Annotated in this window: 434 protein-coding genes, 7 tRNA genes, 2 CRISPR repeat arrays and 1 riboswitch (2 of these 444 only partly in view); of the genes, 156 read left to right on the top strand and 285 right to left on the bottom strand. The window is 69.0% G+C overall.

The annotated features are described in order from the left end of the window. The 5 genes from NOCYR_RS17810 to NOCYR_RS17830 all read right to left on the bottom strand — a co-directional run. Positions 1–962: the 5' portion of a cutinase family protein gene (locus tag NOCYR_RS17810; RefSeq protein ID WP_048833491.1), read on the bottom strand. 727 nt of this gene lie to the left of the window's left edge; 962 of the gene's 1689 nt are visible here — the first part of the coding sequence; it begins with the start codon at positions 960–962; the stop codon falls past the left edge of the window. 246 nt (positions 963–1208) lie between these two features. Continuing rightward, entirely contained in the window at positions 1209–3620 is a 2412-nt protein-coding gene (locus NOCYR_RS17815) for a RelA/SpoT family protein (RefSeq protein ID WP_014351794.1), read from the bottom strand. Positions 3621–4107: 487 nt separating this feature from the next. Beyond that, positions 4108–4617: a hypothetical protein gene (locus NOCYR_RS17820; RefSeq protein ID WP_148280677.1), complete on the bottom strand. Its 510-nt coding sequence runs from the start codon at positions 4615–4617 to the stop codon at positions 4108–4110. Next, on the bottom strand, positions 4614–6464 hold the full coding sequence (locus NOCYR_RS17825) for an alpha/beta hydrolase (RefSeq protein ID WP_014351796.1): 1851 nt from the start codon (positions 6462–6464) through the stop codon (positions 4614–4616). The genes NOCYR_RS17820 and NOCYR_RS17825 overlap by 4 nt, the downstream gene beginning before the upstream one ends. Further along, entirely contained in the window at positions 6464–6751 is a 288-nt protein-coding gene (locus tag NOCYR_RS17830) for a type VII secretion target (protein ID WP_014351797.1), read from the bottom strand. Before NOCYR_RS17830 ends, NOCYR_RS17825 begins: the two co-directional genes overlap by 1 nt. Positions 6752–7190: 439 nt before the next feature. After that, positions 7191–7524: a CRISPR direct-repeat array (repeat unit 29 nt; unit sequence GGGCTCATCCCCGCGCGTGCGGGGAGCGC). 462 nt (positions 7525–7986) lie between these two features. Between NOCYR_RS17830 and NOCYR_RS17835 the strand changes: the two genes are divergently transcribed. Then, complete coding sequence (locus NOCYR_RS17835; protein ID WP_014351798.1) at positions 7987–9450, top strand: AAA family ATPase; 1464 nt, start codon at positions 7987–7989, stop codon at positions 9448–9450. Between the two features lie 309 nt (positions 9451–9759). Further along, a CRISPR array of direct repeats spans positions 9760–10335; the repeat unit is 29 nt; unit sequence GGGCTCATCCCCGCGCGTGCGGGGAGCAC. Between the two features lie 82 nt (positions 10336–10417). On the opposite strand, the gene NOCYR_RS17840 is transcribed toward NOCYR_RS17835, so the two are convergent. From NOCYR_RS17840 to NOCYR_RS17865, 6 genes are all read right to left on the bottom strand, one after another. Next, on the bottom strand, positions 10418–10990 hold the full coding sequence (locus NOCYR_RS17840) for an adenine phosphoribosyltransferase (protein WP_014351799.1): 573 nt from the start codon (positions 10988–10990) through the stop codon (positions 10418–10420). 38 nt (positions 10991–11028) lie between these two features. Next, complete coding sequence (locus NOCYR_RS17845) at positions 11029–12759, bottom strand: ABC transporter substrate-binding protein (protein ID WP_048833492.1); 1731 nt, start codon at positions 12757–12759, stop codon at positions 11029–11031. 17 nt (positions 12760–12776) lie between these two features. After that, on the bottom strand, positions 12777–13967 hold the full coding sequence (gene secF / locus NOCYR_RS17850; RefSeq protein WP_014351801.1) for a protein translocase subunit SecF: 1191 nt from the start codon (positions 13965–13967) through the stop codon (positions 12777–12779). Further along, entirely contained in the window at positions 13964–15724 is a 1761-nt protein-coding gene (gene secD, locus NOCYR_RS17855; protein WP_014351802.1) for a protein translocase subunit SecD, read from the bottom strand. The genes secF and secD overlap by 4 nt, the downstream gene beginning before the upstream one ends. Positions 15725–15833: 109 nt before the next feature. Continuing rightward, positions 15834–16190, bottom strand: coding sequence for a preprotein translocase subunit YajC (yajC, locus tag NOCYR_RS17860; protein WP_014351803.1), 357 nt, complete (start codon positions 16188–16190; stop codon positions 15834–15836). Between the two features lie 184 nt (positions 16191–16374). Beyond that, complete coding sequence (locus tag NOCYR_RS17865) at positions 16375–17865, bottom strand: flavin-containing monooxygenase (protein WP_014351804.1); 1491 nt, start codon at positions 17863–17865, stop codon at positions 16375–16377. A 36-nt stretch (positions 17866–17901) separates the two neighbouring features. On the opposite strand from NOCYR_RS17865, the gene NOCYR_RS17870 reads away from it, so the two are divergent. Both NOCYR_RS17870 and NOCYR_RS30820 read left to right on the top strand, forming a co-directional pair. Continuing rightward, complete coding sequence (locus NOCYR_RS17870; protein ID WP_048833493.1) at positions 17902–18567, top strand: TetR/AcrR family transcriptional regulator; 666 nt, start codon at positions 17902–17904, stop codon at positions 18565–18567. Between the two features lie 61 nt (positions 18568–18628). Beyond that, positions 18629–19207, top strand: a complete 579-nt coding sequence (locus tag NOCYR_RS30820; protein ID WP_014351806.1) for a DivIVA domain-containing protein — start codon at positions 18629–18631, stop codon at positions 19205–19207. Positions 19208–19241: 34 nt separating this feature from the next. Here NOCYR_RS30820 and ruvB read toward each other — a convergent pair whose 3' ends face one another. From ruvB to ruvC, 3 genes are read right to left on the bottom strand one after another with little or no spacing between them, the layout of a single operon-like run. Further along, a complete protein-coding gene (gene ruvB / locus NOCYR_RS17880; RefSeq protein WP_014351807.1) occupies positions 19242–20318 on the bottom strand; it encodes a Holliday junction branch migration DNA helicase RuvB in 1077 nt (358 codons plus the stop codon). Positions 20319–20324: 6 nt separating this feature from the next. After that, positions 20325–20930 carry a Holliday junction branch migration protein RuvA gene (ruvA, locus tag NOCYR_RS17885; protein WP_014351808.1) on the bottom strand — a complete coding sequence of 202 codons (606 nt, stop codon included), beginning with the start codon at positions 20928–20930 and terminating at the stop codon, positions 20325–20327. After that, a complete protein-coding gene (gene ruvC, locus NOCYR_RS17890) occupies positions 20927–21496 on the bottom strand; it encodes a crossover junction endodeoxyribonuclease RuvC (protein ID WP_014351809.1) in 570 nt (189 codons plus the stop codon). Before ruvC ends, ruvA begins: the two co-directional genes overlap by 4 nt. Before the next feature lie 186 nt (positions 21497–21682). Between ruvC and NOCYR_RS17895 the strand changes: the two genes are divergently transcribed. After that, the gene (locus NOCYR_RS17895) at positions 21683–23572 is read left to right on the top strand and encodes a vWA domain-containing protein (RefSeq protein WP_231855952.1); all 1890 of its coding nucleotides are present in this window, start codon (positions 21683–21685) and stop codon (positions 23570–23572) included. A gap of 77 nt (positions 23573–23649) precedes the next feature. On the opposite strand, the gene NOCYR_RS17900 is transcribed toward NOCYR_RS17895, so the two are convergent. The 4 genes from NOCYR_RS17900 to NOCYR_RS17915 form a co-directional block, all read right to left on the bottom strand. Then, entirely contained in the window at positions 23650–24939 is a 1290-nt protein-coding gene (locus tag NOCYR_RS17900) for an alpha/beta hydrolase (protein WP_014351811.1), read from the bottom strand. A 129-nt stretch (positions 24940–25068) separates the two neighbouring features. Beyond that, positions 25069–25548, bottom strand: a complete 480-nt coding sequence (locus NOCYR_RS17905) for an LOG family protein (RefSeq protein ID WP_014351812.1) — start codon at positions 25546–25548, stop codon at positions 25069–25071. 10 nt (positions 25549–25558) lie between these two features. Continuing rightward, positions 25559–26422, bottom strand: coding sequence for a 3-hydroxyacyl-CoA dehydrogenase (locus NOCYR_RS17910; RefSeq protein WP_014351813.1), 864 nt, complete (start codon positions 26420–26422; stop codon positions 25559–25561). A 144-nt stretch (positions 26423–26566) separates the two neighbouring features. Then, entirely contained in the window at positions 26567–27079 is a 513-nt protein-coding gene (locus NOCYR_RS17915; RefSeq protein ID WP_014351814.1) for an O-acetyl-ADP-ribose deacetylase, read from the bottom strand. Positions 27080–27225: 146 nt separating this feature from the next. Here NOCYR_RS17915 and NOCYR_RS17920 point away from each other — a divergent pair, with 146 nt between their 5' ends. The 3 genes from NOCYR_RS17920 (at position 27226) to NOCYR_RS17930 (ending at position 28417) form a co-directional block, all read left to right on the top strand. Continuing rightward, positions 27226–27432: a DUF5988 family protein gene (locus NOCYR_RS17920; RefSeq protein WP_014351815.1), complete on the top strand. Its 207-nt coding sequence runs from the start codon at positions 27226–27228 to the stop codon at positions 27430–27432. Positions 27433–27545: 113 nt separating this feature from the next. Continuing rightward, positions 27546–27917: a metalloregulator ArsR/SmtB family transcription factor gene (locus NOCYR_RS17925; RefSeq protein ID WP_014351816.1), complete on the top strand. Its 372-nt coding sequence runs from the start codon at positions 27546–27548 to the stop codon at positions 27915–27917. Continuing rightward, positions 27914–28417 carry an SRPBCC family protein gene (locus NOCYR_RS17930; protein WP_014351817.1) on the top strand — a complete coding sequence of 168 codons (504 nt, stop codon included), beginning with the start codon at positions 27914–27916 and terminating at the stop codon, positions 28415–28417. Before NOCYR_RS17925 ends, NOCYR_RS17930 begins: the two co-directional genes overlap by 4 nt. A gap of 15 nt (positions 28418–28432) precedes the next feature. Here the strand turns inward: NOCYR_RS17930 and NOCYR_RS17935 are convergent, their stop codons facing one another. Then, positions 28433–29068, bottom strand: a complete 636-nt coding sequence (locus NOCYR_RS17935) for an NAD(P)-dependent oxidoreductase (RefSeq protein ID WP_014351818.1) — start codon at positions 29066–29068, stop codon at positions 28433–28435. A gap of 83 nt (positions 29069–29151) precedes the next feature. Here NOCYR_RS17935 and NOCYR_RS17940 point away from each other — a divergent pair, with 83 nt between their 5' ends. Continuing rightward, on the top strand, positions 29152–29682 hold the full coding sequence (locus NOCYR_RS17940) for a MarR family winged helix-turn-helix transcriptional regulator (protein WP_014351819.1): 531 nt from the start codon (positions 29152–29154) through the stop codon (positions 29680–29682). A 124-nt stretch (positions 29683–29806) separates the two neighbouring features. Here NOCYR_RS17940 and NOCYR_RS17945 read toward each other — a convergent pair whose 3' ends face one another. From NOCYR_RS17945 to NOCYR_RS18015, 15 genes are all read right to left on the bottom strand, one after another. Further along, positions 29807–30559, bottom strand: a complete 753-nt coding sequence (locus NOCYR_RS17945; protein WP_014351820.1) for a YebC/PmpR family DNA-binding transcriptional regulator — start codon at positions 30557–30559, stop codon at positions 29807–29809. 178 nt (positions 30560–30737) lie between these two features. Next, positions 30738–31391 (bottom strand): pyridoxal 5'-phosphate synthase glutaminase subunit PdxT, encoded by a 654-nt coding sequence (gene pdxT, locus NOCYR_RS17950; protein ID WP_014351821.1) that lies wholly within the window; start codon positions 31389–31391, stop codon positions 30738–30740. Between the two features lie 66 nt (positions 31392–31457). Then, entirely contained in the window at positions 31458–32279 is an 822-nt protein-coding gene (locus NOCYR_RS17955; RefSeq protein ID WP_014351822.1) for an acyl-CoA thioesterase, read from the bottom strand. 224 nt (positions 32280–32503) lie between these two features. Next, complete coding sequence (locus tag NOCYR_RS17960; protein WP_014351823.1) at positions 32504–32968, bottom strand: hypothetical protein; 465 nt, start codon at positions 32966–32968, stop codon at positions 32504–32506. 225 nt (positions 32969–33193) lie between these two features. Beyond that, positions 33194–34132 carry a pyridoxal 5'-phosphate synthase lyase subunit PdxS gene (gene pdxS, locus NOCYR_RS17965; RefSeq protein ID WP_048833494.1) on the bottom strand — a complete coding sequence of 313 codons (939 nt, stop codon included), beginning with the start codon at positions 34130–34132 and terminating at the stop codon, positions 33194–33196. Between the two features lie 408 nt (positions 34133–34540). Next, a complete protein-coding gene (locus NOCYR_RS17970) occupies positions 34541–35584 on the bottom strand; it encodes an NUDIX hydrolase (RefSeq protein ID WP_048834257.1) in 1044 nt (347 codons plus the stop codon). Continuing rightward, on the bottom strand, positions 35584–36708 hold the full coding sequence (locus NOCYR_RS17975) for a glycosyltransferase family 4 protein (RefSeq protein ID WP_014351826.1): 1125 nt from the start codon (positions 36706–36708) through the stop codon (positions 35584–35586). The genes NOCYR_RS17970 and NOCYR_RS17975 overlap by 1 nt, the downstream gene beginning before the upstream one ends. Beyond that, positions 36705–37634, bottom strand: coding sequence for a phosphatidylinositol mannoside acyltransferase (locus tag NOCYR_RS17980; protein WP_048834258.1), 930 nt, complete (start codon positions 37632–37634; stop codon positions 36705–36707). Before NOCYR_RS17980 ends, NOCYR_RS17975 begins: the two co-directional genes overlap by 4 nt. A gap of 101 nt (positions 37635–37735) precedes the next feature. Next, positions 37736–38422 (bottom strand): phosphatidylinositol phosphate synthase, encoded by a 687-nt coding sequence (pgsA, locus tag NOCYR_RS17985; protein ID WP_014351828.1) that lies wholly within the window; start codon positions 38420–38422, stop codon positions 37736–37738. Between the two features lie 4 nt (positions 38423–38426). Then, positions 38427–39008 (bottom strand): HIT family protein, encoded by a 582-nt coding sequence (locus NOCYR_RS17990; protein WP_014351829.1) that lies wholly within the window; start codon positions 39006–39008, stop codon positions 38427–38429. Next, complete coding sequence (gene thrS, locus NOCYR_RS17995) at positions 39005–41074, bottom strand: threonine--tRNA ligase (protein WP_014351830.1); 2070 nt, start codon at positions 41072–41074, stop codon at positions 39005–39007. Before thrS ends, NOCYR_RS17990 begins: the two co-directional genes overlap by 4 nt. Before the next feature lie 253 nt (positions 41075–41327). Continuing rightward, positions 41328–42023 carry a (2Fe-2S)-binding protein gene (locus NOCYR_RS18000; protein WP_014351831.1) on the bottom strand — a complete coding sequence of 232 codons (696 nt, stop codon included), beginning with the start codon at positions 42021–42023 and terminating at the stop codon, positions 41328–41330. Continuing rightward, the gene (locus NOCYR_RS18005) at positions 42020–42451 is read right to left on the bottom strand and encodes a TIGR02611 family protein (RefSeq protein ID WP_014351832.1); all 432 of its coding nucleotides are present in this window, start codon (positions 42449–42451) and stop codon (positions 42020–42022) included. Before NOCYR_RS18005 ends, NOCYR_RS18000 begins: the two co-directional genes overlap by 4 nt. A 105-nt stretch (positions 42452–42556) precedes the next feature. Further along, on the bottom strand, positions 42557–44824 hold the full coding sequence (locus NOCYR_RS18010; protein WP_014351833.1) for a SulP family inorganic anion transporter: 2268 nt from the start codon (positions 44822–44824) through the stop codon (positions 42557–42559). A gap of 807 nt (positions 44825–45631) precedes the next feature. Then, positions 45632–46312, bottom strand: a complete 681-nt coding sequence (locus NOCYR_RS18015) for a TetR/AcrR family transcriptional regulator (protein ID WP_014351834.1) — start codon at positions 46310–46312, stop codon at positions 45632–45634. 97 nt (positions 46313–46409) lie between these two features. On the opposite strand from NOCYR_RS18015, the gene NOCYR_RS18020 reads away from it, so the two are divergent. Further along, entirely contained in the window at positions 46410–47693 is a 1284-nt protein-coding gene (locus tag NOCYR_RS18020) for a lipase family protein (protein ID WP_048833497.1), read from the top strand. Beyond that, on the top strand, positions 47687–49267 hold the full coding sequence (locus NOCYR_RS18025) for an AMP-binding protein (RefSeq protein ID WP_048833498.1): 1581 nt from the start codon (positions 47687–47689) through the stop codon (positions 49265–49267). Before NOCYR_RS18020 ends, NOCYR_RS18025 begins: the two co-directional genes overlap by 7 nt. A gap of 83 nt (positions 49268–49350) precedes the next feature. On the opposite strand, the gene NOCYR_RS18030 is transcribed toward NOCYR_RS18025, so the two are convergent. Continuing rightward, positions 49351–49422: transfer RNA gene (locus NOCYR_RS18030), tRNA-Val, on the bottom strand. 384 nt (positions 49423–49806) lie between these two features. On the opposite strand from NOCYR_RS18030, the gene NOCYR_RS18035 reads away from it, so the two are divergent. From NOCYR_RS18035 to NOCYR_RS18050, 4 genes are all read left to right on the top strand, one after another. After that, positions 49807–49879 (top strand) — tRNA-Gly (locus tag NOCYR_RS18035). A 46-nt stretch (positions 49880–49925) separates the two neighbouring features. Further along, positions 49926–49996, top strand: a tRNA-Cys gene (locus tag NOCYR_RS18040). A gap of 1 nt (position 49997) precedes the next feature. Beyond that, positions 49998–50072, top strand: a tRNA-Val gene (locus tag NOCYR_RS18045). A 171-nt stretch (positions 50073–50243) separates the two neighbouring features. Next, on the top strand, positions 50244–51467 hold the full coding sequence (locus NOCYR_RS18050; protein ID WP_231855954.1) for a hypothetical protein: 1224 nt from the start codon (positions 50244–50246) through the stop codon (positions 51465–51467). On the opposite strand, the gene NOCYR_RS18055 is transcribed toward NOCYR_RS18050, so the two are convergent. The 3 genes from NOCYR_RS18055 to NOCYR_RS18065 all read right to left on the bottom strand — a co-directional run bounded on the left by NOCYR_RS18055 (position 51439) and on the right by NOCYR_RS18065 (position 55082). Further along, positions 51439–52338, bottom strand: a complete 900-nt coding sequence (locus tag NOCYR_RS18055; RefSeq protein ID WP_228792665.1) for a DUF4239 domain-containing protein — start codon at positions 52336–52338, stop codon at positions 51439–51441. The two genes, NOCYR_RS18050 and NOCYR_RS18055, sit on opposite strands and share 29 nt — an antisense overlap. 162 nt (positions 52339–52500) lie before the next feature. After that, positions 52501–53475: a LysR family transcriptional regulator gene (locus NOCYR_RS18060; RefSeq protein WP_014351839.1), complete on the bottom strand. Its 975-nt coding sequence runs from the start codon at positions 53473–53475 to the stop codon at positions 52501–52503. Between the two features lie 74 nt (positions 53476–53549). Further along, positions 53550–55082 (bottom strand): flavin-containing monooxygenase, encoded by a 1533-nt coding sequence (locus NOCYR_RS18065; protein WP_081505444.1) that lies wholly within the window; start codon positions 55080–55082, stop codon positions 53550–53552. 182 nt (positions 55083–55264) lie between these two features. Between NOCYR_RS18065 and NOCYR_RS18070 the strand changes: the two genes are divergently transcribed. Beyond that, the gene (locus NOCYR_RS18070; protein WP_014351841.1) at positions 55265–55804 is read left to right on the top strand and encodes a GNAT family N-acetyltransferase; all 540 of its coding nucleotides are present in this window, start codon (positions 55265–55267) and stop codon (positions 55802–55804) included. An 8-nt stretch (positions 55805–55812) separates the two neighbouring features. On the opposite strand, the gene NOCYR_RS18075 is transcribed toward NOCYR_RS18070, so the two are convergent. Next, positions 55813–56640, bottom strand: a complete 828-nt coding sequence (locus NOCYR_RS18075; RefSeq protein WP_014351842.1) for a tyrosine-protein phosphatase — start codon at positions 56638–56640, stop codon at positions 55813–55815. A 124-nt stretch (positions 56641–56764) separates the two neighbouring features. Beyond that, positions 56765–57781: a cell division protein ZapE gene (gene zapE / locus NOCYR_RS18080; RefSeq protein WP_014351843.1), complete on the bottom strand. Its 1017-nt coding sequence runs from the start codon at positions 57779–57781 to the stop codon at positions 56765–56767. Between the two features lie 35 nt (positions 57782–57816). Here zapE and NOCYR_RS18085 point away from each other — a divergent pair, with 35 nt between their 5' ends. The 4 genes from NOCYR_RS18085 to msrB all read left to right on the top strand — a co-directional run bounded on the left by NOCYR_RS18085 (position 57817) and on the right by msrB (position 62113). Further along, positions 57817–58581 carry a pyrimidine reductase family protein gene (locus NOCYR_RS18085; RefSeq protein WP_014351844.1) on the top strand — a complete coding sequence of 255 codons (765 nt, stop codon included), beginning with the start codon at positions 57817–57819 and terminating at the stop codon, positions 58579–58581. Between the two features lie 90 nt (positions 58582–58671). Beyond that, positions 58672–60177, top strand: a complete 1506-nt coding sequence (locus NOCYR_RS18090) for an alpha/beta hydrolase (RefSeq protein ID WP_014351845.1) — start codon at positions 58672–58674, stop codon at positions 60175–60177. A gap of 116 nt (positions 60178–60293) precedes the next feature. Continuing rightward, complete coding sequence (locus NOCYR_RS18095; protein ID WP_231855955.1) at positions 60294–61667, top strand: glycosyltransferase family 87 protein; 1374 nt, start codon at positions 60294–60296, stop codon at positions 61665–61667. After that, the gene (msrB, locus tag NOCYR_RS18100; RefSeq protein ID WP_014351847.1) at positions 61667–62113 is read left to right on the top strand and encodes a peptide-methionine (R)-S-oxide reductase MsrB; all 447 of its coding nucleotides are present in this window, start codon (positions 61667–61669) and stop codon (positions 62111–62113) included. The genes NOCYR_RS18095 and msrB overlap by 1 nt, the downstream gene beginning before the upstream one ends. 82 nt (positions 62114–62195) lie before the next feature. Here the strand turns inward: msrB and hemQ are convergent, their stop codons facing one another. Further along, positions 62196–62891, bottom strand: coding sequence for a hydrogen peroxide-dependent heme synthase (gene hemQ / locus NOCYR_RS18105; RefSeq protein ID WP_014351848.1), 696 nt, complete (start codon positions 62889–62891; stop codon positions 62196–62198). 137 nt (positions 62892–63028) lie between these two features. Here hemQ and NOCYR_RS18110 point away from each other — a divergent pair, with 137 nt between their 5' ends. Together NOCYR_RS18110 and NOCYR_RS18115 are read left to right on the top strand one after the other, a co-directional pair. Beyond that, positions 63029–63358, top strand: coding sequence for an ArsR/SmtB family transcription factor (locus tag NOCYR_RS18110; protein WP_048834260.1), 330 nt, complete (start codon positions 63029–63031; stop codon positions 63356–63358). Beyond that, on the top strand, positions 63358–64059 hold the full coding sequence (locus tag NOCYR_RS18115) for a cation diffusion facilitator family transporter (protein ID WP_014351850.1): 702 nt from the start codon (positions 63358–63360) through the stop codon (positions 64057–64059). Before NOCYR_RS18110 ends, NOCYR_RS18115 begins: the two co-directional genes overlap by 1 nt. Positions 64060–64165: 106 nt before the next feature. On the opposite strand, the gene NOCYR_RS18120 is transcribed toward NOCYR_RS18115, so the two are convergent. From NOCYR_RS18120 to hemE, 4 genes are all read right to left on the bottom strand, one after another. Then, complete coding sequence (locus NOCYR_RS18120; RefSeq protein ID WP_014351851.1) at positions 64166–65509, bottom strand: protoporphyrinogen oxidase; 1344 nt, start codon at positions 65507–65509, stop codon at positions 64166–64168. A 154-nt stretch (positions 65510–65663) separates the two neighbouring features. Beyond that, complete coding sequence (locus NOCYR_RS18125; RefSeq protein ID WP_014351852.1) at positions 65664–66905, bottom strand: globin domain-containing protein; 1242 nt, start codon at positions 66903–66905, stop codon at positions 65664–65666. Further along, positions 66902–67375 carry an RrF2 family transcriptional regulator gene (locus NOCYR_RS18130; RefSeq protein ID WP_014351853.1) on the bottom strand — a complete coding sequence of 158 codons (474 nt, stop codon included), beginning with the start codon at positions 67373–67375 and terminating at the stop codon, positions 66902–66904. Before NOCYR_RS18130 ends, NOCYR_RS18125 begins: the two co-directional genes overlap by 4 nt. A gap of 214 nt (positions 67376–67589) precedes the next feature. After that, positions 67590–68648, bottom strand: a complete 1059-nt coding sequence (gene hemE, locus NOCYR_RS18135) for a uroporphyrinogen decarboxylase (protein WP_014351854.1) — start codon at positions 68646–68648, stop codon at positions 67590–67592. 81 nt (positions 68649–68729) lie between these two features. Between hemE and NOCYR_RS18140 the strand changes: the two genes are divergently transcribed. Both NOCYR_RS18140 and NOCYR_RS18145 read left to right on the top strand, forming a co-directional pair. Continuing rightward, complete coding sequence (locus NOCYR_RS18140) at positions 68730–69368, top strand: DUF3000 domain-containing protein (protein ID WP_014351855.1); 639 nt, start codon at positions 68730–68732, stop codon at positions 69366–69368. 22 nt (positions 69369–69390) lie between these two features. Further along, the gene (locus NOCYR_RS18145; protein WP_014351856.1) at positions 69391–70731 is read left to right on the top strand and encodes a ribonuclease D; all 1341 of its coding nucleotides are present in this window, start codon (positions 69391–69393) and stop codon (positions 70729–70731) included. Between the two features lie 7 nt (positions 70732–70738). On the opposite strand, the gene NOCYR_RS30935 is transcribed toward NOCYR_RS18145, so the two are convergent. Further along, on the bottom strand, positions 70739–70873 hold the full coding sequence (locus tag NOCYR_RS30935; protein ID WP_014351857.1) for a hypothetical protein: 135 nt from the start codon (positions 70871–70873) through the stop codon (positions 70739–70741). Positions 70874–70897: 24 nt separating this feature from the next. Next, a complete protein-coding gene (gene dxs, locus NOCYR_RS18155; protein WP_014351858.1) occupies positions 70898–72793 on the bottom strand; it encodes a 1-deoxy-D-xylulose-5-phosphate synthase in 1896 nt (631 codons plus the stop codon). Between the two features lie 181 nt (positions 72794–72974). On the opposite strand from dxs, the gene NOCYR_RS18160 reads away from it, so the two are divergent. Next, positions 72975–73643, top strand: coding sequence for an SIMPL domain-containing protein (locus tag NOCYR_RS18160; RefSeq protein WP_014351859.1), 669 nt, complete (start codon positions 72975–72977; stop codon positions 73641–73643). 15 nt (positions 73644–73658) lie between these two features. On the opposite strand, the gene NOCYR_RS18165 is transcribed toward NOCYR_RS18160, so the two are convergent. Continuing rightward, positions 73659–75053, bottom strand: coding sequence for a class I SAM-dependent RNA methyltransferase (locus NOCYR_RS18165; protein WP_014351860.1), 1395 nt, complete (start codon positions 75051–75053; stop codon positions 73659–73661). Positions 75054–75066: 13 nt separating this feature from the next. Beyond that, a complete protein-coding gene (locus tag NOCYR_RS18170; protein WP_048833500.1) occupies positions 75067–77055 on the bottom strand; it encodes an APC family permease in 1989 nt (662 codons plus the stop codon). Positions 77056–77248: 193 nt separating this feature from the next. Between NOCYR_RS18170 and NOCYR_RS18175 the strand changes: the two genes are divergently transcribed. Both NOCYR_RS18175 and NOCYR_RS18180 read left to right on the top strand, forming a co-directional pair. Then, on the top strand, positions 77249–77914 hold the full coding sequence (locus NOCYR_RS18175) for a potassium channel family protein (RefSeq protein ID WP_048833501.1): 666 nt from the start codon (positions 77249–77251) through the stop codon (positions 77912–77914). A 3-nt stretch (positions 77915–77917) separates the two neighbouring features. Next, positions 77918–78589: a potassium channel family protein gene (locus NOCYR_RS18180; RefSeq protein WP_014351863.1), complete on the top strand. Its 672-nt coding sequence runs from the start codon at positions 77918–77920 to the stop codon at positions 78587–78589. A gap of 3 nt (positions 78590–78592) precedes the next feature. Here NOCYR_RS18180 and NOCYR_RS18185 read toward each other — a convergent pair whose 3' ends face one another. From NOCYR_RS18185 to NOCYR_RS18195, 3 genes are all read right to left on the bottom strand, one after another. Then, positions 78593–79228 (bottom strand): sigma-70 family RNA polymerase sigma factor, encoded by a 636-nt coding sequence (locus NOCYR_RS18185; RefSeq protein WP_014351864.1) that lies wholly within the window; start codon positions 79226–79228, stop codon positions 78593–78595. A 127-nt stretch (positions 79229–79355) separates the two neighbouring features. Next, entirely contained in the window at positions 79356–80084 is a 729-nt protein-coding gene (locus NOCYR_RS18190) for a DUF3159 domain-containing protein (protein ID WP_014351865.1), read from the bottom strand. A gap of 3 nt (positions 80085–80087) precedes the next feature. After that, positions 80088–80492, bottom strand: a complete 405-nt coding sequence (locus NOCYR_RS18195; protein ID WP_048833502.1) for an OB-fold nucleic acid binding domain-containing protein — start codon at positions 80490–80492, stop codon at positions 80088–80090. A gap of 124 nt (positions 80493–80616) precedes the next feature. On the opposite strand from NOCYR_RS18195, the gene NOCYR_RS18200 reads away from it, so the two are divergent. Beyond that, positions 80617–81312, top strand: coding sequence for an alpha/beta fold hydrolase (locus NOCYR_RS18200; protein ID WP_014351867.1), 696 nt, complete (start codon positions 80617–80619; stop codon positions 81310–81312). Positions 81313–81394: 82 nt separating this feature from the next. On the opposite strand, the gene NOCYR_RS18205 is transcribed toward NOCYR_RS18200, so the two are convergent. Together NOCYR_RS18205 and dut are read right to left on the bottom strand one after the other, a co-directional pair. Next, positions 81395–82339 (bottom strand): DUF3710 domain-containing protein, encoded by a 945-nt coding sequence (locus NOCYR_RS18205; protein WP_014351868.1) that lies wholly within the window; start codon positions 82337–82339, stop codon positions 81395–81397. 4 nt (positions 82340–82343) lie between these two features. Further along, positions 82344–82844 (bottom strand): dUTP diphosphatase, encoded by a 501-nt coding sequence (dut, locus tag NOCYR_RS18210; protein WP_048833503.1) that lies wholly within the window; start codon positions 82842–82844, stop codon positions 82344–82346. A gap of 74 nt (positions 82845–82918) precedes the next feature. Here dut and NOCYR_RS18215 point away from each other — a divergent pair, with 74 nt between their 5' ends. Continuing rightward, positions 82919–83434, top strand: a complete 516-nt coding sequence (locus NOCYR_RS18215; RefSeq protein ID WP_175587096.1) for a DUF3093 domain-containing protein — start codon at positions 82919–82921, stop codon at positions 83432–83434. 87 nt (positions 83435–83521) lie between these two features. Here NOCYR_RS18215 and NOCYR_RS18220 read toward each other — a convergent pair whose 3' ends face one another. Continuing rightward, complete coding sequence (locus NOCYR_RS18220) at positions 83522–83824, bottom strand: DUF4193 domain-containing protein (RefSeq protein WP_014351871.1); 303 nt, start codon at positions 83822–83824, stop codon at positions 83522–83524. Between the two features lie 111 nt (positions 83825–83935). Further along, a complete protein-coding gene (locus tag NOCYR_RS29345; RefSeq protein ID WP_148280682.1) occupies positions 83936–84214 on the bottom strand; it encodes a hypothetical protein in 279 nt (92 codons plus the stop codon). Here NOCYR_RS29345 and cei point away from each other — a divergent pair. Then, entirely contained in the window at positions 84198–84875 is a 678-nt protein-coding gene (gene cei / locus NOCYR_RS18225) for an envelope integrity protein Cei (RefSeq protein WP_048834264.1), read from the top strand. The two genes, NOCYR_RS29345 and cei, sit on opposite strands and share 17 nt — an antisense overlap. Before the next feature lie 9 nt (positions 84876–84884). Here the strand turns inward: cei and NOCYR_RS18230 are convergent, their stop codons facing one another. Then, positions 84885–85814, bottom strand: a complete 930-nt coding sequence (locus tag NOCYR_RS18230) for an inositol monophosphatase family protein (RefSeq protein ID WP_014351873.1) — start codon at positions 85812–85814, stop codon at positions 84885–84887. A gap of 169 nt (positions 85815–85983) precedes the next feature. Between NOCYR_RS18230 and ppgK the strand changes: the two genes are divergently transcribed. Then, positions 85984–86742: a polyphosphate--glucose phosphotransferase gene (gene ppgK / locus NOCYR_RS18235; protein ID WP_014351874.1), complete on the top strand. Its 759-nt coding sequence runs from the start codon at positions 85984–85986 to the stop codon at positions 86740–86742. Positions 86743–86912: 170 nt separating this feature from the next. After that, positions 86913–88277 (top strand): RNA polymerase sigma factor, encoded by a 1365-nt coding sequence (locus NOCYR_RS18240; RefSeq protein ID WP_014351875.1) that lies wholly within the window; start codon positions 86913–86915, stop codon positions 88275–88277. A 65-nt stretch (positions 88278–88342) separates the two neighbouring features. Here the strand turns inward: NOCYR_RS18240 and NOCYR_RS18245 are convergent, their stop codons facing one another. The 5 genes from NOCYR_RS18245 to NOCYR_RS18265 all read right to left on the bottom strand — a co-directional run bounded on the left by NOCYR_RS18245 (position 88343) and on the right by NOCYR_RS18265 (position 93728). Next, positions 88343–89119, bottom strand: a complete 777-nt coding sequence (locus NOCYR_RS18245) for an MHYT domain-containing protein (RefSeq protein ID WP_014351876.1) — start codon at positions 89117–89119, stop codon at positions 88343–88345. Between the two features lie 537 nt (positions 89120–89656). Next, on the bottom strand, positions 89657–90592 hold the full coding sequence (locus tag NOCYR_RS28505; RefSeq protein WP_014351877.1) for an ethanolamine ammonia-lyase subunit EutC: 936 nt from the start codon (positions 90590–90592) through the stop codon (positions 89657–89659). Then, the gene (locus NOCYR_RS18255; protein ID WP_014351878.1) at positions 90589–92010 is read right to left on the bottom strand and encodes an ethanolamine ammonia-lyase subunit EutB; all 1422 of its coding nucleotides are present in this window, start codon (positions 92008–92010) and stop codon (positions 90589–90591) included. The genes NOCYR_RS28505 and NOCYR_RS18255 overlap by 4 nt, the downstream gene beginning before the upstream one ends. A 79-nt stretch (positions 92011–92089) precedes the next feature. Further along, positions 92090–93241, bottom strand: a complete 1152-nt coding sequence (locus NOCYR_RS18260; RefSeq protein WP_014351879.1) for a cation:proton antiporter — start codon at positions 93239–93241, stop codon at positions 92090–92092. Between the two features lie 4 nt (positions 93242–93245). Beyond that, entirely contained in the window at positions 93246–93728 is a 483-nt protein-coding gene (locus NOCYR_RS18265; RefSeq protein WP_048833504.1) for a cation:proton antiporter regulatory subunit, read from the bottom strand. 224 nt (positions 93729–93952) lie between these two features. On the opposite strand from NOCYR_RS18265, the gene NOCYR_RS18270 reads away from it, so the two are divergent. Next, on the top strand, positions 93953–95167 hold the full coding sequence (locus NOCYR_RS18270; RefSeq protein WP_148280683.1) for a sensor histidine kinase: 1215 nt from the start codon (positions 93953–93955) through the stop codon (positions 95165–95167). Continuing rightward, complete coding sequence (locus tag NOCYR_RS18275; RefSeq protein ID WP_014351882.1) at positions 95164–95811, top strand: response regulator; 648 nt, start codon at positions 95164–95166, stop codon at positions 95809–95811. The genes NOCYR_RS18270 and NOCYR_RS18275 overlap by 4 nt, the downstream gene beginning before the upstream one ends. Before the next feature lie 14 nt (positions 95812–95825). On the opposite strand, the gene NOCYR_RS18280 is transcribed toward NOCYR_RS18275, so the two are convergent. Continuing rightward, a complete protein-coding gene (locus NOCYR_RS18280) occupies positions 95826–96185 on the bottom strand; it encodes a DUF952 domain-containing protein (protein ID WP_014351883.1) in 360 nt (119 codons plus the stop codon). 275 nt (positions 96186–96460) lie between these two features. Here NOCYR_RS18280 and NOCYR_RS30570 point away from each other — a divergent pair, with 275 nt between their 5' ends. Continuing rightward, positions 96461–96655, top strand: coding sequence for a DUF7455 domain-containing protein (locus NOCYR_RS30570; RefSeq protein ID WP_033087939.1), 195 nt, complete (start codon positions 96461–96463; stop codon positions 96653–96655). A 100-nt stretch (positions 96656–96755) separates the two neighbouring features. Here the strand turns inward: NOCYR_RS30570 and NOCYR_RS18290 are convergent, their stop codons facing one another. After that, entirely contained in the window at positions 96756–97511 is a 756-nt protein-coding gene (locus NOCYR_RS18290; protein WP_014351884.1) for a TetR/AcrR family transcriptional regulator, read from the bottom strand. Between the two features lie 130 nt (positions 97512–97641). Here NOCYR_RS18290 and NOCYR_RS18295 point away from each other — a divergent pair, with 130 nt between their 5' ends. Beyond that, the gene (locus NOCYR_RS18295; RefSeq protein ID WP_014351885.1) at positions 97642–99399 is read left to right on the top strand and encodes a DEAD/DEAH box helicase; all 1758 of its coding nucleotides are present in this window, start codon (positions 97642–97644) and stop codon (positions 99397–99399) included. After that, a complete protein-coding gene (locus NOCYR_RS18300; protein WP_014351886.1) occupies positions 99399–99959 on the top strand; it encodes an SWIM zinc finger family protein in 561 nt (186 codons plus the stop codon). The genes NOCYR_RS18295 and NOCYR_RS18300 overlap by 1 nt, the downstream gene beginning before the upstream one ends. An 85-nt stretch (positions 99960–100044) precedes the next feature. Here the strand turns inward: NOCYR_RS18300 and NOCYR_RS18305 are convergent, their stop codons facing one another. Then, the gene (locus tag NOCYR_RS18305; protein ID WP_014351887.1) at positions 100045–100608 is read right to left on the bottom strand and encodes a class I SAM-dependent methyltransferase; all 564 of its coding nucleotides are present in this window, start codon (positions 100606–100608) and stop codon (positions 100045–100047) included. A 60-nt stretch (positions 100609–100668) separates the two neighbouring features. Here NOCYR_RS18305 and NOCYR_RS18310 point away from each other — a divergent pair, with 60 nt between their 5' ends. Beyond that, positions 100669–101436 (top strand): AraC family transcriptional regulator, encoded by a 768-nt coding sequence (locus NOCYR_RS18310; RefSeq protein ID WP_231855957.1) that lies wholly within the window; start codon positions 100669–100671, stop codon positions 101434–101436. On the opposite strand, the gene NOCYR_RS18315 is transcribed toward NOCYR_RS18310, so the two are convergent. Next, positions 101437–102177 (bottom strand): SDR family NAD(P)-dependent oxidoreductase, encoded by a 741-nt coding sequence (locus NOCYR_RS18315; RefSeq protein WP_014351889.1) that lies wholly within the window; start codon positions 102175–102177, stop codon positions 101437–101439. It lies immediately after the preceding gene. A 103-nt stretch (positions 102178–102280) separates the two neighbouring features. Here NOCYR_RS18315 and NOCYR_RS18320 point away from each other — a divergent pair, with 103 nt between their 5' ends. Beyond that, complete coding sequence (locus tag NOCYR_RS18320) at positions 102281–102892, top strand: TetR/AcrR family transcriptional regulator (RefSeq protein WP_014351890.1); 612 nt, start codon at positions 102281–102283, stop codon at positions 102890–102892. Between the two features lie 18 nt (positions 102893–102910). Here NOCYR_RS18320 and NOCYR_RS18325 read toward each other — a convergent pair whose 3' ends face one another. After that, positions 102911–104635: a DEAD/DEAH box helicase gene (locus NOCYR_RS18325; RefSeq protein WP_014351891.1), complete on the bottom strand. Its 1725-nt coding sequence runs from the start codon at positions 104633–104635 to the stop codon at positions 102911–102913. A 167-nt stretch (positions 104636–104802) separates the two neighbouring features. On the opposite strand from NOCYR_RS18325, the gene NOCYR_RS18330 reads away from it, so the two are divergent. After that, complete coding sequence (locus NOCYR_RS18330) at positions 104803–105930, top strand: YihY/virulence factor BrkB family protein (protein ID WP_014351892.1); 1128 nt, start codon at positions 104803–104805, stop codon at positions 105928–105930. A 30-nt stretch (positions 105931–105960) separates the two neighbouring features. Here NOCYR_RS18330 and NOCYR_RS18335 read toward each other — a convergent pair whose 3' ends face one another. Continuing rightward, positions 105961–106197, bottom strand: a complete 237-nt coding sequence (locus tag NOCYR_RS18335; protein ID WP_048834270.1) for a DUF3039 domain-containing protein — start codon at positions 106195–106197, stop codon at positions 105961–105963. A 145-nt stretch (positions 106198–106342) separates the two neighbouring features. On the opposite strand from NOCYR_RS18335, the gene NOCYR_RS18340 reads away from it, so the two are divergent. The 3 genes from NOCYR_RS18340 (at position 106343) to NOCYR_RS18350 (ending at position 109445) form a co-directional block, all read left to right on the top strand. Then, positions 106343–106693: a DUF3099 domain-containing protein gene (locus NOCYR_RS18340; RefSeq protein ID WP_048834271.1), complete on the top strand. Its 351-nt coding sequence runs from the start codon at positions 106343–106345 to the stop codon at positions 106691–106693. 69 nt (positions 106694–106762) lie between these two features. Beyond that, complete coding sequence (locus tag NOCYR_RS18345; RefSeq protein ID WP_014351895.1) at positions 106763–108292, top strand: DUF7059 domain-containing protein; 1530 nt, start codon at positions 106763–106765, stop codon at positions 108290–108292. 184 nt (positions 108293–108476) lie between these two features. Then, the gene (locus tag NOCYR_RS18350) at positions 108477–109445 is read left to right on the top strand and encodes a sigma-70 family RNA polymerase sigma factor (RefSeq protein ID WP_014351896.1); all 969 of its coding nucleotides are present in this window, start codon (positions 108477–108479) and stop codon (positions 109443–109445) included. A gap of 342 nt (positions 109446–109787) precedes the next feature. Here the strand turns inward: NOCYR_RS18350 and NOCYR_RS18355 are convergent, their stop codons facing one another. Both NOCYR_RS18355 and NOCYR_RS18360 read right to left on the bottom strand, forming a co-directional pair. Further along, positions 109788–112463, bottom strand: a complete 2676-nt coding sequence (locus tag NOCYR_RS18355) for a bifunctional GNAT family N-acetyltransferase/acetate--CoA ligase family protein (RefSeq protein WP_014351897.1) — start codon at positions 112461–112463, stop codon at positions 109788–109790. Then, the gene (locus NOCYR_RS18360) at positions 112456–113724 is read right to left on the bottom strand and encodes an acetoin utilization protein AcuC (protein WP_048833505.1); all 1269 of its coding nucleotides are present in this window, start codon (positions 113722–113724) and stop codon (positions 112456–112458) included. Before NOCYR_RS18360 ends, NOCYR_RS18355 begins: the two co-directional genes overlap by 8 nt. 186 nt (positions 113725–113910) lie before the next feature. Between NOCYR_RS18360 and NOCYR_RS18365 the strand changes: the two genes are divergently transcribed. Together NOCYR_RS18365 and galE are read left to right on the top strand one after the other, a co-directional pair. Continuing rightward, positions 113911–114597, top strand: coding sequence for a metal-dependent transcriptional regulator (locus NOCYR_RS18365; RefSeq protein WP_014351899.1), 687 nt, complete (start codon positions 113911–113913; stop codon positions 114595–114597). A gap of 3 nt (positions 114598–114600) precedes the next feature. Continuing rightward, positions 114601–115581 carry a UDP-glucose 4-epimerase GalE gene (gene galE / locus NOCYR_RS18370; protein WP_014351900.1) on the top strand — a complete coding sequence of 327 codons (981 nt, stop codon included), beginning with the start codon at positions 114601–114603 and terminating at the stop codon, positions 115579–115581. 29 nt (positions 115582–115610) lie between these two features. Here galE and NOCYR_RS18375 read toward each other — a convergent pair whose 3' ends face one another. Both NOCYR_RS18375 and NOCYR_RS18380 read right to left on the bottom strand, forming a co-directional pair. After that, entirely contained in the window at positions 115611–116972 is a 1362-nt protein-coding gene (locus NOCYR_RS18375; RefSeq protein ID WP_014351901.1) for a DUF4192 domain-containing protein, read from the bottom strand. Between the two features lie 494 nt (positions 116973–117466). Continuing rightward, positions 117467–118186, bottom strand: a complete 720-nt coding sequence (locus tag NOCYR_RS18380) for a DUF5642 family protein (RefSeq protein WP_014351902.1) — start codon at positions 118184–118186, stop codon at positions 117467–117469. 258 nt (positions 118187–118444) lie between these two features. On the opposite strand from NOCYR_RS18380, the gene NOCYR_RS18385 reads away from it, so the two are divergent. From NOCYR_RS18385 to speD, 4 genes are all read left to right on the top strand, one after another. Further along, complete coding sequence (locus NOCYR_RS18385; protein WP_014351903.1) at positions 118445–119401, top strand: PAC2 family protein; 957 nt, start codon at positions 118445–118447, stop codon at positions 119399–119401. Between the two features lie 42 nt (positions 119402–119443). Continuing rightward, on the top strand, positions 119444–121942 hold the full coding sequence (locus tag NOCYR_RS18390) for a DEAD/DEAH box helicase (protein ID WP_014351904.1): 2499 nt from the start codon (positions 119444–119446) through the stop codon (positions 121940–121942). A gap of 99 nt (positions 121943–122041) precedes the next feature. Beyond that, positions 122042–123154 carry a type III PLP-dependent enzyme gene (locus NOCYR_RS18395; protein ID WP_014351905.1) on the top strand — a complete coding sequence of 371 codons (1113 nt, stop codon included), beginning with the start codon at positions 122042–122044 and terminating at the stop codon, positions 123152–123154. Between the two features lie 8 nt (positions 123155–123162). Continuing rightward, positions 123163–124371 (top strand): adenosylmethionine decarboxylase, encoded by a 1209-nt coding sequence (gene speD / locus NOCYR_RS18400; RefSeq protein ID WP_048834272.1) that lies wholly within the window; start codon positions 123163–123165, stop codon positions 124369–124371. A gap of 61 nt (positions 124372–124432) precedes the next feature. On the opposite strand, the gene NOCYR_RS18405 is transcribed toward speD, so the two are convergent. After that, positions 124433–125341: a hydrogen peroxide-inducible genes activator gene (locus tag NOCYR_RS18405; protein WP_014351907.1), complete on the bottom strand. Its 909-nt coding sequence runs from the start codon at positions 125339–125341 to the stop codon at positions 124433–124435. A 132-nt stretch (positions 125342–125473) separates the two neighbouring features. Here NOCYR_RS18405 and NOCYR_RS18410 point away from each other — a divergent pair, with 132 nt between their 5' ends. The 3 genes from NOCYR_RS18410 (at position 125474) to NOCYR_RS18420 (ending at position 127435) form a co-directional block, all read left to right on the top strand. Next, complete coding sequence (locus tag NOCYR_RS18410) at positions 125474–126061, top strand: peroxiredoxin (protein WP_014351908.1); 588 nt, start codon at positions 125474–125476, stop codon at positions 126059–126061. A gap of 17 nt (positions 126062–126078) precedes the next feature. Next, positions 126079–126618, top strand: a complete 540-nt coding sequence (locus NOCYR_RS18415) for a carboxymuconolactone decarboxylase family protein (RefSeq protein WP_014351909.1) — start codon at positions 126079–126081, stop codon at positions 126616–126618. A 142-nt stretch (positions 126619–126760) separates the two neighbouring features. Beyond that, positions 126761–127435, top strand: coding sequence for a PhzF family phenazine biosynthesis protein (locus NOCYR_RS18420; protein WP_014351910.1), 675 nt, complete (start codon positions 126761–126763; stop codon positions 127433–127435). Between the two features lie 23 nt (positions 127436–127458). Here the strand turns inward: NOCYR_RS18420 and NOCYR_RS18425 are convergent, their stop codons facing one another. The 3 genes from NOCYR_RS18425 to NOCYR_RS18435 all read right to left on the bottom strand — a co-directional run bounded on the left by NOCYR_RS18425 (position 127459) and on the right by NOCYR_RS18435 (position 130180). Beyond that, the gene (locus tag NOCYR_RS18425; protein ID WP_014351911.1) at positions 127459–128079 is read right to left on the bottom strand and encodes a DUF5134 domain-containing protein; all 621 of its coding nucleotides are present in this window, start codon (positions 128077–128079) and stop codon (positions 127459–127461) included. A 224-nt stretch (positions 128080–128303) separates the two neighbouring features. Next, positions 128304–129527, bottom strand: coding sequence for an aspartate aminotransferase family protein (locus tag NOCYR_RS18430; RefSeq protein ID WP_014351912.1), 1224 nt, complete (start codon positions 129525–129527; stop codon positions 128304–128306). Next, positions 129527–130180, bottom strand: a complete 654-nt coding sequence (locus NOCYR_RS18435) for a Pr6Pr family membrane protein (RefSeq protein ID WP_048833507.1) — start codon at positions 130178–130180, stop codon at positions 129527–129529. Before NOCYR_RS18435 ends, NOCYR_RS18430 begins: the two co-directional genes overlap by 1 nt. 198 nt (positions 130181–130378) lie before the next feature. On the opposite strand from NOCYR_RS18435, the gene hrpA reads away from it, so the two are divergent. Beyond that, positions 130379–134569, top strand: coding sequence for an ATP-dependent RNA helicase HrpA (hrpA, locus tag NOCYR_RS18440; protein ID WP_014351914.1), 4191 nt, complete (start codon positions 130379–130381; stop codon positions 134567–134569). A gap of 177 nt (positions 134570–134746) precedes the next feature. Further along, the gene (locus NOCYR_RS18445) at positions 134747–135001 is read left to right on the top strand and encodes a hypothetical protein (protein ID WP_148280684.1); all 255 of its coding nucleotides are present in this window, start codon (positions 134747–134749) and stop codon (positions 134999–135001) included. Between the two features lie 30 nt (positions 135002–135031). Here the strand turns inward: NOCYR_RS18445 and nrdR are convergent, their stop codons facing one another. From nrdR to NOCYR_RS18460, 3 genes are all read right to left on the bottom strand, one after another. Further along, positions 135032–135502, bottom strand: coding sequence for a transcriptional regulator NrdR (nrdR, locus tag NOCYR_RS18450; protein WP_048834273.1), 471 nt, complete (start codon positions 135500–135502; stop codon positions 135032–135034). 207 nt (positions 135503–135709) lie between these two features. Beyond that, positions 135710–136966 (bottom strand): hypothetical protein, encoded by a 1257-nt coding sequence (locus tag NOCYR_RS18455; protein ID WP_014351917.1) that lies wholly within the window; start codon positions 136964–136966, stop codon positions 135710–135712. Between the two features lie 197 nt (positions 136967–137163). Beyond that, on the bottom strand, positions 137164–137679 hold the full coding sequence (locus NOCYR_RS18460; protein ID WP_014351918.1) for a hypothetical protein: 516 nt from the start codon (positions 137677–137679) through the stop codon (positions 137164–137166). 290 nt (positions 137680–137969) lie between these two features. On the opposite strand from NOCYR_RS18460, the gene lexA reads away from it, so the two are divergent. After that, entirely contained in the window at positions 137970–138713 is a 744-nt protein-coding gene (gene lexA / locus NOCYR_RS18465) for a transcriptional repressor LexA (protein ID WP_048833509.1), read from the top strand. Positions 138714–138719: 6 nt separating this feature from the next. After that, positions 138720–139451, top strand: a complete 732-nt coding sequence (locus NOCYR_RS18470) for a hypothetical protein (protein WP_014351920.1) — start codon at positions 138720–138722, stop codon at positions 139449–139451. A 132-nt stretch (positions 139452–139583) separates the two neighbouring features. On the opposite strand, the gene NOCYR_RS18475 is transcribed toward NOCYR_RS18470, so the two are convergent. After that, positions 139584–140453, bottom strand: coding sequence for a helix-turn-helix domain-containing protein (locus NOCYR_RS18475; RefSeq protein ID WP_081505445.1), 870 nt, complete (start codon positions 140451–140453; stop codon positions 139584–139586). A 94-nt stretch (positions 140454–140547) separates the two neighbouring features. On the opposite strand from NOCYR_RS18475, the gene NOCYR_RS18480 reads away from it, so the two are divergent. Next, positions 140548–141339 (top strand): SDR family oxidoreductase, encoded by a 792-nt coding sequence (locus NOCYR_RS18480; RefSeq protein WP_014351922.1) that lies wholly within the window; start codon positions 140548–140550, stop codon positions 141337–141339. 10 nt (positions 141340–141349) lie between these two features. Next, a complete protein-coding gene (locus tag NOCYR_RS18485) occupies positions 141350–142423 on the top strand; it encodes a diacylglycerol kinase (protein ID WP_014351923.1) in 1074 nt (357 codons plus the stop codon). An 84-nt stretch (positions 142424–142507) separates the two neighbouring features. Here the strand turns inward: NOCYR_RS18485 and NOCYR_RS18490 are convergent, their stop codons facing one another. The 7 genes from NOCYR_RS18490 to NOCYR_RS18520 form a co-directional block, all read right to left on the bottom strand. Further along, positions 142508–143653: an acyl-CoA dehydrogenase family protein gene (locus NOCYR_RS18490; RefSeq protein ID WP_014351924.1), complete on the bottom strand. Its 1146-nt coding sequence runs from the start codon at positions 143651–143653 to the stop codon at positions 142508–142510. Between the two features lie 149 nt (positions 143654–143802). After that, positions 143803–144714, bottom strand: a complete 912-nt coding sequence (locus NOCYR_RS18495; protein ID WP_014351925.1) for a lysophospholipid acyltransferase family protein — start codon at positions 144712–144714, stop codon at positions 143803–143805. Positions 144715–144829: 115 nt separating this feature from the next. Further along, on the bottom strand, positions 144830–146353 hold the full coding sequence (gene hflX, locus NOCYR_RS18500) for a GTPase HflX (RefSeq protein ID WP_014351926.1): 1524 nt from the start codon (positions 146351–146353) through the stop codon (positions 144830–144832). Positions 146354–146441: 88 nt separating this feature from the next. After that, the gene (gene dapF, locus NOCYR_RS18505; RefSeq protein WP_048834277.1) at positions 146442–147323 is read right to left on the bottom strand and encodes a diaminopimelate epimerase; all 882 of its coding nucleotides are present in this window, start codon (positions 147321–147323) and stop codon (positions 146442–146444) included. 41 nt (positions 147324–147364) lie between these two features. After that, entirely contained in the window at positions 147365–148198 is an 834-nt protein-coding gene (locus NOCYR_RS18510) for a TrmH family RNA methyltransferase (RefSeq protein ID WP_014351928.1), read from the bottom strand. Next, entirely contained in the window at positions 148195–149163 is a 969-nt protein-coding gene (miaA, locus tag NOCYR_RS18515; protein WP_014351929.1) for a tRNA (adenosine(37)-N6)-dimethylallyltransferase MiaA, read from the bottom strand. The genes NOCYR_RS18510 and miaA overlap by 4 nt, the downstream gene beginning before the upstream one ends. After that, positions 149160–149915 carry a hypothetical protein gene (locus tag NOCYR_RS18520; protein ID WP_014351930.1) on the bottom strand — a complete coding sequence of 252 codons (756 nt, stop codon included), beginning with the start codon at positions 149913–149915 and terminating at the stop codon, positions 149160–149162. The genes miaA and NOCYR_RS18520 overlap by 4 nt, the downstream gene beginning before the upstream one ends. Before the next feature lie 265 nt (positions 149916–150180). Here NOCYR_RS18520 and NOCYR_RS18525 point away from each other — a divergent pair, with 265 nt between their 5' ends. Beyond that, entirely contained in the window at positions 150181–151554 is a 1374-nt protein-coding gene (locus tag NOCYR_RS18525) for a DUF349 domain-containing protein (RefSeq protein WP_014351931.1), read from the top strand. A 69-nt stretch (positions 151555–151623) separates the two neighbouring features. Here the strand turns inward: NOCYR_RS18525 and NOCYR_RS18530 are convergent, their stop codons facing one another. Both NOCYR_RS18530 and miaB read right to left on the bottom strand, forming a co-directional pair. Next, entirely contained in the window at positions 151624–152349 is a 726-nt protein-coding gene (locus NOCYR_RS18530; protein WP_231855958.1) for a hypothetical protein, read from the bottom strand. Further along, positions 152346–153905 carry a tRNA (N6-isopentenyl adenosine(37)-C2)-methylthiotransferase MiaB gene (gene miaB / locus NOCYR_RS18535; protein ID WP_014351933.1) on the bottom strand — a complete coding sequence of 520 codons (1560 nt, stop codon included), beginning with the start codon at positions 153903–153905 and terminating at the stop codon, positions 152346–152348. Before miaB ends, NOCYR_RS18530 begins: the two co-directional genes overlap by 4 nt. A gap of 317 nt (positions 153906–154222) precedes the next feature. On the opposite strand from miaB, the gene NOCYR_RS18540 reads away from it, so the two are divergent. The 4 genes from NOCYR_RS18540 to NOCYR_RS18555 all read left to right on the top strand — a co-directional run bounded on the left by NOCYR_RS18540 (position 154223) and on the right by NOCYR_RS18555 (position 157537). Then, positions 154223–154951 (top strand): amino acid ABC transporter ATP-binding protein, encoded by a 729-nt coding sequence (locus tag NOCYR_RS18540; protein WP_175587100.1) that lies wholly within the window; start codon positions 154223–154225, stop codon positions 154949–154951. Positions 154952–155020: 69 nt separating this feature from the next. Further along, on the top strand, positions 155021–155860 hold the full coding sequence (locus NOCYR_RS18545) for a glutamate ABC transporter substrate-binding protein (RefSeq protein WP_014351935.1): 840 nt from the start codon (positions 155021–155023) through the stop codon (positions 155858–155860). Positions 155861–155960: 100 nt separating this feature from the next. Further along, positions 155961–156641, top strand: coding sequence for an amino acid ABC transporter permease (locus NOCYR_RS18550; RefSeq protein ID WP_014351936.1), 681 nt, complete (start codon positions 155961–155963; stop codon positions 156639–156641). Further along, positions 156638–157537 (top strand): amino acid ABC transporter permease, encoded by a 900-nt coding sequence (locus tag NOCYR_RS18555; RefSeq protein ID WP_014351937.1) that lies wholly within the window; start codon positions 156638–156640, stop codon positions 157535–157537. The genes NOCYR_RS18550 and NOCYR_RS18555 overlap by 4 nt, the downstream gene beginning before the upstream one ends. Before the next feature lie 155 nt (positions 157538–157692). Here the strand turns inward: NOCYR_RS18555 and recX are convergent, their stop codons facing one another. From recX to NOCYR_RS18580, 5 genes are all read right to left on the bottom strand, one after another. Continuing rightward, positions 157693–158304, bottom strand: a complete 612-nt coding sequence (gene recX / locus NOCYR_RS18560) for a recombination regulator RecX (RefSeq protein ID WP_081505605.1) — start codon at positions 158302–158304, stop codon at positions 157693–157695. A 460-nt stretch (positions 158305–158764) separates the two neighbouring features. Next, complete coding sequence (gene recA, locus NOCYR_RS18565; RefSeq protein WP_014351939.1) at positions 158765–159802, bottom strand: recombinase RecA; 1038 nt, start codon at positions 159800–159802, stop codon at positions 158765–158767. 131 nt (positions 159803–159933) lie between these two features. Further along, a complete protein-coding gene (locus tag NOCYR_RS18570) occupies positions 159934–160383 on the bottom strand; it encodes a nuclear transport factor 2 family protein (RefSeq protein WP_014351940.1) in 450 nt (149 codons plus the stop codon). Positions 160384–160408: 25 nt separating this feature from the next. Beyond that, complete coding sequence (locus NOCYR_RS18575; protein WP_048834282.1) at positions 160409–161263, bottom strand: pyridoxamine 5'-phosphate oxidase family protein; 855 nt, start codon at positions 161261–161263, stop codon at positions 160409–160411. Positions 161264–161333: 70 nt separating this feature from the next. Then, on the bottom strand, positions 161334–161786 hold the full coding sequence (locus NOCYR_RS18580) for a VOC family protein (protein ID WP_014351942.1): 453 nt from the start codon (positions 161784–161786) through the stop codon (positions 161334–161336). Positions 161787–161939: 153 nt separating this feature from the next. Between NOCYR_RS18580 and NOCYR_RS18585 the strand changes: the two genes are divergently transcribed. Further along, positions 161940–162455 carry a CGNR zinc finger domain-containing protein gene (locus NOCYR_RS18585; protein WP_014351943.1) on the top strand — a complete coding sequence of 172 codons (516 nt, stop codon included), beginning with the start codon at positions 161940–161942 and terminating at the stop codon, positions 162453–162455. 8 nt (positions 162456–162463) lie between these two features. Here NOCYR_RS18585 and NOCYR_RS18590 read toward each other — a convergent pair whose 3' ends face one another. The 6 genes from NOCYR_RS18590 to NOCYR_RS18615 all read right to left on the bottom strand — a co-directional run bounded on the left by NOCYR_RS18590 (position 162464) and on the right by NOCYR_RS18615 (position 166409). Further along, positions 162464–163195 (bottom strand): aminoglycoside 3'-phosphotransferase, encoded by a 732-nt coding sequence (locus NOCYR_RS18590; protein WP_014351944.1) that lies wholly within the window; start codon positions 163193–163195, stop codon positions 162464–162466. Further along, positions 163192–163386 (bottom strand): DUF3046 domain-containing protein, encoded by a 195-nt coding sequence (locus tag NOCYR_RS18595; protein ID WP_048833510.1) that lies wholly within the window; start codon positions 163384–163386, stop codon positions 163192–163194. Before NOCYR_RS18595 ends, NOCYR_RS18590 begins: the two co-directional genes overlap by 4 nt. A 42-nt stretch (positions 163387–163428) precedes the next feature. Beyond that, positions 163429–164586 carry a glycosyltransferase gene (locus NOCYR_RS18600; protein WP_014351946.1) on the bottom strand — a complete coding sequence of 386 codons (1158 nt, stop codon included), beginning with the start codon at positions 164584–164586 and terminating at the stop codon, positions 163429–163431. Between the two features lie 47 nt (positions 164587–164633). Then, positions 164634–165344, bottom strand: a complete 711-nt coding sequence (locus tag NOCYR_RS18605; RefSeq protein WP_014351947.1) for a PIG-L deacetylase family protein — start codon at positions 165342–165344, stop codon at positions 164634–164636. A 90-nt stretch (positions 165345–165434) separates the two neighbouring features. Further along, positions 165435–165608, bottom strand: coding sequence for a hypothetical protein (locus tag NOCYR_RS29965; RefSeq protein ID WP_014351948.1), 174 nt, complete (start codon positions 165606–165608; stop codon positions 165435–165437). 120 nt (positions 165609–165728) lie between these two features. Continuing rightward, positions 165729–166409, bottom strand: coding sequence for a TetR/AcrR family transcriptional regulator (locus NOCYR_RS18615; protein WP_014351949.1), 681 nt, complete (start codon positions 166407–166409; stop codon positions 165729–165731). Positions 166410–166545: 136 nt separating this feature from the next. Here NOCYR_RS18615 and NOCYR_RS18620 point away from each other — a divergent pair, with 136 nt between their 5' ends. Beyond that, positions 166546–167691 (top strand): acyl-CoA dehydrogenase family protein, encoded by a 1146-nt coding sequence (locus NOCYR_RS18620; protein ID WP_014351950.1) that lies wholly within the window; start codon positions 166546–166548, stop codon positions 167689–167691. Between the two features lie 110 nt (positions 167692–167801). On the opposite strand, the gene pspM is transcribed toward NOCYR_RS18620, so the two are convergent. The 5 genes from pspM to pgsA (NOCYR_RS18645) all read right to left on the bottom strand — a co-directional run bounded on the left by pspM (position 167802) and on the right by pgsA (NOCYR_RS18645) (position 171558). Then, positions 167802–168677 carry a phage shock envelope stress response protein PspM gene (gene pspM / locus NOCYR_RS18625; RefSeq protein WP_014351951.1) on the bottom strand — a complete coding sequence of 292 codons (876 nt, stop codon included), beginning with the start codon at positions 168675–168677 and terminating at the stop codon, positions 167802–167804. 127 nt (positions 168678–168804) lie between these two features. Beyond that, entirely contained in the window at positions 168805–169638 is an 834-nt protein-coding gene (pspA, locus tag NOCYR_RS18630; RefSeq protein WP_014351952.1) for a phage shock protein PspA, read from the bottom strand. A gap of 216 nt (positions 169639–169854) precedes the next feature. Further along, positions 169855–170292, bottom strand: a complete 438-nt coding sequence (locus NOCYR_RS18635) for a helix-turn-helix domain-containing protein (protein WP_014351953.1) — start codon at positions 170290–170292, stop codon at positions 169855–169857. Between the two features lie 109 nt (positions 170293–170401). Further along, positions 170402–170905, bottom strand: coding sequence for a CinA family protein (locus NOCYR_RS18640; protein WP_014351954.1), 504 nt, complete (start codon positions 170903–170905; stop codon positions 170402–170404). Beyond that, a complete protein-coding gene (gene pgsA, locus NOCYR_RS18645; RefSeq protein WP_014351955.1) occupies positions 170902–171558 on the bottom strand; it encodes a CDP-diacylglycerol--glycerol-3-phosphate 3-phosphatidyltransferase in 657 nt (218 codons plus the stop codon). The genes NOCYR_RS18640 and pgsA (NOCYR_RS18645) overlap by 4 nt, the downstream gene beginning before the upstream one ends. Before the next feature lie 110 nt (positions 171559–171668). Here pgsA (NOCYR_RS18645) and NOCYR_RS18650 point away from each other — a divergent pair, with 110 nt between their 5' ends. Next, the gene (locus NOCYR_RS18650) at positions 171669–172283 is read left to right on the top strand and encodes an amino-acid N-acetyltransferase (protein WP_014351956.1); all 615 of its coding nucleotides are present in this window, start codon (positions 171669–171671) and stop codon (positions 172281–172283) included. Positions 172284–172320: 37 nt separating this feature from the next. After that, positions 172321–172608, top strand: coding sequence for a YciI family protein (locus NOCYR_RS18655; protein WP_014351957.1), 288 nt, complete (start codon positions 172321–172323; stop codon positions 172606–172608). A gap of 48 nt (positions 172609–172656) precedes the next feature. Here NOCYR_RS18655 and NOCYR_RS18660 read toward each other — a convergent pair whose 3' ends face one another. After that, positions 172657–173643 (bottom strand): TerC family protein, encoded by a 987-nt coding sequence (locus NOCYR_RS18660; protein ID WP_014351958.1) that lies wholly within the window; start codon positions 173641–173643, stop codon positions 172657–172659. Positions 173644–174460: 817 nt separating this feature from the next. Between NOCYR_RS18660 and NOCYR_RS18665 the strand changes: the two genes are divergently transcribed. Beyond that, positions 174461–174533: transfer RNA gene (locus NOCYR_RS18665), tRNA-Arg, on the top strand. Positions 174534–174714: 181 nt separating this feature from the next. Here NOCYR_RS18665 and NOCYR_RS18670 read toward each other — a convergent pair. The 3 genes from NOCYR_RS18670 to dapA form a co-directional block, all read right to left on the bottom strand. Continuing rightward, positions 174715–177336 (bottom strand): DNA translocase FtsK, encoded by a 2622-nt coding sequence (locus tag NOCYR_RS18670; RefSeq protein ID WP_048833511.1) that lies wholly within the window; start codon positions 177334–177336, stop codon positions 174715–174717. A 221-nt stretch (positions 177337–177557) separates the two neighbouring features. Then, a complete protein-coding gene (locus NOCYR_RS18675) occupies positions 177558–179549 on the bottom strand; it encodes a ribonuclease J (protein ID WP_048833512.1) in 1992 nt (663 codons plus the stop codon). Further along, positions 179546–180469, bottom strand: a complete 924-nt coding sequence (gene dapA / locus NOCYR_RS18680) for a 4-hydroxy-tetrahydrodipicolinate synthase (RefSeq protein ID WP_014351961.1) — start codon at positions 180467–180469, stop codon at positions 179546–179548. The genes NOCYR_RS18675 and dapA overlap by 4 nt, the downstream gene beginning before the upstream one ends. A gap of 208 nt (positions 180470–180677) precedes the next feature. Here dapA and NOCYR_RS18685 point away from each other — a divergent pair, with 208 nt between their 5' ends. Further along, on the top strand, positions 180678–181241 hold the full coding sequence (locus tag NOCYR_RS18685; protein ID WP_014351962.1) for a hypothetical protein: 564 nt from the start codon (positions 180678–180680) through the stop codon (positions 181239–181241). 130 nt (positions 181242–181371) lie between these two features. Here the strand turns inward: NOCYR_RS18685 and NOCYR_RS18690 are convergent, their stop codons facing one another. The 7 genes from NOCYR_RS18690 to dapB all read right to left on the bottom strand — a co-directional run bounded on the left by NOCYR_RS18690 (position 181372) and on the right by dapB (position 187441). Then, on the bottom strand, positions 181372–182583 hold the full coding sequence (locus tag NOCYR_RS18690; protein WP_048834285.1) for a winged helix-turn-helix domain-containing protein: 1212 nt from the start codon (positions 182581–182583) through the stop codon (positions 181372–181374). Between the two features lie 32 nt (positions 182584–182615). Further along, entirely contained in the window at positions 182616–183635 is a 1020-nt protein-coding gene (locus tag NOCYR_RS18695) for a hypothetical protein (RefSeq protein ID WP_048834286.1), read from the bottom strand. Further along, positions 183628–184944: an ATP-binding protein gene (locus tag NOCYR_RS18700; protein ID WP_231855959.1), complete on the bottom strand. Its 1317-nt coding sequence runs from the start codon at positions 184942–184944 to the stop codon at positions 183628–183630. The genes NOCYR_RS18695 and NOCYR_RS18700 overlap by 8 nt, the downstream gene beginning before the upstream one ends. After that, the gene (locus NOCYR_RS18705; RefSeq protein ID WP_048834287.1) at positions 184908–185609 is read right to left on the bottom strand and encodes a response regulator transcription factor; all 702 of its coding nucleotides are present in this window, start codon (positions 185607–185609) and stop codon (positions 184908–184910) included. Before NOCYR_RS18705 ends, NOCYR_RS18700 begins: the two co-directional genes overlap by 37 nt. Before the next feature lie 96 nt (positions 185610–185705). Next, entirely contained in the window at positions 185706–186116 is a 411-nt protein-coding gene (locus NOCYR_RS18710) for a flavodoxin family protein (protein ID WP_048834288.1), read from the bottom strand. Positions 186117–186179: 63 nt separating this feature from the next. Further along, positions 186180–186623 carry a hypothetical protein gene (locus NOCYR_RS18715; protein WP_048834289.1) on the bottom strand — a complete coding sequence of 148 codons (444 nt, stop codon included), beginning with the start codon at positions 186621–186623 and terminating at the stop codon, positions 186180–186182. Positions 186624–186688: 65 nt separating this feature from the next. Next, entirely contained in the window at positions 186689–187441 is a 753-nt protein-coding gene (dapB, locus tag NOCYR_RS18720; RefSeq protein WP_014351969.1) for a 4-hydroxy-tetrahydrodipicolinate reductase, read from the bottom strand. A gap of 241 nt (positions 187442–187682) precedes the next feature. Between dapB and NOCYR_RS18725 the strand changes: the two genes are divergently transcribed. Together NOCYR_RS18725 and NOCYR_RS18730 are read left to right on the top strand one after the other, a co-directional pair. Next, positions 187683–188078, top strand: a complete 396-nt coding sequence (locus NOCYR_RS18725; protein WP_048833514.1) for a VOC family protein — start codon at positions 187683–187685, stop codon at positions 188076–188078. 14 nt (positions 188079–188092) lie between these two features. Beyond that, on the top strand, positions 188093–188587 hold the full coding sequence (locus NOCYR_RS18730; RefSeq protein WP_231855960.1) for a hypothetical protein: 495 nt from the start codon (positions 188093–188095) through the stop codon (positions 188585–188587). A gap of 15 nt (positions 188588–188602) precedes the next feature. On the opposite strand, the gene NOCYR_RS18735 is transcribed toward NOCYR_RS18730, so the two are convergent. Continuing rightward, a complete protein-coding gene (locus NOCYR_RS18735) occupies positions 188603–189820 on the bottom strand; it encodes an MFS transporter (protein ID WP_048833515.1) in 1218 nt (405 codons plus the stop codon). Positions 189821–189913: 93 nt separating this feature from the next. On the opposite strand from NOCYR_RS18735, the gene NOCYR_RS18740 reads away from it, so the two are divergent. Next, positions 189914–190246, top strand: coding sequence for an ArsR/SmtB family transcription factor (locus NOCYR_RS18740; RefSeq protein WP_014351973.1), 333 nt, complete (start codon positions 189914–189916; stop codon positions 190244–190246). Between the two features lie 48 nt (positions 190247–190294). Here the strand turns inward: NOCYR_RS18740 and NOCYR_RS18745 are convergent, their stop codons facing one another. The 5 genes from NOCYR_RS18745 to NOCYR_RS18765 all read right to left on the bottom strand — a co-directional run bounded on the left by NOCYR_RS18745 (position 190295) and on the right by NOCYR_RS18765 (position 197104). Continuing rightward, the gene (locus NOCYR_RS18745; RefSeq protein WP_014351974.1) at positions 190295–191581 is read right to left on the bottom strand and encodes a tetratricopeptide repeat protein; all 1287 of its coding nucleotides are present in this window, start codon (positions 191579–191581) and stop codon (positions 190295–190297) included. Positions 191582–191687: 106 nt separating this feature from the next. Further along, on the bottom strand, positions 191688–193001 hold the full coding sequence (locus NOCYR_RS18750) for a M16 family metallopeptidase (RefSeq protein ID WP_014351975.1): 1314 nt from the start codon (positions 192999–193001) through the stop codon (positions 191688–191690). 80 nt (positions 193002–193081) lie between these two features. Continuing rightward, on the bottom strand, positions 193082–195352 hold the full coding sequence (locus NOCYR_RS18755) for a polyribonucleotide nucleotidyltransferase (RefSeq protein WP_014351976.1): 2271 nt from the start codon (positions 195350–195352) through the stop codon (positions 193082–193084). Between the two features lie 376 nt (positions 195353–195728). Further along, complete coding sequence (gene rpsO / locus NOCYR_RS18760) at positions 195729–195998, bottom strand: 30S ribosomal protein S15 (RefSeq protein ID WP_014351977.1); 270 nt, start codon at positions 195996–195998, stop codon at positions 195729–195731. Between the two features lie 137 nt (positions 195999–196135). Continuing rightward, positions 196136–197104 (bottom strand): bifunctional riboflavin kinase/FAD synthetase, encoded by a 969-nt coding sequence (locus NOCYR_RS18765; RefSeq protein WP_175587089.1) that lies wholly within the window; start codon positions 197102–197104, stop codon positions 196136–196138. Between the two features lie 135 nt (positions 197105–197239). Here NOCYR_RS18765 and NOCYR_RS18770 point away from each other — a divergent pair, with 135 nt between their 5' ends. After that, positions 197240–198019 (top strand): metal-dependent transcriptional regulator, encoded by a 780-nt coding sequence (locus NOCYR_RS18770; RefSeq protein WP_014351979.1) that lies wholly within the window; start codon positions 197240–197242, stop codon positions 198017–198019. Positions 198020–198037: 18 nt separating this feature from the next. Here the strand turns inward: NOCYR_RS18770 and NOCYR_RS18775 are convergent, their stop codons facing one another. Together NOCYR_RS18775 and NOCYR_RS18780 are read right to left on the bottom strand one after the other, a co-directional pair. Continuing rightward, positions 198038–199099: a tartrate dehydrogenase gene (locus tag NOCYR_RS18775; RefSeq protein ID WP_014351980.1), complete on the bottom strand. Its 1062-nt coding sequence runs from the start codon at positions 199097–199099 to the stop codon at positions 198038–198040. Then, a complete protein-coding gene (locus NOCYR_RS18780; RefSeq protein ID WP_014351981.1) occupies positions 199096–200568 on the bottom strand; it encodes an NAD-dependent succinate-semialdehyde dehydrogenase in 1473 nt (490 codons plus the stop codon). Before NOCYR_RS18780 ends, NOCYR_RS18775 begins: the two co-directional genes overlap by 4 nt. A 165-nt stretch (positions 200569–200733) precedes the next feature. On the opposite strand from NOCYR_RS18780, the gene NOCYR_RS18785 reads away from it, so the two are divergent. Together NOCYR_RS18785 and NOCYR_RS18790 are read left to right on the top strand one after the other, a co-directional pair. Continuing rightward, on the top strand, positions 200734–201993 hold the full coding sequence (locus NOCYR_RS18785) for an aspartate aminotransferase family protein (RefSeq protein WP_014351982.1): 1260 nt from the start codon (positions 200734–200736) through the stop codon (positions 201991–201993). A gap of 50 nt (positions 201994–202043) precedes the next feature. Then, positions 202044–202538 carry a DUF3830 family protein gene (locus NOCYR_RS18790; protein WP_014351983.1) on the top strand — a complete coding sequence of 165 codons (495 nt, stop codon included), beginning with the start codon at positions 202044–202046 and terminating at the stop codon, positions 202536–202538. Between the two features lie 33 nt (positions 202539–202571). On the opposite strand, the gene NOCYR_RS18795 is transcribed toward NOCYR_RS18790, so the two are convergent. Next, positions 202572–203957, bottom strand: a complete 1386-nt coding sequence (locus NOCYR_RS18795) for an amidase (protein WP_197538448.1) — start codon at positions 203955–203957, stop codon at positions 202572–202574. A gap of 29 nt (positions 203958–203986) precedes the next feature. After that, positions 203987–204952, bottom strand: coding sequence for a D-2-hydroxyacid dehydrogenase (locus tag NOCYR_RS18800; protein ID WP_048833518.1), 966 nt, complete (start codon positions 204950–204952; stop codon positions 203987–203989). Between the two features lie 86 nt (positions 204953–205038). Between NOCYR_RS18800 and NOCYR_RS18805 the strand changes: the two genes are divergently transcribed. From NOCYR_RS18805 to NOCYR_RS18815, 3 genes are read left to right on the top strand one after another with little or no spacing between them, the layout of a single operon-like run. Further along, a complete protein-coding gene (locus tag NOCYR_RS18805) occupies positions 205039–205779 on the top strand; it encodes an Asp/Glu/hydantoin racemase (protein WP_014351986.1) in 741 nt (246 codons plus the stop codon). Positions 205780–205809: 30 nt separating this feature from the next. Next, on the top strand, positions 205810–206553 hold the full coding sequence (locus NOCYR_RS18810; RefSeq protein ID WP_014351987.1) for a maleate cis-trans isomerase: 744 nt from the start codon (positions 205810–205812) through the stop codon (positions 206551–206553). A 50-nt stretch (positions 206554–206603) separates the two neighbouring features. Next, the gene (locus NOCYR_RS18815; protein ID WP_014351988.1) at positions 206604–207269 is read left to right on the top strand and encodes a GntR family transcriptional regulator; all 666 of its coding nucleotides are present in this window, start codon (positions 206604–206606) and stop codon (positions 207267–207269) included. Positions 207270–207307: 38 nt separating this feature from the next. On the opposite strand, the gene NOCYR_RS18820 is transcribed toward NOCYR_RS18815, so the two are convergent. Beyond that, a complete protein-coding gene (locus NOCYR_RS18820) occupies positions 207308–208141 on the bottom strand; it encodes a hypothetical protein (RefSeq protein ID WP_014351989.1) in 834 nt (277 codons plus the stop codon). A gap of 277 nt (positions 208142–208418) precedes the next feature. Next, a complete protein-coding gene (locus tag NOCYR_RS18825) occupies positions 208419–208820 on the bottom strand; it encodes a DUF4345 domain-containing protein (protein WP_014351990.1) in 402 nt (133 codons plus the stop codon). A gap of 133 nt (positions 208821–208953) precedes the next feature. Between NOCYR_RS18825 and NOCYR_RS18830 the strand changes: the two genes are divergently transcribed. Continuing rightward, positions 208954–209550, top strand: coding sequence for a TetR/AcrR family transcriptional regulator (locus NOCYR_RS18830; RefSeq protein ID WP_014351991.1), 597 nt, complete (start codon positions 208954–208956; stop codon positions 209548–209550). 6 nt (positions 209551–209556) lie between these two features. Here the strand turns inward: NOCYR_RS18830 and truB are convergent, their stop codons facing one another. The 11 genes from truB to rimP all read right to left on the bottom strand — a co-directional run bounded on the left by truB (position 209557) and on the right by rimP (position 220999). Beyond that, entirely contained in the window at positions 209557–210471 is a 915-nt protein-coding gene (gene truB, locus NOCYR_RS18835; RefSeq protein ID WP_014351992.1) for a tRNA pseudouridine(55) synthase TruB, read from the bottom strand. Beyond that, the gene (npt, locus tag NOCYR_RS18840; RefSeq protein ID WP_014351993.1) at positions 210471–211136 is read right to left on the bottom strand and encodes a 4'-phosphopantetheinyl transferase Npt; all 666 of its coding nucleotides are present in this window, start codon (positions 211134–211136) and stop codon (positions 210471–210473) included. Before npt ends, truB begins: the two co-directional genes overlap by 1 nt. A gap of 141 nt (positions 211137–211277) precedes the next feature. After that, positions 211278–212234, bottom strand: a complete 957-nt coding sequence (locus tag NOCYR_RS18845; protein ID WP_014351994.1) for a metallophosphoesterase family protein — start codon at positions 212232–212234, stop codon at positions 211278–211280. Positions 212235–212330: 96 nt separating this feature from the next. Next, positions 212331–213632 (bottom strand): MATE family efflux transporter, encoded by a 1302-nt coding sequence (locus tag NOCYR_RS18850; protein ID WP_148280920.1) that lies wholly within the window; start codon positions 213630–213632, stop codon positions 212331–212333. A gap of 89 nt (positions 213633–213721) precedes the next feature. Further along, positions 213722–214783 (bottom strand): DHH family phosphoesterase, encoded by a 1062-nt coding sequence (locus NOCYR_RS18855; protein WP_014351996.1) that lies wholly within the window; start codon positions 214781–214783, stop codon positions 213722–213724. A gap of 78 nt (positions 214784–214861) precedes the next feature. Further along, positions 214862–215302, bottom strand: a complete 441-nt coding sequence (gene rbfA / locus NOCYR_RS18860; RefSeq protein ID WP_014351997.1) for a 30S ribosome-binding factor RbfA — start codon at positions 215300–215302, stop codon at positions 214862–214864. A 106-nt stretch (positions 215303–215408) separates the two neighbouring features. After that, positions 215409–215699 carry a DUF503 domain-containing protein gene (locus NOCYR_RS18865; protein ID WP_014351998.1) on the bottom strand — a complete coding sequence of 97 codons (291 nt, stop codon included), beginning with the start codon at positions 215697–215699 and terminating at the stop codon, positions 215409–215411. A gap of 76 nt (positions 215700–215775) precedes the next feature. Next, positions 215776–218712, bottom strand: coding sequence for a translation initiation factor IF-2 (gene infB, locus NOCYR_RS18870; RefSeq protein ID WP_014351999.1), 2937 nt, complete (start codon positions 218710–218712; stop codon positions 215776–215778). 111 nt (positions 218713–218823) lie between these two features. Next, positions 218824–219090 (bottom strand): YlxR family protein, encoded by a 267-nt coding sequence (locus tag NOCYR_RS30575; protein ID WP_231855961.1) that lies wholly within the window; start codon positions 219088–219090, stop codon positions 218824–218826. Between the two features lie 203 nt (positions 219091–219293). Next, positions 219294–220322, bottom strand: a complete 1029-nt coding sequence (gene nusA, locus NOCYR_RS18875; protein WP_014352000.1) for a transcription termination factor NusA — start codon at positions 220320–220322, stop codon at positions 219294–219296. Beyond that, positions 220319–220999: a ribosome maturation factor RimP gene (gene rimP / locus NOCYR_RS18880; protein WP_014352001.1), complete on the bottom strand. Its 681-nt coding sequence runs from the start codon at positions 220997–220999 to the stop codon at positions 220319–220321. Before rimP ends, nusA begins: the two co-directional genes overlap by 4 nt. A 302-nt stretch (positions 221000–221301) precedes the next feature. Between rimP and NOCYR_RS18885 the strand changes: the two genes are divergently transcribed. After that, entirely contained in the window at positions 221302–221778 is a 477-nt protein-coding gene (locus NOCYR_RS18885) for a hypothetical protein (protein ID WP_014352002.1), read from the top strand. Further along, positions 221775–222215: a ferritin-like domain-containing protein gene (locus NOCYR_RS18890; RefSeq protein WP_014352003.1), complete on the top strand. Its 441-nt coding sequence runs from the start codon at positions 221775–221777 to the stop codon at positions 222213–222215. Before NOCYR_RS18885 ends, NOCYR_RS18890 begins: the two co-directional genes overlap by 4 nt. 5 nt (positions 222216–222220) lie before the next feature. Here NOCYR_RS18890 and NOCYR_RS18895 read toward each other — a convergent pair whose 3' ends face one another. The 4 genes from NOCYR_RS18895 to NOCYR_RS18910 form a co-directional block, all read right to left on the bottom strand. Further along, a complete protein-coding gene (locus NOCYR_RS18895; RefSeq protein WP_014352004.1) occupies positions 222221–223051 on the bottom strand; it encodes an NAD(P)H-binding protein in 831 nt (276 codons plus the stop codon). Positions 223052–223254: 203 nt separating this feature from the next. Then, positions 223255–225006, bottom strand: coding sequence for an acyl-CoA dehydrogenase family protein (locus NOCYR_RS18900; protein ID WP_014352005.1), 1752 nt, complete (start codon positions 225004–225006; stop codon positions 223255–223257). Between the two features lie 56 nt (positions 225007–225062). Beyond that, on the bottom strand, positions 225063–226544 hold the full coding sequence (locus NOCYR_RS18905; RefSeq protein WP_014352006.1) for an FAD-dependent oxidoreductase: 1482 nt from the start codon (positions 226542–226544) through the stop codon (positions 225063–225065). Between the two features lie 213 nt (positions 226545–226757). Beyond that, on the bottom strand, positions 226758–228515 hold the full coding sequence (locus NOCYR_RS18910; RefSeq protein ID WP_014352007.1) for a proline--tRNA ligase: 1758 nt from the start codon (positions 228513–228515) through the stop codon (positions 226758–226760). On the opposite strand from NOCYR_RS18910, the gene NOCYR_RS29350 reads away from it, so the two are divergent. The 7 genes from NOCYR_RS29350 (at position 228508) to NOCYR_RS18940 (ending at position 233173) form a co-directional block, all read left to right on the top strand. Beyond that, positions 228508–228714, top strand: coding sequence for a hypothetical protein (locus NOCYR_RS29350; RefSeq protein ID WP_148280685.1), 207 nt, complete (start codon positions 228508–228510; stop codon positions 228712–228714). The two genes, NOCYR_RS18910 and NOCYR_RS29350, sit on opposite strands and share 8 nt — an antisense overlap. Before the next feature lie 126 nt (positions 228715–228840). After that, the gene (ehuB, locus tag NOCYR_RS18915) at positions 228841–229728 is read left to right on the top strand and encodes an ectoine/hydroxyectoine ABC transporter substrate-binding protein EhuB (protein ID WP_014352009.1); all 888 of its coding nucleotides are present in this window, start codon (positions 228841–228843) and stop codon (positions 229726–229728) included. Between the two features lie 16 nt (positions 229729–229744). Then, positions 229745–230467, top strand: coding sequence for an ectoine/hydroxyectoine ABC transporter permease subunit EhuC (ehuC, locus tag NOCYR_RS18920; protein ID WP_048833520.1), 723 nt, complete (start codon positions 229745–229747; stop codon positions 230465–230467). Further along, on the top strand, positions 230464–231111 hold the full coding sequence (gene ehuD / locus NOCYR_RS18925) for an ectoine/hydroxyectoine ABC transporter permease subunit EhuD (protein WP_014352011.1): 648 nt from the start codon (positions 230464–230466) through the stop codon (positions 231109–231111). The genes ehuC and ehuD overlap by 4 nt, the downstream gene beginning before the upstream one ends. Before the next feature lie 52 nt (positions 231112–231163). Further along, a complete protein-coding gene (gene ehuA, locus NOCYR_RS18930) occupies positions 231164–231919 on the top strand; it encodes an ectoine/hydroxyectoine ABC transporter ATP-binding protein EhuA (RefSeq protein ID WP_048833521.1) in 756 nt (251 codons plus the stop codon). A 47-nt stretch (positions 231920–231966) separates the two neighbouring features. Beyond that, positions 231967–232710: a peroxide stress protein YaaA gene (gene yaaA / locus NOCYR_RS18935; protein ID WP_048834295.1), complete on the top strand. Its 744-nt coding sequence runs from the start codon at positions 231967–231969 to the stop codon at positions 232708–232710. A 46-nt stretch (positions 232711–232756) separates the two neighbouring features. Beyond that, entirely contained in the window at positions 232757–233173 is a 417-nt protein-coding gene (locus NOCYR_RS18940) for a PPOX class F420-dependent oxidoreductase (RefSeq protein WP_231855962.1), read from the top strand. Positions 233174–233195: 22 nt separating this feature from the next. Here NOCYR_RS18940 and NOCYR_RS18945 read toward each other — a convergent pair whose 3' ends face one another. Together NOCYR_RS18945 and cobA are read right to left on the bottom strand one after the other, a co-directional pair. Beyond that, entirely contained in the window at positions 233196–234680 is a 1485-nt protein-coding gene (locus tag NOCYR_RS18945; protein WP_048833523.1) for an MFS transporter, read from the bottom strand. A gap of 132 nt (positions 234681–234812) precedes the next feature. Further along, positions 234813–236063, bottom strand: coding sequence for a uroporphyrinogen-III C-methyltransferase (gene cobA, locus NOCYR_RS18950; protein WP_048833524.1), 1251 nt, complete (start codon positions 236061–236063; stop codon positions 234813–234815). Positions 236064–236203: 140 nt separating this feature from the next. On the opposite strand from cobA, the gene NOCYR_RS18955 reads away from it, so the two are divergent. Next, positions 236204–236509, top strand: a complete 306-nt coding sequence (locus NOCYR_RS18955) for a nitroreductase/quinone reductase family protein (protein WP_014352017.1) — start codon at positions 236204–236206, stop codon at positions 236507–236509. Between the two features lies 1 nt (position 236510). Here NOCYR_RS18955 and NOCYR_RS18960 read toward each other — a convergent pair whose 3' ends face one another. Further along, the gene (locus NOCYR_RS18960) at positions 236511–237641 is read right to left on the bottom strand and encodes a DUF7064 domain-containing protein (RefSeq protein ID WP_048834296.1); all 1131 of its coding nucleotides are present in this window, start codon (positions 237639–237641) and stop codon (positions 236511–236513) included. An 8-nt stretch (positions 237642–237649) separates the two neighbouring features. Continuing rightward, positions 237650–238780 carry a phosphotransferase family protein gene (locus NOCYR_RS18965; RefSeq protein ID WP_014352019.1) on the bottom strand — a complete coding sequence of 377 codons (1131 nt, stop codon included), beginning with the start codon at positions 238778–238780 and terminating at the stop codon, positions 237650–237652. Between the two features lie 289 nt (positions 238781–239069). On the opposite strand from NOCYR_RS18965, the gene NOCYR_RS18970 reads away from it, so the two are divergent. Both NOCYR_RS18970 and NOCYR_RS18975 read left to right on the top strand, forming a co-directional pair. Then, complete coding sequence (locus NOCYR_RS18970; protein ID WP_014352020.1) at positions 239070–240431, top strand: hypothetical protein; 1362 nt, start codon at positions 239070–239072, stop codon at positions 240429–240431. Positions 240432–240555: 124 nt separating this feature from the next. Then, positions 240556–241932 carry a hypothetical protein gene (locus tag NOCYR_RS18975; RefSeq protein ID WP_014352021.1) on the top strand — a complete coding sequence of 459 codons (1377 nt, stop codon included), beginning with the start codon at positions 240556–240558 and terminating at the stop codon, positions 241930–241932. A 17-nt stretch (positions 241933–241949) separates the two neighbouring features. Here the strand turns inward: NOCYR_RS18975 and NOCYR_RS31025 are convergent, their stop codons facing one another. The 6 genes from NOCYR_RS31025 to mqo all read right to left on the bottom strand — a co-directional run bounded on the left by NOCYR_RS31025 (position 241950) and on the right by mqo (position 249370). After that, positions 241950–242675, bottom strand: coding sequence for a cobalamin biosynthesis protein (locus NOCYR_RS31025; RefSeq protein ID WP_419538270.1), 726 nt, complete (start codon positions 242673–242675; stop codon positions 241950–241952). Then, positions 242653–244206, bottom strand: a complete 1554-nt coding sequence (locus NOCYR_RS18985; RefSeq protein ID WP_048833525.1) for a cobyrinate a,c-diamide synthase — start codon at positions 244204–244206, stop codon at positions 242653–242655. Before NOCYR_RS18985 ends, NOCYR_RS31025 begins: the two co-directional genes overlap by 23 nt. Before the next feature lie 190 nt (positions 244207–244396). Continuing rightward, entirely contained in the window at positions 244397–245011 is a 615-nt protein-coding gene (gene cobO / locus NOCYR_RS18990; protein WP_014352023.1) for a cob(I)yrinic acid a,c-diamide adenosyltransferase, read from the bottom strand. Positions 245012–245059: 48 nt separating this feature from the next. Further along, a complete protein-coding gene (locus NOCYR_RS18995; RefSeq protein WP_048834298.1) occupies positions 245060–246988 on the bottom strand; it encodes a magnesium chelatase subunit D family protein in 1929 nt (642 codons plus the stop codon). Between the two features lie 390 nt (positions 246989–247378). Next, entirely contained in the window at positions 247379–247828 is a 450-nt protein-coding gene (locus tag NOCYR_RS19000; RefSeq protein ID WP_014352025.1) for a GNAT family N-acetyltransferase, read from the bottom strand. Between the two features lie 18 nt (positions 247829–247846). After that, a complete protein-coding gene (gene mqo, locus NOCYR_RS19005; RefSeq protein WP_014352026.1) occupies positions 247847–249370 on the bottom strand; it encodes a malate dehydrogenase (quinone) in 1524 nt (507 codons plus the stop codon). Positions 249371–249656: 286 nt separating this feature from the next. On the opposite strand from mqo, the gene NOCYR_RS19010 reads away from it, so the two are divergent. Then, complete coding sequence (locus NOCYR_RS19010) at positions 249657–250724, top strand: alpha/beta hydrolase (protein WP_048834299.1); 1068 nt, start codon at positions 249657–249659, stop codon at positions 250722–250724. Here the strand turns inward: NOCYR_RS19010 and NOCYR_RS19015 are convergent. The 4 genes from NOCYR_RS19015 to NOCYR_RS19030 all read right to left on the bottom strand — a co-directional run bounded on the left by NOCYR_RS19015 (position 250704) and on the right by NOCYR_RS19030 (position 254751). Further along, entirely contained in the window at positions 250704–251267 is a 564-nt protein-coding gene (locus NOCYR_RS19015; protein WP_048833526.1) for a hypothetical protein, read from the bottom strand. The two genes, NOCYR_RS19010 and NOCYR_RS19015, sit on opposite strands and share 21 nt — an antisense overlap. A 105-nt stretch (positions 251268–251372) precedes the next feature. Next, the gene (locus NOCYR_RS19020) at positions 251373–253034 is read right to left on the bottom strand and encodes a cobyric acid synthase (RefSeq protein ID WP_014352029.1); all 1662 of its coding nucleotides are present in this window, start codon (positions 253032–253034) and stop codon (positions 251373–251375) included. An 88-nt stretch (positions 253035–253122) separates the two neighbouring features. Further along, positions 253123–253986 carry a type I methionyl aminopeptidase gene (gene map / locus NOCYR_RS19025; RefSeq protein ID WP_014352030.1) on the bottom strand — a complete coding sequence of 288 codons (864 nt, stop codon included), beginning with the start codon at positions 253984–253986 and terminating at the stop codon, positions 253123–253125. A gap of 63 nt (positions 253987–254049) precedes the next feature. Further along, the gene (locus tag NOCYR_RS19030) at positions 254050–254751 is read right to left on the bottom strand and encodes a GntR family transcriptional regulator (protein WP_014352031.1); all 702 of its coding nucleotides are present in this window, start codon (positions 254749–254751) and stop codon (positions 254050–254052) included. Positions 254752–254907: 156 nt separating this feature from the next. On the opposite strand from NOCYR_RS19030, the gene NOCYR_RS19035 reads away from it, so the two are divergent. The 6 genes from NOCYR_RS19035 (at position 254908) to NOCYR_RS19060 (ending at position 260969) form a co-directional block, all read left to right on the top strand. Then, positions 254908–256035 carry a TIGR03364 family FAD-dependent oxidoreductase gene (locus NOCYR_RS19035; protein ID WP_014352032.1) on the top strand — a complete coding sequence of 376 codons (1128 nt, stop codon included), beginning with the start codon at positions 254908–254910 and terminating at the stop codon, positions 256033–256035. Between the two features lie 8 nt (positions 256036–256043). Then, the gene (locus NOCYR_RS19040; protein ID WP_014352033.1) at positions 256044–256724 is read left to right on the top strand and encodes a phosphonatase-like hydrolase; all 681 of its coding nucleotides are present in this window, start codon (positions 256044–256046) and stop codon (positions 256722–256724) included. A gap of 59 nt (positions 256725–256783) precedes the next feature. Further along, complete coding sequence (locus NOCYR_RS19045) at positions 256784–257857, top strand: 2-aminoethylphosphonate ABC transporter substrate-binding protein (RefSeq protein WP_014352034.1); 1074 nt, start codon at positions 256784–256786, stop codon at positions 257855–257857. Positions 257858–257885: 28 nt separating this feature from the next. Further along, the gene (locus NOCYR_RS19050) at positions 257886–259061 is read left to right on the top strand and encodes an ABC transporter ATP-binding protein (RefSeq protein ID WP_014352035.1); all 1176 of its coding nucleotides are present in this window, start codon (positions 257886–257888) and stop codon (positions 259059–259061) included. Positions 259062–259272: 211 nt separating this feature from the next. Then, positions 259273–260169, top strand: coding sequence for a 2-aminoethylphosphonate ABC transporter permease subunit (locus tag NOCYR_RS19055; protein WP_014352036.1), 897 nt, complete (start codon positions 259273–259275; stop codon positions 260167–260169). A gap of 2 nt (positions 260170–260171) precedes the next feature. Next, positions 260172–260969 (top strand): ABC transporter permease, encoded by a 798-nt coding sequence (locus NOCYR_RS19060; protein ID WP_014352037.1) that lies wholly within the window; start codon positions 260172–260174, stop codon positions 260967–260969. A 101-nt stretch (positions 260970–261070) separates the two neighbouring features. On the opposite strand, the gene NOCYR_RS19065 is transcribed toward NOCYR_RS19060, so the two are convergent. The 4 genes from NOCYR_RS19065 to NOCYR_RS19080 all read right to left on the bottom strand — a co-directional run bounded on the left by NOCYR_RS19065 (position 261071) and on the right by NOCYR_RS19080 (position 266343). After that, the gene (locus NOCYR_RS19065) at positions 261071–261430 is read right to left on the bottom strand and encodes a DUF4254 domain-containing protein (protein WP_014352038.1); all 360 of its coding nucleotides are present in this window, start codon (positions 261428–261430) and stop codon (positions 261071–261073) included. A gap of 378 nt (positions 261431–261808) precedes the next feature. Beyond that, positions 261809–263056 (bottom strand): cytochrome P450, encoded by a 1248-nt coding sequence (locus NOCYR_RS19070; RefSeq protein ID WP_014352039.1) that lies wholly within the window; start codon positions 263054–263056, stop codon positions 261809–261811. Positions 263057–263341: 285 nt separating this feature from the next. Beyond that, positions 263342–265090 carry an acyl-CoA dehydrogenase gene (locus NOCYR_RS19075; protein WP_014352040.1) on the bottom strand — a complete coding sequence of 583 codons (1749 nt, stop codon included), beginning with the start codon at positions 265088–265090 and terminating at the stop codon, positions 263342–263344. 632 nt (positions 265091–265722) lie between these two features. After that, positions 265723–266343, bottom strand: a complete 621-nt coding sequence (locus tag NOCYR_RS19080; RefSeq protein ID WP_014352041.1) for a TIGR03085 family metal-binding protein — start codon at positions 266341–266343, stop codon at positions 265723–265725. A gap of 186 nt (positions 266344–266529) precedes the next feature. Between NOCYR_RS19080 and NOCYR_RS19085 the strand changes: the two genes are divergently transcribed. Genes NOCYR_RS19085 through NOCYR_RS19095 form a run of 3 tightly spaced genes read left to right on the top strand, consistent with a single transcriptional unit; the run spans position 266530 to position 269272 of the window. After that, the gene (locus tag NOCYR_RS19085; protein WP_014352042.1) at positions 266530–267669 is read left to right on the top strand and encodes an LLM class flavin-dependent oxidoreductase; all 1140 of its coding nucleotides are present in this window, start codon (positions 266530–266532) and stop codon (positions 267667–267669) included. Between the two features lie 5 nt (positions 267670–267674). Beyond that, positions 267675–268370, top strand: coding sequence for an FMN reductase (locus tag NOCYR_RS19090; RefSeq protein WP_048833527.1), 696 nt, complete (start codon positions 267675–267677; stop codon positions 268368–268370). A gap of 41 nt (positions 268371–268411) precedes the next feature. Then, positions 268412–269272: a helix-turn-helix domain-containing protein gene (locus NOCYR_RS19095; protein WP_014352044.1), complete on the top strand. Its 861-nt coding sequence runs from the start codon at positions 268412–268414 to the stop codon at positions 269270–269272. Here NOCYR_RS19095 and NOCYR_RS19100 read toward each other — a convergent pair. Both NOCYR_RS19100 and NOCYR_RS19105 read right to left on the bottom strand, forming a co-directional pair. Next, complete coding sequence (locus NOCYR_RS19100; protein WP_014352045.1) at positions 269269–270099, bottom strand: ABC transporter permease; 831 nt, start codon at positions 270097–270099, stop codon at positions 269269–269271. The genes NOCYR_RS19095 and NOCYR_RS19100 overlap by 4 nt on opposite strands. Beyond that, positions 270096–270911: an ABC transporter permease gene (locus NOCYR_RS19105; RefSeq protein WP_014352046.1), complete on the bottom strand. Its 816-nt coding sequence runs from the start codon at positions 270909–270911 to the stop codon at positions 270096–270098. The genes NOCYR_RS19100 and NOCYR_RS19105 overlap by 4 nt, the downstream gene beginning before the upstream one ends. 465 nt (positions 270912–271376) lie before the next feature. On the opposite strand from NOCYR_RS19105, the gene NOCYR_RS19110 reads away from it, so the two are divergent. Next, positions 271377–271874 carry a hypothetical protein gene (locus NOCYR_RS19110; protein WP_148280688.1) on the top strand — a complete coding sequence of 166 codons (498 nt, stop codon included), beginning with the start codon at positions 271377–271379 and terminating at the stop codon, positions 271872–271874. 30 nt (positions 271875–271904) lie between these two features. Here NOCYR_RS19110 and NOCYR_RS19115 read toward each other — a convergent pair whose 3' ends face one another. Beyond that, positions 271905–272393 carry a DUF4254 domain-containing protein gene (locus tag NOCYR_RS19115; RefSeq protein ID WP_231855964.1) on the bottom strand — a complete coding sequence of 163 codons (489 nt, stop codon included), beginning with the start codon at positions 272391–272393 and terminating at the stop codon, positions 271905–271907. A 122-nt stretch (positions 272394–272515) separates the two neighbouring features. After that, positions 272516–273277 (bottom strand): SDR family oxidoreductase, encoded by a 762-nt coding sequence (locus NOCYR_RS19120; RefSeq protein ID WP_148280689.1) that lies wholly within the window; start codon positions 273275–273277, stop codon positions 272516–272518. A 68-nt stretch (positions 273278–273345) separates the two neighbouring features. Between NOCYR_RS19120 and NOCYR_RS19125 the strand changes: the two genes are divergently transcribed. Then, positions 273346–273717 (top strand): winged helix-turn-helix transcriptional regulator, encoded by a 372-nt coding sequence (locus tag NOCYR_RS19125; protein WP_167330488.1) that lies wholly within the window; start codon positions 273346–273348, stop codon positions 273715–273717. On the opposite strand, the gene NOCYR_RS19130 is transcribed toward NOCYR_RS19125, so the two are convergent. Then, entirely contained in the window at positions 273710–275053 is a 1344-nt protein-coding gene (locus tag NOCYR_RS19130; protein ID WP_014352051.1) for a TIGR03118 family protein, read from the bottom strand. The genes NOCYR_RS19125 and NOCYR_RS19130 overlap by 8 nt on opposite strands. Before the next feature lie 115 nt (positions 275054–275168). On the opposite strand from NOCYR_RS19130, the gene NOCYR_RS19135 reads away from it, so the two are divergent. Both NOCYR_RS19135 and NOCYR_RS19140 read left to right on the top strand, forming a co-directional pair. Beyond that, a complete protein-coding gene (locus NOCYR_RS19135) occupies positions 275169–275666 on the top strand; it encodes a peroxynitrite isomerase (RefSeq protein ID WP_014352052.1) in 498 nt (165 codons plus the stop codon). A gap of 233 nt (positions 275667–275899) precedes the next feature. Then, positions 275900–276202 carry a hypothetical protein gene (locus NOCYR_RS19140; protein WP_048833528.1) on the top strand — a complete coding sequence of 101 codons (303 nt, stop codon included), beginning with the start codon at positions 275900–275902 and terminating at the stop codon, positions 276200–276202. Here the strand turns inward: NOCYR_RS19140 and NOCYR_RS19145 are convergent. The 5 genes from NOCYR_RS19145 to dxr form a co-directional block, all read right to left on the bottom strand. Continuing rightward, positions 276162–277949 carry a penicillin-binding transpeptidase domain-containing protein gene (locus NOCYR_RS19145; RefSeq protein WP_014352054.1) on the bottom strand — a complete coding sequence of 596 codons (1788 nt, stop codon included), beginning with the start codon at positions 277947–277949 and terminating at the stop codon, positions 276162–276164. The genes NOCYR_RS19140 and NOCYR_RS19145 overlap by 41 nt on opposite strands. A 69-nt stretch (positions 277950–278018) precedes the next feature. Next, a complete protein-coding gene (locus tag NOCYR_RS19150) occupies positions 278019–278882 on the bottom strand; it encodes a GNAT family N-acetyltransferase (protein WP_014352055.1) in 864 nt (287 codons plus the stop codon). 70 nt (positions 278883–278952) lie between these two features. Next, positions 278953–280110, bottom strand: coding sequence for a flavodoxin-dependent (E)-4-hydroxy-3-methylbut-2-enyl-diphosphate synthase (gene ispG, locus NOCYR_RS19155; protein ID WP_036538309.1), 1158 nt, complete (start codon positions 280108–280110; stop codon positions 278953–278955). A 125-nt stretch (positions 280111–280235) separates the two neighbouring features. Then, positions 280236–281438 (bottom strand): M50 family metallopeptidase, encoded by a 1203-nt coding sequence (locus tag NOCYR_RS19160; RefSeq protein WP_014352057.1) that lies wholly within the window; start codon positions 281436–281438, stop codon positions 280236–280238. A 140-nt stretch (positions 281439–281578) separates the two neighbouring features. After that, entirely contained in the window at positions 281579–282718 is a 1140-nt protein-coding gene (gene dxr, locus NOCYR_RS19165; RefSeq protein WP_014352058.1) for a 1-deoxy-D-xylulose-5-phosphate reductoisomerase, read from the bottom strand. A 97-nt stretch (positions 282719–282815) separates the two neighbouring features. Between dxr and NOCYR_RS19170 the strand changes: the two genes are divergently transcribed. Beyond that, a complete protein-coding gene (locus NOCYR_RS19170; protein WP_014352059.1) occupies positions 282816–283100 on the top strand; it encodes a DUF2631 domain-containing protein in 285 nt (94 codons plus the stop codon). A gap of 91 nt (positions 283101–283191) precedes the next feature. Here NOCYR_RS19170 and rlmN read toward each other — a convergent pair whose 3' ends face one another. Continuing rightward, a complete protein-coding gene (gene rlmN / locus NOCYR_RS19175) occupies positions 283192–284301 on the bottom strand; it encodes a 23S rRNA (adenine(2503)-C(2))-methyltransferase RlmN (protein ID WP_014352060.1) in 1110 nt (369 codons plus the stop codon). 123 nt (positions 284302–284424) lie between these two features. Here rlmN and NOCYR_RS19180 point away from each other — a divergent pair, with 123 nt between their 5' ends. Next, positions 284425–284754 (top strand): LapA family protein, encoded by a 330-nt coding sequence (locus NOCYR_RS19180; RefSeq protein ID WP_014352061.1) that lies wholly within the window; start codon positions 284425–284427, stop codon positions 284752–284754. Positions 284755–284763: 9 nt separating this feature from the next. On the opposite strand, the gene NOCYR_RS19185 is transcribed toward NOCYR_RS19180, so the two are convergent. The 5 genes from NOCYR_RS19185 to rpsB form a co-directional block, all read right to left on the bottom strand. Further along, on the bottom strand, positions 284764–285618 hold the full coding sequence (locus tag NOCYR_RS19185) for a phosphatidate cytidylyltransferase (protein ID WP_048834304.1): 855 nt from the start codon (positions 285616–285618) through the stop codon (positions 284764–284766). Positions 285619–285788: 170 nt separating this feature from the next. After that, positions 285789–286346: a ribosome recycling factor gene (gene frr / locus NOCYR_RS19190; protein WP_014352063.1), complete on the bottom strand. Its 558-nt coding sequence runs from the start codon at positions 286344–286346 to the stop codon at positions 285789–285791. A gap of 51 nt (positions 286347–286397) precedes the next feature. Continuing rightward, positions 286398–287126: a UMP kinase gene (pyrH, locus tag NOCYR_RS19195; RefSeq protein WP_014352064.1), complete on the bottom strand. Its 729-nt coding sequence runs from the start codon at positions 287124–287126 to the stop codon at positions 286398–286400. 193 nt (positions 287127–287319) lie between these two features. After that, on the bottom strand, positions 287320–288144 hold the full coding sequence (gene tsf, locus NOCYR_RS19200; protein WP_014352065.1) for a translation elongation factor Ts: 825 nt from the start codon (positions 288142–288144) through the stop codon (positions 287320–287322). Positions 288145–288240: 96 nt separating this feature from the next. Then, entirely contained in the window at positions 288241–289074 is an 834-nt protein-coding gene (gene rpsB / locus NOCYR_RS19205) for a 30S ribosomal protein S2 (RefSeq protein WP_014352066.1), read from the bottom strand. 1022 nt (positions 289075–290096) lie between these two features. Here rpsB and NOCYR_RS19210 point away from each other — a divergent pair. Together NOCYR_RS19210 and NOCYR_RS19215 are read left to right on the top strand one after the other, a co-directional pair. Then, the gene (locus NOCYR_RS19210; protein ID WP_048833531.1) at positions 290097–290645 is read left to right on the top strand and encodes a M23 family metallopeptidase; all 549 of its coding nucleotides are present in this window, start codon (positions 290097–290099) and stop codon (positions 290643–290645) included. Between the two features lie 7 nt (positions 290646–290652). Further along, positions 290653–291168, top strand: a complete 516-nt coding sequence (locus tag NOCYR_RS19215; protein ID WP_014352069.1) for a DUF1990 family protein — start codon at positions 290653–290655, stop codon at positions 291166–291168. Positions 291169–291790: 622 nt separating this feature from the next. Here NOCYR_RS19215 and NOCYR_RS29355 read toward each other — a convergent pair. From NOCYR_RS29355 to NOCYR_RS19230, 3 genes are all read right to left on the bottom strand, one after another. Next, positions 291791–292099 (bottom strand): DUF202 domain-containing protein, encoded by a 309-nt coding sequence (locus tag NOCYR_RS29355; protein WP_014352070.1) that lies wholly within the window; start codon positions 292097–292099, stop codon positions 291791–291793. Continuing rightward, on the bottom strand, positions 292096–292461 hold the full coding sequence (locus tag NOCYR_RS19225) for a YidH family protein (RefSeq protein WP_014352071.1): 366 nt from the start codon (positions 292459–292461) through the stop codon (positions 292096–292098). The genes NOCYR_RS29355 and NOCYR_RS19225 overlap by 4 nt, the downstream gene beginning before the upstream one ends. 367 nt (positions 292462–292828) lie before the next feature. Next, positions 292829–293752: a tyrosine recombinase XerC gene (locus tag NOCYR_RS19230; protein ID WP_014352072.1), complete on the bottom strand. Its 924-nt coding sequence runs from the start codon at positions 293750–293752 to the stop codon at positions 292829–292831. Between the two features lie 191 nt (positions 293753–293943). Between NOCYR_RS19230 and NOCYR_RS19235 the strand changes: the two genes are divergently transcribed. Further along, positions 293944–294210: a hypothetical protein gene (locus NOCYR_RS19235; RefSeq protein WP_148280691.1), complete on the top strand. Its 267-nt coding sequence runs from the start codon at positions 293944–293946 to the stop codon at positions 294208–294210. A 345-nt stretch (positions 294211–294555) separates the two neighbouring features. On the opposite strand, the gene dprA is transcribed toward NOCYR_RS19235, so the two are convergent. From dprA to NOCYR_RS19290, 11 genes are all read right to left on the bottom strand, one after another. Beyond that, complete coding sequence (dprA, locus tag NOCYR_RS19240) at positions 294556–295674, bottom strand: DNA-processing protein DprA (protein ID WP_048834305.1); 1119 nt, start codon at positions 295672–295674, stop codon at positions 294556–294558. Between the two features lie 215 nt (positions 295675–295889). Beyond that, complete coding sequence (locus tag NOCYR_RS19245; protein WP_014352075.1) at positions 295890–297398, bottom strand: YifB family Mg chelatase-like AAA ATPase; 1509 nt, start codon at positions 297396–297398, stop codon at positions 295890–295892. Then, on the bottom strand, positions 297398–297754 hold the full coding sequence (locus NOCYR_RS19250; protein WP_014352076.1) for a YraN family protein: 357 nt from the start codon (positions 297752–297754) through the stop codon (positions 297398–297400). Before NOCYR_RS19250 ends, NOCYR_RS19245 begins: the two co-directional genes overlap by 1 nt. Before the next feature lie 112 nt (positions 297755–297866). Then, positions 297867–298172 carry a DUF2469 domain-containing protein gene (locus NOCYR_RS19255; RefSeq protein WP_011210678.1) on the bottom strand — a complete coding sequence of 102 codons (306 nt, stop codon included), beginning with the start codon at positions 298170–298172 and terminating at the stop codon, positions 297867–297869. A gap of 43 nt (positions 298173–298215) precedes the next feature. After that, complete coding sequence (locus NOCYR_RS19260; RefSeq protein WP_048834306.1) at positions 298216–298950, bottom strand: ribonuclease HII; 735 nt, start codon at positions 298948–298950, stop codon at positions 298216–298218. 139 nt (positions 298951–299089) lie between these two features. Next, a complete protein-coding gene (gene lepB / locus NOCYR_RS19265; protein ID WP_104359148.1) occupies positions 299090–299887 on the bottom strand; it encodes a signal peptidase I in 798 nt (265 codons plus the stop codon). A 114-nt stretch (positions 299888–300001) separates the two neighbouring features. Next, positions 300002–300343 carry a 50S ribosomal protein L19 gene (rplS, locus tag NOCYR_RS19270; protein ID WP_014352079.1) on the bottom strand — a complete coding sequence of 114 codons (342 nt, stop codon included), beginning with the start codon at positions 300341–300343 and terminating at the stop codon, positions 300002–300004. A 186-nt stretch (positions 300344–300529) separates the two neighbouring features. After that, positions 300530–301399, bottom strand: coding sequence for a hypothetical protein (locus NOCYR_RS19275; protein WP_014352080.1), 870 nt, complete (start codon positions 301397–301399; stop codon positions 300530–300532). A 27-nt stretch (positions 301400–301426) separates the two neighbouring features. Next, entirely contained in the window at positions 301427–303808 is a 2382-nt protein-coding gene (locus tag NOCYR_RS19280; protein ID WP_014352081.1) for a Tex family protein, read from the bottom strand. A 140-nt stretch (positions 303809–303948) separates the two neighbouring features. Continuing rightward, the gene (locus NOCYR_RS19285; RefSeq protein WP_231855965.1) at positions 303949–304320 is read right to left on the bottom strand and encodes a VOC family protein; all 372 of its coding nucleotides are present in this window, start codon (positions 304318–304320) and stop codon (positions 303949–303951) included. Positions 304321–304399: 79 nt separating this feature from the next. Then, positions 304400–305257, bottom strand: coding sequence for a response regulator transcription factor (locus NOCYR_RS19290; RefSeq protein ID WP_014352083.1), 858 nt, complete (start codon positions 305255–305257; stop codon positions 304400–304402). Between the two features lie 97 nt (positions 305258–305354). On the opposite strand from NOCYR_RS19290, the gene NOCYR_RS19295 reads away from it, so the two are divergent. Further along, positions 305355–306980: an AMP-binding protein gene (locus NOCYR_RS19295; RefSeq protein WP_014352084.1), complete on the top strand. Its 1626-nt coding sequence runs from the start codon at positions 305355–305357 to the stop codon at positions 306978–306980. After that, positions 306977–308602 (top strand): AMP-binding protein, encoded by a 1626-nt coding sequence (locus tag NOCYR_RS19300; protein ID WP_014352085.1) that lies wholly within the window; start codon positions 306977–306979, stop codon positions 308600–308602. The genes NOCYR_RS19295 and NOCYR_RS19300 overlap by 4 nt, the downstream gene beginning before the upstream one ends. A gap of 6 nt (positions 308603–308608) precedes the next feature. Here NOCYR_RS19300 and trmD read toward each other — a convergent pair whose 3' ends face one another. From trmD to ftsY, 11 genes are all read right to left on the bottom strand, one after another. Beyond that, a complete protein-coding gene (trmD, locus tag NOCYR_RS19305; protein WP_014352086.1) occupies positions 308609–309325 on the bottom strand; it encodes a tRNA (guanosine(37)-N1)-methyltransferase TrmD in 717 nt (238 codons plus the stop codon). 13 nt (positions 309326–309338) lie between these two features. Further along, complete coding sequence (rimM, locus tag NOCYR_RS19310) at positions 309339–309863, bottom strand: ribosome maturation factor RimM (protein WP_014352087.1); 525 nt, start codon at positions 309861–309863, stop codon at positions 309339–309341. Then, complete coding sequence (locus NOCYR_RS19315; RefSeq protein WP_014352088.1) at positions 309863–310105, bottom strand: RNA-binding protein; 243 nt, start codon at positions 310103–310105, stop codon at positions 309863–309865. The genes rimM and NOCYR_RS19315 overlap by 1 nt, the downstream gene beginning before the upstream one ends. Continuing rightward, on the bottom strand, positions 310105–310542 hold the full coding sequence (gene rpsP, locus NOCYR_RS19320) for a 30S ribosomal protein S16 (protein ID WP_014352089.1): 438 nt from the start codon (positions 310540–310542) through the stop codon (positions 310105–310107). Before rpsP ends, NOCYR_RS19315 begins: the two co-directional genes overlap by 1 nt. 344 nt (positions 310543–310886) lie before the next feature. Beyond that, on the bottom strand, positions 310887–311468 hold the full coding sequence (locus NOCYR_RS19325) for a Uma2 family endonuclease (RefSeq protein WP_081505449.1): 582 nt from the start codon (positions 311466–311468) through the stop codon (positions 310887–310889). Positions 311469–311638: 170 nt separating this feature from the next. Then, positions 311639–313195 carry a signal recognition particle protein gene (gene ffh, locus NOCYR_RS19330; protein WP_014352091.1) on the bottom strand — a complete coding sequence of 519 codons (1557 nt, stop codon included), beginning with the start codon at positions 313193–313195 and terminating at the stop codon, positions 311639–311641. 96 nt (positions 313196–313291) lie between these two features. Further along, positions 313292–313606: a hypothetical protein gene (locus tag NOCYR_RS19335; RefSeq protein ID WP_014352092.1), complete on the bottom strand. Its 315-nt coding sequence runs from the start codon at positions 313604–313606 to the stop codon at positions 313292–313294. Positions 313607–313764: 158 nt separating this feature from the next. Next, the gene (locus tag NOCYR_RS19340; protein WP_081505450.1) at positions 313765–316254 is read right to left on the bottom strand and encodes a [protein-PII] uridylyltransferase; all 2490 of its coding nucleotides are present in this window, start codon (positions 316252–316254) and stop codon (positions 313765–313767) included. Positions 316255–316323: 69 nt separating this feature from the next. Continuing rightward, the gene (locus NOCYR_RS19345; RefSeq protein ID WP_014352094.1) at positions 316324–316662 is read right to left on the bottom strand and encodes a P-II family nitrogen regulator; all 339 of its coding nucleotides are present in this window, start codon (positions 316660–316662) and stop codon (positions 316324–316326) included. A gap of 4 nt (positions 316663–316666) precedes the next feature. Then, on the bottom strand, positions 316667–317965 hold the full coding sequence (locus tag NOCYR_RS19350; RefSeq protein ID WP_218581988.1) for an ammonium transporter: 1299 nt from the start codon (positions 317963–317965) through the stop codon (positions 316667–316669). 356 nt (positions 317966–318321) lie between these two features. Then, positions 318322–319878 carry a signal recognition particle-docking protein FtsY gene (ftsY, locus tag NOCYR_RS19355; protein WP_014352096.1) on the bottom strand — a complete coding sequence of 519 codons (1557 nt, stop codon included), beginning with the start codon at positions 319876–319878 and terminating at the stop codon, positions 318322–318324. A gap of 130 nt (positions 319879–320008) precedes the next feature. Between ftsY and NOCYR_RS19360 the strand changes: the two genes are divergently transcribed. Next, entirely contained in the window at positions 320009–320398 is a 390-nt protein-coding gene (locus NOCYR_RS19360) for a DUF2237 family protein (protein ID WP_014352097.1), read from the top strand. A 65-nt stretch (positions 320399–320463) separates the two neighbouring features. Here the strand turns inward: NOCYR_RS19360 and NOCYR_RS19365 are convergent, their stop codons facing one another. From NOCYR_RS19365 to NOCYR_RS29765, 11 genes are all read right to left on the bottom strand, one after another. Next, positions 320464–320706, bottom strand: coding sequence for a FitA-like ribbon-helix-helix domain-containing protein (locus tag NOCYR_RS19365; protein WP_014352098.1), 243 nt, complete (start codon positions 320704–320706; stop codon positions 320464–320466). Positions 320707–320784: 78 nt separating this feature from the next. Then, on the bottom strand, positions 320785–324483 hold the full coding sequence (gene smc / locus NOCYR_RS19370) for a chromosome segregation protein SMC (RefSeq protein WP_048833533.1): 3699 nt from the start codon (positions 324481–324483) through the stop codon (positions 320785–320787). A gap of 204 nt (positions 324484–324687) precedes the next feature. Further along, positions 324688–325107, bottom strand: a complete 420-nt coding sequence (locus tag NOCYR_RS19375; RefSeq protein ID WP_014352100.1) for a DUF1707 SHOCT-like domain-containing protein — start codon at positions 325105–325107, stop codon at positions 324688–324690. Positions 325108–325230: 123 nt separating this feature from the next. Next, on the bottom strand, positions 325231–325680 hold the full coding sequence (locus NOCYR_RS19380; protein ID WP_014352101.1) for a DUF350 domain-containing protein: 450 nt from the start codon (positions 325678–325680) through the stop codon (positions 325231–325233). A gap of 39 nt (positions 325681–325719) precedes the next feature. Beyond that, positions 325720–326886, bottom strand: a complete 1167-nt coding sequence (locus NOCYR_RS19385) for a glutathionylspermidine synthase family protein (protein ID WP_014352102.1) — start codon at positions 326884–326886, stop codon at positions 325720–325722. Next, a complete protein-coding gene (locus NOCYR_RS19390; RefSeq protein ID WP_228780396.1) occupies positions 326886–327596 on the bottom strand; it encodes a hypothetical protein in 711 nt (236 codons plus the stop codon). The genes NOCYR_RS19385 and NOCYR_RS19390 overlap by 1 nt, the downstream gene beginning before the upstream one ends. A 31-nt stretch (positions 327597–327627) precedes the next feature. After that, entirely contained in the window at positions 327628–327918 is a 291-nt protein-coding gene (locus NOCYR_RS19395; protein WP_014352104.1) for an acylphosphatase, read from the bottom strand. Next, a complete protein-coding gene (locus NOCYR_RS19400; protein WP_014352105.1) occupies positions 327918–328418 on the bottom strand; it encodes an OsmC family protein in 501 nt (166 codons plus the stop codon). Before NOCYR_RS19400 ends, NOCYR_RS19395 begins: the two co-directional genes overlap by 1 nt. Positions 328419–328482: 64 nt before the next feature. Beyond that, positions 328483–329190: a response regulator gene (locus tag NOCYR_RS19405; protein WP_014352106.1), complete on the bottom strand. Its 708-nt coding sequence runs from the start codon at positions 329188–329190 to the stop codon at positions 328483–328485. Between the two features lie 61 nt (positions 329191–329251). Then, complete coding sequence (locus tag NOCYR_RS19410; protein WP_014352107.1) at positions 329252–331849, bottom strand: sensor histidine kinase; 2598 nt, start codon at positions 331847–331849, stop codon at positions 329252–329254. Continuing rightward, positions 331846–332001 carry a hypothetical protein gene (locus NOCYR_RS29765; protein WP_158430179.1) on the bottom strand — a complete coding sequence of 52 codons (156 nt, stop codon included), beginning with the start codon at positions 331999–332001 and terminating at the stop codon, positions 331846–331848. The genes NOCYR_RS19410 and NOCYR_RS29765 overlap by 4 nt, the downstream gene beginning before the upstream one ends. 172 nt (positions 332002–332173) lie before the next feature. Here NOCYR_RS29765 and NOCYR_RS30585 point away from each other — a divergent pair, with 172 nt between their 5' ends. From NOCYR_RS30585 to NOCYR_RS19435, 5 genes are read left to right on the top strand one after another with little or no spacing between them, the layout of a single operon-like run. Further along, positions 332174–332374, top strand: a complete 201-nt coding sequence (locus tag NOCYR_RS30585) for a hypothetical protein (RefSeq protein ID WP_218581969.1) — start codon at positions 332174–332176, stop codon at positions 332372–332374. After that, on the top strand, positions 332371–332457 hold the full coding sequence (locus NOCYR_RS31030) for a potassium-transporting ATPase subunit F (protein ID WP_081597377.1): 87 nt from the start codon (positions 332371–332373) through the stop codon (positions 332455–332457). The genes NOCYR_RS30585 and NOCYR_RS31030 overlap by 4 nt, the downstream gene beginning before the upstream one ends. Next, a complete protein-coding gene (gene kdpA, locus NOCYR_RS19425) occupies positions 332457–334127 on the top strand; it encodes a potassium-transporting ATPase subunit KdpA (RefSeq protein ID WP_014352108.1) in 1671 nt (556 codons plus the stop codon). Before NOCYR_RS31030 ends, kdpA begins: the two co-directional genes overlap by 1 nt. Continuing rightward, entirely contained in the window at positions 334127–336274 is a 2148-nt protein-coding gene (kdpB, locus tag NOCYR_RS19430; protein WP_014352109.1) for a potassium-transporting ATPase subunit KdpB, read from the top strand. Before kdpA ends, kdpB begins: the two co-directional genes overlap by 1 nt. Positions 336275–336290: 16 nt before the next feature. Then, complete coding sequence (locus NOCYR_RS19435; RefSeq protein ID WP_048834309.1) at positions 336291–337160, top strand: potassium-transporting ATPase subunit C; 870 nt, start codon at positions 336291–336293, stop codon at positions 337158–337160. Between the two features lie 203 nt (positions 337161–337363). Here NOCYR_RS19435 and NOCYR_RS19440 read toward each other — a convergent pair whose 3' ends face one another. From NOCYR_RS19440 to NOCYR_RS19480, 9 genes are all read right to left on the bottom strand, one after another. Further along, positions 337364–338464 carry a winged helix DNA-binding domain-containing protein gene (locus tag NOCYR_RS19440; protein WP_014352111.1) on the bottom strand — a complete coding sequence of 367 codons (1101 nt, stop codon included), beginning with the start codon at positions 338462–338464 and terminating at the stop codon, positions 337364–337366. A gap of 46 nt (positions 338465–338510) precedes the next feature. Further along, entirely contained in the window at positions 338511–340031 is a 1521-nt protein-coding gene (locus NOCYR_RS19445; protein ID WP_014352112.1) for a PstS family phosphate ABC transporter substrate-binding protein, read from the bottom strand. A gap of 112 nt (positions 340032–340143) precedes the next feature. Beyond that, positions 340144–341208 (bottom strand): PHP domain-containing protein, encoded by a 1065-nt coding sequence (locus NOCYR_RS19450; RefSeq protein ID WP_014352114.1) that lies wholly within the window; start codon positions 341206–341208, stop codon positions 340144–340146. Between the two features lie 6 nt (positions 341209–341214). Continuing rightward, positions 341215–341796, bottom strand: coding sequence for a dihydrofolate reductase family protein (locus NOCYR_RS19455; RefSeq protein ID WP_014352115.1), 582 nt, complete (start codon positions 341794–341796; stop codon positions 341215–341217). Between the two features lie 57 nt (positions 341797–341853). Next, positions 341854–342720 carry a bifunctional DNA-formamidopyrimidine glycosylase/DNA-(apurinic or apyrimidinic site) lyase gene (mutM, locus tag NOCYR_RS19460; RefSeq protein ID WP_014352116.1) on the bottom strand — a complete coding sequence of 289 codons (867 nt, stop codon included), beginning with the start codon at positions 342718–342720 and terminating at the stop codon, positions 341854–341856. A 1-nt stretch (position 342721) separates the two neighbouring features. Next, on the bottom strand, positions 342722–343444 hold the full coding sequence (rnc, locus tag NOCYR_RS19465) for a ribonuclease III (RefSeq protein ID WP_014352117.1): 723 nt from the start codon (positions 343442–343444) through the stop codon (positions 342722–342724). A 14-nt stretch (positions 343445–343458) separates the two neighbouring features. Beyond that, positions 343459–343641, bottom strand: a complete 183-nt coding sequence (gene rpmF / locus NOCYR_RS19470; protein ID WP_048833535.1) for a 50S ribosomal protein L32 — start codon at positions 343639–343641, stop codon at positions 343459–343461. A gap of 2 nt (positions 343642–343643) precedes the next feature. After that, positions 343644–344327, bottom strand: a complete 684-nt coding sequence (locus NOCYR_RS19475) for a YceD family protein (RefSeq protein WP_048834311.1) — start codon at positions 344325–344327, stop codon at positions 343644–343646. Positions 344328–344511: 184 nt separating this feature from the next. Next, positions 344512–345258 carry a DivIVA domain-containing protein gene (locus NOCYR_RS19480; protein ID WP_014352119.1) on the bottom strand — a complete coding sequence of 249 codons (747 nt, stop codon included), beginning with the start codon at positions 345256–345258 and terminating at the stop codon, positions 344512–344514. A gap of 241 nt (positions 345259–345499) precedes the next feature. On the opposite strand from NOCYR_RS19480, the gene NOCYR_RS19485 reads away from it, so the two are divergent. Then, positions 345500–346012, top strand: coding sequence for a GtrA family protein (locus NOCYR_RS19485; protein WP_052315536.1), 513 nt, complete (start codon positions 345500–345502; stop codon positions 346010–346012). Positions 346013–346072: 60 nt separating this feature from the next. Here the strand turns inward: NOCYR_RS19485 and coaD are convergent, their stop codons facing one another. From coaD to NOCYR_RS19505, 4 genes are all read right to left on the bottom strand, one after another. Continuing rightward, positions 346073–346558: a pantetheine-phosphate adenylyltransferase gene (gene coaD / locus NOCYR_RS19490; RefSeq protein ID WP_048833536.1), complete on the bottom strand. Its 486-nt coding sequence runs from the start codon at positions 346556–346558 to the stop codon at positions 346073–346075. Positions 346559–346560: 2 nt separating this feature from the next. Next, entirely contained in the window at positions 346561–347124 is a 564-nt protein-coding gene (rsmD, locus tag NOCYR_RS19495) for a 16S rRNA (guanine(966)-N(2))-methyltransferase RsmD (protein ID WP_014352122.1), read from the bottom strand. Continuing rightward, positions 347121–350519 (bottom strand): pyruvate carboxylase, encoded by a 3399-nt coding sequence (locus NOCYR_RS19500; protein WP_014352123.1) that lies wholly within the window; start codon positions 350517–350519, stop codon positions 347121–347123. Before NOCYR_RS19500 ends, rsmD begins: the two co-directional genes overlap by 4 nt. A 185-nt stretch (positions 350520–350704) precedes the next feature. Continuing rightward, positions 350705–351586 (bottom strand): glycosyltransferase, encoded by an 882-nt coding sequence (locus NOCYR_RS19505; RefSeq protein ID WP_014352124.1) that lies wholly within the window; start codon positions 351584–351586, stop codon positions 350705–350707. 153 nt (positions 351587–351739) lie between these two features. Further along, a riboswitch (cobalamin riboswitch) is annotated at positions 351740–351923 on the top strand. 146 nt (positions 351924–352069) lie between these two features. Between NOCYR_RS19505 and metE the strand changes: the two genes are divergently transcribed. Together metE and NOCYR_RS19515 are read left to right on the top strand one after the other, a co-directional pair. Continuing rightward, complete coding sequence (metE, locus tag NOCYR_RS19510) at positions 352070–354337, top strand: 5-methyltetrahydropteroyltriglutamate--homocysteine S-methyltransferase (RefSeq protein ID WP_048833537.1); 2268 nt, start codon at positions 352070–352072, stop codon at positions 354335–354337. 402 nt (positions 354338–354739) lie between these two features. After that, a complete protein-coding gene (locus NOCYR_RS19515) occupies positions 354740–355645 on the top strand; it encodes a hypothetical protein (RefSeq protein WP_048833538.1) in 906 nt (301 codons plus the stop codon). A gap of 12 nt (positions 355646–355657) precedes the next feature. Here the strand turns inward: NOCYR_RS19515 and NOCYR_RS19520 are convergent, their stop codons facing one another. Genes NOCYR_RS19520 through NOCYR_RS19530 form a run of 3 tightly spaced genes read right to left on the bottom strand, consistent with a single transcriptional unit; the run spans position 355658 to position 359216 of the window. Then, positions 355658–356779 carry a bifunctional 2-methylcitrate synthase/citrate synthase gene (locus NOCYR_RS19520; RefSeq protein WP_014352127.1) on the bottom strand — a complete coding sequence of 374 codons (1122 nt, stop codon included), beginning with the start codon at positions 356777–356779 and terminating at the stop codon, positions 355658–355660. A 5-nt stretch (positions 356780–356784) separates the two neighbouring features. Continuing rightward, positions 356785–357693: a methylisocitrate lyase gene (gene prpB / locus NOCYR_RS19525; protein ID WP_014352128.1), complete on the bottom strand. Its 909-nt coding sequence runs from the start codon at positions 357691–357693 to the stop codon at positions 356785–356787. After that, the gene (locus NOCYR_RS19530; RefSeq protein WP_014352129.1) at positions 357693–359216 is read right to left on the bottom strand and encodes an MmgE/PrpD family protein; all 1524 of its coding nucleotides are present in this window, start codon (positions 359214–359216) and stop codon (positions 357693–357695) included. The genes prpB and NOCYR_RS19530 overlap by 1 nt, the downstream gene beginning before the upstream one ends. 151 nt (positions 359217–359367) lie before the next feature. On the opposite strand from NOCYR_RS19530, the gene NOCYR_RS19535 reads away from it, so the two are divergent. Beyond that, entirely contained in the window at positions 359368–360789 is a 1422-nt protein-coding gene (locus NOCYR_RS19535) for a short-chain fatty acyl-CoA regulator family protein (protein ID WP_048833539.1), read from the top strand. Between the two features lie 5 nt (positions 360790–360794). Here the strand turns inward: NOCYR_RS19535 and recG are convergent, their stop codons facing one another. Together recG and NOCYR_RS28530 are read right to left on the bottom strand one after the other, a co-directional pair. Further along, positions 360795–363065, bottom strand: coding sequence for an ATP-dependent DNA helicase RecG (gene recG / locus NOCYR_RS19540; protein WP_014352131.1), 2271 nt, complete (start codon positions 363063–363065; stop codon positions 360795–360797). A 43-nt stretch (positions 363066–363108) separates the two neighbouring features. Beyond that, positions 363109–365214, bottom strand: coding sequence for a DAK2 domain-containing protein (locus NOCYR_RS28530; RefSeq protein ID WP_014352132.1), 2106 nt, complete (start codon positions 365212–365214; stop codon positions 363109–363111). A gap of 295 nt (positions 365215–365509) precedes the next feature. On the opposite strand from NOCYR_RS28530, the gene rpmB reads away from it, so the two are divergent. From rpmB to NOCYR_RS19560, 3 genes are all read left to right on the top strand, one after another. Next, the gene (gene rpmB / locus NOCYR_RS28535) at positions 365510–365701 is read left to right on the top strand and encodes a 50S ribosomal protein L28 (protein WP_011210730.1); all 192 of its coding nucleotides are present in this window, start codon (positions 365510–365512) and stop codon (positions 365699–365701) included. 107 nt (positions 365702–365808) lie between these two features. Further along, positions 365809–366354 (top strand): GNAT family N-acetyltransferase, encoded by a 546-nt coding sequence (locus NOCYR_RS19555; protein WP_048833541.1) that lies wholly within the window; start codon positions 365809–365811, stop codon positions 366352–366354. Continuing rightward, the gene (locus NOCYR_RS19560; RefSeq protein ID WP_048833542.1) at positions 366324–367112 is read left to right on the top strand and encodes an enoyl-CoA hydratase/isomerase family protein; all 789 of its coding nucleotides are present in this window, start codon (positions 366324–366326) and stop codon (positions 367110–367112) included. Before NOCYR_RS19555 ends, NOCYR_RS19560 begins: the two co-directional genes overlap by 31 nt. Positions 367113–367249: 137 nt before the next feature. Here NOCYR_RS19560 and NOCYR_RS19565 read toward each other — a convergent pair whose 3' ends face one another. From NOCYR_RS19565 to NOCYR_RS19580, 4 genes are all read right to left on the bottom strand, one after another. After that, positions 367250–368113: an alpha/beta fold hydrolase gene (locus tag NOCYR_RS19565; protein ID WP_014352133.1), complete on the bottom strand. Its 864-nt coding sequence runs from the start codon at positions 368111–368113 to the stop codon at positions 367250–367252. Positions 368114–368178: 65 nt separating this feature from the next. Continuing rightward, entirely contained in the window at positions 368179–368418 is a 240-nt protein-coding gene (locus tag NOCYR_RS19570; protein ID WP_014352134.1) for a hypothetical protein, read from the bottom strand. A 38-nt stretch (positions 368419–368456) separates the two neighbouring features. Further along, the gene (locus NOCYR_RS19575) at positions 368457–369140 is read right to left on the bottom strand and encodes a uracil-DNA glycosylase (protein WP_014352135.1); all 684 of its coding nucleotides are present in this window, start codon (positions 369138–369140) and stop codon (positions 368457–368459) included. Positions 369141–369151: 11 nt separating this feature from the next. Further along, entirely contained in the window at positions 369152–370156 is a 1005-nt protein-coding gene (locus tag NOCYR_RS19580; protein ID WP_081505451.1) for a thiamine-phosphate kinase, read from the bottom strand. A gap of 209 nt (positions 370157–370365) precedes the next feature. Here NOCYR_RS19580 and NOCYR_RS31035 point away from each other — a divergent pair, with 209 nt between their 5' ends. Next, positions 370366–371196, top strand: a complete 831-nt coding sequence (locus NOCYR_RS31035) for a DUF3515 domain-containing protein (RefSeq protein ID WP_014352137.1) — start codon at positions 370366–370368, stop codon at positions 371194–371196. Between the two features lie 9 nt (positions 371197–371205). Here the strand turns inward: NOCYR_RS31035 and NOCYR_RS19590 are convergent, their stop codons facing one another. The 3 genes from NOCYR_RS19590 to NOCYR_RS19600 are packed head-to-tail and all read right to left on the bottom strand — an operon-like array spanning position 371206 to position 373665. Continuing rightward, a complete protein-coding gene (locus tag NOCYR_RS19590; protein WP_014352138.1) occupies positions 371206–371508 on the bottom strand; it encodes a DUF6191 domain-containing protein in 303 nt (100 codons plus the stop codon). A 20-nt stretch (positions 371509–371528) separates the two neighbouring features. Next, positions 371529–372626 carry a D-alanine--D-alanine ligase family protein gene (locus tag NOCYR_RS19595; RefSeq protein ID WP_048833543.1) on the bottom strand — a complete coding sequence of 366 codons (1098 nt, stop codon included), beginning with the start codon at positions 372624–372626 and terminating at the stop codon, positions 371529–371531. A gap of 43 nt (positions 372627–372669) precedes the next feature. After that, complete coding sequence (locus NOCYR_RS19600; RefSeq protein WP_048833544.1) at positions 372670–373665, bottom strand: NAD(P)H-dependent glycerol-3-phosphate dehydrogenase; 996 nt, start codon at positions 373663–373665, stop codon at positions 372670–372672. 31 nt (positions 373666–373696) lie between these two features. On the opposite strand from NOCYR_RS19600, the gene cofC reads away from it, so the two are divergent. The 3 genes from cofC to NOCYR_RS19615 all read left to right on the top strand — a co-directional run bounded on the left by cofC (position 373697) and on the right by NOCYR_RS19615 (position 377616). Continuing rightward, positions 373697–374392, top strand: coding sequence for a 2-phospho-L-lactate guanylyltransferase (cofC, locus tag NOCYR_RS19605; protein ID WP_014352141.1), 696 nt, complete (start codon positions 373697–373699; stop codon positions 374390–374392). A gap of 72 nt (positions 374393–374464) precedes the next feature. After that, positions 374465–376642, top strand: a complete 2178-nt coding sequence (locus NOCYR_RS19610; RefSeq protein ID WP_048833545.1) for an RNA degradosome polyphosphate kinase — start codon at positions 374465–374467, stop codon at positions 376640–376642. 50 nt (positions 376643–376692) lie between these two features. Further along, positions 376693–377616, top strand: a complete 924-nt coding sequence (locus NOCYR_RS19615; protein ID WP_048834316.1) for an NUDIX hydrolase — start codon at positions 376693–376695, stop codon at positions 377614–377616. Positions 377617–377756: 140 nt separating this feature from the next. Here NOCYR_RS19615 and NOCYR_RS19620 read toward each other — a convergent pair whose 3' ends face one another. The 3 genes from NOCYR_RS19620 to leuC all read right to left on the bottom strand — a co-directional run bounded on the left by NOCYR_RS19620 (position 377757) and on the right by leuC (position 380653). Continuing rightward, the gene (locus NOCYR_RS19620) at positions 377757–378422 is read right to left on the bottom strand and encodes an HU family DNA-binding protein (RefSeq protein ID WP_014352144.1); all 666 of its coding nucleotides are present in this window, start codon (positions 378420–378422) and stop codon (positions 377757–377759) included. A 156-nt stretch (positions 378423–378578) separates the two neighbouring features. Beyond that, entirely contained in the window at positions 378579–379187 is a 609-nt protein-coding gene (gene leuD, locus NOCYR_RS19625; RefSeq protein ID WP_014352145.1) for a 3-isopropylmalate dehydratase small subunit, read from the bottom strand. 50 nt (positions 379188–379237) lie between these two features. Continuing rightward, positions 379238–380653: a 3-isopropylmalate dehydratase large subunit gene (gene leuC / locus NOCYR_RS19630; protein ID WP_014352146.1), complete on the bottom strand. Its 1416-nt coding sequence runs from the start codon at positions 380651–380653 to the stop codon at positions 379238–379240. Positions 380654–380818: 165 nt separating this feature from the next. Here leuC and NOCYR_RS19635 point away from each other — a divergent pair, with 165 nt between their 5' ends. From NOCYR_RS19635 to NOCYR_RS19645, 3 genes are all read left to right on the top strand, one after another. Next, positions 380819–381520, top strand: a complete 702-nt coding sequence (locus NOCYR_RS19635; RefSeq protein ID WP_014352147.1) for an IclR family transcriptional regulator — start codon at positions 380819–380821, stop codon at positions 381518–381520. 69 nt (positions 381521–381589) lie between these two features. Then, positions 381590–382111, top strand: a complete 522-nt coding sequence (locus tag NOCYR_RS19640; RefSeq protein ID WP_014352148.1) for a pyridoxamine 5'-phosphate oxidase family protein — start codon at positions 381590–381592, stop codon at positions 382109–382111. A 144-nt stretch (positions 382112–382255) separates the two neighbouring features. Further along, a complete protein-coding gene (locus NOCYR_RS19645; protein WP_014352149.1) occupies positions 382256–382438 on the top strand; it encodes a DUF5302 domain-containing protein in 183 nt (60 codons plus the stop codon). A gap of 572 nt (positions 382439–383010) precedes the next feature. On the opposite strand, the gene NOCYR_RS19650 is transcribed toward NOCYR_RS19645, so the two are convergent. The 4 genes from NOCYR_RS19650 to NOCYR_RS19665 form a co-directional block, all read right to left on the bottom strand. Continuing rightward, positions 383011–383083, bottom strand: a tRNA-Glu gene (locus NOCYR_RS19650). A gap of 200 nt (positions 383084–383283) precedes the next feature. Next, a tRNA-Gln gene (locus tag NOCYR_RS19655) sits at positions 383284–383355 on the bottom strand. Positions 383356–383546: 191 nt separating this feature from the next. Further along, positions 383547–385019, bottom strand: coding sequence for a glutamate--tRNA ligase (gene gltX / locus NOCYR_RS19660; protein WP_014352150.1), 1473 nt, complete (start codon positions 385017–385019; stop codon positions 383547–383549). Positions 385020–385032: 13 nt separating this feature from the next. Further along, positions 385033–385806 (bottom strand): fumarylacetoacetate hydrolase family protein, encoded by a 774-nt coding sequence (locus NOCYR_RS19665; RefSeq protein ID WP_014352151.1) that lies wholly within the window; start codon positions 385804–385806, stop codon positions 385033–385035. Positions 385807–386023: 217 nt separating this feature from the next. Here NOCYR_RS19665 and NOCYR_RS19670 point away from each other — a divergent pair, with 217 nt between their 5' ends. Continuing rightward, complete coding sequence (locus NOCYR_RS19670) at positions 386024–387220, top strand: MFS transporter (protein WP_148280692.1); 1197 nt, start codon at positions 386024–386026, stop codon at positions 387218–387220. Positions 387221–387401: 181 nt separating this feature from the next. Here the strand turns inward: NOCYR_RS19670 and NOCYR_RS19675 are convergent, their stop codons facing one another. Together NOCYR_RS19675 and serA are read right to left on the bottom strand one after the other, a co-directional pair. After that, complete coding sequence (locus tag NOCYR_RS19675) at positions 387402–388409, bottom strand: 3-isopropylmalate dehydrogenase (RefSeq protein WP_014352153.1); 1008 nt, start codon at positions 388407–388409, stop codon at positions 387402–387404. A gap of 184 nt (positions 388410–388593) precedes the next feature. Then, entirely contained in the window at positions 388594–390192 is a 1599-nt protein-coding gene (gene serA, locus NOCYR_RS19680) for a phosphoglycerate dehydrogenase (protein ID WP_014352154.1), read from the bottom strand. A gap of 889 nt (positions 390193–391081) precedes the next feature. Between serA and NOCYR_RS19685 the strand changes: the two genes are divergently transcribed. Beyond that, on the top strand, positions 391082–392356 hold the full coding sequence (locus NOCYR_RS19685) for an APC family permease (RefSeq protein ID WP_048833546.1): 1275 nt from the start codon (positions 391082–391084) through the stop codon (positions 392354–392356). A gap of 56 nt (positions 392357–392412) precedes the next feature. Further along, complete coding sequence (locus NOCYR_RS19690; RefSeq protein WP_014352156.1) at positions 392413–393225, top strand: DNA polymerase beta superfamily protein; 813 nt, start codon at positions 392413–392415, stop codon at positions 393223–393225. Between the two features lie 18 nt (positions 393226–393243). On the opposite strand, the gene NOCYR_RS19695 is transcribed toward NOCYR_RS19690, so the two are convergent. Continuing rightward, entirely contained in the window at positions 393244–393741 is a 498-nt protein-coding gene (locus NOCYR_RS19695; protein WP_014352157.1) for a winged helix-turn-helix transcriptional regulator, read from the bottom strand. Positions 393742–393920: 179 nt separating this feature from the next. Between NOCYR_RS19695 and NOCYR_RS19700 the strand changes: the two genes are divergently transcribed. The 5 genes from NOCYR_RS19700 (at position 393921) to NOCYR_RS19720 (ending at position 399160) form a co-directional block, all read left to right on the top strand. Beyond that, entirely contained in the window at positions 393921–394559 is a 639-nt protein-coding gene (locus NOCYR_RS19700) for a TetR/AcrR family transcriptional regulator (protein ID WP_014352158.1), read from the top strand. 135 nt (positions 394560–394694) lie between these two features. Beyond that, the gene (locus NOCYR_RS19705) at positions 394695–395873 is read left to right on the top strand and encodes an LLM class flavin-dependent oxidoreductase (protein ID WP_014352159.1); all 1179 of its coding nucleotides are present in this window, start codon (positions 394695–394697) and stop codon (positions 395871–395873) included. Positions 395874–395876: 3 nt separating this feature from the next. After that, positions 395877–396920 carry a zinc-binding dehydrogenase gene (locus NOCYR_RS19710; RefSeq protein ID WP_014352160.1) on the top strand — a complete coding sequence of 348 codons (1044 nt, stop codon included), beginning with the start codon at positions 395877–395879 and terminating at the stop codon, positions 396918–396920. A gap of 28 nt (positions 396921–396948) precedes the next feature. Beyond that, complete coding sequence (locus NOCYR_RS19715; protein ID WP_014352161.1) at positions 396949–397500, top strand: nuclear transport factor 2 family protein; 552 nt, start codon at positions 396949–396951, stop codon at positions 397498–397500. Positions 397501–397504: 4 nt separating this feature from the next. Then, entirely contained in the window at positions 397505–399160 is a 1656-nt protein-coding gene (locus NOCYR_RS19720; protein ID WP_014352162.1) for an AMP-binding protein, read from the top strand. A gap of 63 nt (positions 399161–399223) precedes the next feature. On the opposite strand, the gene NOCYR_RS19725 is transcribed toward NOCYR_RS19720, so the two are convergent. Continuing rightward, positions 399224–399427: a cold-shock protein gene (locus NOCYR_RS19725; protein WP_030521844.1), complete on the bottom strand. Its 204-nt coding sequence runs from the start codon at positions 399425–399427 to the stop codon at positions 399224–399226. Between the two features lie 196 nt (positions 399428–399623). Then, on the bottom strand, positions 399624–400280 hold the full coding sequence (locus tag NOCYR_RS19730) for a TetR/AcrR family transcriptional regulator (protein WP_014352164.1): 657 nt from the start codon (positions 400278–400280) through the stop codon (positions 399624–399626). 120 nt (positions 400281–400400) lie between these two features. On the opposite strand from NOCYR_RS19730, the gene NOCYR_RS19735 reads away from it, so the two are divergent. Beyond that, the gene (locus tag NOCYR_RS19735; protein ID WP_014352165.1) at positions 400401–401363 is read left to right on the top strand and encodes an SDR family oxidoreductase; all 963 of its coding nucleotides are present in this window, start codon (positions 400401–400403) and stop codon (positions 401361–401363) included. Positions 401364–401450: 87 nt separating this feature from the next. Next, on the top strand, positions 401451–402254 hold the full coding sequence (locus tag NOCYR_RS19740) for an LLM class flavin-dependent oxidoreductase (protein ID WP_014352166.1): 804 nt from the start codon (positions 401451–401453) through the stop codon (positions 402252–402254). Positions 402255–402427: 173 nt separating this feature from the next. On the opposite strand, the gene NOCYR_RS19745 is transcribed toward NOCYR_RS19740, so the two are convergent. Both NOCYR_RS19745 and NOCYR_RS19750 read right to left on the bottom strand, forming a co-directional pair. Then, positions 402428–403003, bottom strand: coding sequence for a GNAT family N-acetyltransferase (locus NOCYR_RS19745; RefSeq protein WP_231855966.1), 576 nt, complete (start codon positions 403001–403003; stop codon positions 402428–402430). A 17-nt stretch (positions 403004–403020) separates the two neighbouring features. Beyond that, positions 403021–404310: a hypothetical protein gene (locus NOCYR_RS19750; protein WP_158430180.1), complete on the bottom strand. Its 1290-nt coding sequence runs from the start codon at positions 404308–404310 to the stop codon at positions 403021–403023. Between the two features lie 586 nt (positions 404311–404896). Between NOCYR_RS19750 and NOCYR_RS30590 the strand changes: the two genes are divergently transcribed. Next, positions 404897–405397: a hypothetical protein gene (locus NOCYR_RS30590; protein WP_231855967.1), complete on the top strand. Its 501-nt coding sequence runs from the start codon at positions 404897–404899 to the stop codon at positions 405395–405397. Here NOCYR_RS30590 and NOCYR_RS19760 read toward each other — a convergent pair. The 5 genes from NOCYR_RS19760 to NOCYR_RS19780 all read right to left on the bottom strand — a co-directional run bounded on the left by NOCYR_RS19760 (position 405339) and on the right by NOCYR_RS19780 (position 411415). Continuing rightward, a complete protein-coding gene (locus tag NOCYR_RS19760) occupies positions 405339–406577 on the bottom strand; it encodes an McrC family protein (RefSeq protein WP_014352169.1) in 1239 nt (412 codons plus the stop codon). The two genes, NOCYR_RS30590 and NOCYR_RS19760, sit on opposite strands and share 59 nt — an antisense overlap. Continuing rightward, a complete protein-coding gene (locus tag NOCYR_RS19765; RefSeq protein ID WP_014352170.1) occupies positions 406574–407758 on the bottom strand; it encodes an AAA family ATPase in 1185 nt (394 codons plus the stop codon). Before NOCYR_RS19765 ends, NOCYR_RS19760 begins: the two co-directional genes overlap by 4 nt. 194 nt (positions 407759–407952) lie before the next feature. Then, entirely contained in the window at positions 407953–409329 is a 1377-nt protein-coding gene (locus NOCYR_RS19770) for a vWA domain-containing protein (protein WP_014352171.1), read from the bottom strand. Between the two features lie 187 nt (positions 409330–409516). Next, positions 409517–410404: an AAA family ATPase gene (locus NOCYR_RS19775; RefSeq protein WP_048833549.1), complete on the bottom strand. Its 888-nt coding sequence runs from the start codon at positions 410402–410404 to the stop codon at positions 409517–409519. Positions 410405–410443: 39 nt separating this feature from the next. Continuing rightward, complete coding sequence (locus NOCYR_RS19780; RefSeq protein WP_014352173.1) at positions 410444–411415, bottom strand: GlxA family transcriptional regulator; 972 nt, start codon at positions 411413–411415, stop codon at positions 410444–410446. A gap of 158 nt (positions 411416–411573) precedes the next feature. Here NOCYR_RS19780 and NOCYR_RS19785 point away from each other — a divergent pair, with 158 nt between their 5' ends. Both NOCYR_RS19785 and NOCYR_RS19790 read left to right on the top strand, forming a co-directional pair. After that, positions 411574–412005 (top strand): VOC family protein, encoded by a 432-nt coding sequence (locus NOCYR_RS19785; protein ID WP_014352174.1) that lies wholly within the window; start codon positions 411574–411576, stop codon positions 412003–412005. Beyond that, complete coding sequence (locus NOCYR_RS19790) at positions 412005–412748, top strand: hypothetical protein (RefSeq protein ID WP_014352175.1); 744 nt, start codon at positions 412005–412007, stop codon at positions 412746–412748. Before NOCYR_RS19785 ends, NOCYR_RS19790 begins: the two co-directional genes overlap by 1 nt. On the opposite strand, the gene NOCYR_RS19795 is transcribed toward NOCYR_RS19790, so the two are convergent. After that, a complete protein-coding gene (locus NOCYR_RS19795; RefSeq protein ID WP_014352176.1) occupies positions 412678–414039 on the bottom strand; it encodes a DUF2252 domain-containing protein in 1362 nt (453 codons plus the stop codon). The genes NOCYR_RS19790 and NOCYR_RS19795 overlap by 71 nt on opposite strands. A gap of 387 nt (positions 414040–414426) precedes the next feature. On the opposite strand from NOCYR_RS19795, the gene NOCYR_RS19800 reads away from it, so the two are divergent. Then, complete coding sequence (locus NOCYR_RS19800; protein ID WP_148280694.1) at positions 414427–414771, top strand: hypothetical protein; 345 nt, start codon at positions 414427–414429, stop codon at positions 414769–414771. A gap of 66 nt (positions 414772–414837) precedes the next feature. On the opposite strand, the gene ilvC is transcribed toward NOCYR_RS19800, so the two are convergent. The 3 genes from ilvC to NOCYR_RS19815 all read right to left on the bottom strand — a co-directional run bounded on the left by ilvC (position 414838) and on the right by NOCYR_RS19815 (position 418373). Beyond that, positions 414838–415839: a ketol-acid reductoisomerase gene (gene ilvC / locus NOCYR_RS19805; protein ID WP_193364753.1), complete on the bottom strand. Its 1002-nt coding sequence runs from the start codon at positions 415837–415839 to the stop codon at positions 414838–414840. 66 nt (positions 415840–415905) lie between these two features. Further along, positions 415906–416409, bottom strand: coding sequence for an acetolactate synthase small subunit (gene ilvN, locus NOCYR_RS19810; RefSeq protein ID WP_014352179.1), 504 nt, complete (start codon positions 416407–416409; stop codon positions 415906–415908). Then, on the bottom strand, positions 416406–418373 hold the full coding sequence (locus tag NOCYR_RS19815) for an acetolactate synthase large subunit (RefSeq protein ID WP_014352180.1): 1968 nt from the start codon (positions 418371–418373) through the stop codon (positions 416406–416408). Before NOCYR_RS19815 ends, ilvN begins: the two co-directional genes overlap by 4 nt. Positions 418374–418705: 332 nt before the next feature. Here NOCYR_RS19815 and NOCYR_RS19820 point away from each other — a divergent pair, with 332 nt between their 5' ends. After that, positions 418706–419320 (top strand): PH domain-containing protein, encoded by a 615-nt coding sequence (locus tag NOCYR_RS19820; protein ID WP_178132782.1) that lies wholly within the window; start codon positions 418706–418708, stop codon positions 419318–419320. A 162-nt stretch (positions 419321–419482) separates the two neighbouring features. Continuing rightward, positions 419483–421324, top strand: coding sequence for a dihydroxy-acid dehydratase (ilvD, locus tag NOCYR_RS19825; protein WP_014352182.1), 1842 nt, complete (start codon positions 419483–419485; stop codon positions 421322–421324). A gap of 83 nt (positions 421325–421407) precedes the next feature. On the opposite strand, the gene NOCYR_RS19830 is transcribed toward ilvD, so the two are convergent. Continuing rightward, positions 421408–422295, bottom strand: a complete 888-nt coding sequence (locus NOCYR_RS19830) for a DoxX family protein (RefSeq protein ID WP_014352183.1) — start codon at positions 422293–422295, stop codon at positions 421408–421410. A 157-nt stretch (positions 422296–422452) separates the two neighbouring features. Here NOCYR_RS19830 and NOCYR_RS19835 point away from each other — a divergent pair, with 157 nt between their 5' ends. Continuing rightward, positions 422453–423565 (top strand): PQQ-dependent sugar dehydrogenase, encoded by a 1113-nt coding sequence (locus tag NOCYR_RS19835; RefSeq protein ID WP_048833550.1) that lies wholly within the window; start codon positions 422453–422455, stop codon positions 423563–423565. 125 nt (positions 423566–423690) lie between these two features. Here the strand turns inward: NOCYR_RS19835 and gatB are convergent, their stop codons facing one another. The 7 genes from gatB to NOCYR_RS19870 form a co-directional block, all read right to left on the bottom strand. Beyond that, positions 423691–425199 carry an Asp-tRNA(Asn)/Glu-tRNA(Gln) amidotransferase subunit GatB gene (gatB, locus tag NOCYR_RS19840; RefSeq protein WP_048833551.1) on the bottom strand — a complete coding sequence of 503 codons (1509 nt, stop codon included), beginning with the start codon at positions 425197–425199 and terminating at the stop codon, positions 423691–423693. 66 nt (positions 425200–425265) lie between these two features. Next, positions 425266–426672, bottom strand: a complete 1407-nt coding sequence (locus NOCYR_RS19845) for an alpha/beta hydrolase family protein (RefSeq protein WP_048833552.1) — start codon at positions 426670–426672, stop codon at positions 425266–425268. Between the two features lie 63 nt (positions 426673–426735). Next, a complete protein-coding gene (locus NOCYR_RS19850; protein WP_036538507.1) occupies positions 426736–427770 on the bottom strand; it encodes an ATP-dependent 6-phosphofructokinase in 1035 nt (344 codons plus the stop codon). Positions 427771–427846: 76 nt separating this feature from the next. Further along, positions 427847–428749 (bottom strand): hypothetical protein, encoded by a 903-nt coding sequence (locus NOCYR_RS19855; protein WP_218582605.1) that lies wholly within the window; start codon positions 428747–428749, stop codon positions 427847–427849. A 214-nt stretch (positions 428750–428963) separates the two neighbouring features. Beyond that, positions 428964–431216 carry a serine/threonine-protein kinase gene (locus NOCYR_RS30825; RefSeq protein WP_370010124.1) on the bottom strand — a complete coding sequence of 751 codons (2253 nt, stop codon included), beginning with the start codon at positions 431214–431216 and terminating at the stop codon, positions 428964–428966. A gap of 75 nt (positions 431217–431291) precedes the next feature. Continuing rightward, on the bottom strand, positions 431292–431975 hold the full coding sequence (locus tag NOCYR_RS19865; protein ID WP_014352190.1) for a response regulator: 684 nt from the start codon (positions 431973–431975) through the stop codon (positions 431292–431294). Beyond that, on the bottom strand, positions 431972–433360 hold the full coding sequence (locus tag NOCYR_RS19870) for a sensor histidine kinase (protein ID WP_148280695.1): 1389 nt from the start codon (positions 433358–433360) through the stop codon (positions 431972–431974). Before NOCYR_RS19870 ends, NOCYR_RS19865 begins: the two co-directional genes overlap by 4 nt. A gap of 198 nt (positions 433361–433558) precedes the next feature. On the opposite strand from NOCYR_RS19870, the gene NOCYR_RS19875 reads away from it, so the two are divergent. The 3 genes from NOCYR_RS19875 (at position 433559) to NOCYR_RS19885 (ending at position 437160) form a co-directional block, all read left to right on the top strand. Further along, complete coding sequence (locus NOCYR_RS19875; protein ID WP_014352192.1) at positions 433559–433879, top strand: hypothetical protein; 321 nt, start codon at positions 433559–433561, stop codon at positions 433877–433879. 84 nt (positions 433880–433963) lie between these two features. After that, on the top strand, positions 433964–434671 hold the full coding sequence (locus NOCYR_RS19880) for an ABC transporter ATP-binding protein (RefSeq protein WP_014352193.1): 708 nt from the start codon (positions 433964–433966) through the stop codon (positions 434669–434671). Further along, positions 434668–437160, top strand: a complete 2493-nt coding sequence (locus NOCYR_RS19885) for an FtsX-like permease family protein (RefSeq protein ID WP_014352194.1) — start codon at positions 434668–434670, stop codon at positions 437158–437160. Before NOCYR_RS19880 ends, NOCYR_RS19885 begins: the two co-directional genes overlap by 4 nt. A gap of 109 nt (positions 437161–437269) precedes the next feature. Here the strand turns inward: NOCYR_RS19885 and NOCYR_RS30595 are convergent, their stop codons facing one another. From NOCYR_RS30595 to NOCYR_RS19900, 3 genes are all read right to left on the bottom strand, one after another. After that, positions 437270–440239 (bottom strand): serine/threonine-protein kinase, encoded by a 2970-nt coding sequence (locus NOCYR_RS30595; protein ID WP_014352195.1) that lies wholly within the window; start codon positions 440237–440239, stop codon positions 437270–437272. Between the two features lie 69 nt (positions 440240–440308). Next, the gene (locus tag NOCYR_RS19895) at positions 440309–440974 is read right to left on the bottom strand and encodes a response regulator (protein ID WP_014352196.1); all 666 of its coding nucleotides are present in this window, start codon (positions 440972–440974) and stop codon (positions 440309–440311) included. Between the two features lie 122 nt (positions 440975–441096). Next, the gene (locus tag NOCYR_RS19900; protein WP_014352197.1) at positions 441097–442353 is read right to left on the bottom strand and encodes a sensor histidine kinase; all 1257 of its coding nucleotides are present in this window, start codon (positions 442351–442353) and stop codon (positions 441097–441099) included. A gap of 161 nt (positions 442354–442514) precedes the next feature. On the opposite strand from NOCYR_RS19900, the gene NOCYR_RS27970 reads away from it, so the two are divergent. From NOCYR_RS27970 to NOCYR_RS19915, 3 genes are all read left to right on the top strand, one after another. Beyond that, complete coding sequence (locus tag NOCYR_RS27970) at positions 442515–443297, top strand: hypothetical protein (RefSeq protein WP_014352198.1); 783 nt, start codon at positions 442515–442517, stop codon at positions 443295–443297. Between the two features lie 67 nt (positions 443298–443364). Continuing rightward, on the top strand, positions 443365–444924 hold the full coding sequence (locus NOCYR_RS19910; protein WP_014352199.1) for an alpha/beta-hydrolase family protein: 1560 nt from the start codon (positions 443365–443367) through the stop codon (positions 444922–444924). Positions 444925–444977: 53 nt separating this feature from the next. Then, positions 444978–445412 carry an SRPBCC domain-containing protein gene (locus NOCYR_RS19915; RefSeq protein ID WP_231855968.1) on the top strand — a complete coding sequence of 145 codons (435 nt, stop codon included), beginning with the start codon at positions 444978–444980 and terminating at the stop codon, positions 445410–445412. 42 nt (positions 445413–445454) lie between these two features. Here NOCYR_RS19915 and gatA read toward each other — a convergent pair whose 3' ends face one another. Both gatA and gatC read right to left on the bottom strand, forming a co-directional pair. Next, the gene (gene gatA, locus NOCYR_RS19920) at positions 445455–446927 is read right to left on the bottom strand and encodes an Asp-tRNA(Asn)/Glu-tRNA(Gln) amidotransferase subunit GatA (protein ID WP_014352201.1); all 1473 of its coding nucleotides are present in this window, start codon (positions 446925–446927) and stop codon (positions 445455–445457) included. Then, positions 446924–447223 (bottom strand): Asp-tRNA(Asn)/Glu-tRNA(Gln) amidotransferase subunit GatC, encoded by a 300-nt coding sequence (gene gatC / locus NOCYR_RS19925; RefSeq protein ID WP_014352202.1) that lies wholly within the window; start codon positions 447221–447223, stop codon positions 446924–446926. The genes gatA and gatC overlap by 4 nt, the downstream gene beginning before the upstream one ends. Before the next feature lie 458 nt (positions 447224–447681). On the opposite strand from gatC, the gene NOCYR_RS19930 reads away from it, so the two are divergent. Then, a complete protein-coding gene (locus NOCYR_RS19930; RefSeq protein ID WP_014352203.1) occupies positions 447682–448332 on the top strand; it encodes an amino acid-binding protein in 651 nt (216 codons plus the stop codon). Positions 448333–448353: 21 nt separating this feature from the next. Here NOCYR_RS19930 and NOCYR_RS19935 read toward each other — a convergent pair whose 3' ends face one another. The 5 genes from NOCYR_RS19935 to NOCYR_RS19955 all read right to left on the bottom strand — a co-directional run bounded on the left by NOCYR_RS19935 (position 448354) and on the right by NOCYR_RS19955 (position 452731). Next, the gene (locus NOCYR_RS19935) at positions 448354–448860 is read right to left on the bottom strand and encodes a GNAT family N-acetyltransferase (RefSeq protein WP_014352204.1); all 507 of its coding nucleotides are present in this window, start codon (positions 448858–448860) and stop codon (positions 448354–448356) included. 64 nt (positions 448861–448924) lie between these two features. Beyond that, positions 448925–449245 (bottom strand): hypothetical protein, encoded by a 321-nt coding sequence (locus NOCYR_RS19940; protein WP_014352205.1) that lies wholly within the window; start codon positions 449243–449245, stop codon positions 448925–448927. A gap of 37 nt (positions 449246–449282) precedes the next feature. Next, positions 449283–450527, bottom strand: a complete 1245-nt coding sequence (locus NOCYR_RS19945; protein WP_014352206.1) for an AAA family ATPase — start codon at positions 450525–450527, stop codon at positions 449283–449285. Positions 450528–450585: 58 nt separating this feature from the next. After that, positions 450586–452064: an FAD-dependent oxidoreductase gene (locus NOCYR_RS19950; RefSeq protein ID WP_014352207.1), complete on the bottom strand. Its 1479-nt coding sequence runs from the start codon at positions 452062–452064 to the stop codon at positions 450586–450588. Positions 452065–452185: 121 nt separating this feature from the next. After that, entirely contained in the window at positions 452186–452731 is a 546-nt protein-coding gene (locus NOCYR_RS19955) for a PadR family transcriptional regulator (protein ID WP_048834324.1), read from the bottom strand. A gap of 47 nt (positions 452732–452778) precedes the next feature. Between NOCYR_RS19955 and NOCYR_RS19960 the strand changes: the two genes are divergently transcribed. Then, on the top strand, positions 452779–453339 hold the full coding sequence (locus tag NOCYR_RS19960; protein ID WP_014352209.1) for a peptide deformylase: 561 nt from the start codon (positions 452779–452781) through the stop codon (positions 453337–453339). Positions 453340–453432: 93 nt separating this feature from the next. On the opposite strand, the gene NOCYR_RS19965 is transcribed toward NOCYR_RS19960, so the two are convergent. From NOCYR_RS19965 to NOCYR_RS19990, 6 genes are all read right to left on the bottom strand, one after another. Next, positions 453433–454728: an MFS transporter gene (locus tag NOCYR_RS19965; RefSeq protein ID WP_014352210.1), complete on the bottom strand. Its 1296-nt coding sequence runs from the start codon at positions 454726–454728 to the stop codon at positions 453433–453435. An 8-nt stretch (positions 454729–454736) separates the two neighbouring features. Next, entirely contained in the window at positions 454737–456848 is a 2112-nt protein-coding gene (gene ligA, locus NOCYR_RS19970; protein ID WP_014352211.1) for an NAD-dependent DNA ligase LigA, read from the bottom strand. 163 nt (positions 456849–457011) lie between these two features. Continuing rightward, a complete protein-coding gene (locus tag NOCYR_RS19975; protein WP_014352212.1) occupies positions 457012–458052 on the bottom strand; it encodes a methionine synthase in 1041 nt (346 codons plus the stop codon). Positions 458053–458107: 55 nt separating this feature from the next. Beyond that, on the bottom strand, positions 458108–459208 hold the full coding sequence (gene mnmA, locus NOCYR_RS19980; RefSeq protein WP_048833554.1) for a tRNA 2-thiouridine(34) synthase MnmA: 1101 nt from the start codon (positions 459206–459208) through the stop codon (positions 458108–458110). Then, the gene (locus NOCYR_RS19985) at positions 459208–460437 is read right to left on the bottom strand and encodes a cysteine desulfurase family protein (protein ID WP_014352214.1); all 1230 of its coding nucleotides are present in this window, start codon (positions 460435–460437) and stop codon (positions 459208–459210) included. Before NOCYR_RS19985 ends, mnmA begins: the two co-directional genes overlap by 1 nt. 69 nt (positions 460438–460506) lie before the next feature. Then, positions 460507–461373 carry the 3' portion of a tyrosine-type recombinase/integrase gene (locus NOCYR_RS19990; RefSeq protein ID WP_081505454.1) on the bottom strand. Its footprint extends 417 nt past the window's final position, so the window shows 867 of its 1284 coding nt (coding positions 418–1284); its start codon lies off the right edge, out of view — the gene reads right to left on this strand; it ends in the stop codon at positions 460507–460509.

Raw genomic sequence — 461373 nt, forward strand, 5'->3', positions numbered from 1 at the left:
GAGAGGGACAGACTGGCCAGCGAATTGCCCTGGATGTCTTCGTTGACCACCTTCGTGGCGGTCTTGATCGAGGTGTAGGCGAGGGCCTGGGCCACCGAGACCAGGGAGGCGATCGGGTCGCCGCCACTGAGCTTGGCCTGGCCAGCGATATTGGCCACCGCCTTCAGGATGGGCGCGCCCTCGGGAGCGTCGCAGGCGAGATCGCCTGCCGCGCAAAAGCTGGCCACCCGGCCGGTGAGCGCACCGAAGTTCTCGGCCTTGTCGCGTTCGGGGCCGATGCCGCCGCCGCTGGCCGGCACCTGTGGCAGCGCAACGATCCGGGCCAGTTCCTCGCCTTCGGTGCCCGGGGCGGCGTCGGGGGTGGCCTTGCCGGGTGCGCCGGGGAACAGCGGTGCGCCCGGGTTGCGGGTGGGGTCGGCGAACAGCGCTACCGCGGCGACTTTTTCGGGCGGCAGCACACCGCTGCCCTGCCCGACCTCCTGGGCGAAGATCGAGGCGACATGCGCGCCCTGGGAGTAGCCGACGATGCCGAACCTGGTTTCCGGGCAGCGTTCAGCGACCGAGGAGGCCATGCTGCGCAGCCTGGACAACCCTCCGGCTACCGATTCCGAATACGGCACCACGCCACCGCCGGTGGCGCCGCCGAAGCCGGATTCGTAAGGCACATAGGCGCGGTCGACGAGCCCGTCATCTGGTGCTTTGGCCATCATCGGCATGAAGACCGTGGACAGCATGCCGGTGTCGGTGGTGGGCGCGGCATCCGGGGACGACTGCCCGGTGCCCTGAATTCCCAACGCATACAGCGCAGGACAGCTATCAATCGGCAAATTCGTCGACGGGCCCGCGACATTCGGTGCCTGCGCCGACGCCGCACCGCCCGCGACCGTACCGGCGGTAGCGGTCGACACAGCGACGGCGAGCGCGACCAGCACCCCCGACAATCGTGTCGTGCATCCAGCCATAGCGACCCGCAATCCGTATTGCAGAACTTACCTAGCGCCGTGAAACGCAATAGACCGTAACAGATTCCGGCTATCACCGCTGAAGCGGTGGAAAGTTTACACGGCGCACCACACGGTCCCGGATACGCCACGGCGCGGCGATTCGAAACCGTGCCAAAGTTTCCGAACGGAGCCGCGGACTTGCCAAGCCCCCATGACATCTGGACGGCCCGGACCGAGCCCGGCAGAACAGCGCGCTGGCGTGCGTCAGGCGGCGGAGGTCACCCGGTAGACGTCGTAGACGCCCTCGACATTGCGCACGACGTTCAGGATGTGCCCGAGATGCTTCGGATCGCCCATCTCGAAGGTGAACTTGCTGATCGCCACCCGGTCGCCGTGCGTGGCGACCGAGGCGGACAGGATGTTGACCTTCTCGTCGGCGAGCACCTTGGTCACGTCGGAGAGCAACCGGGTCCGGTCGAGCGCCTCGATCTGGATGGCCACCAGGAACACCGACGACGGCGACGGCGCCCACTCCACCTCGATGATGCGCTCGGACTGCGCCTGCAACGAACCGGCATTGGTGCAGTCGACCCGGTGCACGCTCACCGCGCCGCCGCGGGTCACGAAGCCCATGATCTCGTCGCCGGGCACCGGCGTACAGCATTTGGCCAGCTTGGCCACGGTGCCCTCGGCGCCGGGGATGAGCACGCCGGCGTCACCGGAGACGCGCTGGCGCGACGGCACGGTCGACGGCGTGGAGCGTTCGGCGAGCTCGTTCTCCACATCGCCGATGCCGCCGAGCTGGGCCATCAGCCGCTGGACGACGTGGTGGGCGGAGACCTGGTGTTCACCGACCGCGGTGTAGAGCGTGGAGATGTCGGTGTAGTGCAGCTCCTTGGCGACGGCGTTCATCGCGTCGACGTTCATCAGCCGCTGCAACGGCAGCCCGACTCGGCGGACTTCCTTGTTGATCTGCTCCTTGCCGCTTTCGAGCGCCTCTTCGCGGCGTTCCTTGGCGAACCACTGCCGGATCTTGGCCTTGGCGCGCGGGGAGACCACGAAGCTCTGCCAGTCGCGGCTCGGCCCGGCGTTCTGCGCCTTCGAGGTGAACACCTCGACGACCTCGCCGTTCTCCAGCTGCCGTTCCAGCGCGACCAGCCGCCCGTTCACCCGGGCGCCGATGCAACGGTGCCCGACCTCGGTGTGCACCGCGTAGGCGAAGTCGACCGGGGTCGATTTCTGCGGCAGCGTGATCACATCACCCTTGGGCGTGAACACGAAGATCTCCGGCGCTTTGAGGTCGAAGCGCAGCGACTCCAGGAATTCGGCGGGGTCGGCGGCCTCCCGCTGCCAGTCGAGCAGCTGGCGCATCCACGCCATGTCGTCGACCTCGGCGGTATCGCTGGAATGCTTGCCGCGGGTCTCCTTGTACCGCCAGTGCGCGGCGATGCCGAACTCGGCGGTGCGGTGCATGTCCTGGGTGCGGATCTGCACTTCCAGCGGCTTGCCGTCGGGGCCGACGACGGTAGTGTGCAGCGATTGGTAGACGCCGTAGCGCGGCTGGGCGATGTAGTCCTTGAACCGCCCGGCCATCGGCTGCCACAGCGAGTGCACCACGCCGACCGCGGCGTAGCAGTCGCGCACCTCGTCGCACAGGATGCGGATGCCGACCAGGTCGTGGATGTCGTCGAAGTCCTTACCCTTGACGATCATCTTCTGGTAGATCGACCAGTAGTGTTTGGGCCTGCCCTCGACGATGGCGTTGATCCGGCTGGCCGCCAGCGTGTTGACGATCTCGGCGCGCACCTTCGCCAGATAGGTGTCGCGGGATGGCGCACGGTCGGCGACCAGGCGCACGATCTCGTCGTACTTCTTGGGATGCAGGATGGCGAACGCGAGGTCCTCGAGTTCCCATTTGACGGTGGCCATGCCGAGGCGGTGGGCCAGCGGCGCGATGACCTCGAGGGTCTCCTTCGCCTTCTTGGCCTGCTTCTCCGGCGGCAGGAACCGCATGGTGCGCATATTGTGCAGCCGGTCGGCCACCTTGATCACCAGCACGCGCGGATCGCGGGCCATCGCGATGATCATCTTGCGGATGGTCTCGGCCTCGGCCGCCGCACCCAAATTGACCTTGTCCAGTTTGGTGACGCCGTCGACCAGGTGCGCGACCTCGGCGCCGAAATCGGCGGTGAGCTGCTCGAGGGAGTAGCCGGTGTCCTCCACGGTGTCGTGCAGCAGCGCCGCGACCAGCGTGGTGGTGTCCATACCGAGCTCGGCCAGGATGTTGGCGACGGCCAGCGGATGGGTGATGTAGGGGTCACCGGATTTGCGGAACTGCTTCGCGTGCCGCTCGTCGGCGACGTCGAAGGCCCGCTGCAGCAGCGTCAGATTGGCCTTGGGATACAGCTCACGATGCACGGTCGCCAGCGGCTCGAGCACCGGCTTGACCGCCGCGATCCCGCGCTGCCCCGTCATCCGCCGCGCCAGCCGCGCCCGCACCCGCCGCGACGCCGACGTCGGTACCGCCGCACTCTGCCGCACAACCTCGGGATTGGGCCCTGGGTTAGCGGGCTTCGCGGACTGACCCGCTGCACCATCGGACGAGGTGGCCGGCACACCGCCGGGCCGCGAGGCAGCCGATTGCTCGACGTTCGCCTCGCCCAGATGCTGAGTCATGCCACCACCTCTCCACGCCGCAGCCGGAACGTCATCCGACCACCGCAACCTCCCAGACCATCAACTGTAGTCCCTAGCTGGCAGCGGGCGCTGGTCAGTAGATAGCTCGCTACAGATCTCCGCGGCCGACCATTAGCGCTGCAACGAACACCAGCCTCCGCAACAAACCCCGCCTGCGCGGGGAGCGCACCGTGAGACCTGTCCTGCAAAGCCATGCTCCCGAATCATCCCCGCCGACGCGGGGAGCACTTTCCCCAGATGGTGATGCCGGTTTTGGTGTCGGGATCATCACCGCCTGCGCGGGGAGCACACTTCCTGACCAGGCACTCTACCAGCGAGTAACCGAGAATTTGACCACTTCGGACGACCGGACCACGCGATATCTGCCCGCGCCCAACTAAAGGCGACAGCAACGTCGCGACCTCGCCATCACTTGATTACATCGGTTTGGTGGTGCACTCGCCGCGTGCACGGCCCACAGCTCACCTCATTCCGCGGCGCACGGTGAACGCGAGGCGACCTCGAGAATCGGGATGTCGGTCACCCGCCGGTCGATCTCCATGCTGCTCTGGATGACGTACCCGTCGCCGTTGGTGTAGACGCGGTCGAGCGGATGGTCGTCGATGATGGTGAAGTCCTCGAGCACGAAACCGCGTTCGGTCAAGGAATCCAGGTTGGCCCGAACCTGCTCGACCAGCTCCGGCGACGGGTCTTCCTTGACCATCTTTTTCTCCACCTGCCAGGGTGGCCCTTCGCTGCGCATGGAGTTCGGGTTGGTGCGGCATCCGATTTTTCCCACTTGGTCCAGGCGCGGCTCGACCGGGTTCGGCCAAACGAGATTCAGGTTGTCGTAGACGACGCGGGCCGCCTGCTCGACTGTGAGTCCCGTGGTGTTCTTGATGTCGTCGTTCGTCGGACCTTCATCAATCACGCTGCCGCATCCTACGGCAAGCAGAAGCAGCGAAGCAGCGCCAAGCGCGCAGAGTGTCGTCCTCATTTCACGTCAATCGTTTGCCCGCGCTCGGGATTGTCGGTCACATGCGGGTTCGAGTACGGATCGACATCGAACATCTTTCCGGCTGTTGCCGCCTTTCCGGCGTCGAAGGCTTCTTTGCCGCCGTTGCCGTCATCGCCGAGACCCACATCCACCCAGCTGGTTTCGATGCCGCGTTCGACGTACTCGGTGACCTCGGTGCCCTTGATGACACCGACGATGTTCTTGAACGCATCGGATTTCGGGTCGTCCCAGTACTTGCCGTGCCCGTCCGGGCCGAATACGACCTCGCCCGCCTTATGACCGTCGAACTCGGTGCCGTAGTAGCCGGTGTCGAGTCGGGTGACGCCGGGGATCTCGTCGGGATCACCGCCGAGCGGGTTGCCGGCGTGCGGGTTTCCGGGTGTCTGGATGCCGCCGGGGAGCCGGAGCCCTTCATCCGGGTAGGACTGGACAACGCCGATGATGTCGCCGGGCGCGGTCATCGAGTAGCGCTGGACGTTGGGGTTCGGGTTGTTCCAGTTGCCTTCGAACACGCCGGTACCTGCAGACGAGGCGTGTATGACACGGTCGGCGCGCAAGCCGAGTTGTTCGGCGGAGCCGACGATCGACCCACCGTAGGAGTGCCCGACATAGGAGACCGGTGTGCCGGGCGAGTGCGCGGCGACCTCGCGATCGACCTCGCGGCCGAAGTCCACCAGCTTCGGTGCCATTTCGGCGGCGAACTTGGGGCTCGGCGCGCCATCGGTCGGGCTGGCCAGGCTTTGCGGGAAATCGCCCTCCATGTAGAGGAATATCGGGCCGCCGGTCTGGTCGGCGAGATTCCAGGCCGCGGTGTGATTCGGACTGGAGTCGTTGAGGTTGGTGCTGGTACCCGGCACATACACCCCGACACCCGGTGCGTCGGCTTTCATCTCGCCGACCATTTCGATCATCCGCCCATTGCCTTCGGTGCTGAACATGACGTACTTGCGATCGACCATGTCCCGGCGGGGCGTACCGTCAGCGCCGGTCGCCTGCGGCTCCGAGTTCAGAACGCCGGCGCCGTGGGGGTTGGGCATCGGCGCGAGCATCGCCTCGAGCTGGTTGATCCGGTCCTTGTCCTGATCCTGCTCGGGCTTCTGCTTTTCCGTGGTGAGGGCATTGCGGATGTTGATCTCGTTCGCGTCGATCCGCATGGTGAACGGCACACCGTTCATGTTGCCCAGCTTCTCCGGTGCGGCGATCACCAACTGCCGCTGCGCTTCCGGGCTCAGACCGGCAATGACGGTCGCGCGCTGGTCGGGTGACATCGAGGCCAGCTGCGTGACGAGGGCATCCGGGTCCAGCTGCGTGCCGTCGGGCATTGTGATGTCTTGCTGGCCGTCGCGCATCGCACCGAGGTCGGTGAGCGCATCGTTCAGTGTCGTGCCGTACTGGTTGTCGAGGCGCTCGAGCTCGTCGAGGCCGCTGGAGATGTTGATCTGGATGACCCCGGCATCGCCTTCCTTCTCCGGATCATCGTGTGTCACCTTGCCGTCGTCGTGGACGGTGAATCCGGCATCGACTGCGTGCTTCTTCTGATCGAGAACATAGGCGCGGGCATGTTTCATGCCTTGGTAGGCGTCCTCGGCGTCGTCGGCAATGCGGAGCAAGACATTGCGCACCTCGTACCCGTGATCAACTTCTTCGTCGATACGACGGCCCGCGGCATCTTTGGTCTGGCCGTGCCATTCGCCGGCCGCGGACATGGCGCGGGAGGCGTCGTTCACAGAGGTGAAGAGGATGTCGGCGTTCTTGCGGGCCGCCTCGGCGGCGTTGTGCAGTCCCTCGATGTTCCAGCCTTCGAGCTGGCTGATCGTCGGGCGCATCAGCGGGGGCTCAGCTTTCCGATCTCGGCGCCGATCTCAGCGTCCTTGGCCTCGACATCGACCGCGAACTTGTCCAGCAGGTCCGCCAGCGTGGTGTATCGAGTGGCGATCGACGTCATGGCCTGCTTCGCCGGGTCTGCGGCGCCGCGGACCGCAGCGAGTACCGAACTGCCCTCTCCGGTCGCCTCGGCCATCGCCGACCATGCCAGCTTGCCGACCTCGTCGGCCTCTTGCCGCCACGATGTCGCCATGGCCTTGATCTGATCGGGTTCAACTCCCAGCGTCATGAATCCCCCCGCGGTCGGGCCCTGAGTTTCCAGGGATCGGAACGTGCGCCGGACCAACATAGCCGAAACGTATGCGTCCCTCCACCGCTGGTAGAAGCGGCAAACGGGTCGTCGAATCGTGGAACCGGATGCGCGCGAGTTGCGTCTAATCAGATGCGGGTCGTACGCGAAGTTCTGCCTCCGCAGCTTCGTCCGTCGTCTGGATGATCACCGCCTACACGGGGGCACGACCGCCCGACCCTGCGCTGGGTCACTGAGAATCATCCCCGCACACGCGGAAAGCACGCGGTGGCGGCGCATCCGGGGGACGTTGCAGGTGGGCTCATCCCCCGCGCGTGCAGGGATCACCCGGCCAGTGTCGCCGCGCTGCGCGGCAGCCTGGCCCATCCCAGCGCGTCCGGGAGCACCCGAACTCGGCCTCGACTCGGACCGCCACCATGGGCTCATCCCCGCACCTGCGGGGAGCGCGGTGAGTACCTGGTGTTGTTCGAGCATGCTCAGGGCTCATCCCCGGGCGTGCGGGGAGCGCACAGCGGCGTCGATCTTGTTGGGTGAGTCGGGGGGCTCATCCCCGCGCGTGCGGGGAGCGCAACTCCTGGACTGCCGTGTCGAGGTTCATGCTGGGCTCATCCCCGCGCGTGCGGGGAGCGCCGCCCCGGCCGGGTTGGTCGGGGCGCCTTGCTGGGCTCATCCCCGCGCGTGCGGGGAGCGCATTCTGTCCGACACCAACGTCTACAACCGGGCGGGCTCATCCCCGCGCGTGCGGGGAGCGCACTTCCTGACCAGGCACTCTACCCACCCTCAACGGGAATTTCGTTCACTTTTCCACCTCCGCAGTCCACCAGCGAATCCAGCCCAGACAACCATCGACCGACACCCTGCCGTCTCAGCCCACCGACGTTTCAACCTCCAGCACAACTTTGCCCACATTGACGACGATCCGACATGCATCCGTCACCGAGTCCGGCTACATGTCTAGCGTGAGGGTATTCGCCGCGCACGGAACAGCACAGATCCGTTCCCCGGATAGCGGCTGATACGGCATAGCCGATCAGCGCCGATGCGCAGCCTGGAAGTCGCGGACCCACACGCATGGATCGATCCGGACCGTTGGATGAACCCCGACAGCAGCCACACCGGGCAGTGACCGCCGGGCACACCCCTGCGCGGCGAACAAAACTTCTCGCTTTAAGAGGTATAGTTCTTAAAACTGTAACTCTATTAATGGAGTCGTAGTGGACAAACCCGTGGACATGTTCGACCGCGATCACGAGTGGTCCGCGCTCTCCCGTTTCGTGTCCGACGATCGGGCCGGCGCAACACTCGGGGTCGTCTCTGGCCGGCGCAGGCAAGGCAAGACGTTTCTGCTCGAAGCGATGTGCCAGGCGGCGGGCGGGTTCTACTTCGGCGCTACCGAGGCAGCCGATGCCGAGTCGCTGCGACGGATCAGCAGCGCATTGACCGAACATCTGCGGCCGGCGAGCCCGTTCCACTTCGCCCACTGGGCTGAGGTGATCGATGCGCTGCTCGGATTGGGGGACAAAGGTCCGGTTCCGGTGGTGATCGACGAATTCCCCTACCTGGCGAAAGCCAATCCGGAGCTTCCGTCGATCATCCAGGAAGCGTTCCGGCCCCTGCGCGGGCAGCGCGCTACCTCGCGGACCCGACTGCTGCTGTGCGGCTCCGCGCTGTCGTTCATGGGCAAGCTGCTCTCCGGCAGCGCCCCGTTGCGCGGCCGAGCAGGCCTCGAGTTGCTCGTGCGGCCGCTCGACTATCGGCTGGCCGCCCAGTTCTGGGACATCACCGATCCACTCTTAGCGGTTCGCGTCAATGCGATTGTCGGCGGAACTCCCGCTTACCGAAGGGAATTCGCTCGCGGCGATGTGCCTGCTGACGCAGCAGACTTCGATTCGTGGGTCGAGCGAACCGTGTTGAATCCCGAAACGCCACTGTTCCGGGAGCCCCGCTATCTCTTGGCCGAAGAGCCCGATCTACGGGACGCGGGCCTGTACCTATCGGTGCTCGGTGCAGTTGCGAACGGGAACGCGACCCGTGGCGGGATCGCCGGCTACCTCGAACGCAGGGCCGCCGACCTAACCCATCCGATCAATGTGCTCGAAGACGTCGGTCTCTTGCGTAGGGACGCCGACGTCTTCCGGCAGAACCGGTCGGCGTACCGCATCACCGAACCGCTGGTCGCCTTCTATCACGCCATCATGCGCCCGGTCTGGGATCAGCTGGAACGTCCCGGGAGTGCACACCGCGTGTGGCGGGCCAGCCGACACCGCTTCACCAGCAACGTGCTGGGACCGCACTTCGAACAGATCTGCCGCGAGTGGTCCTTGCATCACGCCGATCCGGAACTGTTCGGTGAACTGCCAGCACGAGTCGGGCATGGCCTCGTCCACGACCCCGCAACCCGTACGAACCACGAAATCGACGTTGCCGTTATCGGTCTCAGCGACGGCGGGAAACCCCCGCTGCTGGCGATCGGCGAAGCAAAATGGAACGACACCATGGGCCAGGCCCACATCGACCGCCTCCGGCATATCCGCACCCTCATCGAAAAGACCGGCCGCTACGACACCCGCCGCACTCGGCTGATCCTGTTCAGCGGCGCCGGTTTCAACGGCAAGGCGACGGATGCAGCGGCGGACTCCGATATCTCACTGATCGGGCTGCCGGAGCTCTACGGATAGGACGGTTGCTACGGCACAGGGGCGCTCACGCACTGAAGCCGATCATGCCCGCGGACACCGGAAACACGCGGTCTTCTCCGGCACGCTCCAGTTCGGATCCTCCCGGCGCGAGCGAGGAGCACCCCTCGCCCTCAATGGGAGGACTCATCCCGCGCGCACCGACGGCGTCCGGGCAGCCCACCACCGCGGGCTCATCCCCCGCGCCTGCGGGAAGCACGCGAGCAATGTCATATACAGGCGGTCTGGCTTGGGCTCATCCCCGCACGTGTGGGAGCACGCTGGTCCATGCCTCACAGCATCGCACACATTGGGCTCATCCCCACGCGTGCGGGGAGCATTCGACGTCGTCGATCATCGTGTCCGGCAGCAGGGGCTCATCCCCGCGCGTGCGGGGAGCACGTCGGCCTCCCGCTCGCTGCGGCTGGCCGCGAGGGCTCATCCCCGCGCGTGCGGGGAGCACATGGCGGTGATGACAGCGTGGCGGGCGTCGAGGGGCTCATCCCCGCGCGTGCGGGGAGCACTCGGGAGGCCCGCAGCCATACCCCGGTCAGTTGGGCTCATCCCCGCGCGTGCGGGGAGCACTGACACGGCCATCGAGTCGAGGACCGATGCCAGGGCTCATCCCCGCGCGTGCGGGGAGCACCGACACCGCTGTCGGTGACGACCTTGCGGGTCGGGCTCATCCCCGCGCGTGCGGGGAGCACCGGATTCGCGAAACACAAGCCCGGATCGACTCGGGCTCATCCCCGCGCGTGCGGGGAGCACGGTGTGTCGCTGCTGTCGACGATGAGGTCCACGGGCTCATCCCCGCGCGTGCGGGGAGCACGACGGCACCAAGTTCTACTGCACCGGCTCGCTGCTCATCCCCGCGCGTGCGGGGAGCACACTTCCTGAACAGGAACTTTACCCACCAGCAGGCGGAATTTCGTTCACTTTCGTCGCCTCCGCGGCCCAGTGCGAAGTGTGTTCAGACCGTGACGATCGCCGTCAGCGGATAGCTCCCCTGACGCTTCCGCCCGCCGAGCGATTCCAGCTCCAGCACCACCGCGGCCGCCACGATTTCGGCGCCGGCCTGGGTGAAGAGGTCGGCGGCGGCGGCGAGGGTGCCGCCGGTGGCGAGGACGTCGTCGAGGAGCAGGACTCGGCGGCCGGTCAGGGCTACGCCGTCGGCGGGGATTTCGAGGGCGGCTTTGCCGTATTCGAGGTCGTATTCGCGGGTGACGACCGGCGGCGGCAACTTGCCTGCTTTGCGGACGGCGATGACGCCGGTGCCGAGGGTGGCGGCGACGCCCGCGCCGAGGAGGAAGCCGCGGGCGTCGACGGCGGCTACCAGGTCGGCGTCGGGGGCGCTGGCGGCGAGGCAGTCGATGACGGTGCGGAAGCCTTCGGGGTCGGCGAAGACGGGGGTGAGGTCGGCGAAGCGGACGCCGGGCTCCGGGAAGTCATCGCACCAGCGGGTCATCCGCTCGACCAACTGCGCGGCCTTGCTGGTCCGCTCGGCGACTGCGTCGTCGGATTCGATCGCCGCGTGCTTGCTCATCGACACCTCTCCATAGTCACATCACCCACAACACCATGTCACCGCTTCAGTACCCACCGGTCCATGTTCCAACCGGTACCCGCCTGGGTGGGGGCCGCGATGCCGTTCTGCAAACCGTTGCCGAAGGCGACGGTGCGCGGCGTGGCGAACAACGGGATGCTCGGCAGCTGCGCCCACAGCAGGCTCTCGGCCTCGGTGAGCAGATTCAGCCGTGTGGTCGAGTTGTCGTCGGCCGCAAGCTGATCGGTGATCGCATCGTAACGGCCGTTGCCGAATCGCCCGAAATTCAGCCCGCTACCGGTCCGCAACGCGCTGGTCGCGGCCACGCCGTCGAGCGAGCCCGCGGGGCCGGGCACGCTCGCGGTGCTGCCGAGCACGGCGTCGACCGCGCCGGCGGCCAGCTGTGCCGGGCGGAAATCGGGGGCGCCGGCGTCGACGACGGTGATACCTGCGGGTTTGCAGGATTCAGCGATCTTGGCGACCGTGCGGGCGCGGCGGTCGTCAGGGGTCTGATAGCCGATGCGGACGGTCAGTGCCGGGCTACCGGCGGCCGCCAGCGCCGCCTTCGAACCCTCCACGTCGACGGTGCGATACGGGTCGGCAGCGCCGGTGACCGCCGAGTAGAAGAGCGAATCCTGTTGGACGATACGGGAATTCAGTGGCGCGGAGCCGAGACCGGATTCCGGGGGCTCCGGGACCTTGCCGAGTTCGTCGAACAGCGCCTGGCGCGGTACGCAGGAGGCGAAGGCGCGCCGAGCCTCGACCGAGCCGAGCGCACCGCCGGTGGACAGCACCAGTTGCTCGACGCCACGACCGGGCACCTGCTGGACCGAGAAACCACCGAGGTCCAGCCCGGGCACCGAGCCGGTCCCGATATCGATCACGCTCACCGCGCCCTCGGCCACCTTGGCCGCCAGATCCGTCGACTTGGGCCAGACCACCACGCGCCCGGTCTCCGGCTTGTTGCCCCACCAGCGTCCGTTGGCCACCAGGACCAGACCCTCGTCCTCGGTGAACGATTCGATCCGGTACGGCCCCGACGACGGGAACCGACTCGGATCCAGCTCACCGGGCGTCAGCGTCCAGCCGCTGTTCCAGAAGTCGGCCAGCCGCTGGATGGCGCTCGGATCCCCGGACTGCATCGCCGAGACCACATTCGGCACGTTCGCCGCCTGCGCCGCGATATGCGCGGGCATCAGCTCACCGGCGGTGAACAGATTGCGCCACGGCAGGTACCGGCGGTCGGGCCGGAAAACGACGGTCGCGTCCTTGGAGCCGGGAAGGCATTCGATCCGCTCGATGTCCTCGTACCCGGCGGTGCTCGCGGCGTCGAACAGCGGGACCGGGCCGACGTCGCCGGGCCGGGTGAACCGGCCGCTGCGGGCCGCCCAGGCCAGCACCAGATCATCGCAGGAGGTCGGCACGCCGTCGGAGTACACGCCGTCGGGGTTGAGCCGGTACTGGATGGTCTGCGACTCCCCCGGCACCTCCTTGGCGGTGCCGACGTCGGTGTCGGCGACCTGCTGGCCGTCGGGACCGGTGTAGAAGAAGCCGGTCAGCACCCGCCCGAACACCGCGGTGGCGCCGGTGCTCGCGCCGAGCGTGCTGCCGCCGTTGTAGCTGGCGACGGCCGCGTCGACGGCGAATCCGATGGACGGGACCTGGCTCTCACTCGAACATCCGGCCACCAGCCCGGCCGCCACCGCCGCAGCGGCCGCGGCCGCGAGCAGACGATGTGGCCGGCGCCGGAATCCTCGCGGCTCTCGCATGACCCGACCCCCTGTCGTCAGTGGTTCTTCCGGTGTCGTTTTCCGCTCGGCCGGGCTCCGGGCCGCGGCCCGGTGTCGCGGGTGCGCCGCGGCGTTTCGGCGGTGTCGCGACCACCGGCCGGTGCGGCGCGGCGGGCGCCCGCCCCGGCCTTGGCGCCCGCACCCGAGCGCTTGGCCAGCACCTTCTTGGTGTGCGCGGCCACCGGACCGAAGCGTTCCTTGATCGAGACCAGCACCGGCACGGCGAAGAAGATCGACGAGTACGCGCCGACGATCATGCCGACCAGCTGCACCAGCGCCAGATCCTTCAGCGTGCCCACGCCGAGCAGCCACACCGCGATGACCAGCATGCCGATGATCGGCAGAATGCCGATGACGGTGGTGTTGATCGAGCGCATCAGGGTCTGGTTGGCGGCCAGGTTGGCCTGTTCGGCGTAGGTGCGCCGGGTCGTGTGCAGCACGCCGCGGGTGTTCTCTTCGACCTTGTCGAACACCACGACGTTGTCGTAGAGCACGAAGCCGAGGATGGTCAGCAGACCGATCACCGCGGCCGGGGTCACCTCGAAACCGACCAGCGAATAGATGCCCGCGGTGACGATGAGGTTGAAGAACAGCGAGGCGATCGCGGCGATGGACATATCGCGTTCGAAGCGGATCGCGATATAGATCATCGTCAGCACCACGAACACCAGCAGCGCGATCACCGCCTGCCGGGTGATCTGGCTACCCCAGGTCTCGCTGATCTCGGCGATGCTGATCGCGTTGCGCGTCACCTCGCCGTCGGCGTTCTTGGGCTGGAATTCGTCGAACAGCGCCGACTGCAACGCCGCGGTCTGTTCGGCGTTCAGCGTCTCCGAGCGGACCTGGATGGTCGCCGAAGCGCCGGAGCCGACCTTCTGCACCGTCACCGGTTCGTGCCCGATGGTCTCGGTGTAGACGTCTTCGACCTGCTGGGTGGTGACGGTGTCACCGGCGGGCAGCTGGATGCGCGAACCACCGGCGAAGTCGATGCCGAGGGTGAACCCGCGCAAGCCGATGCTCAGGATCGACAGCAGCAGGAAGATCGCGCTCAGGGTGTAGAACAGCCGCCTGCGGCCGACGATCTCGAAGCCACCGGTGCCGGTGTAGAGGCGTTCGAAGAAGCTGTGCCGCGGGGCCGGCGCCCGGTTGGGGGCGTCGGGTTCCAGGGTCGGGCTCGAGGTGCTCATCGTGCGGTCTCCTTCACCAGCGCCGGTCCGCCGGCGCCGCGTTCCCTGGCAATCTGCTGGATCACACCGAGTCCGTTCACCGACGGCTTGGCCCAGTACGGCGAGCGCGACGCCAGCATCATCAGCGGCGCGGTGACCAGGTAGAGCACGATGACGTCGAGCACGGTGGTGAGGCCGAGGGTGAAGGCGAAGCCCTTGACCTGTCCGGCGGCCAGGATGTAGAGCACGACGGCGGCGATGAGGCTGACCGTCTTACCCGAGAGGTTGGTGCGCTGGGCGCGGGCCCAGCCGCGTGGCACCGCGGACCGGAAGCTGCGACCCTCGCGCATCTCGTCCTTGATGCGTTCGAAGAACACCACGAACGAGTCGGCGGTCATACCGATACCGATGATCAGACCGGCGATACCGGCCAGGTCGAGGGTGAACCCGATCCAGCGGCCGAGCAGCACGATCAAGCCGTAGACGGCGACACCGGCGGCGACCAGCGACAACCCGGCCAGGAAGCCGAGCATGCGGTAGTAGAGCAGGCAGTACAGCAGCACCACGATCATGCCGATGGCGCCGGCGATAAGACCCGCGCGCAGCGACGACAGACCCAGCGTCGCGGAGACGGTCTCGGCTTCGGAGGTCTGGAACGACAGCGGCAGCGAACCGTACTTCAGGGTGTTGGCCAGTTCCTTGGCGCTGGAGGCGGTGAAGTTGCCCGAGATCTGGGTGCTGCCACCCTGCTGCGGGCCCTGCTGCACCACCGGCGCGCTGACGACCTGCGAGTCGAGCACGAACGCCACCCGCTTGTAGACGTACTCACCGGTGAGGTCGGCCCACGCGTCGGAACCGCTGGACTTGAATTCCAGGGTGACCTCGTGGCGCGCCTGCTGCTGGTTGAGGCCGGAGGTCGCGTCCTTGATCTCCTGGCCGTCGATGCGGCTGGGGCCGAGCAGGTAGACCTCGCTGCCGTCGGTCGCACAGGTGACCAGCGGTTTGGTGGGATCGTCGTTACCGGCCAGCGGGTCGGGCTTGCTGCAATCCATCGCCGCCATCGCGGCCTGCTGGGTCGCCGGATCCTCGCTCTGGCGCAGCGCCTTCGCGGCCGCGATCTCCTGCTGCGTGCGTTCCTGCGGCGTGAGATCGGCCTGGTCGGCGGGCGGCGCGGGTTCGGGCGACGGGCTCGGCTCGGTCGGTGCCTGAGCCGGGAAGACCCGGTTCTGCGGTGCCGGAGCCTGACCGGTGGCCGGCGCGGGCGCGGTGCCGTTCGATTCGGGCGCGGTGCCGTCTGGTGCGGGTGCCGCGCCGGTCGGTGCGGGGGCCTGGCCCGGCGTGCCGGTGGCCGGCGGCTGGGTGCCCTGACCCGGCTGCGGCGCCGGGGCGCTACCCGGTGCGGGCGCGGCCTGCAAGACCGGCCGGATGTAGAGCTTGGCGGTGGTGGCCAGCGAACGCGCCTGCTGGCTGTCGTCGCCGGGCACGGTGATCACCAGATTGTCGCCGTCGATGACGACCTCGGAGCCCGAGACGCCGAGACCGTTGACGCGGTTCTCGATGATGCCCTGGGCCTGCTTCAGGCTGTCCTGGCTGGGCTTGCTGCCGTCGGGAGTGCGGGCGGTCAGCGTGACCCGGGTGCCACCCTGCAGGTCGATGCCGAGCTTCGGTGTCGGGGATTTGTCACCGGTGAAGAACACCAGCGCGTAGATCACGGCCAGTAGCGCGGCATAGACACCGAGCAACCGGAACGGATGCGCCGATCCCTGGGAAGGTGGCACAGTTGGTCATCTCCTAGGCGGAAGTCGAGGTGGAACAGGCGGGCACACGCCGATGAGGCCGGGTGCCGTGCGGTTCACCGCGGTCGGCAGCCGGCGCATGAGCGGACGGTCAGTCCTTGGTCAGCCGGGTTTCGGTCTGCTCGGCGGTTTCCTCGGTGGTGGTACCGGGCGCCTCGTCGGCGTCGGTGTCACCAGTCGTCGCCTCGGCCTCGTCGTCGACGCGAACCTCGCGGATCGCCTGACGCAGCCAGGTGGTGACGACCTCCTCGGCGATCTCGAGATCGACGGTCGTGTCATCGACCTCGACCACGGTGCCGTACAGACCCGACGTGGTGATCACCTGGTCGCCGACCTTCAGGCCGTCCTGCATGGCGGCGACCTTCTCGGCCTCCCGCTTCTGGCGGCGGACGCCGAGGAACATCGGCACGAGCAGGGCTACCAGCAGCAGCGGAAACAGCAGTTCCATCGTCGAAGTCAGTCCCTAGTCTGTGGGTGGGAATGGACAGGTACTCACACAGTCTGCCAGTTCTGGTCACCGGCACCGCACCCGCACACCCTCCGAAGGACGTGCGCGCCATCGGCCACCGTAGCGCGCGGCGGCGGGCCCCGCGACAGATTCGCCGGTCGCGGGACCCGCTCTCGGCCGAACCTCAGGCGCTGCGGCCGTAGACGTAATCGTCGAGCGGGAAGCTCACCGCTTCCCGATGCGCGTTGATGGTGCTGGTCGGGCGCAACAGGGCGGCTTCACCGTGCTGGTTGAAGTAGTAGCTGCGCGCGGTGGAGCAGCTGCCGCCGTAGAACACCGAATCGTCGAGCTTGCTGGTGACCCGGTCGAGGAACTCGGTGTTGGCGCGCTCGGTGACCTCGAAGGTGGTTTCGCCGCGCCGGAACAGTTCGCCGAACAGCCTGCCCATGTGCTTCATCTGCGCCTCGATGGTGGTGAAGTAGGACAGGCCGCTGTAGGAGTAGGGGCTGTTGAGGCTGAGGAAGTTGGGGAACTTGGGCACCGTGATGCCCTCGTAGGCCTGGAACCTGTTGTCGCGCCAGAACTTTCCGAGATTCACCCCGTCGCGGCCGATGATCTCGATGGCCGGGAAGTTCACATCCCACAGGTTGAAGCCGGTGGCCAGGATGAGGGTGTCGATCTCGGTCTTGTGGCCGTCGGCGGTGACGATGCCGTCGGGTTCGATGCGCTCGATCGAGTTCGTCTCCAGCCGCACATGCGGCTGGTTGAACGTCTTGAAGTAGTGGTTGGAGAAGGTGGGGCGCTTGCAGCCGAAGTCGTAGTCCGGCGTGAGCTGCTTGCGGATCTCGGGATCGCGGACCTGGGCGCGCAGGTGCGCCTTGGCCAGCAGCGCCGCACCCTTGTTCATCAGCTTGGCCTGCCGGAAGTGCAGCACACCGACCACCATCAGCGCCTCGAGCATGCTGGTGTTGACCAGGCGGGCGGCCTTCTGGGTGACCGGCGCGGCGGCGAACAGCTTCTGCACCGGCTCGGGAATCGGCGCGTCGACCTTGGGCACCACCCAGATCGGGGTGCGCTGGAAGACGGTCAGCTCGCGAACCTTCTTGGCCACCTCGGGTACCAGCTGCACGCCGGTGGCGCCGGTACCGATGACGGCGGCCTTGCGGTCGGTGAGATCAATGGAGTCGTCCCAGGCCGTGGTGTGCAGAATCGTGCCCTCGAACGAGTCGATGCCCGGGAACGGCGGGGTGTAGGGCTGGGACAGGAAGCCGGTGGCCGCGAGCAGGTAGCGCGCGGTGAGCGTCTCACCGCCGGCGATGGAGACCACCCACTGCTGGTCTTCCTCGTCCCAGCGGGCGCCGTCGACGGTGGTGCCGAACCGCATCCGACGGCGCAGGCCGTATTTGCCGGCCACGTGTTCGGCGTACTTCTTCAGCTCCGCGCCCGGCGCGAACAGCCGTGACCAGTACGGATTGGGTTCGAAGGAGTACGAGTAGGTCACCGAGGCGATATCGACGGCCAGGCCCGGGTAGCGATTCACATGCCAGGTGCCGCCCAGATCGTCCTCCCGCTCCAGGATGACGAAATTACTCAGGCCGAGCCGGTCGAGCTCGATGCCCGCTCCCATTCCGCCGAAACCCGCACCGACCACGATCGCATCGAACTGAGGCGCCACGTCGAACCTCCTGCATTCTGAACCGACTCTCCGGGAATGACACATCATTCCGTTTGTGACGACAGTATCATCGCAGGTGTGACGAAGCCATCCACGCGGGCCGAACGACGTAAGGCCGAACTGCGCCGAGAGATCATTGATACCGCCTTCGTGTGTTTTGCCGAGAAGGGCTATCACGCGACCGGGATCGCCGATATCGCCACGCACCTCGGGATCGGGCACGGCACCTTCTACCGGTACTTCAGCAATAAACGCGACATCATCGACCACGTCATCGACGATCTGGCGGCCCGCATCATCGAGGCGCTCGGCACCGAGAACGCCCCAGACGCGGCCACCAGCCTGGACGAATACCGCGAGCAGCTCGACCGCATCGGCACCGCGCTGACCCGCATCCTGATCGAGGACCGCCGGGTGGCGCAGCTACTGCTGTTCCACGCCACCGGCATCGACGACGAGCTCACCGAGCGGTTGTACGGCCTGCTCGACACGGCCGACATGCTGACCGCGGGCTATCTCGAGCACGGCGTCGAATTGGGTTATCTGCGGGAGGATCTCGACACCGTCAACACCGCGCGCGCGGTCACCGGCATGCTGATGGCCGGCGTCGTGCACGGCCTGCGCGAGATGGACGAGGCCGGTATCGCGGCATTGAACGAGGCGATCCGGCGGCTGCTGATCGAGGGCGTGCGCAAGCCCTGATCCGGGGTCCGCGCCCGAAAACTGGCCCGAAGCACGGTAATCCGGCAGAGCTCCTGTCACAATGACGGCCGTGACTCCCGAGGATGTCGGACGGACGACGTTCGCCTTGACCCCGCCCGGACTTCGCGGCTACCACACCGACGAGGTCGACGCATTCCTCGAGCTCGTCGCCGCCACCCTGGGCGGTAGCGGCGGGCTCACCGCCGACGATCTGCGCCAGGTCAGTTTCGGCGCCCCGCGCGGTGGCCGTCGCGGCTATCGCGCCGAACAGGTCGACGAGTTCCTCGACCGGGTACATGCCGAACTCGAGTACCGGCAGCGTGGGGTGCGTCCGGTGCCCGCGGCGGCGCCGGGACCCGCGCCGGCGCGATTGCTGACGCCGGCGGATGTGCACCGGATGCGGTTCACCCCCGCGCCGCTGGAACAGCGCGGATATCACATCGAGGAGGTGGACGCCTTTCTCGATCTGGTCGCGGCGACGCTGGCACACGACGGGCCGGGCAGCCTGACCGTCGACGATGTGCGTGCGGTGCGGTTCACGGTGGCGCGGCTGGGTGTGCGCGGTTATCAGCGCGATGAGGTGGATGCTTTCTTGGATCTGGTGATCACGGCGTTGCAGCAGCCTGCCGGGCTGCGCTGAGTCGTCCCGCCTGCTGTCCTTGCGCGGCTCGCTTTCAGTCGAACAGGTCCAGCGTCGGATGTGGTTCGCGCCCACGGACTTCGATCGATCCGAAGACCAGATCCGGCGGCGGCACCAGCCCGAGATGCTCCCACGCCGTGGCCGTCGCGACGCGCCCGCGCGGGGTGCGCGCGATCATGCCGGCGCGGACCAGGAACGGTTCACACACCTCTTCGACGGTGGCCGCCTCCTCCCCCACCGCGACCGCGAGCGTCGAGACGCCGACCGGTCCGCCGCCGAATCCGCGGACCAGTGCGCCGAGTACGGCCCGGTCGAGCCGGTCGAGCCCGAGCACGTCGACGTCGTAGACCTCGAGCGCGGCGGCGGCGATCGGACGGGTGATGCGGCCGTCGGCGCGGACCTCGGCGTAGTCGCGGACCCGGCGCAGCAGGCGGTTGGCGATGCGCGGGGTGCCGCGCGAGCGCCCAGCGATCTCGGCGGCGGCGTCGTGGTCGATCTCCACCCCGAGGATGCGCGCCGAGCGTTGCAGGATGCCGAGCAGTTCGCCGGGTTCATAGAAGTCCATGTGACCGGTGAAGCCGAAGCGGTCGCGCAGCGGGCCGGTCAGCGCGCCGGACCGGGTGGTGGCGCCGACCAGGGTGAACGGTGCGATGTCGAGCGGGATCGAGGTGGCGCCCGGGCCCTTGCCGACGACGACGTCGACGCGGAAATCCTCCATCGCCAGATACAGCATTTCCTCGGCGGGGCGCGCCATCCGGTGGATCTCGTCGATGAACAGCACATCGCCTTCGACCAGATTGCTCAGCATGGCCGCCAGATCGCCCGCGCGTTCGAGGGCGGGACCGGAGGTGATGCGCAGGGCGGTACCGAGTTCGGCGGCGATGATCATCGCCATGCTGGTCTTGCCGAGGCCGGGCGGACCCGACAGCAGGATGTGATCGGGGGTGCCGCCACGTCCGCGGGCACCGCGCAGCACCAGCGCCAACTGTTCCCGCACCCGCGGCTGGCCGATGAAATCGTCCAGCGACTTCGGGCGCAGGCTGGTCTCGATATCGCCGTCGGCACTGGAGAAATGGGCGTCGACCGGTGACTGCTCGTCGTCGTATTCCATGCGGGCCTACCGGTTCTTGCCGAGCAGGCCGAGTGCGGCCCGCAGGGCGACCGACGTGGTGGCGGCCGGATCGTCGGCCAGGACCGTGTCGACGGCGGATTCGGCCTGCTTGAGCGGGAATCCGAGCCCGGTCAGGGCTTCGACGACCTGGTCGCGCACCGGCGTGACGACGGCGGCGGGCGTGCTGCCGGGCGGACCTGATTGCACCGGAACGAGATTCACCTTGTCGCGCAGTTCGACCACCATGCGTTCGGCGCCACGTTTGCCGATGCCGGGAACCCGGGTGAGCGCGGCGACATTGCTTTCGGCCAGCGCCTTGCGCAACGCCTCGGGTTCGAGCACTGCGAGCACGGCCATGGCCAGGCGGGGGCCGACGCCGGAGACGGTTTGCAGCAGGCCGAACAGGTCGCGGGCCTCGGTGTCGGCGAAGCCGTACAGCGTCATCGAGTCCTCGCGCACGATCATCGCCGTATACAGCCGGGCCTGTTCACCACGGGTGAGCCCGGACAAGGTGGCCGGGGTGGCGTTGAGCCGATAGCCGACGCCCGCGGCCTCGACCACCACATGGTCGAGCGCGATCTCGACCACCTCACCGCGTACCGACGCGATCACCGGCGCACCGCCTTCCGTTGTCGATCCAGCTTCTCGGCGTACCGCTTGCGGGCCTGCTCGGCCTGCGCCTCGGCGCGGGCCATGCGCTCCATCAGCGGTGCACGCCAACAATGACAGATGGCCAGTGCGAGCGCGTCGGCGGCGTCGGCCGGTTTGGGCGCGACCTGGAGCCCGAGAATCCGGGTGACCATGGCGGTCACCTGGGCCTTGTCGGCGGTGCCGTTGCCGGTGACGGCGGCCTTCACCTCGCTGGGGGTGTGGAAGGCGACCGGGATCCCCCGGCGCGCGGCGGCCAGCGCGATCACCCCGCCGGCCTGCGCCGTGCCCATCGCCGTGCGCACGTTGTGCTGGGCGAAGACCCGCTCGATCGCCACCGCGGTCGGGCGATGGGTGTCCATCCAGTGTTCGGCGGCGTCGGCGACCTTCATCAGCCGCAGCGCGAGATCCATGTCCGCGGGTGTGCGCACCACATCGACGTCGAGTGCGGTGACCTTCCGGCCCACGCCGCCGTCGACGACGCTGAGCCCGCATCGCGTGAGCCCGGGGTCGACACCCATCACCCGCACGGAACACCCCTTCGGACACGCGAACAGTTGTTCGAAGTCTAGTGGACCCGCGCGGCGGGCGGTTCCAGCGACACGGCATCGCCCGGCCCCCGCTTCCCACGTCTGGCCGGAACCGTCCGGGACACGTATGGTTCCGTGCCGCCGCGTTATCGCGAACGCGACACCAGTGAACGGAGTAGTAAGAGCGTGTCCCCCTTGGCGAAGATCGCCGGAATCGCCGCGGCGGGTGTGATCGGCCTGGTCCCGGCCGCCGCACCCGCCCTCGCCCAGCAGTCGTCCGAACCACCGCAACCCGACTACGCGCCGACCATGCTCGTGCTCGACGCCTCGGGTTCCATGCTGGCGGCCGATCCCGGTGGCGGTACGAAGATGGATGCCGCGAAGACCGCGGTGCGGACCTTCGTCGCCGCCGCGCCGGAGGCCGCCGAGGTCGGGTTGACCGTCTACGGCACCGAGACCGGCAATTCGGATGCGGAGAGGGACGCGGGCTGCCGCGACGTCCGAGTCCTGGAACCCGCCGAGCGCATCGACAAGTCCGCGCTGACCGCGGCGGTCGATCAGATCGTTCCGCGCGGCTACACCCCGATCGGCACCTCGCTGCGCACCGCGAACGACGCGCTGCCGAAGCAGGGGCCGCGCTCGATCGTGCTGGTCTCCGACGGCCTGGACACCTGCACCCCGCCCGACCCGTGCGAGGTGGCGCGTGAGCTCGAGGCCCAGGGCACCGATCTCGTCGTGCACGCGATCGGGTTCGGCGTCGACGATGCCTCCCGCGCCCAGCTGACCTGCATCGCCCAGAGCACCGGCGGCACCTACACCGACGCGGTCGACGGCAAGGCACTCGAGCAAGCGCTGCCCCGGGTGAGTGCGGCGGCCCTGCGCAACTACGCGGCGGTCGGCACCCCGATCACCGGCGCCGCCGACTATCGCAGCGCCCCGCTGGCCGGTCCGGGCCAGTACCTGGACGTCATCGACCACAAGAAGCCGCGCTACTACGCCGTCGATGTGCCCGAGGGCGCGACGGCCTACTTCACCGGCACCGTCTCGTTCCCGCGCCGCGACGGCGACTGGTCGTCGGTGAACCGGCTCGACCTGAAGGTGTTCGGCTCCGACGGCTCCGACTGCGGGGTCACCGAAAAGGAGCTGACCGGCAGCGCCGACGACGGTGTCGCGCTCACCGTCAGCACGGTCTGGGACGGTGCGGCCGAGTCCGGCTCCGGCGGCAACGAAGCGTGCTCCGGCGGCGGACGCTATTACTTCACCCTGGAGTGGGGAGCGGTCTCCGAAGGCATGCCCGCGCAGCTGCCGCTGGAGGTCTCGATCGGTGTCGAATCCGCCGTGTCCGATCCGGGCGCGCCGGCGGCGTCGGAGCCGGTCGCGTTCACCGCGCCGGACGGTGCGGTGGTGCCGGTCGTGGGCGGTGGCTCGTTCAACGTGGCGGCGACACTGCCCGGGTCCGGCCGGTTCACCGACACCGTGCAGCGCGGTGAGTTCGTCTTCTACCGGGTGAAACTCGACTGGGGCCAGGGGCTGGCCTACCGGGTGCGCTTCGGTGCGACGCCGGGCCGCGGCAGCGAGCACACCTCCAATGTCGAGACCACGCTCTACTCGCCGTATCGGGCCGAGATCGAATCCGACACCGGCGCCTACACCGGCTCCGAGCAACTGCTGCCGTCCGGTAAGGATCTGGCCACCGTGCCGATTCGGTACCTGAACCGCGAAGAGGGCGGAAAGCTCGTCACCCAGTCCGTTGCGGGCTGGTACTACATCGCGGTCAAGGACGGGCAGACGGTCGACCCGGACAAGCGCGCGGCCGCGGTACCGGTCGAGCTGGAACTGACCGTGACCGGCGCTCCGGAGCCCGGACCGCAGTACCGCAGCGGCACCGGCGAGACCTTCGGCAAGGAAGGCAAGTCGGCGCAGGCCACCGACCGGGATGCGGCGAGCACCGCCGCCGGTGATTCCGGTGATGAGGGCGTACCGGCGGTGGTGTGGGTCGCGACGGCCCTCGGCGTGTGCGTCGTCGCCGCGATCGTCGTCCTCGTGGTCCTGCTGCGACGCCGCGGCACTCGCTGACCGAACGCGATACCGAGCAGAGTGCCTCGGTCTCATCCGCGATGGGACCGAGGCACTCGCTTGTTCCAGTGTGCCGCCTATCCCGAAACGAGGCCGATACGCTGGGACAACCACGGCAGTTCCCGGGCCAACCCGGTCGACCAGACCCGCCAATCATGTCCGCCGGGCAGTTCGAGGTAGCCGGCGTCCATGCCCGCGGCACGGGCGTCCTGGTAGGCCTGGCGCGAACCGGGCACGGTGTCGTCGTCCTCGCTGCCCACCACGAACACCCCGGCGCTGCCCGGGTAGCGGCGCTCGGCCAGCAGGTCGTGCGGGTTGGCGCGGGCGTAGGCGGCGGTGTCGCCGTCGAAGACACTCAGGGTGTGTTCGCGGTCGGTGAGATTCAGCTCCGCTTCCGCCGACATGGCCAGGAAGGTCGGATAGACCTGCGGGTAGCCGGCGGCCAATTGCAGTGCGCAAGTTCCGCCGTAGGACAACCCGCCCACCGCCCAGGCGCGCGGATCGGGGTCGACGGACAGGTGCGCGCGGATCCAGGCGGGGACATCGTCGGCCAGGTAGGTCGCCACCTTGGCATGCGGGCCGTCGGCGCACAGCGGGTCGTTCCAGGTGCTGCCGGTGCCGTCGGCGACCACGACGATCGGCGCGAGGCCCTGGTGGGCGCGGGCGAAGTCGTCCATGGTGGCGGGCAGGTTGCCGCTGCCGGCCCAGTCGCGCGGGCTGCCGGGTTGCCCGGCGAGCAGCACCAGCACCGGCAGCTGGGGGCGCGGATCGGCGAAATAGGCGGGCGGTAGGTAGATCTCGGCCGGGCGAGCGTGGAATCCCGATACCGTGCCGGGTATCGCGGCGCGAGTGAGCCGCCCGGCGTCCGGAAGCCCCGGCGGCGCGGTCCAGCCGGCGTCCACCGGGTCGTGGTCGGGGCGCAGCCGGTGCGCCGCGGTGACCTCACTGAACGGGATCTCGTTCCACTGCTGGATGCCCAGCGCGGCACCGACGGTCGGGTAGGCGTCGTAGACCAGATTGACCTGGTTCGCACACGCCGCGACCGCGACCGCCGCGATGATCGCCACCGCCGCCGTTCGCGCCGCCCCGCGCGACCGGAAGCCCTGCACCACCCCGAGCAGGACCACGAACAGTCCGAGGCCGATGCTCGCGTAGACGTTCACCCCGAGCGCGTCGGGAATCAGTCGCCACACCGCACGCACCAGATACGCGCCGACGGCGGTGACCACCACGGCTGCCAGCAGGCACGCCGCGACCGTCCGGCTCCCGGGCCTGCGGCGACCGGCCAGCAGCCAGGCCACACCGGCGATCGCCGCCAGTGCCAGCAGTACCGGCAGCGGCCCCGACACCAGAGACCAGGTCGACACTCGGCCAGAGTAGGCGGTGAGCCGCACCGGCGAGTATGGCGTACGTCGCAAAAGCGCACTTCATCAGGCATTTCTCAGCCTTTGCCACGCGGTCCCCGACCGCCGGACGCACTGCGCAGCGAGGTGTGCTCACCGCCGCCGGGGCGGCTTCGCAAGGGCCAACGCGACGGCCTCGGCGGGATCAGCGGCGATCATCCCGATATCCAGCGGTGCGCCATCGGCATCCACGACGCGCCAGCCGCCCAGCGACACCACCGGCACGGTGCCGCGCTGGCGGGCCAGCGCCAGTTCCGACAGCGTGCCCCACGATCCGCCGACGACGATGACGGCGTCGGCCGAGCGCACCAGGATCACGTTGCGCGCCTCACCCATATTCGTAGCGAGCACCGCCGACAGTCCCGCGCAGGCCCCGCCACGGTCGGCATCGGGGCGCACCCCGATCACCAATCCGCCTGCACGCGAAGCACCTTCGGCTACCGCCGCCATGACGCCCGCGCCACCACCGCAGAGCACGGTCACGCCGGCTTCGGCGAGCAACCGCCCGACCTCCCGCGCGTTCGCCACCTCGGTCTGAGTGCAGGCACTCGGGCCGCAGACGGCTACCTGCACGGGGCCGCGGTCACTTGCCCGGGTACTTATAGAACCCTTCGCCGGTGGCGATGCCGAGTTTGCCCTTGTCGATGTAGTTCTCCTTCAGGAACGCGGCGAAACGCTGGGCGGCCGCGTCACCGTGCACGGAGATGTTGTACGGGGTGGTGAGCCCGATGATGTCGAAGATCTGGAACGGCCCCATGGGTGCTCCGGTGGCGATCTTCCAGGTCTTGTCGACGGTCTCGGGTTCGGCGTAGCCGTCGGCGACCAGTTCGCCCGCCGCGTTGAGGAACGGCACCAGCAGCGAGTTCAGGACGTAGCCCGCCTTCTCCTTGTGCAGTTCGATCGGCACCATGCCGATGTCCTCGGCGAACCGCACGACCGTGCGGAAGACCTCGGGATCGGTGTCGGCGGTGCCCATCACCTCGGCGGTATTGAACGTCCACACGCGATTGGCGAAGTGCAGGGCCAGGAACCGGTCGGGGCGGCCGGTCGCGTCCTTCATATCGCTGGGCAGCAGGGTGGAGGAGTTGGTGGCGAAGATCGTCGACGGCGGGGCCAGCTTGCCCAGCTGGGTGTAGGTGTCGATCTTGATCTTCAGTACCTCGGGGATCGCCTCGATCACCAGGTCGGCCTCGCGGACGGCGTCGGCGAGGTCGGCGGTAAGCCGGATCCGCGACCGCGCGTCCTCGGCCTTACCGTCGGCGGCACCGGCCACTTCTTCCCGATAGGTCTGCACCAAGCCGTCGAACCGAGTCTTCGCCTTGTCCAGCGCCGCATCGTCGATGTCGTAGGCGACCACATCGAAGCCGCTGTAGGCGGTCTGGAAAGCGATCTGCGAACCGAGCACGCCCGTGCCGAGCACGGTGACCTTGGTGATGGTCGCGGTCATAGCCCTGCCTTTCCCTGACGGATACCGCGCGCCCGTGCGGACGGCGGTGCGGAAGTCCCGAGTGAAAACGCCGATCTCCCAGCACGCTACTAGGCCGGTCCGACAACGTCGACCAGTCGCTCATGGGCGCGCGGTCCGGCGCCGTCAGCGTGACGCGTGCGCGGCGAACGCGGCGTAGGCGCGCTCGTCGAACAGCACGAAGCGGGCCTCGCGCACCGACGTACTGGTGCCGGCGACCGTCTCGACGGCGATGCGGGCACCGTCGTCCATCGGCCAGCCGAAGATGCCGGTTGAGATAGCCGGGAACGCGATCGTGCGGGCGCCGAGTTCGTCGGCCACACGCAGGGATTCGCGATAGCAGGACGCCAGCAGGCCGGAGCGGTCCTCGCCCGCCGACCACACCGGGCCGACGGTGTGGATGACCCAGCGCGCCGGCAGATTTCCCGCCGTGGTCGCCACCGCCTGACCGGTGGGCAGGCCCTTGCCGTAGCGGGACGCGCGGAGTTGGCGGCATTCGGCCAGAATTTCGGGTCCACCGCGGCGATGGATGGCGCCGTCGACTCCCCCGCCGCCGAGCAGCGACGAATTCGCCGCGTTGACCACGGCGTCCACCTCCTGTTCGGTGATGTCCCCGCGCACGAACAGCAGCTCGACCATGCCTCGATTCTCACCGGCGGACCGCGCCGTCGCCAGCGGTTCGCCCGGCGAATCGAGGCTCGGCCGGGCATATCGTTGGCAAACCGATGCGCACACCGGCGGCGAATGTCCCGCATTCGGGGCGGTCGCGCTTCTACCATCCGAGCATGAGCATTGGCGCCAAGGCTGTCCTCGAGGGCGGGCCGCAGGACCTGCCCACCCGGATCGTGCCGATCACTCCGCCCGGCATCGAGCTGAAGATCCCGTTCAAGGGCGGCTACGAGCACTTCAAGACCACCGGACGTGAGCAGGACACGCCCGAAGGCCGGCTGCCCGTCTACACCTGGAGCGATCGCACCGAAATCGCGGAATAGAACCCGCGCCGGCACTGCGGACGGCGGCACCGAGTAGGCCGTCGCCCATCCTCTCGCTGTTCCATGGGCTCGCTCCATGGACAAAAACGTAACCACCTGGTTACACTTTCCCCGTGGACGATGTGGCGAGCGCGATCGCCGATCCGGTACGCCGGGAAATCCTGGAGATGCTGCGCGATGCCCGGCTCACCGCCGGTGAGATCGCGGGGCATTTCAGCATCAGCCGGCCGGCGATCAGCAGACATCTGCGGGTGCTGCGCGGCAGCGGCCTGGTGCACGACGAACTCGTCGGAAGGCAGCGCTACTACCGGCTCGACACCGAGCCGCTCGAGCCCCTCACCCACTGGCTCGCCGCGATCAGCCAACCGAGCGCCGGCGAATCCGCCTGGGAACGCCACCTGGACGCGCTCGGCACCGAGGTCTACCGGACCAGGCGGGAACGCCGGACCGGCGATCATCCGAACCCGAAGGAGAACACCGCATGACCCCCCGCCCCACCGGACGGCTATTCCCCGCCCAGACCGGTCGCGACCTGGTGCTGACCCGCACCTACCGCGCACCCATCGAGGACGTCTGGGCCAGCATCACCGAATCCGACCGCACCGCACGCTGGTTCGGCCCCTGGGAGGGCGAGGCCGGCCCGGGCAAGACCATCAAGGTCCAGATGGCGTTCGAAGACGACGAGCCGTGGATGGACATGCGCATCGACGCCTGCGAGCCGCCCCGTCATCTCGGCGTCTCCGCCGAGGACGAGGCCGGATCCTGGTTCCTGGATGTGGAACTCACCGAAACCGACGGCAGCACCGAACTGCGCTTCACCCACCATCTGCGCACCGACGACGAAGTCGCCCAGGCTCCGCAGGTCGGCCCGGGCTGGGAGTTCTATCTCGACATGCTCGGCGCCGCCCGCGCCGGCACCGATCGCCCCGATTTCGACGACTACTACCCGGCCATGCAGCAGTACTACGCACAGCAGATCGGTTGAGCCGCCCGCGGCGGATCAACTACTGACGCCGACGGTGTGCCCGATGGTCGAGGCGTCGGCGGCGATGTCGAGCATCGCGCGGGCGACATCGGCGCGAGGAATCCGCAGCCCGGCCGGACCGCCGTCGACGACGCGCCGGTACCGGCCGGTGCCCGGCGCGTCGGTGAGCCCCGACGGGCGCACCGACGTCCAGTCCAGCCCGCTGCCGGCCAGGATCGACTCCATCCGCTCCAGGTCGGCGTACAGATCCTTCAGCACCGCACGCAACGGCACCGAGGCCGCGCGCACGATCATCGGCTGACCGGCGCCGGAATGGTTGAGCGTGCCCGCCGAGACGACGACGAGGCGGCGCACCCCGGCCCTGTCCATCGCTTCGGCTACCGCGGCGGCCGAGGTCGAGGCCGGGCGCAACGGATCGCGACGGCCGTTCGCGCCGATTCCCGACAGCACCGCGTCCGCGCCCTTCACCGCGTCGACGAGCGAGTCCGCGGACAGCGCATCGCCCTGGAACACGCGCAGACGTTCGCCGGGCTCGTGCGGCAATCGAGCGGGATCGCGCACCACCGCCGTCACGTCGTGGCCGGCCGACACTGCCTGGCCGACGATGTGGCGCCCCACCCCGCCGGTAGCACCGAGAACCGTGATTCGCATGAGTGTCTCCTGACTGATCCGGAGTTCGAATAACTTCTCGTTTCAGAATAGTTTGAATATCCAAACATTGCTAGAGTGAGTCCATGCCCGACGCCTCACCCCCGTTCGCCGACGATCCGGCCGTGCCGGGCCGCCGACTCTCCGCCCAGGAACTCGACGCACTCAGCCACGTCCCGCTCATCTCGGCCTCCTTCCGGCGCGCGCACAGCGACATGCCGGACGCCCTGCGAGCAACGTTCCAGGCACATGGACTCGGGCCGCGCCACGGCGCGATCCTGACCCAGCTGATGGCGGGCGAACCGGCGAGCGTCACCGATCTGGCCCGGCGCCTGGGCGTATCGCTGTCGACGGCCAGCCAGCTGGTCGGCGATCTCGCCCGGGCGGATCTGGTGCTGCGCGAGGAGGATCCGCGCAACCGCCGGCGCACCCTGGTGTCGATCGCGAGCCCGGTCCGGCCGATCTTCGAGCAGTTCCTCGCGGTGCGCTCGGCAGCACTGCTGCGGGCCATCGCACGCCTGGAACCGGCCGATCGGCCGGCCTTCCTGGCCGGGTTGGCCGCCTGGGCGCAGGAGGAACAGAAGGTCACATCACCGGGCGCGGCTGCCGCCGAATGACCGGCGCGGGCCGGTCCGACGCGACCCCGGCACGCCTCGAAACGAGAAATCCCCGCACCGGTACGGGCATACCAGTGCGGGGATCTCGACACTCTCGTCGCCGGTGGTCCGGCGACCGGCCGGGCTAGTCGTCCAGCTCGGCGAGTACCTCGTCGGAGACGTCGACGTTGGTGTAGACGTTCTGCACGTCGTCGCTGTCTTCGAGGGCGTCGACCAGCTTGAAGACCTTGCGGGCGCCGTCGGCGTCCACGGCGACGCTGACCGAGGGCTGGAAGCCGGACTCGGCGGAGTCGTAGTCGATGCCCGCGGCCTGCAAGGCCGAACGCACCGCGACCAGGTCGCCGGGTTCGCTGATGATCTCGAAGGATTCACCCAGGTCGTTGACCTCTTCGGCGCCGGCGTCGAGCACCGCCATCAGCACGTCGTCCTCGGTGAGGCCGTTCTTCTCCAGGGTGACGATGCCCTTGCGGTGGAACAGGTACGACACCGAACCCGGGTCGGCCATATTGCCGCCGTTGCGGGTCATCGCGACGCGCACCTCACCGGCGGCGCGGTTGCGGTTGTCGGTGAGGCATTCGATCAGCACCGCGACACCGTTGGGGCCGTAGCCCTCGTACATGATGGTCTGCCAGTCGGCGCCGCCGGCTTCCTCGCCACCGCCGCGCTTGCGGGCGCGCTCGATGTTGTCGTTGGGGACCGACGACTTCTTCGCCTTCTGGATGGCGTCGTACAGGGTCGGGTTGCCATCCGGGTCACCGCCACCGGTCCGGGCCGCCACCTCGATGTTCTTGATCAACTTGGCGAAGAGCTTGCCGCGCTTCGCGTCGATCGCCGCCTTCTTGTGCTTGGTGGTGGCCCATTTGGAGTGGCCGCTCATTCCCCTACTTCCTTCAGGTCGATGGCACGTGTGGTCGTCTACGGTACCGGCAGGGCCGGGCGGACAACTCGACCAGCCTACTCGGAGGGTCGGCGGGCGGGGCGATCAGGCGGTGTCGATACGCCTGATCGCGGGCCCTGCGCGGTGACGCGGCGAGGCCACCTCCGGCCCGGCCGGATCAGGCGGCGCGTACCAGATCCACGAACAGCCGGTGCACCCGCAGATCGCCGGTGACTTCCGGATGGAACGAGGTCGCCAGGATGTTGCGCTGGCGCACGGCGACGATCTTGCCCGCCGCCGGACCGCTGGGCACCCGGGCCAGCACCTCCACACCGTCGCCGACCCGCTCCACCCAGGGTGCGCGGATGAACACCGCGCGCACCGGTCCGTCGTCGAGTCCGGCGAAGTCCAGATCGGTTTCGAAGGAATCGACCTGACGTCCGAAGGCGTTGCGCCGCACCGTCATATCGATCCCGGACAGATGCTTGGCGTCGGGCCGGGTGTCGAGCACCTCGTCGGCCAGCAGGATCATTCCCGCGCAGGAGCCGAAGGCAGGCAGTCCGTCGCGCAGCCGGGCGCGCAGCGGTTCGAGCAGGTCGAAGACCTCGAGCAGCTTGCTGATCGCGGTGGATTCACCGCCGGGCAGCACCAGTCCTTCGACGGCGGCCAGTTCCTCGACCCGGCGCACCAGCACCGGCCGCGCGCCGCAGCGTTCCAGCGCCGCGACGTGTTCGCGTACGTCACCTTGCAGGGCCAGCACACCGATGGTGGGCTGGGCGCTTTCGCTCGCCGAGTCCTGCGCCGCGGGGGCGGCGACCGCTGAACCGTTCACTCCGCAGAGCTTACGAGGCGCCCGAGTGTGGGCCCGCTCACGGTTGCGGTCGGCGCCCGCGTGGCCTTACTTGTCGCGCCGGGTGCGGATAAGGCCTTCCTGGACCACGGAGGCGACCAGTTCGCCCGCACGGTTGAAGATCTTGCCGCCGGTGAGGGCGCGGCCGAAGCCGGCCGAGGGCGAGGACTGGTCGTAGAGCAGCCAGTCGTCGGCGCGGAACGGGCGCAGGAACCACATGGCGTGGTCGAGCGAGGCGTCCTGGGTGGGTTCGTCGGCGTGATTGACCTTCGACGAGCCGAGCAGCGTCATATCGCTCATGTAGGCGAGGGTGCACACGTGGAACAGCGGGTCATCGGGCAGCGGGTGCCGGTAGCGGAACCACACCTGCTGCGGCGAGACCACGCCCGGTCGCTGGGTGACCGATTCCTGCGGCACCGGGCGGATGTCCCAGTGCTCCCATTCCCGCATGGCCCACAGCCGCTCTGGGCTCATGGTGGTCTTGGCGTCGGGCAGCTCCTCCGGCGGCTGCACCACCGGCATCTCGTCCTGGTGCACCGGGCCGTCGTCGCCGACGTGGAAGGAGGCCGACATGGTGAAGATGGCGGCGCCGTCCTGCACACCGGTGACCCGGCGGGTGCAGAAGGACCGGCCGTCGCGGATGCGTTCGACCAGGTAGACCGTCGGCTGGTCGGGGTTGCCCGGACGCAGGAAGTAGCCGTGCAGCGAATGCACCTGGAACTTCGGATCCACCGTGCGCACCGCCGAGACCAGCGCCTGGCCGGCGACCTGACCGCCGAAGGTGCGCTGCAACTGGGTCTTGGGCGAGGCTCCCCGGAAGATGTCCCGCTCGAGCCGCTCGATCTCCAGCGCTTCTTCGATGGTCGCCACGTCTCCGCCTCTCCGCGCCACTGGGCCGGTCGTCTGAATACTGCGCAACCGTGCGGGTTATCGGACGGCAACTACGGACCGGCCGGTCCCCGACGGGACCTCCATATTCGCACGCAGGCTGCTCGACACCGGCAGGGGGCGGCCCGCGGGAGGGGCCGAATGACCACGGTCACACCACAGGCCGAGCTGTCCGTGAGCGGTCGATGCGGAGCGCGCCGGCAACCTCAGGCGCAGGCGGGTGACTGTTCACCGAACATCGACAGCATGGTGCAGGCCCAGATCAGCTGGACCTTCCATCTCCCGCCCTCGACCACGAACGGAATTTCGACCGGCGAGCTCTGGCCGTTGATCGTGACAACAGCGTTCGCGAGGAGGGCGTCACCGAAGGAATCCGGGTTCACGCCCATGACGCGCAGCGTCGCCCCGCTCTCGTGCACCGTCTGCGCCAACCGGAACGGCAGATCCGGATCGGCCTGTGCGCCCTCGACGAAGGAGAGCTTGTGCTCGTTGCGGACCGGGTGGGTCCAGGCCCACAGCCGCGCCGTCGGGTCGAGGCCGGTGGTGAGCTGGTCGTCGAGCTCTTCGGCGCTGGGTCGTGGTGGATAACTATCGGCCACGACCGGGGTGGCCGGACCGAATACCGCCGCCAGACTTGCGAATCCGACGAGAACGGCCCTGCGAATGTTCACTCGCACGTACCTCCTGCGTCGTAGACCCGGCGGAAGCGAGGTTTGCCGGAGTTCGGAAAGTAGCACGACAGCGCCGGATTCGCCGTCGTATCCGCCAACCCGACGGCAACGGCGCGGATCCGCGCGCGAGCGCGTGCGCGAGTAGATCACCGGCCGGAACGCGGCGGAGCGGGCGCCCGTCCTCCGACGTACGCCCGCTCCGAAAGCCCTTCTCGCCCTAGCGGATCACCAACCGCGCTCGGCCAGCCGATGCGGCTGCGCGATCTCCTCGACGTTGATACCGACCATGGCCTCACCCAGGCCACGCGAGACCTTGGCCAGCACGTCGGCGTCGTCGTAGAAGGTGGTGGCCTTGACGATGGCGGCGGCGCGCTGGGCCGGGTTGCCCGACTTGAAGATGCCCGAGCCCACGAACACGCCCTCGGCGCCGAGCTGCATCATCATCGCGGCATCGGCCGGGGTGGCGATACCGCCCGCGGTGAACAGCACCACCGGCAGCTTGCCGGTCTCGGCGACCTCGCGGACCAGCTCGTAGGGCGCCTGCAGCTCCTTGGCGGCGACGTAGAGCTCATCGGCGGGCAGCGCCGACAGCTTGCGGATCTCCTGGCGGATCTGGCGCATGTGGGTGGTGGCGTTGGAGACGTCACCGGTGCCGGCCTCACCCTTGGAGCGGATCATGGCCGCGCCCTCGGTGATGCGGCGCAGCGCCTCGCCGAGGTTGGTGGCGCCACAGACGAACGGAACGGTGAAGTTCCACTTGTCGATGTGGTTGGTGTAGTCGGCCGGGGTCAGCACCTCGGACTCGTCGATGTAGTCGACGCCGAGGCTCTGCAGGATCTGCGCCTCCACGAAGTGGCCGATGCGGGCCTTGGCCATCACCGGGATCGAGACGGCGTTGATGATGCCGTCGATCATGTCCGGATCACTCATCCGGGACACCCCGCCCTGGGCGCGGATATCGGCGGGCACGCGCTCGAGGGCCATGACCGCGACGGCGCCGGCGTCTTCGGCGATCTTGGCCTGCTCCGGGGTGACGACGTCCATGATCACCCCGCCCTTGAGCATTTCGGCCATGCCGCGCTTCACGCGGGCGGTACCCGCCTCACGGGTCGCCTCGGTGGTCTGGGTGGTCTCGGGCGTGGTCACGGCAAACTCCTGTGTCATGTGCGCCTATGGGTCGTCAGCGGTAGAACGACACGATTCTAGGCGTGCCCCGAAGTGCCATTGATAGCCAGTTGAGCACGACTGGCCTTGCCACGACCAGCGCGTTCGCTGTGGTGGGTGCGGACTGGACCGCTCACTGTGGCTGGTGGAGTACGGATTCGCCGGGCCCGATGCGGCGTCGACGGGCCCGGCGAACCGCCGGATTCGATCAGATCGGGTTGATCACCAGCAATGTCGCCCAGTACTCCGCGGCGGCGGCGCCGATGATCGGCATCAGGAAATCGAATAGGATGTACGACACGTACTCATTCACCTCCACCCACCGAGTCGACCCTCGCTCGGCCGGTCAAACCGCCTCGACGGTAGCACGGCGGTGAATCCGGTCACACCGCTCGCACACACGCCTGGTCAGCGGATGGAACGGACCTCGGGGTCGGTGTCGGCGTCGGCCGCGGCGGCGGCTTCGGCGATGAGTTCGTCGAGGTGGTACGGGTACACGGTCTCGCCGGAGGCGTCGAAGGTGGTGATATCGGCGGCGGTGCACCAGCGGTGTCCGGTGATCGAGCGACGCTCGACGTAGGTGAGGTTGGCCGGGCGCGGATCGAACTGCTGCACCCGCAGCGCGAAGAACAGTTCCTCGGAGCGGATGAGTTCGCCGTTGAACGGGAACACCGCCACCCGCCGCCAGATCGGGCCGCGTAGCGCCGCCGGGTCGGCGGTGTAGCCGGTTTCCTCGTGGATCTCCCGGACCGCCGCAGCGCGCAGGCTCTCCCCCGGCTCCACGCCGCCGCCGACGGTGAACCAGAACGAGACCTCGGGCACCTTCGGGTCGTTGCCGCGCATGAGCAGCACGCGGTCCTGTTCGTCGATCAGCACCGCGCGCGCCGAGGTACGGATGGTGTCGACCTCGAGCCCGGTCGCGGCGGCCGGGGTGGCGCGTTCGGTGATCTCGAAATAGGTCGGCAGTGGTGCGGTACCGCCCAGGTGCAGCAGGCGCACCGGGCGACGGGTGCGCAGGGCGAGGGTGTCGCGCACGGCGTCGTTGTGGAATCGGCGCGCGATCAGCACCCGGGCCTCGGCGTCGGCCAGCTCGGCCACCAGCTGCGGGCGCAACTGCCCGATATCGACCGCCGACAGGGCGGCAGAGAGCCGGTTCTCCACCGTCTCCCGGTCGGCGCGCCCGGCCCGTTCGGCGCGGTCGGCCAGCGTGGACAACTGTTTGGCCTGCTCCGACAGCACCGGATCGGAAACCGGACCCGCGATCGCCATCGCCACCGAACGCGCCACGACCGCGCGCCGGGCCAGGGCACCGTCGAGAGCCTGCCAGGACTGGTCCGAGCGCACGTGCAGCCGGTCGAGCCGGTTGGCGGTGGAGTAGGCCCACAGGCCGATCGCCACCACCACGGCCGCGATCAGCGCCAGGACCAGAACGGTTGTCGCGGAGAACGTGATCATCCGGCTGCCCTCACCCGGATGTCGCCGACGGTCACCGTCTCGTACACCCGCAGAATCTGTTCGGCCACCACCGGCCAGTCGTATTCGCCGACCACCTGGGTGGCCGCGCGCACCAACTCCTGACGCCGCGCGGTATCGGTGAGCACGGTGTCCAGCGCGGTGGCCAGCGCCACCGAATCACCGACCGGAACCAGCAGGCCCGCGACACCGTCACGCAACACCCGCCGGAAGGCGTCGAGTTCGCTGGCCACCACCGCGGTGCCGGCGGCCATGGCCTCGATCAGGATGATGCCGAAGCTCTCACCACCGAGATTGGGCGCCACGTAGACGTCGGCGCTGCGCATCGCCGAGGCCTTCTCCGCATCGGAGACCTGCCCGAGGAATCGCAGATGCCCGGCGTGCGGTCCGGCTTCTTTGCGCAGCCGTTCCTCGTCGCCGCGCCCGACGATCAGGATCTCGACCTCCGGATGCCTGCGCACCAGCTCGGGCAGCGCTCCGAGCAGCACTTCCATGCCCTTGCGCGGTTCGTCGTAGCGGCCGAGGAACAGCACCGTGCCGCCGGCGCGCGGGTAACCGGGCAGCATCGGAGCGCGGGCGAAGGCCGCCACGTCGACGCCGTTGGGAATCTCCACCGCATCCGAGCCGAGGGCCTCGACCTGCCAGCGCCGCGCCAGCTCCGACACCGCGATGCGGCCGCTGATCTTCTCGTGATAGGGCCGCAGCACACCCTGAAAGGTGCTGAGTACCAACGATTTCGTCGTCGAGGTGTGGAAGGTGGCCACGATCGGGCCCTCGGCGATCTTGAGCGCGAGCATCGACAGGCTGGGCGCGTTCGGCTCGTGGATGTGCAGCACATCGAAATCGTTGCCGTCGATCCAGCGGCGGATGCGGGTGTAAGCCGTGGGACCGAACGACAACCGCGCCACCGAGCCGTTGTACGGGATGGCCACCGCACGCCCGGCGGAGACCACGAACTCCGGCAACGGAGTCGAATCCGACGCGGGCGCAAGCACACTCACCTTGTGCCCGCGTTCGATCATCACCCGCGCCAGCTCGACCACATGGGCCTGCACACCGCCCGGGACATCGAACGAATAGGGGCAGACCATGCCGATCTTCATCGCTGCGCGTCTCCCCCGTCGATGCCGCCGCGCCGCGCGCCCGGATTATCCAGGCCGGCCTGCGCGGCCGCGATTCTGGCGCGTCGCTGCTCGGACAGGTCGTTCTCCCACAGCGGTTGCAGCATGTGCCAGTCGGCGGGGTGCGCGGCGATATTCGCGGCGAACCGGTCGGCCAGGGCCTGCGTAGCGGCACCGACGCCGCCCGAAACATCCAGCGGCGCACCGGTTTTCAAACCCCAGCCCTCGACTCCGGCCTCGTCGACGGTGAACCAGGCGTGTACCGGCATCAGCGCCGCACCGGTCTCGATCGCGAGCTTGGCCGCGCCGGCGGGCATCCAGGTGCGTTCGCCGAAGAAGTCCACCGGCACGCCCTTGCCGGTCAGGTCGCGCTCACCCATCAGGCAGACGATCTTGTTCTCCCGCAACCGCGCCGCCAGCTGCGGGAACGGCGGTTGTTCGCCGCCGGTGAGCGGAAAGACTTCGAAGCCGAGGCTTTCCCGGTAGGCGACGAACCGTTCGAACAACGATTCCGGTTTCAACCGCTCGGCGACGGTAGTGAAGGTGCCGTAGTTCTGCACCAGCCACATTCCGGCCATATCCCAGTTGCCCGAATGCGGCAGCACGAAGATCACCCCGCGGCCCTCGGCCAGCGCGGCATCCAGGTAGGGAATGCCGTCCACCGGCATCCGGCCCGAGGCCGCGAGCGCCGCGTGGTCCATGGTGGGCAGCCGGAACGCCTCGCGCCAATAGCGGGCGTAGGAGCGCATGCTCGCGCGGATCAGCTCATCGGGCACCGCATCGGGAGCCAGGCCGACTACCCGTGCGAGATTGCGGCGCAGCTGGGCCGGGCCGCCACCACGCACCGCGCGGTCGGCGCCCCAGTCGAACAGCTTGCGGGCGGTTGGTTCCGGCAGTGCCCGCACCATGCGCCAGCCCGCGGCGTAGGCGCGATCGCTGAGGGCACCTTTGACACGCGCGGAGAAACCGTCCTCGGATTGCGGGTGTGCGGGGCGGGTCTCGGTCGCGGTCACGACCGCCGCTCCGGGTCGGTGGTGTTCTCGGTCTGCGGCGGCGTCATCGGGATGATGTCGCGCGCCCCCGCCGAATTGCGCACCGCCAGCACGCGCTGCAACACCGTCACGATGCTGAGCACCGCGAGGATCCACATCGCGACGTGCACCGCCCAGGTCAGCCATTCGATCCCCCAATATCCGCCGATGCCGGTGAATCCGGCGCCCACCAGCACGATGACCAGCCGATCCGGGCGTTCGATGAGCCCGCCGTCGGCGGACAGTCCACTGGCTTCGGCCCTGGCCTTCGCATAGGAGATCACCTGCGAGGTCACCAGCACGACCAGGGTAGCGAACAACAAGGGCTTGCTGTTCTCGTGATAGACCGCCCACCAGGCCAGACCGCCGAAGATCGCGCCGTCGGCGACCCGGTCGCAGGTGGCGTCGAGCACCGCACCGTATTTCGTGCCGCCGCCGCGGGCCCGGGCCATGGCGCCGTCGAGCATGTCGAACATGACGAACAGCCAGATCACCATGGTGCCCCAGAACAGGTGACCGGACGGGAACAGCGTCATCGCCGCGATGATCGAGGCGGCGGTCCCGATCAGGGTCATCGCGTCCGGGGTGAGGCCGGTGCGCACCAGCGCCTTGCCGAGCGGCGCCGTCGCTTTGGCGAACGTCGCGCGACCGAAGATGCTGAGCACCGATCTACTCCTCGTCCCAGGCCGCGGCTAGCAGCGCCCTGGTCTCCCTGAGCAACTGGGGCATCACCTTGACCCCGCCGACCACCGTGATGAAGTTCGCGTCGCCACCCCAGCGCGGCACGATGTGCTGGTGCAGGTGATCGGCCAGCGATCCGCCCGCCACCCCACCGAGATTGAGCCCGACATTGAAACCGTGCGGCCGCGACACCCGCTTGATCACCCGGATCGCCTGCTGGGTGAACGCCATCAGCTCGGCGCTCTCGGCCTCGGTGAGATCTTCCAGATCCGCGACGCGGCGGTACGGCACCACCATCATGTGGCCGGGGTTGTACGGGTACAGGTTGAGCACCGCGTACACCAGCTCCCCGCGTGCCACCACGAGGCCGTCCTCGTCGGTCATCTTCGGGATATCGGTGAACGGATGCCCGGTCGCGTCCTTGGGTGTGGCGGTCGCCGCCTCGGCGATATAGGACATCCGGTACGGCGTCCACAGCCGCTGCAACCGATCCGGTTCCCCCGCACCGTGATCGACGATGTCGCCGCCGTTGTCGGTGCCCCGCAACGCGGCGGCGCCGCTGTCACTCATCGACGCTCACCGCCACCGGCGGGACGGATCTCGAAGCCTTCCGCGGTCGGCGAGCTGTTGTCGCGCCGCGCGATCCAATCGACGATGGTCTCCACCGCGTCGGCCACCGGCACCCCGTTGACCTGGGTGCCGTCGCGGAACCGGAAGCTGACGGCGTCGGCGTTCACATCACGCTCACCGGCCAGCAGCATGAACGGCACCTTCTGGGCGGTGTTGTTGAAGATCTTCTTCTGCATCCGGTCGTCGCTACGGTCGACCTGGGCGCGCACCCCGGCCTCGTGCAGCAGTTCGATCACCCGGTCCAGATGCGGTGCGAAGGCCTCGGCGACCGGGATGCCGACCACCTGCACCGGCGACAGCCAGGCCGGGAACGCGCCCGCGTAATGCTCGGTGAGCACGCCGAAGAAGCGTTCGATCGACCCGAACAGGGCGCGGTGAATCATCACCGGACGCTGCTTGGTGCCATCGGAGGCGGTGTATTCCAGGTTGAACCGTTCGGGCAGGTTGAAGTCGAGCTGGATGGTCGACATCTGCCAGGTGCGCCCGAGCGCGTCCTTGGCCTGCACCGAGATCTTCGGCCCGTAGAACGCGGCGCCGCCCGGATCCGGCACCAGCTCCAGGCCGGAGGCCGCGGCCACCTTCGACAGGGTCTCGGTGGCCTCCTCCCAGATCTCGTCGGAGCCGACGAACTTGTCCGGGTCCTTGGTCGACAGCTCCAGGTAGAAGTCGTCGAGGCCGTAATCCTTGAGCAGATCCAGCACGAAGTGCAGGGTGTTGGTCAGCTCCGCGTGCATCTGCTCTTTGGTGCAGTAGATGTGCGCGTCGTCCTGGGTCATGCCGCGCACCCGGGTCAGGCCGTGCACCACACCGGACTTCTCGTAGCGGTACACCGAACCGAATTCGAACAGCCGCAGCGGCAGCTCCCGATACGACCGGCCACGCGAGCGGAAGATCAGGTTGTGCATCGGGCAGTTCATCGGCTTGACGTAGTAGTCCTGGCCGGGCTTGCGGACGGTGCCGTCGTCGTTGTACTCGGCGTCCAGGTGCATGGCCGGGAACATGCCGTCGCGGTACCAGTCCAGGTGGCCGGACACCTCGAACAGATGGCCCTTGGTGATGTGCGGGGTGTTGACGAACTCGTAGCCCGCCGCCACGTGCCGCCGCCGCGAGTACTCCTCGAGTTCCTTGCGGATGATGCCGCCCTTGGGGTGGAACACCGGCAGCCCCGAGCCCAGTTCGTCGGGGAAGCTGAACAGGTCCAGTTCCAGGCCGAGCTTGCGGTGGTCGCGGCGTTCGGCCTCGGCCAGCAGGTGCATGTACTCGTCGAGCGCCTCCGGCGACTCCCACGCGGTGCCGTAGATGCGCTGGAGGTCCTCGCGGTTCTGATCGCCGCGCCAGTAGGCGGCCGAGCTGCGGGTGAGCTTGAAGGCCGGGATGAACTTGGTGGTGGGGATGTGCGGGCCGCGGCACAGATCGCCCCACACCCGCTCGCCCGAACGCGGGTCGAGGTTGTCGTAGATGGTCAGCTCTTTACCGCCGACCTCCATCACCTCGGGGTCGTCGATACCCGACTTGTCGCTGATCAGCTCCAGCTTGAACGGCTCGTTCGCCAGCTCCACCCGGGCGTCCTCGACCTCGACCACCCGGCGCGAAAACCGCTGCGCGCCTTTGATGATCTTCTTCATCCGGGATTCCAGCTTGGCCAGATCATCCGGGGTGAACGGCTTGTCGACGCGGAAGTCGTAGTAGAAGCCGTCCTTGATCGGCGGGCCGATGCCGAGCTTGGCCTCGGGGAACTCCTGCTGGACGGCCTGGGCCAGCACATGCGCCGCCGAGTGGCGGATGACGCTGCGGCCGGCCTCGGTGTTGGCGGCGACCGCGGTCACCTCGACGTCGACGTCCGGGGTCCAGGACAGGTCCTTGAGATCGCCGGCGGCATCGCGCACCACGACGATGGTCTCCGGTCCCTTGGTCGGCAGGCCCGCCTCACGCACCGCGGCACCCGCCGTAGTCCCGGCCGGCACCCGGACGAGGGCGGCTGGGCTGAGGGGCGCTGTGGTGGTCACGGCTGTGCTCTCCTAGGTTTCCGCGGCCGGTCTCGGCCGGCTCGCTCCGGTGTCGGACAGCCGTTCACTCCGGGCCACCCCGGTTCGTGACGGCTCGATCCGTCGATCGCAGGCCGGGTGGAACCCGGCCGCGACCATGCTATCGGGAGGTCCGCGCTCATGTGACGACGGACCGGGCGCGATGTGCCCGGTCCGACACCCACGGCCGGACCGTACGACGCGCGCGGCCCGCTCGGCGCGACCTGGCGGCCGATCAGTCCCGCGACGCCGTCTGGGCGAGCAGCTGCTCGCGTTCGGCGCTGGGTCGTTTGGGGCAGGAGGTGCACATCTCGCAGCCGGGGACCTCGTAGACCAGGCAGCAGGAGATGCGGCGGACGAAGGTACGGTCACCGACCTCGACGAACCGCGGTGCGGGCAGCTTGCCGCCGATCTCGGCGGCCAGCCGGGGCGCGGCATCGGGCGCGCCCGCGTCGATGGCGCGATTGCCGATGGCGTCGGCCACCACCGCCCACAGCGCGGGCGGCCGGGCGCCGGATACGGCGGCGACCTGAGTGATCACCGCGGTGAGCGTGTCCCGCAGCGCGGTTCCGGCCGCCGACGGCGCCGCGCCGGGCCGGTCCTGGTTCACCGTCACGTCGGCGTCGTGGAATCGGTCGCCGCCTGATTCCCCGCCGGCCTGGAGCGCGTCGGTCGATCCGGCGAAAACGATGCGGTCGACACCGCCATCGGGTCGCACCTCGCAGCCGATGCGGTCCAACCGCGCCAGCGGTGCGCGCTGCCCGGCGGCGTAGGCCCGGGCGACGGGCTCGACCAGCGCCGAGGCCACCATGCACCACCACAGGGTGCCGCCGACGCGCGCCGCGCCGGTCCCCCAGGAGCGCCCCATCTCCGCGATGCGTGCGGTCAACCAGTCCGGGTCGGTGAGCATCCGGCCCGGGACGGTGTTCACGACATCAGGGGACTGCGCAACCATTGCCATTCGACTCCGATCCAGCCGCCGATCAATCCGAATGTTCCGAGAATCCACAGGGTCGCCACGACGAGCGCGGCGGTGGCCAGCGCGGCCAGCGCCTTGAACACCGGCCCGCGGGCGCCGTACCAGGCCATGACCTGGCGGTACCGGTCCCGCAGCCAGCCCAGGGCGCGTCGCGCCCAGGCGAATTCGGTGGCCAGGATGCCGAGACCGGCGAAAACCATCGCCCAGCCGGGACCGGGGTAGGGAATCGCGACGATGCCGATGACGAGCACGACCGTCCCGACCAGCGCTACAACGATCCGGTAGGCGAGGTTCAGGGTAGGTCGGGCGCTCACCTTGTTCCGGAAGGCGCGCCAGGGGCCGGGCTTGGTGGACTGTTCCGGGTCCAGCTCGATGCTCACAGTCCCAGCCTAGAGCGCGTCCGGACCGCGGCCACCGGCCCGCGGCACACGAGTGCCCGCCAATCCCGTGCCGGGACGAGCGGGCACTCGCTACCGTTCGACGGCTCAGACGAGCTGCGCGGCGACACGTCGCCCGGACTCGTCGATATGGGCGATCCCGTCGACGCGGACCTCGATCACCCGCGCGCTGGCGATATCGAAGAACAGCCCCGACACCGTCACCCCGCGTTCGGCCACCGCCCGGCTCACCACCGGATGCCGGTGCAGATGCTCGAGCTGCACGGCGATATTGACCATGCTCAGCTGATCCACCTCACCGAAGCCCGCGGCCGCGGCGGCCCGGCGCACCGGATGGTCGTCGCGGAAGCGCTCCAAGCTCGGCCGGGCATGCTCGAGCCAGGCGTCGATCTCGGGCCCGCACGGCTGGCCGGAGTGCAGCGCGGTCATCGCGCCGCAGGAGGAATGACCGCACACCACCACCGAGCGCACGCTCAGGTTCTGCAGCGCGAAGACCAGCGCCGATTCCACCGAGGCGTCGCCGTGTTCGGGCACCAGGTTGCCGACATTGCGCACGGTGAACAGATCGCCCGGGCCGCTGTTGGTGATGATGTTGGGCACGATCCGCGAATCCGAGCAGGTCAGGAAGAACGAATCCGGGTCCTGCCGGTCGCGCAGCTCGTCCAGATGCGGGCGCACCAGGTGGGCGTGGCTGCGGTGGTAGGCGGCGATGCCGCTGACGATCGGGTCGTGCACATCGTCGCTGCCCTTCTGCTCGTCGCGCTCACCTACTCGCCAGGGGCCGAGCACATCGTCGAGGACGACGCGGCCGAAGCTGCGGGCCGGCGGCGCGCTGATGGCGGCTTCCATCCGGGCCGAGCCGATCTCCACGAAATCGACGGTGCCGCCATTGGCTTCGTGCTGGCGGGCCCAGTCGATGATGGCCTCGTAGGCGGCGTGGTCGAGGAAGTCGACCGTCATTTCCACGGTGACGTCCACGCCTGCGGGCACCTTGGCCAGGGTCGAGGACAGTTTCGGCAGCGCCAGGAACGTGCACGACCCGTCGATGCTCACCAGCCAGCGGTCACTGCCCGCGAGCGGTTTGGCATCGAGCACGACTCGCACGACCCGCCACAACAGCAGCGCGAACGCCAGCGCGAGACCGATCAGCACGCCCTCGAGCAGGTTCAGGAAGACCACCGCGGTGATGGTGACCAGGTAGACCACCAGGTCGCCGGTGCGATGGGCCATCTTGATGTGGGCGATCTTGACCAGCTGCACGCCGATCACGATCAGCAGACCGGCCAGCGCCGCCAGCGGGATCTGCTGCACCAGCCCGGCCAGCGCCACCGAGAACAGCAGCACCCATACGCCGTGCATGATCGCCGAGGCACGGCTGCGCGCACCCGCCATCACGTTGGTCGAGCTACGCACGATGACGCCGGTGACCGGCAGGCCGCCGAGCAGGCCGGACAGCATGTTGGCCGAGCCCTGGCCGATCATCTCGCGGTCGAAATTCGCCCGCGGGCCGGTGTGCATCTTGTCGATGGCGACCGCCGAGAGCAGGCTCTCCACGCTGGCGATCAGGGCGAAGGTGAGGATCATGATCGCGACGGCAGACCAGTTGCCGCTGGGGATCTCCGGCAGCGCGATCGCGTCGAACAGGGAGCCCTCCAGCTTGATGCGCGCCACGTCCAGCGGCAGCGCCAGCGAGAGCACGGTGGCGAGCAGGATGGCTACCAGCGGTCCCGGCACCACTCGAATGCGTTGGGGCACATACTTCCAGCCGAGCATGATCGCGATGACGACCAGTCCGACGAAGGCGCCGCCGGCGTGCAGCGAGCCCAGCTGCGCGGGCAGGGTGGAGATATTGCCCCAGGCCGAGCTCTCCGAATCACCGCCGAGCAGCACGTGCACCTGCTGCAGCGCGATGGTGACACCGATACCGGCGAGCATCGCGTGCACCACCACCGGCGCGACGGCCAGCGCGGCGCGGGCGATGCGGCTCAGGCCGAACAGGATCTGTAACGCACCGGCCGCGACGACGATGAAACCGGTGATGCGCCAGCCGAATTGGTTGATGGATTCGGCGACGATGACGGTGAGACCGGCGGCCGGGCCGCTCACCTGGAGCACGGAGCCGCCGAGCGAACCGGCGACGATACCGCCGATCACGGCGGCGATGAGTCCGGCGGCGACCGGCGCGCCGGAGGCGTACGCGATGCCGAGCGACAACGGCAGTGCGACAAGGAAAACCACGATCGAGGCGGGCAGATCGTAGCGCAGGATCGAAGACAGACGGTCGGACAGGGTGGATCCGGACGCCGGCTCGCCTGGCGGCGACAGCGGTGGGTTCGGATCGATCTTGGTAGCCATTGTTCTCCTTCGCCGACTCGGCAAGCGCCGAGGTCGGTTGACGATCAACATGTCCAGTCGGGCAAGGACCGCGAACCGGCATCTCGCGGTGAAGAGGCTCCCGGCACGGCAGCGGGCCGAGATTTAAACCACAACAAGGATATTAGTAAAGACTTAGCAAAGCCTGAGAAGCGGACATTTCGTACGATCCGCCACAATCCGCCGGGCCCGTGAGCCACACCACATCAGTCGCCACAAGTGACCAGACCCCTCGGCGACGCGCCGGTAGCGCCATCGACGCGATATCTCGTCCCGCACCCACCGATGACGACGAAGCTTGCCGTGGCGTGGTCATCCCCTACGGTTCAACAGCGCCCGCACCACCCGCACGCGCCGCAGGCCCGCCGCGCGCGCGGCCATCCGAAGATCCTGTGCGGAACGGGAATTCGCCTGTTCGAGAACATCGCGACAGGCGGGACGAGGCGGCCGGACAGGGCGCCCGAGATGCGAAGAGATCCGTGATGCGGGGTCGGTGTCGGTCGACATATTTCTCCTTCGCCGGTGTGACCGCAGCCGCGCCGGTTCATCGGTGGAACATGCACTGGCATCGAGATCGAGCGCGGGCGAAACGGTAACGAGGGCTCTTCGTGGCGACCGAACCGCCCGGGTAACGCGGAACAGATCGATAGTAAAGACTTACCAAAGCTGACGAAAAGGCTTTGGGACCCGAAGATGACAACCGCTATCAAACTGTGACTCGGGCCACAGTCGTGATTTGTCAGCGATGGGAAGGATTGGGGCGCACCGCCACAGCGTCCGGCAGGTGCTCTAGCGCTGCCCGAGCGCCGCGATACCGGCGTGCACGACGCGGGCGAACGTCGTCAGGTGGGTGATGAGCAAGTCGATATCCGGGTTCTCCCGGTCGGCGTGATGCAACCAGTCGGCGATCGTGTCGAACAGCCCGCCGATCGTCGACACCGCGAGCGCATGGGTATCGAGAGCGATCCCCTCGTCGACGATTCCCTCACGGCGCCACAGAGATTCGAGGAACTGCGCCGCCCAGCGCCGGTTGGCGCGGCGCTGCGCCTCCACTTTCGGCGAGATGCCGCTGGCTTCGCCGAAGGTGACGGCGGCGACGCGTGGATCGTCGACCAGGGCGTGGGCGAGGGCGGCGATCACGGCCGCGGGCACGTCACCGCCCGGCTCGACGTCCTCGAACGCCGCCAGCACGCGGCGCTGAATGCGCTCGCTGATCGATTGCAGCAGGGCGAGGTAGCAGGCTTCCTTGCTCTCGAACTGCTCGTAGAACGCCTTGTTGCCGACGTAGGCGGTCTGGGCGATCTGCTCGATGGAGGTACCGGCATATCCGTCACGGGCGATCAGTTCGAATGCGGCATCGAGGAGTTGTTCACGCCGACGGGCGCGGCGCTGGTCGGCGTCCAGGCCCTGGATGCGCCGGCCACGCGAGCCGGTGGGCCGCGCCGAGCCGATTTCTTCGGTAGCCACCACGGGTCCCACCATACCGAGCAATCCAATACGAACAAGATCTCTTGTTCATAACAAGAGCACATGCTGTAATCGACGTCACCCGATCGAAGGAGTTCCCATGCAACGACGCAGGGCGATCTGTCACCGTTCCGTTCGCGTATTCGTACCGGCCTTGCTGGCCGTCGCGCTGGTCGGCGCCGCGGGACCGGCCGTCGCCGACGACATCCCGCTGCCGCCGCTACCCAACGAGGCGCAGGTGTATCCGGCGGTGGTGCCGATTCCGACCCCGGACGAGGACCCCTGGTACGCCGATCCCGCGGACCTCGCCCGCTACGCCCCCGGTGACGTCGTGCGCAGCCGCGTCGTGCAGACCTATTCGCTAGCTGTGCCCGTCCCGGTGCACACCACGCAGCTGCTGTATCGAACCAACGACGCCCAGCACAATCCCGTGGTCACGGCGACCACGGTGCTCATGCCCGGCATTCCCTGGCTCGGCCCCGGCCCGCGTCCGCTGATCTCGTATCAGGAGGCGATCGACAGCCTCGGGCCGCAGTGCAACCCCTCTTACACATTGCGCGCGGGGTTGCAGAAGGAAATCGCCATCATCAGCCAGTTCCTGGCCACCGGTGCGGCCGTCGCGGTGCCGGACTTCGACGGCAAGAACAACGCCATCATGGCGCCCAGCGAAGGCATCATGGTGCTCGACGGCCTACGCGCCGCCAAGCGGGCCGGACGCGGGCTCGAGCACTCACCCATCGGCATGTGGGGCTACTCCGGTGGCGGTAACGCCACTGCCTCGGCGGCCGAGCAGCACGCGCGATACGCGCCCGAGTTGCCGATCAAAGCCAGTGCGCAGGGCGGTATTCCGGGCGACAAGGCCGCCATCGCCCCGTACGCCATCTCCGGTGCGCAACCGCAGGCGAACTTCACCGGCTGGCTGGCGGTGCTCGGCTTGGCGCGCGCCTACCCGGAGTTCGATCGACTGCTGCAGGAAGAGCTCACCCCGGACGGCGCGCGGATCGCCGCGGATCTGAGCAACCGCTGCCTCTACACGGTCGTCGGGACCACGCTGCTGCGGCCGATGGTGAACTACCTGAAGAATCCGGAGATCCTCCAGCATCCGGTGGTGCAGAAGGCGCTGTCGGAGGCGAGCTTCGGCCGTCCCGAGAACACGCCGGATATGCCGATCCTGGCCTGGCATTCCACCACCGATCAGCTGCTTCCGGCCGAGCTGGCCTGGGACGGGATCGCCGGGTCCTACTGCGAGCGCGGGGTGAACATGCGCTACTTCCGCGTCCCGGCCTCGGAGCATCTGAGCGCCGAGATCGTGCCCGAGCTGGCTACGGTGGCCTGGGTGATGGCCGTGATCGCCGGGGCCGACCCGGGGCCGCGGGTATGTTGAGCGCCGCGTCACCGGCGCGCTGGCGGACCACCGCACGCCAGATCGCCGTCTTGCAGCGTGGCGGCATGATCGATGTGCGCAGGCCCGACGCGCTCGTCCGCAAGGCCGCCACGATGCGCCGGCTGGGGCCGATCGCCGGGGGTATCCACGAGTCGGCGCGCCGCACGCCCGACCGGGTCGCGCTGATCGATCGATCCGGTTCCTACACCTATCGCGACCTGGACACCCGGGCCCAGCTCCTGGCGGCGCGCTGGCGTGCGGCCGGGATCAGCGGCGACGACACGGTGGCGGTCCTCGGCCGCGACAGCGTGCGACTGGTCGCCACGATGGCCGCCACGGCCTGGCTCGGCGCCCGGCTGGTGCTGCTCAATACCGGGTTCGGCCGGACCCAGATGCAGGACGTGTGCGCGCGGGAGGGGGTGAGCGCCGTCGTCACCGATCCAGAGCTGCACGAGATGACCGATGACCTGCCGGCCGAGGTGTGGCGACTGGATGCCGAGGACCCGACCGGCACCTGCCGGCTGGCGCAGCCCCGCAGGCAGGGCGGTTTCGTACTGCTCACCGGCGGGACGACGGGCACACCGAAGGGCGCACCGCGACGGGTCGAGTCGCCGCTGGCCGCGGCGCAATTCCTCGATCGGGTGCCCTTGCGGCGCGAGCAGACGATCCTGTTATGCGCGCCGCTGTTCCACGGCACCGCGCTGTCGCAGTTCATCCTCGCGCTCAATCTCGGCTCGACACTGGTGCTGCACGGTCGCTTCGATGCCGCGCGGGCGGTGGCGCAGCTGGCCGAACATCGCTGCGACATGGTCGTTCTGGTGCCGACGATGTTGCGCCGGATCCTCGATCTCGGCCCCGAAACGCTGGCCGGCTACGACACCTCGGCCCTGCGCATCGTGTTCACCGCGGGCGCCGCGCTACCCCCGGCGCTCGGCGATCGCGCGGTCGAGGCCTTCGGCCCGGTGATCTACAACTTCTACGGTTGCACCGAAACCGGCACCGCCACCATCGCGACTCCCGAGGATTGGCTCGCCGCGCCCGGCACGGTCGGGCGGGCACCGGTCGGCATCACCGTCGCGCTCTACGGCGCCGATGGCCGCCGGGTCACCGAGCCGGGCGCAGTCGGCACCGTCCATGTCGGTAATTCCATTGCCTTCCAGGGCTATTCCGGTGGCGGCTGCAAGGCGATCCGGGACGGGCTGATGAGTACCGGCGACCTGGGTCATCTGGACGCCGCGGGCCGGCTGTTCATCGACGGACGCGATGACGACATGATCGTTTCCGGCGGTGAGAACGTCTTCCCCGGCGAGGTGGAGGATCTGCTCTACAGCCATCCGGAGATCGCCGAGGCCGCGGTCATGGGGGTTCCCGACGAGGAGTTCGGTGCCCGTCTGGCGGCGTTCGTGGTGCGCACCGGGCCCGTGGACGAGCCGGGCGTGCAGGAGTTCGTCAAGGCGCATCTGGCGCGCTTCAAGGCGCCGCGGGATGTGTTCTTCCTCGACGAATTGCCGCGGACGCCGACGGGCAAGATCGACCGCAGGCAGCTGGGCACGCACTATTCGGTCGAGCAGTGAGATCCACGCGCCCGCTGGGCTGACCGAGCCCGAACACAAGAAAGGGCCCTGACCGGTTGATACTGGTCAGGGCCCTTTTCGAGTGGTCCCAGCTGGGATCGAACCAGCGACCTTCCGCGTGTGAGGCGGACGCTCTCCCGCTGAGCTATGAGACCATCATCGGCCGGCGAGCGGCCATCCGGACCGCGCTGCGGGGCACCGTCCGAACGAGTAGGAACCTTAACACGCAGCCCCCGCCGACTACCAAATCGCCCCTCCCGGGCAGTCGTTCACACCCGGCCGGGACATGCGGGAGGCGGTTGAGCCGACATCCGGCGCGGGCGATCCGGCGGTGCCGGCGCAACTTCGGCTCCGCCGGCGCACCCAGTGGCCCACGATCCGTACCCGATGAACACTCACCACCGAACCAGCACTGGAACTACCCGCGTGTAATTCGATTTCGGGCCCTCCTACCAGCGGATTTGTAGGTTGCGCCGAACGTCGGCTAATGTTCTGTCTCGCACCACGGAGGCGAACAACCCGCCACCGGGAGGCGAAATGCGGATGTAGCGCAGCTGGTAGCGCATCACCTTGCCAAGGTGAGGGTCGCGGGTTCGAATCCCGTCATCCGCTCGAGAGGTAGGGCCAGGCAATAATTATTCGCCGTCCCCCTTTGCGCGGTGGAGTGGCCGAGTGGTGAGGCAACGGCCTGCAAAGCCGTGCACACGGGTTCGATTCCCGTCTCCACCTCGCGCGATTAGCTCAGCGGGAGAGCGCTTCCCTGACACGGAAGAGGTCACTGGTTCAATCCCAGTATCGCGCACCATCATGAAAGCCCCGGCTTCGGCCGGGGCTTTCGTGTTTCCCAGCGGTACCCGGCTCGAGGGCCGACCGCGCCGGTCGCAGCAGCCGGAACCCGTCGGTGCCCACCGCTAGGCTGACGCCGACAACGGCGCAGCGACCGGACACCACCGGTCCCCAGCAGAAAGTCATACGGGTGGCGACAGATCGGGTTCGGGAGCACGACAGCGCGGATACCGCCGACGATATGGTCGACGACCTCGCCGAACACCTCGGCTTCGCACTCGACGACATGGACGAACGGCTCACCCGGCTGGTCGACGACTACGCGCTGGACCGGCCGCGAGCAGCGGAAATCCTGCGGCTACGCCTCGGCCTCGGCGACCGCGGCCCGCAAACGCTCACCAGGATCGCGGCCGGCTTCGACTTCTCCCGCGACCGCATCCGGCAGCTGCACACCAAAGCCGCCGGTGAACTCCTACGGCAAGCCAAGCTTGCCGGCGCCCTGCCCGCCGCCGAATTCGCGGCCCGCTACCCCACCACCGCCAAGGACCAGCAGCTCGTGCGGGCGCTGCTGACCGAAACCTACGTCACCGCCACCGATCTCGTCGCCAACGAACTCTCCTACCTGAAACTGCGACTGGCCGGGCACGACGCGGCCGACGCCCGACGGATCTCCGGATTCGTCACCCAGCGCCTGGCCGCCTGGCGCAAGAAGACCAACCACCGGCTGGCCAGACTGCACGACGGCGCACCGTTCCCCGTCGGCCACGACAACGCCTGGCTCGACCGCGTCGAATGGCCCACCGGCTCCACCTTCCCCACACCCCTGCCCACCGACTCCGCGCGCACGCTCGACGGCGACGACGACGGACGAGGCCGCTTCTACCTGGACAAGGTGGGTCGCGACGTCGGCTTCGACTCCGGACTCGAAGCGCGGCTGCTGGGCATTCTCAACGCCGACGAGCGGATCAGCACCTTCCAGGAGAATCCCGACGCCGTGCTCTACCAGGTGGACGGCGAGCAGGACGTGCACTTCCCCACCGCGGCGACCCAGCTGGCCGACGGGCGCATCGCGCTGATCGAGGTACAACCGCTGGGCCGCATCGCCTTCCGCGACTACCGCGCCCGCGCGGCCGCCGCCCGCGCCTACGCACACGACAACGGCTGGGGCCTGCTGGTGTGGACCGGATCGACGATCGGAGTACCCGAACTGGCCACACGCCACATCGACCCCACCGTGGAAACACCCCTGTGCGAACTGGTGGACCAGGGCCAGGCGAGCTGGCCCGCGCTACGGCAGCTACGCGCCGATACCGGCCTCGAACCACTGGATCTGGCCGCCGCGGTGCTGCGACATGACTGGTCGTGGGATCGCGGCAGCTACCGGATCAGCGCATCACCAGTGTCGCCGTCATGAACGTCACCAGCAGCATCATCGAGAAGATGGTGATCAGCTGCCAGTGGTTGATGGTCTGATGCAGCCGGGCGATCGCCGCGCGCAGCGCCCGTTCGGACCGCTGCTGGTCGATCAGCTTGCGCTGGGCCTCGGCCACCGCGTCGGCGTGCTTTTGCACGGTGTGTTCCGAGCGCTCCATCCGGTGAGAGAGCTTGGCGATCTGTTTGGTCTTGTCGCGCAGCGATTTCCGTGACATCGCCAGCGCGGTGCGCTGGTTCACCAGTTCCTGACGCTGACGGGCGATCATCATCGCCTGCGTCTTGGTGTGCTGCTCCCAATCGGTCACCGGTGCCCATCCCTTCCTCAACTCGTCGCGGTAACCCCACGCGACCTCACCTTCCACCCACTGACGCAGGAACTCGCGCAACTCGTAGGGCTGCTGCCGCGGGACCACCACACCATCGGGACCGAGCTCCAGCAGCCCCGAGACGGTGCGATAGTCGCAGGAGTTGGGTTCGAGGTCCTCGATGCCGAGCGCGGGCAGCTGCGCCACCCAGAAACCGGGCGCGCACAACCACAGCACCCCGGTGAACCCGATGGCGCGCAACCGATCCGTATGTGCCTGGGCCAGTTCCTGAGTGAGGGGTCCGGTGCGCACCTCGATCGCGTAGCGGCTGTCACCTTTACGCCAGTAGACGTCTACGGTCACCGAGCCGATCCGGCGGTCCACCACGGCCTCGTCGGCCCCGAACGCGAGCATCCGGGCGGCCAGCCAGAACTTCAGTCGCTGGACATCCCACTGCGCGGCGGCGCACCGCGCGCACCCGCACCCGTAACCGGCCGGTGACTCCCTGGCCTGACGCGTTTTGCCTGGTCCGTCCGATATCCCCAACTCGGCAAGGATTGCCCGGCGCCCGCACGCGTTGTCTGTCCGCTGCTTCGTCTGCACGCGACCACCCACCTAACCCATCCCATAGCGACCTGCCCGGCACAGACCGGCACTTTCCAGGGTGCGGCAACCGGCCGGTCCCCGCCACCCTTTCACCGTGAGGCGTTATCCAGATGCGACTCGCCCGCGACGGCTCTGCCGCCGCGATGTGATGTCGGCGGCGACCGTGTCGGCGGCCGCGGCTGCTCCGTCGGTGAGGATCGTGCGGATCAGCCCGCGTAACCATAGATGGCCGCTGTCGGCGGTGTTACGCGGATGCCATGCCATGCCCACCGAGATACCGGGTAGTGGCAGCGGAATGTCGAAGGCGCACAGCCCCAATGGCGCCAGCAGCGCCGCGGAGAGGCGGGCCGGCGCCGGGCAGACCAGCGCACCCGCGCGCACCGCGAGCAGGCCCGTCATCAGATCCGGGACGGTGGCGACGACGCGGCGGGTGCGACCGTGCAGGGCCAGCCGATCGTCGATCGGACCGCGGGCGCGACCGACCCGGGAGATGCTCAGATGCGCGGCACCGGCGTAGGCGGCGACGGTGACCTTGTCGGTGATCAGCGGGTGCTCCGGGGCCGCCACTCCGATCCAGCGGTCGAGCAGGATGTGCTGGACGACGGTCTCCGGATCGGTGTGCTCGATGACGCCGACCTCCACGTCCACCCGGCCCTCACGCAGCGCGCCCGCACCGTCGGCCGTGTCCGGCAGGAAGTGCAGCGTGACACCGGGCGCCTCGGCGCGCACGGCGGCCAGCAGCGGTGCGGACAGTTCGGCGAGTACGCCGTCGCCGGCGCGGATGCTGAACCCGCGCTTGAGCGTTGCCGGATCGAGAGCGGCGCGCGGGGTGAGCAGGCTGCGGCCTTGGTCGACGAGGCGGCTGACCTCATGGCGCAGTTCCAGCGCACGCGGGGTCGGCACCAGGTTGCGGCCGGCCCGCACCAGCAGCGGATCGCCGAGCACGCGGCGCAGGCGCGCGAGCGTGCGGCTCATCGCGGGGGCCGAGGTGTGCAGCCGTTCGGCGGCCAGCGTGACGCTGTTGGTCTCCAGCAACGCGTCCAGCGCGACCAGCAGGTTCATATCCAGCGACTCCACCGGCGGATTATCGCCAGCGCAACGAGCCGGCGGCAAACTTGCCGCGCCGGGTAATCCGCAGCCCAGGCGGGCCTTCAGGAGTCGCCGGCGTAGGCGTCCTCGGTGACCGGCGCACTCTGCTGCGGCATCGAGGCACCGGAGGATCGGCGGTTGCCGAGCACCTGATAGGCCGCCGGGCGGATGGGCCGGACCCATTGCGCCGCACGCGCGCCACGGGGCAGCTTCACCCCCATATCGGCAAGCATGTCGTCGAGGTTCTGGATGGCGAACGGTTCGATGACGGTGCCGTGCGCGTGCCTGCCCCCGGTGCGCTCCTCCAGCCAGGCCAGCCTGCGGTCGGTGTGTTCGGCCATGGCCTCGGCGCTGGGCAGTCGCAGATCGCCGGTCAGCAGCGCGGCGGTCCAGTGCGCGCCGACCTCGGCGCCCAGTGCGCTGATCAGCGAGGAGTTGTAGCCGGCGAAGCTCAGGTGTGGTACGCCGAGCGGCAGGATGTGCCGGTAGAGGCGGAAGTTGCCGTTGTCGTCGGTCAGCTGGCGCTGGATGTAGGGGGTCAGGAACGGCACCCGCTGCTGGAAGCCGGTCGCGCACACGACGATATCGGCGGGGATCCGGCTGCCGTCGGACAGGATCGCCGTCGGGCCGGCCGGACCGGCGTGCAGTTCGGCGATGGTCGTCTCCCGCCGGACGGTGATACGGCCCTCGGCGACCTGCTCGAAAAAGCCCTCGGTGGCCACACTCACCGACTGGTCGGCGATCTCCTCGATCCGGCCCTGCGGCATCAACCCCAGCTCATCGAGGCGCAGGCGCTTGGCGGCCAGGGCCTGCACCAGGTCCAGGTTGCTCTCGCGGAACGACCGGGCCGGGCCGTGCAGGAAACGTTCGAAGCGGCCTGGTTCCTGGTGCCGGAAGTGAGCCTCGCCCGTCCTGGTCAGCAGCAGCCGTTCGGCGTCGATGCCCTTGGCGAGTTTGCGCGGCAGCTTCCAGTTCACCCGGCGGGCCAGCACGGTGGTGGAGGCGGCGACATGGCTGACGGCCTCGGCCAGATCGCAGGCCGAGCGGCCATAGCCCACGATGACGACGTTCTGGTCGCGCACCGCCGCCACGTCGACGAACTGCGAAGCGTGCCCGAGCGCCCCGCCACCGGCCTGGTAGGCGTCCTCACCGCGGAAGTACGGCATGGCAGGCTCACTGAACACACCGTTGGCGATCACCAGGTGATCGAAGGAGGTGCGGTGGATGCCGTCGCCCTCGCGAATTTCGAGCAGCCAGCCGCCGTCCACCGGATCGGCGGCCACGACCTCGGTGCCCAGCCGCAATGCGCTCTCGAAGCCGAACCGGCGCACATATCCGGCCAGGTACTCCTGCATCTGCTGCCCGTCGGGCACCCGCGGCCACTCGGCAGGCATCGGATGGTCGGAGAAGTGATAGGTGTGCTTGCTCGTCTGCGCACGCAGGCCCGGATAACGCCTGGTGGCGCTCCATACCCCACCGACGTCGGGGGTGCGGTCGAACACCTCGACCGAAAAGCCCGCCCGACTCAGCACTTTGGCGCAGGCCAGACCTGCGATACCCGCACCGACGATTCCGATACGGTTCCCGCTCCTCATGCGCAGGAGACTACGTCGCCGCGGCCCGCCGGCAAAGTGGAGCCCCGGTCACGGCGCTCCCGGGGCGGGCCCGGGACGGTGGTGGCGGGCGGTCTCAGGCATAGCAAGGCGGTTGCCGATGTCCGGCACGGCACACCCGGCAAACCTCGGGCACCGCGCGCGGTTCGTGCTGTACTGGACGTATGAGCAACACCCCAGTCATCGTGGACCGGGCCGGTTTATGGGATGCCGAGGCGCTCAGCGACGTCGCCGCGGCGACCTTCCCGCTGGCGTGCCCGCCCGGCGCGACCGCCGACGACATCGAGATCTTCATCTCCGAGGTGCTCTCGGGCGAACGATTCGGCGAATACCTGTCCGATCCGGCGCGCACGGTGCTCAAGGCGGTGGCCGGCGGCGAGATCGTCGGTTACGCGATGCTCGTCGGTGGTGAACCCGCCGATCCGGAGGTCGCGGCGGCGGTCGATGTGCGGCCGGTGGTCGAGATCAGCAAGATGTATGTGCTGCCCGGCCACCACGGGACTGGCGTGTCCACGGCACTGATGGTGGCAGCGCTCGACCGCGCCCGCGAGGACGGTTACGCGGGTGTGTGGCTCGGGGTGAATCAGGAAAACGCCCGCGCGCAACGCTTCTACGCCAAGCACGGCTTCGACACGGTCGGCACCAAGACCTTCACCGTCGGCAATCAGGTCCACCACGACTACGTGATGCAGCTGGTGTTCTGAGCCGGGGCTCAGGCCAGCATGCGCGCCTTCAGAGTGGTGATCTCGGCGTCGGTCAGACCGAGGCCGGTGCGCACATAGTTGTCGAAGCTGCCGTATTCGGCGATCGCCTGATCGAAGGCGGCATCGAGCCAGGAGGCTTCGACCCCGTTGAGCAGGTCTCCCGGCTCGGCGCCGCGGTAGTGGTTCGACAGCAGGTAGTCCTCGGTGACGGTGGCGCGGTCGACGCCGAGGATGCTCAGCAGCACCGCGGCCGTCCAGCCGGTGCGGTCCTTGCCGGCCGTGCAATGGAACAGCACGGCGCCACCGTCGGCGGCCTGCGCGTTCTCGACGACGTCACGCACGACCGACGCGATGGCCGCGTTGGCGCCCGGTGCGGTGATGAAGGCGCGATACATCTCGGCACCGCCCGCCAGGCTGGACACCAGCTGCGGCAGTGGCGCACCGCCGATCACGTCGTACCAGTTCGCGCGCGCACCGGCGGGCACCCGGTCGGGCGCGAGCGCGCGTTCGTAGACGGTGCGTAGATCGTCGACGTCGCGTACTCGGCGTTTGCTCAGTTCGGCCAGGTCGGCAGGGGTGAGGTGATCGAGCTGATCGGTGCGGAACACCAGCCCGGTGCGCACGGTGCGGCCGTCGGCGGTGCGGTAGCCGCCGAGGTCGCGCGCATTGCGGGCGCCCTCCAGGTGCAGCGACCGGTCGACGGCGAGCGTGCTCGATACCGACGGTGGCTCCGCCGGCGCGATGGCCGCGGCAGGCCCGAAGGCGATGGCCGCCCCCGCGACCAATGCGACCGGCACCCGCAGGCCGTAACCGGCCATGGTGGAACGGTGAACCATGGCGAAGCTCCCCTCATCGGCGCGCGACGCCCGGCCTTGCTGCCTACGGCGCCACGGCAATTCCCGCCCAGCAAACCAAGCCGGATACCGTGCGGTCAACCCCGTTTCGGCGAGTCGCCGCCGATCAGGCCGTGACTTCGAACCGCGACAGGGCCAGCAGGCGCGAGATCGCGCGCAGGTACTTCTTGCGGTAGCCACCATCGAGCATCTCCTGGGAGAAGATCTCGTCGAGCTTGGCGCCGGACACGGTGACGGGCACGCTGGCGTCGTAGAGCCGGTCGGCCAGCACCACGATCCGCAGTGCGACCGCCTGATCGGTGACCGGGTGCACGTTGTCGATGTAGACCGCGCTCACGCCGGAGATCAGCGCGCCGTACTTCGACGGATGCAGGGTGCTCAGATGCTTCAGCAGCTGGTCGTAGTCGTCCAGGGTGGAGCCGGGGGTGGCGGCGGCGCGTTCGGCGAGCTCGTCCGGCGAGGTGGGTTCGGGGGCGGGCGGCAGGTCACGGTGGCGGTAGTCGGGGCCGTCGACGCGCACGGCCTCGAAGATCGCGCCCAGCTTCTTGATCTCGCGCATGAAGTCCTGCGCGGCGAAGCGGCCCTCGCCGAGCTGGCCGGGCAGGGTATTGGAGGTCGCCGCGATCGACACGCCACTGGCCGACAGCTCGGTCAGCAGCCGCGAGACCAGCATGGTGTCGCCCGGATCGTCGAGCTCGAATTCGTCGATGCACAGCACGCTGTTGGCGCTGAGCCGCTCGACCGCGTTGGTGAACCCGAGCGCACCGACCAGATTCGTGAGCTCACCGAAGGTGCCGAACGATTTGGGCGCGGGCGCGCTGTGGAAGATCGAGGCGAGCAGGTGGGTCTTGCCGACGCCGAAGCCGCCGTCGAGGTAGAGGCCGGCGCCGTCGACCTGCTTTTTCTTACCGAACAGGCTCTTCTTCGAGGCGGCCTTGTGAATCTTGGCGACCTGTCCGGCGAACTCCTCGGCCTTGCGCACCGCGGCGGCCTGGCTGGGTTCGTTCGGGTCGGGGATGTAGGAGGCGAAGCTGACCTCGTCGAACATGGGTGGCGGCACCATCTGGGCGACGAGTTGATCCGCCGGAACCTCCGGATGGCGATCGACGAGGCGTTCTTGCATGGGCGAAGCCTAATGACGTGGTGTGATCTGTCTTCATGCAGCGTATCCACAATGCGATCCAGCTCACAGGACTGACCGACGAGGAACTGTTCCAGCTCTACGGCTACCCCACCGGGCTCGATCGTCCGTGGGTGCGAGCCAATTTCGTGTCCAGCATCGACGGCGCGGTCAGCAGCGACGGCGTGTCGGGCGGGTTGGGCACCGACGCCGACGCGAAGGTCTTCCACGCGTTGCGCGAACTGGCCGACGTGGTGCTGGTCGGCGCCGGTACCGTGCGCACGGAGAACTACGGTCCCGCCAAGACCGATCCGGCCCTGCGGCGGCGGCTGCACGAGCTCGGGCTCGGCGGCCATCCCGACGGCACTGCCCCGCCGATCGCGGTCGTCACCGCGGGCGCCGCCTTGGACCCGGCCGGGCGCCTGTTTCCCGAATCGCTCGCCGTCGCCCCGCTGATCATCACCACCGCCGCGGCACCGGCCATCCGCAAGCAGCAGCTCGCCGACGCCGGGGCGGAGGTGATCGAGGCCGGTGACGTGGCGGTATCGCCGCAGGCCATGCTCGCCGCATTGGCCGAGCGTGGGCTGCTGCGGGTGCTGTGCGAGGGCGGGCCGCGACTGTTCGGCGATCTGCTGGGCGCCGACCGCGTCGATGAGCTGTGCTTGACCACCGCACCGGTGCTGATCGGCGGTACCGCACCGCGAATCTCGCTGTCGCGCGAGGAGTTCCGGGTGGCGATGCGCCCGGCCCATATTCTGCTGGACGAGGACGCGACGATGCTCATCCGGTGGGTGCGCACCTGAGGGCCTTGTGTGAAACACGGCACGAGACCTGGCAGGGTGTAACGCATGCGCTGGACTCGGGCCGTGGTATCGGCCTCGATACTTTCGATCATGATCGCCGGATGCGGGGCCGGACCCTCGGATCGCCCCGGCGTGGCCATCGAACGTCCGCCGGTCGCGGGCGAGGCCACCACCTCGGCCGCTGCCGCGCCGCCGCCGCAGGCCGAGGTGCCGAAGACGGATCTGAACTGGCGTGAATGCACCACGCCGACGCTCGATCTGCTCGGTCTCGGCCCCGCGCCCGAGGGCCTGGTGCTCGAATGCGCCGAGTACTCCACACCCATCGACGCCTCCGGCGCGATCCTCGGCTCCTTCCGCAACGGCGCCATCCGCGCCCGGCTACCGCAGACCCCGGCCGACGCGGCGCCGGTGGTGCTCACCTCCGGCGCCGACCGGTCCTCGACCGCGACGCTGGCCGGGCTGGCGGTCGGACCGGCCAACGCGATCCTGGCCCAGCACCCGATCGTCGCGGTCGACCGGCGCGGTATCGGCAGCTCGCAGCCGATCGACTGCCTGCCGCCGGAAATCCGCACCGCCATGCACGACAACGCCCAGTTCGCCCCCGGCGAGGACCAGATCGCCACCATGGCCGAGCTGAGCCAGGACGCCACCATCGCCTGCCGCGACTTCCTCCAGCCCTACGACGGCACTTTCGACGCCGCGCACGCCGCCGACGACATCGAGCAGCTGCGCAAGCAGTGGCAGGTCGAGCACATCGCGCTGCTCGGCACCGGCAACGGGGCCCTGGTCGCGATGGCCTACGCGCGCAAGTTCGGCGACCATCTGGCCCGGCTGGTGCTGGATTCGCCGCATCCGGTCGGCGTCGATGCGGTGACCAGGGGCGAACAGCAGGTGCAGGGGGCTGAGGCGGCACTGACGGCGTTCGCGCAGCGCTGCGTCGGCCTGAAGTGCTCGCTGGGGCCCGATCCGCGCGGCGCGGTCACCGCACTGCTCGGCAAGGCCTCCGCCGGGCAGCTCGGCGACATCTCGGCAAACGGCTTGCTCACCGCGATCACCGGTTTCCTCGGCAGCCCGCGCGCCGACCAGAACAACCGGGTGACCGAACTCGCCGACGCGCTCTCGGCCGCCGACCGCGGCGACCTCGCCGCGCTGGAGAATCAGGTCCAGCGCGCCACCTCCGCCACCGCCGACGACGGCCAGTTCGTCAACGGCTGCACCGACACCCAGCAGCCACCCACCGCGGGCCAGGCCGCCGGGCTGGCCGACGACTGGGGCGTCAAGTACCCGGTGTTCGGCCGCGCCGCGGCGATCTCCCTGCTGACCTGCTCGGCATGGCCGGTACTGACCCCGCCGGCGGGCCCGGAGAAGCTCGCGCTTCCGGTGCTGGTACTGGCCGGGGTGGCCGATCCGGTCAGCGGCGCCGGCCAGGCCTCGGTCACCGGTGCGCTCGGGCGCGCGGGCGCCCGCAACGCCACCCTCACCTGGCAGGGCTACGGCCATCCGGTGTCCAACCACTCCGGCTGCGCGCAGCGAGCCGTGGTGGAGTACCTGAAGGACGCGAAGCTGCCCGCCGACGGCACCGCCTGCCCGGCCTGAGCGGCGCGGTGCGCACACCGTCGACCGCCGCCGCGGCGGACTCGTCGGGCCGGTCCCGGGCACGCCTGGGCGGGTCCGGGCAACCATCTGGGCACGATCCGGTGTACCGTGCCCCAGTGTTACTTCGACAGCTCGAGCCCCGGACAGCTCGCACCACCGCCGAGGTGATCAAGTTCGCACTGTGGCCGCTTGCGGTCATGACCGTGCTGAACAGGGTCCTCATCAAGGCTGTCAACGGTTTCGTCACAGACGATTACCGGCCCGTCTACCAGGCGTCGCTGGACTTCCTCAACGGGCGTGCGGTCTACACGGCCAATTTCGATTCGGTCGATCCGCACTACCTGTATCCGCCCAGTGGCACCCTGCTGATCGCGCCGATCGCGATCATCGACTACGAGAAGTCGCGCTGGCTGTTCATCCTGCTGAACGCGGTCGCCATCCTGATCGCCTGGTACCTGCTGCTGCGGCTGTTCAAGTACACGCTGAAGTCGGTCGCCGCGCCCGCACTGCTGCTGGCGATGTTCATGTCCGAGACGGTGATCAACACGTTGGTCTTCACCAACGTCAATGGATGCCTGCTGCTGGCCGAGCTGCTGTTCATCATGCTGCTGTTGCAACGGAAGGATCTGTGGTCCGGGGCGATACTCGGCTTGACGATCGCGGTCAAACCCACGCTCGCGCCGCTGTTGCTGATCGCCGCCGCACGCGGGCAGTGGAAGGTGTTCATCACCGCGCTGGGCGTGCCGCTGGCGCTCAACGCGATCGCCTGGCCGCTGATGAAGGACGCCAGTGCCTTCCTGACCCGCACCGGCCCCTACATCCTGGAGACGCGCGACTACTTCAACAGCGCAATCTCCGGTAACGCCGAGTACTTCGGGCTGCCACCGTGGCTGACCTGGACCATGCGGCTGGCCATGTGCGTCGTCGTGGCGCTGACGCTGTGGCTGCTGTACCGGTACTACCGCGAAGACGAGCTGTTCTTCGTGTGCACGTCCTCGGGTGTGCTGCTGATCGCCTCGTGGCTGCTGTCGTCGCTGGGCCAGATGTACTACTCCATGCTGGTGTTCCCGTTCCTGATGACGGTGGTGCTGCGCAATTCGGTGCTGCGCAACTGGCCGGCCTGGCTCGCCATCTTCGGTTTCCTCAGCTACGACAAATGGCTGTCGGATCGCTGGCAGAGCCTCGGCCGAAATATCGAATACCTGCGCATCACCTTCGGCTGGGGTCTGCTGCTCATCGTGGTGTTCTGCGTGCTGGGCGACCGGTACCTGGCCGCGCGCCGGGAAGGGCGATTGAAGTTCGGCATCGATCCGGCATGGATGGCGACTGCACCGGATCCCCGCGGCCCCGCCGCACCGGCTTCGGTCACCTCCGCTGATACCGAGCGGGCAGGCTCATCTGCCCCGCTCGTAGACCCGGCACGCGATCACTCGGCCACCTCGCACAACAACACAGCGACGGCAGAGGACAAGCGCATTACCGTGGAGTGATGAGCTCCGAATCGGATACCTCCCTGCCCGCCCCGCGGATCCAGCTGACGCCGCAGGAGTGGAAGGCCAAGCTGAGTCCCGAAGAGTTCGCGGTGCTGCGCGAGGCGGGCACCGAGCGGCCCTTCGTGGGCGAATACACCGACACCAAGACCGAGGGTGTCTACACCTGCCGGGCCTGCGGTGCCGAACTGTTCCGCAGTACGGAAAAGTTCGAATCGCACTGCGGCTGGCCGTCGTTCTTCGATCCGGCCGACTCCGACGCGGTGATCCTGCGAGCGGACAATTCGCTCGGCATGCGCCGGGTCGAGGTGCTGTGCGCGAACTGCCACAGCCATCTCGGGCACGTCTTCGAGGGCGAGGGCTATCAGACGCCCACCGACAAGCGTTACTGCATCAATTCCATCGCGTTGCGACTGCACCCCTCGGACACCGCAACCCGCCAGTAACCCGACGTGCCGTGCGCAAACGGTACGCAACCAGGCAGCAGCCCGCATGCCCCGAAAATTCGGGGCATGCGGACGGCCTCACTCAGGGCAGCGCGGTGATCAGCTGCTCGACGTCGACGCGCGGGCCGGTGAAGAACGGCACTTCCTCGCGCACGTGCAGGCGGGCCTCGGTGGCGCGCAGGTCACGCATCAGATCGACGATGCGGTGCAGCTCCGGGGCCTCGAAGGCCAGGATCCACTCGTAGTCGCCGAGGGCGAACGAACTGACGGTGTTGGCGCGCACATCCGGGTAGGTGCGGGCGGCCTTGCCGTGGTCGGCGAGCATCTTGCGGCGCTCGTCGTCGGGCAGCAGGTACCACTCGTAGGAGCGCACGAACGGGTAGACGCAGATGTAGGCGCCCGGGTCCTCCCCGGCCAGGAACGCCGGGATGTGACTCTTGTTGAATTCGGCGGGCCGGTGGATGGCCACATTGCTCCACACCGGGGCGCTGGCCTTGCCGAGCGTGGTGGTGCGGCGGAAGTCGGCGTAGACCGCTTGCAGGTCCTCGACGCGTTCGGCGTGGGTCCACAGCATGAAATCGGCGTCGGCGCGCAGGCCCGCGACGTCGTAGATGCCGCGCAGCACCACGCCGCGATCTTCCAGACCATCGAAGTAGGCGCGGGCCTCCTTGATCGCCGCTTCCCGGTCCTCGCCCAGCGCACCGGGTTGCACCTGGAACACCGAGAACATCAGGTACCGGATGGTCGAATTGAGAGCCTGGTAATCGAGTCGCGCCATACCCCCATCGTGCCACTCGGGCCTTTCCCCGCCGCCGTCATCCCCACCACACCCGGGCGCAAGTCGGGTGTGCGGAAGTCTCGGGGCGAGAATGATTCATCATTTTCTGAATACATTTTCCGATGTACTATCGGCTCGTGGAGACTTCGCTGCATCACGACGCGCTGGCCCGCTTCGGTCATGCGCTCTCCGATCCGACCCGCACCCGGATCCTGTTGAGCTTGCGCGAGGCCCCCGGCTATCCCTCGGACCTGGCCGAGCAGATCGGGGTGAGCAGGCAGATCCTGTCGAACCACCTCGCTTGCCTGCGCGGATGCGGTTTGGTCGTCGCGGTTCCCGAGGGGCGGCGCAGCCGGTACGAACTGGCCGACGCCCGGATCGCGGCCGCGTTGACCGACCTGCTCGGCCTGGTGCTGGTGGTCGACCCCGCGTGCTGCCCGGCCGCGGACGCCGAGGAGTGCTGCTGATGGCTTCGCTGGGCGTGCCCTCCGTCGCTGCCGGACCGAGCGCGGCACGGAAAGCGGTGCTGGCGCGGCGAATCCGCTGGTTCGTCGCCGCGACCATCTCCTACAACGTGATCGAGGCGATCATCGCGCTCACCGAGGGCGCGCGCGTGTCGTCGACCGCGCTGATCGGGTTCGGACTGGATTCGGTGATCGAGGTGGCTTCGGCCGCGGCGGTGGCGTGGCAGTTCGCGGGGCGCGACCCCGAGAAACGCGAGCAGATCGCGCTGCGCGTCATCGCGCTGTCGTTCTTCGCCCTCGCCGCCTACGTCACGGTCGAATCGGTCCGGGGACTGCTCGGCATAGGCGAGGCCGAACACTCCCCCATCGGCCTCGCGCTCGCGGCGGTGAGCCTGGCGGTCATGCCGGTGCTGTCGTGGGCCCAGCGCCGGGCCGGCCGCGAACTCGGCTCTGCCTCCGCCGTCGCCGACTCCAAACAGACCCTGCTGTGCACTTACCTCTCGGCGGTGCTGCTGATCGGCCTGCTCCTCAACAGCGCGTTCGGCTGGTCGTGGGCCGACCCGATCGCCGCACTGGTCATCGCCGGTATTGCCGTGAAGGAAGGCCGCAACGCCTGGAGGGGCGAGGCGTGCTGTGCCGTACCGGCGGGCGGCCTCGGCACGAGCGGGACCGCTCGGCACGACTGCGACTGCTGCGAGGACTGAACTCTCAGCCACTCGACAAGGAAGGGCGCAGGTGGTGGCCGGCGCTCGGAGACCACGCCGGCCCGACCTCGGAGCCCCCTCGCCGCTTCGCCAGTGGCGTTATCGCTCAGCTCAACGCTGCGGCGATGTGCTGAGCGGCGGAGGTCGCCGACGCCACGCAGGCGGGCACGCCGACGCCGTGCAGGTAGGCGCCGGTGATCGCCAGAGTGTCGAATTCGGCCGCGGCGGACTCGATCTCGGCGATGCGGGTGGTGTGGCCTGGAGCGTATTGCGCGAGGGCTCCGGGCCAGCGTTGCACCGTGGCCGACAGCGGTGCGATGGGGACGCCGGTGACGGTGGACAGATCGGCGACGGCGGCGGCGACGAGTTCACCGTCCGGCCAGGCCAGCACCGCGTCGTCGCCGAACTTGCCGAAGGAGGCGCGCACGAGTGCGATGTCGCGGGCGGCAAGGTGCGGCCATTTGCGGCTCGACAGCGTGAACGCCTTGGCGCTCAACGGTTCTCCGGTGGCGACGAGGATGCCGGAGTTCTGCGGCAGTGGGGTGTCACGCGGCAGGGCGAGCGCGACCACCGCGGAGGAGGACAGCTCGATCCCGGCGAGGGCGGACGACGCTGCGGGCGCTTCGTCCGCGAGCAGGCGGGCCGTCACGGGCGCGGGGGTGGCGAGGATGACGGCGTCGACCTCACCCAGTGGGTCGAGCCGCCATCCCGTGGCGGTCCGGGCGAGTTCGCTCGCTTCGCCGGTCACGAACTTCGCACCGGAGCGTTCGGCGAGCGCTTCGAGCAGCACCCGGTACCCATCGCGGATACCACCGAAGACCGGCGCGTCCGACGGCGGCGGCAGGGCGGCGGTGACCGCGGCGGTCAAGTTGGGTGCGCCCTTGTCCAGGGCGGCGGCGAGGGTGGGCAGCGCCGCGCGCACGCCGATGGATCGTGAGCTGCCCGCATACACCCCGCCCAGCAGCGGGTCCACGCTGCGATCGGCGACTTCGGCGCCGAAGCGGTCGGTGACCAGGCTGTGCACGTCGATATCCGAACCCGGCCGCCAGCTGAACGGCCGTTCGGGTTCGGTGGCGACCCACTCGAGGGTCTGCTCCGACACCAACCCGCGCAGTGATTCGGCATCGGACGGGATGCCCATCAGCGTCCGCGCCGGCAACGCGTGGGTGCGCCCCGCGGACCAGATCAGCGGACGCAATCCGGCGGGCCGCACCAATTGATCGTCGAGTCCGAGTTCCGACAGCAGCTCGATCACCTCGGGCCGTCGCCCGACAAAGGCCTCCGCGCCCAGATCCACTGGGTCTCCGTTGATCTCGCCGGTGTAGAGGATCCCCCCGAGCCGCTCCCCCCGCTCGATCACGATGATCTCGGCGTCCGGCCCGAGCAGGCCACGCAGCCGATACGCCGAGACCACACCACTGATGCCACCGCCGGCGACCGCGATTCTCATACCCCGACGGTAATCCCAGCGGGTCCCTCGCGGGACGACGGGCCGGTGAAACCAGCAGGTCATCGTGGCGGGAACGCGGCCAGTGTCACACCGCGCCGTCGACGCACCTTGCTGTGGCGGCGGGGTGGCCGTGGATCGGCCACCCCGCACGACCTCACGCGGGGCATGCTCCGGTCCGCCAGTCGGTCGGGGTGAACTGCTCGATGTGGATCTGGTCGGCGGGGACGCCGTGAGCCGAGAGCTGGGCGCGGACCGCATCGAGGAAGCCGTCGGCGCCGCAGACGTAGATGTCGGCCTCGACGGGGAGGGTGATCCCCGACAGATCGAGCAGTCCCTGCCGGGCGTCGCCCGCATCGTCCTGGTACCAGAGCTCGAGGGTGGCCGAATCCAGTCGGGCGATCAGGGCGCGCATGCGGTCGGCCAGCGGGTGCGTGCGCGGGGTGCGGTCGGCATGCAGCACCAGGATCGTGCGGGTCGTACCGTGGGCGGCCAGGTATTCGAGGGCGCCGATCATCGGGGTGATGCCGATCCCGGCGGAGATGAGCACCAGCGGAGTGGTGGCGTCGGTGTCGATGGTCAGGTCGCCGAAGGGCAAGGTGATCTCCAGGCGGTCACCCGCCGCGATGTGGTCGTGCAACCAGTTCGACACCTCACCGGCGGGGCAGCCGGCGACGGCCTCGACCCGCTTGACCGCGAATGCCAGCCTGCCCTCGCCCGGATTGTTCACCAGGCTGTATTGGCGCAGCTGGCGAGCGCCGTCGGGCAGCCGCACCCCGACCGAAACGTATTGACCCGGCAGGAATTCCGGGAAGGTGACGGCGGGGTCGGCGGACTCCACGGTGAAGACGGCGGCACCGGCCGGATCGTCGTCACGGTGCACCACCACCGCGTCCCGGAAAACATCACCGGGCTCGACCCCGGCCGAAACGTAGAGCTGCTTCTCCAGGTCGATCAGCGCATCCGCCATCAGCCAGTACACCCGGTCCCAGGCCGCCGCCACCGGCTCGGTGACCACGTCGGCGCCGAGAACCTCCACGATCGCGGCGAACAGATTGTCGTGCACCACCTGGTACTGGTCGGCGGTGATCCCCAGGGAGGCGTGCTTGTGCCCGATCCGCGACAGCATCGCCGCCGGATGCGGCAGCAGTGGGTCGACCAGGTAGGTGGCGAACGCCGCGACGGAGGCGGCAAGCGCGCGCTGCTGGGAGCCCTGCGCCTGGTTGCCGCGATTGAACAGGTCGCGGATCAACTCGGGATGGTTGCCGAACAGCCGCCGGTAGAAGGCTGTGGTGATCTCGTCGATGTGGGCGCCGACCAACGGCAGGGTGGCGCGGATCGTTTCGGCATGCTCGGCGTTCAGTTCGGGTTCGGCACGGACGACGCTGTCGGTGTTCACTGATTTTCCTTTACCTCGGAACTACCGCCCACCGATCCCACGGTGAGCAGATGCAGCAATTCGACCGTCGGCCCGGTGACGAGATCGGTGACGGTGTATCGGTCCAATTCCCGATAGAACGCTTCCTTGGCCTCGGCGAGAATTCGGCGCAACCGGCAGGAACCGGCCAGCGGGCACGGATGATCGCCCTCGCACAGCACGACTTCGCGATCGTTTTCCAGTGCACGCACCAAGGCGCCGACCGACGCGCCGCGTCCGGCTTCGGTGATGAACAATCCACCGGAGCGGCCGCGCTGCGCCTGCACGAAACCCAGATCGACCAGCCGCGTCACCGCTTTCGCCACATGATGTTCGGACGCGTTGACCTGCCGGGCGATCAGCCGGGTGGTGACCCGGTTGTCGGCCTCGTCACTCACCGCCAACCGCATCAGGGCCCGGAGCCCGATATCGGTGAAGCGAGTCAGCTGCATGGATTCGACGCTACCGAGCCGCCGACCCGGGAAACCAATTCCTGACGGGTGTTCTTAATTACCCGGATTCGTGCGGTTTTTCGGTACCGGAACAGGGCACGCGGCAGCGCCGTGAGAATTGCCGGAAAATACTGCTACGCCATGGAATCGGTGCCACAGAAACGTATTCCGCACCGCGCGCGGCCGCTGCACCGCGCGCCGGCTGCGGCGGACATCACAACTGGTGGACGAGCTCGACCAGCGCCGTGATCACACCCGGATCGGTGTCGGGCAGCACGCCGTGGCCGAGGTTGAAGATATGACCGGTGGCACCGAGGGTGACGGCCTCGTCGGCCTCCCGGGCTATCCGGCGGGCCTCGGCCTCCACCGCGTCCCAGCCGGCGAACAGGATCGCCGGATCCAGATTGCCCTGCAACGCTTTTCCGGGCCCGACCCGGCGCACCGCCTCGGTCAACGGCACCCGCCAGTCGACGCCGACGACGTCGGCGCCCGCCTCCCCCATCGCGCCCAGCAGCTCACCGGTCCCGACACCGAAGTGGATGCGCGGCACACCGGCCGCGGCGACCTCGGCGAAGACCCGCTCCGAATGCGGCAGCACGAACCGGCGGTAATCGGCCTGCGAGAGCGCACCGGCCCAGGAGTCGAACACCTGCACCGCGTCGACCCCGGCCGCGAGCTGGGCCTGCAAGAAGGCGATGGTGATGTCGGTGAGCACACCGAGCAGCTCGTGCCAGGTCTGCGGATCGGCGTGCATCATCGCCTTGGTGCGCTCGTGATGCTTGCTCGGACCGCCCTCGACCAGGTACGACGCCAGCGTGAACGGCGCACCGGCGAACCCGATCAGCGGCGTCTGTCCCAGCGCGTCCAGCAGCAGCCCGACCCCGTCGGTGACGGCGCCGACCTCCTCCGGTCGCAGCCGCGGCAGGGCCCGCACATCGGCGGTGCTGCGCACCGGCGAGGCCACCACCGGGCCGACGCCGGGCACGATATCGAGGTCGATGCCCGCGGCCTTGAGCGGAACGACGATGTCGGAGAACAGGATTGCCGCGTCCACGCCGTGGCGGCGGATCGGCTGCATGGTGATCTCGCAGACCAGTTCCGGATCGAAACAGGACTCCAGCATGCCGATGCCCGCGCGCAGCTCCCGGTACTCCGGCAGCGAGCGTCCGGCTTGGCGCATGAACCACACCGGGCGCCGGCTCGGCTCGGCGCCGGTGGCGGCGGCCAGGAAGGGGGCATCGGTCAACCGGCGGCGCGTCTGTGTGCTCACCATCGTTATCGTAGGCGTGTCCACCGGGCCCTCAGCGGCGCGCCTCCGACTGCGCCGGGGACCGGAGGTCTACCGTCACCTCTCGTGACACCGCTCGACTACCGCGACGGCGCCGCATCGACCGAGGGCTCCGACGGCGAACCAGCTTCCTTTCGTGCCGCGGTCGAGGCGATGGGCACCGCAACCGTGCATCCCCGTATCGAGCTGGCCCCGATCCGCCCGCCGCAACGGCTGGCACCGTATTCCTACGCGCTCGGCGCCGAGGTCAAACATCCCGAGACCGGCGTGGTGCCGATCGACTCCGAGGGCGACGCCTTCGGCAGGCTGATCCTGCTGCACGATCCCGACGGCGACGAGGCGTGGCACGGCACCTTCCGGCTGGTCGCCTACATCCAGGCCGATATCGACGCCGCCCTGGCCACCGACCCGCTGCTGCCGGAGGTGGCCTGGAGCTGGCTGGTGGACGCGTTGGAATCGCGTGGGGAGCCGTTTACCGCGCTCGGCGGTACCGTCACCTCCACCAGTTCGGTGCGCTACGGCGATATCGCGGGCCCGCCGCGCGCCCACCAACTGGAGCTGCGCGCCTCCTGGACGGCGATGACCACCGAGATGCGTCCGCACGTGGAAGCCTTCGCCGAGGTGCTGGCCTTCGCCGCCGGACTACCACCGGCCGGTATCACCGATTTGCGGCCACAGTCGTACACCAATAACGATCGCAGCTGAGCGCCACGTAGAGTTCACCTCTATGCCGGAAGCAGACGGGGCCGGCCGCGACGTGGACAGCGGCGAGACGGACAGTACGACCACCCAGGTCTCGGCGGACGCCGAGGTCGAGACCGCGGTGCCGCTGCTCGTCCCCGCCGACGGCGTTCCGCCGGTGCTCGGCACCGCCGCCGAGATCGCCGAGGCCGCCGCCCGGATCGCCGCAGGCACCGGCCCGTTGGCCGTCGACGCCGAGCGGGCCTCCGGTTTCCGCTATTCGGCCCGCGCCTATCTGATCCAGCTGCGGCGCGCGGGCGCGGGCACCTTCCTGATCGATCCGATTCCGGTGGCCGATGATCTGACTCCGCTGGCCGAGGCGATCAACGACCTGGAATGGGTGCTGCATTCGGCCGACCAGGACCTGCCCGGGCTGGCCCAGCTGGGGCTGCGCCCGGCGCGGTTGTTCGACACCGAGCTGGGCGGGCGGCTGGCCGGCTTCGATCGGGTCGGCCTGGCGGCGATGGTGGAGCGGCTGCTCGGCCGGGCCCTGCGCAAGGGGCACGGCGCCGCGGACTGGTCGACCCGGCCGCTGCCGGAAGCCTGGCTCAATTACGCCGCCCTCGATGTGGAATTGCTGCTCGAACTGCGCGAGTCGGTGGCGATCGCCCTGCATCAGCAGGGCAAAACCGAGTGGGCGGCACAGGAATTCGAGCATGTGCGGCTCACCGAACCGGCCCCGCCGAAGGCCGATCGCTGGCGGCGCACCTCCGGCATCCACACCCTGCGCCGGGCCCGTCAGCTGGCCACCGTGCGCGAGCTGTGGACCACCCGTGACGAACTGGCCCGCCAGCGCGATATCGCGCCCTCGCGCATCCTGCCCGATTCGGCCATCATCGCCGCCGCCAATGCCGAGCCGCGCACCATCGCCCAGCTGCGCGAGCTGCCGGTGTTCGGCGGTCCGCGCCAGCGCCGGTACTCCCGGGAATGGCTGGGCGCGGTCGAGCGGGCCAGAACCCTGCCCGATACCGAGCTACCGCCGCTGTCGCAGCCCTACGACGGCCCTCCGCCGGTGAACCGGTGGGAGCGGCGCGACCCGGTGGCCGCCGCGCGCCTGACCCGGGCCCGCGCGGCGATGGGTGAACTGTCGACCGAGGTCCTGGTCCCGGTGGAGAACCTGCTGACCCCGGATGTGGTGCGGCGCCTGTGCTGGGACGGACTACCCAGTTACGACTTCGGTCCCGAATCGGCCACCGAGCTCGGCAAGCAGATCGACGAATTCCTTCGCGGCGCGGGCGCCCGGCCCTGGCAGCGTGAGCTGGCGGTGCCGCGGCTCACGGTCGCGCTCACCGTCCCCGAGGAACCGGAGTCGGCGCAGACTCAGTGATCCGGCGTCAGCGCCGCGATCCGGACGAGGTCGTCCTGACCGTAGCGGCGGCGTCTGGGCCCATCACGTCCGGTTCGAGCAGCCCGACCGATTCCCAGTGCCGCAGCACATGGGCGGCCCGGCCGAACCGTGCGGCGACCACGCCGATGGTGCGCGGTGAATCGACTCAGCCCGCGTCGACCCAGCCGGCGATGCGGCGGGCGATATCGGGGGCGGTCAGGCCCAGTTCCTGACGGACCTCGGCCACCGTGCCGTGATCGAGGAACTGTTGCGGGACACCGAGATCGCGCGTGGGGACGTCCAGGCCCGCGTGGCGCAGGCGGGCCGAGACGGTGGAACCGATGCCGCCGTGCAGGCCGCTGTCCTCGACGGTGACCACCATGCGGTAGTTCTCGGCCAGTTTGACGATGGTGTCGGAGACCGGCAGCACCCAGCGCGGATCGATGACGGTGACCGAAATACCTTCCGGCGCCAGCAGTTCGGCGACCTCGACCGCCGTGCTCGCGAAGGAGCCGACCGCGACCAGCAGCACGTCGCCGTGCTGGGTGCGGGCGGTGCCGTCGCCCTCGGGCAGGCGCAGGACGTCGACGCCGTCGAGCCGCTCCACCGCCGAGATCTCCTCGACCACACTGCCTTTGGGGAATCGCAGCGCGGTGGGCCCGTCGGTGACCGCCAGCGCCTCGCCCAGCTCCTCACGCAGGGTGACGGCATCGCGCGGCGCGGCCACCCGCATCCCGGGGACGATGCCGAGCACCGACAGGTCCCACATGCCGTTGTGGCTCGCGCCGTCGGAGCCGGTGATGCCCGCGCGGTCGAGCACCAGGGTGACCGGCTGTTTCAGCAGCGCGACGTCCATCAGCAGCTGGTCGAAGGCGCGGTTGAGGAAGGTCGAGTAGATGGCGACCACCGGATGCATGCCGCCCAGCGCGAGACCGGCCGCCGAGGCCACCGCGTGCTGTTCGGCGATACCCACATCGAACATCCGCTCCGGGAACCGCTCGCCGAAGGCGGCCAGACCGGTCGGGCCGGGCATGGCGGCGGTGATGGCGACGATGTCGTCGCGGCGCTGGGCGTGCTCGATCAGTTCCGCGGAGAACACCGAGGTCCAGTCCTGGGCCTTGCTGCTGCCCACCGGCTCCCCGGTGAGCGGGTCGATCGGCCCGCAGGCGTGCATCTGGTCGGCCTCGTGGTTCTCGGCGGGTTCGAAGCCGCGGCCCTTCTGGGTGACCGCGTGCACCACCACCGGACCGCCGAAGTCCTTGGCGTGACGCAACGCGCCCTCGAGCGCGGCGATGTCGTGGCCGTCGACCGGGCCGACGTATTTGAGCCCGAGATCGCTGAACAGCTCCTGCGGGCTGACCGCGTCTTTGATGCCCGCCTTCACCGCGTGCATCATCGAATACGCCGAATCGCCCACCCGGGGGATGCTCTTGAGCAGCCGGCGCCCGGCGTCGAGGGCGTGTTCGTAGGCGGGCTGGGTGCGCAGCGCGGTCAGCCGCTGGGCCAGGCCGCCGATGGTGGGAGCGTAGGAGCGGCCGTTGTCGTTGACGACGATGACCACCGGACGATCCGGGGCGGCGGCGATATTGTTCAGCGCTTCCCAGCACATGCCGCCGGTGAGCGCGCCGTCACCGACGACCGCCACCACATGCCGGTCCTGGCCCGACAGCGCGAACGCCTTGGCCAGGCCGTCGGCGTAGGACAGTGCGGCGGAGGCGTGCGAGGACTCCACCCAGTCGTGGGCGCTCTCCGCGCGGCTCGGGTAGCCGGACAGTCCGCCCTGTTTGCGCAGGGTGTCGAACTGGTCTTTGCGGCCGGTGAGGATCTTGTGCACGTAGGCCTGATGTCCGGTGTCGAAGATGAGCGGATCGGCGGGCGAGTCGAAGACCCGGTGCAGCGCGATGGTCAGCTCGACCACGCCGAGGTTGGGGCCGAGGTGACCGCCGGTGACCGCGACTTTGCGGACCAGGAACTCACGGATATCCGCCGCCAGCTCGCGCAGCTGCGGCACCGTCAGCTGCCGCAGGTCTTCGGGCGTGTCGACCCGGGAAAGCATTCCCACCTGAACTCGCTCCCTCCGGATAGCGCATCTGATCCGATCAGTCTACGGAGCCACTCTGTGTGCCTCACACGACGACGGATCCCCACCAGCGGACATGGCCGGTGAATGTGAGACTCGACATACGTGGCCCAGCTTAGAGTGGGCCGTGGGCGGGCGCGAACAACCGTGGACAGGAGAACTCGTGGGCAAGAAGAAGGCGTCGGGCACGGTCACCACGTTCGGTCACGGGACCGTCCGCGCGACCCCCGATCTCATGCGCGTCACGCTGTCGGTGGAAAGCCGCGCGAGCAAGGTGGCCCTGGCCTACGGGCGGGCCGGCGAGCGGGTCGCCGCGGTCACCGACTCGCTGCGCTCCTACGGCGTGCCGGGCACCGACATCGCGACCAGCGGGTTGTCGGTGCGGACCGAGACCGTGTGGTCGGAGGGCGTGGGTAACAAGATCACCGGCTATCTGGCGACCACCTCGCTGACGATCACTCTCCGCGAGATCGGCGAGGACGCCGACCCGGGACCGGCCACCATCATCGCCCACTGCGTGGACGCCGGCGGCGACGATGTGCGCCTCGGCGGTCCCGAACTCACCGTCGCCGACCCCGACGCCCTGCTCGGCACCGCCCGCGACGCTGCCTGGGACGACGCCAAGGCCAAGGCCGAGCAGTACGCCGAGCGCGCGGGCCGCGCCCTCGGCATGGTCGTCGAGATCACCGAGAACACCTCCGCACCCGTCCCGGTCCCCCGGCCGCGCATGCGCGGGGCCAGTGAGATCGCCTACGCCGCGGCCCCGGTGCCGGTCGAACTCGGGGAATCCGAACTCGCCGCCGACCTGCGCGTCACCTGGGAACTCGACTGATCCGGCACGTCCGGCTCAACGCTGCAGCAGCGCAAGGCATTCGACGTGATGGGTCGCTGGGAAGGCGTCGAAGGCGCGCAGGCCGGTGAGTTCATAGCCCGCCGCGCGGTAAAGGCTGACGTCGCGAGCGAAGGATGCGGGGTCGCAGCCGATGTGGATGATGCGCTCGGGCCCGACGTCGGTGACCGCGCCGATGACGGCCTTGCCCGCGCCCGCGCGCGGCGGGTCCAGCACGACGACCTGTGGTGCGCCGCCGGTGTGCTCGGCCACCCAGCGTTCGACGCGGCCGCCGTCCAGGTGCAACCAGGGCAGGTCGGCCAGCGCGGCGGTGCCGTCGGCGACGGCGGTGCGCCCGGATTCCACCGCGCGCACCGAACCGGCCGGGCCGGCCTGTTCGGCCAGCCGGGCCGCGAAGACCCCGACTCCGCTGTAGAGATCCCAGGCCGTGGCCCCCGGATCCAGCGCCCCCCACTCGGCCACCACATCCGAATAGCGTTGCGCGGCAGCACGGTGGGCCTGCCAGAAGCCGGTCGCCGACAGTTCCCAGCGCCGTCCGGCCACGTATTCGACGGCCCGGCCGCTGCCCTCGATCAGCCATTCGTCCCGGGCGGCGTGCGCGGCGGCGCGGTGGGCGGCCGCGCGTTGCCGTTCGGCGTTGCCGGGGCGGGATTCGCCGCGGCGGCCGCGCGGTCCCCCGCGCTTGCCGTGATGCGGGCGGTCGCCGGCGCGTCCGCGGCGCGGGCCCTCCCGTCCGGGGTCGGCGGTGTCGCCACGGCGGTCGCGGTCGCGGCCGAGGTCGGTCTCGATCGGCGGCGCCAGTTCCACGAGATGGCGGGTGCCGTCGCCGTCGACCGCGATCACCAGATCGGCGCCGGGCGTCCACAACCAGTCGGCGATGCCGTCCAGCGCGCCGGGCACCGGCTGCGGGCAGCGCAGATCGGCGATGACCTCGGTGCTGCGGTAGCGGTGGGCGCCCGCGCGGCCGGCGGCGTCGACCGGAAGCCGCACACGGGTGCGCCAGCCACCGGTGCCGGTGCCCGCATCCAGCGGCTCGACCACGACCTCCCGGTCCAGCCCCGCGATCCGGCGTAACTGCTCGGCCACCACCGCGGCCTTCAGTCCGCGCTGCGCGGCGGGTGTGGCGTGCGAGAAATCGCAGCAGCCCGCCCCACCCGGGCCCGATACCGGGCAGGTGGCGGGCACCCGGTCCGGCGAGGCCTCCAGGATCTCGATCGCATCGGCCCGGCAGAACGATCCGCCGGCGTCCTCGGTGACGCGGGCGCGCACGAGTTCACCGGGCAGTGAGTGCCGCACGAACACCACCCGGCCCTCGTGGCGTCCCACACAGAACCCACCGTGACCGGGCGGCCCCAACCGGATCTCGAAGGTGTGCCCAGTCCAGTCGCTCATCGCCCGTACTCGCTCATGAGCGGTCCTCGTAGCCACGGCGCACCGCGCCCGGAGCGTTGGTCACGCCGGCCGCCCTGGCCTTGGCCGAGGAGCTCAGCTGCCAGGGCACGCTGGTCACCATCACGCCCGGTTCGAACAGCAGCCGGCCCTTGAGCCGCAGCGCGCTCTGGTTGTGCAGCAACTGCTCCCACCAGTGGCCCACCACGTATTCCGGGATGAACACGGTGACAACGTCGCGCGGTGCGTCCTTGCGCACCCGCTTGACGTAGTCGAGCACCGGTTTGGTGATCTCGCGGTACGGCGATTCGATCACCTTGAGCGGCACATTGATATCGCTTTGCTCCCACTCGCGCACCAGCGCCCTGGTATCGGGATCATCGACGTTGACGGTGATCGCCTCGAGGGTGTCCGGCCGTGTGGCGCGGGCATAGGCCAGCGCCCGGCGGGTCGGCAGGTGCAGCCGCGAGACCAGCACGATCGAATGCGACCGGCTCGGCAGCACACCGTCCCATTCGTGCTCGTCGAGTTCGCGGGCCACCGAATCGTAGTGCCGCCGAATCATCCTCATCACCACGAAGATCGCGACCATCACGCCGATGGCGATATAGGCGCCGGCGAAGAACTTGGTGACGAGCACGATCACCAGCACCGTGCCGGTCAGAGTCAGGCCGATCGCGTTGATCACCCGGGAGCGCTTCATCCGCGCCCGCTGGGCGGCATCGGTTTCGGTGCGCAGGTGCCGGGTCCAGTGCCGCAGCATGCCGAACTGGCTCAGCACGAAGGAGACGAACACCCCGACGATGTAGAGCTGGATCAGCTTGGTCACTTCGGCGTCGAACAGCACCACGAACGCGATCGCGGCGCCGGACAGGAACAGGATGCCGTTGCTGAAGGCGAGCCGGTCGCCGCGGGTGTGCAGCTGGCGCGGCAGGTAGCGGTCCTGGGCGAGCACCGAACCGAGCACCGGGAAGCCGTTGAACGCGGTGTTGGCGGCCAGCACCAGGATCAGCGCGGTGACTACGGTGAGGAAGAAGAAGCCGACCGGGAAGCCGGCGAAGACGGTCTCGGCCAGCTGGGCGATCAGCGTCTTCTGGTGGTAGTCGGGCGGTGCGCCGATCAGGTGGTCCGGGTTGTGCGCGTAGACGATCCCGATCTTCTGCGCGAGCATGATGATGCCCATCAGCAGGATGATCGCGATGACGCCGAGCATCAGCAGCGTGGTCGCGGCGTTGCGCGACTTCGGTTTCCGGAAGGCGGGCACACCGTTGCTGATGGCCTCGACACCGGTCAGCGCGGCGCAGCCGGAGGAGAACGCCCGCGCGATCAGGAAGGCGAAGGCGATGCCGTAGAGGTGCTCCTCCTCGGCCTCCAGTCCGAAACCGGCCGATTCGGCGGTCAGGTCCTCGCCGAAGACGTAGATGCGCAGCAGACCCCAGCCGAGCATGAAAACCATGCCGAAGATGAAGGCGTAGGTGGGGATCGCGAAGGTCTTGCCCGATTCGCGGACCCCGCGCAGATTGACCGCGGTGAGCAGCGCGATGGCCACCACCGCGAACAGCACTTTGTGGGTGGCGACGAACGGGATGGCCGAGCCGATATTGGAGGCGGCCGAGGAGATCGAGACCGCGACGGTGAGCACGTAATCCACCAGCAGGGCGCTACCGACGGTCAGTCCGGCATTGGGCCCGATATTGGTGGTGGCCACCTCGTAGTCGCCACCACCGGACGGGTAGGCGTGCACGTTCTGCCGGTAGCTGGCGACCACCACGGCCATCACGATCGCGACCGCGATACCGACCCACGGCGCGTACACGAACGCCGAGATCCCCGCCGCCGACAACACCAGGAAGATCTCTTCGGGCGCGTAGGCGACCGACGACATGGCGTCGGAAGCGAAAATGGGCAGCGCGATTCGCTTCGGCAGCAAGGTATGACCGAGCGAATCACTGCGGAACGGCCTGCCCAGCAGCATCCGCTTCGCCGCTGTCGTCAACTTGGACACTGGAGCGAGCATAGGCCCCGCCGAATCGAACCGCCCCGGGACGTCACGGTAGTTCCCCGGTTCGATGCACTGCCGACATGTTTGATGTGACCTGGTGGGGGGAACATGGCTGCGGGGACACGCGGCGAGTACGGTTCGATCCCGGACGGACGAACAGACCGGACGCCACGGTTTCCAGGAACGAGGTTGCACGGTGTACGTAGTGATCATGGGGTGCGGACGCGTCGGTTCATCGCTGGCGCGCGCCCTGGTCCGGATAGGTCACGAGGTCGCCGTGATCGATCGCGATCAGAGCGCCTTCCGGCGCCTGGGCGCGGACTTCCCCGGTGAGCGGGTGCTCGGCGTCGGCTTCGACCGAGACGTGCTGACCCGGGCCGGGATCGAGCGCGCCGGTGCGTTCGCCGCCGTCTCCTCCGGCGACAACTCCAACATCATCTCCGCGCGCGTGGCCAGGGAGATGTTCGGCGTCGAACGCGTGGTCGCGCGGATCTACGACGCCAAACGCGCCGCCGTCTACGAACGGCTCGGCATCCCCACCATCGCCACCGTGCCGTGGACCACCGACCGCTTCCTGCACACGCTGATCGGCGACGCAGGCACCACCACCTGGCGCGACCCCACCGGCACGGTGGCCGTGGCCCAGCTGACCCTGCACGAGGACTGGTACGGGCGCACCGTGCGCGAACTGGAACGCACGGTCGGGGCCCGGGTGGCGTTCATCATCCGCTTCGGCCAGGGCGTGCTGCCGGAAAGCAAGACCGTGCTGCAGGCCGACGACGTCATCTATGTGGCCGCCACATCCGGATCGGTCGGCGAAGCCGTCGCCCTCGCCGGTAAGCCCCCAGCGAACGAGGACTGAGATATGAAGGTGGCCATTGCCGGCGCCGGAGCCGTCGGCCGATCCATCGCCAGGGAGCTGCTGCGCAGCGGACACCAGGTGATGCTGCTCGAACGCCAGCTCGACCACATCGATCCCGCCGCCATTCCGGATGCGATCTGGGTGCAGGCCGACGCCTGCGAGCTCGCCCTGCTCGAAGACGCCGACCTGGAAACCTACGAGGTCGTCATCGCCGCCACCGGCGACGACAAGGCCAATCTGGTGCACAGCCTGCTCGCCAAGACCGAATTCGGGGTGCGCCGGGTGGTGGCCCGGGTCAACGACCCGCGCAACGAATGGCTCTTCGACGGTTCTTGGGGTGTGGACGTGGCGGTGTCGACCCCGCGGCTGCTGGCTTCGCTGGTGGAGGAAGCGGTCTCGGTCGGTGATCTGGTGCGGCTGATGACGCTGCGTCAGGGCCAGGCGAACCTGGTCGAACTGACCCTGCCGCCGGACACCTCGCTCGCCGGAAAGCCGGTGCGCACCCTGAAACTGCCCCGCGATACCGCATTGGTGACGATCCTGCGCGGCGGCCGGGTGATCGTGCCCGAGGCCGACGATCCGTTCGAAGGCGAGGACGAATTGCTGTTCGTCACCTCACCCGAAGGTGAGGACGAGCTGCGCGCGGCGCTGGCCCCGCACGGCGCCAACCCCTGAGTCTCACGAGGCGACTTTCAGTTCGGCGCGCAGCTTGTTCAGCGCGCGATGCTGCATCACCCGCACGACGCCGGGGCTGGTGCCGATCGCGTCGGCCGTCTCGGCCGCGGTCCAGCCCAGGATGATCCGCATCACCAGCACCTCGCGGTGCACCGGCGCGAGCACCTGCATCAGCTGACGGGTGGCGCGCTGACGTTCGGAGACCAGGGCCCGCTCCTCGGGCCCGGCCGCCAGTGAGGCGGTATCGGGCAGTTCGTCGGTCGGGTACACCGGATGCGTCTGCGAGCGGCGGAAGGCGTCGGCGACCTTGTTGGCCGCGATCCCGTAGACGAAGGCCAGAAACGATTTGCCCTGCTCCCGGTAGCGCGGGATGGCGTGCACGGTGGCCAGCAGGATCTCCTGCACGACGTCGTCGGGGGTGACCTGGAGGTGGGCGGTATTGCCCATCCGAGACCGGCAGTAGCGGTGCACCAGCGGATGGATCAGGCGCAGGATATCGCTGACGGCGCGACTGTCGCCGGCGGCGGCGGGACCGATCAGGGCGGTCAGCTCGGCCGAGATCCGGCGGCTCTCCGACAGGGCCGGTGTGTCCTGCCTGCGGCCCGGGCGGGTGGTGGCGGTGGTGCGCTGGGTAGCCAATTCGCCAGTCCTCTCAGCGATCGTTCGCGGTGATGAAACGATCGTGCGCCGATACCGAGGCGGCGAACAGATACCCCAGGGTGGGTAGGGCCCCACCTTCGCGGCGGGTCGAGGACGACCCGCGGAATCAGGCCTTGGCGTGGCGGCCGCCGGAGTGGCTGCCCGCCGCGGGCAGATGCCCGGCCCGGCGCACCGCCCACACCGTGACGGTCAGCGCGACAGCGGTCAGCGGCCAGCCCATCGCGATACGGGCGAAGGCGAGCCAGCCGGTGTGGTCGGTGTCGTAGAAGTGCGACTGCACCAGGTAGCGGGAACCGAACACCAGCACCCAGGCCAGCGTGGCGATGTCGTAGAGCCGCACCACTCGTCGGTCGGCGCGCCATTCGCTGCCGTGGCCGTTGAGCACCCCCCAGATCACGCCGACCAGCGGCCAGCGCACCAGGATCGAGGCGAGGAACACACCGCCGTACACCAGACTGGTGTAGATACCGAACAGGAAGAAACCCTTGGCCTCGCCCATCCGGTAGGCGATGAACGCGCAGATGCCGACGCCGATGAAACCCGAGATGGCCGGCTGCACCGGATCCCGGCGCACCAGCCGCCAGACCAGGATGGCCGCGGCCACGCCCAGCGAGGCCCAGATCGCGGCGGTGAGCCCGGCGAGGGTGTTGACCGGGACGAACACCAGCACCGGCAGGGTCGAATAGATCAGGCCACTGAAGCCACCGAGCTGTTCGAGCAGCGTCTGCTGGCGGGCTACCTCGGCCTCGGCCTGATCACCGGCGGGCGCGGGCTCCGGCGCGGTGGCGGTGGTGAGTTCGGCGGGCGTCGGGGCGTTCTCGTCGCTCGATGGCATACGTCAGTTGTTCCCGCGCAATTCGTAGTAGGGGTTGTACATGACCTTGCGGCCGTCCCGATCGCCGACGCGACCGCGGACCATGATCCGCCGCCCCGATTCGATACCGGGGATGCGCTTGCGCCCGATCCACACCAGGGTGATGGCGTCGGTGCCGTCGAAGAACTCCGCCTGCACACTCGCGCCGGCGGATTGCGGGCACGCTTCGACACTGCGAAGGCGCCCCAGCATCGTCGCTTCGTCGCCGCGGCGACACTCCGATGCCCGGCAGGCTCCCGAGGCGTCGGCCGTTTCGGCCAGCTCCTCGGCGTCGAGCTGATCGATGTCCTCGGTCAGTCTGCGTCCGAGCCTGCGAAAATATCCCGAGGCGGGGTTCGAAGCCGCCCTTCTTCCGCCGAAGGAAGACATTGCTCGGTCTCCTGTAGAGCTGATGGACGTGGGTCGCACGACCATCTCGTTGTTCGCACGACCGTCTGCGGCCGTACACCGCCACTGTAGATGGGCAACCACGGCACCGCTACGCTCACCTCCGATGTTCGACTCACCCACGCCCGCCGTCGTCGTCGGGCTCCCAGGTACCGGCTCCGATGCCCACTTCGCGCGCCGCGCGTTCGGCCCGGAGTGTGCACAGCGCGGACTCGAGCTGATCGCGGTCGATCCGGATCCCCGCGCGGTAGTGGACAGCTACGTCGCCGCCCTCGACGACGCCGCGCGCCGCGGCCCGGTCCTGGTGGCGGGAATCTCCCTCGGCGCGGCGGTGGCCATCGAATGGGCGAGCACCCGGCCCGAGGCCGCGGCCGGCGTGGTGGCGGCGTTGCCGGCGTGGACCGGGCCCGACAGCGGCGGCTGTCCCGCGGCGGCCAGCGCGGCCGGTACCGCGGCGGCCCTGCGCGCCGATGGCCTCGAGGAAGTGGTGGCGCGGATGCGGGCGGGCAGCCCGGCCTGGCTGGGCGACGCGCTGGAGCGCTCCTGGCGCTCGCAGTGGCCGGATCTGCCGCAGGCCCTGGAAGAGGCGGCCGCCTACAAATGGCCGGAGCCACAACGGTTGGCGACGTTGACCACGCCGGTGGCCGTGATCGGCGCGCTCGACGATCCGGTGCATCCCTGGCCGGTTGCCCAGGAATGGGCCCGGCTGATCGCGGCCTCGGCGCTGGAGGAGATCACCCTCGACGAGCTGGGCGCCGATCCGGGCGTCCTCGGACGATTGGGCCTGGCCGCCTTCGGCTGAGCCCGGCAGGCGGTATAGCGCGCCCGAACGACCGGAGCCCGGCGGTACGCACCGCCGGGCTCCGACTCCGATCCCGCTGCCGCTAGTTGCGGCCGAGCTGCTGCATGGCCGAACCGTCCGCGCCGCGGCGCGGCTGATCCGGCATGACCGGACGGCCGGCGCTCGGCGCGATACCCGGCACCACTCCCGGCGTGCCCTGCTGGGCCGCCATCGCCTGCTGCTGGGCGGCGATGGCCTGCTGCTGGGCCTGGATCTGCTGCTGATGCGCGGCGGCGAGCTGATCGGCCAATTCCTGCGGCAGTACCACGGGTAGTGGTTCGCGCACCGGCAGCGGATCGGTGCCGCGGCGGATCACGGTCTCGGACAGGATCGCGCGCGCGGCGTCCACCAGCGGGGTGTCGGCGTCGGCGGCGCCCGAGGGACCCGCGGCCACCAATCGCACCATCCAGCGATAGCCGTCCACCCCGATGAACCGCAGGTCCGCGCCCTCGGTGACGGCGAAGATCTCCCGGCCCCACGGCCCGGTCTCAATGGCCACCTTCGCCCCGTCCTTGCGCAGCGAATCGGCCAGGTCCGAGGCCACGGTGCGCCACTGGCCCGGCGATTTCGGCGCCGCGTAGGCGGCGACGGTGATGCGCCCGTGCTCGGTGGCCAGATGCACCGCCTGCGGGGTGCCCTCGGGGGTCATCTCCACCTGGAGCTGACCGCCCGGCGGCACCGGCAGGATCACCGAACCGAGGTCCAGGCGCTGATCGGCGACCGACTCGAGCAGTTCGGCGACGTCCTCGTAGTCGTAGGGCCCGGTGCGCGGCGGCTCGGCATCGTCGGCGGCGTGTTCGGCCCGCCGGTAGTCGGAATCGTCGTCGTAGTCCTGCTCGTCGATCGCGTCGGCGAAATCGTCGGAGTACTCGGGGTATTCGTCGGTGTCGTACTCGTCGCCGTCGAATTCGGTGTAGTCGCCGGATTCGTCGTAGCGGTCGTCGTCGACGGGTCTGTCGCGGCGGCTGGACTTCTTCTTCCCGAACATCGCGTCATTCCTCCTTGCCGGGCGCCGGCGACGCCGCGTCGGCGGTAGCGGCCAAGCTCGCGTGACCACCGCTCGAGCCGTAACCGCCCGCACCACGCGTGGTCTCGTCGAGCCGGTCGACCTCGACGAAATCCACCAGCTCCACCCGCTGCACCAGCAGCTGGGCGATCCGGTCGCCGCGCCGCAATTCGATCCGGGTCCGTGGATCGTGATTGATCAGGCACACCTTGATCTCACCGCGGTAGCCGGCATCGACGGTGCCGGGTGTGTTGACCACCGACAATCCGGTCTTGGCCGCCAGCCCCGAGCGGGGATGGATCAGTCCGACGGTGCCCACCGGGAGGGCCACCGCGATGCCGGTGCCGACCAGCACCCGCTCCCCCGGTTCCAGGATGACGTCCTCGGTGGTGCACAGGTCCACGCCCGCGTCGCCGGGATGGGCACGCGTGGGCACGGGGATGCCGGGATCGAGCCGCAGCAGAGGTATCGGTGAAAGTGCGCTCACGTAGCACGAGCCTACGCGTTTTCCCGGCCGTACCTGTGCGGAGGACCGGCGAGCCGCTGGCTTACTCTTGAGTTGTGTCCGACCAGCCCGTACCAGCCGATACCCAGCGCGTGACCCGGCCGGGTGCACCCGCGTACACCGAGCGCCTGTGGGTGCCGCTGTGGTGGTGGCCGGTGGCGTTCGCGATCGCCGGACTGCTGGCCGCCGAGATCCATATGGGCGCACCGGGCCTACGGGCCTGGCTGCCGTACGTGCTGCTGTTCCCGGTGCCGGTGTGGGTGCTGTTGTGGCTGAGCAGACACCGCGTCGCGGTGGCCACCGACGCCGAGGGGAAGCCGGAACTGCGTGTGGATCGCGCGCATCTGCCGGTGGAATTCATCGCCCGCGCGGCGGTGGTGCCGGCGAGCGCCAAGAGCGCGGCGCTGGGTCGTCAGCTCGACCCCGCCGCGTATGTGCAGCATCGCCCGTGGATCGGTTCGATGGTGCTGCTGGTACTCGACGACCCGGACGATCCGACGCCGTACTGGCTGATCAGTACGCGCAGGCCCGAACGGGTCCTGGCCGCGCTGGGTCTGCCCAGCGCGCAGTGATACCGCTGCCCGTGGGCGCGGTGTAGCGGCCCGGCGACCGGATGCGCGATCGCGGTTCGCGGGGCCGTTGCCATCTCGGGCGCGCGCTCAGGCGGCGCAGTCCATGCAGATCATCTGGCCGCCCTTGTCGCTGGCCAGTCGGCTGCGGTGGTGCACAAGGAAACAGCTCGAGCAGGTGAACTCGTCGGCCTGTTTCGGAATCACCCGGACCGTCAGCACTTCTTCGGACAAGTCCGCGCCGGGAAGCTCGAACGACTCCGCGGTATCGGATTCGTCGATATCCACGACGGCGGACTGAGCCTCGTTGCGACGAGCCTTCAGCTCCTCCAGCGAATCCTCCGACACGTCGTCGGATTCGGTGCGCCTCGGTGCGTCATAGTCGGTTGCCATGTCGTCTTCCCCTCGTCCTTACTCCGTATATCCCGGATCGGCGCGGACATTCCTCGCGGTTGTCCACACCGCCCCGCCGGTGGCACACATCACACGTGTACCGGTCCCCTATCAGGGCAGATTCTGAAGTTCTGCACCGGATAGCAGTCGGACAACGCTGAACATGCCCTGCTTGTTCCCGCGACCAACCACCGATTTTCGGGCCGGTGTTTCGATCTGGGCCGCCAGACAATAGCGGACCCCCAGACAAAAGTCGCAATCAAAACACAGCCGAGTCGAAACCGTCAGGGAATCGACACCATCACTGTCACGAATCGAGACCGTCGGCACGGCGGCTGCAAGGTTCGCCCGAACATTTTCGTAGAGTGTGCTGGTGGTTTCACTGATCACCGAAGGCAGCGCAACGGATTCCCGGGGACGACCCTTCATCCGGCGGCGCCTACAGCCCTGGCTCGTCCTGGTCGCCGTATTGGCTCTCATCTGCACGATCGTGTGGATCAAGGCCCTGACCACCGAGGACACCGACTACACCGCGATGGCATGCAATTCGCCGAGCCCGGCCACCGACCCGGGCGCCGAACCGCAGCCCGCGCTGGGTCAGCGGGTGGGTCCGAGCCGGCTCGAGAACGTGGAACCGGCGGCCTTGGCCGACACCAAGGTGCGCGTACTCAACGCCAACAACCAGCGCGGCCAGGCCGCACATGCCGCGGCCCAGCTCGGCGACCTCGGTTTCGGCAGTGTGCCGAACGAGGCCTATGGCAACGATTCGATATACGTCAACGGCGATCTGGAATGCATGGGCCAGATCCGCTTCGGGGTGAACGGCCGCCGCGCCGCAGCCTCGGTGCAGCTGGCCGTGCCGTGCGCGGAGCTCATCGAGGACAAGCGCGAGGACGACACCGTCGACCTGGTGCTCGGATCGCTGTTCCGCGATATCCAGCCCTCCAACGACGCCGAGGAAGTGCTGCGGTCGCTGAAGAACCCGGCCTCCGGCGAGACTCCGGCACTCGATATCGATCTGCTCGAGGCCGCCAGGCAGGCCCGCTGCTGAGCCGGGCGCTCAGGGCTCGGGGATCGGCGCGCTGACCCCGAGCTCATCCAGCAGGGCCAGCAGTTCGTCGGCGATCGCGGGCGCGGCCGCGACGAACAACTCCCCCGCGGCGCCGGTGGAATGCGCCGGTGGGGCCTGTACCCGTGCTCCGGCTTCGGTGGCGATCAGCGCGCCCGCGGCCCAGTCCCACGGATTGAGCCCGTGCTCGTAATGGGCGTCGACGCGGCCCTCGGCCACCATGCACAGATCCAGCGCCGCCGCGCCGATGCGGCGGATGTCACGCACCCGCGGTAGCACCTCGGCGACCAGCGCGGCCTGGCGCGCCCGCCGAGCCGCGTTGTAGCCGAAGCCGGTGGCGACCAGCGCCATGCGCACCTCCTCGACCGGGTTGCAGCGCAGCGGATGTGTGGTGCCGTCGGCGTCGACGCGTTCGGCGCCGAGGCCGAGGCCGGCGTGATAGGTCTGCCCCGCGGCGACGTCGACCACCGCGCCCGCGATGGAACGCCCGGCCCGCATCGCAGCCACCGAGACCGCGTAGGCCGGTATGCCGTACAGGAAGTTGACGGTGCCGTCGATCGGATCGACCACCCAGACCACGGTGTGGTCGTCGGCGCGGGCCAGATCGCCGCCGCCCTCCTCACCGAGGATGTGATCGCCGGGGCGCAGCCGGGCCAGCGTGGTGCGGATGAGCTGCTCGGTCTCGGTGTCGACCACTGTCACCGGATCGGTGGGTGTGCTCTTGGCCTGCACGGCGCCGTCCACGCTGCCGCCGGGTCCGAAGACCTCGGGTCTGCGGGTACGCACATGCGCGGCGGCGGCCTCGGCCAGCCGCACCGCGATACGCCGCAATTCGGCGGCGTCGGGCGCACTGTCGGCGGAGTTCGCGGAGGTCGGGGCGGTGGGCTGCGGCGAGGTCGGCGAATGCGGCACGCACTCCATCGCACCACAGATCCTGCGGACCGCGCAGCCGTCAGGGCCCACTACTCTTGTCGTGCACGACACAGCGCCGTCGTCGGGCACACCGTTCACGGCCCCGGCCGACGGTCGCGAAGCCCCGGTGCGACGGCGCGTATTCCGTACTGGCCGGCACAGGGAACGAGGAACTGGCATGTCTGCTCGGGGGCACGCATTCGGGATCGATATCGGCGGCAGCGGCGTGAAGGGCGCCGCGGTGGATCTGGCCACCGGTGAGCTCGTGCACCAGCGCATCAAGATCGCTACCCCGCAGCCCGCGACCCCGCACGCGGTGGCCGAGACGGTCGCCGACCTGGTCGCGCAGGCCGGCTGGGACGGCCCGGTGGGCATCACGCTGCCCTGCGTGGTGCTCGATGGTGTCGCCCGCTCGGCCGCCAACGTCGACCCGGCGTGGATCGGCACCGACGCCAGGACCTTGTTCAGCGCCGCGCTGGGCGGGCGCGCGGTGACCGTGCTCAACGACGCCGACGCCGCGGGCATGGCCGAGGACCGCTACGGCGCGGCAAAGGATTTCGACGGGCTGGTGCTGTTGCTGACCTTCGGCACCGGCATCGGCTCGGCCGTGCTCTACAACGGCACCCTGGTACCCAACAGCGAGCTCGGCCACGTCGAGATCGGCGGGATGGAGGCCGAGCATCGTGCGGCGGCATCGATCAAGGATCGCGACGGCCTGTCGTATCAGCAATGGGCGGTCCAGGTGAGTACCGTGCTGATCGGCCTGGAGAACCTGTTCTGGCCGAAAGTGTTCGTCGCCGGTGGCGGGATCAGCCGCGATGCCGCGCAGTGGATCCCCTTGCTCACCAACCGGACTCCGGTGATCCCGGCGAACCTGAAGAACACCGCGGGCATCGTCGGAGCGGCCATGGCCATCGATGCGGGAGTCGCACCTTAGCGGTTCCCGGCATCGGAGGCGAGACCTCGCGGGTCCGATCGTTACAATGGAACTGCCCGGCGGTGAGCCGGTGAAACCCGACCGGCGCTGGCCGGTGCAACCCGACAGACCGCTCCGCCGGATATCCACTCTGGCGTGACGCCGCACGAGACCGTCACGAAAGGGCGTACGTGGTAGCCACGAATACCCGTCAGACCGCCGAATCGGCCGACGCCGACTCCGCCGATGTAACCGAAGCACGGCCGGTTCGCAAGGCTGCCGCCAAGAAGGCTCCTGCCAAGAAAGCCGCCGCCAAGAAGGCTCCGGCCAAGAAAGCCGCCGCGAAGAAGGCTCCGGCCAAGAAGGCCGCCGCCAAGAAGGCCACGGCCAAGAGCAAGGACGCCGAGGAAAACCTCGACGACGAGTCGCTGGATGTGGAGGATCTGGGCGATCTCGAGGTCTCCGAGGACGACCTGACCGACGAGGGCGAAGACCTGGTCGAAGAGGTCGCCGAGGAAGCCGAGGAGGAAGCGGCCGAGGAGCCCAGCGCCGCCGACAAGGCCTCCGGTGACTTCGTCTGGGACGAGGAGGAATCCGAGGCGCTGCGGCAGGCCCGCAAGGATGCCGAGCTCACCGCCTCCGCCGACTCCGTGCGCGCCTACCTCAAGCAGATCGGTAAGGTGGCGCTGCTCAACGCCGAGGAGGAGGTCGAGCTCGCCAAGCGGATCGAGGCCGGCCTGTTCGCGGCGGAGAAGATGCGCGAGTTCGCCGAGCAGGGCGAGAAGCTGCCGGTAGCGGTGCGGCGCGACTTCAACTGGATCATCCGCGACGGCAACCGGGCCAAGAACCATCTGCTCGAGGCCAACCTGCGTCTGGTGGTCTCGCTGGCCAAGCGCTACACCGGTCGCGGTATGGCGTTCCTGGACCTGATCCAGGAGGGCAATCTCGGTCTGATCCGCGCGGTGGAGAAGTTCGACTACACCAAGGGCTACAAGTTCTCCACCTACGCCACCTGGTGGATCCGGCAGGCCATCACCCGCGCCATGGCCGACCAGGCCCGCACCATCCGTATCCCGGTGCACATGGTCGAGGTCATCAACAAGCTCGGTCGCATCCAGCGCGAGCTGCTCCAGGATCTGGGCCGTGAGCCCACCCCGGAGGAGCTGGCCAAGGAAATGGACATCACGCCGGAGAAGGTGCTGGAGATCCAGCAGTACGCGCGTGAGCCCATCTCGCTGGACCAGACCATCGGCGACGAGGGCGACAGCCAGCTCGGTGATTTCATCGAAGACTCCGAAGCCGTCGTCGCGGTCGACGCGGTGAGCTTCACGCTGCTGCAGGATCAGCTGCAGTCGGTGCTGGAGACGCTGTCCGAGCGTGAGGCGGGTGTGGTCCGGCTGCGCTTCGGCCTGACCGACGGTCAGCCGCGCACCCTCGACGAGATCGGCCAGGTGTACGGGGTCACCCGTGAACGCATCCGCCAGATCGAGTCCAAGACCATGAGCAAGCTGCGTCACCCCAGCCGCTCGCAGGTCCTGCGCGACTACCTGGACTAGGTCCTTCGACCACGGCCCGCGTGCCGCCCACTCGGGGTGCGCGCGGGCCGTTGTCGTCGGCGGGGTCAGTCGCGGGTGGGCCAGTACTGGGCCGGGCGGCGTGACCGGGTGGTGCGGGCCTCCGATTCCCCGGCCTCGGTCATGGCCAGGTGCAGCAGCAGCACGACGGTCACCATGCTGACCCCGACGGTCAGCGGAGTCAGCAGTTGCGCCGCGCCCGCGCCGGACGGTTGATGCGCGTGCGCGACGTGCTGCACGCGCATGGCGAACATGCCGGTGTAGTGCATGCCCGACACCGCAACACCCATGACGGCCGCCGCGCCGACGGTGGCCAGCGTGCCGCGCACATGCAGGGTGAACCACAGCGCCGCCGTCGCGGCGATCACCGCGATCACGATGGAGACCGCGACGATCCAGCCGTTGTAGTCGAGGGCCGCATCGGATTTCATCGCGTACATGCCGCAGTAATGCATGGTGCCGACGCCCGCGCCGGTGATCGCCCCGCCCAGCAGCAGCGCGCCCGGCCCCCAGTCGCGCCGTTGCGCCACCCCGATCCCGATCCACACCACCAGCATCGCGATGAGCGCGCTGATCAGGGTGAGCGGCACATTGTACCGGATCGAGGCGCCGTCGATGGTGAAGCCGAGCATGGCGATGAAATGCATGACCCAGATGCCGGTACCTCCGATGGCCACCGCCGCCGCGACCATCCAGCCGTCGCGTAGTGAGTTCGACCGGGCCCGGGCCATGCAGCGTAGCCCTAGCAATGATCCGGTGAACGACATGAGGTAGGCGACGACGGGCGTGAGCCACCCGTAGCTGAAATGATCGATCGTGGGCACACGAGCTCCCTAGCTAGCTGAGCTCGGACCATGGGTCAGCATGATCCGAGCCTTCGATGAACAAGGATCCGCAGGTAGGGAATTTACAGTACTAGTTTCCTTTTAAACAGGATGGCATTCAACCGAAGAATGGGATGCCTGGTACTGCCGACTCGGCGCGCACAGGTGCCGCCGCTGGCGATCCTCCACCCACCGCGTGCGCGGGGTCTACCGGGTGTCCCACGCACGCCACCGGCAACCCACCGGCGCCGTCCCGCTGCGTCGCCGTCCCGCTGCGTCGCCGTCCTGCTGCGTCGCCGTCCCGCTGCGTCGCCGTCCCGCTGCGTCGCCGTCCCGCTGCGTCGCCATCCCGCTGTGTCGCCATCCCGCTGTGTCGCGGTGCGCGCCGACGCCGTCCGCAACCGTCAGCTGCCCGAGACCGATCGCCTGCGACTGGTTGTTGCCCAGCTCGATTGCGGGCACCGCCGCGAGAACCGGGCCGCCGGGTCCGGCCGGTGCCGGGTCGCGGCGCGCCGGGGGCGGTGCCGGCCGTGCGGGTCAGCCGTGTGCGCGAGTCAACGGATCGTGCTCGGCCGCGGTCAGATCAGCGCCGGACAGGTCCTTCAGGTCGACTCCCGAACGCCCCAACCGCCGCGCCCCGGCGATCAGGCCCGCGACGACGCGGGCGGCCTGCCCATAGCCGAGCCCGTTCCGATGAATGTTGGACACGCAGTTGCGCTCGGCATCGGTGCGGCCGGGACGCGGGCGGTGGGTGAGGTAGATGCCGAGGCTGTCGGCGACCGAGAGGCCGGGCCGTTCACCGATGAGCACGAGCACCGTGTCGACGCCCAGCGCCGTGGCGATATGGTCGCCGAGCGCGACCCGGGCCTGCGTGGCGATCACCGGCGGTGCGAATGTCACGGTGGGACCGAGTTCGGCGACGAGGGCGGTGACCATGGCCGGGCCGTGGTCGAGAAGTGCGCGCGGGGACAGCCCGTCGGCGAGAACGATGCCGACCTCCGCGCTGGTGTCGCGTGGAAGGGCCTCGGCACCACCCGTTTCGCCGGCGGACCCCGGCGGCCGGGGCGCGGCGGCAGAGCGCGAGGGCACCGTGTCGGCGGCGGGCTCCGGCGGCCACTGCTCGTTGGCGGACTCAGGCCGCCACGGCTCATCGGCAGACTCCGGCGGCCAGGGCTCGGCGGGTAGGCGGCCGAGATCCGGGCGGCGCAGATACTCGGCCCGGTCGCGAGCCCGGCTGCGCACCAGTGCCGGTACGCCGAGCCCGCATGCGGCGACCTCGGCGCACAACCGATCGACATCCAGCGGCATGTGCACCGCGTCGCGGGCCGCCGCGTGCGCCGCGCGCAACTCCAGCACGCGAGCGGTGGGCAGCGCATTGCCCGCACGGCCGAGCCCGATGCGCGCCTGCGTGGTGGCGCGCAGGGCGGCCCAGAACTCTTGCTGGGCAGCGGGATCCGAGGCAGGGCCGCTCATCGCCGGACTCCGGTCAACTGGTGCAGCGGTGAGGTCAGCGGCGCTACCGGGAGGACACGTCCGGTGTCGTCGATCATGCCGAGCCTGCTCAGCCACGCCTCGAATTCCGGGGCGGGCCGCAGCCCCAGCACCTGGCGCGCGTAGAGCGCGTCGTGGAAGCTCAGGCTCTGGTAGCCGAGCATCACGTCGTCGGCGCCGGGCACCGCGATCACGAACGCGCAGCCCGCCGCGCCCAGCAGGGTGAGCAGGGTGTCCATATCGTCGGCGTCGGCCTCGGCGTGGTTGGTATAGCAGACGTCCACGCCCATCGGCAGCCCGAGCAGCTTGCCGCAGAAATGGTCTTCGAGCCCGGCGCGGATGATCTGTTTGCCGTCATAGAGGTATTCGGGCCCGATGAAGCCGACGACGGTGTTCACCAGCAACGGATCGAACGCGCGGGCCACCGCGTAGGCTCTGGCTTCCAGCGTCTGCTGATCCACCGGCCGGCCGCCGGTACCCCGATGCGCATCCGCCGACAGCGCCGAGCCCTGCCCGGTTTCGAAGTACATGACGTTGTCGCCGACCGTCCCCCGCCGCAGCGAGCGTCCGGCCTCGTTCGCCTCCCGCAGCAGCGCGAGGTTCACTCCGAAAGCGCTGTTGGCGCCCTCGGTGCCCGCGATGGATTGGAACACCAGATCGACCGGCGCTCCGGACTCGATCAGGGCGAGCGTGGTGGACACGTGGGCCAGCACGCACGACTGGGCGGGGATGTCGAAGCGCAGGCGCACCTCGTCGAGCAGGGTGAGCAGATCGGCGGCGGCGCGGGGTGAGTCGGTGGCCGGGTTGATGCCGATCACCGCGTCGCCGCAGCCGAGCAGCAGTCCGTCCAGGATGGCGGCGGCGATGCCGCGCGGATCGTCGGTGGGGTGGTTGGGTTGCAGCCGGGTCGCGAGGGTGCCGGGCCGTCCGATGGTGGTGCGGAACGCCGAACGCACATCGACCGCCCCGGCCACCGCGATCAGGTCCTGATTGCGCATGATCTTGCTGACCGCCGCCACCATCTCCGGCGTCAGCCCCGGCGCCCAGGCCCGCAACGTCGCCGCCGCCTCGTCCACCGCACCGCCCGCCAGTTCGAGCAGCCGGTCGCGCAGATCGCCGACGGTGAGGTGCGCGATCGGCCGGAAGGCCACGCGATCGTGGGTGTCGACGATGAGCCGGGTGATCTCATCGGACTCGTACGGCACCACCGGCTCGTTCAGGAACACCGTCAGCGGTTGGTCGGCCAGCGCCCACTGCGCGGCGGCCCGTTCGGCGTCGGATTCGGCTGCGCAACCGGCCAATTCGTCGCCGCTGCGGCGCGGGGTGGCCTTGGCCAGCAGGTCGACCAGCCCGTCGAAGCGGTAGGTGTGCCCGGCCAGTGTCGCCGTATACCCCGTCATGGCCCGATCCCCTTTCGGCACGCAATCCGGCAGACCTGTAGTGCGAAAGATACCGAAGCACCGCGCCCGAGGCGGGCCTTCACACTCGTTCGAGCACCGGCTCCACCACTCGCGCGGCGATGGGCCCGATGATCGCCATGATCAGCACATAGGCCGAGGCGAGCGCGGCCAGCTTGCCGTCGATGGCACCGGTGGTGACCGCGAGCCCCGCGATGACGATGGAGAACTCACCGCGCGCCACCAGCGCCACACCCGCCCTGGCTCGGCCCATCCGCCGGATGCCCTGCCGCCGCGCGCCCCACCAGCCGGTGGCGATCTTGGTGATGGTGGTGATGACCGCGAGCGCCACCGCCCAGCCCAGGACGGGCGGGATGGCGGTCGGGTCGGTATTGAGGCCGAAGGCCACGAAGAAGATCGCGGCGAACAGATCGCGCAGCGGTTCCAGCAGCCGCACCGCCTCCCGCGCCGTCGACCCGGAGATGGCGATGCCGAGCAGGAACGCGCCCACCGCCGTCGAGACGTTGAGCGCCGAGGCCACACCCGCCACCAGCAGGGCCGCACCCAGCAGTTTCAGCAGGAACACCTCACGGTCGGTGCTGTCGACCACCGCCGAGACATACCGTCCGTAGCGCAGGGTGACCACCAGCACCACCGTGATCGCGATCAGCGCCACGCCCAGCGATTTCAGCCCGCTGGCGAAGCTCAGCCCGGCCAGCACCGTGGTGAGCACCGGCAGATACACCGCCATCGTGAGGTCCTCGAATACCAGAATCGACAGGATGACCGGCGTCTCCCGGTTACCCAGCCGGCCCAGGTCGTTGAGCACCTTGGCGGCGATGCCCGAGGAGGAGATGTAGGTGACGCCGCCGAGGGTCAGCGCGCCCACCGGCCCCCAGCCCAGCAGCAGCGCCACCACCGCACCGGGCGTCGCGTTGGCGACGATGTCGAGCAGGCCGACCGGCCAGGACCTGCGCATGCCGGTCATCAGCTCGGCGGCGGTGTACTCCAGACCCAGCAGCAACAGCAACAGGACCACGCCGATCTCGCCGGCGATATGCCCGAACTCGTTGGCGGCGCCCAGGTGAATAAAGCCCCCTTGACCGAAGGCGAGGCCGCCGAGCAGATACAGCGGGATCGGCGACAGGCCGAACCGGCCCGCTACCCGGGCGAAGACCCCGAGTGCGAACAACACCGCGCCCAGCTCGATGAGGGCGAGCGCGGTCGTGGACACCGGATCAGCCGTGCGTGAGAATCTTCGCCGCGGCGTCCAGGCCGTCGGGAGTCCCGACGACGACGAGCAGGTCACCAGCGGTGAAGGTGAAATCCGGCCCCGGTGAGGGAGACAGCTGCCCGGCCCGCATCACCGCGACGATGGACACCTTGGTGCGGGTGCGCATCTGCGTCTCACCGAGTGTGCGACCGCTGTAGGGCGAATCGTCGGAGATCGGCAATTGGCGGGTGGTGATGCCGGGCATATCGCGATGGTCGTCGTTGAGCCGGGAGACCAGCTGGGGCGCGCCGAGCAGATTGGCCAGCACGGCGGCCTCGTCGGTGGTCAACGCGACCTGCGCGGCGCAGGCGTCCGGGTCCTCGAGCTTGGACACGATCAGATCGATATCGCCGTCGCGGTGGGCGACGACGCCGATCCGGCGCCCGGACTTCACTTCGAAGTCTTTTCGCACCCCGATCCCGGGTAACGCAGTGACATCGACATTCACAAGTCCAGGCTAACCGTCGCCGAACGATCCGCCGAGCGCGCCACGAGCTACCCGGAAGCCCCGGCTCGCCCGCACCATCGAGTGGTGCCGCCTACCCGGCGTTCGAGCAGGTCATCGAGCCGGATGAGCCGTGGTTCGACGCCGGCGTGGCGGGTCCGCGCCGCCGGGGCGACTCATCACTTCGGCGGACCCGGACCGGCCCGCCGCTGTGCTGAGATGGGTGGGTGAAGTGGTGGGCAGCGTTGTCGGCGACGGCGCAGGAGGCGCTGATCGTCGCGTTCGTGTTCACCGTGGGTGCGGCGCTGTACGGCTTCGGCCTCTACGCCATGACCGAGCACAGCGCGCAGACGCCGCTGACGGTGCGGATGGCGCTGCTCGCACTGCTGTGCGCGACGAGCATGTGGCGCCGGCGCAAGCCGATGTGGGCATTGGCGGCCGGGCTGGTGCCGCTGCTGATCGACTTCGCGCTCGGGCCGACGATTCCCATCTGGCTCGTCTACTCCGATCTCGTCTACGCGGGCGTGCTGTACGGGACCCGGCGGCTGTCGCGGGTGGTGATCGGCGCGGCCATCACCGCGACGGTCGCCGGCTCGGTGGCCGCGCTGCTCGTCACCGGCGAGTGGCGCGCCATCGTCATCACTGTGCTCGCCTCGTCGGCGTTCCTGGGAACGTCGATCTGGTGGGCGCTGACCGTGCGGGCGCACAAGGAGACCGCGCAGGCCGAACGGGCGAAGGCGCGGGCGCTGGAACTGGTGGCCGAACTCGACCGCCGGGCCGCGATCGCCGATGAACGCAAGACGATGGCCCGCGATCTGCACGATGTGATCGCCGGGCACCTGTCGGCCATCGCCATCCAATCCGAGGCGGCGCTGGGGCTGCTGGCCCGCCGCGACGACGGCGATCCCGCCCTGTCCGGCGTGGTCGAGTCGATCCGGGCCAACAGCGTCAGCGCCCTGCACGAAATGCGCACCATGATCGGGTTACTGCGCCGCGACGACGGCGCCGAGGATCTGGCCGCCCCGCGCGGGCTCGCCCAGTTGTCGTTGCTGGTCGATGCCGCGCGCTCGGCGGGCAGCACCGTCCGGGTGCACGGCGGCGCGGCCGAGATCGCGTTGCCCAGTGCGGTCGACCAGGCCGCCTACCGGATCGTTCAGGAAGCCTTGACCAACGCGATGAAACACGCACCCGGCCAGGAGGTCGACATCGATATCGCCGCCGACGCGACAACGCTCACCGTCGCGATCCGCAACCCCCTCTCCCCACGCGGCAACGGACAACCCGAGCCCACGGACCTACCCCATCGAGGCTTGACCAATATGCGCGAACGCGCCGCGGTCCTCGGCGGCGAGTTCACCGCGGGCGCGGCCGACCGGACCTGGACCGTGCGCGCGGAGCTGCCGCTGTCGGCCGAACCGGTCACCGGAGGCGAACGCCGATGACGATCCGGGTGCTGATCGCCGACGATCACAGCGCCATCCGCGCCGGCCTGCGCATGATCCTCGACGCCGCCGACGGGATCGAGGTGGTGGGAGAGGCCGCCGACGGCGATGTGGCGGTCGCGCAGGCCAGGGCGCTGCGACCGGATGTGGTGCTGATGGATGTGCGCATGCCCGGCGTCGACGGGATCGCCGCCACCGCCCGGATCACCGCCGACGGGGTGGCGAAGGTGCTCATCCTGACCACCTTCGATCTGGACGAGTACGTCTTCCGGACCTTGCGCGCCGGCGCCTCCGGCTTCGTCCTGAAGTCGGTGTCCGGGCAGGATCTGGTGGCCTCGGTGCGGGCGGTGGCGGCCGGTGACGGTGTGCTCGCACCGGAGGTGACCCGGGCGGTGATCGACGCCTTCGCCGCTGTCCCCAGCGCCCCGGCCCACCGCGAACCCGACGGTCTCGGCGATCTGACCGAGCGCGAACTCGAGGTGCTCGAATGCCTGGGCGAGGGGCTGTCCAACGCGCAGATCGCGGGCCGGCTGTTCATCGGCGAGACCACGGTCAAGACCCATGTCTCGCGCGTGCTCACGAAGCTGGGAGTTCGCTCGCGCGTGCAGGCGGCGATCCTGGCGCGGGAACTGCGCGACCGGTAGCGGGGCCGGCAGCGTCAGTGGTCGAGCTCGGCGAAGACACCCTGCGCGTCGGGCTGGAAGTCCTCGACGGCGACCACCGCGGCCGCGGGCAGCGGACCGTACAGGTGCGGGAACAGCATGCCGGGGTCGTCGGAGGGCACGCCCGGCTCCCATCGCACCGGTGATCCCAGCCGGGCCGGATCCAGTCGCAGCAACACCAGATCGCGCCGCCCGGCGAAGAGGCGATTGGCGGGCAGATGCACCTGGCGCGGGGTGGACAGGTGCACGAAGCCCTCGGTATCCAGTGACGGTGGCCGGCGCTCACCCGTGGCCTCGGCGGTTCGCCATTCTGTGACCGTGCACAGGTGAACCAGCGTGTGAGTGTCGTAGGTCACGGGTAATCTCCCGGTAGACAACTGGATCGGCCTGTTCGAGTCGGTGATTCGAGTGGCTTTCGCGCCCACGACCTGTGGCGTTCGCGCAGAGCGGAAAACACTGGTCGTGTTAGGGAAAACACATCGATTCGCTTGCGGGAACAAAGCCCCCGTCCCGAACGTCTGACAGAGTAGTCATACCACTGCTGGGAAGTAGCGGTAGCGAGCCCGCGGAGTGACCACGGGCCCCACACCAGGTGAACGGTCTGTGTGCCGGGAGCCAGGACGGAGGAGTCATGCCAGGAACCCTGACAAGCACCCCACTGACCGCGGTCGATCGTTGCGACCGCTGCGGGGCGGCTGCCCGAGTGCGTGCCACCCTGCCCGCAGGTGGAGAGTTGCTCTTCTGCCAGCATCACGCGAACGAACACATGGACAGGCTGCGTGAGCTCGAGGCCGTGATCGACACGGAATCGGCTCCCGCCCTCTGACCGCTCCTCGCGTCCGACACAACAGCATCGAACAACCGGATACCGCGTAAACCACAGCGGGCGACCTGATGGTCGCCCGCTGTGCTGTGTTCGGAGCACCTCAGCCGTCAGCCAGGATGCCGTCCAGCAGCGCCGCCAGCCCGAACTCGAAGGCGCCATCGGGGTCGGCGGGCGCCTGGTACAACTCCCCCACCGCGGCACCGACCCGCGAGGCGAGCGGGAACTCGTGCGCTGGCATCACCTGCGTCAACAGCGGTCCGTGCACCTCCCACCACCGGGCATCGCTCATCTCGGCGGCCTCACGCGCCGCGGCGACCGCCATCCGGGCATTACCGGTGGCGAACTCGGTCAGCACCGCCACCACCCGGTCCATCTCGACCTCGCTCAGCCCGATCCCGTCCAGCGCGGCCAGTTGACGTTCATAGCGGCGCATCCGCCCCGGCCCGAGCACCATCCGCCAAGGCGAGACCTCCAGCAGCCACGGATGCGCGATCACCTCGGCACGCACCTGCCGCGCCACCGCCGCCAAACGCTCGCGGGGGGACACGTCGGTGGGCAGCGGTGCATCGGCGACCGCGATCTCGTCCACCATCAGCACGGTCAGCGCCCGCATGCTCGGCACGTAGGTGTAGAGGCTCATCGGGCGCAGACCCAGTTCGGCGGCGACCGCGCGGACCGAGAGTTTCGCCAGCCCGTCGCGGTCGGCCAGAGCGATGGCGGTGCGCACCACCTCGTCGACGCTGACGGCCTGCTTGGGTCCGCGGCCGGCGGGGCGCGGCGGTAGCTCGTGGCGCCACAGCAGGGCCAGCAATGTCCCGGCCTGGTCGGCGGGCTCCGGCAACGGACGGTCGGTCATCGAACTCCTCGTGCCAACGGCGGAACAATTCCGCTACGGTGGGCGTTACCAGATTACTCCGTACACCATACGATGATTTGAGGGGTCCGCTCTGCCCAGCACACAGGCCACCTACCTGCCCGACCGCAATATGTTCGCGGTGTGGACCTGGACCGGTCACGGTCCGGGACGCCCGCCGCGCGATCTCGGTGTACCGGCGGTGCAAGCCCTCGCCGTCCCCACCGGAACCGCCGCCCAGGCCGCCGCGGGCAGCGCGACCATCGAGGTCGCCGACGTCGACTGCACGCTGCTCGAACCCGGGGAGTTCGCCGCGGCGGATCTCCCCGAGCCCGATGCCTCGGTCGCGGCCTGGCGACGCGCGCTCGCCGACGACATGTCCAGCGACATCCCACTCCCGCTCGCCGCGCACGCACTGCCGAACGCGACCGGCACCGCGATCGTCTCGGCCCACTTCGCCCGCACCGCGTGCACCGCCTCCCGAGCGGTCGCGAACGAACTGCGCGACACCCTCAAAGCCGATCTTCGCCCGTACCAGTCGCGTGGGGTGAGCTGGTTGCGCGCCGCTGTCGCCGAACACGGCGGCGCGGTGCTCGCCGATGAGATGGGCCTCGGTAAAACCGTGCAGACCATCGGTTTTCTGCTCGGCCGCGCCGACGGACCGCAGCTGGTGGTGTGCCCGACCTCGCTGGTGGGCAACTGGGTCCACGAAATCCAGCGGTTCGCGCCGGGCCTGCACCCGGTCGCGTGGCGCGGTGGCGCGGTGGAGGCCGAGGCCGGCACGGTGGTCGTCGCCGGTTACCCGACCCTGCGGCTGCATGGCGCGGCGCTGCGCGAGATCCGCTGGGCCACTGCCGTCTTCGACGAGGCACAGGCGCTGAAGAACCCACGCACCCAGGTCTCCAAGGCGGCCCGCTCCCTCGACGCCGCCGCGACCGTGGCCCTGACCGGTACCCCGGTGGAGAACCACCTCGACGAGCTGTGGGCAGTGCTGAATCTGGTCGCGCCGCGGCTTTTCGGCCATCGCACCCAGTTCCGGCGCCGCTTCGCCCGCCCCATCCAGGAAGGTTCGGCGAATGCGGCGGCCCGGCTGCGCGAGGCCATCGAACCGGTGCTGCTGGCCCGGCGCAAAGACCAGGTGGCGGCGTCGCTGCCGGCCAAGATCCACACCGACCTGCTCTGCGATCTGGCCGCCGAGCAGGAGCGGCTCTACGACCAGCTGCTCGACCGCGCCATCGACGACGGCTTCGGGCACGGCGCCCAACGCCAGAGCCGGGTGCTGGCCGCGCTCACCGGACTCAAGCAGGTGTGCAACCATCCCGGCCTGATCACCGGCGAGCTCGACGAGTTGGCCGGGCGATCCGGCAAGCTCGATCTGTGCACCGATATCGTGGCCAACAACCTCGATCTCGGCGCACCCACGCTGGTGTTCACCCAGTACCGCAAGACCGGCGAACTGCTGGTGCGGCACTTCGCCGAGCAGTTCGGGGTGAGCGCACCGTTCTTCCACGGCGGGCTGAATCAGGCCGAACGCGCCCGGATCGTCAGCGAATTCCAGGCCGCCGACGGGCCGCCGGTGCTGATCCTGAGCCTGCGCGCGGCGGGCACCGGGCTCACGCTCACGCGCGCGGCCGACGTCATCCATTTCGATCGCTGGTGGAATCCGGCGGTGGAGGCCCAGGCCTCGGACCGGGCGCACCGGATCGGGCAGACCCGCACCGTCACCGTCACCACACTCACCTCGGGCACCACCGTCGAAGAACACATCGCCGCCATGCAACGGCGCAAATCGGCGCTGACCGATCTCGGCGATGCGGCCGGCATCGCCGAGCTGGCCCGCCTCGACGACGACCAGCTGATCGAGATCCTGCGCCGCAAACGGGAGAACTGATGGCCGACAACGAATTCGGATACACCCGCTGGGGCATGGACTGGGTGCGCCTGGCCGAACCGCTGCGCCAGACCCGGCCCGATCCACTGCTGCCACGGGCCCGCAGCCTCGCCCGTAATCACGGCGTGCAGGCCACCGTCACCGGCCGGATCATCAGGGCCCACATCCATCGCGGCGGGCAGGCCTCGGTGACGCATGTGGAGGTGGCGCCGATGCCGCGGCCCACCATCGACGCCATCGCCGCGATCGTCGGCACCGATCCGGTGACGCTCACCGATGAAATGCACCGCGCCGTCGTCGCCGCGGACATCACCCCCGCACCGCCCCTGGTGGCCGTCGACTGTTCGTGCTCGGCACGCTCGGACCGGTGCGTGCATGTGCTGGCCGTGCTCTACGACATGGCCCGCCGCGTCGACGAATCCCCGCGGCTGGCTCTCGATATCCAGGGCTACTTCACCGGCGCGGACGTCCCGGCGGGCGCGCAGACCGCCGCGGAACCGGCACGATGGATTCCGATCAACACCCTCGACCCGGTCGGGTGGTTCGCGGTGCCCAGCTGAGCTGCGCGGGCCGATCCGTCTCCGGCACCGTGGCCGGGGCAAGCGAACCAGCGAAGGGAGCCCGCGCCAGCGCGGCGAATGCGGATCAGGCCGGTTTGCGAGCGCGGAAGCGGAAACTGCTCGCACCGGTGTCGATGTCGACGTCGGTGAAGCCGACCCGGGTCAGCCGCTGCGGCGCGGCCTCGGGCGGCACCGGCACACAGGTATCGCCGAGATGGATCAACCGGAACGCCCGGCTGTCGAGACCGTCGCTGCCGGCGAACACACCACCGGGCCGCAATACCCGCAACGCCTCGGCGAAGACCGCGTCCTGCCGCTGGGCCGACGGCACGTGATGGAGCATGGTGAAACAGACGACCGCGTCGAAACTGTTGTCCGGTAACGGCATATCCGCGCCGTCGCCGGTGATCACCGTCATCGCCGTGCCGTGCCGGTCGCGCAGCCGATCCGCGAGCGCCGCGTCGATCTCCACACCGGTCAGCGTGCCGCTACGCGTGCGCAGAGCGTTCACATTCGCGCCGTACCCCGGGCCGATCTCAAGGGTATCGCCGCCGAGTTCGAGCCCCGACAGCGCCCACGGCACGATCCGGGTCGCGCTGGCGCGCTCCCACAGCGCGGATCGGCAGAGCATTCGGTGCACGAGGTTCATCGCTATGACCTCACGGTAGGAATCCCGGCGCGCCGCCACGACCGGCTACGGTGACAACCTGTGTCGCAAGACGGACAACCGGTGGTGATGCCGGCCGCCCCCGGCGCGACGGCCATGGTGCTGGGCGGGGGCGCGTTGCCACGCGGGCACTGGTTCCCGCTGCATCAACATCCCCAGCACCAGATCGCCTGGGCGGCAAGCGGTGTGCTCACCGTCGAAACCGCGGGCGGACGCTGGATCCTGCCGACGACGCGCGCGCTGTGGATTCCCGCCGGAACCGCACATCGCACCGGAACCGCCGAGGGTGCGGATATGCGCGGCATCTTCATCGAGCCGGACCGCTGCCCCTTCGCCTTTTCGGCACCGTCGATGCTGCGGGTCACCCGGTTGATCCGGGAGCTGTTCGAACACCTCAGCGCCGCCACGATCGAGCCGCCCCGGCGCGCGCGGGCCGAGGCGACGGTCTTCGACCTGCTGGAACCGGTGGCCGTGATACCGGTCGGCGCCACCCCGCCCAGCGACCCCCGCGCCGCCGACGTCGCCGCGGCCCTACTGCGCGATCCGGCCGACCCGCGGACCCTGGACGAATTCGCCACCGCCGTCGCCACCAGCGCCCGCACTTTGGCCCGAGCGTTCACCGCCGAGACCGGAATGACCGTCGGCCAGTGGCGGACTCAGATCCGCCTGGCCGCCTCGCTGCCGCTGCTGGCCGAAGGCCTGCCGGTGTCCCGGGTTGCCGGGCGGGTCGGCTACGGCACCACCAGTGCCTACGTCGCCGCGTTCCGCCGCACCGTCGGCGTCTCGCCCGGGCGGTATTTCGCGGAGTGATCAGGCGTTGGTGCCGCCGTCGACGGTGAGGAACGCGCCGGAGATGCTGCGTCCGGACGGACCGGCCAGGAAGGCTACGGTGGCGGCGATGTCCTCGGCGCCACCGAATCGGCCGAGCGCGTTATGGGTGAGCTGGTCCGGCGCGTGCTCACCGTCGGCGGGGTTCATGTCGGTGTCGGTGGGGCCGGGCTGCACGAGGTTGACGGTGATGCCGCGCGGACCCAGTTCGCGGGCAAGGGCTTTGGTGTAGCCGTTGAGCGCCGATTTGCTCAGGTTGTACAGGCTCAGCCCGCCGAACAGCGCCCGCTCGGACAAGTTGGAACCGATGCTGATGATGCGCCCGCCTTCCCCCATGTGCTCGAGCGCCGCTTGCCCCGCGACGAACGCCGCGCGCGCGTGCACGTTCAACGCCCGGTCGATCTCCTCGAGGGTGAATTCCTGATACGGCTTGCTGGGGAAGATGCCCGCGTTGTTGACCAGGATGTCGAGCCCGCCCAGCTCGGCCGCGGTCCGATGCACCGCGGCCACCACCGCGGTGGCGTCGGCGCTGTCGGCCTGTATCGCGATGGCTCGCCGGCCCAGCGCCTCGATCTCGGCAACCACGGCCTTGGCCTGCTGTTCGGCGTGCTGGTAGGTGACGGCCACGTCCGCACCACCGGCGGCCAGCTCCCGCGCGATGGCCGCGCCGATCCCACGGCTACCTCCGGTCACCAGTGCCACCGTTGCGTCCAGATCCGGCATGAGCTTCCTCCATTTATGTGTCGATCAGTACATAAATAGCTAAGCCCACGGGACACCCGCCGTCAAGAGGTATATTTAACGATCGACACAGAAAGGTTTCGCCATGGCAGAACGAGGACGTCCGCGCGCCTTCGACCGCGATGTCGCGCTGCGCCGCGCCATGGAGGTGTTCTGGGAGCACGGCTACGAAGGCGCGTCGATGACCGATCTCACCTCCGCCATGGGCATCAACTCCCCCAGCCTGTACGCCGCCTTCGGCGGTAAGGAGGCGCTGTTCCGGGAAGCGATCGAACTCTACGGCCGCAGCGAGGGCGGGCTCACCGCCCGCGCCCTGCGCGAAGAACCCACCGCCCGCGCCGCGATCGAGGCGATGCTGCGCGACAACGCTGCGGCCTACACCGCGCCCGATAAACCGCACGGTTGCATGGTCGTGCTCGCTGGCTCCACCTACACCACCCGCACCGAATCGATTCGCGAATTCCTGGTCGGCAAGCGGCAACAGACCAGCGCCGACATCCGGGCCCGGCTCGACCGCGGTGTCCGCGAGGGCGATCTGCCCGCGGGCACTGATACCGCCGAATTGGCCGGGTTCTACACCACCGTGCTCTACGGCCTGTCGATCCAGGCGCGTGACGGCGCGGGCCCCGACGACCTCATGCGCGCCATCGACCGCGCCATGGCGGCGTGGCCGGCCACCGAACCCGCCGCGAACTGATCACGGCGGCGGGCGAATTCACATGCGGCGCAGGGCCGCGATCCGCTCGCCCAGCTGCTCGGCACTCGCCAGCGCTGTCGGCGGGCCACCGCACTGGCGGCGCAGCTCACCGTGGATCACGCCGTGCGGCTTGCCGGTGCGGTGATGATGCATGGCCACCAGGCTGTTGAGTTCGCGGCGTAGCTCACCGAGCCGGTCGGCGGTGGCCACCCGCTCGGCCGCACCGGACGCCTGCGGGGCGGGTTCGGCCGTCGCGACCGGCGCCCGCTCGGCGATCTGGCGGGCCTGACGCTCGCGCAGCAGCGCGCGCATCTGCTCGGCGTCGAGCAGGCCCGGGATGCCGAGATAGTCGGCTTCCTCGGCGCTTCCGGCGAAGGTCGCGGTGCCGAAGGACGATCCGTCGTAGATAACCTGGTCCAGTTCGGCGTCGGCGGCCAGGGCGACGAAGGGCTTCTCGTCCTCGCCCGGCTCGTCCTTCTGCTTGTTGGCATCGATGAGCAGTTCGTCGTCGAGGCCGTCCTTTTCCCGGTGCGGCTTGCCGATGACGTGATCGCGCTGCAACTCCAGCTGCGCGGCCAGATCCAGCAGCACCGGCACCGACGGCAGGAACACGCTCGCGGCCTCACCGGGCCTGCGCGCACGCACGAACCGGCCGATCGCCTGCGCGAAGTACAGCGGGGTGGAGGCGCTGGTGGCGTACACGCCCACCGCCAGTCGCGGCACGTCGACGCCCTCGGACACCATACGCACCGCCACCATCCACGGCTGGGTGCCCGCACTGAACTCACCGATGCGCGCCGAGGAGGACGGATCGTCGGACAGCACCAGCACCGGCGGGGTGCCGGTGAGATGCTCGAGCAGTTCGGCGTAGGCGCGGGCGCGTTCCTGATCGGTCGCGATCACCAGCCCACCGGCGTCGGGCATCCCGGAGGACCGCAACTGGCCCAGCCGCATGTCGGCGGCCCGCAGCACCGCCGACATCCAGTCGCCGGCCGGGTCGAGCGCGGTCCGCCAGGCCCGCGCGGTCTGTTCTGCGTTCAGCGGCTCACCGAGGCGTGCGGAGTACTCCTCCCCGGCGCTGTCACGCCAGTGCGCCTCACCGGAGTAGGCGAGGAACACCACCGGGCGCACGACGCCGTCGGCCAGCGCGTCGGCATAGCCGTAGGAGTGGTCGGCGCGCGAGCGCGGGAAGCCGGCCTCGTCGGGTTCGTAGGTGACGAACGGGATCTGGCTGTCGTCGCTGCGGAACGGGGTACCGGTGAGCGCGAGCCTGCGGGTGGCGTCGCCGAAGGCCTCGGCCACCGCATCACCCCAGGACTTCGCGTCGCCGGCGTGGTGGATCTCGTCCAGGATCACCAGGGTGCGGCGGTTCTCGGTGCGCACCCGATGCCGGGACGGATGCGAGGCGACCTGCGCGTAGGTGACCACCACACCGTGATAGTCACCGGAGGTGCCGCCGGTGCTGTTGGAGAAGCGCGAATCCAGCGCGATCCCGGCCCTGGCCGCCGACTGCGCCCACTGATGCTTGAGGTGCTCGGTGGGTGCGACCACGGTGATCTGGTCGACGGTGCGGTCGGCCAGCAACTCCGCGGCGACCCGCAGTGCGAAGGTGGTCTTACCCGCGCCCGGCGTGGCGACCGCGAGGAAGTCACGAGGTTTTGTCGCAAGGTATTTGGTGAGCGCACGGCGCTGCCAGGCGCGTAGCGCTCCTCCCGCCGCAGTGGCGCCACCCGAACCTGTCACGGAAGCCAACACTAACGGTCCGGGGCCGCCAGTCGCCAAACCGACGCGGCGGGCGCGACCGGCGTCACAACACACACCCGGGTAACCAGCGGTTCACCTGCTGCCCGCCGACACGATGCCGGACCGGTCCGGCCGAGACGGCGCCGGTGCGCGATGCTTGTCACACCATGAGCAACCCGTCAGGCACTCGCGCGAGCGCGGCCGCCCTCGCGCGCCGCGCCGCCGCCGGGGCGGCGCATGCGGGCACGCAGACCGGGCGACTGGTGGCCCGGGTCGCGGTGAAGGCCTGGCAGGATTCGATCTTCGCCAAGTCCGCGGCGGCGGCGTTCTGGCAGACCATGTCGCTGGCGCCGTTGTTGCTGGGCGTTCTCGGCAGCCTCGGCTATGTCGGCGGCTGGTTCGGCCCCGACACCGTCGAGATCGTCGAATCCAAGATCCTGACCTTCAGCCGGGACCTGTTCAACCCGACGGTGGTGCACGATCTCATCGAACCCACCGTCCGCGATGTGCTGGGCCAGGGCCGCGCGGCCTTCGTCTCGGTGGGTTTCGTGCTGTCGCTGTGGGCGGGTTCCTCGGCCATGGCCACCTTCGTCGACGCGATCGTGGAGGCCCACGACCAGCAGGACGCCCGCCATCCGGTCTGGCAGCGAATCTTCGCGCTGCTGTTGTATGTGCAGTTCCTGGTGGCGGCGGTGTTCATCCTGCCGTTGATCGCGCTGGGCCCGGCCCTGATCGGGCGCGCGCTGCCCGACGGCTGGCGCGAACCCGGGCTGCGGTTGATCGACGCGTTCTACTACCCGGGCGTCGGCCTGCTGCTGATGGTGGGGTTGACCACGCTGTACAAGCTGGCCCTGCACACCTCGCTGCCGTGGCATCGGCTCTTTGGTGGCGCGCTGGTGGCGGGCGTGTTCTTCATGGCGGCCAGTGAGGGGCTGCGCCGGTATCTGGGCTGGGTCACCCGCACCGGCGTCAGCTACGGCGCGCTCGCGACGCCGATCGCGTTCCTGCTGTTCACGTTCTTCCTGGCGTTCGCCGTCATCGTGGGGGCGGAGTTCAACGCGGCGGTGCAGGAGTTCTGGCCGGCCCGGGCCACCCGGGTGGAGCAGGTGAAGGCCTGGCTGGCCGAGCAGGTGCGTGGCGATTCCGCAGCGCCGGCCGGGGACACGATGGGCGCCTCGGCCGGTATCGAACCGGCATGGGCGCAGCAGCCGCCCGGGCCGGGCACCGACGACGAGATGCACGGCCCACCGCCGCTGGACAAACCGCAACCCTCGCGCACCGGGCCCGAACCCTGACCGACGGCGGCGCGAGGGGCAGCAGAGCTGTCAGTCGCCCTTACGCAGCTGCTCGTAGACCTTCTTGCATTCCGGGCACACCGGAGAGCCGGGCTTGGGCGAGCGGGTCACCGGGAACACCTCACCGCACAGCGCGACGACATGAGTGCCCATGACCGCGCTTTCGGCGATCTTGTCCTTCTTCACGTAGTGGAAGAACTTCGGGGTGTCCTCGCCGGTCGACTCGTCGGTGGTCGTATCGGGGCGAACCAGAGTGTCGGTACTCACGCCTTCCATGATGCCGCATCCCGTCCCCGGCGTCGTGACCACCGGGTGTGCGCCCCGTTCCCGACAGTGGAAGACTCGGGGTATGCAGCAGCACGGCGATTCTTCCGACGAGAGCGTCGGCCGTGACGACCCGACCGGCGCGCCGATGCCGCCCCGGCCCCGCCGTTCTGCCGGCTACTTCCCCGGAGACGACAAACACCCGGTACTGATCACCGAGGCGGCGCCCTCGCTCGAAGATCAGCATCGCGCTCGGGTCCGCCGCTATCTGATGATCATGTCCTTCCGCATTCCGGCGCTGATCCTGGCGGCGATCGCCTACAGCGCGTTCAGCAATGCGCTGATCTCGATCCTGATCATCGTCGCCTCGATTCCGCTGCCCTGGATCGCGGTGCTGATCGCCAACGACCGCCCGCCGCGCGACAAGAACGAACCCAGTCGCTGGGATCGGCCGCGGCCGGCGCTGGAATCGCGACCGCACAACGCCATCGACGGCTGACCGGCACGACACCCGCCGTTCGCGGGTATCGGCGCAGGCCGCGCCGCGGCGCGGTGGCAGAGTACCGATGTGCCTACGAATCGTTCGACCACCACGGGATCGCTGCTCACCGCCCTGTGCCCGGCGCTGCGCAGCGCGCTGATCCGGGTCGGCTACGACGCCGACACCTTGCTGGAGGCCCTCGGCGCCGACGCGCACGCCGCACTCGGACGGTCCGAACCGGTACCGGTGCGCCGTGCCGCGCGGGCGGCCGGTGAACTGGGCACCCTGATCCGCCTGCTGCTGCTCGGTGACGCACTGCCGGAGTCCGAGGTCGCGGCGGCGCTGGCGCCGGTCGAGCTCGATCAGGCCGTCGCGGCGGGCCTGCTGGAACGCGACGGCGATCAGCTGCGCGCAGCGCTGGACCTGCGCCCGCTCGACACCGGCGCGGGCACCCGCTGGATCCTGTCGGATCTGGACGATTCAATGCGCAGGCGCACCCTCACCGCCGACCACGTCCTCGGTGTCGGCCATGCCTCGCTGTCGCTGCTGCGGGCCACCCCGGCCGAACCGGTCGGCTCGGTGCTCGACCTCGGCACCGGGTGTGGTGTGCAGGCCGTCCATGCCGCCTCCTATGCCGGCCGCGTCACCGCCACCGACGTCAACGGGCGGGCGCTGTGGCTGGCCGAGGCCACCGCGGCGCTCAACGAGCTGGAGGTGGAACTGCTGGAGGGTTCCTGGTTCGAGCCGGTGGCCGGTCGCCGGTTCGACCAGGTGGTGGCCAATCCGCCGTTCGTGGTCGGTCCCGCCCGAGTCGAGCACACCTACCGCGATTCGGGCCTGGCACTCGACGGTGCCAGCGAGCTGGTGATCTCCCAGGCACCGGGACTGCTCGCACCCGGTGGCACCGCGGCGATGCTGGCAGCCTGGGTGCACCGCGACGGCGAGGACTGGCGCCAGCGCGTCTCGTCCTGGCTGCCCGAGCACGGCGTCGACGCCTGGGTGGTGCAGCGCGATGTCGCCGATCCCGCCCTCTACGTCGGGACCTGGCTGCGCGACGCGGGCCTGGATCCGCGCGACCGGCATGCCCAGCAGCGCGCCGAGCAGTGGCTGGAGGCCTTCTCCGCCGCCGAGGTGGAGGGCATCGGCTTCGGTTTCGTCTATCTGCGCGCCATCGACGGCCCCACCGAACTGCTCGCCGAGGACCTCACCCACGGCTTCGACGACCCGCTGGGCGCGGAGGCGACCCGCTACTTCGAACGCTCGGCGTGGCTGCGCGCGGTCGCCGCCGACAACGATCTGGCCTGGTCGGCGCGTTTCCGGGTGGATCCCGCGACCGCACTGGAAAGGGTGTATCTGCCGGGCCCGGAGGGCTGGGAGCAGCGGGTGGCCCGGCTGCACCGCGGCGACGGCCCGCGCTGGCAGCACGAGGTGGACGAGACCACGATCTCCCTGGTAGCGGGAATGCGACCGGACGGTCTGCCGTTACACGAACTGATCGAACTGCTCGCCATCGCTCACGGATCCGACACCGTCACGCCCGAGTTCGCGACCCAGGCACTGGGAGTGGTGGCCGGACTCGTCCGCCACGGGCTGATCCTGCCCGTCCTGCCCGGCTAGCGGCACCTGCCGGAACGGCCGGCGCAGGCCACGGCCGTTCCCGTCGCGGGGTGTTCTCAGGAACTTCTCAGCCGAACGTGGCGAAAACCGCAGTTCAGAAGCGGTTTACCCGTGCCAGGGCAGGGAACTTTCCCTATGTCGGGTCCGTTGATCGGAGTGAGACACCACCGACAGGAGGCAAGTCATGACAAGCCCCGCCACCACTCGAGTGCGCGCCAGCGATTCGGACCTCGACGCCCAGAGCCCCGCCGCCGACCTGGTACGTGTGTACCTGAACGGGATCGGCCGGACGGCGCTGCTCACGGCGGCCGATGAGGTCGAGCTGGCCAAGCGCATCGAGGCGGGCCTCTATGCCCAGCACCTGCTGGAGACCGGCAAGCGATTGTCGGCCGCCCGCAAGCGCGATCTGGCCGTCATCGTCCGCGAAGGCCAGGCCGCCCGCTCGCATCTGCTGGAAGCCAACCTGCGTCTGGTCGTGTCCCTCGCCAAGCGCTACACCGGGCGTGGGATGCCCCTGCTGGACCTCATCCAGGAGGGCAACCTCGGCCTCATCCGCGCGATGGAGAAGTTCGACTACGCCAAGGGCTTCAAGTTCTCGACCTACGCCACCTGGTGGATCCGCCAGGCCATCACCCGCGGCATGGCCGATCAGAGCCGCACCATCCGGCTGCCCGTCCACCTGGTCGAGCAGGTCAACAAACTCGCCAGGATCAAGCGGGAACTGCACCAGCAGCTCGGCCGCGAGGCCACCGATGACGAGCTGGCCAACGAGTCGGGCATCCCGGTGGAGAAGATCGCCGATCTGCTCGACCACAGCCGCGATCCGGTGAGCCTGGACATGCCGGTCGGCAACGACGAGGAAGCCCCGCTGGGCGATTTCATCGAGGATTCCGAGGCCACCTCCGCCGAAAGCGCCGTCATCGCCGGTCTGCTGCACCACGACGTGCGCAGCGTGCTCGCCACGCTGGACGAGCGGGAACAGCAGGTCATCCGGTTGCGTTTCGGCCTCGACGACGGTCAGCCGCGCACCCTGGACCAGATCGGCAAGCTGTTCGGCCTGTCCCGTGAGCGGGTCCGCCAGATCGAGCGCGAAGTGATGTCCAAGCTGCGCAAGGGCGAACGCGCCGACAGGCTGCGCGCCTACGCCAGCTGATCCGCACCGTGCCGGCGCCCCCCGGCACGAGCGACCCACGGTGACCGCGCGGTCACCGTCCCGACGCCGACCGGTGTCCGCACGTACCGCCCCCTCCGGAGCGTGCGAACCGGTCGGCGTAAACGTGTGGGTGGGCATGCGCTCGGGTCCCGCACCCGACCACGCCGCACCTGCGCGACCCGGTCTCGAAACGGCTGGCTACGAGCAGAACCCGGCGCTCGCGATCTGACAGGCACAGCGCACCCTCATCCGAGCCTGCGCGAAGCGGTATCGAAACGGCTGAGCTGAGGACGTTCTCCGGGGCTCCGGCAGAACTCGCGCACGACAGACACGGTGATCCGTTCATCCGAGCCTGCGCGGACCGGTGTCGAAGCGGCTGGGCTCGGGGCCGATTCGGGCTCGCGCGTACAGGATTTCGGCGGAGGTGGGTGAGGCGAGCACGGGGTCGAAGTACAGTTCCCGCATTTCCGGCAGGTCGTCGAACAGTGCCGAAATGCGTTGCGCCAGCTCCACCAACGCCGCCTTGTCCACCCGCGGGCTGGCCGGGGTGCCCGACAGCAGCGGGGCCGCGCGCGGCGCGTCGATCAACGCCGACGCCTCGTCCGGTGACAACGGCAACGCGCGATAGGCGCGGTCGCCCAGCATCTCGATGATCAGCCCCGACAAACCGAACTCGATCACCGAACCGAACGACGGATCGTCCTGCACCCGCAGCACACACCCCACACCCTTGGTCGCCATCTTCTGGATGTGCAGGGCCGGTTCCCCGCTGAGTGCGACGAGATCGGTGTAAGCCTGGCGCACGGCCTCCGGCCGCCACAGATCCAGCCGGACTCCGCTCAGATCAGGACGACGCCGCCACGCATCGCTGGTGGCTTTGGCCGCGACCGGATAGCCGAGCTCTTCGGCCGCCGCCACCGCGGCATCCGCATCGCGCACCTCGCGGAAATCCACCACCGAAATCCCGTAGCACTCCAGCAAGGCCACCGTCTCCAGATCGGTCAGCCGGCGACCGCCCGAATCGGCCATCCAACCGGCCACCAGCTCGGTAGCCCGAACACTGTCGATACCGTCGGGCCGCACCACCGCCGACTGCGGCCGGTCCCGCCATTCCGCATACCGGCGCACCCGGGCCAGCGCCCGCGCGGCCCGCTCCGGATCCGGATACGACGGGATGGAGCCGCGCACGGCGGACGCACCGGTCCCCCGCACCGCCAGCAGATTCGGAATGCCTTGCTCGGCAATGAAGGTGGTCAGAATCGGCTTGCCCGCCTCGGGCACCGCTTCGGACGCCTCCCGGATCGCGGCCGCGAATTCACCGGTCGGCACCGGCACGGGCGGGGCGAAGACCACGATCACCGAATCGACGTCATCGGAACGCAATTGGGCGACAACGGCGTCGAAGTAGTCACCCGGGGTGGCCTGCGGTCCCAGATCCACCGGTTCGCCGGCCACCAGACCCTCACCGCGGGCGGCGTCCACGGCCAGCCAGCTCAACGCCGCGCTGTTGCCGACCACCGCCATCCGCGCACCCGCGGGCAGCGGCTGGTAGCCGAGCAGAGCGGCGCAGTCGAACAGCTCCGAAATCGAGTCCACCTGCACGATTCCTGCCTGCGCGAACAGATCCCGCACGATCGAGCGGTCCATGTCCCCGGCCGGCTGGGTCCGCGCCGCCAACCGGCCACTGCTCACCGCCACGATCGGCTTGGTCCGCGCCACCCGCCGCGCGATCCGGGAGAACTTGCGCGGATTCCCGAAGCTCTCCAGATACAGCAGCACCACGTCGGTGTCGGGGTCGGTGTCCCAGTACTGCAACAGGTCGTTACCGGAGACGTCGGCGCGGTTGCCTGCGGAGACGAAGGTGGACAAGCCGAGATTGCGGGCCGCGGCCTCACCGAGGATCGCCGCGCCCAACGGCCCGGACTGACAGAAGAATCCGATCCGCCCCCGCCCCGGCAACACCGGCGCCAGCGTGGCATTGAGCGCGATCGCGGGATCGGTATTGGCGATTCCGAGCGCGCTCGGCCCGACCACGCGCATGCCGTGGCCCCGCGCCGCCGCCACCAAGTTGCGTTCGGCCGCCAGTCCCGCCTCGCCGGTCTCACCGAAACCGGCGGTGAGCACCACCAAACCCTTGACGCCCTTGGCCATGCAGTCGTCGAGTACCGATCCGATGGACTCCGCGGGCACCGCGACCACCGCCAGATCCACCTCGTCGGGAATCTCGCGCACCGTCGCGTACGCCCGCACACCACGCACCGAACGGCGGGAGGGATTCACCGGGAACACCGGCCCTTGGAAGGCACCCGAGAGCAGGTTGGCCAGCACTGCGCCACCGACACGTCCGGCGCTCGGGGTGGCACCGATGACGGCGATCGAGCGTGGAGTCAGCAGATTGCCGACGCTGCGCGCTTCCGAGGCCCGTTCGCGCGCGTCCCGCACCGACAGCAGGGCCTCGGTGGGGTCGATCGCGAATTCCAGATGCAGCACCGAACCGTCGCGGCTGCGCTCGACCTGATAGCCGGCCTCCCGGAACACCGTCACCATCACGGTGTTCTCCGCCAGCACCTCCGCGACGAAGGTCTCGATCTCGTTCTCGGCGGCGGCGCCGGCCAGATGCTCCAGCAGAATCGAACCGAGGCCACGGCCCTGATGCCCATCGGCCACCACGAACGCGACCTCCGCGGCCCGCGGCCCGGTGCGTTCGAGCAGTTCATAGCGGCCGACCGCGATGATCGACTCGCCCAGTTCGGCCACCAGCCCGACCCGGTTGTGATGGTCGACATGGGTGGACCGGTAGAGATCCTTCGGCGAGATCCGCGGATAGGGCCCGAAATAGCGCAGGTACCTGGTGCGATCGGAGAGCGCGGCATGGAATTGCTGCAGCCGTTCGGCGTCGTCGGGGGTGATCGGGCGCAGCCGCACCACGCCACCGTCGGAGGCCAGCACATCGGCGAACCAGTGCTGCGGCGGTGGTGGCGGCACCGCGGGGGTGTCCGGGGTGTCGATCTCAGTCACGGGGATCCTCCGGGTCGAGGCCGAGCGGGCCGAAGCACGCCCGACGGGTTGCCAGCACGGCGGTATCGATGGCGCGCTGGGCGCGGTCCACCCGGGCGTCACCGGTTTCAGCGGTCCCACCCGGGCCGTCCCAGCGCTGGAACGACACGTCGCCGCCGTCACTCATCGTGCGTGGTGGATCGACCCGCGGTGCCGCTTCGCGCACCATATCGATCCAGTCCTGCGGGACGTCGGTCTCCGGTGCGACATCGCGGTCCAGCGCCGCGGCCAGCAGATGCGTCCAGGCCCGTGGCACCACCCGGACCAGGCCGTACCCGCCGCCGCCTACCGCCAGCCAGCGGCCTTCGGCGTAGCGATCGGCCAGCTCACGCATGGCGAGGAAGGCCGCGCGCTGACCGTCCACCGTCAGCTCGAGGTCGGCGAGGGGATCTTCGCGATGGCTGTCGACCCCGCATTGGCTGACCACGATCTGCGGCCGGAACGCTGCGACCGCGCCGGGGACCACCGCGTGAAATCCGCGCAACCACTGCGCGTCCCGCGTGCCCGGCAGCACCGGCAGGTTGATCGCGGTCCCCGTGCCCGCACCGCTGCCGTTCTCCTCGGGCCATCCGGTGTTGGGCCACAACGTCGCCGGATGCTGATGGATCGAGATGGTGAGCACGCGCGGATCGGCGTAGAAGGCGTGTTGCACGCCATCGCCGTGATGGACGTCGACGTCGAGGTAGGCGATGCGGTCGAAACCGTGGTCGAGCAGCCAGGAGATGGCCACGGCCGCATCGTTGTAGACGCAGAATCCGGCGGCCGAGGCCGGCATCGCGTGATGCATCCCGCCACCGATGCTCACCGCGCGGCGGGTGCGGCCCTCGGCGATCGCGCGCGCGGCGGCCAGCGTGCCACCGACGATCACCGAGGCGGCGCGGTGCATTCCGGGAAACACCGGATTGTCGGCCGAGCCCAGCCCGTACGGCGGCGCCAGCGGAGCTTGACCGTGCGGCATGGGCGGCGCGACCGCGTGCTCGACCGCGTCGATGTAGTCGGCGGTGTGGATGCGCAGCAACTCCGGAGCGCCGGCCGCAGCGGGCTCGAGCAGCTCGACGCCGTCGAGCACACCGAGGCTGCGGGCCAGCGCCATCGTGTACGCCAGCCGGGCCGGTTTCATCGGATGTTGCGGTGTCCAGGTGTAGTCGAGGAAACGGTCGGTCCACACGACCGTCGCCGCGGGCGCCGGTCCCGGACGCGCGTCGGGCACTGTAGTGGCCATGCTCGCAACGCTAGCGGGAAGCTGACGGCCCCGTTCGGCGTTCACATGCAGTAGAAATACAAGCATGAGCGAACACGGCGGTATGCCGTGCGCCGACAGGGTTCCCGACGCGCGACGCGTGCTGCTGTGGCGTGCGCGGATCGAGTCGTCGCGTGGGTAGAATTCGTGCCGACGAAGGGGTAACAGGTGAAGGATCTGGTCGACACCACGGAGATGTACCTCCGTACCATCTACGACCTCGAGGAGGAGGGCGTGGTGCCCCTGCGTGCCCGGATCGCCGAGCGCCTCGAGCAGAGCGGGCCGACGGTCAGCCAGACGGTCGCCAGGATGGAACGCGACGGGCTGCTGCTGGTCGCGGGTGACCGTCATCTCGAGCTGACCGACAAGGGCCGCAGCATGGCCGTCGCGGTGATGCGCAAGCACCGCCTGGCCGAGCGGCTGCTGGTCGACATCATCGGGCTGGACTGGCAGAACGTCCACGCCGAGGCGTGTCGCTGGGAGCACGTGATGAGCGAGGACGTCGAACGCCGCCTCGTCGAGGTGCTCAACCACCCCACCACCTCGCCCTACGGCAACCCCATCCCCGGCCTCGACGAGCTGGGTGTGGCGCCGATCGCACCGGCCGACGAGAACCTCGTGCGGCTCTCGGAGCTGCCGCACGGCCAGTCGCACGCGGTCGTGGTGCGCAGGCTCGCCGAGCACATCCAGACCGATCCCGAGGTGATCAACCGCCTGCGGGAGGCCGGCGTGGTGCCCGACGCCAGGGTGACCGTGGAGACCAAGCCCGGTTCGGTGGTGATCACCGTGCCCGGCCACGACGGGTTCGAGCTGTCGGACGAAATGGCCCATGCCGTCCAGGTGAAGCTGGTCTGACCGGTGAAACTTCTGGTCACCGGCGGTGCCGGTTACGTGGGTGGAGTGTCCGCGCAGGTCCTGATCGAGGACGGCCACGAGGTGGTCGTCGTCGACGATCTGTCCACCGGTAACGCCGACGGCGTTCCGGCCGCGGCGCGCTTCGTCGAGGGCGATATCGCCGAGGCGGCGCCCGAGCTGCTGGCGTCCGAAAAATTCGATGGCGTCCTGCATTTCGCGGCGCAGTCGCTGGTGGGCGAATCGGTGCAGCAGCCGGAGAAGTACTGGCACGGCAATGTGGTGAAGACGCTGGAGCTGCTGGAGGCGATGCGCCGTACCGGCACACCGCGACTGGTGTTCTCCTCCACCGCCGCGGTGTACGGCGAGCCCGACCAGGTGCCGATCACCGAGGACGCGCCGACCCGCCCGACCAACCCCTACGGCGCCTCGAAGCTGGCCATCGACCACGCCATCACCTCCTATTCCGTCGCGCACGGCCTGGCGGCCACCAGCCTGCGATACTTCAACGTCGCCGGCGCCTATGGCGGGCTCGGCGAGAACCGGGTCGTGGAGACCCATCTCATTCCGCTGGTGTTGCAGGTCGCGGCTGGTCATCGCGAATCCATCGCGGTCTTCGGCACCGACTGGCCCACCCCCGACGGCACCGCCATCCGCGACTACATCCACATCCGTGATCTGGCCGACGCGCACCTGCTCGCCTTGCGCTCGGCCCAGCCCGGCAGCCATCGGGTGTTCAATCTCGGTAGTGGCACCGGATTCTCGGTGCGCGAGGTGATCTCGGCCTGCGAGCGGGTTACCGGATTGCCCATCGCGGCCAAGGATTCGCCGCGCCGCGCCGGCGATCCGGCCGTGCTCATCGCCTCCAGCGATCGGGCGATCGCCGAACTCGGCTGGCGGCCCGAGCACAACGACCTCGACGAAATCGTCACCGACGCCTGGAACTTCCTGCGCGAACTCGGCCCGCGGGCACACAGCGCGAAGTAGCCCGGTCTCGTCGGCCACGCGCCGGCACGTCATTGCCGCGCACCGAGGTCGATGCCGAGGTCGATGGCGGCTTCGCGACCGCACCTGATGAGGCGCTGCAACCGCTGCGGGTCCATCCCGGAGCGCAGCGCGGCATCCAGCAGCGCCGCCATCGGATGCTCGGGATCGGCATCGAGCGCCGCCGACAACGCGATACCGGCGAACGGCCCATCGCCGCGGGCGTAGGCGCAATAGCCGAGCAGGGTGGCGGCTTCGGCGCGGTCGCTGTCGGGCAGGCCGCGCGTCATCATCGCCCACAGCTGTTCGGCGGCCGCGGCGTGATCGGTGCCCGCGAGCGCGAACATCGCATCGCGGGCGTGCTTATCCCGCAGCGCCGCAGCCAATTCCGCGAGCTCGGCCGCCGACATCCGCACCCCGGATTCCACATTCGCGATCTGCCACAGCAGATACTGCACCGCACGCCTGCTGTATCCGATCCGGTCGGCGTCGCCAGCCGCCGCGGCGAATCGCTGATGTGCCCGCGCGAGCGCCGAACCCATTTCCGCACAGACCCGTTCCCGCATCACCGGATCGACCGCCACGACGGCGATCAGTTCCGATCGCGACCGCCGGACCTGCTTACCGCCGAGCACATGACTCAGCGTGATCGGTGAGGCGGCCGGGTCGGGCACCACACCCCGCCGATCGGCCCCCAGCACGCTCCACCACCCGTGGCCGGGCGCGATGGCCTGCACCGCCCACGCTCCGCACAGCGGAATCGAACGCGCCGCCAACTGAGCGGCCAGTGCCGTGACCAGCGAATCGCGGCCCGCTATGCCCGACTCGGGTTCCCGGCGACGGTCGTCGACCACGCTCGCCAGCACCCCGACCACACCCCGCTGATCACACACATCGGCCACCGTGGCCGCCAGCGTCCGCGCCCCGGTACCGGCCGGCGCGGGCGACAGGTCGAAGCGCGCCACCACATCGATCAACGCGCTGTCCGGTTCCCGCGGCGCGGCCCGCAAGACCGCCACCACCAGCGACCGCACCGGAACGAATCCGAGTATCGCCGGAACGCCGGCCAGGAACTCCCCCGGTTCGGCGAGCCGGATCTCCCCCATCCGCATATCGACCGCATCGCCGTCGGCCGCTGCGAGGTCCTCGGCACCGCCGACCTCATCGCCGCGCCGTCGGCCCGCCTCAGCACGACCTCCAGCAGTCCCGTCGTCCCCATCGTCACCGTCGGCACAGCTCAGAATCCCTCGAAGCTTGTCGACATCCGGTGTGTCCACCGAGGCCAGCCACGGCGGCCACGGCCCGTCCAGCCCATCGACGTCGGCCTCGCCCGGCTCCAGCGCGCCCGGTGGGCAATGGTCGTTCGGCGTGCCGGCATCGCAGTCATGCCGCATCGTGCGGTCACTGGACGAGATATTCGGCGCGGGCGGCCGCCGGAGTACCGATCCGAGCCCACCAGGGCCGGCCCCGCTCCCAGAAGCCTTATCCGGTCCGCGATCGCCGAGCCACGGTCCACTCCAGGGAAGCCACGCCGGATTCCCCGGCTCAGCCTCCTTCCCGCACGCCCGGGTCGCTCCGCCGGACCCAGGCCCGCCCCCTTCGTCTCCGGAGGTGCTGCGATGGCACGGCCCGCAGGCTCCGGAACGGCCTGCCCGAAACGGCGCGCCGCGTAGTCCGCCGGCGCGGGAGCGCACGCACGCGGCCTCGGAATCGTCGAGTGGTGCCGTGGAGTGTGCGGGGCCGGCCTGATCACGCCCCGTGGGTTCGGTGGGTGTCGCGGGAGTCGTCATGGGTGCAGCCTGCCTCAGCGCCGGTGTGACGCCACGAACGCGACCTGGGCTTTTCACCCGGCCTGTGGATAACTTCCCCCTGTGGACAACTCCACGTTTCAGCTGGTGGCGACCTTGTTCACGGCGGTGTCGAACAGCTGCTCGAGTGCCTGCGTATCCGGCTCGGCGTCGGTGAACGACATGTAGGTCACCGTGATCCGCACATCCCCGATCTGCCCGATCAGCGTGCTCATCGACTGCGTGAGCCCCGGCCCTCCGACATCGGGATCGACCGTGCGCCGCAGCGCCATGGCATCGTCGGCCTCGACCTGGGGCGCCTGGCCGATCTCGGTGGTCACCGTGCTCGACGCACCGGCGCGGGATACCCGGATCTCCGCGCAGCGCTGCACCTGGTTGCGCAGCCGCAGCAGCGGGTCATCGGTGCGGGTCAGCTCCACTGTGAGGGTGGCACGCGCCGCGTCATCGGTGCCCACCGCGACGGCGAGGCGGTCGGCGCCGGGCCGCGCTTCGGGTGGGGTGCATTCGGCGGGCTGAACAGTGGCTCCGGCGCCGACGCCGTCGAGGTCGCCCGCGGCCTGTCCAGCGGCCTCCGGCGGCAGGACCACGGCCGGGTAACCATCCGGGAAGTCCTCGGGCGCGGGTAGCAGTGTGGTCAGCGATGTTTCGAGCTGCCGGGTGACCGCGGTCGGCTCGGCCGGCACCGCCTGCCCGCTCATCTCGGATCCGCAACCGGCGCCCAGCAGCGCGGCCAACGCCAGCGCGCCGCCTGCCGCCGCGCGGCTCAGCGACGGTCTGTGCGTCGAATCCGGCACGCCCACAGCCCCACTCTGCCAAACTCCCGGTGCGGCCCGCCCACGCCACGCCGACCGCCATCCCAGCGCCTGCGGGATGCGGGAATTGTCGCGCCGCCGACGCTGTTGCTCCCAGCGAAGGGTCGATGTCCGCCCGGGCGCGCAGTAGTACATCGCCCATGGGGGACAATGGACTGTGGTACACCACGCGACGCGGCGACCGGTGCGAGATACTGGCCCGTCGGCGTCGGCAGGTCGGGTGCGCCGCGCAGGAAGGAGTACGCGATGGACTACGAGTCGCGAATGTACGAACTGGAGTTCCCCGCTCCGCAGCTGTCGTCCGACGACGGTTCGGGTCCGGTCCTGGTGCACGGACTCGAGGGTTTCACCGATGCCGGTCACGCGGTGCGGCTGGCCACCACGCACCTGCGCGAAAGCCTGGAAAGCGAACTGGTCGCCTCGTTCGACGTCGACGAGCTGCTGGACTACCGCTCGCGGCGCCCGCTGATGACGTTCAAATCCGATCACTTCGCCGACTACGCCGAACCCGAGCTGAACCTGTGGGCGCTGCGCGACACCGCAGGCACCCCGTTCCTGCTGCTGTCGGGCCTGGAGCCGGATCTGCGCTGGGAGAAGTTCACCACCGCCGTGCGCCTGCTGGCCGAACAGCTGGGCGTGCGCCGCAGTATCGGCCTGAGCGCCATCCCGATGGCCATCCCGCACACCCGCCCGCTCGGTATCACCGCGCATTCGTCCAATCGCGATCTGATCGAGGACAACCAGCGCTGGCCGGGTGAGCTCCAGGTGCCGGGCAGCGCGTCCTCGCTGCTGGAGTACCGGATGGCCCAGCACGGGCACGAATCGCTCGGCTTCTCGGTGCATGTGCCGCACTACCTGGCCCAGACCGCCTATCCGGAGGCCGCCCAGACGCTGCTCGAGCACGTGTGTGAGAACGCCGGGCTCGATATCCCGCTGGCCGCCCTCGGTGAGGCCGCCGCGCGGGTGCGCGAGCAGGTCAACGAGCACATCGCGGGCAATTCCGAGGTCGAGACGGTCGTGCACGCCCTCGAGCGCCAGTACGACACCTTCGTCTCCGCGCAGGAACGCCAGTCGAGCCTGCTGGTCGGCGACGGCGAACTGCCCAGCGGTGACGAGCTCGGCGCCGAGTTCGAGCGCTTCCTCGCCGAACAGGGCGGATACAACGACAACGGCTTCGGCACCGGCGACGACGACGCGCGCTGACCGGGATCGGTCCGGCCCGCGGCGGCCCGTAGGGTTGTCGGAGTGGATCTGACCGAACTGCTCGAGATACCGGGAACCGACGCCGACGCGCTGTACGAGTCGTTCGGGACGTGGGCGGCCGAGCAGGGCACGCCGCTGTATCCCGCGCAGGACGAGGCGCTGCTGGAGCTGGCCTCGGAGTCCAACGTCATCCTCGCCACCCCAACCGGTTCCGGAAAATCGCTGGTCGCGGTGGGTGCGCACTTGTACGCCCTGACGCGGGGACAGCGCACCTACTACACCGCGCCGATCAAGGCGCTGGTGAGCGAGAAGTTCTTCGCGTTGTGCGAGGTATTCGGCGCCGAGCGGGTCGGCATGGTCACCGGCGACGCCGCGGTCAATCCCGAGGCGCCCATCATCTGCGCCACCGCCGAGATCCTGGCGAATCTGGCGCTGCGCGAGGGCGCGGACGCCGATATCGGCCAGGTGGTGATGGACGAGTTCCATTTCTACGCCGACCCCGATCGTGGCTGGGCCTGGCAGGTCCCGCTGCTGGAACTGCCGAAGGCGCAATTCCTGCTCATGTCGGCGACGCTCGGCGAGGTCGATTTCTTCGCCACCGACCTGCGCAGGCGCACCGGCCGCTCCACCGCCGTCGTCGCCGGAACCGAGCGCCCGGTGCCATTGACGTTCTCCTACGCGCGCACCCCGATCACCGAGACGCTCGAGGAACTGGTCACCACCCATCAGGCGCCGGTCTATGTCGTGCACTTCACCCAGGCCGCCGCCCTCGAGCGCGCACAAGCCTTGACCAGTGTGAATTTCGCCAGCCGCGCCGAGAAGGACGCCATTGCCGAGGCGCTGGGCAGCTTCCGGTTCTCCGCCGGTTTCGGCAAGACGCTGTCGCGGCTGATCCGCCACGGCATCGGCGTGCATCACGCCGGCATGCTGCCGAAATACCGCAGGCTGGTGGAGAAGCTGGCCCAGGACGGGCTGCTGAAGGTGGTCTGCGGCACCGACACCCTCGGCGTCGGCATCAACGTCCCGATCCGCACGGTGCTGCTGACCGGGCTGACCAAATACGACGGTGTGCGCACCCGCAGGCTCAAGGCCCGCGAATTCCACCAGATCGCCGGGCGGGCCGGGCGCGCCGGATACGACACCATGGGCACGGTGGTGGTCCAGGCACCCGACCACGAGGTGGAGAACACGCGCATGCTGGCCAAGGCCGGCGACGATCCGAAGAAGCTGCGCAAGGTGCAGCGGCGTAAACCACCGGAAGGTTTCGTGTCCTGGAGCGAGGAGACCTTCGACCGGTTGGTGGCCGCGCCGCCGGAACCGATGGTGTCGCGGTTCGCGGTGACCAATTCGATGCTGCTCAACGTGATCGCCCGGCCCGGCAACTGTTTCGACGCCATGCGCCATCTGCTCGAAGACAATCACGAACCGCGTCCGGCCCAGCGCAAGCACATCCTGCGGGCCATCCGGTTGTATCGGGCGCTGCGCGATGCCGGTGTGGTGCAACAGCTTTCCGAACCCGATGCGCAGGGTCGCCGGGCCCGGCTGACGGTGGATCTGCAACGCGATTTCGCCCTCGATCAGCCGCTGTCGCCGTTCGCGCTGGCCGCGTTCGAATTGCTCGATGAGAAATCTCCCACCTACACCCTCGATGTGATCTCGCTCATCGAGTCGACGCTCGAGGATCCGCGTCAGCTGCTGATGGCCCAGCAGCACAAGGCCAGGGGCGAGGCCGTCGCGGAGATGAAGGCCGACGGCATCGACTACGACGAGCGCATGGAACTGCTCGAAGAGGTCAGCTGGCCCAAACCGCTGGCCGAGCTGATCGAGCCCGCCTTCGAGACCTACCGGGCCGGCCACCCGTGGGTGTCGGAATTCGCGCCGTCACCGAAATCGGTGGTGCGCGAGATGGTCGAGCGGTCGATGACCTTCGCCGAGCTGATCTCCCATTACGAGCTGGCCCGCTCCGAAGGCGTGGTGCTGCGCTATCTGGCCGACGCCTATCGCGCATTGCGGCGCACCGTGCCCGAATCCGCGCGCACCGAGGAACTCGACGACATCACCGAATGGCTCGGCGAGCTGGTCCGGCAGGTGGATTCGAGCCTGCTCGACGAATGGGAGCAGCTCACCAGCCCCGGCGCCGAGACCGACGCTGAGCAGCTGGCCTTCGGCGCGGAGACGGTCCGGCCGATCTCGGCCAACGAGCGCGCCTTCCGAGTCCTGGTGCGCAACGCCATGTTCCGCCGGGTGGAGTTGGCGGCGCTGCGGAACTGGCAGGCCCTCGAGGACCTCGGCACCGGGCCGGACTGGGAAGCCGAACTCGCGCCCTATTTCGCCGAGTACGACGCCATCGGCACCGGACCGGACGCGCGCGGACCGCAGATGTTGCGGATCGAGACCCGCCCGGGCTTCTGGCAGGTCCGCCAAACCCTCGACGACCCGGTCGGCGACCACGGCTGGGCGATCGTCGGTGTGGTCGATCTGGCCGAGTCCGATGCCGCCGGTGAGGTGGTATTCGACGAGGTCACGGTGACCGCGGGATGAACGGCCACCGACCATCGGAACTCCGGGTTTGACGGATTCGTTTCTGGGTACCGGCCGCTGATACTGTTCTGCTCCGCTGCTCGACCGAAAGATCCACCGATGCCCGAATCCCCGTACCTGCTCGTCGACCCCGAGCGCGTGCGCGCGAACTACCGCGCCCTCGATTCCGCCCTGCTCCGGGCCGGTCGACGGGCCCGGATCCGTTTCGCCGTCAAAGCCTGCCCGGTGCCGCAGGTCGTGCGGATTCTCGACGCAGAAGGCGCGCAGTTCGATGTCGCCAGCATCGGCGAGATCCAGATGTGCCTGGACCTCGGCGTCGACCCGAGACGCCTCTACTACGGCAATCCGATCAAGAAGGCCGCCGACATCGCCCGCGCGTATGCGCTCGGAGTGCGTGGTTACGCCTTCGACACCGAGGACGACCTGCTGCGCATCGCCGAGCACGCTCCCGGCTGCGAGGTCGAATGCCGGTTCCTGGCCGCCGCACCGCCATCACAGACACCGTTCGGCACCAAGTTCGGCTGCGCGCCGGTCGAGGCGCTGCGGCTGCTGGTGCGCGCCCGCGATCTCGGCTTGACGGTAGCGGGACCGTACTTTCATGTGGGCTCCCAGCAGCTCGATCCGGGGGCCTGGCGGATCGGCCTCGGGCAGGCGGCGCAGATCGTGAACGCGCTGTCCGACAAAGAGATCGCGGTGTCGTCGGTGAACATCGGCGGTGGCCTGCCGGTCTCCTATGCCGACCCGGCGCCCGACCTGGACGAGATCGCCGCCGTCACCGTCGATGCGGCGCGCAGCCTGTTGCCCGAGACCGCCGAGTTGGTGGTGGAACCGGGCCGTGCGCTGGTGGCCACGGCCGGTGTGGTGCACGCCGAGGTGGTCGGGGTACGGATCGCCCCCGACGGGCGGCGCTGGGTGTATCTGGACATCGGCCGCTACAACGGCATGGCCGAAACCGAAAACGAGTACATCGCTTACCGTTTCGTCACCGATCGCGATGGCGACCCGGTGGACGAGGCCGTGGTCGCGGGCCCGACCTGCGACGGCGACGATGTACTGTATCAACGCACGCGGGTCCTTCTGCCGACCACGTTGCGAGCCGGTGATCGCGTTCGAATTCTCGATACCGGCGCCTATACCGCGAGTTATTCGTCGGTGTCCTTCAATGGTTTTCCGCCCTTGACCGTGCATGTCCTGGGCGCTGAGGGAGAGTGAGTGTGTCCATGACGGCGGAGTTCACCGGTTGGCATGTGCTGGCCGAGTTCGGTGGGGTCGATCCGGAGCTGTGCAACGACCTGGAACGGCTCGACGCGGCGTTGCGCCGGTCGCTGACCGGCGCCGGGGTCACCATCTGCGATGTGGTGCGCAAACAGTTCACCCCGCAGGGCGTGACCGTGCTGGCGCTGCTGTCGGAATCGCACGCCTCGATTCACACCTACCCCGAATCCGGTGACATCTTCGTCGACGTGTTCACCTGCGGCAGTATCGGCGACGGTGCCGAGAAGGCCGTGGAGCTGCTGCGGGAGGCGTTGTCGCCCAAGGAAGTCCGGATGTCGACGGTGCGCCGCGGCCGGGCCGGACAGCGGGTCGAAGAACCCATGGGTCCGGGCCTGACCCGCATCTGGGATCTGTCGGATGTGCTGGTGGACACCAGGACCGAGTTCCAGCATCTGCTCATCGCCCGCACCGAACAGGGCATCAGCCTGTTCTCCGACAACGACCGCCAGTCCACCGAGTACTCCCAGCTCACCTACCACGAGGCGATGATGGTGCCGGCCTTCGTGCTGGCCGAGAAGCTCGACAATGTGCTCATCATCGGCTCGGGTGAGGGCGTGGCCAGCCAGATGTCGGTAGCCGCGGGCGCCACCCGGGTCGACCACGTCGACATCGACCGGGAGGCCGTGCAGTTGTGCGCGGAACATCTGCCCTACGGCTACACCGCCGGTGAATTGGCCGCCGCGGTCGAGGGTTCGGGGCCGGTGCGGGTGCACTTCGCCGATGGCTGGGACTTCCTGGCGAACGCGGCGGCCGAGGGCGTGCGCTACGACGTCATCGTGATCGACCTGCCCGACGAGCGCGTCGAGGACGCCCAGCACAACCGGCTCTACGAGGCGGAGTTCCTCCAGCGATGTCGCGCCCTGCTGGCCCCCGGCGGGGTGCTCAGCGCCCAGGCCGGCTGCGCGACGATGTGGCGCAACGACACCCTCAAACGCTCCTGGCAGCGCTTCCATGACAACTTCGGCACCGTCGTGCACTACGGCAGCGACGAGCACGAATGGTCGTTCCTGTTCGGCCTGGTCGACCAGATCGACGACCCCGTCCCCGGCATGACCGACCGGCTCACCACCCTGCCCTACCGGCCGGCCACCATCGACGCGCGCGCCCTGGTGCGCGGCGCGATCGAGCCCTACGCACTCCGCCAGACGGACTGACGCAACCGGCACCGGCCCTCCTGGAAGCGGCTTTTCTCGCCTCCGGGAGGGCCGTTCGTCGTCACGCCGGGCGCTGCGTGCGAATGATCTCGGCGATATAGGCGTAATCGTCGGCGCGCGCGGTCGAGGCTCGGTAGACCATGCCGAGGGTGCGGCCGGGAGCCGGGTCGGCGAAGCGCGCGGTGGCCAAGGTGCCGCGCGCGGTCTCGGCGGCCACCGCCATCTCCGGGATCAGCGTGATACCGAGTCCACCCGCGACGCACTGCACCACCGTCGCCAGCGACGCCGCGCGAGTATCGCCGACGGCGGCCGGGTGGGCGTCGGCCGAACGGCACAACTCCAGGGTCTGATCACGCAGGCAATGGCCCTCGTCGAGCAACAGCATCGGCAGCGCGTCCAGGCTGGCGGGCTCGATATCGGTGCGCCCGGCCAGCTCGTGCTCGCGGGGCACGACCAGCACGAACTCCTCGGTGTACAACGGGATCTCCACCAGGCCCGACGCCTCGGTGGGCAGCGCCAGCACCGCGACATCGAGGATCCCGGTGCGCAGACCGTCGAGCAGCCGGGCCGTCTGATCCTCGACCACCTGCGGCACCAGCGCGGGCAGTTTGCGCCGCAACGCCGGCAGCAGCGACGGCAGGATGTAGGGGGCAGCCGTCGGGATGATGCCCATGCGCAGCGTGCCACCGAGTCCATCACCGGTGGCCGAGGCCAGGAATCGGTCGGCCGCCTCCAGCGTCGCCATCGCCTGTGGCAGCAACCGCATTCCGGCCGCGGTCACCAGCACCCGCCGCGTGCTGCGCTCGATCAGCTGCAAGCCGAGGCCGTGTTCGAGCGCGGCCAGCGCCTGCGATAACGTGGGCTGGCTCACATTGAGCCGGGCCGCAGCCGTGCCGAAGTGCCGGTACTCCGCGATCGCGACGAACGCACGCAGCTGCGACAGGGTTGGCTGATAAGTCTGATCAGTCACGCCTATCAGTGTAGTGCGACTTATCACCTTTACCTTTCACCGGTTGTTGGGCAAGATCACAGATGAGCTTTTTCGCACCCGCCGGCTGGTCGATCGACCACGCCGGCTACCGACATGACAGAGGAGATGAGCATGGCCCTGCTGACCATCGGCGACCAGTTCCCGGCGTACAACCTCACCGCGGTGATCGGCGGTGACCTGTCGAAGGTCGACGCTCAGCAGCCAGACGACTACTTCACCCAGATCACCAGCGACGACCACGCCGGCAAGTGGCGGATCGTGTTCTTCTGGCCGAAGGACTTCACCTTCGTCTGCCCCACCGAGATCGCCGCGTTCGGCAAGCTCAACGACGAATTCGCCGACCGTGACGCCCAGGTGCTCGGTGTGTCGGTGGACAACGAGTTCGTGCACTTCCAGTGGCGCGCCCAGCACGAGGACCTGAAGACCCTGCCGTTCCCGATGCTGTCGGACATCAAGCGTGAACTGGCCACCGCCACCGGCGTTCTCAATGCCGACGGCGTCGCCGACCGCGCCACCTTCATCATCGACCCGAACAACGAGATCCAGTTCGTCTCGGTCACCGCCGGTTCCGTCGGCCGCAACGTCGACGAGGTGCTGCGCGTGCTCGACGCGCTGCAGTCCGACGAGCTGTGCGCCTGCAACTGGAAGAAGGGCGATCCCACCATCAACGCCGGCGAGCTGCTGGCCGCGAGCGTCTGAGATCGAGGTAGTCAGCCATGAGCATCGATAACCTGAAGAACTCGCTACCGGAGTACGCGAAGGACCTCAAGCTCAACCTGTCCTCCATCGCGCGCACCACCGTACTGAACGAGCAGCAGCTGTGGGGCACCCTGCTGGCCACCGCCGCCGCGACCCGCTCGGCCACCACCCTGCGCGAGATCGCCGAGGAGGCCGCCGACACCCTGTCCGCGGAGGCCTACAACGCCGCTCTCGGCGCCGCCTCCATCATGGGCATGAACAATGTGTTCTACCGCGGCAAGGCGTTCCTCGGCGGCAAGTACGACGATCTGCGGGCCGGTCTGCGCATGCAGATCATCGGCACCCCCGGCGTCGACAAGGCCGACTTCGAGCTGTGGTCGTTCGCGGTGTCGTCGATCAACGGCTGCCAGCACTGCCTGGAGGCGCACGAGCACACCCTGCGCGAAGAGGGTGTCTCGCGTGAGGTGATCTTCGAGGCGCTGCGCGCGGCCGCGATCGTGGCCGGTGTCGGCCAGGCCGTGCAGACCACCGAGGCGCTGGCCACGGCAGCGGTCTGACCAGCGTTTTCTGCCACGTCGATGGCCCCGGCCCCGTGCGGGTCGGGGCCATCGTCATCCCGTCGTGTTTGCCAGACATTTGCTGTGATGTGCGACATTCATCCCCTTACTGCGGCTCGCGCGCCGAGTACGCTCGGCTGACATGGGCACACAGGCGGAAGTGTTGCGGGTATTCACCGATACGGCGGGGCGATTCGGCAACCAGTTGGGTGTCGTGCGGGCTACCGAGGTCGCGGAGCCGCAGCGGCAGGCCGTCGCGGCCCGGCTGGGCTACAGCGAGACGGTGTTCGTGGAGGATCCGGTCGACGAGATCGCCCGGGTCCGCATCTACACCCCCGCGGTGGAATTGCCCTTCGCCGGGCATCCCTCGGTCGGCACCGGCTGGTGGCTGGCCGAACGCGGCCTGCCCGTGCACACCCTCGACGTGCCGGCCGGACCGGTGCCGGTGGAGCTGGCCGACGGCATGGTTTGGATCCGGGCCCGGGGTACCTGGGCCCCGGCGTTCACCTTCCATCAGCTCGAGCAGCCCGAGGAACTCGCCCTGCTCGATCCCGCCGACTACACCGACGGCTCGCACTATCTGTGGGCGTGGACCGACGAACACCGCGGTGCGGTCCGCTCCCGGATGTTCGCGCCCGCCATGGGAATCGCCGAGGACGAGGCCACCGGTGCCGCGGCGGTCGCGCTGACGGCACTGCTGCGGCGTGGCCTGAAGATCACCCAGGGCCAGGGGTCGCAGATCTTCACCGAATGGGATTCCGACGGCTGGGTGCGCCTGGGCGGGCGGGTCGTCGCCGATTCGTTCGTGGATCTCTAGGCCGGACGACTCGCCCGGCCGGTTCAGTTCGCCACGGCCGCGATCAGCATGTAGGCGGTGCCGAGGTCCATCACCAGATGCGGTAGCAGTGCGACCGGGCGCGCACCGGCGTGATCGAGCCAGCGCGGCGTCCGCCCGGTGACCACGCAGCCGAGCAGCACGGCCGCGTCCACCAGGAAGAGCACCGCCAACGCGATCACCGGCCCCGGTGCGGGCCCGCCGTCATGCCCGCTCCCCGCGTGACCGGACATGGCGTAGAGCATCACCGCGGCGGCGGCCACGTGGTAGCCGAGCGCACCCACGCGGGCCACGGGCAGTGCCCGGCCCTCGGCCTGCCATTCCACCACCCGGACCAGCAGCAGCATCGCGAACGCGACCGTCATCGCGATCAGGAGCCCGCGCATCGCGGGGCCGTGTGCATGCACCGGGAAGACCAGCATCGCGAGCATGACCATGCACATGATCAGGTGGGCCGCATCCGATTCCCGATGATGAGCCGGGTTCGGCACGGCTGCCGGCGCCACCGCACCCGTGGGGACGGGCAACGGTACCGTCACCCGCGCGACCACGACGGCCGCCGCGATCACGAATGCGCCCACCACCATCCACCGCAGCGCCGCATATTCGAGCACGAATTCCGCCACCCCGCACCGCCTTTCGCCGCAGCGACCGTGGATACCGCGCTCTCCATGATCGCATCAGCGCAGGCGTTGCGGCGTCCTTTCGTCGCCGATCGTGCGCGGACGCCGTGGCGAATCGGATCGACCTGCCCGGTACGAATCGAGTCGACACCACGACGTCGTGCTACCCGAACCAGGCCGCGCGACGTCGCGGACCACAGCATTCGGAGGACGCCGGGACGCGCTCGTCAGCCCAGGGCGCGGCTGAACGCCCCGGCGAGCTCGGCCAGCTGGTCGTCGGTGATGACGAACGGCGGGGAGATCTGGAGCGCACCGGCGCCCGCGGCCCGCGAGGAAACACCCTGGGCGCGCAGGGCTTTCACCATGGCGGGCGCTTCGGCGGGATCGGTGAGCTGCACGGCGGCCACGGCACCGAGCCCGCTGCGGACCTCGGCGACGCGCGGATGCCCGGCCAGCGGTGCGAGGTGCTGGTGCAGGGCCGATTCCAGGTGCGCGGAGGCGGTGAGCAGGGCTTCGCGTTCGATGATGTCGAGGTTGGCCATGGCCGCGGCAGCCGCAGCGGCGTGCCCGCCGTAGGTGTACCCGTGGCGCCACCACACGCCGCCGGCGAAGAACGGTTCGGCCACCCGGGGCGCGATGAACACCGCGCCCATCGGCAGATAACCGGAGGTCAGGCCCTTGGCGGTGGTCATCAGGTCCGGCTCGAGACCGAAACGGGTGGAAGCGAACCAGGATCCGCCGATCCGGCCGAAACCGGTGACCACCTCGTCGGCGACGAACAGGATGTCGTGATCACGGCAGATGCGGCGTACCTCGTTCAGATAGCCCTCGGGCGGCAGGTACACCCCGCCCGCGCCGATGATGGGCTCGCAGAAGAACGCGGCGATGCGTTCGGCGCCGAGCTCCTCGATCAGCGCCAGCAGCGACTTCGCGTCGTCCCATTCGACGGTGCGGGCATCGGCCATCAGCTCGCCGTAGCCTTCCCGGTTCGGTGCCAGACCCGATAGCGCGGTCCCGGCCACGTGCATGCCGTGATAGGCCAGGCGGCGCCCCACGATAATCGACTTGCCGGGTTTGCCGAGCTCGTGCCAGTAGCGGCGGGCCAGTTTCGCGGCGGTGTCGATGGCATCGGAGCCGCCGGAGGTGAAGAAGATCTTGCTGCCGGGCACCGGCGCCATCGCCGCCAGCCGTTCGGCCAGTTCGCGGGTGACCGGTGCGGCGAGATCACCGAAATTGGAGTAGTGGGCCAGCCGGGTCAGCTGCCGGGCCACCGCGTCGGCGATCTCCTGGCGCCCGTGTCCGACGTTGGCGAACCAGAGGCCGGCGGTGGCGTCGAGGTAGCGGTTGCCCGACTCGTCCCAGATGTAGGCAGCCTCACCCCGCGCGACGACGAAGGCGCCGTCGCGTTCGATGGCGCCCATATCGGCGAATCCGTGCCACAGTGATCCCATCAGGCGCTCCTCGGTTCGACGGCCCTGCCCCGTCCATCCTGCCAGCGTCGCGCGAGCCCGCCGAGCGCCACGACCGCCACCGCGAGCAGCGCGAACACGCCGGCGAGCACCACCAGGCCGATGAACAGCGAGACATATCCCTGCTCGCGCGGGTCGAGGAACGGATACGGATACCAGTCGACGATCGGGCCGCGGATCAGCGAGTACGCCCCGTACACCGCGGGATAGATCAGCAGCGCGCCGAGCAGGCGCCCGGTGAGGCCGAGGCTCGCAGGCACCAGCACCCAGTCGAGCATCATCACCAGCGGCAGCACCCGGTGCAGCACATCGTTGATCCAGCGGTCGGTGAGCATGACGTCGATGTTGGCCAGCAGCACCGCGTACACCACGCCCGTGATCAGCAGATACAGCGTGCTCGCCCCGCGAATGGCCTGCCAGCGCCGATCGGCCGGGTCGAGCAGGGCGCCGACCAGCAACACCAGCACGCCCAGCACGTTCGATTGGATGGTGAAGTAGCTGAAGTAGTTGGCGACCGAGAACCCGGACTCGCCGAGATTGCGCAACGGGATCCAGACCAGTGCGACCACGCCGAGCACACCGAAGGCAAGCCGCAGCACCCGAACCCATACCGGAGCACCCGAGCTGGTGATCATGGGCCTGATGGTCGCATAACAACGGGCCTTCGACCCCGCGAATCGCGGACGCGCACACCACCGGCAACCCGATGTGTATTCGATCACCTCGCCCGCCTACCGCGACTCGATGAGCTGGCCGTCCCCTGCGCCCGCGACGGTGCCGGGCGGAAAACCCGAGGACCGCCGCAGACCGCGTCCATTAGGCTGGATGCCGCAATGACCAGGACCGCAACCACCCCGCGTGAGCTTCGCACCCGCCTGGCCACTCTCACCCTCCGCGACGAGCATCGGCTGCGCAGGCAGCTCGACCGCGCGCGCGGCGGTGATCTCGGGCGGATCGAGTCCGAGATCGCGGTGGCCGAACAGCGGATCGCGAACCGGCGGTCTGCCGTACCCGAGATCCGCTACCCGCAACACCTTCCGGTCACCGCGCGCCGCGACGATATCGCCGCCGCCATCGCCGCCAACCAGGTCGTCATCGTGGCGGGTGAGACGGGCTCGGGTAAGACCACCCAGATCCCCAAGATCTGCTTGGAACTCGGGCGCGGCATCCGCGGCATGATCGGCCACACCCAGCCGCGCAGGCTCGCCGCCCGCGCCGTCGCCGAACGCATCGCCGAAGAGCTGGGCACCGAACTCGGCGATGCCGTGGGCTACACGGTCCGCTTCACCGATCAGGCCGCCGAGCACACCGTGGTCAAGCTGATGACCGACGGCATCCTGCTCGCCGAGATCCAGCGTGACCGGCTGTTGCGCGCCTACGACACGATCATCATCGACGAGGCGCACGAACGCAGCCTCAATATCGATTTCCTGCTCGGCTATCTCAAACAGCTGCTGCCGCGCCGGCCCGATCTGAAGGTGATCATCACCTCCGCGACCATCGATCCAGAACTGTTCGCCCGCCATTTCGCCGACGCCACCGGCACGCCGGCACCGATCGTCGAGGTGTCGGGCCGGTCGTATCCGGTGGAGATCCGCTATCGGCCGCTGGCGCTGCCGGTGCCCGCCGCTGACGAGGACGACGAGGATCGCGTCCTGGACCGCGACCCGGTGGACGCCATCGGCGACGCGGTGACCGAACTGTTCGCCGAGGGCGACGGCGATGTGCTGGTGTTCCTGTCCGGTGAACGCGAAATCCGCGACGCCGCCGACGCACTGCGCGAGCTGAAACTCCCCCGCACCGAGATCCTGCCGCTGTACGCACGATTGTCGGCGGCCGAACAGCATCGGGTGTTCGCCCCGCACACCGGCCGCCGGGTCGTGCTGGCCACCAATGTCGCCGAGACCTCGCTGACGGTGCCGGGCATCCGCTATGTCGTCGATCCGGGCACCGCGCGGATCTCACGCTATTCGATGCGCACCAAGGTGCAGCGGCTGCCGATCGAACCGATCTCGCAGGCCTCGGCCCGGCAGCGTTCCGGGCGGTGCGGTCGAGTGGCCGACGGCATCTGTATCCGGCTGTACTCCGAGGACGATTTCGAATCCCGTCCGCTGTTCACCGATCCGGAGATTCTGCGCACCAATCTGGCGGCGGTCATTCTGCAAATGACGGCGCTCGGCCTCGGCGATATCGAGAAGTTCCCGTTCGTGGAGCCGCCGGACTCGCGCGCGATCCGCGACGGCATCGCCCTGCTCGAAGAGCTGGGTGCCCTCGTGCCCCGGTCCGCGCGCGCGTCAGCGGGCAGCGGCGCCACGACCGATAGCGCTGAGCAGCCGTCCGGCTCGGGAGCGGACAACGCGACTGGTCCCGCCGCATCCGGGAAGCCGAGCGAACAGTCGCCCGCGGCCGGCTCGCGCAGCCGTGGCCGCGGAGCGCGACGTCGCACGGACGACGACGGCGGCCTGTCGCTGACGCCGATCGGCCGCGAGATGGCGCGCCTGCCGGTGGATCCGCGGATGGCGCGGATGCTGGTGCAGGCTCATCGCGACGGCTGTCTGGCCGAGGTGCTGATCATCGTGGCGGCATTGTCGATCCAGGATGTGCGCGAACGGCCGGCCGATCAGCAGCAGGCCGCCGACACCAAACACGCGCGGTTCGTCGTCGAGAACTCCGATTTCCTGGCGTACCTGCGCCTATGGGATTACCTGTCGGTGCAACGTAAATCATTGTCGTCCAATCAATTCCGGCGGATGTGCCGCGAGGAGTTCCTGCATTATCTGCGTATTCGGGAATGGCAGGACCTGCACGGGCAGTTGCGTACCATCACCAAGGGCTTGGGCTGGTCGGCGCACAGCGAGGGCGACAGCCGTGCGGCCGAACCGCAGCGCGGGGCGGCGGCGAAGACGGGCGGGCGCGGCAAGTCATCCAGCAAGCCCGCCAAGGTTGCCGTAGTCGAGGACGACTCGCTGCCGTGGGATGTGACCGCGATCCATCAGTCGCTGCTGGCGGGCATGCTGTCGCACATCGGCGTCCGGGAGGCGGAATCGCGCGAGTTCCTCGGTGCGCGCGGTGCGAAGTTCATGATCTTCCCGGGTTCGTCGCTGGCGAAGAAACCGCCGCGCTGGGTGATGGCCGCCGAACTGGTGGAGACCTCGCGGCTGTGGGGCCGCATGGCCGCGCGGGTGGAGCCGGAATGGGCCGAACGCCTGGCCGGGGATCTGGTCAAACGCACCTATTCCGAACCGCATTGGTCGTCCAAACGCGGCGTCGCCCGCGCCTATGAACGGGTCACCCTCTACGGCGTTCCGCTGGTGACGCGACGGCCGGTCGACTACAGCCGCATCGATCCGGTCATCTCGCGCGAGTTGTTCCTGCGCCATGCCCTGGTGCAGGGCGAATGGCAGACCCACCACGAGTTCTTCCACCGCAACCGCGAACTGCTCGACGATGTCGCCGATCTCGAACACCGGGCCCGCCGCCGCGACATCCTGGTCGACGACGAGGTGCTGTTCGACTTCTACGACCGGCGCATACCCGCCGACATCGTGTCCGTGCGCCACTTCGACAAGTGGTGGCGCACCACCAAACGCACCGATCCCACGCTGCTGGATTTCACCGCCGACACCGTCGTCAACGAGGGCGCGGCGCCGCTGGATCCGACCGATTTCCCGGACGCCTGGCGCCAGGGCGAGCTGAGTTTTCCGCTCACCTACCAATTCGAACCCGGCAACGACGATGACGGCGTCACCGCCCGGATCCCGGTCGCGCAGCTGGCGCATGTGCGCGCCATGGGCTTCGACTGGCTGGTGCCCGGCATGCGCGAAGAACTGGCGACCGCGCTGATCAAGACGCTGCCGAAGAATCTGCGCCGTGCCGTGGTGCCCGCGCCCGATTTCGCCGCGGCGGCGCTGGCCGCACTCACCCCGCGCGCCGAACCGCTGCGCACCGGTCTGGCGCGGGAGCTGTCGCGGCTGGGATCGGTGCCGATCGCACCGAACGATCTGGATCCGTCGGCCTTGCCCGATCATCTGCGGATGACCTTCGCCGCCGTCGACGACAACGGCCGGGTACTGGCCCGCGACAAGAACCTGGCCCGGCTGAAAACCCGGCTGTCGGAACAGGTGTCGGAATCGGTCGCCCGCGCCACCGCCGGCGCCGAACGCGCCCCCGCGATCGTCTGGACCGCCGAATCGCTCGGCACGGTGCCCGCGGCGGTGAAACGAGAGGTCGCCGGGCAGACCATCACCGGCTATCCGGCGCTGGTCCCCGAGGACGAGGGCGTCGCGGTGCGGGTGCTGAGCTCGCCGGCCGAACAAGCCACCGCCATGCGGGCCGGCACCCGCGAGCTGGTGCTGCGCGCCATCCCGACCTCGCTGCGGACGGTCACCGCGGGCCTGTCCCCCGCCGACCGGCTGGTGGTGAGCCAGAATCCCTACGGTTCGCTGGACGCGCTGGTCGCCGATTGCCGGGCGGCCGCGGCCGACGAACTCATCGCCGCCGCCGGTGGACCGGTGCACAGTCCCGAACAGTTCGAGGCGCTGGTGGCGAAGATCCGGCCGGAACTGGCCGGGGCAGCCGCGCGCATGGTGCGGCTGGCGGTCCCGGTGCTCGCCGAAGCGCACCGGGTCTCGACGGCGCTGGCGAGCACCGGCGAAGCCGATATCGCCGACGACGTCCGCGCTCAGCTCGCCGATCTGGTCTTCGACGGATTCATCTCCGAATGGGGCAGCGCGCGGCTGCGGGAACTGCCGCGGTATCTGCGGGCGGCCGTGGTGCGGCTGGAGGCGCTGCCCGGTTCGGGTGTGCGCGACCGTCAGGGCATGGCCGAGGTCGACGCCGTGCTGGCGGCCTATGAGCGGCTGCTGGCCGGGCTGCCCGAACCGCGCAGGCACGCGCCGGAGGTGGCCGAGATCTGGTGGATGATCGAGGAGCTGCGCGTCAGCTTGTTCGCGCAGAAGCTCGGCACGCCGTATCCGGTGTCGGTCAAGCGGATCCAGAAGGCGATCGCCGCCATCCGCCGGTAGCCCGGCCGAGCCGGCCGTTGGCGTTACTTCACCGGCACTGGCGTCGTGCCCCATGAATCGGTGGCGGCGGATTATGGGGCGCGCCGATCCAGCTGCGACCGGCTTACCGTCGTCGGTGTACCGCGGCCGGTGGGCTACTCACCGCCGCCGCGCCGAACCCACCCGATCAACCGGGTGATGCGTCATGAGGAAGTGGTGGCCATGCGAAAAGTTCTCGGCGGCATCGGAATCGGGACCGCGCTCCTGCTCTCGACAGCGCTGGGCGCCGGACCCGCGGCAGCGGAAGCGCCCGCACCGGTGGCGGCACCGTCGAACCTCACCATGTGGCTGCGCCCGCTCGCGGGCCTGGTCGGCTCCGGTTCGGTGACGATCTGCCCGGGTCAGGCCATGGGCAGCTTCGGCTGCTCCTGCCCGCCGGGCATCTGCCTCTGATCCGCAGCGTTCGATCGAGCGAACCGAGGCTCAGTCGCCGGAGCCGACGGCGGCCGCCCTCGCCTGCCGCATGCCCTGGATCTCGCGTTCGAAATCCTCGGCGGAGGTGAAGGAGCGGTAGACCGAGGCGAACCGCAGGTAGGCCACCTCGTCCAGATCGCGCAGCGGGCCGAGGATGGCCAGCCCGACCTCATGGCTCGGGACCTCCGGTGAGCCCTTGGCCCGCACGGTGTCCTCGACCTGCTGGGCGAGCAGGTTCAGGGCGTCGTCATCGACCTCGCGGCCCTGGCAGGCGCGGCGCACCCCGCGGATGACCTTCTCCCGGCTGAATGGTTCGGTGACACCGCTGCGTTTGACCACGGACAGGATCGCGGTTTCGACCGTGGTGAAGCGCCGCCCGCATTCCGGGCAGGAACGTCTGCGGCGGATCGCCGCGCCTTCATCGGCCTCGCGCGAGTCCACCACCCGGGAGTCAGGGTGCCGGCAGTACGGGCAGTGCATCCGAGATCCTTCGTCGATGCGTACGCTCGCGTCCGGATCGCCGCCGATCGGGGCCGGCCATCCGGCGAGCGCATGAGCCGGGACGGTGCCCGGCGGCGGGTACACCCGCGGTGAACTCTGGTATACCCGCACAGCACTTCGAGAATACCCGCGTAGGGTCCGCGTCGGTGCTGCTCACCCCCAGGAACGCCGCGGACGCTGCCGACGTCAGCCGGTCAGCTGCCACTGGGTGGTCATATCGGCGAGGACGTCGGGCAGACGCTGGAGCAGGCGCCCGCGCGCGAGTTTGTCCCAGAACGGCTCGGCAAGGACAGCGGTCGCCAGGGCGGCGTCGGATTTCATATCGATATGTCGTGGCACCAGGTCACCGGTGATGTAGGCCCAGCGAGCGTCCCGGTCGGCCCAGTTCCAATTCGGCAGCGGTGTGCGCAGCGAGATCGTCCGATCCCCGGCGGCCACGGTGACGGTGGCGGGGCCGTAGACACCCGGCGCGCGCACTCCCGGAACGCCGGCCTTACCGGCCACGGTGCTGACGTAGGTGAGCACCCGGCCCATCGACCCGCGTCCGGTGGCGGTGGCGTCCCACTGATCGGCGACCACATAGTTCTGCTCGCGGTCGGTCATCCGGATCAGGGCGTCGATGTATCCGGCGCGGGTACCCGAGGCCACCGCATGCCAGGCGGCGCGCAGGCCGTCGTCGAGTATTCCGGCCCGGTGCATCTCCTCGATGCCCGGCAAGCCTTCCGCAAGGTAGGCCTCGTGCATCGGGACCAGGTCGAGGAAGATGTGTTTCTGCATCGTCATCAGCCGGATCTGGTACCAGGCCAGATCGTCGGCGGTCAGCCGTGGGCCTTCGGTGGCGAGCAGGTGGATATCGGCGGGCAGGCCACGGACCAGTTCGGCGGGAGTACTGCGCAGCAGATCGGCGACGGCGCTGCCGAGTTGATGGATGGCCGGTAGATCGACCAGCCGGCCGACATCGCTCATATCGAAGTAGCCGGACGCGAAGGAGCCGCCCGCGATACCGGCCAGCGCCGCCCACCAGAATTCCGGATGCTGCGAGGCCAGGCGCAGATAGTTGACGTAGACCTGATTGAAGATATGTTCGCCTGCGGCCGGGCCGCGGCCGGGATCCCATGCTGCGAGCTCGATTCCGGCATTGTCCACCGCGACGACGAGCCAGTACTGGTGCAGCAGGGTCGCGTAGCGGCTGGGCGCGATCGCGTCGGCCCGGGCCTGATCCAGCGCGCTGCGCAGGGCCGTGGCGTCCAGTGGCAGAGCCGGATTCAGTCCACCGGCGCCGGAGCCGTCATCGTTGACGGCGGGCAGATCCAGGTAGGCGGCGTAGGCCGGCGCGGCGTGCGCGGCCGGGACCGCTGCGAACCCGAGCACCGTACAGATGAGGACGACGGCGGTCCTGGCCAGAAACCGGAGGCGGACTCCGGCGGTGTGCTGATGCGTCATGCGGTCCCGGTTCAGTTGTCGGTGGCGTTGCCTGGATCAGGTGTTCAGCACAGTAGCAACGTGTTTCAGTTGTCGATCAACATATTCGGCCACCCGCAGTGGCCGTTCTTCGCTGTCACTCGGTCCACACCACCGGACAGGTGGCCGAACCGCACCGGCCGCAACTCGATGGTGCACCGCTGTCGAGGCGATGTCGTTCAGCGCGGCGCATCGGCCGAACCAAACGACGGCGGCGCCTGCTCGACCACGGCGGGACCCTGTGGATATTGCTGCGGGACAACAGCCTCCGCCCGCAGGTGCGCGATACCGATCAGAGCCGTGACCACCAGTGCGCTCAGCAGCGCGGAGATCGCCAGGACGGCGAAACCGACCCGCGCCTGCTCGACCCGCTGCACGGAGTCCGCCGGATAGCCCGCGGGCGCCAGCCGAGTGGGACGAGAGTCGTAGCGCACCACCGCGGCTCGCGGGCCGGCGCCGCGTGGGCGCCGATCGGACGGGCGATGGACCGCCTGCCGGGTGCGCTGGATACCGCGAGACGGGCGCACCCGCACAGCGGTGCCCGATCCCCGGCTGCCGCTCCCGGCTCCGGTCGCGCCGGAAGGCCCGGCCGCCGCGTCTGCGCTGCCGCCCGCGCCCGCAACGACGTCGAGCGGCGCCGCGACCGCTGCGCGCCCGGCCCTCATCGTGTCGATATCGCTGATCGCTGTGCTCATCGGACAAACCTCCGTGGTGATACCCCGTCGTTGCTGTCATCGGCCGCACCCTCGCGGCGCCTGGTCGCCCTACCAGCGAACTCTTCGGCTCGCCCGACCCTCATTCGATCACGTGTTCGAAGAACTGATGTTCGATTTCTACCACGGGACACCGACAAAGTCAGCAGAAACGCCGGACATGCTCGAACAGATGTTTGATAGATCGCGTCGACCGGACTAGATTCGGAGGACGACATCGACTCCCGGTACGGCGCGGTCGAGCCGGGTACCGACACGAAAGGGCGGCAACGGTGAGCCAGACAGACGGCACGGGTGACGGGAGCGGTCTCGGCACCGAAACAGCCGGGACCGGAACGGATCTCACCGTGCGTCAGCGGAAGGTGCTGGAGGTGATCCGCACCTCGGTCACCGAGCGCGGCTACCCGCCGAGCATCCGCGAGATCGGCGACGCGGTCGGCCTCACCTCCACCTCGTCGGTGGCCCATCAGCTACGCACCCTGGAACGCAAGGGCTATCTGCGCCGCGACCCGAATCGTCCGCGCGCGGTGGATGTGCGCGGCCTCGACGAGGCGGTGCGGGCGGTCACCAGCCTGGCGGCGGTCGGCGCGAGCGCGGACGACGCCGGCGCCGAGATCGCGGGCGCCGATTCCGATCGCCCGGTGCCCACCTTCGTTCCGGTGCTCGGCCGGATCGCCGCCGGTGGCCCGATCCTGGCCGAACAGGCCGTGGAAGATGTCTTCCCGCTGCCCAAGGAGCTGGTCGGCGACGGTTCGCTGTTCCTGCTGAAGGTCGTCGGTGAATCCATGGTCGACGCGGCGATCTGCGACGGCGACTGGGTGGTGGTCCGCCAGCAGAACGTCGCCGAAAACGGCGATATCGTCGCCGCGATGATCGAGGGCGAGGCGACGGTGAAGACCTTCAAACGCACCGGCAAGGATGTCTGGCTGATGCCGCACAACCTGCATTTCGAGCCGATCCCCGGTAACGACGCCCAGATTCTCGGCAAGGTCGTCACCGTCATTCGCAAGATCTGAGCAGGCATGTTCTCCGATCCCGGCGGTCGCGTGCTGGTCGACGCGGCCGCCGGGAATTCGGAAGCCGGTAATCCGGAGCTGGTCTGGTACGCCAGCTACGGCTCCAATATGAATCCCCGCAGGCTCGCCTGCTATCTGCGCGGAGGCGCGCCCGACGGCGGCGTGATGACGCTGCCCGGCTGCCGCGACGCCACCCCGCCACGACGCTCGGTACCGCTGCTACTGCCCGGCCTACTGTATTTCGCCACCGAATCGGCCGTGTGGACGGGCGGGCGGGCCTTCTACGACCCGGATATCGCCGACCACACCGCCGCCCACGCCTATCTGCTCACCGCCGCCCAGTTCAGCGATATCGCCGCCCAGGAGATGTATCGCGAACCGGGCACGGATCTGGACTTCTCGCTCGCGCTCGGCACCGGACGCGCGCGCTTCGGGCCCGGCCGCTACGAAACCCTCGTGCACGCCGGAACCCGTGACGGCTACCCGATTCTCACCTTCACCGCTCCCTGGGGCCGCCACGATGTCCCCGGCAATCCGCCCGCCCCGGCCTACCTGCGCCATCTCGCGCATGGGCTGATCGCCTCGCACGGCTGGACGATCCAGCGCACCGCCGCCTACCTGGCCTCCCGCCCCGGCGCCGACCTCACCTGGACCACCGCGGCCGTCGTCGCCTTGCTGACCGAGGACGCCGGCTCACCACCGGAGATCGACTGGAGCGTCGACAACTCGACCCAGTGACTGCGGTTGCTCCGATCGCGTTGGCTTTTCGACACTGACGGACCAGCAAGCCGATCCATCCGAGCGGCGGCAGGCACCGGTACGCGTGCGACGGGAACGACCTCGCACGGATGCCGGCACCAGGTGCCGCCGCTACCGCTCCCCCAGCGCCGCCGACATCGCCTGTGCGCCCGCCCGAATCGCCGCGATGTACTCCGCCCGCCGGTCCGGCCCGACCGCAGGCGAGAGCGGACCGATCTGTACTTCATAGGGTGCTCCGGCGCCGTCGAAGACCGGCGCGGACAGATAGCTGACCGGCAGCGACTCCGCCGAGGCGATCTCGGCCTCGGTGTAGGGCCGTGCGGTCAGCCGCGACAACTGCCGCAGCACCCGCGACCGCAACTGCGGTTGCAGCACCTCCGAACCGACCGCACCGAGCAGATCGGCCAGCACGTCGACCAAGCCGGCATCGTCGGCGTCGGGCCGGAACACCGCGTAGCCGTTGTCGGCCACGAACCGCAGCAGCGCGGGTGCCGCCCGGCGGACCGGACCGGACACCGTCGCCAGCCAGGCCCGCCGCTCGGCCTCGGCCCGCCACGGCATCACCGCCGCACCCGCCGGATAGGCCAGCGGCAGCGATTGCCCGACACTCAAACCGGGCACCACGCGCGCGCCCGAATACTGCTTGGCCACCACGGTGAGCCGGTCGCTGTCGATCCGGCTGAGGGTGGCGCCGCAACCCGCGGCCGCCGCCAGCGCCGCCAGCTCGGTCTGTACCGCGCCCAGCGCCGTCGGAGATTCGGGCGCCAGCCGCGCCAGGGCGGGGCCCGGCCGATATCGCAGGTCATCGTCGCGGATCAGCCAGCCTGCGTCGGTGAGTTCGGCCAGGACCGCGGTGACGGTGGCGCGCGCCAGCGACAGCGCCGCCGCGATCTCCGAGACACTGCGTGCGCGATCGGATTCGACCAGCAACTCGACCACCGCGATCACACGGCGGGTCGGTGGTGATCCCGGTACTGCCATCTCGGCCCCTTGTCGCCCGGCGCGTGGCGCCCTACACTGCATCGACTATTCGCCGAATAGTAGTCGAATATTCGACACGGAAAGGAATGCGGCGATGATTCTGGATCGATTCCGGCTCGATGACCGGGTAGCGATCGTCACCGGCGCCGGGCGAGGCCTCGGTGCCGCGATAGCCGTCGGATTCGCCGAGGCGGGCGCCGATGTGGTGATCGCGGCGCGCACCGAATCCGATCTGCGGTCGGTCGCCGCCCAGGTGGAGGCGACCGGGCGCAAGGCCCATGTGGTGGTCGCCGATCTCGCCGATCTCGATGCGGTGGCGGCGCTGGCCGACGCGGCCGTCACGCAGTTCGGCCGGCTCGACATCGTGGTCAACAATGTCGGCGGGGCGATGCCGAAACCGCTGCTGGACACCAGCGCTGCCGAACTGTCGGAGGCGTTCACCTTCAATGTCGGTACCGCGCACACCCTGGTGCGCGCCGCCGCGCCGAAGATCCTGGAGACGGCGGGCACCGGCTCGATCATCAACATCACCTCGACGATGGGCCGGCTGCCCGGCCGCGCCTTCGCCGCCTACGCCACCGCGAAAGCCGCGCTCGCGCATTACACCCGCAGCGCCGCCATGGACCTGTGCCCACGCATCCGGGTGAACGCGATCGCCCCCGGATCCATCCTCACCTCCGCACTGGAGGTCGTGGCCGGCAACGAGCAGATGCGCACGGCGCTGGAACAGGCCACCCCGATGCGCCGCCTGGGCAACCCGGCCGATATCGCCTCGGCCGCACTGTTTCTCGCCTCGCCCGCGGGTGAGTTCCTGACCGGCAAGGTGCTCGAGGTCGACGGCGGCCTCATCGCACCGAATCTCGATATCCCCATCCCGGATCTGTGAGGTGACGACCATGGTCTATCGCGTAGTGCACTGGGGCACCGGCAATGTCGGGCGGCACGCGCTCGCCGGCGTGCTCGACGATCCCGGACTGGAACTGGTGGGTGTGCGGGTCTCCGGCCCGGACAAGGACGGCCGCGATGCGGGCGAACTCATCGGCGCCGACCCGACCGGCGTCACGGCCACCACCGACACCGAGCGGATCCTGGCGCTGCAGCCCGACTGTGTGGTGTACACGGCCATGACCGACAACCGGCTGATGGAAGCCCTCGAAGATCTGCGCATCCTGCTCGCGGCCGGGATCAATGTGGTGGCCAGCGCGCCGGTGTTTGTGCAGTACCCGTGGAAAGTCATCCCGGACGAGCTGCTGGGGCCGGTGGAGGAGGCCGCGGCGGCGGGCAATGCGTCGCTGTTCGTCAACGGGATCGATCCCGGCTTCGCCAACGATCTGCTGCCGCTGGCGCTGCTGGGCACCTGCCGCCGGGTCGACCAGGTGCGGTGTCTGGAGATCGTCGACTATTCGACCTACGACAATCCCGCGGTCATGTTCGACATCATGGGTTTCGGTCAGCCGATGGAGCAGACCCCGCTGCTGTTGCAGCCGGGTGTGCTGTCGCTGGCCTGGGGCAGCGTGGTCCGGCAGCTGGCGGCCGGGCTGGATATCGAACTCGACGCCGTCACCCAGACCTACGAACGGATCCCGGCCCCGGAGACCTTCGACATCGACTCCGGCATCATCGAGAAGGGCACCGCGGCCGGTCTGCGCTTCGAGGTGCGCGGCATGGTCGGCGAGCGCGCCGTCACGGTGCTCGAGCACGTCACCCGGTTGCGCGCCGACCTCGCCCCCGACTGGCCGCAACCGGCCCGCGCAGGCGGCTCCTACCGCGTCGAGGTCACCGGCGAACCGCACTACACCCTCGACCTGGCGATGTTCAGCGACAACGGCGACCACAACCACGCCAGCCTCGTCGGCACCGCCATGCGCCTGGTCAACGCGATCCCCGCCGTGGTGGCGGCCCCCGCAGGCATCCGCACCACCCTCGACCTGCCCCTGATCACCGGCGCCGGTCTGGCGTCGCGCGGCTAGCCCGGGACCGAGCGTCTACCGAAACCGCCCCGCCCCACCGGAATCGGCGGGACGGGGCGGTGCGTTCAGCGCGGTACGCGGAAATCAGGCCAGTTTCAGGGAACGGCCGATGATCTCCTTCATGATCTCGGTGGTGCCGCCGTAGATCGTCTGGATGCGGGCGTCCATGTAGGCCTTGGCGATCGGGTATTCCTTCATGTAGCCGTAGCCGCCGTGCAGTTGCAGGCAGCGGTTGATGAGGTCGAGCTGCTCCTCGGTGCTCCACCACTTGGCCATGGCGGCGTCCTCGACCGAGAGCTTGCCCGCGTTCAGATCTTCGATGAAGCGGTCGACCATGATGCGCACGGCGGTGGTCTTGGTGGCCAGCTCGGCCAGCACGAAACGGGTGTTCTGCAAGGCGCCAATCGGCTTGCCGAAGGCCTTGCGGTCACGCACGTACTGGCAGGTCATGTCCAGGCAGGCCTCCATGGCGGCGGCGGCCATCACGGCGATGGACATGCGTTCCTGGGGCAGGTTCTGCATCAGGTGGATGAAGCCCATGCCCTCGGTGCCGAGCAGGTTGGCCGCGGGCACCCGGACGTCGTTGAAGCTCAGTTCGGCGGTGTCCTGCGCCTTGAGGCCGATCTTGTCGAGGTTGCGGCCGCGTTCGAAGCCGGGCATATCGCGCTCGACCACCAGCAGACTGAAGCCCATCGCGCCCTTCTCGGGGTCGGTCTGGGCCACCACGATGACGATGTCGGCGTTGATGCCGTTGGTGATGAAGGTCTTCGAGCCGTTGAGCACCCAGTCGTCACCGTCGCGCACCGCGCGGGTCTTGATGCCCTGCAGGTCCGAACCGGTGCCCGGCTCGGTCATCGCGATCGCGGTGATGATCTCGCCGGAACAGAAGCCGGGCAGCCACCGCTGCTTCTGCTCGTCGTTGGCCAGCTCCAGCAGGTACGGCGCGATGACGTCGTTGTGCAGCGAGAACCCCAGGCCGGAGTACTGGCCGCGCACGGTCTCCTCGGTGATCACCGCGTTGTAGCGGAAGTCCTTCACCCCGCCGCCGCCGTACTCCTCCGGCACGGCCATGCCGAGGAAGCCCTGCTTGCCGGCCTCGGTCCACACCGACCGGTCGACGATGCCCTGCTCTTCCCACGTCGCGTGGTTCGGCGCGACGTGGGTGTCGAGAAACTTGCGGAACGACTCCCGGAACAGGTCGTGCTCGGGTTCGAACAGTGTGCGCTCCACACCAACCTCCTAGTGACCACACGAACCGGTCCGCACCGGTCCGTCGTTGTCACCCACCGTACCCGGAATGAGAATCGCTGTTCACTTCACTCCCCGAATTCGTCGCCTCACCTGCTCGAGTAGCGGCGCCGAAGATGATCAAAGGAGATTCACGACAAACGAAACCGCCGCAGCCGGTCGATCGCGCCGGAGGCGAACGCGCCCAGATCACCGCGCACCCGGCCGGCCAGCGTGCGGCCCGCATCGCGGTCGCGTTCGGCGAACAGGAACCGCAACTCTTCTTCCAGGCTCTTGCGCACCACGGCCCGCAATTCGACCGCGGCGGCGCCGAGATCAGGGGCGTCGCGCCAGGGCGCCGGGTCGATCGGCGCGCCTGCGGCGAAGTAGAACCGCTCCGGCCTCGGCAGCGGCGTGGGGCCGATGCCGCGCACCAGCGGCGGGGTGAGTTCGCGGTTGATGCCGAGCGCCTCGACCACCCAGCGCAGCGGCCGCAGCACCGGGTGATCGCCGTCGACGATGATGTCGTAGGCGTCGTCCACGCCGATCATCGCCACCGGAACGATCGGCGCGCCGGCCTCGATCGCCATTCGGGCGAAGCCGGTGCGACCCTCCCATTTGAGGTGGTACTTCTCATTCTTGCGACGCACGGCCTCGCGCCCGCCGCCCGGGAAGACCATCACCGCCTCGCCGCGTTCCAGCAGCGCCAGGCAGTTCTGCCTGGTCCCGCGCACCGAGCCGTAGTGGTGCAGCAGATGCCGCACGCCGGGCACGGCGATCAGCACGTTCTCCGCGAGTCCGCGGATGAGCCTGCCGCGCCGGCGCAGCACCTCCGGCAGCAGCAGCGGTGCGTCGATCCCCCCGAGCAGGTTGTGATTGCCCACCAACAGCACCGGGCCCTCGGCGGGAATGTTCTCCAGCCCGTAGAACCGCGGGCTCGTCCACGCGCGCAGCGGGGCGAGCAAGGTCTCGATGACGCGCAGGTCGGTATCGCTCAGCGATACCGACAGCGGCGCACCGTCACTGAGCACGGCGGTGTCGTGCGGGGCACGGTCGTGCGACATGAACCCTCCTGATGTCGATTCGATGACGATAACGCAACGAAATCGACTGTGTCGCATCGGATATGCGGTCAGGGCTGACCTGCGGCATTGTTCACGTGCCGGAAACCGGCGGTGGTTACGATGCCGGTCCGTCAGCCACGGCGGTGCCCGCGTGCGCGTACTCCGACAGCGCCGCGGCCAGCGCGTGCGGAACCCGCGCATGCACCCGGGTACCCGCTTCCTCGTGGCTGGAGCTCTCGATCCGGCCGTCGGCGTGGATGCGGGCGAGCAGGTCGCCGCGGGTGTAGGGCAGCAGCACGCTGATCTCGACGTCGAGTCCGCCGAGCACCTCGGCGAGCCGGTCGCGCAGTTCGTCGATGCCGGTGCCCTTGTGCGCGGAGACGAACACCGCCCCCGGCAGCAGCGCGCGCAGCCGGGTGAGCTCGACCGGGTCGATGGCGTCGATCTTGTTGACCACCAGCAGTTCCGGCGGTGCGGGCGTGCCCGATTCGCGGATGACGTCGGTGACGACCTCGCGCACCGCCTTGATCTGCTCCGACGGCAGCGCGTCGGAACCGTCGACCACGTGCAGCAGCAGGTCGGCGCCGGTGACCTCCTCCAGGGTGGAGCGGAAGGCCTCGACCAGCTGGGTGGGCAGATGCCGGACGAACCCGACGGTGTCGGTGAACACCACCTCGCGGCCGTCGTCGAGTTCGGCGCGCCGGGTGGTCGGGTCCAGGGTGGCGAACAGCGCGTCCTGGACCAGCACACCGGATCCGGTGAGCGCGTTCATCAGGCTGGACTTGCCGGCATTGGTGTAGCCGACGATGGCGACCGACGGGATGCCGCTGGAGGTGCGCCGCGAGCGCATGGTGTCGCGCGCGGTCTTCATCTCGCGGATCTCGCGGCGCAGCTTGGCCATTCGCTCGCGGATGCGGCGGCGGTCGGTCTCGATCTTGGTCTCACCGGGACCGCGCAGACCCACACCGCCGTTGCTGCCGGCGCGGCCACCGGCCTGACGCGACATCGACTCACCCCAGCCGCGCAGCCTCGGCAGCATGTACTCCATCTGGGCCAGCGCGACCTGCGCCTTGCCCTCGCGGGAGGTGGCGTGCTGGGCGAAGATGTCCAGGATCAGGGCGGTCCGGTCGATCACCTTGACCTTGACCACCTTCTCCAGCGCGGTGAGCTGGGCGGGGGTGAGTTCACCGTCGCAGATCACGGTGTCGGCACCGCTGCCGAGCACGACCGAGCGCAGCTCTTCGGCCTTACCGGAACCGATGTAGGTGGCCGGGTCGGGCCGGTCGCGACGCTGGATCAGCGCCTCGAGTACCTCGGAGCCGGCGGTCTCGGCGAGCGCGGCGAGTTCGGCCATGCTGGCCTCGGCACGCGCGGCGCTGCCTTCGGTCCACACCCCGACCAGCACAACCCGTTCCAGGCGCAGCTGGCGGTATTCGACTTCGGTGATATCGGTGAGCTCGGTGGACAGCCCGGCGACGCGGCGCAGGGCGCTGCGGTCTTCGAGCTGGAGTTCACCGGTGGTGGGTTCGGGCGCCCAGCCGCCGCGGCGGCTCGGTGCCACGGGGGTGACATCGGTGTCGTCGAACTCGGCGCCGTCCACGTCGTCGGCGCCGTCGAACAGATCACTACCGTTGGTCATATCGAAAGACTCTGAATTCCTCATACACCATCCATGCTGCCACGAAATCCCAGGACAGCGCATGTGGTTATCCGCCGGGGCGGCCGGCTCACGCGCTCTGCCACCACTCGGCGGCGATCCGGCCGGTCGCCACCAGCACCGATGGACCGCGCAGCCAGGCCCGGCCGCCGTCCAGGCCGACGCGGACTTCGCCGCCGGGCACGCGTACGGTCACCTCGCCGGTGTCCTCGGTGATCCGGAAACCGGTCGCGGCCAGGGCGGCGGACGCGGCGGCCACGGTCCCGGTGCCGCAGGAGCGGGTCTCGCCGACGCCGCGTTCGTAGACGCGCATATCGACCGCGCCTGCCGCATCCAGGGCGGTGACCAGCTCGATGTTCACACCCTGCGGGAACAGGTCGGGGTCGTAGCCCGGAGCCACGGTCAGGTCGAGCTTGGCCAGGGCGTCGGCGGTGAGTTCCGGGTCGACGCAGGCCAGGTGCGGGTTGCCGACGTCGATGCCGATCCCGGCATAGGCCCAGCCGGCCACGGTGGCGGTGGATTCGCCCAGCTCACGGACCTCGCCCATGGCGACGGTGACCTCGCCGTGCACCGGCCCGGCCGTGTGCACCGTCACCGGCCGCGCACCCGCGCGGCTGCCGACCACGAATTCCGCACGGCCTTCCAGCCCCGATGCGGCCAGATAGTGCGCGAACACCCGCACGCCGTTGCCGCACATCTCGGCGATCGAGCCGTCGGCATTGTGGTAGTCCATGAACCAGTCGTCGGCGCCGACACCTTCGGGCAGCTCGGTCAGCACTCCCCGGTCCCGCAACGCACCCGCGCGCGCGACCCGCAGCACCCCATCCGCGCCGAGGCCGCGCTGGCGATCGCACAGCGCCGCGATCCGCTCGGCGGTGAGGTCGAGCCGCACCTCGGGGTCGGGCAGCACCACGAAATCGTTCTGGGTGCCGTGGCCCTTGGTGAACTCGATGCTGTCGGTGTCTGGCACGTGCCGGCCGCCTCTCGTCGTGGTCATCTGGCAAACGTCCGGCGTTGCCGGGAAATTTCGTACAGCGCGACCGCACCCGCCGACGGTGCGCCCAGCGAGCTCGCCGTCCCGCCCATGGGGATGTCGACGATGTCGTCGCAGGCCTGCGCCCAGGCCGCGCTCATCCCGCTGGTCTCGTTGCCGACCACCAGGATGGTGGCCTCGGTGAAATCGTGATCGAACACCGCGTGCGAGCCGCCTTCGTCGGTACCGACGACGCGCGTGGGGATGCCGCGGTTCACCTGCCGCTCGCGGAAGGCGAGGATCTGGGCCGGGCCCGCGGTGCGCAGTACCGGGACGGCGAACAGCGAACCGGTGGAGGCGCGCACGGCCTGCGGGTCGTACTGGTCGGCGCCGTGGCCGGTGACGATCACCGCGTCGGCGCCGAAGGCGTCCGCCGAGCGGATCAGCGTGCCGAGATTGCCCGGCGAATTGGGCCGGTCGAAGACCACCACCACCGGCGCGTCACCGGGCTCGCCCGGTTCGAAGGTCTCCAGGTCGATGGTGCGTGACTCGGCCACGGCGACCACCTCGGGCGCTCCGCCGGACTTCTCACCCAGGTCGGCCATGAGTTCCGGGACCAGACCCACCTGCGGCACATCGGTGGTCGCCAGCAGCTCGCGCGCCCAGCTCGACAGCTCCGGCCCGCCCAGCCGGTACAGCAGCGTCTCCAGCGGCCAGTCGTTGGCGATGGCCTGGGTGATCGGGCGCACGCCCTGCACCAGGAACCGGCGGTCGCGGTGCCGCTTGGTGCGGTTGTTCAGATAGGCCTGCCACACCTGCACCGAGGCGTTGCGGGTACTGACGCGTCGGGTCACTGCGGGGTGCGCTCCTCAGTATCGATCGGGGTGCTCGGCGGGGTGGCGGGCTCGGGGGTGACGAGCAGCGAGGCGACTGTAGCGAGCAGGTCCGGGTCGGCGCCGTCGACCCAGCGCACGCGCCGGTCGCGACGGAACCAGGAGCGCTGGCGCCGGACGTAGCGGCGGGTGCCGATGAAGGTCCGTTCCTTGGCGTGGGCGAGGTCGTATTCGCCGTCCAGATAGGCCAGGACCTGGGCATATCCGATGGCGCGGCGGGCGGTCTGCCCTTCCCGCAGCCCCCGCTCGACCAGCCCGCGCACCTCCTCCACCAGGCCGGTGTCGAACATCAGGTCGGTGCGGCGGGCGATACGCTCGTCGAGTTCGGCGGTCTCGCGGTCGACGCCGATGATGACGGTGCCCCAGCGCGGCCGCCCGATCACCGGCGCCGACGCCGCGAACGGCCGACCGGTGAGCTCGACGACCTCGAGCGCGCGCACCATCCGCCTGCCGTCGGTGGGCAGGATGGTCGCGGCAGCGGCCGGGTCGGCGGCGCGCAAGGCCTCGTGCACGGCCGCGACCCCGCGCTCGGCCAGCAGCGTCTCCCAGCGGGCCCGGACCTCCGGATCGGTGGCCGGGAAAACCCACTGGTCCAGCAGCGCCTGCACGTACATCATCGAGCCGCCGACGATGACCGGCGTGCGCTCGCGGGCCATGATCGCCTCGACATCGGCGGACGCGGCGGCCTGATAGGCGGCCACGGTGGCGGTATCGGTCACCTCCAGCACGTCGAGCTGATGGTGGACGATGCCGCGGCGCTGGTCCGGCGGCAGTTTGGCGGTGCCGATGTCCATACCGCGGTACAGCTGCATCGCGTCGATATTGACGATTTCGCCGTCGAGGCGTTCGGCCAGGTCGAGCGCCAGATCGCTCTTCCCGGTGGCTGTCGGTCCGACGACGGCGATCGGGGTGCGCGAAGCGGTCACCGCTGCTCCGCTCCGCGGTCCGGGCACCACAGGCCGACCTGGTAGCCGACGCCGAACGGGGCGTCCTGATAGCGGGTATCGACCGTGGGCGCGGCCGGGTCGGCGCCGAACATCCCGGCCAGCACCTGGAAGGCGGCGCGGCCGTGCATGCCGACCTCGGCACACGCACCCGGATCCAAGGCGAGCAGGCCGTCGCGGTCGCCCGTCCGCAACGCGTTCTCCAGCGCGGCCTGCCGGTCCGCGGCCCGCGGATGGAAGTAGCCCGGAGCGGAGGTGGTCAGTGTGCTGGCGCCGTCGGCGACCACGAGAACGCCCTGCGGCTCGGGGTCGGCGTCGAGTTCGGCGCGCAGTTTCGCGCCCAGCTCGGCGCACTGTCCGGCGGGAGTATCGGCGTCGACGATCCAGGCCTGCGCCACCGCGTCCGGTGCGGCCTGCTCGCGCAACCAGGCCGCGATGAGCACCGGCAACGGCAGATCCGGGTCGGCGACGACGCCGTCGACCGCAGTGCCGGTGAGGCCGACGGCCAGATCGACACCGAAGCCGCGGAAGGTGCCGGCCGTCTCAGGTCCTGCCACCCGGTCGCCGGCGCCCACGCCGACCACCGTCCACCGCGAGGTCACCGCCGCCAGGTCGGCGACCGCGGCCAGCGCCGCCGCGCGCACCTCGGCGACCGCCGCGCCCGCACCGAGCCCACCGCAGAGCTCGGGAACCAGGATCGGCGGCGAGGGAACCAGGGCCGCAAGACAGAACACGCCGTCAACGGTAGTCGCCCGCCCCGGCGCCCCGACGCCCTGCCAGTCCGGCTGCGCCAGCGTGGGTTCGAGTGTCTGTGCCGAAAACCCGGCCACAATTGCTAGTGTTCGAGGTACTCCAACCCAGGTCATCGCGGGTCGGGGTCCGTGGCGCCACACCGCGGTGCATGCTCGATCGATGTGGTTTCCAGGGCTCGGACCGGGTTCAATGGGATGAGCTAGGGCGTAACCAGGCAGCCGTGACGCGCGGCAGGGACGAGGAGCAATGACCGACAGCAACGGAACCGCGAAACCCGGCCCCGGCACCACCCCGCGACCGTCCGGAATGCCGAAACCCGGCGGCTCTCCCCACCCCAAACCGCATGCCGTCAAACCGGCGCCCGGCGCCTCGCACGAGCACCCGCATCCGGTCATCGTCCCCACGGTGACCGATCCCAGCGAATGGGGCCGCGTCGACGAAGACGGCACCGCCTGGGTCAAGACCGCCGACGGTGAACGCGTCGTCGGGTCCTGGCAGGCCGGCGATGCCGCCGAGGGCCTGGCCCACTTCGGCCGCCGCTTCGACGATCTGGCCACCGAGGTCGCGCTGCTGGAGGCCCGGCTGGCCGCGGGCGCCGATGCCCGCAAGACCAAGGCCGCGGCCCTGGCCATCGCCGAATCGCTGCCGACCGCCGCCGTCATCGGCGACGTCGACGGTCTGGCCCGCCGGTTGCAGGCCATCGCCGAGCATTCCGAGGAAGCGGCCGCGCACGCCAAGGAGGAGAAGGAGCGTGCCCGGCACGAGCACACCGAGCGCAAGGAAGCGCTCGCCGCCGAGGCCGAGCGCATCGCCGCCGAATCCACCCAGTGGAAGGCCGCCGGCGACCGGCTGCGCGAGATCCTCGAGGAGTGGAAGTCCATTCGCGGGGTGGACCGCAAGGTCGACGACGCGCTCTGGAAGCGGTACTCGAAGGCCCGGGAGGCGTTCAACCGCCGCCGCGGCGCCCACTTCGCCGAACTCGACCGCGAACGCGCCGCCGCCAAGACCCGCAAGGAAGAGCTGTGCGTGCGGGCCGAGGAGCTGTCCGGGTCCACCGATTGGGCAGGCACCGCCGCGGTGTTCCGCGATCTGCTTGCCGAATGGAAGGCCGCGGGCCGGGCGCCACGCGAGGCCGACGAGGCACTGTGGCGCCGCTTCAAGAGCGCCCAGGACGTGTTCTTCGCCGCCCGCAACGCCGCCGCCTCCGAACGCGACGCGGAATTCGAGCAGAACGCCGCCGCCAAGGAGGAACTGCTCGCCGCCTACGCCCACATCGATCCCGCGCACAGCCTCGACAACGCCCGCGCCGCGCTGCGCGAACTCCAGGACAAGTGGGACGCCATCGGCAAGGTGCCGCGCGAGCGGATGCAGGAGCTGGAAGGCAAACTGCGCGCGATCGAGAAGCGGGTGCGCGACGCCGCTGACGCCCAGTGGCGGCGCACCGACCCCGAGGCCATGGCACGCGCCGCGCAGTTCCGGGAACGGGTCGCCCAGTTCGAGGAGCAGGCCGCCAAGGCCACCGCCGCCGGGAAGACCAGGGACGCGGAAAAGGCGCTCGAACAGGCCAAGCAGTGGCGCGAGTGGGCCGAGGCGGCCGAGGGAGCCGTCAGCAACCGCTGACCGACGAGAACAGATAAGGCGCACCCGAGCACAGAGCCGGGTGCGCCTTCTCGTGGGGCCGCTCGAAACTCAGGAGTCGTCGCCCTGCAACCGGCGCCGGTCCCGCTCCTCCTCGGCCGCGGCCGCGATGCGGCGCTGCTCCTCGGCGGCCAGCTGCAAGGCCGTGCGGCTCCACACCACGCGCACCCAGTGGAAGGTCAGCACCACCGCGGCGAGCGTGCCGATCACCAGGCCGATGCCGGGGCCTGCGCCGATGTAGTTGTTGAGGCCGGGGGTCTGGCGGTGCCAGATGGAGAACACGCCGAACGCGCTGGCGATCGCCGAACCGGCCACCGCGATCCAGGCCAGCACCCAGCGCCGGGTCATCAGCGCCAGCAGCGAGAACCCGATGCCGAACACCACGACGAACCAGACGAAGATGCGCGAGGGCAACCCGATGTGCTCGGTCGCGGCCACCTCCGAGCCCAGCAGCACGTCGAACCCGCGCGCCGCGCCCGCATGCGAGAGCACCAGCGACACCAGCAGGGCGAACACCGCGACGGCGACCACCATGGCCCGCACACCCGGATCGATCTCGCCGGCGATGCGGCGCTCGACGGCGTCGAGATCGTCGCGGAACTGTTCGAATTCGTCAGTCTGCTCGACCGAGCTCACGGAGTCCTCGTTTCCTTCGGCTGCGTCTTCGGGTTCGTTCGTTGCGGCGGCATCATCGCCGGCGGGCGGGCCGCTCTCCGGCCCGTTCCCGGCCTCGCGGGAGCGGTCCGCGTCTTCGGGATCGCGAGGGGTCTCGCTCATGTCCCGCATCCGGTGGCGCAGCCCGCGGCGGCGACCGGTTCGGGGGCGGGGGCGCCGATGCGGGGCAGGCCGAGGCCGACGCCGATGGGTTCGGTCTTCGGGGTGGTGCCGCGTTCGTGGGCATCGCCCGCGCGGGTGCGGCGGTGGGTGCGCAGCGGTGCGTCGGCGATCAGGTGGTGCGGGGCGGCGCCGGTGATGTCGACGGTGACGATGTCGCCCGGCCGGATCGTCTCGGCGGATTCGGGCCGGAAGTGCACCAGCCGACCATCGCGGGCCCGCCCGCTCATCCGCGCGGTCGCAGCGTTCTTCTTGCCCGCGCCTTCGGCGACCAGCAACTCCACTTCGGTGCCGATCAGTGCCCGGTTCGCGTCGAGCGAGATCTCCTCTTGCAGGGCGATCAGCCGGTCGTAGCGCTCCTGGACGACCTGCTTGGGCAGCTGGTCGGGCATATCCGCGGCGGGCGTGCCGGGCCGCTTGGAGTACTGGAAGGTGAACGCGCTGGTGAACCGCGCCCGCCGGACCACCTCGAGGGTCTGTTCGAAATCGTCCTCGGTCTCACCGGGGAAGCCGACGATGATGTCGGTGGTGATCGCCGCGTGCGGCATCGCGGCGCGCACCTTGTCGATGATGCCGAGGAAACGCGCCTGCCGGTAGGAGCGGCGCATCGCCTTGAGCACCCGGTCCGATCCCGATTGCAGCGGCATGTGCAGCTGCGGGCAGACGTTCGGGGTCTGCGCCATGGCCTCGATGACGTCGTCGGTGAACTCGGCCGGATGCGGCGAGGTGAACCGCACCCGCTCCAGGCCCTCGATGCCGCCGCAGGCGCGCAGCAGCTTGGCGAAGGCGCCGCGATCGCGCGGCTGCTCCGGGTCGGCGAAGGAGGCGCCGTAGGAGTTGACGTTCTGGCCGAGCAGCGTCACCTCGAGCACGCCTTGATCGACCAGCGCCTGCACCTCGGCGAGCACATCGCCGGGACGGCGGTCGACCTCTTTGCCGCGCAGCGAGGGCACGATGCAGAAGGTGCAGGTGTTGTTGCAGCCCACCGAAATCGACACCCAGCCGGCGTAGGCGGATTCCCGCTTGGCCGGCAGCGTCGACGGGAACGCCTCGAGCGACTCCAGGATCTCCACCTGGGCCTCGTCGTTGTGCCGCGCGCGTTCCAGCAACACCGGCAGCGAGCCGATGTTGTGTGTGCCGAACACCACATCCACCCACGGCGCCTTACGCACCACGGTGTCGCGGTCCTTCTGCGCCAGGCAGCCACCGACGGCGATCTGCATGCCCGGCCGCCCGGCCTTGATCGGCGCCAGATGGCCGAGGGTGCCGTAGAGCTTGTTGTCGGCGTTCTCGCGCACCGCGCAGGTGTTGAACACCACCAGGTCGGCCGTCTCGCCCGCGGCCGCCTTCACATAACCCGCATCCTCGAGCAGGCCGGACAAGCGCTCGGAATCGTGCACGTTCATCTGGCAGCCGAAGGTGCGGACCTCGTAACTGCGTGCGTCCGTCCGCTCCGGGACCAGGGCGGGATGCGCAACTGCCTGTCCGATCGAATCCACCCGTCCAGGGTACGGGCTGGGTCGTGGCGGGCTCGCGGCGCATCGGCCCCCGCACCGGCATCGTGCCGCAGGTCACCGGCCGCGCGCGCCCGGTCGCCGCCTCGGCCCGGTCCGGGATTCGCGGGGACGCCGGAGACGGCAGCGCCCGGCTGACGGCCAGGTTACGGCGACATGTCGATTCGGCGTGGCGACTCGGTGTGTCACGGAAAGCCGGGCAAATCCCGGATTTCCGCTTAAGGTCATGGACCATGACCGACGCCACCGACGCGCCCGGAACGACCGGGGCCGCCGACAGCGGGGACGCCACCGCGCCGCCGATGATCTCGATGCGCAACGTCAACAAGCACTTCGGTGCTCTGCACGTGTTGCGCGACATCAACCTCGAGGTGCCCAAAGGGCAGGTCGTGATCGTGCTGGGTCCCTCCGGATCCGGTAAATCGACGCTGTGCCGCACCATCAATCGGCTCGAGCCGATCGATACCGGCGACATCAGCGTCGACGGAGTGCCGCTGCCCGCCGAGGGCCGCGGACTGGCCGCACTGCGCGCCGATGTCGGCATGGTGTTCCAGTCGTTCAACCTGTTCGCGCACAAGACGATCCTCGAGAACGTCATGCTCGCGCCGATCAAGGTGCGCAAGATGAAGAAGGACGACGCCCGCACGAAGGCGATGGGGCTACTCGAACGCGTCGGCATCGCCAACCAGGCCGACAAGTACCCGGCCCAGCTGTCCGGTGGTCAGCAGCAGCGCGTGGCCATCGCGCGCGCACTGGCGATGAACCCCAAGGTGATGCTGTTCGACGAGCCGACCTCCGCCCTCGACCCCGAGATGGTCAACGAGGTCCTCGAGGTCATGGTCTCGCTCGCCAAAGAGGGCATGACCATGCTCGTGGTCACCCACGAGATGGGCTTCGCCCGCAAAGCGGGCAACCGGGTGCTGTTCATGGCCGACGGTCAAGTGGTCGAAGACGCCCCGCCGGAAACGTTCTTCACCACCCCGAAGTCCGACCGGGCCAAGGACTTCCTCGGCAAGATTCTCAGCCACTGATCGCGCCGAGCGCTGCACCGCCCACCGACCACGGCCATCGAAAACCAGAATGAGGGAAGAAGGAAATCGATGAGGATCAACCGTGCGCTCCGTCTCGGAGTCGGGGCCATCGCCCTGGCCCTGGCCGCCGCCACCACCGCGGGCTGCGGTAGCGGAGACGACAAGACCGCTCTCGACCATGCCAAGGAAGGCAAGCTGACCATCGGCATCAAGTTCGACCAGCCGGGTCTGGGTCAGCGCAACACCGACGGCACCTACAGCGGCTTCGACGTCGAGGTGGCCCGCTACGTCGCGGCCAAGCTCGGCGTGCAGCCCGACGGCATCACCTTCAAGGAGGCCCCGTCGGCGCAGCGCGAGACGCTGATCGAGAACGGCCAGGTGGACTTCATCGTCGCCACCTACTCGATCACCGACCAGCGCAAGGAGAAGGTCGATTTCGCCGGGCCGTACTACGTGGCGGGCCAGAGCCTGCTGGTGAACGCCGACAACACCGACATCACCGGCCCGGAGACCATCGCGGGCAAGACGGTCTGCTCGGTGAAGGGTTCCACCCCGGCCCAGAACATCGAGAAGAACTTCCCCGACACCCAGCTGCAGACCTACGACACCTACTCGCTGTGCCTCGAGGGTCTCAACAGCGGTGCGGTCGACGCGATGACCACCGACGACATCATTCTCGCCGGTTACGCCGCGCAGACCCCGGGCCGCTACAAGCTGGTCGGCAAGCCGTTCACCACCGAGAACTACGGCATCGGCCTGAAGAAGGGCGATCAGGAGAGCCGCGACAAGATCAACGACGCCATCGAGGCGATGATCAGCGAAGGCGCCTGGGACAAGGCCTTCCAGGATTCGGTCGGGCGCGCCGCCAACTACCCGACTCCGCCGGCTCCGCAGGTGGACCGGTACTGATCCGATGATCGACCGCGGTGGGCGCCGATGACGCGCCCACCGCGCGGTCGTCCGATCGCCGACCCTGCCCTCACCTCATGATCGGAGGCGCGCACCCACCGTGTTCGATTTGATCTCTGAGTACGACTCCCAACTGCTCGACGCGTTCTGGGTCACCATCAAGCTGACCGTGCTGTCCGCGATCGGCGCGCTGGTGCTCGGCACCATCGTGGCTGCCATGCGGGTCTCGCCGGTCCCGGTGGCGCGCTGGGTCGGCACCGTCTACGTCACCGTCTTCCGCAACACCCCGCTGACGCTGATCCTGGTGTTCTGCTCGCTGGGCCTGTATTCGACGCTGCGCGTCAAACTGGCCGCCGACGGGCCGAACTCGCTGGCCGAGAACAACTTCCGCTGGGCGGTCGTCGGCCTGAGCGTCTACACCGCGGCCTTCGTCTGCGAATCGCTGCGCGCGGGTATCAATACCGTGCCGCTGGGCCAGTCCGAGGCCGGTCGTTCGCTGGGGCTCGGCTTCTTGCAGAACCTGCGGCTGATCGTGTTGCCGCAGGCGTTCCGGTCGGTGATCGCCCCGCTGGGCAGTGTGCTGATCGCGTTGACGAAGAACTCGACCGTCGCCTCCGCCATCGGTGTGGCCGAGGCCTCGTTCCTGATGGCCAAGATGCTCGACACCGAGGCGGCGCTGCTGTCGATCGGTGCGATCTTCGCGCTCGGCTTCGTGGTCCTGACGCTGCCGACGGGTCTGCTGTTCGGTTACATCGCCAAACGATTCGAGGTGGCCCGATGAGCCGGGAACCGTCGGTTCTGTTCGATGCGCCCGGCCCCGCGGCGCGGGTGCGCAACGTCATCTATTCGGTGATCGTGCTCGCCGTGGTGATCGCGGCGGGCTGGTTCGTCTACCGCGGCTTCGACAACCAGGGCCAGTTCGACGCCGAGAAGTGGAAGCCGTTCCTGGAAGCCGACGTCTGGACGACGTATCTGCTGCCCGGTCTGCGCGGCACCATCGTGGCCGCGATGCTGTCGATCGTCTTCGCGATGGTGCTTGGCATGATCTTCGGTATCGCCCGGCTCTCCGATCACCGGCCAGTGCGGTGGGTGGCGGGCGCGGTCGTCGAGGTCGCGCGCGCGATTCCGGTACTGATCCTGATGATCTTCCTGTTCGCGCTGTACTCCGAATACAACGTGTTCGAGTCGGAGTATCTGGCGCTCGGTGCGGTGGTCACCGCGCTGACCATCTACAACGGGTCGGTCATCGCCGAGATCGTGCGCGCCGGTATCCGCTCGCTGCCCAAGGGGCAGACCGAGGCCGCCGCCGCGCTGGGTATGCGCAAGGGCCAGTTGATGCGGTTGATCCTGCTGCCGCAGGCCATCACCGCCATGCTGCCCGCGCTGATCTCGCAGATGGTGGTGGCGTTGAAGGACTCGGCGCTGGGTTATGTCATCACCTACGAAGAGGTGGTGCGCAACGGCTTGCAGCTGGGCGCCGCCGATTCCAACACCATCCCGGCGTTGATCGTGGTCGCGATCATCATGATCGTGCTGAACATGACGCTGTCGCAGGTCGCCACCTGGTTGGAGCGGCGTCTGCGCGCCGGCCGCCGCAAGGGTGGCGGCGCGGTGGTGGCCGCCGATTCCGTGGTCACCGATGGGGCGCCGGGGGTGGATATCACCAAGGCTCCGTAATCGCAGGGTCTTTCGGCGCGCAGATCGCTCGTTCGCGATCTGCGCGCCGTTTGCGTTTCTGGTCGGCCATTGACGGGTGGGGAGCCGGCCAAGCCCGGCTCGTGCCTGAGCCGGCCGAGCCCACGGACCGATCGACGAGCCGTCGAGCGGATGCGCTACTCGTGCAGCGGCTCGTCCGGGTCGAGGTCCGAACCGGCCGTGTCGAGTTCGGCTTTGACGACGGTGTAGGCGGTGGCGGAGTTGTAGCCGCGGCGGGCGAGCATGCCGACGAGGCGGCGGATTGACTTGTCGCGGTCCAGGTTCGCGGGCATGGTGCGCAGTTTGCGGCGGACGAGTTCGGTGGCGCGCTCGTGTTCGTCGTCGGTGGTGACGGCAGCGAGTGCTGGGGCCGCGTCGTCTTGGGAGACGCCCTTGCGGCGCAGTTCCTGGGCGAGGGCTTGGCGGCCTTTGCCGGAATAGGTGTGCCGGGACTGCACCCATTGCTGGGCGAAGGCGGCGTCGTCGATGAGCCCGACCTCGGCGAGCCGGTCGAGTGCCTGCTCGCTCACTTCGAGGGTGTATCCCTTGGCCGCCAGCCGTTGCGCGAGTTCGGCGCGGCTACGGGCCCGGACGGCGAGCAATCGCAGGCATGCGTCCTTGGCCTGCTCGACGGTGCCGCCGGATTCGGTGCCCGTCGGCTGCGCCTCGCCTCGCGCGGCCCTGTTCCGCCGCGGAGCGGCTAACCGGGAACCGTCACCGGGTTGCGTGCCGGAGCCGTCGTCGTCCAGTGCGGACCGGTGGCCACGATCGCCTCGCTCCTTGGAGTCCGGACCATCGGGCTCGCCCCACGGGTCGCTGTCCTGGTTGGTCGGACAGCGGTCGGTGTCGGACGTGGGCACCGCACCGCGGGCGCCGCGGCGGCGGCGTCGAGTCGCCGGAACGTCATCGCCCCCTGCGCCGTAGCGGTTCCGATGATCACTGAATCGCCCACCGCGACCACGGGTTTCGGGGAACTCGGTCGAACGTGTCCGCTGCGGATCGGACGCGTCCGACCGAGTTCCTCGTGTGTTCGCCGCGGCCGAACCACCATCGGCCGGGCGAACCGGTGCCGGCCGCCGGCCTTCGGGCCGCGAGCCGGTGGATTCGGGGACCTCGACGCCGAGGCGTGCCAACTGCTGCCGCATTGCCGCGACGGGATCAGCCGGCACGCCACCCGCACCGGGTGCGGGGCGCCGGGCCGGCCTCGGATCAGAAATCGGCGGGGACCTCTTCGCTCGCCGTCACGTCGGCGCCGATGCCCAGCTTCTCCTTGATCTTCTTCTCGATCTCGTCGCGGATATCGGTGTTGTCCAGCAGGAACTTGCGGGCGTTCTCCTTGCCCTGGCCCAGCTGGTCGCCCTCGTAGGTGTACCAGGAGCCGGACTTGCGGATGAAGCCCTGCTCGACACCCATATCGATGAGCGAGCCCTCCTTGGAGATGCCGTGGCCGTAGAGGATGTCGAACTCGGCCTGCTTGAACGGCGGCGACACCTTGTTCTTGACGACCTTGACGCGGGTGCGGTTGCCGACCGCGTCGCTGCCGTCCTTGAGGGTCTCGATGCGCCGCACGTCCAGGCGCACCGAGGCGTAGAACTTCAGCGCCTTACCACCGGTGGTGGTCTCCGGCGAGCCGAACATGACGCCGATCTTCTCGCGCAGCTGGTTGATGAAGATGGCGGTGGTGCCGGAGTTGTTGAGCGCGCTGGTCATCTTGCGCAGCGCCTGGCTCATCAGCCGGGCCTGCAAACCGACGTGACTGTCGCCCATCTCGCCCTCGATCTCGGCGCGCGGCACCAGGGCGGCGACGGAGTCGATGACGATGATGTCGATGGCGCCGGAGCGCACCAGCATGTCGGCGATCTCCAGGGCCTGCTCACCGGTGTCGGGCTGGGAGACCAGCAGCGCATCAGTGTCGACGCCGAGCTTGCGGGCGTAGTCCGGGTCGAGCGCGTGCTCGGCGTCGATGAACGCCGCCACACCACCCGCGGCCTGGGCGTTGGCCACCGCGTGCAGGGCGACAGTGGTCTTACCCGAGGATTCCGGGCCGTAGATCTCCACGACGCGCCCGCGCGGCAGACCGCCGATGCCCAGGGCCACATCCAGCGCGATGGAGCCGGTCGGGATCACCGACACCGGCTGGCGGGCCTCCTCGCCGAGCCGCATCACCGCGCCCTTGCCGAAGCTCTTCTCCACCTGTGCCAGGGCGAGCTCGAGCGCCTTGTCGCGGTCGTACGCCTGTGGTGCCATGTCCTGATCCCCTTTTCGACGGGTGAGTCTCGTTCTGTGGTTGGCGCCCACATTAGAGGGCGGCACCGACAAGTTCTGGCGACCAGATTAGCCGAACAGGTGTTCGAGTCAAGCGACGCGCCCGACGGCGGCTACCACTGCGGCAACGGCGTCCGATCGTCCGCCGGGCGCGGTCCGAAAATGCGCCGCTCGGCGGCGTCGATGCGGACATCGTTGATGCTCGCCTCCCGGCGCGCCATCAGCCCGTCGGCGGCGAATTCCCACTGTTCGTTGCCGTAGCTGCGCCACCAGCGGCCGTCGTCGTCATGCCATTCGTACTGGAACCGCACCGCGATCCGGTTGCCGTCAAAGGCCCACAGCTCCTTGCGCAGCGCGTACCCGTTCTCCTTCGCCCACTTCCGAGTCAGGAATTCGACGATGGCCGCGCGGCCGGCGAAGTGTTCGTCACGATTGCGCCAGACCGAGTCGGGCGTGTAGGCGGCGGCGACGCGCTCGGGTTCGCGAGTGTTCCAGGCGTCCTCGGCGGCGCGCACCTTCGCCTCGGCGCTGCTGCGATCGAACGGGGGCAGTGGGGGTCGCATGGACCACTCCTTCCGTGGAGTCGGATCAGGGATTGACGGGTGAGAGTTCGGCGGGCCCCCATCGCAGCGGACCCGCCGCGGTGTCGACGACCTCGGTGACGGTGAATTCGATCGAGCACTGCGCACCGGCGGCGAAGGTGTCCGGTTTCCAGGACAATTCGGCGGTCCCGGTGAGTTGCAAACTGCCCCCGGTGGTCCAGTTGGGCACCAGGATGCCGCAGCGGGGGTCGATCGCGATATTGCCGAGGGTCATGAACATCGAGTTGCCGCGATAGTCCGGCCAGCGCAGTCGGGTGGGTGAGAGTACCTCGACGAAGCCTGGGTTGCCGCCGCGATGGGAGGCGTCGGCATTACCTTCGGCATCCGCCGTGGCGAGGAAAAAGGTGTCGGCCTCGGCGATGGCGACGCGCTGTCGCTCGTCCAATGCGACAGCGCGCCGTGGTGCGGCGACCGCGCCCGGGTCGTATGAGCGGATCTCCCTGCGCGAGATGTATTTCGGGCAATTCGAATACACCTGATCGGTGGCGATGCGCAGGCCGTCGCTCTCGGCCGAAGCGGTGCCGTTGACGCGCATCCGCCGGCGTCGCTGGGGTTGCAGCGCGATCATGCCGATGCGGATGTCGCGTGAGGCGGCCTCGTGCAGCGGGTCGCCGGCCGCGGGCCGGGTGTCGACCAGCACGGTCTCCGGGCCCGCCGCGCGCAGGAACCCCGGCGGTCCGGCCAGTTGACTCGCCCACATCCGGCCCTCGTTGTCGGCGGCGCCGACCACGACCATCGACTGCTCGGACAGGAAGTCCGCGGCGACGGCCGGGATATCGCGGCGGATCATCCGGCCGACCCGTGCGGCGATATCGGCCTGACCCATCCGCTGTTGCACCATGCGCTCCCCGGCGTGGAACGGCGTAGTCACGAGTACCTCCTTCGGTGTCCGAGCAGTCGATCGCGGTTGATCAGAAGAAGCCGCAGGTGGGGGCGGCGCCACTCGGCGCGGGCGCGGATTCGGCACCGGTGGGCGCGTAGACCTCGAGCCGGATTCCGTCCGGGTCGGTGAAGAAGATGCCGCCGGAGGCGGTGCCTTCGCCGTGCGCCACCACACCGTCGTGGGCGAAGTCCACCGACAGCTCCCGCAGGGTCGCCTCTACCGTTCGGACCTCGTCGATGGTGTCGACCTGGAACGAAAGGTGGTGCAGTCCGGGGCTGGTGGTGACGAAGGTGCCGTCACTCTGCTGCCACAGCGTCAGCACCAAAGTGCCGCCGGCGCCCAGGAAGGCCCATTTCCGGCTGTCGTCGGTGCTGGCCGCCAATTGCTCGAAGCCGAGGGCGCGGCGGTAGAAGTCGACCGAACGGGTCAGGTCGGAGACGTTGAGCCCGATGTGGCCGGTGGCGAGCTGGGGCATGGTCATGGTTCCTCCTCGGAATGGTCGAACCGTCGTAATTTGTTTGAATGGTTAGAACTTAAAGACACAGACCTCCCGGTGTCAACCGTCTAAAATATTTTAAGTAGTTAGAAGGAGGTGGTTGTCACGTTCGGTCGTCGTGAGCCGTTACCCTCAGGCATGCTCGATCCACGCCCTCACCTCGGTGAACCCCTGGCCTTGGATCTGCTGAACACCCGCTGGGTGAGCGACGGACCACAGGATCTGCTCATCGATGTGGCCGGGTTGCGGATCTGGTTGGCGAGTGCCGGGCTGGCCGATCGCGCCGACGCGGACGCCGCCACGCTGGAGGCGGTGCGCGCCGCGCGCGCGGCCATCTACGACACCGTCCGCCACGGCCGCCGCGACGCACTCAATGAGGTGCTCGAGCACGGCCGGATCCGTCGCACGCTCGCCGAGGCCGGACCCGTCGACGCGCCCGAGGTCACCGATCCGGTCTGGCTGCCCGGCTGGCTGGCCGCCGACGACCTGCTGCGCCTGCTGGCCACGTCCCCCGACCGCATCCGCCAGTGCGCGCACCCCGATTGCGTGCTGTTCTTCTACGACACCTCCAAGAACGGCACCCGCCGCTGGCACTCCATGGCCACCTGCGGCAACCGCACCAAGGCCGCGCGCCATTACGCCAAGAAGTCCTGATCCGGCGCTCAGAACAGTTCGTCGAGCAGCCGGTAGTAGTCGAGCTTGCGCTGATCCGGTTCACCGAGCCCGTACGCGGTGAAGAACTCCCCGACCTCGCCGGCGCCGAAGTCCTCTCGCAGATCCCGCGCGGCCAGCGCGAGATCACGGTAACGATCGGCCACCCCGAGCGCACCGACGTCGATCAGGATGCCGCCCTCGAGCACGTTCGCCGGCGTGAAATCACCATGCGCGACAACCAGATCCTCGTCCTCCGGCTGCTCGTCGAACAGCCGCCGCAGCACCTGCTCGGGCGTCAACGGGTTGTCGTCGTCGAAATCGTCCGCATCCACCGAACCCTCGAGCACCCGCCTGCGAGCCTTCGGCAGCATCACCTCGAGCCGCCCATCGAATGGGCATCCAGCGACAGGCACCCCGTGCAATCCCCGCAGCACCTCCCCCATCACAGCACCGGCTCGCCCACGCCGCCGCGCCAGACTCGGCACCCCCATATCCGCCAGCACCAGCACGTCCTCGTCGAACGCCGCCACTTCGGGTACAGAAATGTCGCGCCCGGCCAGCCAACGCAACCGTTCGTACTCCGCAATGGCCTCCGGGCCCCGTTTGACCCAATAGCCGCCGGCGAAGACGACACCGCCGCTCAATCCCTCGTGCTCTTCCGACCAGCTCGGCGATTCGCCGAGGAGAGCCGCGACGGCCGGCGGCAGCGGCGCATCCCAGCCGGCCGGTGCGGCGCTCACCAGCGGGAGCGGGGGACGTCGAATTCGGCGCAGAGGGCGCGCCAGACTTCGCGGGGGTCGACGCCGGCTTCGATGGCGGCGGCGCCGGTTCGGCCGCCTAGGGAGGGGATGACGTGGTCGGTGAGGAGGGTGTCGCCGCGGGACACACCGAACTCGGTGTGCAACAGCTCCTGGAATTCGGTCAATCGCACCGTGCCGAAGATACCCGTGTGCGCGCGGCGGGGCAGGTGGGGTCAGCGGGCGGTGGCGAGGACGGTGTGACAGACCTCGACCGGGTCGGTCACCACCGACAGGCCCGCGGCGGCTTGGGCGGCGGAGGCGGCGAAACCGGGTTCGGACAGCACGCGCAGGACGGCCTCGCGGACGGCGTCGGCGGTGAGCGGGCGCACCAGCAGCGAACTGCCGTGGCGGGCGGCGCGATTGGCCAGCTCCCATTGGTCACCGCCGCCGGGCACCGTCACCACGGGCACACCGGCCGTCAGCGATTTGGCGAGCAGTCCGTGACCGCCGCCGCCGACCACGACGGAGGCATGGCGCAGCAGCTCGTCCTGGCGGCCGAGGCCCGCGGTGGCCCAGGGCGGCAGGTCGGCGGGCGGTTCGTCCAGCATCGACACCGCCACTCGCACACCGGTACCGTCCAGCCCGGCCAGCACCGTCTCCACCATGCCGGCGACACCGGTATGCGCGGTGGACGGCGCCACCATCACCAGCGGACCGTCACCGGGCGGCAGCTCGAGCACCGCATCGGTCGGCTCCCACAGCAACGGCCCGACCAGATGCGCGATCTCCGGCCAGTCCGGACGCGGCACCTCCAGAGCAGGCAGGGTCGCGATCAGCCGGGCGATCGGACCCGGGTCCTCCCCCGGCAGCCCGACGCTCTCCCGGGCCCGCGCCCGCTGGCGGCGACCCTGTTCGATGGCGCGCGCGGTCATCGCGCGCAAGAATCCGTCACGCATCCGGCCGCGCAGTCCGGTGCCCGGTGCGAGCCCACTGCCGATGGGTGGCAGCGCCTTCGAGGGCAGATACAGCGGATGCGGCGACAGCTCCACCCACGGCACGCCGAGCCGTTCGGCCGCCATCCCGCCGCCGGCGGTCAGCACATCGGAGACCACCAGTTCCGGCAGCATCGCGCTGAGCTCGGGCAGGATCTCGGTCGAAATGTGCGCGGCGCGTTCATGGATGCGCTGCCCGGCATCGCCATCGTCATCGATCTCGCGCGGTGCCAGCCCTTTGAGCCTGCGCACCCCGATGCCGGCGGCCCGAGCCGCCTCGAACCAGCGTGGCCCGGTGAACAGCACCGGCTCGTCACCGGCGGCGGCGAAGCGCAGGCACAGCGCGATAGCGGGGAACGCGTGACCCGGATCCGGGCCTGCGACGACGGCTACTCGCATCCGCCCAGCCTGCCACACCGCTCAACGGCGTCGACCGCGCCCGGTGCTCAGCCGCGGAAGTGAAACAGCTCGAACCCCACCGCGCGCTCGGCGGGGAACCCGTCGATACGTCCGGCGGTCATGTCGAGCACGGCCCGCACCTGGTCGGCGACCGGCTCATCGCTCAATGCCTCGAGGTAGCGGCGGTGCTCGGCCAGCGAGGCCTCGGCCTTGTCGACGGTGTCGGTGACGTCGACCGCATGGGTCATCTTCGGCCCCACCACCGCCGCCCAGCGCGGGGTCCACGGCTCGAGTTCGGCCAGTTCCCGGAAGATCCACTCATTGCCCGCGTCCGAGACCGCGTCCAGCGCGGCCCGGCCGACGGCGCGGTGATCGGCGCTGTTGACGTATCCGGGCGCCCAGACATCGCCGAAGTTGAACAGCACCACCATGTCCGGGCGGTGCCGCCGGATCGCGGCGGCCAGATCGCGGCGCAAGGCCAGGCTCTCCTCGACCCGCCCGTCAGGGTAACCGAGGAATTCGACCTCGCTGACGCCGACAACGGCCGCCGAGGCGATCTCCTCACCTTCGCGCAGCGGCCCGGCATCCGCGGGGGCCATGCCCGCGATCCCGGCCTCACCCGAGGTGGCCAGGACGTAGCGAATGTCCTTGCCCTGTCCGGTCCAGCGGGCCACGGCCGCGGCGGCGCCGTATTCGATGTCGTCGGGATGCGCGACGATCACCAAGCCGCGCTGCCAGTCCTCCGGTAGCTGCTCCATACCCGCCATTCAAACACGGACGCCGAGACGACAACGGGCCGTGCGTCTTCCGTCTCGGGAAGTCGCACGGCCCGGTCGGCACGTTGCGGATCAGAGTTTGCTCACGGTGTTGTCCCCCGAACCCGACACCGCCTTGTACAGCAGGTAGAGGCCGAACACCACGGCGCTGATCACCAGGATCGGAAACAGGCCCTTGATCAACGCACCGATGACGGCCAGTGCGATCCAGACAACGGCGACCACGCCGATGATCTTCCACAGCATTTCGTGCCTCCCAGCAATTCGTCGTACTTGCGAGCATGGCACCGGGATGGCGATAAATCACCAGGTGAGAGCCGATATCGGGGTGAAGTTCAGGGTTCACCCCGAGCCCACCGCGGGTCGTCACCCCTGATCGGCGCGATCCAGCGGCGCGTGCGGATCGAGAACCACGCCGACCGTGCGCAGGTGGTTGTCGATCAGCAGCCACGCCTGGGTGGTGAGCAACTCCACCAACTCCTCGCGCGAGGTGTCGCGGTAGGACAGCCACCACTGAACGGTGGCGTCGGTGAGGCCGAGCAGGGCGACGACCAGCCGGTCCGCGGCCACCGGATCGGCGTCGAAACGCGGGATGTAGCGCACCGCGGCCGCGGAGATCTCGGCAGCGAACGCACTGCCACCGACGCGCGGCATGTCCTTGCCCCGGTAGTAGTTGCGGCCGAGCAGGAAGCGATACAGGTTCGGATGCTCGCCGGCCCAGGTGACATGCGCCATGACGGGAGCGCGGATGGCGTCGAGCGGCGTGCCGTCGACGACGAGGGCCGCGCGGATCCGCTCGGTGATCTCCAGGTGCGCGCGCTTGGCCACGGCCCAGTCGAGTTCGGCCTTGCTGGCGAAGTGGCGGTAGAAGTGGGTGCGGTTGAGACCGGCGCGGTCGGCGATCTGGCCGGTCAGCGCGTCGGGGCCGTGTTCGGCGATGGCGGCGATGGCGGCGTCGACGATCGCGGCGCGGCGTTCATCGCGCGCCGCCGAGTCCGATCCCGAACGCCGGGTCTCGGCGGTATCCGTCCATCGCTGTCGTTCCACGTCGCGTCACGCTATCGCAGGTCGGGGCCGGATCGCCGAAGGTGGGGCTTGTCACACCGGCCGGTGTGGGACACACTGTACCCGTTATTCCCGGTAACGAATACCGTCCCGGGGCCGCTCAACGGGAGGACACCCGATGACCACCTACCGGTCGTGTTGGATGAACGAGGACCTCGACGCGCTGCGCGAGCTCGCGCGGGCCTTCTTCGAGAAGGAAGTCGCGCCCAACGTCGACAAGTACATCGAGCAGCACCACGTCGACCGCGACCTGTGGAACAAGGCCGGTGAACTCGGACTGTTGTGCCTGTCGATCCCGGAGGAGTACGGCGGCGGTGGCGGCACCTTCGCCCACGAGGCCGTGCTGATCGAGGAGCAGGCCCGCGTCGTGGACACCGCATGGGGCCAGAGCCTGCACAACGGCATCGTGGCGCACTACCTGCTGGCCTACGGCACCGAAGAGCAGAAGCAGCAGTGGCTGCCGAAGATGGCCAGCGGCGAGGTCGTCGGCGCCATCGCGATGACCGAACCGGGCACCGGATCGGACCTGCAGAACGTCAAGACCAAGGCGATCCGTGACGGCGACGAGTACATCGTCAACGGGTCCAAGACCTTCATCACCAACGGCGCGCAGGCCGATCTGATCATCGTGGTGGTCAAGACCGACACCAGCCAGGGCGCCTCCGGCATCAGCCTGGTGCTGGTCGAGGCCGACCGGCCCGGCTTCCGGCGCGGGCGGGTGCTGGACAAGATCGGCCAGAAGGGTCAGGACACCTCGGAGCTGTTCTTCGAGGACGTGCGCATCCCGGTGAGCAACCTGCTCGGCACCGCCGAGGGCCAGGGCTTCATCCAGCTGATGCAGCAGCTGCCGCAGGAGCGGCTCATCATCGCCGTCGGCTCGGTCGCGGGCATGGAGGTCGCGCTCGAGCACACCCTGCGCTACACCAAGGAGCGCGAGGCGTTCGGCCGTCCGGTGTTCGGTTTCCAGAACACCAAGTTCAAGCTGGCCGAGGTGGCCACCGAGGCCAAGATCGCCCGAGTGTTCACCGACGATTGCATCGCCAAGCACATCGCCGGCGAGCTCGACATCCCGACCGTCGCGATGGCCAAGTGGTGGACCACCGAGCGCGCCATGTCGGTGGCCAGCGAATGCCTGCAGCTGCACGGCGGATACGGCTACATGACCGAATACCCGATCTCGCGCATGTGGGTCGACAACCGCGTGCAGATGATCTACGCGGGCACCAACGAGATCATGAAGGAAATCATCGCCCGCTCCCTCTGACCAGGGCATCGGAGACCGCGATAAAGGGGCGCCGGACACTACTTCCGGCGCCCCTTTCGCTTCGTCTGTATGGCAGGGCCGCCCCGGGGCCAGAAGCTCGTGCTCGACGATCAGCGCCCGTGCGGCGGCAGTGGCGCCGGTGCCTGCTTGTCAGCGATTTCGGTGAGCGCCTGGGCCCAGCCGTCGAGTCGGTCGGCAGCGTGCTGGAGTTCGGCGACGATGCCGTTGAACTGGTAGGCGACCACCGAGCTGTCCGGAACGGCGAGCACCCGGCCCGCGGCGGCGACGAGCTGTTCGTATTCGGCCACACCGGATTCCAGCCGTTGCACCGACACACCGGCGTTAGCGGTGAGCGAGGCGCCCGCCTGTGGATTGGTGCGGCCGACGGTGGCCGCGGCGCGTTCCATGGCGACGATATCGGCGGCCAGCGCATGCAGTGCTGCCGCGCCGGAGCGGGCGGTATCGAGCAAGTCGTCGAGTTCGTCGGGCGGTAGCCGCCGCGAGCGCGCGATCTGCGCGGCGAGATCGTGCATGGCCCGCTCGGCCTGCACCAGCCGCACGATCGGGGCCCGTGCCGCCGATCGCACACCCGGCGCCTTCCGCGCGATGAATGCCGCCTGCGGCAGCGGCTTTCCGCGCAGACGCAGATAGCGGCGCGCGCTGAGCGCGGTACCCGTCACCAGAGCCACCGCACCGCCACCGACGACGACAACGGCCCAGGCGGGGGCCGAGATGACCACCAGCCCAACCGTTCCCACCGTGGTCAGACCGGAGACGGTGCCGAGCTGCATGCTGCGCCGGCGGGCGCGGCGGCGTTTGCGTAGTTCCCGTTCGCGCGGGTCGGCCCAGCGGCGCACCGCGACGAGTGCGTGCTCACCCATGTCCCGCAGCGTGTCCGGGAGGTTGGTGGCCTGCCCGGCGCCGAAGGCCGGTGCCCCGACGATGTTCATGCCGTCGACGCGGCCGCGTGAACCCTTGCGGCTCATGTCAATCCTTCCGCCGACACCACCACGACCGTCCCGCCGGACGGCCGGCCTTGCTGGCGGCGGGTGCGGGCGTCCACCGGTCTCCCGGACGCCCGCACGCTCGCCACCATTGTTTCCTCGCCGCGGCCTACTGCTGCGCGGTCTGGCCCTTGTTCATCTGCGGCTGCGGCTGTGCCGGATCGGCCTGCGCCTGCGCCGGGTTGATTGCCGGTGTGGCGCCGCCCGACGGCAGCGCGTCGCCGCGCATCGAAGCGCGGATCTGCTCGAGCTTGCTGTGGCCGGCCATTTGGATGCTGGCCTGCTGCACCTCGAGCATGCGGCCCTGCACCGAGTTCTGCGCGAGTTCGGCCGAGCCGAGTGCGGTGGCGTAGCGGCGTTCGATCTTCTCGCGCACCGCGTCCAGGCTCGGGGTGGAGCCGGGCGCCGACAGCGTCGAGTCCATCTGCTGGAGCGAGGCGCTGACCTGCTCCTGCATCTTGGCCTGCTCGAGCTGGCTGAGCAGCTTGGTGCGCTCGGCGACCTTCTGCTGCAACAGCATGGCGTTCTGCTCGACCGCCTTCTTGGCCTGCGCGGCGGCCTGCAACGACTGGTCGTGCAGCACCTTCAGGTCTTCCACCGACTGCTCGGCGGTGACCAGCTGCGCGGCGAACGCCTCGGCGGCGTTGGTGTACTGGATCGCCTTCTCGGTATCGCCCGCGGCGGTCGCCTGATCGGCCAGGGTGACGGCCTGGCGGGCGTTGGCGTTGAGCTTCTCGACCTCGTCGAGCTGGCGGTTCAGCTTCATCTCCAGCTGACGCTGGTTGCCGATGACCGACGCGGCCTGCTGCGAGAGGGCCTGGTGCTGGCGCTGTGCTTCCTCGATAGCCTGCTGAATCTGGACCTTCGGATCCGCGTGCTCTTCGATCTTGGAATCGAAGAGGGCCATCATGTATTTCCAGGCCTTGACGAACGGATTAGCCATCGATTGATCCCGCCTCCATCTGCTGCGCCGCTGTGCGCGACTCCAGTGCGCGACCGTCACGCACCCGATATGTGCCTATCCTCCACCATGTGGCGCCTGGACCGGGCCAACCCAGCAAGTAGGTTGCGCCACGGTCCGTTGCCGCCGCCTATGACGAATCTATCCGTTCTTGCCGGTAGCCCGCAGCGTTGCCGCGGTAGACCGCCGTTTCCGGGCTCATGCGCCCCTCACCAGAACCAGGGTGTCCGAGCGCGGAGCGGGGATGACGATGCGGGTGTCACCGTCGATCTGCGGGCGGGCCTCGGCCCCGGCCACCGACATGGTGGCGGCGGCGGGCGCGGGCTCGGCGGGCTCGAGTTCGGCAGCGTCCGCGGCCGCGGCCTCCTCGGCGGCGACGGGCACGGCGGGCTCACGCACGTCGTCGACGCCGGCCATGATCGTGCTCACGTCCCACAGCACGCGCGACAGCGGCACGTCGAGGGCCTCGCAGATCGCGGCCAGCAGCTCGCTGGAGGCCTCCTTGCGGCCCCGCTCGACCTCCGACAGGTAGCCGAGGCTCACCCGCGCGGAGGTGGACACCTCACGCAGGGTTCGCTGCTGGGCCAGACGCGCACGCCGCAGACTGTCACCGATCGCTTCTCGCAGCAGCGTCATCTCGGTCTCCTCACTCCCTGTCTCCAGGCCTCGGCGCGCATGCGCCGCTTTCTGGCACAACGTCCCGGCGCGTCCGGTTGGTTCCCGAGCGAGCGATCTCGCCGCGAATTCAGTCCGTAGCCTCCGGGCCCCGCACACAACGCAGGAGCTCGGCGACCGCGGTCCGGGCCGCACCGAGTCTGATGTTCCACCGGTCGCCGGACAGTTTCAACCGCATCACTTCGGTATGCCCGGCTCCGGCCAGCCCGAGGAAGACCGTCCCGACCGGATATCCGCCCTGACGGTCCGGCCCGGCGACGCCGGTCAGGCCGACGCCCCAATCGGCGCCGCAGCGGGTGCGCGCGCCGACGGCGAGCTGTTCGGCGGTGCTGGCGGCCACGGGTCCTTCGGTCGCGAGCACGTCGGCCGCGACGCCGGCCAGGCTGTGTTTGAGGTCGGTGGCGTAGACCACCAGGCCGCCCCGCAGCACCGCGCTGGCGCCGGGTACCCCGGCGATGGTGGCGCTGAGCAGGCCCGCGGTCAGCGATTCGGCGGTGGCGACGGTCTGACCGGCCGCGGTCAGTGCGGCCACCAGCTCGGCGGCGGGCACCCCGGTGGTGAGCGGATCGCTCATCCGGTGCGATGACGGGCGGATCCGGCGAACCACACGCGCGCGGCCTGGCCGACGTAATCGAGTCCGGTGGCCACCGTCAGCACCAGCGCCAGCCACATCAGCGCCATGCCGGCGGTGGCGAATCCCCCGGCCAGCGGCAGCACCAGCACGGCGATCGCCAGCGACTGCACCAGCGTCTTCAGCTTGCCGCCGCGCCCGGCCGGGATGACGCCGCGGCGCACCACGATCAGCCGCAACAGCGTCACGCCCAGTTCCCGGCCGCAGATCACGATCGTCATCCACCAGGGCAGATCGCCCAGCACGGACAGTCCGATCAGCGCGGACCCGATCAGCGCCTTGTCCGCGATCGGGTCGGCGAGCTTGCCGAAGTCGGTGACCAGACCGTATTTGCGGGCCAGTTGCCCATCGAACCGATCGGTGATGGCGGCCAGCCCGAACAGCGCCGCCGCGGTGATCCGCCATCCGGTGTCGTGGCCGCCGCCGGCGAACAGCGCGAGCACGAACAGCGGGACCAGCGCGATCCGGGCCATGGTCAGCACGTTCGCGATGTTCAACAGCGGAACGGCGGGTTCGGCGGGCGGCGGGACCAGGCCCGGGCGCAGCGGCGCCGGACCGGACCATCCGCGATCCATTTCCTCGGGTTGCACGCTCATGGCCGCCCCGGCTTCCAGTCGCGCTGCCCGGCGCGATGCGTTGAGCGGTACGACTGGGTGTGCGGCACATCTCCAGACTATCGGTAGCCGGGCCGACTACTGTGCACCCCATGACCTCACGGGGACCACTGAGTGGTTCGACCAGCGACGCACCCGCCGCGGTGCCCGCCGATCCCGCAGGCGCGGCGTCGTCCGACGCACCCGCCACCGCATCGGCAGGCGCACCCGATCGTGTCCCGGTGGTGCGCCGTGCCCGAACCTCCGACGTCCCCGCGATCAAAGCCCTGGTGGACGTCTATTCCGGCCGGATCCTGCTGGAGAAGAATCTGGTCAACCTCTACGAGGCCGTGCAGGAATTCTGGGTCGCCGAACAGGACGGCCGGGTGGTCGGTTGCGGCGCGTTGCACGTGCTGTGGGCCGATCTGGGTGAGGTCCGCACGGTCGCGGTGCACCCGGATGTGAAGGGCAAGGGTGTGGGCAAGCTCATCGTGCGGCGCCTGATCGAGGTGGCCCGCGAACTGGAGCTGACCCGGGTGTTCGTGCTGACCTTCGAGGTGGAGTTCTTCTCCCGGCACGGTTTCGTCGAGATCGACGGGACACCGGTGACGGCCGAGGTGTACGCCGAAATGTGCCGGTCCTACGACACCGGTGTCGCCGAATTCCTCGACCTCAGCTACGTCAAGCCGAACACCCTCGGCAACACCCGGATGCTGCTCACCCTCTGAGCGGCCGCCCCTCCCCTTCGACAGAAAGCGATCCACCGTGCCGCTGTTCGCCGTCCACTACACCTACACCGCCGACACCGTGCCCGGGCGCGACGAGCATCGCCCTGCGCACCGCGGCTGGCTGGCCGACCGGCTGGCCGAGGGCGCGCTGCTGACCAGCGGGCCGTATCCGGACGGTTCGGGCGCGCTGCTGGTGTTCCGGGCCGATGACGAGCCAGCGCTGCGCGCGCTGCTGGCCGAGGACCCGTTCGCCCGCAAGAACCTCATCACCGAGGTCCGGGTGAACGAATGGCTGCCCATCTTCGGGGCCATGAGCGAGGGCTGAACCCGTGTGGCGCCGGCCTGAGCACCGGCCGGCGCCACCGGGTTGCCACTACTTAGCCGCCCGGTTCCTCTGCTTGGTGCGCAACAGGCTGGCCACCGTCGCCACCACCAGGATGCCGATGATGACCGACAGCGAGAACGCGGTGGAGATCTCCGGCACCGAGACGTGCTCACCGCCGTTGATGAACGGCAGGGTGTTCTCGTGCAGAGCGTGCAGCACCAGCTTCACACCGATGAACGCCAGGATCGCCGACAGGCCGTAGGACAGGTACACCAGCCGGTCGAGCAGGCCGCCGATCAGGAAGTACAGCTGACGCAGGCCCATCAGCGCGAACGCATTGGCCACGAACACGATGTAGGGCTGTTCGGTGAGGCCGTAGATGGCCGGGATCGAGTCGAGGGCGAACAGCAGGTCGGCGAAGCCGATGGCCAGCAGCGCCAGCAGCATCGGGGTGACCGCGCGGCGGCCGTTGATCTTGGTGAGCAGCTTGTCGCCGTCGTATTCGTCGGTGGTCGGCACCAGCTTCTTGGTCAGCGCGACGATGCGACTGTCGCGTTTCTGCTCCTCCTCGACCTCGTGCCCGCTCTCGCGCAGCAGCTTGACCGCGGTGTAGACCAGGAACAGGCCGAACAGGTAGAACACCCAACTGAACGCGCTGATCGCGGCCGCGCCGACGGCGATGAACACACCGCGCATGACCAGCGCCACCACGATGCCGATGAGCAGCACTTTCTGCTGGTACATCCGCGGCACCGCGAAGGTCGACATGATGATCAGGAACACGAACAGGTTGTCCACCGAGAGTGCCTTCTCGGTGACGAAGCCCGCGTAGTACTCCCCGGCGAAGGTGCCGCCCCACTTCCAGGCGATGAAACCGCCGAAGGCCAGCGCCAGGCCGATGTAGACCGCCGACCAGAACGCGGATTCACGGAAGGTCGGCTCGTGCGGGGTGCGTACGTGGGCGAAGAAATCGAAGACGAACAAACCGAGGATCACCGCGATGGTGATCCCCCACTCCAGCGCGGTCACCTGCATGGTGCGCTCCGATCGGCAGTAAGACTCATGGCGTCAATCATGCCCGATTTGCCCGATTCGCTCGGCTTGCGGGTTGGTTGCTCACCATGATTTCACATCTCGCGCAGGTCACCGCGCGGCGTGATCTCTCTCTCGGCCGCGAGTTCCGCACGAGCTGCGGAGCGGGCTGCGCTGCCGCGGCCCGTCCGAGAGCCGGTTGTGGCGCGCGGGCGATCGGCGCGGTTCTCGCCGACGCCGGTGGCAGACGCCTGGGGTCTGACCCGGCAGCACGGCCAGGCCCGGCACGTGCACGCATCACCGCGCGCCCGAGCGCCGGATGCCCGATCGCCGCCCGGCCACACCCACGGCGCACCGGCCTGCGGCAGGCCGACCGGAGTCCGGCCGACAGGTCGAGGCATGCGCACCGCTCGACGACCCCCGAGAACAATTCGACGCCGAAAACCCCTTTTCCTGAATGTTATTCGAGTGCTACCGTGATACCCGTCATCGAAACACCCGCTATACCAACACCTCAGGCGAAAGGCCGGACCATGAACGTGCAGCGCATTCACGAGCGGCAGATGTGCCGGCTCGGCGTCGCACGCCGATTCGGCGAATTCGTCCTGCCTGCCGCCCTGCGGTATGCCGATAGCCCGGCTCGCGCTCGGAGCAGCCCCTAGCCAGACCTTTTCGGATCCGGCAGGGGTCATTCCAGGGCGAAAGCCAGGAATGGCCCCTTTTTCGTGCGCAATTCTTGTGCACGAAGAATTTCGGCAGCTTCCGGAATTCACGGAAATTCGATTCGATCGTCGAATTCCGCAATAGGCATGCGATTTTCGCGCTCGTAGCTCAACGGACAGAGCAGCTGACTACGACTCAGCAGGTTGGGGGTTCGAATCCTCCCGAGCGCACGCGGGCCGAGTGCCGTCCAGCACTCGGCGCATGGCTCACGCAGGTTGCCGCCGGGGTCTCATAAGCCCCGGTCACGTGGTTCGACTCCACGGTGAGCTTCGATGGAGGTCACTCCTCGTCCGATACCGCCCGCATCCGAGCGGACGGATCGGCCAGAGCAAACCTCCCGACGAGCGCCGATCAGTCCTGCGGCTCCGGCGGCGGCTCGTCCCCACCACCGCGGATCGACCACAGCAGCCCTTCCAGCTCATCCGGTTTCACCAGCACATCGCGCGCCTTGGACCCCTCGCTCGGACCCACCACATTGCGGGTCTCCATCAGGTCCATGAGCCGGCCCGCCTTGGCGAAGCCGACCCGTAGCTTGCGCTGCAGCATCGACGTTGAACCGAACTGTGAGGTCACCACCAGTTCCACCGCCTGCAAGAACAGGTCCAGGTCGTCGCCGATATCGGGGTCGACGTCCTTCTTCTCCCCCGCCTTCGCCGCGGTGACGCCCTCGGTGTACTCGGGTTCGGCCTGGTTCTTGGTGAACTCGACGACCGCGTGGATCTCTTCGTCGCTGATGTAGGCGCCCTGCAAACGGGTTGGCTTGCCCGCGCCCATCGGCAGGAACAGCCCGTCGCCCATACCGATCAGCTTCTCCGCGCCGGGCTGGTCCAGGATGACGCGCGAATCGGTGAGCGAGGACGTCGCGAACGCCAGCCGCGACGGCACATTGGTCTTGATCAGGCCCGTCACCACGTCGACCGACGGACGCTGGGTCGCCAGCACCAGATGAATACCCGCCGCGCGCGCCTTCTGGGTGATCCGCACGATGGCGTCCTCGACGTCACGCGGTGCGGTCATCATCAGGTCGGCGAGCTCGTCGACGATGGCCAGGATGTAGGGATAGGGCCGGTAGACGCGTTCGCTGCCCAGCGGCGCGGTGATCGCGCCCGACTTCACCTTCTTGTTGAAGTCGTCGATATGGCGGACCTTGTTGGCCTGCATGTCCTGATAGCGCTGCTCCATCTCCTCGACCAGCCAGGCCAGCGCGGCCGCCGCCTTCTTCGGCTGGGTGATGATGGGCGTGATCAGATGCGGAATGCCCTCGTACGGGGTGAGTTCCACCATCTTCGGGTCGATCAGGATCATCCTGACCTCCTCCGGGGTGGCCCGCTGCAACAGCGACACCAGCATCGAGTTCACGAAACTCGACTTACCGGAGCCGGTGGAACCGGCCACCAGCAGATGCGGCATCTTGGCCAGGTTGGCCGCCAGGAACTCGCCTTCGATGTTCTTTCCGAGGCCGATCACCAGCGGATGGTGATCGTTGCGGGTGGAGGGCGCCTTGAGCACATCGGCCAGCCGCACCAGTTCGCGATCGGAGTTGGGGACCTCGATGCCGACCGCCGACTTGCCCGGGATCGGGGCGAGCAGGCGCACGTTCTCCGTGGCCACCGCGTAGGCGATGTTGCGCGCCAGCGCGGTGATCTTCTCGACCTTCACACCCGGGCCGAGCTCGACCTCGTACCGGGTGACCGTCGGCCCGCGCACGAAACCGGTGACCGCGGCGTCGATCTTGAACTGCACCAGCACCTCGGTGATCGCCTCGATCATCGATTCGTTGGCGGCGCTGCGCTTCTTGGGCGGCTCGCCATCGGTGAGCAGGCTCATCGGTGGCAGCGTGTAATCGCCCTCGATGACCCGGTCGGCGACGAACTCCGGTTCCTTCGGCGGTGGCGGCGTCTGATCGACAACCTTGGCCGGCTTCGGCTTGGCCTTCGGCGCGGCGGCCGGGGGTTCGGCGGCGATCGGCTTGGCATCGCGCAGCGGCGGTTCCCCCAGCGATTCGGTGACGGCGTCGGATCCGGCGAACTCGTCGGTCGGATAGTTCTCCTCCGGCGTGCGACCCCGGCGCCGGGATCCACTGCGGGTAAGCGGGAATCCGTCGGCGTCATAGCCTCCGGAGGCGAATTCGGGGTCGTAGTCGTCGTATTCGTCGCCGCCGCTGGCGGTGCCGAAGTAGTGCCGGAACAGGGCCGGGATCTCGCGCACCGTGGTGCCGGTGACCAGCAGCACGCCGAAGACGATGGCCAGCAACAGGATCGGCACCGACAACCAAGCCGTCAGCCCGTCGGTGAGCGGTCCGCCGACCACGAACCCGACGAAACCGGCCGCGCGCGAACGTCCGTGCGCGTCGGTCGGGGCGCCCGCGGCGATATGCCACAGCCCCAGCATCGGCAGCCCGACCAGCAGTCCGCCGAGCACCAGCCGGGGCCGGATCTCCGGATGCGGTTCGGTGCGCATCAGGATCACCGCGATACCGGCCGCCACGAACGGCAGCGCCGCCGACGCCGATCCGGAGACCGCCCGGATCACGTCTTCGACGAAATGCCCGATCGGCCCGCCCGCCGACAGCCACACCGCCGCCGCGATGACGCCGCTGAGGCCGATCAAGGCCAGCGCGATCCCGTCGCGGCGGTGCCCGTGCTCGATCTCCCCCGCCCGGCTCAGCGTGCGGGTGGTGGCGCCGAGACCGCGCGCCAGCATGGTCCAGCCGCCGCTGATCCCGCGCCCGATGACGGCCAGCGGCGCGGTGTCGGACCGGCGGCGCGCCGGACGTCGCGCGGCCGAGGCGCGAACCCGTCCCGCCGAAGCGCGGCCGCGGGCCGCCGAGGTGCGGCCTCGGGCGGCCGAACCGGTGCGAGTCGCCGAACGAGATGGGTTCGTCGCCGAACGAGTGGAGGCCGCCGTTGTCCGCCCCCGTGCCGATCCCGCCCGCGCACGTGTCGTAGTGGTGCTGCGGGACTTACCTGCCATGAACTCAGGCTAGCCGTAAACGCACCATCAGGACCATCCGCAACACTGGTATCGCCTGTAACTTGTGCTGATGAGCGGGGCGAATGCCCAGGTGATGGGGTTCATCATGCCCCGGACCGCGATCCAGGACACGCCGACACACCGGCGCCGTCGCGTCTGCGCAGACAGAAAACCCGCCGGACGATCAGACATCCGGCGGGTTTCGCGGGCGGTGACTCGGCTCAGACTCCGATGACGGTCGGCACGATCATCGGACGACGCCGATAGGTGTCGGCCACCCAGCGCCCGACCACCCGGCGTACGCCCTGGGCGATGCGGTGGGTGTCGGTGATGCCCTCACCGGCCAGGCGCAGCAGTTCGGATTCGACCAGCTGGGCGGCTTCCGACAGCGCGGTGGGATCGTCGGAGAAGCCGCGACCGCTCAGTTCCGGCGTGCTGACCGCCTTGCCGGTGGTCTCGTCGATCGCGACGGTGATGGCGATGAAACCGCCCTCACCCAGCACCAGCCGGTCCGACAGGGTCGATTCGCCGACATCGCCGACCGACAGGCCGTCGACATAGACGTGGCCGACCGGCACCCGGCCGACGATGGAGGCGATGCCGTCGACCAGATCGACCACGACGCCGTCCTCGGCCAGCACCACCCGGTCCTCGGGCACACCGGTGGCCACCGCGAGCGCGGCATTGGCGCGCAGATGCCGCCATTCACCGTGCACGGGCATCGCATTGGTGGGCCGCACCGCGTTGTACAGGTACAGCAGCTCACCCGCGGAGGCGTGCCCGGAGACATGCACCTTCGCGCTCTGCTGGGTGATCACCGAGGCGCCGAGCCGGGCCAGGCCGTTGACGACGGTGAACACCGAGTTCTCGTTGCCCGGGATCAGCGAGGACGCCAGTACCACGAGATCGTCGGCGCGGATATTGATCTGGCGGTGGTCGCCGCGCGCCATCCGCGACAGCGCCGACAACGGCTCGCCCTGCGAACCGGTGGAGATCAGCACCAGCTTGTCGCTGGGCAGCGTCGCGGCCTGATCCAGCTCGACCACCAGGCCGTCGGGCACGCTCAGATAGCCGAGGTCCTGCGCGATCTGCATATTGCGGACCATCGACCGGCCCACGAAACAGATGCGGCGCCCGTACTTCTGGGCGACATCGACCACCTGCTGGATGCGATGCACGTGGCTGGCGAAGGAGGCCACGATGACTCGGCCCTTGGCCTTGCCGATGACGGTGTCGAGGACGCCGCCGATCTCACGTTCGGGAGTGACGAAGCCGGGAACCTCGGCATTGGTGGAGTCGACCAGGAACAGGTCCACGCCCTCGTCGCCGAGCCGGGAGAAACCGGCCAGGTCGGTGAGCCTGCCGTCCAGCGGCAGCTGGTCGAGCTTGATGTCACCGGTGTGGAGCGCGACGCCGGCCGGGGTGCGGATGGCGACGGCGATGGCATCGGGGATCGAGTGGTTGACCGCGAAGTACTCGCAGCCGAACGGGCCGTGCGTGGTGTGCTGACCCTCGGTGACCTCCACCAGCTTCGGATGCTGGCGGTGCTCGCGGCATTTCGCCGCCACCAGGGCGAGGGTGAACTTCGATCCGACGACCGGGATGTCGGGGCGCAGCCGCAGCAGGAACGGCACGGCGCCGATGTGGTCCTCGTGGCCGTGGGTGAGCACGACCGCGACCACGTCGTCCATCCGGTTCTCGATGGGACGGAAGTCGGGCAGGATCAGGTCGACGCCGGGCTGCTGGTCCTCGGGGAACAGCACGCCGCAGTCGACGATGAGCAGCTTGCCGCCGTACTCGAAAACCGTCATGTTGCGGCCGATTTCACCGATACCGCCGAGCGCGAAGACCCGCAGGCCGTTGCTCGGCGCCTTCGGCGGCGCACCCAGGCGATCCTGCGGCGCGACGGCGGCGCGGGGATCGGGCTGCGGTGCGGACTGATCGCCGCGGCCACGACCACCTTGACGGGAGCGTCCCTGCTTGCGCTGACGGTCCTGGCCGGTACGCGATTCGGCGGCCTTCGCGGGGGCAGTGCTCTTCTCCGGCGCCGCCTGCTGCACGGGCGCTGCGGGAGCTTCGGCTTCGCTGGGAGCGGGAGGGGTTGCGGCGGAGGGCTTTTCCGGTGCGGCGGGGGGCTGCGGCGGACGCGGCGTGGCCGGGCCGGCGCTGCGGCTGGCGGAACGGCGGGGACGACGGCCTAGCGGAGCCGTCATCCGAGCACTCCCGCCGCGCGCAGATCGGCGCTGAGCAGGTCGAGCTGATCGGGACCGGGCATGAGCTGCGGCAGCCGCGGCTCGCCGACGTCGAGGCCGAGCAGGCGCAGGCCCGCCTTCGACATGGCCACACCACCCAGGCGCGCCATGGCGGCGTTCAACGGCACCAGCCCGGCGTTGATCTCACGGGCGCGCACGACGTCACCGGCGGTGTAGGCGTCGACCAGTTCGCGCAGCCGTTCCGGCACCAGATGTCCGATGACACTGATGAATCCGGTCGCGCCGATCGACAGCCACGGCAGGTTCAGGGTGTCGTCGCCGGAGTAGAAGTCCAGGCCGGTGGTGGCGATGAGTTCGGCACCGGCGTTGAGATCGCCCTTGGCGTCCTTGACCGCGACGATGCGCGGATGCTCGGCCAGGCGGCGGATGGTGTCGGAGGCGATCGGCACGATCGAGCGCGGCGGAATGTCGTAGAGGGTCACCGGCAGATCGGTGGCGTCGGCGACCGCGGTGAAGTGTGCGATCAGGCCTTCCTGGGTGGGCCGCGAGTAGTACGGGGTCACCACCAGCAAACCGTGGGCACCCGCCCGCTGCGCGTTGCGCGCCAGCTCCACCGAATGCGCGGTGTCATAGGTTCCGGCACCGGCGATCACGGTGGCGCGCGAGCCCACGGCGTCGACGACGGCGCGCAGCAGATCGGCCTTCTCCGATTCGGTGGTGGTCGGCGATTCACCGGTGGTACCGGAGATCGCGAGCAGGTCGACGCCGCGGTCGACCAGGCGGGCCGCCAGCGCGACGCCGGTGTCGACGTCGAGCTTGCCCTCGGCACTGAAGGGGGTCACCATCGCGACGCCGACCGTGCCGGAGGCATGCAGCCGACTCGAATCGCCGGCGCTGCCGGGCCCTGGGTGGTTACGCATGCTGCCGCCTCCGGGCCTGCGCCTCGCACCGCGGTGTCGGCGTCGATTCACCGTTCGTCATGGTCAGAAAGGCTACCCGGTCCGGGACACACCCTCGACACCCTCGTCGCCGTTCGGCGACCGCGCGGACATGATACCCGTCTCATTACGTCGCGATGACGCCAAATCGTTCCTTGAAAGACATCATCTCTGGCGTCAGACTGATGTCATGGATCTGGACAAATACACCGCCCGTTTGCGCGCGGATCTGGTCGCGGCGGCGGCCCTCGGCGATGAGAAGACCCAGGCCACGGCCGCCGCGCTGGCCGCGGCCGTGGAGAGTTCGACGCGGCTGGTGCTGCTGTCGGCGCTGTCCGATCTGGCCACCGAGGTCAGCACGACGCTGGGCGACCGCACCGTGCACGTCTCAGTGGACGGCACCGACGCCACCGTCGACGTCCGCAACAATCCGGCCACCGAATCCGAGCACCCCACCTTCGAGGACATGACCGGCGATATCAGCCGGGTCACCCTGCGGTTGGTGGAGCAGCTGAAGTCGCGCGCCGAGGAGGCGGCGGCACAGAGTGGGCAATCGCTGAACTCGTGGATGTCGGGCGTGGTGTCGGGCGCGCTGCGCGATCAGATGCGCGGTTATGGCGGATACGGTGGCGGGCCCAAGCGGTACCCGAGTTCGCGCGACAACGCCGGTTCCGGTGACGAGTCCCGTGGGTCCGATCGCAACGCAGGCGGTGACAGCCGCGATGCCGACCCCGGCACCGCCAGTTCCGACTGACCAGCGGCAGTTCCGACAGACCACCACCGCTTGGGCCACGGACCCGGCGGCCGTCGGCTGTCGCTCGCTGTGCCGCACCCGATTCTCGCTGCACCGGCGATGACCTGGGCGGACTCGAGCGCCGGTCGGGTCATCCTGCCGTGCGCAACAGCGGCGCCAGGTCGCCCCGCTCTCCGATGACGACGTCGTCGAGCTCGAGCCAGTCGGCCATCTCCCGCAGGGCCGTCCACAACGCCTGCGCCGTGTGCGCGTCACAGCGGCCCGGTTCGGCGAAGGCACCGGGCACCAGCAGCCGCCCGGAACCTCGGTCGGCGCGCAGATCGACGCGGCCGACTAGCTCGCCGTCGAGCAGGAACGGAAAGACGTAGTACCCGTGTATCCGCTTGGCTTCCGGGGTGTAGATCTCGATCCGGTAGTGGAAGTCGAAGAGGCGTTCGGTGCGGGCACGGAAGAAGATCAACGGGTCGAACGGGCACAGCAGGGCGGCGCCGGCGATCCGGCGCGGCGTGGCGGCCCCGGCGCGCAGATAGGCCGGTGCCGCCCAGTCGGCGACCTGCACCGGGATCAGTTCGCCCGCGTCCACCAGCTCGGCGATCGCGGGTTTGGTCTGCGCGCTGGAGAGCCGGTAGTAGTCGCGCAGGTCGGGCTCGGTGGCGACGCCCAGCGCGGTGGCCGCGCGCAGCACGAGTTCGCGCACGGCCTCGTCTTCGGGGACCGATCGCGCGAACACCTCGGCCGGCAGGACCCGCTCGGCGAGGTCGTAGTGACGGGTGAAGCCGACCCGTCGTCTCACCGAGAGCTCCCCGGCGGCGAAGAGCTGCTCGCAGATCACCTTGGTATCGCTGAGGTTCCACCACGATCCCGGCGGACGCGGCTTGTCCAGTTCCAGATGACGTTCCACCTCACCGGCACTGGCCGCGCCGACCTCGGTGATGACGTCGAGAATGTCTTTGCCGAGCGTGGGATTGCGTTCGACGACCGCACGCGCCCCTCCCCAGCGTCCGTGCCGGTAGCGCTGCATGCGCCAGCGCATCAGCGGCCAGTCCTCGACCGGGATCAGTGCCGCCTCGTGCGCCCAGTACTCCACCAGGGCGCGGGGCCTGCGGGTGCCCGCATGCCAGGACGCCTCGTCCAGCAAGCCGCGATCGTAGGCGCCGATGCGGCTGAACACGGGTGCGTAATGCGCGCGGACCACGGCGGAGACCGAATCCAATTGCAGCAGTTGGGTTCTGTCCAGCGCGGCGAGGATCGTCCGCCTGGTCGCCTTGGCGGGCTTCGCCTTGCCGAAGCCCTGCGCCGCCAGCGCCGTCCGCCGCGCCGCCGCCGCACTCATCGTCCGCATACGCCGCACTTTGCCATGGGGGTACGACACATTCAGGTGGAGACGGCGACCTCACCCGCGAGGTCGATCTCGGTGCGCCGGTCCTGCTCCGGCGCATGGGCCAGCACCGTCGCCAGGATGCGGCGACCGGTCGGCAGGATGCGCACGGTGACCGAGCCCGCGTTGGCCGCGTCGAGTTCCTTGATGGCCGCCTCGATGACGCGGCGCCGCACCGCGGGCGGTACGCCGTCGAATCCGCCGTCATCGAGTAGCACCACCTCGACGCCGCGGGCGCGCGCACCACGAGCGGCGCTGTTGAGTTCGTCGGTGGCCAGGTGCGGGGCGCGCAGACCGTCGCGGAGTTCGGCCTCGAGCAGCCGGCACTGTTCGCGCTCGTAGGCGCTGAGTTCCACGCCGTCGGCGATGCGTTCCAGGATCGGGCGCGCCACCTTGTCCAGCCGCGCCAGCTGACGATCGCGCTCACCGTTCTCGGCGGCCATGGTGGCCTCCGCGGCCGCACGCATGGTGGCCTCCTCGCGCAGCAGGCGCAGCGAGCGCTGGGTGGGCCGCATGATCAGCGCGCACACCGACACACCCGCGACGGTGGCGACCGGCACGATCGAGCCGACGATCACCCCCGCCGACAGCCCGGCCACCGCGCCCACCACCGCGACCACCACGGCGACACTCGCGACACCGAGCCACGCGGCACCCATCCGCCCGCGCAGCACCAGCACCGCCAGCACATACGACGACGCGAAGGCCGTCCACACCTGACTCGACGCGTACTCCTGCACATCGAAGGTGGTCAACGCGGTGGCCAGTGGACCGGCGACCACGAGGTAGGCGGTCGCGGGCTTGGGCAGCGGTTCCTCCGGCACCATCAGCACCACGACACCGGCCACCACCAGCAGCACCAGCGCGGCCGTGGCCGGCACGGGTGAGGCCTCGGTGAAGTTGCGCACCATGTACAGCACGATGGTCAGTTCCAGGATGGCCAGGAACAGCCAGCCCGCGGCCCCGCGCAGGCCCAGCAGATCGCGCAAGCCGAAATCGGCGCTCGTGTCAGCCATCGCCACCCCAGACCAAGGTCACCGTCGTCCCTTCGCCCGGCTGCGATTCCACGAATGCGGCGCCGCCGGCGAGCTGTCGCATCCGGCCGAGAATGCTGACCGAGATGCCGAGCCGGTCCACCGGCACCCGGTTCTGATCGAATCCGGCGCCGTCATCGCGCATTTCGGTGCGGATGCCGCCGGCGCTGACCGTCACGGTGACGCTGCGACGCACCTGCCGGTCGGGCACGGTGGCGTGGCGCAGACTGTTGCGCGCCGCCTCGGCCAGCGCGGCGGCGATCGTGCTCGCCGCGGTCACCGGCAGGCGCAGATCATCGAATCCGGCGGTGCGGCGGGCGGTGAATTCGATGCCGGGATTCACCTCGTGGACCGCTGAGCGCAGGAAACCGATCGCCGATTGGGCGTCCAGATGATCGGGGTCGCCACTGCCCGCGCGGGATTCGTCGAGCTGTTCCAGCGTCCGTTCGGCCTGGCGGCGCAGCACCGGCGACTCGGTGCCACCGCGGGAGGCGTCGAGCAGGGTCGACAGCACCGCGTCGTGGATCAGGGCCGCGAACCGGGCGCGTTCCCGGTCGCGCGCCGCCGCACCCGCGACGGCGGCGGCCCGGCTACTGGCCACCTCCGATTCCCGGTCGACCCGGATGCCGGCTTCCCTGGCGTAGACCACGCACCACAAGAACAACGCGCATAACCCGGCCGCGCGGGCGAAATCGCCGGCCATCGTCAGCGCGGAGACATCGGGCACCACGAACAGATTCACCACCGCCGACAGCGCCGAACCGGCGAACAGATAGCCGATGGCGGGCCCGGTGGGCCAGGCCAGCGCCGCCGCGAGCACGCCGAGGGCGAGCACCCGGTACACCCAGACCGAGCCGGCGGCGTCGGCCGGCTGCGAATAGGCCAGCATGATCACCACCATGGCGGCCAGAAAGCTCACCGCGGCCGCACCGCTGACCAGGCGAATGGTCCGGGGCGGCGCACTGATCGACGCCACGGCCAGTACCGGGAACATGCCAAAGGCCAGCAGGACCGCGGTAATCGTCCACCCCGGGGCGATATCGCGACTCTGATCAGCGATCTCGGGCAGTTCGACGAGGGCGGCGATCACCCCGGCCAATCCGACGACCAGCCCGAATCGGCGCAGAATCCGTTCGGAGGCATCGGCGGCCTGATCTCGCGACACGGCGGCCAACCGGCGCCACCAACGGGTCGCGCGCAGGCGATCGAGCGGGGCGGGCGTGGTCGGGGCGGTGTCCAGCAAGCCGGACGCGGTCACGGGCGCGGATGCCGCTCGGGGACCGGCAGCCATCCATCCTCCACCGCGCGCTTGTACAGATCGGTCTTGGTCGGCGCGGGCCTGCCTGCGTCGGCGTACTTCTGCCGGATCCGGCCCAGATAGTCGTTGACGGTCTGCTCCGACAACCCGGTGAGCCGAGCCACCCGCGACGCCTTCTCCCCCGACGCGTAGAGGGTGAGCACCTCTTCCTGACGCGGGCTCAACCCCACGCTGGACAACTGCGGATCGCCATCGATGGCGGCGGCCCAGTCGGTGGTGACGACCTGTTCACCGGAGGCCGCCCGGCGCACCGCGGCCACCACGGTGGGCACGTCTTCGGACTTGCGCACCACCCCGAGCACACCGGCACGGGCCGCCGAGCGCACCAGGAAAGCGTTGTCGGCGCCGGTGAACACCAGCACCTCCATGCCGCGCTCGCGCAGCGCGCGCACATTGTCCTCGGGCGTCGAGCCGTCGGCCAGGCGCAGATCCAGGACCACCAGATCGATCGGCTCGGCCACCGCGGGATCGGCGAGCAGTTCGGCGACCGTGCCCGCGGTCGCCACCAGGTCGAGATCGGGATGCGGAGCGAGCATCGCCGCCAAGCCGATCGCGACCGATTCATGGTCTTCGACCAGCCCTATCCGGCGTGGCGTGCTTTCGACCCCTTCGGCCCACGTCACCTCGACAACTCCCATCCCGAGCAACCCGGTCCACCGCGGACCGCACATTGGTACTTCAGCAGTATGCCCGCCGAAGCCGCGCGTGGTCAGCCACCAATAATCGGGGGCATGTCAGGGCGCCAGGCCTGCCGCGACCGTCGCGCCCAGCTCCCAGCAGGTTTCCAGGTCACTCTTGCTCGGCTTACCCGAGACCACCACGTAGTCGGCGGACTTCGACCACCCGAGCCCGGTCGTGATCGACGTGAGGCCTTTCTCCGCGCCCTCGGTGCCCTCGTTGCCGTGGAAATACGCGCCGAACGGGCGCCCGCGCGTGGAATCCAGGCACGGGTAGTAGATGACGTCGAAGGCGTGCTTGAGGGCGCCACTCATGTATCCGAGGTTGGCGGGCGTGCCGAGCACGTAGCCGTCGGCTTCGAGCACATCGGACGGGGTGACCGCGAGCGCGGCCCGGCGCACCACCTCCACGCCCTCGATCTCCGGATCGGTCGCGCCGGAGACCACGGCCTCGAACATCGCCTGCATGAACGGCGACGGGGTGTGATGGATGATCAGCAGTCGCGCCACGACGACGAGGGTATCCCGGGGCTATCCGCGCTGCTCGCGTTCGTGACGCTCCAGCTCGACCGCGCGGCGCATGGTGGCCCGGGCGCGGCCGCGATCGCCGGCGTAGTCGTAGGCGCGGGCCAGGCGGTAGGAGACCCGCCAGTTGTCGGGGTCGGCCTCCCACTCCTGCTTGACCTGCAGGAACAGCTCGTCGGCCGCGGCCCGCTCGATCCGGCCGGACGGACGGCGCGGCAGCTCCGACACGTCCAGTTCCAGGCCCTCGTCGTGGATGCGCCGGGCCAGATGCTGGTGGGCGAGCGCGGCGCGCACGGTGGCGTAGACGATCCAGACACCGAGCAGCGGCAGGATCAGCACGCCGATGCCGATGGCGATCGCGGCGCCGTCACCGGAGCCGATCAGGCTGATCGCGATCTTGCCGAGCAGCAGGAAATAGAAGACCAGCACCAGCACCAGCGCCGCCACCATGGCGACGATCTTGACCACATCCCGGCTCGGCCCGGCACCGGCCGATTCGGCTGGATCCTGCGCGCTCACAGGTCCAGCAGCGGATCGAGCCCGACGGTGAGTCCGGGACGGTCGGCGATGCGGCGCACCCCGAGCAGCACACCGGGCGCGAAGGAGGACCGGTCGATGGAATCGTGGCGGATGGTCAGCGTCTCCCCCTGGGTGCCGAACAGCACCTCCTGGTGGGCGACGAGCCCGGCCAGGCGCACCGAATGCACCCGCACACCGTCGACGTCGGCGCCGCGGGCACCCTCGAGCTCGGTGCTGGTGGCGTCGGGGCTGCGACCCACGCCGGCCTTCTCCCTGGCCTGGGCGATCAGCCCGGCGGTGCGGTAGGCGGTACCCGACGGCGCGTCGGCCTTGTTCGGGTGATGCAGCTCGATGACCTCGACGGATTCGAAGAAGCGCGCGGCCTGCTCGGCGAACCGCATCGACAGCACCGCGCCAATGGCGAAGTTCGGCGCGATCAGCACCCCGACGTGCGGCTTGCCCGCCAGCCAGCCGTTGACTTCGTCGAGCCGCGCGGCGTCGAAACCGGTGGTGCCCACCACGGCGTGGATGCCGTGCTCGACAAGGAATTTCAGGTTGCCCATCACCACGTCGGGATGGGTGAAGTCGACGACGACCTGGGTGCCGGTCTCCAGGAACTTCTCCAGCGGATCATCCTTGTCGACACCCGCGACCAGCTCCAGATCCGCGGCGGCCTCGACCGCCGCGCAGATCGCCTGTCCGACCTTGCCCTGCGCGCCGAGCACACCCACCCGAATCGGTGCGGTCACGATTGGTCTCCCTACTTCTCGTCCGGCTGTTTCCGCCGAGCCTAACGCGGCGGCGGCGCGCGGTCGCCGGGCCCACCTGCGGGCCCGGTCACAGTCGCCGGATGCCGCCGGGACACAACGGAAATGGGGGTTGGCAGCGTCGCGGAACAAACGTTATCGTGATCTCTTGTGACGGTGCTCCCGTTGGCCGCCTTGTACCGAGCCCGGGGTCGGGACCGTCACTACTCGAGGAGAAAATCCCCTGTCAGTACAGTTCAATCACACCATTGTCGGATGCAAGGACAATCGCGTGTCCGCCGAATTCTGGGCGGACATTCTGGGTGTCACGGCCGGAACCGAATGGGGGCCGTTCATTCCGGTCACCGTCGATAACGGTGTCACCTTCGATTTCGCGAACGTCCCGCCACATATCGGCGATATCCAGCCCCAGCATTACGCGTTTCTGGTCTCGGAGGACGAGTTCGACGCCGCCTACGACAAGATCCGCCGGTACCGGCTGGACTACTGGGCCGATCCACGTCAGCAGGACGCGGGGCAGATCAACCACAACGATGGCGGTCGAGGCATCTACTTCCTCGACCCCAGCGGGCACTTCGTGGAGCTGATCACCGTCCCGTACGGCGGCTGGCCCCAGTAAGCGCATGAGGCCGGGTGGCGACACCCGGCCTCATCGCATTCCACTCGTACCGCCATGGCTCGACGGCAACACCACTCGTCGAGCTCGGTCGCCTGCGAAGAAATGGATACCGAATGGGCATCGACGTGAAAACAGCCGTCGAACAACTGCACGACGATCTGGCCGCCTGGCTCGGTTCCGAAGCCGACGATGCGGTATTCGAACGATTCGCCGACGCACAACACGAAGCGTTCTCCATGGTGACCACGGCGGGCGAAACGCTGCGGCGAAGTGAATTGTTGGACGGCCTTCGTGCCGCCCGCAATGCCAGTCCGGGACTGCGTATCGAGATCAGCGAATTCGAAGAAGTCGCGGCGGAAAACCGAATGGTGGTGGTGCGATTCCTGGAATCACACCACCACGCCGGGCAGATATCGCGTCGTCGCGTGACCGCAGTGCTGGTCGCGGCCGACGGCGAGCCGGCGTTGCGCTGGCTGACCGTCCACGAAACCCCGGTCGCCGCGAGCTGATCAGCTGGCCGCGCTTCAGACCTGCGTGCGCACCTCGGCGCGTCCACGACGCACACCCAGACCCGCCGCGATCAGGCACGCCACCGCCACCGCACCGACGAACCACGGAAACACCGTGCCCAGACCCCACGTCGTCGCGGCCCAGCCCGCCACGACGGTGGGCAGCGCCATCGCCGAGTAGGCCAGCAGGTAGTAGGCCGACATGGTCTCGCCGCGCTTGTGCTGCGGTACGACATTGGACAGGTGGCGCAGCGAGCCACCGAACCCGAGCCCGAAGGTGGCGCCGAGGGCCAGCCCGATGCCGATCACCGCGACCCAGTTGTGTGTGCCGAGGGCCGGCACCGTCAGCAGCAGGGCAATCGCCATGCCGATATCGCCGATGATGGCCGCCGCCCGTGCCGGCACCCCGGTCGCGAATAGCTGTGCCAGCGCCGCCGACAGCGCCGTCGACGCCACCACCAGCCCACCGAAGACCAGATTGTGGATGCCGGTCTGCTCCGCGGCCAACGATGGATACAGCGACAGCAGCACACCCAGCACCGACCATGCCGCCATCACCCCGATCGCGGAGAACCAGAAATCACCGCGAATCTCCTGCGGGACGGCCGGCTTGGCGATCCGGATGCGGCCCGCGGCCCGCGCGACATGCGGCTCCCGCAACGCCAGCACACCGACACCGATGATCAAGCAGACCACGCTGATCACCACATAGGGGGTGCGCAGTGGATTCGGCGCGTACTGCGCGAGCAGCGCCGACCCCAGGATCGCCACCGCCATACCGACATTGAAGGCCACACCGGTGAGCTGGCCGGACCGCGCACCGCGATGCGGACGCAGGTCCAGCAGTGCCGCCGCGCCGGCCACCACCGTGGCGCCGACCGCGAAGCCGTGCAGTGCCCGCGCCAGCAGCAGCATCGGCACGGTATCGGCCAGCACGAACACGATCAGGCCGACGATCATGGTGGCGAACGCGCCCAGCAGCACCGGCTTGCGCCCGACCACATCGGAGACCCGGCCCGAGACCAGCACCGCGCCCAGCGCCGCGACCGCGTAGACGGCGAACACGATGGTGGTGGTGAGCGGCGACAGATGCCATTCCCGCTCGTAGATGCCATACAGCGGCGCCGGAACCCCCGACACCCCGAGCGCGACGCCGCTGGCGGCCAGCACCAGCGCGTACGCCCACGACTGCGATGCCCGCTCCGCCCCGGGCACGGCCATTGTCGCTGCCATCGAAACCCCGATCAGGTAAGTTTGATAATGATCGAACCGAATCGACAGTAACGTACGGTACGACGATCATCAAACCCCCCAGTGAGGAAGATCATGACGGACACCACAGCGGTCACCGGCTCCGAGGTCCATCCCGTGGCCGCGCTCCCCGTTGTGCTCGGCGCGCTACAGGATCCGGTGCGCCTGGAGATGGTGCGCCGGCTCAGCAATGCGGGCACCGCGGTGCGCTGCGGAGCGCTCTACGACGTGATCAACAAGTCCACCGCGACCCACCATTTCAAGATCCTGCGCGAGGCCGGCGTCATCGAACGGCTGGTCGTCGACGGCCAGACCTGCCAGCGTTTGCGCACCGATGCCCTCGACGAGGCGCTGCCGGGGTTGCTGGCGTCGGTGGTCGAGGCAGCGAACCGGGCACAGGGCGACTGAGGGACGCCCCCAACGCGAGCAGGGCGACTCCTGCTCCGTCTTGTCGCGCTATCCGAACACCAACCGCCGCAACGCCCACACCATCAGCAGGGCGCACCCGGCAGCCGGTAGCAGCAGAATCGGCAGCATGATCGCGCCGGGGACCCAGGGGGTCTCGGCGATGAACGACAGCGCGGCCTCCACGCACAGGGTCGCGACGACGATTGCGGCGAACACCGCGAATGCCCACGCGCCGTCCGGCCGCAAGGCCACGCCGTGCAGGAGGGCGAGCACACCCCCGATGACCACAGCGGGCGGAACGACCAGGATCACTCCCGACATGGCGTACACCCAGTTCGCGTCGCGATCCTCGGCGCCGCAGGCGGGCCGAACCCACGCGATGAACAGCAGCAGATGAGCTAGTGCCGACGCCCCCAACGCGGTCAGTACCACCACATACCCGAGCGTCGTGGCCGTATCACCACGGTCGATGGTGATCGCGGCGTGGCCGATGAGCGCGAGCGGCAACGCGACGACGAAGACGAGGAGGCCGAGAACCGCTTCGGGCCGCCTGGCCCGCATCCCGAGATAGCCCTTGGGCAACCGCCGCCGGGCTCGGCGCAGCGAACGCACGCCGATGAAACCGAAGGCGCCCAGTACCGCTGAATCCACCAGCCGCAGCACCGACGGCCCGGCGAACGTCGAGGTCACCGCCACGATAGCCGCCCAGCCCCAGAACAATCCGACCAGCCGCAGCAGCGTCCGCCAGACGTATTCGGTGAGCCGTTGGTGCGCGGGCGCGGTGTCGACCCCGGCACCGACCAACGTCCGCAGGTCACGCACGGTGGCACGGTTCGGGCCCGACCGCGCGTCGAGATCGATCGCACTTATGGCGACCTCCGCTCCCGCTACCTTCACCCGGCTGCCCGGCGCGGCGTGCAATCCGGCGATCGTCAGCGAGAACTTGCCCTCCGCTCGCATCGCCTTGGTGCTCTTGGCGTACCGGTCGACCATGAGGCAGTACAGCAGCCGCGCCGCGGGGTCGGCCGGAAGGAGTTCGATTGCGCGCTGAGCGTGCCGGACGGCCTGCTCGTGCCGAGCCTGGGCTCCTGCGGCCAGCGCGGCCACCATCCAGGCGTCGGCCTGCTTCGGATCGGCCCGGCACGCCACATCCGCCGTCTGCCGAGCCCGGGCGATATCGCCCGATTCCAGGTGCTCCTCGGCCAGCCGCGCCAACAGCCGAGCCTCGTCCGGCGCCTCGTTCAACGCCTGTTCGAGCACGTCACGCGCGAGCGACCGCCGCCCGGCCGCCACCTCCACCACCGACCGCGCGAGCGCCAACTCCACCGAATCCATCGTCCCCCCTGAGCATTTCCTGCTGCCCCGCCGAGCTGAGCCAGTGTGTCATCTTCCGGCGTGACCGGTCACGCGAGATTCGACCGCACCGACCGGCCGGCCCGCATCAGCTTTCGACGAGCCGCCGCACCGCCGCCGGCAAGTCCCGCGTGCGCCGGTACGGCCCCGCCACCGACGCTCCGAACGGCCGTTCCAGCAGCGTGCGCGCGATTTCGCTGACTTCCTCGGTGGTGACCGCGTCGATGCGGGCCAGCGTCTCGGAGACGCTGCGGTGGTTGCCGTAGCTGAGTTCGCTGCGGCCGATGCGGTTCATCCGTGACGAGGAATCCTCGAGCCCGAGCACCAGCCCGCCGCGCAGCGAGCCCTTGGCGCGAGCGCATTCGGCATCGGTGATGCCGTTGGCGGCCACCTCTTCCAGCACGCCGCGGGCGAGGGCGGCGACCTCGGCCAGGTTCTCCGGCTGGCAGCCGATGTAGACCGAGAACGCGCCGGTGTCGGCGAAGGTGTCCACGCTCGAGTACACCGAGTACGCCAGGCCGCGTTCTTCCCGGATGCGTTGGAACAGCCGCGAACTCAGCCCGCCGCCGACGACGGTGTTGAGCACCGACAGCGGCCAGCGCCGTTCGCCCTCATGGCGGCCGAAGGCGCGCACCCCGAACACCAAATGCGACTGTTCGCTGTCGCGGTGGCTCCAGTGCAGTTGCGGCGCCGTCCGGGTCCGGAATCGTCCCTCCCGCCGCGGCATCGGCTCGGCGGTCGGGTCGAGCCGGTCGGCGAAGGCGCGATGCACCAGCTCCACGGTGTGCTCATGCTCCACGTTGCCCGCCACCGCGACCACCATCCGGTCGGGCCGGTAGCGGCGCTGATGGAACGAGCGCAGCTGGGTGGCGCGCATCCCTTCGATGGATTCCACCGAGCCGATCACCGGCCGCCCGATCGGGTGATCGCCGAACAGCGCGGTCAGGAACGCGTCGCCGACCAGGTCTTCGGGGTCGTCGTCGCGCATGGCGATCTCTTCGAGCACCACCTGCCGCTCGACATCGACATCGACCGACCGGCACAGCCCGTTGAGCACCACATCGGAGACCAGCTCCACCGCCAGCGGCAGATCCTCGTCCAGCACATGGGCGTAGTAGCAGGTCTGCTCCTTGGCGGTGAACGCGTTCAGCTCACCGCCTACCGCGTCCATCGCCTCGGCGATATCGAGCGCGGTGCGGGTGGGGGTGGCCTTGAACAGCAGATGCTCGAGGAAATGGGCGGCACCGGCGACCGTCGGGCCCTCATCGCGCGAACCGACCCCGACCCACACGCCGATCGATGCCGAACGCACACCGGGTAGGTGCTCGGTCACCACCCGCAACCCGCCGGGCAGCACCGTGCGCCGGACACCGGTCTCGGTCGCCGTCTCCGTTTTGCTCATTCGCCAATCCAGCGACAGACCCCCCTGCCCATTCCTGAGCAAGGGGGTCGCCGCGTTCTGCTTCGTCACACCGTCAAGTACTACTCGCCCGCGGGCGCGTCCGCATCGCCGGTGGTCTCTTCGGTGTTCTCCTCGACCGGGATCAGCGAGATCTTGCCGCGGTTGTCGATGTCGGCGATCTCCACGCGCAGCTTGTCGCCGACGTTGACCACGTCTTCGACCTTGGCCACCCGCTTGCCATTGCCCAGCTTGGAGATGTGCACCAGGCCGTCGCGGCCGGGCAGCAGCGAGACGAAGGCGCCGAAGGCGGTGGTCTTGACGACCGTGCCGAGGAAGCGCTCGCCCACCTTGGGCAGCTGCGGGTTGGCGATGGCGTTGATCTGGTCGATCGCGGCCTGCGCCGACGGGCCGTCGGTCGCGCCGACGAACACGGTGCCGTCGTCCTCGATGGAGATGTTGGCGCCGGTCTCCTCGGTGATCTGGTTGATCACCTTGCCCTTGGGCCCGATCACCTCGCCGATCTTGTCGACCGGGATCTTGATCGCGGTGACGCGCGGCGCGTAGGGGCTCATCTCGTCCGGGGTGGCGATGGCCTCGGCCATCACGTCCAGGATGGTGTTGCGGGCGTCGTGGGCCTGGCTCAGCGCGCCGGCCAGCACCTTGGACGGGATGCCGTCGAGCTTGGTGTCGAGCTGCAGGGCGGTGACGAAGTCACGGGTGCCGGCGACCTTGAAGTCCATGTCGCCGAAGGCGTCCTCGGCGCCGAGGATGTCGGTCAGCGCGACGTAGCGCACCTCGTCCTCACCCTTGTCGTTGGTGACGGTGTCCGACACCAGGCCCATCGCGATACCGGCGACCGGAGCCTTCAGCGGCACACCGGCGTTCAGCAGCGCGAGCGTGGAGGCACACACCGAACCCATCGAGGTGGAGCCGTTGGAGCCCAGCGCCTCCGACACCTGACGGATGGCGTAGGGGAACTCCTCCTGGCTGGGCAGCACCGGGATCAGTGCCCGCTCGGCCAGCGCGCCGTGGCCGATCTCGCGCCGCTTGGGCGAGCCGACGCGGCCGGTCTCGCCGGTGGAGAACGGCGGGAAGTTGTAGTGGTGCATGTAGCGCTTGCTGGTCTCGGGGCCCAGCGAGTCGACCTGCTGGGCCATCTTGACCATGTCGAGGGTGGTGATGCCCAGGATCTGGGTCTCGCCACGCTCGAACAGCGCCGAACCGTGCGCCCGCGGCACCACGGCGACCTCCGCCGACAGCGCGCGGATATCGGCCAGGCCACGACCGTCGATGCGGAAGCCGTCGGTCAGGATGCGCTGCCGGACCAGCTTCTTGGTGACCGAGCGGAACGCCGCGCCCAGCTCCTTCTCCCGGCCGACGAAGTCCTCGCCGAGGCGGGAGAGCACGTCGAGCTTGATCTCGTCGATCTTCGCCTCGCGCTCCTGCTTGTCGGCGATGCTCAGCGCCTCGTTCAGCTCACGCTTGGCGGTGCCCTCCACGGCCTCGAAGACGTCGGCCTCGTACGGCGGGAACAGCGGGAACTCACCGGTCGGCTTGGCGGCCAGCGCGGCGAGATCGGCCTGGGCGCGGCACAGGCGGGCGATGAACGGCTTGGCGGCCTCGAGGCCCTCGGCCACGACGGCTTCGGTGGGCGCCGGCGCGCCACCCTCGACCAGCTCGATGACCTTGTCGGTGGCCTCGGCCTCGACCATCATGATCGCGACGTCACCGGATTCGACCACGCGACCGGCGACGACCATGTCGAAGACCGCACCCTCGAGCTGCTCCACGGTCGGGAACGCGACCCACTGGCCCTCGATCAGCGCCACGCGCACGCCGCCGACCGGGCCGGAGAACGGCAGGCCGGCGATCTGGGTGGACGCCGAAGCGGCGTTGATCGCGACGACGTCGTAGAGGTCGTTCGGGTCCAGGCTCATCACCGTGACCACGACCTGGATCTCGTTGCGCAGGCCGTCGACGAACGACGGGCGCAGCGGCCGGTCGATCAGGCGGCAGGTGAGGATCGCGTCGGTGGAGGGGCGGCCCTCGCGGCGGAAGAACGAGCCGGGGATGCGGCCCGCGGCGTACATCCGCTCTTCGACGTCGACCGTCAGCGGGAAGAAGTCGAACTGGTCCTTGGGGTGCTTACCGGCGGTGGTGGCCGACAGCAGCATGGTCTCGTCGTCGAGGTAGGCCACGACCGAGCCTGCGGCCTGACGGGCCAGACGGCCGGTCTCGAAGCGAATGGTGCGGGTGCCGTAGCTCCCGTTGTCGATCAGCGCGACGGATTCGAAGACTCCGGGCTCGACCTCGACGGCCGAGGTATTCGCGCGTTCGGTGGTTTCGGACATTTTTCTTCTCTCAACCTCTCGTCTCGCCGGACCCGGCGCCCATGGCGCGATCCGGCTGTGTCAGCCGTACCTGACGGGGCACGCGGCAGCCCTCCTGGCTGCGACGCGCACACCCGGCCGGTATCCCCTTGGATACGGCGACGCGGAGGCGGTCATCGATCGAAGCCCTCCGGCGGTATGCCACCGGCCGAAAAGCCACTACCGAAGACCGACGCCACGAGGACGGGTGCATACGGCTGTGTTGTCGTGCAGGGGTTATTCCTCCCCCGGACACGAAAAAGCCAACGAGGAGATTGTAAGCTCCCCGTTGGCCGGGTCGTCTACTGCCTTACCGTAACCGCGTGTCGCATGCGGTGGCAGGGCGTGGACGCGATGATCAGCGCCGCAGGCCGAGGCGCTCGATCAGGGTGCGGTAGCGCGCGATGTCCTTGTCGGCCAGGTACTTCGACAGGCGCTTGCGACGACCGATCAGCGCCATCAGGCCGTGGCGGGTGTGGTGGTCGTGCTTGTGCTTCTTGAGGTGCTCGGTGATGTCGGCGATGCGCTTGGACAGCAGCGCGATCTGCGCCTCCGGCGAACCGGTGTCGGTCTCGTGCAGGCCGTACTCGGCGAGAATCGCCTTCTTCTGCTCGGTGGTCAACGCCATGGGGCATCCACTCCTGTTTCTCAGTTCCGCGCTCGAGGATCCGGCGAACCGGTGGGGCGCCGCCGCGGACCGCAGCAAACCCGAGGATCCACCTTACCCGACCGGGTGCGGCGGACCGAATCGCGAGGTCAGCCGGTTCAGGACTGGGCGGCGCCGAGCACCTTGCGGGCGCTGTCGACGTCGCGGCGCATGGCCTCGATCAGGTCGTCGAGCGAGTCGAACTTCTGCATGCCGCGCAGGTGCTCGACGAAGTCGACCGCCACGTGCTGGCCGTAGAGGTCGGCTTCACCGTCGAGCACGTACGCCTCGACGGTGCGGGCGCGTCCGGAGAAGGTGGGGTTGGTGCCGACGGAGATGGCGGCCATGGCCCGCTCACCGGGAGTGACGGTGCCGATGGTGGGCCCGGGCCCGAGCACGGTGAACCAGCCCGCGTACACGCCGTCGGCCGGGATGGCGGCGTGCATGGGCGGTGCGACATTGGCGGTGGGGAATCCGAGCTCGCGGCCGCGGCCGTCACCGTGCACCACCACGCCCTCGACCCGGTGCGGGCGCCCCAGCGCCTCGGCGGCCGCGGCCATGTCGCCGGCATCGACGCAGGCGCGGATGTAGGTGGAGGAGAAGGTGACCGCGTGCTCGCCCAGCAGCGTCACCGCGTCGACCTCGAAGCCGAAGCGATGGCCCAGCTCGCGCATGGTTTCGACGGTGCCTGCGGCCTTCTTGCCGAAGGTGAAGTTGTCGCCGACCACGACCTCGGCCACGTGCAGGCGCTCGACCAGCAGGTCGTGCACGTAGCGGGCGGGGGTCAGTTTCATGAATTCCTGGGTGAACGGCATGACGCAGAAGACGTCGACGCCGAGTTCCTCGGCCAGTTCGGCGCGGCGGGTCAGCGTGGTCAGCTGGGCCGGATGCGAACCCGGGCGCACCACTTCCATCGGGTGCGGGTCGAAGGTCATCAGTACCGCCGGAACCCCGCGTGCGGCAGCCGACTTGACGGCACGGCTGATCAGCTGAGCGTGCCCACGGTGGACCCCGTCGAACACACCGATCGTGAGCACGCACCGGCCCCAGTCCGCGGGAACTTCGTCGAGACTTCGCCATCTCTGCACAGTGCGCAGCCTACGCAAATCCGGTGTCGAACAGTATTCCGGCATGCCCGGCGCACCGCCTCGGTGTAGTGGTGGTGAGGTCCCGGCGAATGGCGGGTTTCTCGCGCATGGCGCGATGTGTGTATCGCTGCTCCTATGCCTAAGCTCGAAGATGTGCCCGGTAAACGAGATGTCGCCACCCGGCGGGAACTGGCCGATGCCCTCACCGGCAACCCTGACGCGAGCCACGCCGGTGCGACCACGATCGCACCGGTGCTGTCGTCGGTCGCGCAGGACTACCTGAAGGTCATCTGGACCGCGCAGGAGTGGTCGCAGGAGAAGGTGTCGACCAAACTGCTCGCCGAACGGATCGGGGTCTCGGCCTCCACGGTGTCCGAGGCGGTGCGCAAACTCGCCGATCAGGGCCTGGTCGAACATGCCCGCTACGGGGCGATCACGCTCACCGAGCACGGCAGGCTGGCCGCGGTGGCGATGGTGCGCAGGCACCGGTTGATCGAGACCTTCCTGGTGAACGAGCTCGGCTATGGCTGGGACGAGGTGCACGACGAGGCCGAGGTGCTCGAGCACGCGGTCTCGGACCTGCTGATGGCCCGCATCGACGCCAAGCTCGGGTTTCCGGACCGCGATCCGCACGGTGACCCGATTCCGTCGGTCGACGGCGCGGTGCCCACTCCCCCGGCCCGTCAGCTCAGCGATTTCGGTGACGGCGAACGCGGGCGGGTGGCGCGCATCTCCGATTCCGATCCGGCCATGCTGCGCTATTTCGACGAGGTCGGCATCGCCCTGGACACCCCGATCACGGTGGTGGAGCGGCGCGATTTCGCCGGCACCATCGCCATCCGGGTGGGTGCGAGCGATCAGCCGGTGGATCTGGGCACCCCGGCCGCGGACGCCATCTGGTTGACCGCGCTCTGATCCAGCCGCGGTCGAGAACTACCCCCGGGCCAGGACGGCCGCAGCGGCGGTAGCGATGGCCGCGCCGAGTTCGCTGGTGGTGGCGGTGCCGCCCAGATCCGGCGTCAGGACGGTCCCGGCGGCGAGGACCTCGCAGACCGCGCGATCCACGGCGGCAGCCGCCGACTGCTCGCCCAGGTGCTCGAGCATCATCGCCGCGGCCAGGATCTGCGCGACCGGGTTCGCGATCCCCTGACCGGCGATATCGGGGGCGCTGCCGTGCACGGCCTCGAACATCGACGGCGCGGTGCGGTCGGGGTTGATATTGCCCGAAGGCGCCAGCCCGAGCCCGCCGGTGACCGCGGCGGCCAGGTCGGAGAGGATGTCGCCGAACAGATTCGACCCGACGATGACGTCGAGACGGTCCGGATGCAGCACGATCTCGGCCGCCAGTGCGTCGACATGCATATGCCGCACCGGCACCTCCGGATAGTCGGCCGCGACCTGTTCGACGATGCTGTCCCAGTACGGCATCGAATGGATGAGCCCGTTGGATTTGGTGGCCGAGCACAAGCCCTTGCGCCGCTCGCGGGCCCGGTCGAAGGCGTAGCGGATGATGCGTTCGCAGCCGGCGCGGGTGAACACCGATTCCTGGAGGACGAATTCACCGGGCCGCCCGCGCTGGTGGACGCCGCCGATCTCGGAGTACTCGCCCTCGGAGTTCTCCCGCACGATGAGCAGATCCAGATCGTCGGCGGTGCGTTCGCGCAGCGCGGAGGTGGTGCCGGGCAGCAGCCGCACCGGCCGCAGGTTGACGTATTGACCGAAGGCGCGGCGCAGCGGAATCAGCAGCCCCCACAGCGAAATATGGTCGGGCACACCGGGAAAGCCGACCGCGCCGAGCAGGATCGCGTCGAAAGCGGCCAGCTGTTCGACGCCGTCGGCGGGCATCATCGCGCCGGTGCGCAGGTATTGCTCACAGGACCAGTCGAATTCGGTCCATTCGACGCCGGGCAGCACCGCGTCGACGACCGCCACGGCCTCCGCGGTGACGTCGACGCCGATGCCGTCGCCGGGGATGGTCGCGATCCGATAGGTCACAGGTCGACTCCGATGTATTTGGTTTCCAGGAATTCGTCGATGCCGCTGGTCCCGCCTTCACGGCCGAGCCCGGACTCCTTGACCCCGCCGAACGGTGCGGCCGGATCAGACACGACGCCGCGATTGAGCCCGACCATGCCGGTCTCCAAAGCCTCGCACACCCGCAGCCCGCGGCGCAGGTTCTCGGTGAAGACGTAGCCGACCAGCCCGTAGGGAGTGTCGTTGGCGCGGGTGACGGCCTCGTCCTCGGTGTCGAAGACCGAGATCGCGGCGACCGGGCCGAAGATCTCGGTGCGGGTCAGCAGCGCGTCGTCGCCGACGTCGGTGAGCACCGTGGCCGGGTAGAAATTGCCGGGACCCTGGATCGGGGTGCCGCCGGTGCGGACGGTGGCGCCGCGGCCGATCGCGTCGTCCACCAGCGATTGCACCTTCGCGACCGCCGCCTCGTCGACCAGCGGGCCGACCACCACACCCGGTTCGATGCCCGGCCCCATCGGCAGCCCCGCCATCCGCGCGGTGAGCCGATCGGCGAACTCGACGGCGATACTGCGATGCACCAGAAAGCGATTCGCGGCAGTGCAGGCCTGTCCGATATTGCGCATCTTGGCGGCCATGGCGCCCTCGACCGCGGCATCCAGGTCGGCATCGTCGAAGACCAGGAACGCGGCATTGCCGCCGAGCTCCATCGAGGTCCGCATGACGGTGTGCGCGCACTGTTCCAGCAGCTTCTTACCCACGGCGGTGGATCCGGTGAACGAGAGCTTGCGCGACCGGCTGTCGCGGATCATCGGTTCCATCACCGCGCCCGGATCGGAGGTGGTCACGACATTGACGACGCCGTCGGGCAGGCCGGCAGTGCGCAGGATCTCGGCCAGGGCCAGCGTCGACAGTGGGGTCTGTGCGGCCGGCTTGATCACGCAGGTGCAGCCTGCGGCGAGGGCGGGGCCGATCTTGCGGGTGCCCATGGCCATCGGGAAATTCCACGGCGTGATGAGCAGGCTCGGCCCGACGGGCTGGCGGGTCACCAGGAATCGGGAGCCGCCGCGCGGTGCCGGCCGGTAGCCGCCCTCGATGCGCACGGCCTCCTCGGCGAACCAGCGGAAGAACTCTGCGGCATAGGCGATTTCGCCGCGGGCCTCGGCCAGCGGTTTACCCATTTCCAGGGTCATCACCAGGGCGAGGCGCTCGGTGTCGTCGAGCAAGCTCTGATGGGCCCGCATGAGCAGGTCGGCGCGATCGCGAGCGGGTGTGCGGGCCCATTCGGCCTGGGCATCCGCGGCGGCGGCGAGGGCGTCGAGGCCGTCGGCGGGGCTCGCGTCGGCGACGGTGCACAGCACCTGGCCGGTGGCGGGGTCGAGGACGGGTAGTTCCGCCACCGTCGCGCGCCACTGACCGCCGATGAATAGGCCGGTGGGCACGGACGAGATGGCGGTGCGTTGCGCCTGGTCGGGGCTGATCTCGGTGAGCATCGACGCGAACTCCCTTGTTCGGGCGGAGGGGCGATCATCGCGAAATGAGGCCGCCCGATCCATTGCTGCGACCCCGGGCCCCATGTTATGCATATTGTCAACAATCCTACAACCCGACGATCATCGGTAGCGGGCCTCGCCCGCACGCCCGGGAGGCCGAGCACTATGACCGCGTTATCGCCCATCCTGAAACAAGCCACTCCGGTGACCGTCGACCACGGCGCGGGCTGCTACCTCTACGACACCGACGGCCGCCGCTACCTGGACTTCACCGCGGGCATCGGCGTCACCAGCACCGGCCACTGCCATCCGCACGTCGTCGCGGCCGCGCAGGCCCAGGTCGCCCGGCTCATCCACGGCCAGTACACGACGGTCATGCACCGTCCGCTGCTCGAACTCACCGAGCGGCTCGGGGCCGTGCTGCCGGACGGGCTGGATTCACTGTTCTTCGCCAACTCCGGCAGCGAGGCGATCGAGGCCGCGCTGCGGCTGGCCCGGCAGGCAACCGGACGGCCCAATGTCGTCGTCTTCCACGGCGGTTTCCACGGCCGGACCGTCGCCGCGGCCTCCATGACCACCTCGGGAACCCGGTTCTCGGCGGGGTTCAGTCCGTTGATGGCGGGCGTACACGTCGCGCCGTTCCCCACCGCCTACCGCTACGGATGGAGCGAGGAGGAAGCGACCGCCTTCGCCTTGCGCGAACTCGACTATCTGTTCGCGACACTCACCGCACCGGAGGAGACCGCGGCCTTCATCGTCGAACCGGTGCTCGGCGAGGGCGGCTATGTCCCCGGCAACCGGACGTTCTTCCGCGGGCTGCGCGAGCGCGCCGACCGGCACGGCATCGTGCTGGTCTTCGACGAGATCCAGACCGGGTTCGGCCGGACCGGAAAGTTCTTCGGCCACCAGCATTTCGACGTCGAACCCGACGTCATCACCATTGCCAAGGGCCTGGCGAGCGGGTTCCCCCTGTCGGGTATCGCCGCGTCGCGCGAGTTGATGGCCAAGGCCTGGCCGGGGTCGCAGGGCGGCACCTACGGCGGCAATGCCGTGGCCTGCGCTGCCGCCATCGCCACGCTGGAAGTCATCGAATCCGAGGGCCTGGTGCAGAACGCGGCCGAGCGCGGCGCGCAGTTGCTGGCCGGGATGCAGGCGCTGGAGAGCAAAGCGGTCGGCGATGTGCGCGGGCTTGGTCTGCTCGTCGGCGCGGAATTCGTCACGGCCGCGGGCGAACCCGATCGCGAGACCGCCACCGCCGCACAACAGCTGGCGGTCCAGAAGGGGCTGCTGCTGCTCACCTGCGGTGCGCACATGAACGTGGTGCGGATGATTCCGCCGCTGGTGGTGAGCCGGTCCCAGATCGAGGACGCCTTGGCGATCTGGGCGCAGGTCCTCGCCGAACTCCCCGGCACCGCCCAGCCGTAGCCGGGATCACCGGCCCCCTGCCAGCGCGGCGCGATCGGAAAGCAGGCTTCATGGACCGCTATATCACCATCACCCTCACCAAGGCCGGCGTCACCTGCCGAGCCCGGCTGCTCGATGCCGAGGCGCCGCTGACCTGCGCAGCCGTCTGGGATGCGTTGCCCCAGACCGGCGACGCCTATCACGCCAAATACGCCCGCAACGAGGTCTACACGCTCGTCCCCCGGATCACCGCTGCGCCGCATCGGGAGAACCCGACCGTCACGCCCATCCCGGGTGATGTGTGCCTGTTCGACTTCGAGCCGTGGGAGATCGGCAACCCCGCCTACGGCTACGAGCCCGGCTCCACCGCCCATCAGGGTCAGGGCGCGACCGATCTGGCGATCTTCTACGGCCGCAACAATCTGCTGATCAACGGCGATCTCGGCTGGGTGCCGGGCAATGTCTTCGCCACCATCGACGACGGGCTCGCCGAGATCGCCGCCGCGTGCAACGACCTGTGGCGCTACGGCGTCGAGGGTGAAACGCTCGCCTTCGCGCGGGCGTGACGACGCCGCGGCCGGGTGCGGCTCGCGCTTCCCTCAGGACCCGAGCACGTGCTCCGCGTAGCGGGCGACGGCGAGCACGAGATCGTCGGAATGGCGTGGGCCGACGATCTGCATGCCGACCGGCAGCCCGGCAGCGGTGGTGCCGACGGGGATGCTGATGGCGGGCTGCTGGCTGAGGTTGAACGGGTAGGTGAACGGCGTCCACTGCGGCCAGCCGGTCAGGTCGCTGCCCGGCGGGACGTCGTGGCCCGCGGAGAAGGCAGTGATCGGCATGGTCGGGGTGATCAGCACGTCGTAGGCGGTGTGGAACAGCCCCATGGCGATGCCGACGGCCGCGGCGGTCTCGCGGGCAGCGAGATAATCGACGCCGCTGAGGGATTCACCGAGCTCCCACACCCGGCGCAGGCCGGGGTCGACCCGTTCCCGCGCCTCCGGGCCGAACGAGGCCAGCATGGCCGCCGCGCCCACCGCCCACAGCACCTCGAACGCCTCGCGCGGATCGCCGAAGCCGGGATCGGCGGGCACGACCCGCAATTCGGCCGCACCCAGGCGCTGCACCGCGCTCTCGACGATGGCCGCGACCTCCGGGTCGACATCGGCGAACCCCAGCGTGGGCGACCAGGCCACGGTGATGCCGCGAACATCGCGCTGCATCTGACTGCGGAAGGTGCTCAGCGTCGGGGCCAGCGCGGTGGGGTCGCGGGGGTCGGGCAACGACAGGATGTCCATCAGCAGCGCCGCATCCTCCACCGTGCGAGCCATCGGACCGGCATGGGCCAGCGGCCCGAACGGGCTGGCCGGATAGAGCGGAATCCGCCCGTGGGTCGGCTTGAATCCGACGATGCCGCAGAACGACGCCGGGATCCGCACACTGCCACCGCCGTCGGTGCCGACCGAGACCGGCCCCAGTCCGGCGGCGACCGCGGCGGCGCTGCCACCGGAGGAACCGCCCGCGGTGAGCGCGGGATCGACCGGATTGCGGGTGACGCCGGTGAGCGGGCTGTCGGTGACCGCCTTCCACGCGATCTCGGGTGTGGTGGTCTTGCCGAGCAGCACCATCCCGTCCTCGCGCAGCCGGGCGGCCACCGGGCTGTCCACCGGCCACGGGCCCGCCGGATCGATGCAGGTGGAGCCGCGCCGGGTGGGCCAGCCCTCGGTGAGGAACACGTCTTTGATCGAGATCGGCACACCGTCGAGCAATCCACGCGCGTGCCCGGCCTGCCAGCGGCCCTCCGATTCCTTGGCCTGCACCAGCGCACGATCCGGATCGACCAGGCAGTAGGCGTTGAGCGCGCCGTCGCGCTCGGCGATGGCGGCCAGGATCGCCTCGGTCGCCTCCACCGGCGACAGCGCGCCGGCGGTGTAGGCGGAGACCAGTTCGACCGCCGTCATCGCGGCGGGATCGGTGGGACGGTTGATATCGGGGTAGCTCATGGCTTGGCCCTCCTTCAGCCGGGCACGTACCCCAGCGTCTTGTCGACCACGTTGTCCAGCGGACGGCCGTCCATCCACCGATCGAAGTTGTCGGTGAACGCCCGCACGACCTCGGTGCGCCAGCCGACGATGTCGCCCGAATTGTGCGGGGTGATCTGCACATTCGGCAGGTCCCACAGTGGATGGCCCGGCGGCAACGGTTCCGGGTCCACCACATCCAGCGCCGCACCGGCGATGGTGCCCGCCCCGAGTGCCGCGACCAGATCGTCGGTAACCACGAGTTCCCCACGCCCGACGTTGACAAACCTCGCGTGCGGTTTCATGGCGGCGAAGGCCCTGGCGTCGAACATCTTGCGGGTCTGCTCGGTCAGCGGTGCGATGGCGACGACGTAGTCGGCCCACGGCAGTTCTGCATGCAGGTCCGCACTCACGCTGCCGAAATCCGGATCCTCGGCGCGCGCTCGCCGGCCGACGCCGCGCACCCGCATGCCGACCGCCCGCAGCAGCCGCGCGATGGTGCGCCCGATGGCGCCGGTGCCGACGATGAGCACGGTGGCGCCGCCCACCCGCTCGGACTCGCGATGGTGCCAGTCGTGGCGTTGCTGGCGGCGCACCGATTCCGGGAGGTCCTTGGCGAAGGCGAGAATCTGGCCGAGCACGTATTCGGCGATGGCGTCGTCGAACACGCCCCGGGTGTTGGTGACCACGACCTCGCTCGCGCGCAGCTGCGGGAACATCACCGGGTCGACGCCGGTCGCGCCCATATGCAGCCAGCGCAGCCGGTCGGCGGCATGCCACGCGCCGGGCAGCGCACGACTGAGGAAGTCGTAGACGAACAGCGCCTCTGCCCCGCGCAGTGCCTCGGCCAGCCCGGATGCCTCCGTGTAGCGCACTGTGGCCCGGGCGCTCACCCGGGCCATCAATTCCGAGTCGGGCACACTGTCACTGTGCAAGACGGCGACAATAGGGCCCTCTTTCACATTGACACCGTAAGATCACATCGTATGATTGTCAACAATCCGATCGGGTTCGGAGGTCTATCCAGCTGAGCGCGAGAGGGGCCGCAGTGGACATCGGTTTCCCCGATATCGAAGGCCCGGTCGCGCAGCGGGGAATCGGCATCATCGCGCCATTCGATCTCGCGCTCGAACGGGAACTCTGGCGCTGGGCGCCGCTCGAAGTGAGCCTGCACCTGGCCCGCACGCCGTACGAACCGGTTCCGGTCTCGCTGGCCATGGCCGAATTGGTGTCCAACCCGGCGCATCTGACCGCCGCCACCCGCGACGTGCTGCACGTGGAGCCGGAAGTCGTTGCCTACCTGTGCACGTCGGGCAGCTTCATCAAAGGGCTGGCGCATGAGCGGCTGCTGCGCGAGATCATCTGCCGCGCCGGCGCGCAAGACGCGGTCACCACCTCGGGGGCGCTGGTGGAGGCGATCGGCCATCTCGGCATCTCCCGCATCTCGGTCATCACCCCCTACGACGAGATCCTGACCGGCAAACTGCACGAATTCCTCGGCGAGGCCGGATGCGCGGTGGTGCGGTCGGATCATCTCGGGCTCGGCGGCGGGATCTGGAAGGTCAACTACCGCACCATCGCCGAGCGCATCTTCGGCGCCGACCATCCTGACGCGGAGGCGATCTTCGTCAGCTGCACCAATCTGCCGACCTACGACATCATCGAGCCGCTGGAAATGGCGCTCGGCAAACCGGTGCTGACGGCGAATCAACTCACCATGTGGGCCTGTCTCGGGCGGATGAAGCTGCCGATGATGGGGCCGGGAAAGTGGTTGCTCGATGTGTTCTGAGACCGGTCTCCGGCGTGAAAGAGGTGGCAGATGTCCGCTCCGACCGTAGGTTTCATCTACCCCGACCACGCGGCCGAGGACGACTACCCGCTGGCCGCCGCCGCGCTCGGCGTCCGGCTCGAGGTCGCCCACATCTACGGTACCGACCTGCACGCGGTGCCCGAACTGCTGGATCTGGGCAGTCCGGACAAGCTGCGCCGCGGCGCGCGGCTATTGGCCTGGCACCGGCCGACTGCGCTGGTCTGGGCCTGTACCTCGGGCAGTTTCGTGTTCGGCCCCGAGGGCGCCCGCGAGCAGGTGCGCGAGTTGTCGGCGTATGCCGGGGTCCCGGCCTCCAGCACCAGCATCGCGTTCGTCGAGGCGGCGCGGGCATTGGACGTGCGCACGGTCGCCGTGGCCGCCAGTTATCCCGACGAGGTGGCTCGGCTGTTCGTCGACTTCCTCGCCGACGCCGGCATCACCGTGGTGGCGATGTCGAGCGCGGGCATCGACACCGCCGCCGAGGTCGGCACCCTGACCGCCGAGCAGGTTCGCGAATTCGCCGTGCGCAACGATCATCCCGAGGCGCAGGCGCTGCTGATTCCCGACACCGCCATGCACACCCTGGGCGTGCTCCCCGAGTTGGAGGCGGTGCTGGGCAAACCGGTGCTCACCGCGAATCAGGTCACCGTCTGGGAGGGGCTGCGGCTGAGCGGCATCGCGCGCGAGCACACCGGATTCGGCGCACTGTTCACCAGTGCGGACCGGCCGCAGCGATGGCGGCAGCGTGCGTAATCATTGCGGACAGGGGGTCGGACCCGGCCCTGGAGCGAAAGGTCCTCACCATGCCAGTCGTTGACTTCGAGCCGGTGAATCGGCAGTCGACCGCCGAGATGATCGCCGACCGGCTGCGCGAGGCGATCATGCGGGGCGGGCTGGCTCCGGGCGATCAGCTGGGTGAGGCCGAGCTGGCCGCACGCTTCGGGGTGTCCCGCGGCCCGGTGCGCGAGGCACTGCAGCGGCTGGTCTCGGAGGGCCTGGCGACCAGCATTCGCAATCGGGGCATCTTCGTCGTCGACCTGACCCTCGACGATCTGGTCGACATCTACCGCGCCCGCTCCGCCCTCGAGGGCGGAGCGCTCACCCTGATCCTCGACGGCCGTCGCGAGATCGCCTACCAGGCCTTGGAACCGAGCGTCACCGCCATGCTCGCGCACGCCGAGCAAGCCGACGCCACCGCCGTCTCCGACGCCGACCAGGCCTTTCACGAAGCCCTCGTCGACAGCGCGGGCAGCCCCCGCCTCGTCCGCGCGGCCCGCACCCTGCTGATCGAAACCCGCATGTGCCTGGGCGCCCTCCAAACCACCTACCCCGACCTGCGCGAACAAGCCCGCGAACACATCGAACTCCGCGAAGCCATCAAGTCCGCGCCCGCCGCCACAGCCCATGCCATGCTCGCCGAGCACATGGACGATGCGGTCCGCAGATTGCGTGATCGCTACGCGGAGTGAGCACCAGGTCCGTGCGACGGACCGGCCGGCTCGCCGGTCTAGCAGGCCGGGAAGTACTTCTCGAAACGGCCCGGCACGCCGTCGGCGACTGCCTGGGACCAGCAGGTCTCGTGCGGGAAGGCGACATAGGTTGACCACGTGGTGCCGTCGTGGCGGACCAGGCGCTGGCTGTCGCCGGGGGTATCCCACACGATGATCGCCCACCGGCCGTCGCAGTCGCTGACGGTGGCGGATGCGTTCGCCAGTTCGGGTCCGACGCCGAGATCGCGCTCGATCGTCTCGGCGGCGCACGGTGGTGGCAGCCCCGGCTCTTCGAAACGCAATGTGCCGTCGACGGTTTCGCCGGCGCGGGTTATGAACAGACTGTGCATGCCCTCCGGGACCGGTGTGGTGCCGGGCGGCGGGTCCATGCCGAAGTAGTAACAGCCGACCGGGACTTCGAAGCTGGTCACGCCGCTGGCATCGGTGACGCCGTCGCGGCGCAGCACCTCAGTCGTCTCCCCCACCGGGATGTCACGGGTGGCCGGATCACAGGGCTGGACCAGGCGCACATTGACGGGCACAGCGGGCACGCCGACGCCGGACAGCGTCTGGGTGCGGATGACGGCGGTCCCGTACGCCTGCGCCGGTGGCGGAACCGGTTGCGAGGGTGCGCCCGGCGGCTGTTGCGGCCGTGCGGGTTCGGGTGGACCGTTCAGCGGAGGGATCCGGAAGGGCGCGGGTGTGGCGACCGCGGGGCCGGGTGTAGTCGCGGAGGTGGCGCCGGGAGATGCCGAGGTGGCCGTTCCGGCCGTGCCGCTGTCGTCCCCGCAGGCCGTCAGCAACGCCGCCGCGGCGGCGAGGCCGAATACCGTGTGCATGATCGCGCGCATGGTCACCGCCTGTGGTCGACCGGTTATTACCCGCCTATCGCGCGCGAATCGCCGGGAGTTACCGCAGGTCGGCGTGCTCACTCGGCGGCGACGCGGCGCGATCCATCCATCATCGGGCCCGGCAGAGTCGCTGCACAACAGCCGATCCCGAACTCACCCCGGCCGACTCGGCCAGGCGCATAGCACCCTGGTCAACGGTTCCTGGTCCAGGACTGGCAGCCGGCCGGTGATGTGATCCACGCCGGGCATTTCCGACTGACTGGGCGTGCGCCCGGCCTCATGCGGCAACGGCCACCGGTTGCTGCCGACGCTCGATCACCGCGGCCAGCGCGAAAAACACCGGCGACAATACGATCTCGATGACGGTGAGCACGATCTGGAACCAGTGCGGCCACCCGTGCACCGCCAGCGAGATCAACCGCCCGACCGCGCCGAGGGCGAAGATCGCGGCCAGCCAGCGCACCGCCCACAGGTTGATCGGCGACTGGCGCACCGCCCAGATCCACGCCAGGCCGTAGCCGACGAAGATCGCGCCGAAGAACCGGCTCTGGCTGTCGGCGGTCACCCCGTTCCACTCCATATCGGGCACCGAATCCTTGCCCAGCGCCAGGTGGTAGCAGCCGATGGCGACGCAGGCGACGCCCATCGTCCAGGTCAGCCAGGTGAGTGCGCGAGTCATCAGGACCCTCCGATCAGCCGCAATTCCGTCGGCGTGACATCGATTGCTGCGCCGCCCACCCGGCGCGTTAGTAGACGTGCGTCTACCAAGACCATACGAGCATTAGTAGACACGCGTCAACTACGATGTGCGGATGAGCAACCGACGCCGGCTCGCCCCGGAACAACGCCGCCGCCTGCTCGTCGACGCCGGTGCAGGCCTGTTCGCCGACCGCCCCTACGACAAGGTGCTGATGGAGGACGTGGCCGCGGCGGCCGGAGTGTCGCGCGCACTGCTCTACCGGCACTTCCCGTCCAAGCGGGAGCTGTTCGCCGCCGTCTACGAGCAGGCATCGGCGGACCTGCTGGTGGCCACCGAACTCGACCCCGCCGCCCCGCTCGCCGAGCAGCTGGCCGCCGGCCTGGACGCGCACTTCGACTACTTCGAGGCCAATGCCCATGCGGTGATCGCCGCCAACCGCGTGCTCGCCACCGACCCGACCATCCAGGCGATCATCTCCGGCGAACTGGGTGAGCTGCGCAGGCGTTTGCTCGATGTGCTCGGCGTGGAAGGCCAACTGCGCGAGGCCACGTCGGCGGTGCTGATGTCGTGGCTGACCTACGTGCGCGTGCTGACGATCGACTGGCTGGAAAACGGCAGCCTGACCCGCGAGCAGATGAATCAGGTCAGTGTCGGCGCCCTGCTCGGCGCCCTGCAGCCGCTGCTGGGCGCTGCGAACTCCGCCGGCTGACGCCGATCAGGCCAGTCCGCGCGGGCGGACCACCATGACGGGCGCGGCCCGCTTGCCCTTCTCCTCCAGTAGCGCGATGGCGGTGCCGTCCTCGGTCAGCGCCGCATACACCCCGGACAGGCCGATCGGGTCGAGCCAGCGGCCGTCGCGCAGCGATTCGGCCTCGGCCTTATCGATGCGGCGATGCGGGAACGCGGTGCGGATGGCGGCGTCGATATCGAGGCTCAGCCCCGGCTCGTCGGCGAGCTGGTCGAGGGTGCGGGCGTGGTCGAGGGTGAACGGTCCGACGCGGGTGCGGCGCAGCGCGGTGAGATGACCGCCGACGCCCAGCCCTTCGCCCAGATCACGGGCCAGGGCCCGGATGTAGGTACCCGAGGAGCATTCCACCACCACATCGAGATCGATGAAGTCACCGGCGGTGCGCCGGTCCAGCAGGTCGAAGCGGTGCACGGTGACCGGCCGGGCGGCCAGCCGCACCTCCTCACCGGCACGGTGACGGGCATAGGCGCGTTCGCCGTCGACCTTGATGGCGCTGACCGTGGCCGGGATCTGCTGGATCTCGCCGGTGAGCGCGGCGATCCCGGCGGCGATATCGGCCTCGGTGACGGCAGCTGCCGACTGGGTGGAGAGGATCTCGCCCTCGGCGTCGTCGGTGGTGGTGGCCTGGCCGAGCCGGATGGTGGCGGTGTAGGCCTTGGTGGTCAGGGTGAGCAGGCCGAGCAGTTTGGTGGCGCGTTCGACACCGAGCACCAGCACGCCGGTGGCCATCGGGTCGAGTGTGCCCGCGTGCCCGACCTTCTTGGTGCGCAACAGTTTCCGGCATCGGGCGACGACGTCGTGGCTGGTCAGCCCGCCGTCTTTGTCGACGATCAGCAGACCGCCGAGCCCGTCCGGCCCGAGCACCGGCTTGTCGGTGGCCATCAGGCGTGCACGATCGCGGTGAGGATGAGGCCGTCGGCGATCTGCCAGCGGCCGTCGAACGAGGTCAGCGGCACGCCGCCGTCGGTGACCTGGCCGGGGACGAGCAGTTCGCTGCGGAAGGTGCCCGAGGCCTTGTCGGAGGAATCGTCGACGGTGAAGGCGATGTGGGCGTCCTCGAAGCCGAGCCAGCGGCCGGTCAACGGGAACCACGCCTTGTAGGTGGCTTCTTTCGCGCAGAACAGCAGGCGGTCCAGATGCAGCGCGGAATCGGTGGCGCGCAACCATTCCCGTTCGGCGGGCAGGCTCACCGAATCGAGTACGCCCTCGGGCAGGGCATCGTGTGGTTCGGCGTCGATGCCGACCGAGCGGAAGCGCAGCTTGTGGGCCAGCGCCGCGGCCCGGTAACCGTCGCAATGGGTGAGGCTGCCGACGATCCCGCGCGGCCACACCGGCGCGCCGCGCTCACCCTTGCCGATCGCGACCTCCGGCTCACCCAGCTGCGCCAGCGCCAGCCGCGCGCAGTGGCGTGCGCCGATGAAATCGCGGCGGCGCTTCTCCACCGATTTCGCGATCAGATGCTCTTCGGCCGGATGCGCCCGCAGACCCTCCGGGTAGGTCAGCAGCTCGGCCGACGCGACCCCGGCGGGCAGAATGTTCTCGATCATCGCGATCGAGCCTAGTAGGTGCGCGTGGCGCCCCGGTCGCTGCCCGGGCAGCGGGATACCGCACGCCGACAGCTCCGCCGGCGCATACCCCGACGGCGCATCGGGCCGAACCCTCATTCCGGCCTGCGGCACACCGCCAGGCTAGATCCCGCGGCGGCGTTGTGCTTTGCTGCGCATCTCCGCGGCAGCGGCTTCCATCTCCGGCGTCACTTTGAAATGCCCGCCCCAGGAGTTGAGCGTGCCCGGCGGATACTCCGGCTCGGGCAGGATCTGGCGCAGCAGATTGTCGGGAAGGCCGCGGCGCTGCCATTCGCGCGGATAACCCAGCGACACTTCCTCGAAGCGGACACCCTCGTAATAGGTGGTGCGCGGGATGTGCAGGTGGCCGTAGACCGAGCAGACCACGTTGTAGCGGATATGCCAGTCGGCGGTCAGGTCGGTGCCGCACCAGAGCGCGAACTCCGGATAGAACAGCACGTCCGTGGGTTCGCGGACCAGCGGGAAATGGTTGATCAGCACCAGCGGAGTGCCCTCGGGCAGCGCGTTGAGTTTGCGCTCGGTGACCTGCACGCGGGCGTGGCACCAGGCGTCGCGGGTGAGGTAGGGATCGGGCGAGAGCAGGAACTCGTCGGTGGCGACCACATTGCGTTCGCGCGCCAGCGCCAGGCCCTCGGCCTTGGTCTTGGTGCCCTCGGGCAGGAACGAGTAGTCGTAGAGCAGGAACATCGGCGCCAGCGTCACCGCGCCGCCGTACTGTTCCGCGCCCGCGCCCCGCCACACCGGGAACGGGTCTTCCGGGGTCAGCACGTCCAGGTCCCGGCAGATCGAGACCAGGTACTCGTAGCGCGCGAGGCCGTGCATCTGCACCGGGTCCTTGGCCGTGGTCCACAGTTCATGGTTGCCCGGCACCCAGATCACCGTCTTGAAGCGGCTGCGCAGCAGCTCCAGCGCCCACCGGATGTCATCGGACTTCTCCGCGACGTCACCGGCGACGATCAGCCAGTCCTCCGGCGAGTCGGGTTTGATCTGTTCGACGACGGGACGATTGCCCTGGTGCCCGACATGAATGTCGCTCACCGCCATCAACTTGGGTATCACCACACCCACCTTGGCATACCGGTGTGACTACGAGCGCGGGGACCACCGTCGCGTCGGCTCGGACCTCGCGGGATGCGCCGGCCGCCGGCGACGCGCTCACCGTGCGGCACGCGGCACCTCGGCGCCCACGGTGGCCCAGCGGCCGGACAACGCCCGCCAGACGACGGCCATCAGCCGCAGCACCATGAACGCCATCAGGCCCGACCAGATACCGGCGATCCCCCAATCGAAGACCAGCGACAACCAGATGGCGGGCAGGAAGCCGAGCAGCGCGGCGCCGAGGGTGGTGGTGCGTAGATAGGCGGCGTCGCCGGCACCGAGCAGTACGCCGTCGAGCGCGAAGACGACGCCCGCCACCGGGATCAACGCGACGAAGAACCACCACACCACTCCCGTGCGATCGAGCACGGCGGGATCGTCGGTGAACAGCGGCGGAATCACCGCGGCACCGGCGGCGAAGAGCGCGGCCAGGCCGAGCGCGAAGATCTCCGACCAGCCGGTGATCCGGCGGGCCAGCCCACGAGCCCCGGAAGCGTTGCCCGCGCCGAGTGCCGCACCGACCAGTGTTTGCGCCGCGATGGCCAGCGAATCCAGGGTCAAGGCGAGGAAGTTCCACAGCTGCAACACCAGCTGATGCGCCGCGACCGAGGCCGCACCGAACCGGGCGGCGACCGCGGCGGCCGAGACGAAGCAGGCCTGGAAGGCGAGGCTGCGGGCGATCAGATCCCGGCCGAGCACCAGTTGCGCGCGCATGACCGACGGGTGCGGGCGCAGCTCGACCCGTTCGCGAACCAGCGCCGACACGAACAGCGCGGCCGTCACCGCCTGCCCGATGACATTGGCCACCGCCGAACCGGGCAATTCCATTCGCGGCGCACCGAGTAGCCCATGCACCAGCACCGGGCACAACGCGGCCGATAACGCCAGGCCGGCAACGACATATGTCAACGGCCGACGCGTCTGCTGCACGCCACGCATCCATCCATTGCCCGCCATGGACAGCAGGATCAGCGGGACGCCGAACAGCGCGATCCGCACCCAGTCCAGCGCTTCGGCCGCGATATCACCACCGCCGGAGATCGCCGCGACGATCGGCACCGCGAAGATCTGCACCACCGCGACGATCAGCAGCCCGATCCCCGCGGCCAGCCAACTCGCCTGCACACCTTCGGCGACCGCACCGCGCTCGTCACCCGCCCCATGCTTGCGCGCCGCCCGCGCCGTGGTGCCGTAGGCGAGGAAGGTCAGCTGCGAACTCACCTGCGCCAGAATCAATCCGCCGACGGCCAGGCCCGCGAGCGCCAACGCGCCCAGCCTGCCGACCACCGCCAGGTCGAACAGCAGATACAGAGGTTCGGCGACGAGGACACCCAGCGTCGGTAACGCCAACCCGAGAATGCGGCGCGGCCCGGCGTCAGCGACCGGATCGGCTTCCGGCGGGGCTGCCGGACCGCCATGGCCGCAGGCCTCGGCCCGCCTCGGCGCACTCACCCCAGACCCGCGAGCAATTCGGCGACGATCTCCTCCGGCGTTCCGTGCGCGGTGTAGCCCGCGGCGTAGCGATGTCCGCCGCCGCCCAGCGCGGTGGCGACGGCGGAGACATCGAGTCCGTCGTGGCGGTCCGGGCCGCTGTCCTTGGAGCGCAGCGAGACCGTCCAGCGGCCGGGCTCCGCGGATTCCTTGAACACCGCGGCCACCCCGGCTTCGGCCGTGGTGCGCACGATATCGACGACGCTCTCGGCTTCCTCCTGCGTCACCCCGTCCAGGTCGGCGCGCCGTACGAACGCGTACACCAGGCCCACTCCCCCGTGCACCTGCGGCGCCAGCCGGGCCGAACCGAGCACCCGCGACAGCATCGGCAGCCAGCCGAAGGGATGGGTGTCGAGCAGGGTCTGGGCGATCTCGGCGCCGTCGATGCCGGTGGCCAGCAGCCGTTCGGCCAGTTCATGGGTGCCGGGCCGGACCCACCGGAACGAACCGGTGTCGGTGACCAGGCCCGCGTACAGGCAGTGCGCCACCGGCCGGTCGATCGGTTCACCCCAGGCATCGAACAGCCGGGTGAGCACGCTGGTGGTGGATTCGGCCGATGGGTCGACGAGATTGATGGTGCCGAAGCGCGTGTTGGACCGGTGATGGTCGATGACGAGCGTGCTGCGCGCGCCGTCGAGCCGGTCGGCCAGCGCGCCCAGCCGGGCCGCACTACCGCAGTCGACGGCGACCAGCAGATCCGTCTCGGCGGGCACCTCGCCGGGCGGCACCAGATGGTGTGCGCCGGGCAGCGAACTCATCGAGACCGGCAGCTGCGCGGGTTCGGCGAACGACACCCGCACCGCGGTCCCCCGCCGGTCCAGCACCTGCGCGAGCGCCAGCCCGCTGCCGATGGTGTCGGCGTCGGGCTGCACGTGGCACACGATGGTGACCGACCCGGCTGCCGCCAGCGCTCGCGCGGCCGCTTCGAAATCGGCGGCGCCGGGCCGCTCGGCCGCCGCGCCATCGATCGGTTCGGGGGCCGGACCGGCCGCTCCCGCCCGCTGTCCAGTTGTCGTCATCGCCTACCGCGAGTTCCGGATCATCCCCGCGAACGCGGGAAGCGCTGACGACGGCCGGGACGCGACGACAGCCGCGCCCTAGTCTTCATCGGAGTCCACCTTGTACGGGTCGGCGTCGCCGGCGTGAGTGGCGTTGGCGGCCACCTTCGCCACCTCGTCGTCGGCGGCCCTGGCCTTGGCCAGCAGGTCCTCCATCTGCCGCGCCGCGTCCGGCACGGTATCGAGGACGAACGCCAGCGTCGGGGTGAACTTGACCCCGGTTCCCGCGCCCACCTTCGAACGCAGCACGCCCTTGGCCTTCTCCAGACCCGCTGCCGCGGCGGCATAATCCGGTTCGGCGTCGACGGTTTCGCCCATCACCGTGTAGTACACGGTGGCGTCGCGGAGATCGCCGGTCACTTTCGCATCGGTCACGGTCACGAACCGCAGCCGCGGATCCTTCACCTCGTATTCGATCGCCGTAGCGACGATCGCCGAGATCCGCTTGGCGAGTCGGCGTGCCCTGGCTTGATCCGCCATGGCCGCTCCTTCCTCACTGAGAATAAGATCAATATCCAATTTGCGGTAGCAGCGGGGCCCTACGTGGTTACGCAGGCTGCCTCCTCCGGGCCCGTCGCTGCCACCGCTAATCTTCGGGTCCGAAGACCCGGCGGCGTACCGCCAGCAACTGTAACTCCGGACGTGCCGCGACATGCCGTTCACACTTGTCGAGCACCTCGGTCAGATGGTCCATTCCGGCACTGACCATGGCTACTCCGAGCAACGAGCGACGGTAGCGGTCATGTTCCCCGCCCTCGGCGGCACTCACCCCGAAGCGCTGCAACTCGGCCAGGATGGGCCGGATCACCGAACGCTTCTCTTTCAGCGAATGCACGTCTCCGAGCAGGATGTCGAACTCGAGTGCACCGAGGTACACACAACCTCCAGTTCCGGGCGACGCGACCGGGTGACCGGCGGGCGATCACCCGCCGGTCACCCGGTGTTCGTCACGATCAGTCGCGCGGCTTCTCGCGCAACTCGTAGGCCTCGATGACGTCGCCTTCCTTGATGTCGGAGTAGGTGAGCGTCATACCGCATTCGAAGCCCTCGCGGACCTCGGTCGCGTCGTCCTTCTCCCGCTTGAGCGAGGAGATGGTGACGGTCTCGGCGATGACCACGTTGTCGCGCAGCAGGCGCGCCTTGGCATTGCGCTTGACCGAACCCGAGGTGACCATGCAACCGGCGATATTGCCGACCTTCGACGACCGGAAGATCGCCCGGATCTCCGCGCGGCCCAGCTCGACCTCTTCGTAGATCGGCTTGAGCATGCCCTTGAGGGCCTTCTCGATCTCGTCGATGGCCTGGTAGATCACCGAGTAGTACCGGATGTCGACGCCCTCGCGGTTGGCCAGCTCGGTCGCCTTGCCCTCCGCGCGCACGTTGAACCCGATGATGATCGCGTTCGAGGCCGAGGCCAGGTTGACGTTGGTCTCGGTGACGCCACCGACTCCGCGGTCGATGACCCGCAGGCGCACCTCGTCGTCGACCTCGATACCGAGCAGCGCCTCTTCGAGGGCCTCGACGGTACCGGAGTTGTCGCCCTTGAGGATCAGGTTCAGCTCCGAAGTCTCCTTCAGCGCGGCATCCAGATCTTCCAGGCTGATCCGCTTGCGGCTGCGTGCGGCCAGCGCGTTGCGCTTGCGCGCGTTGCGCCGGTCGGCGATCTGGCGCGCGATGCGGTCCTCGTCGACGACGAGCAGGTTGTCACCGGCGCCGGGCACCGAGGTGAAACCGACGACCTGGACCGGCCGCGACGGCAGCGCCGCCTCGACGTCCTCGCCGTGCTCGTCGACCATCCGGCGCACGCGACCGTAGGCGTCGCCGGCCACGATCGAATCGCCGACGCGCAGCGTGCCGCGCTGGATCAGCACCGTGGCGACCGGGCCGCGACCGCGGTCCAGATGCGCCTCGATGGCGACACCCTGGGCGTCCATGTCCGGGTTGGCCCGCAGGTCCAGCGCCGCGTCGGCGGTGAGCAGCACCGCTTCCAGCAGAGCGTCGATATTGGTGCCCTGCTTGGCGGAGATGTCGACGAACATGGTGTCGCCGCCGTACTCCTCGGCCACCAGGTTGTACTCGGTCAGCTGCTGCCGGATCTTCTCCGGGTTCGCGCCTTCCTTGTCGATCTTGTTGACCGCGACCACGATCGGCACGTCGGCCGCCTGGGCGTGGTTGATCGCCTCCACCGTCTGCGGCATGACGCCGTCGTCGGCGGCGACCACCAGGATCGCGATGTCGGTGGCCTTGGCACCGCGGGCACGCATGGCGGTGAACGCCTCGTGACCCGGGGTGTCGATGAAGGTGATCAGGCGATCGTCCTCACCGAGGTGGGTCAGCACCTGGTAGGCGCCGATGTGCTGGGTGATGCCGCCGGCCTCGCCCTCGCGGACGTTGGCCTTGCGGATGGTGTCCAGCAGTCGAGTCTTACCGTGGTCGACGTGACCCATGACGGTCACCACCGGCGGACGCTGCTCGAGGTCTTCCTCGCCGCCCTCGTCCTCGCCGTAGCTGAGGTCGAACGATTCCAGCAGCTCGCGGTCCTCGTCCTCGGGGCTGACCACGTGCACGACGTAGTTCATCTCACTGCCGAGCAGCTCGAGGGTCTCGTCGTTCACCGACTGGGTCGCGGTGACCATCTCACCGAGGTTGAACAGGGCCTGCACCAGCGAGGCCGGGTTCGCGTCGATCTTCTCGGCGAAGTCCGACAGCGAGGCGCCGCGGGCGAGCCGGATGATCTCGCCGTTGCCGCGCGGCAGCCGCACGCCGCCGACGGCGGGCGCCTGCATGTTCTCGTACTCGGCGCGCTTGGCCCGCTTCGACTTACGGCCACGACGCGGAGCGCCACCGGGACGGCCGAACGCACCGGCCGCACCACCGCGACCGCCGGGACCGCCCGGGCGACCACCGCCGCCACCGGGACGACCGCGGAAACCACCGGCCGCGGGTGCACCGGCACCGGCACCGGGTGCACCGCCACCGCCACCGCGGTAGCCGCCACCGCCGCCGCCACCGGGACGACCGGCGCCGCCGGCACCGGGACGACCGGGACGACCGCCGCCGGTCGGGCCCGGACGCGCCGAACGCGCAGGCATGGCACCGGGGCTGGGACGCGGGGGCATCGAGCCGGGGCTCGGACGCGGACCGCCGGGACGCGGGCCACCGCCCTGCGCGGCGGCCGGGCGCGGACCACCCTGGGCCGGGCCGGGACGGGGACCGCCCTGCGCCGGACCCGGACGCGGACCACCCTGACCGGGCACCGGACGACCACCGGCCTGGCCGGGGCCGGGACGCGGGGCCGGACGCTCACGCTCGGGCGCGGGAGCCGACGAGTAGGGGTTGTTGCCGACGCGCGGGGTCTTCGGGCCGGGCTTGGGACCGGCCGGACGCGGACCACCCTGCGCCGGGGCACCCGGACGCTGCTGCTGACCGGGACGCGGAGCACCCGGCGTTGGCCGGGCACCGGGCTGGGCCTGCGGGGCGGCCTTGGCGGCCGGGGCCGGGCTCGGGGCCTGCGCGGCTTCCTTGGCGGGAGCGGGCGCGGGACCGGGCTTCACGGCCGGGCCGGGACGCGGGGCCGGGGTCGCGGGCGCCTCGGGAGCGGCGGCCTGGGCCGGCGCCGGGGTACGCGGACCCGGACGCGGACCACCCGCGGCGGGTTTGGCGGCCGGACGGGCCGCGGTCGACGGACCGGGCTTGGCCCCGGCCTTGGCACCGTTCGCCGGTGCGGATTTGGATGCGAACGATTCACGCAGCCGGCGCGCGACGGGTGCTTCCACCGTCGACGACGCCGACTTCACGAACTCGCCTTGCTCCTTGAGCGTTGCGAGTAGTTCCTTGCTCGTGACACCGAGTTCCTTGGCCAACTCGTGCACGCGGGCCTTGCCTGCCACTGCTCTCCTCACTGAGAGGTCGAGCAGCGCCACCGTTGTTCAGGGGACGGCGGCCCGCACGACCTCGGGTTATCTCCGATGGACGTTCATCGTTGGTACTTCACGGTGTGCTCATGAGTGCTCGTGCCTGTTCTCGAGGTAATGCTCCAGGGCTGAGATATCCAGATGTCCGGACACTCGTAGTGCTCTGCCGATCGCTCGGCGCCGAACCGCCAGGCTCAGACAAGCCGAAAAGGGGTGCAACCAGGCACCCCGTCCGGGAAGTCTGCGCCGCGGGTCGGGCACGATCTCGACAACGTCGCCGCTGCCGTTCCGGGCCACGATCCGCAACAGATCGGCGGCCAGCTCGCGCTTACGGCATCCGATACACGTTCGCACCGGAGCTGCCGGGCGCCGGGGCGCCGGGGGATGCTCGGTGGTGCGTTCGGGCGGGGATGCCGGTGGCTCGTGCTGAACCTTGGACCACTCTACCGCTGCCACGGTCCGATCACCGAACCCCGCCCCTGCCGAAGTTACCAACATGTCATCCCGGCCGGTTGTTCCCCGCGGCGCCGCGCCGGGCCGCACGCGTCGCGAGTGGGTCAACTGTGCTGGGCCTCGGTCCGCACGCCACCACCGGTGTCGGGGGCCGCGTCGCTGCGGATATCGATACGCCAGCCGGTCAGCCGGGCGGCCAGGCGGGCGTTCTGGCCCTCCTTGCCGATGGCCAGCGAGAGCTGGAAATCGGGGACGACCACGCGCGCGGCCCGGGCGTCCGGGTCCACGATTGTGACCGACACCACCTTCGACGGCGAGAGCGCATTACCGACGAAGGTCGCCGGATCGTCGGCGTAGTCGATGATGTCGATCTTCTCCCCGGCCAGTTCGCTCATCACATTGCGCACGCGCTGGCCCATCGGCCCGATGCAGGCGCCCTTGGCGTTGACTCCCGCGACGGTGGAGCGCACCGCGATCTTGGACCGGTGCCCCGCCTCGCGGGCGACGGCGACGATCTCCACCGACCCGTCGGCGATTTCGGGCACCTCGAGCGCGAACAGCCGCCGCACCAGATTCGGATGGGTGCGCGAGAGGGTGATCTGCGGGCCGCGCGGGCCGCGCGAGACGCCGACGACGTAGCACTTGATCCGGTCGCCGTGCTCGTAGCTCTCGCCCGGCACCTGTTCGGCGGGCGGGATCAGGCCCTCGGCGCCGTGCAGTTCGCTGCCGATGCGCACCACCACGGTGCCGCGGGCGTTGGCGCGGGCATCGCGCTGGACGACACCGCCGACGATATCGCCCTCATGGGTGGAGAATTCGCCGAAGGACTTCTCGTTCTCGGCATCGCGCAACCGCTGCAACACGACCTGGCGGGCGGTGGTGGCGGCGATGCGGCCGAAACCCTCCGGGGTGTCGTCCCATTCGGAGATGACGTTGCCGTCGGCGTCGAGTTCGCGCGCCATCACCCGGACCACGCCGGTCTTCTGGTTGATGTCGATGCGCGCGTTGGGCTGATGGCCCTCGGTATGGCGGTAGGCGGTCAGCAGCGCGGACTCGATCGCGGAGATCACGGTCTCGATCGAGATCCCCTTGTCGGCGACGATCGCGCGCAAGGCTTCGATTTCGATGTTCATTCCACGGTCCCTTCGATCGAATCGGACGCTGCTACAGGCTGGGGCGACGCCCCGCTGGTTCCTCCGGTGTCCGCGGCGTCCTCTCCCGCGGGAACAGTCGTGCCCGGCTCACTGCCGGGGATCGGCCGGCCCGGCGCGACGCCGCCGGCCAGTTCGAGTTCGCGGGGGCCGGGCGGGGAGAACTCCACCTGCACCACGGCGGTCGCGATATCGGCCAGCGGCACGTGCACCCGGTGCGGCTTGGCCTTGCCGCCGAGCACCAGCGCGACGGTGTCGCCGGCCAGCTTGCCCACGCGCGCGTCGAAGGTCGCCTTCGCGCCGGGATCGGGTGGTTCGGCGCCGGGGCGCAGCGTTATCCGCGCCTTGCGGCCCTGAGCGCGCCGCCAATGCCGTTCGGTGCTCAGCGGGCGGTCGATGCCCGGGGTGGAGACCTCGAGCAGATACGGCGATTCCCCGAAGTCACCCGCGTCGTCGAGCTGGGCCGAGAGCTCGTTGCTGAGTTCGGCGATGGCGTCGAGGTCGGCCGGGTCGTCGCTGTCCACGATCACCCGAACCCGAGCCTGGGCATCGGCATGCCGTCCGGCCGTCGAGATCTCGACGCCCTCGAGATCGAATCCCCGGCGTTCGACGAGTCCAGCAACGAGCTGGCTCACCCTTTCCTCGGTCGGCATCGGCATGTGGGGCGGCTCCTGGTTCAGTTGTGGCGCGAGCGGAAATTTCTGTACCGAAGGTCTAGCGTAACGCGCCCGGAGAGTGTAAAGGACGATCGGCCACAAGCAAGTTTCCGCAGCGCGCGGGGCCGAGACCGGTCGCCGCGACGCCCGGTGCGCCGGCCGACCAGGGGATCGCGTCGGCCTTGCGTGGTCCGCGCACGCGCGTCTGGCACGATAGTGCGGTGCCCAACCGCCTTCCCATCCGGTCCGAGGCCGGGTGTATTTCCGGCATACCGATCGCTCGGCACGATTCCCGCTTCCGCCCGGTGAACCGGCGCACCGCGTTGCGGCTGGCCGGCGCCGGCGTGGTCGGTGCCGCCGCGCTGGCCGCGGCCACCGGCTGCGCGCAGGAGTCCGAGCTCGAACCCGATCCGCTTCTCGCACAAGAACTTCTCGCGCGCACCGACGCCGCCGCGGCCACCGCCGCCGTCGCCGTGGAGCCGCAGCGCCACGGCGCGCTGACGCTGATCGCCGCCGAACGCACCGCGCACGCCGAGGCGCTGCGCACCGAGATCGACCGGCTCGTCGGCGTGTACGGCGACGGCACCGTGCCGAGCCGGCGTCAGCCCGAGGTGACCGTCGCGCCCGCCGCCCCGGTCGACGCCGCAACCTTGCGCGATCAGCTCACTGCCGCGCAGCGGTCGGCGGCCGATCTCGCGCGCACCCAGTCCGGCTACCGGGCGGGGCTGCTGGCCTCGATCAGCGCCGCTTGCGCGGTGCACGCGGGGGTGCTGCTGGCATGAGCATGACCGAATCCGAACGCCGCGCCCTGCTCGACGCACTCGGCGCCGAACACGCCGCCGTCTACGCCTACGGCCTGATCGCGGCCTACGCCTCCCCCGAACGCGACCAGGTGGTGGCCGAGCACACCGCCGCCCACCGGGCCCGGCGCGACAGCACCATCGATGCGATCGAGGCGGCGGGTATCACCGCACCCCCGCCGGATGCCGCCTACACCATGCCGTTCCCGGTGACCGATCCGGTCGCCGCCGCGCGCCTGGCCGCCACCGTGGAGTCCGATACCGCCGCGGCGTGGCGTTCGGTGGTCGAACAGGGTGAGTCGGAGGCCGTGCGCCGCATGGGGGTGGATGCGCTCACCGAATGCGCGCTGCGCCTTACGGTCTGGCAGTCCATTCTCGGTATGTCGCCGCCGACGACAGCGTTCCCCGGTCAGCCGTAGCCCCGTCAGCGTCCCGGGGCGGGCTGGACTCCGAAAACGGCGGCGTTGTCCTTCGCCCATTGGGCGAAGGTGATGGCGGGACGGCCGGTGAGCTGTTCGACACTCTCGGTCGGGGCGGTCGGGTTCTCCTCACCGCCGCCGAGCACGTTGTCGACATACCATTCGGCGGTATCGCCCATGCTCGGCGTCAGCGCCACCACCGCTTCGTCGCGGGAGACCTGGCGGAACTCGATGTCCCGCCCCAGTGCTATGCCGAGCTGACGCACCAACTCTCGCCTGGTCAGGATTTCGGGGCCGGCCAGCCAGTGCGCCTTGCCGATATGGGCATCGGGTTCCAGTAGCGCGACCGCGGCGACGGCGGCGATATCGTCCATCGCGATCGGCGCACTGGCGATATCGGGATACGGTTCCCGCACGGCGCCGGTATCGCGGATCTGCTGGGCCCAGGTCAGGGTGTTTTCCATGAAGTCACCGGGCCACAGATGCGTCCAGGCCGTGCCACTGGCCTCGACCGCGGCGGTCACACTCCCCCACCAGCTCTCCGGTTCGCCGGACAGATCGACCACGTGTCGCACGCCCGCCGCCCGCGCGAGCTCCAGCACCTCGCCGACGGTCTCGGCGGCCGGTGCGAGGTACAGGCTGTCCACACCCTCCAGAGCGGCGGGCAAGGTCTCGATCCGCCGCAGATATCCGTGCGCCACTTCGACTTCCGGAGGCAAGGCGGCCTTGGCCGGGTTGGTGGTCAGGGCGCGCACCCCTGTCGCTCCCCGTGTCAGTAGGTGATCCACGACCTTCCGGCCGATATTGCCCGTCGCACCGGTCACCAGGATCGTCACCGCATGTCCTCCCTGATCGAATGAGCCCGCTCAGCCATTCTTGCCAGGGTTCACCGGCACGCGCACATGGCAATTTTCCCGCGGCCATGAGCACGCCCCGCCTGGTATCGCTGGGCGGGGCGTGCTGAGGCGGCGTTCGGGTGCCGGCCGTTCCGGATTCGCGGGAACCTCGCCGACGAAACGCGGTCAGGAAGCCGGTGCGGTCAGGGATGCATCGCGTAGGCGCCGTCGTAGGAGGCGACCTCGCTCCATACCCGGTCGAAGCGGTCCCGGTCGGCCGCCGGGGTGCGCAGTGCGCCGAGGGCCCACTGCTGCTGGGCTTCGGTGGCAGAGGGCTTGCCGTAGAGGGTGGTGGCGTAGGTGTTGAAGTCGCGGATCTGGAAATCGAAGATCTGGGCCAGCAGATCGGGGTTCAGGCCGGTGATGGCGGCCTGCTCGAGGATCAGCTGTCCGTAGACCACCAGCGAGAACAGGTGGCCGACGGTGAGCATGAAGTCCAGGTCACGCTGCTGATCGGCGTCGGGGGCCGCGGTGGTGAGCAGGGTGCGCAGGGCCTGGGCCTGCTCGTAGAAGCGGGCGACATTGGCGATGTCGGTGTGCTTGTCGTAGACCTGGGTCCAGTCGGCGAACTGCACCTTGCCCGCACCGCGCGCCGGGCCCTGATGCCAGAAGAACTCGTCGTCGGCGGCATCGAGGCGGGTGCCGATCTCCGGATAGTCCTTCGGGTTGAACAGGTAGTTCGGCATGAACTTCAGGATCTGGCCGACATTGACGTGCACGGTGCCCTCGAGCCGGGGCAGGGTGTTGATCAGCCGGGCGACCTGCGCGAAGTAGGTGTTCTTCTCGAAACCCTTGGCCGCCAGCACATCCAGCAGCAGCGTCATCACGACCTCGCCCTCGGAGGTCACCTTCGACTTGGTCATCGGGTTGAACAGCAGGTAGCGGCGGTCGTCGAGGCTCGCGCTGCGGAAGTAGTCGACGGCGCGGTCGCTGAACAGCTTCATCGCCACGATGCGGGCGTAGGCGTCGACGAAATTGGTGCGCACATGCGGGAAGTCGGTGACCGGGTTGCCGTAGAGGATCCGGTTGTTGGCGTGGGTGATCGCCTCGTAGAACGAATGCTCGACCATGCCGATGCCGCCGTGGCACAGGTTGAATTTGCCCACGTTGACGGTGTTGAGCGCGGCGCTGAAGGCTTCCGGCCCGGTGTGCAGGATGTCCTCGGCACGCACCGGGTAGTTCTCCAGCCGGAAGGTGCTCACATACATCTGCTGGCGCACCACATTGCCGAGCAGGTGGTAGTTCTCGTGCCTGCTGTCGGCGGCGAACCAGACGTAGCCGTCGGCGCCGTCGATGTCGGCGCGCCGGGAGAACACCGAGACCATGCTCGCGACATTGCCGTTGCCGATGTAGTACTTCTCGCCATTGGCGCGGAACAGGATGCCGGCCTCGGCGTCGGCGCTGCCCGGCTCGGTCGGGGTGAGCACCAGATCGGTGTTGTAGATGTCGGCGCCGTGTTCGCGCTCGGACAGCCCGAACGCCATCACCTCACCGGCGTCCAGATCGCGGGCCGCGCGCTGCTTGGCGGCCTCGTTGTCGCTCTGCCAGATCGGGCCGAGACCGAGGATGGTGACCTGTTCGGCGTACCAGTAGGCCAGGCCGTAGAAACCGAAGATCTCCGACAGCGCGGCATTGCGGGCGGCGTCCCAGCGGCGGTTCGGGTCGCCGTCGGCGTAGGCCGACGGGGTGAGGAAGGTCGCGAACAGCTTCTCCCGCTTGACGAACTCCAGGAAGTCGGCGGTGAACACCGCGTCGTCGTCATCGGCCAGCAGCTGCTTCTTGCCACGCTGCTCGAACCAGTCGATGGTCGCCCGCAGCAGCCGACGCGTCTCGGCATCGAAATGCTGCGGATCGTAGGTGGCCGGGTTGAACAGCAGCGCGTCAGAGCTCGTCATGGCCGTCAACCTACCAGTGGGTAGCCCACTTTCAGCGGCCTGACCAGCCCATTCCCTTACGTAACCGTAGGTTCGCCGCTCAGCAGGCGGGGTTGCCGCCCGGGTGCCCCGGCGGCGCGGGCGGCGGCCTCCCGGCCCGCGACGCGGCCGAAGGCCAGGGCGTCGGCGATGTGGAATCCGCCGTCCTTGGCCCAGCTGTAGGTCGAGCTCACCTCACCGGCGGCATACAGGCCGTCGATCGCGTCGCCGGATACGTCGAGCACCCGGGATCGTCCATCACGGCGCGGGCCGCCGTTGCTCCACCCGAGCAGCGGCGCGACGTCGAGGACGTAGAAGGGGGGTTGCGATACCGGCGCGAGGGTCTTCGGGGCGCGGCCGAAGCTGTCGTCGCGACCGTATTCGCAGGCCTTGTTGTAGCGGGCGACGGTGCCCTCCAGTGTTGCCGGGTCGACGCCGATGAGGCCGGCGAGTTCGGCGATCGAATCCGCGCGCCGGATCAGGCCGCGCTCGATCTCGGCGCTGTTGTCGGCGCTCCAGGTGAAGTTCTCCATCAGCAGCTTCCAGCCCACCGGCAGCACCTCGCGGCTGGGGCTGAGCGGTCCGGCCGTGCGCATCCGCTCGTCGAAGATCAGGTGGAACGGGCGCAGCGGGAACAGTTCCAGCGCACCGTTGCGGTAGATGTGGCCGTGCCGGTTCTCGGCGGTTTCGTCGACGAACCGCCGCCCGTCCGGGCCCACGAACAGGTAGTGGTGGGCGGCCCACAGCGCGAGGAAGGCACCCGGCCCGTCGTCGATGCGCACGCCGGTGATCGTCATCATGTTGCCCATATGCCAGAGGTCGGCGCCGAGGCGCTGGGCCATGCGGTGGCCGTCGCCGGTGCTGTGCGGCGATCCCCAGATCGGGGCATCGCTGAGCCCCAGGTAATCGCGGACCATCTCGGAGTTCGCGGCGAAACCGCCGGTCGCCAGCACCACCCCGCCCAGTGCGCGGATCCGCCGACCATCGGCGGTGCGCACCCCGGCCACCGCCCCGGACTCGGTGAGCAGTTCCTCGGCCGGCGTCGAGAACCGCACCTCGATGCCGCGTTCGGTGAGCGCGCCGAGCAGGAAGTCGTAGAGCAGGAAGTTGCCCATCCGCGCGCCGACGGTATCCATGCCCGCATAGCAGTCGCTGCCGTCGAGGCTCAGATATTCGGCCTCGGTGTGGTATTGCGCGCTCGGCCCCACCTCGGCACCCAGCGCGCGCAGCCACTCGGAGTTGAGCGCGGTTTCCCGCGCCCAGGTGGCGATGACGTCGTCGGCGACCGGGTAGGGCCCGCACAGCGATCGCAGGAAGACCTCGGCCCGCCGCGGATCACGATTGATGAACCACCCCGCCCCGGAGACCCTGGTGTTGCCGCCCGCCGTCGCCGGATCCGCTTTCTCCAGCACCACGACCCGCGCACCCGCTGCCTGCGCACTCAGCGCCGCGGCGGCCCCGGCCGCTCCGACCCCGAGGACCACCACGTCGAATTCCTCGTCGAACCGCACGGCACCCATAGCGAATTCCTTTCCACAGCCGGTGGTCTCATCCCGAGTCCACGGGCCATGGTGCTGGGCGAGGCGACGGGTTGTCCCCGCGCATCCCTCTGAGCGGGAACTGCTGTGCCGGCTCGGCGAACTCACACACCGCACATGGCCGACGCGGTGTGCTCCAGCTACGCCGACGCCCCCGGTCCGAGTCGGAGCCGGGGGCGTAGGCAGTGCGTCATATCAGCGACGGATCTTGGCGAGCACCGCGTCTACGGCGGAATCGGCCGCGATCTCCTCCGATTCGCCGGTGAACCGGTTGCGCAGTTCGACCGTGCCGTCGGCCCAGCCGCGGCCGATGACGAGCACCCACGGCATGCCGAGCAGTTCGGCGTCCTTGAACTTCACGCCCGGCGAGGCGGTGCGGTCGTCGAACAGGACATCCAGGCCCTGCGCGTCGAGCCCGGCGACGACGGCCTCGGCGCCGTCGCGGGCGGCGGCGTCCTTGTTCGCGATGACGACGTGGATGTCGAACGGCGCGGCCGATGCGGGCCAGCGCAGGCCCTTGTCGTCGTGCTGCTGTTCGGCGATCACCGCGACCATGCGGGAGACGCCGATGCCGTAGGAGCCCATGACCAGGCGTACCGGCTTGCCGTTCTCGCCCAGCACATCGACTTCGAAGGCGTCGGTGTACTTGTAGCCGAGCTGGAAGATGTGGCCGATCTCGATGCCGCGCGCCGAGACCAGGGTGCCGCGGCCGTCGGGCGAGGGGTCGCCGTCGCGCACCTCGGCGGCTTCGATGGTGCCGTCGGGGGTGAAGTCACGACCGGCCACCAGGCCGACCACATGCTTGCCCGGCTCGTCGGCGCCGGTGATCCACGCGGTGCCTGCCACCACGCGCGGGTCGACCAGGTAGCGGATGCCGTTGGCTTGCAGTGCCTTCGGACCGATGTAGCCCTTGACCAGGAAGGGGTTGGCAGCGAAGTCGGCGTCGGTGAGCAGCTCGACCTCGGCCGGTTCCACCGAGGCACCCAGGCGCTTGTCGTCGACCTCGCGGTCGCCGGGGATGCCGACGCCGACGATCTCGGTCTTGCCGTCCGGGTGCCGCAGCTTGACCATGACGTTCTTGAGGGTGTCGGCCGCGGTGACCGGGCGGCCGTAGCGTTCGGCGAGGCCGGTGCCGTTGGCCCAGTCGACCAGGGTCGCGATGGTGGGGGTGTCGGGGGTGTCGTGGACGACGGCCTCCGGCAGTCCTTCGATGGGCAGCGGTTCGGGCGCGGGGGTGACCACGGCCTCCACGTTCGCGGCGTACCCGGACTCGGGGCAGCGCACGTAGGTGTCCTCACCGACGGGGCTGTCGGCCAGGAACTCCTCGGACGCGCTGCCGCCCATGGCGCCGGAGGTGGCGGCGACGATGACGTACTTGACGCCCAGCCGGCTGAAAATGCGCTGGTAGGCCTCACGGTGGGCGTTGTAGCTGGCCTTGAGGCCGTCCTCGTCGAGGTCGAAGGAGTAGGAGTCCTTCATGACGAATTCGCGCCCACGCAGGATGCCGGCCCGCGGCCGCTCCTCGTCGCGGTACTTGTCCTGGATCTGGTAGAGCGTGACCGGCAGATCCTTGTAGGAGTTGTATTCGCCCTTGACGGTGAGTGCGAACAGCTCCTCATGGGTGGGGCCGAGCAGGTAGTCCGCGCCCTTGCGGTCCTTCAGCCGGAACAGCGCGTCGCCGTATTCGGTCCACCGGTTGGTGGTCTCGTAGGGATCGCGCGGCAACAGCGCGGGCAGCGAGATCTCCTGGGCGCCGATCGCGTCCATCTCCTCGCGCACCACCTGCTCCACCTTGCGCAGCACCCGCAGGCCCAGCGGCAGCCACGAGTAGACGCCCGGGGCGACGCGGCGCACGTATCCGGCGCGCACCAATAGCTTGTGGCTCGGCACCTCGGCGTCGGCGGGATCGTCTCGCAGGGTGCGCAGGAACAGGCGGGAGAGGCGGGTGATCACGGATGCACAGGGTAGTCGCTGGTCCACGGCCGATGACACCGGATTACCGGTTCGCGGCCCGGCGGTGATCCGCGCGGGCACCGAATCGATCTCGGCACACGAACAGGAAATTGAATTACCCATATCCGGAGACCGTCAAACTTTAGATCACAAAAATATGAATTCCGCCATGCGAATTATGCGTGCTGAATATTGTTGAGGAGCCGCGATACCGGCACATATAACCACATAAAGGGCCGCTGACCTGCGGGGGTGTCGATAACTCGGTCCGCCCCGATCATCTCCGCGAAACGATGGCCAGCCACCCCTGTCGAAAGGTGAGGCAGTGGTCGACACACACCGGAGAATCATTCGCTGGGCTGCGGCGTTCGCCGCGGCCGCGCTGTCGGCGGCGACGCTGGCCGGCTGCACCAAGACCGATACCGCCGGCGAGGGCGAGCTGCTGCGAACGTTGCAGGACAGCGGCACCATCACCGTCGGCTTCGCCGGCGAGGCGCCGTACTCCTTCGAGCAGGACAAGCAGTTGACCGGCGCGACCGTCGCGCTACACCGGGAGATCTTCAAGAATCTGGGCATCGACACCGTCGACGGCGTGCAGACCGAGTTCGGCGCGCTCATCCCCGGCTTGCAGGCCCGGCGCTTCGACGCGGTGAGCGCGGGCATGTCGATCCTGCCGCAGCGCTGTGAGCAGGCCGCGTTCAGCGAGCCCGAATTCATGTACACCACCGCGCTGATGGTGAAGTCCGGTAACCCGCTGAACCTCACGGATATGCAGTCGGTCAAGGACAGCGGCGCGCGGATGGCCGCCATGACCGGCGCCATCGAATCCGATTACGCCGCCGCCCTCGGCATCGACGCCATGCTGGTGCCCGGCCCGCAGGACGGGCTGGACGCGGTGACCTCCGGCCGCGCGGATGTGTTCGCGCTGACCGCGATCTCGTTGAACTGGTTGAAGAGCCACTCCCCCGGCGCCGACGTCGAGGTCACGCCGTCGTTCGTGGCGGTCATCGACGGCAAACCGCAGATCGGGGCGGGCGGCACCGTCTTCCGCACCGAGAATCCGGATCTGCTGGCCGCCTACAACGCCGAGTTGAAGAAGATCACCTCCGACAAGGAGCGGTACCTGGCGATCGTGGGGCCGTTCGGCTTCACCGAGCGGGAGCTGCCCGACCCGAATCTGACCACCGAACAACTGTGCAAGGGCGAAGTCTGACCGAGCGGGCCGCGTCATGAGCAATATGGACGCCTTGCGCGACGCCCTGCCCGGGATCTGGGACGGCATTCTCGTCACCTTGCAACTCACCCTGGGCGGCGCCGCGCTGGCCTTCCTGATCGCGCTGCTGCTCGGGACCGTGGTGCGGGTGCGCAATCTCGCGCTGCGCGGCGCCTCGCGGGTACTGATCGAATTCTTTCGCGGCACCTCGCTGCTGGTGCAGATCTTCTGGTTGTTCTATGTGCTGCCGCTGTTCGGCTATCAGCTCGAGCCGGTGTTCTGCGGGATCCTGGCGCTGGGCCTCAATTACGGCGCCTACGGAGCCGAGGTGGTTCGCGGTGCGTTGAACGCGGTGCCGCGCACGCAGTGGGAGGCGGCGGTCGCGCTGAACTTCAGCCCGTGGCAGCGGTTGCACCGGGTGCTGTTCCCGCAGGCGTGGGCGCTGATGGTGCCGCCGCTGACGAACCTGCTGATCCACCTGCTCAAAGGCACCGCGGTGGCCTCCTACATCACGTTGCAGGACTTGACCTTCGAGATCGGGAAGCTGCGCCAATCCACCGGTGACACCCTGTTCGCCTTCGGCGTCGGCCTGCTGATCTATTTCGTGCTGGCCTATGTGCTGACGGTGCTGATGAACCTGGTGGAGACCCGCGCCAAGAGCAAGCTCGGCCGCGGGCCGACGCTGAAGGAAATGCTGCGGCTCGCCCCGGACGAGCCGGTCGAGGCGGTGGCGCGATGACCGTCGAATGGAGTTGGGAGCGCGCCAGGGAATCGCTGCCGGTGCTGTGGGACGGATTCGAGATCACCCTGCTGGCCACCGTGATCGGTTTCGCGATCGCGGCGGTGATCGGGCTGGCCATCGCGATCGTGCGGCAGTCGTGTCCGCGCTGGGTGGCGGCGCCGGTGCACGCGGTGGCCGAATTCATCCGGCTCACACCGCTGGTGGTGCAGTTGCTGTTCGCCTACAACCTGCTGCCGCAGTTCTCGGCGTTGCAGATCGGCATCACCGTGCTCGGCATCCACTATTCGAGCTATCTGGCCGAGGTCTACCGGGCCGGGATCGAGGCGGTGCCGGCCGGGCAGTGGGAGGCGGCGCGGGCGTTGTCGCTGCCGCCGTATCGCACCTGGCGGGCGGTGGTGCTGCCGCAGGCCATCCGCGCCAGTGTTCCGGCGCTGGGCACCAATGCGGTGTCGATGTTCAAGGACACCCCGTTCCTGTTCGCCATCTCGGTGGTCGAACTCGTCACCGCGGCCCAGCAGTTCGGCGCGCGTAACTTCCAATACCTGGAGCCGCTGACCTTGGCGGGCGTGTTCTTCCTCATCGCGAGCTACCCGACGTCTGTGCTGATCAGAAGACTGGAGAAGCGCCTTGCCTACTACTGACCCCACCGTCGGCCCCGCGCAGGACCCCACCGTCGGCCCCGACCGGGACGCGATGATCCGCTTCGACAAGGTGGTCAAGCGGTTCGGCAAGCTGGTGGTGCTCGACGACCTCGATTTCACCGTCGGCCGCGGCGAGAAGGTCACTCTGATCGGGCCCTCGGGATCGGGCAAGACCACGATCCTGCGGCTGCTGATGACCCTCGAGCGGGTCAGCGACGGCGTCATCTGGGTGGACGGGCAGCCGCTCACCCACGAACAGCGCGGCGCGAAACTGGTGCCTGCCAAGGAGAAACACCTCCGTGCGGTGCGCAAGAAGATCGGCATGGTGTTCCAGCAGTTCAACCTGTTCCCGAATATGACGGTGCTGGAGAACATCACCGAGGCGCCCGTGCATGTGCTCGGGCGCCCGAAGGATCAGGCCCGCGCGCGGGCGACAGAGCTGCTGGAGATGATCGGGCTCGCCGACAAGGCGCACGCGCACCCCTCCCAGCTGTCCGGCGGGCAGCAGCAGCGCGTCGCGATCGCACGCTGCCTGGCCATGGACCCGAAGGTGATGCTGCTCGACGAGGTGACCTCGGCACTGGACCCGGAACTGGTGGGCGATGTGCTCGACCTGTTGCGCGATATCGCCGAGAGCACCGATATCACCATGCTCATCGTCACCCACGAGATGCGCTTCGCCCGCGATGTGTCCGACCGGGTGATGATGTTCGACGGCGGCCGCGTGGTGGAGCAGGGCCCGCCGCAGCAGTTGTTCGAGGACCCGCACAACGAGCGGACCCGGGCCTTCCTGCGCGCGGTGCGCTGACACCCGGCCGGCAGGTGAGCACCGGCCGCCGATTACCGTTGTCGCTCGTGCTGGTGCTGCTGCCTCCCTCCGAAACCAAGTCCGACGGTGGCTCCGGTGCGCCGCTGGAACTCGGCGAGCTGGCGATGCCGCAGCTCACCGCGGTGCGGGAGCGGCTGCTCGACGAAGTGGTCCGGCTGGCCGGTGACGCGGAGGCCTCGCGCACCGCACTGGGTCTCGGCAAGGGTGCCGACGCCGAGATCGCGCGCAATGCCGCGCTGCGCACCTCCCCCACCCGGCCCGCGCTGGAGCGCTACACCGGTGTGCTCTACGACGCCCTCGACGCGCGCTCGTTCACCAAGGCGCAGCGGGCCAAGGCCTACGCCCGGCTCGGCATCGGCTCGGCGCTGTTCGGTGCCGTGCGCGCCGGAGACCCGATTCCGGCCTACCGGCTCTCCGGCGGATCGAAACTGCCCGGCCTGCCCACCTTGTCGGCGGTCTGGCGCGAGCAGCTGCCCGGCGCGCTGCGCGCCGAGGCGGGTGACGAGCTGGTGATCGATCTGCGGTCGGGCACCTACCAGCAGCTGGGCCGTGTTCCCGGCGCGATCACCGCGAATGTGCTCACCGAGCATCCCGACGGTTCCCGTACCGTCGTCTCGCATTTCAACAAGCATCACAAGGGCCTGCTGGCGCGGGCGCTGGTGCTCACCCGCGCCGAGCCCACCGACATTCGTGGCGTCGCCCGGGTCGCGGCCAAGGCCGGGCTGCGCACCGAGATCGCCTCGCCCACCGAACTTCTCATCATCACCTGACCGCTGCGCCGGAATGCGCCGGCGGACCGAGGTGTTGGCGACTGTTGTGAGCACAACTACAGCCGCATTGTCCGATGACCTGAAGAAGTACCTGGACGAGGAGCGGGTCTACGCCACCGTCGCGACCGTCGGCAAGGACGGGCATCCGCATCTGACCGTCGTCTGGCTCGAGCGCGACGGCGACGAGCTGATCTTCTCCACCACCGTCGGCCGGGTACAGGGCCGCAATATCCAGCGCGACCCGCGGGTGACGGTGATGATCAACCCGCCCGACCGGCCCTTCGTCTACGCCGAGATCAAGGGGACGGCCACCGTCACCCCGGACCCGGAGCGGGCGCTGCCGGACAAGCTGTCGCTGAAGTACACGGGCAAGACCTACCGGGAGTTCAACCCGGCCTGGGTGCACGATGCCGAGCGGATCACCGTGCGGGTCGCACCGCACAAGGTGGTCGGCCGGCTCTGAACCGGCTACCGGACTGCCGCGCTCAGGCCTGCTGAGCCTCTTCCTGAGCGTGCTGCGCCTGCGCGACTTCCTGCGGGGTGTAGCGCAGGGTGAGCGCGAGCAGCCCGACCAGCAGCGCGCCGATGGCGGCGACGAACAGCACCAGGGTGTAGCCACTGCCGAGCGCGGCGAGTTCGGCGTCGGTCATATCGGCGGGTTTGCCGGTGCGTCCGCCTTCGGACAGAGTCCGTGAGGCGGCCAGCGGGGTGAGCAGGCCGATGGCGATCGGCGTGCCGAGGCTCAGGAACATCTGGCCGATCGCCGACAGCGGACCGATCTCGTCCTGCGGCACTCCGACCAGCACGCACAGCGGGATGAGCACAATGGCCAAGCCCATGCCGAAACCGATCACCAGGAACAGGCTGAGCAGCGTCGGCACATAGCTGACGTCACCGTCGAGGGTGGAGCCGAATCCCAGCCCCGCGACCAGCACCACGGCCGCGCCGCTGAGCAGCCAGCGCGGCGCGACCATCATGGCCAGCTTGGACGAGACCGCACCGCCGATGCCGATCCCGATGGTGAACGGGATGAACGACAACCCCGCCACCAGCGGGCTGTAGCCGACCACGTTCTGCACGAACAGTCCGGCGAAGTAGGTGGTGGCGCCGAGCACGCCGCTGGCCAGCAGGATGATGACGAAGGTGGCGTTGCGGTCGCGGTGGTCGAACAGCGACCACGGCAGCAGCGGGTTGGTCACCGCGCGTTCGGCCAGCACGAACACCACCAGCAACACCACACCGCTGATGAGCGCGCCGATGACGTAGGGGCTGTCCCAGCCGAACTCCGGCCCTTCGGTGGCGCCGAAGACGATCAGCGCGCACGCCAGGGTGCCGAGAATCGCGCCACGGACGTCGAGGGTGAGCCGGTGATGTGTGGTGTCGCGCAAGGCGATCACCGCGCCCAGGATGATGAGCGCGCCGATGGGCACATTGATCAGGAAGATCCAGCGCCAGCTGACCTCGGTGAGCGCACCGCCGATCACCAGCCCGCCGACCGAACCGAGGGCCGCCATCGACCCGAAGATCGCGAAGGCCTGATTGCGCACCGGTCCGGGCGCGAACGTGCTGGCCACCAACGCGAACGCGGTGGGCGCGGCCAGGGCGGCGCCGGTGCCCTGGAAGGCGCGGGCCGCGATGAGCATGCCTTCGTTCTGCGCCAGCCCGCACAGCAGGGAGGCCAGCGTGAACAACGAGACGCCGAGCAGGAACATCTTCCGCCGCCCGAAGGAATCGCCGATGCGGCCGCCGAGCAGCATCAGGCCGGCAAAGGGCAGACCGTAGGCGGTGACCATCCAGGCACTGCCGGAACTGGACAGCCCCATCTCCTCCTGCAACCGCGGCAGCGCCAGGATCACCACGGTGCCGTCGAGCACCACCATGAGCTGGAGTCCGCTCAGGACGAGGATCGCGAGCCCGAAGGCCCGCCGCGTCACGGGGTACTGCGTCGTAGCAGCGGCTTTGTCGAGCACAGGGAGTCACTGTAATCGACGGTCACAAGCACACCGATCGGTACGTCGAGACGGGCCGCTCTCGCATCCCGGCCGAGCGGGCAGCCGCTGCTATTCGGCTGGGTGGTCGCGCGTGCGCTGCGGTATCGGGTGCTATCCCCCGGAGTCCGCCGAGAACGCGGCGGTGGGTCCGATCACCACGATGGCGGGCGGGCGAATACCTTCGGCCCGCACCCGCTCGGCCACGGTCGCCAGATCGGCCCGCAGCACCCGCTGAGTGCGCAGCGTGCCCTCCTGGATGACGGTGGCCGGGGTATCGGCGGGCCGCCCGCCGGCCAGCAGCGCGTCGGCGAACTGCTCGATCCGCTCCACGGCCATCATCAGCACCAGCGTGCCGCGCAGCCGAGCCAACGCGTTCCAGTCGACCAGCGAGTCCGGGTGATCCGGCGCGACATGGCCACTGACCACGACGAATTCATGGGTCACGCCACGATGGGTGACCGGGATCCCGGCGGCCGAGGGCACCGCGATCGGGCTGGTGATGCCCGGCACGACGGTCACCGGCACGCCCGCCGCCACACACGCCTCGACCTCTTCGAAGCCGCGCCCGAAGACGTAGGGGTCGCCGCCCTTGAGCCGCACCACGAACTTGCCGGCCTTGGCGCCCTCCACCAGCGTGGTGTTGATCGCCTCCTGCGCCATGGCCCGCCCGTACGGGATCTTGGCGGCGTCGACGACCTCGACCTCGGGTCCGAGTTCGGCCAGCAGTTCCGGCGGCGCGAGCCGGTCGGCGACGACGAGGTCGGCGCGCGCGAGCAGCCTGCGCCCGCGCACGGTGATCAGGTCGGGGTCGCCGGGGCCGCCGCCGACCAGCGCGACACCGGGCGCGACGGGAGTCGAATCATCGGTCACCACACCCGATTGCAGCGCTTCCAGCAGCGCGTTGCGCACCGCGGCCGACCGCTTGTGCCTACCGCCGGCGAGCACACCGAGAGTCAAGCCGTCGTAGCGGGCGGTGGCGGGGGTGACGGCGGTACCGAGCCGGGCGTTGTCGGCGCGCACGCAGAACACGCGGCGGCGGGCGGCCTCGGCAACGACCGCGGCATTGGTCTCCGGTTCGTCGGTGCAGGCGATCGCGTACCAAGCGCCGTCGAGATCACCGTCGGCGTAGGCGCGCAGGGTGAGCGTCAACTGGCCGGAGGTGGCCATGCCCTCGACCGCCGGCGTGGCCTCCCGGCTGATGACGTGCACGTCGGCGCCCGAGGCGATGAGCAGCCCGAGCCGGCGCTGAGCGACGCTGCCGCCGCCGACGACGACCACCCTCCGCCCCCTCAGATCGAGCCCGACCAGGTAGTTCGGGTCGCCTGCTGGCTGGTCCTCGGATTCGGCTGACGTGTTCGGCACAAGTGTCGAGATTACGGGGCGGGCCGGGCAGCTACCGCAACGACCCGGCCCGTCCTGGTGCGAAGCGCCGCGCGGGAGGCTTCGCCGGGGCTATCGTCGAGCTCATCGGACGGTCACACCCTCGGGTCAGGTGGTGCACGATGAGCGATGACGAGACCACCGGCGATTCGCCGGCACCGGTGGAGGGGCTGCGCAATATCCGCGCCGACCCGAATGTGCGGTTGAAGATCCCGGGCAGGACCAGAGCCGGCGTCGCCAGGGAGATCACCGACCCGGCAGAAGCGGCGCACGCGCGCCGGATCTACACCACGGCGGTGCGGCCGTTCGATTTCGCCGAGTTCCGGTTTCACATCGCCGAGCGGCCGACGCGGGCCAAGATCCAACGCCTGCATCGGCATTGGTTCGACAACGGGATACCCGTCGTCATCGAGCTCGCGCCGGCCTAGCTCAGGGCGCTACGGAGAGGAAGTCCGCGAATCCGGTCGGGTCGTGGCGCCCGATGCTGGCGTGCTCGAACAGGCCCCAGCCTTCGGCATCGCCGCAGCGGGCGTGGGCGACGTGGTCGATGACGCCGTACGGGATGCGCCCCGCCACGGCGGGGTCGGTGAGGTCGTAGCGGTCGGTCGAGGTCCAGGCGCGGCCCTTCCACTGCCCGTGCTGCCAGTCCGGGTCGCCGCCGTAGCCGCAGCCCACGTGCAGTGGGATGTCGGTGACCGTGCGGATCTCCACCTCGAGGGGTTTGCCGTCGGGAGTAGTGAGTTCGATGCGGGCGGCCGTGGGCAGCCGGGTGCCGGAGCGGTAGTCGATGGAAATGCGCGGCCAGCCGAGTTGTTCGGTGCGGCCGTCGGGCCAGACCCGGGTGGCGTCGTTGAGGGTGCGCCGGCCGTCGGGTTCCTCCTGCACGATGACGACGATCGCGAAGTCGTCGAATCGCAAGGGCATGTACAGCCACCAGAATCCGCCCGACGGTTCCGCGGCCGCCCGCCCCGGCAGTTCGGATTCGCCGACCGGCCGGATGCCCCAGGACCGGTCCCTGGTGCCGGTCCACACCGCCGGATCCACGCTGATCTCCCGGCCGTCGACATGCAGTGTCCCCGACCAGGATCCGACCTGGGCGAACCGCGAGGCCTCGATGATCGGGCGATTGCCGTTGAGGATCAGATGCGGCTGCTCCTGCACGGTGGGGAACGCGCCGGTCCAGGTCAGGTCGGCGCCGAGCTCGTCGTGCTCGCACATCACCCGGATCCGCTGCAGCGGTTCGAGTACCTCGATCCGGTAGCCGCCGACCCGCATGTCCAGGCTGCGGTCGCCGAGCGCGTCGGAGAACCGCACCGTGCGCACCGAATCGCCCTCGCGCAAGGCGAGATAGGCGTCGGTCACACCGAGATTCGGGTAGACGCCGAACCCGGTGACCAGCATGGTCGCGCCATCGCGGTTGTGGGCGTTGAAATAGCTGCGGTCGTAGAAGTTGCGGTCGCTGCTGGCCACCCGGGCCAGCGACAGCGGCGTCTGATGGATCGGGAATTCGTCCAGCGGTGCGGGGGACGATCCGGGGACCCGGCCTGGCGCGTCGGTCATGGTGTCGCTCAATCCCATTCGTAGGTTCCGTCGAGCAGAGCTTCCAGGCTCGCCCGGTGCATCACGTAGTCGTCGCGGTCGTCGGTATCGGTGTCCTCGCCGAAATGGATCATCCGGCGCTTGATCCGGGCCATCACGATGGCGTGCCGCAGCGCGGTGTAGACCAGGTAGAAGTCGAGATCGCGCACGGTATGACCGCTGGCCGCTTCGTATTTCGCGACGACGTCGCTGCGGCGCAGGAAATTCGGCAGGCCGGGCTGGTCGAAGCGGGTGGCGATGTCCTGGAAGAAGCGGTGCAGGAAGATGATCCAGGCGACGTCGAGTTCGCGCGGGCCGATGGCCGCCATCTCCCAGTCCAGCACCGCCGCCGGTTCGAAACCGCGGTAGATGATATTGCCGGGACGGGCATCGCCCCAGGTCAGCACGTCGGGGCCGGGATCGGCGGGCCAGTGCGCCTCGAGCCAGTCGAAGCCGCGCTCGATGATCGGGATGCGGTAGCCGTCATCGGCGAGGGCCCAGCGGTACCAGGCGCGCTGGGCGTCGACGTGGCGGCGCAGGGCGTCACCGGGCCCGGCCAGCATCGGGAACCGCCGGACCGGATCGGGGATGGCGTGCACTTTCGCGATCACTTCGATCGTGGCGTCGGTCAAGCGCGACCGCTCCTCATCGGTGGCGTCGAAGAGCCAGCCCACGAAGACGTAGGGCGGGTTGTCGGTCGGCACCCGTCCCTCGACGCGGTCCATCACGAAGAACGGGGTGCCGAGCACGCCGGGGTCGTTCTCCAGCCAGCGCAGCCGCGGCACCGGCAGATCGGTCGCCTCCGCGACACCGGCCATCACCTGGTATTGCGTTGCCAGGTCATAAGTTTCGAACACCGGGAACGATTCGTCCTCCGGCGCCATCCGGGCCACGAAGGAGCCGCCGTCGCGCTGGCCGTCCACCGTCCATTCGGCGTCGAACAGCACCGTCGAACTCGACATGCCGCCCGCCTGCGGCCGGGACAGGCCGGAGATCGCCAGCGTGGCGTCGGCGCCGACACGTTCGCCGAGCCAGCGCGACAGGTCGGCGGTGAAGGAGTCGAGATCGCGATCGCTGGTGGTCAGCCGACGTTGTTCGGTGGGTGCGGGATCGTCGGCCATCATCGTCCTCCTGATGCCGTACAGCCGGGCGGGTGCAGCGGCATCGCCCGGCGTCATGCCGTGGTTGCGGAAACTGTAACGCGTTTCAAGTTTGCCATCGGGGAAAGCGGGAAATAGGTGCGCTCCCACCCATCAGACCACCGGCATACGCCGAAAGGATGATGCTGGATACATCCCATGAATGACCGGAAATGGGGGTTTCACTCCGGGTTTATCCGGTGGTGAATGGAGTCGCGTTGTCGATAGGTTCGGTTCACGCACATCGGATCGGCACAGTGAGGGGCTGCCAGTGGTCGGGGTCGAAGTTCTCGAGCGGCGCGATGACGAGGCTCCCACCGAGCCGGCCGAGCCGCGCCCGTGGCATCCGCTGACGCGCATCGCGTTCCGGTTCTGTTTCGTCTACTTCGGGTTGTTCTGCCTGCTGTTCGCGCAGATCCTGTTCGCCTTCACCGGCCTCGCCGGCCAGTGGCTGCCGGAGCGCGCGATCCTGTGGCAAATGCATCTGCTGTCGCCGGTGTACGAGTGGGTCGGCCGGACGGGGTTCGGGGTCGACGCGGTTTTGCACGAGGATTCGGGTAGCGGCGATCAGGCCGTCATCTGGGTGATGATCTTCTGCATCCTGGTCGTCGCGGTGGTGGCGACCCTGCTGTGGTCGCTGCTCGACCGGCGCCGCACCGGCTACCCCCGGCTGAGTGCGTGGTTCTTCACCTTCATCCGGCTGTGCCTGGCCGGTCAGATGCTGTTCTACGGCATCGCCAAGGCCATTCCGACGCAGATGCCCGAGCCGCCGCTGACGGCGCTGCTGCGACCGTACGGCGATTTCAGCATCACCTCGGTGCTGTGGTTGCAGGTCGGGTCGTCGCCCGCGTATCAGGTGGCGCTCGGGATCGCCGAGATGCTGGCGGGTCTATTGCTGTTCTGGCCGCGCACCGCCACCGTCGGCGCGATGCTGAGCGTGGTGAGCATGGCACAGGTGTTCGTGCTGAACATGACCTTCGACGTGCCGGTCAAGATCCTGTCGTTGCATCTGCTGCTGCTGTCGCTGGTGCTGCTGGCCCCGCAGGCGCGGCGGCTGGCCGACATCTTGATCTTGGAGCGCCCTTCGGAGCCGGCGACGCAGCCGCGGCTGTTCGACAGCGTCAAGGCCAATCGGATCGCCGCCCTGGTGCAGGTGCTGATCGGAGTCTGGATGCTGGTCGGGGTGGTGGATCTGGGCTGGCGGGCATGGGACGAGGTCGGCGGTGGCCGCGAGAAATCGCCGCTGTACGGCATCTGGACCGTCAGCGAGTTCACCACCGCGGGCCAACCGGTGCCGCCGTTGCTGACCGATGAGAACCGCTGGCAGCGCGCGGTGTTCGAGGATCCGGGCGTGATGTTCATCCAAGGCATGGACGGCGAATTGACGCCGGTGTCGGCCACCATCGACACCGAAGCGCACACCCTCACACTCACCGCGCCGGCCGCGCCGGACACACCGCCCGCGCCGATCGCCAGGTTCACTCTCGAACAGCCGACGCCCGAGCAGCTGCGCTTGACCGGCGAACTGAACGGCACACCCACCAGCATCGTGCTGGATCAGATGGACCTGGAAGCTTTCCCGTTGCGGGGCGCCGGTTTCCGCTGGGTCCAGGATTACCCCGACTTCCGCTGACACCCCCGAAAACCTGTGCACCCAGCGATGGGGGCACAGGTTTTCCCGGACGCGGCGCACCCCCGAGCTGACATAGCGTGCCAGGGCAAGCTCATGTGCCGTGCGGAATCGGGAAAGGTGAACAGTGGCAACCCTGGTCGAGTCGCAGGCGCCGGTGCGGGACCAGGGTGACAGCCCCTCCGCCGGGCCGCTGCCCTGGCATCCTGCGACCCGCGTGCTGTTCCGGTTCGCCTTCGTCTACCTCGGGATCGGTACCGCGGCGCAGTGGTTGCTCGCGCAACTGCTGCGTTCGGTGGGCGTGCCGGAGACCGCGGTACTCAGCGTCAGCCGGTGGTGGGCGCTGCCACCGCTGACCGATTGGTTCGCCACCAACCTGTTCGGAATCGAGGAACCGCTCGGATACGCGCCGACCGGTAGCGGCGACACGGTCACGCTCTGGGTGGCGGCGTTCAGCTGGGTGGCCGTGGCGGCGGTGGCGGCCGCGATCTGGACTGTGCTCGATCGGCCGCGCACCGACTATCGCCGGCTGCACAGCTGGTCGCGGGTGTTGCTGCGGTTCGCGCTGGCGGGTGCGTTGATGTTGTACGGGATGGTCAAGGTGATGCCATCGCAGATGACCTTCGCGCTGCACCGGCTGATCGAACCGTTCGGCGATATGACCCCGATGGGTGTGCTGTGGTCGCAGACCGCCGCCTCCGAACCCTATGAGATCGCCCTCGGCTGCGCGGAGATCGGCGCCGGGCTGCTGCTGATCCTGCCCGCCACCGTCACCGCGGGCGCGCTGCTGTCGACGGTGGCGATGGCGCAGGTCTTCCTGCTCAACATGACCTTCGACGTCCCGGTGAAGCTGTTCAGCTTCCACATGCTGCTGCTGTCGCTGGCCCTGCTCGCCCCGGACGGCCGCCGCCTGGCCACCGTGCTGTTCTCCGGCCGGGCCGCCGCGCCGTCCAGCGCTGCCCCGCTGTTTCGCACCGCGCGGGCGAACCGCTTCTCGCTGGTCGCCCAGGTGCTGCTGGGCCTGTGGCTGCTGGTGACGACCGCGCTCGAGGGCTGGGACGCCTGGCACACCTACGGCGCCGCCCGGCCGCGCTCGCCGCTGTACGGGATCTGGACGGTGACCGAGTACTCCGTCGCCGGACAACAGGTGCCGCCGCTGCTGGCCGAGCCGAATCCGTTCGCCGACCCGACCGCGGCCCGTCCGCGCCGCATTGTCTTCGACACCGTCGACGGCCTCCACCTGCAAGGCCTGGACGACAGGCTCACCTGGGTGGCCGCCACCGTGGACCCGGGCCGGCGCACCATCACCCTGTTCCGCGACCCGGCCGGCCAGTGGCAGCTCGGCAAGTTCACCTACGAGCAACCGGCACCGGATCGCCTGATCCTCGACGGCACCTTGGGAATTCGGCAGGTGCGTATGGTGCTGGACGAGATTCCGCTCGAGCGATTCGCACTGATCGAGCGCGGATTCCATTGGACCCAGCAGGCGCCGCATCTGGAGTAGGAGCTGATGCAGTGCGGTCAACGGTGAGCGGCGGCAGCGATCACTACCCCGTCGACAACGCGGCGGCTGAACACCAGCGCCCCGGTTCCTGCCAGCAGCGCCGCCGCCTCGGCCACACCCGGGACGCCCAGCGCACTCATCGCATGTCCAGACGGATTCGGCACCGGCACAGCGGCAAGCTCTGCGGCCGTGAACGACGAGATGGGGACACCGAATTGGGCGGCTGCCGCTCGAAGCCCGGGCTCGGCCGCCCGCCGGTCGACGGTGGCGAGGCAGGCGATCGGCTGCTCACCGAGCATGGTTCGCACCGCGGCGACGATCCGCTCAGCCGATGTTCCCGGACGCAGCCCCAGACCGACCGCCAGCTCGACTCGCCTCCCGGGCGCACTGTCGCTGCTGCTCGCCCCGGGCAGTCGCGTTGGCTCGAGCGAACTCGGTGGGACCGATTCGTCGCCGATAGCGCTATTCGGCCGGGGTGCCGGCCCGTGTGCATGAGAACTCGACGCCGGCCGCTCATCGTCCCGGCTGCGCGGTTCACGAGACGGAATCGGCATAGGCGGACTCGGCGGTCTGCCGCCCGCCCGGCATCTCGGAGCGCCAGACGGGCTCTGCACCGGCTCGGTCTGCGGCGCCATCGACCAGTGGCCGACCGCTCTCCGTGGCTCGGGTGCCGGCAACCGCGCCGGCGGATGCGGCGGCACAAACCGGCCGCCGACCTCGTTATCCGGATCGTGTGGCGGCATCGGTGTGGGCGAATTCGGCCGCGGCGGTGACGAATCGGCGGACCGAGTCTGGATTCCCGGCCGGGTGGGTGTGCAGGTAGGAGGCGTGGACCTGGTTCACGATGGCGCCTTCGCGGATGCGGGCGCCTGCGGAGTGCCAGCCCCAGGCGGGGTCGTCGGTGCCGGTGCTGGTCAGGCGGGTGCGGTGGAATTCGTGGCCGTGGACGCGTTCACCTGCCCGCCACAGCGGGGAGTCGGACAGGGCGACGGCGTCGCGGTAGCCGAGGGTCAGGCGGGGGCCGAATTCGGCGGTGGCGTCGAGGACTCCGGCCATCGCGTGACCGTCGAGCGAGCGGGTGAGGTACAGCAGGCCCGCGCATTCGGCGTGGATCGGCAGGCCGCGACGGGCCGCTGACGCCACCGCGTCGAGCAGTCGGGTGTTGGCGGCGAGGTCGGCCGCATGTTCTTCCGGGAACCCGCCGGGCAACACCAGCCCCGCTGTCCCCGTCGGAAGTTCGTCGTGCAGCGGGTCGAACACCTCGACGCGCGCACCCGCCGCGACGAGCAGCTCCCGGTGCTCGGCGTATCCGAACGTGAACGCCGCTCCACCGGCCATCGCGATGACCGGACTCGCGCCGGTTGTCGCCCCCGGCCGATCCTCGGCGGCCGTCGGCCGACCAGCACCAGTCGTCGCGACCAGCGGGCGTTCTTCGCTGGGCGAGCCGGCCGTGGTGGCTCCGGCTCTCCTGTCGGGCTCGTTCACACGGGTGCCGTGGGGCGCGCGGCTGAACTCGCGTGTCACCCCGGCGGACAGCGCCGCTTCCGGGCTCCAAGCCGGTCCCGTCACGGAGGACGCCGCGAGCGCGGCAATGGCACGCAGATCGACATGGGCCGCGACGAGATCGGTCATGGCGGCCACCGCGGCGGTCGCGGCGGCCCCGTGCTCGACGGCCGGGATCAGCCCGAGATGGCGGGACGGGACTTCGAGTTCGGCCATGCGCGGCAGCGAGCCAAGCACGGGCAGTCCCACGCGGTCGCAGGCCGCACGCAGGACCTGCTCGTGGCGTTCGCTGCCGACACGATTGAGGATCACCCCGCCGAGACGGATGGAGCTGTCGTAGGTGGCGAAGCCGTGCAGCAGCGCGGCCAGGCTCTGGCTGTGGCCCCGGGCGTCGACCACCAGCACCACGGGGGCGCCGAGCATCGCGGCCACCTGCGCTGTGGAGCCTTCAGCGACGGGGCTGACGTCATCGGCGTCGATGCGACCGTCGAACAGGCCCATCACACCCTCGACCACCGCCAGATCACAACCGGCCGACCCGTGCCGATACAGCGGCACCACCTGTTCGGCGCCGCACAGCACCGGATCCAGATTGCGCCCCGGCCGTCCCGCCGCCAGCCCGTGGTACCCCGGGTCGATGTAATCGGGGCCCACTTTGAACGGCGCCACCCGATGCCCGGCCCGCCGCAGCGCACCGACCAGCCCTGTCGCCACGGTCGTCTTTCCGCTGCCCGACGCGGGCGCGGCGATCACAACAGCCGGAGTGCTCACCGCACCCCCCGAGAGGTGGTGGCGAACTCGGCCCCAACGAGTTTCCTGCGCGCCCTTGGACCGCCGACACCGGCCGGACCGTGGACCGATGGCCCAGTTCCGCAACCAGCAGCCCCCGCAGCGGGAGCCTGATACCGGCACGAAGACCGCATCGGCTCTGGTTCCCGGGGCCGAGTCGGCCGCGGCCCGATCACCATTCGATCCCGCGCTGGCCCTTGCGCCCGGCGTCCATCGGGTGCTTGATCTTCGTCATCTCCGTCACCAGGTCGGCCGCCTCGATCAGGGCGGCGGGGGCGTCGCGGCCGGTGATGACGACGTGCTGGTTGCCGGGGCGGTTGCGCAAGGTCTCGACGACTTCGTCCACGTCCACCCAGCCCCATTTCAGCGGATAGGTGAACTCGTCCAGCACATAGAAGCGATGCTGTTCGGCGCCGAGACGCCGGGCGATTTCGCGCCAGCCGGCCAGTGCGGCGGCGGCGTGGTCTTCTTCGGTGCCGTGCTTGCGGGTCCAGGACCAGCCCTCGCCCATCTTGTGCCACTCCACCGCCCCGCCGGCGCCGGTCTCCTCGTGCAGCCGGCCGAGGGTCCGGAAGGCCGCCTCCTCGCCGACCTTCCATTTGGCGCTCTTCACGAACTGGAACACCGCCACGTCGAAGCCCTGATTCCAGGCCCGCAATGCCATCCCGAACGCAGCGGTCGACTTGCCCTTACCGGGACCGGTGTGCACCGCCAGCACCGGCTGGTTCCGGCGCTGACGCGTGGTCAGACCGTCGTCCGGCACCGTCTCCGGCACTCCCTTGGGCATCGAATCTCCTCACTGATCACTATGTTTCGCGCCCCGCCTGACGACGACTCACGCCGCCCGGGTAGACCCCGAACCCCACGCCGACTCGCGCACCACACCGGCCACCGCGTCCCCGGTCAGCTCACCCAGCCGCACACACTCACCACGCAGTTCCCGTGCCAGCTCGGCGGCGAGCCCCAGCCGGATCATGCCGCGTTCACAGTCGACGACCATCGCCGTCACCGCCTCCGCCGCGAGCAACCGCGCCGCGGCGCGGGCGCGGATCACCGGGTCGGTGCCGCCGGTGGCGCGACCGTCGGTGAGCAGCACCAGCATCGGGCGACGGCGCGGATCGCGAACCCGCTCCCGAAGCACCACCTCGCGCGCCTTCAGCAGGCCGGTGGCGAGCGGGGTCTTCCCCCCGGTCCGCATTCCGGCCAGCCGCCGCACCGCGATATCGACCGATGACGTCGGCGGCAGCACCAGCTCCGCCTCGGCGCCGCGCACGGTGATCACCGCGACCTTGTCCCGCCGCTGATACGCATCGCGCAGCAGCGCGACCACCGCGCCGGTGACCGCCGAGAGCCGATCGCGTGCCGCCATGGACCCGGAGGCATCGACCACGAAGACCACCAGATTGCCTTCGCGCCCTTCGCGATAGGCGCCCCGCAGATCCTCCGACGCCAATTTCAGCGGCCCGCTCGCCCGGCCGCGCGCATGCTGATGCGGCGCGGCGGCGAATACGGTACCGAGCAGATGCAGCCCACCGGTGGTGTCGGTATCCGGACGGACCATGCGGCCCTGCCTGGTCTGTGCGCGCGAGCGACGTCCCGGGGCACCTTCGCCGACGCCGGGCACCTCCCAGCGCGGTGGTTTCGCGGACGTCGTCGCCGGGGTGCCGGTGCGGCTTTCCTTCGCCTGCCCACCCTCGCGGCCGTTCGGCGAATCCTGGCCGCCGCCAGAGGGATCCGGCGGACCATCGGGATCGTCGTCGGGTCCGTCGGCCGGATCGGAATCGGGAGCATGGTCGGCGGAACCGTCGTTGCCGGCCTCGGGTTCGGGTGAAGGGTCCGGCGTCCGATCGGCTTCTTCGGCCGCCTCACGCATGGCCTCGTCGAGCTGGTCCTCGCTGATCCCCGGCTCGTCGAACGGGTCACGCCGACGCCGGTGCGGCAGCGCGAGTTCGGCAGCGACCCGCACATCGTCCTCGGTGACGGTCTCGCTGCCGCGCCAGGCGGCGTGCGCGGTGGCGGTGCGCGCGACCACCAGGTCCGCGCGCATCCCGTCCACGTCGAAGGCCGCGCACAGCGCCGCGATCCGGCGCAGCTCCACATCGTCGAGCGCGACCTCGGGCAGCCGGTCCCGGGCGGTGAGAATGCGTTCGGCGACCTCGCGGTCGGCGGCGGCGTAGCGGGCGGCGAAGCCGGACGGGTCGGCCTCGTAGTCCAGGCGCCGGCGCACCACGGCCATCCGCACGTCGACGTCGCGGGAAGCGGCCACGTCGACGGTGAGGCCGAAGCGGTCCAGCAGCTGCGGCCGCAGTTCGCCCTCTTCCGGGTTCATGGTGCCGACCAGCACGAAGCGCGCCGGATGCGAATGCGAGACGCCGTCGCGTTCGATATGCACGCGCCCCATGGCGGCGGCGTCGAGCAGTACGTCCACCAGGTGGTCGTGCAGCAGGTTCACCTCGTCGACGTAGAGCACGCCGTGATGGGCGGCCGCCAGCAGGCCGGGGCGGAAGGCCTGCTCACCGTCGCGCAGCACACGCTCCAGATCGAGGGAGCCGACCACCCGGTCCTCGGTGGCGCCAACCGGCAGTTCCACCAGCCGGGCCGGGCGCGCGCCGGTCTCATCCACGACCGGCGGCAGCAGCTGCGCCAGCGCGCGCACCACCGTCGATTTGGCGGTGCCCTTCTCCCCGCGCACCAGCACCCCGCCGATACCGGGGTGCACCGCGCACAGGATCAGCGCCAGTTGCAGCCGCTCCTGCCCGACCACCGCGGAGAACGGGAAGCCGGACTCGTCACCGGCACCGGTCCCGCCCGGCGAGCGAGGTGCGGACGACTCTGCGGTTTCGACATGCGACACGGACACACATCGACTCTAAGCGGATCGGCCCGGCGGCCCGACGCCGACCTCCGGGCCGCCAGCACCTCCGGACGCGCTCCCGGTCGCGGGACAGCTGGCCACCTCGGGTTCGACTACCCGCCGGCGCGGCATGCCAGCGGCGGAGCAAGACCCCGCCGCTGACACCGAGCCTCGGCGGCACGCGCTGCCGGTAGCCGACCCACCGGCCTCGGAGACCCACGCCAGCATGTGCCCGGCGATCCGGGACCCGGCCGAGCCCGAGCCGGAATCAACTGGATCCGGCCGATACGAACCGCGCGCCTACCCCTTGCGCATCGGCACGTGCGGCACCCCGTCCTCGACGAACTCTTCACCGTCGACCTCGAACCCGTGCTTGCTGTACAGGTCGATCAGGTAGGTCTGCGCATTGATGCGTACGGTGTCCGAACCCACTTCGGCCAGCGCGGCCTGCAACAGCCGGGTGGTGTAGCCGTGCCCGCGGGCGGGGACCGCGGTGCACAGGCGTCCGATGCGGAAGGACTTCACGCCGTCGTGGTGCTCTTCGAGCAGCCGCAGGGTCGCGATGACCTCACCCTCGTCGTCGAGCCAGAAATGGCGCGTTTCCGGGAGCAGGTCGAGTCCGTCCAGCTCCGGGTACGCGCATTTCTGTTCTACGACAAACACTTCGACGCGAAGTTTCAACAGCTGGTACAGGGTGGCGGTATCGAGATCCTGCGCCCATGACCGTTTGAGAGCAACCGTTGACATCATCGCGTCTTGCTATCACACCTACGCCGTCGGCGCGACCCCCACGGTCCGCGGCGTGGCGGCGGAATCCAGTTGCAGGGCCTTGGTGGTCCAGTCCCAGACCTCCTGGAACAGCGCCTGGTTCTCCGACAGCTTCACCCCGAGCGAGGGCACCATTTCCTTCAGCTTCGGGGTCCAGTCGGCGTATTCGCGGGGGAAGCAGCGCTGGAGCACATCGAGCATGGCGGTGACGCAGGTCGAGGCGCCCGGCGAGGCACCGAGCAGACCGGCGATGGTGCCGTCCTGGGCCGCGATCACGGCGGTGCCGAGCTCGAGCACGCCGCCGATGCCCTTGCGGCGGATGATCTGCACACGCTGACCGGCGGTGATGATCTCCCAGTCGTTACCGTCGGCGCGGGGGATGAACTCCTCCATGGTGTAGACCTTGCCGGCCTCGGACTTGAGCAGCTCCGACACCAGGTACTTGACCAGGCCCATCTCGGTGACGCCGACGCCGAGCATGGGGGCGATATTGCCCGGGCGGATCGACTTGAACAGGTCGGTGTACTTACCGTCCTTGAGGAACATCGGGGTCCAGCCGGCGTACGGGCCGAACAGCAGGCCCGGCTTGCCGTTGATGACGCGGGTGTCCAGGTGCGGCACCGACATCGGCGGGGCACCGACGGCGGCCTTGCCATAGACCTTGGCGTCGTGGCGGGCGATCAGCTCGGGGTTGGTGCAGCGCAGGAACTGGCCGCTGACCGGGAAGCCGGCGAAGCCCTTGATCTCCTTGATGCCCGACTTCTGCAGCAGCGGCAGCGCGCCACCGCCGGCGCCGACGAAGACGAACTTCGACACCAGGGTGCGGACCTTGCCGGTGCGCAGGTTGCGGACCTTGACCCGCCAGGTGCCATCGGACTGCTTGCTGAGGTCGCGCACCTCGTGGCCGAAGGCGATATCGGCGCCGGTGGAGCCGATGTAGGCCAGCAGCTGCTTGGTCAGCGAGCCGAAGTCGATATCGGTGCCTGCGTCGGTCCAGTTCAGCGCGACCGGCTCGGAGAAATCGCGCCCGCGCGCCATCAGCGGCAGGCGGCGGGAGAACTCGTCGGGGCTGTCGATGAACTCCATGCCCGCGAACAGCGGATGCGGGGCCAGTGCCTCGTAGCGCTTGCGCAGGTACTGCACATCGTCGGCGCCGTGGGTGAAGCTGACGTGCGGGATCGGGTTGATGAACCGGGACGGATCGCCGAGCACACCGTTCTCCACGGCGTAGGCCCAGAACTGGCGCGAGACCTGGAAACGCTCGTTGATGTCGACGGCCTTGCTCACGTCGACCGAGCCGTCGGGCTTCTGCGGGCTGTAGTTGAGCTCACACAGGGCCGAGTGGCCGGTGCCGGCGTTGTTCCACGGGTCGCTGCTCTCGGCAGCGGCGGCGTCGAGGCGCTCGAACACCGAGATCGACCAGTCCGGCTGCAACTGACGAAGCAGCGCACCCAGGGTGGCGCTCATGATGCCGGCACCGATGAGTACTACATCGGTCTTTTCAGTCAGGGCAGCGTTCGGCACGGGTAGATCGACTTCCTTGTCCTTGTGCGCGGTCCCACCGGCTGCGGTGGCTCCGCCTGGGCACGGGCACTATGCGGTTGTAACGAAATCCCGTGTCGTCACCGACACGGGCGTCGGCGGGATGTAGGTTACCCGTCGTTCACCTACCGCCAATTGTGCACCTCACCACCGCGCAGACCAGCAACGAACCTGCCGAATGTGACAAAGATTCCTCCCGGCGCGTCGCTGCGCCCGTTCCGCGGACGGGCGTCTCGCCTGCGGCAGGGGTGTCGCTTAGATTGAGGTGGTGACTCACGAGACCTCGGTCGACTCCGCCACCACCACCCGGACCGCCGATTGGCAGCCCGACATCCTCGGCGCCGATTACGAGCAGCGCACGCTCGACTTCGGCGCCGATCCCGACGGTGAGGGCCGTGCGGTCGCCACCCTGGTGCGCCACGTGCCCGCCGGTGGCGATGCCGCGGCGAGCACCGAGAGCGCGGTGCTCTACGTGCACGGTTTCACCGACTACTTCTTCCAGCAGCACCTGGCCGAGCATTTCGCCGACCGCGGGCACCAGTTCTACGCCCTCGACCTGCGCAAATGCGGGCGCTCACTGCGCGAGGGGCAGACACCGCACTATGTGAGCGATCTGGCGCTCTACGACGCCGAACTGGACGAGGCGCTGCGCATCATCCGCGCCGAGACGGGCAAGGACGTGCTGCTGGTGGCGCACTCCACCGGTGGGCTGGTGCTGCCGCTGTGGCTGGACCGGTTGAACCGCACCCGCGGTACCGCCGCCGCGGGGATCACCGGGCTGGTGCTGAACAGTCCCTGGTTCGATCTGCAGGGCCCGTCCTACTACCGCACGGTGGGCACCCCGATCATTCACGCGCTCGGCCGGTTCCGCTCCCGCGACGAGCTGCCGCTGGCCAAGACCGACGCCTACGGCGCCAGCCTGCACCATACCGCCTCCGGCGAATGGGACTACAACCTCGACTGGAAGCCGCTGCACGGATTCCCGGTGCGCTTCGGCTGGCTGCGGGCCATCCGGCGCGGGCACGCGCAGCTGCACGCCGGGCTCGATATCGGGGTGCCGTCGCTGCTGCTGCGGTCGCGGCTGACGAAGTTCGCCCGCAAGTACGGTCCTGCCGTCGATGTGGCCGACGCCGTGCTCGATGTCCGACAGATCCAGCGCTGGGCCGGCTGCCTGGGTGATCGCACCTCGATCGTGCCGATCGACGGCGCGCGCCACGATGTGTTCCTGTCCTCGGCGCAGCCGCTGGCCAAGGCGTTCGAGGAGCTGGATGCCTGGCTGGACTGGCTGGCGAACTACCGGCGCTCGCTGGCCGGTTCACCAGAGGCTGGTGCGTAGCACGATCTCGGTGGCCAGTTCGTGGTCGGCCTCGAGGGCGACATTGTCGACGTCGAGGGCGACCACGCGGTATTCGCCGTAGACGTAGCGGCCGGAGGAATCGGCCACCGAGCGCGGCAGCGATTTGGTGACCAGCACGGTGGTGGGCAGTTCCACCGCCCGGCAGTCCGGATCGAGCACCGCGCCGTCGGCGTCGGGGACCGCGGGATGGCCGCGGTCGGCCACGACCAGGCTGATGAAACGGCCGAATCCAGTCGCACACACCTGCCAGGCCACGCTGGCACCTGCCCCGCGCCCGGCGACGTTCACCCAGGGCACGCCCAGCTCGTCGAGGATGGCGTAGACGCCGGTGGTGTCGAGCCGATCCACCGTCTCCACCGCGATGGTGCGCAGATCGGAATTGTGCAGGCGCGCGCAGACCCGGTCGAAGACCTCCGGCGGGTCCCCCGCATCCGGCAACAGCAAGACGCTGTGCTGAGTTTCCGGGCCGTCGACCCGTACCGTCCATTCCCGGTCGCCGACCGCAATCCGCCGAGACTTCATGCCGAACGACGCTACACCGCGGCCGCGAACCGTAGGGAGTTGTCGGCCGAAACCGCTGGTCCGGGCAAAATTCGGGATTCGAACGCGACGCGGGTACCCGTGCGTTCAGGGTATGAGGCGCACCGGGTCGACCTTGGTTGCCTCGACGGTCGGCAGGTCCGTCGGCGCGCCGGTCGCGATCAAGCCTTCGATCGCCGCGAGGTCGAGGTTGTTCTCGACGAGGTCGGCGAGCAGATCGAGCTGCGCGAGGCGCACGTCCGCGACCGAGGTGTCGGCCGCCACCCGGAATCCGGTGCGCCCGGCGCGGGTGGCGACCTCGGTGAGCCAGGCGCGGCGGAAGTCGTCGGATTCCATCAGTCCGTGCACGTGGGTGCCCCAGATCGCGTCGCGGACACTGCCTTCTGGTGGCGTCGGCCGCAGTCCGTCGGCGCCGGACCCGCCGTCGGCGGTGCTGGATTCCGATGTTCGCGCGTTGCTCGGCGCAGGCTCGCCGGGCTGCTCCGGCAGCGGCCCGCGACCCTGCTCCGGCAGCAGCCGCAGCCAGTGCTGTTCGCCGTTGCGCCGAACGCGCCCGTGATGGATTTCGTAGCCGTGCATCGCGATCCCGCCCGGCACCGACGTGCCGACTACCTGCCGCAGCACCTTCGGTTCGCCGAACTCGACCTCGAGATCGAGTAGCCCGAGCCCCTCGACCGTTCCGGCCCCCGACTCCACCTCGTCCACAATGCGCCTGCCGAGCATCTGATAGCCCCCGCAGATCCCCAGGATCGGCCCGCCCGTCGCGGCCCGGTCGCGCAGCGCATCGGCCAATCCGGTGCGGCGCAGCCAGCGCAGATCGTCGACGGTCGCTTTGCTGCCCGGCAGCACCACCAGATCGGCGCCGGTCAATCGCGACGGTTCGCTCACCCAGCGCACCGACACACCCGGTTCGCAGGCCAGGGCCTCCACATCGGTGGAGTTGGAGATGCGCGGCAACCGGATGGCGGCGACGGTCAGCCATTCGCTGCCGACGGGCGGGTGCGGGCGACCGACCGGGGCGTCGGCGACGGTGCCGAGTGAGTCCTCGGCGTCGATCCACAGCTGCTCGCTGTAGGGGATGACGCCGAGCGTCGGGCGGCCGGTGAGCGCGGTGAGCTGGTCGAGACCCGGCCGCAGCAGTTCGACGTCACCGCGGAACTTGTTGATCACGAACCCGCAGATCAGTTGCTGGTCTTCCGGTTCCAGGACGGCCAGCGTGCCGAACAGATGCGCCAGCACCCCACCGCGATCGATATCGCCGACCACCAGCACCGGTAACTCGGCCGCGCGAGCCAACCCCATATTCGCCAGATCGGTGGCGCGCAGGTTGATTTCGGCGGGCGACCCGGCGCCCTCGCAGATCACCACATCGAAATCGGCTCGTAGCGCGGCCAGTTCGTCGGCGACGACGCCGCGTAGCCACTGCCGATGCCGGAAATAGTCCCCCGCGCCCACCGTGTCGACGGCTCGCCCGCGCACCACCAGTTGCGAGCGCCGGTCACTGCCCGGTTTGAGCAGCACTGGATTGAACCGCACGCTCGGCTCGAGCCCGCAGGCCCGCGCTTGCAGGGCCTGCGCGCGCCCGATCTCGCCGCCGTCGAGGGTGACCACGGAGTTGTTGGACATGTTCTGCGCCTTGAACGGCGCCACCCGCACCCCGCGCCGGGCCAGCATCCGGCAGATACCGGCCACCAGCACGCTCTTGCCCGCATCGGAGGTCGTGCCCGCGACCAGCAGCGCGCCCTTCATGCGCGACCCGCGCACGCTCGGGCAGGGGTCTCCGCACGGACGGCCGAGCCGGATCCGCGCCCAGCGGGACGGGCACCGACCGCCGGACTCACGGCAACGTCAGGATTTCCGCGCCGGTCTCGGTGACGACGAGGGTGTGCTCGAACTGCGCGGTCCACTTGCGGTCCTTGGTGACCACGGTCCAGCCGTCGTCCCAGATCTCGTAGTCGATGCCGCCGAGGTTGATCATCGGCTCGATGGTGAAGGTCATGCCCGGCTCGATCACCGAATCCACCGCGGGCTGGTCGTAATGCAGGATCACCAGGCCGCTGTGGAAGGTGGGGCCCACGCCGTGACCGGTGAAATCGCGGACCACGCCGTAGCCGAAGCGGTTGGCGTAGGACTCGATGACGCGGCCGATGACGTTGAGCGCGCGCCCGGGCCGGACCGCCTTGATGGCGCGCATGGTGGCCTCTTCGGTGCGCTCCACCAGCAGCCGCACCTCCTCGTCGACATCGCCGGCGAGGTAGGTCTTATTGGTGTCGCCGTGCACGCCGTCGATGTAGGCGGTGACGTCGATATTGACGATGTCGCCGTCCTCGATGACGGTCGAGTCCGGGATGCCGTGGCAGATGACCTCGTTCAGCGAGGTGCAGCAGGACTTCGGGAAGCCCTTGTAGCCGAGGGTGGAGGGGTAGGCGCCGTGATCGCACAGGTACTCGTGCACGATCCGGTCCAGTTCGTCGGTGGTGACGCCGGGCGCGACGGCCTTACCGGCTTCTTCCAGCGCCCGCGCCGCGATCCGGCCGGCCACCCGCATCTTCTCGATCGTCTCCGGCGTTTGCACCCACGGCTCGTGGCCTTCGTTGACGGTCTTCTTCCACGCGTATTCCGGGCGCTCGATGGCGCGCGGAACCTCCCGGATCGGCGATTGCGTACCGGGAACTAGCGGCTGACGGGTGCGCACGGACATGGCAACAGACTAGCGGTGCCCACAGTGGGGCGCCCACGTCGCCGGGAGTTCGCCGGAGCACGGCTACCGGCTCAACCGGGCCTCGAACGCGATGCGATCACCGCGATACAGCGACCGCACCCGCTCGATGGGTTCACCCGCGTCGTCGACGCTGCGCCGGCTGAGCAGGATCAGCGGCAGCGCGGTGCTGCAGTCGAGCAGGGCCGCCTGGCGCGGGGAGGCGGGCACGGTTTCGATGCGCTCGGTGGCGGCGGCGAATTCCACTCCGGAGGCGCGGATGGCGGCGTACAGCGAGGTGGTCGGGTCGTAGCTGCCGCGCAGGCCGGAGAAGCGGTCCAGCGGCAGGTAGGTGCTCTCCAGGCCGATGCGTTCACCGTCGGCCAGCAGCACCCGTTCCAGGTGCATCACCGGGGTGCCGGGCTCGAGGCCGAGGTCGCGGGCGGTATCGGCGTCGGCGGGCACGTCCTCCCAGCCGACCACCAGCCGGCCGGGCACTCGTCCCAGGCTCAGTGCCGCCTCGGTATAGGACTGCAAGGCCAGCGGCTGCACCATCTTCGGCCGCGACACCACCGTGCCCCGCCCCTGCCGGCGAATGCGGCCCTCCACCAGCAGGTCGCGCAGGGCCTGGCGCACCGTCTCGCGGGCGACCTCGAACCGGGTGGCGAGTTCGCGTTCGGAGGGCACCGGATCGCCTTCGGTCAGGTCGTCGAGGATTCGCTCGATCTCGGTGCGTACCTGGTAGGCCTTGCCGACCACCTTCGGCATCGTCCCCGGAAAAGCCTTGGGCCACAGGGTTTGCGCCCCCGCCACATCCGTCGTGTCCATGCCCTCAGCGTACCCGCAATTGGTCTATACCAATTGTTAACCCAGCGTTCGCTCGTCCCACACCCATCGGTCTAGACCAATGTGCACGATGGGTTCATGCGATTGGTCATCATCGGCGGCGGCATCCTCGGCACCGCGCACGCCCTGGCCGCGATCGGCCGCGGTCACGAGGTCGTGCAGCTGGAGCGCGAACCCGAGGCTCGCGGCGCCACAGTACGCAACTTCGGCCTGGTCTGGGTATCCGGGCGCTCGGAAGCGGAGCTCGAGCTGACGCTGATGTCGCGGCAACTGTGGGAAGAGATCGGCGGCCGGGTCCCCGGCGTCGGATTCCGGCCCGCCGGGTCGCTGACCTTGGTCCGCACTTCCGCCGAACTCGCCGTGGCCGAGGCTGCCGCCGCGGGACCGACCGCCGAGCAGCGCGGTTTCGAGCTGCTCGAGCCCGAGCAGGTGCGCGCGCTCAATCCCGCGCTGCGCGGCAAGTTCCTTGCCGGACTGCATTGTTCGGCCGACGCCGCGGTGGAGTCGCGCCAGGCACTACCTGCGCTGCGCGCCTACATGGAAGCCTCGGGCCGCTACACCTTCCACGCATCCACCGAGGCGAGGACCGTCCAGAACACCGCCGGCGGCGCCATCGTGCGCGACGACCAGGGCCGCACCTTCGACGCCGATCTCGTGCTCGTCTGCGCCGGCGCCGCGCACACCGGCCTGACCCGGGATCTCGCCGGTGAGCTGCCGGTGCGCCGGGTGCGGCTGCAGATGATGCAGACCGCGCCGCTGGGCGAACCGCTCACCACCGCGATCGCCGACGGCGACAGCTTCCGCTACTACCCCGGTTTCGCCGGTCCCGAGGTCGAGGCGCTCGAACGCGAGCAGTCCCAGACCGCCACCGCCGCCGAGCACAAGATGCAGCTGCTGTGTGTGCAGCGCCTGCACGGCGGCCTGACCATCGGCGATACCCACGAATACACCGAACCGTTCCCCTTCGACGTGGACGAGGCGCCCTACGAGCACCTCACCGCCGTCACCGAGGAGCTGCTCGGCCGCAAGCTGCCGCCGATCGTGCGCCGCTGGGCCGGGGTGTACAGCCAGAGCGTCGACCCCGCCGCGATCGTCACCCGCGCCCGCGCCGACGAGCACATCTGGGTGGTGACCGGGCCCGGCGGGCGCGGCATGACCCTCGGACCCGCGCTCGGCGAAGCCACCGCCGACCTGCTGAACCTGTGAGGACCACGATGCCCGACACCACCATTCAGCTCGCCGTCCTCGATATGGCCGGCACCACCGTCGCCGACGGCGGACTTGTCCTGCGCGCCTTCGAGGAGGCCGCCACCGCCGCGGGCATCCCCGCCGACGGCCCCGATCGCGACCGCGCCCGCAGCTACGTGCTCGACACCATGGGGCAATCCAAGATCGCGGTCTTCCGTGCCCTGCTCGGCGACGAGGACAAAGCGCACGAGGCCAACCGTGCCTTCGAATCCGCCTACGACGCCCTGATCGCCGACTCCGATATCGCCCCGATTCCCGGTGCCGTCGAAGCCATCCGGTCCTTGCGCGGGGCCGGTGTCAAGGTCGCCCTCACCACCGGATTCAGCCGGACCACCCAGGACCGGCTGCTCGACGCGCTGGGCTGGCATGACCTGGCCGATCTGACGCTGGCGCCCTCGGACGCCGGTCGCGGCCGCCCCTACCCCGATCTAGTGCTCACCGCCCTGCTGCGGCTCGGCGCCGACGCCGTGGACCGGGTGGCCGTGCTCGGCGACACCACCAGCGATATCGCCACCGGCCTGGCCGCGGGCGCCCGGATCGTCGCGGGCACGCTCACCGGCGCCCATGACGCCGACGCCCTGCGCGCCGCAGGCGCCACCCACGTGGTGGCGTCGGTCGGTGAGTTCGCCGAGCTGATCCTGAACTGATCCGCCTGTCCCGTCCCTTCGACTCCTCACTCGCTTCCCGAACGAAAGTTGCAGTCATCGTGCGTACTTCGAACACACCGGGCCGACGCCTGGCACGCACCCTGTCCCGGACCGCACTGCTGGTCGCCGCCGCCACCGGCGTGGCCTTCACCGCGGCCTGCGGTGGTACCGGGGCCGAGGCCACCGGCGGCAAGTCGGTCACCGTCTACTCCGCCGACGGCATGGCCAATTGGTACGGCAAGCGGTTCGCCGAGTTCACCGAACAGACCGGCATCGCGGTGAATCTGGTCGAGGCCGGCTCCGGCGAGGTGGTCAACCGCGTCGATATGGAGCAGAACAACCCGCAGGCCGATGTGCTGGTGACGCTGCCGCCGTTCATCCAGAAGGCCAAGAGTGCGGGCCTGCTCGCCGACAGCGGCATCGACACCAGCGCGGTGCCGGACGCCGACAAGGACCCCGACGGCCAGTACGTCACCCTCGCCGAGAACTACCTGTGCTTCATCGCCAACCCCTCGGTCGATACCTCGGGCCTGACCTGGGACGGCCTGCTGAAGCCGGAGTTCAAGGGCAAGCTCCAGTATTCGACGCCCGGCCAGGCCGGTGACGGCACCGCCGTGCTGATCCTGTTGCAGCAGTTGCTCGGCAAGCAGGGCGCGCTCGACTACCTGGCGAAGTTGCAGGCCAACAACGTCGGGCCGTCGTCGTCGACCGGCAAACTCCAGGCCAAGGTCGACAAGGCCGAGCTGCTCATCGCCAACGGCGATATCCAGATGAACCTGGCCACCATCGCCGACAAGGGTTCGAAGTTCTCCATCTTCTTCCCCGCCACCGCCGACGGAAAGCGCTCCACGGTCGCCGTCCCCTATGTCATGGGGCTCTCCAAGACCGCACCGCACCAGGCCGAGGCCAAGCAGCTGATGGAGTTCCTGCTGTCCGCACCGGCACAGCAGACCTTGGCGGCGGAGGCGTTCGCCGTGCCCGCACGTGCCGAATTGCGGGATGCGCCAACCGGTACCGAACCCTCGCCGAGCAGCCTGCTGGCCGGCGTCGAGGTGGTCCCGGTCGATTGGAACACGGTGCTGACCGAGCTGGACAGCGATATCGCCGCCTACCAGCGGGCCACCGGCAGCTGACAGCCGCCGACGAGGACAGGAGCCGAGCATGCCCACCGGTGACGCGCTCACGACCACAACCACCACGAAGGCCGGCGCCAGTGCAGGCGAACCCGCGATCGTGTTCGACCGGGTGGGCGTCAGTTACGGCCGCGGCCGCACCGCGACCGTCGCCCTGACCGATTTCTCGCTGCGGGTGGCGGCGGGCGAGACCGTCGCGCTGCTCGGGCCGAGCGGCTCCGGCAAGTCGACCGCGCTCAAGGCGCTGGCCGGATTCGTCCGGCCGACCTCGGGCACGGTGCGGCTGGCCGGGCGCGAGGTCACCGGATTGTCGCCGGCCAAGCGCGGGATCGGTGTGGTGGTGCAGTCCTACGCGCTGTTCCCGCATATGACGGTGCACGGCAATGTGGCCTTCGGCTTGAAGGCGCATCGGGTTCCGCGCCGGGAGATCGACGCCCGCGTGGCCGAAGCCCTGGAGATGGTCGGCATGGCCGGCTATGCGAAACGGCTGCCGCGCGAGCTGTCGGGTGGTCAGCAGCAGCGGGTGGCCATCGCCCGGGCGCTGGCCATCCGGCCGCCGGTGCTGCTGCTGGACGAACCGCTGGCCGCGCTCGACGCGCAACTGCGGCAATCCATGCTCGGTGAGCTGCAACAGCTTCGGCAGGCGCTACCGGACACGGCGATGCTGTATGTCACCCATGATCAGACCGAGGCGCTGGCGCTGGCCGACCGCATCGCGGTGATGCGCGATGCGCGGCTGGTCGATATCGACACCGCGGCCAACCTGTGGCAGCGCCCGCCGTCGGACTTCACCGCCGCATTCCTCGGCGGCGCCAACCTGCTGCCGTGCACCGTCAACCGGGTATCCGGCGGCAGCGCGCTGGTCACCGCGGGCACGGCGACCCTGCGCGCGCAGGCGCCGGAACCCGGCGTCGGTCGACCGGCCTGGGGCCCGGATTCGGCCGCGCTGCTGTGCATTCGGCCGCATACCGTGCGCATTGCCGCGACCTCCGAGCGTGACGCGCGGCGCGCGACCGTGCTCAGCGCGGTCTGGCGCGGCGCGTCGACCCGGGTGAAGTTGACCGTCGACGGGCTGCCGGGCGAGCTCACCGCCGATGTCGCCGGGCATCTGGAGACCGAAGCCGGCGCCGTCGTCGGTGTCGTGCTGCCCGACCCGGCCGGCGTCCTCATCCCGCCGCCCCTGGACAGCGGGAGCCGGTCATGACGACATCGTCGAATCCAGCACCGCCACCCGAACTTCCGATCCGCACCCTGGGAGCGACGGGCAGTGCACCGTGGACCCGACCGGACTCACCTGAGGTCTGGGAATCGGGTGCGGAGAACTCGAACGGCCTGGCGACGCCGGATACCGTCGCCGGTTCGCCGGACGTGTCACAACGCCCGCTGTTTTCGGCGCTGGGAACGAGGCGAGCCCGATGAGCACCCCGGTCCTCGATCCTCCGGCCGCCGTGCCCGCTCCGGCTCCGTCGTCGCGGCCGAACCTGCGGCCGATTCTCTGGGGCCTGCCGCCGATGCTGGTGGTACTGGTCATCGCGGTCTACCCGATCCTGCGGGTGCTGACCGAATCGACGGTCACCCCGTACGGTCGCGGCACCGAAACCTGGTCGCAGGTCCTCGCTTCCGCGGCGTTCCGGGACGCGTTGTGGCGCACGGTATCCATCGCGGTCTGCTCGACGGCGGGGTGCCTGGTGGTCGGCACCTTCCTGGCGATCGTGCTGGCGTTCGTCCCGTTCCCCGGCGCGAACGTGGTGGGCCGGCTGATCGACACGGTGCTGACCCTGCCGTCGTTCCTGATCACGCTCGCGTTCACCTTCCTGTACGGCACGGCGGGCGCGGTCAACGCGCTCATCGCCCGCATCACCGGCCGTGACGGACCGGCACTGGACTTCCTGACCACACCGACCGGGGTGATCCTGGCCGAGATCACCTTCTTCACCCCGTTCGTGGTGCGGCCGCTGCTGGCCGCCTTCGCCCAACTACCCCGTGAGCAACTCGATGTCGCCGCGAGCCTGGGCGCGAGCCCGTGGCGGGTACTTCGTCAAGTGGTGTTGCCCGAGGCCTGGCCCGCGCTCGCGGCGGGTGGCAGCCTGGTCCTGCTGTTGACGCTCAACGAATTCGGCATCGTGCTGTTCACCGGCGCCAAGGGTGTGATCACGCTGCCCGCGCTGATTTACACCCGCGGCATCGTCACCTTCGATCTGCCCGGTGCGGCGGTGCTGGCCACCGTCCAGGTCGCGCTGTCACTGACCTTGTATCTCGGTTACCGGCTGCTGTTCGCCAAGGTCACCGGCCCGTCCCGGAAGGAGCGCTGAGCATGCTGGTGTGGACCGGCCGCGGACGCGCGGTGGTACTCGCGGTATTCGCAGTGGTGGTGCTGGTGGTTTTCGCCGCACCCATCGCCACCGTGGTGGCGGCGGCGTTGGCCGGTAGTTGGACCGGGCCGCTGCCGTCGGATCTGGGTGCCGGCAATCTCGAACGGGCGCTGTCGGGTGAGCAATTGGCCAGCCTGTCGGTGAGTGTGCAGACGGCGATGCTGGCCGGTGCGGTATCGCTGGTGCTCGGCACCTGGGCGGCGCTGGCGGGCCGGGAAGCGCCGCAGTGGTGGCGGCGGCTGACCGACGCGGTGTTCCATCTGCCGGTGGCGGTGCCCTCGGTGGCGATCGGCCTCGGCGTGCTGATCGCGTTCAACGAGCAGCCGCTGCTGCTGGGCGGCACCAAATGGATTGTCATCGTGGCCCACTCGGTGCTGGTGCTGGCGTATGCGTTCAGCGCGGTGTCCGCGGCCCTGGACCGGCTCGACCCGGCGTATCGGCAGGCGGCCGAGTCGCTGGGTGCGGGCCCGGTCCGGGTGCTGTGCCAGGTGACGCTGCCGCTGCTGCTGCCCGCCCTCGGCGCCGCCGCCGGCCTGGCCGTGGCCCTGTCCATGGGCGAGCTGGGCGCCACCATCATGGTGTATCCGGCGACCTGGAAGACGCTGCCGGTCAGCATCTTCGCGCTCACCGACCGCGGCGAGGTCTTCGACGCCGCGGCCGGCACCACCGTGCTCGTGCTGGTCACCCTGGTGGCGCTCATCCTGCTCGGACGCATCAAGGGCCGCGCGGCGCTGCGCTGAACCGATCACAACGGCCGGTGGAGTACGTTCGGAACTCCACCGGCCGATCGTGTGCGAGATCCACTCCGCCGCTGTCGAGAGGGCTGAACGCCGGGGCGCCGCTACTGTTCCGGCAGCCGGCGCCGACCGCCGGTGACCTCGGCGATCAGATCAGTGTAGCCGTCGACCAGTTCGGCCAGGTGATACCAGTGCTTGTGCGTGTTGTCGCTGCGCGCACCGTTGATATCAATGGCTTGATTGGCATTGACCCAGCTGCGCGCCATCCGATCGATCACCGCACCGAGGCTCTCGGTGTGCAGGGCGGCGCCATTGCGATGCTGTGGCACCTCCTGGGTGATCCACTCGTTGATGTCATCGACGAGTTCGGTTCGCCGACAGTCTATTTCGGCCACCAACGCGGTATCTCGCAGTTGGGCGCGGCGCTCGTGCAGTTCGACCAGCGCATGCGCCGAGCGCAGCATTTCGCGGTCCTGGAACCGCCGCCCCTGGAAGGCACACAACAATTGCGGCGCTGTCGGCAGAACCCCCACCGTCGGCGCGCTCATCCCCACACCCCGAACTCACCCGACACCATCACACTTTGTACCAACATGATTGGCTCTCTGTTCGGTTATCCGGATCGGATCGCTTGCTCACAACAAGGCTACGTGGATTTTGCACTTACCGATGCAAGAACACAAGAGTCCAGAACGCAATATTGCGAACTACTTTCTGCGTACCGGACGGTACGTTGATGTGATGTCCCACAGGCACGCCGAAGCAGCCCCCGTGGGGCGGCCCGGCTACACGGTCGAGCCGACCGACAGGGACTGATCAGGGCCCTGAACAGAGCGCGGCGGTCAGAGAGTCAGCGGCGGCGACGGCGGGAATACCACCGGCAGCGAAGTCAGCGCGCGGTGGAACGGCCCAGGCCGCCATACAAGTTCATGCTTGGGGACCGCGAGCGTCAGCTCCGGCAGGACGTCCAGTAGTTGGTCGATGGCGTCCTCGGCGAGCAGATAGGAGAACGGCCGGGCATGCGCGGGGCAGGCATGCGGGCCGGAGCTGAAGGCCAGATTCCAGCCGTTGCCTGCGAACTCACCGGTATTGATGTCCGGGTCGTTATTGCAGGCGGCCATGCTGATGATCACCGGTTGATTGGCCGGCAACCAGACCTTCTCGATCAGAATCGGCTGACGCGGATAGGTGATGCAATAGTTCGCCATGGGCGGGTCGACCGCGAGCATCTCATCGAGCGCGCTCCTGGTCGACAAGGGAAGGCTGTGATCATTGCTGGTGAAGCGGGGATCGCTCAGCATCATCACGAGGGTGTTGGCGATGAGATTCACCGGCGGTTCGACACCCGCCGCGAACAGCAGCACCAACTGATGGACCATTTCCTCGTCCGACAACCCGGCGGGATGCTGGACCAGCCGCGTTGTGACGTCGTCGCCTGGGTGCGCCCGCTTCAGCGCGGTCAGCTCGAGCAAGGCGCCGCCCATCTGGGCGTTGACCGTCTCGGTGTCCACACCGTCGAACATCGCCGCGCTGGCCGCCGCGACCTGCTCACCGATGTCCTGCGGGCAGCCCAGAACCTGGCACAGGATCGAGAAGACCAACGGGAGTGCGTACTGACCCAGCACATCGGCGTTGCCGTCCCGGCAGAACGTGTTGGTGATGGGGATGGCGGACTTCTCCACCATGGTCCGCAGAATGTTCAGGTCGATCCCGGCCAAGGCGTCGTTCATCGCGCCGCGGTAGCGCGCGTGCTCCGCGCCACTGGTGCGAATCGCGTTCGGGCGCCATTCGACCATCGGCAGGATCGGCATGTCGCCGGGCACCGTCTTCTGCCAGGCTCGCGGGTCGGCAGGGAAATGTTCGGGGTCGTTGAGAATACGCACCGCGGTGCGGTATTTGGTCACCAAGGTCGCCGGTACCCCCGGCCACATCTCGATCGGCACCAGCGGTCCGTAGTCCCGGCGCATCTGGCGGTAGGCACCGTGCGGGTCGGCCGCGAAGTTCTCGGTGTAGATCGGGATCCGGGGGCCGATGCCCTCGATCGGCGAAAATGAGTCGGCGCCAGCACCCTGCGTGGGCTGCGTATGCACGTGGTCTCCTTGACATCGATTCCGGGCAGCATAGTACTCGTGGCGAGACCGAGCTAACCTCCTGAGGTAGCTAAGTCGTTCCCCGCCAACAGCTTTCTGTCGGCGAGGTTCGTGTGTCGGCCACACATCGCCGGACTTTGTGTACCGTACTCCGGCCACCCACACCGCGGCACGGTGTTGCCGTCATCGATCGCTGCAGTCGGCCGGCGCCGAACCTGCTTTAACGGCGTCCAGCGCGCCTGGTCCGGTGGACACAGGCGCGCTGGATGCGACGTTGCCGCGAATTCAGCGGCGGACCTCCTCGCAGCGGTGGTCCCACGCGGACACCAGGTCCTGGGCAAGTACCGGCGCACCGAGGATCTCGTCATCGAAGCCGAACGAGTCCAGCAGCGCGGGCGTGTGGGTCGCCAGGTTGTCGATCGCCTGGCCGAGCAGGCGCTGCAGGGCTTTGACACCGTCGAGATCGAGCAGGCCGTGAGTGAGGTACCACGTCGAATGCTCATCGAGGTATTGCAGCGCGAACACATCGCGCACGGCGGCGATCTCGGGATGTTCGGCATGGGTGTCGAGCATGCGCATGGCCTGTTCGGCACAATGCGCGTCGGCGACCGCCAGCGCGTCCGGAATCACCGCCAACCGGTTCTCCAGCCCCGGATTGTTCAGCTGCGGCTGCGCCTCTTGCGCGATCGTGAGCGTGCGTGCGTTGAGCAGGCGGGCGCGGTCCTGCTGGTCGGCGGGATCGTGCAACCGCGGCTCGGCCGGCGGCGAACCGGCCAGCTGCTTGGCCAGCACGCGTCCACCGACGGAACCGAGGACGTGGCAATCGCCCTCACCGGTGATGGCGGCATGGCAGACGCCGAGGTAGTCGGCGACCCGGTTGGCGCTGAACATGCCCTGGGCACCCATCTTGATGCGCGAGTGGGTGACCGTGGCCAGCGCATGTGGCTGGATGAAGTACTTGGCCAGCATCACCGTCACCACGGTGTCGCGATCGGTGAGATCGCTGCCCGCGAGGAAGGTCTTGATCTCGTTGCCGTAGATCGTCCGCGCGACCGTGCCCGCCAGGTCGGTGAGCAAGGTGTCGCGCACGTGCGGGAGGTCGAACATGAGCGGCCGATCGACCGCTGTCATCGGCACTACTCGCTTGCCGGCGTAGCTGAGGGCGATGTAGAGCGCCGAGCGAGCGGTGGCGTTCAGGCAGGACGACAACGCCATCCGGCCGACGGTCAGCTGGCTGATCGCCGAAGGGAAGGCCCGCTTCTGGCTCTTCTCGTCGCGCCAGGTCAGCACACCGTTGTCGTCGATGGTGGCCAGATCATTGCTCAGCCAGGCACTGCGTTCGACGCGCAGATTGTCGAAGCTGATGATCGAGTTGTCCATGATGACCAGCGGCTGATGGTCGAGCTGGGTGATCGATACGCCAGGGGCCGGGTCGCCGTTCGCATCACGCAGTCGCGCGGTGAACAGGTGCACGCCCTGGTCGACACCTGCCCCGTCGATATAGCGCGCGCCGACGACGCATACCCGCGATACCGGGATACCGACGCTGGGCATGAACTTTCGCGCACGCGGGTGCGGGGTATTGATGACGAACCCGTCACCGTCCCAGGTCGCCGTGGTCTCCATGAATCCGATGTTGGAGCCGCACCCGTACTCGGTGAGTAGCATGACTCCGATGCTGGAAGCGTCATCCAGGTCCTGAAGATACGGTGCCGCGGATTCGGCATCGGTCAGCGTGGCCAGACTTCCCGAGGCCAGGTTGTAATGCCCTGAGATCAGCGGGATCAGGTCGGTCGCCAGTACCGCGGACCAGTCGAACACTGCGAACAGGGATGGCAGGTCGGTTGCGATGGCCTTGGAGCTGCCGAGCTTGCCGACCAGGTACCGCAACTGGTCGTAAGCGTTGAGGCGGCGCTGCTCCTGGCTCTGCTGCTCCGTGACCGCGAAGTCCGGGTTGCTCAGAATCTCCTGCAACAGTTGATGAATCTCCGGGTTGCCATGCCGAATAAGCTCGGCCAGCGCTGTGCGTGCCATTGTCCATCCCTTTCGAAACACAATTGAGAAATCGAAACGATCGCGCGGGCTCACATCGATAGATCAATGGACCACAAGCCTCAGGTGATTTCACCGATGAAGGCCGACTACGCTGCCCACCCCCAAGCCGTGCCGGCGCATGAGGTCGTAGTGCGGCGCTTCACAGAAGCCGTTGCACCACAACACCGTCGGGCTACTCCGAACCCGACTATGACACCGCGCGTATTCGCTCCGTCCGGAGGCTCCGGCTCGACGGCCTCGCCCTCCGACTTCGTGATGTGTGTGTTCTGCTCGACCGGTACAACGATCACGGCAACCTGGCGCACCGCTGGTGCTCCAGGGTTGCTATGGCCGGGCTGAGACACGAAACGTATTGTGCCACAAATCCCTCCCCACAAGGGGCGGTCTGCACCGATCTACGCGCACTCGGTTCGGCTACTGAGCAGTAGCCGAGCGGGACCAGCAGGAACGTTCCGGCAACTGCGAGATTCCCTGCAAACCAACGGCTTCGGCGAATCTCACCGATGTTCATCTCCGCGTCACGGAGCCACCTGCCCGGACGCGACGATCGTCAGCCGACGCCGCACCGTCCGAACCGGAGCTTCCCCCACACGAGCGACTGCGATCCGCGCTCACACACTCCGATCACAACTCAACGCCGCTTCGACGGCGATAGCCTCGCCGGTCGCCTCGATCCGCACGCGGTCGCGACCGAAGGCGTGTAGCAGGAGTTCGGCGGGTTCGCCGTGCAGGACGACCTCGTCGGTGCCCGTGCGGGCGGTGAGCGTGCGTCCGTCGGGGGTGCGCAGGACCACGCCGACCGGGCAGTTGCGGTAGGACATGCGGGCGGTGCGGGTGAGTAGTTTCCAGAGCCGGTCCTGGTCGGCGGCGGGGAGCTCGCGCGGGTCCCATTCGTTGCCGGCTCGGCGGACGTCCTCGTGGTGGATGAACATCTCCGACAGGTTCACCAGGGCGTCGACCGGGCGTAGCGGCGACCACCAGGGCGGGCCGGTGCGCACCTGCTCGAGCAAGTCCGCGAACGGGCGCTGAGCGGCCATAGCCTGAACACGGTCGAGGTAGCCGGCGAAGCGGTCGATCAGGATGCCGGGTGCGGCGTCCGGGCGGCGTTCCCGGACCACCAGGTGGGCGGCGAGATCTCGGACGGCCCATTCCCCACACAGGGTCGGCGCCTCGGGGCCGGCGGCGATCATCGCCTCGACCAGGGCCTGTCGTTCGCGGCGAGCCATGCTCATCTGTCGACCCTAACACCGGACGATCGGCCCACCGGGGCCGTCTTTTCGGCCCCTGGAAGGGCGATCGCAGGTGCAGGGCGGCCGATAACAGCGCGGCGAAGATCGCCCGGGAATAGCCCGGTGACCCGTCGCGTTCCCTTGGTTGCCATGTCCACCAACTGAGTGTGGACGAGAGAAGGAGGCATCGTGCAGTTCGGAATCTTCAGCGTCGGGGACGTCACCGTCGACCCCACCACCGGCCGCGCCCCGACCGAGGCCGAGCGGATCAAGGCCATGGTGGCGATCGCGCTGCGGGCCGAGGCGGCCGGGCTCGACATCTTCGCCACCGGTGAGCACCACAATCCGCCCTTCGTCCCGTCCTCGCCGACGACGATGCTCGGCTACGTCGCCGCCCGCACCAGCACGCTCCAGCTGTCCACCGCGACCACCCTGATCACCACCAACGATCCGGTGAAGATCGCCGAGGACTACGCGATGCTGCAACACCTGGCCGACGGCCGGGTGGATCTGATGCTGGGCCGCGGCAACACCGGGCCGGTCTACCCGTGGTTCGGCAAGGACATCCGCGACGGCATCGCGTTGGCGGTGGAGAACTACCACCTGCTGCGTACCCTGTGGCGCGAACCCAAGGTCGACTGGCAGGGCAAGTTCCGCACCCCGCTGCAGGGCTACACCTCGACCCCCGCCCCGCTGGATCAGACCCCGCCGTTCGTCTGGCACGGCTCGATCCGGTCCCCGGAGATCGCCGAGCAGGCCGCCTACTACGGCGACGGCTTCTTCCACAACAACATCTTCTGGAACAAAGAACACACCGCGCAGATGGTCGGGCTGTACCGGCAGCGCTTCGAGCATTACGGGCACGGCGGCGCCGACCAGGCCATCGTCGGGCTGGGCGGTCAGGTGTTCATGGCCGAGACCGAGGCCGCGGCCAAGAAGTTCTTCCGCCCCTACTTCGACAACGCGCCGGTCTACGGGCACGGCCCGTCGCTGGAGGAGTTCACCGAACTGACGCCGCTGACGGTGGGCACCCCGGAACAGGTGATCGAGCGGACGCTCGGCTTCGCCGACAATGTCGGCGACTACCAGCGGCAGCTGTTCCTGCTCGACCACGCCGGGCTGCCGCTCGAGGTGGTGCTCGAACAGATCGACATCCTGGGCCGCGAGGTGGTCCCCACGCTGCGCCGGGAGTTCGAGGCGCGCCGTCCCGCGCACGTGCCCAGCGACCCGCCCACCCACGCGAGCCTGGTGGCCGCCGGTCCGCAGGCGCCGCATCACCTGGTCGAGCCCGCCCGCGCACGCGTGCTCGCCGCCGCGAGTGAGGAGTAACAGCGATGACACGTCGAGTAGTGGTGCTCACGGCGGGGCTGTCGCAGCCGTCGTCGACCCGGCTGCTGGCCGATCAGTTGGCCGATGCCGTGTCGGCGGCGGTGACAGCCCGCGGTGAGGCCGTCGAATTCGAGGTGGTCGAACTGCGTGAGCTGGCCACCGAATTGGCGACGACGACGATCACCGGCGGTCTGCCGACCGCGGCGGTCGCCGACGTCAAGGAGAAGGTGTCGGCCGCCGACGGCGTCATCGCCGTCACGCCGGTCTTCGCCGCGAGCTACAGCGGCCTGTTCAAGATGTTCATCGACCTGCTCGATCCGGAATCGCTGAACGCGATGCCGGTGCTGATCGCGGCCACCGCGGGCACACCGCGGCATTCGCTGGTGCTCGACCACGCGATGCGGCCGCTGTTCACCTACCTGCGGGCCGTGGTGGCGCCCACCGGAATCTTCGCCGCCACCGAGGATTTCGGGTCGGCCGGGCTGGCCGAGCGGGTACGGCGGGCGGCCGCGGAATTCGCGACGCTGGTCGTCGCCGAACAGAACGCTGTCGCCGGATTCGTGCCGGAGCAGCCACGCAGGCAACGCCACTCGGGCAATACGCTCGCCGCGCCGACCCCGTTCGCCCAGTTGCTGGCCGGACATACCGGCAAGCCCGCCAATCCCGGCCATACGCTCGTGGAACCGCCTCCGACGTCGTAGATTCGAGGCAATACGCATCCGGTATCGGCGAAGGGGTTGGCATGGCGGGCAAGCGCACGATCCTCACCGCGGGCCTGCGGCGGCTGTCGGTGCTGCTGTCGGAGATGCGCGAGCAGGCGAATCTCACCAAGGAAGAGGTCAGCGCCAAGACCGGGATCAATGTCACCACGCTGTATCGGATCGAGCGCGCGCAGGCGCGGCCGCAACGGCGCACCCTGCTGACGATGCTCGATCTGTACGGCGTCGACGAGGCGCGTCGCAAGGACGCGCTGGAACTGCTCAGCGACGCCCAGAAGCCCGGCATGTCACGGCCGTACGAGGCCAGCCTCACCGAGGTCTATGCCGCGTATATCAATTTCGAGTCCGTGGCGCTGTCGGCTCGGCACTACCAGACCTCCTATGTGCCCGGCCTACTGCAAACCGAGCAGTACGCGCTGGCGGTGATCGACACGACCATGCCCAAGGTCGACGCCGCGATCATGGAACGCCGGGCCCGCGCCCGGATGGACCGCGCCGCGGTGCTCACCAAGGACGACCCGCTGGAATTGTGGGTGGTGCTGGACGAGGCGGCGATCCGGCGCGTGGTCGGCGGGCCGGAGATCATGCGCGGGCAGCTGCACCGGCTGCTGGAAGAGGTGCTGAAGAAGAACGTGATCTTGCAGATCCTGCCGTTCGACGCCGGCGCACATCCCGGGATGGCCGGGGCGTTCACCCTGCTGGACTTCCACGACCCCGCCGATCCGGAACTGGTGTACGTGGAGGGTATCGCAGGCGATGCGCTCATCGAGGGGCACAACGAGATCCGGCGCTTCGGCGTCATCTTCGATCAGCTGCGCGCCATGGCGTTGAGTCCGCGCGATTCGGCGGCCCTGATCTCCGAGGCGGCCAGTGAGCTGAGTTAGCGGCGGCTGGCCCGGCGGTAGCCGAGGGCCGCGGGTACCGCGAACACCACAATCGCGCCCACCGACCAGGCCAGCGTCGCCAGCAGCGGTTCGCGCACCGGTCCACCCAGCGACAGTCCGCGCATCGCGTTGATGGCATGGCTCATCGGCTGGTACTCCACGATCGGCCGCGCCCAGCCGGGGTAGGCGGCCAATGGCACGAAACCGGTGCTGAAGAACATCATCATCGACGAGCCCAGCGAGATCGCCTCCACCACCGCTGTTCTCGCGCCGAACACCGCGACCGTGGTGACCACCGTGGCGAAGGCGAGCCCGAACACCAGCGGCACCCCCAGCAACGCCACCGCCGCGGCGAAGCCCTGCTCGAACCGGAACCCCAGCACCACACCCACCGTGAACAGCACCACCGTGCAGGTGAGAATCCGCACGCCCTCGGCCACGATCCGCGCCGCGAGCCCGGAGGCCCGGTGCACCGGCAGCACCCAGAACCGGGCCAGCAATCCGGCGTCGCGTTCGCGGCCGAGGGTGATCGCACCGGCCAGCGAACCCGACATCACCGCGACCAGCGCGACCATCGGCACCGAACCGTAGAGCGCGCTGGCACCGGAGAACGCCGTGATCTGGCGTCCGAGCACAGTCTGCAACATCACCAGCAGCAGGGCCGGGAACAGCAGCGACTGCATGAGCGTCAACGGATCACGCCACCAGCGCAGCAGCAGCCGCTTGGTCTGGATCAGCGTTTGCGGCATCACCCGGCGCAGCGTCTCGGTGCTGCCGGTGACCACCGGCAGTTCGTGCACCCGGGTCTGGTCCGGCGCGGTGGTCATCGCCTGCGCACCGATTCCGCGACGGCCAGCGCTCCGAATACCACCATCAGCCCGCACACCCAGGCCAGCGCGGGCCCCATGATCGGCCAGTCCACCGCACCCGCATTGCCCGTGGAATCACCGGCCAGCGCCCGCAGCGCGTCGATGAACCGCGAGATCGGCTGGTAGGTGGCGAATCCCTGGATCCAGGACGGGAATTGTTCGGCCGGTGCGAAACCGGTGGACACCATGCCGAGGATCAGTTGCGGCAACACCAGGAACTGCGTGGTCGCCTCCGGGTTGCGGGTCAGCCGGCCCAGCCAGTCCGCGCCCAGCGCGAACGCCGTCGCGATCAGCAGGGCCAGCACGAGGAAACCGACGGTGTGCCACCAGCTGCCGTAGAACCGGAACCCGATCACCGTGCCGCACACCACCGCCGCGGCCAGCGACACCGCCGTGCGGTACAGCGCCGCGGTCATCCGCGCGGCCAGCGGCACCGTCGCGGCGATCGGCATCGAGCCGAACCGGGCGTCGAGGCCGTCGCGGGCATCGGTGGCCGCCCGCAGTGCGGCCGAGCCCGCGCAGAAGGCCACCGACTGCATCACGATCATCGGCATCAGGAACTGCGCGTAGCTGCTGAGGCCGTGACCATAGAAGCTCATCACCAGATTCAGCGGGACGTAGAAGCCGAGGGTGAACACCGTCGGCGCCAGCACCGCCGTCAGCAACTCGCCATTGCGCCAGGCCGGACGGATCAACCGCCGGCTGAGCACCCACCATTGCCGCACGGCGCCCGGATGCGCCGCCGTCCGGATGCCGGGTGGCGCGCTCACCGGCACGGTCCTTGGCACGACATTCGTTCATCGTCCTCCGGTCGCGCGCTCGCGGCCATCACTTCGGGCGCACGGTGTGGTCCGCGCTCCCGCATGAGGGGGGTCGATGCCCACCCCACGAGGCTGGGAATCCGCGATGATCGATCACGACGCCACCGGGCTGGTGATCGCCGTCAACGGGTAGAAGACACCAGCCAGACGATTACTGTGCTGCGGACTCTCAGCGTGAATCGACGGTGACCGCGCCTGTGGCCGGCCGACCTGCGCGACGGTGCCGTCGATGGCGGGCCTGCGGGCACGGTGATGCGTTTCGTGGCCGGCGTCCGAACTTCGGCGTCGCCAGGGCAACGCTCGAAATCGACTTCTGCCCAGCGGTTTCGATGCCGAGCGCGGGCGTCCCGCGGTCGCTTCGCACGGCGGTCACGAAGGTGACGAGACAACTCCGGGTCGGTAACGTATTCGACGATGAACAGCATGGAAGCCCGGTTGGGTGAGGCGGCGCGGACGGTACCGCTACCGCACCCGTGGGACCTGAACGCCTACCTCGCTCAGGTGGCCGCGTACCGGAGCAGGCCGCTGTCGCTCCAGCCGGTGCATCGGTCGGCGCTGGCCGATATCGGTTGCGGCGGCAACGGGTTGTGGATCGCGCGCAAATACGACGACATCATCGTCTACGACGCGGCGGCCTCGGGCCGCAATGCCGAGCACATCGTGTTGCACGCCGTCGGCCATATGCTGCTCGGGCACGGCGATCTGGACGGGCCCGCTGCGGAACTGTCCCCGGACTTGGCCGCGGTGGTGTCGGCGATGTCGCCCGGTGCGGTGGCGCACGTGCTCGGCCGCGACGATTTCGGCCCGGAACGCGAACGCGACGCGGGCGTGTTCGCGGAGATGACCATGGTGTACGCGACGCTGCCCCGCCGCAAGGAACGCTCGTTCCGGTTGTTCGGCCGCGGCCGGTAGCCTGCCCCGGAATTCCGCTGCTCCGCGCGCTTACCACTCCCCCGCGGCGTCGGGGAGTCTGCGGTTGCCGTCGAGCAATTCGATGATCAGGTCCTGATAGCTGTCGGCTACTTCGTGCAGCCGCACCCAGGCGTCGTAGTAGACGGTGTCGGGCGCGTGTGCCGAGGCCACGAAGGCGTGCACGGTCAGCTGCGCCATCCGGTCGATGATGCTGCCGACGGTCTCCGAATGCAGTCTGGCCGAACCGTGCGGAATCGGCGTCGCCAGCGTCACCCAGCGGTCGATCGCCCGCACCAGCTGCCCGCGCCGCCGGTCCAGTTTGGCCAGCGCGCTCACCGGGGTGCGCTCACGCTGTTCGTGCAGCTGGGTCAGCTCGCCCGCGGCGTCGAGCATCGGATGATCGGCGTGCGGCAGCCCGCGGCAGGCGGCGAGCACCAGTTCCTTGCTCGGGATCACCGCCACCACCTCGCGCGCCCGCGACGCAGCAGCGAGCCTGGCACCGGCCCGCGCCGCTGCCACGGAGTCGCTGCACCGTTCACCCCGATAGCGTCCACCACTTCCCGGCAGCCGTCACCGTTTTCCGCAACTCTCGGTGGCGCCGAGCGCTGAGCTGCCCGATTCGCCGGTTTCGCCCGGCGATTTCAGGCGGATTCGCGCTCGGCCAGGTAGTCCGGGCCGCCAACATAGGTGGTGGTCCCGGATTCCGCGGTGCTCGACGCCGCCGCCGCGACCGCCGCCGCGAACTCCGCGATCGTCGGCAGCTCGGCCTGATCGCGGCGCGCCGTCACCGCACCGGGATCGCGCCGCTCCAGCAGCCGCACGATAATGGTGCCGTCGATCATGTCCCCCGACACCACCAGCAGCCGGACTCCATGCTCGGCGAGCTCCGGGATCATCGCCCGCAGCGCGTCCTCCCCGGCCCGCTTGCTGGCCGCGATCGGCTCGTAGTCGGCCGGAACCGGTTTGCGCCCGTGGAAATGCGCTTGATGACTGGTGACGAACACGATCCGGGAACCGGCGGGCATCTGCGGCAGGGCCAGCCGCACCAGACGCTGTTGCGCGTCCCGATTGATGCGCATCGGATAATCCGGCGCCGCCCCGCGCTCGAGGCCGCCGGAGGCGTTGAGCACCAGCACATCCAGCTGCCCGTGCTGCCGCACGACCTCCTCGATCATCGCCTGGGCGGAGGCTTCGTCGCAGATATCGGCGCCCACGGTCGAGGCCGCACCGCCGGCGGCGATGATCTCGGCGGCGAGGGTGTCGGCCCGTTTGCGCTTCTCGCGGTAGTTGATGACGACGTGATCGCCACCGGCCGCCAGCACCCGGGCGGTCTCGGCGCCGATCCCCCGGGACGCGCCCGTGATCACGACTGTGCGCCTCGCTTGCCCCTCGGATTCGCCCACCCGGCACACCTTTCGTCCACGCCGCCCGGCTCCATGCTTCTGATTTAGAATCACTATGCTGGTTCTAAATGAGAAGCGCAAGTGAGCCGACGCCGCCACGCGGACAGCACGATTCGACCCATGCGCCGATGCTGGCCGTCATGGACCTGCTCGGTCAGCGATGGATGCTGCGGGTGATCTGGGAGTTGGAACCGGGCACGCTCGGGTTCCTGGAACTGCGCAGGCGCATGGGCAATTGCTCGTCGAGCATGTTGTCGACGCGGTTGCAGCAGTTGCAGGCCGCGGGTCTGGTGATCAAGAACGCGGACAAGACCTACGAGCTCACCGACGCGGGCGTCGAACTCGGCGAGGCCTTGGAATCGCTGTGGAGCTGGGCCGAACGCCGGCGCCCGGCAGTACCGGACGGAACCGAAGCTCCGTCCGGTGGACCGCTCACTTGAGGCGAATGCTGGAGAAGTGCGCGGTCTTCGGCGTCGGCGCGGCGGTCAGGTAGAGCGCGTCGGCGTCACCGAGTGCGGCACCGTCACCGAATTCGAGTCCACGCAGGCCCGGCACCGACAGTGGCGCACCCGCGGTATCGCGGACATAGTCGACGAACTCGCCGGTGGTGTCGTCGTAGGCGAGGATGTGCCCGGCGCCCGCGGTGTTGCCGATCAGCAATTTGCCGCTGAGCGGGCCGAAGGTGGACGGGGTCACCGTCACCGCCCACGGCGCGTTGAGCCTGCCGCCGTCGTCGAGGATGCGCACCAGCGAGCCGTCGGCGGCGAACTCGGCGACCTTGCCCTTGCCCGGCTTGCCCGCGGCGGCGCTTTCGGCGTCCGCGTCGGCCACCGCGCGCTCGCCCGCCGCGAACTTCTCGGCGTCATCGGAATCGGGCCTGGTCACCGCGTAGGAGACGAACACCCGGTCACCGATGGTGGTGATATTGAACGGCGCGGGATCGCCCGGAACCGCCTTGCGGCCGAGTTCGGGCTTGTCCGCGTCGACGGCCTCGCCGGTGGCGAACGGATTGGCGAACCCGGAGGTGGCCACCAGCTGCCAGTTCTTGTCGAAGGTGCGCACCTGCGGTTCGGCCCCGAAATCGGCGGCCAGCAGTTTGTCACCGGACGGCGCCAGCGCGATGCCGTAGAACGCCATCTGCTGCGCTGAGCCGTCGAAGACCAGATTGGCCGGGCCATCGTGACGAATGACGGCACCGTCGGGCGCCACATCGGTCCAGGCGGCGAGCCGGCCCGAATCGGTGGCGATGATGTTGCGCGCCGAACCGGTCAGCAGCAGCGGCGGCACCCCTTCGAACGGCACGGGCTGGTCGCGCACCACGAACGCGTCGGAGTTCGGCGGCGCCGGATTCGCCACCACACCGGTGACGGTCCCCGCGCTCTTGTCCGAGGTATCGGAGTCGGCGCCGGGCACGGTCATGGCCACGAATCCGTCCTGGGACAGCGTGCGCAGCTCCGGTTTCGCCGCCTTGCGCACATCGCCGAGGAAACCGAAGGCCTTGCCGCCGGCGCCGACGAGGAAGTGGCCGCCCGCGCGATCGGCGAAGCCCCACGCGTTCACCAGCTCGGACACGGTGACCGCGGCGTGCGCGCCGTCGTCGGCCGAGGCCAGCGCGGTGACGACGTACCGGTTACCGTCCAGCGCGATCTCCTCGCTCCCGGAATCGGCCTGCGAGCAGGCCGCGGCGACCACGACCGCGGCGCCGAGTGCCGACACCCGCAGCAGGTTCGTGCGCGAGCGCCACTTACCGGAATCGGCCCGGTGTCCGTACAGCATTCTTGTCCCTTCCGACAACACAGCCCCTCACCCATCAGGCGTCGCTCACCTTAGCGTGTAAAGAAACGAGGGAGCCCGGAAACTTCAGCTGGGCCATGGGTTTAAGCTGACCGCCGTGGTCGAACCCCAGCCGCCCGTCGCGCCCCATCCCGATATCGCCCTGCTGGCCCCACTGCTGGGGACCTGGCGCGGCAACGGACACGGTGAGTACCCGACGATCGAGCCGTTCGACTATCTCGAGGAAATCCACTTCGGCCATATCGGCCGGCCATTCCTGACCTATCGGCAACGCACCCGCGCCGCCGACGACAACCGCCCGCTACACGCCGAGACCGGATACCTGCGCTGCCCGCGCCCGGACCGGGTCGAGCTGATCCTGGCGCATCCGACCGGGATCACCGAAATCTGCGAGGGCACGCTGTCGATCACCTCCGACGAGATTCGCATCGAATTCGAATCGACGAATATCGGGCTCAGCACCACCGCGAAAAGGGTGACCGCGCTCGGCCGCTCCATTCGGCAATCCGGCGACGTCATCGACTACACCCTGCGCATGGCGGCGGTGGGCGAACCGCTGCAACATCATCTGGCAGCCACTTTGCGTCGCGCATGAATATTTCCGCGTTATTGATCACGGGATAACGAGGCGGTCACGAATCGGCCGTGGGTAAGGTCACGATTCCCGGTCCGTTATCCGCTCGCTCACATTTTTCTTGTCTGGGGTGTCGCTGAGCGCTTAGGTTGGCCTCAACAGCAAACACTCAGTCATTATCTGGCGAATTCATCTGCCGCAACGAGGCTGCGACACGAGCTCTTCCCGCACACCCTGATTCGAGGGAGCCGGCCATGAAGCGTTCCACCCTTGTCCTCATCACCGCCGGAATGATTTTGAGCGGCGCCGGAGTCGTCGAAATCCTCGGCACCGATACCGCGGCCTCCGGTGGCGCGGTCCACCCGGCCGTCGTCCGTGACATTCAACCGGCCCGCGAATCCCCGCGAAGTTACCCGAACGCGACCATCCACCCCGACGCCGCGACCGAACTGTTCGCCATGGTCCACCACCCTGCCGTCCAGCAGCCGGCCGGCGGATCGGCCGCCGACGGCTTGCTCAGTACCCCGGCGGAAGCGCCGCGAACATATCCCGGGTAACGGCCACCGCGTTATCGGAGCTGCCGCCCTTGACCAGCAGGGTGGCGAACGCGAGATCGCCGCGATAACCCACGAACCACGAATGTGAGCCGCCATCGACCTCGGCTTCGCCGGTCTTGCCGTACACCTCGCCCTGGTCGGCGATGCGACCCGCGGTGCCGCCGGTGACCACCTTGCGCATCATCATCCGCAGCCCGTCGATCACCTGCGGGTCCACCGACGGCCGTTCGCCGTCGATCGTGGTCTCCCGGCCCGCGATCAGATACGGCACCGGGACCGACCCATGGGCCACGGTGGCCGCGACCAGCGCCATCGCGAAGGGGCTGACCACGACCCGGCCCTGCCCGATTCCGTCCTCGGCGCGCTGGACCTCGTCGTCGGCCGGCGGCACCGACCCGGATGCCGTCGGCAGTCCGGCCACCGTGTACACCGGGCCGATCCCGAACGCCGCCGCCGTGTCGTGCAGCGCCTCGGCCGGCAACTTACTGGCCAGCTTCGCGAAAGTGGTGTTGCAGGACCGCTCGTAGGCGGTGGCCATCGGCACGCTGCCCACGGTGAAGAGGTTGTAGTTGGGGATGGTGCGTTCGCCGATTACGGTCTGGCTCGGGCACGGCAGCACGGTGTCGGGCGTGGCCAGGCCCTCGCTGATGGCCGCCGCCGCGGTGACGGTCTTGAACACCGAACCGGGCGGGTACTGGCCGATGGTCGCGATCGGACCGTCGCGGTCGGCCGCCTCGTTCTGCGCCACGGCCAGGATCGCGCCGGTGGACGGCTCGATCACCACCATCATGGTCTGTTCGGTGCGCAGCGAGACCGCGTGCTGGGCGGCGTTCTGCACATTGCGGTCGACACTGAGTGAGAACGAGGGTGCGGGTTGGGCGGGCACCTCGGTGAGCACCCCGACCTGCGCGCCATTGGCATTCTCCAGCACGACGCTCCAGCCCGCCTTGCCGTCGACCTCGTCGATCACGGTCTGACGGACCTGCGTCATCAGGTCGGGTGCGAACTCGCGCCGGGTGGGCACCAGATCCCACTCCTGGGTCAGCGTGACCCCGGGCAGACCGATGAGTTCGATACTGACCTGGTCGAATTCGTATTCGCTCAGCTTGGCCACGGTGTACGGACCCTCCGCCTTGCGCGCGGCCTGGAGGATCGCCGCGGCGGTGAGATCTTTCTCGAAGCGGACCAACGCGGCCGAGAGCGCGTTCGCCACCGAGCCCGGATCGGCGGCGTCGGCCAGGCGGAAGATCACCCGCGACACCTTGCCCGGGACCAGCACATCGCTACCGGACTGCTCGTTGACCCGCGCCCGCGGAGCCGGCTCCGAACGCAGCTCCATCACCTGGGTGTCGCCGAGCTCGGGGTGGATGTTCGACGAGGTCCAGCGCACCGTCCAGCGTCCATCGGTGCGGGCCATCTGCAGCTTCCCGGAGTACTTCCACACCCGGTTCTTCGGCAGCACCCATTCGTAGGTGTACTCGACGGTCGCGGTGTCTCCGCTGACGCGGGTGGCGCCGGTCTGCGCGGTCAGGCGCTCGGCCTGCAAACCCTGCCACGCCGAAGTCAGTGCCTGCCTTGCCGGTTCGGGCCGGCTGGTGCGCTCGGCGGCCGCGTCGAACTCCTGGCCGGCGAACGCGCTGACGAAAGCCTCGGCGGCGTCGGCAGGCCCCTGCGGGCCCGCCGTGCAACCGGATGCGGCGACCGCGAGCGCGGCGACGGCAAGCAGGAGGAACACGCGAATCGACATCGGCACCGATGGTAACGGCCATCGGCGGGCAAACACCTGTGGCGCACCGGAGTTCGGCCGCGCAACCGCTCAGTCGAGCAACACCGTGGTGAAGGTGGCGATCTGGCGGAACCCCACCCGACGGTAGGCCTTGCGCGCGATCTCGTTGTAGTCGTTGACATACAGGCTGGCAGTGCGCCCGGAGGCGATCACCGCATTGGCGACGGCCGCGGTTCCGGCGGTGCCGAGGCCGTTACCGCGCCGATCCGGATGCACCCACACGCCCTGGATCTGGCCGGTACGCCGCGACAGCGAACCCACCTCGGCCTTGTACACCACGCGGCCGTCCTCGAACCTGGCCCAGGCCCGGCCCGATTCGATCAGGCCCGCCACCCGGCGCCGGTAGCCGCGCCCGCCGTCACCGGCACGCGGGTCGACGCCGACCTCTTCGATGAACATGGCGATGGCGGCCTGGAGATAGCGGTCGAGTTCGTCCAACCGCACCCGGCGCACCTGCGGATCGGGTGTGGGCGCGGCCGGCTCGTCCAGCGCGAGCAGCGGCTGGTCGGCCCGCAGTTCCCGGGCCGGGCCCCACTGCTCGGCCAGCATCTCCCACAGCGGCAAGGCCAGCTCTTGCCTGCCGACGACCGAGGAGCAGATGCGGGGCCAGCGCAGGGCACGGTCGGCGAAGGCGCGCAGCGCCTCCTGATCACCGAGCAGCGGGACCAGATTGACCCCGGAGAAGCACAACGATTCGGCGGGCCCGCCGCGACTCCACAGTTCGCCCTGCCCGCCGCTGGTATCGATGCCGAATTCCTGCAATCGGGCCGCGACCATACAGCAGGCCACCGGATCGGCATCCAGCACTCGCAGGACCTGCGCCAGGTCCCGCTTGGCGAGCTGACGCGCGGGAGGATTCTTCGCGCGTCGCGTCGGCTCCAGCAGACTCCGCACGTCTCACAGCCTGCCACGAACCGGGGCCGCGCGCCCCGGGTATGCCGAAACCCCTGGTCCGGTACGGCGTTCAGCCGACGGTGACGACCGGTTCCCCAGCGCCGACATCCTCGCCCATCTCCTCGGCGATGCGCATGGCCTCTTCGATCAGGGTCTCCACGATCTGCGCTTCCGGAACGGTCTTGATGACCTCACCCTTGACGAAGATCTGGCCCTTGCCGTTACCGGAGGCCACCCCGAGATCGGCTTCGCGCGCCTCGCCCGGACCGTTGACGACGCAGCCCATCACGGCCACCCGCAGCGGAACCTCCATGCCCTCCAGTCCGGCGGTCACCTCGTTGGCGAGGGTGTACACGTCGACCTGGGCGCGCCCGCAGGACGGGCAGGAGACGATCTCGAGCTTGCGTGGGCGCAGGTTCAGCGATTGCAGGATCTGCCCGCCGACCTTGATCTCCTCGGCCGGCGGCGCCGACAGCGACACCCGGATGGTGTCGCCGATGCCCTCGCTGAGCAGCGCGCCGAAGGCCACCGCGGACTTGATGGTGCCCTGGAAGGCCGGGCCTGCCTCGGTGACGCCCAGGTGCAGCGGGTAATCGCACTGGGCGGCCAGCTGCCGGTAGGCCTCCACCATGATCACCGGGTCGTTGTGCTTGACCGAGATCTTGATATCGCCGAAGCCGTGTTCCTCGAACAGGCTCGCCTCCCACAGCGCGGATTCGACCAGCGCCTCGGGGGTGGCCTTGCCGTACTTCTCCAGCATCCGCTTGTCCAGCGAACCGGCGTTGACGCCGATGCGGATCGGGATGCCCGCGTCACCGGCCGCCTTGGCGACCTCCTTGACGCGGCCGTCGAATTCCTTGATATTGCCCGGGTTCACTCGCACCGCGGCGCATCCGGCGTCGATCGCGGCGAAGATGTAGCGCGGCTGGAAGTGGATGTCGGCGATCACCGGGATCTGCGACTTGCGGGCGATGGTGGCCAGGGCGTCGGCGTCTTCCTGACGCGGACAGGCCACCCGCACGATGTCGCAGCCGGACGCGGTCAGCTCGGCGATCTGCTGCAACGTCGCGTTGACGTCGTGGGTCTTGGTGGTCGTCATCGACTGCACCGAGATCGGGTGATCGCTACCCACACCGACGTTGCCCACCATCAGCTGACGGGTCTTGCGGCGGGGAGCCAGCACGGCCGCGGGCGCGGTCGGCATCCCCAATCCGATTGTGCTGGTCACCTTCGGCTGCCTGCTTTCGTCTGGTTCGGGCCTACTCGCCTGCGAGTCTAGTCGCGCGCCTGCGACGTTCTCGTGTGACCACCGTGACAGCGCGACGGCCGTCACCGGAACATCCGGTGCGCTGGTCAGGGGAACAGTTCGATCGGGTTGACGATGTCGGCGACCAGCGTCAGCACCATGTACGCCCCACCGATCACCACCGCCACATAGGTCACCGGCAGCAACTTCAGATAGTCGACCGGCGCCCCCGGTGCCAGCCCCTTCCAGCTACGGACGGTGTTGCGCAGCTTCTCGTACAGCACCACCGCGATATGCCCGCCGTCCAGCGGCAGCAGCGGCAGCAGGTTGAACGCGCCGAGGAAGAAGTTCAGGCTGGCCAGCACCAGGATGAACAGGCCCCACAGCCCGCGCTCGGCGGTCTCGCCACCGATCTTGCTCGCGCCGTACACGCTGACCGGGGTTTCCGGGTCGCGTTCGCCGCCGGTGACCGCGGTCCACAAATCGGCCACCTTGGCCGGCATCTTGGCCAGCGACTCGAAGGTGCGCACGAACATATCGCCGGTGAACGCGCCCGCCGCCGGGATCGCGGCCAGCACGTTGTACTGGACGGGCCCGTAGTAGTCGGAGCCGACACCGACCGCGCTCACCTCGCGCCCCGGCCCGCCGTCGGAGGGGTAGCGGATGACGCGTTCGGGGGTGACCGGGATGGTCAGGATCTCGCCGTCGCGTTCGATGGTGTAGGTGAACGGCCCGGTCTGGTTCTGGGTCTCGGTCTGGAATTCGCGCCAGGTGTCGACCTCCACGCCGTTGACGGCCTTCACCACGTCACCGCGCTGGAGGCCGGCGCGCTGGGCGGGGCCGGTGCCGGTGCATTCGGCGAGCGTGCCGTCCGGCTTCTGCGGGGCCACACAGCTCATGTCGCCGAGCGCGGTGGCCGGCGGCTGGTTGAAGTTCGGCAGGCCCCAGCCGACGGCCAGCACCACCACCAGCACGTACCCGAGCAGGAAGTTCATCGCGATGCCGCCGAACATGACGACCAGCCGCTTCCAGGTGGCCTGGCGATACATCGCCCGGTCCAGTTCCTCGGGCTCGAGTTCGTCGAGGGCGGTCATGCCCGCGATATCGCAGAAACCGCCCAGCGGCAGCGCCTTGAGGCCGTACTCGGTTTCACCGCGCCGGAAGGAGAAGATGCGCGGACCGAAGCCGATGAAGTAGCGGCGCACCTTCATCCCGGTCGCCTGCGCGGCCCACATATGCCCGCACTCGTGCAGTGCGATCGAGATCGTGATGCCGAGGGCGAACAGCGCGAAACCGAACGCGAACACCATTTGCTCTACAGCCCTCCTGCGTTGCGCAGCTCGTCAGTTCCCGGCACGCGCGCGTCCGGGGGTCGGCCGCGAGCACGCGTCCACAGTACCGGCCGCCTCGCGCGGGGACCGGATGCGTCCTCCGGCTCGTGGGTCGCCGGCTAGCTCAGCACCAGCTTCCGCGCGTACTCACGGGCCCAGGTGTCGGCGGCGAGCACTTCCTCCAGGCTGGTCGGTTCGGCGCGCCAGTCGTCGGCAGCGGCGACGGCCAGGCCGACGGTGCGCACGATCTCCGGGAACCGGATCACGCCGTCCAGGAAGGCCTGCACCGCGACCTCGTTGGCCGCGTTGTACACCGCGGTCACGCAGCCGCCCGCGGTACCGGCCTGCCGGGCCAGCTCGACCGCGGGGAAGACCTCGTTGTCCACCGGCTCGAATTCCCAGGTGGTGGCGGTGGAGAAGTCACAGGCCGCGGCCGCGCCGGGCACCCGGTCGGGCCAGCCGAGCGCCAGCGCGATCGGCAGCTTCATATCGGGCGGGCTGGCTTGGGCCAGGGTCGAACCGTCGGTGAAGGTGACCATGGAGTGCACGATCGACTGCGGATGCACGGTGACGTCGATGCGGTCGTAGGGAATGCCGAACAGCAGATGGGTTTCGATCAGCTCGAGGCCCTTGTTCACCAGCGACGCCGAATTGAGCGTGTTCATCGGGCCCATCGACCAGGTGGGATGGGTTTTCGCCTCGGCCGGATTCACCGCCTCCAGCATCTCGGTGCTCCAGCCACGGAACGGCCCGCCGGAGGCGGTGAGGATGAGCCGGTCCACCTCCTCGGCACGGCCGCCACGCAGGCATTGCGCCAGCGCCGAATGCTCCGAATCCACCGGAACAATCTGCCCGGGCGCCGCGGCCCTCGTCACCAGCGAGCCACCCGCCACCAGGGATTCCTTGTTGGCCAAGGCAAGTCGCGCACCCGATTGCAGGGTGGCCAGCGTCGGTTCCAGGCCCAGCGAACCGACCAGCGCGTTCAGCACCACATCGGCCTCGGTGCGGCGCACCAGCTCGGTCACCGCACCGGGCCCGCCGAGTTCGATCCCGAGCCGCTGGGCCGCGGCCGGATCGGCGACCGCCACATTCGTGGTACCGGTGGCCGCCATCTGCGCGGCGAGCAGATCGGCGTTACCGCCACGCGCGGCCAAGCCGACCACCTCGAACTTGCCGGGGTTGGCGGCGATCACCTCCAGCGCCTGGGTTCCGATGGAACCGGTGCTGCCGAGCAGGAGAACTCTTACGACGTCGGACACCCGCACATTCTTACGGACACCGCACCCTGCTGGCTACGACGACCGGTCGTATGCCACGATATCGGGCAGTATCCGATTCTCGAGCTGAGGAGCGATCGTGGCCGCCACGGAACTCGAAACCACCACCAGTGACCGCGCCGTCACCACTGTGGATCCCGCTGAGGTTCCGTCGGCCGCATGGGGTTGGAGCGGCGAGTCCCGGCGCGCCTTCCGGATCGCGGGCTGGATCGTCGTGCTCGCGCTGCTGGCCATGCTGTTCGAGGGCCCGCAGGGTGCGTCCTCGGGTACCGGCAACGTCGGCTACATCTTCCTCATCGCCTCGGCCCTCGGCCTGGCTTTCATCCTCATCCGCGACAGCGTCCTGCGCCGCAAGCCGCGCTAGTCCGCGCGCACCCTCGATCTACCAGCGCCCCGGTGGCTCGATCTGCGGATCGGCCGCCGGGGCACTGTTGTGCTCGTCGTCCGGCTGAACCTCAGCCTTCGGCCGCCAACTGACCACAGGCCGCCGCGATCTCCTGACCGCGGGTATCGCGCACCGTGCAGGGCACGCCCTTGGCGTTGACGCGGCGCACGAATTCCTGCTCCACCGGCTTCGGGCTGGCATCCCACTTGCTGCCCGGAGTCGGGTTCAGCGGAATCACGTTGACGTGCACGCGGGAGCCGAGCGCCTTGTGCAGCTTCTCCCCCAGCATGTCCGCCCGCCACGGGTGATCGTTGATATCGCGAATCAGCGCGTACTCCACCGACACTCGGCGGCCGGTCTTGTCGGCGTAGTAGCGGGCGGCGTCGAGCACCTCGGCGACCGGCCAGCGGTTGTTCACCGGCACCAGCGTGTCCCGCAACTCGTCGTCGGGGGTGTGCAGCGAGACCGCGAGCGTCACCGACAGACCCTCATCGGCCAGCTTGCGAATGGCGGGCGCCAGCCCGACCGTCGACACCACCACATTGCGCTGGGAGATGCCCAGCCCGTCCGGCGCGGGCGAGGTGATCCGCCGCACCGCGTTCACCACTCGCTTGTAGTTGGCCAGCGGCTCGCCCATACCCATGAAGACGATGTTGGACAACCGGCCCGGACCGCCGTGCACCTCACCGTCGCGCAACGCGGCGGCCGCGGCCCGCACCTGGTCGACGATCTCGGCGGTCGACAGGTTGCGGTTGAGCCCGCCCTGACCGGTCGCGCAGAACGGGCAGGCCATGCCGCAGCCCGCCTGGCTGGAGATGCACAGCGTGGCGCGGTCCGGGTAGCGCATGAGCACGCTCTCCAGCAGGGTGCCGTCGCCGGCGCGCCACAGCGTCTTGCGGGTGTCGCCGTCATCGCAGGCCACATGCTTGACCGGCGTCAGCAGCGGCGGGAACAACGCCTCGGCGACCTTCGCGCGCAGCGGCGCGGGCAGGTCGGTCATCTGCTCCGGGTCGGCCTGCAGGCGCCCGTAGTACTGGCGCGCGATCTGGTCGGCGCGGAAAGCGGGCAGCCCGAGTTCGGCCATCGCGGCGCGGCGGCCGTCGGCGTCCAGATCGGCCAGGTGGCGCGGCGGCATTCCACGGCGCGGGGCATCGAAAACCAGGGGCAGGGAGACGGTCATAGTTTCTCCAGTGTCCCATCTCGCGCGCCGTCGACCACATCACATCCCCCGAGACCGCCCGCGGAGCACGCCGTGGCCCCGGAAATCCCTGCGGGGGCGATAGCTATCCGGAATGATCGATATATGTCCACCCATGCCGCTGATCAGGTGCCCGAGCCGGACCCGATCCCGCAGACCGAACCGGTCGTCAAGCCCCGCGCCCGCCGCTCGCTGGAGAAGTCGAAGGCCGGCTACACCTGGGTCGGCCTCGTCGTGGCCGCGCTGCTGGGGATCGTGCTGATGATCTTCATCCTGCAGAACCTGGAGCGAGTCGAGGTCGACCTGCTGTTCTGGACCTTCGGGCTGCCGCTCGGGGTGTCGGTGCTGCTGTCGGTGATCGCCGGTGCCCTGGTGATGGCGCTGGTCGGCGGCGTGCGGATCATGCAGTTGCGCCGCGCCGCCAAACGGCCCTGACCGCCCGCCTCAGAGCAGGGTGCTGAGCACCAGCCAGGAGACGAACGCCGAGGGCAGCATCGAATCGAGCCGGTCCATGATGCCGCCGTGGCCCGGCAGCAGGGTGCCCATGTCCTTGATGCCGAGTTCGCGCTTGATCTGCGATTCGATCAGATCGCCGATGGTCGCCACCAGCACCAGGCCCACGCCGAGCACCACACCGATCATCGAGTTGGCATCCAGCAGCAATGTCACGGTGAGCAGGCCACCGATGACGCTGAACACCAGCGAACCGCAGAACCCCTCCCACGATTTCTTCGGGCTGATCGAGGGCACCATCGGATGTCTGCCGAACAGCACACCCGCGACGTAACCGCCGACGTCGGAGCAGACCACCAGGATCATGAACGTCAGCACCCGCAGGTTGCCGTCCGGCTCCAGCAACAGCAGCACCGCGAACGCGGCGAGCAGCGGAATCCAGGCGAGGGTGAAGATCGCGATCGAGGTGTCGCGCAGGAAGTTACGCGGCGCGGTCTGCAGGCCGTGATCGAACAATCGCCACACCATGCAGACCAGCGCCGTGGCGGCGAACGCGCCCGCCACCCCTTCGGGACCGAACGGCCAGCCCAGCCAGAACACCGCCTGACCACCGACGATCAACGGGATCCGCGGCACCAGCACATCGGCTTCCCGCAGCCGCTTGGCGACCTCCCAGGTGGCCACCGCGATCGCGGCGCCGGCCACCCCGATGAACACCTTCGGCACGAACAGCAGGATCGCGATGAGCGAGAGCCCGAGACCGAACCCGACGATCAGCGCCGCGGGTAGGTTGCGACCGGCCCGCGACTTGGGTGCGGCGGGCTGCGGCGCGGCCGATTCGCGCACGCTCGGCGGCGTCTCCGCGGCACCGGTGGCAGCGGCATCAGAGGTGCCGTCGTCCGGTGCCTGCTGTCCCGCCGCACCGGCCGCAGCGGTGTTCTCGGCCACGATTGTCCCGTCGCTCAACTCGTCGTTTCCGTTTCGTCCCCCGCCCGGGCGGGCCCGCAAGATCTGGGTCAGACCTCGAGCAGTTCGGCTTCCTTGTGCTTGACCAGCTCGTCGACCTGGCCGACATACTTGGCGGTGGTCTTGTCGAGTTCCTTCTCGGCCCGGCCGACCTCGTCCTCGCCCGCCTCGCCATCCTTCTGGATGCGACCGAGTTCCTCCATCGCCTTGCGCCGCACATTGCGAATCGCGACCTTGGCGTCCTCACCCTTGGACTTGGCCTGCTTGACCATCTCGCGACGGCGCTCCTCGGTGAGCTGCGGAACCGAGATACGCAGGATGTCACCGTTGTTGGTCGGGTTCACGCCGAGATCGGAGTTGCGGATCGCGGTTTCGATCGCACCCAGCTGCGCCTGCTCGTAGGGCTTGATCACCACCATCCGGGGCTCCGGCACGGTGATACTCGACATCTGGGTGATCGGGGTAGGCGATCCGTAGTAGTCGACCAAGACCCGGGAGAACATGCCCGGGTTCGCCCGACCGGTGCGGATGGTGCCGAGATCGTCCTTCGCCACCGAGACGGCCTTCTCCATCTTCTCCTCGGCGTCGAAGAGCGCTTCTTCAATCACGACCGTTTCCTCCACAGCGTCGTCATCGTCATGATCCGCGGGCTCGCGGGGTCAGGAACGAACCAATGTGCCGATCTTCTCACCGGCCACAGCCCGGGCGATATTGCCCTTGGTCAACAAATTGAACACCAGGATCGGCATCTGGTTGTCCATGCACAGACTGAAAGCCGTGGCGTCGGCGACCTTCAGGTCACGTTCGATCGCCTCTTTATGGGTGATCTCGGTGTACATCGTCGCCGCCGGATCGACCCGTGGGTCAGCGGTGAACACGCCATCGACGGCCTTGGCCATCAGCACCACGTCGGCGCCGATCTCCAGCGCGCGCTGGGCCGCGGTGGTGTCGGTGGAGAAGTACGGCATACCCATACCGGCGCCGAAGATCACCACGCGGCCCTTCTCCAGATGCCGCTTGGCCCGCAACGGCAGATACGGTTCGGCGACCTGACCCATGGTGATCGCGGTCTGCACCCGGGTGTCGATACCCTGCTTCTGCAAGAAGTCCTGCAGCGCAAGGCTGTTCATCACGGTGCCGAGCATGCCCATGTAATCGGAGCGGGCCCGCTCCATGCCACGTTCTTCGAGTTCGGCGCCGCGGAAGAAATTGCCGCCGCCGATCACCACGGCCACCTGCACGCCGGTCTCGACGATTTCGGCGATCTGCTCGGCCACCGTCTGGACCACGTCCGGATCGAGTCCCACCTTGCCGCCGCCGAACATCTCACCGCCGAGTTTCAGCAGTACCCGGCGATATCCTGGGCGGTCGGTCCCCGGGTCGGTCATCGGTCTGGGTCTCCTTCGGCGATCGGCATCTTCTGGCTGGCGCCTGCCCGGGATCCGGGCCCGGCGGCGTCGGGCAGTCGGCAACGCAGAGCGTCCCTATCCTGCCTCATTCGGTTGGAGCGGCAGCAGAAGGCCCCCCGTCGACCGGATGATCGGTGCGACGAGGGGCCTGCTCGCTCTGTGCGCGAGGGCTCTAGCTCGCGCCGACCTCGAACCGGGCGAAGCGGGTCACGGTGACACCGGCCTCGTCCAGCAGGGCCTTGACGGTCTTCTTCGAATCGGTGACCGACGCCTGCTCGAGCAGGACGACGTCCTTGAAGAAGCCGTTGACGCGGCCCTCGGTGATCTTCGGCAGCGCGGCCTCGGGCTTGCCTTCCTCCCGAGCGGTCTGCTCGGCGATGCGGCGCTCGTTCTCCACGATGTCGGCCGGAACCTCGTCGCGGGTCACGTACTTGGCCTTGAGGGCGGCGACCTGCATGGCGGCGGCGCGCGCGGCCTCGGCGGCGGCGTCACCGGAGCCGGTGTACTCGACCAGCACGCCGACGGCCGGCGGCAGGTCCGAGGCCCGCTTGTGCAGGTAGGTGGCGACGGTGCCGTCGAAGGCGACGACCCGGCGCAGCTCCAGCTTCTCGCCGATCTTGGCGGCCAGTTCCTGCACCGCGGCGTCGACGGTCTTGCCGCCCAGGTCCAGCGCCTTCAGCGCCTCCAGGTCGGCCGGCTTGGCGGCCGCGGCGGCGGTGACGATCTGGTCGGCCAGCGCCTGGAACTCGGCGTTCTTGGCGACGAAGTCGGTCTCGGAGTTGATCTCGACCATCACGCCGTCCTTGGCGACGACCAGGCCCTCGGCGGTGGTGCGCTCGGCACGCTTGCCGACGTCCTTGGCGCCCTTGATGCGCAGCAGCTCGACGGCCTTGTCGAAATCACCGTCGGTCTCGGCCAGCGCGTTCTTGCAGTCCATCATCCCGGAGCCGGTCAGCTCCCGGAGCCGCTTCACGTCAGCGGCGGTGTAGTTCGCCATCGGGGGCGAGCCTCCTTCGAAAAGGGTAGGTACCGGGCAGTGGTGGCCACTATGGCGGTGCCATGTGGCCACCACTGGAACAGCGAGTGACGAAACTCAGGCCTCGGCCGGGGTCTCGGTCTGGGCGGCCTCGGCAGCGGGGGCCTCGGCGGCGGGGGCGGCCTGCGCCAGCAGCTCCTGCTCCCACTCGGCCAGCGGCTCGCCTGCGCCCGCCTCGGGCTTGTCGTCACCGGTGGCGCGGCCGGCGCGGGCCTGCACACCTTCGGCGACGGCGGAGGCGACGACCTTGGTCAGCAGCGCGGCCGAACGGATCGCGTCGTCGTTGCCCGGGATCGGGTAGTCGACCAGGTCGGGATCGCAGTTGGTGTCCAGGATCGCGATGACCGGGATGTTCAGCTTGCGGGCCTCGCCGACGGCGATGTGCTCCTTGTTGGTGTCGACGACCCAGATGGCCGAAGGCACCTTCTGCATGTCGCGGATACCGCCGAGGGTGCGGTCGAGCTTGTTCATCTCACGCGTGAGCATGAGGATTTCCTTCTTGGTGCGACCCTCGAAGCCACCGGTCTGCTCCATGGCCTCGAGCTCCTTGAGGCGCTGCAGGCGCTTGTGCACGGTGGAGAAGTTGGTCAGCATGCCGCCCAGCCAGCGCTGGTTGACATACGGCATCCCGACGCGGGTGGCCTCGGCCGCGATCGACTCCTGGGCCTGCTTCTTGGTGCCGACGAAGAGCACGGTGCCGCCGTGGGCAACAGTCTCCTTGACGAACTCGTAGGCCTTGTCGATGTAGGTCAGCGTCTGCTGCAGGTCGATGATGTAGATGCCGTTGCGGTCGGTGAAGATGAACCGCTTCATCTTCGGGTTCCAGCGGCGGGTCTGGTGCCCGAAGTGTGCGCCGCTGTCGAGCAGCTGCTTCATGGTTACGACAGCCATGGCTCTCGTATCTCTCTTTCGTTGCCGGTTGACGCAGCAAGCCGGCGGCCTGCTGCCCTGGCGCCCCGAACCGCCGGACCCGATCTCGTGATCGGGACCAGCCGACGATTCCCCGTCCATTGCTGCGCTGGCGCGACCGGGCACACTTCTCGGGGAAGTGCGGCCGGATCGATCAGCGCCAGTCGAACGAGTACGGTGGCGCGCGAAGTCGGTCCATGGGAAACACAGACCGCGCGAACAGTCTACGGCGTCGATCACCACCATTGAAATCGCCCTGGTGAATGGGTGTTTATCCACAACCGCCGAGGTTGTCCACAGGTGCCGGATCGGGGATGTTCCGCCGACGATATCCGGGCCACTGTTGACCCATGACACCTCCTTGCGATCCCTCCCGTGCACTCGTCACTGCCGGCTGCTGTGCTGCGCGCGGCGATGTGGCGATCACGTCTGACACCGTGGCTGTTCATGCGACCAGCGGTACCGGAATCACGCCTCACGTCGCGGCCGTTCATGCGACCGGCGGTGCCGAAACCACGCCTCACGCCGCGGCCGTTCACGCGACCGGCGGTGCCGTAACCACGCGCGACACCCTGGCCGTTCATGCGCCCGGCGATGCCGGAACCACGCGAGACACCACGCGCGACGACACCCTGGCCGTTCACGCGCCGGATGCCGGAACCACGCCTGCGGCCGTTCAGCCACGCTCTGTGGGGCGCCCGCCGGTAGCCGGCAGGATCCATGCGCCGGATCCCCGGTTTCGAGGCTCGTGGTGGCGGAGGTACGGCGGCACACGCGTACTCCGGCGGCTGGTGTCGGGGTTGCTGCCGTTGGGGCTGTTGGTGGGACTTTTCGTGGCTACGGTTCCCGACCGTGAGGTGGCCGCCGCGCCGGCCCAGGGCCGACAACCGAGCGAGTGTGCTGCGCTCAGCAGCGGATCGGCCTGTGTGCTGGGGCCGTTACTGCGCGGATTGGTGCGCACCGCGCCATTGCCACGCACGCCCTCCGAATCGCGATGAGTGCCGATGGAACGTGTAGCCGGGCGACTCGGTTCATTGCTGCTGACCGGGTTTCTGCTCGCGGCGGGTGGGGCGGCGGCCGAGGCGGCGCCATCCGCGCGATTCGATTGGCCGTTGCGGCCGCGGCCCGCGGTGGAGCGGCGGTTCGAGAAGCCGCCGCAGAACTGGCTGCCCGGGCATCGCGGGGTGGATCTCGCGGGTTCGCCCGGGCAGCCCGTGCTCTCGGCGGGCGACGGGATCGTGGTCTTCGCGGGCTCGGTCGCCGGCAAACCAGTGGTCTCGGTCGACCACGCGGGCGGGCTGCGCACCACCTACGAGCCGGTGACGGCGGAAGTCCCGGTCGGTCGCCGGGTCTCGCGGGGCAGTCGGATCGGGGTGCTGGAGGCCGGGCACGAAGGCTGCGCGGCCGCGGCCTGTCTGCATTGGGGTCTGCGTCGCGAGTCGAACGGCCGCGGTGGACGCGAATACCTGGATCCGCTGGGGCTGTTGCAACTGGGGCCGCTGCGGTTGAAGCCGTCGGGTGCTGCTTCCCCGAAGCAGGCCCACCGGCGATGATCGACGCATGCAGAACCCGGAGGATCCGCCGTTCACCTACGCCGAGGTCGGCGCCACGAAAGGCCCGCTCCCCGACGGCTATCACCAGTTCACGGTGCGCCGCCACATCGGCCACGGCCGAGCGCTGTTCGATGTGGCCGCCGACGCCGTCAACGCCTACCGCATGCAGCGCGGCACCGGCATCTTCCACTCCGCGAGCACACCGACCGCCGAACCGGGCACCCTGCTCACGGTGCGCCTCGGCCTCGGCACGCTGGCGATCACCGCCCCATGCCGAGTGGTGTACGTCCTCGACGAGCCGAACCGCCGCGGCTTCGCCTACGGCACCCTTCCCGGCCATCCCGAGTCCGGAGAGGAACTGTTCGCGGTCGAATACGACCCCTCCGACGACAGCGTCCACGGCCTCGTCACCGCCTTCTCCCGCGGCGCCACCTGGTACACCCGCCTCGGCGGCCCGGCGACCCGGCTCATCCAGCGCATCGTCGCAGGTAGATACATCGCTGCCCTGCCGCATTCGGGGTGACGGCGGCCGGGTTGTCGGGCTCGAGGTTGCGGGCAGCCTGGTCAGGGAGCCGATACGGAGGCGGCTAGTCCGGCGGTGCAGTGCCATGCCGGCGAGCTCTAATGCGTTGCCATGCCGGCAGGCCACGCGATTCGGTGCCGTCCTCGCCGTCCGGGCGGGCGAACGCGTGAGCTCGGATACGGTGCGATTCGTGGCTCGCCGTCCGGAGCCGGGGCGGTCGAATGCGGGAGGCTCGGGCGCGATGCCGTGATTCACCGTCCGAGCCGGGCCCGTCGGATTCGTGACCACGGGCGCGGTGCGATGCTGCCACTCGCCACCACAGTCGAAGGCCGCCGGACGAGCGAACTCAGGCGCGGTGCCATGGCATGACTCATCATCCGAGCGTGGGCCGTCGAATGCTCGAGCTCGGGCGCCGTGCGGTGCGGTGACTCGCCATCTGGAGCAGGGTCGTCGAACGCACGAGCTGGGGCGGAGCGCGATGCCGTGACCCGCCGTCCGAGCGCAAGCCGTCGAAAGCATGAGCTCAGGCGCTGCGCCAAGCCGTGACTTGTCATTCGGGGTCGGGGCGGGGCCGAGCCGGATGCGGTGCGGTCGTGGGCGGCGAGGGCACGGGTGTTGCTCGTCAGCGAAGCGGGTGTGTTGCCGCGATGATTACCGCGACCAGGGCGGTGAGGGCTGTCGAGGCCATGGTCAGGCGGATGGCGAGGGTGGCGTGGCGGTTTCGGCCGTGGCGCAGGTCGTGGCTGCGCAAGGTGCCGACGACGGCGAGCACGGCCATGGTGAGGGCGGCGGCTAGGGGTGCGATCGAGGTGGGGCGCCAGCCGTCGGCGACGGCGGTGTTGAGCAGCAGCATGGACACCGCGGTGGCGCCCAGCGCACTGCGGCGCCAGGCCAATGCGGTGCGCTCGGCGGCCAGGGCGGGAGGCGTCATCGCAGGATCACCGCGACGGCTGCGAGGATCGCGACGACTGTGATCCCGGCCGAGAGGATCGGGACCAGCACGGTGCCGGGCAGTGGGCGCCCCTTGCGCATCGCGTCACCGACGCGGCGCCAATGGCCGTAGGCACCGACGGCGAGCACGAGCGCCAGAGCCAGGCAGCTCAGCACGATCGCGCGCCGGAACCCGGCCAGATGGAACGGTTGCACCAGGGTGTGCACGGCGACACCGCCCGCGAGCAATCCGAGCGAGGTTCGCATCCAGGCCAGAAAGGTGCGTTCGTTGGCGAGGGTGAAGCGGTAGTCGATCTCGTCCTCGCCATCGTCGGATTCGGCATCGGGAGTGGGCAGGGTCATGGCGCCCCCGCTCGCCCGAGCCGTTCGCCGCCGCCGCGTGCCCGGCCGAGGCCGTGCCGACTGTCCGAATTGCCGGTGTGCAGATCCTCAGCCCGCACAGGACTCTCTGGCCGCCGCCGGGCCATAAACCGCGCTGATCGGCACCATCGAGACCGGTATCGACGGGTGCGGGGTGGACTTTCGCTCTCTGTCGAATAGGTCGGGAAAGGCCGCTGGGCCAGGCCGTCCATGGGCTGTCGAATCCGGCTCGGACTCAACGATCCTGACGGCTCGGCACGGTCGCCGTGACCGCTGGGCCTCCGGCCGGGTAGTCGGGAACCTACGGACACCTGAGTCGCCTCCTGCACCGGGGATGGGCCTGTCCCTCTCATGCGCGCGGGTGGGCTTGGTCGTGCACCTTCTTCAGCCGCTCCACCGAGACGTGGGTGTAGAGCTGAGTGGTGGCCATGCTGGCATGACCCAGCAACTCTTGGACCACCCGCAGGTCGGCGCCGCCTTCGAGCAGGTGGGTGGCGGCGGTGTGGCGCAGGCCGTGCGGACCCACGTCCGGTGCGCCGGGAATGGCCGAAATCACCTCGTGCACCGCGGTTCTGGCCTGGCGGGGATCGAGGCGGCGGCCGCGACGGCCCAGCAGCAACGCGCGACCGGATTCAGCGGTGGCAAAGTCGGGGCGGCCGAAGCGCAGCCAATTGCCGATCGCTTCGTCGGCCGGGGTGCCGAACGGGGCCGACCGTTCTTTGTTGCCTTTACCCAGGACTCGCACCAGCCGGCGTTCCCGGTCCACATCATCGATGTCGAGTCCGCACAGCTCACTGACCCGGATTCCGGTCGAATACAGCAGCTCGACAATGAGCCGGTCCCGCAACGCTATCGGATCACGCTGCACCGCACCGGATTCCGCGGCATCCATCACCGCCGCAGCCTGCTGTTTACCCAGGACGGCGGGCAATACCCGATGCGCCTTCGGCGAGCCCAGCCGCAATCCCGGGTCGACGCTCAACCGCCCGGTCCTGGTGAGCCAGGCGGTGAAGGTACGCGCCGACGACGACCTGCGCGCCATCGTCGTCCTGGCAGCACCCGCGGCGGATTGCGCTGCGAGCCAGGAGCGCAACAAGGCCAGATCCATTTCCCGCACCGAGGAATCCGCCGACCGCTGGACCAGATGCGACAGCAGCGACCGCGCGTCCGCGACGTAGGCCCGCACGGTATGGGGTGAGCGATTGCTTCCCAGCCGCAGCGTCCGCCCGTACTCGGCCAGCAATGCCTCCAGGTCCTCGGGCAGCACATCCATTCATCCACCGTCACCCGCCACACCAGAGGTTGGCAAGTCGGCGCGCCGATTCCCCGCTCACAACCCGTTTTGCCTGATCCGAGCGTTGACCTACCGCGGATCCGATGTCCGTCCTGCGAAGATTGCCCGGTTCGATCAGTCGATTCACCGATGCTCACAGAAAGGGACCACCCGTGCGTCATATCGCAACTGTGTGTGCTGTCGCAGGAACACTGATCCTCACCGCAGCAGGACCCGCCTCCGGGGCCGACGGATTCCTCGTCATCAACGGCACCGAGCACGAGAATCCCAGCGGTTGTTACGAGGTCCACCCACGGCCCGCCCGGTTCTATATCGAGAATGCCACCGGCGGCCTCGCCGTCATCTATTCGCAGCCCGGCTGCACAGGTGGAATAACCGACGAAGTGGAACCCGGCACAGAGACACAGGTCTACGGCGCCTCCGTCCGTATCGACTGAGGCAGGGGCCGCATACCCCGTCGCATAGCTCACGACGGTGTTCCGGGTCGTGCAGGCCCGGAACACCGCGTGGACCAAGGACAGGCCGATTCAGCTCGGCTACCACCTCACGATCCGGAATCGATGCGCACCCAGTCCAACTCCCCTACCGATACCGGCCAATGCGAACGCAGCTCATCCGGCACCTCCCGACCCGCCCAAGCGCACCCGAAATCACCTGCTCCCGGAGACCGACCCCAGCGAACTCGAGCTCACTGGCGCGCCACGATCCCGTATCGAAGCGCCTCTGGAACCACTCTCTGCCAGAAGCTGACCGCAACAGCCAACGCGAGCTCAGCCGGCAGCTCATGGCGCGGGATCGAAGCGCACCCGGAACCAGCCCTCTGCGCCGAGCCCGACCAGTCCGGAGAGCTCCAGCTCGGCCAGTACCGCCCGCACTGTAGCCACCGGCAGCGCGGTTCGCGTGGCCAACTCGTGTGGGACGCGTGAGCCGACAGCTGGTAGCGCCGCGTATACCAATTGCTGGTCGCCGGCGAGTTCGTCACCCGGATCAGCGGCTCTTTCAGTGGGCAGCGACAGCCGCAGTGGTCCGGCCTCATCGATCACCTCCTCGGCCCCGGTGACCAGTAGTGCCTCACCCTCACGAATCATCCGGTGACATCCGACCGAGGACGCCGACGTGATCGGCCCGGGCACGGCGAGTGCTGGACGCCCCAGGCGGCGAGCCCATTTCACGGTGTTGCGCGCCCCGCTGCGCAGCCCGGCCTCGACCACCAGCACGCCGTCGGACAGCGAGGCGACCAGCCGATTGCGCGCCAGGAAATGATGTTTGCGTGCCGCGGTGCCGGGCGGATATTCGCTGACCACCAGTCCGGTTTCGGCGATCTGCGCGATCAGCCGATCGTGCTGGGCCGGATACGGCCGGTCCACACCGCAGGCCAGGACCGCGATCGTCGGGCCGCCGACCGCGAGGGCGGCACGATGGGCCATGGCGTCGATGCCGAAGGCGGCGCCGGAGACGATGGTCCAGCCCTTGGCCGCGAGCGCGCCGGCGATCTCTCCCGTCGCGCGATCGCCGTACCCGGTACTGCATCGCGCGCCCACTACGGCCAGCGCTCGTTCGCTCGCGCCGAGCAGCGACATCGGCCCGCGCACCCACAGCACCAACGGCACTGCCCCGTCGGCATCGCGCCCGGGTTCGAGTTGGCGCAACCCCAGCAAGCGCCACGCCGGCCACTCCGGATCTTCCGGCGTCACCACCCGCCCGCCCAATCTCCGGACGCGCTCGACGTCCTCGGCTGCCAGGTCGACCGCACGCCGAGTAGCCGTCGCCGCCCGCAACACCTGCGGCAACCGGCATTCCCGCACCGCCCGCGCAGCTTCCAGCACCCCCACCGAGTCGATCAACGCCGTCAACGGCGCACAAGGCCCCAGCACCACCCGAGACAGATACACCCACGCCAGCAACCGCTGCTCGCGCTCGTCACGCCCCTCCGGGCCGAGCGCCGAACAACGCGAGGCAACCGCATCCAAGGCCTCCTCACGACTGCCCGGACCAAGCACCCCAGAGCACGATGTGTCCGCACCAGCAGCCTCGTCGCGAGCCTTCACACCCGCCACCGAACAGGGCAGGTCCGTATCAGCGGACCGGTCGTCAGGCACCTCGAGACCTGCCGCCGTCATTGCGCGCCTCGTTGACGGAAGTTCAACGCCTGCATGACGTCCTGCGCGCTCGGTATGTCCCCGCCGCGCAGGTCGCAGATCGTCCACGCCACTCTGATGGCCCGGTCGGCTCCGCGGGCCGACAGCCTGCCCATCCGCAGGCCGGCTTCGACCGGGTCCGTGACCTCTGGCGGCAGGCGAAATCGTTGCCGGAGTACATGTCCGGGGACCTCGGCGTTGGTGAGCCAGCCGAATTCGCGCCAGCGGTGGGCGGCGGCGCGGCGGGCTACGGTTACTCGCTCGCGGACGACGGCGCTGCTCTCGGATTCCTCGGCGCCGAAGGTGCCGCCCGCCATCGCGTACATCTGCACCCAGATATCGATGCGATCCATCAAGGGGCCGGAGAGTTTACCCAGGTAGCGGCGTCGGGCGAGCGGCGCGCAGATGCAATCCACATCGCGGGCCGGCGCACACGGGCAGGGGTTGGCGGCCAGCATCAGCTGGAAGCGGGCCGGGTACCGGGCTACTCCGTCGCGCCGGGCGATGCGGACCTCGCCTTCCTCCAACGGTGTTCGCATGGCTTCGAGGACTTTCGTGCCGATCTCGGCGCATTCGTCCAGGAACAGCACACCGCGATGAGCCCGGCTGACGGCACCGGGTCGGGCCGATCCGGAACCGCCGCCCACCATTGCTGTCGCCGAGGTGGAGTGGTGCGGTGCGACGAACGGCGGCATGGTGATCAGCGGATGGTCGCCGGAGAGTGTGCCTGCGACGGAATGGATCGCGGTCACCTCGAGTGCCTCGGCTTCCGACAGCGGTGGCAACAATCCGGGCAGCCGCTGGGCCAGCATGGTCTTGCCGATTCCCGGTGGTCCGGTCAACAGGATGTGGTGCCCGCCCGCCGCAGCGACCTCGAGTGCCCAGCGCGCTTCGTGCTGGCCGACGACCTCGCTGAGATCTCCGATGACGCGCGGCTGGTCGGGCAGGTTGCGATCGGGTTCGATCAGGTCGGCTTCGCCGCGCAACCACGCCAACATGCTGCGTAGTGTCGCCGCGCCGAGCACCTCGATGCCGTCGACCAGCCCGGCCTCCGGTAGGGCGGATTCCGGGACGACGACCGTCGCCCATCCGGCCTTCCTGGCGGCGAGCACGGCGGGCAGGATGCCGCGCACCCGCCGGACCCGCCCGTCCAGGGCCAACTCGCCCAGCAGCACCGTGTGGGCGAGCTTCTTGGATGGGATGGCATCGGCGGCATCCATGACCGCCGCGGCCAGCGCGACGTCGTAGACGGAACCGACTTTCGGCAGGGTCGCGGGCGAGAGCGCGAGGATCACCCGTCCGTCGGGCCATTTCTCGCCGGAGTTGGCGACCGCCGCGCGCACCCGGTCGCGGGATTCCTGCAGCGAGGTATCGGGTAGCCCGACCAGGTGCACCGATGGCAGGCCCTGACCGATATCGGCCTCGATCTCGACCATCTGCCCGTCGACGCCGCTGACCGCGACCGAACAGGCCCGCCCCAAGGCCATCAGAACACCGCTTTCAGGTGTTCGATCACTGGTTCGCGCTCGCGGGCCACCAGTACCGAGACCACGTCGAAGCGGATGCGTTGCCAGGGCCCGTCCTGTTCGGACAGCCACAGCAGCGCCAGCCTGCGGATGCGCTGGCGTTTGGTGAAGGTCACCGCCTCCGCCGGTGTGCCGAAGCCGAGGCCCGTTCTGGTTTTCACCTCGATGAAGGCGGTGATATCGCCTTCGCGTGCGATCAGGTCCAGTTCGCCGTACCGGCAACGCCAGTTCCGGCAGACGATGTCCATGCCCGCGGCTTCCAGATACCGTGCCGCCAGGTCTTCCCCGTGTGCGCCGAGCGCCAAGTTGTGTGCCACCGGATCAGCATGGGCCGCCGGCGGTCCCACCTGATTCGGCTGACCTGGGAAAACAGAAAACCTGGGGATAACCCCGGCTGTGGATAACTAGGGGCTGGCGCCCGCGGGCGTGCTACTCCGGCAGCCGCAGATCCGGCTTCTCCAGCTCCTCGATATTGACGTCCTTGAAGGTGATCACCCGCACATGCTTGACGAAGCGGGCGGGCCGGTACATGTCCCAGACCCAGGCGTCGCTCATCCGGACCTCGAAATACACCTCGCCGTCGGCGTTCTGCGGGCGCAATTCCACGGAATTGGCCAGGTAGAAGCGGCGCTCCGTCTCCACCACGTACGAGAACTGCCCGACGATGTCCTTGTACTCGCGGTACAGGGACAGCTCCATCTCGGTTTCGTACTTCTCGAGGTCCTCGGCGCTCATCGGGTGGGACGTCCTCCTTCTCGCGACACTGCGTGTCCTGACATCATCGCGTATGTAACGCTTCGGTAGCCAGTCGGTCGGACGTGACCTGATCCACGATGACCGATCCGGAGGACACCACGACCTCGTGCCGCACCGGCCTTCCGGCCGCCCCCGCGGGCTCGTGCTCACGCACATTGCGCCACGAACGCCGGTGTTCGACACACGGTCCGAGCTGCCGCAACGCCGCATTGTGCTCGGGCGTGTTGTAGCCCTTGTGCGCCGCGAAACCGTAGCCGGGCAGCCGTTGATCCAGCTCGACCATCATCCGGTCGCGGGTGACCTTGGCGAGCACACTCGCCGCCGCGATGCAGGCCGCGGTGGCATCGCCACCCACCACAGGCAGCGACGGCACCGGGATGCCCGGCACCCGGAACCCATCGGTGAGCACGTAGCCGGGCGTACGCCCCAGCCCGGCGACCGCGCGGCGCATGCCTTCGAGATTGGCGACGTGGATGCCGATGGCGTCGATCTCCCAGGCCGGGATCACCACCACGTGCCAGGCCAGCGCCAGCCGGGTGATCACCGGATACAGCTCTTCGCGGACCGCCTCGGTGAGCTTCTTCGAATCATCGAGTCCGGCCAGCGCGTCATGGCCTTTGGGCGAGAGCACGCACGCCGCGACCACCAGTGGGCCCGCGCTGGGCCCGCGGCCGGCCTCGTCGACGCCGGCGACGGGTCCGAGGCCGCTGCGATTCAAGGCTGCTTCGAGCGTGCGCAGCCCGCCGGCCTTGCGCATGACGACACGCGGCGGCCAGCTCACGCGCTCCACACTCGGCAGGCGACGCTGAGATCGAGCCACCGGCGTCACCGCCGGCCAGTCGTGCAGGTCGATCCGGTCCACACAGCCCACAGACCGATTATCGCGCGAACAGCCATCAGTTGGTCTGTGGGTCCTGCGCTCGGACCGGCCCGATGCGCCCGGGCGGCCAGATCTTGAACACCGCCTTGCCGCGCACGTTGTCCACCGGGACCGTGCCCTGGAGTTCGTCGCCGACGTGGGCGCGCGAGTCGGCGGATTCGTTGCGGTTGTCGCCCATCACCCACAGGTGCCCCTCGGGGACGGTGACCGGGCCGAATACGCGTCCGACCGGGTAGGAGGCGTTCTTCTCACCGGGCACCCAGGGGAAGTCGTCCTCGACGTAGGGCTCGTCGAGCGGTTTGCCGTCGACCATCACCCGGCCCTGCGCGTCGCAGCATTCCACGGTCTGCCCGCCGACCGCGATCACTCGCTTGACGAGGTCGTTCTCGTCGGGCGGGACGAGTCCGAAGAAGGAGAAGAAGTTCTGTACTCCGCGCACCACCGGGTTGTCCGAGCGGATGGAGCGGTAGTGGGTGTTCCAGGAGTCGGGGCCGACGAACACGACGACGTCGCCGGGCTGCGGCTCGCCCCAGTAGTAGCTGAGCTTCTGCACGTAGATGCGGTCGCCGGTGCAGCCGGCGCAGCCGTGCAGGGTGGGTTCCATCGACTGTGACGGGATGACGTAGGGCCGCCCGACGAAGGTCACCATGAGCGCGGCGATGACCGCCGCGATGACCAGCAGGATCGGCAGCTCCTGCCAGAAGGGCCGCTGCTTCTTGTCCTTGCGCCCGCCTCGGCCGCGCCGTGCGCGACGCCCCTGCGGTTGCCCGTCGTCTGCACCGGGCACGGTCACCGGCCCACTCTCGTCTGCCACGCCGAACAGATTAGCCCGGCACCGCGAGAATGCGTGCGGTGCCGGGCTATCCGGGTATTTCTGTGCGCTACGTCCGCTCCGGAACGGACCGGGGTAGCGGCGCAGAGCAGCAGCTCAGCGCTTTTCCTTGATCTTGGCGGCCTTGCCACGCAGGTCGCGCAGGTAGTACAGCTTGGCGCGGCGGACATCACCACGGGTCACCACGTCGATGTGGTCGATGTTGGGGCTGTGCACCGGGAAGGTGCGCTCCACGCCGACACCGAACGACACCTTGCGGACGGTGAAGGTCTCGCGGATACCGCCACCCTGGCGCCGGATGACGACGCCCTTGAAGACCTGGATGCGCTCCTTCGAGCCTTCGATGACCTTCACGTGCACATTGAGGGTGTCACCGGGCCGGAACTCGGGGACATCGCTGCGCAGCGACTTCTCGTCGACGAAGTCAAGGGTGTTCATGTTCATCCTTCTGGAGTTCGCGCGAACAGAGGAACCTGGCGGCACGTGCTCTACCGGTTCATGCTCCGAATAAGGGGTGCGCCGGGGCCGATATCGCCCAGGGCAACCTGTGCATTGTGCCAGATGGGCGGGGCCGGCCGGAAATCGGCCGGTGCGCCTCGGCTGCCCTACACCCTACCGGCCCCGTCAGTGCGGCGTGTCGCGCTCGTGCGACCACAGCGCGTGGTGGCGGTGCGGCGCCGGAGGGGCGGGCACGACGGTGCGCTGCAGTTCGGCCTCGGCGGCCGAGCGCACGTGTTCGACGTCGGGTTTGCCCGCCACCAGGTCTTGGACGAAGATCTTGGCGCGAATCACCGGACGCCGGTAGCGCCGTTCCCGCACGATGGCGCGGTACATCAGCCTGCGCCGGTCGCCGTAGCGCCAGCGGGCCCAGGGCGCTCCCGGCCGGCTCAGCCGCAGCGCCCCGACGACCAGCAGCGGCAGGAAGAACATGCCGAACAGCCCGGTCCAGATCTTGCCCTTGGCGATCACGATCGCCGCCAGGATGAGGTTCACCACCGCGAACACCACCACCAGGACCCGCGCGGCGATGCTGGGATCGTGGCGGAAATCGTTGATGTCGAGCAGCCACAGCGGGTGGAAGCCGAGCAGCAGCAATCCGGTGACGGCCAGCGCCACGAACACCGCGTCGACCGAGGTGCGCCCCTGTTCCTCCCAGTACACATCGCGAAGGTAGTAGATCAACGCGAACTCGTCGAGCACCAGCGCCGCGCCCACCCCGAACAGGGCTGCCAGCAGGGCGCCGGTGGCGCTGCTGCCGTCGTCGAAGGTGCTGATCATCCCGAGGCCCGAGGTGAGCACCAGGATCACCCCGAACACCATGTGATGGATGTGGGTGTCACCGGCGCGTAGGTTGCCCGGCCACCAGCGCACCTGGGCCCGGATCAGCCGCACGCTGACCCGGATCACCAGGAAGCCGAGGATGAACCCGAGCAGGAAGCACAGCAGCGGGAGCCGGCCCTGCGCGATCACATCGTCGTCGAGCCATCGCCGCATGCCTGCCCCCGCTCCCGACTGTGGTGACTACTTCCCGAAACCGGCCCGGCGCAGCGCGTCGGCCATGGCCCCGTTCGCCGGGGCGGCCTCGCGACGCTGATTGCGGCCCTGGCCTTGGCCCTGCCGCCCCTGACCCTGCCCTTGACGCCCCTGACCCCGGTTCTGCCCCTGACGGTTGCCGCCCTGACCCCGTCCCGGCCCGGCCTGTCCGTCGGCGCCGCGACCGCGCTCCCCCGGCCCGCGACCGCGTTCGGGCTTACCGGCGCCGGGTTCGTCGTCCAGGCGCAGCGACAGGCCGATGCGCTGACGGGCGACGTCGACCTCGAGCACCTTCACCTTGACCACGTCCCCCGATTTCACGACCTCGCGCGGATCCTTCACGAAATTGTGCGACATGGCCGAGACGTGCACCAGCCCGTCCTGATGCACGCCGACGTCGACGAACGCGCCGAAGGCCGCGACATTGGTGACCACGCCCTCGAGCACCATGCCGGGTTCTAGATCAGCGACCTTCTCCACACCCGCGGCGAATTCGGCGGTCTTGAACTCCGGACGCGGGTCGCGGCCCGGCTTCTCCAGCTCGCTGATGATGTCGGTGACGGTGGGGACACCGAAGCGCTCATCCGTGAACTCCGCCGGGCTCAGCGCCCGCAGCGCGCTGGTGTTGCCGATGATCTCGGTGATCGGGCGGCCGGTGCTGTTGAGGATCCGCCGCACCACCGGGTACGCCTCGGGGTGCACCGCGGAGTTGTCGAGTGGGTCGTCGCCGCCGCGGATGCGCAGGAAGCCCGCGCACTGTTCGAAGGCCTTGGGGCCCAGTCGCGCCACGTCCAGCAGTGCGCTGCGGCTGCGGAACGGGCCGTGCTGATCGCGGTGCGCGACAATGCTTTCGGCCAGCGATCCGGCGATGCCGGAGACCCGCGACAGCAGCGGCACCGAGGCGGTGTTGACGTCCACACCGACCGCGTTCACCGCGTCCTCGACCACGGCGCCGAGCGAGCGGGCCAGCAGCGTCTCGGAGACGTCGTGCTGGTACTGGCCCACCCCGATGGACTTCGGGTCGATCTTCACCAGCTCGGCCAGCGGGTCCTGCAACCGGCGCGCGATGGACACCGCGCCGCGCAGCGACACGTCCAGATCGGGCAGTTCCTGGGAGGCATAGGCCGAGGCCGAATACACCGAGGCGCCGGCCTCGGAGACCACGATCTTGGTGGGCTTGTTCTCCGGGATGCGGGCGATGAGTTCGGCGGCGAGGGCGTCGGTTTCGCGCGAGGCGGTGCCGTTGCCGATGGCGATCAGTTCCACCCCGAACCGCGCGACCAACGCGGCCAGCACGGCCAGCGATTTCTCGGTCTGGCCCTGCGGTTTGTGCGGGTAGATGACCTCGGTGGCGACCACCTTGCCGGTGCCGTCGACCACGGCCACCTTGACGCCGGTGCGATAACCCGGGTCCAGGCCCATGGTGGTGCGGGTGCCCGCGGGCGCGGCCAGCAGCAGATCGCGCAGGTTGGCGGCGAAGACCTCGACGGCGTCCTTCTCGGCCGCCTGCCGCAACCGCATCCGGGTGTCGATGCCGAGGCTCACCTGGAGCTTGGTGCGCCAGGCCCAGCGCACGGTGTCGAGCAGCCAGGTGTCGGCGGGGCGGCCCTGGTCGGCGATGCCGAAGCGGACCGCGATGCGGCCTTCGTAGATGGTGCGCTCGCCCGGCTGCGGTTCCTCGGCGTCGGCTTCCAGGTGCAGGGTGAGCACCTCTTCCTTCTCACCGCGCAGCAGCGCGAGGATGCGGTGCGAGGGCAGCTTGCCGAACGGCTCGCTGAATTCGAAATAGTCGGCGAACTTCGCGCCCGCCTCTTCCTTGCCGGCCCGCACGGTGGAGCGGATCTGGCCGCGCTGCCACATGAGTTCACGCAGCTCACCGACCAGGTCGGCGTCTTCGGCGAAGCGTTCGACCAGGATGGCGCGCGCACCGTCGAGCTGTTCGGCGGTGTACTGCGCCGGGTCGGTGGACGGGTCGCCGATCAGTGCGTCGGCGACGGGTTCGTGGCCGGCCTCACGGGCGATCTGGGCCTTGGTGCGCCGCTTGGGCTTGTAGGGCAGGTAGATGTCTTCCAGGCGGGCCTTGGTCTCGGCCAGCATGATCTGGCGGTGCAGTTCGTCGTCGAGTTTGCCCTGGGCGCGAATCGATTCCACGATCGCGGCCCGGCGCTCGTCGAGTTCGCGCAGGTAGTGCAGCCGTTCCTCGAGGGTGCGCAGCTGGGCGTCGTCCAGGCCGCCGGTGACCTCTTTGCGGTAGCGGGCGATGAACGGAACGGTGGAGCCGGCGTCGAGCAGTTCGACGGCGGCGCGGACCTGATTCTCGCGCACCGCCAGCTCGTCGGCGATGCGACGGCTGACGGTACCGGACACCACCGGGGCTGCCCCGGTGGTTGTGGTCTGGTCGGTGCGGGTCGTCTCGGGACTCGAGGTCTCAGGCGCTGTCGTCACGACCCGCACACTACCGTCGCCTACCGACAGGCGACCGGCGCCGGGGCCGTCGGACCGCGCTGGGCCTATTCGGGCGGCGTCACGGTGGTGATGCAGAACGGGTGGCCGGACGGATCCAGCAGCACCCGCCACCGATCACCGGGCTGCATAGGTGCCACGCTGGCGCCCAATTCGACGGCGCGGTCGACACATTCGTCGAGATCGCGGTCGTCGTCGGCGGCCAGGTCCAGGTGCACGATCGAGGATCCCGGCCAGGCCGGCCGCTGATGGTCGGGGACTCGGTGCGCGATGAGCGCCAGACCCGACGAGATCCGCACACCCACACTGCTTTCCTTGCGCCACAGCGTCTTTCCGCCGAGCAGATCCAGGTAGAACTGGGCAAGGGTTTCGGGGTCGGCACTGTCGAGGGACAGTCCGACTACTCGCAACGGCGGCACGGCGGTGAGTATAGAGGCGCCGCGGGGCATGCCGGGAACGCGGGGCCACGGGCGCGCGAACGGCGAATTCCGCGGCGGCTCAGGGGATCAGGCCGAGGCGGCGGGCGGTGACGACGGCCTCGTGCCGGGAGTGGGCGTCGAGCTTGTTCATCGCGCTGCGCAGGTAGCTCTTGACCGTTTCCGGGCCGACGCTCAGACGCTGGGCCGCCTCCTGATTGGAGCAGCCGAGCGCCACCTGGACCAGCACATCGAGTTCGCGGCGCGACAGCCGTGGCGCGTCGGCGGCGGGCTCGCCGGACAGCGCTCGGGTGAGCCGGGCGCCGACGGCGTGCAACCGGTCGCGCAGTGTGGCGTCGGCGGCCGAATGCGCGATATCGCGCAGCTCGGCATGGATATCGCGCAGCTCTTCGACGACGACGCCGCTGCTCGGCTGCGGCGGCGCCGAGGCGGCTTCCAGCAACCGCAGCCGCCGGTCCACTTCGTCGCGAATGGCGATCTCGGTGGCGAGCCTGCGGCCGGCCTGCATCAACGCGTCCGCGGTGCGGTCGCCGAGGGCGCCGGTGCCGCGGGTGGCCGCGTACAGCACCGCGCGCGGGTTGTCGTCGACCACCACGGGCACGGCGACGACCGATCGGATGCCTTCGCCGACCACCGGGCCGTCGTAGTGGTGGGTGATGGTCGGCGCGTTGCGGTAGTCGGCGACCAGCCCGGGCCGCCCGGAGTCCATCACCTGCCCGCCCAGCCCGGAGGTCCGCAGCACTGACAGCCCGCGCAGGCCGTTGGTGCGGACGCCGAAGAATTCGCTCAGCAGCAGGGTGTCGGCGTGCACCTCGCCGCCGAAGAGCACCGGGACCCCGGTCACGCCCGCGACCCGGCGGATCTCGGCGCGCAGGGCGTCGCCGTCGCGGGGGCGCAGCAGCGGTGAGGGGTCGGTCATGGGAGTCACCCCTTTTCGGGGGTAGTGCCGGGTCAGGTGTGACCTACATCCTATGGCAACAGCCCGGTGAGCTGGATCACGACCGAGGAGATGCGAGATGGGGATCGACCCGAACGCGCGGGTGCGCGAGCTGCTGGAGTGTTATGACCGCGCCGATGCGAGCGCGGCCTGGCTGCTGTGTGACCGGCATCCGGCCGATGCCGTCGCCTTCACCGTCATCGACAGCGATCTGTCGTCGACGGATCTGACCTACGGCCAGTTGCGCGCGAAGTCCGAACGTTTCGCGGCGGCATTGGCGCGGCTCGGAGTCGAACCGGGTGACCGGGTCGCCACGCTGATGGCGAAGTCCGAAGACCTGGTGGTGGCCCTGCTCGGGATCTGGCGGCGCGGTGCGGTGCATGTTCCGCTGTTCACCGCGTTCGCGCCGCCGGCGATCGCGTTCCGGCTGGCCGCCAGCGGCGCCTCGATCGTGATCACCGATCCGGATCAGGCGAGCAAGCTGGCGCCGGGCGACGATATCCCCGCCGATCCGCCGTGGCGCGTCATCGTCACCGGTGACGATCCGGCGCCGGACAAGCTGCGGATGCGCGATCTGATGACCGCCGACGCGGCGGTGGAGCCCGCCGTGGCGGTCGGCGGCGACGGCCTGCTGGTCCAGTTGTTCACCAGCGGCACCACCGGCACGCCGAAGGGTGTGCCGATCCCGGTGCGGGCACTGGCGTCGTTCCACGCCTATCAAGAATTCGCGCTCGACGTGCGTCCGGACGACGTGTTCTGGAACGCCGCCGACCCGGGCTGGGCCTACGGCCTCTACTACGCGATCCTCGGTCCGCTGGCGAGCGGTATCCGCAGCCTGCTGCTGCACGCGGGCTTCTCCCCCGCGCTGACCTGGCAGGTCATGGACACCTTCGGAGTCACCAATTTCGCGGCCGCGCCCACGGTCTATCGCGCGCTGCGCGCCGACAGCGCGACGGCACCGAAGCTGCGGCTGCGCCGGGCGTCGTCGGCGGGTGAGCCGCTGACGCCCGAGGTGGTGGCCTGGTCCGCGGACACCCTCGGCGTCGCGGTGCGCGACCACTACGGCCAGACCGAGCACGGCATGGTGATCTGCAATGCCTGGCACGACGACCTGAACACCGAGGCACCCGCGGGCTCGATGGGCCGTTCGCTGCCCGGCTGGGCGTGTGCGGTGCTCGCCGACGACGCCGACGTCGAGGCGCCGACCGGGCAACTCGGCCGCATCGCCATCGATACCGAACGCAGCCCGCTGCTGTGGTTCCTCGGCTACCTCGACGCGCCCGAGCGCACCGCGCAGCGCTACACCCCCGATGGGCGCTGGTACCTCACCGGTGACGCGGGCTCGCAGGACGCCGACGGTTTCTTCCACTTCTCCGCCCGCGACGACGACGTCATCATCATGGCCGGTTACCGAATCGGCCCGTTCGAGGTGGAAAGCGTGCTGGTCATGCACGAAGACGTCGCCGAGGCGGCCGTGGTCGGCCTGCCCGACGAACTGCGCGGTGAGGTGCTCGAAGCGTTCGTTGTGCTGCGCGAGGGCGTCACCGGCAGCGCCGAACTGGAGGCCGAACTCCAGACGCTGGTGAAGAAGAAGTTCGCCGCGCACGCCTATCCGCGGCGAGTGCATTTCGTGCCGAGCCTGCCGAAAACACCCAGCGGCAAGGTGCAACGGTTCCTGCTGCGTCAGCAGGAGGTGCGGTCATGACGACTCCGCTGCCCAGCTACAGCTCCGGAATCTCCGACACCCCGCTGCTCGGCGACACCATCGGCGCGAACCTGGACCGCACCGCGGCCGCGTTCGGTGACCGGGAAGCCTTGGTGGACTGCCCGTCCGGGCGTCGCTGGACCTACCGTGAATTGCGCGCCGCCGTAGACTCGCTGGCCAGCGGACTGGCCGGGCGCGGCATCGTCGCCGGTGACCGGGTGGGCATCTGGGCGCCGAATTGCCCGGAGTGGTTTCTCATCCAGTACGCGACCGCGAAGATCGGCGCGATCCTGGTCAATATCAATCCCGCCTACCGCACCAGCGAATTGGAATACGTGCTCGGGCAAGCCGGCGTGCGGATGCTGGTGTCCGCGCCGGAGTTCAAGACCTCGAACTACGTGGCGATGATCGAGCAGGTGCGGCCGGAATGCCCGGGCCTGGAACAGGTGCTGATTCTGGGTACGCCGGAATGGGAAGCGCTCGCGGCCACGGCCGCCGACCACGAACTCCTGACGACGCGGGCGGCCGAGCTGTCCATGGACGACGCCATCAATATCCAATACACCTCGGGAACAACCGGTTTCCCGAAGGGCGCGACACTCAGCCACCACAACATCCTCAACAACGGCTATTTCGTCGGGGAGTTGTGCGGTTACACCGAAGAGGACCGGATCTGCGTTCCGGTGCCGTTCTATCACTGCTTCGGCATGGTGATGGGCAATCTGGCGGCCACCAGTCACGGTGCGGCGATCGTCATTCCGGCGCCGTCGTTCCAGCCGGCCGCGACCCTCGCCGCGGTGGAGGCCGAACGCTGCACCTCGCTCTACGGTGTGCCGACCATGTTCATCGACATGCTGGCGCAGCTGGAGGATTCGGCGGCGGACCTGTCCACGTTGCGCACCGGCATCATGGCCGGCTCACCCTGCCCGGTCGAGGTGATGAAACGCGTCATCGACCGGATGGGCATGAGCGAAGTGTGCACCTGCTACGGCATGACCGAGACCTCGCCGGTGTCCACCCAGACCCGCCGCGACGACAGCATCGACCGTCGCACCGCGACCGTCGGCCGGGTCGGCCCGCACCTCGAGATCAAGATCGTCGACCCGGTGACCGGGCGCACGGTGCCACGCGGTGAGCCCGGTGAGCTGTGCACCCGCGGCTATTCGGTGATGCTCGGATATTGGAACGATCCCGACCGCACAGCCGAAGCCATCGACGCGGCCCGCTGGATGCACACCGGGGATATCGGCGTCATGGACGAAGACGGGTACGTCGCCGTCACCGGGCGGATCAAGGACATGGTGATCCGCGGTGGGGAAAACATCTACCCCCGCGAAATCGAGGAATTCCTCTACACCCACCCCGACATTCTCGACGCCCAGGTGATCGGTGTCCCCGACCCGAAATACGGCGAGGAACTCATGGCATGGGTCCGCCTACGCGAGGGAGCGGCCCCGCTCGACGCCGACGCCCTGCGCGTGTTCTGCGCCGGCAAACTCGCGCATTTCAAGGTCCCGCGTTATGTGCACGTCGTGGACGAGTTCCCGATGACCGTCACCGGGAAGGTACGCAAGGCCGAAATGCGAGAAATGGCACGGTCATTGCTCGGACTCTCCGAGTAAGGCTTGTCAGTCCGGCTGGTCGGCGTCGCGCAGCAGATCCGGGCGACGTTCGCGCGTGCGGATCAACGACTGCTCCCGCCGCCAGGCGGCGACCTTCGCATGATCGCCGGACAGCAGCACCGGTGGCACGTCGAGGCCGCGCCAGCTCACCGGACGGGTGTAGCTGGGGCCTTCCAGCAGACCGAGACCGTCTTGGCCCTCCGCGACGGAGAACGAATCCTCTTGGTGGGATTGCTGATTGCCGAGCACACCGGGCAGCAGGCGGACCACGGCCTCGGTCATCACCAGGACCGCGGCCTCACCGCCGATCAGCACGTAATCGCCGATGCTGACCTCTTCGACGCGGACCCGGCGCGCGGCGTCGTCGAAGACGCGCTGGTCGATGCCTTCGTAGCGGCCGCAGGCGAAGACCAGATGCCGCTCGGCGGCCCAGCGGTGCGCGGTGGCCTGGGTGAAGGGGACGCCGGCGGGGGTCGGGACGACCAGTAGCGCGTCGTCGGGGCAGACCTCATCGAGGGCATCGCCCCACACGGTGGGTTTCATGACCATGCCCGGGCCGCCGCCGTAGGGCGAATCATCGACGGATTTGTGCACGTCATGGGTCCAGCGACGCAGGTCGTGCACGTCGACGGAGATCAGGCCCTTGTCAATGGCCTTGCCGAGCAGCGCGGTGCGCAGCGGCTCCAGATACTCCGGAAAGATGGTGACCACGTCGATCTTCATGGCCTCGACCGCCTCATTCGGGATCCAGCAGGCCCTCGGGCGGATCGATCACGACCAGTCCGTCGGCCACCGACACGGTGGGCACGATCGCCATGACGAACGGGATCAGGATCTCGCGGCCGTCGTCGGCGGCCCGCACCGACAGCAATTCACCTGCCGCCGAATGCAATACCTCGGTGACCGTGCCGATCACGGTGCCGTCGGCGAGTTCGACGCGCAGGCCCTCGAGCTCGTGGTCGTAGAACTCGTCGGGATCCTGCGAGGGCCCGAGGTCGTCGCTGTCGACCAGGAACAGCGTGCCGCGCAGGGCGTCGGCGGCGGTGCGGTCGTCGACGCCGGCCAGTTGCACGAGGAGCCGGCCCGAGTGTTCCCGGGCCGACTCCACCGTGAATTCACGAACTTCCTTCGATCGAGCCAGCCGTCCGCGCAGCGTCGAACCGGGTGCGAAACGCTCCTCCGGCTCGTCGGTGCGCACCTCGACGACCAGCTCACCGCGCACGCCGTGCGACTTGGCGACACGACCTACGACGAGTTCCATCAGGCGTCGGTGTCCACCACGTCGACCCGGATGCCCCGGCCGCCGATGCCGGCGACGAGGGTGCGCAGGGCGGTCGCGGTACGTCCACCGCGGCCGATCACCTTGCCCAGGTCATCGGGATGGACGTGCACCTCGACGGTGCGTCCGCGGCGGCCGGTGATCAGCTCGACGCGCACGTCATCGGGGTTGGCGACGATGCCGCGAACGAGGTGTTCGACGGCATCGGCGACGACTGCACTCATTACTCGGCGGCCTCGGCCGACTCGGCACCCTCAGCGGCCTCGTCCTTCTTGGCGGCCTTCTTCTTGGGGGTGACGGCTTCGGCGACCGGCTCGTTGTCGGCGGCGGCCAGCGCGGCGTTGAACAGGTCCAGCTTGGACGGCTTGGCGTCCTTGACCTTCAGGGTGCCCTCGGCGCCCGGCAGACCCTTGAACTTCTGCCAGTCACCGGTGATCTCCAGCAGCCGCTGCACCGGCTCGGTCGGCTGCGCGCCGACACCCAGCCAGTACTGCACCCGCTCGGAATCGATCTCGATCAGCGAGGGCTCTTCCTTCGGGTGGTACTTGCCGATGGACTCGATGGCCCGGCCGTCACGACGGGTGCGGGCGTCCGCGACGACGACGCGGTACTGCGGGTTGCGGATCTTGCCCATGCGGGTGAGCTTGATGCGAACAGCCATTGCTGATCTACCTTTCAGGGTTGGTCACGACGCAATTCGGCGACCCGCATGGTCTGCGAGCCCGGTTTTGCGAATGAAGTGTGTGACCGCCGCGCGGTGCGTAACCGGAGACGGGCTGACACTGTCCATACGGACGATCGACCATTCTGCCAGAAGCCAGGGCCGCCCCGGAAATCGGTCCGGCGACCCGGCCCGCCGCGCCGCGGATCTCGGCCGCATCCGGCTATCGGGACTGGCTGGCCGCCTACATCACGGCGAACATGGATTTCCTGCGGGAGCGCACTGCCGTGCTGCGGGCACTGATCGAGCTCAACGGCAATGCCAAGCCGGACAGGTCGCCGTCGTCAGCGGAGTTCGGCGGTGTTCACCACGATGGGGACCGGTGCCGGCGCCTTGACGGTCTCCCCGGCCGCTGCCCGCACCTCCTGCCGGTAGCCGTGTTCCCCCATCGCGTATCCCGAGAACGTGACCGGCTTGCCGGTGGGCATCTCGACCACCCACAGGTAGGGCACTCGGGCCGAGGCGTATCCGGCGATCTTGGTGTCCCGCTCTTCCCTGGTGTTGCCCGGAGACCAGATCTCTACCGCCAGAACCACATTCTCGGGGGCGAAGCTGGTCTGGTTGATGTCGGTGTCGACCACGACGATGTCGGGGATGACGCCGGTCCGGAAGGCGGTGTTGATGCGCACCGCCACAGCGGGCAGCACCCGAAGGTCGGACCTGCCGGCCGCTTTGAGCGCATCGCGCAGCAGGCAGGCGAGCTCCAACGACGCGTATTGATGAGGCCCACTAGGCGCAGGTGTCACGTGCAGATACCCCAGTATCAGTTCGAGTCGAGATCCATCGGATGGCTGCTCTTCGACCAGCCAGTCTTCAACGCTCGTCGGGCCCAGGGGATGAATCATCGAAACCTCGGCACTGCTCATACTCGATTCCGTCCGATCTCCGGTTCGTGTGCCTGTACACGCGCGATCTCGATTACCGAACCCACCTGTGGTCCTCGCTCAACGGAGCGAGAAACCGGTTCCACTGTATAGCAGCGCGAACCCACCGACCGCCACTGAACAGCCGATTTCCGCCACCAGGGCATGCTCACCTACTTGTTCGGGAACTTCAGCTTGCTCAGATCGAACCCCTCGAGACCGGGCGGGAGCTGGTCGAGGCCGGCGGGCATGTTGGACAGGTCCGGCATACCGGCGGGCATGCCGGGCATGCCGCCGGGGAAGCCGCCGCGCACCTTCGGCGGGGTGGGGCCGCGGCCGCCCTTCTTGCCCTTCTTGCCCTTTTTGTTGCTGCGCCGGTTGGCGCCGGGCATGCCCATCTGGCGGCCCATGGCGGCCATCATCTTCTTGGCCTCGAAGAAGCGGTCGACCAGCTGGTTGACCTCGGAGACCTGCACGCCGGAACCGTTGGCGATGCGCAGGCGGCGGGAGGCGTTGATGATCTTGGGGTTTTCCCGTTCGGCCGGGGTCATACCGCGGATGATGGCCTGCACCCGGTCGAGCTGCTTGTCGTCGACCTGGGCCAGCACGTCCTTCATCTGACCGGCGCCGGGGAGCATGCCGAGCAGGTTGCCGATCGGACCCATCTTGCGGATGGCCAGCATCTGATCGAGGAAGTCCTCGAGGGTGAGCTCGCCGCTGCCGATCTTGCGCGCGGCCTCCTCGGCCTGCTGCTGGTCGTAGACCTGTTCGGCCTGCTCGATCAGGGTGAGCACATCGCCCATGCCGAGGATGCGGCTGGCCATGCGGTCGGGGTGGAAGACGTCGAAGTCCTCGAGCTTCTCACCGGTGGAGGCGAACATGATCGGCGCGCCGGTGACATTGCGGACGCTGAGCGCGGCACCACCGCGGGCATCGCCGTCGAGCTTGGTGAGCACCACGCCGGTGAAGCCGACGCCGTCGCGGAACGCCTCGGCGGTGGTGACGGCGTCCTGACCGATCATGGCGTCGAGCACGAACAGCGTCTCGTCCGGCTGCACCGCGTCGCGGATGCCCGCGGCCTGGGCCATCAGTTCGGCGTCGATACCGAGGCGGCCTGCGGTGTCGACGATCACCACGTCGTATTGCTTCTGCTTCGCCTCGGCCACACCGGCCTCGGCCACGGCGACCGGATCGGCGGCGGTGACACCGAGGGCATTGTCGCCCCCGCCGATGGAGGTGCCCGGATGCGGCGCGAATACCGGCACCCCGGCGCGCTCGCCGACGACCTGGAGCTGGGTGACGGCGCCGGGGCGTTGCAGGTCACAGGCCACCAGCAGCGGCTGATGTCCTTGTCCCTTGAGCCATTTGGCGAGCTTGCCCGCGAGCGTGGTCTTACCGGCACCCTGCAGACCGGCGAGCATGATGACCGTGGGCGGGGTCTTGGCGAGCGCGATGCGGCGGGTCTCGCCGCCGAGGATGCCGACGAGCTCCTCGTTGACGATCTTGACGACCTGCTGGGCCGGGTTCAGCGCCGCGGAGACCTCCGCGCCCTTGGCCCGCTCCTTGATCTTGGCGATGAAACCGCGCACCACCGGCAGCGCGACATCGGCTTCCAGCAGCGCGAGCCGGATCTCGCGGCAGGTGGCGTCGATGTCAGCCGGCGACAGACGTCCCTTACCGCGTAGGTCCTTGAGGGCACCGGTAAGCCGGTCGGACAGGGATTCGAACACCGATCGCGCTCCTGATCTCGAGTGACGTCACTGCATCCCAGCGTAATGGGATCACCGGACTGCGCACGCAGCCCGGTGTGTGCTGGGTGGGCGAGGTTACTCCGGAGTGCGCCGGCGCGGGGTGCGGATGCGCCGATAGTCGTGGTTTTCCCTGGCCACCATGAAGGCGGCCTCCCGGCCGGTCAGCCCGAGTTCGAGGGCCTGACCGTCCAGCGCGGTCCAATCGCCCTCCACCGGCAGACCGGAGGTGGCCACCGTTGCCGCGATGGTCATCGCGGTGACGGCCTGGCGTCCGGTCAGGGTGCGGCCCGGCAACCAGGACACCACCCACAGATCCCCGCCGACGCAGCGGGCCACGTGCGGGGTCACATCACTGGTCATGATCGACGAGGCGACGACTTCGATTGCCACCGACCTGCTCCCCTCGTGTGCGAGCCCGACTCACCGATCCTAAGGGCCGCCGACCATGTCGTAGGGATTTCCAGCAAATCATGTGCAAAGGACTGATTTTCGGATAACGGCGAGGTCACAGTGCAGTTCGCCGCCGATGACGCGAAAAACGCAGTGGCTCAGGAACCTTCGTGCGTACCGTGGTCCGCCTCGGGCTTCTTGGGCGCGGGACGTGGCACCACGGCCATGATCGCGGCCTCGATCCGCGCGCGCCGCTGCGGTCCGGAATCGGTGCCCAGATCGAGACAGAACGCATCGACCACGGCCGATCCCATCGTCACGACCTTGGCCCAGCGCACGTCCGCGCCGCAGCCCGCCAGTGCGGCGGCCAACCTGCTCAACAGCCCGATCCGGTCCTCGGCCCGCACCTGCACGATCACCTGACCGGGGGTGCCGGTCTCGGTCCACAGCAGCCTCGGCTGGGCCTTGGCGTAGGGGCTGAGCTGGGTACCGACGGCCTCGCGTTCGCGTTTGGCCAATTGACCGCCCAGATCCAGATCGCCGGCGATGGCGCGGATCAGTTCCTGGCGCAGCAGACCCGGGTCGGGGGGATCACCGAATTTCGGCGACACGACGAAGGTGTTGATCGCCGACTCACCCGCGCTGCCCAGCGCCGCCGACAGCACCCGAAGGGAATGCAGTGCCAGTACCCCCGCGGCCTCCGACAGCAGTCCGGGCGTGTCGGGCGCGATGACGGTGACCACATGGGTGTGTTTGCCCTCGCCGGGCGCCAGCGTGACATGCACTCCCCCGGCGGCGGCCTTCTCCAGCAGTTCGGGGGCGATGGGCTCGGGCTCGGGCAGTTCGTCACCGGCCATCACCATGCGGCAGCGGCGCACCAGTTCGCCGATCAGCGAGGCCTTCCATTCGCCCCAGACGCCGGGGCCGGTGGCCAGCGAATCGGCCTCGGCGAGGGTGTGCAGCAGTTCCAGCAGCTGAGCGTCGCCGTCGAGCGCGTCGACCACGAACTGCACGGTGGCGGGATCGTCGAGGTCACGCCGGGTCGCGGTATCGGGCAGCAGCAGGTGGTGGCGCACGATCGCGCTGAGGGTGCGCACATCCGAGGGCCACAGCCCGAGCCTGCGCCCGATATGGGTGGCCAGCTCGGCGCCGACGACGCTGTGATCACCCGCGCGGCCCTTGCCGATGTCGTGCAGCAGGGCGCCGAGCGCGAGCAGGTCCGGGCGCGCCACCCGGGTGCTCAGCGCGCTCGCGTAGGCCACGGTTTCCATCAGGTGCCGGTCCACCGTCCAGGTGTGCAGCACATCGCGCGGCGGCAGATCCCGCACCGCGCCCCACTCCGGCAGCAGCCGGCCCCACAACCCGGTGCGGTCCAGCGCCTCGATCGCATCGATGGTGCCGCGGCCCGCGCCGAGCAGCACCAGCAGATCGTTGAGCGCATCCTTGGGCCACGGTTCGCGCAGCTCCGGCGCGTCCTCCGAGAGCCGGTTGAGCGTATTCGCCGACATCGGCAGCCCGGTCTGCGCCGAGGCGGCGGCGACCCGCAGGATCAGGCCCGGATCCCGCTGCGGCCGCGCGTCCCGTGCCAGCACCACCTCACCGGCGTGCTCGACCACCCCCTCATCGAGTGGTCGACGCACCGGCATCCGGCGCAGCCGGGCCAGGCCGCGCCGCGGGAGCGCGTTGGCGGCGGTGCGCAACCCCACGTCCACCGAGTAGCTGACCGTGCGCGCGGAATCGCTGAGCGTGCGGGCCAGATCGAACCGGTCACCGATCCGTAGCGCCGCACCGATCTCGTCGGCGTCCTGGGCCATCAACTGATCGCGCGAGCGCCCGGCCACCCGATGCAGTTCGGTGCGCACATCCAGCAGGCGGCGGTGGGCGTGGCGCACCCCGCCGCCGGGCACATCCGGACCGAGCCCCGGCATGGCATCGGTCAATTGCGCGATGGCGAGGGCATCGAGCAGCTGGATGTCGCGCAATCCGCCGCGGCCGTTCTTCAGATCGGGTTCGGCGCGATGGGCGATCTCACCGCTGCGCTCCCAGCGGGCCTTGGCCTGGGCGATCAGATCGTCGAAGCGGGAGCGGATCCCGGTCCGCCATTCCCGGCGCACCCCGCCGATGAGCAGGTTGCTCAGCTCGGCGTCGCCGACGATATGCCGGGCCTCGAGCATGCCGAGGGCGGCGATCATGTCGTCGCTGGCCACCCGCAGGGCCTGCGGGACGGTGCGCACGCTGTGGTCGAGCTTGATATGGGCGTCCCAGAGCGGATACCAGAGCTGATCGGCGACCTCGGCCACCCGCGCCGGATCGACGTCGTCGTGCAGCAGCACAAGATCCAGATCGGAGTAGGGCAGCATCTCCTTGCGGCCCAGCCCGCCCACCGCGACGACCGCGAGCCCGCTGTCGGCGGTGATGCCGAGTTCGGCGCCCTTGCTGGTGAGCCACAGTTCGAACAGGTCGACCAGGGCCGAGCGCAGCGATTCGGCATCCAGGCGCGGATTGCGCGGCTGCCCGCCCTCGAGCAACCGGCGCCGGGCCTTGACCAGATCGGCCGCGCCGTTGGACACCACCGTGTTCTCGACCGCCGACGGCTTCGCGCCCTCGCCGTGTTCTCGCCGACTGCTACCCACTAGCCCACCACCCATTCACGCGGGCGGCCCCGCCCCGGCCGGAGGTCCGGCGGGAGCGGGGCCGCCGCTCGATTCGACTTCCCGCTACAGCGCGTCGGTGCCGCGCTCGCCGGTCCGGACCCGGATGATCGTCTCGACGGGGGTCACCCAGACCTTGCCGTCGCCGATCTTGCCGGTGCGCGAGGCCTCGACGATCACCTCGACGACCTTGTCCACCGAGGCGTCGTCGACGACGACCTCGACCCGGACCTTCGGGACGAAATCCACCGAGTACTCCGCACCGCGGTAGACCTCGGTGTGCCCCTTCTGCCGGCCGTAACCCTGCACCTCGCTCACGGTCATGCCCAGCACGCCCGCCTGCTCGAGACCGGTCTTCACGTCCTCCAGCGTGAACGGTTTCACGATTGCGGTGATCAGTTTCATGTCGTCATGCCTCCTTGACGGCCGAACGTGCCGTGCCACCCACAGCAGCGAAATCGTATGCGGTTTCCGCGTGCTCGGACTCGTCCATGCCGACGAACTCGCCTTCGTCGTCGGCACGCAGGCCGATCGTGAACTTGATCAGGTAAGCGATGACGGCCGTGGCGACCAGCGAGTAGGCCAGCACCGTGAACGCACCGACGGCCTGCAGCTTCAACTGCTCGATGCCACCACCGTAGAACAGACCCTTCACCGCCGCGGGCGCTTCCGGCGCCGCGACCAGGCCGACCATCAGGGTGCCGAGCAGACCGCCGACCAGGTGCACGCCCACCACGTCGAGCGAGTCGTCGAAGCCGAAGCGGAACTTCAGGCCGACGGCCAGGGCGCACAGCGCACCCGCGACGACGCCGATGGCCAGAGCGCCGACGACGTTGACCGAGTGACAGGCCGGGGTGATGGCGACCAGACCGGCCACGATGCCCGAGGCCGCGCCCAGCGAGGTGGGCTTGCCGTCGCGGATCTTCTCCACCACGAGCCAGGCCAGCAGCGCCGCACCGGTGGCGACGACGGTGGTCAGGAAGGCGGCACCGGCGATGCCGTTGGAGCCCACCGCGGAACCGGCGTTGAAGCCGAACCAGCCGAACCACAGCAGACCGGCACCGAGCATGACGAAGGGCAGGTTGTGCGGACGGAACGGGGTCTTGGGCCAGCCCTTGCGCTTGCCGAGCACGATTGCCAGCACCAGGCCCGCCGCACCGGCGTTGATGTGCACGGCGGTACCACCAGCGAAGTCGATGGCCTTCAGGTTGTTGGCGATCCAGCCACCGGCCTCGGCGGTGACGCCGTCGAAGGCGAAGACCCAGTGCGCGACCGGGAAGTAGACGACGGTGGCCCAGACGCCGGCGAAGATCAGCCAGGCACTGAACTTCATGCGGTCGGCGACCGCACCCGAGATGAGGGCGACGGTGATGATCGCGAACATGGCCTGGAAGGCGACGAACACCGTCAGCGGGATGGTGCCCGCCAGCGGGATCGCGGCCTCGGCGCCGGACTCGGCGTCGGCCAGGTACGCGCCACCGAAGATCTGCTTCAGCCCGAAGTACTGAGCGGGATCACCGATGAGGTTGGCCTTGTCGTCACCGAAGGTGACCGAGAAGCCGTAGAGCGCCCATAGGACGGCGACCAGGCCCATGGCGCTGATGCTCATCATGATCATGTTCAGCACGTTCTTGGAGCGGACCATGCCGCCGTAGAAGAACGCGAGTCCGGGTGTCATCAGCAGCACGAGTGCTGAACTGGCCAGCATCCATGCGGTGTCACCGGCGTCCGGCGCGCCGATTACGGGAAATGCCACCTTAATGTCCTCCTCATCTCGGGCCCCGCCGATTCCGGCGAAATGGACCTGCACAGAAGGTTGCTCATTCGGTGTTTCATCCGTGCCGCCCCCGTGTTTCACCTACGTGAACGGATGGCGGCCCCGTGTTGCTACCACGTTTCCAACTGTGCACAGGAGGTTTCCCCGCGGCTGTGAGCGGCGTGTCGCGACAGCGAATGCGCAGCTAACGGGGGTATCCGAGCGAGAGGACCGGCATCGGCGCCGCTACCGGCGCGCCGCGGCCCGGATCGGGCGGTGCTCGATCCGGGCCGCGGTATGCCGGGCGGTCAGCCCAGCAGTGCGTCGACGAACGCTCCGGGCTCGAAGGGCGCGAGATCGTCGGCGCCTTCGCCCAGACCGACGAGCTTGACCGGCACGCCGAGCTCATGCTGTACCTGGAAGACGATGCCGCCCTTGGCGGTGCCGTCGAGCTTGGTGAGTACCACACCGGTGATGTCGACGACCTCGGCGAAGACCCGGGCCTGCATGAGGCCGTTCTGCCCGACGGTGGCGTCGAGTACCAGCAGCACCTCGTCGACCGCGGCCTTCTTCTCCACCACTCGCTTGACCTTGCCGAGCTCGTCCATCAGGCCGGTTTTGGTGTGCAGGCGGCCGGCGGTGTCGATGAGCACCGCGTCCACGCCTCGTTCGATACCGGCGGCGACGGCGTCGAAGGCCACGGCGGCCGGGTCGGCGCCTTCTTTACCGCGCACGGTCTCGGCGCCGACGCGCTCGCCCCAGGTCTGCAGCTGATCGGCGGCAGCGGCGCGGAAGGTGTCGGCGGCGCCGAGCAGCACCCGGCGACCGTCGGCCACCAGGACCCGGGCCAGTTTGCCGGTGGTGGTGGTCTTGCCGGTGCCGTTCACGCCGACGACCAGCAGGATCGATGGGTGATCGGAGTGCGGCAGGGCTCGCACGGACCGGTCCAGCTCCGGGCGCAGCGCCTCCACCAGCACATCGCGCAGCACCGCGCGTGCCTGATCGGTGGTGCGCACGCTGCGCGCGGCCATCTCCTCGCGCAGTCGCTCGACCACCGCGGCCGTGCTCGCGGTGCCGAGATCGGCCAGCACCAGGGTGTCTTCGACTTCTTCCCAGGAGTCCTCGTCCAGGTCGCCGCCGCCGAGCAGGCCGAGCAGGCTCTTGCCGACCGCGTTCTGCGAGCGCGACAGCCGCCCGCGCAGGCGGACCAGGCGGCCCGCGGTGGGCTCGATCTCCTCGAGCGCGGGTGCGGGTTCGGCCTCGGCGACGGTATCGGGGACGGCGGGCGCAGCGGGTGCCGATTCGGCCGGTGGGGCGGTGTCGGCCGGAGCCGTGTCCACCGGGGCGGTGTCAGTCGGAGCGGTGTCGGGAGTGACGGTCTCGGGCGCGGTCTGCTCGGGCGCAGCGGTCACATCCTCGACCGCGGGTGCCTCGGCCGGGGCGGTGTCCTCCGCGGTGTCGGGAACGGCCGTCTCGGGCGCGGTGGTCTCGGGCGCCTCGGCGGTGGTCGTATCGCCCGCGGGTGCTTCGGCCAGATCGGCCGGTTCGGGCAGCGGCACATTGGTGATCCCGCGGCGCGGTGCGTCGCGCGGGATCGCCGCATCGTCGCCGATATGCGGCTGGCCCTCGGTGTCGGTGCGTTCGGCGGGCAGCGGCTCGGGCCGGGGGGCGGTGGCGGTACCGCCCTGACTGAAACTGAAGCCGCCTGAGGCCTTGTAGCCGCCGGACTTGTCGGTCAGCTCCTTGTCTTCGGTCGGCGCCGTCAGCGATACCCGCCCGCTGCGATACCGGACGAATCCGGCAACGAGCGCGACGAGTACGACGGCGGCGATAGCCGCGATCAGAATCCAGGCTTCGGAACTCACGCCGACCATCCTTGCAGAACGAGTTCTCGCCGGTCATCGACCCGCCCGGAGCAGGACAGGCGTCCAGACACAGCCCGTGAGATTTCTTGTCCTGCGGAACTTCTCGCGGCGTGCCAATAGGATCGGCGACGTGACCGATCGAAACGTGCTTGGGGGTCCGCTCGAAGAGTGCGGCACCGATCCTCTGACCGGCTTCTACCGTGACGGCTGCTGTAGCACCGGCCCGGAGGATCTGGGCAGTCACACCGTGTGCACGGTCGTCACGACCGAGTTTCTGGAACACCAGGCTTCGATCGGCAACGACCTGAGCACCCCGCGCCCGGAGAACAATTTCCCCGGCCTGCAACCCGGGGACCGGTGGTGTGTGGTGGCGGTGCGCTGGCTGCACGCGCACGAGGACGGTGTCGCCGCGCCGGTGGTGCTCGCGGCCACCCATGAGAACGCCCTGGAAGTGATCTCGATGGAGATCTTGCGCAAATACGCCGTCGATGTCCCCGACGACGTCAGCGATCTGCTGTGAGCGGGTGAGCTGTGCCGGCAACCCGCTTGTCGCGGGTCGCCGGTGTGTCGATGGTCGAGCCGGGCTCAGCAGTCTTCGAATTCGCGCCGCAGATCCTCCACGACCTGATCCGGGTTCTCCCCGGGCAGCGGATTGGCCGCCAGCGCCTTGCGGATGTCTTCCAGCGCTTCGACGCGGTACTGCCTGCGCGCCGAGGCGATCAACTGCTCGCGGATGTGTTCTTCCAGTGACAGCCCGGCGGCCGCCGCCCGCTGTCGGAGTACCTCGGCATCGTCGTCGGGAATGTCGCGCACTTCGATGGTGACCATGCCGACGACGATAGTGGCGCGAACACGCTCGCGCCGATCTTGTTCCGGGCGCCCGGCCGGGCGATCGCGGCCCGCTGCTCAGCCGGAGGCCGCGCCCACCGGGGCCAGGTTCTGCCCGCGCAGCCGCTGCGAGATCACCTGGGTGATGCCGTCACCGCGCATGCTGACGCCGTAGAGGGCGTCGGCGATCTCCATGGTCGGCTTCTGGTGGGTGATGACGATCAGCTGACTCTTCTCCCGCAGCTGCTCGAACAGGCCGATCAGCCGGCGCAGGTTGGTGTCGTCGAGCGCGGCCTCCACCTCGTCCATGACGTAGAACGGCGAGGGCCGGGCGCGGAAGATCGACACCAGCAGCGCGACCGCCGTCAGCGACTTCTCGCCACCTGACAGCAGCGACAGCCGCTTGACCTTCTTGCCCGGCGGGCGGGCCTCCACCTCGATACCGGTGGTGAGCATGTCGGAGGGGTCGGTGAGCAGCAGCCTGCCCTCGCCGCCGGGGAACAGCTTGGCGAACACCTCGACGAATTCGCGTTCCACGTCGGCGTAGGCGTCGGTGAAGACCTGCAGGATGCGGGCGTCGACCTCGGCGACCACGTCCAGCAGATCCTTGCGGGCGCTCTTGACGTCTTCGAGCTGGGTGGCCAGGAAGTTGTAGCGCTCTTCCAGCGCCGCGAACTCTTCCAGCGCAAGGGGATTCACCTTGCCGAGGGTGGTGAGGTCCTTTTCCGCGCGCTTGGCCCGGCGCTCCTGGCCGGCCCGGTCGAAGGGCATCGGCGCAGGCGGGCTGACGTCCTCGCCGCGTTCTTTGGCCTGCTCGTATTCCTGCCACTCCAGCGCCGACGGCGGCAGCGGCACGTCGGGACCGTATTCGGCGATCAGATCGCCGAGGGCGATGCCGAACTGCTCGGCGATGGTGGCCTCGAGCTGTTCGATCCGCAGCGCGGCCTGGGCCTTGGCCACCTCGTCGCGGTGCACGGCGTCGGTGAGCTGGGCCAGCTGGGCGGTCAGCGCGCGCACTCGCTCCTTGATCTGATCCACCTGGGCGGCGCATTCGGTGCGGCGGCGCACCAGCTGATCGCGGCGGGCAGCGGCCTCGGCGACCACGCCCTCCAGCTCGGCGGCCACCTTCGCACCCGATGCGGCGACCGCGGCGGCGACGGCGGCGGCCTGCTTGCGCGCGGCCTGGGCGCGTTCGGCGCGGGCCCGGGTCTCACGTTCGGCGCGGGCGGCGCGACGCAACGCATCGGCCTTACCGCGCACCGATTCGGCGCGTTCCTCGGCGGTGCGCACGGCCAGGCGGGCCTCGACCTCCATCGAGCGGGCTTCGGCGAGCGCGGCGGCGGCTTCCTCGCGGGCGCGGCCCGCGGCCTCGGTGCTCGCGGCGCCGAGTCCGTCGTCATCGATGCCTGCCTGTTCGAGTTCGGCGTGGCGCAGCCGGTCTTCGAGTTCGGCGAGCGCGGCCAGGGCCTTTTCCCGGCCGTCTTCGGCTTCGGCCCGCTGGGCGGTGAGCCGGTCGATCTCGTCGTGCGCGCTGCGGGCGGTGTGGCCGAGCCTGCCGAGCCGCTCGTAGATCGCGACCAGCGCCTGATCGGATTCGTGCAGCGCCATCAGGGCGTGGTCGACGGCGTCCTTGCGGTCGGCTTGTTCGGCGAGCGCGCCGGCCAAGGCGGCCTCGAGTTCCTCGGCGCGGCGTTTGGCGGCGACCAATTCGGCTTCGGCGGCGTCGATATCGGCCTGGATCTCCAGCTGGCTCGGTGCCCGGTCGGAGCCGCCGAGCACCCAACCGGTGCCGGCGAGGTCGCCGTCGGTGGTCACCGCGCGCAGTTGCGGGCGCGCCGCGAGCAGGTCGGCGGCGGCCGCGAGGTCGTCGACCACGACGACGTCGGCGGTGAGCGCGGCGACGGCGGCGTGCACGGTATCGGCGCAGTCGACCACGGCGCCGAGCCATCGGGCGCCCGCGGGGAGGGCGTCGGCATCGGCATCGGCCCGCGCGGGCCTGCGCGCACCGGTCGATCCGGCGACCTTTGCGCCAGAACCGCCGGACTCTGCGTTCGCTTCGCTGGACCCTCCCGTGCCGAACACGAGGGCAGCCCGTCCCCCGTCGGCGGCCTTGAGCGCCTGCACGGCCGCATAGGCGGTGTCGCCGGACGCGGCCGCGACGGCGTCGGCGAGCGGACCGAGCACCGCGGCAACAGCGGCCTCGAATCCGGGATGCACCCGGATCAAGGTGGACAGCGGGCCCAGCAGGTCCTGCCCGTGGTGTTCGGTGAGCCAGCCCGCACCGTCGCGGCGGGCGAGGTTCATCCCGAGCGCTTCGATCCTGGCGGTGAGCGAGGCGACCCGCTTACCGGCGTCACGATCCTGTTCGCGCAGTTCATCGACGCGCTGATCGGCGAGTTTGAGTGCCTGCACGGCATGTTCGTGCTGGGCGTCGAGCCCGGCCTCGCCGGCGTCGAGATCGCCGAGTTCGGTTTGCACCGAATCGAATTCCTCCTGGGCGGCCTCACCACGCTGCCTGGCCTCGGCGATGGCCACCGACAGGCGGGAGATCTCGGCGTCCACCGACTGGGCCCGGGTGCGCAGGGTGTCGACCTGCCCGGACAGCCGGGCCAGCCCCTCGCGCCGGTCGGCGATGGCGCGCACGGCGGCGAGGTGGGCCTGCTCGGCGGCCTTGGCGGCATGCTCGCGCTCGGCCAGCGCATCGCGGGCCGCTTCCAGGGTCTCGGCGGCCATCTCCACCGCTTCGCGCAGTTCGGCCTCCTCGGCCTCCACCCGATCGGCTTCGGCCTCGAGCTGCTCGGGGTCGCGGCCGGTGCCCACGGGGGCGCTGGTGTCCAGATGCCGGGCCCGGTCACCGGCGATACGGATGGTGGCGTTGACCCGTTCGGCCAGTGCCGAGAGCTGGAACCACAGCTGAGCAGCGGCTTCGGCGCTCGGGGTGAGCTTGCCGAGCTGGAATTCCTGCTGGGCCAGCGCGGCATTGGCGGCGTCCAGTTCCGACTGCACGGTGATCTGCTGTTCGCGGGCGTAGGCCTCTTTGCTCTGCTGGCTTTCCAGCTCGCGGCGCCTGGTCACCAGGTCGTCGGCGGCCAGCCGCAGCCGAGCATCGCGCAGGTCGGCCTGCACGGTCTGCGCGCGGCGAGCGACCTCGGCCTGTCTGCCGAGCGGTTTGAGCTGACGACGCAGTTCGGTTGTGAGGTCGGTGAGCCGGGCCAGATTGGCCTGCATGGCGTCGAGTTTGCGGACCGCCTTTTCCTTGCGTTTGCGGTGCTTGAGCACGCCCGCGGCCTCTTCGATGAACGCGCGCCGGTCTTCGGGCCGCGATTCCAGGATCGCCGAGAGCTGGCCCTGCCCCACGATGACGTGCATTTCCCGGCCGATACCGGAGTCGCTGAGCAGCTCCTGCACGTCCATCAACCGGCAGGAGCTGCCGTTGATCTCGTATTCGCCCGCGCCGTCGCGGAACATCCGGCGGGTGATGGAGACCTCGGCGTAGTCGATGGGCAGCGCGCCGTCGGAGTTGTCGATGGTCAGCGTGACCTCGGCGCGGCCGAGCGCGGCCCGGCCCGCGGTGCCGGCGAAGATGACGTCCTGCATCTTGCCGCCGCGCAGTGCCTTGGCACCCTGCTCGCCCATCACCCAGGTGAGCGCGTCGACGACGTTGGATTTACCGGATCCGTTCGGCCCGACCACGCAGGTGATCCCCGGCTCGAACCGCAGCGTCGTCGCGGACGCGAAGGATTTGAACCCCTTCAACGTCAAGCTCTTCAGATGCAAATCCGGCGACCTTTCCGTGTACTGCCGTGGAGAGCACTGGCCCGGCACCGCCCCGTCGTATCCGGCGACCAGTCATGGTAGCCGCCCGCGACGGGGCGCGGTCCACCCCAGGCTAATCACCGGCCGCCGAATCCCCGGCATTTCACCGGCGGCGCCGGGCCACCGAAACGGCAGTACAGCACACCGGCAGCATCCGCCGCCGGATCAGGCCGAACGGCAGGACCGCCCGGATTCGAACCCGGTGAGCGCACGGAAGGCCAGCACCGCACCCCACGGGCCGATCACCCAGATCGGCCACGGATAGGTGAATTCGCCGGCGGCCAGCGAGATGGTGCCCCAGATGACCAGCACCAGCACACTGACCGACACCCAGGAGGCCGCCTCGATGCGCTGCCAGAGGGGAATGCGCGGGCGCTGCGGCTTGTCGGCGCGCACCTTCGGCAATTTCGGCAGGTCCGACAGCACCAGCGCGAGATCGTCGCGAGTGGTGGTGGCCCAGACTTTGGCCACGCGCTGGTCGTACTCGGCGAGATCGAGGCGGCCGTCGGCGAGATGGCGGCTCAGCAGCTCCGCGGTCTGGGCGCGTTCGGCGTCGGAAGCGCGGGTACCCGGCGAGATGTCCATTGCTGCTCCTAACGACAGGGGCCCGCGTATCGAGCCACATTCCACAGTGGAATACGAATCAAGAGTGCTACTTCCACAGTGGAATGTCAAGAGGTGGATCGAGGAATCAGCGAGCCGCTGCGGTCAGAGAATGGCGAACGCGACGACCAGACCCAGCGCGAAGTGCGCGGCCGCGACGATCAACGCCTCGATGGCGAACCGGTCGGCGTGCATGACCGCGCCGATATCGATGCCGATCGCCTTCTCCACCACCCGCACCGACACGATCTGGGCGACGATGCCGACCAGCCCGAAGACCGCCGCCGCGATCAGGCCCTCCAGCAGCCGGCCACCGGCCGAGAAGATCGCCAGCACCACGATGAAGGCCATACTGATCATCCCGGCCGCGGTGACCACGATGGCGTTGGGCCGGCCCTTGGACACCAGCGCCCGCAGCCGCCCGGGTGTGGTCAGGTCGATGCCGTAGAAGCCGATCACCATCAGCACCAGCCCGACGACGGCGTAGAGGAGGATGGCACCCACCCCGTCCGCCAGCGAACTCCAGTAGCTCGAATCGAGGGCCAGAGCGGTCATCGTGATCCTTCCGAGGGGCGTCGGGTGCGTCCACGCAATCTATTCGGTGCGAATCTGGTGCGGTACGAAGGCGGCGCCGTCGTCGGTGATCAGGCCCGCGGTCTCCCGGATGCCGAGCCCGCCGGCTTCGCCGCCGACCACCCAGGCCCCCAGCACCGGACGCATATCGTCGAAGACGGGCAGCGGGTCGAGCAGCTGGTAGACGTAGCCCTCCTCGCCGTACACGCCGCCGGTGGCGGTTTCCAGGCCGGCGCCGACGATGGTCATATTGGCGCCTTCGCGGCCGAGTTTGGGTTTGCGGATGTATTCGGTGAGCTCATTCGGCCGATCGAGGTAGGCGGGCAGCAGATTCGGGTGCCCGGGATACATTTCCCACAGCACGGCCAGGATCGCCTTGTTGCTGAGCAGGGTCTTCCACAGCGGTTCGATCCAGGCGGTCTCGGGCAGTGAATCGACTACCCGTTTGCCGAATTCGTCGTCGAGCACCCATTCCCACGGATACAGCTTGAAAATCGACTCGATCGGCGCCTCGGCCAGATCCACGAACCGATCCAGTTCGGTGTCGTAGCCGACTTCCTCGATGGGCAGCGCGATGGTGTCGAAACCGGCCTCGGCGGCGGTTTCCTGCATGTAGGCGGTGGTGACGTTGTCCTCGCCGGTGGCGTCGGCGCCGGACCAGGTGAAGTGCAGATGGGTTCCCGGCAGTGCGCCGCGCAACTCGGTCCAGCGCTGCACCAGCTTTTCGTGCAGCGAATTCCATTGATCCCCACCGGGGTAGCGGTCGGTGAGCCAATGCCACTGCACGATCGCCGCTTCCAGCAGCGAGGTCGGTGTGTCGGCGTTGTATTCGAGGAGTTTGGCCGGGCGCCGCGCGTCATAGCGCAGATCGAATCGGCCGTAGATATACGGGTCGCCGCGCCGCCAGGATTCGGCGATCGGACCCCAACTCCATTCGGGCAGACCGAAATCCGCGAAACGCTCGGTGAGCACGATGTGTTCGACGGCATTCAGGCACATCGAATGCAGCAGTTCGACATCGGCTTCGAGGGCGAGAATTTCATCCATCTCGAACTCGTAGTGCACCGACTCGTCCCAGTACGGTCGCGGATTGCCGCTGGCGTCGCGGCCGGGCGCGCCGTAGACCAGGCCCTGGTCCTCGGTGATCTGCTGCCAGCCCGGCCGCGGGGTGTCGCGGACCCGCCGCATCAGGAACCCCCGCCGGATTTGCTGCCGAGGCCTCCGCGCTGGATGACGGTGCCGCTCTTGGTCTTGATCTCGGCGCCCTTGGGTTTGACGGTGGTGCCGCCGGTGGGCGGTTGGCCGACGGTGTTGTTGCCGCCGTAGTAGTACCGATACTGCATGCCGTTGTAGATGAAGATGCCGCCGACGCCGGCGTGACCGGCCGAACTGGCTCGGCTGCACCTGTCGTCTTCGACCACGGTCTCGTTGCCGTTCTCGTCGATGACGGTGCAGTAGGCGGTGACCTGATCCGGCGCGGCCACCGCCCGGTAGGCCAGATAGCCACCGCCGACCAGGGCCGCCACACCCACCACGGCGGCGCCGCCGATCATCACGCGCTTGCGAGTCCGGCGAGCGGCTTCCTCGCGCGCGGCCGCGGCCTGTGCCTCGGCTTCGGCCTTTCGGCGTGTCTTGTCCCTGGCCCGCGCCTCGGCAACCGTCGGCGGGCGCGGCTGGGTCACGCCGGGTTCCTGGCGGTGGATGCTGCCGGGTCGTGGAGGTTGCGCAGCCGTCGCGGACTCCTGCGGTGGCGACGGCTTCGACAGCGACGGACGATCGGGCTCCGGGTGCTCATGCCCCGGCCCCGGACGACCGGATTCCTGCTGACCGGGCGACTGCGCAGGCCCGCCGCCACCGTCGTCCTCGGGCGGGCCCGCAGTGTTCGGAGTTTCGCTCATCGGTGCTCTCCTCCCCGCCCGCTCGGCCGACCTACCGTTCCTCGAATCCGTTCAGGTCGCCGCGCGCGGGCTCCCAGTTCTCCACCACCAGGGTGACACGGCCGGGCGTATCACCGCCGCGAAGCAGTTCCAGCAGGCGTTCGCACTCGGCCCGTGAGCCCTCGGCGACGACGTGCACTCGCCCGTCGCGGGCATTGGTGGCGTGCCCGGTGAGGCCGAGTTCCAGTGCGCGCGAACGGGTCCACCAGCGGAAGCCGACGCCCTGCACCAGACCGTGCACCCAGGCGCTGAGCCGGACCGGCTGCTGCGGGCTCGCCGACATCAGTCGGCGGTGTCGATGTCGAACGACAGCGTGACGTTGGTGCCGGCCTTCAGGGTGCGGCCGACGGTGCACACCTTGTCGATGGCGCGCTGCACGGTGACCAGTAGTCGCTCGCGGGCTTCGGGGTCCAGTTCGCTGAGGTCGAGTTCGAAGACCTCGTCGAGCTGCGGGTAGACCTCGTTCTCCCGGTCGGCGGCGCCGGAGACGCGGATGGTGGCGTCGTAGTTGTCGCCGAGACGACGCGAGAGCGGGAAGTCCGAGCTGAGCCCGGAGCAGGCGGCCAGCGCGATCTTGAGCAGCTCGCCGGGGGTGAACACGCCGGGTACGTTCTCCGATCCGATCAACACCTCGGCGCCGCGCGAGCTGCGCCCGGTGTAGCGCCGGGTGCCGGTGCGCTCGACCCACAGGGTGGTCGATCCGGGTGCGGCGTTGTTCGTGGATGCGGTGGTGCCCGCGGGGGCGGCGGTGCCGGTCACGGGTGCGGCGGTGTGTTCAGCCATGGGCTCGATCCTGCCATCTCGGTTCGGAGGCGATGCACGCCTGCCAACATCGCGGCCCGCGCGCTCATTCCTGGAAGCGGTAGCCCATGCCGGCTTCGGTGAGCAGATGTTTGGGCCGCGACGGGTCGTCCTCGAGCTTGCGGCGCAGCTGAGCCAGGTAGACGCGCAGGTAGTGGGTTTCGGTGGCATAGGACGGACCCCACACCTCGCGCAGCAGCTCACGACGGCCGACCAGCTTGCCGCGGTGGCGCACCAGCATTTCGAGCATGCCCCATTCGGTGGGCGTCAGATGCACGTTCGCGCCGTTCTTGGTGACCTTCTTCGCGGCGAGGTCGACGGTGAACGACGCCGTCACCACCACCGGATCACCCGAGTCGCCGTCGGTGGCGCCGCGCCGGACCGCGGCGCGCAGCCGGGCCAGCAGTTCGTCCATGCCGAACGGCTTGGTGACGTAGTCGTCGGCGCCCGCGTCGAGGGCCTCGACCTTGTCGGCGGAGTCGGTGCGCGCCGAGAGCACGATCACCGGCGCCGAGGTCCAGCCGCGCAGCCCGGCCAGTACCTCGATGCCATCCATATCCGGCAGCCCGAGGTCGAGGATCACCACGTCCGGATGCCGGTCGGCAGCCACCCGTAGCGCAGCGGTGCCGGTGCCCGCGGTGAACACCTCGTAGCCACGCACGGAGAGGTTGATCCGCAGCGCGCGCACGATCTGCGGTTCGTCATCGACCACCAGCACCTTGGTGGCGATCGCGTCGGGCTTCTTCTCGGTCATCGCAGCTTCCTGATCGGTCGACAGTCACCGGCACAGCCGGTCGCGCGGGTGGCGGCGCTGCTCATGTCACTCCCGCGCGGTCGGGGCCCTGGGCCGGGTCATCGCCGCGCGAGGAGCCCGCCGAATCCATTGTGGCGGGGCCTTCCCCGGATTCGTCGCTGTCGCGCGGTGGCGCCGCGTCCGCGCCAGCGGGTAGCTCGACGAGCATCGTCAGCCCGCCGCCGGGCGTCGGTTCGGCGTGCACGGTGCCGCCCATCGCTTCGACGAACCCGCGCACCACCGACAGGCCGAGTCCGACGCCGGTGCTGTTGTCCCGGTCGCCGAGCCGCTGGAACGGCTCGAACAGCTGCTCTTCGGCGCCGGCCGGGATACCGGGCCCGATATCGACCACCGCGATGGCGACCTTGCCGCCGTCGCGTTCGGCGGTGATCCGGATCGGGGTGCCCGGGGTGGAGTGACGTAGTGCGTTGTCGATGAGGTTGGCCAGGACTCGTTCGAGCAGCCCACCGTCGGCGCGCACCGACAGAGCATCCACGTCGACCTCCACCCGGTCCATCGCCGCCCGGCGCAGCCCGCGCGCACCCATGCCGACGCCGACCAAGGCACGATGCACCACTTCATCGAGGTAGACCTGCCGCAGCTGCGGCGACACCACCCCGACCGCCAGCCGCGAGGAATCGAGCAGATTGCCGACCAGCGCGGTGAGCTGATCCACCGATTCCTCCACCGTCTCCAGCAGTTCGGCGGTGTCCTCGGGCGAGAATTCGACGTCGTCGCTGCGCAGGCTCGACACGGCGGCTTTCGCCCCGGCCAGCGGGGTGCGCAGATCATGGCTGACGGCCGACAGCAACGCCCGCCGGAGCCGGTCGGCCTCCAGCAGTGCGGCCGCGGCGCCGGCTTCCTCGGCCAGCCGGGCCTGCCGCACCAGCCCGACGGCCTGATTGGCCACCGCGGTCAGCACCGGACGGTCCCCGGGGTCGAGTGGGTGGCCCGCCAGCAGCAGCCGGTGCACCGTGTCGCCCGCCTCGATCGTCGTGTCGGCGTCGCCGGGTCGGCACGGCGGTTCGGCGCCAACGGCAGCCAGCACGTCCTCCCCCGCGACCAGCGCCACCGCCCGCATACCGTAGGTTTCGCGGACCTGTTCGAGCAGTTTGGGCAGATCGGCGCCGTGCAACACCGCGCCCGCGAAGACGGTCAGCAGTTCGGCTTGCCGGGAGGCCTTGCGCGCCTGCCTGCTACGCGCGGCGGCCCGGTCGACCAGCGCGGCCATGGCCACCGCGACGATGAGCAAAACCGCGATGGTGAAGATGCTGTCGGGTTCGGCGACGGTGAGGCTGTAGCGCGGTTCGGCGAAGAACCAGTTCAGCAGCACCCCCGACAGCAGCGCCGAGATGGCCGCGGGCAGCACGCCGCCGAGCAGCGACACCAGCACCACCGCGACGAAGAACATCGCACTGAGCCCGCCCAACTCGAGCGCGCCGTCGAGGAACCAGGCGCCGATCGCGCAGACCAGCACCGGCACCACCAGCGCCGCCACCCACGCCCAGACCGGCCGCCGCAGCGACGGCCATGACCTGCGCCGGTTGGCTTCCTCGTGGGTGACCATGTGGACGTCGATCTTGCCCGACTGCTGCACCACCGCCGAGCCGATGCCCTCGTCGAAGATGCGCGCCCAGCGCGAGCGCCGGGAAGTGCCGAGCACCAGCTGGGTGGCATTGACCTCGCGGGCGAATTCCAGCAGGGCCGCGGGCACGTCCTCGCCGGTCACGGTGTGCAGCGAGGCGTCCAGGCCGGCCGCGAGTTCGCGCAACCGGGTCAATCGTGCGGTGGACACCCCGGCCAGGCCGTCGCCGCGCACCACGTGCACGACGACGAGCTCGGCGCTGGACTTGGTCGCGATGCGGCGGGCCCGGCGCACGATGGTCTCTGATTCCGGCCCACCGGTCACCGCCACCACGACCCGTTCCCGGGCCTCCCACAGGTCGGTGATCCGGTGGTCGGCGCGGTATTTGGCCAGGGCGGCGTCGACCTGGTCGGCCAGCCACAGCAGCGCCAGTTCACGCAGCGCGGTGAGATTGCCGGGCCGGAAATAGTTGCGCAGCGCCGCGTCGACCTTGTCGGCGGCGTAGACATTGCCGTGCGACATCCGGCGCCGCAGCGCCTCCGGGGTGATGTCGACCAGTTCGATCTGCTCGGCGGCACGTACCACTGCGTCGGGCACGGTTTCGCGCTGCTGGATGCCGGTGATCTGCTCGACCACGTCGTTGAGGCTTTCCAGGTGCTGGACATTGACGGTGGAGATCACGTCGATGCCGGCATCGAGCAGCTCCTCGATGTCCTGCCAGCGCTTCTCGTTCTTACTGCCCGGCGCGTTGGTGTGGGCCAGCTCGTCGACCAGCACCACGGCGGGTTCGCGTCGCAGCACCGCGGCGACGTCCAGTTCCTGGAATGCTGTGCCGCGGTATTCGATGACCTTCGGTGGAATGCGCTCGATACCGTCGAGCAGCGCGGCGGTCTTGGCGCGGCCATGGGTTTCGACGACGGCGGCCACCACATCGCGGCCGCGTTCCAGCCGCCGGTGCGCCTCGCCGAGCATGGCGTAGGTCTTGCCGACTCCTGGCGCGGCGCCCAGGTAGATCCGCAGATGCCCGCGCTTCACTCGTCCATCATGGCGCGCGGGGCACGCACTGCTCGCATGGGGCGCACCCGCACCACCCGCAGCTGCCGGCGTTGCTGTCGCAGGCCGATCATGCGGATGAGCAGCGCACAACAGAGAAAACCGAACACGACCGCAACGGTCACAGCCGACACGAGGATCTCCTTCCACGACCTGTGCACCGGTCGCGGGGATCCGACTGGCCGGTGACCCACTTCTACCGCGCGTTTCGGCCGCGAGCCGCGTCTTTACGGTCTCCTTACGGGCTTGCCGCCGTCCTTGACAGCTTCCTTCCGGGTGACCGGATGAGGCGTCAACGAAACGCAAATGCCGTGCCCGGCGCCGCCAAGAAGTCGTAAGGACCGGCCGCGAGAGCCCTTCTGGGCGCTTGACTCGATCTCCGGCGCGCTTCCCCTGACGAAGCGCGAAGGAGGTCTGGAACTGATGTCTGTGGTGGTGTACGCCGTGCTGACGATCGCGTTGTTCGCGGTGCTCGGCCTGATCCAGCGGGGGGTGGAGCGGCTGTGATCGCCAATCTCGTCGGCCTGGTGCTCGCTGTCGCGGTGGCCGGGTTCATGGTGGCCGCGCTGCTGTTCCCGGAGAGGTTCTAGTGAGTACCACTACCGCGGGGGTCGTGTTCGTCGTTTCCCTGATCGTCGCGCTGGCCGTGGTGCACGTGCCACTGGGCGACTACATGTATCGCGTCTACACCGGCACCCGGCATTCGCGGATCGAGCGCGTGATCTACCGCGTGATCGGTGTGCAGCCGGAGGTCGAGCAGACCTGGCCGGTGTACGCGCGCAGTGTGCTGGCCTTCTCGGCGGTCGGTGTGTTGTTGCTGTTCGGATTTCAGCTGGTCCAGGGTGGTCTGCCCTGGCATCTGAACGATCCGGCCACCGAGATGACGCCGGCGCTGGCCTGGAATACCGCGGTCAGCTTCGTCACCAATACCAACTGGCAGAACTACTCCGGCGAATCCACCCAGGGCCACCTGGTGCAGATGGCGGGCCTGGCCGTGCAGAATTTCGTCTCCGCGGCCGGCGGCATGGCGGTGGCGGTGGCGCTGGTACGCGGGTTCGCCCGCAGGCACACCGGCGATCTCGGCAATTTCTGGGTGGACCTGGTGCGCGGCACACTGCGCATCCTGCTCCCGATCGCGTTCGTCGCGGCGATCGCGCTGATCGCCGGCGGTGCGATCCAGAACTTCCAGCTGCACGATCAGGCGGCGCAGACGCTCAACGGTAGCGAGCAGACCATCACCGGCGGCCCGGTGGCGAGCCAGGAGGTCATCAAGGAACTCGGCACCAACGGCGGCGGCTTCTACAACGCCAATTCCGCGCACCCGTTCGAGAATCCGGCGACCTGGACCAACTGGCTGGAGATCTTGCTGATCCTGGTGATCAGCTGCTCGCTGCCGCGCACCTTCGGGCGCATGGTCGGCAGCCGTAAGCAGGGCTACGCGATCGTGGCGGTGATGGGCACCATCGCGCTCGCGAGTGTGGCGCTGACCAACCTGTTCCAGCTCCAGCACCACGGCACCGTCCCGACCGCGATCGGGGCGTCGATGGAGGGGGTGGAACAGCGCTTCGGCGTGGCGAATTCGGCCACCTTCGCGGCCTCGACCACGCTCACCTCGACCGGTGCGGTGAACTCCTTCCACGATTCCTACACCAGCCTCGGCGGCCTGATGACCATGTTCAACATGCAGCTCGGTGAGGTCGCGCCGGGCGGTGTGGGCGCCGGTCTGTACAGCATGCTCATCCTCGCCGTGATCACGGTGTTCGTGGCGGGGCTGATGGTCGGGCGCACACCGGAATACCTCGGCAAGAAGATCACGCCACGCGAAATCAAGCTGGCCGCGGCGTATTTCCTGGTGAGCCCGCTGATCGTGCTGGTGGGCACGGCGATCGCGATGGCCATGCCGGGTCAGCGCGCGAGCATGCTCAATACCGGCCCGCACGGGTTCTCGGAAGTGCTCTACGCCTTCACTTCCGCCGCCAACAACAACGGCTCGGCCTTCGCCGGCCTCACCGGCAATACCGAGTGGTACAACACCGCGCTCGGGCTGGCCATGCTGTTCGGCCGGTTCCTGCCGATCATTCTCGTTCTCGCGCTGGCCGGTTCACTGGCCCGCCAGGGCGTCACCCCCGCCTCGATCGGCACCCTGCCGACCCATCGCCCGCAGTTCGTCGGGATGGTCGCCGGGGTGACGGTGATCCTGGTCGCGCTCACCTTCCTGCCCGCGCTCGCGCTCGGGCCGCTCGCCGAAGGAATCCACTGATGACGACGTCTGTCACCGAAACACCGGGCCCCGCGCCGGCCTCGACCGCCACACGCGCGGTACCGCGCGGCGTGCTCGATCCCGCGTTGCTGCTGTCCGCGCTGCCCGAGGCACTGCGCAAACTCGATCCGCGCACCCTGTGGCGCAATCCGGTCATGCTGATCGTGGAGGTGGGCGCGGTCTGGTCGACCGTGCTCGCCCTCGCGGACCCGAGCTTCTTCGGCTGGGCCATCGTGGTGTGGTTGTGGCTGACGGTGCTGTTCGCCAATCTCGCCGAAGCCGTCGCCGAGGGCCGCGGTAAGGCGCAGGCCGATACGCTGCGCAAGGCCAAGACCGACACCGTCGCGCGCCGGCTGCCCGGCTGGGCGCCCGGTGCGCGGGTCACCGAGGAGCGCGTCGCCGCACCCCAGCTGCGCCGCGGTGATTACGTCGTGGTCGAGGCGGGTGAGGTGATTCCCGGTGACGGCGATGTGGTCGAAGGCATCGCTTCGGTGGACGAATCGGCCATCACCGGCGAATCCGCGCCCGTCATCCGGGAATCCGGCGGCGACCGATCGGCGGTCACCGGCGGTACCACGGTGCTGTCGGATCGGATCGTCGTCGAGATCACCCAGGAGCCGGGCGCGAGCTTCATCGACAAGATGATCGCGCTGGTCGAGGGCGCGAGCAGGCAGAAGACGCCGAACGAGATCGCGCTGAACATCCTGCTCGCCGCGTTGACGATCATCTTCGTCTTCGCGGTGGCGACCTTGCAGCCGATGGCGATCTTCGCCACATCGAACAACCCCGGCGTGCCCGACAGTGCGGCGCTGGACGCGCACGGTATCACCGGGATCGTGCTGGTGTCGTTGCTGGTGTGCCTGATCCCCACCACCATCGGCGCCTTGCTGTCGGCCATCGGTATCGCGGGCATGGACCGGCTGGTGCAGCGCAATGTGCTGGCGATGTCCGGGCGCGCGGTGGAGGCGGCGGGCGATGTGAACACGCTGCTGCTGGACAAGACCGGCACCATCACCCTCGGCAATCGGCAGGCCGCGGATTTCGTTGCGCTGCCCGGTATCTCCGCCGACGCGCTCGCCGACGCCGCGCAGCTGTCCAGCCTGGCCGACGAGACACCCGAGGGCCGCTCCATCGTCATCTTCGCCAAACAGGCCTACGGCAAACGGGAACGCACCCCCGGTGAACTGACCGACGCGACCTGGGTGGAGTTCACCGCACAGACCCGCATGTCGGGCGTGGATCTCGCCGACGGACGCAGCCTCCGTAAAGGTGCGGCGTCGGCGGTCACCGAATGGGTGCGGTCCCAGGGCGGTTCGGTGGCCAGCGAGGTCGGCGCGATCGTCGACGGCATCTCCGCCTCCGGAGGCACGCCGTTGGTCGTCGGTGAGCTCGCCGCCGGGCAGGCCCGGTTGCTGGGAGTGGTGCATCTGAAGGATGTCGTCAAACACGGCATGCGGGAACGGTTCGACGAAATGCGCCGGATGGGTATCCGCACCGTGATGATCACCGGCGACAATCCGCTCACCGCCAAGGCCATCGCCGACGAGGCCGGCGTGGACGACTTCCTCGCCGAAGCCACGCCCGAAGACAAGTTGGCGCTGATCAAGAAGGAACAGGACGGCGGCAGGCTGGTGGCCATGACCGGCGATGGCACCAATGACGCACCGGCGCTGGCGCAGGCCGACGTGGGCGTGGCCATGAACACCGGCACCTCGGCCGCCAAGGAAGCCGGGAACATGGTCGATCTGGATTCGGATCCGACCAAGTTGATCGAGATCGTGGAGATCGGTAAACAGCTGCTCATCACCCGCGGCGCGCTGACCACCTTCTCCATCTCCAACGACATCGCCAAGTACTTCGCGATAATCCCGGCGCTGTTCGTCTCGCTGTTCCCCGGCCTGGACGCGTTGAACATCATGCGGCTGGCCAGCCCGCAGTCGGCGATCCTGTCGGCGGTCATCTTCAACGCGCTGGTGATCGTCGCGTTGATTCCGCTGGCCCTGCGCGGGGTGAAGTACCGGCCGAGCGACGCCTCCACGTTGTTGAGCCGCAATCTGCTGGTCTACGGCCTCGGCGGCATCATCGCCCCGTTCGCCGGCATCAAACTCATCGACCTCGTGGTCCACCTCCTCCCCGGGATGTCCTGATATGTCTGTGTTCTCGATGCGGAAATCCACCTGGATCCGCCAGCACCTGGCCGCGCTGCGCGCCCTGCTCGCACTGACCGCCGTCACCGGAATCGCCTATCCGCTCGCCGTCTTCGCGGCCGGACAGCTGCCCGGGCTCGACGACAAGGCCGATGGATCACTGCTGTACGCCGGCGGAAAGCTGGTCGGCTCCAGCCTCATCGGCCAGTCCTTCACCGACGCCGACGGCAACGCGCTGCCGCAGTACTTCCAGTCCCGCCCGTCCGCCGCCGGCGATGGCTACGACCCGCTGTCCACCTCCGCGAGCAACCTCGGCCCCGAGGACATCGTGGATACCGCCGACCGCACCAGCCTGCTCACCACCGTCTGCGCGCGCAGTAAGGAGATCGCCGACCGTGAGGGGGTCGACGGTTCCCGCCCGTTCTGCACCGAAGACGGGGTGGGCGCGGTGCTGTCGGTGATCGGGCCGCGCGACGGGTCCGGCGAGGTGAGTGCGCCGGTGCGGGTGGTCAGCGTCAACCAGCTCTGCCCCACGCGCCCGTTCCTGCCGGAGTATCTGGGCGTGGCGGTGGAGTGCGCCGAACCGGGTGCGGATTACTCGATCGGCCGCATCGTCCCGATCCGGGGGGACGCTCCCGCGGACCCGGTGGTTCCCGCCGACGCCGTCACCGCCAGTGGCAGCGGCCTCGACCCGCACATCTCCCCCGCCTACGCCGAACTCCAGATCCCGCGGATCGCGGCGGCCCGCGGCATCACGCAGGCAGAGGTGCGGGCCCTAGTGAGCGCGCACACCGACGGCCGGACGCTCGGCTTCCTCGGCGAACCCCGCGTCCGTGTCGTGGAGCTCAACCTGGCCTTGGACCGCGACCACCCATTCCGAGGCTGATCCCGGATGCGGGTGCCGTGGTCATAGATCGCGGCACCCGCGCCTCGACGCGGGCCGTGTGCCGATCGCCACGATGTATTCACGGCCGGACCCGGCAACCAGGTCGGCGACAGCGACGGCTCCGTCGAGGGTCATCTGCTCAGCGGGCACCCCAGTCCGTCCGGGCGACCGGTCGAGAGTCTCGCGCTGCCCGTCCGGAGCTATCAGCTCTGCTCGGATCGATCGATGACGACATCACCGGCCGCGTCCGGCACGACGAATTCCAGCAAACGCGCGGCCTCGGCGAGGACGGCGCTCTCGCCGGCGCGGTCGAGCGGGTACCAGGGCAGGATGCGGATGGTGGTCTTGTCCAGGACCCAGCGGCCATGGGTGAATCCGTCCACCAGAAAGACCGGGATGCCCGCCGAGGCCTCGCGGGCGGTGCGTTGCCGGTCGTGCTCGGCGATGATGCGGCGGCGGTCCTTGTGTCCGAGCAGGGCATTGTCGAAGGCAGGCAGGAAGCGGACCGGCACCGGCAGGTCCGCGGGGGCGAGCGGGGCGTCGGGGAGGTCGAACAGTTCGCGGCCGTCCTCGGCGCGGAATACCCGCAGGCCGGGCCGCAGCCGGGCCAGTATCGCGGCCAAGCGGGTGACGCCGGACCACGCCTGCACATCGGCGACCGTGGCGGGACCGAAGGCCGCCAGATAGCGCAGCACGAGGGTGTCCGGATCGGGTTCGGCCGCCAGCGGTGCCCCGATCCACTCCTCGGCCAGCCCCACGGTGACGTAGCGGTTGGTCCAGCGGCCCCACGCACCGGTATCGGCGCCGTGTGCCATCGGCACCAGCACCTCCACGCTGTCGGCGAGGCGGCGGGCGAGCCGATCGGGAAAATGCTCGCCCAGCAGCTTGCCCAGCTCGGTGCGTGGCATCATGCGGCCGGTCAGCAGACGTCTGCCGTGGGCGGCGAGCTCGGCGAGATCAATGCCCTCGATCTCGTCGCGGTAGTAGGCCGCCTTCAGCAACGAATCCACCCAGGGCTGCACGGTCGGGCGCAGCCAGCGGTAGTCCTCGTCGGTGGCCAGGTGCACGGTGCGGCGAATCATGGTGGAGCGCACCACTTTCTGCTCCCGCAGCAGCACCTCGAGGTCGTCGTGCCGGAACCCGTGCACCCGCGCCCACAAGCCCACATAGGGCCAATTCGGTTCCTGTCCCTGCACGGCCACCAACTGCCGGATCACCTCGAGCGGCGCCTCGTCCACGCGTTCGGCCAGCCGCTGCCGCACCAGCAGCGTCCTGTTCAACTCACGTAACGACAGCTCCCGCATGGTCGTCGATTATGGCCGAACCCACCGACAGGTCCGGCCGCCGAACTCACGGGAACGGACGGCACATCGACGGATACGCCAGGTCCCGGCACGGCATGTTCCCGGCCGCCCGGATGACGTCCTCGCCGCCGGCCTCGGTGAGGAACCGCAGGAAACTCGCCCCCAGCGAACCGGGCGCGAAATCGCCGTAACTGTAGGCGTACTCGATTCCCCAGAACGGGTAGATGCGGTTGGCGGCCGCTTCCCGGGTGGCCTGCTGGCCGTTGATGGTCACCGTCGCGACCTGCGTGGATTCCGCGGCGTCGGCATGTTCGGCGTAGCCCACCGCGCCGGGGGTCTCGGCGACCGCGGCCAGCATGTCCTTGGTGACCGCCACATCGCAGCGGCCCGGACCCGGCTCGCGGCGGATCTCACGGCAGGTGGCGTCCCGCGCGGGCGGCTGTTCGGCGTCGAGCAGCCGGTCCTCGAAGGTGCGGCGCGTCCCGGACCCCGGGTGCCGGTTGATCAGCCGCACCGGCAGGTCCGCCCCGCCCAGTTCGCTCCAGTTCTGCACCCGTCCGGCGTACAGGTCGCGGATCTGCTCGACGGTCAGATGACGGATCTTGGTGCCCGGATGCACGATGACGCTGAACAGCGACAGCGCCAGCGGTCGTTCCACCAGCGCCGGATAGTCCACCCCCATCGGGCCGTCGGCGATGGCCAGCAGTGCGGGATTGTCGTTGCCCTCCGACTCCAGCCGGTTCATGCCCGGTTCGCTGCCCTCGAAGGCGAATTCGAAACGCGCGCCGCGGCAACTGTGTTTGTACACATCGGCGGCCTCGCGAATCACTTCTTCGAATGCCGTCGACCCGACCACGGTCAGCTTGCCGTCGGCGCAGCCCAGCGGCGCCTTGCCCCGTTCGACCGCCGCGACGATGAACTGGGCCACGATCACCACCACCAGAAACGCGATGAGCGCGATCATGAACAGCGGAATGCCGGTCTGGCTGCGGGTTTCGGTGACCCGGCCGCCTTTGATCATGCCCTGCAACCGCGGCGGCGGATACTCCCCCGTCCCGGCCGACCGCTGCAGAATGGCCAGGATCTTGTAGTGGTCGGCCCGATTGAGCGGTACCCGGGGCAGATCGATGATGCCGACATTGTCGGAGGTTTCCCGTACCGCGATGCCCGAGTCGGGTTCGAGCAGGTCGCCCAGGGCGGGATCGCTGAGTTCGGTGACGGCCATGCCGATCACCCGCCGCTGCGGGAATCGCAGGTGCAGCCCGGCGCGGCCGTTGTCGGGCACGCCGTAGTCGGCGCTGTCGAGGGAGGTGGCGCCGCTGTTCTCGATCCGCATCAGGACCACCGACAGGTCCTTCAGATCGGGGCTCGCCCCGTCGGCCTGCGGCCGCAGCTGGGGCAGCACGCCGGGGAACACCGATTCGATCTCACCGGTGACCGGGGTATCCATCTGCACCCGGTAGCCGAGTTGTTTACGCCCGACGAAGACGAACTCCCACAGGAAGGCCCCGACCGGCACCGCGATACCGATGAGCGCGAGCACGATCTCTAGCGGAAAGCCGCCCACTGCAGTGTCCCTCCCCAACGAAAATGCGTGGCAACCATTTTCGGCTGCACCCGGCGCAATTCACCAGCGCCGGCCGAATTGTTCGCCAACAGTTAATCAAACGGCAGCGCACTCACGCGCCGGATTGCCGCGTCCATTCCAGCAGTTCGTCCACCGGCCGGGTATTGATGACACGTTCAGCAGGCACCTCGTTGGCCACCGCGCGAGCGCAACCGTAGCCCTGCCAATCCAGTTGGCCGGGGGCGTGCGCGTCGGTGTCGACGGCGAATTCGCACCCGATCTCGACGGCCAGTCGCATCAATCTGCTCGGTGGATCCTGCCGTTCGGGCCTGCTGTTGATCTCGACCGCGGTGCCGAAACGCCGGCACGCCTCGAAGACCAGCTCGGCGTCGAATTCCGATTCCGGACGGGTGCCGCGCCCGCCGAGCACCAGCCGTCCGGTGCAGTGCCCGAGCACATCGACCAGCGGGTTGGCCACGGCGTAGACCATGCGCTTGGTCATGGTCTCACTGTCGTCACGCAGTCGCGAATGCACGCTGGCCACCACGATATCCAGTTCATCGAGCAGGTCGGGGTCCTGATCGAGGCTGCCGTCGTCGAGGATGTCGACCTCGATGCCGGTGAGGATACGAAACGGCGCGAGCTCGGCATTCAACTGCGCCACCACGTCCAGCTGGCGCCGCAGCCGTTCGGCGGACAGCCCGTTGGCGACCGTCAGCCGGGGCGAATGATCCGTCAGCGCACAGTATTCGTGGCCGAGCGCGGCCGCGGTGCGCATCATCTCCGCGATCGGGCTGCCGCCGTCGGACCAATCGGAATGGGTGTGCAGGTCGCCGCGCAGCAGCCGGCGCAGCGGCCTGCCCTCGATGCCGATGGGTTCGGCGGCGGCGCGCAGTTCGGTCAGATACTTCGGCACCACACCGGAGTACGCCTGCTCGATGACGGCGGCGGTCTTCGGCCCGATCCCGGCCAGTTCCTGCCAGCTGCCCGCCGCCCGCCGTGCCGCGCGTTCGTCCTCGCTGAGCCCGGCGACGATATCGGCGGCGCGCCGATACGCCTGCACCCGATGGGTTTTCGCACGCTCACGCTCGAGCCAGAAACCGATCTCGCGCAGCGCCGCCACCGGCCCCGGCACGGTGTCCGGGTCCGGTGGCTGCCTCGACTCGTCGCCGGCCACCGCGGCCTATCGGATCCTGGCGTATTTCACGAAGGCCACGCCGTCCTCGAAGACCTGGCTGGTGATCACCCGGAACCGGGTCGGCTCGGGCAGTTTGGGGCCGTCGCCGAACAGCGAACGGCCCCGGCCGAGCACGATCGGGTACAGCTTGAGGAAGATCTGGTCGATCTCCGGCAGCAGCACCTGGGCCAGCTCGCCGCCACCGCACAGCCAGATGCCGAGCCCCTTGTCGCGTTTGAGCTCGCGCACCTTGGCCAGCGGGTCGGCCGAGATCAGCTCGACGGCTGGGTCCGGGCTCTCCGGCAAGGTCGTGGAGACCACGAACTGCCGCAGATGCGCGTACGGGCTCGACGTGCCGGTGCGCACCCCGAAGTCGTGGGTCTTGCGGCCCATCAGCACCGTATCGAAGTTGGCGTTGCGCTTATCGATCCCGAGCGCCTCGCGCACTTTGGTCGGCAGCGTTTCCGGGTACTGCGCCGTGATCGCCGGGCCGTGGTCGCCGCCGACCGGGAAGAAGTCGACCGACCCGTCCTCGGTGGCGATGAACCCGTCGATAGTAGATGCGACGTAGTAGGTGAGCTTGCGCATGTGTCCTTCCTGCACGGCCGGTGTCACAGTAGAGCCGTATGCAGAAACGGTAGCTCGCTATCGGGTCCTCGGGCGAGGCTTCCGCTGGCATCGCGGACACGAAAACGACGAGCGGTTCATGAACTTCTCCCGCACGATCGGCGCCCCGCAGCGCGGGCACGGCCGGTCTGCGCGGCCGTAGACGGCCAGCGAGCGTTCGAAGTATCCGGAATCGCCGTTGACGTCGACATACAGGGCGTCGAAGGAGGTGCCACCGGCGGCCAGCGCATCGCGCATGACGGCGGCGGCATCGGCGAGCAGCGTGTGCAGCACCGGCCTGCTCAGCCCGGAGGCGATCCGGCAGCCGTGCAGCTTCGCCCGCCACAGGGCCTCGTCGGCGTAGATGTTGCCGACGCCGGAAATGACCGTCTGATCCAGCAGCACCCGTTTGATCTCGGTGTTCTTGGCCCGGATCGCGGCCACCACGGCCTCGGGGTCGAAGCGCGGATCCAGCGGGTCGCGGGCGATATGGGCAACCGGTTCGGGGACGCGGGTGCCGTCCACCTCGACCAGCTCGGCCAGCGCCCAGCCGCCGAAGGTGCGCTGGTCGACGAAGCGCAGCTCGGCGCCGTTATCGAGGGTGGCCCGGATGTGGGCGTGCTTTTCCACCGGCGCCTCGGCCGGCCGGATCAGCATCTGCCCGCTCATGCCGAGGTGGACGACCAGTGCGAGATCGGGATCGTCGAAGGTCAGCCACAGGTATTTGCCGCGTCGTTCGGCGGCGGTGACGCGCAGCCCGGACAGCCGGGCGGCGAGGTCGGCGGCACCTTCCAGATGACGGCGCACCGAGCGCGGATGGGCGACGGCCACCGATTCGATGACATGGCCAACCACGTGATCGGCCAGACCGCGCCGCACGACCTCGACTTCGGGAAGTTCGGGCACGTCAGGATTCGGCGGTGAGCGCCTGGTAGGCGGCCCCCGCGGCCTTCTGCTCGGCTTCCTTCTTGGACCGGCCGACGCCCTGACCGTAGGCCTGGCCGCCGATCACCGTGGTCGCGGTGAATTCCTTGTCGTGGTCGGGCCCGGTGGAGGTGATCTCGTAACTGGGCACGCCGAGACCGCGTTCGGCGGTGAGCTCCTGCAGGCTGGTCTTCCAGTCGAGCCCGGCACCCATGCGGGGACCGCGTTCGAGCAGGTCGGCGAACAGCCGGAGCACCACACCGCGAGCAACCTCGATGCCGTGCTCGAGATGCACGGCACCCAGCAGTGACTCCATGCCGTCGGCGAGGATGCTCGGCTTGTCCCGGCCGCCGGTGAGCTCTTCGCCCTTACCGAGCAGCAGGTGCGCGCCGAGACCGCCCTCGCCGAGACCGCGAGCGACCTCGGCGAGCGCGTGCATATTGACCACGCTGGCACGCAGTTTCGCGAGCTCGCCCTCGGACTTGTCCGGGTGCTCGTGATAGAGCCGTTCGGTGATGCTCAGCCCGAGCACCGAGTCGCCCAGGAATTCCAGGCGCTCGTTGGTCGGGAGTCCACCGTTCTCGTACGCGTACGAGCGGTGGGTGAGCGCGAGCGTCAGCAGCTCCGGCCGTATCTCGACCCCGAGTGCGGCGAGCAGGCTCGCGTGGTCACCGGAGGGGCCGAGTTCGTCCTTACCGGCGGTCACGGCTGATCTGGTGCTCAGACCGCAGAGGTGACCTGGCGGCCCTTGTAGGTGCCGCAGGACGGGCAGGCGATGTGCGGGAGGGTCTTCTCACCGCAGGCCCGGTTGGAGCAGGTGACGAGGGTCGGCGCGGCAGCCTTCCACTGGCTGCGCCGCGACCTGGTGTTGGAACGGGACATCCGGCGCTTGGGAACGGCCACGACTACTTCTCCTCTGTCTGTGTATCTGCCCGGTCGGCAGTGTCTGCCTGTTCGGCGGAACGGTCTGGGGTGGCGGCACCCGCGTCGGGGCTGCCTGTGCTGGGCGAATCGGCGGCGAACTTCGCCAGCCCGGCCCAGCGAGGGTCAAGTATCTCATGCCCATGATCAGAACCCGCAATCGCCATCCGTACGCCACATTCCGGGCACAGTCCGGCACAGTCGGGCGTGCACAGCGGCTGCAGCGGGAGCTCGACGCCGAGGGCGTCGACGATGACGGGCTCGAGGTCGATGAGATCGTCGGCCATCCGGTACACCTCGTCCTCGGAGGTGGTCTGCTCGGTGGCGCTGTCGGGGTAGGCGAACAGCTCGGTCAGCGACAGCTCGATCTCGTCGTCGAACGGTTCCAGGCAGCGCGAGCATTCGCCGGTGAGCGGCGCCGACACCGTCCCGGTGATCAGCACGCCCTCGGAGACCGCCTGCAAGCGCAGGTCGAGCTCCACCTCGGCGCCGGCGGGCACGGCGATCAGGTCGAGTCCGAGACGTTCGGTCGTGGTCACCGTGCGATGCAGTTCACGCATCGACCCGGCGCCGCGGCCGAGGTTACGGACGTCCAGCACGAAACCCGCGTCCGGCGCCGGGTGCGAGCCGGTACGCGAACGCGAGGCGGAACCGGAACCGGCGGGCATCACGAACTCACCTTCATGATCAGGGGGAATGGGCAACCACTCCACAATACGCGACACCGAGCAGCCGACCCAAGTCGAGCCGCTCAGCGGCCTTTCCGTCCGGATCGGCCCCCGCCCTCTCGCGCCGCGTCGGCCCTAACGGCGGACCGGGCGAGATCACCGCCGTGCGCCGCTGAGGTGCGGACTAGCGACGGTAATCGGAGGCGTAGTCGGGCATTCCCATCCCGGTACGCAACTGCTGACGACCCCGCCCGACGATGCGCAGCGTGCCGTTGAGCGTCTCCTCGAACTCGGCGAGCTTGGAATCGACGTAGTGATCGCATTCCTCGCGCATGCGGTCGGAATCGGCCTGCGCGGCGTCGATGAGCCGGGCCGATTCCGCGTGCGCGGCCCGCACCACCTCGGTCTGGGCGACCAGCCGGTCCTGCTCGGCCTTGCCCTCGGCGACCGAGCGCTCATAGGCGGCCTTACCCGCCTCGATCATCCGTTCGGACTCCGCCCGCGCCCGTCCGGTGAGCGCCTCGTATTCGGCGTTGCCGTCGGCGACCACCCGGGCGGCCTCGGCCTCGGCGGTGTCGACCAGATGGTCGGCGTGCGCGGTGGCCTCGGCGACCATCCGGTCGGCGTGCGCCTTGGCATCGGCGAGGATGCGGTCGGCCTCGGCCCGCGCGTTCTCGATGGTCTCGGCGGCCTGCTCGTTGGCGCCGGTCACCGCCGTCTCGGCGGCGTTGCGGGCATCGGTGACGATCTTGTCGCGATGGTCGAGGACGTCCTGGGCGTCGTCGAGTTCGCCGGGCAGGGCGTCTCTGACGTCGTCGAGTAGTTCCAGCACATCACCGCGCGGCACGATGCAATTGCGCGTCGGCGGGATCCCGCGCGCCTCTTCGACGATGGCGACCAACTCGTCGAGTGCTTCGAATACGCGATACATGCTCACTTACCCCGCTCTCCAGATCGACGGCGAACTTCCGTCGTCGCCCAGTGTGCCCTGCGCCACGGCCCCTGCCGAGTCCCTTTCCGGTGTGTCGTGCCAGTGTCTCGCAGACCACAGAAATCAAGTGGAGTAAGGGCCTCCGCTTCGTGCTAAATTCGTTCGGAAGCCAGTCGGCGGGAAGGAATGCGAAACCCTCGCAGTTGTCCTACCTGTCGGCTCACGTTCGATCGGAATGACCATGACCGTCCTGGAACTACCGCGACCGGCACTGCCCACCGCGCGCGTTCTCACGCCGCTGGCCGGGCCGTACCCGGATCTGCGGGACGTGTCGAGCAGGCGGCTGGGTCGCACGCTCGGATATCTGCGCGGCGATCGGGCATTCCCCCAGCTCATCCGGTTCGCTCTGGTCGGCGGGTGCTCCAACATCGCCTACGTACTGCTGTTCTTCGGCATGCTCGGCATCGGGCCGCTGGTGGCCAATGTGGTCGGTTCGATCGTCAGCACGATCATCGCCAACGAACTGCACCGGCAGCTCACCTTCCACGCCGCCGACCGGGTCGGCTGGTTCACCGCCCAGTGGGAGGGCGGCGGGCTCGCCCTGGCCGGACTCGGCATCTCCACCGCAGGCCTGGCCGCCCTCGATTTCTGGGCGCCCGGCCTCGACAGCACCTACCAGGCCGCCGCCGTCCTCGGTATCACCGCCGCCGTCGGCGGGCTGCGCTTCCTGGCGCTGCGCGGTCTGGTCTTCTGAACCCGCACAGAGATTCGCCCCGGTCCACGCGGTGGAGCCGGGGCGAAGTCGTGCAGGCGGTCAGCTCGCGCGTTCGGCGATCCGTTCCATGAGCCGCTTGTGCACCGCGGGCGGGAGCATGTCGCTGACGTCACCGCCGTAGGTCGCCACTTCCTTGACCAGCGAGCTGGACAGGTAGCTCAGCGACGGATTGGTGGCGATGAAGAAGGTGTCTACCCCGGCCAGCTTGTGGTTCATCTGGGCCATCTGGAGTTCGTAGCCGAAGTCGCCCGCGTCGCGCAGACCCTTGACGATCGCGGTGATGCCCTCCTGCTTGGCGAAGTCGACCGTCAGGCCCTGCCAGGACGCGACACGCACGTTGGGCAGGTGGGCGACCGATTCGCGCAACAGTTCCATGCGCTCGTCGACGGTGAACATGCCCTGTTTCTTGGGATTCACATTGACCGTGACGATCACCTCGTCGAACTGCGCGGCCGCGCGAGCGAACACATCGAGGTGACCGTTGGTGACCGGGTCGAAGGATCCGGGGCACAGTGCTGCAGCCATGGTCAAACGCTAGCACCGAACTCGGCGAGCTCGATTCTGGTCTCCCCGTACTTGCGCGGCTTCAGCGGCGCATAGCCTGCGGGCCAGGCGATTTCAGGCGAGCGAATGGATCGCTCGACGATCACCAGTGCCTCCGGCGCGAGCCAGCCGTTGCCGGCCAGAGCTGTGAGATCGGCCATCACGCCCTCGGTGGGCACGTCGTACGGCGGGTCGGCGAAGACCAGATCGAAGGCGGCGGATGCACTCTGTGCGAGCACCACGCCCACTGCCCCCACCCGCAACTCGGCCCCGGACAGTCCGAGATCGGCGATATTGCCGCGCACCACCGCCGCGGCCTTGCGATCGGATTCGATCAGCAAGGCCCGTGCCGCGCCGCGCGAGAGCGCCTCCAGCCCGAGCGCACCAGACCCCGCGTAGAGGTCCAGCACCCGGGCACCGTCCAGATCCAGCCGGGCGTCGATCGCGCTGAAGAGCGCCTCGCGCACCCGGTCCGAGGTGGGCCGGGTGCCCGCGGGCGGGACGCGCAGGCGGCGCCCGCCCGCGGTCCCGGCGACGATGCGCGTCATTCGGATTCGCGCACGGCCAGCTCGATCAGCAGGTCACCACCCTCGACCTGCTGCACCTTGCCGATCGCGACCCGGCCGACCAGTCCGGCGCGCGGCGCGGTGATCGCAGCCTCCATCTTCATGGCCTCGATGGTGCCGATGGTGTCACCGGCGGCCACGGTGTCGCCCTCGGAGACGGCCAGGGTCACCACACCGGCGAACGGTGCGGCGATGTGGCCGGCGTTGTTCTTGTCGGCCTTCTCCGCGGCCGGGATCTCGCTGGCCACCGACCGGTCGCGCACCGACACCGGCCGCAGCTGGCCGTTGATGATGCACATGACCGTGCGCATACCGCGCTCGTCGGGCTCGGAGATCGCCTCCAGGCCGATGAGCAGCGTGACGCCCTTCTCCAGCTGCACCCGGTGTTCCTCACCGCGACGCAGGCCGTAGAAGAACTGGTTGGCCGACAGACCGGTGGTGTCGCCGTATTTGTCGCGGTGGGCGAGGAATTCGGCGGTGGGCCCGGGGAACAGCAGCCGGTTGAGGGTGGCGCGCCGCTGCTCGGAGGTGCCCGCCAGCCCGGCCTCGTCCTCGGGCGTGAGCGGGGTTTCCGGCTTGGCGGTTCCGCGTCCGGCCAGTGCCTTGGTGCGGAACGGTTCGGGCCAGCCGCCGGCCGGGGTGCCGAGTTCGCCGCGCAGGAATCCGATCACCGAATCGGGGATGTCGTAGCGGCCGGGGTCGGCGGCGAAGTCCTCGATGTCGACGCCGGTGCCGACCAGCGACAGCGCCAGATCGCCGACCACCTTCGACGACGGCGTCACCTTCACCAGCCGGCCCAGCAGCCGGTCGGCGGCGGCGTACTTGGCCTCGACCTCTTCGAACCGATCGCCGAGGCCGAGCGCGATCGCCTGCTGCCGCAGGTTCGACAGCTGACCGCCGGGGATCTCATGGGTGTAGACGCGGCCGGTCGGTGCGGGCAGACCGGACTCGAACGGCGCGTACACCTTGCGCAGCGCCTCCCAGTACGGCTCCAGATCGCAGACGTTCTGCAAGTTCAGCCCGGTGTCGTGCGGACTGTTGGCCGCGGCCGCCACGATCGCCGACAGGGCGGGCTGACTGGTGGTGCCGGCCATCGCGGCACTGGCACCGTCGACGGCGTCGGCGCCGGCCTGCCAGGCCGCCAGGTAGGTGGCCAGCTGACCGCCGGGGGTGTCGTGGGTGTGCACGTGCACCGGCAGATCGAAGTTGCTGCGCAGCGCCGAGACCAGGGTGGCGGCGGCGGGCGCGCGCAGCAGGCCGGCCATGTCCTTGATGGCGAGCACGTGGGCGCCCGCGTCGACGATCTGCTCGGCGAGCTTGAGGTAGTAGTCGAGGGTGTAGATGTTCTCGTCCGGGTTGGACAGGTCGCCGGTGTAGCTCATCGCGACTTCGGCCACCGCGGTTCCGGTTTCGCGGACCGCGTCGATGGCCGGGCGCATCTGGTCGACGTTGTTGAGCGCGTCGAAGATGCGGAAGATGTCGATACCGGTGGCCGTGGCCTCGGAGACGAACGCCCGGGTCACCTTCTCCGGGTACGGCGTGTAGCCGACGGTGTTGCGGCCGCGCAGCAGCATCTGCAGGCAGATATTCGGGATCGCCTCGCGCAGCGCGGCCAGCCGCTCCCACGGGTCCTCGTAGAGGAAGCGCAGCGCGACGTCGTAGGTGGCGCCGCCCCAGGCCTCGATCGACAGCAGCTCGGGAGTCAGCCGGGCGACGTGACCGGCCACCGCGAGCAGTCCGCCGGTGCGTACCCGGGTAGCCAGCAGGGACTGATGGGCATCGCGGAAGGTGGTGTCGGTGACCGCGACGGCGTCCTGTTCGCGCAGCGCCCGCGCGAAACCCTCGGGGCCCAGCGTCAGCAGCCGCTGACGCGAGCCGTCCGGCGGCGGCACCGACAGGTCGATGGCGGGCAGTTTGTCGTGCGGGTACACCGCGGTCGGGCGCTCACCGTGCGGCTTGTTGACGGTGACGTCGGCCAGGTACTCGAGGATCTTGGTGCCGCGGTCGGCGGACCGGCGCAGGTCCAGCAGCTGCGGGCGCTCATCGATGAACGAGGTGGTGACCTTGCCGGCCCGGAAGTCCGGATCGTCGAGCACCGCGAGCAGGAACGGGATGTTGGTGGTGACACCGCGGATGCGGAACTCGGCCAGCGCGCGCCGGGCCCGGGCGGCCGCCGCCGGGAAATCGCGGCCCCGGCAGGTCAGCTTGACCAGCATGGAGTCGAAGTAGGCGCCGATCTCGGCACCGAGGTTGGCGCCGCCGTCGAGCCGGATACCCGCGCCGCCCGGGGTGCGGTAGGCGGTGATGCGGCCGGTGTCGGGGCGGAAGCCGTTGGCCGGGTCCTCGGTGGTGATCCGGCACTGCATGGCCGCGCCGCGGATGGCGACGGTGTCCTGGCTCAGCCCGAGATCGGCCAGCGATTCACCGGCGGCGATGCGCAGCTGCGACTGCACCAGATCCACATCGGTGATCTCCTCGGTCACCGTGTGCTCGACCTGGATTCGCGGGTTCATCTCGATGAAGACGTGGTTGCCGCGCTCGTCGAGCAGGAACTCGACGGTGCCTGCGCAGCTGTAGCCGATCTCGCGGGCGAAGGCCACCGCGTCGGCGCAGATCTTCTCGCGCAGTGCGGGATCGAGGTTCGGCGCGGGCGCCAGCTCGATCACCTTCTGATGGCGACGCTGCACCGAACAGTCGCGCTCGAACAGGTGCATGACGTTGCCCTGGGTGTCGGCCAGGATCTGCACCTCGATGTGGCGCGGGTTCACCACGGCCTGTTCGAGGAAGACGGTCGGGTCGCCGAAGGCCGATTCGGCCTCGCGGGAGGCGGCTTCGATGGATTCACGCAGCTGCGCGGGCGTGGCGACGCGGCGCATACCGCGACCGCCACCACCGGCGACCGCCTTGACGAAGACCGGGAATTCCATCGTTTCCGCCGCCGCGAGCAGCTCGTCGACGTTTGCCGACGGTTCGCTCGACTTCAGCACCGGCAGTCCGGCCGCCTTGGCCGCGGCGATAGCGCGCGCCTTGTTACCGGCGAGCTCGAGTACCTCGGCGGAGGGGCCGATGAAGGTGATGCCCTCGCGTGCGCAGGCCGCGGCGAGGTCGGGGTTCTCGGACAGGAAGCCGTAGCCGGGGTAGATCGCGTCGGCACCGGCTGTCTTGGCCGCCTCGATGATGGCGTCGATGGACAGGTATGCCCGGACGGGGTGGCCTTCCTCGCCGATCTGATAGGCCTCGTCCGCCTTCAGGCGGTGGACCGAGTTGCGGTCCTCATGCGGGAAGACGGCCACCGTCCCGATGCCGAGTTCGTAGGCCGCGCGGAAGGCGCGGATGGCGATTTCGCCGCGGTTGGCAACCAAGACTTTCGAGAACATTGACCTAAGGTACCCGCCTTCGCACCGTGGGCCGACAGGGAAGTCCCCTTCGGGGCAATCTTCACAACCGGTCCTTGCACGGTTGCGAAGTTGCGTTCATCCGGCCGTCATATCTCACCGCCCGGCCCGGCGGATCGTGCGGAGAACTCCGCGCCGTAGCTACTGGCCGGTTACCTACTGGCGAGTCACCACCAGCGCAGGGTGCGGTGTCGCAGGCCACCACGCAATTGGCCGACGCCGACGCCCATCAGCAGGCCACGCTCCTCACCGGTCAGCCCGCGCGAGAATGCGAGCCGGACCAGGCGGATCAGCACCTCCGGCAGATGGATCTGCGGAAGACCGTTGTCCGGGAACTCCGCATTGAGCCGGGCCAACCCGATCCCGCGGGCCCGGCCCTGCCGGAAGCCCGGCCGGAAACCACGGCGATAGCGATAGGCGACCAGCGCCTCGGGCAAGAACCCGGTGCGGAATCCTTCGCGATGGGCTTTCCAGCCGAAGGCGAGATCTTCGTTGGCGGCATAGGTGACGTCGATGCCGCCGAGTTTGCGATAGACATTCGCCCGGCATGCCATCGCACAGCCGACGATCACCGGGGCGAACACACCGGCCGGCTGGAACTGCTCCGGCTCGGGCACCTCCGCAATGCCCCGGCGGTTGTCGGCATTGAGCGAGCGGCCTTCGACCGCACAACTGATCAGGTCGTAGCCCTCGTCGAGGAATGCCAGCATGCGGCGCATCCAGTCCGGATGCACGCGGTCGTCGTGGTCGCAGAACAGCAGGACCTCGCCGGTGGCGTGCTCGGCGCCGACGTTGCGGGCATAGGCCGCGCCCGCGGTGTCCGAGGCCGGCACGTAGCGCAGGTTCAGCCGGGTGCCCAGCGGGTGGGCGGCCAGATGCGCCTCGAGGCCGGGTGCGCTGCGGTTGTCCGCGACGACGACCTCGAACTCGCCGGGGTGGTCTTGTTCGGCGAGTGCCGCGAGCTGCTCGTCGAGGTGGCCTCGATCGGCATCGGTGGCGATGTGCGCGGGAATGACGACCGAGGTCATCGGGGTTTTCGGCGCCAGCACGGCTCCTCCTCCTCGCCGGTGTGAAAATCCGATATTTAGGTTAGGACAGGACCGGGCGGCTCACCACTCGAGCGCTGCCCCGACTATCGTGGGCACCGCAGCTGGTTCGCCGGCCGGACGACTTGGAGCCCCGAACGTCCGTCCCCGGCGTCGAAGCCCGCCCCCGTGGCGGGTGAGAGGGAACCCGGTGGAAATCCGGGACTGTCCCGCAGCGGTGAGTGGGAACGACCGCCGTCATCAGCACTGGGCACACCGCCTGGGAAGCGACGGCCAGTAGGTCGGCCGAAGTGGCCGGTGCCCGCGAGTCCGAAGACCTGCCCGTTGTGCCGGATACGCCGTATCCGGCGGCCATCGCCTCGTGGACCGGGCGCTCGCCACCAGTGTTGCCATAACGACCCGTCTGCCGGGTCGTCCGGGGCCTCATCGGTGCCGTGCGTTTCCGAAACGGCGATTGCTGTCGAACTTCAGCACTGGAGAAACACCGTGACTGTTCTTACCCATACCCCGTTCACCGCAACGGTTCTCGGACTTCCCCGGGTGGGGCCACGCCGGGAACTCAAGCGCGCCACCGAGTCCTATTGGGCCGGACGCATCGACGCCGCCGAGCTGCACCGCGTCGCCCGCGAATTACGTCGCGCCCAGTACACCGAATTGCGCATCGCCGGAATGGATTCGATTCCGGTCGGCACCTTCTCCTACTACGACCAGATGCTCGACACCGCCGTGCTCCTCGGCGCCCTGCCGGCGCGGGTGGCCGGTATCGCGGACCCGCTGGACCGCTATTTCGCCGCCGCGCGCGGCACCGATGCGGTCGAACCACTCGAGATGACCAAGTGGTTCGACACCAACTATCACTACCTGGTGCCGGAGATCGACGCGCAGACCACATTCAGCCTGCACCCGGAGGCGGTGCTCGATCAGCTGCGCGAGGCGATCGAGCTCGGCGTGCCCGCGCGGCCGGTGATCATCGGGCCGGTCACCTTCCTGAAGCTCGCGAAATCCACCGGTGGGGCGGCGCTCGACCGCATCGACGAGCTGGTGCCGCTCTACCGCGAGTTGCTGCGGCTGCTGGCCGAGGCGGGCGCGAGCTGGGTGCAGATCGATGAGCCGGTGCTGGTCACCGATCTGACCGAAGACGAACTGGCCATTGTGCGACGCGTCTACACCGAGCTCACCGTATCCGCGCAACGCCCGGCCGTACTGGTGGCCACCTATTTCGGCACACCCGGCCCGGCGCTGGCGGCGCTCGCGGGCACCGATATCGAGGGCATCGCGGTCGATCTGGTCGCGGGCACCCAGGTCGACGAGGTGGCGGCGGTACCGGCGCTGGCGAACAAACTGCTAGTGGCCGGCGTGGTCGACGGACGCAATGTGTGGCGCGCCGATCTGGACGCCGTGCTGAGCACGCTCGGCACGCTGCTCGGTTGCGCGCGGTCGGTGGCGGTGTCGACCTCGTGCTCGCTGCTGCATGTGCCGTACTCGCTGGCGGTCGAGACCCGGCTCGATGAAGCGCTGCGGTCCTGGCTGGCCTTCGGTGCGGAGAAAGTCGGCGAGGTGTGGGTACTCGCCACCGGCCTGAGCGCGGGCACCGACGCCATCGCCGGGGAATTGGCCGCCGCACGTGCGGCCGCGGCGAGCCGTGCGGCCGATCCGCGGATCCGCAACGCCCAGGTGCGGGCCCGGCTCGACGCCCTGGGACCCGACGCCGTCCGCCGGGCTCCGGCCGACCAGCGCAGGCAGGTGCAGCGCGAACGCCTGGCCCTGCCGCCGTTGCCGACCACCACCATCGGTTCCTATCCGCAGACCTCGGCGATCCGGTTGGCGCGTGCGGCGCTGCGTTCGGGTGAGATCGACCGCGGCGAATACGAGCAGCGGATGCGCGACGAGATCGCCGACGTCATCGCCTTGCAGGAGAAGCTGGAGCTCGATGTGCTGGTGCACGGCGAGCCGGAACGCAATGACATGGTGCAGTATTTCGCCGAGCAGCTCGATGGTTTCGCGGCCACCGAGCTGGGCTGGGTGCAGTCCTACGGAACGCGCTGCGTCCGTCCGCCGATCCTGTTCGGTGATGTGGTGCGCCGCGCGCCGATGACGGTCGAGTGGATCACGTTCGCGCAGTCGCTGACCGATAAGCCGGTCAAGGGCATGCTGACCGGTCCGGTGACCATCCTGGCCTGGTCGTTCGTCCGCGATGATCAGCCGCTGGCGGATTCGGCTCGGCAGGTGGCGCTGGCGATCCGGGACGAGACGGTGGATCTGCAGAACGCGGGCATCCGGATCATCCAGGTCGACGAGCCGGCTCTGCGAGAACTTTTGCCGCTGCGGGCAACCGAGCAGCCGGCGTATCTGGACTGGTCGGTGCAGGCGTTCCGGCTGGCGACCTCCGGCGTCGCCGACGCCACCCAGATCCACACCCATCTGTGCTATTCGGAGTTCGGTGAGGTGATCGACGCGATCGCAGGCCTGGACGCCGACGTGACCTCGATCGAGGCGGCCCGCTCACGCATGGAGGTCCTCGACGATCTCACTGCCGCCGGCTTCGATCTCGGTGTCGGCCCCGGCGTCTACGACATCCACTCCCCCCGCGTCCCCGCCGTCGAAGAGATCACCGCATCCCTGCGCGCCGCCCTGAAAGCCGTCCCCGCCGACCGCCTCTGGGTCAACCCCGACTGCGGCCTGAAAACCCGCGGCCCCGCCGAAGTGGAAGCATCCCTCCGCAACATGGTCACCGCCGCCCGCGCCATCCGGTAGCCGGCCAGACCGAATGAACCGAGCTGGGCCGCACCCCTTTCCGGTGCGGCCCAGCCTCATATCAGCATCCTCCTGCCGCATGCCGGTTCATCCCTCCATCTCCCCCGCAGCTCCCTTCTCGTGCCGCCGGCCACGCTTCGCCACACACTCCTGGCATCGCCGTCCCACCCGCAGCACCGGCCGCTCCCTGGAATCCGGCGCCACTGCCCCGCGCCACACCGCCCGACACCCCTGATTCCGCTCCATGCGCCAACCCCTCCTCACACATCGGTTTCATCGTTTCGCCAGGTTGGACGGACCGACACCGGGTTTGGTTCCCTTCGCCACCAATAATTTTCGGCGCGCCGTACGACACGCCGACAAGTTGTGAACCTGTCGGTGCCCTGCCGTAGCTTCGCCGCCATGCCGTCACAGGTGCACGAGGTCTTCGTCGACATGTTTCGTACAGATCCGGAGCTGGCCGCCGGGCTACTCGCCGACGTCTTCGACATCGAACTACCCGACTATCGGGACGCACGGGCTTCCTCATGCGACTTCACCGACGTTTCCCCGACCGAGTTCCGAGGGGATACGGCACTGGTATTCGCCGATGCGGCGGGCGTCCCTGTGCTCGGGATCATCGTCGAAGTCCAACTACGGAAGGACCACAGCCGTCAGTGGAGCTGGCCGGTGTACCTCGCCACCCTGCGGGCCCGACTTCGCTGCCCAACGTACTTGATGGTGTTCTGTCCAGACCGTGGAGTTGCGGCTTGGTCCGGGCGGCCGATAGATCTCGGACATCCCGGCATGATCCTGCGCCCGCTGGTTCTTGGTCCGGAGATCATACCAGCCGTCACTGATCCAGAATTCGCCAAGGCCGCTCCCGAACGCGCGGTACTGTCGGCCATCGCTCATGCGGACGGCCCAAACTCCGCCGAAGTATTCGAATCCCTGGCCGCAGGCCTGGACAAAGCTGCCGATGACGTCGGCAAAATGTACTATGACCTGGTACTCGCGTTGCTTTCACCGGCAGCCAGGCACCGTCTGGAGGAATACATGAAGACCGTCGCCGCCAAGTACGAATATCAGAGCGACTTCGCCCGCAAGTACGTGGCCGAGGGCCGCGCCGAGGGCCGCGCCGAAGCACACGCGGAGGCGGTCGCGGCGCGAGTCGATGCCCTACTGACGGTCCTCGAAGTTCGGTGGGGCACGATTCCCGGCGACGTTCGGGCCCGTGTCGCCGCCAGCACAGATCTAAACCAGCTCAAGGCATGGACAGAACGTGCGAAGACCGCGAACAGCTCCGATGAGTTGTTCGCGGATCGCTAGCGAAAGTCCACGTCAGGCGACGACGAGTTCGCGTTGGTCGACGCCGACATACTCCGACAGCGGGCGGATCAACGCGTTCGACTGGGCCTGTTCGATGATGTGGGCGGTCCAGCCGGTGATGCGGCTCAGGACGAAAATGGGGGTGAACAGGGGGATGTCGAAGCCCATCAGGTGGTAGGTGGGGCCGGTGGGGAAGTCGAGGTTGGGTTTGATGCCGGTGGTTTCGGCCATGGCGCGTTCCAGTTCGGTGTAGATGCGCAGCCAGCGGGTGTCGCCGGTGACGGCGGTGACGTCGTCCAAGGCGGCTTTCATGGTGGGGACGCGGGAGTCGCCGTTCTTGTAGACGCGGTGGCCGAAACCCATCACCTTCTCGTTGTTCGCCAGCTTGGTCCGTAACCACTGCGCGGCGTGTTCGGGTTCGCCGATGGCGAGCATGTCGTGCATGACGGCTTCGTTGGCGCCGCCGTGCAGTGGGCCCTTCAGGGCGCCGATGGCCGCGGTTACCGCGCTGTAGAGATCGGAGCGGGTGGAGGTCACCACGCGCGCGGCGAAGGTGGAGGCGTTGAAACTGTGTTCGGCGTAGAGGATGAGCGAGGTTTCGAAGGCCCGCACGATGCGCGGATCGGGTACCGCCCCGAAGCACATGTTCAGGAAGTTCTCCGCGAATCCCAGATGGGAGTGCGGCGCAATGGGTTCCAGGCCGCGCCGACGCCGCATATCGGCGGCGACGACGGTCGGCAGCACCGCCGTCAGCCGCAGCGCCTTGGCCAGTAACGCCTTCTCATCGGGAACACCGGACAGATCCTCCGCCGGATCCTCGGACCCGAGATAGCTCACCACGGTGCGCACCACGTCCATCGGATGACAGCTGTCGGGCATCTTCTGCACCAGCGCCAGAATCGACCGGTCGGCCCGGCGCTGCGCCCGCTCCCGCTGGCACAACAGCTCCAGCTGTCCGATATTCGGCAGCTCGCCGTACCACAGCAGGTAGGCGACCTCCTCGAACGAGCAGTGGCGTGCCAGATCCTGCACGGCGTAACCGCGATAGGTCAGCGAATTGGTTTCGGGCACCACCTTCGAAATGCTGGTGGTGTCCACCACCACACCGGCGAGGCCCTTCTTGATCTCGGTCATAGCGATCACCCACTCACGGTGAAATTGAAGATTCCGGAATCGAAGTCGTTGTAGCGCTGATACTCCAGCAGTTCGTACAGCCGCGACCGGGGTTGCATCCTGTCCAGCAGCCCGGCTTGCGTTCCGGTGGAGGCGATCTCACGCAACCCGTGTTCGACGGCGAACATGGCCAGCCGCAAGGTGGTGACCGGATAGATCACCGCGTCGAACCCGATCGCCTCGAGCGTGCCCGCCGAGATCAGCTCCGACTTTCCGAACTCGGTCATATTGGCCAGCAGCGGAACATCCACCGCCGCACGGAACTTCGCGAACTCGCTCGCGTCCGCCAGCGCCTCGGTGAAGATGAGGTCGGCGCCCGCATCGGCGTATGCCTTGGCCCGGTCGATGGCCGCGTCCAGTCCCTCGATCGTCCTGGCGTCGGTGCGTGCGCAGATGACGAAGTTCGGGTCCCGCCGCGCCGACACCGCGGCCCGCAGCCGCCGCACCATCTCGTCACGGGCGACCACCGCCTTCCCGTCGAGATGCCCGCATCGCTTCGGATTCACCTGGTCTTCGATATGGCAGGCGGCCAGGCCGGCGTCTTCGAGCAGGGTGACGGTGCGCGCGGCGTTCATCGGCTCACCGAATCCGGTGTCGGCGTCGATCAGCACCGGCAGATCGGTGACGCGCGCGATCTGACGGCCACGGTCGACGACCTCCGTCAGCGTGGTCAGCCCGATGTCGGGCAGCGCCAGCTCGGCCGACACCACCGCACCCGACACATAGACGCCCTCGAACCCCAATTCCTGGATCAGCTTCGCGACCAGCGGGTTGAACGCCCCCGGCAGCCGCAGGATGCGGTCGCCGGCCAGCCCGGCCCGCAAAACGATCCGCTTCTCGGCCGCGCTGGTGGCGGCGGCGAGCAGGCCCGTCATCAGAACACGCCCTCGGGGATCGCCGGTGCCGCCGCGAGCACCTGTTCGGACACGGTGAACGTGAGCTGATCGAGTTCCCCGGCGGCCAGCTCGGGTGCGCGTTGCGCCGCGTCGAGGAAGCGGCGTCGTTCGGCGTCATCGAGCACGCCCTCGGTCAGTACGGCGAATTTCTCGAGGTACTGCTCGCGCCCGAACGGCCGCGCCCCCAGCGGATGCGCGTCGGCCACCGCCAGCTCATCGGTGATGGTCTCACCGCTCTTCAAGGTCACCACGGCCCGTGCACCGAATGCCTTTTCGCCGGGATCGGTGGAGTGATAACGCCGGGTCCATTCCGGATCCTCGACGGTGGAGATCTTGCGCCACAGTTCGACGGTGTCGGGCCGCTGCGCGCGTTCGGGTGCGTAGGAACGCTCGTGGTGCCAGACGCCGTCCTGCAAGGCGACCGCGAAGATATACGGCACCGAGTGGTCGAGGGTTTCCCGGCTGGCGTGCGGGTCGAACTTCTGCGGATCACCGGATCCGGTGCCGATCACCACATGGGTGTGGTGGCTGGTGTGCAGCACTATCGAGGCGATCTGATCGAGATCACCGATCCGCGAACGCATCCGGCGGGCGAGGTCGATCGGCGCCTGACTCTGGTATTCGGCCGAATGTTCCTTGGTGTAGCTGTCGAGGATGGCCAGCTTCGGCTCACCGGGGCCAGGCAGCGGCACCCGGTATTCGGCATCGGGCCCGCCGAGCAGCCACGCGATGACGCCATCGGCACCCTCCCAGATCGGCGACGGCGCACCCTCGCCGCGCATCGCCCGATCGACCGCCTCGATCCCCATCTTCCCGGCGAACGCCGGCGCGTACGCCTTCCAGCTGGAGATCTCGCCCTTGCGTGACTGCCGGGTGGCGGTGGTGGTGTGCAGCGCCTGGCCGATGGCCTGGTAGATGGTCTCGGCATCCAGCCCGAGCAGAGTGCCGAGTCCGGCCGCGACGGAGGGCCCGAGGTGGGCGACGTGATCGATCTTGTGCTCGTGCAGGCAGATTCCGCGCACCAGATCCATCTGGATCTCGTACCCGGTGGCCAGCCCGCGGACCAGGTCGGCGCCGCTCCGGCCGGTGTGCTGGGCGACGGCCAGGATCGCCGGGATGTTGTCACCCGGATGCGAGTATTCGGCGGCCAGGAAGGTGTCGTGGAAATCGAGTTCGCGCACCGCGACCCCATTGGCCCAGGCCGCCCACTCCGGCGACACCACCCGCCCGGCCGGCAGCCCGAACACCGTCGACCCGGCCCGTCCCGTTCGCGGAAGATAGCCCGGCGCCAGAGCTTGCGCCCGGGCCGCGGCCACCGGCCTGCGCACCAGTGCGGCCGCCGCGACCGCGGCATTGTCGATGATCCGGTTGACGATCATCTCCCGCACCGCGTCGGTCACCTCGACCGGATCGACGGCGACCTCGGCGATCTTGGTGGCCAGATGCTCGGCCCGCGGGAAGTCCTCCGCGGATCCGCGAGCGCGTACGATGTGGGTCTTCATGCGTCCTCCGCACTGTGGGCGATCACTTCCGATACTTCGCACGCTACGCAGCTACCGCATCCCGCAAAACACCTTGCATACGCGGATTTTTGTGGGTAACAACCGGCGTTTTTGCGATGTTTGCGAATAAGCCGGGGTACGATCGCTGCCCGTGCGAAAGATGTACGCCGGGGCCCGGCTGCGACGGTTGCGCGAAGAACGGCGGATGACCCAGGCCGCGCTGGCGAAATCGCTGGATCTGTCGCCGAGCTACCTCAATCAGCTCGAACGCGATCAACGCCCGCTCACCATTCCGGTGCTACTCAAGCTCAACTCCACCTTCGACCTCGATGTGCAGTTCTTCGCCGCCGACTCCGATGCCCGGCTGGTGTCGGACCTGCACGAGGTCCTGGTCGACGCGGCAGGCGGCGAGAGCGCGCCACTGACCGAGATCGAGGAACTGGCCACCCGGCAGCCGGAGATCGCGCGGCTGGTGGTGGCCATGCATCGCCGGTTACGCACCGCGACCGATCAGCTCGATCTGTTCTCGGCGCGCGTCGCGGCACCGGCGGGCGCGGCCGGTGTGCCCGCGCCCTACGAGGACGTGCGCGATTTCTTCTACGACCACCACAACCACATCGGCCGCTTGGATCTGGCAGCCGAGCGCCTGTTCGACGAATGCGGGCTCTCGATCGGCTCCCTGGACCGGCAGCTGGCCCGGGTGGCCGAGGAGCGCGCCGGCGTGACGGTGCTGGTGCGCGGCGACGGCGCCGACTCCTCGGTTCCCAAGCGCCGCTACGACCCCGACAGCCGCACCCTCACCCTGGCCCGCCGCTTGCGGCCCGGGCAGCGCGCCTTCCAGATCGCCACCACCCTGGCATTCCTGCTCTACAGCAACGAACTCGACGCCGTGCTGAGCGAAGCTCCCGCGCTGGCCGGCGAATCCCGCACACTGGCCCGTATCGGGCTGGCCAACTACTTCGCCGGTGCGCTGGTCCTGCCGTACGGACGTTTCCTGCGATCGGCGGAGGAACTGCGCTACGACATCGACCTGCTCGGCCTGCGTTTCGAAGTCGGGTTCGAAACCATCTGCCATCGGCTGAGCACCCTGCAACGCCAGGGTCAGCGCGGAGTGCCGTTCTTCTTCGTCCGCACCGACCGCGCCGGCAACATCTCGAAACGGCAGTCCGCCACTGCCTTCCATTTCTCCCGCGTCGGCGGCAGCTGCCCGCTGTGGGTGGTGCACGAGGCGTTCGCCCATCCCGGCCGCATCCTCACCCAGGTCTCCGAGATGCCCGACGGGCGGCGCTATTTCTGGATCGCGCGCAGCGCCATGATGGCGCCGCAGGGGTTCGGCACGATGGCCAAGAATTTCGCCATCGGCCTCGGCTGCGATATCGAATACGCCGACCGGCTGGTGTATTCCAAGGGCATCCAGCTCGACGATCCGGCCACCGCCGTGCCGATCGGCGCCGGATGCAAGGTGTGCGACCGGCCGGCCTGCCCGCAGCGGGCGTTCCCGCAGATCGGCAGCGCGCTGGCGGTCAGCGAGGAGGTGTCGGCGGATCTGCCGTACCCGCGGGTGCGGGCCTGAGCCGATCAGGATTTGGCCAGGTACTCCAGGCGTTCGGAGTCGACGGCGGCGTGCATCATGGCCGCCAGGCCCGGATGCCGGGTCAGACCCGGATCCTGTTCGACCAGTTCGCGCGCGAGTTGCTGTGCGGCGGTGATGACTTCGAGATCGTCGAGCAGCGACAGCAGCCGCAGTGAGCGCGCGGTACCCGACTGCGCCGAGCCGAGCACATCGCCTTCCCGGCGCTGACGCAGGTCGAGCACCGCCAGCTCGAAGCCGTCGGTGGTGGCGGCGACCGCTTCCAGCCGGGTCATCGCCGGACCACCCGGGGCGGCGTCGGTGATCAACAGGCACAGGCCCGGATGCTTACCGCGGCCGATGCGCCCGCGCAGCTGATGCAACTGGCTGACGCCGAACCGGTCGGCGTCCACGATCACCATCACGGTGGCATTGGGCACGTCGACGCCGACCTCGACGACGGTGGTGCAGACCAGCACGTCGATGCTGCCCTCGTTGAACTCCCGCATCACCTGGTCTTTGTCATCGGAGGGCATGCGCCCGTGCAACAGGCCCACCCGCACATCCGCCAGCGGTCCGGTGCGCAGCTGATCGAAGACGTCCAGCACCGCTTGCGTAGTGGGCCCTTCGTTGCCTTCGGCCTTGGACTTCCCGTTGCGCGATTTGCCGTTGCCGTCCTCGTCGTCGCCGATGCGTGAGCACACCACGTACGCCTGCCTGCCCGCGCGCACCTCCTCGGTGATCCGCTCCCAGGCCCGGTCCACCCAGTTCGGATGCACCCGGCGCGGCACCACCTTGGAGGTGATCGGTGAGCGTCCGCGCGGGAGTTCGGTCAGGGTGGAGGTCTCCAGATCCCCGAGCGTGGTCATGGCGATGGTGCGTGGAATCGGGGTCGCGGTCATGACCAGCAGATGCGGCGTAGAACCCGCTTTCGCCTTCGCGCGCAAGGCGTCTCGCTGTTCTACACCGAAGCGATGCTGTTCGTCGACGACGACCATGCCCAGATCGAAGAACTCCACCGCATCCTGGATCAGGGCGTGCGTGCCGATCACGATTCCCGCCTCACCGGTGACCGCCGCGAGCAGGGCGGCGCGCTTGGCACCGGCCGACATGGAGCCGGTTACCAGCGTCACCTGGGTGGCATGCTCGGCGGCGCCGAGTTCACCGGCCTGGCCGAGCTCGCCGAGCATGCCGCGTAGTGACCGATAGTGTTGGGCGGCCAGCACTTCGGTGGGCGCGAGCAGCGCGCACTGCTGGCCGGCGTCGATCACTTGCAGCATCGCGTGCAACGCGACAATCGTCTTACCCGAACCCACCTCGCCTTGCAGCAGGCGATGCATCGGCTGCTCGCGCGACAGGTCCGCGGAGATCTCCTCGATCACCTGCCGCTGCCCGGCGGTGAGCTCGAACGGCAGCCGCTGGTCGAAGGCGGCCGCGATGCCGTCGGTGCGCGGCGGGCAGGGTTTCGCGGTCCGCGCCGACACCTCGTGGCGGCGTTCGGCGAGCACCAATTGCAGCGCCAGCGCCTCGTCGAAACGCAGCCGCTGCTTCGCCTGTTCGATATCGAGCTTGTGTTCGGGTAGATGGATCAGGCGCAGGGCATCCGATACCGCCATCAGCTGATGTTCGTCGCGAACCGCTTCCGGCAGGGGATCATCGATCGGATCGAGCTGATCGAGCACCTGCCGCACACACGCCAGGATTTCCCAGCTCTGCACCTTGGCGGTGGCCGGGTAGACCGGGATGAACTCGCGCTCGAAGAACGACATGTCCACTCCGCCCGCGTCTTTGGCGCTCTGGGCGATACCGCGCAGGTCCCCGCCGCCACGCACGGTGGTGAGGGTGGGCGTCGCCTCGTCGCCGTTCTCCGGCAGGATCAGGTAGCCGGGATGGCTCAGATTCCATTGCCCGGGCCGCCAATAGTTCACCGTGCCCGACATCATCGCCCGCACACCCTCGCGGACCACATACTTCACCTTGTCGCCGTTGAAGAAGGTGACGTCGACACCCTTACCCGTGCCGGTATCGAGCACCACCTTGAGCAGGGACCCGCGGCGCTGGCGCATCGGCTTGAGTTCGGCCTTGGTGACCCGCCCGATGACGGTGATGTGCGAGCCGTCCTCGGGCTCGTCCTCGGTCAGCGGCTGGCCCTGGGTGGCGTAGCGCAGCGGATAGTGCCGCAGCAGATCCTCGACGGTGTGCATATCGAAGGCATCGGCCAGCGAGGCGGCCGCCTTCGCGCCGAGTAGATGGTCGAGCCGATCGCTCAGTGTTGCCATGACCTCGTTCCCGCCGCCGTCGCCTGCGTCATCTCGCGCACCGTCATTCGACTCCGATCTGGATCAGATCGGCATGCTGACCCCCGGAATACACCATGACCTCCACCCCCGGAAAGCCCTCGGCGATGTGCTCGGACAGCTCCTGCGCCAGCCCGTCCGGCGCCGCCGCGCCGACCAGCAGGGTGACCAGCTCCCCGCCGAGCCCGAGCATCCGGTTCAGCAGCGTCTGCCCCGCCGCGCGCACATCCCGGTCGATCACGATCACGTCGTGGCCGACCAGACCCAGCCCGTCACCGGGCTCGCAGGTGCCGACCATGGTCAGCGCGCGCTCGGTGGCCGCGCGCAAGGAACCCCATCGGGTCGCGGCGGCGGCCTCGGACATGGCGAACGCGTCGTCGACGGCGATCCGGCCGCGATCGTGAACCGCCAGCGCCGCGAGCCCCTGCACCATGGAGCCGCTGGGGAGCAGCAACACGTCGCGGTGGTTGTCGCGGGCGGCCACACCGACGGCGACCAATTCCTGTGCGGGCAGCGCGCCGTTGGGTAAGACCAGCACCTCGCGGTGCGGCAGACGACGGATGGCGGCGAGCAGTGCGGCCGTGGTGACGGCAGGTTCGCCGGGGATCACCTCGGCACCCGCGGCCTCGAACAGCGCCATCGCGCCGTGGCCGGCCGCGACGGCGACGATCGCGCGGTCGGCGGGACCGGAACGACCGCCGGACTCGGGCGATCCGCCGAGCTGGGCAGAATCGCCAAGTGCCGCAGCCTTTTTCGATTCACCGCCCGCGATTGTCGGTTCTCCTCCGGAGCCTGAGACGACTACCACCGCGCCGGTCATCCGAGCGTCGGGCGTGCCGTCCGCCGCCGCGCGCTCACCGGCGCCGTCGACTGCACCCTGCGCACCGCCGTCGTGCATTCCAGCGTGGTTCGCACATCCGCAAGGCTCGCCGCGCTCGGCGGCGGGTTCGGCGTCGGGCGCGAACGACTCGATCCGCACCCCGCTGAGGGCGCCCGCCGAGATCCCGGCCTCGATGGCGGCACCGGCGTCGACACAGTGCACGTGCGCCGACCAGCTGTCGGCACCGTCGCCGACGACCACCACCGAATCGCCCAGCTCGGTCAGCCGGTGGCGCAGCGCCGAGATCCGGTCGGGATCCGAGTCGTCCAGGCGGTACATCACCTCATAGCGAGCCGGTACCGCAGGCACAGCCTCCGGCCGCCGTTCGGGCGAATGACCGGCGGGACGATATACCGGCCGCTCCGGGCGCTCGCCGGTCACCACCTCGACCAGGCTGTCGAGCAACACCACCAGCCCCCGCGCGCCCGCGTCGACCACACCGGCCGCCCGCAGCACCGTCAGCTGCGCGGTGGTCTCACCGAGCGCTTCGGCGGCACCGTCGGCGGCCGCGCGCACCACATCGGCCAGCTCATCGCCGGGACACTCGGAAGCCGCACCCGCCGCGCGTTCGAGCACCGTGAGGATGGTGCCTTCCACCGGAACACTCAGCGCCTCCCGCACCAGCACGGCAGCCCGGTCCAACGCGGTGCGCGCGGTGTTCGCATCCAGCGGCGCGCTGCGCGTCGCCTCCGCGATCCCACGCAGAACCTGGGACAGGATGATGCCGGAGTTACCGCGCGCCCCCGACGTCGCGCCACGAGCCATCGCGGCCGCGACCAGCGTGGCCGGCACGCCGCCGTCGGGTTCGAGCCCGCCGGACCCGTCCGCGAGCGGCACGCGTCCCGGCCCGGCGGTCGGTGCCTTACCGTTCGGCAACCCCTCTGAACCGCCCGTCCGGGCACGCACAGCATCGACAACTTCGCGCCACAGGCTCGCAGCAGCGGGGACATCGGTACTCGGCGAATGATCGCGAATCCAGGCGTGCAGTTGGCCGGTGCCGCCCGGAAAGGCCCCGCCGTGCGCGGACAACACCGCCACTTCGGCGCACGAGACGGCCGCGCGCATGGTAGCCAGCAGGTTGGTGCCGGTGTCGGAATCGGCGACCGGGAAGACGTTGAGGGCGTTGATCTCCTCGCGCCGGTGGGCCAGCTCGTCGAGGCAGAGCCTGCCCCAGCGCATCAGTGCCGTGCCGTTGAGCGCTCCCGGCCGCAGCGCCGGGTAAGCGCCGCTCACCTCCCGCGATTCCGGCACCCGCTCCTCCTCTCGCCACCCGACGCCACCATTGGTGGCCAGATTAGCCGGATCGCCCGACAAGGATCCGGCTGCGGGCGGACAGGTCCCGCTGTGGCGCACAGCACCCGATCGGGGCGGGATCGGCGGCCGGTTTGGTGGATCGCGGGGCGGGCGGTTAATCTTGCAGGGTTGCCTCGCGCGGCCGCTTCGGCTTGCGCTCGCCGGTTCGTCCGGCAGGGCATAACGACATTGTTTCCGGACATGCTGTGTTGTGACGCAGCAGTCCCCCTATGACATGAAGGAGTTCGCGACTATGGCTGCCGTCTGCGACGTCTGCGCCAAGGGCCCCGGCTTCGGGAAGTCGGTCTCGCACTCGCACCGGCGCACCAACCGTCGCTGGAACCCGAACATCCAGACCGTGCGTGCGCAGGTCGCGCCGGGCAACACCCGCCGGATGAACGTCTGCACCTCCTGCCTGAAGGCAGGCAAGGTCGTTCGCGGCTGATCCGCCCGACGCACCACCTATAAGTACAGCACCGCGCCCCGGCACCTTTCGGTGATCCGGGGCGCGGTCATGTCCGGACTCGGCCGGATCCGGGACAGAATGGGGACATGACCGCCCCGCGCCCCTATCGCATCGTGCCCGCGGCCGCCGAGCATGCCCGCGGACTCGCGGAATGCCACATCGTGTGCTGGCGCGAGGCCTACCGCGGGCTGGTCCCCGACCATGTGCTCGACGCCTTCGACATCGGTCAGCGCACCGACATCTGGACCCGCAGGTTGAACGAGTACCCGGGCCGCACCACCGTCGCCATCGCCGACAACACCGTGATCGGCTTCATCACCCTCGGCCCGTCGGTGTACCGCCCGGTGGTGACGCCGCTCGAGCTGAACGCGCTCTACGTGCGCTCACCGTGGTACGGATCCGGCGTCGCCGACGACCTGGTGCAGACCACGCTCAACCCGGACATCCCCTGCTCGCTGTGGGTGTTCGAACAGAACCCGCGCGCCATCGCCTTCTACCGCAAGTACGGTTTCACCCCCGACGGCGCCACCCGTACCGAGTATTTCGCCGCCGTCACCGAGCTGCGGATGGTGCGTCCGGAGGGCGCGATAGGGTCGTGGCCATGGCCACCACCGAACAAGCCGAGTACGTGAGCACCGTCGACGGCGTCCTGCAGATCACCATTGCCACCGCCGCCAACGGCACCTCACTGGATTTCACCGGTGTCGACGCGGGCACCGCGGCCCTGCGCGAACTCGATCCCCAGGTGGGGGCCGTCCTGCTGACGGGCACCGGCGCCAACTTCTGCGCCGGCGGCAACGTCCGCGGTTTCGCCGCCGCCGACGACCGCTCGGCCCACCTCTACGACCTCGCCGACCGCCTGCACCAGTTCGTGCGCGCGCTGGACGCGACCACCGTCCCGGTGGTGGCTGGCGTGCAGGGCTGGGCGGCCGGGGCCGGCATGAGCCTGGTGTGCGCCACCGATATCGCCCTCGGCGGACCGTCGACCAAGCTGCGGCCCGCCTATCCCGGCGTCGGCCTGAGTCCCGACGGCGGCATGTCCTGGATGCTGCCCCGCATCGTCGGTAGCGGCCGGGCCCGGGAGATCCTGCTCACCGACGCGATCCTGGACGCCGAGGAAGCCGTGCGGCTGGGCATCCTCAGCCGTCTGGTCGCCGACGAATCCGTGCGTGACGAAGCGCTGGCCCTGGCCACGTCGCTGGCCAACGGCCCGCGCAGCACCTACTCCAGCATCAAGACCCTGCTGCGGCGCTCCACCACGGCTACGTTGAGCGAGCAGCTCGACGACGAGCGCGATGCCATCTCGGCCGCCGCGGCGACCCCGGCCGGGCGCGAAGGCGTCGACGCCTTCGTCGGCAAACGCGCACCGGACTACCGCGGGCTCGCCTGATCGCGACCGATCCCGAGCCGTCTGGCCCGGCGCCCCATCAGCTGGGCCATCTTCGACGGGAAAGCGTCCGGTTCCGGCACGGACACCGGACGCACCCGCCCGTTGTGCATGGCGGTGATCCGCCGGCCCACTGAGGTTCAGTCGTTGAGCGTCAGGATGAACTCGGCGACGGCGTCGGTGAAGGCATCGTTGTCGTCGCCGGCCGCGGTGTGCGCGGCGCCGCCGATCTCGACCATCCGCGCATGCGGCACCAGTTCCCGGAACGCCGCTGCCCCTTCGGCACTGACCACATCCGACTGCAATCCGCGCACCAGCAGCACCGGAATGGTGAGCGTGCGCGCCACTTCTTCCATCCGGCCGGTGATCTCGGACGGGTCCTCGGCGCGGTCGGCGAGCATGTCCGGATCCCAATGCCAGTACCAGCGGCCGTCACGCTCACGCAAATTGCGGCGCAGGCCATCGGTGTTGTCCGGCCGCGGGCGGTGCGGCATGTATTCGGCGACCGCGTCGGCCACCTCGTCGAGAGTGTCGAAGCCGTCGCGGTGCTTGCCGAGAAAATCCAGCACCCGCTGCACGCCCTCGGGTTCGGGCCGGGTGACGATATCGACCAGCACGAGCGCGCTGATCTGTTCCCCGCCGGGCACGGCGGTGGCGAGCAGGCCGGTGATTCCGCCCATGCTGGCCCCGACCACCACGGCCGGACCGCCGAGTTGGCCGAGTGCCTCGATCAGATCCTCGACCATGGTTTCGCGGCGGTAATCGCGCTCGGCCGACCACTGACTGTCGCCGTGCCCACGCGCGTCGAGAGTGACCACCCGCATCCCGGTGGCGGCCAGCTTGGCGCCGGTCTGCTTCCACGAGTGCCGGGTCTGCCCGCCGCCGTGCAGGAACACCACGAGCGGGCCGTCGGCGGGCCCGTACTGGTCGGCAGCGAGTTCGATCCCGCCCGAACCGCGCAAGCGCAGCCGGACGGGATCGACGAGATTGTTCGCACTACTCACGATCTGAGGATCGCACAGCCGCCTCGCGGCACCGGAACGAACCCCCAGGATTTCTGGAAGGGGTTTCAGCAGCCCAACGTTCCGGTGAAGATCACGCAGGCGAACTTCGCGTGCACCGTCGCCGAAATGGTGGACGATCCGGACGAGGTGTACTGCTCGGAGACCGGCGCGGTGCTGGTCTCGGTGGCCGGTTCCAGCGCCAGCGGCGCCGCACCGGCACTGGCCGCACCGGCGGCGAGCGCGGCACCGACGGCCAGGGTGGCGGTGGTGCCGCGTACGACGCTCCGGACGGTTCTGGTCTGCATGTCTTTAGCTCCTCACTTGTTTCCTATCGACGCCCGGTTCAGGGCAGACGCCAATCCACCGGTTCGGCTCCCAACTCGTCGAGCAGCTCGTTCACCCGCGAGAACGGGCGGGAACCGAAGAAGCCGCGCGACGCCGACAACGGCGAGGGGTGCGCGGATTCGATATAGGGCACCTCGGCCTCGGCCAGGGCGGGCTTCAAGGTCTGGGCATCACGGCCCCACAGGATCGCCACCAGCGGCTCGTCTCGCGCGACGAGCGCGCGGATGGCCTGCTCGGTGACGATTTCCCACCCCTTGCCGCGATGGGAGGCCGGCTGGCCTGGCGAGACCGTCAGCACTCTGTTCAGCAGCAGCACACCCCGATCCGACCAGGGGCTCAGGTCACCGCACGAGGGTGTCGGATGGCCGAGATCCTTGCTGTACTCGGCGAAGATGTTGGCCAGGCTGCGCGGGATCGGCGAGACATCCGGCGCGACGGAGAAACTCAGACCCATCGGATGCCCTGGCGTGGGATAGGGGTCCTGGCCGACGATCAGCACCCGCACCGCGTCGAACGGGCGCTGGAAGGCGCGCAGCACGTTCTCACCCGCGGGCAGGTAGCCGCGTCCGGCGGCGTTCTCCGCGCGCAGGAAATCGCCCATGGCGGAGATCTGATCCGACACCGGTTCCAGTGCCTTCGCCCAACCCGGATCCACGATTTCCGACAGTGGTTTCGCGCCCATGACCGGACAACCTATCGCGATCCGGGCCGCTGCGCCGAGTCCGCCCCGGCGAACGATTCCCAGCCACCTCGCCCGGCCGGGCGCACACCGTCGACGGTGACGCCCTGACCAGCGCCGACCACGCCGATTCTGGTCCAGCCCGCGGGCAGTGCCGTCCCGGCCGGCCAGGCGGCGGCGAAGGCGTGGTCCTCCCCGCCGGTCAGAATCCATTGGGCCGCATCGGCATCCAGCGCTTCTGCCAGTTCTTCCAGATAGCGGTCGATGAGCGCGCCACCGTCGAGGTCGATGGCGATGTTCGAGGCGGTGGCGATGTGGCCGAGGTCGGCCAACAGGCCGTCCGAGACGTCGGTGAGTGCGTGCGGGGCGAGCCCCGCCGTCATCGCGTCGAGCACCGCCCGATACGGCGGGCTCGGAACCCGATGCGCGGCAACAGCATCAGCGAATTCCGTGCGTTCCCCCGCTCCCGCGCTCAGCGCCGCGAGTCCCGCCGCCGACCAGCCCAGCCGCCCGGCGACCGCGATCACATCGCCGGCCCGCGCACCACTGCGCAGCACCGGCTGCGGCCCGATCGGATCGCCGAATGCCGTCACCGAGAGCACCAGATGCGAATCGCGCACCAGGTCGCCGCCCGCGATGGACCCGCCGCTGACGGCCGCTTCGGCCCACAGACCGTCGGCCAGGCCGTCGATCAGCGCGACCGGCGTCTCGCCCGGACAACCGAGCGCGACGACGAAGCCGGTCGGCACCGCCCCCATCGCGACCACATCGGCGGCGTTCTGGGCGATGGCCTTCCGGCCTATCTCGTAGGGGCTCGACCAGTCCAGCCGGAAATGGCGATCCTGCACCAGCATGTCGGTGGTGACCACGAACCGGCCACCGGGTGCGGCCAGCAGCGCGGCGTCGTCACCGGGGCCGAGCAGTACCGCGGGCGTCTGGGTGCGTCCGGAGTTGATGCGCTCGATCAGCGCGAACTCGCCGAGTTCGGCCACGGTCCGCGGCTGCGTGCTGCTACTGATGGCCTGCCCTTTCCGTCTGCGGATCCGCGCTGGTCGACGCGGGCGCGCCGCCGAAGCGGATTCGCCCCGACGGTACCCTGTGCACGGGCCGTCGGGTTACCGCCCGGTATCGCGGCCTGCCCGGATCGCCGGGGCGGCGCCGCGAACGGCCGGACCGATGGCGGCACAGTCGGCTACCAGCAGTGAGACCAGGAAGGATCGGTGCGCGCATGGCGAGCACGCCGGACCACGATTCGACCGAATCGCCCGAAGACACCGGCGCATCGGCTGCGTCTGCCGAATCCGGCGGGAGCGAACAGGCCACCACGGCGGACGCGGGCGCGTCGACCTCGGCTGATGAATCGGTAACCGCCGATGACTCGGCGTCTGCTGAGAAGTCCCCCACCACCGACAAGCCTGCACCGGCCGACGAGTCCACAGCCGACGAACCACGCAGGGGCGACGGCACCGCCGGGTCGGATGCGTCCGGGTCCGACACCGACGAACCGGCTGCCGAGTCACGCGGCTCCGGCTATCCGCCCGCCCTCATCGCGACCGCCGTCGCACTCCCGGTGGCTCTGGTGATCGCGGTCCTGGTCGCCGCGATCATGGCCCGCAATATGCCCGTCGATCGCGAACCGCTGGTGCTGGGCCCGGTTCCGGCGCCCGCCGCCGACAGCGAAGCGTGCGCCACGCTGCTGCCAGCGCTGCCCGCCGACCTGGGCGATTTCACGAAGTCCACGCTCGTCGAGCCCGCACCTCCCGCCACCCGCGCCTGGCAGCACCCCGACGGCGGTGAGCCGATCGTGCTGCGCTGCGGATTGGATCGGCCGTTGGAGTTCAATCGCGCCTCCCCCATCCAGATGGTGAACGGGGTGCAGTGGTTCGAGATCCCGGATCCGGATGCCGATGCCAGCACGTGGTTCGCCGTCGACCGCCCCACCTACATCGCGCTGACCATTCCCGGTGGTTCGGGACCGACCCCGTTGCAGGAAGTATCGGACACGATCACCGCGAATCTGCCCGCCCAGCCGCTGGATCCGGGTCCGCTGCCCAACTGAGCCGCCCGCTCAGTCCTTGCGCAGCGTCGCTTTTCCGGTTCGCAGATCGACGCCGACGTCGCCGGGTGCGCCCTCGCCCGCGTCTTCCCGGTACATGAGCACCATCTGCTGCTGTTCGAATTGGTGTTGGCGTCCGGCGACGAATACCGCGTCGAATTGTTCCAGTCCGATGGCGCCCGCACTGCGTCCCTCGTCGTCACCACGCATCCACGGCAGGGCCGTTCGGCCGGTGATCCGCCGGTACATCACATCGCCGAAAGCGACCGCGATGATGAGCAGGGCGAGTCCCGGGATGGTCATGGCCATCAGCATGGGACCGAGGGTACGCCCGCTCAGCGCAGTCCGGTGCCGCGTGCCAGCGCCGTCTCGATGAGCGTGGATACCAGCGTGCGGTAATCGATTCCGGTGGCGTCCCACATCCGCGGGTACATCGAGATCGCGGTGAAGCCGGGCATGGTGTTGATCTCGTTGATCACCGGGCCGTCGGCGGTGACGAAGAAGTCGACTCGCGCCAGACCCTGGCAGTCCAGCGCACGGAAGGCCCGCACGGCCAATGCGCGGATCTCGTCGCTGACGGCGTCGTCGAGTTTGGCGGGGACGTCGAATTCGCAGACGTCGTCGAGGTATTTGGTCTCGAAGTCGTAGAACTCCGGCGCGGCGGAATCCACCTCGGGCATCCGGATCTCGGCGATCACGCTGGCTTCGATGCGCCCGTCCGGGAATTCCAGGACACCGCATTCCACTTCGCGGCCGACGATGCCCGCTTCCACGATCACCTTCGGGTCGTGGGCGCGCGCGGCCGCGATGGCCGCATCCAGATCGGCCCAATCGGTGACCTTGGTGATGCCGATGGAAGATCCACCGCGCGCGGGTTTGACGAAGACCGGCAGCCCCAGCCGTTCCCGGTCGGCCTCGCTCACCGTGACGTCACGCGCGCGCAGCACCACCTGGGTGCCGATCGGCAGGCCCTCGGCGGCCAGCAGTTTCTTGGTGAATTCCTTGTCCATGCCAGCAGCACTGGCCAGTACACCGGGACCGACGTACGGGATGCCCGCCAGTTCGAGCATGCCCTGCACCGTGCCATCCTCCCCGAACGGACCGTGCAGCACCGGGAACACCACATCCACCGAGCCGAGGGCCGCACCGGGATCGCCGACCGGTATCAGATCGCCGGACCGGCTCGGATCGGTGGCCAGCAGCAGTTCGGTGCCGGTGCCGTCGACCTGGGGCAGACTGTGCTCACCGAAGCCGAGCGCGGCGACGTCGGCGCCACCGAGCATCCACGTTCCGTTGGGGGTGATGCCGATCGGGACGGCCTCGTAGCGCCGCGGATCCAGGTTGCGCAGCACGGCGCCGGCCGACACACAGGACACGGCGTGCTCGTTACTGCGCCCGCCGAACACCACAGCCACCCTGATCCGGTTCGTCATGCACGGAACCGTACCCGTTGCGGGGCCGGCTACACGCGCCGGACTACTCCGGTTTGATCCGCCGCCCCAGCAATTTGCCGACCGCCTCCGGTACCGGCATTCCCTCATGACAGACCTGGTGCACGGCGTTGGTCAGCGGCATCTCCACCTCGTGCGCGGCGGCAAGCGCCCGCACCGATGTGCACGACTTCACACCCTCCGCGACCTGGCCATGAGTCGCTTCCTGGGCGGCCTGCATCGAGCCGCCTTCCCCGAGCACATGACCGAAGGAGCGGTTACGCGACAGCGGCGAGGTGCAGGTTGCCACCAGATCGCCGACACCGGCCAGCCCCGCCAGCGTGACCGGTTCGGCACCGAGCGCGACGCCCAGTCGGATGATCTCGGCCAGACCCCTGGTGATGAGGCTGGCGATGGAGTTGTCGCCCAATCCCATCCCCGCGGCGATACCGCAGGCGAGCGCGATGACGTTCTTGCAGGCCCCGCCGATTTCGCACCCGATGACGTCGGTGTTGGTGTAAGGCCGGAAGTATCCGGTGGCGCAGGCCTGCTGGACGGCGACCGCGCGATCGGCGTCACTGCACGCCACCACGGTGGCCGCGGGCTGCTCGGCGGCGATCTCCCTGGCCAGGTTCGGTCCCGACAGCACCGCGACCCGGCTCGGTTCGGCGCCGGTGACTTCGGAGATCACCTGGCTCATCCGCAGCAGCGTTCCGGTCTCGATGCCCTTGGCCAGGCTCAGCAGTGTGGTGTCGGGGCCGATGGCGGGCTTGAACACCTCGAGATTGGCGCGCAGCGATTGCGAGGGCACCGCGAGCACGACCAGTTCGGCGCCGTCGAGGGCGAGCTGGAAATCGTCGGTGGCCCGCACCGGCGGCAGCTGGATTCCGGGCAGGTAATCCGGGTTGCGGTGTTCGGTGTTCAGCGTCTGCGCCACCTCTGATCGGCGCGCCCAGATGGTGACATCCGATCCCGCGTCCGCCAACACCTTCGCGAATGCGGTTCCCCACGATCCCGCACCAAGCACTGCCGCCCTCGTCATCAGCCCAATATGCCATGGAAAGATCGGGGCCATGCGTTCGCACACCGTGCACGCCGTGATCGCGGTGAAGAGTCTCGACCGTGCCAAGTCCCGCCTGGCCGATCGACTGCCGCCGCGCGAGCGCGCGAGCCTGGTGCTGGCCATGTTCACCGATACCGTGCGCGCGGCGACGGCCGTCGCACAGCTCGCCTCGGTCACCGTCGTCACCCCGGATCCGGCCGTCGCCGAACGGGCGGGCAGGCTCGGTGCGCTCGTGCACCCCGAACCCATGACCGGCCCCGGCGGCCCCGGCGATCCCGACGGGCTCAACTCGGCCCTGCGCACGGCGGCCGACGAGCTGCGGCACCGGCACGGCCCGGTCGATGTGCTGGCGTTGCAGGCGGATCTACCCGCGCTGCGCCCGGACGAACTCGCCGGCATGCTCGCCACCGCACCCCGCGACGCCCGCTCGGTCGTCGTCGATCACGCGGGCACCGGCACCGCCGCGCTGCTGGCCCGCGCCGCGGTGCCGCTGGAGCCGGCCTTCGGTCCCGGGTCGGCGCACCGGCATATCGCCGCAGGCGCGGTGCGGCTCGACGGCGACTGGCCGGGCCTGCGCCTCGACGTCGACACCGCCGACGATCTCGACCGCGCGATCGCCCGCGGCACCGGTGCCGCGACCCGCTCGGTGCTGCACGACATCGGCTGGTGCGGCCGTGTTCATGCCCCGGTCCCGCACGTGTGCTAGCCGGTCGCCACGGCCGGGGTGATTCGCGTGGCAATCACGGTGTCAGGCTGCACACCGCCCGGTTTGTAAGGGATGATCGTTGGCGTGAGCGATACCGAAACCGTCAAGCAGCAGCAGGTGCTTCCCACTCCACCGCCGGCGGCGGCACCCTTGCAGCCCGGTTCGCCGGCCCAGCGGTTGCCGGCCGATCGCTACCTCAATCGCGAATTGAGCTGGCTGGACTTCAACGCCAGGGTGCTGGCCCTCGCCGAGGACGCCTCGCTGCCGTTGCTGGAGCGCGCCAAATTCCTGGCCATCTTCGCCTCCAACCTGGACGAGTTCTACATGGTCCGGGTCGCGGGCCTCAAACGCCGTGCCGAGACGGGGCTTTCGGTGCGTTCGGCCGACGGCCGCTCCCCCAGTGAACAGCTGGAGCTGATCGCGGCTCGAGCCCAGGAGATCGCCGACCGCCACGCGCGCGTCTTCCTCGACGACGTGCTGCCCGCGCTCACCGCCGAGGGCATCGCGATCATCGACTGGTCCGACCTCGACGAGGCCGAACGCCGCAGGCTCTCGGCGCACTTCCAGGATCAGGTGTTCCCCGTCCTCACCCCGCTCGCGGTGGACCCGGCGCACCCGTTCCCCTACATCAGCGGCCTGAGCCTCAACCTCGCGGTGACGGTGCAGGACGCGACCACCGGCGGTGAGCATTTCGCCCGCGTCAAGGTGCCCGACAATGTCGACCGGTTCGTGCGGGTGCGCCGCACCGATTCCGGTTCCGGTGCGGTGGCGGCGTTCCTGCCGATGGAGGCGCTCATCGCCGCGCACCTCGACCAACTGTTCCCCGGGATGCGGGTGGTGGAGCACCATTCGTTCCGCATCACCCGCAACGCCGATTTCGAGGTCGACGAGGACCGCGACGAAGATCTGCTGCAAGCCCTGGAACGGGAACTGGCCCGGCGCCGGTTCGGTTCGCCGGTGCGCCTCGAGGTCTCCGACGACATGACCGAGCACATGCTCGAACTGCTGCTGCGGGAATTGGAGGTCGACCCGGGCGACGTCATCCAGGTGCCGGGGCTGCTGGACCTGTCGTGCCTGTGGCAGGTGTACGGGGTGGACCGGCCCGGCCTCAAGGACGCGCCCTATGTGCCCGCCACCCCGCCCGCGTTCGGTGAGCGGGAGACCCCGCGCAACGTCTTCGCCGCGCTCCGCGAAGGCGATGTGCTGGTGCATCACCCCTACGATTCGTTCTCCACCAGCGTGCAGCGGTTCATCGAGCAGGCCGCCGCCGACCCGCAGGTGCTGGCGATCAAGCAGACCCTCTACCGCACCTCCGGTGACTCGCCGATCGTCAACGCGCTCATCGACGCCGCCGAGGCGGGCAAGCAGGTCGTCGCGCTGGTGGAGATCAAGGCCCGCTTCGACGAGCAGGCCAACATCAAATGGGCCAGGACGCTGGAGCAGGCGGGCGTGCACGTGGTCTACGGCCTCATCGGCCTCAAGACCCATTGCAAGACCTGCCTGGTGGTCCGCCGTGAAGGCGCGACCATCCGCCGCTACTGCCATATCGGCACCGGCAACTACAACCCGAAGACCGCGCGGCTCTACGAAGACGTCGGATTACTCACTGCCGCACCGGAAATCGGTGCCGACCTCACCGATCTGTTCAACTCGCTGACCGGGTATTCGCGCAAGTCCGATTACCGCAATATTCTCGTCGCGCCGACGGGTGTGCGCGCCGGAATCATCGAGCGAATCCAGCGGGAGATCGAACTGGCGCAGAGCGGGCAGCCGGGACGAATCCGGCTGAAGGCCAATGCGATCGTCGACGAACAGGTCATCGACGCGCTGTATCGCGCCTCGCAGGCCGGGGTGCCGGTGCAGGTGGTGGTGCGCGGAATCTGCGGACTGCGCCCCGGCGTGCCGGGAATGAGCGACAACATCGAGGTGCGTTCGATTCTCGGCCGGTTCCTCGAGCATTCGCGGATCATGCATTTCCAGGCCCAGGACGAGTACTGGATCGGCAGTGCCGACATGATGCACCGCAATCTGGACCGCCGGGTGGAAGTCATGGCCCAGGTGAAGGATCCGAAACTGCGTGACCGGCTCGATTCGGTATTCGATTCCGCGCTCGATCCGATGACCAGGTGCTGGGTGCTGCAACCGGACGGCAGCTGGCAGGCGTGGCCCGAGCGCACCGGTGCCGACGGCGCGCAGGTCCGCGATCACCAGGCGTATCTGATGCGATTGCGGCGGCCGGATCAGCAGTGAGCGCGACGACCGGTTTCGCCACCAATGGTGGGTTGTTCCGGGATTCCCGGATGCAGGCCAATATCCACGCCGCCGGTGCCGTCGTCTGGCGGCACGCGCCCGATGGTTCCGGCGCCGTCGAGATCGCGGTGATCCACCGGCCGAAATATGAGGATTGGTCGCTACCGAAGGGCAAACTCGATCCCGGGGAGACGCCGGTGCTGGCCGCGGTGCGTGAAGTGGCCGAGGAGACGGGATTGCAGTGCCGATTGGGCCGCTATCTCGGTCACGTCACCTATCCGGTGCCCGGCCACCGCAAACTCAAACGCGTCTATTACTGGGCCGCCGAGGTGATCGACGGCGCCTTCGCCGCCAACGCCGAGGTCGACGAGTTGGTCTGGCTGCGGCTGGATCAGGTGATGGATGAGCTGTCGTACCCGATGGATCGCCAGGTCGTGCGCGCATTCACCCGCTTGCCCGCGGCAACCAGCACGCTACTGCTGGTCCGGCACGCGAAAGCCGGGCGCCGCGAGCGCTTCACCGGTCCCGACGATCAACGACCGCTGGAACGGGCCGGCCGCAAGCAATCGGTGGCTCTGGTACCGAATTTGCTCGCTTTCGGGGCGAGTGAGATCTTTTCCGCCGATCCGCTGCGTTGTGTGCAGACGGTGCAGCCACTGGCCGAGAAATTGGGCGTGGAGATCGGAATCGAGCCGTTGCTGTCGGAATCCGGTTATGCCGCCGCGCCGGAGCAGGCGCGCGAACGGGTCCGTGAGCTGGTCTCCGATTCCGCCGTTCGGGTGCTGTGCAGCCAGGGGGCGGTGATTCCGGACCTGATGAGCTGGTGGGCCGAGCGTGACGGCGTGAGCCTGCCGCCCGCGCGCAATCGCAAGGGCAGCGTGTGGGTCCTGTCGTTCGCCGACGGCCGGCTCGTGGCCGCCGACCATCTGGATCGCTCGCTGTCGATCGATGTGGGGCCCGACGTCTCCGAATGAGCATGCCGCCATAGGCGGGCACGACGAACGGCCCCGGGGATCTCCCGGGGCCGTTTCGCGTTCGGTACCGCGGGTGGAGGTATCCACCCGGTGGACTGGCGTCCGCGCGCGACGGGCTGAGTTACGCGCCTGACGTCGGATCAGCGTGCGCGGCGGGCCGGAGCCTTCTTCGCCGCGGTCTTCTTGGCGGTGGTCTTCTTGGCCGCCGTCGTCTTCTTGGCGGCGGGGGCCTTCTTGGCGGCGGTCTTCTTCGCGACCGTCGTCTTCTTCGCGGGCGCCTTCTTGGCCGCCGTGGTGGTCTTCTTGGCGGGCGCCTTCTTCGCGGCCGTCTTGGTGGCCGTCTTGCGCGCGGTGGTCTTGGCCGGCGCCTTGGTGGCTGCCTTGCGAGCCGTGGTCTTGGCCGGGGCCTTGGTGGCCGCCTTCTTGGCCGCGGTCTTCTTGGCAGCGGTCTTCTTCGCAGCCGTTTTCTTGGCCGCGACCGGCGCATTCACACCGCGTTTCACCGCAGGCCCGGTGGCCGCCAGCTTTTGCTTTCCGGCAATGACGGCCTTGAACTGGGCACCGGGACGGAACGCGGGCACCGAAGTGGGCTTCACCTTGACGGTTTCGCCGGTGCGCGGGTTCCGCGCGACACGGGCCGCGCGCTTGCGCTGTTCGAATACTCCGAATCCGGTGATGGTGACGCTTTGACCTTTGTGCACCGCGCGCACGATGGTGTCGACCACATGCTCGACTGCCGCGGTGGCCGTGCGCCTGTCAGTACCCAACTTTTCGGTCAGAACGTCGATCAGTTCCGCCTTGTTCATTGAATCCTCCGCAGACTAATGGCCCGTCGTCGGACCGACTAGGTACCACGGTAAACCCACTTTGGGCAAGAGTCTATGTGCCACGCCAAAATTCATGTGGTTTAGCACACGTACAGCTACCGCCCCGGTCGGCGCCCAGCTAACCGCCGCAGGTGATTACGTCTGCGAAATATGCGCCGGCAGGGTTGTGGGTTTCCAACTTGGCCTTGCCTTTTCGAACTCGGCGATCTGCTCTTCGCGCCGCAGCGTCAGCCCGATGTCGTCCAAACCTTCCAGCAGACGCCACCTGGTGTAGTCATCAATATCGAACGGCAACACGATGGTTCCTGCCGTCACCGTGCGCGCCTCGAGGTCCACAACCAATTCCAGTCCGGGCTGTTCCTCGAGCAACTTCCAGAGCATTTCGACATCGTTCTGTGACATCTGAGCGGCCAGCAGACCGCCCTTGCCCGCATTGCCGCGGAAGATGTCGGCGAAACGGGACGAGATGACCACTCGAAAGCCGTAGTCCGACAGTGCCCATACCGCGTGCTCACGGGAGGATCCGGTACCGAAATCCGGACCGGCCACCAGCACACTGCCCCGATTGAAGGGTTCGGTGTTCAGAATGAAGTCCGGATCCGTTCGCCAGGCCGCGAAGAGCCCGTCTTCGAATCCGGTTCGGCTGACCCGCTTCAGATAGACCGCCGGGATGATCTGATCGGTATCGACATTGGATCGGCGCAGCGGAACCCCGATCCCCTTGTGCACGGTGAAGGCTTGCATCTGATTCTCCTGAGTCTGATTCGGCTTCGACGGGGCGACTTACTGGCGGGTCAGTCCAGATCCGCAGGCGAGGACAGCGTTCCGCGCACCGCCGTGGCGGCGGCGACCAGCGGCGACACCAGGTGGGTCCGGCCGCCCTTGCCCTGCCTGCCCTCGAAGTTGCGGTTCGAGGTGGAGGCGCAGCGCTGGCCCGGTTCGAGTTGATCGGGATTCATTCCCAGGCACATCGAACAACCGGCCTGACGCCATTCCGCGCCGGCGGCGGTGAAAATCTCGCCGAGTCCTTCTTTTTCCGCCTGCGCTCGCACCCGCATAGAACCCGGTACGACCATCATTCGGACACCGTCGGCGACCCGGCGTCCCTTCAAAACCCCGGCCACCGCGCGCAAATCCTCGATCCGGCCGTTGGTGCAGGATCCGACGAAAACGGTGTCCACCGCGACCTCACGCAGCGGCGTACCCGGCGCCAAATCCATGTATCGCAGTGCCTTCTCCGCGGACTCACGGGCCGTTTCATCGGCGATCTGGGCGGGATCGGGCACCCGCTCACCCAGCGGCGCCCCCTGACCGGGGTTGGTGCCCCAGGTGACGAACGGGGTCAGCTTGTCCGCATCGATGTGCACCTCGGCGTCGAAAACCGCGTCCTCGTCGGTCTTCAGCGCCTCCCAGGCGGCCACCGCGGCGTCCCAATCGGCTCCCTGCGGGGCGTGCGGGCGGCCTTTGAGGAATTCGTAGGTCGTCTCGTCCGGGGCGATCATGCCGGCCCGTGCGCCCGCCTCGATGGACATGTTGCAGATGGTCATCCGCGCTTCCATCGACATGTTCCGGATGGCCTCGCCGCGATATTCCAGCACATAGCCCTGCCCGCCGCCGGTGCCGATCTGCGCGATCACGGCCAGGATCAGGTCTTTACTGGTGACGCCGGGCGCCAGCGTGCCGTCGACGGTGATCGCCATCGTCTTGAACGGCCGCAGCGACAACGTCTGGGTGGCCAGCACGTGTTCGACCTCGCTGGTGCCGATTCCCATGGCCAGCGCGCCGAAAGCGCCGTGGGTGGAGGTATGGCTGTCGCCGCACACCACCGTCATTCCCGGCTGGGTCAAACCCAGCTGCGGGCCGACCACGTGCACGATGCCCTGATCGAGATCGCCCATCGGATGCAGGCGTACCCCGAATTCCGCACAATTACGCCGCAGCGTTTCCACCTGGGTGCGCGAGACGGGATCGGCGATGGGTTTATCGATATCGATGGTGGGGACGTTGTGGTCCTCGGTCGCGATGGTGAGATCGGGCCTGCGCACCGGCCGCCCGGCGGCGCGCAGGCCGTCGAACGCCTGCGGGCTGGTCACTTCGTGCACCAGGTGCAGGTCGATATAGATCAGGTCGGGTTCGCGCGCGGCGCCTTCGCCTTCACCACGGGCGACGACGTGCTGTTCCCATACCTTCTCGGCCAGCGTGCGTGCCATGTATCGATCACCTTTCGGGCTGGCATCCGGTGCGCCGATCTGGGCTGTCGGTGGCGGATGCGCGACATGAGGGGAATTCGCATTCTGCGATCCGGAACCCCCGGAATCCCGGTACCTGGAACCCGAGGCTAGGAATCTCAGCATGCGAGACGCTAATATCGTTCTATGAGACAGCATAGCGGTATCGGCGTCCTGGACAAAGCGGTGGCGGTGTTGTATGCGGTCGCCGAGCAACCGTGCGGCCTCAACGAACTGTGCGAGCGCACCGGACTGCCCCGCGCCACCGCGCACCGGCTGGCCGTCGGACTGGAGGTGCATCGCCTGCTGAGCAGGGACAACAACGGTTCCTGGCGGGCAGGCCCGGCGCTGGCCGAGCTGGCCGCGGGCGCCAGCGACCCGCTGCACGACGCCGCCTCGGCCATCCTGCCGCGGTTGCGCGAGATCACCGGCGAGAGCGTGCAGCTGTACTGCCGCGACGGTAATGCCCGCGTCTGTGTCGCCGCACTGGAACCGCCCGCGGGCCTGCGCGACACCGTCCCGATCGGCGCACGGCTGCCGCTCACCGCCGGTTCGGCCGCGAAGGTTCTGGTCGCCTGGGCGGATCCGGAATTGCAGCGCTCCATCCTCGCCGAGGCCGTCTACGGCGAACGCGCGCTGGCCGAGGTCCGCAAGCGCGGCTGGGCACAGAGTGCGGCCGAACGGGCCGCCGGGGTGGCCAGTGTGTCGGCGCCGGTGCGCGATCCGGGTGGTTCGGTGGTGGCCGCGGTCTCGGTGTCGGGGCCCATTGATCGGATGGGACGCCGGCCGGGCGCGCGCTGGGCGGCGGATCTGGTGGCGGCGGCCGACGCCCTGCACAAACGGCTCTGAGCCCTTCGTGGAGGTAGCCGGGGTACGGCTGCTCTACCCGAGGGCACCCGCCCTCACTACAGTCGACCCATGGGAGTCAACCAACGGTCGCAGATCGTCATGTCCGACAGCGAGATCACCGATTTCTTGACGCGTAGCCGCGTCGCCACGCTGGCCACCCTCGGCGCGAACGGCGCACCGCATCTGACCGCGATGTGGTACGCGCTGATCGATGCGCCCGACGGCGGCCTGCCCGAGCTGTGGTTCGAGACCAAGGCCAAGTCGCAGAAGGCGGTGAACATGCGCCGCGACCCGCGGGTGACGTGCATGGTGGAGGCGGGCCAGACCTACGACACGTTGCGCGGTGTGTCGATCGAGGGCCGCGCGGAGATCATCGATGATCCGGAGAAGCTGTTCGCGGTCGGTGTGAGCGTCTGGGAGCGCTACACCGGCCCCTACAGCGAGGAAATGCGCCCGTTCGTGGAGACCATGCTCAACAAGCGGGTGGCCGTGCGCGTGGTCGCCGACCGCATCCGCAGCTGGGATCACCGCAAGCTCGGCCTACCCGAGATGCCCCTGGGCGGCACCACCGCCCACGCCCTCGACGACTGAATCCGCGCTCCGGCGCATTCGGGCAACCCGTAATCCACCTGACAGGACCGCCCCGGCGGGCTAGCGTCGAGATGTTCGACACGTTTCGGCCGGGCGCCGCCCCGCTCGCCGGCACGGCCTCGGCCCGACCACAAGGAGCACACCATGTCGGAATCGAGTGGTTCCCATAGCAGCGCCGACGATGTGAAGCGCAAATTCCGGGAGGCACTGGAACGCAAGAACGAACACCACACCAAGTCCGCCGCCCACCTGGACGGCCACTCCAAGGCAACCGCCCCCCACGGCAACGCCAGCCACAAACGCGAGTTCCGCCGCAAGAGCGGTTAGAAGCCCCCCCGTCGGCCTGGCCCCTCAGCCAGGCCGGCCCCACCTTCTCAGCCCCACCCACAAGCAACATCCCCACCCAACGCACGCCCCACGCCCCCGGCGCGAAGCGATCCAGGCGGGCACTAGGGGCGAAGCAGCCCAAGAGAGATTCCCCGAAGGCGTCCCGAGGGCAAGGAGCCCGAGAGAGATTCCGGCAGGCTGTCCGAGGGCAAGCAGCCCGAGTAGGGGTCCGGGGGCAACACCCCGAGAGGATTCCGGAAAGGGCTCCGGGGCGAAGCCGCCCGGGCAAGGTTCCAGGAGCGAAGCAGCCCGAGAAGGACTCCAGAAAGGGCTCCGGGGCGAAGCCGCCCGGGCAAGACCCCAGTTGCCAAGCAGCCCGAGGCAGATTCCCGAAGGGGGTCCGGGGGCGAAGCCGCCCGGGCAAGCTCCAGGTGCCAGGCAGCCCGAGAAGGACTCCAGAAAGGGGTCCGGGGGCGAAGCCCTCCGGGCGGGGTTTGGGGGTTGCACCCCCAAAAAACACTGCGAAGCAGAAAAGGCTCACGCTCTTTGTGAGCATGAGCCTTCCATCTGCGTAGCCCCGACGGGATTCGAACCCGCGCTACCGCCTTGAGAGGGCGGCGTCCTAGGCCGCTAGACGACGGGGCCAGGACTTGGATCACCTCTGGCTGAGGTTTATCCGGTGATCTTTCGATCGGTCTGATCTCTCGATCAGGCTCGGCAAGCTTAACCGGCCGAGGCGTGGCGACCAAATCGCCTGGATGAGCGTCCGGCGGACCTGCTCGCCGTCGCGAGGAGGATTCTCGTCACAGCCTTGTGAGCATGAGTCGAAGCTGGAGCTTTCTCCGCTGGGGTACCAGGACTCGAACCTAGAATGGCTGAACCAGAATCAGCTGTGTTGCCAATTACACCATACCCCAATGACCAGCGCTTTCAGCCTCGTGTCTGGGTGACTCCGAGGCCGTGTTCCGGCCGAGAAGAAGAGTACCAAACGATGACCGGGTGACTACAAATCGCCTGGTCAGAGGCCGGTTTTCGGGCAGTGGGCGGCTGTTGTGCACGCAGCCGCCCACTGTCGAGGGCTACCGTCCGGATCGATGGACGCGGCGGCTCAGCCGGCCGGGGTCTGCGCCCGCGCGGCCCGCAGCCGCGTCATGGTGCGGTCGCGGCCGAGCAGTTCGAGCGATTCGTACAGCGGCGGGCTGATGTGCGATCCGGTCACCGCTACTCGCACCGGCGCGAAGGCCTTACGCGGTTTCAGGCCCATATCGTCGATCAGCGCGGTTTTCAGCGCCTCCTCGATAGCGGAGGTGGTCCATGCGCTCAGCGAGTCCAGCGCGGCAATGGCGGTGTCCAATACCGGGGCGGCGTCGGCGCCGAGATTCTTGGCGGCCGCGGCGGGGTCGATGGCGAACTGTTCGTCGGGTGCGAACAGGAATCGCAGCAGATCCCATGCGTCGGCCAGCACGACAATCCTGGTCTGCACCAGTTCGGCGGCAACGGCAAACGTCTTCTCGTCGATTTCGGCGCCGATATGCCCGTGTTCGGTGAGGTACTCGCGCAAACGGTGGGTGAAATCGCCCACTTCCAGCAAACGGATGTGCTCGGCGTTGAGCGCGTCGGCCTTCTTCTGGTCGAAACGCGCCGGATTCGAATTGACTTTCGAAATGTCGAAGGCAGCGACCATCTCCGACATCGAAAACACGTCGTGATCATCGGCGATGCTCCAGCCGAGCAGCGCCAGATAATTCAGCAAACCCTCGGGGATGAACCCGCGATCGCGGTGAGCGAACAGGTCCGATTCGGGATCACGCTTGGACAGTTTCTTGTTTCCGGGGCCCATCACGAATGGCAGATGACCGAACTCCGGGGTGAATTCGGCGACTCCGATCCGTTGCAGCGCCGCATACAGCGCGAGCTGACGCGGCGTCGAGGAGAGCAGGTCCTCACCGCGAAGCACGTGGGTGATGCGCATCATCGCGTCGTCGACCGGATTCACCAGGGTGTAGAGCGGGGCGCCGTTACCGCGGGTGAGCGCGAAGTCGGGGACGGTGCCTGCCTTGAATGTCGTTTCCCCGCGCACCAGGTCGGTCCAGGTGAGGTCGGTGTCGGGCATGCGCAGACGCACCACCGGGGCCCGGCCTTCGGCCCGGTACGCCGCGATCTGCTCCGGGGTCAGGTCGCGGTCGTAGTTGTCGTAGCCGAGTTTCGGGTCGCGGCCGGCGGCGAGATGGCGCGCCTCGACTTCTTCGGGGGTGGAGAAGGACTCGTAGGCCTCCCCCGCTTCCACCAGCCGCCGCACCACGTCCAGGTGCAGCTCGCGGCGCTCGGATTGGCGGTAGGGCCCGTAGGGTCCGCCGACTTCGGGGCCCTCGTCCCAGGTGAGCCCGAGCCAGCGCAGCGCGTCGATGATGGCGCGGTAGGACTCTTCGGAATCGCGTGCCGCGTCGGTGTCTTCGATGCGGAAGACGAAGGCACCACCGTGATGGCGGGCGTAGGCCCAGTTGAACAGCGCCGTCCGAATCAGGCCGACGTGCGGTGTCCCGGTGGGCGACGGGCAGAATCGGACCCGTACTTCAGTCATGGCTCTCTTTCGATCAGCGTTTGGCGGCAACAGGATTGGTCAGCGTGCCGATGCCGGACACGGTGACGGAGACGTTCTGCCCGGCGGTCATCGGGCCGACGCCCTCGGGGGTGCCGGTGAGGATGACGTCGCCGGGCAGCAGCGTCATCACGGTGGTGACCCATTCGATGAGCTTCGGAATATCGTGCAGCAGAAGCGAAGTGCGGCTGCGCTGGCGAACCTCACCGTCGAGTTCGGTGACGATCTCCAGATCCGAGGGGTCGAGCTGGGTTTCGATCCACGGACCGAGCGGGCAGAAGGTGTCGTAGCCCTTGGCCCGCGTCCATTGTCCGTCGTGGCGCTGCTGATCGCGGGCGGTGACGTCGTTGGCGACGGTGTAGCCGAGGATCACATCGAGTGCGCGGGCGGCGGGCACGTCCTTGCACGGGCGCCCGATGACGATGGCCAGCTCGCCCTCGTAGTCGACCTGAGAGGAGCTGGGCGGCAGGATGATCGGCGCGTTCGGCCCGACGATCGAGGTGCTCGGCTTCATGAAGATGACCGGATCGGCGGGTGCCTCGCCGCCCATTTCGGCGGCGTGCGCGGCGTAGTTCTTGCCGATGCAGATCACCTTGCTGGCCAGAATCGGCGCGAGCAGGCGCACGTCGGCCAGCGGCCAGCTGCGCCCGGTGAACGTCGGGGTGCCGAAGGGGTGTTCGGCGATCTCCTTGGCGACGCTGTCGCCACCGTCGCCCTCGATGCTGACGAAGGCGACTCCATCCGGACTGGCAACTCGACCTAGACGCATGGTCGGAGTCTATCGACCCGGCTCCACCTGCCCGAACGCGCCCGACCGGGCCGGTCCGGCGGTGGTGCGGTGGGCCACACATGGCGCGCGTGCGGTGTGAGAAGTCAGACACATTCGTAGGTTCGGCGACGGCGGTCTCGGGGTGTACGGTTACCACCGACGCTCACTTTGTGAGATTTGTGTTCCATATATTGAGATGCGAGAGGCTGGGCTACCGATGGCCGTGAACGCTGCCGCAGCGACTACACCGCAGGTCGACGCGTGGAGACGGTGGTCGATGCTCGGTCTCGGCGTCTTCGCCCAAGCCTCCAGCGCCGTCTTCGTGCACGGTGTCCCCTTCCTGCTGCCCGCGCTGACCGATCGCGGGATGCCGTTGGCGACGGCCGGGCTGCTGGTGGCCATGCCGACGGTCGGGCTGGTGTGCACGTTGATCGCGTGGGGCTATGTGGTCGACCGGATCGGTGAGCGCAAGGTGCTCGTCGCCGGACCGCTGCTGATGTTCGTCGCGGGTGCGGCGGCCGCGACCACATCGAGTTATCCGGCGCTGGGCGTGCTGCTGTTCCTCGGCGGCGTCGGTGCGGCGAGCACCAACGGGGCCAGCGGCCGGGTGATCGTCGGCTGGTTCCCGCCACACCGGCGTGGTCTGGCGATGGGGATCCGGCAGACCGCGCAGCCGTTGGGCGTGGGCGTCGGCGCCGTGGCCATCCCCTGGGTCGCCGGGGCGCACGGTGTGGCGGTGGCGATCCTGGTGCCCGCTCTGATGGCGGCGGTCGCCGCGGTGGGCTGTCTGCTCGGCATCGTGGATCCGCCCCGGCCGAAGGGCTCGGCCGCCGACCGGGCCAACCCCTATCGGGGCAGCACGACGCTGCTGCGCATCCACGCGGTCTCCGTGCTGCTGGTGTTCCCGCAGGCCACCGTGTGGACCTTCGCATTGCTGTGGCTGCATCGCGATATCGGCTGGTCGCTGCCGGTGGCCGGGATTCTGGTCACCGCCACCCAGTTGCTGGGTGCGGCGGGCCGGATCGGTGCGGGTGCCTGGTCGGATCGAGTGGGCTCCCGCTTGGGCCCGCTGCGTTCGGTCGCGATCGCCGCGGTCCTGACGATGGCCGCGCTGGCCCTGGCGGCTTGGGCGCAGTGGTGGTGGCTGGCCATCCCGCTGCTGGTGATCGCCTCGGTGGTCACCGTGTCCGACAACGGCCTGGCCTTCACCGCGGTCGCCGAGATCGCCGGGCCGTACTGGAGTGGACGCGGATTGGGCATCCAGAACACCGGACAGAATCTGGTGCTGGCCGTCGTGCCGCCGGTCTTCGGCGCGCTGATCACCTATTCGGGTTTCCCGGCCACCTATCTGGCCGCCGCCGCGCTCGCCGCCATCGCGATTCCGCTGGTGCCCAAGGACGCCGCACCGCGCTGAGCGATCCGCGCGCCACCGCATCCAGGTGCGCCGAAACTCAGCGCGATCCCTTCGCCGCCCCGAAGGCGAGTCAGAGCCACGCAGCGCTCGCGCAGTGAGGCCCGCCGAACACGGACCACCGCCCTACGAAGAAGCCCCGCGCTCGGAATGAGCGCGGAGCCTTTCTGTATCCGTCGGTGCGTCAGACCGAGGCGGCGATCCGGTCGCCGATCTCCACGGTCGAGGCCGTACCGCTGCGCGAGGCCAGATCCTTGGCAACCGCCGCTTCCACCCTCGCGGCCGCTTCGGTGTTGCCGAGGTGGTTCAGCAGCAGCGACAGCGACAGGATCGCGGCGGTCGGGTCGGCCTTGGACTGGCCGGCGATATCGGGCGCGCTGCCGTGCACGGGCTCGAACATGCTCGGGTTGGTGCCGGAGGCGTCGATATTGCCGCTGGCCGCCAGGCCGATACCACCGCTGACGGCGGCGGCCAGGTCGGTGATGATGTCGCCGAACAGGTTGTCGGTGACGATCACGTCGAAGCGGCCCGGGTCGTTGACCATGTGGATGGTGGCGGCGTCGATGTGCTGGTAGGCGACCTCGACGTCGGAGAATTCCGCGCCCACCTCGTCGACAGTGCGCTGCCACAGCGATCCGGCGAAGCTCAGCACATTCGTCTTGTGCACCAGCGTCAGGTGCTTGCGACGCTGCTGGGCGGTGGCGAAGGCGTAGCGCACGACTCGCTCGATGCCGAAGCGGGTGTTGGTGCTGACCTCGGTGGCCACCTCGTGCGGGGTGTTGACGCGGATCGCGCCGCCGGTGCCGGTGTAGGGGCCCTCGGTGCCTTCGCGCACCACCACGAAGTCGATGTCCGGGTTACCCGCGAGCGGGCTGGTGACGCCGGGGAACAGCTTCGACGGACGCAGGTTCACGTGGTGGTCGAGCGCGAACCGGGTGTGCAGCAGCAGGCCGCGCTCGAGCACACCGCTGGGCACCGACGGATCGCCGATGGCGCCGAGCAGGATCGCGTCGTGCTGCTTCAGTTCGGGCAGCACCGATTCGGGCAGGATCTCGCCGGTGCGGTGGTACCGCTTGGCACCCAGGTCGTATTCGGTCTTCTCGACCCCGGGTGCGACCACGTCGAGCACCTTGAGGGCTTCGGCGATGACCTCGGGACCGATACCGTCGCCCGGGATGACAGCGAGTTTCATGAAAGCAATGCTCCGTTTCCGATGATGGCGCCCGTGAACATCGCAACGATAGCCGGTGCCCGGAACCCGCCCGCGACCAGGGCGAACTCTCCCGGAGAGTGGGATAGCGGCACGGCGAACGACCGAGCCCCGCTCCATTCGGAACGGGGCTCGGTGGCTATTCGGATGGGCTGAACCCTAGGGCTCAGAACAGGTCGACCTGAACGACCTTGGTGGCGCCGACGGACTCGCGAATCGCGTTCTGCACGTCGGCGGAGACCTCCTTGCCGACCCGCAGCATGACGGTGGCGCCTTCCTTGTCGACGTCCTGGGTCAGCTGCGCGGCCAGGATGTCGATCTCGGCCTCGCCCAGCTTCATGCCGATCTTGCCCAGCGCGCCCGGCTTGTCCTCGTAGTTGAGCACGGCCAGGTTCAGGCCCTCGGCACGCATGTCGTAGTTGCGGCCGTTGATGTTGACGATCTTCTCCACCTGAGCCGGCTCGGTCAGCGTGCCCGCGACGTTCAGGGTGCGGCCGTCGCCGAACACCGCGCGCAGGTCGACGACGCTGCGGTGGCTCGGGCTCTCCGAGGCGGTGGTGACCTCGGTGCTGATCCCGCGCTCCTTGGCCAGCGCGGGCGCGTTGACGAAGGTGACCTGATCTTCGACGTGCGCCGAGAAGATCCCGCGCAGCGCCGACAGTTCCAGCACGCCGACCTCGCTGGCGGCCAGCTCGCCGCGCACCTGGATCTCGACGCTCACCGGCAGCTCGTCGGCCAGCGCGCCGAGCAGCACACCCTGCTTGCGCACGATGTCGAGCCACGGGGCGACCTCGTCGCCGACCACGCCGCCGGTGACGTTCACCGCGCCGGGCACGAATTCACCGGCCAGCGCCAGCAGCACCGACTTGGCGACATCGGTGCCGGCCCGGTCCTGGGCCTCGGACGTGGAGGCGCCCAGGTGCGGGGTCACCACGACCTGCGGCAGGTCGAACAGCGGGCTGTCGGTGCATGGCTCGGTCTCGAACACGTCCAGGCCGGCGGCGCGCACATGGCCGGACTTGATGGCGTCGGCGAGCGCCTGCTCGTCGATCAGGCCACCGCGCGCGGCGTTGACGATGATGACGCCCGGCTTGGTCAGCGCCAGTTTTTCCTTGCTCAGCAGGCCCTTGGTCTCCGGGGTCTTGGGCAGGTGCACCGAGATCAGGTCGGCGCGGCCGAGCAGCTCCTCCAGCGTGACCAGCTCGATGCCCAGCTGGGCGGCGCGGGCCGGGGACACGTAGGGGTCGTAGGCGATGACGTGGGTTTCGAAGGCGGCCAGGCGCGCGGCGAACAGTTGGCCGATGCGGCCGAGACCGACGACACCGACGGTCTTGCCGAAGATCTCGACACCGTTGAACTTGCTGCGCTGCCAGGTGCGCTCGCGCAGGGTGGCGTCGGCGGCGGGCACCTGACGGGCCGCGGCCAGCATCAGCGTGACGGCGTGCTCGGCGGCGGTGTGGATGTTGGAGGTCGGCGCGTTGACGACCATGACGCCGCGTTCGGTGGCGGCGGGCACGTCGACGTTGTCGAGGCCGACGCCGGCGCGCGCGACGATCTTGAGGTTCTTACCAGCTTCCAGCACTTCGGCGTCGACCGTGGTGGCCGAGCGCACCAGCAGCGCGTCGGCCTCCGGAACGGCGGCCAGCAGCGCCGGACGGTCGGGACCGTCGACCCAGCGGACCTCGACACCGTCACCGAGCGCGTCGACGGTCGACTGGGCGAGCTTGTCGGCGATCAGAACTACAGGACGGCCTGCTTGGCTCACTGTGGGTTACTCCTGGGGAAGAAATGGGGGTCGGCAGTTACCGGGGACCAGCTTAGTTGGCGCGATTTCCGCACGACCTACCGCCTGGTAGGCGCCCGTCGTCAGTCGGGCCGGCGAAGCTCCGGGCGGCCGATTCACCCCCCCCGGACACGGACCTGCCCCGGCCTCTACGAGGAAGGCCGGGGCAGGAGTCAGGTCGCGTTCGCGACCGCAGCGTGTGATCAGCCGCCGAACGAGCCCGTCCACAGGGTGTTCACCAGGCCGTGCAGGGCCGCACCCAGGGTGTCGAAAAGACCGTTCACAGCGGCGCTACCGGTGTCGATGATAACGGGGATCATGAAATTAACCTCTCGTCGAAATTCATCCAGTCGAACTGGCTGACACACGATCCATCGAGCCGCGTTCGGAATGGGTTACGGAAAATCTCCGATTAGTGACGCAGGCCACATTTCATGCGGTTCTGTGAGCCAGTGCGCGCCGATGCAGGCGCCCTATCAGGGCAAACAGGAGAAATCGCCAGGTCACGGACCGATTACGGCCACTACCCGCGGCACGCGATGGATAAACTGAGAAATTGCTTAACGCGGTGCCCAGAATTTCATGGGCAATTCGCGGACATCGGCCGTCCGCGAGCTCGCCACACGGCAAGAACCGGCCAGCCGGACAATTAGGAGGCATTTGTTCCTCGGAATTCTCGTGCCTTATTCGTCCGGGCGGCACGCCATGGGACCACACCCCTCCGGTCCGGGTTCTCGCGCAGCGCGACGTGGCTCCGGCGGTCTGCTGCTTCGAGACTGGTGCCGTCGGCGTCCACGGATCGACTCATCCGGCGCGGGCGCGCACCCGCCGATAGGGTGAGCGACGAATTCCACCGTCACCAGGAGCCGCCGTGCCCCAGCCGTCGCCGAACCCGCCGAGCCCGGATCGATTGCATCAGCGACTGGGCCTCGGCGATGCGGTGATGATCGGCCTCGGCGCGATGCTCGGTGCCGGCATCTTCGCCGCTCTGGCACCGGCAGCGAAGGCCGCAGGCAGCGGACTGCTGCTGGGACTCGGGGTGGCCGCGGTGGTCGCCTACTGCAATGCGACGTCGTCGGCCCGGCTGGCGGCCCGCTATCCCGACTCCGGCGGCACCTACGTCTACGGCCGGGAACGGCTCGGCCCGTTCTGGGGGTATCTGGCGGGCTGGAGTTTCGTGGTCGGCAAAACCGCGTCGTGCGCGGCGATGGCGTTGACGGTGGGGTTGCATGTCTGGCCGGATCAGGCAGGGGCCGTGGCGGTGGCCGCGGTGGTGGCGTTGACCACGGTGAACTATCTGGGTGTCCAGAAGTCGGCGCTGCTGACCAGGGTGATCGTGGCGGTCGTCCTCGCGGTCCTGGCCGCGGTGGTCGTCGCCGCGACGACGTCGGCCGAGGCGGACGCGCATCGGCTGGACCTCGGCTCCGACATCACCGCGCTCGGCGTCCTCCAGGCGGCGGGCCTGCTGTTCTTCGCTTTCGCCGGCTACGCCCGCATCGCCACCCTCGGCGAGGAGGTGCGCGAACCGGCCCGCACCATCCCCCGCGCCATACCGATCGCGTTGGGTATCACCCTCGTCGTCTACGCGGCCGTCGCTGTCGCGGCGCTGGTGGTGCTCGGCCCGCAGCGCTTGGCCGAATCCACCGCCCCGCTGTCGAGCGCGGTGCAGGCCGCCGGAGTGGACTGGCTGTCACCCATCGTCCGTGCGGGTGCTGCCGTGGCCGCTCTGGGTTCGCTGCTGGCGCTGATCCTCGGCGTCTCCCGCACCACCCTCGCCATGGCCCGCGACCGCCATCTGCCTCGTACGCTGGCCGCGGTCCACCCGCGCACCTCCGTTCCGCATCACGCCGAACTCGCCGTCGGCGCCGTCGTCGCCCTCGCCGCCGCTACCGCCGACCTGCGCGCCGCCATCGGGTTCTCCTCCTTCGGCGTCCTGCTCTACTACGCCGTCGCCAACGCCTCCGCCTGGACCCTGACCCGAGCCGAAGGCCGCCCACCCCGTGCGATCCCGGTCGTCGGCCTCATCGGCTGCCTCGTGCTGGCGTTCACCTTGCCTGCGGAATCGGTGCTGGCCGGCGCGGTCGTCACGGTGATCGGCGCTGGGGTGTACGTCGTCCGGCGACATCGGGGTAGCGCGAGTTCCTGACCACGGGGGCCGCAAATGCCTCGCCTCCGTACGGGTTCGGCGCCTAGCATGCGCCCATGTCCCTGCGCACCATTCCCACCTCGATGGACCCGGCGGTCGTCGCGGCCATCGACTCGACGCTGGATCGGGTCGAGCGCGACCATCGCGCCCGCGTGCGGCTGGCGATCGAGAGCGGAAGCCGCGCATGGGGATTCCCCTCGCCGGATTCCGACTACGACTGCCGCTTCCTGTATGTCGCGAGCCTCGACACGTATCTGTCGCCGTGGCGGACCAGGGATGTCATCGAGACGCCGCTGGCCGGCCTCCTGGATGTGAATGGCTGGGATCTCGGTAAGGCGTTGCGGCTGTTGGTGAAGGGCAATGCCGTGCTGATCGAGTGGTTGCAGTCGCCGATCGTCTATCGCGGTGACGAGCTTTTCCGGGCCGAACTGCTCGAGCTGGCCCAAACAGTCGCCGACCGCAATCAGGTCGCACGCCACTATCTACACCTGGGCAGCAGGCAGTGGAAGCTGTTCGGGCACAACGGGTCGCTGAAGAAGGTGTTCTATTCGCTGCGCCCCGCCATGGCACTGCGGTGGCTGCGCGAACATCCCGACGCGGCGGTTGCGCCGATGCACCTGCCGACCTTGATGGCGCAGTGCGAGTTGCCCGCCGACCTCGTCGCGGCGATCACCGACCTGACCGAGGTGAAATCGCGGACCCGCGAAATGGGCAGCGGCTCGGCGCCGGAGCCGATCGCCGCGTTCATCGCCGCGGAGTTCGATCGCGCCGACAGCGCGTTCCCGAAGACGACCGGCCGCGATATGGCTTCGATCAAGGAGCTCACAGCGGCGTTCTTCCGCAAGGAAGCGGCGGGCGCACCGGCGTAGCACGCACCTGTCCGCAGCTCAGCTGTCCGCGCCTACTGCCGCGGAATACGCGGCCGCCAGCCGTTCGCTGGGGCGTGGCGCGGACGGGTCGGGGCGAGGGGTCCCGAGATGCTGTTCGCGCAGCTCGTCCATGAACTCCTCCCACAGCTGTGGGCCGCCTTCCTCGAGCAGCTCCGCCCGCACCCGCAGGCGGTGGGTGGTCTCGCGGTGACGCAACCCCCATGACCCCAGCTGCGCCATGATCGGAACCAGCTGGATGGCGGCCTCGGTCAGACGGTACTCGGCCTTGCGGCCCGGTCCGGCGTCTTCGCGGCTCAACAAGCCCGCCGCAACCAGCCGCTTGAGCCGGTCGGACAGGATATTGGAGGCGATGCCTTCTTCCGACCCGGCCAAGAGCTCGCGGAAGTGGCGGCGGTTGCCGAACATGACGTCGCGGAGCACCAGCAGCGTCCAGCGGTCACCGATCACCTCGATGGTCGCGTTGATCGGGCACCCCGAACGTCCGTCTTCGCGCATATCGCCCTCCTCCGATACAGACCTACCGCTTGCAATATACAACCACCAGTGGCACCGGCGCCCAGCACGGCCGCCCCCAGCCCCATGAACGTGACCAGCTGTCGGATCATTCGATTCAATCAACCGCTCTACTTCCTGGCATCGACCGCATTCGGCCGCTGCTGTGACAGGCTGAGCGCATGAGCTCCCCCGCCGGCAATCGCCAGGGCGACGCCACCCGGCTGCGCCTGATCAAAACAGCCGAGCGCCTGTTCGCCGATCAAGGCGTCGACGCGGTCTCGGTGCGGGCCATCAATACCGCGGCCGGGCTCGGCGCGGCCTCGGTTCACTATCACTTCGGCAGCAAGGACGAACTGCTCGCCGCCGTTCTGATCGAACTCGGTGCGTCGGTGCGCGATCGCATCCGCACCAACGTCGATCTACTGGCCGACGCACCGCATCCACCGGATGCCGAAGCGCTGGTGCGGGCGGTCACCACGCCATATCTCGAACTGCTGCAACGTCATCGCACGCGAGGAATGCGCTGGGTCAAGATCATCGCCCAGATCGCACCGCAAGGTCATCCCGCGCTCGCGGCGACCGACCAGCATCTGCCCGAGGTCCTGTTCACCCAGGTCCGCCGAGCGTTCCCGGACGCCGACCCGCAGCGGCTGGCCGCCCGGTGGGCGGTGTCGCTGATGGGATTCGTGCAGGCGCTGAGCCAGGCCGACGACTGGAGCCGCGACGGCACCCGCCTCACCCCCGAGGAGCTGGCGACCTTCCACGAGGACATCGTGACGTTCGTGATCGGCGGCGTCGAACGTCTCCTCGGTTCCTGATCGACGCCCGCCGCGATGTTCCACTCAGCGGGATTTTTCTGGATCATGTGATCCAACTCTCTGGTACACACAAACCCGTGAGCGGATGTGACTCCACTCACTCTCTCGTCCCGATCCCGTCAGGAGACGACGCCTGTGTGGACTTCCCGATCACTGCGATTCGGCGCCTTCCTCGCCCCGTATCACCCACTCGATGCCGACCCGGCGCTGCAATTGCGACGCGATCTCGACCTCATGGAACACCTCGATCACCTCGGCTTCGACGAGGCGTGGATGGGTGAGCATCACTCCACCGGCGCCGAAATCGTCCCCGCTCCGGACATGTTCATCGCCGCGGCCGCCGAGCGCACCCGGCGGATCCGGTTCGGCACCGGCGTGATGTCGTTGCCGTATCACCATCCGCTGATCACCGCCGACCGCATCACCCAGCTCGACTTGCAGACCCGCGGCCGGCTGATCGTCGGCACCGGGCCGGGCAAGATCCCGCTCGACGCGCACATGATGGGCATCGACCCCAGCGATCAGCGGCGCCGGCAGGGCGAGGCACTCGAGGCGATCCTGGCGCTGCTGCGCGGCGAGGTGGTGAACACGACCACCGATTGGTTCACCCTCCGCGATGCCCGCGCGCAGCTGCCCACCTACGACCCCGCGGGCATCGAGGTGGCGGTCGCGTCGACGATCTCGCCCAACGGCTCGGTGCTGGCCGGCACCCACGGTCTTTCGCTGCTATCGCTGGCCGCCGGTTCGCCCACCGGTTTCGACGCCCTCGACCGCAACTGGGGTGTGTACGAGAAGGTATGTGCCGATCACGGGCATCTCGCCGACCGCTCGACGTGGCGGCTGGTGAATCCGATGTTCCTGGCCGAATCGCGGGCCGACGCCGAGCGTGCGGTGAGCCGCCGCATCGGCGCGATGGCCGCCTACGTCAACCGGCAGACCGGTGTCCGTCCCGAGTGGGCGCAGTCGCCGCGCACCATCATCGACCAGTGGCGCAACGACACCCTCGGCGAGTTCGGCCAGGCGATCATCGGGACCCCGGACGAGGCGATCGCGCAGATCGAGCGGCTGATCGCCAAGACCGGCGGGTTCGGCACTCTGCTGGTGCTGCACGTCGACATGGCGAATTGGGAGGACACGCTGCGCAGCTATGAGCTCTTCGCCGCCGAGGTGATCCCGCATTTCAAGCGGCGCAATGCCGGCCGGGAGGCGAGCCTGCAATTCGCCGAGGACAACCACGAGTACCTCATCGGCGGGCTGGTCGGCGCGATCACCAAAGCGCACACCGACTACTACGGCGATCAGCAGGGGGCGTGACGCATGCGTGCAGCACAGTTCGCCGACGGGGAATTCACGGTGACCGAGGTGGCCGATCCGCCCGCGCTCGGTCCCGGGCAGCTTCGGATCGCGGTCGCCGCGTGCGGGATCTGCGGGAGCGATCTGAGTATGTCGAAGGATCCGTATCGTTTCGTCGCGGTGGCCGAGAAGGCCGGGTATCCGCTGGCGGTCTTCGATCCGCGGCGACCGGTGGTCCTGGGGCACGAGTACGCGGGGACGGTCGTCGACACCGGAAAGGATGTCACCGATTTCGCGGTCGGGGATCGGGTCGCGGGCATCGGCGTCAGCACCGAGACAGGCACCGGGATTCCGACGATCATCGGCTATTCGAACGAATATCACGGGGGCTTCGGCGAATTCATCGTTGTCGACGCGTTCTGGGTGCGGCACGTCCCGGACGGATTGTCGCTCGAGCATGCGACGCTGGCCGAGCCGCTGCATGTGGGTGAAATGCATGTCCAGCAATCCGGTTTGACCGCAGCCGATTCCGCGCTGGTGATCGGCTGCGGCCCGATCGGGCTCGGCGCGATTCTGGCGGCGAAGGCACATGGTGCGCGTACCGTCATTGCCTCCGAACCATCTCCGGCGCGTCGGGCCCTGGCCCGCAAGCTCGGCGCCGATATCGTCGTCGATCCGAACGAACAGGACCCGATCGCCGCCTGGAGCGAGCTCGCCACACCTGGTGAGGGCATTCTCATCGCCTACGAATGCAGCGGCCGCCCCGGCATCCTCGATTCACTGCTGCACACCATGCCGTTCGGATCGCGCATTCAGGTGCTCGCCGCCGGTTTCGCCGAGGAGACCATCGTCCCGGTGGTGGGCCAATTCCGGATGATCGCGATCAATTTCGGGCACGGCAGCTATGACCGCGCCTACGACACCGTGCTGCGGCGTCTGGCCGACGGCGAGATCGATGCCGAGGCGATCATCACCGGCCGCGTCGGTCTCGACGGCGTCGGCCAGGCGTTCCGGGCGCTGCGCGACCCGGACGACCACGTGAAGATCCTCGTCCTGCCACACGCGTGAGGACCTTTGTCCGGAAAGGAATTCCACGATGCCCGTCATCGATCCATCCCGCACCTGGGAACCGCTCGAACAGCGCCTCGCCGACACCACCGATCGTCGGCATCGCATTGTGCTCGGCGCCGTCATCGAACATATGCGGGCCGAAGCCGAACCCGACCTCGATGCTCTGATGGCGACGTTGTCGGAGGCGCCCGACTATCACTTCTGGAACGCCGGCGTCGACCGGGGGCCGAAGGGGACCGACAGCGTCCGCCGCTACTACACCGATTTCCTGGCGACGCGCTCCAACATTCTGGAGTTCGATATCGACCGCGTCGTCGTCGACGACCATTGTGTGGTGACCGAGGGTTTCCTGAAGCAGATCTATCCCGGCTCCTACGCCGCCCGGCTCGGCCTCCCGGTGGACGACGAGGCCGCCGACTATCTGGTCACCAACCGCCAGCTCATCCTGTGGCCGGTGGACGAGGACGGCCGGATCATGGGCGAGGATTCCTATCAGTCCGGGCCCGCCGATATCACCAAGCTGCGGCCCGACCAGCTGCCCCAGCAATACATCGATCTCATGCGGTCCGCGGAGTGAACCGATGACCGACGGAGCCGATCACCATCCCGACATCGCCCGCATGCTCATGGCCCGGCTCGGCGACGATCACCTCGGCCTGCGCACCAGGCAGCAGGACTGGACCTGGGACGCGGTTGTCCGCGAATCAGCCGCGCGGGCGGCGCTGGCGCGAACACTGCGGGTGGACGGCCCGTTCCATATCGGGGTCCTGCTGGACAATGTCGCGGATTTCGTGTTCTGGCTCGGTGGCGCCGCATTGGCCGGCGCCACCGTCGTCGGAATCAACCCGACGCACGGGGCCGCCGAGTTGCGAGCAGAGATTCGTTTCGTCGACTGCCAATTGATCGTCACCGATCGCGCGGGCGCGGCGCGGTTGCGGGAACTCGACCTCGGTCTGACTCCGGACCGCTTTCTCGTCATCGACGATCCCGGCTACGCGGAATTGCTCGACCAGCATCGCGTCGAGCCCGCCATCGCCGGTGGCGTCGGCGCCGAGACGCTGTTTCTGTTGCTGTTCACCTCCGGCACCACCGGCCGGTCGAAGGCGGTCAAATGCAGTCAGGGCAGGCTGGCGCGGCTGGCCTACGCGAACTTCAAGTACGGCCACCACCGCGGTGACGTCGACTACTGCTGTATGCCGCTGTTCCACGGCAACGCCCTGATGGGTCTGTGGGCGCCCGCCCTGGCCTGCGGCGCTACCGTCTGCCTGACGCCGAAGTTCTCCGCGTCCGGATTCCTGCCCGATATCCGGTTCTTCGGCGCCACCTTCTTCACCTACGTCGGCAAGGCCCTCGGCTATCTCATGGCCACCCCCGAAACTCCGCACGACCGCGACAACCGGCTCGAACGCGGCTTCGGCACCGAGGCCGCACCCGCCGACAAGGCCGAATTCGCCCGGCGGTTCGGCGCCCCACTGCTCGAGGCCTACGGCTCCAGCGAAGGCGCGGGGTCGGTGCGGCTCGATCCGGATGCCCCGGCCGGCGCTCTGGGTCGTCCCGCGCATTCGGGCATCGCCGTGGTCGATCCTTCGACGCGGCGCGATTGCGCGCCGGCCCGCGTCGACGAGCACGGCCGCGTCCGCAACCCCGACGAAGCGGTCGGTGAAATGGTGAACAAGGACGGTGCGGCGGCCTTCGAGGGCTACTACAACAACCCGGCCGCCGACGCCGAACGCATCCGCAACGGCTGGTACTGGACCGGCGACCTCGGCTATATCGATGAAGCCGGGTTCCTCTACTTCGCCGGCCGCCGCGGCGACTGGATCCGGGTGGACGGTGAGAACACCTCGGCCTTACTGATCGAACAGGTCTTGCGCAGGCATCGCGCGGTCGTGGCCACCGGTGTGTACGCGGTGCCGGATCCGCGTTCGGGTGATCTGGTGATGGGTGCGATCGAAGTGCCCGACCCCGAGGTGTTCGATCCGATCGAATTCGCGTCGTTCCTCGCCGGCCAGGTGGATCTGGGCCGCAAAGCCACGCCACGACTGCTTCGAGTGCCGTCGGCGCTGCCGGTCACCGGATCGGGCAAGGTGATCAAACGTCAACTGCAACAACAGAAATGGCGGACCACCGATCCTGTCTACCGCTGGGACGCCGGCGCGTATCACCTGATGTCGGAGTCCGACAAGGCTGCGTTCGAGGACTCGTTCGCAGTGCACGGACGGCAACGCCTGCTCTGAGATCGGCGCCGAAAAGGGGCAAGCCCCGCACCGTACGGTGCGGGGCTTGCGAAGTCACGCTGTTCAGATAGCGCGGACGTCCTGAGCCTGCGGGCCCTTCTGGCCCTGCCCGATCTCGAACTCCACACGCTGACCCTCTTCGAGGGTCCGGAAACCCGACCCGGAAACTGCCGAGTAATGCACGAAGACGTCAGGGCCGCCTCCGTCTTGCGCGATAAAGCCGAAGCCCTTCTCGCTGTTGAACCACTTCACGCTGCCTTGAGCCATGTTCTGTACTTCATACTTCCTGTAGATGAGCCGAGCAAATGTCAAGCCCGGTCTCGCCTACAACGATGCCATGGTTTGCGGTATTCCTCCACATCTGGAGCACGTGACTGTGAGGTAACTATCCCTCGGCGCATTCCACTATGGAGTGTGGACGATTGCCCAGGTAACGGGCGTGTCACGTTCCAGTGCCGCACGTTCACCCCGCGGCGCGCCCGAGCAGCCCGCCCACGATCAGCTCCGCGAGTTCGCGCGCGGTGTGCTCCTGACTGTCCCGGGTGACCGGCGCGGCCCGCCCCAGCCGATAGGCCAGCGGCAGTTGCACCAACCCGGCCACCGGGCTGATCACCGCGAAGAACAACACGTCCATCGACACCATCGGCATGCGCCCTGCGGCCATCAGCCGTTCGAGGGCCGGGATCATCGGACCGAGCGTCGGCGCCACATAGTTGTCGTACAGGTAGTCCAAACGCTCGGACTCACAAGCGAATTCGTCGGCGAGCAGACGCCCGAACAGCGGTGTTTCCACGGCAGCCTGATAGAAGTGGGTGATCACCGCGCGGACCAGGTCGGCGTCGTCCAATCCGGAGTCGAGCAGCTGCCGGCGTTCGTGCTGATCTTCCCGCAACGCCGAGTCCACCACCGCGCGCCAGAAGGCGGCCTTGGAGCCATAACGGTCGTTGATGAAGTTGTGGCTGACACCGAGCCGCCTGGCCAGCTCCCGCGCCGAGGTGCGGTCGTAGCCGAGCTCGGCGAACGCCTCGATCCCACGACGCAGAATCTCCGCCTCCGCAGGCACCGCCCGCGCACCCGTCCCAGGACGCCCCGGACCCCGGTTATCCACCTTCACCGTCATGGGTTCATTCTCCCGAACACTCCCCACCTGCTCATTTCGAGAGGCAGCCTTCACTTGACACCTGTCAGAATACGCATAATCTGACAGGTGTCAGGCAATCCATTCGACGGGAGCATCGCCATGGCCCGCACCACACCGGACATCACGGTTCCCGACCTCACCGGCAAGCTCGCGGTGGTCACCGGCGCCAGCGACGGCGTCGGCCTCGGCCTCGCCACCCGCCTCGCCGCCGCAGGCGCGGAGGTGATCATGCCGGTACGCAATCCGGCCAAAGGCGAGTCCGCAATCGCCAAGATCCGCGAGCAACACCCTCACGCCGAACTCTCACTACGCGACCTGGACCTCTCGTCACTGTCCTCCGTCGCCGGCCTCGCGCATCAGCTCATCGACGAAGCCCGACCCATCCACATCCTCGTCAACAACGCCGGCGTGATGACCCCACCCACCCGCCGAACCACCCACGACGGCTTCGAGCTCCAATTCGGCACCAACCACCTGGGCCACTTCGCCTTGGTAGCCCGCCTGCTCCCCCTCCTGCGCGCCGGCCGGGCCCGGGTGGTCTCGCAGATCAGCCTCGCCGTCGACCAGCACGCCATCAACTGGACCGACCTCCAGTGGGACCGCGCCTACAACGGCAACCACGCCTACAGCCAATCCAAAATCGCCCTGGGCCTGTTCGCCCTCGAACTGGACCGCCGCAGCCGCACCCACGGCTGGCGCCTCACCAGCACCCTCTCCCACCCCGGAGTCACCCCCACCAACCTGCTAGCCGCCCGCCCCGAACTCGGCCGCTCCCGCGACACCACCCTCGTCCGCATGATCCGCGCGCTCTCGTCTCGCGGAATCCTCTTCGGACGAGTCGAAACCGCCCTCCTCCCCGCCCTCTACGCCGCCACCTCCCCCGAAGCTCGCGGCGGCCACCTCTACGGACCCAACGGATTCCGCCACCTTTCCGGAGCACCCGCGGAACAGAAGCTGTACTCGCGGCTGCGTAGTGCGGAGCAGGCACAGAGAATTTGGGAGATTTCCGAGGAGCTGGTGGGGTACCGGTTTCCCATCGCGCGGAGTGAAGCTCCGGCCTGAGAACGTTCCCGCGTGTCGTCTGCACCGATGAGTTTCGGGCGCGTGAGTCGTCCCTACCGGTGAAGAACCGACAGATGGGAGCCACGCATGGCAAGGCCGTTTCGATTCGGAGTCGTCGCTCCGCTCAAAACTGATCCGCCCACCTGGCGAGACCGAGTCCGCCGCATCGCCGACTACGGGTATTCGACGCTGCTGGTGCCCGACTTCCCGCAGACCCAACCCGCCCCCGGCCCCATGCTCGCCACCGCCGCCGCCCTGACCGACATGCGCGTCGGCACCTGGGTATACGCGTCTCCCCTGCGCCCCGCCTGGCTGACGGCATGGGAAGCACATTCACTGACCCTCCTGACCGACGGCCGCTTCGAGATGGGCATCGGCACCGGCCGGCCCGGGATCGAGGACGAACTCCGCGACAAAGGCGTACAGGCCACCCCACCCACCGAGCGACTGAGCGAAATCCGAAAAACAGTCGACACGCTGCGAGACCTCGATGGACGCGACCATCACACCCCCGTGGCGATGGCGGTATACGGCCCGAAGGCACAAGCGCTCGCCGCCGAGGTCGCCGACATCGTCACCTTCACCCTCGGCGACCACCCTCGCAGCGAAGTCGCCCGCATAGCACGGGACTTCCGCACTACCCGCGACATCGAGCTGGCCCTCCACGTCCCCGTCATCGGCGACACCGTCGCCCTCCACATGGCCCACCCATCCACCGACCCCGCCGCCCTCCGCGCAGCGGACGCGCTCACCGTCCTACCGAACGATCCGGTAGAGGCCAAAGATGAGATCCAGCGCCGCCGCGAAGAAATCGGGTTCTCGTACTTCGTCATCGGGGCCGACTTCGCCGAGCTGTTCGCGCCGATCGTCGCGGAGTTGAATGGGCGTTAGCGTGGACGTGCGGGCGCCCCGGCCCGGGCGAGTATCGCGTCAGCGCGCGCGTGATCTCAACCCCGGTCGTGCGGCCACCAGATCGCCGCGGCTATCGCAAGTATCGGGAGCCCCACGGACGGAGCGGAAACCGGTCTTGAGGGTGTAGTGCGCCGGTCATCACCTCTCGGGAGCTACAGCCCGGCGACGAGATCGCGCATCAGCACATCGAAGGTCGGCGCGTCCGGCCATCGTGGCCGCAACGAGCCGACGCGGTACCAACCCCACTTTTGGTAGGCCTCATAGGCACGCCTATTGCCTGGCTCCACCAGTAGAGTCGCCCGCTGTTCCGCACGACGACCCAACAACTCGTCATGCAACGCTCGCGCGATCCCCTGCCCCATGAACTCCGATCGCACCATGATCTCACTCAGGGCGAAAGTCCTGGCCCCATCTTCTGTCGTGAACCCAACCTCGGCTTCATCCAGCCGAAGCCCTTCCCACCACGCGCTGTCCCGACGCAACGGCCAACCCCAGGCCTGCCCACACACGAGTCCTGCCGATTCCGCGATCACCAACTCGAATCCGGACTTCCGATCGGGGCGGGTATATGCCTCGAAACGCTGCATGAACGCTTCAGGCGACTCGAACTCACCACCCAAATTGATCCGATCCACATACGCTCCGCGAAAGATCTCTTCGATCTGATCGCGGCGGTCGCGCGCTCCAGCGGCGTCATAACGATGGAACACCAAGTCTCCGAGGCTCAATCTGCGTCCTTTCGATGTCATATCGCAACCGCCGACCGCTGTACCAATTCATCGAACCGCCGGTTGAACTCATCGTCGGATCGACCTTCGGCAGCGACCCGAACCGGCTCGAGGATCCGAAGTGTCCGGGTCGAAGAGACAGATCGTTCGAGTTCAACGAGCACATCGAGTGCTTGCTCCACAGCTGTTCCGACGTCTCCGACGCGGGCAAGGGCGGCCGTCCAGCCAGCGCGATAAGCCGCCGAGTTTCGCGCTCCCGAGTGGTCGAGGGCAAGGTCAGCCGACAGTTCGAGCGACTTCCGTAGATCGCCGAGGGCGCCGACACCTGTTGCCTCATGGCATCGCACCTCGGTCTCAGTGACGAAACGCAGCCATAAAGGACACTCGTCGAACGCCTCATGCTCCATCGCGTGTTCGAACTCCCGCCATGCTGTCGCAATGGCGCGCCTGAAACCCGACCGGTCCCCGAGAACGCCGTACGACTGCGCTTCGCGTGCCGCAATCAAGGCATGAATACGCCCTGGTGGTTGCTTCCCAGTCAGCTCTTTCGCTCGCTCGACAAGTCCTAGCGCGCGGTGCGGATTTGCCTGGCCGATCCGACTGAGGGCCACTACTTGGTTGGCGACGTTCAGACACAGATGCACGGTGAGCTGATCGTCGCCCGATTCACCAGCCAGTGCGAACGCTTCCGTGTAACAGCACCGCGCCAGCTCGTGCATATCCGCGTCGAAAGCGAGCCAGCCTGCGATGGTCGCGAGTTCACCGACTGCGCTGATGTACGCCTTACCTGCCCGCTCCGTGAACTCCCAGGCCTCCAGCACAGCTTTCGCGCGATTCAAGCCGACGACCGCCTGCCGCACCAATGCGCCACCGCCGACTGCCTGCTCGCGCTCGGCGAGCGTGTCGACTTCGGCCATCAATCGCGCAGCGTCACTGACACCGATGCGCCCACCGCTCACCGATAGATTCATGGCTGGACCCACTACAGCCGCCCCGCAGAAGATGCCGAACTCACGTCGCTTCATCTCATCGACCTCGACTTCCCATGCCCCGGTCGGAATGCCTGAGTCCAGGCTATCGCCACCGGCACCGGTTGCCGGACCGATTGCCAGGACATCTAGCGCCCCGAAACCACCACCGACCACTGCCTGGAAACGAGCGAGCTGTTCAGCATCCAATCCGGCCAACACGCTATCGAGTGCCTCGGCGGACTCACCACGAACCGGTCTCGCCGCCGTTGCGCGCTCCCATTTCCGGATCGTAGGCGGTTCATAGCCCACCCGCTCGGCGAATCGCTCCTGCGTCATCCGCATAGCCACGGTCCGAAGAGCTTTCACCTCGGCGCCCGTCCACGTACAGACAATCATCGACTACCCCCTTCTTCCGGCGCGAGGAGCACCGGTCAGACATCCGTGTTGATTCCGTGCGGTTCCGTACCTGGGAAAGGAACCACCGATCGGCGACGCTCGAACAGCCCCCGGCGCCAGGCGCCCCTCCTCGGTGCCCGGGTGGCTCCCAATTCATATAGCACACAGCGAGGTTCAACATGCCTGCATTGCTCGCAGCGGTCAGCGTGTTCCTACTGACTTGCATTACCTGGTCAGCCCTGAATCGACCCATCCCCGGGTACAGCCGTTCAGTGCCTGCCGGCGACATCCTGCGCAATTCCGAGGAGGCCGCCATGGATCCCGAATTGTGGCCGATCGGCTGGCCTCATGACGGTCCCACCAGCACACTGAGTGTCGTTGCGGCCCAACAGGTGATGCGCGGTCATCTCACATGCGATATCGCAACGTGTCCCAGAAAGCGGGCCGCCTATCGCATGCTTGCCGATTCAGGAGTGTTGGCCCCTGATATCCGAGCCGAAAAGCACCTGGCCGGATGGGAGAACCGATGATCGAACCGGCTGACGAGGGCGGTACCTGGGTGCAATTCAGCGATGGATCATGGTCGCAGCTGGGTGCGGACGGTTGGCCAGACGAGATTGCGACGACCTGCGACGCGCGACCGGTCAACAGCTTGCTAGGCAGCTTCATCGCCGAGAATCGCGGCAGCGACTCCGAGGCGATCGAAACCAGCGACCGCATCATCTCACCACATGCGTCCGGTCGATCGATCGAAGTCATTGTCGCCCGCGACCCGGACGGACCCTTGGATATCCACGTTCTCGTGGGCGGTATCGAACAATCGGCTGTGATCTTCGTCGTCGACGCTGGCGCAGGTTGGACTTGGGACGACTGGTGTGAAGTCCGTGATGACGCCCTCCGTATCGCTTCACCCAACGCCCGCCGAGTGTTGCTGCGTCACTACGGGGACCCCCCGGGCGGCGATTACATCACCGGACGCGGAGAGGAGGATTGGCTCGACCCGTCACACGGCTACGAACCTCCATAGGGCCCTGAAGGATGACCTGCGCGAGGGAATCGATCGAGTCGAGTAACTCTCCTGGCGGCAAACCAAGATCGAGCGCATGGCAACGAATTGTTATTCCACACGTTCGAATCACGTGGGTGCGGACAGGCTCATTTCCACGGGCATACACTAAATGCCCCTCCCGCAGCCCGAGAACCGAGCAGTAAGCGAGCATCTGGTAGAGATCTGCCTCCGGGAAGCCCTTGGGTCGTTCCGCCTTGTACTTGGCATCCACAACGGCGACCGGTTCGACTCCGTTCCTGTCGCACCAGACCAGATCAGGGATCAGTTTGATGGTCGACCCCTCGTCCAAGAAGCGCTTGGACTGTAGAGCCGGTACCCCACCGAACCTGCGCATCGCCATGCTCAGCGCATTGGTGACGAAATCCTCATACACCTTCCACATATCGAACATGAACGCCGATACCGAAAGACCACCATTGCTTTGGTCGAACGAGCAGTTCTGGAGGATGACCTCGGTCAGGCGGAGCAGATCGTGGTACCGGCTGTTCAGTCGCGAAGCCGTCCACGACGCGCGAGCGTCGTGGGCGTCGACCACGGTGATCTCATCGAGCACCCGCCGAATCCTGGTCAGTTGTTTCCTGGTCTCGCGGCCGACCTCCGGCATGCTGAGCAGGCGCAACGTCGCGAGCAGCACGAGCCGATTCTCCGCGATGTCCATCGTGTATTCGTCGTACTCCATCGCAATCGGAACCGGCAGCCCGAAGTTCCTGGTCACCTGTTCGTGGAAGCGAACTCGACCGCGAACGAATGCCAGCGAGTCGAATGTGGCTCGATATCCCTGGAGGGGACCTCGACCGAATGCCTTTGACGCCAAACGCACGAACGATTCCGACACAGCAGGGAAAAGTCCGTCCGCCTGCTCGAGATTGACGAATTCTTCCCGCCATATCGAGGGGTTGCTGGCGTAGCCGATGAAGAACAACAACCTCTTCAGTTCGGTGATCTTCGGGTGGACATTGATTTGCGTTTCCCCCACCCGCACGGACCCGACTTTCTTGGCGGCTTTCAGGCGGCATCGTCCGTCCGAACTGCGCGTGATCGAGACCAGACCCAAATCTCGGAGCGCCTGATACTCGGCGTCGGACAGGGAGATCGGATCGCTGGCGCCCTCTTCGTAGAGATCGACTGAACCACTCACGCCGAACTGCCCGATCCGGCGCCCTTTCCACTCACCCGCTGCTCGATCTTTTCGAGCGAGTAGAGGTCGCGGACATTGATGCCCGGTGTGCCGAAATGACACTCCTCGAGCAGCGGGATGATCGACGTTCTCCAGGTCATGTCCCGACCGGCGCGTGTGGTCATCGTATCTCGCATAAAGTAGGACGGACCGATCTTGAAGTCCTCATCCTCGATCATGTTGTTCAGCTCGTCCGCTATGTCGGCGACGCGTTCCCCATATCCGCGTGCCAGCAGCCAACTCCGCAGCACATTCCTCGTGGGTTCTTCGGTCGGGTGCAGGTGGACGAAAGCAAAGCGCCGGCGAATTGCAGCGTCCACCATTGCGATGGATCGATCAACCCGGTTCATCGTTCCGATAATCAAGACATTCTTGGGCAATCTGAACATCTCGACCTTGTCCGAGTACAGGAGATTGATACTCTCGTCCCGATATTCGAGCAGGTAGTACAGTTCGCCGAAGATCTTCGACAGGTTGCCTCGATTCACCTCGTCGATGACCAGTGCGTACAAATTACCTGGATCCTGCCGCGCCCGATCGGCGATCTCCCGCAGCGGGCCGCGCCGTATGTCGTAGGCGATTTGTCCATCCTCGGTCTGCACGGGGCGTAGACCTTCGAAGAAATCTTCATACGAGTAGGACGGGTGGAACTGGACTACCTTGACGTTTCGTTCGTCACACAGATGCTTGGCAATGGCCTTGGCCAGGTAGGTCTTTCCGGTCCCCGGTGGCCCGTAGAAGATCAGTTGCGGCCGATCACGTAGTAGATCAATGCATTCCTGTAGCCAGCCCTTGGGCATGAACACGGCCTCCGCGAGCGCGTCGGTTGCCTCTGCGAACACGGGGTCAACATGGGAGGAACTCGCCTCGTCCTCGGCAGCGACCAGCTCCGACGATCCCAGATCGAAGCCGAAGGTCTTGGCGATGATCGTGATCAGGTCCGCCGCGTTCTCGCGGCTCAGTTGGATCGATTGGCTGCTCTTGGGTGACGACTGACGCTGTTGCGAGCCGAAAGTGGACAGATGGAGCAGCGTCTCGCCGTTTTCGTCGTCGATGACCTTGTATTGGCAGGTGACTGCATCTTCGATTCGGTGTGCACGAATATTCTGGGTACTCGGAACGATCTCGCGGATTCGGGCCATGACTACCAGTGCTCCCCTGCTGTGTACCTGCAAATCAGCGTATGGTCAGGCGACCGCTTCGACCACCGGACCGTGGTCCTCGTGATCAACGGTGTTCTGGACCAACTGAATCAGACTAGCTTCAACCTCTGACAGGACAGGTGGTTGCGACCGGCGACGATCCAGTCGGCAGTCCGCCGCGCCGCCTCTCGAGCTCACGCCGGCAGAAGTCTCCCGATTACCTCCGCCAACTGCACGACGTTCCGGCACTCGTGCATCGTGACGAGCTCCGCGTATAGATGGGCGGCGGAGTCCCCGGTATTCCAAGACCGGGCGGGTTCGGGGTTGAGCCAGTAGGCGTGTTTGGCCTTGTCGAGCATGAGGGAGAGGGCGGGGAGGTTGGGGGCGGTGCGGTTGGTGCGGGCGTCGCCGAGGATGAGCAGGGAGGTGCGGGGGCCTAGGGCGTCCAGGTGGTTGGTGGTGAAGCCGGCCAGGGCTTCGCCGTAGTTGCTGCTGCCGAAGCGGGTGACGCCGGATTCGCGGATGATGCGGGCGGTGAGGTCGGGGGTGGGTGGGGTGCCGGGGGTGAACCAGGGGGTGATTTCGGCGCAGGTGTCGATGAAGCCGAAGCTGCGGACGCGGCTGAACTGGTCTTGCAGGGCGGCGACCAGCAGGAGGGTGAATTCGGCGAAGCCGGTGACCGAGCCGGAGAGGTCGGCCAGGACGACGAGGTCGGGGCGGCCGTGTTTGCGGGCGCGCAGCACGGGGGTGACGGGGACGCCGCCGGTGGACATGGACGCGCGCAGAGTGCGGCGCAGGTCGATCTGGCCGCGGACGGCCTTGCGGCGGCGGGCGGCGAGGCGGGTGGCGAGTTTGCGGGCCAGCGGGTGGACCAGGCGGCGCATGTCGGCGAGGTCTTGTTCGCGGGCGCCGAGGAAATCGATGCGGTCGGTGCTGGATTCGACACCGCGGCGAGCGATGTAGTCGGTGCCGCGCAGGTCGGCGGAGCGGATGCGGGCCTCGGTTTGCAGGGCGGTGCGGAAGGCGCGCAGGCGGCGGTCGGCTTCGATGGTGTGCACGGCGGTGTCGAATTCGCCGGTGGGGGCGCCCATTCGGGAGACGATGCGTTCGACGAGATCGTCCGGTTGGAGCGCCTTCAAGGTCAGGTAGGACGACCAGCCGGCGCCGGAGGCGGTGGTGACCACACCGGAGGCGCCCGCACCCTGTCCCCCGCTGCCGTAGCCGCCGAGTTCAGTGAGCGCGCGGCGGGCGAGTTCGGTGGTGGCGTCGGGGTTGTCGGCGGCGAGGGTGCTGACGAGTTCGTCGCGCAGGGTTTCGACGGCGTCGGTATTCGGTTCGCGCACTTCGCCGAAGCCGCCGCGGCCGAGGAAGTAGAGGTCGAATAGCTGGTCGAAGACCGAGCGTTGGCCGTTGCGGCGCAACAGGGTCGCGGCGAGGCCGGAGCGCAGTTGGTCGGGGTTGCCGGTGCCGAGAGCGACGATGGCTTCGGCGGCGTCGATGGTTTCGCTGGGGCCGGCGGTGATGCCGTGTTCGCGCAGCAGGGTGACGAAGTCGACCAGCCGATCGGTCATGGATTCGGCTGCGCGATTACCGGTTCGCGGCGCGGACGGCGTCATCTGTCGGCCCCGATGCGGCGCGGCCCAGCCCCGCGAACCACGGCGGAGAGCATCGTGATTCGAGCATGTCCGGCGCGCTGCCCATCGACGCTATGGGCCGATCGGGGTGTGGTGTCAGCGCGCGCTTCGCCCGCCACTCGCCTCACGCCGACTCCCCGACCGCGTCTACCTCACCGAGCTCGAGCCGATCCACCGCGACCCGATGATCGGACTGATGCTTCAGCAGCACGCCCAGCGTCGACCGCACCACCCCACCGGTGAGCCTGCGCGCTCCCAACGCGACGAGAGTCCGCGCCCAATCGACGGTTTCGGCGACCGACGGCGCCTTGCGCAGCGGTAATTGCCGGAGCGCGCCGACAGTGCGCACGACGGGTTCGGCCAAGGACGCATCGAGCTCGGGCACCCGCAACCGGACGATGGCGCGTTCCAATTCGGCCGTCGGATAGTCGATATGCAGATACAGGCAGCGCCGCTTCAGCGCCTCCGACAGCTCGCGGTTGGCGTTGGAGGTCAGGATGACAAACGGTGTGCGAACAGCGGTGACGGTGCCGAGTTCGGGGATACTCACCTGATAGTCACCGAGCACTTCGAGCAGCAGACCCTCGAGTTCGACGTCGGCCTTGTCGAGTTCATCGATGAGCAGCACCGTCGGCTCGGGGTTGCGGATGGCGGCCAGTAGCGGGCGCGAGAGCAGGAACTCTTCGGTGAAGACGTGCTCGCGGGTGCTGTCCCAGCCCTCGCCCTCGGTGGCGGTGATGCGCAGCAGCTGTTTGGCGTGGTTCCACTCGTAGAGGGCGCGCGCCTCGTCGATGCCCTCGTAGCACTGCAATCGGATCAGCTCGGCCGCGGCGGTGGCGGCGATGGCCTTGGCCAGTTCGGTCTTGCCGACGCCGGCGGGGCCCTCGATGAGCAGCGGCTTGCCCAGATGCCCGGCGAGGAACACGGCGGTGGCGATATCGGTGGACGGCAGATAGCCGGCCTCGGTGAGCCGGCGCGTCACCTCATCCACCGAGGCAAAGAAGTTACTCATCAGTAGACAGTGTAAAACGCCTCGATGACAGGTGCCCGATCACCATGCGAGCGGTGACGCGCGCAGCTCCGCGATCGACACCCCGCGACGACGCTTCACCAGACCACGCAAGGTCCCGGCGTTCAGATAGCCCACCCGCGCCGCGACCGCGTCCAGCGTCAGATCGGTGGTGCGCAGCAGGTGTGCGGCGCGTTCCAGGCGGATGTCGTTGACGAAGTCGCGGGGTGACATCCCGAGCTCGGCGTGGGTCGCGCGTTGCAGGCTGCGTTCGGTGACGCCGATCGCCTGCGCGGCGGTGGAGATCAGGAACTGTTCGGCCAGATGGTCGCGCACCCAGCGTTCGAAGGCCGCGGTCACCGAATTGCCGCGGGCGATGATCTCGGGCAGCACGAAATCGCTCTGCTTGCGCCCGCTGCCCGCGATGAGATAGCGGCTGGTGAGCTCGGCCAGCGCCGGACTCACCGATTGCACCAGGCCCAGCGCGAGATACATATGCGACAGCGCGGCGCCGGCGGTGCTGACGCGCGGGCCGCGGCACAGGATCCGGCTCTCGTCGAGCGCGATCTGCGGATAACGGCGCCGGAACGTCGGGCCCAGCCACCAGCTGGTGGTCGCCGAAGATCCGTCCAGCACACCGGCTTCGGCCAGGAAGAACGTCCCCGAGCAGGCACCGGCGACATGCGAGCCGTGCTCGTATACCTGCCGGATCCGCTCCAGCACCGGCTTGCTACGGGCCGAGGTCACCAGCTCTACCAGCGGGTCGGGATCGAGCACCTGAACCGCGGGCACGATCATCATGTCGGGTTCGACACCGTCGACCAGCGGCGTCGTCGCGATGGTGTGCCCGTGCCCGGAGGTGACGCTGTCGCCGAAGGACAGGGCGCGCACCCGCCACGGCGCGGGCGGAGTCTCGAGCTGGTCGCGAGCGCCGTTGGCGGTGTTGAACGTTTCCAGCAGGGCAGCCAGACCGAAGTCGGCCACGCCATCCATCACGAAGACCCCGACATCCATGTCGGAAATAGTACTGAATATGTCGTTTCCGACACTCGGTGATGCTCGACGGGCCGCATAGTGTCACTGCGAGTGAGCGGTCGCACAGTTGTTCGGCCCGCTCACCTCGACAGCCCCGAGCCGTCGTCCGCCGCCCGACCAGCCCATCGGAGACCCGCATGTCGCTCGCCACCAGCATCGTCCACCACATCCGCTTGACGGTCACCGATCTGGCACGCTCACGTGAGTTCTACGAAGACGTCCTCGGTTTCGAGGTGGCGGCCGAATCCCCGGGCAGTCCGGCCGACCCGCTGGTGCGCGCCGACCGCTTCCAGCTCTACGGCGGAGTGGTGTTCCAGACACCCGGCGGCATGCTGCTCGGCCTGCGGCCGGTCGCCGACCCGGACGACCATTTCGATTCCGAACGCGTCGGACTCGACCATCTCAGCTTCACCGTCGACTCGCGCGAGGACCTGATCAAGGCCATGGCCCGCTTCGACGAGGCCGGCGTGGAGCACGGCGACATCGTCGAGATGGACCAGTTCGGTATCGCGATCCTCGGCTTCAACGACCCCGACGGCATCCACCTCGAACTGACCGCGGCGATCTGATGGGCGCGTCCACCTGTACCGAGGTCGATCTGCCGCCCTTCCCGCAACTGTGGGCCCGGTGGGCGGCGATGTCGGCCGCCTTCGCCGCATCCGGTTCGCAGTGGGGTCCGCGAATGTTGCCGTCGCTGGCGTGGTTCGAGAGTGCGGGCAACAGTGGATCCACGCTGTACGCGCTGCCCGGCGGCCGCGCGGTGCTCTCCGGTGGCGTGTGGACCGCATCGGCGCTGTCCTGCGACGACGACGCCCCGCCGCCGCACCCCGAACCACCGGACTGGGCCGTCGACCCGATGCTCAACCCGCACGCCGACACCGGGCTCACCACGTTCTGCTACTGGTGGGACGCCGGGCGCTGGTATCGCGCCGATTCGCCACCGGTGGCGCAATCGGCCGCCGCGTTGCCCGGGGTGTGGACCACGGATTCGGTCGCCGAGCTGATCACCTGCCTGGCCACCGGCCGCCCCAACGACGACCAGCGCGCCGACGCCATCACGCTGATCTGCGCGGCCGAGATCGGCGCGGTCACCCATGAGACGGTGGCGAATGTCTTCGGCGACAACGACTTGTTCGAACTCGACGCCGCCATGGAGCAGTTCGAGATGGCCGGGCTCACCGCGCGCCAGACCGCGACCCGCACCGCTACCCAATGCCTGCGCGGCCCGTCCACGCCGCGGTTCAGTACGGGTTCGCCGCAGCTGCGACGCGTCCGGATTCGATGGCCGCGACCAGCGCTCGGTGATCGCTGACGGTCTGATCGGCGTAGGCGAGGGCGAAGGCGGCCATGGCGCGGTCGAACGGATCGCCGGAACCCAGGTAGGCGGCGATGGCGACGCGGTCGCCCGAGCGGGCATGAGCGCGGGCCAAGGTGTGCCCGCACAGTGCGGCGTACTGGCGCAGGCCGGCGCGGGACATGTTGTCGATCTCGGCCGAGCCCTTCATATCGCGCAGCTGGCGCCAGTAGAAGTGGCGGTCCTGTGGCCCGGTGATCCAGCCGAGGAAGATATCGCTCGAGGTCTGCAACAACCGCTGCCCATGCACCACCCGATGACCGTGATTGCGGAACACGCTCGGCGCCAGATGCGGCGCGAGCACCGACTCCTCGGCCTCCTTCACCTGGAGAAACAGCGGGCCGCCGGTGTCGCGGTCGACCAGCAGCACCACGAAACAGCGGGTGCCGACACTGCCGACCCCGACCACTTTGCGGGCGAAATCCACGATCCGGTAGCGGTTCACCAGTACCCGGCGCTCCTCGGGCAGGGTGCGGCGATAGGCGGCGAACACCTCCTCGACGGCGTCGGCATCGGCCTGCTCGACCGGCGTCAGCAGCGGTGGCTGATGCCGGATGCGGGGCACGCCGTCGCGTCCGGGCTCGGTGAGTTTGCGCAGGGCCTGGAGGCTGGTGCGCCGGCGGGCGGCGTCCAGGGTTTTCTCGACGTTCCTGCGGCGCTTCGGTTTATCGACCAGCTCGACCAGGGTGTCGGCGTCGACCTGCTCGTACCAGACATCGAGAGAGTCGTGGCCGGCCAGGCGGCGCATGCACTCGCGGTAGGCCGAGGCCGCGGTGCGCGCCGCCGCTGCCGCCTCGTCGTCGCCGAAGCCGTTGGCCCTGGCGGCGACCGCGATACTGGCCACCAGCCGTTTGACGTCCCATTCGAACGGGCCGGGCAGCGTCTCGTCGAAATCGTTGAGGTCGAACACGAGCGATCGCTCCGGCGAGGCGAAGACACCGAAATTGGACAGGTGGGCGTCGCCGCACAGTTGCACGGTCAAGCCGGTGTTCGGGGCGGCGGCCAGGTCGGCGGCCATGATCGCGGGCGCGCCGCGCAGGAACGGGAAGTGGCCGGCCGCCATCCGGGCGTAGCGGATCGGCACCAGCTCCGGGACGCGGGTGGATGCCTGGTGTTCGAGGATGGCGATCGGATCGCGGTCGGGGGCGAGGTGCAACTGGCCCAACGCCGAGCGGGGCAGCTGCGAACGCACCGCCCGGCCGTCACGCGCGGGCGTCGAGGACGCGGGATCGGCCGCCGTCTCCGTCATCGTCTCAGTCTTGCCCGCCGGCCCGGACAGCACAACGACGCCGCGAAATCCGGTGTGTCCCCTATTGCCACCGACCCGTCCGGTATGCCCGGTCAGGGGACGCCTCATCCATTCGAATGATCCTCGACCACAAACCTGCTCGCACCCGTGACCTTTGCGCTCGAGTACGCAAGAGTAGGACATGTGTCACCGCTGCTCGGCCCCATCCCCGACCTCGTCGGCCGGCCGGGATCCGGTGTCCATCCGAGCCCGAACCGCCTCGGAACGCGTGCGCGCTCCCGCCTGCTTCGCGCGAACCGCGCACGTCCCGGACCCACGGCCAGGGCCTCGAGTCACGGCGAAGGGCTGCGATCGGGTGCATCGCGGCCGGCTGGAAAGGAAACGAAGGTGTTCACGACTACATCGTCCACGGCATTGCGCCGCACGGCGGCCCGCGTCGCCGTCGCCGGCGCCATCACAGTGTTTCCGCTGGCGGCGGTAGCGGTTCCGGCCGCGGCCGATCCTGCGACGGCGCCACCGGGCCTCACCCAGGTCGATCGGCCGCACCGCGATTGGGACAACCCGTGGGATCACGACCGCAAGTGGGATCACGACAAGAAGTGGGATCACGATCGCAAGTGGGACCACGACAAGAAGTGGGACCGTGACTGGGATTGGGATCGCGGCCGCGGCCACGACCCGCTGTGGCGGCTGTTGCAGCAACTGCTGCCGAGTGGATCGTTCGGCCGGTGAGCTGATCCACACAGCCGAAAGGGCCCGTCCGCCAGTGGCGAACGGGCCCTTTCGCGACTGCGAAACTTACGCGGTTTCGGTGATCGGGCGATCGACCCAGCTCATCAGGCCGCGCAGCTTGGCGCCGGTGACCTCGATCGGGTGCTCGGCGTTCTGCTTGCGCAGCGCCTCGAGCTCCTTGTTGCCGCCCTCGACGTTGGCGACCAGGCGCTTGACGAAGGTGCCGTCCTGGATGTCCTTGAGGATGTCCTGCATGCGCTTTTTGGTGTCGGCGTCGATGACCCGCGGGCCCGACAGGTAGCCACCGAACTCGGCGGTGTCGGAGACCGAGTAGTTCATCCGCGCGATGCCGCCCTCGTACATCAGGTCGACGATCAGCTTCAGCTCGTGCAGCACCTCGAAGTAGGCCATCTCCGGCGCGTAACCGGCCTCGACCATGACCTCGAAACCGGTCTTGACCAGTTCCTCGGTGCCACCGCAGAGCACGGCCTGCTCACCGAACAGGTCGGTCTCGGTCTCTTCCTTGAAGGTGGTCTTGATGACGCCCGCGCGGGTGCCGCCGATGCCCTTGGCGTAGGACAGCGCCAGCGCCTGGCCCTCACCCTTCGGGTCCTGGTCGACCGCGATCAGCGCGGGAACACCCTTGCCGTCGACGAACTGACGACGCACCAGGTGGCCCGGGCCCTTCGGCGCGACCATGCCGATGGTGACGTTGGCCGGCGGCTTGATCAGGCCGAAGTGGATGTTGAGGCCGTGGCCGAAGAACAGCGCGTCGCCGTCCTTCAGGTTCGGCTCGATGTCGTTGGTGAAGATCGACGCCTGCGCGGTGTCGGGGGCCAGCACCATGATCACGTCGGCCCACGCGGAAACCTCGGCGGGGGTGCCGACGGTCAGCCCGGCCTCCTCGGCCTTCGGCCGCGACTTCGAGCCCTCGGCGAGGCCGACCCGGACCTCGACGCCGGAATCGCGCAGGCTCAGCGAGTGCGCGTGGCCCTGGCTGCCGTAACCGATCACCGCGACCTTGCGGCCCTGGATGATCGACAGATCGGCATCGTCGTCGTAGAACATCTCGACTGCCACTGTTGGTTCCCTTCTCACTTGATAGGCGTTAGTAAAGATTTGTTTCGCGGTAGCTCAGCGGGTCGCGGTGATCGACTTCGGCCCACGGCCGACCGCCACCACACCGGACTGCACGATCTCACGGATGCCGTACGGTTCCAGCATCCGCAGCAGCGCGTCGAGCTTGGACCGGGTCCCGGTCGCCTCGACGGTGAGCGCGTCCGGGGACACGTCGATGACCTTCGCCCGGAAGAGCGTAACGGCCTCGATCACCTGGGTGCGCACACTGGCGTCGGCGCGCACCTTCACCAGGATCAGCTCACGCGCCACCGAGGCCTCGGCATCCTGCTCGACGATCTTGATGACGTTGACCAGCTTGTTGAGCTGCTTGGTCACCTGCTCGAGCGGCAGGTCCTCGACGGTGACGACGATCGTCATCCGGGAGATGTCGGGCACCTCGGTGCCGCCGACCGCCAGCGATTCGATATTGAAGCCGCGGCGAGAGAACAGGCTCGCCACTCGCGCCAGCACGCCCGGCTTGTCCTCGACGAGGACGCTGAGGGTGTGGGTGCTGCTCATTCTTGGTTCCCCTCGCTGGTCGGTGCGGCGGCGTCGGCGGGACGGCCGGCCTGGGTGCGGTCATGCGACAGCGCCTCATGGATGACGGCCGGCTCGGCGGCGGTCTCGTCCTCGTCGAACAACGGCCGGATGCCGCGCGCGGCCATGATCTCGTCGTTGCTGGTGCCCGCGGCGACCATCGGCCACACCTGGGCGTCCTTGCCGACGATGAAGTCGATGACGACCGGGCGGTCGTTGATCGACTGCGCCTCCCGGATCGCGGCCTCGACGTCTTCTTCCTTCTCGACCCGGATGCCGTGGCAGCCCAGCGCTTCGGCCAGCTTGACGAAGTCGGGGATGCGCAGGGTGTGGGTGCCGAGGTCGGTGTTGGAGTAGCGCTCCTCGTAGAACAGGGTCTGCCACTGGCGGACCATGCCGAGGTTGCCGTTGTTGATCAGCGCGACCTTGATCGGCACGCCCTCCACCGCGCAGGTGGCCAGCTCCTGGTTGGTCATCTGGAAGCAGCCGTCACCGTCGACCGCCCAGACTTCCTTGTCCGGTGCGCCCATCTTGGCGCCCATCGCGGCGGGCACGGCGTAGCCCATGGTGCCGAGACCACCGGAGTTGAGCCAGGTGCGCGGCTTCTCGTACTTGATGAACTGGGCGGCCCACATCTGGTGCTGGCCGACGCCGGCGCAGTAGATCGCGTCCGGTCCGGCCAGGCGGCCGAGCGCGTCGATGACGTACTCCGGCGAGAGCGAGCCGTCGCTGGGCGCGGTCCAGCCCAGCGGGTAGGCGTCGCGGATGCCGTCGAGGTAGGTCCACCATTCGGTGAGCTCGAACGGCATGGTCTGGGCCGGATCGGACTTCAGGGTCTCGATCAGCTCGATGATGACCTCGCGGCAGTCACCGACGATCGGCACGTCGGCGTGGCGGTTCTTGCCGATCTCGGCCGGGTCGATATCGGCGTGGATGACCTTGGCGCCGGGCGCGAAGGAGTCCAGCTGACCGGTGACGCGGTCGTCGAAGCGGGCGCCGAGGGTGATCAGCAGGTCCGACTTCTGCAACGCCGCCACCGCGGCCACCGAACCGTGCATACCGGGCATGCCGCAGTGCAGGCGGTGGCTGTCGGGGAAGGCACCGCGCGCCATCAGCGTGGTGACCACCGGGATGCCGGTCAGCTCGGCCAGCTCCACCAGCTCGGCCGAGGCGTCGGCCTTGATCACGCCGCCGCCGACGTAGAGCACCGGCGCCTTGGCCTCGGCGATCAGCCGCGCGGCCTCGCGCACCTGCTTGCCGTGCGGCTTGGTGACCGGGCGGTAGCCGGGCAGCCGCATCTCCGGCGGCCAGCTGAAGGTGGTCTGCGCCTGCAGCACGTCCTTGGGGATGTCGACCAGGACTGCGCCCGGGCGCCCGCTGGCGGCCAGGTAGAACGCCTCGGCGATCATGCGCGGGATGTCGGCGCCGTCGGTGATCAGGAAGTTGTGCTTGGTGATCGGCATGGTGATGCCGGAGATGTCGGCTTCCTGGAACGCGTCGGTACCGATGAGGCCGCGACCGACCTGACCGGTGATCGCCACGATCGGCACCGAGTCCATCTGGGCGTCGGCGATCGGGGTGACCAGGTTGGTGGCGCCGGGGCCGGAGGTCGCCATGCAGACCCCGACCTTGCCGGTGGCCTGGGCGTATCCGGTAGCGGCGTGGCCGGCGCCCTGCTCGTGGCGCACCAGCACGTGGCGCACCCGCGTCGAATCGAACAGCGGGTCGTAGACAGGCAGGATGGCGCCGCCGGGAATACCGAATACGGTGTCGACGCCGAGCTCCTCGAGCGAGCGGACGACCGACTGCGCGCCGGTGACCCGCTCGGGCGGGAGCTGGCGGCGGTTGGCCGTGTTCGTCGCGGGAGTGCCGGCAGCAGCCGGCTGGTTCGCCGAAGGCGCGGGCCTGCGGGCCGAGGGCCCCGGCCGGGCGGTTGGTGCGCTCACCGTCTTGGTTCCTTACCTCTTGTCGTTATGACCCCGGGCGAGCCGCGAGTGGCGGAGCCTGCCCGTCCGGACAGCGGTCATGGTCCGAACACAAAAAAGCCCCCGACAGCCCATGGCTGTTCGAGGGTGGCGCGTCGCAGTGCGAGCTGACGTATCAGGTAGTCGGGCTCAACGCTGGACGCGCCGGCCGATTACGAGCAACTCGTTTCGATTCACGCGCATGACGGTATTTGTGCGTGAGGTGAAGAGTCAAACTGCTGGCCTACGCCGTCCCATTATGTGGGACGACAGTGGGTGCTCGAGTCCGTCCACCATGATGCGAGGATGGTGGTGTGTCATCACCGCATCAGTCCGTGCCACCGGCTAAATCGTCCCACACGTCCGACGCGACGACGGATACGGGTGGTCAGGCGAGCGAGGTCACACCGACCCGTGTCATCCGCATCACACGGCTGAACTTCATCGGCGTCTTGGTGCTGGTGCTGTGCGTGTTCTTCCCGTTCGTCGGCTGGCCCGCCGCGCTGTGGTGGCTGTTCGCCCTGCCGATCGCGGTGTCGGTGTGGATTCTGCGCACCCAGACCACCGTCTCCGGCGCGGGCCTGGATCTGCGCACGGTCTTCGGCTCCCGCCACATCGACTGGGCGCAGGTACGCGGCATCCGCATTCCCAAGCGTGGGTATGTCCGAGTACACCTCGACGACGACAGCGAGGCCAAACTACCGGCGGTAAGCTACGACCGGTTGCGCGAACTGGTGGACGCTTCGGGTGGACGAATCCCCGACCCGTTCGCCGGGCCCGCGGAACCGATCGAATCGGCGGACGCCGCTACCACCGGCACCACCGAGCCCGACTCGGGCGCCGACCCGACAACGGGCGGCGACACACCGAGCCCCAGCGAGGCCGATACCGCGGCCGCACGCGATACCGACACCACCCCGGGCAGCTGATCTGCGCTCCCCCACCGGCACACAGCCCGTGCCCGGTACGGGAGTAACGTCGAGGAACGCCGAGCAGTGCGTCGGCCGGACCGCCGGGCATCCCCGGCCGATCCGCCGAGCCGCTCGACGTCGTCGCATCCCAGCCCCCGCGACCCACCCGAGGACTCACCCATGCCACCGCTTCGTTCCCGAACCACCACCATCGGCCGCAATGCCGCAGGCGCCCGCGCGCTGTGGCGGGCCACCGGTATGACCGACTCCGATTTCGGTAAGCCGATCGTCGCCATCGCCAACTCCTACACCCAATTCGTGCCCGGGCACGTGCACTTGAAGAACGTCGGCGAGATCGTCGCCGACGCGGTGCGCGAAGCCGGTGGTGTGCCGCGCGAATTCCACACCATCGCCGTCGACGACGGCATCGCGATGGGCCACGGCGGCATGCTGTACTCGCTGCCCAGCCGCGAGATCATCGCCGACTCGGTGGAATACATGGTGAACGCGCACACCGCCGACGCGCTGGTGTGCATCTCCAACTGCGACAAGATCACCCCCGGCATGCTCAATGCCGCGATGCGGCTCAACATCCCGGCGGTGTTCGTCTCCGGTGGTCCGATGGAGGCCGGAAAGGCCGTCGTGGTCGGCGGTGTCGCGCAGGCACCCACCGACCTGGTCACCGCGATCTCGGCCAGCGCCAACTCCGCGGTCACCGATGAAGGGCTCGGCGAGGTCGAGCGCAGCGCCTGCCCCACCTGTGGTTCCTGCTCGGGCATGTTCACCGCGAACTCGATGAACTGCCTGACCGAGGCGCTCGGTCTGGCATTGCCGGGCAACGGTTCCACCCTCGCCACGCACGCCGCGCGCCGGGCGCTGTTCGAGAAGGCCGGCCGGGTCATCATCGACATCGCCACCCGCTGGTACCGCGACGACGACGCCTCGGTGCTGCCGCGCAATGTCGCCAACGCCAAGGCTTTCCGCAACGCGATGGCACTGGATGTGGCGATGGGCGGATCCACCAACACCGTGCTGCACACGCTGGCCGCGGCACAGGAGGGTGAGATCGACTTCGACCTGAACACCATCGAGGAGATCAGCCGCCGGGTGCCGACGCTGTCGAAGGTGTCGCCGAACTCCGACTACCACATGGAAGACGTGCACCGCGCCGGCGGCATCCCCGCCCTGCTGGGCGAGCTGCGGCGGGCGAACCTGCTGGAAACCGACGTCACCACGGTGCACACCGCGAGCTTCGACGAATGGCTCGACACCTGGGACATCCGCTCCGGCAAGGCCTCCGCGGAAGCCATCGAGTTGTTCCACGCGGCGCCGGGCGGGGTGCGCACCACCGAGCCGTTCTCCACCGACAACCGCTGGTCCTCGCTCGACACCGATGCCGCGGGCGGCTGCATCCGCGACCTCGAGCACGCCTACACCGCCGAGGGCGGACTGGTCGTGCTGCGCGGCAATATCGCCCCCGACGGCGCGATCCTCAAGACCGCGGGCATCGACGAGGAGCTGTTCACCTTCCAGGGCCCGGCGGTGGTGGTCGAATCCCAGGAGGAGGCCGTGTCGGTGATCCTGGCCAAGAAGATCAAGCCGGGCGATGTGATCGTGGTGCGCTACGAAGGCCCCGCCGGCGGCCCGGGCATGCAGGAGATGCTGCACCCCACCGCGTTCCTGAAGGGCTCGGGCCTCGGCAAGGAATGCGCGCTGATCACCGACGGCCGCTTCTCCGGCGGCACCTCGGGCCTGTCGATCGGCCACATCTCCCCCGAGGCGGCCAGCGGCGGCGTCATCGGGCTGGTGGAGGACGGCGATCAAATCCGCATCGACGTCACCAGCCGCACCCTGGAGGTGCTGGTCGACGACGCGGTGCTGGCCGAACGTCGCGCCAAGATGGAGGCGCGGGAGAATCCCTGGCAGCCGGTCAACCGCGACCGCCCGGTGACCACCGCGCTGCGCGCGTACGCGGCGATGGCGACCTCGGCCGATAAAGGTGCGGTGCGGTACGTGAAGTAGTGGTGGCCGAACAAATCAGGCCATGAAGAAGGGCGCTCCCGTCGAGTGACGGGAGCGCCCTTCTGGTCAGATCTCGCGGCCGCTCAGTCAAAGGGGCCGATGCCGACCAGTGGGTTGCCGCCGTGCAGGTACCACCAGGCACCCGCCGCCGCGGCGATCGCGAGCAGCAGCACGACGAACGAACCCCAGGCGGGACGGGTGGCCCAGCCGCGGTTACGGTCCAGTGCCCAGCGACCGGGGCCGGTCAGGATGATGACCGCGGCGGTGCCCGCGAGGATGGTCTCCAGCTCGACCGCGCCGGTGCCCTGGGTGTATTGGAAGTCCGGATGCATGCCCTGTTTCCAGGCCCAGGCGTCCAGGATGACGGCCAGCACGGCGCCCGCGGCCAGCGGAGTGGCCAGGCCGAGGATGAGCAGGATGCCGCCGCCGACCTCACCGGCGATGAGCATCGCGGCCGACAGCGACGGATGATCCCAGCCGCCCTTCTCCATCATCTGGCGGGTGCCGTCGATGCCGGGCCCGTCGAACCAGCCCGCCAGCTTCTGCATGCCGTGGTAGAGGAAGGTGCCGCCGACGACCAGGCGCAGCAGGAACAGGCCGAGATCGAGGGTGCCGCGCCGGTTGTCGCCGTTGCGGCTGCGCACCCGGTTGGTGCCCGCACCGGCGGGTGGGGCGGCGGCGGGCGGGATGCTCGCGTAGGCGTAGGTGGCGTCGGGGTCGGCGCTCTTCGCGTCGGCGTCCTTGGCGGCCGCGGGGCCGGAGCCGGGGGCGTCGACGTCGGGGTCGAGCCCTAGCTCCTCCTCGGTGCGCGGGATCTGCTTGGTCATCTTCGGACGGTCGGCGCCCACCGCGGGGAACTCGCCGGTCGGTGAATCGTAGGGGCTGCCGACGCCGCCCTCCGACGATGACACCGCCCGCTGCTCCGCCGTGCTCGCGGCGGATTCGGGCTCGTCTTTCGACTTGTCGCTCACCCGTTCAGCCTAAGCCGCGAGGGCCCGCCGGTTAACCCTCTCGGCCGACGGCGTGTCCGGTTGACCTGTTTCGGCCACACCGGGCCGGCTGTCGCACGCGAGATCGCAGTGCACCCGCGACAGGCGCGCGGGCGGAGGTTTCCGTTACGTTTGGGGTATGAAGTCGGTTGGCGCGAGGCGCTTGGTGGTGGGGGTGGTGCTCGGCTCGATGCTGCTGGGTGGCTGCGCGCGGTTCGACGACTCCGCGTCCAGTCCGTTCACGCCCGAGCCGACGCTGCACGGCGCGAATATCGAACCGAAGAAACCCGACCAGCCGCCGACCTCGACCACCCGCCCGAGCGGGCCGTGTATCGACCCGGATCCGGCCGTGGTGGCGACCTGCCTCGACACCACCGGGGGCCTGGTCTCACTCGGCGGTTCCGCGCTGGTCACCGAGCGGCGCACCGGGCGCATCCTGAAAGTGGTGCCCGAGCAGCCGCCGGTGGAGATCGCGCGCGTCGAGGTCGACGGTTCCGGCGACGGCGGCCTGACCGATCTCGCGCTGTCGCCCACCTACGGCGAGGACGGCCTGCTCTACGCCTACATCACCACCGGCAGCGACAACCGGGTGGTGCGGATCGCGCCGGGCGGCGGCCCGCCGAAGCCGGTGCTGACCGGAATCCCGAAGGGCGCCACCGGCAATCGCGGGGCCATCGAGTTCACCGCGCCGGACCGGCTGCTGGTGCTGACCGGCGACGCGGGCAATCCCGGCGCGGCCGCGGCGCAGTCGTCGCTGGCGGGCAAGCTGCTGCGGGTGAACTCGCCCAGCCCCGGCGGCTCGGCCTCACCGGAGGTGGTCATCTCCGGGATCGGCACCGCCGGCGACATCTGCATGGACACCACCCAGGGCGCCTGGATCACCGACCGCACCGCCACCGAGGACCGGCTGCAGCGGCTGGCACCCGACGGCGCCGTCAGCACGGCGTGGACCTGGCCGGACCGTCCCGGCGTCGCCGGCTGCGCGGCCGCCGCCGACGGTGTGGCGATCGCGCTCACCGGTGCGAAGGCGCTGGCGCTGGCCGTCACCGATCCGGACACCCACGCGGTGACCGCGGCCCCGACCCTGGTCGCGCAGGACAAGTACGGGCAGCTCAGCGGCGCCGCGTCTGGCGGCGACGGGACCATCTGGGTGTCGACGGTCAACAAGAACGAGGGCGGTACGCCCGGCCCATTCGACGACCGCGTGGTGCGGATTCCGCCACCGGCCGCGGGTGGTGGCGGTCCGGACTGATCCCGGCTCGCAGTCCCGGTCATCGCGAATGTTCGCGGTGACCGGACAGGCCCAGCAAACACAGCGCGCCCACAGCAGAACGCCCGTCCGCAGACCAGCGGACGGGCGTTCTCCCTTGCGAAAGATCAGGCCCCGCAGGCGGCCAGCACAAGCTCGCGCACGCGGGCGGCGTCGGCCTGGCCGCGGGTGGCCTTCATGACGTCGCCGACAATCTTGCCTGCGGCCTGCACCTTGCCGGAGCGGATCTTGTCGGCGATATCGGGGTTGGCGGCCAGCGCCTTGTCGACCTCGGCCTGCAGGGCGCCCTCGTCGCTGACCATGCCCAGGCCCTTGGCCTCCACGATCTGCGCCGGATCGCCCTCACCGGCCAGCACGAAGTCGACGACCTGCTTGGCGACCTTGTTGTTCACCGTCTTGGCCTCGACCAGCTTGATGACCTCGGCCACCTGTGCGGGCGTGATCGGCAGGTCTTCGAGCGCGACCTCGCGTTCCTTGGCCTTCTCGGTCAGGTAGGCCACCCACCAGGAGCGGGCCTCGTTGGCCGGTGCGCCCGCGTCGACGGTGGCGATGATCAGATCGAGCGCGCCGGCGTTGACCAGATCGCGCATCACCTCATCCGACAGACCCCAGTCGGACTGGATGCGGGCCCGGCGCAACCACGGGTATTCGGGGATCGTGGTGCGCAGCTGCTCGATCCAGTCGGCGTCCGGGGCGACCGGACGCAGGTCGGGCTCGGGGAAGTAGCGATAGTCCTCGGCGGTCTCCTTGCGGCGGCCGGGCGAGGTGGAGCCGTCGGCCTCGTGGAAATGCCTGGTCTCCTGCACAATCGAGCCGCCGGAGGCCAGCACCGCGGCCTGGCGGCGCATCTCGTAGCGGACCGCGACCTCGACGCTGCGCAACGAGTTGACGTTCTTGGTCTCGGTGCGGGTACCGAATTCGGTTGCGCCGACCGGCATCAGCGAGACGTTGGCGTCGCAGCGCAGCGAACCCTGCTCCATCTTCACATCGGAGACGTGCAGCGACTTCAGCAGATCACGCAGCGCCGTGACGTAGGCGCGGGCCACCTCCGGCGCCCGCTCCCCCGCGCCTGTGATCGGCTTGGTGACGATCTCGATCAGCGGCACCCCGGCCCGGTTGTAGTCGAGCAGCGAATGGCTGGCGCCGTGGATGCGGCCGGTGGCACCGCCGATGTGCACCGACTTGCCGGTGTCTTCTTCCATGTGCGCGCGCTCGATGTCGACGCGGAAGGTGCTGCCGTCGTCGAGCACCACGTCCAGGTGCCCGTCGGTGGCGATGGGCTCGTCGTACTGGCTGATCTGGTAGTTCTTCGGCTGGTCCGGGTAGAAGTAGTTCTTGCGCGCGAACCGGCCCCACGGGGTGATCGAACAGTTGAGCGCCAGGCCGATGCGGATGGCCGATTCGACGGCCTTCTCGTTGACCACCGGCAGCGAGCCGGGCAGGCCGAGGCACACCGGGCACACCTGGGTATTCGGTTCGGCGCCGAACTCGGTGGGGCACCCGCAGAACATCTTGGTCGCGGTGGACAGCTCGACGTGAACCTCCATGCCCAGCACCGGCTCGTACCGGGTCACGACATCGGCGTAATCCATCAGTTCGACGGTAGGTGCGCTCATGGCGAACAGTCTATGTAAGGGCTACCGGCGCGCGTGCCGACGGTCCACGGCGCGCGCGACGGGTGGCTATTTCGCCGGCACCCGCTGGCCGAGCCAGTCCTTGACGAAGTCGAGCACCTCCGGCGCGATGGTGGTCTCGATCGAGGAGTATTCGCTGGGCAACCCGGTTCGGGCGGGCTGCATCAGGTGGTTGAGCCCGGGGAAGGTGTGCACGGTGGCGTCGGGGTTGCCTGCGAGCAGATCGCGCATGGGCTTCTCGTTCTGGCTCGGCAGCACCTGCAGATCCTTCTCGCCGAAGAACGCGAGCACCGGTATCCGCAGCGCCTCGAGCGCGGGCGCGGGGTCGTAGCGCATGAACGAGGTCATCGACGGGGTGAGCAGCGCGTCGATCTGCTCATCGGTCATCCGCTGGCCTTCCGGCAGCGTCTGGTTGTGCTCGCGCGCGACCTGACGGGCCTTGTCGAGATCGCCGGAACGCATCGCCGCGGCCAGGTCGGTGATGTAGGCGACCTGCGCGTCGGTCTCCTGCGGCGAGGCGCCGCTGGCGGCGAACAACGCGCGGTTCTGTTCGATCAGCACATCGCCGCCGGGGACGGCCGGTCCGGCCATCAGGATGGCGAAGGCGACGCCGCTGTCGGGTTTCGACGCGACCAGCGGCGCGAGATAGCCGCCCTCGCTGTGCCCGAACAGGCCGACCCGCGCGGGGTCGATGTCGTCGCGGCCGCGCAAATAGTCCACACCGGCGGCGGCATCGGCGGCGAGGTCGTCGTAGGTGGCCTGGTCGAGGTTGCCGCTGGTGCCGCCGACGCCGCGGTCATCGGCGCGCAGCACGGCGTATCCCGCACGGGTGAGCGTGTCCGCGATCAGCATAAACGGCTTGTGGCCGAACAGTTCTTCATTGCGGTCCTGCGGGCCGCTGCCGGTCAGCAACAGCACCGCCGGGAACGGGCCCGCGCCCTCGGGTTTGGTGAGCGTGCCCGCGATGGTGATGTCGCCGTTGGTGTAGGTGACGTCCTCGGCGACGTACGGGAACGGTGGTTTCGGTTCCTGCGGGCGGGCCGCGGCCGGGATCGCGCCGCGGTCCAGGACCAGCTTGAACGTCTCGCCCGACTGGGTGAAATCGCCGGTGATCTGCGCGGCGGCGGTATCGAGCCGGCCGCGGAAGGCAGGATCACCCGGGATGTCCGGAATCGTGAACTCCACCTGATCGGCTTTCGCGGTGACCCCGCTCAACGCGACGTCGGTGGCGCCCTGGGAGGGGATATCGATCGTTGCGCTGTCGACGGCGGTGAAGTTCACCCCGATCTCGAGCGGCTGACCCGGGACGTCGATCTTGCCATGCCATTCACCGAGCACCGGATTCTCGACGCTCGGCCCCGGATCGGAACCGGACCCGGAATCATCCGAGCAGCCGGCCACGAACATCGCGGCCACCACCGACAGCACCACCACCGCCACTCGTCGCGCACGCATGCCATCCACCGTACTGACCACGCACCCGATTTCGAGGCAGGTTGCGGGCGGTGTGCCGGTGACTCAGCCGAAGAACGCCTCCGCTTCCCGATACCGCTCGGCCGGAACCCGCTTGAGCTGCTTGGTCGCCTCCGACAGCGGCACCAGGCCGATCTCGGTGCCGCGCAGCGCGACCATCTGCCCGAAATGCCCGGCGTGCACGGCCTCGGCGGCGTGCAGGCCGAAGCGGGTGGCCAGCACCCGGTCGTACGGGGTGGGGCTGCCGCCGCGCTGCACGTGGCCGAGCACGGTGGTGCGGACCTCCTTGCCGATCCGGCGCTCGATCTCGACGCCCAACTGCTGGGCCACACCGGTGAACCGCTCGTGCCCGAACTCGTCGACGCCGCCCTCACGCAGGGTGAAGCCGGAATCGGGCGCGGGATGCGAGCCTTCGGCCACCACACAGATGAAATGCTTGTCGCCGCGCTGGAAACGGCGCTTGATCATCGCGCACACCTGCTGCACGTCGAAGGGAACCTCCGGCACCAGCGTCAGGTGCGCGCCCGCGGCCATGCCTGCGTGGATCGCGATCCAGCCCGCGTGCCGGCCCATGACCTCCACCAGCATGACCCGCTGATGCGATTCCGCGGTGGTGTGCAGCCGGTCGATCGCCTCGGTGGCGATGGCCAGCGCGGTGTCGTGGCCGAATGTGACGTCGGTGCAGTCGATGTCGTTATCGATGGTTTTGGGCACGCCGACGACGGGCACCCCTTCATCGGACAGCCAGCTGGCCGCGGTCAGGGTGCCCTCGCCGCCGATCGGAATGAGGGCCTCGATGCCGTTGTCGTCGAGGGTCTGCTGGATCCGGCCGAGCCCCTCGCGCAGCACGTCGGGATTGGTGCGCGCGGTGCCGAGCATGGTGCCGCCCTTGTTGAGCAGCCGGTCGGTCCGGTCGTCGTTCAGGATCTGGATCTTGCGATCTTCGAGTAGGCCGCGCCAGCCGTCCTGGAAGCCGACGATCGCGTCACCGTAACGCCCGTTCGCGGTGCGAACGACGGCGCGAATCACGGCATTCAGCCCTGGACAGTCTCCGCCTCCGGTCAAGACTCCGATGCGCATGGCCGCTATCTTGCCTCGCATCGAGGTTCGATGGAGCCCCGACCCCGTGAACGATGAGTAACAGTGACAGCACGACTCAGGCGGCGCACTGCCCGCCGCGGAGTTCGCCGAGATGCTGCGAAATCAGCGTGGCCATCTTGTTCAGCGTGGTCATCCCGTCGGAGAAGTTGCCCGACGCGGGCTGAGCGGCGAAAGCGACCGCGATCTGCCCGCCCGCCGCCGGGACCAGGCCGAATTGCCGCACCAGATAGGCGCCTTCGGGATCGGGACCCCAGCCGCCCTTGAAATCGGCGGCCTCGAAGACCGAGCCGAGCCCCCACTGGTGATTCGGAATGATCTGGCCCATCAGCGCGACGACGTCGGCCGACTGCGGCAGGCAGGGCAGCCGGGAAGCGAACTTCACCTGGTCGGCCAGCGCCCATTCGGCCTGACCGAAGGCCGAGAACTCCGCCCTGGCCTTGGTGGCCGGCACCGTGGTCACCGCGTCGCCGCCCTCACGCAGGACGGACTGCACCGCCTGGGCCGCTTCCTGCGGGGTGCCCAGCGACTGCCACAGCGCGTCGGCCGCGGAGTTGTCGGAGGCGGTGATGGCGGCGGTCGTCGAATACGACGGGCTGCCCTGGCTTTTGCGCAGCGCGGCGATGGCCAGCGGCACCTTCATCGTCGACCAGGCCGGGCCGGTGGTCCAATCGCCGAAGGTCACCAGGGTTTCCCCGCCGACCGGCATGATCGCCAGGCCGAGGCGGCCCTGCTGGCTCTTGCTCAGATCGGCCATATCGGCGGCCAGCGTTCCGGGAACGGTGATCGACAGCCCCTCGTGCTCGGCCTTGGCCGCGGCCTCGGTGACGCTGGGCATCGCCGGGGTCTCGGGCTCGGACTCGCTGCCGCATGACACCACCAATAGCGCCGTCAGCGCGGCGACCAGCACAGCCGCCTGCTGTCGGATCTTCGGGAAGCGCCCCGCTTGTTCAGTTGACATGTTTCGACACATTCTGGTTGCGATCTCCCCCCGGTCTCGGTGTCCGTGCAGCATCCGGAAACCGTACTTGTTCGGCGCCCGGTCCGCCTCTTGCGTCGCTGCGGCAACGGCCCGGGGCGCCTGAGAATACCCGATGGCGCGCGGCCGAACCCGGTTACGCACAACCGATCTCGTCACCGCTTGTGCTGGACATTCGACCGAGTTCGCCGTGACCTCAGTACACGTAGACCACGGCGTTGTCCCCGCCGGTGCAAGTGACCAGCCGATCCTGTTCGGAGCAGTTCATGGTGTAGGTCCGGCCGGTGACGGGGCTGGCGGCGACGACCGACGCGGGCGCGCTGCCCCGTCCGCCACCGGCCGCCGCGGCGTAGGCCTTGCGGACTTCCTCGGCGAATTCGCAGCTGGTCACCTCGGTGCCGGCCGCGGCATTGGCGAAGGCGACCTGCGCCGGCGGGCCACACGGACGGGCGCCCGGTGGCAACGCGATCGGCGTCGGCTTGGCGGAGGTGGTCGAGGTCCTGGCCGGTCCGGTGGCGCCACCGGTGCGGGCGGCCGCGGAGGTCGGCGCGGCGGCGGTGGTCCGGGCGGCGGTCGGCTCCGTGTCGTCGGAGCCGAACATCTGCAGGCCGACCACGGCGCCGATGGCGATGACCGCGACCACCAGCACACCGATCACGATGGGCAGTACGACCGAACGGCGGCGGCCCTGGGTGGCGTACGGGTCGCGCGCGTACGGGTCCTGGGCGTACGGATCGGGCTGATAGCCGGGCGATCCGGCCGGCGGGTAGCCGGCAGGTGGGTAGCCGCCCTGGTCGGCGGCGTAGTCCTCGCCGTACCCGCCGGCGCGTGGATCGGGAGCGCCGTATCCGGCGGGTTCACCGTAAGACGGGGGCGCGCCGTACCCCGCGGGCTGGGGGTAGCCCGGTGAGGAGCCGTAGCCGGGAGCCGGGTCTACCGGCGCGCCGTAGATGCGGGTTTCTTGATCGGCGGGATAACCGCCCGCGGGTCCGTCGGCAGGAGCTCGATCGTCGTCGGGGCGTCCGCCGAACCCCCCGGCGCCGTAGAAGCGGGTCTGCTGGTCGGCCGGATAGCCGCCACGCTCGTGATCGGCCGGTGGCCCGCCCGGGCCAGGATGGTGTGCGGTCGGCGCGGACTCGGCACTGCCGTAGACGCGCGTGGTCTCGCTCGGCGGATACGGTGCATCGCCGCCGGAGCCGCTGTCGCCCGGGCCGGTCCCGTACTGGTCGCCGGTGGATGCCGCGGCTGCCAGTCCACCGAGCAGCGTGGGCGCGGCCGGGCTCGCGTAATCGGCCGCATCCGGTCGCGCGGCCGGGTCGACCGCGGGATGCAGCTGCGCTCCCTCGTACAGATGCGCGTCCGGGAAGGGGCGTACCTGCGGCACCGGGCCCGTTCCCGGCGCCACCGCGATCTCCTGGGTCGGCAGGGTGAACTGGGTTTCGGTCGGGCTGACCTCGGTCGGCCCGCTCGGCCGGATGACCGGCAACGACACCTCGCCGGTGGACTCCGGGGCCACCGCACTCATCTCACCGGTCCGCGCCGGATCCGGTGGACGGACCACCAGCCGGGCGAAACCGCCGGTCGCGGGCGCAGATCCGGCGGCGGGCGCACCGGCAGCCGCGGGCAGGGCGGTCCGGGCGGCGCGGGCGAGTTCGGCGGCGGTCTCGTACCGCTCGGCCGGATCCTTGGCCATACCGCGCGCGATCACCGCGTCCAGCGCGGCGGGCACACCCGGCCGCTGCACACTCGGGCGCGGCGGCGGTTCGGCCAGGTGCGAACGGATCAGCACGCTCATGCTGGCCGCGGGGAACGGCGAGGCGCCGGTGAGGCATTCGTGCAGGACACAGGCCAGCGAGTAGATATCGGCGCGGCCGGTCACCGGGCCGATGTCGAATCGTTCCGGCGCCATATAGGTGTAGGAGCCGATGGCGACGCCGACCATGGTGATCGCGCTGTCGCCCTCGGTGTGCGCGATTCCGAAATCGGCGAGATAGGCGAAGCCGGCCTCGGTGACCAGGATGTTGGCGGGTTTGACGTCGCGGTGCACCAGCCCGTCGGCGTGCGCGGCGTCGAGGGCCGCGGCGATCTGCTCGATGATCGATACCGCGCGGTGCGGGCTCAGCGCGCCGCTGGTCTGCAGGATGGTGCGCAGGTCCGAGCCCGGCACCAGGCGCATGTCGATGAACAGTCTGCCGTCGATCACGCCCCAGTCGTGGATGGGGATGATGTGCGGTTCGGCCAGCCGCGCCGCCGCCTGCGATTCGCGCCGGAACCGGACCTGATACTCCGGATCCTGGGCCAGCTCGTCGGAGAGCAGCTTGAGCGCGACTACCCGGTCCTTGACCGTGTCGTAGGCCTCGTAGACCTCACCCATACCCCCCTTGCCCAGCAACGACCGCAACTCGTACGGCCCGAACCGTTTTCCCACGTCGGACCCAGGTGCCACCACCGGCCTCAATCCTCCACTCCCGGGCGGTGGTCGCGCTGCCCGCGACCGTGCGGTCTGGGACGTCGAACCTGCCCGTCAGACAGTGGATTGTCCTGGTGAGACCACCCCGTGGTCAAACGCGAACACGATCGCGGCGGCGCGATCGCGCAGATCGAGCTTGCCGAATATGTGCCCGACATGGCTTTTCACGGTGACCTCGGAGATGCCTAGTTCACGCGCGATTTCGGAGTTGACCCGGCCGCGGCCGATGAGCTCGAGCACCTCGTACTCGCGGGCAGTCAGCTCGGCCAGCCGGGCATCGGTCGGTGTCGCCGGGCGCACCGTGCGGTAGGCCGACAGCACCCGCCCGGTCACCGCGGGGTCGAGCCAGGCACCACCGGCGGCGACGGTGCGCACCGCGCGGATGAGGTCTTCGGCCGGGGAATCCTTGAGAATGAATCCGGCCGCTCCGGCCCGCAGCGCGCCGGAGAGCAGTTGATCGTCGTCGAAGGTGGTCAGCACCAGCACCGGGGGTGCGTCGGCGCGCATGCGCACCAGCCGGGTGGCCTCGATGCCGCCGACCCGTTTCATCCGCAGGTCCATCAGGATGACGTCGGGCGGTTCTGCCGAGATGGCGGGTACCACCTCGTCGCCGTCGGCGCATTCGGTGAGGACGAAACCGTCGCGGCGGCGCAGGATCCTGCGCAGTCCGCCGCGCACCAACTCCTGGTCGTCGACCACCAGTACCGCGGTCGTGGTCTCCGTTGCCGCAGTAGTCACGCGTTCTCCTGTCTGATCGGCGCCGAAGGGCCGAAGGCCACATCGTGTCCGCGTGGACCCTTCGACGTCAGGGTGACCGGCAGCCCGGCCGTCAGCCATCCGCACAGCATCGTGTTGCGTGGCGGGGTATGCGGGAATCGCACCTGGACCGACCAGCCCTTACCGTCGGGTCCGGCGGTCATGCGGCCGCCGAGCAGTTCGGCCCGCTGCCGCATCCCCGTCAGGCCCATGCCGGTTCCGAGAGTCAGCGAGCCCGCGGGCAGGGTGTTGGCGACCAGCAGACTGACCGTCGCCGTGTCGACCGCGACCCGGAATCGCACGTCGGCGCCGGGCGCGTGCTTGGCGATATTGGCCAGCGATTCCTGGCCGATGCGGTAGAGCGCGAGCCCCACGGCGGCGGAGACCGCATCGAGGTCGCCGCTGATCTCGGCGTCGATGGACAGCCCGGCGCGGGCGAAATCGTCGACCAGGGCCGCGATGTCCTCGGCGCTGGGTTCGGCCAGGTGTTTCGACGGACCGTCGAGCAGGCCGACGGTTCGCCGGATGTCGGCCATGGCCTGGCGGCCCAGGCGTTCGGCGTCGGTGAGGGCGTCGACGGCCTCGTCGACATCGCGGTCGGTTTGCAGCGAATGCCGGGCGGCGGTGAGATGCAGCAGGGTGACGCTGAGCGAATGCGCGATGACGTCGTGCACCTCGCGGGCGATGCGCCTGCGTTCCTCGGCGGCTGCCTGGGCCGCGCGAATGCCCTGGTATTCGCGTTCCTGATAGAGGAATCGGCGCTGCGATTGCAGCATCACGCCGACCATCCAGCCGAGCACCACTCCCAGCGCGTACATCGGCATGCCCTCGAAGGGCACCGAACCATCGCGCCAGGGCAGCTTGCCGACACTGTCGAACGCGACGAGCATGCCGATCGAGACCACCACGAACGGCACGCTCACCCGTTTGCTGGAGATAGCCGCGACCTCGCCGGCCGCGACGACCAGCACGAACGGTGCGAAATCGGTGCCGACCGGCTGCACGAGATACAGCGCGGTCGCTGTCAGCGAGGTGAGCATGAGCTGCGCCGGTGTGGGGACCACGCCGAGGAAGGCGAACAACGGCAGCGAGACGAACAGCACCACCAAGGCCAGCAACGGCAGCGGCGACGGGAAGTACTCGTGCCGTTGGATGGTGGCGGCGATGCCGGTGAGCGGGAACGCCAGGTCGGCGATGAGGACCACGGCGGGTGGGTAATCGAATGGCAGCTCGTCGAGATTGCGCCGGAACACCGCCCGCGGATGGCGCACGAAAGCCACGATCCGGTCGCGGACCCGCCCGCTCTGCCGGAACGGCGCCACCGGGCCGACCAACCCCGGCTCGGGTGTGACGCTGCTCGCACTCATCCTGTCAGGATATTCGCCCGGCCGGTCCGGGCACATCGTCCCGGAAACGGGCCACGCCTCCACCCACGGTAGGAGAAGGATTCGCGTCCCTGGCACGACGACAACGCGGCCCAGGCGTTTGTAGCGTGAGTTCCACCCACTCGAGTGGCCGTTGATCCCACCGAAACCGAAGGCCCAGCTCACGAAAGGCCAGAAGCCATGACCTGGGAAGACCAGCACACCCGCATCGACATCATGCACACCGTGCTCGCCCGCGCCGCGATCGACCCGCATCGCCCGGATCTGTTCGACGGCCTGCCCGATCTCGGCCGTCTGTTCGGCGGGCCGGACGGCCTGCTCATGGCGCTGCGCAACAGGTGGAACGTGCACCTGGAGGCGAAGCTGGACGAGGCCTATGAGCAGGGCAGGCCATCGCTCGAGGCCTACCTGGAACTGTGCGCCGAGCAGCCCGAATTGCACGCCCTGCTCGAGGGGAGCGATCGACGCCACCCGAGCGCGTCCGAGGCGCTGGCACGGTAGCGTCGCACCGGCCGGTCCCGGAGGTGCGTGCCGAACACGTGCCCGGCCAAGGAAATACACGCTAGAGAGAGGGCGGGGAACGCGATGACGCAACCAGCCGTGCTGGAACTGTCGAACGTCAACAAGGAGTATCTGGTCGGCGATCAAGTGGTACGCGCCCTCGACGGGATCAGCTTGAGCATCGCGGCGGGCGAGTTCACCTCGATCATCGGCCCGTCCGGCTCGGGCAAGAGCACCCTGCTGCATCTGCTCGGCGCGCTCGACAGCCCCGACTCGGGGTCGATCCGATTCCAGGGCGAGGAGATCGGCAGCCTGGACGAGGAGCGGCAGTCCGAATTCCGCAGGCACCGCGTCGGTTTCGTATTCCAGTTCTTCAACCTGCTGCCCACGCTGTCGGCGTGGGAGAACGTCGCCATCCCGAAGCTGCTCGACGGCACCGGATTACGCAAGGCCAAACCGCGCGCCCTGGAACTGCTGGAACGCGTCGGGCTGGCCGAGCGGGCCGAGCACCGGCCCGCCGAATTGTCCGGCGGGCAGATGCAGCGCGTGGCGGTGGCGCGGTCGCTGATCATGGATCCGCCGCTCATCCTGGCCGACGAGCCCACCGGCAACCTCGATTCCAAAACCGGCGCCTCGATCCTCGAATTGCTCGGCGAGGTCGCCGGATCCGGCAACTCGGTGGTGATGGTGACCCACGATATGGGCGCGGTCCGCTACTGCGACCGGGTGATCACCCTGCGCGACGGCAAGATCGGCTCCGACGAGCGCGCCGAGCGGACGGTCAACGCATGATCCGCGCCGCCTGGGATCGGCTACGGCTGTTCAATATCGGTGAGCTATCAGCCCACCGTGGTCGCACCATGATGTCGCTGACGGTGATGGGTGTCTCGGCCGGCCTCCTGGTGTCGGTGCTCAGCATCTCCGGTTCGGTCACCGGATCGGTCGACCGGCTCACCCGCGGCCTCGGCGGCGACGCGGTCCTCGAGGTCACCGGCGTCACCGACGCGGGCTTCGAACAGTCGCTACTGGCCTCGATCGCCACCACACCCGGGGTCGAACGCGCGGTGCCGATGTTGCGGACCCAGGTCGGCGGCGGCGAGGATCGCGCGCTGCTGATCGGCGCCGACGCCTCCATCGCCGCCCTCGGCAGTGAACTGGCCGGGCCGATGAGCGCCCAGGCCACGAAACTGCTCTCGGTACCGAACGGGGTGCTGGTCGGAGACGGACTCGGCCGCGCCGAAGGCGAGCAGTTCCAGCTGGGCGAGGCCACCGTCACCGTGGCAGGCGTCCTCGACGCCGAGACCTCGGACCAACTCAACTCCGGCCACATCGTGGTCGCGCCGCTACCGCTGGCGCAGAAGATCACCGATCGGGCCGGGCGATTGGATTCGGTGCAGATTCTCGCCGCACCGGGCACCGAGGTCGACACCCTGCGCGCGGCACTGACCGACGCCGTCGGCGGGCGCGCGGTGGTCGCCGATCCGGGATTGCGCACCGCGCAGGCCGGCGGCGCCATCATGATCGTGCGGTATTCCACGCTGATGGCCTCGGCGGCGGCGCTGATCGTGTCGGCATTCCTCATCTACAACGCGATGAGCATGGCAGTGGCCCAGCGCAGGCCCACCCTGTCGTTGCTGCGCGCGATCGGCGGCAAACGCGGGCCGATGGTGCGCGATCTGCTGGTCGAGGCCGCCCTGCTCGGATTGTTCGGTGGCGCGGTCGGCGCCGTGGTCGGCATGTTCATGGGCCGGGTCTCGATCGAACAATTGCCCGCCGCGATCGTGCAATCGGTCGAGGCCCGCACCGAATACATGGTGCCCGGCTACGCGGTGCCGGTCGCGATCGCCGCATGCGTGGTGGCCAGTGTCGCGGCCGCGGCGATCGCCGCCCGGCAGGTGTACAAGGTGCAGCCGATCGAGGCGCTGGTCCCGATCGGGGTCGGGCGCGGCGATACCGCGAGCCCGGTGCTCCGGTGGGCCGCCGCCGTCCTGGGGGTGGGTCTGGCCGTCGCGGCGGTCGTCATCGCGCGCACCGACCTCGGGCGCTACTCGCTGGCCGCGATCTCGCTGTCGTTCGCCGCGTCCGTCGCGCTGTGTTTCGCCGCTACCGGGCCCATCGTGCGGGGCTCGGCGGTGGTGGCACGCTGGTTCGGCGCACCGGGCGCATTGGGCGCGACGACGCTCGAGCGGGCGCCGCGCCGGGTGTGGGCGACGATGATGACGGTGATGATCGGCGTCGCGGCCACCGTCGCGATGGGCGGGGCGTCGAGCAATATGGTCGATTCGGCGACCGCCTCGTTCGACGACCTCGGCGATACCGACCTGTATGTGAGTCCGGTGTCGATGGAACAGTTCCCGACCGGACCGCTGCTACCGGAAGGTCTGGTGGACAAGATCGCCGCCCTCCCCGAGGTGGAGGATGCACGTGCCGGGCAGATGGCATTCGCGACCCTGGGCACCGGACGGGTGATGTTGCAGGGGTATCCCTCCGACGTCGTCACCGTTGTGCAGAGTTCGATCACCCCGGCCAGTGCCGAGCAGATGGGTTCCGGCGCGGGTGTGGTGCTCTCCCGTGATGTGTCGCGTTCACTCGGTGCCGAGGTGGGCGACGAATTGACGCTGCCCACCCCGACCGGCGATCACACGGTGCGGGTGGTACAGGTGATCCCGTACTTCTCGGTGATCTCCGGCATTGTCGTGATGGATATTTCGCGGCTGCACGAGTGGTATCAGCGGCCCGGTGAAACGATCATCGGCATCGACCTGAAGCCGGGCGTGGACGCCACGGCGGCCAAGGCCAAGATCCGCGAGCTGGCGGGGCCGGAGCTGAGTATCCAGACCGGAGCCGAAGCGGTGGACGCGATTTCGGCGAGCCTGCGCCAAGGCACCTCGATGAGCAATGCCATTCTTTGGATCGTGGTGCTGGTGGCGACGGTGGCGCTGCTGAACACGCTGATGCTGTCGGTGCTGGACCGGCGCCGCGAACTCGGTGTGCTGCGGGCCATGGGCACCGGACGCAAGTTCCTGCTGCGCTCGGTGCTGGCCGAAGCGGCGGGCATCGGCATCACCGGCGCCGCCATCGGTTTGGTGGTGGGTGTGGTGGTGCAGTATCTGTCCACCACCGCCATCGGCCACGCCATGACCATCGACATCGTGTGGCAGCCCAGCCCGCTGCTGCTGGTCTACGGCACGATCGCGCTGCTGCTGGCCTTGCTCGGCTCGATCCCGCCCGCGCTGCGGGCGGCCCGGATGCCGATCGTGGAGGCGCTGGCCGTCGACTGACGAGACCGTCTCCGACGATGCGACGACAGCGGCCCGGTGCGCACTTGCTGCGCACCGGGCCGTTCGCTGTGTATAGCCCCGCGGTAGGCCGGATTACAGCGGCGCGTCATCACAGCGGTGCGTCGGCCCACCATTGCAGGACGGCGTTCTCCGAGGACAACCTGCCGAATTCGTCGGCGATCGGGCCCGCATAACCCACGCTGATCAAGGCATTCGACCGAATCGGATCCGTGCCGCCGAAGCCGACCACCAGGTGGGTGGTGGTAAGCGGGCCGGGCGGAACGGGTTCGATCCAGTGATAGGCGGTGTACGGTGCGCCGCTCTTGACGCCGGTGCTACGAGAATTCGGCGGGAGCTCGCCGAGCACCGCGCGCGCGTCGTCGGCGTCCTCGTACACGACGATCGTGTAGCTCATATGCGAGTCGGACTCCACGCTACGACGGCACTCCCACACCGCCTCCCACGGACGCGACGCCAACGCCGGGTCCTCGATCCGCACCGGATCGTCCGGCTCATAGACGGTGCACTCGGCACCCTGATAGCCCGCGCCGCTGTCGGCCGTCCCCTGCGGCAACAGACTGGGGAAGACGCGCCGGCTGCGCTCGGCCGGATCCTCCTGCGGGACGATGTCTTTCGCCGGGGTGAACGTCGACGCCGGTCCTTTCGACGCGCCGCTCTCCTCACCGTCATCGCCACCCACCACGATCACCACAACCGCGAGCACCAGCAACACCACGAGCAGTCCGACGATCGTGAACACGGCGATGAGCACCGGGCTGGTACCGCGCTTGCCCGGAACACGATGCCCCGGATCGTGATTCGGGCCGTACGGCGGCGCACCCGCCCCGAACCCCGGCCCACCATTGTGCGGCTGCGGTTGCTGTCCACCGTGCGCAGCCGCCATCGCCGGCGCACCGGTTGCACTATCGGCCGGAGCGGGCTGTGCGGGTTCACCTTTGAGCAGAAGCGACGATCCACCCTGGGTGCCCGCGTATGCGGTCACCGTCGTCGGATGTTCACTACCGTTATCGGTCGCATCACCAGCGTCTCCAGGTTCACCCGAACGCCCCGATTCGCCTGAGTGTCCGGATTCGCCCGGGTGCCCCGGTCCGTTCGCGTGCCCGGGTCCGCCCGAACCCCCCGGTTCGCCCGAGTGCCCCGGTCCACCCGGAAGCCCCGACCCGCCAGAACGCCCGGAATCGCCCGAAAGCCCCGGCCCACCCAAAGACCCCGACCCGCCAGAACGCCCGGAATCGCCCGAAAGCCCCGGTTCGTCCGAACGCGCGGGTTCGCCGTAATGCTCCGAGCCCCGCGCTGCGTCGTCCTCCCCTGCGCCACCGGGATCACTGGAATTGCCGGCCCCATTCGCCGCACCTGGAGCGTCCGCGCTCCTTGCACCATCCGCCCCGGCTTGCTGCGCCACGGATCCGGAGGGCGATGCGAAATCTGCCGGCGCCCCGCTACCCGACGGCGGACCAGACTGTTGCCCAACACTTTCCGCAATTCGACCGATACCGTCCTGCGGCCCAGGCACCCTGGTCGCCGCAAACGGCATCCCACCCTGCTGCCCGGCCGCTGAAGCCAAGCCCGAAGGCTGCTCGGACATCCCCTGCACCGGCGACCCGATCGGCTGCGCCGCAGCACCACCCTGCCCGTCCACACTCGGATACGCAGGCTGCCCGCCAGGTTGAGCCAGCGACCCCGCGGGACCGCCCTGAGCAGCCTGCTCGCCAGGCACACCCTGCTGCCCGGGATACCCGGAGTCCACACCAGGCTGAGCCGGTCGCCCCGCCGATCCGTCTGCCGAAGCAGCCTGCCCGCCGGCCACACCCTGCTGCCCCGGATACGCAGGCTGAGCCGCTGGCACGGCCGAACCAGCTGCCTGCGCGGCTTGCTCGGACATCACCTGCTGCGCCGAATACGCGAACTGCCCGCCAGGCTGAGCCGACGACCCCGCCGAACCACCCGGAGCAGCCTGCTCGCCGGCCACACCATGCTGCCCCGGATACGCAGGCTGCCCGCCAGGCTGAACCGGTGGCAGAGCCGAACCGCCCGCCGGGACAGCCTGTTCGGGCATCCCCTGCTGCGCCGGATACGCGGGCTGCACAACCGGCGCCGGTGGCACGGCCGGCGGATACTGCTGCATCGGCGCCCCTGCCATCGGCGGTGCGGGCGGATACCCCGCGACGGGCGGCGGCCCAACGTAGGCCGGGGGTGCGCTGCGGGCCGGTACCGGCTGATACCCGGGGTTGCTCAGCGCGTGCCGGGCGGCTGCGGCGAACTCGGCGCAGGTGCTGAAGCGGTGCGTCGGGTGCTTGGCCATGGCGACGGCGAGGACGGCGTCCAGCGATAGGGGCAGTCCGCGGCGTTTCACCGCGAGTGGGGGTGCGGATAGTTGCAGGTTGCCGTGGATGATGTCGGCCGGGTTCGGGGAGTCGAACGGGGCCATGCCGGTGAGCAGCCAGTACAGGGTGCAGGCCAGCGAGTATTGGTCGGAGCGGCCGTCGAGTTCGGAGCCGGTCATCTGTTCGGGCGAGGCGAAGGCCAGGGTCGCGGTGAACATGCCCTGCTGGGTGAGCTGGGTGGTCTGCGCGCGCAGCCGGGCCAGGCCGAAGTCGGTGAGGAAGACGCGTTCGCCGTGGCCGGCGCTCGACCGGGCCAGCAAGATGTTGGCGGGCTTCACATCCCGGTGCAGCACGCCGATACCGTGCGCGTAGTCGAGGGCGTCGGCCACGCCTTCGATGATCTGCACGGCGCGTTCGGGTGGCAGGGTCAGCGCGGTCACCGACGACGCGTCGGCGCCGTCGATGTACTGCATGCTGATCCACTGCTGATCGGCTTCGGTGCCGCGGTCGTAGACGGCGACGATGCTCGGGTGGTCGAGCTGGGCGGCCAGGTCGGCCTCGCGTTCGAACCGCGCGCGCACCGAGGCGTCGGCGAACAGATCCCGGTTCAGCAGTTTGAGCGCGGTCTGCTTGTCCAGCCGGGGATGACGGGCCAGGTACACCGATCCCATGCCCCCTTGGCCGAGCAGTCGCTCGATGGTGAACCCGGCGAAAACGTCACCGCTGTTGAGCAACGCGACCCCCTTCCGGTGACAGACGGCTCCGTGAGCCTACCGGGCCGCACCCGGATCGCGGGCAACGCATCAACCAGGGGTGACGAGCCCGGATTCGTAGGCGAGTACCACCGCTTGGGCGCGGTCGCGCAGGTCCAGTTTGGCGAACACCTTCGACACGTGCGTCTTGACCGTCTGCTCGGCGACGAACAGCGCTTCGGCGATCTCGGTATTGGACATGCCCTTGGCGATCAGCTCCAGCACTTCCCGTTCACGCGGGGTCAGCGCGGCCAGCGCGGGCGCGGGTTTGGCGCGGGCGGCGGCGCGACGGCTGGTGACGTCGGCGATGAGGCGGCGGGTGACGGTCGGCGCGAGCAACGCCTGGCCGTCGGCGACCACCCGCACCGCGCGCACCAGTTCGTCCGCGGGTGCGTCTTTGAGCAGGAACCCGCTGGCGCCGATGCTCAGCGCCTCGTAGACGTAGTCGTCGATGTCGAAGGTGGTCAGCATGAGCACCCGCACCGGCGGATCGAACCCGGCCGCGAGGATGGCGCGGGCGGCGTCGAGACCGTTCATCTCGGGCATGCGCACATCCATCAGCACCACATCGGGTCGTAGCCGTTTGGCCTCGGCCACCGCGACCTTCCCGTCGGGCGCGTCGCCGATCACGCTGATATCGGGTTGGGCGGCGAGCAGGGCGCCGAAGCCCTGGCGCACCATCGCCTGGTCGTCGGCGATCAGAACCGTTATTGCCACGCGCCCACCCTAATTGCCTCCAGCCGACGGGAATGCCCGCGCGTCATCTCGAGTGGTGCGCCCGGGCCGAGCTGATTCGCCGACACACAGCTACCCGATGACCGAGCCGGCAAGATCCGTGCTCAGCCCACCGACTCGACGCTGGTGGAGTCCAGCGCGCCCACCGCCGGTCCGGGGCCGATCGGCAGCCGGGCGTGTACCTCGAAGCCGCCGTCCGCACGCGGGCTCGCGGTCAACTCCCCGCCCGCGGCCAGCGCCCGGGCCCGCATACCGGTGATGCCGTGTCCGCCGTTGCCGACCGGGCGGGCCGGCGTGGCTCCGGGGTCGTTGCTCACCACGATCTCCACATCGGCCGACACGGTGATCCGGACGTGGACGGCCGCGCCCGGCGCGTGCCGCGAGGCGTTGGACAGCGATTCCTGCACGATCCGGTACAGCGCGAGACCGGTGGTGTCCGATATGGCTGTCAGCGGTCCGTCGACGGTCCAGTCGATCGCGACGCCCGCGCGGCTCGCCCCGAGGAACAGTGACTCCACGTCGGCGGCGGTGGGCTGCGGCGCGTGTTCGGGTAGCTGGCCGTCGCTACGCAGCACCCCGAGCATGCCGCGGATCTCGTTGAGCGCCTCGCGCGCGGTGGACCCGATGGATTCGAATTCGGCGCGGGCCGCGGGAGTGACTCCTTCGACCCGGTACGGCGCGGTCTGGGCCTGCACCACCACCAGCGACATGTGGTGGGCCACCACATCGTGCAGGTCGCGCGCGATGCGCGCCTTCTCCTCCAGGATCGCCCGCTTCGCCCGTTCCAGCTCATTGGCCTCCTCCTGCTGGGTGAGCAGTTGGCGCGAGCGCACCAGCCACCGGATCAGCAGGGCGAACAGCACGATGGCACCGAAGGACAGCGGCCACGCCCACAGCGATTCGGCGAACCCGCTGTCGCCGGCCATGGTGGCGCCGAGCAGCAGCGAGGTCGCGCCCCAGACCACCGCAATCATCGGCACCGCCGCCCGCAGCGCCACCGCGAACACCAGCACATTCAGGGCGATGATGTGCACGACCTGGAACGGGATGTCGTTGCCCGGGGTGTGCGGGATCGCCAGCGCGATCAACAGCGCCGAACCTGCCGAGATGGCCCAGCCCAGCGGCGGGTTCAGCCGCACCAGCAGCACCGGGAAGGCGGCGAGCGCGGCGAGGAACGGCTGGACGGCGGCCGGGACCTCATGGGTGAGGTGCAGCGTCGGCCAGGCCACGGTGAACAGCACGGCCGCGGTCAGCACGGTGAACAGGTCGAACCACATCCGGGCGTTCAGCTGCCGCAGCCGGGCGCGGCGCCGGGCGGCGGGAGTGCTGAGGTCGGTGGTGGCGACAGTCGGGTCCGTCATAGCTACGACAGTAGGAACCCGGGGCCGCGCCGGCCTCATACCGGCGGGTGAATTCCGACCCCCTACCCAGGTCCTAGCCCGCGTCGGCGCTCCCCCGGCGGCACGGCAGCCGAACCGCTCCGCGGCGGGACGCCCGGGTAGATCGCCCATTCCTAGCGTCGATGATCATGAGCACACCGACCAGCGCCCGTCCCGGCGACCGCCCGTCGACACCGGCCGACCAGGCCCGTTCCGGACTCTCCCGGCGCCGCGGCCGCCTCGCCGCCTTGACCGCCGCCGCGCTGACGACCATGGCGGCCACCGTCATGCTGGCCCCCGCGACGCAGGCCGCGAGTCTCGCGCCCGTCCCGCAGGACGTCTCCGCCACCGCGGCGGTCACCGCGCTCACCTCCGGCGACACCGGCTCGGCCGCCGCGATCCCCGCTGATTTCGCCGAGGTGATGGGATACCGGCCGGCCGTGGTCGATGGGCTGCTGGTAAACCCGCACGGCGACTGCTCGTCCCCGGTGCCGCTGCCCGCCGAGTTCAACACCGCCTGCAAGGCCCACGACCTCGGCTACGACCTGCTGCGCTACGCCGACCGGCAGGGCGCACCGCTGGGTCCGTGGGCGCGGCAAGCGATCGACCGCACCCTCGGCGAGCGGATGGGCGCGGCCTGCGATACCCGGGCCGAGGCCTTCGCCCGGGGGCGCTGCCACGCCATGGCCGCCATCGCGGACACCGTCGTCGACCTGAACTCGCGCCGTCAGGGCTACGGCGTCCCGGTCGCCGAATCCTTCCTCGGCGCGGCCGCCGCCAACACTTCGGCGCAGCCCTGGTTGTTCGGTGGTGCCGCCATCGCCGCCACGGCCGTCACCGGTGCCGTGGTCCTCACCCGCGCACGTCGCGGCGTCGCGGGCCCGAGCCGACCGGCCTGGGCCGGCGCACCTGTCCCGGCGACCTGACGACAGCCGGCACCCAACCGTTCCCCGCCACCGATGCCCTTCCTTTCAGCACAGCAGAGGTTGACCGATGAGCGACTCCACGACCATCACCCCACGCGACCCCAGGACGACTGCGCCCGAAGCCACCGCCGCATGCGCCGGGCCGAGCACCGCGCGACCGGCATCAGAGAAGCAGCGCACCGACCGCTCCCTTCCGCACTCGTCTCGTCGACCGGCGACACCGGGCCGCCGGCCGACCACCGGGCCCAGCGACCCCGCGTCCCTGACCGCCGCGACGCCGGGCGCACCAGCGAACGCCACCGCCCTGCGTGTCCCGCACATCGGCACCACGCTCGCCATCGGCACCGCAGTACTGATCTCGCTCGCGCCCGGCCTGCTGCCGCGTACCCCGATGGCGCAGGCGGTACTGACCGGACTGCTGGTCGCGATCATGCTGGGTATCACGGGAATCGGGCGGTTCGTCCTGCGCAAGTGCGGCGTCACTAGGGAACGTCCGCGTTGGCGGATGCCCGTGCTCGGTGTGACGGCGCTATTGATCGTCGGCGCGGCATTCCACGCCGGCCACTGGCAGAACCGGCTGCGTGCCGCCATGGGAACCGAGGCGATCGGACCGGACTACTGGCTGTGGTGCACCCTCGGAGCGACGATGATCGCGGGTGTGCTCTACGCCCTGGCTCGCGGAATCGGCTGGGTGGTGCGCACTCTCGGCCGCACCCGCACCCTCGCGGTCGCCGTCGTGGCTTCGGCGGTGCTGGCACTCGTCGGCGTGCCCTCGATCGTCGACTGGCGACGCGGCTCCTACGCCACCGCCAATGCCACCATCGACCCCACGGTGCCGCGCCCGGTCTCGGCAACGCGTTCGGGCAGCGCCGATTCCGCGGTCAGCTGGCCGTCACTGGGCGCGGAGGGCCGGAAGTTCGTCTCCGGGACACCGCTCGGCCCGGTGCGGGTGTACGTCGGGCTCGAGTCGGCGCCCGATCTGGAATCCCGTGTCGCGCTGGCCGTTCAGGAGTTGGAGCGCTCCGGCGGATTGCGGCGCTCGCATGTGGTGATCGCGGTGCCGACGGGCTCAGGCTGGATCGACGCCAATGCGATCGAGGGCCTCGACGAGCGTTTCCACGGCGACGTCGCCCTGGTCGGCCTCCAGTACTCCTACGCACCGAGCTGGGCGACGTTCGTCTTCGGCCGCGAGGCCGCGGTGGAATCGGCGCGGGCGCTGTTCACCGCCGTCGAAGAGCGCATCGCCACCCTAGAGACGCCGCCGCACCTGCATGTCTACGGTCAGAGCCTCGGCGCACTCGGCGGCAGCGCGATCTTCGCCGACGCCGCCGAACAGGACCGCCGCACCTGCTCGGTGCTGTGGGCCGGGCCGCCCGCCGGCGCCGTGCACCGCGGCGGCGCCACCGTGCTGGCCAATACCTCCGACCCGGTCGTGCACTGGTCGCCGTCGTTGCTGTGGCGGGCCCCGGATCTGGACGGCGCGCGCGTGGACGCTCCGGTTCCGGGCTGGTTGCCGGTCGTCAGCTTCGTGCAGACCACCGCCGACCTGCTCGCCGCCCTCGACGCACCGCCCGGACACGGCCACCGCTACGGCGCGGATCAGGGCACCGCGCTGCCCGACTGCTGAGTCCGGGGGTTGACCCCGGTGTGAAACAGGTTCTAGTTTTGGGTGTGTTTGTCGTGGACGGAACAGTCGAGATAGCCGCACCCGCCGATGTCGTGTGGGGTGTGATCACCGGATTCGAGCGGTACGGCGAATGGAATCCCTTCGTCAGCGAATGCCGCTCCACCCTGGAGGTCGGCGCGCCGATCGACATGGTCGTCCATCTGACCGGCTCGAAGCCGCGGCGCCAGCGTGAATTCATCACCAGTCACACTCCCGGCGAGGAGTTCAGCTATTCGATGAAGCCGGTGCCGTTCGGCGCCCTGCACAGCCGCCGCACGCACACCGTCACCGCGCTGGGCCCCGACCGCACCCGCTACGAATCGCATTTCGAACTCGGCGGCTGGCTGAAGCCGATCGTCGAACTCGCGCTCGGTAAAGCCCTGCGGCGCGGATTCACCGGGATGACCGAAGGCGTTGCGCGGCAAGCCGAGAGCCTGCACGCGGCGTGATCGGGAAGTCCCGCACCGGCACCGGTGCGGGACTATCCGTACTCAGGCGATCGGCCCGCGGGCCGCTTCGTAGGCCGCACCCACTCGGTAGAGCCGGTCGTCGGCCAGCGCGGGCGCCATGATCTGCAGGCCGACCGGCATGCCGTCGTCCTTGCTCAACCCCGACGGCACCGACATCGCCGGATGCCCGGCCAGGTTGGTGGGCAGGGTGCACAGGTCCGACAGGTACATCGCCAGCGGATCGTCGACCTTCTCGCCCAGCTTCCACGGGGTGAACGGGCTGGTCGGCGAGACCAGCACGTCGACCTGCTGGTAGGCGGCGTCGAAATCGCGCGCGATCAGCGTGCGGACCTTGAGCGCCTGGCCGTAGTACTCGTCGTAGTACCCGGCCGACAGCGCGTAGGTGCCGATCATGATGCGGCGCTTGACCTCGGGGCCGAAACCGGCGGCACGGGTCGCGGCCATCACCTGTTCGGCGCTGTGCGTACCGTCGTCGTCGACGCGCAGGCCGTAGCGCATGGCGTCGAAGCGCGCCAGGTTCGACGACACCTCACTGGGCATGACCAGGTAGTACGACGACAGCGCGTACTCGAAGTGCGGGCAGGACACCTCGATCACCTCGGCGCCCAACTCCTTCAGCACCGCGACCGCGGCGTCGAAGGACTCCAGCACGCCGGGCTGGTAGCTGTCGGAATGCAGTTCCTTGACCACACCGACCTTCACCCCGCGCAGATCGCCGGTCGCACCGGCGTGCGCGGCGGCCACCACCGGCGGCACGGGCACATCGCGAGAGGTCGAATCGCGCGGGTCGTGGCCGGCGATCACCTCGTGCAGCAGCGCGGTATCGAGCACCGTGCGCCCGCACGGACCACCCTGATCCAGCGACGACGCGCAGGCGACCAGGCCGAAACGCGAGACGGTGCCGTAGGTGGGCTTGGTGCCGACGGTCGCGGTGACCGCGGCGGGCTGACGGATCGACCCACCGGTATCGGTGCCGATCGCCAGCGGCGCCTGATACGAGGCCAGCGCGGCGGCCGAACCACCGCCGGATCCGCCCGGGATGCGGGTGGTGTCCCATGGGTTCTTGGTCGGGCCGTACGCGGAGTTCTCGGTGGACGAACCCATCGCGAACTCATCCATATTCGTCTTGCCGAGAATCGGGATGCCCGCGTCGCGCAACTTCGTGGTCAGCGTGGCGTCGTACGGCGAGACCCAGCCCTCGAGGATCTTCGACGCGCAGGTGGTGGGCATATCGGTCGTGGTGAACACGTCCTTGAGCGCCAACGGAACTCCGGCCAGCGGCGAGGCCGGCGTCTGGCCCGCGTCCAGCGCGGTATCCACGGCCGCGGCCGCGGCCAGCGCCTGCTCACCGGCGACGTGCAGGAAGGCGTTGTACTCGCCGTCGACCTCCGCGATGCGGTCGAGGTGCGCCTGGGTGACCTGCGTGGAGGTGACCTCGCGGGAATGGATCTTGCTTGCCAGCTCCGACGCCGACAGCTGCGTCAACTCGCTCATTCCGCCTCCCCCAGGATCTGCGGCACCATGAACCGCTGCTCTTCGACCGCAGGCGCACCCGACAGGGCTTCGTTCGGTGTCAGGCCGGGCACCACCACATCCGGGCGGGTGACGTTGGTCGCCGGGTTCGGCGAGGCGGTGGCGGGGACGTCGGCGGCGGCGACCTCGGAGATGGTCCGCACGTGGCTGAGGATCGAATCCAGCTGACCGGCGAACTGATCCAGTTCGTCGTCGGTCAGGGCGAGCCTGGACAGCCGGGCGAGGTGGGCGACCTCGTCGCGGGAGATGGCGGGCACCGCGGACCCCTTTCGAAAGTTGCGCGTGGACGGGCTTGCGTTGCGTGTACGCACATCTACTACGCAATACGCAACAGCACGCATAGCCTAGCGACCGGCCCGCACCGCATCGCCGCTGCCCGGCACCCGACCGCGCACGGGACCGATCGACCCCACCATCGCCCTGCGGCCCGTCCACCCGCGGCCCGCGCTGCCACCGTGGCGCGTTTTCGAGGCCAGCCGCGATGTGCTGGGGTGCGCAGTGACCCGGCGAGGCCGATCAACGCCACGCCGTTCACGACTGGTTCATGTTCGATACACCTACGAGACATCGGGCAGACATGCTGAAATCACCGGAAACACCGGCGAACCGAGTGAGTTCCGGCAACTTTCGACTCGATAACCGGGGCTCGAGGGTGTAAGGATTGCCAGACCGGGTATACGTTCGCCAGGCTCGGCCACCAGGGAAAGGACAGCACGTGTCTTACCTGCTCCGCGTGCAACTTCCGGATCGTCCGGGAAGCCTCGGTGCACTCGCACTCGCACTCGGCTCCGTGGGCGCCGACATCCTCTCACTGGATGTCGTGGAACGCGGGGCAGGCTTCGCGGTCGACGATCTGGTCGTCGAGGTGTCACCGGGGGCATTGCCCGACACCTTGATCACCGCCGCAGAATCGATCAGCGATGTGCACGTCGATTCGATCCGGCCGTACTCCGGAGTGCTGGACACCCACCGCGAGCTCGAGCTGATCGACCAGGTCGCCAGCGCCCGCGACGACCGATTACAGGTGCTCGTCGACGGCGCGCCCCGGGTACTGCGCGTCGGCTGGAGCACCATCCTCGATCTCGGCCCGCAGGGCGCCTACCGCGTCGTCGGCAGCCAGAGTGCCCCGGAAACCCAGGCGTCCTCGGCCCCGTGGATGCCGTTGAACAAGCCCACCGTGCTCGATCCCGAGGCCGACTGGGTGCCCGAGATCTGGCGCGATATGGACACCAAACTCGCGGCCGCGCCGCTCGGTGATTCCAGCAAGGTGCTGCTGCTCGGGCGTCCGGGCGGGCCCGACTTCCGACCATCGGAGGTCGCGCGGCTGGGCTACCTCGCCGGCATCGTCGCGACGGTTCTGGGCTGATTCGCTCTGCCCGGCGGCGGCTCAGCCGGCCAGGGACAGGCGCAGCACAGTGAGCGGTTTGCCGTCCTCGGTGTGCCAATCCCGTTCGGGCACCGCGACGAAACCGAACCGGTCGTAGATGCGCCGGGCGTCGACCATCGGTGCCATGGTGGTCAGCACCACCGCCTCGAACTCCTGCGCCGAGGCCATCTCGATCACCGTCCGCACCAGCGTCGTCCCCACACCGAGCCCGCGCGCCCGCTTGCTGACGGCGAGCATGCGGAATTCCAGCTCACCCGCTCGGGCGATCTCCGCGTACGGCGTGCCGGGCCGGGCGACGGTCAACGAGCCGACCACCTGACTCTCGTGCATCGCCACCAGCACCTGCGCCGACGCCGCCCGCTGCTCGACATCGGCCAGTTCGTGCACGTACGGGTTGTCGGCCGGGACATAGCCCTCACCGACGTAGACCTCGACGGTCAGCTCCGATACCGCCGCGTACTCCGACGGCACGGCCTCCCGGACGATCAACTCGGCGTGCGCACCCATGCCCGCATCCTGCCATCGCCGGGCAGGGCGCTGCCCGGTCAGGCGCCGGGCATCCCCGCCGGACCTAGCTGTAGAGCTGCCATTTGTCCGGTTTGCCCGGCGGATAGGCGACGGTGAAGGTGTCGCCGATGGACGGCCAGTTGTTCACATCCCACGCGAACCGGCCGTAGACGACGGTGCCCTCGACCATCGGACCGGTGAGGTTGCCGGTGATGGTCACGTACTGCTCGCCGGTGAGGTCGTCGGGGCGCGGGCTCACCCCGGTGACGTAGAGCGTGCCCACCTCGGGCTCGGACAACCGGACACCGCGACGGCCGCGCAGGTACAGCGCGATCATCCCGGCCAGGGCGCCGATCATGATCACCAGCATCGCGAATTCCAGCATGAGCTCATGCTAGTGGCGGCCGCGCCGGCGGCGCCGCTCAGCGCGGGGTGAGTTCGCTGGTGCCGTGTTCGGTGCGGCGCAACTGCCAGACCGAGGAGCGGGTGCGGTGCGAGCGGCCGTTGCCGCGGTCGATCAGGGTGCGGTTGTTGGTGGTGAAGATCAATTGGGCGCCACGGGCATTGGTTTCCGGGTTCTGGAACAGCTGGATGAGCCGGTCGGTCTCCTCGGCGGGTAGTTGGCCACCGATATCGTCGACCGCCAGCACCTTGCCCGAGTCGAGCGCGTCGAGCATGGTCGGCAGCAGCCGCAGCAGGGTGAGGGTGGCGGTGGATTCGTCGCCGATGTGGAATGGGATATCGATGCCTTCGTGCACCAGCCGCAAGCCCACGCCGCGCCGGTCCACCATCCGTTCGTAGAGGGCGTCGCGGGCGTTCTTCAGGTTGGTCAGTTCGCGTTCGAGCAGCACCGGGGTGACGCCGTTATCGCTGAGCAGCGATTCGGCATACGCCGGTGAGGACGTCGCGCGTTCGGTCTGTTCGGTGAGACCGGCGATGTCGACGTCGAGTTCGCGCAGGTAGTCGGCGTAGAGCGGATCGTTCTCGGCGATCAGCAGATCGGTGATGCCGAGGTCGGCGGTGCGCAGCAGGGTCAGCAGCCGGGCGGCGTTCTCGGCCGACCGGGAGATGTGGCTGCCGACCAGGTGCTCGACCCGTTCCGGTTCGGCGGGTCCGCGCTGCACCTCGAGCATCGATTCGAACCAACGGTAGGCCGGCACAAGCGCCTCGGCATACATCTGCCCGGCCAGGCTCAGCAGCAGCGAATTCGGTCGCACCAGCGGCGCCAGGGCGGTGATGCCGTAGCGGGCCGCCTCGAACATGGGTCCGATCTTGATCTGCTCACCGGCGCGTTCGAACACGATGCGCTTGCGCGAACGCGGGTGCGCGTACAGCCATTCCGCGACGACGTCGGCATTGTCGAGTTCGAAACCGTAGGTGTACGGGCAACCCTCGGCCACGAACGCGGCGACGAACTCGGTGGGCCGGTCGGCGTGCCCGAGATGCGGCGAACGCACCGGCCCCGCATACGGATCCCAGCCGGTCACCGAATGCAGCACCGCGTCGCGCATCTGTCCCAGCGCGTCGATCAGGCTGGTTTTGCCGGCGCCGGCCGCGCCGTGCACCGCCGTCACTGGCACCGCGACCGGCCCGGACCCGCGACTCAACCGCAACTCCTGCCGGTCGGCGAGCGATTTGTGATTGGTCACCTGAAAACTGCGCAGCATGCGGGTAATCCTTCCCGCTTCGCGATGTTCTCGCGACACCGGCTCCGGCGCGGCGGCCCTATCGGCGCGCGGCGGCCCGGCCCGCGCGGCGGCCGAAGAAGGTGCCGTCGCCGAGGGAGGTGCCGCTGATGTAGCCCCAGGAGTGCAGGCCCGAAGTGGCGCGACCGGCCGCGAACAGACCCGGAATCGGTGCGCCGTCGAGGTCGAGGACGTGTCCGTCGACGCTGGTGTGCAGGCCGCCGATGGTGAAGACCTCGGCGCCGCCGCCCGCCGTCCCGCCGTCGCCGTACTCGGGCGGGGCCATGCCGCGGCGCACGTCGATCGCGGCGAACGGCGAGCGCAGCGGCCGCAGCCAGCGCGCCGACTTGTGGAAATAGGGGTCGGCGCCGTGTTCGGCGTGCCGGTTGTATTCGCCGACGGTTGTGTGCAGGGCGCCTTCGGGCATGCCGATCTCCTGTTCGAGTTCGGCGAGGGATTCGGCGACGAAATGTGGTCGCACACCCCAGCGTTCGTCCTCGGGCACTTCCTCGTAGGCCTGTTCGTCGAGGATCACCCACACCCGCAGGTTGTGCTTGAACAACGCCGCCTGCCCGACCAGGCCGGGGTAGACGTCCTCGTTGATGAACCGCTGCCCCACCTCGTTGACGATCATGCCGCGCACCATCATCCCCGGCACCAGCGAAATACCGACCTGACCGGCGGACATGTGTTTGACCGCCGCGCCGGCGGCCTGCGCGATGACGATGCCGCGGCCGTCGTCGCCGCCGTCACTGTTGACGCCGAGCCCCACCAGCTGCGGCGCATGCTGGGCGACCATCTCGGCATTGTCGGCGAACCCGCCGGTGGTGAGGACGACGCCGCGGCGCGCCCGGTAGGTCACGGTGTCGCCGAAATGCCGTGCGGCGACACCGACCACGCGATTGCCGTCGACGATCAGCCGCAGCGCGGCGGTGTCGGTGTGCACCCGGATGCCGGTGCGCCCCACGGCCTCACTCAGCACCGCCATGAGTACCTTGCCGCCGAAACCGTCCGAGGTGACGCGATGCCCGCGCGGGGCGGGCGTGGCGATCGTGTTGAACGGATAGGCGTTCTCCCCCATCCACATCAGACCGTCGTCGGTGGGCGGCACCCAGGTCGGCGAATCCCACAGGGAGGGCTTGAATGGCACGCCGTGCCCGGTCAGCCACTCGTAATGCGCGACACTGTCGCGGCAGTAGAGACCGACCTTCTCCTGGTCGGCGTCCGGTCCGAGGGCGGCGAGCAGGAACTTCTCCATATCCTCGGCGGTGTCGTCGAACCCGCAGGCCCGCTGGATGGGGGTGCCGCCGCCGAGATACATCTCCCCGCCCGACAGCGCCGAAGAGCCGCCGCCACCGCTCTGCCGTTCCAGCAGAATCACCTCGGCCCCCGCCGCGTCGGCGTCGAGGGCCGCGGCGGCTCCCGCGCAGCCGTAACCGACCACCAGCACATCGGTTTCGTGGTCGTAGGCCGCGATGTCGGCGGCGGCGATCGGGGTGACGGGGACGCGGGCGCTCATCCGGTTCTCCTGTGCTCGGCAACAACGTCATCGACGTGGTGCGGGTCACAGTAGGGTCGGCGGATCGGCGGGGGCAGTAAGGCGTCCGGTCAGTGGGAGGTCGGCGGGCCGGTGCCGACGGTCAGTTCGGCTGGTCGAGCTTGTCCAAATCGGCCAGAACCTTTTCGTGCCACTCGATTTCGCTGCGGATGCGCATGCGGGCATGCTCGGCGATGAGGTCGTCGGCGGCGCTCTGATCCGGCCAGCGGCGGTCGAGCAGGTGGTCGATATGCGAGGCGCGGGCCTTCAGCGCGGCAATGCGATCGTCGAGATAGCCGCGCAGCAGTTCCCGGTCGAGGTCGGCGCTGACGGCGAGCGCGAGGTCGACGGGGTCGGGCCGGATATCGATCTCGGTGAAGGCCTCATCGCGCAGCGCGCGCAACTCCCGCAGGCCCTCGTCGGTGACCTCGTAGACGGTGCGGGCCGGCAGCGCGCCCTGCTGTTCGGTGCGCAGCGGCCGGATCAGACCCTCGCCCGCCATCCGGTGCAACGCGCTGTAGAGCGAGCCGGGTTTGACCCGCGACCACAGGTCGGCGCGGTCGAGCCGGGCATCGCGGCGCAGCTGATGGCCGTGCATGGGACCACGCTTGGCCAGGGCGGCCAGGACGAACAGCCGAGTCTCGTTCACGCCCACCAGTCTGCCACGAGTACTCGGTTTTGAGTACTCTGCGTTGTATGACTGTGCGACCCATTCTCATCGCGGGCGATCCCCGGCTGACCACGCCCGCCACCCCGGTCACCGTGTTCGACGACGAACTCCGCGCGTTCATCGACGACCTGTTCGAGACCAATACCGCGGCCAACGGTGCCGGTCTCGCGGCGAACCAGGTCGGCGATCCGCGGGCGGTCTTCGTCTACGACCTGGTCGACGAGGGCGTGCATCATCGTGGCCACGTGATCAACCCGGTCCTGGAAACCTCCGCCTTGCCCGAGACCATGCCCGACCCCGACGACGACCTCGAAGGCTGCCTGTCGGTCCCCGGCGAATGGTTCCCCACCGGCCGCGCCGCCCACGCCACGGTCACCGGCGTCGATCTCGCGGGCAACCCGATCACCGTCGAAGCCACCACCGCCTACCTGGCCCGTTGCCTCCAGCACGAGACCGATCACCTGAAAGGCCACCTGTACCTCGACCGCCTGATCGGCCGCAACCAGCGCGCCGCCCGCCGAATGATCAAGGCCAACAAGTGGACCGAGCCCGGACGCTCCTGGCTGCCCTCCGAGCAGACCCGCTGATCGCCGATAAATACCACTCCACCAGCGGATTACACCCAGCCACCCGTTCGGCTGCGATCTGTCGGTCGACGTGCGCGCCGCGCTGTTGCTGATCTACCCGCCATGATCGGCCGCGAATTTCACGGGCGCGGTATCGCGTTCGGCCGGCGACAGGTGACGCCACGGCAACAGCAGCGAACTCGCGATGACGACGATCGCGGCCACGGCGATCGCGCATCGCAGCCCCGCCGCGGCCGCGAGCAGTCCACCCACCGCAATGAACACGGGCTGCGCGCATTTGGAGCTGATCGACCACGCCGTACCCACCCGCGCCATCAGGCCGTCGACGGTGTTGTTCATCCGGAAGGTGGTGAACACCGGGTTGAACACGCCCGCACAGAACAACAGCAGCGTCTCGGTGGCGATGATGAGGACCAGGCCGAGCGTGTTCGGCCCGGCCAGCAGCAAGGGCGCGAGCCACAGGGTGCGCAGAAGGCCGAATCCGAGCAGCACGGCCCGCTCACCGAACGCCGCAACAAGCCGGGGCGCACACATCGATCCGATCAACCCACCCACACACGGCAGGCCGAGCGACAGCCCGTATTGCCAAGGCGCGAAACCCAGTTCACGCAGCATGAGCAACGCCATCAACGGCGTGGTCATCAGAATGGCTCCACCGAAGACCATCGCATTCCAGAACAGGCGGTGCAGGGCTGGATGGCCGAAGATGTAGGACCAACCGCTGCGCAGATCGGCCAGACGCGACTGTCGCGGGCGCCGGGCGGGCGGATCCGGTTCGGGAGTGCGGATGCCGCGAATTCCGAGGGCGGCGAGCAGATAGCTGACGGCGTCGATGAGCACGGTGAGGGTCAGGCCGAACAGCGCGATGAGCCCACCGCCGAGCGGCGCACCCAGGGTGGAGGCGGTCCAGAACGTCGTCTCGAAACGACTGTTGGCGCTGATGCGCTGTTCCTGCGGCACCAGCGATTTCACGTACGCGCCGTTGGCGGCGTTGAAGACGATCGCGCAGACCGTCTGGATGGTGACCACCGCGCACAGCTGTGCGTAGGTGAGCACTCCCGCCCATGCGGCCAGCGGCACGCTCACCAGCGCACCGAAGACGAGCAGGTCAGCGCCCACCATGATCGGGCGCTTGCGATGGAAGTCGATGAACGGACCCATCGGCAGCGCGATGGCCGCACTCGCGACACCGGCCATGGCCGCCATCAACGACACCTGGAGGTCGGCGGCCTCGAGCACCAGGATCGCCACCATCGGTAGCGCGCCCGCGCCGAGCGCGCTACCGATCTGGCTGACGGTGAACGCGCCCCACAGCCGGTAGAAGTCCGGTGCGAGCCGCTGCGCCCGCGCCGGGGCCGTGCCGTCTCGTTGTTCGAGTTGTCCCCCCACGTCGTGTGTTATTCGGCGGGTGTCTCGATCTCACTCGAGCCGGCCCGCACCGCGTCGGGGCCCGATTCCAGCAGGGTGCGGAAGCCCTCTTCGTCGAGGATGGGCACACCCAGTTCCTCGGCCTTGGCGGCCTTGGATCCGGGTGATTCGCCGACGACCACGAAGGCCGTTTTCTTCGACACCGAACCGGCGGCCTTACCGCCGCGCACCAGAATCGCCTCCTTGGCGCCGTCGCGGGAGAAGCCTTCCAGCGAGCCGGTGACGACGATGGACAGGCCCTCGAGGTTGCGTTCGATGGATTCGTCGCGTTCGTCTTCCATCCGCACGCCGGCGGCGCGCCATTTGTCGACGATGGCGCGATGCCAGTCGACGGTGAACCATTGCGTCACCGCGACGGCGATGGTGGGGCCGACGCCGTCGGTGGCCGCCAGTTCCTCGACCGAGGCCTGGCTGATCCGCTCCAGGCTGCCGAACTCGGCGGCGAGCGCGCGGGCGGCTGTGGGGCCGACGTGGCGGATGGACAGCCCCACCAGCACCCGCCACAGCGGGCGGTCCTTGGCCGCGGCGAGATTGTCGAGCAGCCGGCGGCCGTTGGTGGACAGGGTACCGTTCTTGTTGACGAACAGCGAGGTGGTGAGCAGGCGTTCCTCGGTGAGGTCGAACAGATCGCCCTCATCGGTGATGGCACCGGATTTGAGCAGGTCGACGGCTGCCTCGTAGCCGAGCGCCTCGATATCGAAGGCACCGCGCCCGGCCATATGGAACACCCGCTCGCGCAGCTGCGCCGGGCAGTTCTGCTGGTTCGGGCAGCGGATGTCGGCGTCGCCCTCCTTTTCCGGCGCGAGTTCGGTGCCGCATTCCGGGCAGTGGGTGGGCATCACGAAGGCGCGTTCGTCGCCGGTGCGGGCGTCGACCACCGGGCCGAGCACCTCGGGGATCACATCGCCTGCCTTGCGGATGGTGACGGTGTCGCCGATCAGCACGCCCTTGCGCTGCACTTCCGAGGCGTTATGCAGGGTGGCCATCGCGACGGTGGACCCGGCGATGGCGACCGGCTCCATCACCGCGAACGGGGTGACCCGCCCGGTGCGGCCGACATTGACCTGGATATCGAGCAGCTTGGTGGTGGCTTCCTCGGGCGGATACTTGTACGCGATCGCCCAGCGCGGAGCGCGCGAGGTGGACCCGAGACGCCGCTGCAACGCCATCTCGTCGACCTTGACCACCAGGCCGTCGATCTCGTGCTCGATATCGTGGCGGTGCTCGCCCCAGTAGGCCACCCGCTCCAGCACCGCGTCGATCCCCTGCACCAGCTTGGTGTGCGTGGATACCGGAAGCCCCCAGGCGGCGAGCGCGTTGTAGGCCTCGTGCTGGGAGCTGGGCGTGTAGCCCTCGATGCGGCCGAAACCGTGGCAGATCATCCGCAGCCGCCGCCGCGCGGTGACCGAGGGATCCTTCTGCCGCAGCGAACCGGCAGCGGTATTGCGCGGATTCGCGTACGGCGGTTTACCTTCGGCGACGATGGCGGCGTTGAGCGTCTCGAAATCTTCCAGCCGGAAATACACCTCGCCGCGGACCTCGAGTAGATCCGGGATCGGATGGTCGGGGTGGGCGGTGAGTTCGCGCGGGATGTCGTCGATGGTGCGGGCATTGAGGGTGACGTCCTCACCGGTGCGCCCGTCGCCGCGGGTGGCGCCGCGCACCAGCTTGCCCTTCTCGTAGACCAGGTTCAGCGCGACACCGTCGATCTTCACCTCGCACAGATAGTGCAGGCCGGGCCCGGTTTCGGCCTCCACCCGCGCGGCCCAGGAGCGCAGCTCGTCGAAATCGAACGCGTTGTCCAGCGAGAGCATGCGTTCGAGATGATCGACGGCGGTGAAGTCGGTGGCGAAACCGCCGCCGACCAACTGGGTCGGTGAGTCGGGTGTGCGCAGATCCGGATGCTGCTCCTCCATGGCCAGCAGCCGCTGGAACAGCGCGTCGAACTCGCCGTCGGAGATGATCGGCGCGTCACGCACGTAGTAGCGGAACTGATGCTCGCGCACCTCGTCGGCCAGCTGCTGCCACTGCTGACGCTGCTGCGAGCTCGCCGACTCGGCAGCCGGCGCGGCGGCATCCATCGCAGGCACTGTCTCCTCGGGCGCTGAGGTGGCGGGGCTTCCGGTGTCACTCACGACTCGAACACTAGCCGAGCCCACCGACAATTCCCGCCACGTTCGCGCACGTCCGCGCACTGCCGCGGCGGCGAATCGGCGGCCCGGTGCGAGGGCGCGGCGACCTCGATCAGCCCTCGAACGAGAGCGACTCCGGTTCATCGGAATACGCCTTGGCGACCTCACCGGCCAGCGCCACCGCCCGCCGGGCCCACGCCAGTGGCGCCGTAGCCAGACCACACGCCGGCGACACCAGGACCCGGTCGGCGAGGGTGCGCCGGGGGAAGCCGAGCCGGTCGATCAGCCGCACGCCCGGTTCGGCGATCTCGCGCCAGCTCACCGGGGTGGCGGGCGCGCTGGTCGGCACCAGCCCGAGCACCACCTGCTGGCCGCCGTCGAGGATTTCGCCGATGGCGTCGAGATCGGCGGTCGCGATGGTTGCCATATCGAATCCGATGGCGGCGGCCGCGCTACGCCGCAGCAACGGCAGCGCGGGCGGGGCGGCGCAGGTGTGGATCAGCACCGGGACCCGCTGGGCGGCGATCACGCCGTCGAGCAGCGCGAGCGCTTCGGGTTCGGGCAGCGCGCGCACGGTGTTGAGCACGCTGGCCCCGCTGAGTGATCCGTTCAGCACCGCGGTCAGATCGGGTTCGTCCAGTTGCACGACGACGTCGGCGTCGAGGCGTTTGCCCACCTCGGCCACATGCTGGGCCAAGCCCTCGGCCAGCGACGCGGACAGATCGCGCAGCGCGCCCGGATCGGTGAGCGCCCGGTGCCCGGACCGCAGTTCGACCTCCGCGGCCAGCGTCAGCGGTCCGGCGGCCTGCACCTTCACCGTGCGGCCCGCACCCCGCAGCCCGGCGATCTCCCAGGCCTCGTCGAGCGCGTCGATATCGGTGCGCAGCAGATCCGAGGCCCGGCGCGAGGTCGCGCCCGGACGGTCCGCGAGCCGGTAGCCGCGCGGCGTCGTATCGAACAGCAGATCCACCAGCAGCGCCGAGGTGCGCCCGATCATGTCGGCACCCACCCCGCGGGCGGGCAATTCGACCAGATGCGGCAGACCCGGCAGTTCACCGACCGCGATGGCGGCCGCCTCGCGCGGATCGGTGCCCGGCCAGGAGCCGATCGCGGTGGCGATGCCGGTGGGCAGGCCGTCGCGCGTTTGCGTCACAGTTCACCCCGATAGACGACGAACAGAGCAGGCTGCCGGGCGACGATGGTGTAGATCACCGGGGGGCGCCGGAGGGGGCCGTGCGCGCGGTCGCGGCGATCGTGCCGCTGCCGATCACCTGATCGCCATCGGCGTCGGGCAGATACAGCACGACGGCCTGACCGCGAGCGACGCCGGTCAGCGGCTCACGCAGCCGCACCGTCAGCCCGGGACCGGTGGCCTCGGCGACGGCCGGGGCGGTCCCGCCGTGCGCGCGCACCTGCACCACACACTCGACCGGACCCTCCGGGGCCGAGCCCGAGGTCCAGATCGCACGGTCGGCCTCGATCGTCCACACCTGCAGGTCCTCGGCCGAGCCGACCCGCACCGTGCCGGAGTCGGGATCGATGTCGGTGACGTAGCGCGGCTTGCCGTCGGCGGCGGGGCCGGGCAGCCCGAGCCCCTTGCGCTGGCCGATGGTGAACCCGTGCACACCGTCGTGGGTGGCCAGTTCGGTGCCGTCGGCATCGACCACGGCGCCGGGCCGGATGCCGATCTTGGCACCGAGGAACGCGCGGGTATCGCCGGAGGGGATGAAGCAGATGTCGTGGCTGTCGGGCTTGTTCGCCACGGCCAGACCGCGCTCGGCGGCCTCCTCGCGGATCCGCGGCTTGGGGGTGTCACCCACCGGGAACATGGCGCGCGAGAGCTGCTCGGCGGTCAGCACGGCCAGCACGTAGGACTGATCCTTGTCGGCGTCGACCGCGCGGCGCAGCACGCCATCGGACAGCCGCGCGTAATGGCCGGTGACGACGGCGTCGAAACCGAGCGCGACCGCGCGATCGGCCAAGGCGGAGAACTTGATCTTCTCGTTGCAGCGCAGGCACGGGTTGGGTGTCTCACCCGCCGCGTAGGCCGCCACGAAATCGTCGATGACATCTTCCTTGAAGCGGTCGGCGAAATCCCAGACGTAGAACGGGATGCCGAGCACGTCGGCGGCCCGGCGGGCATCACCGGCGTCTTCCTTCGAGCAGCAGCCCCTGGAACCGGTGCGCAACGTGCCCGGTGTGGCCGACAGCGCCAGATGGACGCCGACCACGTCATGACCGGCGTCGACGGCGCGCGCGGCGGCCACCGCCGAATCCACACCACCGCTCATCGCGGCGAGTACTCGCATCAGAGGCCTCCCTTCGCACCGGCCAGGCCCGCGGCCCTGGCTCGTTCGACCACCTGGGGCAGCGCCGCCAGCAGCGCCTGCACATCCGCACCGGTGCTGGTGTGCCCCAGGGAAAAGCGCAGCGATCCGCGCGCCTGCCACGGTTCGACACCCATGGCGATGAGGACATGACTGGGTGAGGCGACGCCGGCGTTGCAGGCCGAGCCGGTGGAGCATTCGATGCCCGCGGCGTCGAGCAGCATCAACAGCGAATCGCCTTCGCAGCCGGAAAATGTGAAGTGCGCGTTGCCCGCGAGCCTGCGCTCGTCGTGCGGGCCGTTCAGCACGGCGTCGGGCACCAGGTCCTGGACGCCGTCGATCAGTTCGTCCCGCAAGCTCCGCAATTCGACGGTGCGCGTGGGCAATTCGGTGACGGCTTCGTGCAGTGCGGCAGCCAAACCGACGGCGCCGGCCACATCGACGGTGCCCGAACGCAGATCCCGCTCGTGCCCACCGCCGTGCAGCAGCGGCACACACGGCACCTGCCGGCCCAGCAGCAGCACCCCGACTCCGGGCGGACCGCCCACCTTGTGCCCGGCGAAACTCGCCGCCGCCAGCCCGCTGGCACCGAAGTCGATCGGCACCTGCCCCGCCGCCTGCACCGCGTCGCTGTGCATCGGCACACCGAATTCGGTTGCCACCGCTGCGAGTTCGGCGATCGGCTGGATGGTGCCGACCTCGTTGTTGGCCCACATGACGCTCACCAGCGCGACCTCGTCGGCATGCGCGACCAGTTCGGCGCGCAGCGCGTCCACCGACACCACACCGTCGGCGTCGACGGGCAGCCACGTCACCCGGGCGCCCTCATGCTGTTCCAGCCATTCCACGGCGTCGACCACCGCATGATGCTCGATCGCGCTCGCGATGACGCGGGTGCGGCGCGGGTCCTCGCCGCGACGAGCCCAGTAGATGCCCTTGACCGCGAGGTTGTCGCTTTCGGTGCCGCCGCCGGTGAAGATCACCTCCGACGGCCGCGCCCCCAGGTCGGCGGCGATCGACTCGCGCGCCTCCTCCACCCGCCGCCGCGCCGCACGCCCGGAACCGTGCAGCGACGACGCGTTGCCCACCAGGCCCAGCGCAGCCGTCATCGCCTCGATAGCGGCAGGCAACATCGGGGTGGTCGCCGCATGATCGAGGTAGACCGTCTTGGGCGCAGCTGCGTTGACCGGACCCGGGAAAGCCGACTTCATGACCGATCCAGCCTATCCGACCGCTGACCTGCACATTATTGGGGTCTAACCTCCGTTTTTACGATTTCCCTACGATTCACCCACGACATGCAAGCCATTCCGGGCCCGCCGGTATTCCCGCAGCCCCCTGAGCAAGGCCTCCCCCAGCGTGAGCGCCTCCGAGCGCTGTCCGTCCACCAGATGGGTATAGACATCCAGGGTGGTGGTGTTGTTCTTGTGCCGCATCCGACGCGTCACATCGGCCAGGCTGTAGGCGCCGTCGGCCAGCAGCGACCCGTACAGGTGCCGCAGCGAGTGGAAGCCCATCCGCTGGCGCACCTTGCCGTCCGGACCCCACGGCACCAACTCCGCCGTGGGTCCGCCGACGGCTGATACAGCCGCGGCGACCCGGTTGCGCATGGCCTTCTGAGACATGCGCCCACCGGAACGGCTGGCCGAGAATGTCAAGAACTTTCCCGACGTGCGACCATCGAGCATGCCCTCGATCCAGTCCGCCACCCAGGGATCGACCGGGAACTCCATGCCCGATGCCTCGGTCTTCAATGGGCCGTCATGACTGCCGACCGTCGTGCCACCCACTCGGCGCTTGGACTTGTACTGGGTGCCCGGCCGGTAGGTGCGCGTTGCGAAGTTCATATCGCTGATGTCAGCCCCGAGTGCCTCGCTCAATCGCAGCCCCAACCCGACACCCAACGCGACCACGATGCGGGTCTCTTCCGGCATCTCGTGAAAGAAGGTCCAGAACTCCATCATGGTCGGGCAGTAGGTGGGAATCTTGGGCCGCTCGCGGTTCGGCTTGGCGTAAGTCTGTGTGGAACACGGCATGACGACCGTCAGCTCCGCTCGCTTGGCCGCAGCCATGATGCGGGTGAGGAGCCGGTGAGTGTCCACCCGGTAGTCGTATGTGTAGCCGGTCCGGTGCAGTCCGGTCATCAG

This window comes from Nocardia cyriacigeorgica GUH-2, from assembly GCF_000284035.1.
GTDB classification, from domain to species: Bacteria; Actinomycetota; Actinomycetes; order Mycobacteriales; family Mycobacteriaceae; genus Nocardia; species Nocardia cyriacigeorgica_B.

What these genes read in the sequence shown, in the direction of transcription:
- NOCYR_RS17815 (WP_014351794.1), bottom strand. Translation starts at nt 3,620, where the DNA reads ATGACTCAGCATCTGGGCGAGGCGAACGTCGAGCAATCGGCTGCCTCG.
- NOCYR_RS17820 (WP_148280677.1), bottom strand. Translation starts at nt 4,617, where the DNA reads ATGAGGACGACACTCTGCGCGCTTGGCGCTGCTTCGCTGCTTCTGCTT.
- NOCYR_RS17825 (WP_014351796.1), bottom strand. Translation starts at nt 6,464, where the DNA reads ATGCGCCCGACGATCAGCCAGCTCGAAGGCTGGAACATCGAGGGACTG.
- NOCYR_RS17830 (WP_014351797.1), bottom strand. Translation starts at nt 6,751, where the DNA reads ATGACGCTGGGAGTTGAACCCGATCAGATCAAGGCCATGGCGACATCG.
- NOCYR_RS17840 (WP_014351799.1), bottom strand. Translation starts at nt 10,990, where the DNA reads ATGAGCAAGCACGCGGCGATCGAATCCGACGACGCAGTCGCCGAGCGG.
- NOCYR_RS17845 (WP_048833492.1), bottom strand. Translation starts at nt 12,759, where the DNA reads ATGCGAGAGCCGCGAGGATTCCGGCGCCGGCCACATCGTCTGCTCGCG.
- secF (WP_014351801.1), bottom strand. Translation starts at nt 13,967, where the DNA reads ATGAGCACCTCGAGCCCGACCCTGGAACCCGACGCCCCCAACCGGGCG.
- yajC (WP_014351803.1), bottom strand. Translation starts at nt 16,190, where the DNA reads ATGGAACTGCTGTTTCCGCTGCTGCTGGTAGCCCTGCTCGTGCCGATG.
- NOCYR_RS17870 (WP_048833493.1), top strand. Translation starts at nt 17,902, where the DNA reads ATGACACATCATTCCGTTTGTGACGACAGTATCATCGCAGGTGTGACG.
- NOCYR_RS30820 (WP_014351806.1), top strand. Translation starts at nt 18,629, where the DNA reads ATGACGGCCGTGACTCCCGAGGATGTCGGACGGACGACGTTCGCCTTG.
- ruvB (WP_014351807.1), bottom strand. Translation starts at nt 20,318, where the DNA reads ATGGAATACGACGACGAGCAGTCACCGGTCGACGCCCATTTCTCCAGT.
- NOCYR_RS17910 (WP_014351813.1), bottom strand. Translation starts at nt 26,422, where the DNA reads ATGACCGCGACCATCACCAAGGTCACCGTGCTCGGCACGGGCGTGCTC.
- NOCYR_RS17915 (WP_014351814.1), bottom strand. Translation starts at nt 27,079, where the DNA reads ATGGTCGAGCTGCTGTTCGTGCGCGGGGACATCACCGAACAGGAGGTG.
- NOCYR_RS17920 (WP_014351815.1), top strand. Translation starts at nt 27,226, where the DNA reads ATGAGCATTGGCGCCAAGGCTGTCCTCGAGGGCGGGCCGCAGGACCTG.
- NOCYR_RS17930 (WP_014351817.1), top strand. Translation starts at nt 27,914, where the DNA reads ATGACCCCCCGCCCCACCGGACGGCTATTCCCCGCCCAGACCGGTCGC.
- NOCYR_RS17935 (WP_014351818.1), bottom strand. Translation starts at nt 29,068, where the DNA reads ATGCGAATCACGGTTCTCGGTGCTACCGGCGGGGTGGGGCGCCACATC.
- NOCYR_RS17940 (WP_014351819.1), top strand. Translation starts at nt 29,152, where the DNA reads ATGCCCGACGCCTCACCCCCGTTCGCCGACGATCCGGCCGTGCCGGGC.
- NOCYR_RS17945 (WP_014351820.1), bottom strand. Translation starts at nt 30,559, where the DNA reads ATGAGCGGCCACTCCAAATGGGCCACCACCAAGCACAAGAAGGCGGCG.
- pdxS (WP_048833494.1), bottom strand. Translation starts at nt 34,132, where the DNA reads ATGACACAGGAGTTTGCCGTGACCACGCCCGAGACCACCCAGACCACC.
- NOCYR_RS17975 (WP_014351826.1), bottom strand. Translation starts at nt 36,708, where the DNA reads ATGAAGATCGGCATGGTCTGCCCCTATTCGTTCGATGTCCCGGGCGGT.
- NOCYR_RS17980 (WP_048834258.1), bottom strand. Translation starts at nt 37,634, where the DNA reads ATGGTGCGGGCACTGCCGGAACCAACCGCCCGCAAGCTGTTCGACTGG.
- NOCYR_RS17990 (WP_014351829.1), bottom strand. Translation starts at nt 39,008, where the DNA reads ATGAGTGACAGCGGCGCCGCCGCGTTGCGGGGCACCGACAACGGCGGC.
- NOCYR_RS18010 (WP_014351833.1), bottom strand. Translation starts at nt 44,824, where the DNA reads ATGGCTACCAAGATCGATCCGAACCCACCGCTGTCGCCGCCAGGCGAG.
- NOCYR_RS18020 (WP_048833497.1), top strand. Translation starts at nt 46,410, where the DNA reads ATGCAACGACGCAGGGCGATCTGTCACCGTTCCGTTCGCGTATTCGTA.
- NOCYR_RS18025 (WP_048833498.1), top strand. Translation starts at nt 47,687, where the DNA reads ATGTTGAGCGCCGCGTCACCGGCGCGCTGGCGGACCACCGCACGCCAG.
- NOCYR_RS18065 (WP_081505444.1), bottom strand. Translation starts at nt 55,082, where the DNA reads ATGAGGAGCGGGAACCGTATCGGAATCGTCGGTGCGGGTATCGCAGGT.
- NOCYR_RS18070 (WP_014351841.1), top strand. Translation starts at nt 55,265, where the DNA reads ATGAGCAACACCCCAGTCATCGTGGACCGGGCCGGTTTATGGGATGCC.
- NOCYR_RS18075 (WP_014351842.1), bottom strand. Translation starts at nt 56,640, where the DNA reads ATGGTTCACCGTTCCACCATGGCCGGTTACGGCCTGCGGGTGCCGGTC.
- zapE (WP_014351843.1), bottom strand. Translation starts at nt 57,781, where the DNA reads ATGCAAGAACGCCTCGTCGATCGCCATCCGGAGGTTCCGGCGGATCAA.
- NOCYR_RS18085 (WP_014351844.1), top strand. Translation starts at nt 57,817, where the DNA reads ATGCAGCGTATCCACAATGCGATCCAGCTCACAGGACTGACCGACGAG.
- NOCYR_RS18090 (WP_014351845.1), top strand. Translation starts at nt 58,672, where the DNA reads ATGATCGCCGGATGCGGGGCCGGACCCTCGGATCGCCCCGGCGTGGCC.
- msrB (WP_014351847.1), top strand. Translation starts at nt 61,667, where the DNA reads ATGAGCTCCGAATCGGATACCTCCCTGCCCGCCCCGCGGATCCAGCTG.
- hemQ (WP_014351848.1), bottom strand. Translation starts at nt 62,891, where the DNA reads ATGGCGCGACTCGATTACCAGGCTCTCAATTCGACCATCCGGTACCTG.
- NOCYR_RS18115 (WP_014351850.1), top strand. Translation starts at nt 63,358, where the DNA reads ATGGCTTCGCTGGGCGTGCCCTCCGTCGCTGCCGGACCGAGCGCGGCA.
- NOCYR_RS18120 (WP_014351851.1), bottom strand. Translation starts at nt 65,509, where the DNA reads ATGAGAATCGCGGTCGCCGGCGGTGGCATCAGTGGTGTGGTCTCGGCG.
- NOCYR_RS18130 (WP_014351853.1), bottom strand. Translation starts at nt 67,375, where the DNA reads ATGCAGCTGACTCGCTTCACCGATATCGGGCTCCGGGCCCTGATGCGG.
- hemE (WP_014351854.1), bottom strand. Translation starts at nt 68,648, where the DNA reads ATGGTGAGCACACAGACGCGCCGCCGGTTGACCGATGCCCCCTTCCTG.
- NOCYR_RS18145 (WP_014351856.1), top strand. Translation starts at nt 69,391, where the DNA reads ATGCCGGAAGCAGACGGGGCCGGCCGCGACGTGGACAGCGGCGAGACG.
- NOCYR_RS18165 (WP_014351860.1), bottom strand. Translation starts at nt 75,053, where the DNA reads ATGAGCGACTGGACTGGGCACACCTTCGAGATCCGGTTGGGGCCGCCC.
- NOCYR_RS18180 (WP_014351863.1), top strand. Translation starts at nt 77,918, where the DNA reads ATGAAGGTGGCCATTGCCGGCGCCGGAGCCGTCGGCCGATCCATCGCC.
- NOCYR_RS18190 (WP_014351865.1), bottom strand. Translation starts at nt 80,084, where the DNA reads ATGCCATCGAGCGACGAGAACGCCCCGACGCCCGCCGAACTCACCACC.
- NOCYR_RS18195 (WP_048833502.1), bottom strand. Translation starts at nt 80,492, where the DNA reads ATGTCTTCCTTCGGCGGAAGAAGGGCGGCTTCGAACCCCGCCTCGGGA.
- NOCYR_RS18200 (WP_014351867.1), top strand. Translation starts at nt 80,617, where the DNA reads ATGTTCGACTCACCCACGCCCGCCGTCGTCGTCGGGCTCCCAGGTACC.
- NOCYR_RS18205 (WP_014351868.1), bottom strand. Translation starts at nt 82,339, where the DNA reads ATGTTCGGGAAGAAGAAGTCCAGCCGCCGCGACAGACCCGTCGACGAC.
- NOCYR_RS18220 (WP_014351871.1), bottom strand. Translation starts at nt 83,824, where the DNA reads ATGGCAACCGACTATGACGCACCGAGGCGCACCGAATCCGACGACGTG.
- NOCYR_RS18230 (WP_014351873.1), bottom strand. Translation starts at nt 85,814, where the DNA reads ATGGAGTGCGTGCCGCATTCGCCGACCTCGCCGCAGCCCACCGCCCCG.
- ppgK (WP_014351874.1), top strand. Translation starts at nt 85,984, where the DNA reads ATGTCTGCTCGGGGGCACGCATTCGGGATCGATATCGGCGGCAGCGGC.
- NOCYR_RS28505 (WP_014351877.1), bottom strand. Translation starts at nt 90,592, where the DNA reads ATGAGCGGCCCTGCCTCGGATCCCGCTGCCCAGCAAGAGTTCTGGGCC.
- NOCYR_RS18255 (WP_014351878.1), bottom strand. Translation starts at nt 92,010, where the DNA reads ATGACGGGGTATACGGCGACACTGGCCGGGCACACCTACCGCTTCGAC.
- NOCYR_RS18275 (WP_014351882.1), top strand. Translation starts at nt 95,164, where the DNA reads ATGACGATCCGGGTGCTGATCGCCGACGATCACAGCGCCATCCGCGCC.
- NOCYR_RS30570 (WP_033087939.1), top strand. Translation starts at nt 96,461, where the DNA reads ATGCCAGGAACCCTGACAAGCACCCCACTGACCGCGGTCGATCGTTGC.
- NOCYR_RS18290 (WP_014351884.1), bottom strand. Translation starts at nt 97,511, where the DNA reads ATGACCGACCGTCCGTTGCCGGAGCCCGCCGACCAGGCCGGGACATTG.
- NOCYR_RS18295 (WP_014351885.1), top strand. Translation starts at nt 97,642, where the DNA reads ATGTTCGCGGTGTGGACCTGGACCGGTCACGGTCCGGGACGCCCGCCG.
- NOCYR_RS18300 (WP_014351886.1), top strand. Translation starts at nt 99,399, where the DNA reads ATGGCCGACAACGAATTCGGATACACCCGCTGGGGCATGGACTGGGTG.
- NOCYR_RS18305 (WP_014351887.1), bottom strand. Translation starts at nt 100,608, where the DNA reads ATGAACCTCGTGCACCGAATGCTCTGCCGATCCGCGCTGTGGGAGCGC.
- NOCYR_RS18315 (WP_014351889.1), bottom strand. Translation starts at nt 102,177, where the DNA reads ATGCCGGATCTGGACGCAACGGTGGCACTGGTGACCGGAGGTAGCCGT.
- NOCYR_RS18320 (WP_014351890.1), top strand. Translation starts at nt 102,281, where the DNA reads ATGGCAGAACGAGGACGTCCGCGCGCCTTCGACCGCGATGTCGCGCTG.
- NOCYR_RS18330 (WP_014351892.1), top strand. Translation starts at nt 104,803, where the DNA reads ATGAGCAACCCGTCAGGCACTCGCGCGAGCGCGGCCGCCCTCGCGCGC.
- NOCYR_RS18340 (WP_048834271.1), top strand. Translation starts at nt 106,343, where the DNA reads ATGCCGCCCCGGCCCCGCCGTTCTGCCGGCTACTTCCCCGGAGACGAC.
- NOCYR_RS18350 (WP_014351896.1), top strand. Translation starts at nt 108,477, where the DNA reads ATGACAAGCCCCGCCACCACTCGAGTGCGCGCCAGCGATTCGGACCTC.
- NOCYR_RS18360 (WP_048833505.1), bottom strand. Translation starts at nt 113,724, where the DNA reads ATGGCCACTACAGTGCCCGACGCGCGTCCGGGACCGGCGCCCGCGGCG.
- NOCYR_RS18375 (WP_014351901.1), bottom strand. Translation starts at nt 116,972, where the DNA reads ATGCGGCATGACTGCGATGCCGGCACGCCGAACGACCATTGCCCACCG.
- NOCYR_RS18385 (WP_014351903.1), top strand. Translation starts at nt 118,445, where the DNA reads ATGGACTACGAGTCGCGAATGTACGAACTGGAGTTCCCCGCTCCGCAG.
- NOCYR_RS18395 (WP_014351905.1), top strand. Translation starts at nt 122,042, where the DNA reads ATGCCCGAATCCCCGTACCTGCTCGTCGACCCCGAGCGCGTGCGCGCG.
- speD (WP_048834272.1), top strand. Translation starts at nt 123,163, where the DNA reads ATGACGGCGGAGTTCACCGGTTGGCATGTGCTGGCCGAGTTCGGTGGG.
- NOCYR_RS18410 (WP_014351908.1), top strand. Translation starts at nt 125,474, where the DNA reads ATGGCCCTGCTGACCATCGGCGACCAGTTCCCGGCGTACAACCTCACC.
- NOCYR_RS18415 (WP_014351909.1), top strand. Translation starts at nt 126,079, where the DNA reads ATGAGCATCGATAACCTGAAGAACTCGCTACCGGAGTACGCGAAGGAC.
- NOCYR_RS18420 (WP_014351910.1), top strand. Translation starts at nt 126,761, where the DNA reads ATGGGCACACAGGCGGAAGTGTTGCGGGTATTCACCGATACGGCGGGG.
- NOCYR_RS18430 (WP_014351912.1), bottom strand. Translation starts at nt 129,527, where the DNA reads ATGGGATCACTGTGGCACGGATTCGCCGATATGGGCGCCATCGAACGC.
- NOCYR_RS18435 (WP_048833507.1), bottom strand. Translation starts at nt 130,180, where the DNA reads ATGATCACCAGCTCGGGTGCTCCGGTATGGGTTCGGGTGCTGCGGCTT.
- hrpA (WP_014351914.1), top strand. Translation starts at nt 130,379, where the DNA reads ATGACCAGGACCGCAACCACCCCGCGTGAGCTTCGCACCCGCCTGGCC.
- NOCYR_RS18445 (WP_148280684.1), top strand. Translation starts at nt 134,747, where the DNA reads ATGCGTCATGAGGAAGTGGTGGCCATGCGAAAAGTTCTCGGCGGCATC.
- nrdR (WP_048834273.1), bottom strand. Translation starts at nt 135,502, where the DNA reads ATGCACTGCCCGTACTGCCGGCACCCTGACTCCCGGGTGGTGGACTCG.
- NOCYR_RS18455 (WP_014351917.1), bottom strand. Translation starts at nt 136,966, where the DNA reads ATGACGCATCAGCACACCGCCGGAGTCCGCCTCCGGTTTCTGGCCAGG.
- NOCYR_RS18460 (WP_014351918.1), bottom strand. Translation starts at nt 137,679, where the DNA reads ATGAGCACAGCGATCAGCGATATCGACACGATGAGGGCCGGGCGCGCA.
- NOCYR_RS18470 (WP_014351920.1), top strand. Translation starts at nt 138,720, where the DNA reads ATGTTCTCCGATCCCGGCGGTCGCGTGCTGGTCGACGCGGCCGCCGGG.
- NOCYR_RS18475 (WP_081505445.1), bottom strand. Translation starts at nt 140,453, where the DNA reads ATGGCAGTACCGGGATCACCACCGACCCGCCGTGTGATCGCGGTGGTC.
- NOCYR_RS18480 (WP_014351922.1), top strand. Translation starts at nt 140,548, where the DNA reads ATGATTCTGGATCGATTCCGGCTCGATGACCGGGTAGCGATCGTCACC.
- NOCYR_RS18485 (WP_014351923.1), top strand. Translation starts at nt 141,350, where the DNA reads ATGGTCTATCGCGTAGTGCACTGGGGCACCGGCAATGTCGGGCGGCAC.
- NOCYR_RS18495 (WP_014351925.1), bottom strand. Translation starts at nt 144,714, where the DNA reads ATGTCGCACGACCGTGCCCCGCACGACACCGCCGTGCTCAGTGACGGT.
- hflX (WP_014351926.1), bottom strand. Translation starts at nt 146,353, where the DNA reads ATGACCAACGGTAGTGATCTGTTCGACGGCGCCGACGACGTGGACGGC.
- NOCYR_RS18525 (WP_014351931.1), top strand. Translation starts at nt 150,181, where the DNA reads ATGACCGACAGCAACGGAACCGCGAAACCCGGCCCCGGCACCACCCCG.
- NOCYR_RS18530 (WP_231855958.1), bottom strand. Translation starts at nt 152,349, where the DNA reads ATGAGCGAGACCCCTCGCGATCCCGAAGACGCGGACCGCTCCCGCGAG.
- NOCYR_RS18540 (WP_175587100.1), top strand. Translation starts at nt 154,223, where the DNA reads ATGATCTCGATGCGCAACGTCAACAAGCACTTCGGTGCTCTGCACGTG.
- NOCYR_RS18545 (WP_014351935.1), top strand. Translation starts at nt 155,021, where the DNA reads ATGAGGATCAACCGTGCGCTCCGTCTCGGAGTCGGGGCCATCGCCCTG.
- NOCYR_RS18555 (WP_014351937.1), top strand. Translation starts at nt 156,638, where the DNA reads ATGAGCCGGGAACCGTCGGTTCTGTTCGATGCGCCCGGCCCCGCGGCG.
- recA (WP_014351939.1), bottom strand. Translation starts at nt 159,802, where the DNA reads ATGGCACCACAGGCGTACGACCGCGACAAGGCGCTCGAGCTCGCCCTG.
- NOCYR_RS18570 (WP_014351940.1), bottom strand. Translation starts at nt 160,383, where the DNA reads ATGCGACCCCCACTGCCCCCGTTCGATCGCAGCAGCGCCGAGGCGAAG.
- NOCYR_RS18575 (WP_048834282.1), bottom strand. Translation starts at nt 161,263, where the DNA reads ATGGTGCAACAGCGGATGGGTCAGGCCGATATCGCCGCACGGGTCGGC.
- NOCYR_RS18580 (WP_014351942.1), bottom strand. Translation starts at nt 161,786, where the DNA reads ATGACCATGCCCCAGCTCGCCACCGGCCACATCGGGCTCAACGTCTCC.
- NOCYR_RS18585 (WP_014351943.1), top strand. Translation starts at nt 161,940, where the DNA reads ATGCTCGATCCACGCCCTCACCTCGGTGAACCCCTGGCCTTGGATCTG.
- NOCYR_RS18600 (WP_014351946.1), bottom strand. Translation starts at nt 164,586, where the DNA reads ATGCGAGTAGCCGTCGTCGCAGGCCCGGATCCGGGTCACGCGTTCCCC.
- NOCYR_RS18605 (WP_014351947.1), bottom strand. Translation starts at nt 165,344, where the DNA reads ATGGAGCAGCTACCGGAGGACTGGCAGCGCGGCTTGGTGATCGTCGCG.
- NOCYR_RS29965 (WP_014351948.1), bottom strand. Translation starts at nt 165,608, where the DNA reads ATGCTGTGGAAGATCATCGGCGTGGTCGCCGTTGTCTGGATCGCACTG.
- NOCYR_RS18620 (WP_014351950.1), top strand. Translation starts at nt 166,546, where the DNA reads ATGACCACCTACCGGTCGTGTTGGATGAACGAGGACCTCGACGCGCTG.
- pspM (WP_014351951.1), bottom strand. Translation starts at nt 168,677, where the DNA reads ATGAGCCGCAAGGGTTCACGCGGCCGCGTCGACGGCATGAACATCGTC.
- pspA (WP_014351952.1), bottom strand. Translation starts at nt 169,638, where the DNA reads ATGGCTAATCCGTTCGTCAAGGCCTGGAAATACATGATGGCCCTCTTC.
- NOCYR_RS18635 (WP_014351953.1), bottom strand. Translation starts at nt 170,292, where the DNA reads ATGACGCTGCTGCGAGAAGCGATCGGTGACAGTCTGCGGCGTGCGCGT.
- NOCYR_RS18640 (WP_014351954.1), bottom strand. Translation starts at nt 170,905, where the DNA reads ATGAGCGATCCGCTCACCACCGGGGTGCCCGCCGCCGAGCTGGTGGCC.
- pgsA (WP_014351955.1), bottom strand. Translation starts at nt 171,558, where the DNA reads ATGAGCGTGCAACCCGAGGAAATGGATCGCGGATGGTCCGGTCCGGCG.
- NOCYR_RS18650 (WP_014351956.1), top strand. Translation starts at nt 171,669, where the DNA reads ATGACCTCACGGGGACCACTGAGTGGTTCGACCAGCGACGCACCCGCC.
- NOCYR_RS18660 (WP_014351958.1), bottom strand. Translation starts at nt 173,643, where the DNA reads ATGCAGGTGACCGCGCTGGAGTGGGGGATCACCATCGCGGTGATCCTC.
- NOCYR_RS18670 (WP_048833511.1), bottom strand. Translation starts at nt 177,336, where the DNA reads ATGGCAGGTAAGTCCCGCAGCACCACTACGACACGTGCGCGGGCGGGA.
- NOCYR_RS18675 (WP_048833512.1), bottom strand. Translation starts at nt 179,549, where the DNA reads ATGACGGCTCCGCTAGGCCGTCGTCCCCGCCGTTCCGCCAGCCGCAGC.
- dapA (WP_014351961.1), bottom strand. Translation starts at nt 180,469, where the DNA reads ATGCGTAACCACCCAGGGCCCGGCAGCGCCGGCGATTCGAGTCGGCTG.
- NOCYR_RS18685 (WP_014351962.1), top strand. Translation starts at nt 180,678, where the DNA reads ATGGATCTGGACAAATACACCGCCCGTTTGCGCGCGGATCTGGTCGCG.
- NOCYR_RS18690 (WP_048834285.1), bottom strand. Translation starts at nt 182,583, where the DNA reads ATGCGGACGATGAGTGCGGCGGCGGCGCGGCGGACGGCGCTGGCGGCG.
- NOCYR_RS18695 (WP_048834286.1), bottom strand. Translation starts at nt 183,635, where the DNA reads ATGGCTGACACGAGCGCCGATTTCGGCTTGCGCGATCTGCTGGGCCTG.
- NOCYR_RS18700 (WP_231855959.1), bottom strand. Translation starts at nt 184,944, where the DNA reads ATGGCTGCCGGTCCCCGAGCGGCATCCGCGCCCGTGACCGCGTCCGGC.
- NOCYR_RS18705 (WP_048834287.1), bottom strand. Translation starts at nt 185,609, where the DNA reads ATGGGAGTTGTCGAGGTGACGTGGGCCGAAGGGGTCGAAAGCACGCCA.
- NOCYR_RS18710 (WP_048834288.1), bottom strand. Translation starts at nt 186,116, where the DNA reads ATGCAGGCGATGTTCGAGGCCGTGGTCTCCGGCGCGACCGATCCGGAG.
- NOCYR_RS18715 (WP_048834289.1), bottom strand. Translation starts at nt 186,623, where the DNA reads ATGGTGGCGGCGCTGGTGCTGGTGCTGGTCTTCTATTTCCTGCTGCTC.
- NOCYR_RS18735 (WP_048833515.1), bottom strand. Translation starts at nt 189,820, where the DNA reads ATGGCAGCGACAATGGCCGTGCCCGGGGCGGAGCGGGCATCGCAGTCG.
- NOCYR_RS18740 (WP_014351973.1), top strand. Translation starts at nt 189,914, where the DNA reads ATGACGGACACCACAGCGGTCACCGGCTCCGAGGTCCATCCCGTGGCC.
- NOCYR_RS18745 (WP_014351974.1), bottom strand. Translation starts at nt 191,581, where the DNA reads ATGGATTCGGTGGAGTTGGCGCTCGCGCGGTCGGTGGTGGAGGTGGCG.
- NOCYR_RS18750 (WP_014351975.1), bottom strand. Translation starts at nt 193,001, where the DNA reads ATGAGCAAAACGGAGACGGCGACCGAGACCGGTGTCCGGCGCACGGTG.
- NOCYR_RS18755 (WP_014351976.1), bottom strand. Translation starts at nt 195,352, where the DNA reads ATGTCCGAAACCACCGAACGCGCGAATACCTCGGCCGTCGAGGTCGAG.
- rpsO (WP_014351977.1), bottom strand. Translation starts at nt 195,998, where the DNA reads ATGGCGTTGACCACCGAGCAGAAGAAGGCGATTCTCGCCGAGTACGGC.
- NOCYR_RS18770 (WP_014351979.1), top strand. Translation starts at nt 197,240, where the DNA reads ATGCCTAAGCTCGAAGATGTGCCCGGTAAACGAGATGTCGCCACCCGG.
- NOCYR_RS18780 (WP_014351981.1), bottom strand. Translation starts at nt 200,568, where the DNA reads ATGCTCACCGAGATCAGCCCCGACCAGGCGCAACGCACCGCCATCTCG.
- NOCYR_RS18785 (WP_014351982.1), top strand. Translation starts at nt 200,734, where the DNA reads ATGACCGCGTTATCGCCCATCCTGAAACAAGCCACTCCGGTGACCGTC.
- NOCYR_RS18790 (WP_014351983.1), top strand. Translation starts at nt 202,044, where the DNA reads ATGGACCGCTATATCACCATCACCCTCACCAAGGCCGGCGTCACCTGC.
- NOCYR_RS18810 (WP_014351987.1), top strand. Translation starts at nt 205,810, where the DNA reads ATGTCCGCTCCGACCGTAGGTTTCATCTACCCCGACCACGCGGCCGAG.
- NOCYR_RS18815 (WP_014351988.1), top strand. Translation starts at nt 206,604, where the DNA reads ATGCCAGTCGTTGACTTCGAGCCGGTGAATCGGCAGTCGACCGCCGAG.
- NOCYR_RS18820 (WP_014351989.1), bottom strand. Translation starts at nt 208,141, where the DNA reads ATGCGCGCGATCATGCACACGGTATTCGGCCTCGCCGCCGCGGCGGCG.
- NOCYR_RS18825 (WP_014351990.1), bottom strand. Translation starts at nt 208,820, where the DNA reads ATGACTCGCGCACTCACCTGGCTGACCTGGACGATGGGCGTCGCCTGC.
- NOCYR_RS18830 (WP_014351991.1), top strand. Translation starts at nt 208,954, where the DNA reads ATGAGCAACCGACGCCGGCTCGCCCCGGAACAACGCCGCCGCCTGCTC.
- truB (WP_014351992.1), bottom strand. Translation starts at nt 210,471, where the DNA reads ATGGCCACCGACAAGCCGGTGCTCGGGCCGGACGGGCTCGGCGGTCTG.
- npt (WP_014351993.1), bottom strand. Translation starts at nt 211,136, where the DNA reads ATGATCGAGAACATTCTGCCCGCCGGGGTCGCGTCGGCCGAGCTGCTG.
- NOCYR_RS18855 (WP_014351996.1), bottom strand. Translation starts at nt 214,783, where the DNA reads ATGACGACAACTGGACAGCGGGCGGGAGCGGCCGGTCCGGCCCCCGAA.
- rbfA (WP_014351997.1), bottom strand. Translation starts at nt 215,302, where the DNA reads ATGGCGGATCAAGCCAGGGCACGCCGACTCGCCAAGCGGATCTCGGCG.
- nusA (WP_014352000.1), bottom strand. Translation starts at nt 220,322, where the DNA reads ATGAACATCGAAATCGAAGCCTTGCGCGCGATCGTCGCCGACAAGGGG.
- rimP (WP_014352001.1), bottom strand. Translation starts at nt 220,999, where the DNA reads ATGCCGATGCCGACCGAGGAAAGGGTGAGCCAGCTCGTTGCTGGACTC.
- NOCYR_RS18890 (WP_014352003.1), top strand. Translation starts at nt 221,775, where the DNA reads ATGAGCATGACCGAATCCGAACGCCGCGCCCTGCTCGACGCACTCGGC.
- NOCYR_RS18900 (WP_014352005.1), bottom strand. Translation starts at nt 225,006, where the DNA reads ATGACGAGCTCTGACGCGCTGCTGTTCAACCCGGCCACCTACGATCCG.
- NOCYR_RS18905 (WP_014352006.1), bottom strand. Translation starts at nt 226,544, where the DNA reads ATGGGTGCCGTGCGGTTCGACGAGGAATTCGACGTGGTGGTCCTCGGG.
- ehuC (WP_048833520.1), top strand. Translation starts at nt 229,745, where the DNA reads ATGAGCAATATGGACGCCTTGCGCGACGCCCTGCCCGGGATCTGGGAC.
- ehuD (WP_014352011.1), top strand. Translation starts at nt 230,464, where the DNA reads ATGACCGTCGAATGGAGTTGGGAGCGCGCCAGGGAATCGCTGCCGGTG.
- ehuA (WP_048833521.1), top strand. Translation starts at nt 231,164, where the DNA reads ATGATCCGCTTCGACAAGGTGGTCAAGCGGTTCGGCAAGCTGGTGGTG.
- NOCYR_RS18955 (WP_014352017.1), top strand. Translation starts at nt 236,204, where the DNA reads ATGAGCGATGACGAGACCACCGGCGATTCGCCGGCACCGGTGGAGGGG.
- NOCYR_RS18960 (WP_048834296.1), bottom strand. Translation starts at nt 237,641, where the DNA reads ATGACCGACGCGCCAGGCCGGGTCCCCGGATCGTCCCCCGCACCGCTG.
- NOCYR_RS18965 (WP_014352019.1), bottom strand. Translation starts at nt 238,780, where the DNA reads ATGGCCGACGATCCCGCACCCACCGAACAACGTCGGCTGACCACCAGC.
- NOCYR_RS31025 (WP_419538270.1), bottom strand. Translation starts at nt 242,675, where the DNA reads ATGCCGCCACACGATCCGGATAACGAGGTCGGCGGCCGGTTTGTGCCG.
- cobO (WP_014352023.1), bottom strand. Translation starts at nt 245,011, where the DNA reads ATGCCCAAGGGAGTGCCGGAGACGGTGCCGGACGACGGTCTGACCACG.
- NOCYR_RS19000 (WP_014352025.1), bottom strand. Translation starts at nt 247,828, where the DNA reads ATGATGTCAACGGTTGCTCTCAAACGGTCATGGGCGCAGGATCTCGAT.
- NOCYR_RS19015 (WP_048833526.1), bottom strand. Translation starts at nt 251,267, where the DNA reads ATGAAGTCTCGGCGGATTGCGGTCGGCGACCGGGAATGGACGGTACGG.
- NOCYR_RS19020 (WP_014352029.1), bottom strand. Translation starts at nt 253,034, where the DNA reads ATGAAGGGCGCGCTGCTGGTCGCGGGCACGACCTCCGATGCGGGCAAG.
- map (WP_014352030.1), bottom strand. Translation starts at nt 253,986, where the DNA reads ATGTCCGTGCGCACCCGTCAGCCGCTAGTTCCCGGTACGCAATCGCCG.
- NOCYR_RS19030 (WP_014352031.1), bottom strand. Translation starts at nt 254,751, where the DNA reads ATGCCGAAGGTGGTCGGCAAGGCCTACCAGGTACGCACCGAGATCGAG.
- NOCYR_RS19035 (WP_014352032.1), top strand. Translation starts at nt 254,908, where the DNA reads ATGCGATTGGTCATCATCGGCGGCGGCATCCTCGGCACCGCGCACGCC.
- NOCYR_RS19040 (WP_014352033.1), top strand. Translation starts at nt 256,044, where the DNA reads ATGCCCGACACCACCATTCAGCTCGCCGTCCTCGATATGGCCGGCACC.
- NOCYR_RS19050 (WP_014352035.1), top strand. Translation starts at nt 257,886, where the DNA reads ATGCCCACCGGTGACGCGCTCACGACCACAACCACCACGAAGGCCGGC.
- NOCYR_RS19055 (WP_014352036.1), top strand. Translation starts at nt 259,273, where the DNA reads ATGAGCACCCCGGTCCTCGATCCTCCGGCCGCCGTGCCCGCTCCGGCT.
- NOCYR_RS19060 (WP_014352037.1), top strand. Translation starts at nt 260,172, where the DNA reads ATGCTGGTGTGGACCGGCCGCGGACGCGCGGTGGTACTCGCGGTATTC.
- NOCYR_RS19065 (WP_014352038.1), bottom strand. Translation starts at nt 261,430, where the DNA reads ATGCTGCGCTCGGCGCATGCGCTGGTCGAACTGCACGAGCGCCGCGCC.
- NOCYR_RS19075 (WP_014352040.1), bottom strand. Translation starts at nt 265,090, where the DNA reads ATGGCACGCACAGCGCTGGCCGAGCTTATTCGGCATGGCAACCCGGAG.
- NOCYR_RS19080 (WP_014352041.1), bottom strand. Translation starts at nt 266,343, where the DNA reads ATGAGCATGGCTCGCCGCGAACGACAGGCCCTGGTCGAGGCGATGATC.
- NOCYR_RS19090 (WP_048833527.1), top strand. Translation starts at nt 267,675, where the DNA reads ATGACACGTCGAGTAGTGGTGCTCACGGCGGGGCTGTCGCAGCCGTCG.
- NOCYR_RS19095 (WP_014352044.1), top strand. Translation starts at nt 268,412, where the DNA reads ATGGCGGGCAAGCGCACGATCCTCACCGCGGGCCTGCGGCGGCTGTCG.
- NOCYR_RS19100 (WP_014352045.1), bottom strand. Translation starts at nt 270,099, where the DNA reads ATGACCACCGCGCCGGACCAGACCCGGGTGCACGAACTGCCGGTGGTC.
- NOCYR_RS19110 (WP_148280688.1), top strand. Translation starts at nt 271,377, where the DNA reads ATGAACAGCATGGAAGCCCGGTTGGGTGAGGCGGCGCGGACGGTACCG.
- NOCYR_RS19125 (WP_167330488.1), top strand. Translation starts at nt 273,346, where the DNA reads ATGAGAAGCGCAAGTGAGCCGACGCCGCCACGCGGACAGCACGATTCG.
- NOCYR_RS19130 (WP_014352051.1), bottom strand. Translation starts at nt 275,053, where the DNA reads ATGCTGTACGGACACCGGGCCGATTCCGGTAAGTGGCGCTCGCGCACG.
- NOCYR_RS19140 (WP_048833528.1), top strand. Translation starts at nt 275,900, where the DNA reads ATGAAGCGTTCCACCCTTGTCCTCATCACCGCCGGAATGATTTTGAGC.
- NOCYR_RS19145 (WP_014352054.1), bottom strand. Translation starts at nt 277,949, where the DNA reads ATGTCGATTCGCGTGTTCCTCCTGCTTGCCGTCGCCGCGCTCGCGGTC.
- NOCYR_RS19160 (WP_014352057.1), bottom strand. Translation starts at nt 281,438, where the DNA reads ATGGTGTTCGCGTTCGGTTTCGCGCTGTTCGCCCTCGGCATCACGATC.
- rlmN (WP_014352060.1), bottom strand. Translation starts at nt 284,301, where the DNA reads ATGACCGTCTCCCTGCCCCTGGTTTTCGATGCCCCGCGCCGTGGAATG.
- NOCYR_RS19180 (WP_014352061.1), top strand. Translation starts at nt 284,425, where the DNA reads ATGTCCACCCATGCCGCTGATCAGGTGCCCGAGCCGGACCCGATCCCG.
- pyrH (WP_014352064.1), bottom strand. Translation starts at nt 287,126, where the DNA reads ATGACCGACCCGGGGACCGACCGCCCAGGATATCGCCGGGTACTGCTG.
- tsf (WP_014352065.1), bottom strand. Translation starts at nt 288,144, where the DNA reads ATGGCGAACTACACCGCCGCTGACGTGAAGCGGCTCCGGGAGCTGACC.
- rpsB (WP_014352066.1), bottom strand. Translation starts at nt 289,074, where the DNA reads ATGGCTGTCGTAACCATGAAGCAGCTGCTCGACAGCGGCGCACACTTC.
- NOCYR_RS19210 (WP_048833531.1), top strand. Translation starts at nt 290,097, where the DNA reads ATGGAACGTGTAGCCGGGCGACTCGGTTCATTGCTGCTGACCGGGTTT.
- NOCYR_RS19215 (WP_014352069.1), top strand. Translation starts at nt 290,653, where the DNA reads ATGCAGAACCCGGAGGATCCGCCGTTCACCTACGCCGAGGTCGGCGCC.
- NOCYR_RS29355 (WP_014352070.1), bottom strand. Translation starts at nt 292,099, where the DNA reads ATGACGCCTCCCGCCCTGGCCGCCGAGCGCACCGCATTGGCCTGGCGC.
- NOCYR_RS19225 (WP_014352071.1), bottom strand. Translation starts at nt 292,461, where the DNA reads ATGACCCTGCCCACTCCCGATGCCGAATCCGACGATGGCGAGGACGAG.
- NOCYR_RS19230 (WP_014352072.1), bottom strand. Translation starts at nt 293,752, where the DNA reads ATGGATGTGCTGCCCGAGGACCTGGAGGCATTGCTGGCCGAGTACGGG.
- NOCYR_RS19245 (WP_014352075.1), bottom strand. Translation starts at nt 297,398, where the DNA reads ATGGCCTTGGGGCGGGCCTGTTCGGTCGCGGTCAGCGGCGTCGACGGG.
- NOCYR_RS19255 (WP_011210678.1), bottom strand. Translation starts at nt 298,172, where the DNA reads ATGAGCGCCGAGGACCTCGAGAAGTACGAAACCGAGATGGAGCTGTCC.
- NOCYR_RS19260 (WP_048834306.1), bottom strand. Translation starts at nt 298,950, where the DNA reads ATGCGCAAGGCCGGCGGGCTGCGCACGCTCGAAGCAGCCTTGAATCGC.
- rplS (WP_014352079.1), bottom strand. Translation starts at nt 300,343, where the DNA reads ATGAACACCCTTGACTTCGTCGACGAGAAGTCGCTGCGCAGCGATGTC.
- NOCYR_RS19275 (WP_014352080.1), bottom strand. Translation starts at nt 301,399, where the DNA reads ATGCGGCGATGGCTCGACGACGATGTGATCGCGCAGGGCCGGCTCCCG.
- NOCYR_RS19290 (WP_014352083.1), bottom strand. Translation starts at nt 305,257, where the DNA reads ATGACCGACCCCTCACCGCTGCTGCGCCCCCGCGACGGCGACGCCCTG.
- NOCYR_RS19295 (WP_014352084.1), top strand. Translation starts at nt 305,355, where the DNA reads ATGGGGATCGACCCGAACGCGCGGGTGCGCGAGCTGCTGGAGTGTTAT.
- NOCYR_RS19300 (WP_014352085.1), top strand. Translation starts at nt 306,977, where the DNA reads ATGACGACTCCGCTGCCCAGCTACAGCTCCGGAATCTCCGACACCCCG.
- trmD (WP_014352086.1), bottom strand. Translation starts at nt 309,325, where the DNA reads ATGAAGATCGACGTGGTCACCATCTTTCCGGAGTATCTGGAGCCGCTG.
- rimM (WP_014352087.1), bottom strand. Translation starts at nt 309,863, where the DNA reads ATGGAACTCGTCGTAGGTCGTGTCGCCAAGTCGCACGGCGTGCGCGGT.
- NOCYR_RS19315 (WP_014352088.1), bottom strand. Translation starts at nt 310,105, where the DNA reads ATGAGTGCAGTCGTCGCCGATGCCGTCGAACACCTCGTTCGCGGCATC.
- rpsP (WP_014352089.1), bottom strand. Translation starts at nt 310,542, where the DNA reads ATGGCTGTTCGCATCAAGCTCACCCGCATGGGCAAGATCCGCAACCCG.
- NOCYR_RS19325 (WP_081505449.1), bottom strand. Translation starts at nt 311,468, where the DNA reads ATGAGCAGTGCCGAGGTTTCGATGATTCATCCCCTGGGCCCGACGAGC.
- NOCYR_RS19340 (WP_081505450.1), bottom strand. Translation starts at nt 316,254, where the DNA reads ATGGGTGGTGGGCTAGTGGGTAGCAGTCGGCGAGAACACGGCGAGGGC.
- NOCYR_RS19345 (WP_014352094.1), bottom strand. Translation starts at nt 316,662, where the DNA reads ATGAAACTGATCACCGCAATCGTGAAACCGTTCACGCTGGAGGACGTG.
- NOCYR_RS19350 (WP_218581988.1), bottom strand. Translation starts at nt 317,965, where the DNA reads ATGCTGGCCAGTTCAGCACTCGTGCTGCTGATGACACCCGGACTCGCG.
- NOCYR_RS19365 (WP_014352098.1), bottom strand. Translation starts at nt 320,706, where the DNA reads ATGGTCACCATCGAAGTGCGCGACATTCCCGACGACGATGCCGAGGTA.
- NOCYR_RS19375 (WP_014352100.1), bottom strand. Translation starts at nt 325,107, where the DNA reads ATGGACATCTCGCCGGGTACCCGCGCTTCCGACGCCGAACGCGCCCAG.
- NOCYR_RS19380 (WP_014352101.1), bottom strand. Translation starts at nt 325,680, where the DNA reads ATGACCGCTCTGGCCCTCGATTCGAGCTACTGGAGTTCGCTGGCGGAC.
- NOCYR_RS19385 (WP_014352102.1), bottom strand. Translation starts at nt 326,886, where the DNA reads ATGCGGCGGGTCCGCGACACCCCGCGGCCGGGCTGGCAGCAGATCACC.
- NOCYR_RS19390 (WP_228780396.1), bottom strand. Translation starts at nt 327,596, where the DNA reads ATGAGCGAAACTCCGAACACTGCGGGCCCGCCCGAGGACGACGGTGGC.
- NOCYR_RS19395 (WP_014352104.1), bottom strand. Translation starts at nt 327,918, where the DNA reads ATGTCGGCGAGCCCGCAGCAGCCGGTCCGGCTCAGCGCCTGGGTGCAC.
- NOCYR_RS19400 (WP_014352105.1), bottom strand. Translation starts at nt 328,418, where the DNA reads ATGGCTGAACACACCGCCGCACCCGTGACCGGCACCGCCGCCCCCGCG.
- NOCYR_RS19405 (WP_014352106.1), bottom strand. Translation starts at nt 329,190, where the DNA reads ATGACCGAGAAGAAGCCCGACGCGATCGCCACCAAGGTGCTGGTGGTC.
- NOCYR_RS30585 (WP_218581969.1), top strand. Translation starts at nt 332,174, where the DNA reads ATGCCGTGCCCGGCGCCGCCAAGAAGTCGTAAGGACCGGCCGCGAGAG.
- kdpB (WP_014352109.1), top strand. Translation starts at nt 334,127, where the DNA reads ATGACGACGTCTGTCACCGAAACACCGGGCCCCGCGCCGGCCTCGACC.
- NOCYR_RS19435 (WP_048834309.1), top strand. Translation starts at nt 336,291, where the DNA reads ATGCGGAAATCCACCTGGATCCGCCAGCACCTGGCCGCGCTGCGCGCC.
- NOCYR_RS19440 (WP_014352111.1), bottom strand. Translation starts at nt 338,464, where the DNA reads ATGCGGGAGCTGTCGTTACGTGAGTTGAACAGGACGCTGCTGGTGCGG.
- NOCYR_RS19455 (WP_014352115.1), bottom strand. Translation starts at nt 341,796, where the DNA reads ATGCGCAAGCTCACCTACTACGTCGCATCTACTATCGACGGGTTCATC.
- NOCYR_RS19475 (WP_048834311.1), bottom strand. Translation starts at nt 344,327, where the DNA reads ATGCCCGCCGGTTCCGGTTCCGCCTCGCGTTCGCGTACCGGCTCGCAC.
- NOCYR_RS19480 (WP_014352119.1), bottom strand. Translation starts at nt 345,258, where the DNA reads ATGTATCGCGTATTCGAAGCACTCGACGAGTTGGTCGCCATCGTCGAA.
- NOCYR_RS19485 (WP_052315536.1), top strand. Translation starts at nt 345,500, where the DNA reads ATGACCGTCCTGGAACTACCGCGACCGGCACTGCCCACCGCGCGCGTT.
- coaD (WP_048833536.1), bottom strand. Translation starts at nt 346,558, where the DNA reads ATGGCTGCAGCACTGTGCCCCGGATCCTTCGACCCGGTCACCAACGGT.
- rsmD (WP_014352122.1), bottom strand. Translation starts at nt 347,124, where the DNA reads ATGACGCGCATCGTCGCCGGGACCGCGGGCGGGCGCCGCCTGCGCGTC.
- NOCYR_RS19500 (WP_014352123.1), bottom strand. Translation starts at nt 350,519, where the DNA reads ATGTTCTCGAAAGTCTTGGTTGCCAACCGCGGCGAAATCGCCATCCGC.
- NOCYR_RS19515 (WP_048833538.1), top strand. Translation starts at nt 354,740, where the DNA reads ATGCCGTCACAGGTGCACGAGGTCTTCGTCGACATGTTTCGTACAGAT.
- NOCYR_RS19520 (WP_014352127.1), bottom strand. Translation starts at nt 356,779, where the DNA reads ATGACCGAGATCAAGAAGGGCCTCGCCGGTGTGGTGGTGGACACCACC.
- prpB (WP_014352128.1), bottom strand. Translation starts at nt 357,693, where the DNA reads ATGACGGGCCTGCTCGCCGCCGCCACCAGCGCGGCCGAGAAGCGGATC.
- NOCYR_RS19530 (WP_014352129.1), bottom strand. Translation starts at nt 359,216, where the DNA reads ATGAAGACCCACATCGTACGCGCTCGCGGATCCGCGGAGGACTTCCCG.
- recG (WP_014352131.1), bottom strand. Translation starts at nt 363,065, where the DNA reads ATGGCAACACTGAGCGATCGGCTCGACCATCTACTCGGCGCGAAGGCG.
- rpmB (WP_011210730.1), top strand. Translation starts at nt 365,510, where the DNA reads ATGGCTGCCGTCTGCGACGTCTGCGCCAAGGGCCCCGGCTTCGGGAAG.
- NOCYR_RS19555 (WP_048833541.1), top strand. Translation starts at nt 365,809, where the DNA reads ATGACCGCCCCGCGCCCCTATCGCATCGTGCCCGCGGCCGCCGAGCAT.
- NOCYR_RS19560 (WP_048833542.1), top strand. Translation starts at nt 366,324, where the DNA reads ATGGCCACCACCGAACAAGCCGAGTACGTGAGCACCGTCGACGGCGTC.
- NOCYR_RS19570 (WP_014352134.1), bottom strand. Translation starts at nt 368,418, where the DNA reads ATGCAGACCAGAACCGTCCGGAGCGTCGTACGCGGCACCACCGCCACC.
- NOCYR_RS19575 (WP_014352135.1), bottom strand. Translation starts at nt 369,140, where the DNA reads ATGGGCGCGAAACCACTGTCGGAAATCGTGGATCCGGGTTGGGCGAAG.
- NOCYR_RS31035 (WP_014352137.1), top strand. Translation starts at nt 370,366, where the DNA reads ATGGCGAGCACGCCGGACCACGATTCGACCGAATCGCCCGAAGACACC.
- NOCYR_RS19590 (WP_014352138.1), bottom strand. Translation starts at nt 371,508, where the DNA reads ATGCTGATGGCCATGACCATCCCGGGACTCGCCCTGCTCATCATCGCG.
- NOCYR_RS19595 (WP_048833543.1), bottom strand. Translation starts at nt 372,626, where the DNA reads ATGACGAACCGGATCAGGGTGGCTGTGGTGTTCGGCGGGCGCAGTAAC.
- NOCYR_RS19600 (WP_048833544.1), bottom strand. Translation starts at nt 373,665, where the DNA reads ATGACGAGGGCGGCAGTGCTTGGTGCGGGATCGTGGGGAACCGCATTC.
- cofC (WP_014352141.1), top strand. Translation starts at nt 373,697, where the DNA reads ATGCGTTCGCACACCGTGCACGCCGTGATCGCGGTGAAGAGTCTCGAC.
- NOCYR_RS19610 (WP_048833545.1), top strand. Translation starts at nt 374,465, where the DNA reads ATGATCGTTGGCGTGAGCGATACCGAAACCGTCAAGCAGCAGCAGGTG.
- NOCYR_RS19615 (WP_048834316.1), top strand. Translation starts at nt 376,693, where the DNA reads ATGCAGGCCAATATCCACGCCGCCGGTGCCGTCGTCTGGCGGCACGCG.
- NOCYR_RS19620 (WP_014352144.1), bottom strand. Translation starts at nt 378,422, where the DNA reads ATGAACAAGGCGGAACTGATCGACGTTCTGACCGAAAAGTTGGGTACT.
- leuD (WP_014352145.1), bottom strand. Translation starts at nt 379,187, where the DNA reads ATGCAAGCCTTCACCGTGCACAAGGGGATCGGGGTTCCGCTGCGCCGA.
- leuC (WP_014352146.1), bottom strand. Translation starts at nt 380,653, where the DNA reads ATGGCACGCACGCTGGCCGAGAAGGTATGGGAACAGCACGTCGTCGCC.
- NOCYR_RS19635 (WP_014352147.1), top strand. Translation starts at nt 380,819, where the DNA reads ATGAGACAGCATAGCGGTATCGGCGTCCTGGACAAAGCGGTGGCGGTG.
- NOCYR_RS19640 (WP_014352148.1), top strand. Translation starts at nt 381,590, where the DNA reads ATGGGAGTCAACCAACGGTCGCAGATCGTCATGTCCGACAGCGAGATC.
- NOCYR_RS19645 (WP_014352149.1), top strand. Translation starts at nt 382,256, where the DNA reads ATGTCGGAATCGAGTGGTTCCCATAGCAGCGCCGACGATGTGAAGCGC.
- gltX (WP_014352150.1), bottom strand. Translation starts at nt 385,019, where the DNA reads ATGACTGAAGTACGGGTCCGATTCTGCCCGTCGCCCACCGGGACACCG.
- NOCYR_RS19665 (WP_014352151.1), bottom strand. Translation starts at nt 385,806, where the DNA reads ATGCGTCTAGGTCGAGTTGCCAGTCCGGATGGAGTCGCCTTCGTCAGC.
- NOCYR_RS19670 (WP_148280692.1), top strand. Translation starts at nt 386,024, where the DNA reads ATGGCCGTGAACGCTGCCGCAGCGACTACACCGCAGGTCGACGCGTGG.
- NOCYR_RS19675 (WP_014352153.1), bottom strand. Translation starts at nt 388,409, where the DNA reads ATGAAACTCGCTGTCATCCCGGGCGACGGTATCGGTCCCGAGGTCATC.
- NOCYR_RS19690 (WP_014352156.1), top strand. Translation starts at nt 392,413, where the DNA reads ATGTCCCTGCGCACCATTCCCACCTCGATGGACCCGGCGGTCGTCGCG.
- NOCYR_RS19695 (WP_014352157.1), bottom strand. Translation starts at nt 393,741, where the DNA reads ATGCGCGAAGACGGACGTTCGGGGTGCCCGATCAACGCGACCATCGAG.
- NOCYR_RS19700 (WP_014352158.1), top strand. Translation starts at nt 393,921, where the DNA reads ATGAGCTCCCCCGCCGGCAATCGCCAGGGCGACGCCACCCGGCTGCGC.
- NOCYR_RS19710 (WP_014352160.1), top strand. Translation starts at nt 395,877, where the DNA reads ATGCGTGCAGCACAGTTCGCCGACGGGGAATTCACGGTGACCGAGGTG.
- NOCYR_RS19715 (WP_014352161.1), top strand. Translation starts at nt 396,949, where the DNA reads ATGCCCGTCATCGATCCATCCCGCACCTGGGAACCGCTCGAACAGCGC.
- NOCYR_RS19720 (WP_014352162.1), top strand. Translation starts at nt 397,505, where the DNA reads ATGACCGACGGAGCCGATCACCATCCCGACATCGCCCGCATGCTCATG.
- NOCYR_RS19725 (WP_030521844.1), bottom strand. Translation starts at nt 399,427, where the DNA reads ATGGCTCAAGGCAGCGTGAAGTGGTTCAACAGCGAGAAGGGCTTCGGC.
- NOCYR_RS19730 (WP_014352164.1), bottom strand. Translation starts at nt 400,280, where the DNA reads ATGACGGTGAAGGTGGATAACCGGGGTCCGGGGCGTCCTGGGACGGGT.
- NOCYR_RS19735 (WP_014352165.1), top strand. Translation starts at nt 400,401, where the DNA reads ATGGCCCGCACCACACCGGACATCACGGTTCCCGACCTCACCGGCAAG.
- NOCYR_RS19740 (WP_014352166.1), top strand. Translation starts at nt 401,451, where the DNA reads ATGGCAAGGCCGTTTCGATTCGGAGTCGTCGCTCCGCTCAAAACTGAT.
- NOCYR_RS19750 (WP_158430180.1), bottom strand. Translation starts at nt 404,310, where the DNA reads ATGACGCAGGAGCGATTCGCCGAGCGGGTGGGCTATGAACCGCCTACG.
- NOCYR_RS30590 (WP_231855967.1), top strand. Translation starts at nt 404,897, where the DNA reads ATGATCGAACCGGCTGACGAGGGCGGTACCTGGGTGCAATTCAGCGAT.
- NOCYR_RS19765 (WP_014352170.1), bottom strand. Translation starts at nt 407,758, where the DNA reads ATGGCCCGAATCCGCGAGATCGTTCCGAGTACCCAGAATATTCGTGCA.
- NOCYR_RS19770 (WP_014352171.1), bottom strand. Translation starts at nt 409,329, where the DNA reads ATGACCGATCGGCTGGTCGACTTCGTCACCCTGCTGCGCGAACACGGC.
- NOCYR_RS19775 (WP_048833549.1), bottom strand. Translation starts at nt 410,404, where the DNA reads ATGAGTAACTTCTTTGCCTCGGTGGATGAGGTGACGCGCCGGCTCACC.
- NOCYR_RS19780 (WP_014352173.1), bottom strand. Translation starts at nt 411,415, where the DNA reads ATGGATGTCGGGGTCTTCGTGATGGATGGCGTGGCCGACTTCGGTCTG.
- NOCYR_RS19785 (WP_014352174.1), top strand. Translation starts at nt 411,574, where the DNA reads ATGTCGCTCGCCACCAGCATCGTCCACCACATCCGCTTGACGGTCACC.
- NOCYR_RS19790 (WP_014352175.1), top strand. Translation starts at nt 412,005, where the DNA reads ATGGGCGCGTCCACCTGTACCGAGGTCGATCTGCCGCCCTTCCCGCAA.
- NOCYR_RS19795 (WP_014352176.1), bottom strand. Translation starts at nt 414,039, where the DNA reads ATGACGGAGACGGCGGCCGATCCCGCGTCCTCGACGCCCGCGCGTGAC.
- ilvC (WP_193364753.1), bottom strand. Translation starts at nt 415,839, where the DNA reads ATGTTCTACGACGACGATGCCGATCTGTCGATCATCCAGGGCCGCAAG.
- ilvN (WP_014352179.1), bottom strand. Translation starts at nt 416,409, where the DNA reads ATGAGCAGCACCCACACCCTCAGCGTCCTCGTCGAGGACAAGCCGGGC.
- ilvD (WP_014352182.1), top strand. Translation starts at nt 419,483, where the DNA reads ATGCCACCGCTTCGTTCCCGAACCACCACCATCGGCCGCAATGCCGCA.
- NOCYR_RS19835 (WP_048833550.1), top strand. Translation starts at nt 422,453, where the DNA reads ATGAAGTCGGTTGGCGCGAGGCGCTTGGTGGTGGGGGTGGTGCTCGGC.
- gatB (WP_048833551.1), bottom strand. Translation starts at nt 425,199, where the DNA reads ATGAGCGCACCTACCGTCGAACTGATGGATTACGCCGATGTCGTGACC.
- NOCYR_RS19845 (WP_048833552.1), bottom strand. Translation starts at nt 426,672, where the DNA reads ATGCGTGCGCGACGAGTGGCGGTGGTGGTGCTGTCGGTGGTGGCCGCG.
- NOCYR_RS19850 (WP_036538507.1), bottom strand. Translation starts at nt 427,770, where the DNA reads ATGCGCATCGGAGTCTTGACCGGAGGCGGAGACTGTCCAGGGCTGAAT.
- NOCYR_RS19855 (WP_218582605.1), bottom strand. Translation starts at nt 428,749, where the DNA reads ATGTCAACTGAACAAGCGGGGCGCTTCCCGAAGATCCGACAGCAGGCG.
- NOCYR_RS19870 (WP_148280695.1), bottom strand. Translation starts at nt 433,360, where the DNA reads ATGAGTGCGAGCAGCGTCACACCCGAGCCGGGGTTGGTCGGCCCGGTG.
- NOCYR_RS19875 (WP_014352192.1), top strand. Translation starts at nt 433,559, where the DNA reads ATGACCTGGGAAGACCAGCACACCCGCATCGACATCATGCACACCGTG.
- NOCYR_RS19880 (WP_014352193.1), top strand. Translation starts at nt 433,964, where the DNA reads ATGACGCAACCAGCCGTGCTGGAACTGTCGAACGTCAACAAGGAGTAT.
- NOCYR_RS19885 (WP_014352194.1), top strand. Translation starts at nt 434,668, where the DNA reads ATGATCCGCGCCGCCTGGGATCGGCTACGGCTGTTCAATATCGGTGAG.
- NOCYR_RS19900 (WP_014352197.1), bottom strand. Translation starts at nt 442,353, where the DNA reads ATGACGGACCCGACTGTCGCCACCACCGACCTCAGCACTCCCGCCGCC.
- NOCYR_RS27970 (WP_014352198.1), top strand. Translation starts at nt 442,515, where the DNA reads ATGATCATGAGCACACCGACCAGCGCCCGTCCCGGCGACCGCCCGTCG.
- NOCYR_RS19910 (WP_014352199.1), top strand. Translation starts at nt 443,365, where the DNA reads ATGAGCGACTCCACGACCATCACCCCACGCGACCCCAGGACGACTGCG.
- gatA (WP_014352201.1), bottom strand. Translation starts at nt 446,927, where the DNA reads ATGAGCGAGTTGACGCAGCTGTCGGCGTCGGAGCTGGCAAGCAAGATC.
- NOCYR_RS19935 (WP_014352204.1), bottom strand. Translation starts at nt 448,860, where the DNA reads ATGGGTGCGCACGCCGAGTTGATCGTCCGGGAGGCCGTGCCGTCGGAG.
- NOCYR_RS19940 (WP_014352205.1), bottom strand. Translation starts at nt 449,245, where the DNA reads ATGCTGGAATTCGCGATGCTGGTGATCATGATCGGCGCCCTGGCCGGG.
- NOCYR_RS19945 (WP_014352206.1), bottom strand. Translation starts at nt 450,527, where the DNA reads ATGCTGCGCAGTTTTCAGGTGACCAATCACAAATCGCTCGCCGACCGG.
- NOCYR_RS19950 (WP_014352207.1), bottom strand. Translation starts at nt 452,064, where the DNA reads ATGAGCGCCCGCGTCCCCGTCACCCCGATCGCCGCCGCCGACATCGCG.
- NOCYR_RS19960 (WP_014352209.1), top strand. Translation starts at nt 452,779, where the DNA reads ATGACTGTGCGACCCATTCTCATCGCGGGCGATCCCCGGCTGACCACG.
- ligA (WP_014352211.1), bottom strand. Translation starts at nt 456,848, where the DNA reads ATGGATGCCGCCGCGCCGGCTGCCGAGTCGGCGAGCTCGCAGCAGCGT.
- mnmA (WP_048833554.1), bottom strand. Translation starts at nt 459,208, where the DNA reads ATGCGAGTACTCGCCGCGATGAGCGGTGGTGTGGATTCGGCGGTGGCC.
- NOCYR_RS19985 (WP_014352214.1), bottom strand. Translation starts at nt 460,437, where the DNA reads ATGAAGTCGGCTTTCCCGGGTCCGGTCAACGCAGCTGCGCCCAAGACG.